Genomic DNA, 461,373 nt, shown 5'->3' on the forward strand with positions numbered 1-461,373 from the left:
TGCTGGAACGTTAAGGGGACCGGTTAGTCACATTTCGGTGTGGCGAAGCTGAGAACTTAAGCGCCAGTAAACGGCGGTGGTAACTATAACCATCCTAAGGTAGCGAAATTCCTTGTCGGGTAAGTTCCGACCTGCACGAATGGCGTAACGACTTCTCGACTGTCTCAACCATAGGCCCGGTGAAATTGCACTACGAGTAAAGATGCTCGTTTCGCGCAGCAGGACGGAAAGACCCCGGGACCTTTACTATAGCTTGATATTGGTGTTCGGTTCGGCTTGTGTAGGATAGGTGGGAGACTTTGAAGCGGCAGCGCCAGCTGTTGTGGAGTCGTCGTTGAAATACCACTCTGGTCGTGCTGGATGTCTAACCTCGGTCCGTGATCCGGATCAGGGACAGTGTCTGGTGGGTAGTTTAACTGGGGCGGTTGCCTCCTAAAGAGTAACGGAGGCGCCCAAAGGTTCCCTCAGCCTGGTTGGCAATCAGGTGTTGAGTGTAAGTGCACAAGGGAGCTTGACTGTGAGACTGACGGGTCGAGCAGGGACGAAAGTCGGGACTAGTGATCCGGCGGTGGCTTGTGGAAGCGCCGTCGCTCAACGGATAAAAGGTACCCCGGGGATAACAGGCTGATCTTCCCCAAGAGTCCATATCGACGGGATGGTTTGGCACCTCGATGTCGGCTCGTCGCATCCTGGGGCTGGAGTCGGTCCCAAGGGTTGGGCTGTTCGCCCATTAAAGCGGTACGCGAGCTGGGTTTAGAACGTCGTGAGACAGTTCGGTCCCTATCCGCTGCGCGCGTAGGAATATTGAGAAGGGCTGTCCCTAGTACGAGAGGACCGGGACGGACGAACCTCTGGTGTGCCAGTTGTCCTGCCAAGGGCATGGCTGGTTGGCTACGTTCGGAAAGGATAACCGCTGAAAGCATCTAAGCGGGAAGCCTGCTTCGAGATGAGTATTCCCACCCCCTTTGAGGGGTTAAGGCTCCCAGTAGACGACTGGGTTGATAGGCCAGATGTGGAAGCCCGGTAACGGGTGGAGCTGACTGGTACTAATAGGCCGAGGGCTTGTCTAACTATTTTTGCTTCGCGTCCACTGTGTAGTTCTGAAGTAACGAACCGTGATAATACCCGGTTGGTTAACTTCATAGTGTTTCGGTGGTCATAGCGTTAGGGAAACGCCCGGTTACATTCCGAACCCGGAAGCTAAGCCTTTCAGCGCCGATGGTACTGCAGGGGGGACCCTGTGGGAGAGTAGGACGCCGCCGAACAATCATTCAGCCCCAACCCCCGAGCTTCGGCTCGGGGGTTGGGGCTTTTTTGTTGTCCGTCACCCCATGTTCATGTGCCGGCGGGAACCTTGGCACCTCGACATGTGGAGGTAGGGACGTGCGTCAGCTGATGATGGACAGACAGCCCCTGCAAGCTCTCGGTATCGGTGTGGGCGACGAGGTGATCGTGCCGTCCTTCGCGCCCGAGTCGTCCGCGGCGGCCGTGGTGATGGTGGGCGCGACACCGGTGTTCGCCGATATCGACCCGCGCACGTACTGCCTCGACCCCGCCTCCGTGGAGGCCGCACTGACCCCCAGGACGTCGGCCGTCATAGCGGTGCACCTCTTCGGCCACCCGGCCCCGATGCGGGAGCTGGGGGAACTGGCGGCGCGGCAGGGGATCGCGCTGGTCGAGGAGGAGGAGCCGGCGGGGGACGTGGGGGAGATCGCCCGCCGCCGCGCGCACGCCCGCTTCCTGGACTCGGCGCTGACCGGCGTCATCGTGCCGTACGTCGAGCCGGGCGCACACCACGTCTACCACCACTACACAGTGCGGATCCCGGGCAACGGCCGGCCCGACCGGGACGCCTTCGCCAGGGCGCTGTCGAGGCGCGGCGTACGGGCGACCGTGAGCGTCCCGACGCCCGTGCACCGGCTCGCGGCGCACCGGTCCCGTGAGGTGCTGCCGGAGACCGAGCGGGCCGCGGCGCAGGCGCTGTCGCTGCCGGTGCACTCGGGTCTCACCCAGCGGGAGTTGACGCATATCGCCGACGCCTGCAACGCCCTCGGTGGCCTGCTCTGATCCGGTCCGGCGGCGGTTCGGGGCGGGTTACCGAGCACGGCACTTCATGGGTTAAGATTTTCCATGTCGACACCGAGCCCCTATAGCTCAGTCGGTAGAGCGTCTCCATGGTAAGGAGAAGGTCTGCGGTTCGATTCCGCATGGGGGCCCCAGTACAGAAGGACCCCCCGCCTGACGGCGGGGGGTCTTTTCGTTGTCCGGGCCCCCGGCGCCCGGGGCACCGCGGGTTCCTGCCGTGCCGTCAGTTGTCGGGCAGGGCGGGGACGCGCATCGCGAGGATGGCCATGTCGTCGGAGGGCGCGTCGGAGGCGAAGCGTTCCACCGCGCGCTGGATACGGGCGGCGACGGCGCCGGCGGTGAGGCCGGTGCAGGTGGCGAGAACGTCGGCGAGGCCGTCGTCACCGAGCATGCGGGTGCCCTCGCGGCGTTCGGTCACGCCGTCGGTGACGCAGAGCATGACGTCGCCCGGGTCCAGGGTGATGGTCTGTTCGACGAGCTCCAGGTCCTCCAGGACGCCGAGGAGCGGCTGCGGGTCGGCGGCGGACTCCACGGTGCCGTCCGGACGCAGCCGCAGCGGCAGCGGGTGGCCGGCGCAGACGACCTTGAGGATGGCGCTTCCGTCGGGCTGCGGCCACAACTCCCCGTAGAGCAGGGTCAGGAAGCGGCTGCGGGCGCCCTCGTCCAGGATGGCGGCGTTGAGGCGCTCCAGGACGGCCGGCCCGCCGAAGCCCTCGCGGGCGAGGAGCCGGATCGCGTGCCGGGCCAGGCCGGTGACGGCCGCGGCCTCGGGGCCGGTGCCGCAGACGTCGCCGATGGCGAAGCCCCAGCAGCCGTCGCGGATCGGGAACAGGTCGTAGAAGTCGCCGCCGACCTCGTTGCCTTCGCCGGCCGCCCGGTAGATGACCTCGACCTCGACGCCGGGAATGGGCGGCAGGCCCGGCGGCAGCAGACTGCGCTGGAGAGCCTGGCTGATGGCCGTGCGCTCGCTGTACAGCCGGGCGTTGTCCAGGGCGAGGGCGGCGCGGCGGGAGAGGTCCTCGGCGAGTTCGAGGATCTCCTGGCGGAAGCGTTCGTCGGCGGGCTTGCCGAGGGTGAGCATGCCGATGACGCGGTTACGGGCGACGAGCGGCAGGACGACGGTCTCGCCGCCGACCGCGGCGGCGGTCGCCAGCGCGGTGCCGGGTCCGGTCGCCGGGCGGCCGGCCTCGCCGAGGCCGAGGCTGCGCAAGGAGGCGCGCAGTGCGGTGGAGTGGGCGGCGTCGGAGGGCGCGGTCCAGATGCGCGCGCCGGGCGTGGGCTCCGGCGCGGGCGGGTTGAGCTTCGACAGCAGGGCCTTGATGCCGTCGATCCGGTCCTCGTCCTCGTGCAGCACGAAGGCGAGTTCGGGTTCCGACTGTTCGGCGATGGTGTAAACGGCGCACCAACTGGCCAGGGTGGGCACGGTCATCTGGGCCATGAGGGCCAGCGTCTGGTCGCGTTCCAGGGTGCCCGCGAGCAGGTCGGAGGCCTCGACGAGGAAGGACAGCGAGCCGCGGCGCAGCCGTTCCAGCTCGGTGAGGCGGGCGCTCTCGACGGCCAGCGCGATGCGGTCCGCGGCGAACTGCAGCCGCAGCGCTTCCTCGTTGGAGTAGCGGCCCGGTGCCTCGGCGGCGACGCCCAGGGAGCCGGTGAGGCGGCCCTCGACCTTCAGCGGCACGGTGACGATGGAGCGCATGCCGGTGCCGGCGAGCAGTGGGACGGCGCCGGGGACGGCGTTGAGGTCCTCGTGGACGGCGGGCATCCTGGCGCTGCCGTAGCGGCCGGTGCCGGCCTCGACGGGGACGCGGGCGAAGCGCTGCCGGGCGGAGGGCAGGCCGGTGGAGGCGCGTACCTCCAGCTCCGTCTCGTCGTCGGTGGCGAGCAGCAGGTACGCGGCGTCGCCGTCGAGCATGTCGCGGGCGCGCTCCACGGTGCGCTGCAGCAGCCCGTCGAGGTCGTCGGGCGCCGGGGAGCCGATGAACACCTCGAAGGCGTCCGCGGCCTTTCCGCGGTCGCCGGACGCGGAGTCCGAGTTGACGGGGCCGCGCGCGGGGCTCTGCAGGACGGCCCGCTCGTCGGCGCGGACCAGCAGGCAGACGGTGGAGGGCTCACCGGTGGTGTCGCGGACCCGCAGATGGGAGCCGTACACGGGCTGTACGCGGCCGTCGGCGCCCCGTATCCCGTAGGTGCCCTCCCAGCGGGAGAGGAGCAGCGCCTCGGCGAGGCCGATGCCGGTGCCGGGGGTCTGCGGCCAGGCGGTGAGTTCGGTGAGGGGCTTTCCGATCATCCGCTCGGAGGTGTGGCCGAACAGATCCGTGGCGTCGTCGTTCCAGCGCGTGACGACGGCGTGCCGGTCGACCTGGATCACGGCCACCCGGACCCGCTCGTCGGTCAGCGGCAGGGCGGCGGTCGGCAGCGCGGGGCTCGCGGCGCGGGTGCCCGCGGAGCGCTCCGGCAGGTCGAGCTGGAACCAGACGTGCTTGGCGGCGGGGGTGTACTCGACGCCCCAGCGGCTGGCGAGGGCGGAGCACAGGACGAGGCCGCGGCCACCCTCACTGTCCGGGTTGCGGATCTGGAGTCCGGCGTCCTGGAGGGGAACCTCACGCTCGGGGTACCGGTCGGCGACCTCCACCCGTACCGCTGTGTCGTAGCGCAGGCACTGTACGTCAGCGGAGGTGCCGGCGTGGACCACGGCATTGGTGACGAGTTCGCTGGTCAGAACGACAGCGTCATCGACGATGTCGGAGAAGCCCCAGCCCTGCAGAGTGTCGCGGACGAAGGCGCGCGCGATGGCGACCGATCGCCCCACCGGCTGGAAGGTGGCCGCTGCCCGCGCCGTGATCACAGAACTCCTTGTGCGCCCCAGGACGCTGTCGTCGGTCTCGCTCTCGATTCCCTGCGCCGTCACCGGCGGCCCCCGTGAGGTGTAGGCCCGGTCTGTGGCGGGCAACCGGATGCCAGGTTACTTACCTCTGCTGATGGCGTGTGCGCTGGTTCCGGGTGTTTCTGCCCCGATCGTGCGACAGGTCATATGCGAAGCTGCCGAACTGTTATGGCCATGCGCAGGCATGGTGAAACACTGGGCATGTCTAAGAGGCAGTTCACGAGCAGTTTGGTCGACCCTCCGGGAGGGACACGGTGGAGTCCAGCGCATCGACGCGCGGTGCAGTTTCGCGTGCAAAGAACGCGCGATCCCGCGCCAACGGGACCATCGAGGTGGATTCGGCTGCCTTGTACAGACTTCTGGCGGCGTTGGCGTCCATGAGGGACGGCAACTTCCGCAAGCGGTTGACGGTGTCGGGAGACGGGCTGATGGCGGAGATCTCCGCCGTCTTCAACGAGGTCGCCGACCGCAATCAGCATCTGACGGGTGAGCTGGCGCGGGTGCGCCGGGTGGTCGGCCGTGAGGGAAAGCTCACGGAGCGGCTGGAGACCGGTGCCTGCGAGGGCTCGTGGGCGGCGGCGATCGACGCGTCCAACGCGCTGGTCGACGATCTCGTCCGGCCGGTCTCCGAGGTCGGAAGGGTGCTGTCGGCGGTCGCGGAGGGCGATCTGGAACAGCGGATGGACCTGCGGTCGCAGGGCGCGGACGGTTCCGCGCATCCGCTGCGCGGTGAGTTCCTCAAGGTCGGCCGGACGGTCAACGGCCTGGTGGACCAGTTGTCCGCGTTCACCGACGAGGTGACCCGCGTCGCCAGCGAGGTCGGCACCGAGGGCAAGCTCGGCGGCCAGGCCAAGGTGCGCGGTATGTCCGGTTCGTGGAAGGACCTGACGGATTCCGTCAACACGATGGCGTCCCGGCTCACCGCCCAGGTACGTGACATCGCTCTCGTTACGACGGCGGTCGCCAAGGGCGATCTGTCCCGGAAGGTCACGGTTCACGTGGCCGGCGAGATGCTGGAACTGAAGAACACCGTCAACACGATGGTCGACCAGCTGTCGTCGTTCGCCTCCGAGGTGACGCGAGTCGCCCGTGAGGTCGGTACGGAGGGTGAGCTCGGCGGTCAGGCGCAGGTGCCGGACGTCGCCGGGGTGTGGAAGGACCTGACGGACTCCGTCAACCTCATGGCCGGGAACCTGACGGCCCAGGTGCGGGACATCGCGCAGGTGACGGCGGCGGTCGCCAACGGCGACCTGTCGCAGAAGATCACCATCGGGGCGCGCGGCGAGGTGGCGCAGCTCGCCGAGACGATCAACGCGATGACCGAGACGCTGCGGACGTTCGCCGACGAGGTGACCCGCGTGGCGGGCGAGGTCGGCGCCGAGGGGCTGCTGGGCGGCCAGGCGCAGGTGCCGGGCGCGGCGGGGACGTGGAAGGACCTCACGGACTCGGTGAACACCGCGTTCCGCAACCTCACCGCACAGGTGCGGGACATCGCGCAGGTGACGACGGCGGTGGCCAACGGCGACCTGTCGCAGAAGGTCACGGTGGACGTCTCCGGCGAGATGCTGGAGCTCAAGAACACCGTGAACACGATGGTGGACCAGCTGTCCTCCTTCGGCGCGGAAGTGACACGGGTGGCGCGTGAGGTCGGCGTCGAGGGTGAGCTGGGCGGTCAGGCGCAGGTGCCGGGCGCGGCGGGGACGTGGAAGGACCTCACCGACTCGGTGAACACCGCCTTCCGCAACCTGACGGGCCAGGTCCGCAACATCGCGCAGGTGACGACGGCGGTGGCCAACGGCGATCTGTCGCAGAAGGTCACGGTGGACGTCTCCGGCGAGATGCTGGAGCTCAAGAACACCGTGAACCGCATGGTCGACCAGCTGTCGTCCTTCGCGGCCCAGGTGACCCGGATGGCGCGGGACGTGGGCACGGAGGGCCGGCTCGGCGGCCAGGCGCGGGTGGACGGCGTCGCCGGCACCTGGAAGGACCTGACGGACTCCGTCAACTTCATGGCGGGCAACCTGACGTCCCAGGTGCGGCAGATCGCCCAGGTGACGACGGCGGTGGCGCGCGGTGACCTGTCGCAGAAGATCGACGTGGACGCCCGGGGCGAGATCCTCGAGCTGAAGAACACCATCAACACGATGGTCGACCAGCTGTCCTCGTTCGCCGACCAGGTGACCCGCGTCGCACGCGACGTGGGTACCGAGGGCCGGCTCGGCGGCCAGGCGCAGGTGCCCGGTGTCGCGGGTGTGTGGCGCGATCTGACCGATTCGGTGAACGGCATGGCGGGGAACCTGACCGCCCAGGTCCGCAACATCGCGCAGGTCGCGACGGCGGTGGCGCGCGGTGACCTGTCGCAGAAGATCGACGTGGACGCCCGGGGCGAGATCCTCGAGCTGAAGAACACCCTGAACACGATGGTCGACCAGCTGTCGTCCTTCGCCGAGCAGGTGACCCGGGTGGCCCGCGAGGTGGGTACCGAGGGGATCCTGGGCGGCCAGGCCGAGGTCAAGGGAGTGAGCGGCACGTGGAAGGACCTCACGCAGTCCGTCAACTTCATGGCCAACAACCTGACGAGCCAGGTCCGCAACATCGCCGAGGTCACCACGGCGGTCGCCAGCGGCGATCTGTCGAAGAAGATCACCGTCGACGCCAAGGGCGAGATCCTCGCCCTGGTCACCACCGTCAACACGATGGTGGACACGCTGTCGGCGTTCGGTGACGAGGTCACCCGCGTCGCCCGTGAGGTGGGTACCGAGGGCCAGTTGGGCGGGCAGGCCCGGGTGCGCGACGTGTCGGGCATCTGGAAGGACCTGACCGACAACGTCAACCTGATGGCCAACAACCTGACCAATCAGGTGCGTTCGATCGCCGCGGTCGCCACCGCGGTCGCCAACGGCGATCTCACCAAGAAGATCACCGTCGAGGCGCGCGGCGAGGTCGCCCAGCTTGCAGAAACGATCAACACGATGGTCGACACGCTGTCGGCGTTCGGTGACGAGGTCACCCGCGTCGCCCGCGAGGTCGGCACCGAGGGCATCCTCGGCGGCCAGGCCCGCGTTCCCGGCGTCGCCGGCACGTGGAAGGACCTCACCGAATCGGTGAACGGCATGGCGTCCAACCTCACCGGCCAGGTCCGCAACATCGCCATGGTGACCACCGCGGTCGCCCGCGGCGACCTGTCCAAGAAGATCGACGTGGACGCCCGCGGCGAGATCCTGGAGCTGAAGACGACCATCAACACGATGGTCGGCCAGCTGTCCGCCTTCGGTGACGAGGTCACCCGGGTGGCGCGCGAGGTGGGTACCGAGGGCCGGCTGGGCGGCCAGGCCCGGGTTCCGGACGTGTCCGGCATCTGGAAGGACCTCACCGAATCGGTGAACCTGATGGCCAACAACCTGACCAGTCAGGTCCGCAACATCGCGCAGGTGGCCACCGCGGTGACCCGCGGCGACCTCAATCTCCGGATCGACGTGGACGCGGCCGGCGAGATCCTGGAGCTCCAGGACTACATCAACACGATGATCGTGCGCCTCCGGGAGACCACGCTCGCCAACAAGGAGCAGGACTGGCTCAAGGGCAACCTGGCCCGTATCTCCGGTCTGATGCAGGGCCGCCGGGAGCTGGGCGACGTGGCCGCGCTGATCATGAGCGAGCTGACCCCGGTGGTCTCCGCGCAGCACGGCGCGTTCTTCCTCGCCGAGGAGATCGGTGACGGCAGCGAGATCGGTGCGGGGGAGGACGCGTACGAGCTGCGGCTCGTCGGGTCGTACGGCTTCTCCAAGCGCTCGATGCCCACCACGTTCCTGCCCGGTGAGGCGCTGATCGGGCAGGCCGCGATCGAGAAGCGGTCGATCCTGGTGGAGAACGTGCCGCCGGGGTACCTGAAGATCGTGTCAGGGCTCGGTGAGGCGCCCCCGGCGCACGTCATCGTCCTTCCGGTGCTGTTCGAGGACCGGATCCTGGGTGTGATCGAACTGGCCGCGTTCCAGCCGTTCACCCAGATCCAGAAGGACTTCCTCAGCCAGATCACCGACATCATCGCGATCAGCGTGAACACGATCAGCGTCAACACCAAGACCGAGGGGCTGCTGGAGCAGTCCCAGGAGCTGACCGAGCAGCTCAAGGAGCGTTCGGGCGAGCTGGAGAACCGGCAGAAGGCGCTGCAGCTGTCCAACGCCGAGCTGGAGGAGAAGGCCGAGCTGCTGGCCCGGCAGAACCGCGACATCGAGGTGAAGAACACCGAGATCGAGGAGGCCCGGCAGGTCCTGGAGGAGCGCGCCGAGCAGCTCGCGGTCTCGATGCGCTACAAGTCCGAGTTCCTGGCCAACATGTCGCACGAGCTGCGCACCCCGCTCAACTCGCTGCTGATCCTGGCCAAGCTGCTCGCCGACAACGCCGACGGGAACCTGTCGTCCAAGCAGGTCGAGTTCTCCGAGACGATCCACGGCGCGGGCTCGGACCTGCTGCAGCTCATCAACGACATCCTCGACCTGTCGAAGGTCGAGGCGGGCAAGATGGACGTCAGTCCGACCCGTATCGCCCTGGTGCAGCTCGTCGACTACGTCGAGGCGACGTTCCGTCCGCTGACGGCGGAGAAGGGCCTGGACTTCTCGGTCCGGGTCTCGCCGGAGCTCCCGGTCACCCTGCACACGGACGAGCAGCGGCTGCTGCAGGTGCTGCGCAACCTGCTCTCCAACGCGGTGAAGTTCACCGACAGCGGCTCCGTCGAGCTGGTCATCCGGCCGGCGGGTCCCGAGGTCCCGCAGTCGATCCGCGAGCAGCTGCTGGAGTCCGGGGCGCTGCGCGACGCGGACCAGCCGCTGATCGCGTTCTCCGTCACCGACACCGGGATCGGGATCGCGGCGAGCAAGATGCGGGTGATCTTCGAGGCGTTCAAGCAGGCCGACGGCACCACCAGCCGCAAGTACGGCGGCACCGGCCTGGGCCTGTCGATCAGCCGGGAGATCGCCCGGCTGCTGGGCGGCGAGATCCACGCAGACAGCCAGCCCGGCCGCGGCTCGACCTTCACCCTGTACCTGCCGCTCAGCAGCAGTGAACTGCCGCCGCACGGCTACCCGCAGCTGCCCGGGGGCGAGGTGATCAGCGAGTCGGAGCACCACGCGCCCGCCCGCAACCGTCTCGCGGGCAGCAGCCTGTCCCGGCTGCGCCGCCGCTCGGCGCCGCCGCAGCTGCAGTCGCTCCCGGGACAGCCCACGGCGCTGCCCGCGGAGGAGTCCTGGGTGGACGGCACACACTCCGACGGGTACGCGCGCTTCGCGGGCGGGTTCAACGGCGAGAAGGTGCTCATCGTCGACGACGACATCCGCAATGTCTTCGCGCTGACCAGCGTGCTGGAACAGCACGGGCTGACGGTGCTCTACGCGGAGAACGGCCGCGAGGGGATCGAGGTCCTGGAGCAGCACGACGATGTCGCGATCGTCCTGATGGACATCATGATGCCGGAGATGGACGGTTATGCGACGACGACGGCGATCCGCAGGATGCCGCAGTTCGCCGGACTGCCGATCCTGGCGCTGACGGCGAAGGCGATGAAGGGTGACCGGGAGAAGAGCATCGAGTCCGGAGCGTCGGACTATGTCACCAAGCCGGTCGACACCGATCACCTGCTGGCACTCATGGAGCAGTGGATGAACGCCCGTGGAACACCCCGTTGAAAGGTGGACTGTTGACGGGGTGTGTCCCTTCAGGTGTGAGGGGGCGGGATTCAGGGAACCTTCTGGTCTCCGCTAGCGTTTCTGCTTCGTGCACAGTGACATGGCGGTGACAGGGTGTGGCGAACGGCAGGTGCGGCTACCATGACCGGCACAAGGACGGGCGGCGCAAGGGAGTCGTCCCCGGGGGCGGCCACCAGCGTGGTGTCGGGACGAGGAGGGCGGGCCATGGTGCAGAAGGCCAAGATCCTTCTTGTCGACGACCGGCCGGAGAATCTGCTGGCGCTGGAGGCGATCCTCTCGGCGCTCGATCAGACGCTGGTACGGGCGGCATCCGGGGAAGAGGCGCTGAAGGCGCTGCTCACGGACGATTTCGCGGTGATCCTGCTCGATGTGCAGATGCCGGGCATGGACGGGTTCGAGACCGCCGCCCACATCAAGCGGCGCGAGCGGACCCGTGACATCCCGATCATCTTCCTGACGGCGATCAACCACGGCCCGCACCACACCTTCCGCGGTTACGCGGCCGGTGCGGTCGACTACATCTCCAAACCCTTCGACCCGTGGGTGCTGCGCGCCAAGGTGTCGGTCTTCGTCGAGCTCTACATGAAGAACTGCCAGCTGCGGGAGCAGGCGGCGCTGCTGCGCCTCCAGCTCGAGCAGGGCGCTTCGGTGGGCGTCAACGGGGCGAAGGAGCCTGCCGGGCTGCTCGCCGAACTGTCCGCGCGGCTGGCCGCCGTCGAGGAGCAGGCCGAGGCGCTGTCGAAGCAGCTCGACGAGTCGGCGGACGCGGCCGCGGTGGCGACCGCCGCGCATCTGGAGCGCAAGCTCACCGGTCTGCGGCGGGCGTTGGACGCTCTGGAGCCCGGCACCGGCGACGGCGGCGTCAGGTATCCCCCACAGGACTGAGCGGAACCCCCGCCGTTGACGCTGCGTCACCCTTGGCCCACCCGAGGCGCGACACGGACGGGGGTATCCGACGCACGCGTGTCCAGCCGGGTCTTCGGAGGTAATCTCGGCACCATGGCCTCACGTACGCCCGGCGGCACTGCCAAGAAAGCTCCGGCGAAGCCTGCGGCCAAGAAGACCGCGGCGAAGAAGACCGCAGCGAAGAAACCACCTGCCAAGAAGGCGGCGGCCCCCCGTGCGGCGAAGGGGGGCGCTCCCAAGCCCGCTCCCAAAGCGGCCCCGTCGCCCACCGGTGGCGTGTACCGGATGACGCGTGCCCTGTGGCTCGGCGTCGCCCACGGCATCGGCGCGGTGTTCCGCGGCATAGGGCGCGGCGCACGCGGCCTCGACCCCGCGCACCGCAAGGACGGCATGGCGCTGCTGCTGCTCGGTCTGACGCTGGTCGTGGCCGCGGGCACCTGGTCCAATCTCCGTGGCCCGGTCGGCGATCTCGTGGAGATGCTCGTCACCGGCGCGTTCGGCCGGCTCGATCTGCTGGTGCCGATACTGATCGGCGTCGTCGCGGTCCGGCTGATGCGGCACCCGGAGCAGCCCGAGGCCAACGGGCGGATCGTCATCGGGCTGTCCACCCTGGTCCTCGGCGCCCTCGGCCTGGTCCACCTGGCCTGCGGTTCGCCGAGCCGGGACGCGGGAGCCGAGGCGCTGCGCGACGCGGGCGGCCTGATCGGCTGGGCGGCCGCGTCGCCGCTGCTCTACACCGTCGGCTCGGCGCTCGCCGTACCGCTGCTGCTGCTCATCACCGTCTTCGGGCTGCTGGTCGTGACGGCCACCCCGGTCAACGCGATTCCGCAGCGGCTGCGGCTGCTCGGCACCAAGCTCGGCCTGTACGAGGCCCCGGAGGACCTGGACGACCTGGACGCCGTTCCGATGGAGGAGCTGTTCGAGGACGATCAGGAGCAGGAGCACGACGTCCCGCGCCGCAGGTCCCCGCTGCGCTTCACCAAGCACGACCAGGGCATGGAGGAACTCGCGGCACTGGGGGAGTTCGGCGACGAGGCGGCCGACGAGCCCCGGCCGCGCCGCCGCCCGCGGCGCAGGCCCGAGCCCGGCGAGCAGGACTACGCGGCCGCCTCCGGCATGGACGCGGTGGACGTGGCGGCCGCCGCGGCCGCGGCGCTGGACGGCGCCGTGCTGCACGGCGTGCAGCCGTCACCGCTGCTCGCCGGTCTCAGCAACAGCGTCAAGACGGGTTCCGGCAGCGGATCGGGCGTGCCCGCGGCCCGCGCCGAGGACGAGCCGTCGACCGGCTCCGGCGTCCCGGACCTCACCAAGAAGACCCTCGACCCGGTGGACCCGCTCCCGCCGCGCGCCGAGCAGCTCCAGCTGTCCGGCGACATCACCTACTCGCTGCCCTCGCTGGACCTGCTGGAACGCGGCGGACCCGGCCGTACCCGCAGCGCGGCGAACGACGCGGTGGTCGCCTCGCTGCAGCAGGTCTTCACCGAGTTCAAGGTCGACGCCACGGTCACCGGCTTCACCCGCGGCCCGACGGTCACCCGCTACGAGATCGAGCTGGGCTCGGCGGTCAAGGTCGAGCGGATCACGGCGCTGGCCAAGAACATCGCGTACTCCGTCGCCAGCCCGGACGTCCGGATCATCAGCCCGATCCCCGGCAAGTCGGCGGTCGGCATCGAGATCCCGAACAGCGACCGCGAGATGGTCAACGTCGGCGACGTACTGCGGTCCGCCGCGGCGGCCGGCGAGGACCACCCGATGACGGTGGCGCTCGGCAAGGACGTCGAGGGCGGGTACGTCATGGCGAACCTCGCCAAGATGCCGCACATCCTGGTCGCCGGCGCGACCGGGTCGGGAAAGTCGTCCTGCATCAACGGCCTCATCACCTCGATCATGTGCCGCGCCACCCCGGACGAGGTCCGGATGGTGCTGGTGGACCCCAAGCGCGTCGAGCTGACCGCGTACGAGGGCATCCCGCACCTGATCACGCCGATCATCACCAATCCGAAGCGGGCCGCCGAGGCCCTGCAGTGGGTGGTCCGCGAGATGGACCTGCGCTACGACGACCTGGCGGCCTTCGGCTTCCGGCACATCGACGACTTCAACGCGGCGGTGCGGTCCGGCAAGACCCAGCCGCTGCCGGGCAGCGAGCGCGAGCTGTCGCCGTACCCGTACCTGCTGGTGATCGTGGACGAGCTGGCCGACCTGATGATGGTCGCGCCGCGCGATGTGGAGGACTCGATCGTCCGCATCACGCAGCTGGCCCGCGCCGCCGGGATCCACCTGGTGCTGGCCACCCAGCGGCCCAGCGTCGACGTCGTCACCGGTCTGATCAAGGCGAACGTGCCGTCGCGGCTGGCCTTCTCCACCTCCTCGCTCGCCGACAGCCGGGTCATCCTGGACCAGAACGGCGCCGAGAAGCTGATCGGCAGGGGCGACGGGCTCTTCCTCCCGATGGGCGCGAACAAGCCGACCCGTATGCAGGGCGCCTTCGTCACCGAGGAGGAGATCGCCAAGATCGTCGAGCACTGCAAGGCGCAGCTGACGCCGACGTACCGGACGGACGTGGCGGTCGGCACGGCGCCCAAGCGGGAGGTCGACGAGGAGATCGGCGACGATCTGGACCTGTTGTGCCAGGCGGCGGAGCTGGTCGTCTCCACCCAGTTCGGCTCGACCTCGATGCTGCAGCGAAAGCTGCGTGTGGGATTCGCCAAGGCGGGCAGGCTCATGGATCTGATGGAATCGCGCGGAATCGTCGGGCCGAGCGAAGGTTCGAAGGCGCGGGATGTCATGGTCAAAGCGGACGAACTGGATGGGGTTCTGGCCGTCATCCGCGGTGATGCTCACTCGTAAGAGCATGCGGGGCAACCGTTTCTCCTGTTCGTGCGTCAAGTTGATGCAGGAGGACGACATATGGCCGACTGTCAGGCTCGCTCGGGCTGTCAGGTCCATGCGCGCCGGATCCGTGAGAGACGGTCCGGCAATCCTGATGGCGGACAAAGACCGGCTGTCCGCTTGCCCCACTCTTTCGCTACCCCCCTAGACTGAATCTCCAGCAGGTGGCTGCAGCCTGAAAGGCTTCCTCGTGTCCCTCGGCAACCCGCCCTCCGACGACCGGCCCTCCGTCGGTCGTGCCCTTGCCCAGGCCCGCCTCGCCGCCGGACTGACCATTGACGAGGTCAGCTCCACGACGCGGGTGCGCGCCCCCATCGTGCTCGCCATCGAACAGGACGACTTCTCCCGTTGCGGTGGCGACGTCTATGCCCGCGGTCACATCCGCAACCTCGCCCGCGCCGTCGGGATCGACCCCGAGCCGCTGGTCCAGCAGTACGCGGACGAGCACGGTGGCGCCACCACCCAGGTCCCCGTCGCGCCGCTCTACGAGGCGGAGCGGATCCGCCCGGACCGCCGCCGTCCGAACTGGACCGCGGCGATGGTCGCGGCGATCGTCGCCGTCGTCGGGTTCGTGGGCTTCACCGCGTTCAACGGATCCGGCGGCAACACGCCGTCGGCCGCCGCGAAGCCCTCGGTGACCGCCACCACGGCCAAGCCCAGTCCCAAGCCGGCCGACCCCAAGCCCGAGCCGACGGACAGCGCGATCGCCGCCGCTCCGGTGGGCAAGGTGACCGTGAAGCTGACCGCGGACGTCGGCAAGAGCTGGATCCAGGTGACGGACAGCACCGGCAAGCCGCTCTTCGCCGACACCCTGGAGAAGGGCGACTCCAAGACCTTCACCGACGGCAAGAAGATCAAACTCGTGATCGGCGACGCGGGCGCGATCAAGCTCTTCGTCAACGGCAAGGACCTCGGTCCGGCGGGCACGGACGGCCAGGTCGTGCGGCTCACCTTCACCCCCGGAGACCCCCAGGCCGGGTGAACGAGGGTGAACGTAAGAGGGACGGCTGGGACAAAGTAGGCTGAGCCTATGCCCGAACCCCGTACCGTCGCCCTTGTCACGCTCGGCTGCGCCCGCAATGAGGTGGATTCCGAGGAGCTCGCCGGCCGTCTGGCGGCGGACGGCTGGCAGCTGGTGGATGACGCCGCGGACGCCGACGTCGCCGTGGTCAACACCTGCGGCTTCGTCGACGCCGCCAAGAAGGACTCCGTGGACGCCCTCCTGGAGGCCAATGACCTCAAGGGTCATGGCCGCACCCAGGCGGTCGTCGCGGTCGGCTGCATGGCCGAGCGGTACGGCAAGGAGCTCTCCGAGGCCCTGCCCGAGGCCGACGCGGTGCTCGGCTTCGACGACTACACGGACATCTCCGACCGCCTCCAGACCATCCTCTCCGGTGGCGTGCACGCCTCGCACACCCCGCGCGACCGCCGCAAGCTGCTGCCGATCAGCCCCGCCGAGCGGCAGGGCGCCACGGTGGCGCTGCCCGGCCACGCGCAGGAGGCCCCGGCCCCCGCGCCGGCCGACCTCCCCGAGGGCGTCGCCCCCGCCTCGGGGCCCCGCGCGCCGCTGCGCCGCCGCCTGGACAACAGCCCGGTCGCCTCGGTGAAGCTGGCCTCCGGCTGCGACCGCCGCTGCTCGTTCTGCGCCATCCCGTCCTTCCGTGGCTCGTTCATCTCCCGCCGCCCCTCCGATGTCCTCGGCGAGACGCGCTGGCTCGCCGACCAGGGCGTCAGCGAGGTCATGCTGGTCAGCGAGAACAACACCTCTTACGGCAAGGACCTCGGCGACATCCGGCTGCTGGAGACGCTGCTGCCGGAGCTGGCGGCCGTCCCGGGCATCGAGCGGATCCGGGTCAGCTACCTGCAGCCCGCCGAGATGCGCCCCGGCCTGATCGACGCCCTGACCTCGACCGACAAGGTCATGCCGTACTTCGACCTCTCGTTCCAGCACTCGGCGCCCGGCGTGCTGCGCGCGATGCGCCGCTTCGGCAGCACCGAGAGCTTCCTGGAACTGCTCGGCACCATCCGCGGCAAGGCCCCGGAGGCCGGCGTCCGCTCCAACTTCATCGTCGGCTTCCCCGGCGAGACCGAGGCGGACCTGGAGGAGCTGGAACGCTTCCTCAGCTCCGCGCGGCTCGACGCCATCGGGGTCTTCGGGTACTCGGACGAGGACGGCACCGAAGCGGCCGGCTACGGGGACAAGCTCGACGAGGACACCGTCGCCCGGCGGCTGGCGCGCGTGTCGCGTCTCGCCGAGGAGCTGACCGCGCAGCGCGCCCTGGAGCGGCTCGGCTCCACCGTGCGGGTGCTGGTCGAATCCATCGACGAGGAGACCGGCGAGGCGGTCGGCCGCGCCGACCACCAGGCGCCGGAAACGGACGGATCGACCACGCTGACCTCCTGCGAGGGGCTGAAGCCGGGCATGATGGTAACCGCGAAGGTGATCGACACCGAAGGTGTCGACCTCATCGCGGAACCCCTGACCGGGGGCGACTGTTCTGTGGAGGAGGTGGGCAGATGACCGGAGTCCCCGTGCCGGCCGCGGCCACCCCGGACCACATGGGCGATCCTGTGGTCGGCCAGGCCGGGCTCTGGAACATCGCCAACCTGCTCACGATGATGCGGCTGGTGCTGGTTCCCGGCTTCGTCATGCTGCTGATCCACGACGGCGGCCACGACCCCGCCTGGCGTTCGTTCGCCTGGGCGGCGTTCGCCATCGCGATGATCACCGACCTCTTCGACGGGGAACTGGCCCGGCGCTACGGGCTGGTCACCGACTTCGGCAAGATCGCCGACCCCATCGCCGACAAGGCGATCATGGGCGCCGCGCTCGTCGGGCTGTCCGCGCTGGGCGACCTGCCGTGGTGGGTGACCGGAGTGATCCTCTTCCGGGAGATCGGCATCACGCTGATGCGCTTCTGGGTGATCCGGCACGGAGTGATCCCGGCCAGCCGCGGCGGCAAGCTCAAGACGCTGACCCAGGGCATCGCGGTCGGCATGTACATCCTGGCTCTCACCGGGCCGCTGGCGACGCTGCGGGCCTGGGCGATGGCCGCGGCCGTCGTGCTGACCGTCCTCACCGGGCTCGACTACATCCGGCAGGCCGTCGTGCTGCGCCGGGCCGGCCTCGCCGCGCAGCGCGAGCGCGCGGCCGCCCAGGCCGAACCGCCGGCCGAACCCGGCCTGCGGGCCGCGTCTGATCTCCGGGCCACGTCTGATCTCCGGGCCACGGTGGACGCGGAACCGGAGCACGGACAGGATCCGGAGCGCGAACAGCGGACCTCCCCGCGGCGGCAGAGTCACCAGAACGGATGACAGCTGCCGAGGTGTTGCGACTGCTCGACGGCCGGGGGCTCACCCTGGCGGTCGCCGAGTCGCTGACCGGCGGTCTGCTGGCCGCGGAGCTGACGTCCGTCCCCGGAGCCTCCCGGACCTTCCGCGGCTCGGTGACGGCCTACGCGACGGAACTCAAGCACGTACTGCTCGGCGTGGACGCCGCACTGCTGGCCGATCGAGGAGCGGTCGACCCTCAGGTGGCCCTCGAGATGGCCGAGGGTGTGCGGAGCAGACTGGAAGCCGACTGGGGCGTGGCCACCACCGGTGTCGCGGGACCGGATCCGCAGGACGGGCAGCCGGTCGGCACGGTGTACGTGGCGGTGGCCGGTCCCGGAGGCTCGGCGGTCGACCCGCTGCGGCTGGAGGGCAGCCGCTCCGGGATCCGTGCCGCCAGCGTGACCGCCGCACTCGCTCTGCTGGAGCGGTCCCTCACAACAGGGGTGCCGTCCCGCGCGACAGGGGTGCCGTCCCTCACGACCGGGGTGCGGGCGAAGGATAGGGAAGAAGACGGGGGCAAGGGATGTTTGCAGCCCTGAGTGAACACGTCATCGCTCCCCGCACGGCCGGTGCCCGAGGCGGTACGGTGGGGCAAGAAGGATCCGGATTCGCGGTCCGAGGAGGGAGCCACCGATGATCCTGCTCCGTCGCCTGTTGGGTGACGTGCTGCGTCGGCAGCGCCAACGTCAGGGCCGCACTCTGCGTGAGGTCTCCTCTTCCGCCCGGGTGTCCCTGGGCTATCTGTCCGAAGTGGAGCGAGGGCAGAAGGAGGCATCCTCCGAGCTGCTCTCCGCGATCTGCGACGCGCTGGACGTCCCGATGTCCGAGGTGATGCGCGAGGTCAGCGATGATCTGTCGCTCGCGGAGCTGGCCCAGTCGGCGGCGTCCGAGACTCCTGCGGCGCCGATGCGACCACTGTTGGGTGCGGTGACCTCCGTCACATCCGTGACGACCGAGCGGGTCACCATCAAGGCGCCGAAGGCGCCCGCTGAGGCCGTTGACGTGGTCGCGGCCTGAGCCGCCCGTCACTCCAGAAGTTCTTGCACCGGGACCCCGGTCGGCACTGCCGACCGGGGTCCCGCTCTTTTGCCAGGCACAGCGGGACGAGGCAGGGTAGGCGATACGGAGTTAACAGGGCTTAACGGACTATTCGTCAGGCCCGTCGCCAGTAGGAGGATTCCGCATGAGTGTCGTCAAGAGCCCGCTGTCCGAGAAGCACCGCAAGATCGTCAGTGAGGCGCTGCAGGGCGCTCTGGTGGATCTCGTGGATCTGGCGCTGGTGTCCAAGCAGGTCCACTGGACCGTGGTGGGCCCGCGCTTCCGCTCGGTCCATCTGCAGCTCGACGAGGTCGTCGACACCGCCAGGCTGCACGCCGACACGGTGGCGGAGCGGGCCTCCGCGATCGGCGTCACGGCGGACGGGCGGGCCGACACGGTCTCGAAGACCAGCGGGATCGACACGGTCACCGACGGCTGGATCAAGGACACGCAGGCGGTGGGCATCCTCATCGCGGCACTCGACTCGGTGATCGAGCGGATGCGGGAGCGCATCGGGACGACGGGGGACGCCGACCCGGTCACGCAGGACATCATCATCGGGCTCACGGCGGACCTGGAGAAGTTCCACTGGATGTTCCAGGCGGAGAACGTGTAGCGGGAAGCGCCGGCGCTGCGCTCGGCGGGCGCCTGTGGCGCTCGGGGGCGGTCGGGTGCTTAGGGGGTGGCGGCGCGGGCCGCTCGGGGCGCCCCAGGGGCCTCCTGCGCCCCGCGTGCCCCGGGCTGCGCGCCCCGCGCGCCTCGTACGCCCTGGTGCCCGTGGTCCTGAGCGGTCTACGATGGGCGGCTCGTCACGTTGCGTTGATGCATCGTCGCAGGCAGTGGCGATGCGCTGCTCCCATCGGGTGAACGTCCGGGCGGGGGCGGCGGCAGAGGGCTAGCGATCTTGGGAACCGGGCATCGCACCCTGGTACGGAGAGCCTCCCGGGGCTCTCCGCCGCAACCTCGGGGTTCCGAAGGAGGCGGCCATGCGCGTGCTCCAGCTCCAGGTCATCCGGAGTCTGTGGTCCCGCAGGGCGGTCCGCTGGACCGTCGCGCTGGGCCTGGGCGTCCTGTGGTGGTGGGCCGCGCTGCGGCTCGCCGTGCAGCCCGACCGGGCCGGGCCCTTCGAGAGTGCCGTGACAGCGGGCGGCTGGGGGCTGGGCCTGATACCGCTGCACGCCGTACCGCGCACCGCTGCCCGAACCCGGCGCGGCCGCTACCAGGGCATCGCCACTCCGCCGTTCGGCCGGAGGATCTGGCCGGTGGTGAAGGCCGAGGCGTCGGAGGCGAGGAAGAGCACGGACCCCGCCACGTCCTCGGGGGTGCCGACCCGCCCCAGCGGCGCCATCCGCACGAGCGACGCCTCGGCGCGCGCCTGGGCGGCCTCGTCGAAGGATCCGTCGGACCCCGTCCCGTAGTGGGAGGTCATCGGGGTGCGGATGAACCCCGGGGCGATGGCGTTGGCGCGGATGCCGAGCGGACCGAGTTCGGTCGCCAGGGTTCTGGTGAGCTGCACGACGGCGGCTTTGGAGACGCTGTAGCAGAGCAGCCCGCGGGCGCCGGTGTCGATCGCGCCGGAGGCCATCGTGATGATGCTGCCGGACCGCTGGGCGGTCATGGCGCGTGCCGCCTCCTGGGCGCTGTGCAGCACGCCCTTGAAGTTGACGCCGAGGACGCGGTCCAGATCGGCGTCGTCCGTCTCCAGGACGCTGCTGCTGTGCATGATCCCGGCGATGGCCGCCAGGACGTCCAGCCGCCCGTGGTCGCGGACCGTCTCGGCGACGGTCTCGGCGATCTGGGCCCGGTCGGTGACGTCCAGCTGCCGGGCGCGGGCGGCGCCGCCGGCCTTCTCGATCAGTTCCGCGGTCTCCCGCACGCCGGGGCCGTCGCGGTCCGCGCAGACGACGGTGGCGCCGGCCTCGGCCAGCAGAACGGCGGACGCGCGGCCGATCCCGCTCGCGGCGCCGGTGACCAGTGCGGTGCGTCCGGTGAGGTCGTACGCCTTCATGGGCATGACGCGACGGTACGACTGTATCTGACGGTCCGTCAATTATCGTGCGGGTGCGGACCTCGCTGGCAGCGCGGACACCAGTACGCGACGCGGGCCCGTTCCGGTGGTCCGTGCTGTCCGACGCGGACGGCGGTGCCGCAGCGCAGGCACGGCCGGTGCTTCCTGCCGTACACCCAGTGGGTGCGGCCGCGCCGCAGGTCCCCGGTGGTGATGTGGCCGGGGCGGGCCTTGTTCGCCTCCAGCAGTTTCTTGGCGAGCACCACCAGCTTCTCCGGCCCGGCCTCGCCGACCGGCGTCCAGGGGGTGATGCCGCGCAGGAAGCAGAGCTCCGACACGTAGACGTTGCCGACGCCCGCCAGATTGCGCTGGTCCAGGAGGGCCTCGCCGACCGGCCGGGCGGGCTCGGCGCGCAGCCGCGCCGCGGCCTCGGCCGGATCCCAGTCCGGGCCCAGCAGATCGGGTCCGAGATGGCCGACGACGCTGTCCTCCTCGGCGGTGGGCAGCAGTTCCAGCACCGGCAGCCGGTAGCCGACCGCCACCCGCGCGGGTGTCTCCAGCACGGCGCGGACCTGGTGGAGGGGGCCGCCGCGCCACCGGTCACCCGGCCCGTACAGATGCCAGGAGCCGTCCATACGCAGATGGGAGTGGAGCGTCAGACCGCCGTCGAAGCGCGTCATCAGATGCTTGCCGCGCGCGACCACCTCGGTGACGCGGCGGTCCGTGAGGTCAGTGGTGGCGAGCTGCGGCACGCGCAGGTCGGCGCGGACGAGGGACCGGCCCGCCAGGGCCTCGTCGAGCCGGCGTGCGGTCAGCCAGACCGTGTCTCCTTCGGGCACCTCCCCATCATCCCCGCAGTCGCAGACCGCGCGGAGTGGCGTGGAAGCCCGCGGTCTCCAGGGCGCGGCCCAGCGGTGAGGTGAGGGCCGACTCCCCGTTGGTGCGCTCCACGGTGAGCCGGCCGAGCGCGCCCTCCCGGACCGCCAGCGCCAGGGCGTCCGCGGCAGCGCGCAGCCGCTCCTCCTCGTCGGGCCAGGCGAGCAGCGTCTTCCCGCCGCGTTCCACGTACAGGGCCAGCTCACCGTCGACGAGGACCACCAGGGCGCCCGCCTTGCGGCCCGGCTTGTGGGTGACGCCGTCGGGCTGTGCCGGCCAGGGCAGGGCGGCGCCGTACGCGTTGGCGGGGTCGGCGGCGGCGAGGACGACGGCCCGCTGTCCGGTGCGGGCGCCTTCCTCGCGGTCGCGGGCGGTGTTGATGGCGCGGAGCCGGTCCACCGCGCCGTCCATCGCGAACTGCGCGGCACCGAGCCCTTCGACCACGTATCCCCGCCGGGTCTGGCCGGTCTCCTCGAAGGCCGACAGCACCCGGTAGGCGGCGGAGAAGCCGCCCTCGACGCCTTCGGCGGCGACCGCCCCGCGCGTGACCACACCATGGCGGTCCAGCAGGGTGTGGACCAGGGCGTGGGCGCGCAGCGTCGGGTCGGACTCCGGGGGCGGGACGAGCGACCAGCGGCCCGCCGTCGTCGGGGGCCCGGTGCGGGACGCGGTCGCGCGCGGCGCCCGGCCGGTGAGGGAGCCGTAGCGACCACGGGGGACCGAACGCGGTGCGCGGTGCGCGGTGGATCCGGCGGTGCGCCCGGAACCGAGCAGGGCGCGCAGCGGTGCCAGGGTGTCGTTGGTGAGCCGGCCGGACCACGCCAGATCCCAGACGGCGTCCGCCAGCTCGGGGTCGGACGGGGCCTCGCCCGCGGCCCGCACCTGGTCGGCGATCTGCCGGAAGAACAGCCCGTAGCCGCCGGACAGCGCGCCGAGGACGGCCTGGTGCAGCGGGGAGAGTTCGAGCGGCTGGGGCTCCTTGAGCAGCAGCGGCGCGGTGTCGGCGAGATGGAGCGAGACCCAGCCGTCCTTGCCGGGCAGCGCCCCCGCACCGGACCACAGGACCTCGCCGGAGGCGGTCAGCTCGTCCAGCATCGCCGGGGTGTAGCCGGAGACCCGGGACGGCAGGACGAGCTTCTCCAGCGCGGAGGCGGGCACCTCGGCGCCCTGCAGTTGCTCGACGGCACGGACCAGCCCGTCGATACCGCGCAGGCTGTGGGTGCCGACGTGCTGCCACTGGGGGAGGAACGTGGCGAGGGTGGCGGGCGGCACCGGTTCGACCTCGTGCCGCAGCGCGGCCAGCGAGCGGCGCCGCAGCCGGCGCAGCACCGCCGCGTCGCACCATTCGTGGCCCGCGCCGCCCGGCCGGAACTCGCCCTGGACGACACGGCCGCCCGCGGCCAGCCGCTGCAGCAGACCGTCCACCACGGCCGTGCCGAGACCGAAGCGCCGTGCGGCCTCGACGGAGGTGAACGGGCCGTGGGTGCGGGCGAAGCGGGCGAGCAGATCGCCGAGCGGGTCCTTGACCGGCTCGGTGAAGGCTTCGGGGACTCCGACGGGCAGCGCCGTGCCCAGTGCGTCCCGCAGCCGCCCGGCGTCCTCGACCGCCGCCCAGTGCTCGCCGCCGGCGATCCGGACCCGGATCGCGCGGCGCGCCGACTCCAGCTGCGCCGCCCAGCCCGGCTCGGCACCGCGCGCCGCCAACTCGGCCTCGGTGAGCGGTCCGAGGAGCCGCAGCAGGTCGGCGACGCCTTCGGCGTCCTTGACCCGGCGGTCCTCCGTCAGCCATTGCAGCTCCTGCTCCAGCTCGGCCAGGACATCGCCGTCCAGCAGCTCGCGCAGCTCGGCCTGGCCCAGCAGCTCCGCCAGCAGCCGGGAGTCCAGCGACAGGGCGGCGGCGCGGCGCTCGGCGAGCGGCGAGTCACCCTCGTAGAGGAACTGTGCGACGTAGCCGAAGAGCAGCGAGCGGGCGAAGGGGGAGGGCTCGGGTGTCGTGACCTCCACCAACCGCACCCGGCGCGCCTCGATGTCGCCCATGAGCTCGACGAGCCCGGGCACGTCGAAGACGTCCTGCAGACACTCGCGGACCGCTTCGAGGACGATCGGGAAGGAGCCGAAGTCCGAGGCGACCTGGAGGAGCTGGGCGGCGCGCTGGCGCTGTTGCCACAGCGGAGTGCGCTTGCCGGGGGAGCGCCGGGGCAGCAGCAGGGCGCGGGCAGCGCACTCGCGGAAGCGGGAGGCGAACAGGGCGGAGCCGCCGACCTGGTCGGTGACCAGCTGCTCGACCTCGCCCTTGTCGAAGGCGACGTCCGCGGCGCCGACCGGCGACTGGTCGCTGTCGAACTCGGTGCCCGCCCGGACCGGGTCGGCGCCGGTGTAGTCGCTGCCGGTGCCGTTGCCCGTGTCGTTGTCGAGCAGGTCGAGGCCCATGAGGTCGGCGTCCGGCAGTCGCAGCACGATGCCGTCGTCGGCGTGCATCACCTGGGCGTCCAGCCCGTAGCGCTCCATGAGGCGGGCGCCCAGCGCCAGCGCCCAGGGTGCGTGCACCTGCGCGCCGAAGGGGGAGTGGACCACCACCCGCCAGTCGCCCAGCTCGTCGCGGAACCGCTCCACGACGATCGTCCGGTCGTCGGGGATGTGACCGCAGGCCTGCCGCTGCTCCGACAGATACGCCAGCACGTTGTCCGTCGCCCAGGTGTCGAGCCCGGCCGCGGCCAGTCGTTCGCGGGCCTCCTCGGGCCCCAGCCGCCCGACCTCCCGGACGAAGGCGCCCACCGCCCGGCCGAGCTCCAGCGGGCGGCCCAGCTGGTCGCCCTTCCAGAAGGGGAGCCGGCCCGGCACCCCGGGTGCGGGCGTGACGAGCACCCGGTCGCGGGTGATGTCCTCGATCCGCCAGGAGGTGGTGCCCAGCGTGAAGACATCGCCGACCCGCGACTCGTAGACCATCTCCTCGTCCAGCTCGCCGACCCGGCCGCCGCCCTTCTTCGGGTCGGAGCCGGCCAGGAAGACACCGAACAGCCCGCGGTCCGGGATGGTGCCGCCGGAGGTCACGGCCAGCCGCTGCGCTCCGGGGCGGCCGGCGACCGTGTTCGCCACCCGGTCCCAGACGATGCGCGGCCGCAGCTCCGCGAAGGCGTCGGAGGGGTAGCGGCCGCCCAGCATGTCGAGCACGGCCGTGTACGCGGAGTGCGGGAGCGCCGCGAAGGGCGCGGCCCGGCGCACCAGGGCGAGCAGCTCGTCCACGTCCCACGTGTCGAGCGCGGTCATGGCGACGATCTGCTGCGCCAGGACGTCCAGCGGATTCGCCGGCACGCGCAGGGACTCGATGGAGCCGGTCCGCATCCGCTCGGTGACGACGGCCGCCTGTACGAGGTCACCGCGGTACTTGGGGAAGACCACACCCGTCGACACGGCACCCACCTGGTGACCGGCCCGGCCGACGCGCTGCAGCCCGGAGGCGACGGACGGCGGCGACTCCACCTGGATGACGAGATCGACCGCGCCCATGTCGATGCCCAGTTCCAGGCTGGACGTCGCCACCACGGCGGGCAGCCGCCCTGCCTTGAGGTCCTCCTCGACGAGTGCGCGCTGCTCCTTGGACACCGACCCGTGGTGCGCGCGGGCCATCAGGGGTGGCGCGCCCTGCGCGGCACCCGACTGGGCCATGATCTCGGCGGGCAGCGAGGTGTCGGGCAGCGGTTCACCGGTTGCCCGCTCGTAGGCGATCTCGTTGAGGCGGTTGCACAGCCGCTCGGCCAGCCGGCGGGAGTTGGCGAACACGATCGTCGAGCGGTGCGCCTGCACCAGATCGGCGATCCGCTCCTCCACATGCGGCCAGATCGACGCCCGCTGCTCCGCTCCCGCCGCGGGCCCGCTGTGATCCGCGACGGGGGAGCCGCCGAGCTCGCCCAGGTCCTCGACGGGCACGACCACCGACAGGTCGAACTTCTTCTGCGACGCCGGCTGGACGATCGTCACCTTGCGCTGCGGCGACAGATAGCGCGCGATCTCCTCGACCGGCCGGACCGTCGCGGACAGCCCGATCCGCCGGGCGGGCCGGTCGAGCAGCTCGTCCAGCCGCTCCAGCGACAGGGCCAGATGCGCCCCGCGCTTTGTGCCCGCGACGGCGTGCACCTCGTCGAGGATCACCGTCTCCACCCCGCGCAGCGCCTCGCGGGCGGCCGAGGTGAGCATCAGGAAGAGCGACTCGGGGGTGGTGATCAGGATGTCCGGCGGGCGGGTGACCAGGGTGCGGCGTTCGGCGGCGGGGGTGTCCCCCGAGCGGATCCCGACCCGGACCTCGGGCTCGGGCAGGCCGAGCCGGACGGACTCCTGGCGCAGGCCCGTGAGCGGGCTGCGCAGGTTGCGCTCCACGTCGACCGCGAGGGCCTTGAGCGGGGACACGTACAGCACCCGGCAGCGGCGCTGGGTCTCGGCGGGCGGCGGGACGCTCGCCAGCCGGTCCAGCGAGGCCAGGAACGCGGCCAGCGTCTTGCCGGAGCCGGTGGGCGCGACCACCAGGACGTCGGAACCCTCGCCGATCGCCCGCCAGGCACCGGCCTGGGCGGCGGTGGGCGCGTGAAAGGCTCCCGTGAACCACGCTCGGGTGGCCGGGGAGAACGCCTCCAGGGCGGCGGCCGGGTCCCCTTCCGGTTCCGGCTCGCCCTGACTGCTCCGTCGCGACATGTCCCCATCCTGCCCCGCCCCACTGACAACGGCCCCGGGACCCGCGTCGGGTCCTGCGCCGGTACCCGGGCCGGGAGCCGCACCGGGACCCGCACCAGGGCCGTTCCGCGGGGTTCCAGGCCCGGACGCAGAATGGGTTCATGGCACGACGCGAACCGGCACCCGAGCAGGCACGGCACTGGCAGCATCCGCAGCTGCCGGGCGTGGACCTGCTGCGCGCCCGGTACGTCAGCCACACCTTCTCCCGGCACTCCCACGACGGATACGTGATTGCGGCGGTCACCAAGGGCGTCGAGGGCATCGGCATGCCCGGCGGCGACCTCCGCGCGGGCGCGGGCGGGGTCGTCCTCATCAATCCCGAGACGCCGCACTCCGCGTACGCGGGGACCGAGGACGGCTGGAGCTACCGCGTCCTCTACCCGAGCATCGACGTGGTGGCGGCCGTCGCCGCCGAGACGACCGGCCGGAACGGCACCCCGGCGTTCACCGACACCGTCCTCGACGACCCGGACTGCGCCCGGCAGATCGCGGACATCCACGCCGCCGCGGAACGCGACAACGCGCTCGCGGCCGACACCCTGCTGCGGGTCGCCGTCGCCGGGCTGCTGCGCCGCTACGGCGCGGACCCGGTCCCGCCGGGCGCGCTGCCGTCCGCCGGTGCGCTGGCCGCCGGGCGGGCGAGGGAACTGCTCGTCGAGCGGATCGCGTGCCCGCCGACGCTGGACCAACTGGCCGCGGAACTCGGCACCAAGCCGTTCGCGCTGCTGCGCGCGTTCAAGAGCGCCTACGGGCTGCCGCCGCACGCCTGGCTGACCGGCGAGCGGGTGCGGGCGGCCCGCCGGATGCTCGACACCGGGACCCCGCCCGCCGAAGCGGCACTCGCGGTGGGGTTTACCGACCAGCCTCATCTGAACCGGCACTTCACCCGCATCGTGGGTGTACCCCCGGGCGCCTACCGGCGCGAACGCGCAAGAACGTACAAGACAGGCGAGGACCTCGCTCCCTAACGTTCGTGGAGTGACACGAGCAGCACACATACACAGTTCTCAGGCGGAGCCGTCGGAGCCGTCGGAGCGGTCGGAGTCCTCGGATGCGATGGAGTCTTCGGACGCGTCCGAGGCGTTGGAGACGTTGCAGGCGCCGGAACCTGCGACGAGGCCGACGTCCGCCGTGGTCCGTGACGCGCTGGCCGTCGGTGTCGCCGTCGGCCTGTCCGGGTTCGCCTTCGGCGTGACCTCGGCCGGGGCCGGTCTGACCGTCGCGCAGACCTGCGCGCTCTCCTTGCTGGTCTTCAGCGGCGCCTCGCAGTTCGCCCTGGTCGGCGCGCTGGGCGCGGGCGGCAGCCCGTTCGCGGCGGCCGCCGGTGCGTTCTTCCTCGGCGCGCGCAACGCGTTCTACGGGCTGCGGCTGTCGCAGCTGCTACGCCTTCCCCGGGCGGTGCGCCCGTTCGCCGCCCAGTGGGTGATCGACGAGACCTCCGCCGTGACCCTGGCGCAGCCCGACCGGCGCAGCGCGCGGGTCGGCTTCACCGTCACCGGCGTCACCATCTACCTGCTGTGGAACCTGACCACGCTCCTGGGCGCGCTCGGCGCCTCCGCGCTGGGCGACCCGGCCGGCTGGGGGCTGGACGCGGCAGGTCCCGCCGTCTTCCTCGCGCTGCTCGCGCCCATGTTGAAGGGCCGCCGAGAGCGCACAGTGGCCGGGCTCGCCGTCATCCTCGCCCTGGCCTGTGTGCCGCTGCTGCCCGCCGGAGTGCCGGTACTCGTCGCGGCACTCGCCGCACCGATCGTCCTGATCGCCGCACGCCGCGGGACGGCACGCGAGGACGCCGCCGATGCCACCACCACCGCACAGCGGACGGAGAAGGACCGATGACCACCTGGATCGCGATCGGTGTGACCGCCTTCGGCTGCTACGCGGTGAAGCTGCTCGGCCTCTCCGTGCCCGCCGGGATCCTGGAGCGGCCGCTGGTGAAGCGGCTCGCCGCCCTCGTCCCGCTCGCTCTGCTCGCCGCTCTCACCGCGCTGCAGACGTTCAGCACCAGCGAGCTGAAACTCGTCGTCGACGCCCGCGCGGCCGGGCTCGCCGCGGCGGCGGTGGCGCTGCTGCTGCGCGCACCGTTCCTGGTCGTGATCGGTGCGGCGGTCCTGGTGACCGCCGCCGTACGGGCCCTGACCGGCTGACCCGCTGACCGGCCGATCGAACCCCCCGACCACGTTTCAGATGATGGGGCGGCCGTAGGCGCGCAGTGTCCGCAGGGCCTCGATGGTGATGATCGGCCGCCACTCCAGCCGGGTGCCCGGCGCCCATGCGCGCCAGCGCATCGGCCAGCCGCCGTCCTCGCCCTGCTCCGCCGTCAGGAAGTCCAGCGACCGTTCCAGCTCCGCGTCGGTGAACCACTGCCGGGCCAGCGAATCCGGGCCGCGGGCGTAGTCGTACGCGAAGTGGTACTCGCCCGGCGCGTATCCGGCGGGCAGCGGATACCGGTCCGCGCGGTCCGGATCCAGCACCACCACCAGCTGCTGCTCGCGCACCAGCTTCCCCAACCGGTGTGCCGCGTCCCGTGCCCGCGCCCGGTCGGGGACGGCGTCCAGGAACGCAACCGCCGCCTCGACCTCGTACGGATGCGTCGCGTCCAGTGCCTCGATCGCCGCCCAGCAGAAGTCCGTGGCCCGGAACAGCCACGCGTGCCACACCCCGTTGTCGTGCAGCGTTCCCACCACAGGACCCGTCGCCAGCAAGGAGCCCTTCGGGGCCTCGACGACCTGGATCCACGGTGCCGCCGGATAGCCCCGCAGCGACGGATGCACCGCGGGCAGCGCCCCCTCCGCCGTCGACACCTCCGTCAGATACCGGCACACCCGCTCGGCCCGCTGCCCCCCGCACCGCCCGATCCCGTCGAGCACGCGCAACGCGTGCGCCGTGGGCAACGGCTGGCTCACCGGCCCCCGCAGATCCGGCTCCAGGGCGTGCCCGAAGCCGCCGTCGTCGTTGCGGTAGGCGTTCAGCGCGGTCTCGACCGCCTCGGCCGCCGCGTCCGACCCGTCGAGGAAGTGGAAGGTGAACCTGCGCTGCTCGAGCACGCGCGCGGTCTGCCACACGAAGTGCTCTGCGCGCGCGAGGGGAGTTCCTGGCATGTCCGCACATTAGGGCGCCTTCCCCGCAGTGCATACGCCTGGCACAAGGGAGCACCCGGCCGTGCGACCCCAAGCCCCCATGTGCGGGATCCTCCCGCCCCGAAGTTGACGATTCCGGCGGGCTCCTCAGGCCTTCGTCGGGTCGGGAGCCGATGCCGGGACCGGAGTCGGCGGTGCCGGCCCGGGCCAGGACGGCAGCAGCTCCGTGGTGACGAAGGCGACGACGGCCGCCAGGATCACGACCGGCATCATGGCCGAGCTGTCGAGCAGCAGGACCACGAGCACCACACTGCTGACCGGCAGCCGCAGGGCGCTGGCCGCCGAGGCCGCCATTCCCGCCGCCAGGGCCGAAATGAGCCCCAGGCCCGGAAGAGGCGCGCACAGGACGCCCGCGGCGGCCCCGAGGAAGAGCGCGGGGAAGATGGGGCCGCCTCGCAGGCTGCCGAGACAGAGCGCGTACGCGGTGCCCTTGAACAGCAGGACGGCGACGAGCGCCCCGATCCCCCAGGCGTGCGGGTCGCCGGCCATCGCGGTGAGCGTGCTCTGGCCCGACGAGGCGACCTCGTCGGGCGCGCGGTCGGTGATCAGCGCGTAGAGGGCGGCGCAGCCCGCCGCGCCCAGCGCGCACAGCACCGTCCGGGGGAACGTCCGTACCGGGACGAACGCCGCGGTCAGCCGGCCCGCGCCCAGCACCAGGTGCACGAAGGTGCCGATGGCCACGGCCATGAGCAGCGACCAGAGGACGTCCCCCGCGTCCAGCCGGGGAAAGGGGGTGGGCAGCTTCAGCGCCAGGCTGCCGGTCTGCAGCCCGGTCCACCGTCCGAAGCCGGTGAACACCAGCGCCCCCACCCCGCTGGACAGCAGGGCCGGCAGCATGACGGCGAACAGCTGTGGACCACCGACCCCCGCCACCTCGATGAGCAGCACGGCCGCGATCAGCGGGTTGCCGAAGATGGCCGCGATGGCCGCGGCGGCGCCGGCCGCGCCCAGAAGGGCCGTGCTCTGCGGGGTCGCCGCGCCCCGGGCGAGGTTTCTGAAGAGCAGCGCCAGGCCGCTGCCGAGCGCGATCAGCGGCGCCTCGGGTCCCAGGACCGCGCCGAACGGCAGACTCGCCATCGCGGCGAGCAGCACACCGGGCAGCGCGATGGGCGACGCGCCTCCGACGTGCAGTCCGGAGGCGGGGATGTGCCCGCCCCCGCCGGGCAGCCGCGTGGCGATCAGGCCGACACAGACACCGGCGATCGCGAGGAGGGGCAGCGGCCACCACCACGGCGGGGTGTCCCAGCCCCAGGCATGCGGGATATCGGCCCACAGCACGTGTTCCAGCTGGTGCATCCCGACGAGGAACCAGAACGCGGCAAGGGACACCGGGATGCCGATGAGGGCGCAGAGGACGAGCGACTTGAGGTAGCCCGGCGTCAGCAGGATGGCCCGCAACAGGTCCGGTTCCTCCGGCTGCGCCTCGCCGTCCGCGGCTGCCGCCGTCCGGGGTTTCGGTTCCGTCATGGGCCGTCCTCCGGGAGTTCCGACGGGGTGGGCGATGCCGTCCCCCGCCGCCGCAGCCCGATCCGGACCGCGCCGAAGAGAACTTTCGCGATCAGGCCCACCAGGATCAGATCGGCGATCATCTGCACCGTGGTCAGCACACGGCTGAGCTCCGTGACGGGCGAGATGTCCCCGAAGCCCACCGTCGCGAACACCGTGACGGTGAAATAGAGCGCGTCGGTCCGGTTCAGTGGCTCCGAGAACGATGCCGGCCGGTCCCTGGCGACCAGGAAGTACGTCGAGGAGAACAGCAGCAGGAACAGCGGCACGGCGGTGGCCAGCGCCTCGATGGCGCGCAGCCCGGGATACGCCGCATGAGTGACGGCGACCACCTGCCAGGCGATCAGGCAGCCGAAAGCGATCAGGCCCAGAGCGAGCAGAGTGGCAGTGGTCGCGTTGAGCGCGCGGTCCAGCGGCGCCAGGTAGTACAGCCAGGTGAGCAGTACGGCCGAGGCCGCAGAGCGGAGCAGACATCCCACCAGAACCCGCCGGCGCTGCCGCGTGATGGGGATGCCGCTCATCACCTCTCCTCACAATGGGCCTCGGCGGCCCTGCGGCCATTGCAACACCCACCCCAGCCCCCCGCACCTCGCGCTCCACCCCCCGCCCCCGTCCGCCCGCCCCCCTTCGCACCGCTCGTGGCGCGGGATACTGGGCGCATGAAGTTGACGGTGTTCTGGGAGCGGATGCGGGCGCAGTTCGGGGAGGGGTATGCGGATTCGTTTGCCCGGGATCATGTGATGGCGGAGCTCGGCGGGCGGACGGTGTGGGAGGCGCTGGACTCGGGGTGGGAGGCCAAGGACGTGTGGCGGGCGGTCTGTACGGCGATGGATGTGCCGGCCGGACGGCGCTGAGACCGCGGAGGGTTGGTCCCGGACTTTCCGCCCCGCGCGTTCAGACTGGGGTTCGTGTCAGGAACCGGCGAGAGCACCGTTCAGAAAGAGGAGCCACCGGCTCCGCGTGCGGGGATGCCGCGGTGGCTGCCGCGCGCGATGATGCTGGCGCTGGTGCTGGTGGGCTGCTTCCAACTGGCCGGCTGGGCGTTCCACCAGGTGACCGGGCTGCTGATCAACATCCTGATCGCGTTCTTCGGCGCGCTGGCCGTCGAGCCGGCGGTGGACTGGATGGCGGCGCGCGGGATGCGGCGCGGGGTGGCCACGGGGCTGGTCCTGCTGGGGGCGATCGTCGCGGTCGCGGTGTTCGTGGTGGCGCTCGGCTCGCTGCTCGTGGACCAGATCACGACGATCGCCGACAACTTCCCGCAGTACGTGAACGACGTCGTGGTGTGGCTCAACCAGAACTTCCACACGAAGCTGGACGTCGGGAAGCTGCAGGACAACGTGCTGCACTCCGACTGGCTGCGCAACTACCTGCAGAACAGCGCGGGCAATATGTGGGGGCTGTCGGCCACGGTCCTCGGGGGCGTCTTCCAGCTCTTCACCGTGGTGCTGTTCGCGTTCTACTTCGCGGCCGACGGACCTCGGCTGCGCCGGGCGCTGTGCTCGGTGCTGCCGCCGGCGCGGCAAGCGGAGGCGCTGCGGGCCTGGGAGATCGCGGTCGCCAAGACGGGCGGGTACATCTACTCGCGGGCGCTGATGGCGCTGGTGTCGGGCGTCGCGCACTACGTCCTGCTGCAGGTGCTGGGGGTGCCGTACGCCCCGGCGCTGGCGGTGTGGGTGGGGCTGGTGTCGCAGTTCGTGCCGACGGTCGGGACGTATCTCGCGGGCGCGCTGCCGATGCTGATCGCGTTCACCGAGGACCCGTGGGACGCGCTGTGGGTGCTGTGCTTCGTCGTGGTCTACCAGCAGTTCGAGAACTACGTGCTGCAGCCGCGGATCACGGCGAAGACCGTGGACATCCACCCGGCCGTCGCCTTCGGGTCGGTCGTCGCCGGTACCGCGCTGCTGGGGGCGGTCGGCGCGCTGGTCGCGATCCCGGTGACCGCGACGCTGCAGGGGTTCTTCGGGGCGTACGTGAAGCGGTACGAGGTGACGGACCCGAGGGCGCACGGGCCGCGGCGGCGGCCCTGGCTGCGGAGAAGGCATCGGACGTGAGACATCCGCCCGGGGAGAGAAGACATCGCACCATCGCCCCTGAGGCCCCGCGTGTCGCTTGACACGAAAATCGAACATCCATTCTCATGGGTGGTCCGGGCCGGTTATCCGCGGAGGTTTTCCACAGCTCGGAGCGACGGCCGGGCGCATTGTCAGTGGCAGGGACTAGCGTCATGGACGTGAAGCGATCGACTCAAACATCCCGGGTGGAGCCCATGGCAGGTAACGACCGCGAGAAGGCGCTGGACGCCGCGCTCGCACAGATTGAACGGCAGTTCGGCAAGGGCGCGGTCATGCGCCTCGGCGACAAGCCGAACGACCCCATTGATGTCATCCCCACCGGGTCGACCGCACTGGACGTGGCACTCGGCGTCGGCGGTATCCCGCGTGGCCGTGTGGTGGAGGTGTACGGGCCGGAGTCCTCCGGCAAGACCACCCTCACGCTGCACGCGGTGGCCAACGCGCAGAAGGCCGGCGGCACGGTGGCGTTCGTCGACGCCGAGCACGCGCTGGACCCCGAGTACGCCAAGGCGCTCGGTGTCGACACGGACAACCTGCTGCTCTCCCAGCCGGACACCGGCGAGCAGGCGCTGGAGATCGTGGACATGCTGGTCCGCTCCGGCGCGATCGACCTCATCGTGATCGACTCCGTGGCCGCCCTCGTGCCGCGGGCCGAGATCGAGGGCGAGATGGGTGACTCGCACGTGGGTCTGCAGGCCCGGCTGATGAGCCAGGCGCTGCGCAAGATCACCGGTGCGCTGCACCAGTCCAACACCACGGCGATCTTCATCAACCAGCTCCGCGAGAAGATCGGTGTGATGTTCGGCTCGCCGGAGACCACCACCGGTGGCCGCGCGCTGAAGTTCTACGCCTCCGTACGACTCGACATCCGCCGTATCGAGACGCTCAAGGACGGTACGGACGCGGTCGGCAACAGGACCCGCGTCAAGGTCGTCAAGAACAAGGTCGCACCGCCCTTCAAGCAGGCGGAGTTCGACATCCTCTACGGCCACGGCATCAGCAAGGAGGGTGGCCTGATCGACATGGGTGTCGAGCACGGCTTCGTCCGCAAGGCCGGTGCCTGGTACACGTACGAGGGCGACCAGCTCGGCCAGGGCAAGGAGAACGCCCGTAACTTCCTCAAGGACAACCCGGACCTCGCCGACGAGATCGAGAAGAAGATCAAGGACAAGCTCGGCATCGGTGTCCGGACCGTAGCCCCCGGCGTGGAGCCGGGCGCGGACGCGGCGGGTCCGGCGGCCGATCCCGCCAAGGCCGAGGTTCCGGCGCCCAAGACGGTGAAGGCGACCAAGGCCACCGCGGCCAAGGCCTGAGGCCGTGGCGAGTCGGTACCCCGATCGCGGCGGCTCTTCCGAGTCGAGGGCCTCGAAAGAGCCGCCGCTCAGCCCGGAGGAGCAGGCGCGGGCGTTGTGCCTGCGCCTGCTCACCGGGAATCCCCGCACGCGTAAACAGCTCGCCGACGCGATGCGCAAGCGGGAGATCCCGGACGACGTGGCGGAGCAGCTGCTGGAGCGGTTCCAGGAAGCCGGCCTGATCGACGACCAGGCGTTCGCCAACGCCTGGGTGGAGTCCCGGCACCGCGGGCGGGGCCTCGCCCGCCGGGCGCTGGCGAGGGAGCTCCAGACCCGCGGGGTGGACGCGGAGCTGGTCACCGAGGCGGTGGGCCAGCTCGACTCCGACCAGGAGGAGGAGCGGGCCCGCGAGCTGGTGGACCGCAAGTTGCGGACCACCCGCGGGCTGGAACGTGACAAGCGGCTGCGCCGCCTCGCCGGAATGCTCGCCCGCAAGGGTTACCCGGAGGGCCTCGCCCTCCGGGTGGTCCGCAGGGCCCTGGAGCAGGAGGGCGAGGACGAGCCGGATGTCCTGGAGTACCTCCCGCTGGGATGACCTCCCGCTGGAATGACGTCCCGCTGGAACACCTGCCGCTCACGCCCACTCCTGCCCGTTCCCGGCCGCTCATCGCCCGGGAACGGACTGCCGCTGGGGCGGCGGATCAGGGCGTCCGGCCGCTGACCGGTTCGTCCTGCGGTGCGGTCCGGTGCGGGGGGCCGCCGCGGGCCAGGTCCGCGTAGGAGTACAGCTCGGCCGGGCGGCAGCCGACCATCGCCGTCACCAGATGGCCGTCCGGGCGGATCAGCAGCACGCTGTGCGCCGTCGCACCGGGATAGCTCTCGGTCACCAGCAGCTCGGCGCGCATCGGCAGCGCGGCGACCGCCGACGCGAGCCGTGGCATCAGACCGGCCGTCAGCCAGTGCCGGCTGTCCCACACACCGGTGCCCGGGGCGATCAGCATCACCAGCAGGTTCTGGCCCAGCCGGTCCCGCAGCCGGCCGACCGTGCCGTCCAGCGCCGTCACCGGCACATCGACGACCAGCCCGCCCGGGGGAGTGGCGCAGGTGGCGACCAGCGGTGATCCGGCGGTCTTGCCGCCGCCGCTGCCGCCCCCGCCCGGCCGCGGCGCGGGCAGGGCGAGCGGCGACCGGCCGTAGACCGGCGGGGACGCGGCGGATCCCCGGCCGAGGTGGCTGTCGGTCAGCAGCTCGGCGTGCCCGCGGGCGGATCCGGAGAGCAGCGAATGGCGGACCGTGTTCCAGGTCCCGCCGGCGCGTACCAGCGGCAGCGCCTGGTCGGTGGCGCGCAGCCGGGCCCCGACCGCCTCGCGCCGCTCGGCCTGATAGCTGTCGAGCAGGGTGTCGGACGCGCCCTCGTGCCAGGCGAGCGCGAGCTTCCAGGAGAGGTTCTCGGCGTCCCGCAGGCCCTCCTCCACGCCCTGGGCGCCCAGGGCGCCCATCAGGTGGGCGGCGTCGCCGGCGAGGAACGTCCGGCCCACCCGCCAGCGGCGGGCGAGCCGCTGGTGCACCGGGTACTCGGCGGAGCCGACCAGTTCGTACGGTACGACGCTGCCGCACCACGTGGTCAGGATGGAGCGGATCCGGGTCACCAGTTCGTCGGGGGTCAGCAGTTCGCCCCGGGCGGGCAGCAGCCAGTCGAAGCGCCACAGGACGTCCGGTAGCGGACGGGCCGTCACCTCCTGGCCGGTGCCGGCGCCGGGCGGATCACGGTGCAGCAGGGCCACACCGGGTTCCGGGAGGTCGACGCGCAGCGCGGCGACGGCGTGCCGGTCGACGGCGGTCTTCCCGGGGAAGCGCACCGCGAGCAGCTTGCGGACCGTCGAACGCGGCCCGTCGCAGCCCACCAGATAACTGCCCCGCCACCAGGTGCGGTCGGCGCCCCGGGTGTGCACGGTGACGCCGGTGGCGTCCTCGTCGACCGCGTCGACGCGGGAGCCGGTCACGATCCGCACGAGGCCGTGGCCGTGCAGGGTCTGCCGCAGGCCCCTTTCCAGCCGGTGCTGGGAGATGTGCACCGGGGACGGCTGGGCGGGCTCGTCGTCCGACGCGGGGCCGAAGTCGACGCGCAGCACCTCCTGCCGCCGGCGCAGGGTGCGCCATCCGGTCCAGGTGGTGCCGTCCGCGTACACCTGCGGATAGCCGAGCCGTTCCAGCAGGGCGGCGGTATCCGCACCCAGGACGGTGGTGCGTGGATGGCGCAGGTCGTCACGGGCGTCGGCCGGCCCCTCGGCTTCGTCGAGGACGATGGTCGGGACACCGCGTTTGGCCAGAGCGAGCGCGAGGGCGAGGCCCACAGGGCCCGCCCCCGCGACGATCACCGGGTCCACAGGGCGGTCCCCGGAAGATGTGCAGTCACGATACGTATGCAATCCACTGCGGGTGCGTGCGTCAAGTGACGGCGGAACGTCGGCGCGGTGCGAACCGACACACCGTCACTCCGCGAGCCGACGTACCGTCACTTCCGTCACCGGCCAGGCACCGATCAGGCACCGGTCAGGCACCGGTCAGGCACCGATCAGGAACCCATCCGTCACCGACGCACCGTCAATTCCAGCGCGGACGACGGCACATCCGCACCGACGCCGCATCGCCGTCACCCCGCCGTCACTCCGCCGTGGCGACCAGGGCCTCCGCCTCCGGCGTGGCCGGCGGCGCGCCCTTCGGGCTGCGGCGGGCGCGCTTCTCGACCCAGGTGGCGACGGCGGACAGGAGCATGCACATCGCGATGTAGATCGTGCCGATGACGAGCAGCACCTGGAAGTAGGGGTAGTTCCCGAGGGTCGGCGTGTTGCCCGCCAGGATCCGGCCGACGTACAGCAGTTCGGTGTAGGCGATCAGGTAGCCGAGCGAGGTGTCCTTCAGGGTCACCACGAGCTGGCTGATGATGCTGGGCAGCATGGCCCGTACGGCCTGCGGGACCAGAATGGTCAGCATGACCTGGGTCTTGCGCATGCCCAGCGCGTAGGCGGCCTCGCTCTGGCCCTTGGGCACGGAGTTGATGCCGGCCCGGAAGATCTCCGCCTGGACCGAGCCGTTGTAGAGCGTCAGACCGATGACCAGGGCCCAGAAGGGCTCGAAGACGGTCGCCCACAGCAGATAGATCATGATGATCAGCGGCAGTGCGCGGAAGAACTCCACGGCCGCCGAGGCGGCGATCCGCACCGGCTTGTGGTCCGAGAGCCGTCCGGCGGCGAACACGGTGGCCAGCAGCAGCGAGAAGACCGCCGCGAGGGCGAACGCCTTGAGGGTGGCGACCACGCCGTCCGTGATCTGCTGCTGGACCCCGGCGTACTGGAACAGGTCCCACATGTAGGACTTGAACTCGCCCTTGGAGTTGAGCCGCATGGCGAAGAAGACCAGCAGCCCGGCGAGCGCCAGGCTGCCGACGACCGTGTAGATCCGGTTGCGCAGCCGGGTCCTGGGGCCCGGGGCGTCGTACAGAACACTCGCCGTCATCGGGCCACCGCCAGCCGGTTCTCGAGCAACCGGAACAGGCCGCTGATCGCAAACGTGATGATCAGGTACGCGAGGGCGATCCAGATGAAGATCACGGTGAGGTTGAGCCCCTGGTCGCTCAGGAGCTTCTGGGTGGAGAACAGCTCGGTGACGCTGAAGGCGCCGGCGATCGCCGAGTTCTTGGTCAGCGCGATCATGAGGCTGCCGACCGGCGCGATGACCGTACGGGCCGCCTGCGGAAGGATGATCAGCCGCAGGATCTGGGTGAACGTCATCCCGATGCTGCGCGCGGCCTCGGCCTGGCCGAGCGGGACGGTGTTGACGCCGGAGCGCACCGCCTCGCAGACGAACGCCGAGGTGTAGAAGCCGAGCGCGAGCACCGCCAGCTGGTACGAGCTGAGGCCGGTCGTGAGGACCTCAGGCACGATGAAGGTGGCGACGAGGAACAGCAGGGTCAGCGGGGTGTTGCGCAGCAGCGTCACCCACAGCGTGCCGAAGGCCCGCAGCGGAGGCACCGGCGAGACCCGGAACGCGGCTATCAGCACCCCGAGCAGCAGGGCGAGCACCGCGCTGGCGCCGGTGAGCGACAGCGTGCCGAAGAACCCCTGGCGGAACAGGGCGAAGTTGTCGACCAGCACGTTCATCGTGGCTCACCTCGCCGGTTCGCTGGGGTCTGGCGGAAAGGCCAGGAAGGCATCGTCGGTCCAGGGCGTGCGGGGGGTACGACGGGTCGCGCCCCGGAGGGAAGCAGCATCGAGGTTGGCCTCACGAGGGCGTTGCGGCCCGCCGGCCGGCCGGCGGGCCGTCGCGGGAACGACGGTGCCGCGGCGGCCGGCCTGCGGGTCGGCTGATCAGTAGCGGTCGAGGGCCGGCGGCGCGGTGTACGGGGCGCCGGACAGGCCCAGCGTCGCGTCGTAGGCCTTCTTGTAGTCGCCGTTGTCCTGGTGCGCCTTCAGCGCGTCGCTGATCGCGTCACGCAGCGCCTTGTCGTCGTGCGCGAGGCCGACGCCGTACGGCTCCTGGGAGAACTGCTTGCCGACCACCCGGAACTTGCCGGGGGCCTGCGCCGCGTAGCCCTTGAGGATCGCGTCGTCGGTGGTGACCGCGTCGACCTGGCCGGTCTGGAGCTGCTGCACGCAGTCCGAGTACTTGCCGAGGGCGTTGACGACGGCTCCGTACTTCGGGTCCTTGATGCGCTCCAGCGGCGTGGAGCCGGTGATGCTGCAGACCTTCTTGCCCTTGAGGCTGTCCGGGCCGGTGATGTCGGTGTTGCTCTTGGCCACGAGCAGGTCCTGGCCGGCGATGTAGTACGGGCCGGCGAAGGAGATGTCCTTCTTGCGGGCGTCGTTGATCGTGAAGGTGCCGACGTAGTAGTCCGCGTCGCCCTTCTTGATCGCCGGCACGCGCAGGCTGGAGTCGAAGGTCTTCCACTCGATCTTGTCGGGACCGAAGCCGAGGTCCGCGGCGACCATCTTGGCGATCTCGATGTCGAAGCCGTTGCGGTCGTTGGAGCCGGGCGGCTGGAAACCGAGGAACGGCTGGTCGGACTTGACGCCGATGACCAGCTTGCCGCGCTGCTGAGCCTTCTTCAGTACGGCGGAGTCGAGCGTGACGCCCGTCTTCGGCGTGTACGTCGGCAGCTTCGGGGCGTCGGCGCCGGTGGTGGGCTTGGCGCCGGGCGCGGTCGGCGTGCCCTCCTTGCCGCCACAGGCGGTCGCGGAGGCGGTCAGCGCCAGGACGACGAGTCCGGCGGCGGCGGATTTACGGATATTCATGGGGACATCCCTTGCGTCGTCAGTCGTCAGTCGTCGGTCGTCAGTCATCGGTCATCAGTGCGTCGTCGTACGTCAGCCGTCGTACGTCAGCCGTCGGTCGGCCGTGGTGCGGGGCCGGCCGCGCGCAGGGGCGCCCGCCGGCCGTCAGGCAACGTCAGTGGTGAAGGATCTTCGAGAGGAAGTCCTTGGCGCGGTCGCTGCGCGGATTGCTGAAGAACTGCTCCGGCGTCGCTTCCTCGACGATCCGTCCGTCGGCCATGAAGACGACCCGGTTGGCGGCGGAGCGGGCGAAGCCCATCTCGTGCGTGACGACGATCATCGTCATGCCGTCCCGGGCGAGCTGCTGCATGACTTCCAGCACCTCGTTGATCATCTCCGGGTCGAGTGCGGAGGTGGGCTCGTCGAAGAGCATGACCTTGGGGTCCATCGCCAGCGCGCGGGCGATCGCGACCCGCTGCTGCTGTCCGCCGGAGAGCTGCGCGGGGTACTTGTCCGCCTGGACCCCCACGCCGACCCGGTCGAGCAGCTGCCGGGACCGGTCCTCGGCCGCCTTCTTGTCGGTCTTGCGGACCTTGACCTGCCCGAGCATCACGTTCTGCAGAACGGTCTTGTGCGCGAAGAGATTGAAGGACTGGAAGACCATGCCCACATCGGCACGCAGCCGGGCCAGTTCCCGCCCTTCCTGGGGAAGCGGCTTCCCGTCCACCGTGATGGAGCCCGAATCGATCGTCTCCAGCCGGTTGATGGTGCGGCACAGCGTGGACTTGCCGGACCCCGAAGGACCGATGACGACCACGACCTCACCGCGGGTGATCGTCAGGTCGATGTCCTGGAGCACGTGCAGCGCGCCGAAGTGCTTGTTCACGCCTCCCAGTACGACCAGGTCATCGGTCGCCGGCGCGGCGTCCTTGGTCACTGAGACTTCGGTCATCGGCCTGTGCTCCATCCTCGTCGGTCTGGCAGACCTTAGTGATGCATGATGACGAGCGTCATTACATCTGAGCTGAACTTGAGCATCACGATTCGGATACTCTCCGCCACGAGTGATGTGCCCTGTGTTGTCGTGCGTACCGGCTGGATAACAGTCCGCGGCAGGTACCGATGCCCCCTTGACGCGCCCCTCGCCGGTCGGTCTGTATTCCGGGTAGGTACCGGACGCCGGCCGACGGCGGGTGTCCGACCTGTGGCCGAACGATTGCCGATGTGGGAAAGGAGGGTGAACCGATGAGATTGCTGTTGGTGGAGGACGACGACCGGGTCGCCGCCGCACTGTCGGCCGTGCTCGCGAAGCACGGCTTCGACGTCACCCATGCCCGCAGCGGCGAGGAGGCGCTGCGCGCGCTGCTGCCCGCCCAGGGCCCGTCCTACGGGTGTGTGCTGCTCGACCTCGGCCTGCCCGACCAGGACGGTTTCGAGGTGTGCAGCCGGATCCGCCGGCGCACCTCCACCCCCGTGATCATGGTCACCGCCCGCGCCGATGTGCGGTCCCGGATCCATGGCCTGAACCTCGGCGCGGACGACTACGTCGTCAAGCCGTACGACACCGGTGAGCTGCTCGCCCGGATCCACGCGGTCGGCCGCCGGCCCCCGCTGCGGCCCGGTACGGAGTCCGCCGCCCCCGCGCCCGCCGACGGATCCGCTGCCGGTGAGCGGCCGCCGGCCGGCAGTCTGCAACTCGGCCCCGTCGACATCGAACTGCCCACCCGCCGCGTTATGGTGAGCGGCGAGCCGATCGCGCTCACCCGCAAGGAGTTCGACCTGCTGGCCCTGCTCGCCCAGCGGCCCGGGGTGGTCTTCCGCCGCGAGCAGATCATCAGCGAGGTCTGGCGCACCAGCTGGGAGGGGACGGGGCGCACCCTGGAGGTGCACGTCGCCTCGCTGCGTTCCAAGCTGCGGATGCCGTCCATGATCGAAACGGTGCGCGGGGTCGGTTACCGGCTCGTCGTTCCCGCCGCCTGAGATCCAGGACCCCGCCGTTGAGCTCGCGTCTTCTCCCCCTGCTGCTCGCGTTGATGGCGGGCGTCCTGCTGGCCCTGGGCTTTCCGCTGGCCGCGAGCATGGCCGCCGCGCAGCAGCAGCGCGTCGTCGTCGACCGCATCGACGACACCGCGCGCTTCGCGTCGCTCGCCCAGTTCGTCACCTCGCGCACCCCGCAGTCCGCGAGCGACGTCGGGGACGACGAGCGGCTGCACGCGCTGCGCTCCGAACTCAGCCGGTACGAGGAGCTGTACGGCATCCGCGTCGGTGTCTTCTACCGCGACGGCACCGCGATGGGTGTGGCGCCCGCGGACTGGAGACTCCCCGAAGCGGGGGAGGCGTACGGCGCCTACAGCGCGGCACTGGCCGGCCGCCGCAGCCATGACCCGGAGCAGGTCTGGCCGTGGCAGCGCCGCACGCTGGCCGTCGCCTCACCGATCATCCGCGACGGGGACGTCGTCGCCGTCGTCCTCACCGAATCGCCCACCGGGGCGCTGCGTTCGCGCATCCTGCACGGCTGGCTGCTGCTCGGCGCCGGTGAGCTGGCCGCGATGGCCATCGCCGTACTGTTCGCGTTCCGGCTCACCGGCTGGGTGCTGCGACCGGTCGCGATCCTCGACCGCGTCACACACGACATCGCCACCGGGCGGATGAAGTCCCGGGTCGCGGCGGCCGGCGGGCCGCCCGAACTGCGGCGGCTGTCCCGGTCGTTCAACGAGATGGCCGACAACGTCGAGCAGGTGCTCGAACAGCAGCGGGCCTTCGTCGCCGACGCCTCCCACCAGCTGCGCAATCCGCTGGCCGCGCTCATGCTGCGGATCGAGCTGCTCGGCTTCGAACTCCCCGAGGGCAACGCGGAGGTGGCCTCCGTCCAGGACGAGGGCAGACGGCTCGCCCAGGTCCTGGACGATCTGCTCGGCCTGGCGCTGGCGGAGCACGCGGACGCGGACCTCGCCCTCACCGACATCGCCGCACTCGTCGGCGAGCGCCTCGGCGCGTGGCGGCCGGTCGGGGCGCGGGAGGGCGTCGCCCTGGAGTACGCGGGCAAGACCGCGGTCACCGGCTGGTCCGATCCGGTCGCGCTGTCCAGCGCGCTGGACGCCGTCATCGACAACGCGCTGAAGTTCACACCGCGCGGCGGGCGGGTCCAGGTGCTGGTCGCGGGGGAGGGCGACGAGGTCGCCGTCACCGTCTCCGACGGCGGACCCGGTCTGACGGAGGAGGAGCTCGCCCGGATCGGCGACCGCTTCTGGCGCAGCCCCCGCCACCAGAACATCGACGGCTCCGGACTCGGTCTGTCCATCGCCCGCGTCCTGCTGAACCAGAGCGGCGGCCGGCTCTCCTTCGCGGCGAACGAGCCCACCGGCCTCGCCGTGACCCTCACGGTGCCGCGCTCGGCGCCGTAGAGCCCGGAGAGCCCGTAGGAGCCCTAGAGCCCAGAGCCGCAGGGCAAGCACGTAGCGGCCCCTCCAAGGGCCCGGAGAGGCGATCCCGGCCCTCAGCCGCACTCCGTCTGGTCGGGCGGCAGCTGGTCCGCCAGCTCCTTCGGGGCCAGCGGCTTCAGATAGGTGTTGTACGAGGACTTCCAGCGGCCCGAGGAGATCTCGTCCCTTATGGCGCCGCACACCGCGGCGCGCAGCGCCGGCTCGCCCCGGTGCAGGCCCACGCCGTACTGCTCGCTGCCGAACGGGGCGCCGAGCAGCCGCAGTTCCGTGGGGTGCTGGGCCCGGTAGCCGGCCAGGATGACATCGTCGGTGGAGACCGCGTCCACCGTGCCGGCCAGCAGGTCGGCGACGCACAACCCGTACGAAGCGCGCGGTTCCAGCACTATCCGCGGATACTCCGTGCGCAGCCGCGCCTCCGGCGTGGAGCCCTGCACGGTGCAGACCTTGTGACCGTCCAGGTCGGCGACGCCGTTCACGCCGGTCGACCGGGCCGGTACCAGGAAGTCCTGTCCTGCCACGTAGTACGGGCCGGCGAAGTCCACCGACTCCTTGCGCCCCTGGGTGATCGAGTAGCTGGCCACTATCAGGTCGACCTGCCCGGTGCTGAGCCGGTATTCGCGGCTCTGGGTGTTGACCACCTCGAACCGCACCGTGTCGAAGCCCAGATGTTTCGCGACCGCCCGCGCGATGTCGATGTCGAACCCGCGGAAGCCGCCGGCGGACTGTGCCGAACGCTCGCTGAGCCCCGGCTGGTCGCCCTTCACCCCGACCAGCAGGAAGCCGCGTTCCCGGGCCGCCCGCAGGGTCGCGGAGCTGTCGAGGGACGGGCCGGCGGCCGCGGTGAGCCGGTCCACGGTGAACCAGCCGGCGGTCACGAGCACGACCAGCGCCACTGCGGCGGCCGCCCACGCGCGGGGACCGCGGAGGCGGGCGGCGAGGCGGCGGGGCGGGACGGGTGCCCCCGGGTCCGCCGAACCGGACGGATCAGAAGGATGAGAAGGATCAGCTGAACCGGATGAAGCAGCTGAACCGGATGAAGCAGCCGAACCGGCTGCAGCGGTCGGAACGGGCGGGTCCGTCACGTCCGGCGGTTCCAGCGGGCCCGTGTCGGCACCGGTGCTCGTGACGCTGCCGCCCGCGGTCCACGGGGACTCCGTGACCGGCGGGTGGCCGTCCTCCGGGTAGAACGCCGTCGGATACTGCGGGGTCTCCTGCGCCACATGCTGCAGCAACTGCTCGGCCCGCTGCGCCGTCAGCCGCTCCAGCGGCTCCTTCACCAGCAGGCCCTCGATCAGCGGCCGCAGCGGGCCGCAGTACTCCATCGGCGGCGGCTCGTCCTCACGCACCGCCTCCAGGACCTCGTACGGGGTCGGCCCGCGGAAGGGCGCGCGTCCCTCGACCGTCTCGTACAGCGTCACCCCGAGCGACCACAGGTCGGCGGCGGGCGTCGCCTCGCGCGGTGACCGGCCGTGCGGGGTGCACAGCTCGGGTGCCAGGTACCGCGGGGTGCCGACGAGTTCGTGCAGCCGGGTCACCTGGGCCGCGCCCTCGAAGGTCGCGATGCCGAAGTCCATCAGCACCGCGCGCCCGTCCCGGCGGAACAGGATGTTGTGCGGCTTCACGTCCCGGTGCAGCACGCCTGCCGCGTGCACCGCGCGCAGCCCGCGCAGCACCTCCAGGCCGATCCTGGCCGTCTGCAGCGCGGCCAGCCGGCCGCGTTCCTGCAACTGGTCCGCGAGCGACCGCGGATTGACCTGCTCCATCACGATCCAGACCTGGCCGTCGGCCTCGATCACGTCGTGCACCGCCACCACGTGCTCATGCCCGATCCGGGCGATGGCCCGCGCCTCCCGGCGTGCCCGCTCCACCCACTGGGCCTGGGTGTCGGGGTCCACCGCGCCCCGGAACAGCAGTTCCTTCACGGCGACCTGGCGCCCCAGCCGGTTGTCGTACGCCTCCCACACCACGCCCATACCGCCACGGCCCAGCGGGCGCTGCAGCTCGTACCGGCCGTCGACAAGAGTGTGGGGCCCGCCGTCTGGTGTACCCCCGTTTCGCATGCGTAGAGATTAGGGCCTATCCCCGGCAGTCGCGCGAGGGGCACCCTAGGGCTTTACCGACCGGTAGTAGCGGCTGGCGCCTTCGTGCAGTGGAAGGGGGTTGGTGAAGACGGCGGTGCGCAGGTCGACCAGCTGGGCGGCGTGGACCTTGTTGCCGATCTCGTCGCGGCTGTCGATGACCGCGCGGGTGAGCCGTTCGACGAGTCCGGTGTCCGCCCGGTCGGTGGTCACGAGCAGGTTGGCGACGGCGATGGTCGTGACGGCCGTGCCGTGCTGCATCGTCGGATAGGCGTCGGCGGGCATCACCGCCTGCCGGTAGTAGCCCATCGTGTCGCCCTTGGCGTGCAGTTTGTCCACGAGGTCGCCGAGCTGGACGAGCTTGACGTTGCTGGACGCCGCCAGATTCGTCACGGTGTTCGTCGGCAGGCCGCCGGACCAGAAGAACGCGTCGAGCTTGCCCGCCTTGAGCAGGCCGGGTGCCGTGTCGATGCCGACCGGCACCGCGGTGAGGTCCTTGGCCATGTCGAGCCCGGCGGCGTCCAGCAGCCGGCGGGCTATGAGGTGCACACCGGAGGCCGCCTGGCCCACCCCGACGCGCTTGCCGCGCAGATCGCGGGCGGAGCTGATCGGCGAGTCCCTGGGGACTATGAGCTGCATGTAGTCGTCGTACAGCCGCGCGCAGGCGCGCAGCCGGTCCTTGCCCGGGCCCTGGTAGTCCGCGACCGCGTCGGCGGCGGCGATCGTGAAGTCGGCCTGCCCCGAGGCGACGCGTTTCACGTTGTCGACCGAGCCCTGCGACTGGACGAGGTTCACCGCCACCCCTGGCAGCTGGTCCCGCAGATCGGTCTTGAGCATCTTCCCGTAGGTCTCGTACACCCCGGCGGCCACGCCGGTGGAGAACGAGACCGGTTCGTGCGGATACGACGGACCGCGGGACGGCAGCAGCCACCACAGGAGCAGCGCGAGTGCGGCGGCGGCCGCGAGGACCGACTGCAGCGCGCGGCGTCTGCCGATGTGGGGGACGTTCATGGTCCGGATCCTGCCAGGCGGGCGCCGCCGCCGGGGGCTGTACCGGGGGCCTGCCGCACGAGCGGGGCGGGAGGGGCCGAGGGGGGCCGGGCCGCCCGCGGCTCTCCGTACCCCCGCGCCCCCCGTACCCTGGTTGGGTGAGCGGTGAGGTGGCTGGTTTGAGGACATACGAGGTCCGCACCTACGGGTGCCAGATGAACGTGCACGATTCGGAACGGCTGTCCGGCCTCCTGGAGGGCGCGGGCTATGTCCGCGCGCCCAAGGGAGCGGACGGGGCGGACGTCGTCGTCTTCAACACCTGCGCGGTGCGGGAGAACGCCGACAACCGGCTCTACGGCAACCTCGGCCAGCTCGCCCCGCAGAAGGCGGCCCGGCCGGGTATGCAGATCGCGGTCGGCGGCTGTCTCGCGCAGAAGGACCGCGACACCATCGTGAAGCGGGCCCCCTGGGTCGACGTGGTCTTCGGCACCCACAACATCGGCCGGCTGCCGGTGCTGCTGGAGCGGGCCAGGATCGCCGAAGAGGCGCAGGTCGAGATCGCCGAGTCGCTGGAGGCGTTCCCCTCCACGCTGCCGTCCCGCCGCGAGTCCGCCTACGCCGCGTGGGTCTCGGTCTCGGTGGGCTGCAACAACACCTGCACCTTCTGCATCGTGCCCGCGCTGCGCGGCAAGGAGGAGGACCGGCGGCCCGGCGACATCCTCGCCGAGGTGGAGGCGCTGGTCGCCGAGGGCGTCGTCGAGATCACCCTGCTCGGGCAGAACGTGAACGCGTACGGCTCGGGCATGGGCGACCGCGAGGCGTTCTCCAAGCTGCTGCGGGCGACCGGGCAGATCGAGGGGCTGGAGCGGGTGCGCTTCACCTCCCCGCACCCGCGGGACTTCACCGACGACGTGATCGCCGCCATGGCCGAGACGCCGAACGTGATGCACCAGCTGCACATGCCGCTGCAGTCCGGCTCCGACACCGTCCTCAAGGCGATGCGCCGCTCGTACCGGCAGGACCGTTACCTCGGCATCATCGAGAAGGTGCGCGCGGCCATGCCGGACGCCGCCATCTCCACCGACATCATCGTGGGCTTCCCGGGCGAGACCGAGGCGGACTTCGAGCAGACGATGCACGTGGTGCGCGAGGCGCGCTTCGCGCAGGCCTTCACCTTCCAGTACTCCAAGCGCCCCGGGACCCCGGCCGCCGACATGGACGGGCAGATCCCCAAGGAGGTCGTCCAGGAGCGCTACATGCGGCTGTCGGCGCTCCAGGAGGAGATCTCCTGGCAGGAGAACAAGACGCAGATCGGCCGCACGCTGGAGGTCCTGGTCGCCGAGGGCGAGGGCCGCAAGGACAAGGCGACGCACCGGCTGTCCGGCCGGGCCCCCGACAGCCGTCTGGTGCACTTCGAGAAGCCGGCGGGCACCGACCCGCGCCCCGGTGACATGGCCACGGTGGAGATCACCTACGCCGCCCCGCACCACCTGCTCGCCGAGCGCCCCGCGCTCTCCGTGCGGCGCACCCGGGCCGGCGACGCGTGGGAGCAGCGCAACGCCGCGCCCAAGGCGCCGGCCGGAGTGATGCTCGGGCTGCCGACGATCGGCGCTCCGGCGCTGTCGCCCGTGGTGGAGAGCGGCTGCGGGCTCGGCTGACGACAGCGTCCGATCACGGTTCCGCCGGACCGGTGCCGACGGTCCGGCGGTGCGGCCGCGCCAGCTCACGCCGTGGCTGGTCAGTTTCCGAGGCCGGCCGTCGTCCTCGAGGGTGAAGGCCCACAGGTCGGTGGCGGGGATGTCGGCGACAGGGGTCGGAACGGTGTGCACGGTCCTGGGGAACGGTGATCAGCCCCATTAGGCTGCGTTCATGCTCGTAGCCGCCGCAGTCTGCCCGTCCGCCCCGCTGCTCGTACCCGAGGTCGCGGCCGGTGCCGCGTTCGAACTGGACGCGCTGCGCGCAGCCTGCGCCGACGCGGTCGGGGTGCTCGCGGCGTCCCGGCCGGACCGGCTGGTGGTGATCGGCCCGGCCGGGCAGCCCGACCGGGGGCGGCACCACGAGGGCGCCCGGGGCTCGTTCCGGGAGTTCGGCGTGGACCTGGACGTACGCCTCGGCACCGCACCCGGGACTCCGTCCGAGGACGTCGGCGCCGACCGCGCGCTGCCGCCCTCGCTGGCCGTCGCCGCCTGGCTGCTGCGCGGCTGGGCCGCCGCTCCGCTGGAGGGCCTGGGCGTGGGCGAGCCGCTCGAACAGGACCGCTGCGCCGCCACCGGTGCCATGATCGCGTCAACGGCGGACCGGGTCGCGCTGCTGGTGATGGGCGACGGCAGCGCCTGCCGCACCCTCAAGGCTCCCGGGTATCTGGACGAGCGCGCGGCACCCTTCGACGCCTCGGTCGCCGCCGCGCTGGCCGCCGCCGACACCGAGGCGCTGGCCGCACTGGACGCGGAACTGGCGGAGACGCTCCAGGCCGCGGGACGCGCCCCCTGGCAGGTCCTCGCGGGCGCCGCGCAGGGCGCGGGCCTGGCCGGACAACTGCTCTACGAGGACGCCCCGTACGGTGTCGGCTACTTCGTCGCCACGTGGACGTAGCCGCCGCTCGGCCGTAGCCGCCGACTGGTGCGGACCGGGACGGCGGAAGACCGCGGGGCCGAAGCACCCGCGGCCTTCCCGCGCTGGGGTCCGGGGGTACCTCCCAGCGGTGGCTGGGGGCGTCAGGCCGGAGTGTCCGGCCCGCTTCCCTCCTTGCCGCTCTTCAGGTGGTCCAAGGCGCCCTTCGCCTTGTGCACACCCGTGTCGATCTTGTCCGTGTACTTGCCGTGGGTCCTGGAATCCACCGTCCGGGCGGCCTTCTCGAGCCCCGACTCGATCTTTCCCCCGTGCTGCTGCGCGAGGTCGCCCGCCTTGTTCCTGGCGAGTCCGAGTCTGTCCTTGATCGTGTCCATCAGGCCCATCCGGCACCTTCCCTCGGGGCGGCTACGCGCGGGCGCCCTCACCGGCCTCGCTGTCGGCGGCGTCCGCTGTGGACTGCTGCTTCGGGATGCCGACGGGCTCCGCCGCGCCCGCGGGCTCCGCGTCCCCGGCCGGCTCCGCCGCCTCGGCGGGCTCAGCGACCGCCTCGACGCCCTCCGGCTCCGCCGTCAGAGTGACGGCTTCCGCCGCTTCGGTTGACGGGTCGGCCGACTGACGCCGAAACCATCCGAAAACTCCCATTTCTACTCCAGACCATACTCGTGAGGTCGAAAATCCGCGTTGCCCGGGGCGCCTCGTTGCACCGCTCGGGTCCGGCCGGTCCGGAGAACCCGGAATCCGGCCTGCGGAATCTCTCCAGAGGCAACGAGTCCGGCAGCGCTGCGTCACGTCCCTCGATCGTGAGGGGGGCCGGAGGTTTGGGAGACTGGACACGTGCTGCACACTCCCGGGGAGCGACCCCCCGTACTTCCGAGTAAAGATCTTGTCATCGCCGTCGTCGGCCCCACCGCGGCCGGCAAGTCCGATCTGGGCGTAGCCCTGGCCCAGGCCCTGAACGGTGAGGTCGTCAACGCCGACTCCATGCAGCTCTACCGGGGCATGGACATCGGCACCGCCAAGCTCACCACCGACGAGCGCCACGGCGTGCCGCACCACCTGCTGGACATCTGGGACGTCACCGAGGCCGCGAGCGTCGCCGAGTACCAGCGGCTCGCCCGCGCCGAGATCGACCGGCTGCACGCGGCCGGGCGGACCCCCGTACTGGTCGGCGGCTCCGGGCTGTACGTGCGCGGCGCCATCGACGCGCTGGAGTTCCCCGGCACCGACGCCGCCGTCCGGGCCAGGCTGGAGGCGGAGCTCGCCGAGCAGGGCTCCGCGGCGCTGCACGCCCGGCTGGCCGCGGTCGACCCCGAGGCGGGCCGGGCGATCCTGCCCAGCAACGGCCGGCGGATCGTCCGGGCGCTGGAGGTGGTGGAGATCACCGGCCGGCCGTTCACGGCCAATCTGCCGGGCCCCGACTCCATCTACGGCACCGTCCAGATCGGCGTCGACGTGCCGCGGCCCGAGCTCGACGAGCGCATCGCGCTGCGCGTCGACCGGATGTGGGACGCCGGACTGGTGGACGAGGTAAGGGAGCTGGCCGCGGTGGGGCTGCGGGACGGCCGCACCGCCTCACGGGCGCTGGGCTACCAGCAGGTACTCGCCTCGCTCGTGGGGGAGTGCACCGACGACGAGGCGCGCGCCGAGACCGTCAGGGCCACCAAGCGCTTCGCCCGGCGCCAGGACTCGTGGTTCCGCCGCGATCAGCGGGTTCACTGGCTCTCCGCCCGGGGCCCGGAACTCACCGATCAGGCGCTGACGTTGGTCGAAGCTGCGGTTACAGCCTGATCACGTGATGGCATCGGGACGCCTCAGCGTGAGGAGACGGCCACGCGGCCGTGCCATCATCGAGCAACGAGTTACGGCGTCGGAGAAGGGGGAGGGCGCGTGGCGATGGAAGCCGGTCCCCGAGACTCCTCACCCGACCGTCATGCCGAGACCGAGGCACAGCTCGGGACGGACGAACTGCTCGAACCCGGGTCGCTGATCGACCCGGAGGCGATGATCGAGCCGGAACTCGTTCCGGTGGAGCTGCGGCCGCAGCGGCGGCTGCGGATCTGGCAGCTCGCCCCGATCGTCGCCCTCGGTGTCGGTGGCTCCCTGATGTTCGCCTTCCCGCTCGCCTTCGAGTTCGGTGACGGCGGCGCGGTCGTGGCCATGCTCGGCCTGCTGCTCAGCTGCTGCTCCGCGGGCTGGGGCATCATGGCCGCCCGCCGGGTCGGCTACACCTGGCCCGGACTGCCCGCCCGTGGCTCCGGCCGCCGTGCGGACTGGCGCTTCATCGTCGCCTACACCCTGATCAGCGGCCTGCTGGCGGTCCTCGCCATCTGGCGCGTGGCCCGCCTGCGCTGAGCCGCCCGCCGAGCGCCCCGCACCGGAGCGTGCCGGGCCGGTGGCCTTACGCTTGTCCTTGTGACCACCACGCAGCCCACCACGCACCAGGGCCTGTCCTTCCTCAAGGGCCACGGCACCGAGAACGATTTCGTCATCGTCCCCGACGCGGACGGCCGCATCGAGCTGTCCGCGGCGGCCGTCGCGCGGCTGTGCGACCGCCGGGCGGGCATCGGTGGCGACGGGCTGCTGCGGGTCGTGCGCTCGGAGGCCCATCCGGAGGCCGCCGGCATGGCCGGCGAGGCCGAGTGGTTCATGGACTACCGCAACAGCGACGGCAGCATCGCCGAGATGTGCGGCAACGGCGTCCGGGTCTTCGCCCGGTATCTGCAGCGCGCCGGGCTGACCGGGCCCGGTGACCTGGCCGTGGCCACCCGCGCGGGCGTCCGCCGGGTGCACATCGCCAAGACGGACGCGGACGGCACCCTGGGCGGGATCACCGTCGGCATGGGCGCGGCCGCCCTGCCCGCGGGCGAGGTGACCGTCACCGTGGACGGCCGCAGCTGGCTGGCGAGCAACGTCAACATGGGCAATCCGCACGCCGTCGCCTTCGTCGGCAGCCTGGACGACGCGGGAAACCTGTACACCGCGCCCACCGTCACGCCCGCCGCCGCGTACCCGACCGGCGTGAACGTGGAATTCGTCGTCGACCGCGGTGAGCGGCATGTGGCGATGCGCGTCCACGAGCGGGGCTCCGGCGAGACCCGCTCCTGCGGCACCGGCGCCTGCGCCGTCATGGTCGCCGCCGCCCGCCGCGACGGCGCGGACCCGGCCATCACCGGACGCCCCGTCACCTACACCGTGGACGTCCCCGGCGGCCGTCTGGTGATCACCGAGCGCGCCGACGGCGAGATCGAGATGACCGGCCCCGCCGTCATCGTCGCCGAGGGGACCATCGACCGGGAGTGGCTGGACGCACCGTCAGCCTGACGGACCGCCACCGCCCGAAACCCTGCCGGGAATCGGACTCCTGAGCCCCCTTTCCGAACTGGCCTCCCGTACTGACTTCCCGCACTTGTTCCCTCGAACGGGTGATGGCGATCACTCTGGACGAGAGCGCGGCTGCCGCACGTGGTGGGCTCGGTAGCATCAAGCACCGGCGCGGCCCCCATTCTCCGTGGAGAGCGCCCGCCGCCGGTTGACGCTGCCGGAGGTGCCCGATGAGCGCGGACAACGCAGTGGATGCCGCCCCCGCCCCCGACGATGAGGGCCGCAGGCGCGGACTTCGCCGCATCGACCTGCGCAGACTCGGCCGGGCGGCACTGCTCGGCCCCGGCGGCCGGGAGTGGGGCCTGCCCGCCGGCGGCAGGGGCCAGCGCGTGCCGGACGCCATCGAGCACCTTGCCAAAGTCCACCGGCTGCGCCACCCGGGGGTCGGCGCGGCCGGCATCGAGACGCTGCGCCGCGCATATCTGCTCGCCGAGTCCTCGCACCGCGGCCAGATGCGCAAGAGCGGCGAGCCGTACATCACGCATCCGCTCGCCGTGACGCTGATCCTCGCCGAACTCGGCGCCGAGACAACGACCCTGACGGCCTCTCTGCTGCACGACACCGTCGAGGACACGGAAGTGACACTCGATCAGGTGCGGGAGGAGTTCGGCGAGGAGGTCTGCTATCTCGTCGATGGCGTCACCAAGCTCGAACGGGTCGACTACGGTGCCGCGGCCGAGCCCGAGACCTTCCGCAAGATGCTGGTCGCCACCGGAAGCGACGTACGCGTCATGTCGATCAAACTTGCCGACCGGCTGCACAACATGCGCACCCTCGGGGTGATGCGCCCCGACAAGCAGGCGCGGATCGCGAAGGTCACCCGGGACGTGCTCATCCCGCTCGCCGAACGGCTGGGTGTTCAGGCCCTCAAGAGCGAACTGGAGGACCTGGTCTTCGCCATCCTCCACCCCGAGGAGTACGCCAGGACCCGCGCGATGATCCGCGCCAACTCCGTCCGCCCGGACCCGCTGGCGGCCGTCGCCGACGCCGTGCGGGCCGTGCTGCGCGAGGCCGGGATCGCCGCCGAGGTCGCCATCCGGCCGCGGCACACCGTCTCCGTCCACCGGGTGCTGCTCAAGCGCGGCGCGGACGAGCTCGGCGGCTGCGAGTTCGGCCGGATCCTGGTGCTCGTCGCGGAGGACGCCGACTGCTACGCCGTCCTCGGTGAGCTGCACACCTGCTTCATCCCAGTGATCGCGGAGTTCAAGGACTTCATCGCGGCGCCCAAGTTCAACCTGTACCAGTCGCTGCACACCGCCGTCGCCGACGAAGAGGGCCGGATCGCCGAAGTCCTGGTCCGCACACGGCAGATGCACCGGGTCGCCGAGGCCGGTGTCATCGCGCTGGGCAATCCGCACACCGTCGACGAGCCCCCGCAGGCCGCCGATGGCGAACGCGTCGACCCCACCCAGCCGGGCTGGCTGTCGCGCCTGCTGGAGTGGCAGCGCGACGCCCCCGACCCCGACACCTTCTGGACCGCGCTGCGCGCCGACCTCGCCCAGGACCGCGAGGTCACCGTCTTCTCCGCGCACGGCGGGGACACCACCGGCACCATCCGGCTACCCGCAGGGGCCAGTTGTGTGGACGCCGCCTACGCGCTGCACGGCGAGGCCGGCCATGCCTGCGTCGGCGCCCGCGTCAACGGCCGTCTCGCACCGCTGCGCAGCAAGCTGCGGGACGGCGACATCGTGCAGATCCTGCTGGACGAGACCGGCGCCTCCGGCCCGTCCGCCGACTGGCTGGAGCACGTCCGTACACCGGCGGCCCGGATCGCCGTCACCCGCTGGCTGGAACTCCATCCGGTGCCGCCCGCCGACGAGGAGCCCGCCGCCCGCGCGGAACGCCCCGCGTACAGCGCGGACACCGCGGCCGAGGACGAACCGGTCGCCGTCACCGACCTGGCGGGCGCGGCCGTCCGGCTGGCGCGCTGTTGTACGCCGGTACCGCCCGACGAGGTCACCGGGTTCGTCATCCGCGGCGGCACGGTCGCCGTGCACCGCGAGGAGTGCCCGACCGCGGTTCGGATGATCGGCGCGGGACGGGAGCCGGTTCCCGTCCGGTGGCGGGGCGGCCGCCCCGCCGGGGCCGGATTCCGCGCCACCCTGCTGGCCGAGGCGCTCGGCCGGCCGCGGCTGCTCGCGGATCTCACCGAGGCCATCGCGGGCCAGGGCGTGGGCATCGTCTCCGCCTCCGTGGAACCCCCGCAGGAACACCGGGTGCGGCACACGTACACCGTCGAGCTGCCCGACGCGGAAGCCCTGCCGAGCCTGATGCGCGCCATGCGATCGGTGCCGGGCGTCTACGACGTCTACCGGGCCCAGCGGGCGATGGCCGCCGCGCGTCGGTAACGGGCGCGACGCGCTCTGATCCGGTCCGATCCGCTCCATGCCGGTCGGGTCCGGTCGGGTTCGGACAACCGGCCGGGCGGACCAGGGCCGATCGGGTGTGCTGCTGCGCGTCGCGCGTCCCCGGCCGCCGCCCCCTGATAGCGGTAGCGCATGATCCCCATCACGCCGCGCAGCGGCGCCGTGCTGGCGGCGTTCGCCGCCGTACTGACCCTGACCGCGGCGGACCTGCCCGGCGATCCCGCCGTATCGACGTCGGGTCTCGGCGACCGGCTCTATCCCGACCTCGGCAATCCCGGCTACGACGTGGCCGCGTACGACCTCTCCTTCGACTATCACGGCCAGGACCGGCCGCTGGACGCCGTCACCCGCATCAAGGCCCGCGCGACGGCGCCACTGACCGGGTTCCATCTGGACTTCGCCGCCGGCACGGTCTCATCGGTGCAGGTCAACGGGCATCCGGCGGTCTACACCCGGGAGCGCGAGGAACTCGTCGTCACCCCCGAGGAGCCGGTACCGGACGGCGGCGAGCTGCTGATCGCCGTCACGCACACCAGCGATCCGCGCGCCGCGAACACCGGCTGGGTGCGGACCGCCGACGGACTGGCGATGGCCAACCAGGCCGATGCCGCCCACAGCGTCTTCCCGTGCAACGACCATCCCTCGGACAAGGCCGCCTTCACCTTCCACGTCACGGCCCCCAAGGACCTCACCGTCATCACCAACGGCGTCCCGGACGCCGTCCCCGAGGCCGCGCCCGCGTCCGCTCTCACCTGGACGTACCGTCCCGCGAGCCCGATGGCCACCGAGCTCGCGCAGGTCTCCATCGGCCGCTCCGCCGTACTGCACCGCGCCGGTCCGCACGGGCTGGTGCTGCGCGACGTCGTCGGAGCCGCCGACCGCGACCGGCTGGAGGCCCGGCTCGCGATGACCCCCGGGCAGATCTCCTGGATGGAGGAGCAGGTCGGCCCCTACCCGTTCGAGACGTACGGGATCCTCAGCGCCGACACCACCACCGGCTTCGAGCTGGAGACCCAGACCCTCTCGCTCTTCGAGCGCCGCGTCCTGCTCGCCCCCGAGGCGCTGGCAGCCCCGCTGATGGTGCACGAGCTCGCCCACCAGTGGTTCGGCGACAGCGTCACCCCCGCGGCCTGGTCGGACCTCTGGCTCAACGAGGGCCACGCCACCTGGTACCAGTGGCTGTACAACGCGCAGAAGTACGGCGTCGGCCTCGACCAGCAGGTCCGCGCCGCCTACGAGGGCGACAACCGGGTACGGGCGGCGGACGGCCCGCCCGCCGAACCGAAGGTGCCCGAACCGGGCAAGCTCGGCATCTTCCGGAACAACGTCTACGACGGCGGGGCGCTCGCCCTGTACGCCCTGCGCCAGGAGATCGGCGCCCCCGCCTTCCAGCGCCTTGAGCGCGCCTGGGTGGCCCGTCACCAGGACGGGAACGCCTCGACGGCCGACTTCACCGCTCTCGCCTCCGAGGTCGCTGAGCGGGACCTCAGCGGCTTCCTGCACGCCTGGCTGTACGGGACCGTCACCCCGCCGATGCCCGGTCACGGCGACTGGGTCGCCGGCGCGGCCAGGGCCCGTGCGGCGACGGCGGCGAAACCCGCGTGACCCCCGGCGGCGGGCGTGCGACCATCGTTATGACGGACAACACGCCCGTCCCCATCCCAGCCGCTCGACCAAAGGATCCAATGACCTCCTCTTCCTCCTCTTCAAACGACCGCCAGCGCCTCCCCGAGAGCCTTCGCGCAGACGCCCTGATGGAAGAGGACGTCGCCTGGAGCCACGAGATCGACGAAGAGCGGGACGGTGCTCAGCTCGAACGCTCCGACCGTGCCTCGCTGCGCCGCGTCGTGGGTCTGTCCACCGAGCTGGAGGACGTCACCGAGGTCGAGTACCGGCAGCTCCGTCTGGAGCGCGTCGTACTCGTCGGTGTCTGGACCTCCGGAACCGTGCACGACGCGGAGAACTCCCTCGCGGAGCTCGCCGCCCTCGCGGAGACCGCGGGCGCCCTGGTGCTCGACGGCGTGATCCAGCGCCGTGACAAGCCGGACCCGGCCACGTACATCGGCTCGGGCAAGGCGCGCGAGCTGCGGGACATCGTGCAGGAGACAGGCGCCGACACGGTCGTCTGCGACGGTGAACTCAGCCCCGGACAGCTCATCCAGCTCGAAGACGTCGTCAAGGTCAAGGTGGTCGACCGCACCGCCCTGATCCTCGACATCTTCGCCCAGCACGCCAAGTCCCGTGAGGGCAAGGCCCAGGTCTCGCTCGCACAGATGCAGTACATGCTGCCGCGCCTGCGCGGCTGGGGTGCCTCGCTCTCCCGCCAGATGGGCGGTGGCGGCTCCAGCGGCGGCGGGGCCGGCGGTGGTGGGGGTATGGCCACCCGCGGTCCCGGTGAGACCAAGATCGAGACCGACCGGCGCCGTATCCGCGAGAAGATGGCGAAGATGCGCCGGGAGATCGCGGAGATGAAGACCGGCCGTGACCTCAAGCGGCAGGAACGCAAGCGCAACAAGGTGCCCTCCGTCGCGATCGCCGGCTACACCAACGCGGGCAAGTCCTCGCTGCTCAACCGGCTCACCGGCGCGGGCGTGCTGGTGGAGAACACCCTGTTCGCCACCCTCGACCCGACCGTGCGCCGGGCGGAGACCCCCGGCGGCCGGCTGTACACGCTGACCGACACCGTCGGGTTCGTCCGGCACCTGCCGCACCACCTGGTCGAGGCGTTCCGCTCCACCATGGAGGAGGTCGCGGAAGCCGACCTCATCCTGCACGTGGTGGACGGCTCGCACCCGGTCCCGGAGGAGCAGCTCGCCGCCGTGCGGGACGTCTTCCGCGAGGTCGAGGCGCTCAAGGTGCGCGAGATCGTCGTCATCAACAAGGCGGACCTGGCCGACCCGCTCGTCCTGCAGCGCATGCTGCGGAACGAGAAGCACGCCATCGCGGTGTCCGCCCGCACCGGCCAGGGCATCGACGAGCTGCTCGCGCTGCTCGACGAGGAGCTGCCGCGGCCCGAGGTCGAGGTCGACGTCCTCGTGCCGTACAGCCAGGGCGCGCTCATCGCCCGGGCGCACGCCGACGGCGAGGTGCTCTCCGAGGAGCACACCGGCGAGGGCACGCTGCTCAAGGCACGGGTGCACGAGGACCTGGCCGCCGAGTTCGCGTCCTTCGCGCTCGTCGCCAAGCACTGACCCGTCCGCCGGAGCACCGACGGAAGGGCCCGTCCCCGATGGGGGCGGGCCCTTCCGTGTGACCTGCTACCGGCTGGACGCCGGTGTTACTTGAACTGCTTGCTCACCTTGTCGTACACGGCCTTCGCCTCGGCGCCCAGGTGCGGGCCCGCCAGCCAGGTAGCCGTGACCGGGCCGATCGAGGTGTTGCTGACCAGCGACACCTGATTGTTCGCCGGGTTCTTGGCGTACCAGCCGCCGCCGGACGAACCGCCGGTCATCGTGCAGCCGAGCCGGTACTCGGTCGGCTGATCGGCGAAGAGCGACAGCCGGCCGGCCTTGCCCGTGCAGTTGAACAGCCGCTGGCCGTCGAAGGGCGGCGCGGCCGGGTAGCCCCAGGCGCCGATGTTGCCCATCTTCGTCACGGACGGAGCGTTGAACCACACCGGAAGGGCGGAACCGACCTTCTCCTCCAGCGACTTGGTGCCGCTCGCCTTGTCCGGAGTCACGTGCAGCACCGCGAAGTCGTACGGGGAGCCCTTGCCCCCGGTCTCCGCGCCGTTCGCGATCCACTGGTCGGAGGTGGCCGCGCCGTCGGCCCAGAACACGCCGAGCGGGGCGAGCTCGTCGCGCTTGGCGCCCTTCAGCTGCGCCTCGGTCCTGCCCGCGTCGTTGTACGACGGGACGAAGATGACGTTGCGGTACCAGCCGCCCGCGCCACCCGCGTGCACACAGTGGCCCGCGGTCCACACCAGGTTGGACTTGCCCGGGTGCGCCGGGTCCTGCACCACGGTGCCGGAGCAGACCATCGAGCCCTTGGGGCCGTCGAAGAAGATCTTCCCGTCGCCGGGGCCGTTCTCGTGGTACGGCGCGTCAACGGCCTTGGCCTTGTTGACCGCGGGCACCGCGTCCGTCTTGCCCTTGTCCGCCGCGACGTCGTCGGGCACCTTCTTGTCGTTCTGCTCCGCGCCCTTCATCCGGTCGTTGTCCCACAGACCGTCGATGACCGGGTTGATGAAGTCGGAGGCCTTGCGCAGCCACTGGTCCTTGTCCCAGTTCTTCCAGGCTCCGTCCTTGTACGCCTTCTTCCACTTCTCGAGGTCCCCGAGGCTGGTGGGCAGGGCGGAGGGGAGCTTCGGGCCGTCCGCGCTCGTGACCGGGGCGCTCGGCTTGGGATCCGCCTTGTCGTCGGACGGCCCGCAGGCGGTGGCCGAGACCGCGAGCAGGGCCGCGACCGCGGCGGCGGCCAGTGGCCGGCTTATGGATGGCATGGGTGGTGTCCCCCTGGTCGTCTAACGGCAGTTCACCCCGGCGAAGGGGCGGTCCCCCACTATGCCGGGTGCTGTGAGGGACGGTTCGCGCCGGGTCCGCGGTTCCGCCCCGAAAGATCTCCCGGCCGACCGTGATCGGACCAGGGGCGCGTCGTTAGTGCGGATGGGGGACGTCGACCGGAGGAGTGAGCACGTGGCCGCCATCCAGAGCGGGCCGGACCAACTGGCCGCGTCGGCAGACGACTTCGTCGCGGGAGAGGGGATCCTGCGGCGGCAGTCGCTGCGTGAGTCCGCGGCCCGCACCTACGCCCGCTCGCTGCCCGTCGTCCCGGTCAGAGCCCGCGGGATGACGGTCGAGGGCGCCGATGGCCGCCGCTATCTGGACTGCCTGTCCGGCGCGGGGACGCTGGCGCTCGGGCACAACCACCCGGTCGTCCTGGAGGCGATCCGCGCGGTCCTGGACTCCGGGGCCCCGCTGCACGTCCTCGATCTGGCCACGCCGGTGAAGGACGCCTTCACCACCGCCCTGTTCGAGACGCTGCCGCCGGAACTGGCCGCCCACGGGCGGGTGCAGTTCTGCGGACCGGCCGGTACGGACGCGGTCGAGGCGGCCATCAAGCTCGTCCGCAACGCCACCGGCCACGCCGGACTGCTGGCCTTCACCGGCGCCTACCACGGGATGACCGCGGCCGCGCTGGCCGCGACCGGGGACACCGCGGCGCGCGCCACGGTCGGCGAGGCCGACGCGCGGGTGACGCGGCTCCCGTACCCGTACGAGTACCGCTGCCCGTTCGGCACCGGCGGCGACCGCGGGGCGGAGCTGTCCGCCCGGTGGACCGCCAGCCTGCTGGACGACCCCAAGGGCGGCGTCCAGCCGCCCGCCGGGATGCTGCTCGAAGTGGTGCAGGGCGAGGGCGGGGTGATCCCCGCGCCCGAGGCGTGGCTGCGCCGGATGCGGGAGATCACCGCCCGGCGCGGCATCCCGTTGATCGTCGACGAGGTACAGACGGGCGTCGGACGCACCGGGACCTTCTGGGCCGTCGAGCAGAGCGGGATCGTGCCGGACGTGATGGTGCTCTCGAAGGCGATCGGCGGCAGCCTCCCGCTCGCCGTCATCGTCTACCGGGAGGAGCTGGACACCTGGCGGCCCGGCGCCCACGCGGGCACCTTCCGGGGCAACCAGCTCGCCATGGCGGCGGGCGCCGTCACCCTGAAGTACGTCCGTGAGCACGGCCTGGACGTGCGGGCCGGCACCCTCGGCAGCCGGATGTCGGCCCGGCTGCGCGGACTGGCCGCGCACCACCCGTGCATCGGCGATGTGCGGGGCCGCGGTCTGATGATCGGCCTCGAACTCGTCGACACCGAGGCAGAACCCGACGATTACGGGTCGCTGCCCGCCGCGCCCCGGCTCGCCGCCGCCGTGCAGCAGGAGGCGCTGCGGCGCGGTCTCATCATCGAACTCGGCGGCCGGCACAGCAGTGTCGTCCGGCTGCTCCCGCCGCTCACCATCACCGACGAGCAGGCCGAGGCGGTGCTCGACCGGCTCGCGGACTCGATCGCGGCGGCCGAGCGGGCGGTTTCCGGGGCTCCCGGGGCTCCCGGAGCTCCTGGGACTTCTGGGGGTTCCGGGACTGCGGGAACTCCCGGCGCTCGCGTCGGTCCTGGATTCTCCGGTGCGTCCGCGGGCGCCGGAGCGGTGGAGGAGCGCGCATGACGAGCCCACAGGCGACGGCCGAGTACCCCCAGACCTCCGGGCCGACGGGCCCCACCGACACACGGAGTACCGGCATGAGCGTATGCCCCGGCACGAACGCCGACCCTGCCGCCGACAGCACGCCGGCCCAGGCCGGCGCGGCCCAGCAGGACAGGCCGACCCTCCACGGCGGGCCGGCTCACCAGACCGGCACGGCCGTTCAGGACAGCACGGCCCTCGTACCGCCGCAGTCGCGGCGGGCGGCCCTGCCGCTGCCGGGCGAGCCCGATCCCCTCGAAGCGTCCGACGCCTACGCGGCGGCCGACGCGGCGTCGATCGAGAGCCTGCTGCGCTGCTGGGTGCGCGAGACCGCGCTCCCCGAGCCGCGGGACGGCGTGCTGCGTGTACCGCTCCCCGCCAGCGGCACCGGCTTCGACGTCCGGGTCCGGCACTGGTCAGCGACCGGGCACCACCGGTTCGGCACCGTACGGCTCGCCCTCGCCGACCAGGTGCCGCTGACCGCCGTCTGCCTGGCGGCGCTGCTGGCGCGCGAGGCCGGCACGGATCCGGCCGAGGGCGGCGACCTGATCGGCCGGGTCGCCGACTCCGCCCGCCGTACCGCCCTGTTCCTCACCGACCGGCGGGAGCGGCCCGCGGCGCCCGCCGCCACGGATCCGTTCCTCGAAGCCGAGCAGTCGCTCCTCCTCGGCCACCCGCTGCACCCCACGCCCAAGGGCAGGGAGGGGCTCTCCGAGGCGGAGTCCCGCGCCTACTCGCCGGAACTGCGCGGCTCCTTCCCGCTGCACTGGTTCGCCGTCGACCGCTCCCTGATCGCCACCGACTCGGCCTGGACCGAACGCGGCCGCGCCATTCCCGCCGAACAGCTCCTCACCGACCTCGCAGGCCCCGGCCTCGAACTCCCCGACGGCGCCGCCGCCCTGCCCCTGCACCCATGGCAGGCCCGCGAGGTCCAGCACCGGCCCGAGGTGCGGGAACTCTTCGAGACGGGTCAGCTGCGTGACCTCGGCCCGCTCGGCGATCCCTGGCACCCCACCTCCTCCGTGCGGACCGTGTACCGGTCCGGCGCCCCCGCGTTGCTGAAGCTCTCGCTGGCGCTGCGCATCACCAACTCCCGCCGCGAGAACCTCCGCAAGGAACTCCGGCGCGGCACCGAGGTCCACCGGCTGCTGCGCAGCGGACTCGCCGAGCAGTGGCGCGCCGCGCACCCCGGCTTCGACATCGTCCGCGACCCCGCGTGGCTCGCGGTGAACGCGCCGGGCGGAGAGCCGCTCCAGGGCCTGGACGTGGTGCTGCGGCACAACCCGTTCGGCCCCGGCGACCAGACCCACTGCCTGGCGGGCCTCACCTCGCCGCGCCCCTGGCCGGGACAGGCCGCGCCCGCCCTGCGCTCCCGCCTGGCCGACCTCACCGGCCGCCTCGCGGCCCGGACCGGACGCCCGGCCGCGGCCGTCGCCACCGAGTGGTTCCTGCGCTATCTGGACGCCGTCGTCCGTCCCGTCCTCTGGCTGGACGGAGAGGCGGGGATCGCCCTGGAGGCCCACCAGCAGAACACCCTCGTCCTGCTGGACGCCGACGGCTGGCCGTCCGGCGGCCGCTACCGGGACAACCAGGGCTACTACTTCCGGGAGTCCCACCGGGCCGCCCTGGAGCGCAGGCTGCCCGGGATCGGCGCGGAGAGCGACACCTTCGTCGCGGACGCCATCGCCGACGAGCGCTTCGCCTACTACCTCGGCATCAACAACGTCCTCGGCCTGATCGGCGCGTTCGGCTCCCAGGGGCTGGCCGACGAACGCCTGCTCCTCGCCGCCTTCCGCCGGTTCCTCGGCCTGGCGGCGGCCACCGGCCGCTCCCGTCTGCCGGAACAGCTGCTCGGGGCCGCGACACTGCGCTGCAAAGCCAATCTGCTGACCCGGCTGCACGGTATGGATGAACTCGTCGGCCCGGTCGACACCCAGTCCGTCTACGTGACGATCCGCAATCCGCTGGCCGCCTGAGCGGTCCGACCGCAGGAGAGGAGGGAGCCGTGCTGCCGCCCGCCGACTCCAACACCGAGGACACCCTGGACCTGACACTGTCCGACGAGGTCCTCGCCCTCTTCAACGCGCCGGATCCGGCGCGGTCCGCCGGGGCTCCGGGCGCGGACGGCGGTCTGCTCGGCGGGGTCGCGGACTGGGGGCCGACGGCCACCCGGGCGGGCACCTTCCAGCTCGTTCCCGCGACCGTCGAACGCGATCTGCCGATGATCTCCGGCTGGATGAACGACCCGGCCGTCGCCGAGTTCTGGGAGCTCTCCGGAGAACCGCGGATCACCGAGCGGCATCTGCGCGGCCAGCTCGACGGCGACGGCCGCAGCGTCCCCTGCCTCGGCGTCCTGGACGGCACCCCCATGAGCTACTGGGAGATCTACCGGGCCGATCTCGACTCCGTCGCCCGCTACTACCCCTCCCGACCCCATGACACCGGGGTGCATCTGCTGATCGGTGGTGTCGACGACCGGGCCTGCGGCCTGGGCACCACCCTGCTGCGAGCCGTCGCCGACCTCGTGCTCGACCACCGGCCGGCCTGCGCGCGCGTCATCGCGGAACCCGACCTGCGCAACACCCCCTCCGTCGCCGCCTTCCTCGCCGGGGGCTTCCGGTTCTCCGCCGAGGTGGAGCTGCCCGGCAAACGGGCGGCTCTGATGATCCGCGACCGTGCCGTGAGACATCTCCTCTGACCGCCTGACCGCCTGACCGCCTGACCGCCTGACCGCCTGACCGCCTGACCGCCTGACCGCCCGACCGCACCCTGACCGCCCGACCGCACCCTGACCTTTCTGATCTCCCGGGCCCCTTCGGGACCTCCGCCGACCCCTGTCCGCCGCCGCGCTGTCCCCCGCAGAGGAGCACCGACCTTGACCATCCCGCCACCGCTCCGAGGCACCGGCTGGCAGCTCGCCGCCCGCCGCATGCTGGCCAAGATGCTCGCCGAGTACGCGTACGAAGCCGTCATCACCCCGGAGCCGGATCCCGACGCCGACGCCGACGCCGACCTCGACACCGGAACCGGCACCGGGTCCCGTTCCGGGACCGGCTGGTCGCCCTACCGGCTGGTGCTGCGCGACGACGTCGTCTACCGGTTCCGCGCCCGCCGCGGTGCCTATGGCAGCTGGTCCGTGGACGCCGGCTCCATCACGCCCACCGGCGACCCGCTGCACTTCCTCGCCCATGGACACGACACCGTGCTGGACCTGCCGGGCGACACCACGGGGCATCTGATCCGCGAACTCCTGGCGACGCTGGCCGCCGATGTCCGGCTCGACGCCTCCGCCGTCACCGCCGCCGAGCTCGCCGCACTGGACTACGCCGACCTCGAAGGCCACCAGACCGGCCACCCCTGGCTCGTCGCCAACAAGGGCCGGCTCGGCTTCTCCGCCGCCGACTCCGCCTTATGGGCTCCTGAGGCCCGCCGGCACCACCGCCTTCCCTGGATCGCCGTCCACCGCGACCTCGCCCAGTACCGGGGCGTCGCCGCCCTGGACACCCCCGACCGGCTCTACGCCGAAGAACTCCCCCCGGACGTACGCGCCGGCTTCGCCCGCACCATCACCGACCAGGGGCGCGACCCCGCCGACTACCTCCTGCTGCCCGTCCACCCCTGGCAGTGGGAGGAGACGATCGCACCCCTCTTCGCCGCTCATCTCGCCGACGGTTCCATCCTGCCCCTCGCCACTGACAACGACCTGCGGCTGCCCCAGCAGTCGATCAGGACCTTCCTCAACACCAGCCGCCCGGACCGCCGCACGGTCAAGCTGCCGCTGTCGGTCCTCAACACCCTCGTGTGGCGCGGGCTGCCCACCGAGCGCACCCTCGCCGCCCCCGCGGTCACCGCCTGGGTGCACGGTCTGCGGGACGCCGACCCCTTCCTGCGCGACGAGACCCGGGTGATCCTGCTCGGCGAGGTCGCCTCGATCACCGTCGAACACCCGCTGTACGACCGGATCCCGGGCGTGCCCTACCAGTACCGCGAACTCCTCGGCTGTATCTGGCGCGAGCCGCTCACCGGCCGGCTCGGCCCCGGCGAGCGGGCCCGTACGCTCGCGGCGCTGCTGCACACCGACCCGGAAGGGCGCGCCTTCACCGCCGAGCTCGTCGAACGCTCCGGGCTGGCGCCGCGCGTCTGGCTGCGCCATCTGTTCGCGGCCCTGCTGCCCCCGCTGCTGCACTTCCTGTACCAGTACGGGACGGTCTTCTCCCCGCACGGCGAGAACGCCATCGTCGTCTTCGACGAGCACGACATTCCCGTGCGGCTCGCCGTCAAGGACTTCGTCGACGACATGAACGTCTCCGCGGAGCCGCTGCCGGAACACGGGTCGATGCCCGCGGACGTCCGCGCGGTGCTGCTCACCGAACCCCCGGCCTTCCTGACCCAGTTCATCCACTCCGGGCTCTTCATCGGGGTGCTCCGGTACCTCGCGCCGCTGTGCGAGGACCAGTTGGGCGTCCCGGAAGGCGATTTCTGGGGGCTGGTCCGCGAGACGATCCTGCGGCACCAGGACCGCTTCCCCGAGCTGAAGGAGCGCTTCGCGACCTTCGACCTGCTCACCCCCCGGATCGACCGGCTGTGCCTCAACCGCAACCGGCTGCACCTCGACGGCTACCGGGACCGTCCCGACCGCCCGCACGCCGCCGTCCACGGCACCGTCCGCAACCCCCTGAGCGGCCCCTGACGCGGCTGTGTCCCGGCTGGCGATACCGTGACGGGATACCACGGGAGACAGAAGCGGGGGCGCCATGCGCGACGGCGGTGAGGGCCGTGACGGCGAGGACCACGGCACCGGCAGGCCGTGCCCGGAGTGCGGCCTCGCCGGCGCGGTCGCGGGCCAACTCGTCTGCCGGGGCTGCTACGTACCCTTCGCGCTGATGACGGCGCCCACGAAGGCCGCACCGCTGACGCTGCCGGGCATCACCCGCCGCGACGCGCCCGGCCGTGCGCTGCGGCTCGTCTTCCCCGACGGTGCGGCGGTCGTCGAGCCGGGCGGCCGGATCCGGCTCGGCCGGGATCCGCAGCAGTGCCCGGCCGTCCGCTTCCTCGGCGGCCGCGACAACCTGTCGCGGGTCCACGCCAGCGTCGGCGTCGACCCCGACGGCTCCGCCTGGATCACCGACGAGGGCTCGACCAACGGCACCTTCGTGCGCGGCACCCGGATCACCGCAGGAGAGCGGGTGGCGCTGCGCCCGGGCGACGCGCTGCGGCTCGCCGCCGATGTCACCGCCCGCGTGGAGTCCTGACCGCCGCGTAGGACGTCACACAGCGCGCCAGCGCATGGTCGGGGCCCAGCGCCGCCGCCGTACGCGCCGACAGATCCGTCAGCCGGCGGACGACCGTCGCCGCGCCGTTCAGCCCCTCCAGGACCCGTGCCCGGCCGAACAGTGCGGCGAACGCGGCCGGCTCGCCCTCCCCGCCCGACCTGCTGAGCTGCTGGTACAGATTCCAGTAGCAGCGGTCGGCGTCGCCGAACCGGCCGGCGGCGAGCAGCCGCTCGGCCTCCTCCAGCCGCGACCAGGCGGTGTCCTGCGGTCCGCGGTCCAGCACGGTCGGCGTCCGGGGCATCTCGGGCTTCGGGGCCGGTTTCGGAGCCGGCTTCGGTTCCGGGGCCGGCGCGGGCCGGCCCGCCGCGCGCAGCCGCTCCGCGGCCTCCGCGGCGCCCGCCGGCCGGTCCGCCGGGTTCTTGGCGAGCAGCGCGTGCACCAACTCGGCGAGCGCGGCGGGAACCCCGGGGCGGCGGGCGGCCAGCTGCTCCGGCACCTCGTGCACATGCTGGTACGCGTAGCCGACGGTGTTGCCCGCCTCGAACGGCGGAGACGCCGCCAGCAGTGCGTAGAGGACGCACCCCAGTGAGTACAGGTCGGAGCGGCCGGTCACCTCGTGCCCCAGCGCCTGCTCGGGGGAGAAGTACTGCGGCGACCCCAGGATGGACATCGGCTCCGTGTACCGGGTGACGTTCGCGTCCCGCTCCGCCACCAGCCCGAAATCGCAGATCTTGACGATGCCCCTGGGCAGCAGCATCAGGTTCTCCGGCTTGATGTCCCGGTGGACCAGTCCCTGGCCGTGCGCGTGCTCCAGCCCCGCGCAGATCTGGATGCCGTACTCCACCACGTCGGCGACCGGCAGGGCGCCCTGCTCCAGCAGGACCTGCCGCAGGTTCTTGCCACGCAGCAGTTCCATCACGATGTACGGCGCCCCGGAGTGCTCGCCCGCGTCATGGACGGCGGCCACGTTCGGGTGGCTCAGCCGGGCCGCGGCGGTGGCCTCCCGGCGGAACCTGCCCTGCCGCGCCGACCGCTCGCCGTCCGCCCACTCGGGGCGGAGCGTCAGTACCTTGACCGCCACCTGCCGGCCGAGCGCCTGGTCGCACGCCGAGTACACCTGCCCGAAGCCGCCGCCACCCAGCGCGACCTCCAGCCGGTACCGGCCGCTGAGCACCGTTCCGACGCCGATTTCTCCGGCCAACTCGAACGACATGCGCCAGAAGTTAGCACCGGACGCCGGATTGCGTACGGCGAACGATCACCGCGTCCCGGGGCAGGACCGTGTTGTCAGTGCGCCCCCTTAGGCTGGTTTCCCTATGACGAAGCCCGCCCTCACCGAACTCCTCCACGCAGCCGTCACCGCGGTCGGCGGCGTGGAGCGCCCCGGCCAGGTCACGATGGCCCAGGCCGTCGAGACCGCCGTGGACGACAGCGCCCATCTGCTCGTCCAGGCCGGCACCGGCACCGGAAAGTCCCTCGGCTATCTGGTGCCCGCCCTCGCCCACGGCGAGCGGGTGGTGGTCGCGACCGCCACCCTCGCCCTGCAGCGGCAGCTGGTCGAGCGTGACCTGCCGCGTACCGTCCAGGCGCTGAAGCCGCTGCTGCGCCGCGAGCCGCAGTTCGCCATGCTCAAGGGCCGGTCGAACTATCTCTGTCTGCACCGCCTGCACGAAGGGGTGCCGCAGGAAGAGGAGGACGGTCTCTTCGACGTCTTCGAAGCCGCGGCGCCCACCAGCAAGCTCGGCAAGGACCTGCTCCGGCTGCGCGACTGGGCGGACGAGACCGAGACCGGCGACCGGGACGGCCTCACGCCGGGCGTCTCCGACAAGGCCTGGTCGCAGATCTCCGTCACCTCGCGCGAATGCCTCGGCGCCACGAAGTGCGCCTACGGCGCGGAGTGCTTCGCCGAGGCGGCCCGCGAGCGCGCCAAGCTCGCGGACGTGGTGGTCACCAACCACGCCCTGCTCGCCATCGACGCCATCGAGGGCGCGCCGGTCCTGCCCAGCCACGAGGTCCTGATCGTGGACGAGGCCCATGAGCTGGTCTCCCGTGTCACCGGTGTCGCGACCGGTGAGATCAGCCCCGGTAGCGTCAACCGCGCCGTCCGGCGGGCCGCCAAGCTCGTCAACGAGAAGGCCGCCGACGCGCTGCTCAGCGCCTCCGAGGGCTTCGAGCGGCTGATGGAACTGTCACTGCCCGGCCGCCTGGAGGAGATCCCGGAGGACCTCGGCTACGCACTGGCGGCGCTGCGCGACGCCTGCCGCCAGGTGATCACCGCGATCGGCGAGACCCGCGACAAGTCCGTCCAGGACGAGAACGCGGTGCGCAAGCAGGCGCTCGCCTCGGTCGAGCACGTCCATGAGGTCGCCGAGCGCATCGTGCAGGGCTCCGAGTACGACGTGGTCTGGTGCGAGAGCCACGACCGGTTCGGCGCCTCACTGCGGGTCGCTCCGCTCAGCGTCTCCGGCCTGCTGCGCGAGAAGCTCTTCACGGAACGTTCCGTGGTGCTCACCTCCGCCACCCTCAAGCTCGGCGGCGACTTCAACGGGGTCGCGGCCTCGCTCGGCCTGGCCCCGGAGGGCGTCGAGGGCGAGGACGTGCCGCCGTGGAAGGGCATCGACGTCGGCTCGCCGTTCGACTACCCCAAGCAGGGGATTCTCTACGTCGCCAAACACCTTGCCCAGCCGGGCCGCGACAGCCGCCGCGAGGACATGCTGGATGAACTCGCCGAGCTGATCCAGGCCGCGGGCGGTCGCACGCTGGGGCTGTTCTCCTCGATGCGGGGCGCCCAGGCGGCGGCGGAGGACCTGAGGGGCCGGCTCGACCATCCCATCCTGCTGCAGGGCGAGGAGACGCTCGGGGAGCTGATCCGCACCTTCTCCGAGGACGCGGCCACCTGTCTGTTCGGCACGCTCTCGCTCTGGCAGGGCGTGGACGTGCCGGGGGTGAACTGCCAGCTGGTGGTGATGGACCGGATCCCGTTCCCCCGCCCGGACGACCCGCTGATGAGCGCGCGGCAGAAGGCTGTCGAGGAGCGCGGCGGGAACGGCTTCATGTCGGTGGCCGCCACGCACGCGGCGCTGCTGATGGCGCAGGGCGCCGGCCGGCTGATCCGGGCCTCGGGCGACCGGGGCGTCGTCGCCGTCCTGGACCCCCGGCTCGCGACCGCGCGGTACGGCAGCTTCCTGCGGGCCGGCATGCCGGACCTCTGGTACACCACCGACCGCAACCAGGTGCGCCGCTCGCTGGCGGCCATCGACGCGACGGCGAGTGCGATCGCCGAGACCGCGGAAGAGGTGGCTGAGGAAGCCGAGGCCGAGGAGACGGTGACGGAGGAAGCGGCCGAGGTGGCGGCGGTCGACGCGGCGGAGGAAGTACCCGCCACCGGCTGAGCCCTGAACGTCGGACGTCGCCCTGGCGATGCGGACATGGCAGGGCCCCGGAACCGGCGCAGAGGTTCCGGGGCCCGGTCGTAAGGGGTCGTTCAGACCCGGCGCAGTACCGCCACCACCTTGCCGAGGATCGTCGCCTCGTCACCGGGGATGGGCTGGTAAGCGGCATTGTGCGGGAGCAGCCAGACATGGCCGTCCTCGCGCTTGAAGCGCTTGACGGTCGCCTCGCCGTCGAGCATGGCGGCGACGATGTCGCCGTTCTCGGCGACGGGCTGACGGCGGACGGTGACCCAGTCCCCGTCGACGATGGCGGCCTCGATCATCGAGTCGCCGACCACCTTGAGGACGAACAGCTCGCCGTCACCCACCAGCTGGCGGGGAAGCGGGAAGACGTCCTCGACCGATTCCTCGGCGAGGATCGGACCGCCGGCGGCGATCCGGCCGACGAGCGGCACGTACGACGCGGAGGGCTTGCCGGTGGTGTCCGTCGGCTGCGAGTGCGTGGCGTCGGAGCCGCGGACCTCGTAGGCGCGCGGGCGGTGCGGGTCGCGGCGCAGGAATCCCTTGCGCTCCAGCGCCATCAGCTGGTGGGCGACCGAGGAGGTGCTGGACAGACCGACGGCCTGGCCGATCTCGCGCATGGACGGCGGGTAGCCACGGCGCTGGACCGAATCGCGGATCACTTCGATGACCCGGCGCTGACGGTCGGTGAGGCCGGAGCTGTCCGCGCGGATCCCGGGCGGCCGGCCGGGGAGCGAGCGGGTGGGCTTGGGCGTTTCGTCGTTCATCGCATCCATCGGGCTGAGCCGATCCTGGGAGCGGTCCTGGGCGGTCAATGCTGCGGTGTCTGCGGTGGTGGTCACGGCGGCCCCTCTCGAGATGTTCTCCCTGTGACAGACGCTTCGCAGACTGCCCGGCGGCAAGGTCTCCACGTCCTACGACCGCACCAAGTGCGTGCGGTCGGCCCGCTCAGCTGTCGCGGACAGTTAGTACAACGGTAGTGGGTTTCGAAAGGTTGCGCCAAACACACGTTCGAGTGAAATTTTGTAAATCACCTGACGTGATCAAGGTATCGGGTGTATAGACCGAACAGTCATTCGATTCCTGATGGGAGCCGGGATCGCCGGCGGGCCGCGCCCCCAGTGTCGCACCGCCGACCTCCCACCACGCCGAGGCGCGACGTCGCGTAAGCTCCGACGCGCCGCGCCGCCGCGACACGCGGAATGTCGCGCTTGGGGCTCTGGCACCAGATCTAGTGGTTAAGTAAGTGCCAGCCACCCACCAGTAGTGGTCCCAGTGGGTCAACCCCTCAGTGGATCGCCTATGCTTGGGGCTGTTCCCAGGGGTTGAGGCCAGACCCCGGGAGCGTCATCGTCGTGCGCTCAGCCGCCGGTACGGGCTGAATGAAGGAGGGGATAGGGAACATGCACTGCCCCTTCTGCAGACACCCCGACAGCCGTGTGGTCGACAGCCGCACCACGGACGACGGCACCTCGATCCGCCGCCGCCGTCAATGCCCCGACTGCGGCCGCCGCTTCACCACGGTGGAGACGGCGTCCCTGATGGTGATCAAGCGCAGCGGCGTCACGGAACCTTTCAGCAGGAACAAGGTCATCGCAGGCGTCCGCAAGGCGTGCCAGGGCCGCCCCGTCACCGAGGACGCGCTCGCCCAGCTCGGGCAGCGCGTCGAGGAGGCGGTCAGGGCGACCGGCAGCGCCGAGCTCTCGACCCACGACGTCGGTCTGGCCATACTCGGCCCCCTGCAGGATCTCGACCTGGTCGCGTACCTGCGCTTCGCCTCGGTCTACCGGGCCTTCGACTCGCTCGAGGACTTCGAGGCCGCCATCGTCGAGCTGCGCGAGCAGCTCCCACCCACGAACCTTCGCGGGCTCGACGAGGACCTCGGGGTCCCCGCGCCCGCCCCCGCCGCTGACTGACCGAGCGACGGCCGATCAGCGGCAGTACCCACAGATTTGCCGAGGCGCGCTGCGCCGAGGCGTAGGACAACGAACCGTGCGGCGGGATGATCCGCGCACTTCTAGGCGTTTTGCCTGTATTGGGAGGCGGCACATGACTGAGACGACGAACGGCGCGGCACGAGGATCCCGGACCAAGGGATCCAAGGGTGGCAAGGGCCTGCGGATCGAACGTATCCACACCACCCCGGGCGTGCACCCGTACGACGAGGTGGTGTGGCAGCACCGCGACGTCGTGATGACCAACTGGCGCGACGGCTCGATCAACTTCGAGCAGCGGGGCGTCGAGTTCCCCGACTCCTGGTCGGTGAACGCGGTCAACATCGTCACCAGCAAGTACTTCCGCGGCGCGGTCGGCAGCCCGACCCGCGAGTCGAGCCTGAAGCAGCTCATCGACCGTGTGGTGAAGTCCTACCGCAAGGGCGGCGAGGACAACGGGTACTTCGCCTCCCCGGCCGACGCCGAGATCTTCGACCACGAGCTGACCTACGCCCTGCTGCACCAGGTGTTCAGCTTCAACTCGCCGGTCTGGTTCAACGTCGGTACCGCCCAGCCGCAGCAGGTCTCCGCCTGCTTCATCCTCTCCGTCGACGACTCGATGGACTCGATCCTGGACTGGTACAAGGAAGAGGGGATGATCTTCAAGGGCGGCTCCGGCGCCGGCCTGAACCTCTCCCGCATCCGCTCCTCCAAGGAGCTGCTCTCCTCCGGCGGCAACGCTTCCGGCCCGGTCTCCTTCATGCGCGGCGCCGACGCGTCCGCCGGCACCATCAAGTCGGGCGGCGCCACCCGCCGCGCCGCCAAGATGGTCGTCCTGGACGTCGACCACCCGGACGTCGAGGCCTTCATCGAGACCAAGGTGAAGGAGGAGGAGAAGATCCGCGCCCTGCGCGACGCGGGCTTCGACATGGACCTGGGCGGCGACGACATCACGTCCGTCCAGTACCAGAACGCCAACAACAGCGTCCGCGTGAACGACGAGTTCATGAAGGCCGTCGAGTCCGGCTCGAAGTTCGGCCTGCGCGCCCGGATGACCGGCGAGATCATCGAAGAGGTCGACGCCAAGTCCCTTTTCACCAAGATGGCCGAAGCCGCCTGGGCCTGCGCCGACCCCGGCATCCAGTACGACGACACCATCAACCACTGGCACACCTCGCCGGAGACGGGCCGCATCACCGCCTCCAACCCGTGCAGCGAGTACATGCACCTGGACAACTCGTCCTGCAACCTCGCGTCGCTGAACCTCATGAAGTTCCTGCGTGACGACGACAAGGGCAACCAGTCGTTCGACGCGGACCGCTTCGCGAAGGTCGTCGAGCTGGTCATCACCGCGATGGACATCTCCATCTGCTTCGCCGACTTCCCCACCGAGAAGATCGGCGAGACCACCCGCGCCTTCCGCCAGCTCGGCATCGGCTACGCCAACCTCGGCGCCCTGCTGATGGCCACCGGCCACGCGTACGACAGCGACGGCGGCCGCGCGCTCGCCGGCGCCATCACCTCGCTGATGACCGGCACCTCGTACAAGCGCTCCGCCGAGCTCGCCGCGGTCGTCGGCCCGTACGACGGCTACGCCCGCAACGCGGACGCCCACAAGCGCGTCATGAAGCAGCACTCGGACGCCAACGCGGTGGCCAAGCGCACCGACGACCTGGACGTCCCGGTCTGGGCCGCGGCCACCGAGGCCTGGCAGGACGTGCTCCGCCTCGGCGAGAAGAACGGCTTCCGCAACGCGCAGGCCTCCGTGCTCGCGCCGACCGGCACCATCGGCCTGATGATGGACTGCGACACCACGGGCGTCGAGCCCGACCTGGCGCTCGTCAAGTTCAAGAAGCTCGTCGGCGGCGGCTCCATGCAGATCGTCAACGGCACGGTCCCGCAGGCGCTGCGCCGCCTCGGCTACCAGCCGGAGCAGGTCGACGCGATCGTGGCCCACATCGCCGAGCACGGCAACGTGGTCGACGCCCCGGCGCTGAAGACCGAGCACTACTCGGTCTTCGACTGCGCCATGGGCGAGCGGTCGATCTCGGCCATGGGCCACGTGCGCATGATGGCGGCGGCCCAGCCGTTCCTGTCCGGCGCGATCAGCAAGACGGTCAACGTGCCCGAGACGGCCACCGTCGAGCAGATCGAAGAGGTCTACTACGAGGGCTGGAAGCTCGGCCTGAAGGCGCTCGCGATCTACCGCGACAACTGCAAGGTCGGCCAGCCGCTCTCCGCGAAGAAGAAGGAGCCGGCCGCCGAGGCCGTCGTCCCGGCCGAGGTCCAGAAGGTCGTCGAGTACCGCCCGGTCCGCAAGCGCCTCCCGAAGGGCCGTCCGGGGATCACCACCTCGTTCACCGTCGGCGGCGCCGAGGGCTACATGACCGCCAACTCCTACCCGGACGACGGTCTCGGTGAGGTCTTCCTCAAGATGTCCAAGCAGGGTTCGACCCTCGCGGGCATGATGGACGCCTTCTCCATCGCGGTGTCGGTGGGCATGCAGTACGGCGTGCCGCTGGAGACCTACGTCTCGAAGTTCACCAACATGCGCTTCGAGCCGGCCGGTCTGACCGACGACCCGGACGTGCGGATGGCGCAGTCGATCGTCGACTACATCTTCCGCCGCCTGGCGCTGGACTTCCTGCCCTTCGAGACCCGCTCCGCGCTCGGCATCCACTCGGCCGGCGAGCGTCAGCGCCACCTGGACACCGGTTCCTACGAGCCGGGCGACGACGATGTGGACGTCGAGGGCCTGGCCCAGTCCGCACCGCGCCAGGTCGAGGCTCCCGCCCCGAAGGCCGCGGCACCGAAGCCGGTCGCCGTCGCCAAGCCGGAGAACCCGGCCGCCGTGCCGGCCCCGAAGCAGGCGCACAACTCCACGGAGCTGCTGGAGATCCAGCTCGGCCTGAACGCCGACGCCCCGCTCTGCTTCTCCTGCGGCACGAAGATGCGCCGTGCGGGCAGCTGCTACCTGTGCGAGGGCTGCGGCTCGACCAGCGGCTGCAGCTGATCGTGCGCGCGCCGCGGGAGTGAACCGCGGTTGAGGGAGTGAGAGGTCCGGTGCCGACGGGAGTCGGCACCGGACCTTTTTCCGTGCCGGGAATAGGTGTGATCTTGAAGGACTTGTGATCGGTGACGACACGGGGGCGGTGTCGCGGGCGGGGTGCCCGTACGGTGTGCTGCCGCCGTTTCCGCTGATGACAGGGGGTAGTTGCGATGACCGAGCTGGATATCCATTACGTGGGCGGGCCGACCGCGGTGATCGTGATCGGGGGTCTGCGGCTGCTCACCGACCCGACGTTCGACGCGCCGGGGGAGTACCCGATGGGCAACCGGGCGCTGGTGAAGACCACCGGCCCCGCGGTCGATGCGGACGCGGTCGGGGCCGTCGACGCCGTACTGCTCTCGCACGACCAGCACCCGGACAACCTCGACACCTCGGGGCGGGCGTATCTGGCGAGTGCGCCGCTGACGTTGTCCACCGGTTCGGCGCTGGGGCGGATCGGCGGAAACGTCACCGCACTGCCGAACTGGGAGCACACCGAGCTGACCCGCCCGGACGGGGGAACGCTGCGTATCACCGGGGTGCCGGCGCAGCACGGGCCGGACGGCAGTGAGCCCGTCGTCGGCGAGGTCACCGGATTCGTTCTCTCGGGCGAGGGCCTCCCGACGGTCTATGTGAGCGGGGACAACGCGTCGCTGCAGGTCGTACGGGAGATCGCTGAGCGGTTCGGACCGTTCGACGTCGCGGTGCTGTTCGCCGGCGCCGCGCAGACCCCGCTGCTTCCGGGCGCCGATCTGACGCTCGGCAGCGTCCACGCCGCCGAGGCGGCGGAGATCCTCGGCGCGCGGCAGGTCGTACCGCTGCACTTCGAGCACTGGGGGCACTTCACACAGAACGGCGACACCCTGGTGGACGCCTTCGAGCGGGCGGGGATCAGCGACCGCCTGCATCTGCTGAAGCCCGGTGAGCGCTTCGAGTCCGGGACCGCGCGATGACGGCGACCCCGGCGGGGCCGGTGGCGGAGCGGGAGACAGCGGCCGGATCCGTCGCGGAGTCCGTCTGGAGCGGTGACCGGCTCGACCTGGACGCCTATCTGGCGCGGACCGGGTACACGGGCGGCCTCGAGCGGACGGCGGAGACCCTGCGGGGACTCCACCGCGCGCACACCGCCGCGATCCCGTTCGAGAACCTGGAGGTCGCGCTGGAGCGCGAGGTCCGCCTCGACCTGGACAGTGTGCAGCGCAAACTCGTCACGGAGCGCCGTGGCGGCTACTGCTACGAACAGAACTCCCTCTTCGCGGCCGTGCTCGAACGCCTGGGCTTCGTCTTCACGGCCCACGGCGCCCGGGTCCGCACCGCCGGCCCGACGCTGCGGCCCATCACGCACGTCCTGCTGCGGGTCGTCGTGGACGGCGCGGAATGGATCTCGGACACCGGCTTCGGCGGTCCGGGAACCCTGGAGCCGGTCGAGCTGCGGGTCGGCACCCCGGCGTGGCAGGGCGGCTGGGCCTTCGAGGTCGCCGAGGAAGCGGGCGGCGTGCGCGTGCTGCGCTCGCTCGGCGCGCGGGGCTGGTCGGACCTGTACGCGTTCGCGCCCAGCCCGCTGTACCCGGTGGATCTCGTCGTCCTGAATCACTACACGTCGACGCACCCGCTGTCCCGGTTCACCGGCCAGGCAGTGGTGCAGCGGGTGACGCCGCAGGCGCGGTACTCCCTGGTGCGGGACGAGCTGACGGTGACGCGCGCGGGTGCCGCGGACGGCGCGGAGGAGCGGCGGAAGGTGCCGGCCGGGGAGCTGCCCGAGGTGCTGGAGAGCACCTTCGGCCTCGTCCTCGCCGCGGCCGACACCGAACGGCTGGGCCGTCTGCACGATCCGGCCCGGTAGGGAGGTGCGGTCGGTCGTGGGACGGGGTCCGGCTCAGTAGGACTGCAACTCGACGAGGGTTCCGTCCGGCGTGCGCAGGTGCGCCGTACGGAGGCCGGGTCCCCAGGCCGGCCGGTCCTGGGGACCCGTGACGACCTTGGCGCCGTGCGCGGTGAGGAGCGGGGCGGCGTCGTCCACGCTGTCCACCCGGAAGACGAGCATCGAGGTGTCCTGCCCGGCGGGCCGGGCCGGCAGGGCCTGGGTGCCGACCACCGCCGCGACGGCGGCACGGGAGAACAGGACGAGGACGCCCTCGCCGTTCAGGTCCCAGTTGGCGTATCCGGCTTCGGGGATGACCTTCACGGGCTCGATGCCCAGGAGGTCGCGGAGCGCCGCGGTCCAGAATTCGGCGGCGGTGGCGAAGTCCTCCACGAGGAGGCGGGGATGAAGTGCGTCCATTGATCGATCATATTCGCCACCCCGGCAGGGGAATTGAGCGGGTGAGCGGGCGCGGGAGGGGCCCTCGTCGGACTTAGGATGGCGCGGTGCTGGTGAAGTGGATTCGCTGTGGGGTCGTGGACCGGGCGGGGTTCGAACGGGGGCAGCGGAAGTGGGCGGGGCTGCGGGGGCAGCCAGGATTCCGGGGGCAGGGCGGCGGCTGGAGCCGCGCGCAGCCGGGTGTGGCGCATCTGTTCGCGTTCTGGGACAGCAGGGCGGCCTACGACGCCTTCATGACGGGCGGGCACGACCAGCTCGCCGGATCGCAGGCCGACTCGTACGAGAACCTCGGGGTGCTGCTCTTCGAGCACCTGCTGGACGTGCGGGTGGGCTTCGAGGCGCGCTTCGCCGACGCCGATCTGCTGCGTGTCGCGCATTCGAAGGTGCGGCCCGGACGCGGCGAGCACTTCGCCGAGATGCAGAAGAAGGTGTGGAACCCGGCGATGGCCGGGTCGCCAGGACTGCTGCGCGGGGCCTTCGCCGAGGGGCCGGACAGCGACTTCCTGGTGCTGTCCCTGTGGATCTCGGCGAACGAGCGCGGCAAGTACCGCCCCGCCGCGATGACGAGGCTGGCGGAGCGCACCGAGCTGGAGACCGATGTGGTCTCGGTGGCGGGCGACGTCGTGGACATCGTGCAGGCGTGGACGGTGTGACGGGGTCGCGGGCGGCCGGGAGCGTCGAGGCCATGAGGGACCGGGTCACCATGGGGAGCCGGGTCACGGGGAGCCGGGCGGCCGCAGAGGCCGTACCGGCGCGCCCGGGATCCGTCGCGGGAATAGGCTGATCACCATGGGCCGACCTCGCCACATCGTGCTGATCCGGCACGGAGAGTCTCAGGGCAATGCGGACGACACCATCTACGAGAGGGTGCCGGACCACGCTCTTGAGCTCACCGCGACCGGCCGTCGGCAGGCCGCGGACGCGGGGGAGAACCTGCGGGCGCTGTTCGGCGACGAGCCGGTCCAGGCGTTCGTGTCGCCCTACCGCCGCACCTGGCAGACCTTCCGCGGGCTGGACCTCGACCCGTCGCTGACCCACGCGATGGAGGAGCCCCGGCTCCGGGAGCAGGACTGGGGTAACTGGCAGGACGTCGACGACGTGCAGCGCCAGCGCAAGGCCCGGGACGCCTACGGGCACTTCTTCTACCGCTTCGCGCAGGGCGAGTCCGGTGCCGATGTGTACGACCGGGTGGGTGCGTTCCTGGAGACCCTCTACCGGGCCTTCGACAAGCCGGACTTCCCGCCGAACGTCCTGCTGGTCACGCATGGACTGACCATGCGGCTGTTCTGCATGCGGTGGTTCCACTGGACGGTCGAGGAGTTCGAGTCGCTGTCCAACCCGGGCAACGCCGAGAGCCGCGTCCTGCTCATCGGACCCTCGGGCCGCTACACCCTCGACCGCCCCTTCGCGCGGTGGCGGCTTCCCGACCCCATGGTGGACGAAGGATTCCGCAGGTGAGTTTGCGCACAGGGTGATTGACCGGGATCAGGCACGATGTCAGAGTTTCCGACGCGATGACCGCTCACCCAGTTGACTCCGAAAACATCTCCCGCGCCCTGGCAAGTCTGCGCGGGCTCGCCGTCGGCGACGCCCTCGGCTCCCAGTTCTTCGTCCCTTCCAACTACCAGGCCCTCCAGAACGGCGGGCTGCCGCCCGGCGTCTGGCAGTGGACCGACGACACCGAGATGGCCTGCTCCGTGCTGGCCGTGCTGGCCGCCCACGGCCGCATCGACCAGGACGCCCTGGCGATGTCCTTCGCGGAGCACCATGACTTCGACCGCGGCTACGGCCCGGCCGTGAACCGCATGCTGCGCCTGATCCGGCAGGAGGGCGCCGACTGGCGTGAGCTGGCCGCGGGCCTGTTCAACGGCCAGGGCTCGTGGGGCAACGGCGCCGCCATGCGGGTCGCCCCGCTGGGCGCCTGGTACGCGGGCGACGCCGAGCAGGCGACACACCAGGCCGAGATCTCGGCGTACACCACCCACCAGCACCGTGAGGCCGTGGTCGGCGCGATGGCCGTCGCGGCCATGGCGGCGCTGGTCGCCGACCCGGACGGCCCGAAGGACCCCTCGGCGCTGCTCGGCGCCGTGCTGGACCTGGTGCCGACCAGCGCGGTGAAGGCCGGCATACGGCGGGCGCGCGACATGCTCGACTACGCGGACGTGGCCACGGTGGCAGCGGTGCTCGGCTGTGGCCGGCGCACCAGCGCGCACGACACCGTGCCGTTCGCGCTGTGGTCGGCGGCCCGGCACCTGGACGACTATCAGCAGGCGTTCTGGACGACGGCCAAGGCGGGCGGTGACGTCGACACCACCTGCGCGATCGTCGGCGGGATCATCGCCGCACGGCCGACCGGGCAGCCGCCGGCCGGGTGGCTGGAGCGCACCGAGCCGCTGCCGCTGTGGGTGGCGGCGCCCGCGGAGGCCTGAGCCCGGACGTACCCGGGCCGGTCCCCTCCCTGGCCATCTCCGCTCCGCCGCTCGGCCCCGTTCACCGGGCCGGGCGGCGGAGCGGTGTCAGGCCGCCGGCGCGGCGGATTTCCCGCTGAGCGCTTCCAGGTCGCTCTTGCGCACCCGCACCACGAACAGCGCGGTGAGTACCGCCAGCACGACGAAGCCGACGCCCGCCATGAAGGCCGTGGATATCCCCTGGGAGAGCACGTCGTGCCCCCAGGGGGCGGGCAGCTCATGGGTCCGCGCGAACTCGTCCCGCTGCTGCGGGGTGGCCTTGGCGAGGAAGTCCGGCAGCTGGTCGCCGAACTCGTTCCTGCTCGCCGTGCCGAAGACCGTGACCAGGATCGACAGCCCGAGCGAGCCACCCACCTGCTGGGTGGCGTTGAGGAGCCCGGACGCGGCGCCCGCCTCGTGCTGGGCCACCCCGGAGACGGCCGTCAGGGTCAGCGTCACGAAGTTCAGCCCCATGCCGAAGCCGAAGAGCACCATGGGACCGAGCACCCCGCCGGGATAGCCGCTGCCCGGATCGAGCCGGGTGAGCCAGGCCATGCCGGCGCCGGTCAGCAGGGTGCCGGTGACGAGGAACGGTTTCGGGCCGAGCACGGGCAGCAGCCGCGTCGAGAGGCCCGCGCCGGTCACGATCGCGACGGTGATCGGGAGGAACGCGAGCCCGGAGTCGATCGGGCTGTACCCGAGGACGTTCTGTACGAACAGGACGATGAAGAAGAACATGCCGAACATCGCCGCGGCCAGGCTCAGCATGATCACATAGGTGCCGGAACGGTTGCGGTCGGCGAACATCCGCAGCGGCGTGATCGGATCGGCGGCCCGCCGCTCGACCACCACGAACAGGGCGAGCAGCACGACGGCCGCCCCGAAGGCGGCGAGCGTCACGGAATCCTTCCAGCCGGAGTCCGCGGCCCGGATGAAGCCGTACACGAGCGACGCCATACCGCCCGTGGAGGTGATGGCGCCGAGAATGTCGAAGCGCCCGGTCCGCCGGTCGGACTCGTTGATGAACAGCGGTGCGAGGAAGGCGATCAGCAGGCCGATGGGCACATTGACGAAGAGCACCCAGCGCCAGTCGAGCCATTGGGTGAGCATGCCGCCGGCGAGCAGGCCGATGGCGCCGCCGCCCGCGGAGACGGCGGCGAACACGCCGAACGCCCGGTTGCGTTCCGGGCCTTCGGGAAACGTGCTGGTGATCAGGGCCAGTGAGGTGGGTGAGGCGATGGCGCCGCCGACGCCCTGCAGCGAGCGGGCCGCGAGCAGCTGCCAGGGTTCCTGGGCGAAGCCGCCGAGCAGCGACGCGAGCGAGAACAGCAGGATGCCGAAGATGAACACCCGTCGCCGGCCGAGGATGTCGCCCGCCCGGCCGCCGAGCAGCAACAGGCCGCCGAAGGTGAGGGTGTAGGCGTTGAGCACCCAGGACAGATCTGTGGTGGAGAAGGACAGTGCGTCCTTGATGTGGGGAAGTGCGATGTTCACAATCGTGGCATCGAGGACCACCATGAGCTGACAGGCGGCGATGACTGCGAGAGCGATACCGGGTCGTCCCTCGCGCCGGGCGGTGCCGGGCGGACGTGACTCGCGTACTTGAGAGGTCGTCACAGATGATCCCCCATCAGTGATTTAGTGAACGACACCGTTCACTATATGCTTCAACGGAGGTTTGTCGATGGGTACTTCGCCGCGGATCCGGTCGGGGGCACCGGTTCTGCCGCGCCGCCGGGGGTCGGTCCTCGAACGCGCGATCCTCGACGCGGCTCTGGAACAGCTGGGTGCCGTCGGCTGGGGCGGGATGACCATGGAGGGCGTCGCGGCGCGCGCCCGGACGGGCAAGGCGGCGCTCTACCGCCGCTGGCCGTCCAAGGAGGCGCTGGTCGCCGACGCGCTGCGGCTCGGGCTGCCGCAGATCGGCGCCCCGCCGGACCTGGGCACCCTCCGGGAGGATCTGCTGTGCCTCGTCATGCGGATGCGCGAGGCGATGTACTCACAGGGCGGCATCGCGCTGCGGGCCGTTCTGGACGAGTGCGACCACGCCGCCGCCCAGCCCTTCGTCGACCTGATCATCCAGGGCGTGATCGAACCGGGGAAGGAACTCATCCTGGACGTGGTGCGGCGCGGGATCACCCGCGGCACCGTGCGCGCCGACGCCACCGCGGCCATCGTCGCCGACGTGGCGCCCGCCCTGATGATGTACCGCGCCAAGATCGGCGACCACCGGATCGGGGAGCAGGACATGGCCGATCTGGTCGATCATGTGATGCTCCCGCTGCTCCGCCCCTGACAGGGGAGTACCCTGGTCCCCGCCATGCCGTATGAACCTCCCACCCACAGCGTCGAACGCTCCCTGCGCGCCACCCTCGGGGCGAAGATCGTCGCAGGCGTCGACGAAGTGGGACGCGGCGCCTGGGCCGGGCCCGTCACCGTCTGCGCGGCCGTCACCGGCCTGCGCCGGGCGCCCGAAGGACTCACCGACTCGAAACTGATCCCCGCCCAGCGCCGCGCCTCGATGGCCGCGCTGCTGGCCGACTGGGTGACGTCCTACGCCCTCGGTCACGCGAGCGTCGAGGAGGTCGACACCCTCGGCATGACCGCCTCGCTGCGGCTGGCCGCCGTCCGCGCGCTCGAAGGACTGCCGGAGCGCCCGGACGCGGTGATCCTGGACGGCAAGCACGACTACCTCGGCGGGCCCTGGCGGGTGCGCACCGTCATCAAGGGCGATCAGTCCTGCGTCGCGGTGGCCGCGGCCTCGGTGATCGCCAAGGTGCACCGCGACGCCGCGATGGCCGAACTGGGCGCGGAACACGAGCCGTTCCGCTTCGCCGACAACGCCGGCTACCCCTCGCCCGTACACCGTGCGGCCCTGGAGGAACTCGGCCCCACACCGCACCACCGGCTGTCCTGGTCGTACCTCGACGCGCTGCCGCGCTGGCGGCACCTGAAGAAGGTCCGGGCTCCCGCCGACCCTGGGGAGCAGCTCGGTTTCGATTTTTGACGACCCACCGCTGCGCAACCGCGGCGTATTTGATAGACATCAGCCCATGCCTCTCATCCCCGAGGAGCCTCAGATTCACGAGAGTGTCCCGGGTCCCCGCTCAGCTCCGGCCGCAGGCCGCAGCGCGTCGACCCCCCGTCCTGTCCCCGGTCCCCGTCCTACACCCCGCCCCGGGCCGCCGCGCCCCGGTTACGCGGCCAACGCCGGGCCCGGCCGGCCCGGTCCGGCCCGTGGGCCCGCCCCGACCGCCTCCGCCACCGTGACGGCCGCCGCGCCGTCGGTGCCGCGTTCGCCCGGCGGAACCGGGGGCGTTACCGCTACAGCGCAGATCCAGCTCATCCCGGCCCCGGCCGACGGCGCGATCGACGCCGCCGACGAGGCGGTCGACCTGCTGTTGGACACCGGCCGCGCGCCGGGCGAGATCCTGGTGCTCACCACGGGCGAGCACCACCCGTGGGCCGCCCACGAGTTGTCCTTCGGCGAGACGTCCTACTGGTCGCAGCACGACGCGGGTGACGACGTCTTCTACGCCGGCATCACGGCCGAACGTGCCGCGGGCCGTCAGGTCGTGGTCGTCGCGGTCAACGGCGGAACCGTCGAGGCCACCGCGCTGGGACTGCCCACCGCGCTGGCCCGTGCGGGCACCCTGCTGATCGTGTGCGGCGACCCCGGGCTGATCAACGGGGCGGTCGCCGCGAAGGCCTGACCGACGCGGTCCTGCCGGTGAGGGCCTTGTCCGTGAGGGTGCTGTCGGTGAGGGGTTGGTCGGTGCGGGCCCGGCTGATGAACGCTCGGCCGTCGAGGGCCTGGCCGAAGGCCTGGTCAACGAGCAGCTGTGCGGCGCAGCGCTTCCGGCGCCCCGTGCGGGCGCAGGGCCGCTGTGCCGCCCGGCTGTTCGGCGAAGGGCTGGGAACTCGGGGTGCGGCCACCGCGGTTCTCGCCCAGGACCTGCCAGCCGTCCCGGGTGAGCGTGACGTAGGCGCCGCAGCGCAGCCCGTGCAGCATGCACGCGTCGCGCAGGCCCCACATCCAGGCGCCGTCCTTCTCGGTCCAGCCGGGGGTGCCGTCGCGGCACAGCAGCAGCACCGCGGTCCGTACCGGTGCGCGCCGCCGCAGATCGTGCGGGAGCACCCGGCGCAGATGCGCGAGGATCGCGTTACGGTGCTCCCAGCCGTCGACGACCCCGGTACTGCCGGTGAACGAGGCACTCGCCGTCAGCCGGCCCTCCGGTTCGAACACCGCGACCACGGCGGTGACCGGAGTGGGGAGGTGCCGGGACTGCAGATCCTTGACGACCTCACGCGGATTGGCGAGCAACGGGATTCCCGCGGCCGTCCACTCGGCTGGTTCCAGGCTGCGGGAGAGTCGGGAGGAGGCACGCGTAGTGGTCTCCGGAGCGAAACCGATGGTCACGTTCCTCCCTTCGGTGGACGCACCCGTCGACCGGGCGCGGGCGCACGCCGGTCAGGGGGCTCGATGAGCCGGTCGGGGATCCAGCGCCAATTCTTCCCCGCATGGCTGCGAGCGGCAACGGGCACTCGAAGCTTCTGACCGGTTATGGACGCCTGCGTCTGATAGATCCTACTCATCGTCTCAATCGTCGATACCCATCACCCCTGCGCGGCCAGGACCAGCGGGAACACCGCGGTCGCGCCCGCCTTGCGCAGCAGCCGGGCCGCGACGGCCAGCGTCCAGCCCGTGTCGGCCAGATCATCCACGAGCAGCACAGGACCGGGGGTCGCGGCCAGTTTCGCGGCCAGTTCCGCCGGGACGGTGAACGCGCCGTGCAGCGCCCGCAGCCGCTGCGCGCTGTTGCTGCGCGGTACCCGGCCGGGTCCGTCGTCCATCGTGTACGCGATCTGGCCGAGAAGCGGCATCCGTCCGATCTCGGCGATGCGCGCGCCCAGGGTTCCGATGAGCTGCGGACGGGTGTGGGACGCGACGGTGACGACGCCGACGGGCCGCTGCGGGGCGTCCGCCTCACCGCTCGCCCACCCTCCATGGCCCTTGGCCCAGTCCGCCAGCACCCGCACCACGGCGTCCGCCGCGTCACTGGGTACCGCCTGGTCGGGTGCGCCGTCGGCCAGCAGCGGGCGCAGCCGGTTGCCCCAGCCGATGTCCGAGAGCCGGCCGAGCGCCCGCCCGGACGCCGCCTGCTCACCGGCCGGGATCCGGCCCTTGAGGTCGAGCCCGATCGCCTGCAGCCCGGTCGGCCACATCTTGCGCGGTTCCACCTCGATGCCGGGACGGCCGAGCGCCGCCCGCGCCGCGTCCAGCGCCGCGCCGGAGACCTCGATGCCGAACCGGGCACCCGCGCAGTTGTCGCAACGGCCGCACGGCGCGGCCTCCTCGTCGTCCAGCTGGAGCCGCAGGAACTCCATCCGGCAAGCGGTGGTCGACGCGTAGTCGCGCATCGCCTGCTGCTCGGCCTCACGCTGCCGCGCGACCCACGCGTACCGCTCGGTGTCGTACGCCCACGGCTGCCCGGTGGAGGTCCAGCCGCCGCGCACCCGGTGCACCGCCCCGTCCACGTCCAGGACCTTGAGCATGATCTCCAGCCGGGACCGGCGCAGATCCACCCGCGCCTCCAGCGCCGGGACCGACACCGGGCGTCCCGCGTCGGCCAGCACCTCCAGGGTGCGGCGCACCTGCTCCTCGGTGGGGAACGCGAGGGACGCGAAGTAGCGCCAGATCGCCTCGTCCTCACGCCCCGGCAGCAGCAGCACCTCCGCGTGGTCCACCCCGCGCCCGGCGCGGCCCACCTGCTGGTAGTAGGCGATGGGGGACGACGGCGATCCGACGTGCACGACGAATCCGAGGTCCGGCTTGTCGAAGCCCATGCCGAGCGCGGACGTCGCGACCAGCGCCTTGACCCGGTTGGCCAGCAGATCCGCCTCGGCGGCCATGCGGTCGGCGTTCTCCGTCTTGCCCGAGTACGAGGCCACCGGGTACCCGCGCTGCCGCAGGAACGCGGTGATCTCGTCGGCGGCGGCGACCGTGAGGGTGTAGATGATGCCGGAGCCCGGCAGGGTGTCGAGATGATCGGCGAGCCAGGCCAGCCGGTGGGCCGCGTCCGGCAGCCGCAGCACCCCGAGCGACAGGCTCTCGCGCTCCAGCGGGCCGCGGAGCACGAGCGCGCCCTCCTCGCCCGTCCCGGCCGTGCCGGTGCCGAGCTGGTCGGCGACGTCCGCGGTCACCCGGGCGTTGGCGGTGGCGGTGGTGGCCAGCACCGGGACCCCCGGCGGCAGGTCCGCGAGCATGGTGCGGAGCCGCCGGTAGTCGGGGCGGAAGTCATGGCCCCAGTCGGAGATGCAGTGCGCCTCGTCGACGACCAGCAGCCCGGTCGTCGCCGCGAGCTTGGGCAGCACCTGGTCGCGGAAATCGGGGTTGTTCAGCCGCTCGGGGCTGACCAGCAGCACATCCACCTCGCCCGCCGCGACCTCGGCCTCGATGGTGTCCCACTCCTCGGTGTTCGCCGAGTTGATCGTCCGGGCCCGGATTCCTGCCCGTTCCGCGGCCTCGACCTGGTTGCGCATCAGCGCGAGCAGCGGCGAGACGATCACGGTGGGGCCGCCGCCGCGCTGGCGTAGCAACGCGGTGGCCACGAAGTACACCGCGGACTTCCCCCAGCCGGTGCGCTGCACGACCAGCGTCCGGCGGCCGTGCGCCACCAGCGACTCGACCGCCAGCCACTGGTCCTCGCGCAGCCGGGCGGTGCCGGTGGAGTCACCGACGAGGCGGCTCAGAACGGTGTCGGCCGCGGTACGAAGCGCGGTGGGGGAGTCAGTCATGCCCCCCATGCAACCTGATGCCACCGACAACACGCGAACCGCGCACCGAACCTGTGGACAACTCGGCCCCAAAGTTATCCACAGGTTTTTGGGGGGTCTGGCGGAGATCACCGGCCTGCGGGACTGTCGGGCCATGACACAGCACATCGAATCGCCCCGGTCCGAGAACGATCCCAAGGTCACCCTGCGCAGCCCGGCCGACCTGGCCGACGCCCTGCCGTACCTGATGGGATTTCACCCCAGCGACTCCATCGTCATGGTCGCCCTGCACGGCGACCACGGCCGCTTCGGCGGCCGGCTGCGCCTGGGCATTCCCGAGGATTCCGCGGAATGGCCCGAGGTCGCCTCGCAGCTCGCGGACTGTCTGGTACGAGGCAGTGAGCAGCGCGGCGACCGGGCCGCCTCGATCGTCCTGTTCCTGTGCCAGGACCCGTCCGCGACCGAGCGGCCGGCCCAGGTCATGGAGCGCCTGCGGCCGCTGGCACAGCGGCTGCGCACGGCCTGCGGCGCCCTGGACGTGCCGGTCGTCGAGGCACTGTGCGTCTCGGCGGGCCGCTGGTGGTCCTACTGCTGCCCCGGCACCGACTGCTGTCCTGCCGACGGCTTCACCATCGCGACCTCGGGCGACTCCGTGATGGCCGCGGCCGCCGCGTACGCCGGCATCAACGTGCGCGGCTCGCTGCGCGAGATGGAGGCCCGGCTCGTCCCGCCGGCCACCGAGCGGACCTCCGGGCAGGCCCGGGCGCTCGACATGGCCTGCGCCGAACTCGTCCCGCGGATCCTGGACGTGGGCGACTGCGAGGCGGTGCGGCACCGGACGCTGACCCTGGTCGGCGCGGCGCTCGAACGCTTCCGCGCCACCCCGGCGGACGGGGACACGCAGCGCAGCGACCAGCGTGACGACGCGCTGCTCGGCGACGACGAGGCCGCCGAGATCATCCTCGGCCTCCAGGACCGCGCCGCGCGGGACCGGGCGGCGGAGTGGATGGAGCCGCCGCACACCGACCCCGCGCTGCGCCTGTGGCGGGCCCTCGCCCGGCGGTGCGTCGGACCGTACGAGGACCATGCCGCCGCCCCGCTGACCCTGGCCGGCTGGGTCGCCTGGGCGTCCGGGGACGAACCGGAAGCGCGCGTCGCGCTCGGCCGCGCGCTCGACCTCGATCCCGGCTACACCTTCGCCCGGCTGCTCCATCACTCGGTGAACGAGGGGCTCGACCCCGAGCCGCTGCGCCAGTGCCTGCGCCAGGAGCGGCGGCAGCGGGTGATCGACGCGTCTAAAGCTCGCCGCGGACCAGTCGGATCAGCCGGTCGAGGACCCGGCCGCCGCTCACCCGGAGACCGTCGTGCTCGTACTCGTCGGTGACCCAGGTGCGCAGACCGCGCACCGCGCGCGCGGTGGCCAGCGAATCGGCGGTCTCGACGTACATGTCGTCGTGGTAGACCGCCGCCGCCACCGGTACCTCGTTCCGGGCCAGTTGAGCCAGGTCGTACAGGTCCGGCCAGCCCTCGCGCAGCGCCAGCCGGTTCGCCGCGTCGCGGAGCGGGACGAGTGCTGGTTCGCCGGTGAACATCCAGGGGTAGATCATCTCGCCGGTGAACAGCACCGGGCCCTCGCCCGCCAGCGCCTTGTCCACATCGAACTGGGGGAACTCCAGATGCGCGGCCTGCGCTGCCCAGCCGGTGCCCGCGGCGGACACCGAGCGCTGTCCGTAGATCGACTCGTGGAGCACGGCGTACAGCGGATTGGCCGCGAACGACAGATGACCCTGCGCCTCGGTCAGGAAGCCGTCCGAGAGCACCGGGCCGTCGGTGCCGGGCAGGAAGGCGTCCTCCAACAGATAGTGCAGGGTGTGCGAGCCGGTACCCGTGCCGAGCATCAGACCCAGCGACTGGAACGCCTCCGCGGTGAACCGGCCGCCGTCCGGCAGCGTCACGTCGTGGTCGCGCAGATGACGGGCGACGGAGCGCGCGGTCTCCACGTCCCCGGGATAGCGGTCGTAGTGCTCGGTGTTCTTGCGCTCCACCCGGGGGAACGCCGAGCGGTAGACGTCGCGGGCGCTGCTGCGCAGCCCCGGCAGGCCGCCGGTGACGAACACCTCCCGCAGACCGTCGGGGGCCAGCGACAGATAGGTCAGCGCGCAGAAGCCGCCGAAGCTCTGCCCCAGCAGGCTCCACCGCCCCTCGGCGCCGAGCAGTTCACGGCGGATCAGTTCGCAGTCCCGCACGATGGAGTCGGCCCGGAAGTGCGAGAGATACTCCGCCTGCGCGGTGCCGTCGCCGCGCGCGGGCAGCGTCTGCCGGTTGGCGGGGGTGGACCGGCCGGTGCCGCGCTGGTCGAGCAGCAGGACCCGGTAGTCGTCCAGGGCCCGGGTCAGCCAGCCGTCCCGGCCGAGCGGGCGCGGGGAGCGTCCGCCGGGACCGCCCTGCAGGAACAGCAGCCACGGCAGCGGCTCGCCCTCCCGGCCCGCGGCCACGACTTCACGGGCGTACACCTGGATCCGCTCCCCGGTGGGGGCCGCGTGGTCGAGCGGTACGTCGAAAGCGTGGTCGGTCACAACGGTGCCGGGCTGGCGGTACACGGCCATGGCGTCTCTTTCCGGTGGTGCGGGCGGATACCGGGGATGCGCTCCCTGTCCAGGAACGGTAGACGGGCCGTGACCCGGGTGCCCACCCGGCCGTTCACCGGGATGTGAACCCGCCGCCGACCGCCCCGACCGTTCCCGCTCCCACCGCCCTGACCAGGCCCGCTTCCGGCCCGCAGCCCGTGCACACCTCGGTGATCTGTGTCGCCGCCCCTTCGCTCGTCGTCTCCGCCGAGGACGGACAGCTGAGAGGGCAGGGGCTCGACGGTTTCTATCAGGAGGGCCGGCGGGTGCTGGCGCGCTGCGAGGTGCGGCTCGCGGGAGCCGAGCCGATCCCCGTGCTGGGCACGCTGCTCAGCGCGGACCGGGCCCGGTTCGTGGCGGTGGTCAGGACTCCGGGTGACACCGGTCCCGATCCGGCGGTCACGGTGGAACGGCTGCGGGACGCCGACGGCACCGAGCGCATCACGGTGCTCAACACCGGGCCGGCCGTGCTCCGGCTGCCGCTCGAAGTGGCGCTGGGCACCGACCTCGCCGAACTCGGAGCGGCCGCCGCGGGGCGGGCGGGGCCCGATCTGCCGGCCAGCGTCTGTGACGCGGGGCTGCGCTGGTCGCATGCCGGTATCGGCGTCAGGGTCACCGCGCGGCCGGCCCCCGCCGGGGTGCTGGCTTCGGCCGGTGTGCTGCGCTGGGAGCTGGCGGTGCCGCCCGGCGCCGGGCGGACCATCGAGCTGCGGGTGTCCCGGGAATCCGCGGCACACGGGTCCGCCGTCTCCGCGCCCGTACGGGGTGACCGGGCGCCCGTGCCCTGGTCCGCTGCGGAGCTGTCCGGCGACGACGCCAGGGGCGAGGAGCTGCTGCGGGGCAGCCTGGACGGTCTGCGGGCGCTGCTGCTGCGCGACCCCGCGCGGCTCGCCGACGTCCATGTGGCGGCGGGCGCCCCCTGGCGGATGGGGCTGGCGCCCGCCGACGCGCTGTGGGCGGCCAGGATGCTGCTGCCGCTCGGCACCCGGCTGGCCGCCGGCACCCTGCGCACCCTCGCGCGGCTCCAGGATCAGGACAGCGGCCGGATCCCGGGTGCGCTGCGGCACGCGGGACCGCATCTGCCGCCCACCTGCTCCGGGGTCGAGGCCACGCTGCTGTTCGTCACCGTCCTGGCGGAAGCCCGGCGCTGGGGGATGCCGCAGCGGGAGGCCGAGCTGCTGCTGCCCGCGGCCGAGCGCTGTCTCGGCTGGCTGCGCACGGTCGCGGAGGCGGCGGGCTATGTGCCGGATCCCGCCCCCGGCGGCCCGTTCCGCTGCGAGGTGCAGGCCCACGCCCACCGGGCCGCGCTGCACGGCGCCGACCTCCTCGACGCCCACGGCCGCCCCGGAGCCGCCGCGTGGCGCGAGTACGCGGCCGAGCTGCGCGGGCGGTTCCAGGAGGACTTCTGGGTCGACGACCTCGGCGGCGGCCGGCCCGCCGCGGCGCTCACCCCTGGCGGCAGGCAGGTGATCCATCTCGGCTCGGCCGCGGTCCACCTGCTCGACACCGGACTGCTCGGGGGCGGCACGCTCGCCGAGGGGCTGCTCGGCAAGGCGCGGACCGGGCAATTGGCGCGGCGGCTCGGAGCCCCGGACCTCGACTCCGGATGGGGTCTGCGGACGCTCTCGGCCAGGGCGCCCGGCCACAGTCCGTTCGGCCACCGGGGTGGTGCGGTGCGGGTCCATGAGAGCGCCCTCGCCGTATCGGGGCTGGCCGCCGCCGGATACGAGAAGGAGGCCGGCGCCCTCCTGCGCGGGGTCCTGGACGCGGCCCGGACCTTCGGACGGCAGCTGCCCGAGATGTACGCGGGCGAACAGCGCGCCGCCGACCGGACACCGCTGCCGCACCCCACCGCCTGCCGCCCGTCCGCCGTCGCCGCCGCGGGCGCCGTCCATCTGCTGACCTCGCTCGCGGGGGTACGCCCCGACGCTCCGGGAGGCGTCGTCGCGGTGCGCCCGATGAGTACCGCCCCGCTGGGCGCGGTGCGCTTCTCGGGGCTGCGGGTGGACGAGCAGCCGTTCGCGGTGCGGGTCAGCAGGCTCGGCATGGCGATGGTCGAGGAGGCCGCCCCCGCCCTCCAGCTCGGCGCGTGAGCGGCGACGCGGCCCGCAGGCGACGCGGCCCGCAGGCGACGCGGCCCGCAGGCGACGCGGCCCGCAGGCGACGCGGCCCGCAGGCGACCCGGTGCGCCCGTCGGCGTGTCGTCCACGGGCAGCACCCCGGCACCCACGCACCTCCGGCACCCCTGTGGCCTGTGGGGCGGGCCGTGGCGGGGGAGGCAGGGTGAAACAAGGGCGGGCGCAGGGGGCCATCCTGCTGTTTATCGTCAGGCAGACGACTATGATCGCGCCATGTCGCCCTACGACCCGTCGGCCTTTCCACCCTTCGCCGTCACCGTCGACCTGGTCGTGCTCACGGTGCGGCACCACGCCCTGTGCGCGCTCGCCGTCCGCCGGGGCGAGCCGCCCTACCAAGGGCGCTGGGCGCTGCCCGGCGGGTTCGTCAGAGCGGACGAGGACCTGTCCCAGGCCGCGGCACGCGAACTCGCCGAGGAGACCGGCCTGCGCGCCCAGAGCGGCGCTCATCTCGAACAGCTGGCCACGTACGGCGACCCGCACCGCGACCCCCGGATGCGGGTCGTCAGCGTCGCCCATCTCGTCCTGGCGCCCGATCTGCCCGCGCCCCGCGCGGGCGGCGACGCGCGCAGCGCCCGCTGGGCCCCGGTCGGCTCGCTGCTGGAGCAGGACGGCTTCGACACGGCGGGCGAGGCCGCTCCGCTGGCCTTCGACCACGCGCGGATCCTGGCCGACGGGGTCGAGCGTGCCAGGTCGAAGATCGAGTACTCCTCCCTGGCAACCGCCTTCTGCCCGCCCGAGTTCACCGTCGGTGAGCTGCGGCGGGTGTACGAGGCGGTGTGGGGGGTGGCCCTCGATCCCCGCAACTTCCACCGCAAGGTGACGGGCACCGTCGGATTCCTCGTACCGACCGGCGGTACGACGACCCGTCAGGGCGGCCGCCCCGCCCAGCTGTTCCAGGCCGGAGGGGCTGCTCTGCTCAATCCGCCCATGTTGCGACCAGAGGTCTGATTTAGGGCGTTATGGTGCAAGGGTGATCCAGGCCATCGGATTGACCAGTATGCCCCGCCGTAACGGTCCGCCCGCGGTCGACGACCTCACCTTCGAGGTCCGCCCCGGGCAGGTCACCGGCCTGCTCGGCGCGCCGGGCGCGGGGAAATCGACCACGCTGCGCCTGATGCTCGAACTCGAGGCGGGCCGCGGCGTCACCCTCTTCAACGGCACCCCCCTGCACGGAGTCCGGCACCCGAGCCGCGAGGTCGGCATCCTCCTCGGCGATGTGCCGGGGCACCCCGGCCGCACCGCGCGGAACCATCTCCGTATGCTCACCGCCGCCCTCGGCGTGCCGGCGGAGCGGGCCGACGAAGTCCTCGACGTCGTCGGCCTCACCGGCCTCGCGGACCAGCGGCTGAGCACCTACTCGCTCGGCATGGACCGGCGGCTCGGCCTCGGCGCGGCGCTCCTCGCCGAACCGCGGACCCTCTTCCTGGACGAACCGTCGTTCGGCCTGACACCCCGTGAAGCCGCCTGGGTGCATGCGCTGCTGCGGGCCTACGCGGCCGACGGCGGAGCCGTCCTGGTCACCGGGCGCGATGCCAAGGCGATGGCCAGGACGTCCGACCGGGTCGTCACGATCGACGGCGGCCGCCTGGTGGCGGACCAGTCCGCCGAGGAGTTCACCCGCACCCGGCTGCGCCCGCATGTGGCCGTCCACTCCCCGCACGCCCAGCGGCTCGCCGGGGTACTGACCGACGGCGGCGCCGAGATCGCCGCGGCGACCGGCAGCCGCCTGGTGATCTACGGCACCACCTCCGCGCACATCGGGGAGATCGCCTACCGGAACGGAATCCTGCTCCACCGGCTGGCCGACGAGGTCGCCGACCTCGGCCCGGTCGCCCCGCTGAGCCGCGCCGACGGCCGCGAGCCCGCCGCGGCGGCCCCCGGCGGACCCGGCCGCGCCGCCCCCGGGGAACCCGCCGAGCCCGCCACCCCCGCCCGGATCCCCGCTCGGCCCAGAGCGGCCGTCGCGCCGGCCACCCCCGCTCAGCCGCTCCGGTACGAACTGCGCCGGCTCGGCGGAATCCGCACCCCGTGGTGGATCGCCGCGCTGTCCCTGCTCGCCTCGGTGGCCGGTGCCCTGGTCCTCTCGCGCACCGGGGAGGCCTCGGCGCTGTCGATGATGTCCGGCTGGGTGCGTCAACTTCCGCTGCCCCCCGCCGCGATGGGCGCCGGTCTGCTGGGCGCGCTCGCCTACGGGCAGGAGTTCCGCTTTCCGGCACTGGCTCCCGCCCAGGTACCGGTGCCCCGGCGGCTGCGGCTGCTCGTCGCCAAAATGCTGGTGAGCGGTGCGGTCGCACTGCTGATCGCGGCCGCGGCCGCGGTGCTCGACACCGTCGTGCTCCGCGTGATCCTCGGTCCCGGCGCGGTTCCGCTGCCCACCGACCGGCCCACGCAGGCGGCCGGCTGGGCCGCGCTGGCCGTCGGCTGCGCCTGGGCCGGGCTGCTGGCCGCCGGACTCTTCCGCACCACCGCGCTGGGTGTGACGGCGGTGCTGGCGGTACCGCTCGTCGTGGCACCCGCGGTGGGACTGGCGGTCCGCAGCCGCGCGGGAAGCCATCTGATCGACGCGGCAGGGGCGCTGCTCAGCGTCGTCGGCGGCTGGCCCGGAGGCGTCGGCAGTACCGCGGCCGGCGTCAGCGGGAGGGCCGTCCAACCGGTCGGCTGTGCCTTCGTGTTGTCGCTCACCGTGCTGCTCTGCGCCCACCTCGCAACGGTGTTGCGGGGTCGCCGACGTTGACGCCGCCCAACTCGCGGTCGGATAAACGGAACTGTCTCTCTGGCCTGTCATGCAGGGCGTTTCGTTCCGATAAAGCGTCAATTATCAGGTGATGAGTGCTCACCCTTTCGTGTGCTTTTCAGCAAAGCCCTCAAGGCCCGCCGTGGCATCGCCGACAAAGGATGCGTGAGTACCCTTGCGCACACCCTGATGACCACGGCTCGTTCCGCCGACTCCAGCATCGTCGGCCCGGCCGAGCTCGACCGCTACTCGTATGCCGACGCCTCAGGTGTCGACCGCCCCGGCCTTCCCTCCTGGGACGGCGCCGACTCGGACATGGGCCGCGTCGGCCGCCGGGCCGGCGGCAGTCGTGGCCGCGGGCTGCACGGCCAACTCGTCCAGCAGCTCGGACAGATGATCGTCTCCGGCGACCTGGGCGCCGACCGGCCGCTCGTCCCGGAGGAGATCGGCCAGCGTTTCGAGGTCTCCCGCACCGTGGTGCGCGAGTCCCTGCGCGTCCTCGAGGCCAAGGGCCTCGTCAGCGCCAGGCCCAACGTCGGCACCCGGGTCCGCCCGGTCGCCGACTGGAATCTGCTGGACCCCGACATCATCGAATGGCGGGCCTTCGGCCCGCAGCGTGACGACCAGCGCCGCGAACTGTTCGAGCTGCGCTGGACCATCGAGCCGCTCGCCGCACGGCTCGCCGCCGGACACGGCCGCGAGGACGTCCAGCAGCGCCTCGCCGACATGGTGGAGATCATGGGGCACGCCGCCGCCCAGGGCGACTCCCTGACGTTCTCCCGGGCGGACGCGGAGTTCCACTCCCTGCTCCTGCAGGTGGCCGGGAACCGGATGCTCGAGCACCTGGCCGGCATCGTCTCCTCCGCCCTGCACGTGTCGGGCGGCCCGGTCACCGGCTGCGAGCGGCCCGGAGAGCCCGCCGTGACCCTGCACCGGCGGATCGTCGACGCGCTCGCCTCGGGCGACGGGGTCGGCGCCGAGGCCACGATGCGCCAGCTCCTCGCCGTGCACACCGAGGTCGCCGCCACCGATCACGTCGTCCCGGCTCCGCGCGAGCACTGACCGTACGGCCGAACCGCAGCCGGCCCCGGACCCACGGTCCGGGGCCGGCGGCAGCCGATGCGCGAAGAATATCCTGTTATCCGACCGTTACCGTTGGTATGGGGTGTGACTCGGGCCACGTGGGCCGGGCGTAACGCTTGGCGAGGCAGCGCGATGACTTAAGAGGTGATGGCCGCACAAGGAATAGCAGCGACAGTTCTGACGCTGTGTTCCTGAGCGGTTCCACCGAGTCGTTCCCATCGTTCCGAGAGGTTGTTCGTGTCGGCCAGCACATCCCGTACGCTCCCGCCGGAGATCGCCGAGTCCGAGTCTCTGATGGCGCTCATCGAGCGGGGTAAGGCTCAGGGGCAGATCGCCGGCGATGACGTGCGTCGGGCCTTCGAAGCGGACCAGATTCCGGCAACCCAGTGGAAGAACGTTCTGCGCAGCCTCAACCAGGTCCTCGATGAGGAAGGTGTGACGCTGATGGTCAGTGCCGCTGAGGAGCCCAAGCGCACTCGGAAGAGCGTCGCAGCCAAGAGCCCGGCGAAGCGCACCGCCACCAAGACGGTCGTCACCAAGGCCACCGTCGCCAAGAAGACCGTCGCCGCCAAGGCCGCCACCGCTCCCGCGGGGGCTGTGGAGGCCGAGACGGTGGATTCGGTCGACGAATCCGACGCACCCGCCGCGAAGCCGGCGGCCAAGAAGACGGCGGTCAAGAAGGCCGCCGCCAAGAAGACGGCGGCCAAGAAGACCGCCGCCAAGAAGACCTCGGGCGACGACGAGGCCGCCGACGGTGAAGAAGCCGACGAGACGACCACGCCCGGCAAGGGTGACGAGGAGTCGGACAAGCCCGAGTCCGAGAGCTTCGTGCTCTCCGACGACGACGAGGACGACGCTCCCGCCCAGCAGGTCGCGGTGGCCGGGGCCACCGCCGACCCGGTCAAGGACTACCTGAAGCAGATCGGCAAGGTTCCGCTGCTCAACGCGGAGCAGGAGGTCGAGCTCGCCAAGCGCATCGAGGCCGGCCTGTTCGCGGAGGACAAGCTGGCGGCGGCTGACAAGCTCGCTCCCAAGCTCAAGCGCGAGCTGGAGATCATCGCCGAGGACGGCCGCTGGGCCAAGAACCACCTGCTGGAGGCCAACCTCCGCCTCGTGGTCTCGTTGGCCAAGCGTTACACCGGCCGCGGCATGCTCTTCCTGGACCTGATCCAGGAGGGCAACCTGGGCCTGATCCGTGCGGTCGAGAAGTTCGACTACACGAAGGGTTTCAAGTTCTCCACGTACGCCACGTGGTGGATCCGCCAGGCGATCACCCGCGCGATGGCCGACCAGGCCCGCACCATCCGTATCCCGGTGCACATGGTCGAGGTCATCAACAAGCTCGCCCGTGTGCAGCGCCAGATGCTCCAGGACCTGGGCCGCGAGCCCACCCCGGAGGAGCTGGCCAAGGAACTCGACATGACCCCCGAAAAGGTCATCGAGGTCCAGAAGTACGGCCGTGAGCCGATCTCCCTCCACACCCCGCTGGGTGAGGACGGCGACAGCGAGTTCGGAGACCTCATCGAGGACTCCGAGGCGGTCGTGCCGGCCGACGCGGTCAGTTTCACGCTCCTGCAGGAGCAGCTGCACTCGGTGCTCGACACCCTGTCCGAGCGGGAGGCGGGCGTGGTCTCCATGCGCTTCGGCCTCACGGACGGACAGCCGAAGACGCTCGACGAGATCGGCAAGGTCTACGGGGTCACGCGCGAGCGGATCCGCCAGATCGAGTCGAAGACGATGTCGAAGCTTCGGCACCCGTCGCGCTCGCAGGTGCTGCGGGACTATCTGGACTGATCCTTCCGAATCCAGCGGATGCGGCCTCCGGTCCTATGGATCACTCTGGGTTTCCAGAGGGATCCACAGGGTCAGGAGGCCGTATGCGTTCCACGTTCCGGATGCTGCTCAGCGGATCGGCGGTGGCGCTGGCCACGTTGATCGTGCCGCTCGGGGTCGCCGGCGCCGGGCCGAAGGCCGAGGCGGTGGTCATAGGCGGCGACCAGGTCGTCGCCGGGCAGCAGCCCTGGGTGGTGGCGCTGGCCAGCCGTGACCGTTTCGGACCGACGAGATCCGGCCAGTTCTGCGGCGGGGCGGTGGTCTCCGCCTCGACCGTGATCACCGCGGCGCACTGCTTCGGCCGCGATGTGCTCGGCGGGGACTGGCGGAACGCCCGGGATCTGCGCGTCATAGCCGGCCGGCTCGACCTCAGGGGCGTGAACGGCCAGGAAATACGGCTGCGACAGGTCCGGATCAACCCGGGATACGACCCGGTGACCCATGCCGGCGATGTGGCGGTCATCACACTTGAGAAGCCGCTGCCCGCAGGTTCGGCCATCGCGATGGCGGGGGCGGGCGACCCGCAGGACTACCTGGCGGGCTCGAAGGCCCTCGTGTCCGGCTGGGGGGACACCACAGGCGCCGGGGCGTACTCACCGGTCCTGCGGTCCGCGGAGGTGGTGCTGCTCGACGACGCGGTCTGTCAGCGCGCCTACCCGGGCAACGCGGACGGCACCTACCTCAGCAGGACCATGCTGTGCGCCGGGGAGCCGCAGGGCGGCAAGGACGCCTGCCAGGGCGACAGCGGCGGGCCGCTGGTCGTCGGCGGCAAGCTGGTCGGCCTGGTCTCCTGGGGCACCGGATGCGCCGAGGCCGGGCATCCCGGGGTCTACACCCGGATCTCCGCGGTCCGCGCACTGGTCACGAGCGCCATGGGCACCCGGCACCGTTGACGGGCCCGGAAGAGCCGACGGGCGGCCCGGCCCCTGGTGGGGTCCGGCCGCCCGTCGGTCCGAGCTCGTCGCAGGTGCGATGTGTCAGTGCTCGTCCTCGACCGTTTGCGCCGGGGTGTCGGTGAGTCGGCCGGTTTCGTCCTGTATTTCCGCAGCGATCTTCTTGAGTTCGGGCTCGAACTTGCGCCCGTGGTGCGCGCAGAAGAGCAGTTCGCCGCCACTGATGAGGACGACGCGCAGGTATGCCTGGGCGCCGCAACGGTCGCAGCGGTCCGCCGCCGTCAGCGGGCTCGCGGGGGTCAGAACTGTAGTCACGTCGCCTCTTCTCTAGCTCGACGAGCTGTCGTACCAGGGTCAACATCCAACCAGGCCGAAAACGTTCCCGCTCGTGGCTTTTCCTCGAAATCTGACTTCGAAGTGACTGGATGCTACCTGTTGGTAGCTGATTGGCCTCTGATGCGTTAGTTGTCGCTTTTGGGGCGCTTGTCCGGTTGTGTCCACCGACTGGGTTGCCGGTTGTTGGTGAGGACGTGCCCGGAGCCTAAATGGTTCATGCCTCAATGGGAACGTGACATGGGTATCACTCAAATGAGGTATCGAACGTACGATCGATACGGGGCTACTCTGGGGCCCGGATACCGGGTCGCGGCACAACCGGCGTACCAGGTCTCGGTACCCTCTCACCGACACAGCCGAAGAACTTTATCGAGGAGCTGCCCGCGTGACCGCCGAAACATCCGTGCCGTCCTCCGCGCTGCTGACGGGCGCAGATCGCGACGGTTCCAACTACACCGCGCGGCATCTTCTTGTCCTCGAGGGGCTGGAGGCGGTCCGCAAGCGCCCCGGCATGTACATCGGGTCGACCGACAGCCGTGGCCTCATGCACTGCGTGTGGGAGATCATCGACAACTCCGTCGACGAGGCCCTCGGCGGTCACTGCGACCGCATCGAGGTCTTCCTGCACAGCGACTCCTCGGTCGAGGTCCGTGACAACGGCCGCGGCATCCCGGTCGACGTGGAGCCCAAGACCAGGCTGTCGGGCGTCGAGGTCGTGATGACCAAGCTGCACGCCGGCGGCAAGTTCGGCGGTGGCTCCTACGCGGCCTCCGGCGGCCTGCACGGTGTCGGCGCCTCGGTCGTCAACGCGCTGTCCGCCCGCCTCGACGTCGAGGTCGACCGGAGCGGTCACACGCACGCCATCAGCTTCCGGCGCGGTGTCCCCGGCTCCTTCTCCGGAGCGGGTCCCGACTCCTCCTTCGACGCGGCGAGTGGCCTGAACAAGTCGAAGAAGGTCCCCAGGGCCAGGACCGGCACCCGCGTCCGGTACTGGGCGGACCGCCAGATCTTCCTCAAGGACGCCAAGATCTCGCTGGAGAACCTCCACCAGCGCGCCCGCCAGACGGCCTTCCTGGTGCCGGGGCTGACCATCGTCGTCCGCGACGAGCGCGACCTGGAAGGTGACGGCAAGGCCGTCGAGGACGTCTTCCACTACGACGGCGGCATCAGCGAGTTCTGCGAGTACCTCTCCCAGGACAAGCCGATCTGCGACGTCCTGCGGCTGACCGGCAGCGGCAGCTTCAAGGAGACCGTCCCGGTCCTGGACGACCGCGGCCACATGACGGCGACCGAGGTCACCCGTGAGCTGGGCGTCGACATCGCGATGCGCTGGGGCACGGGGTACGACACCGTGTCGCGGTCGTTCGTGAACATCATCGCCACCCCCAAGGGCGGCACGCACGTCACGGGCTTCGAGCGGGCCATCACCAAGACCGTCAACGAGGTGCTGCGCTCCGCGAAGCTGCTGCGCGTCGCCGAGGACGACGTCGTCAAGGACGACGCCATGGAGGGTCTGACGGCGGTCGTCACCGTACGGCTGGCCGAGCCGCAGTTCGAGGGCCAGACCAAGGAGGTGCTCGGCACCTCGGCCGCCAACCGGATCGTGGCCAACGTCGTGGCCAAGGAGCTCAAGGAGTTCCTGACCTCCGCCAAGCGCGACACGAAGCTCCAGGCGCGGGCGGTGCTGGAGAAGACCGTCGCCGCCGCGCGCACCCGCATCGCGGCCCGCCAGCACAAGGACGCGCAGCGCCGGAAGACGGCGCTGGAGACCTCCTCGCTGCCGGCGAAGCTGGCGGACTGCCGCAGCGACGACGTGGACCGCACCGAGCTGTTCATCGTCGAGGGCGACTCGGCACTCGGCACGGCCAAGGTGGCCCGGAACTCGGAGTTCCAGGCGCTGCTGCCGATCCGCGGCAAGATTCTGAATGTCCAGAAGTCGTCGGTGTCGGACATGCTGAAGAACGCCGAGTGCGGCGCGATCATCCAGGTGATAGGAGCCGGGTCGGGCCGGACCTTCGACATCGACCAGGCGCGCTACGGCAAGGTGATCTTCCTCGCGGACGCCGACGTCGACGGCGCGCACATCCGGTGCCTGCTGCTCACGCTGTTCCAGCGCTACATGCGTCCGATGGTCGAGCAGGGCAGGGTCTTCTCCGCCGTGCCGCCGCTGCACCGCGTCGAGCTCGTCCAGCCCAAGAAGGGGCAGGACAAGTACATCTACACCTACTCGGACAGCGAGCTGCGGCAGACGCTGCTCGACCTGCAGCGCCGGAACGTCCGCTACAAGGACGGCATCCAGCGCTACAAGGGGCTGGGTGAGATGGACGCCAACCAGCTCGCGGAGACCACGATGGACCCGCGCCACCGCACCCTGCGCCGGATCAACATCAGCGACCTCGAGGCCGCGGAGCAGGCGTTCGACCTGCTCATGGGCAACGAGGTCGCACCGCGCAAGGAGTTCATCACCAACTCGGCGGCGACGCTCGACCGGTCCCGCATCGACGCCTAGCCGCACCCGCAGGCCGACCGGTGCTCCCCCACCCCCCAGGGTGGGGGAGCACCGCTGCTTTCACAGGTCGTCGGATATGCCTACCGGCACGGCATCACCTGATGGGGTGAACGTTTCAGCTTGATGGCACCGGATCTTCCCACTCTGTCCATGCTTGGGCGCACGGCCAATTGGCTTGTGAAGCGAGGAGAGTTCGGTGGACAAGCACGACGGGGGCGACCCGGGCGCGCTGCGGGTGGACGACCCCTGGTACGACGCCCTGGCCGCCGGTCTCTGGGTTCCGGACCCGACGACGCCGGCACCGTCACCCGTGCCGGCGCCGTCTGCGGCGCCCGTCGCGGGGGCGGAGCAGGACCGGGCCGCGGTCTACCTGGAGGTGCAGCAGAGCGCCGCGTTCCAGGAAGTGCGCGGCCAGTACCGCCGGTTCGCCTTTCCGGCGGTCGCGGCCTTCCTCGCCTGGTATCTGCTCTACGTGGTGGCGGCCACGGTGGCGCCGGGTCTGATGAGCCGCCCGGTGGCCGGTGAGCTCAATGTGGCGATGGTCGCGGGACTGGCGCAGTTCGCCACGACGTTCCTGCTGACCTGGGCCTACTCACGGCATGCGCGGCTGCGCAGGGACCGGGCGGCGCTCGACCTGCGCTGGGACACCCAGGAGCGGATGCGCTGATGGTCCGGTACCTGGCAGATCCGGCGAACGAGCACCAGGGGCTCGCTCTCGTCCTGTTCACGATCTTCGTGTCCGTCACCCTGGCCATCACCGCCTGGGCGGGCCGGCGACGCAGCTCGTCGGTCGAGTTCTTCGCCGGGGGCCGGCTCTTCTCCCCCATGGAGAACGGTTTCGCCATCGCGGGCGACTACATGTCGGCGGCGTCGTTCCTCGGCATCTCCGGTCTCATCGCGCTCTTCGGCTACGACGGCCTGCTGTACTCGGTCGGCTTCCTGGTCGCCTGGCTCGTCGTCCTCATGCTCGTCGCGGAACTTGTCCGCAACTGCGGCCGCTACACCCTCGCCGATGTGCTCTCCGCCCGGATGCGGCAGCGGCCCGTCCGGATCGCGGCCGGCACCTCCTCGGTCATCGTCTCGGTGCTCTACCTGGTCGCGCAGATGGTCGGTGCGAGCAGCCTGGTGGCGCTGCTGCTCGGCGGGCAGGGCGGCGCGTCCCGGACCTGGACGGTGATCGGGGTCGGCGGCCTGATGGTCGTCTACGTCTCGTTCGGCGGCATGCGCGCGACGACGTGGATCCAGATCGTCAAGACCGTGCTGCTGATGGGCGGCACCATCACGCTCGTCGTGCTGGTGCTGATCCGCTTCCACGGCGATCTGAACGGCCTGCTGCGTTCCGCGGCGGCCGGCAGCGGACACGGCAGCGCCTTCCTGGCGCCCGGCCTCAAGTACGGCGGGAGCTGGACCTCGAAGCTGGACTTCATCAGCCTCGGGATCGCCCTGGTGCTCGGCACGGCCGGGCTGCCGCACATCCTGTCGCGCTTCTACACGGTGCCCACCGCCCGTTCCGCCCGCCGGTCGGTGGTCTGGGCGATCGGGCTGATCGGCTCCTTCTACCTGATGACGATCGTCCTCGGCTTCGGCGCCGCGGCGGTCGTGGGCTCGGACGCCGTACGCACCTCCAACGCGGCCGGCAACACCGCCGTACCGCTGCTGGCCCAGGATCTGGGCGGGGGAGCCGGTTCCACAGGTGGAACGGTTCTGTTCGCCGTCGTCGGCGCGGTGGCCTTCGCGACGATCCTGGCGGTGGTCGCCGGGATCACCCTGGCCTCGTCCGCCTCGGTAGCGCATGACCTGTACGCCACGCTGCGCCGCAGCGGGAAGCACGCGGGCCCCGCGTCCGGGAACGACGAGGTGCGGGTGGCGCGCTTCGCCGCGGTCGGGATCGGCGCGGTGGCGATCGCGCTGAGCCTGTTCGCGCAGGGGCAGAACATCGCGTTCCTCGTGGGCCTCGCCTTCGCGGTGGCCGCCTCGGCGAACCTGCCCGCGCTGCTGTTCTCCCTGTTCTGGCCCCGTTTCACCACCCGGGGAACGGTCTGCGCGATCTACGGCGGGCTGATCCCCGCACTGCTCCTCGTCGTGCTGTCGCCCGTCGTCTCCGGACGGCCCGACGCCCTCTTCCCCGGTGTGGACTTCCATCTCTTCCCGCTGGAGAACCCGGGACTGGTCTCCATCCCGCTGGGCTTCCTGGCGGGCTGGCTGGGCACCGTGCTCTTCCCGGAACCCGGGGACGGGGCCAAGTTCGCGGAGACGGAGGTCCGTTCCCTCACCGGCGCCGGAGCGGTGTGACGCGGCGGCGGAACGGCCCGTGCACCGGGTCAGTCCGCCGCCGCCCAGGCGTAGCGGTGCTCGGGGCGGCCGGTGTCGCCGTACTTGAGGGTCAGGCCGATCCGCCCGGCCTGCTCCAGGTACTTCAGATAGCGCTGCGCCGTGGAGCGGCTCAACCCGGCCAGCTCGGCGACCTCATGGGCGGACAGCGGATGCCCGGCCTCGCGCAGCACCCGCCGTATCAGTTCCGCGGTCGGCGCCGAGTGGCCCTTGGGCAGTTCGGCCGAGGCCGCTCCCGCCGTCCGCAGCGCACCGAAGATCCGGTCGACCTGCTCCTGGCCGGCCTCGCCGCCCCCGCCGACCCCGTCCAGGGTGCGGCGCAGCGCCGCGTACCCGTCGAGCTTGGCCCGCAGCCCGGCGAACGTGAACGGCTTGACCAGGTACTGCAGCGCGCCGCACCGCATCGCGGCCTGGACGGTCGCGACATCGCGGGCGGCGGTCACCATGATCACGTCGGCGTGGTGGCCGAGCTGCCGCAGCCGGCGGATCAGCGTCAGGCCCGTCTCGTCCGGCAGATAGTGGTCGAGCAGGATCAGGTCGATCCGGGTGCGCTCCAGGGTCGCCAGCGCGTGGGCGGCGGTATGGGCGCGGCCGGCCACCCGGAAGCCGGGGACCTTCGCCACGTAGGCCGCGTTGATCTCGGCGACGCGGAAGTCGTCGTCCACGACCAGTACCTCGATCATCGTGTCTCCCTTGCGCCGGTGAGCTCCGTGAGCGCGGCGAGCTGATCGCGTTCGGTGGGGTGGCCGGTCAGGCGGCCGCTGACGTCCTCCGCGACGAGAGCCTCCGGCAGCACCACGGTGAAGACCGCGCCGCCGCCCGCACGGGCGGTGACCCGGGCGATGCCGCCGTACCGCTCGGCGAGCCGCCTGACCAGCGCCAGGCCCAGCCCCCGGCCGCGGTGCGCGGGCCGCTCCTTCGTGGACCAGCCTTCGGTGAAGATGAGGTCGCGGGCCTCGGGCGGCACCCCGGGGCCGGTGTCGGAGACCCGCAGGACAGCGGTGGTGTCCTCCTCGGTCCGCAGCTCGATCTCCACGAAGGAGTCGGCGGTGCGGTGCGCGGACGCCGCGTCCAGGGCGTTGTCGATGAGGTTGCCCAGCACGGTCACCAGATCGCGTGGATCGACCACCCGGTCGGGCAGCCCGGTCGCGGCGGAGATCCGCAGGGCGACCCCGCGTTCGGCGGCGATGGCCGCCTTGCCGACCAGCAGGGCGGATAGCAGCGGGTCCCGCACCTGCTCGGCGATCTGCTCCGCGGACGACCGGTGGGTGTCGGCGACCTCCACGACGAATTCCACCGCCTCGTCGTGCAGGCCCAGTTCCAGCAGGCCCAGCAGGGTGTGCAGCCGGTTGGCGTGTTCGTGGTCCTGGGCGCGCAGCGCGTCCAGCAGCCCGTGGGTGCTGTCCAGCTCCCGGCCGAGCAGCTCCAGTTCCGTACGGTCGCGCAGGGTGGCGACCGCGCCGCCGTCACCGGTCGGCATCCGGTTGGTGACCAGCACCCGGCCGCCGCTCACCGTCAGCAGGTCGGTGCCCTCGACCCGGCCGGTCAGGACGTCCGTGGTGCGGCCCGGCGGCAGGACGTCGTCCAGGACGTGTCCGGTGGCGTCGGGGCCGAGCCCGAGCAGCCGCCCGGCCTCGTCGTTGACCAGCCGGATCCTGCCCTGCCGGTCGAGCGCCACGACGCCCTCCCGGATGCCGTGCAGCATCGCCTCGCGCTCGTCGAGCAGCGAGGAGATGTCGGCGAACGCGAGCCCGTGGGTGCGGCGCTGTAGCCTTCGGGAGCCGCCGATCGCGGCCAGCACACCCACCGCGAGCGCGGCGGCCGCGTACAGCAGCAGCCCAGGGACCGCGCCCAGCAGCCGGTCGCGGACGCTGTCGTAGGCGATGCCGACGGAGACCGCGCCGACGATCCGGCCGCTGCTGTCGCGCAGCGGCACCTTCCCCCGGGCGCTGCGGCCCAGGGTGCCGTTGTCGATCTGCATGACCTCCTGACCGGCCAGCGCCTCGCCGGGATCGGTGGAGACATGCTCACCGATCCGGTCCTCCGTCGTGTGCGACCAGCGCGTTCCGTTGAGGTCCATCACGACGACGTACTCGGCCCGGGTGGCGTGGCGGATGCGCTCGGCCTCGGCCTGGACCGGCCCGTCGGGGGTGGGCTCCGACGTGAGCAGCGAATCCGCGATCTGCGGTTCGGCCGCGGCGGTCTGCGCGATGGACAGGGCGCGACGCATCGCCTGGTCGTCGAGCTGGTGGCTCAGCGGCGCCAGGAAGAGCCCGGTGGCCAGCACGGTGACACCCGTGGTGATCGCGACCTGGGTCAGCAGAACCTGTGCGGAGACGCGACGCGGCCACCGGATGCGCATGCGGTCTCCTTCTGCTGTGGTGATGTGCGGTGATAACGGATGATTCACAACGGTTCGCTGCCACGGCGTGCCGCCGTGTCCCGGCTGTGAACGCAACGTAAACGCCATAGAGGCGGATGCCCACCCTCCGTTTCGCTTTCGTTGTGCGGGAGCGAGCAAAACGAGCAGAACAGCGGTTGTGAGCAGAAGGCGCCCTGTGCTCACAAGGCTGCCGCCACGACCCGGGCCGCGCCTAGCGTCCCGCCCCATGAGCAGTCAAACGAGTCCCGCCATCGAGTTGCGGGGAGCGAGCAAGGCGTTCCGGACCCCGTCCGGGGCGCTGCACACCGCCGTACGTGATCTGGACCTGACCGTGGAGCGCGGCGAGTTCGTCGCGATCGTCGGACCGACCGGATGCGGCAAGTCCACGACGCTGACCCTGGTCAGCGGCCTGGAGGAGCCGACCGAGGGCGAGGTGCTGGTGGCCGGCGAGCCGGTCCGCGGCATCGGCGACAAGGTCGGGTTCGTCTTCCAGCAGGACGCCGTCTTCCCCTGGCGCACCGTGCTGTCCAACGTGATGGCCGGTCCGCGCTTCCGCGGCACACCCAAGGCCGAGGCGAAGGAACGGGCCCGCGAATGGCTGGCCCGGGTGGGCCTGACGTCCTTCGAGGACCGCTATCCGCACCAGCTGTCGGGCGGCCAGCGCAAGCGCGTCGCGCTCGCCGCGACCTTCGTCAACGATCCCGAGATCCTGCTGATGGACGAGCCCTTCTCGGCGCTCGACGTGCAGACCCGGGCGCTGATGTCGGACGAACTGCTGGACCTGTGGGCCGGCACCGGCTCCTCCGTCGTGTTCGTCACGCACGACCTGGAGGAGTCCATCGCCCTCGCCGACAAGGTCGTGGTCATGACGGCAGGACCCGCGACCGTCAAGGAGGTCTTCACGATCGACCTGCCACGGCCGCGCAAGGTCGAGGAGGTCCGGATGGAACCGCGGTTCCTGGAGATCTACCGGGAGATCTGGTCCTCGCTGGGCGAAGAGGTCCGCATCACCCGCGAGAGGGGAGCCGGCAATGCAGCCTGAAACCGCCGTCGCCGACACCGTCACCGTCACCACCAAGGACCGGCCCGCCAAGGCGTCCACCGAGCGCACCCAGGCCAGGGCGCGGGCCGCCCGCAACCGCCGGGTCCTGGTCTACGGGACCCGTCTGCTGCTGCTCGTCGCCGTGATCGGCCTGTGGGAGTGGTTCGCCCGCGCCGGGATCATCGATCCGTTCAACTTCTCGATGCCGTCGAAGATCTGGGACCAGATCCGTGAGTGGGCGCTGCACGGCACCGCGCAGGGCTCCTTGTGGGAGCAGATCTGGTACACGCTCTACGAGGCGCTCTTCGGCTGGATCATCGGCGTCATCGCCGGTGTGCTGCTCGGCATCGCGCTCGGCCGGGTTCGCTTCCTGGCGGACGTCCTCGGCCCGTACATCAAGGTCTTCAACGCGCTGCCGCGCATCGTGCTGGCGCCGATCTTCCTCATCTGGTTCGGCCTCGGCCCGGCCTCGAAGGTCGCCTCCGCGGTCGTCCTGGTCTTCTTCCCGGTCTTCTTCAACGCCTTCCAGGGGGCGAGGGAGGTGGACCGCAACCTGGTCTCCAACGCCCGGATCCTCGGCGCGAGCAACCGCCGGGTGACGCTGCAGGTGGTCATCCCGTCCGCCACGTCATGGATCTTCACCAGCCTGCACGTCTCGTTCGGCTTCGCACTGATCGGCGCCATCGTCGGCGAGTACATCGGGGCGACCAAGGGCCTCGGCCTGCTGGTCTCCGCCTCGCAGGGCACCTTCAACGCGGCCGGGGTGTACGCGGCCATGGTGATCCTCGCCGTGGTGGCACTGCTGGCCGAAGGGCTGCTGACGTTCGGCGAGAAACGGCTGTTCCGCTGGAAGCCGGCGGAGCCAGGCACCGAACGCTGACATCCGATCGCCCGGGATCCGGACGCGGGGACCCCGCGGACGTGAGCCCGGTTCCGCGAGACCCGAACACCCGGATCCCCGTACCCCCTCCACATTCTCCACCCCCTCACAAGGACGTGAACATGCGCAGCATGGCCAGAATCTCCGCGGCCGCGGTCGCCGGAGCGCTCGCCCTCACCACCCTCACCGCCTGCGGCGACTCCTCGGCGGCGGGCGACAACGGCAAGGTCAAGATCATGGTGGGCGGCCTGGACAAGGTCATCTACCTGCCCGCGATGCTCACCCAGCAGCTCGGCTTCTTCAAGGCCGAGGGCCTCGACGTCCAGCTGCTCACCGAGCCGGCCGGCGTGCAGGCCACCACCTCGCTGGTCTCCGGCGATGTGCAGGGCGTCGTCGGGTTCTACGACCACACCCTCGACCTGCAGGTCAAGGGCAAGATCATCGAGTCCGTGGTGCAGCTGGCGCAGGCCCCCGGCGAGGTCGAGGTGGTCTCCACCAAGGCGGCCGGCGACATCTCCTCGGCCAAGGACTTCAAGGGCAAGAAGCTCGGCGTGACGGGCCTCGGATCCTCCACCGACTTCCTCACCAAGTACCTCGCCGTCAAGAACGGCGTCGACGTCAGCGACTTCACACCCGTCGCCGTCGGCGCGGGCCAGACGTTCATCGCCGCCCTGCAGCAGGGCTCGATCCAGGGCGGTATGACGACCGACCCGACCGTCGCGCAGATCCTCGACAAGGGCATCGGCAAGGTGCTGTACGACATGCGCACTCCTGAGGGCTCGAAGGCGGCGCTCGGCGGCCTCTACCCGTCGTCCAGCCTCTACATGAGCACCGACTGGGTGAACAGCCACAAGGCGACGGTGCAGAAGATGGCCAACGCCTTCGTCAAGACGCTCGGCTGGATGTCCACGCACACCCCGGAGGAGATCGCCGCGAAGATGCCGGCCGACTACGCGCAGGGCGGCAAGGAGCTGTACGCCCAGGCGATCAAGGCCACGCTGCCGATGTTCACCAAGGACGGCGTCATGCCGGCCGACGGGCCGCAGACCGTCGAGAAGGTCCTCAAGGCCTTCAACCCGACCCTGCAGCACGCCACGGTGGACCTGGAGAAGACCTACACCTCGGAGTTCGTGAAGAAGGCCGGCTGATCCGCACCCCGTCCGGCCCCCGCGCCGCCGCTGTCAGCGGCCCCCGGCCACCGCCCTGATCCCCGTGACATCCATCCGGGCGGGCGAGCCGAGGGCCGCTCCGCAGCTCTCCGGGCGCGGCGGCAGCGCCGCGGACCCGGTGACGCCGACGTCCCAGGCCCGGCCGTCGGCGTGCGTCACCCGCACCGTCCAGGACGGCGCCGAGCCGTCCGTGCGCGTCACCACGAGCGCTCCCGCCCGGACCTCGCCGGTCAGGGAACGCACCGCGAGGTCGGCGGCCTGGCCCGGCCGGTCCCAGGCGGAGGCGCCCCGGCAGCCGTCGAGCGTGATCCGGTGGTCGCGGGCCGCCTTGAGCACTCCGTGCGCCAGGTCCGCGTCGACCCGCCCGTAGGCGTAGCCGGACGGCAGGACGAGCATGGTGGGGGCGAACCGGTGGCCGCCGATATGGGTGATCTCCCAGACGTCGCTGACGCCCTCGGCCGCCAGCCGCGCGGCGAGCGGGCGGCCGTACAGGGCGCAGCAGCGGTCACGTTTGCCGTTGGTGCAGACGAGCGCGACCGGCTCGTGGTGCGGCTCGCCGAATTCCTGATGCGCCCCGGCGCCCAGCGCCGGGAAATCCAGCTCCAGCAGGGCGGCGGGATCGTCGATCACGTCCTGCCGGACCCAGGACCGCCCGGGAACCACATGGGCGACGAGCACGTGGTGCCGGGACGGGACGTGGCAGTCCGCGTGGCGTCCCGGACGCCGGATCAGCGCGACCCTGACGCCGGTGCCGTCCGCGGCCTTTTCCAGGGCCCGGCCCACCACCGGATCCAGATGGCTCGCGGTGAAGGCCTTCGCGCCCCAGGGACCGGGCTGTTCGAGCAGGAGCCATGTTCTGGCGGTGGCGGCGGTGGCGGCGAGCGGTTCGGCCAGCTCCGCCGAAGCGTTCGTGCACGTACTCACACAGGGCAGCCTAACCGGAGCGCGACAGGGCGCGGCACCGATGGTGCCGCGCCCTGTTCGCTCGCTCCCGGGTGAACCCGGTGCCTAGGGCGTGTTGCGAAAGTCCCGCCTGGCCCACGACGCCTGGCACACGCCCTCGCTGCGTTGTCGGGCTCGTCCACGTACGACCAGTACGAGGACGACCCTCCGCCTTGCGAGCGCACGCACCAGACGCCGTGGGCCACGCCCTCCGGGCGAACAGCGCTCCTTTCGACACACGCCCTAGACCGGTCCGGCCACCACCGTGATCGGCTTGGCCAGCGCCACCCCTGAACCGTCCCGGCGGGGGTCCTTCGGGGGAAGGTCGGCGGGCAGGCCCGTCGCCGTCGCGGCGCGGGCCGGGACCGCGCCCGCCCAGGCGAGCACCAGACCGTCCTCACCGCGCAGGAAGCGCTGGCAGCGCACCCCGCCGGTCGCGCGGCCCTTGCGCGGATACTGCTCGAACGGGGTGAGCTTGGCGGTGCCCTGGACCGAACCGTCGAGCGTTCCCTCGGCACGGGCCACGGTGAACACCACCGCGTCCACGGCCGGGTCGACGGCCGTGAAGGAGATCGCCTTCGCCCCGTCGGTCAGCTTGATGCCGGTCATGCCGCCCGCCGGGCGCCCCTGGGGGCGCACCTGCGAGGCCGGGTACCGCAGCAGCTGGGCGTCGTCGGTGATGAAGACCAGGTCCTCCTCGCCGGTGCGCAGCTCCACGGCGCCCACGACCCGGTCGCCGTCCTTGAGGCCGATGACCTCGAGATCGTCCTTGTTCGCGGGATAGTCCGGGACCACCCGCTTGACGATGCCCTGTTCGGTGCCGAGCGCGAGACCGGGGGAGGACTCGTCGAGCGTCGTCAGGCAGAGCACCCGCTCGCCGGTCTCCAGGGACAGGAACTCCGAGACGGGCGCGCCGCCCGCCAGGTTCGGCGCCCCCGCCGTGTCCGGCATCATCGGCAGGTCGATCACCGTGAGCCGCAGCAGCCGGCCGGCGGAGGTGACCGCGCCGACGTCGGCGCGCGCGGTGGTCGGCACCGCGGAGACGATCACATCGTGCTTGGCCCGCTTGCCCTCGCCGTCGTCGAACTCCTCGCCGTTGGCGGTCCGCGCCAGCAGCCCCGTCGAGGACAGCAGCACCCGGCACGGGTCGTCGGCGACCTCCAGCGGGACGGCCGAGACCGGCGCGCCCGCCGACTCCAGGAGGACGGTGCGGCGGTCGGTGCCGTACTGCTTGGCCACCGCCGCGAGCTCGTTGGAGACCAGCTTGCGCAGCTCGGCGTCCGAATCCAGGATCACCGTGAGCGCCTCGATCTCGGCGTTGAGCCGGTCGCGCTCGGACTCCAGCTCGATGCGGTCGAACCGCGTGAGCCGGCGCAGCGGGGTGTCCAGGATGTACTGGGTCTGGATCTCGGACAGCGAGAAGTGGGCGATCAGCCGTTCCTTGGCCTGCGCCGAATTGTCACTCGACCGGATGATCGAGATGACCTCGTCGATGTCGATGAGGGCGACGAGCAGGCCGTCGACCAGGTGCAGCCGGTCCCGGCGCTTGGTGCGGCGGAACTCGCTGCGCCGCCTGACCACCTCGAAGCGGTGGTCGACATAGACCTCCAGCAGCTCCTTGAGGCCCAGCGTGAGCGGCTGCCCGTCGACCAGCGCCACGTTGTTGATGCCGAAGGACTCCTCCATCGGCGTCAGCTTGTAGAGCTGCTCCAGCACGGCCTCGGGGTGGAAGCCGTTCTTGACCTCGATCACCAGGCGCAGGCCGTGCGACCGGTCGGTGAGGTCCTTCACATCGGCGATGCCCTGGAGCTTCTTCGCGCCGACCAGGTCCTTGATCTTCGCGATGACCTTCTCCGGGCCGACCGTGAACGGCAGCTCGGTGACGACCAGGCCCTTGCGGCGCGGCGAGGTGTCCTCGACGGCCACGGTGGCACGGATCTTGAACGTGCCACGGCCGGTCTCGTACGCGTCCCGCACCCCGGCCAGGCCGACGATCCGGCCGCCGGTGGGCAGGTCGGGACCCGGCACGAAGCGCATCAGGGTCTCGAGGTCCGCGCCCGGATGCTTGATCAGGTGCCGGGCGGCGGCGATGACCTCGCCGAGGTTGTGCGGCGGCATGTTCGTCGCCATGCCGACCGCGATCCCCGACGAGCCGTTGACCAGCAGGTTCGGGTAGGCGGCCGGGAGCGTGACCGGCTCCATCTCCTGACCGTCGTAGTTGGGCGAGAAGTCGACGGTGTCCTCGTCGATGGACTCCACCATCAGCGTGGCGGCCCCGGCCATCTTCGACTCGGTGTAACGCATCGCGGCGGGCGGGTCGTCGTTGCCCAGGGAGCCGAAGTTCCCGTGCCCGTCGACCAGCGGCAGCCGCATGGAGAACGGCTGCGCCATCCGCACCAGGGCGTCGTAGATGGAGGCGTCGCCGTGCGGATGCAGCTTGCCCATCACCTCGCCGACGACGCGGGCGCACTTCACGTAACCGCGGTCGGGGCGCAGCCCCATCTCGTTCATCTGGTAGACGATGCGCCGGTGCACGGGCTTGAGCCCGTCGCGGGCATCGGGCAGGGCGCGCGAGTAGATGACCGAGTAGGCGTACTCGAGGAAGGAGCCCTGCATCTCATCGACGACGTCGATGTCGAGGATGCGCTCCTCGAAGTCGTCGGGAGGAGGGGTCTTCGTGGTGCGGCGGGCCATCGCGGCTGCTGCTCCTTTTCCTGGACCTGAGCGGGACTGACGCGGACCATTGTGGACCGGCTCACTGACAGTGGTGACCACCGCCCGGCACAAGCGTGCCGTTAGCGGGAACTTCGCGTGGTGTCGGCACGCTTGCCTAGAGTGTCAGCACTCGACCAAGACAAGTGCACGCGACCGGAAGGACAGCTTGCCCATGGGTCTCACGGCCACGTCGGACGGCACACAGCCGCAGGACTCCGACGGCCTGACAGCAACCGAACACCGCTTGGCGAACGGCCTGCGTGTGGTGCTCTCCCAGGACCACCTCACCCCGGTCGCCTCGGTGTGCCTCTGGTACGACGTCGGTTCCCGTCATGAGGTGAAAGGCCGGACCGGACTGGCCCACCTGTTCGAGCACTTGATGTTCCAGGGCTCGTCCAGTGTGAAGGGCAACGGTCACTTCGAGCTGGTCCAGGGCGCCGGCGGTTCGCTCAACGGCACCACCAGCTTCGAACGCACCAACTACTTCGAGACGATGCCGGCCCACCAGGTGGAGCTGGCGCTGTGGCTCGAGGCCGACCGGATGGGCAGCCTGCTCACCGCGCTCGACGAGGAGAGCCTGGAGAACCAGCGCGACGTCGTCAAGAACGAGCGCCGCCAGCGGTACGACAACGTGCCGTACGGCACGGCCTTCGAGCGGCTGACCGCGCTGGCCTACCCCGACGGCCACCCGTACCACCACACCCCGATCGGCTCGATGGCCGATCTGGACGCGGCCTCCCTGGAGGACGCGCGGGCGTTCTTCCGCACGTACTACGCGCCCAACAACGCGGTGCTGGCCGTGGTCGGCGACATCGACCCCGAGCAGACGCTGGCCTGGGTCGAGAAGTACTTCGGCACCATCCCCGGCCACGACGGCAAGCCCGCCCCCCGCGACGGATCACTGCCCGACGTGATGGGCGGACAGCTCCGCGAGATCGTCGAGGAGGACGTGCCCTCGCGCGCCCTGATGGCCGCGTACCGGCTGCCGCACGACGGCACCCGGGAGTCCGACGCCGCCGACCTGGCGCTGACCGTGCTCGGCGGCGGTGAGTCGTCCCGGCTGCACAACCGGCTGGTGCGGCACGACCGCAGCGCCGTGGCGGCCGGGTTCGGCCTGCTGCGGCTGGCCGGCGCGCCGTCGCTCGGCTGGCTGGACATCAAGGCGTCCAGCGGCGTCGAACTGGCCGACATCGAGGCCGCGGTCGACGAGGAGCTGGCCCGTTTCGCCGCCGAGGGGCCCACCCCGCAGGAGATGGAACGGGCCCAGGCCCAGCTGGAGCGCGAGTGGCTGGACCGGCTCGCGACGGTCGCCGGCCGCGCCGACGAGCTGTGCCGTTTCGCGGTGCTCTACGGCGACCCGCAGCTGGCGCTCAGCGCCGTCCAGCGGGTGTTGGAGATCACTGCCGAGGAAGTGCAGGCCGTCGCCGCGGCCCGGCTGCGCCCCGACAACCGAGCCGTCCTGGTCTACGAGCCCACCGGCTCGCCCGACGAGGCGGCCGACGAGACCGAGCAGGAAGGCGCGGACCAGTGACCGACGTCGCCGCGACCATGACGTTCCACCCCCAGCCGCAGCCGGGCGCCCCCAAGCCGTGGGCCTTCCCGGCCCCCGACCGGTCGACGCTCGGCAACGGGCTGACCGTGCTCACCAGCCACCGTCCCGGCCAGAAGGTCGTCGCGGTGGAGGTGCTGCTCTCGGCGCCGCTGGACGCCGAACCCGAGGGCCTGGACGGGGTGGCCACGATCATGGCCCGCGCGTTCTCCGAGGGCACCGACAAGCTCACCGCGGAGGAGTTCGCCGCCGAGTTGGAGCGCTGCGGCGCCACGCTCGACGCGCACGCCGACCACCCGGGCGTGCGGGTCTCGCTGGAGGTCCCGGCCTCCCGGCTGGACAAGGCCCTCGGGCTGCTCGCGGACGCCCTGCGCGCCCCCGCGTTCCCCGACAGCGAGGTCGAGCGGCTGGTCAACAACCGGCTCGACGAGATCCCGCACGAGCTGGCCAACCCGGCCCGCCGCGCCTCCATGGCGCTCTCCGCGGAGCTGTTCCCCGCCGATCTGCGCTGCTCCCGCCCGCGCCAGGGCACCGAGCAGACGGTGGCGAGGATCGACGCCGCGGCCGTCAGGGCGTTCTACGAGGCGTACGTGCGTCCCGCCACCACCACGGCCGTCGTCGTCGGTGATCTGACCGGTATCGACCTGGTCGCGCTGCTGGACGAGACGCTCGGCGAGTGGACCGGCTCGACCGCGGAGCCCCGCCCGCTGCCGCAGATCACCGCCGACGACACCGCGCGCGTGGTGATCGTGGACCGGCCGGGCGCGGTGCAGACCCAGCTGCTGATCGGCCGTACCGGCTCCGACCGCCATGACCCGGTCTGGGCGGCCCAGGTGCTCGGCACGTACTGCCTGGGCGGCACCCTGACCTCCCGGCTGGACCGGGTGCTGCGCGAGGAGAAGGGCTACACGTACGGCGTGCGGGCCTTCGGCCAGGTGCTCCTGTCCACACAGGAGGGGACGGGCGCCTCGCTGCTCGCCATCAGCGGCTCGGTGGCCACCGAGGTCACCGGACCCGCGCTCGCCGACGCCTGGCAGGTCATCCGCACCCTGGCGGCCGAGGGGCTCACCGACGACGAGCGCGATGTCGCCGTGCAGAACCTCGTCGGGGTGGCTCCGCTGCGCTACGAGACGGCGGCGGCCGTCGCCGGCACGCTCGCGGACCAGGTCGAGCAGTTCCTGCCGGACGACTTCCAGGCCCAGATGTACGCGCGGCTGGCGCGGACCGGCACCGTGGAGGCGACCGCCGCGGTGGTCAGCGCCTTCCCGCTGGAACGCATGGTCGTCGTCCTCGTGGGCGACGCCTCGGCGATCGAGGGACCCGTCACGGAGCTGGGACTCGGCCCGGTGAAGGTCATCGCGGCCGGCTGACCGGCCTCCGGCGGCGGCCGTCCCCTACCGGGGACGGGTGGACGGCCCTCCTCGCGGGCGCCGTCCCGATGCGCGGCGGAACCCTGGCGCACCCCTTGGGGCGCCGGGGTTCCGGGCGTTTTGGATCTCTATCGGCCCGCAAACCTCCCTTGTGGCGAACGCAACAAATCACCTGATCTGTTTGCCGTAACCGACGCGGTCCGATTAGCGTCCTGCTCTGCTGTCCGTCACCATCCGCCGCGACCAGCGGCAACCGGGCAGTGATCGCCGAGTCCCCGTCAGCGCGAGCCTGGGGAGCCGGGGACCCACGTCCCTGGGGTGAATCGGGCCGTCCTCACCACACGAGGCAGCCCGTAGGAGACCTTCCTGCTCCGAACCCGTCAGCTAACCCGGTAGGCGAGAAGGAAGGAAAGGATCTCGCCGTACCCATGGCGTTCACTGTTCTGCCCGCGCCCAGCGGGAAGCACCGCCGTCCCCGTCGTGCCGCACTCCGCACCGGGACCACCCTGGCCGGCGTAGCCGTTCTGACCGCAGCCGGCACCTTCGGCGCCACCGCGGCCACCGCGCTCTCCACCCCGGAACGCGCCGTCGTTCCCAACACCATCGAGGACACGTCGTTCGCTCGCGCCCTCGACGCCTCGGAGGGCCTCACCAACTCCCTCGCCGCCCAGGCCGCCGCCCAGCACAAGGCGGCCGACGAGACGAAGCGCAAGGCCGCCGAGGCCAAGCGGAAGGCCGATGAGGCCAAGCGCGTGGCCCAGGCCGCCGAGGCCGCCAAGAAGAAGGCCGCCGCCGAGGCGAAGATCAAGGCAGAGCGCGCCGCCGAGGCCCGCGCCGCCCGTGCCGCGGAGGAGCGGAGGAAGCTCAACTCCTTCGTGCTGCCCGTCAACAGCGGCATCGGCACCGGCTACAAGGTCCCCGGCTCCATGTGGTCCTCCGGCTACCACACCGGCGTCGACTTCACCGCGTCCACCGGCACCCCGGTCCACGCCGTGGGCGCCGGCACCGTCGTCACCGCGGGCTTCGACTCGGCCTACGGCAACAACGTCGTGATCCGGCACAGCGACGGCATCTACACGCTGTGCGCCCACATGTCCTCGCTCAGCGTGTCGGTCGGCGAGACCGTCACCACCGGCCAGCAGATCGGCCTGTCCGGCGCGACCGGCAACGTCACCGGACCGCACGTGCACTTCGAGGCCCGCACCACGGCCGACTACGGCTCGGACATCGACCCCGTGGCGTACCTCCGCTCGCACGGCGTCTCCATCTGATCCACCCGAGACCAGCACCCCCGTCCCCCTCGAAGGCCCCGGCTCCCCGTCGGGGCCTTCGTGCTGTCCAAAAATAATCCATGAATTCTGGACTGCGGTCGGAATCCTGGTTGTGCTGGAATAGAGTCGCCGAAGAATACGGGGAAAAGAATGGAGACCGGCGATGCGGAATCGGGTGTGAACGGGACGGACGGCGCGGGGCGTCGTATCTCCGCACAGGTCGTGTGCACCGCGATCCGTGACGACATCGTCGGCGGTTTCTATCCGCCGGGCAGCCGGCTGACCGAGGAGCTGCTGGCGAGGCGGTACGGGGTCTCCAGGGTCCCGGTGCGTGAGGCGCTGCGCACCCTGGAGTCGGAGGGGTTCGTCCGTACCCGCCGGCACGCGGGCGCCTCCGTCGCGGAGCCGACGGAGCAGGAGGCGGCCGACCTGCTGGAGATCCGCGGCCTCCTGGAGCCGCTGGGGGCCGCCAGGGCCGCACAGCGGCGCACGGACGCCCACCTCAAGGTGTTGCGCGGGCTGGTGCGGCTGGGCCAGGAACGTTCCCAGCAGGGCCAGCTGTCGGATCTGCCGTCCCTGAGCGGCTGGTTCCACGAGACGCTCGCCCAGGCCTCCGGCAGCCCCACCCTGGCCGCGCTGCTCACCCAGCTGCGGCACAAGATCGCCTGGGTGTACGGGGAGGGTGACCCCGGCCGGGCGGTGGAGTCCTGGGAGGAGCACGGCGCGATAGTCGACGCCGTGGCCCGCGGCGACGCGGAACGGGCCCGGAAGATCTCGGCCGGGCATGTGGAGCGCGCGGTCGCGGTGAGGACTCCGAAACACCCTGTATACGCGGCGCGGCGGCGGAATTAACAATGGCGCCGTATACAAGTGGGCAGAATTATCGTGGCCCTGAATAAAGAAAGGCGGGGCCGCGTTATCCATTCGGACAACGCGGCCCCGCCGAATTCCTGCACGGGCCTACGCCCATGGGCTCAGACGGCTTCGGGGAGTTCCTCGAGGCCCTCGGAGACCAGCTTGGCCAGCCGGTCGAGCGCGGCGTCGGCGCCATCGGCCTCCGACGCGAGCACGATCGGCTCGCCGCCCTGCGCGCCCAGGCCGAGCACGGCCAGCATCGAGGCCGCGTTGACGGCGTTGCCGTCCGCCTTCGCGATGGTCACCGGGACGCCGGCGGCGGTCACCGCGCGGACGAAGAGTGAAGCGGGGCGGGCGTGCAGGCCCTCGGCCCAGCCGACGGTGACACGGCGCTCAACCATGGTGTAGCCCTTCAGGTCGTTCCTGTTGTCTAGACCAGTCTCGCACGGGCGGAAGACTGCTCAGGCACCTCGACGCAGTTCAGCCTGCCCGCTGCGATGACCCCACGCTATCCGGGCACACCCGGACAGCAGCCCGGTCAGCAAGGCGCGCCCGGACACCTGTCCGCATACCCTGGCCCCATGACGACTCCGGCCCCCCGCCCGTATCCGGTGCACTGGGAAGCGGACGTCGTCCTGCGCGACGGCGGCATCGCCCACATCCGGCCCATCGGGCCCGGCGACGCCCAGCGGCTGGTGGACTTCTACGAGCAGGTCTCCGACGAGTCGAAGTACTACCGCTTCTTCGCGCCGTACCCCCGGCTCTCCGACCGCGACGTGCACCGCTTCACCCACCACGACTACGACGACCGGGTGGGCCTGGCCGCCACCATCGGCGACGAGTTCATCGCCACCGTCCGCTACGACCGCATCGACGCGGAGGGCCGGCCGGCCAGCGGGGACGCCTACCGGGCCGAGGTGGCGTTCCTCGTCCAGGACTCCCACCAGGGCCGCGGGGTGGCCTCCGCGCTGCTGGAGCACATCGGGGCGGTCGCCCGCGAGCGCGGCATCCTGCGCTTCATCGCCGAAGTGCTGCCCGCCAACCGCAAGATGGTCAAGGTCTTCACCGACGCGGGCTACACCCAGCAGCGCAGTTTCACCGACGGCGTCGTCCACCTCGAACTCGACCTGGAGCCCACCGAGGCGTCGGTCCAGGTGATGCGGGCCCGCGAGCACCGCGCCGAAGCCCGTTCGGTGCAGCGGCTGCTCACCCCCCGGTCGGTGGCGGTGATCGGCGCGGGCCGGCGGCCCGGCGGCGTCGGCCGCACCCTGCTGCGCAACCTGGTCGCGGGCGGCTTCACCGGCCGGGTGCACGCGGTCAACCGCTCGTTCCCCGAAGGCGAGAGCACCCTCGACGGCGTCCGCGCGCACCGCACCGTCGCCGGGATCCCCGAACCCGTCGACCTGGCGATCATCGCGGTGCCCGCCGAGAACGTGCCCGCCGCCGTCGCGGCCTGCGGCGAACACGGCGTCCAGGGGCTGGTCGTGGTCACCGCCAGCTACGCCGAATCCGGCCCCGAGGGCCGGGAGCGGCAGCGCGAACTGGTGCGCCAGGCCCGCTCGTACGGCATGCGGGTCATCGGCCCCAACGCCTTCGGCATCGTCAACACCGCGGCGGGCGTACGCCTCAACGCCTCGCTCTCGCCCGAGGTCCCGGCCACCGGACGGCTCGGGCTGTTCACCCAGTCCGGCGCGATCGGCATCGCGCTGCTCTCCGGACTGCACCGGCGCGGCGCCGGCCTCTCCTCGTTCGTGTCGGCGGGCAACCGGGCCGATGTCTCCGGCAACGACCTGCTGCAGTTCTGGCAGGACGACCCGGACACCGACGCGGTCCTGATGTACCTCGAATCCTTCGGCAACCCGCGCAAGTTCACCCGGCTCGCCAAGCGGACCGCCGCGAGCAAGCCCGTCGTGGTCGTCAAGGGCGCCCTGCACTCCGGCACCACCCCGGCCGGGCACGCCGTGTCCCCGACCCGGATCCCGGACAGCACGGTGTCCGCGCTCTTCCGGCAGGCCGGGGTGATCCGCGTCGACACGGTCACCGAACTCCTGGACGTGGGCCTGCTGCTCTCCTTCCAGCCCATCCCGCGCGGCGGCCGGGTCGCGATCCTCGGCAACTCCGACTCCCTCGGCCTGCTCACCTACGACGCGGCGCTGACCGCCGGGCTGCGGCCGATCGCGCCGATCGACCTCACCACCTCGGCCGGGCCCGACGACTTCAGGACCGCGCTCACCGCGGCACTGGCCGACGACAGCAGCGACGCGGTGGTCGTCACCGCCATCCCCCGGGTCGGCTGCGAGGACGCCCCCGACCCCGAGTCCGGCGACGACCCCGCCCTCGCCCGCGCGCTGCGCGCTGCCGCGGCCGGCTCCGGCAAACCCGTCGTCGTCGCCCATCTCGCCCTGGAGACCATGGCCGACCGGCTGGGCGCCCCGGTCCCGGAGGCCGCGTCCGACGGGGCCGAAGCCGCTGCGGACGGGAGCGCCCAGGCGCGGGTTCCCGCGTATCCCGCCGCCGACCGTGCGGTGCGGGCGCTGGCGGAGGCGGTGGAGTACGCGCGGTGGCGGCAGGGGGCCGAGACGCCCGGCCGGGTGCCGCAGTTCACGGACATCGAGGAGAGCGCGGCGGCCGCCGATGTGGCACGGCTGCTGGACGCGGGGGAGACCGAGGGCGAGCACGGCGTCGTCCTCGACGAGGCGGCCGCCGCCGCGCTTCTGGGGCGTTACGGGATCACCGTGCGGTCCGCGCTGCCCGCGCCCGGGATCGCCGCGGCGCTGGCCGCCGCGGGGCGGCTCGGCTACCCGGTGGCGCTCAAGACGACGGCGCCGCACCTGCGGCACCGGGCCGACCTCGGCGGGGTCCGGCTCGACCTCGCCGACGAGGGCGATCTGCGGCGGGCCTACGAGGAGCTGACCGCGCGGCTCGGCAAACCGGAGGAGCTGCTGCTGGTGGTGCAGGCGATGGCACCGCGCGGGGTGGACACCGTCGTCCGCGCCACGGTCGACCCGGCGGTCGGCGCCGTGCTCTCGTTCGGCCTGGCCGGAGCCCCCTCGGAGCTGCTGGGGGACACCTCGCACCGGCTGGTGCCGGCCACCGACCGGGACGCCGCGGAACTGGTGCGCTCCATCAAGGCCGCCCCGCTGCTCTTCGGCTGGCGCGGCAGCGAACCGGTGGACACGGCGGCCCTGGAGGAGCTGCTGCTGCGGGTCTCGCTGCTGGTCGACGACCTCTCGGAAGTGGTCGCCGTCGACCTGGAGCCGGTGGTCGTCGCAGCCCACGGCCTCACGGTGCTGGGAGCATCCGTCCGGCTCGACCGGCCGCCCGCCAGAACCGATCTCGGACCACGCGCACTGTCGTCCTTCTGAGCGGTACCCGCCCTTAAGATGGACCCCATGGCGAAGACCGGTATGACGACCCAGGGCCTGCGCACGGCCATCGAGCGCAGCGGCTACTACCCGGCCCTGGTGGCCGAGGCCGTCGAGGCAGCGGTGGGCGGCGAACCGGTGGCGTCGTACCTGGTCCATCAGGAGACGACGTTCGACGCGAACGAGGTGCGCCGGCATGTGACGGTGCTGGTCATCACCGACCACCGCTTCATCGTGAGCCACACCGACGAGCAGGCCGCCGACGACACGTCCCCGACCCCGTACGCGACCACCTCCACCGAGTCCGTGAAGATCGGCCGGATCTCGTCCGTGGTGGTCAGCCGCGTGGTGGCCAACCCCGAGGCGTACGTACCCGGCACGCTGCCGCGCGAGGTCGTGCTGACCATCGGCTGGGGCGCCGTCAGCCGGCTGGACCTGGAGCCCGCCGCCTGCGGCGACCCCAACTGCGACGCCGACCACGGCTACACCGGCTCCTCGACCGCCGACGACCTGTCACTCCGCGTCAGCGAGGCCGGCGACGGGCCCGACGCGGTACGCCAGGCCCTGGCCTTCGCGCAGGCGCTCTCCGAGGCGACGGCGGCCGACCGCTGATGGTGCACGCCGTACCCGCTTACGACCCCGCGCCACTGGATCCGCGTACCGCACCGGCACCGCTCTACGGCACCGCTTCGCTCTGCGACCTCTTCCCCGCGGCCACCGCCGGGCTCGCCGTCCCCGGGATGCCCGCCACCGGCCTCGAACTGGCCCCCGCCGACCGCGTCTGCGTCTTCCTGGTCGACGGCATGGGCTGGGAACTGCTGCGCGCGCACCCCGAGGAGGCGCCCTTTCTCGCCTCCCTGATGCACACCTCGACCGGCGGCACCGGGCAGCCGCTCACCGCGGGCTTCCCGTCCACCACCGCGACCTCGCTCGCCTCGGTCGGCACCGGCCTGGCGCCGGCCCGCCACGGGCTCGCCGGCTACACCGTCCTGGATCCGTCCTCCGGCCGGCTGATGAACCAGCTGCGCTGGCAGCCCTGGACCGATCCGCACGTGTGGCAGCCGTACCCCACCGTCTTCCAGCTCGCCGACGCCGCCGGGGTCGAGACGTGCCAGGTGTCCTCGCCGAACTTCCAGCACACCCCGCTGACGAAGATCGCGCTCAGCGGCGGCACCTTCCACGGCCGGCTCACCGGTGACGAGCGGATGGACCTGGCGGCCGACCGGCTCGGCGCCGCCGACCGGACGCTCGTCTACACGTACTACAGCGAGCTGGACTCCATGGGCCACCGGCACGGCGTCGACTCCGACGCCTGGCGCGGCCAGTTGATGATGGTCGACCGGCTCGCCCAGCGGCTGGCCGAGCAACTCCCGCCGCGCTCCGCGCTGTACATCACCGCCGACCACGGCATGATCGACATCCCGTTCGACGACGAGTCCAGGATCGACTTCGACGAGGACTGGGAGCTGAGTGCCGGCGTCGCCGTCCTCGGCGGCGAGGCCCGCGCCCGCCATGTCTACGCCGTGCCGGGCGCCGCTGCCGACGTGTACACGGTGTGGAGCGAGGTGCTCGGCGAGCAGATGTGGGTGGCCACCCGCGAAGAGGCCGTCGCGGCAGGCTGGTTCGGCCGCCCCGGCGACCCCGTCGACGAACGGGTGCTCGGCAGGATCGGCGATGTGATCGCCGTGGCCCGCGACGACATCGCGGTCATCGCGAGCCGCACCGAGGCGGGGGAGTCCCAGATGGTCGGCCTGCACGGCTCGATGACCCCCGTCGAGCAGCAGGTACCGCTGCTCGAAGTACGTTCCTGACCCGCAGCGCAGCCCCTCCTCCGTCCTGCTTCCCGAAAGGCCGACGTCCTCCTCATGCCCGAGCTTGTGTTCTTCTCCGGAACGATGGACTGCGGAAAGAGCACCCTCGCTCTTCAGATCGAGCACAACCGCTCGACGCGGGGGCTGCAGGGCATGATCTTCACCCGCGACGACCGGGCGGGCGAGGGCGTGCTCTCCTCCCGGCTGGGCCTGTCCACCAAGGCGATCGAGGCCGCCGACGACGTCGACTTCTACGGCTATGTGGTCTCGCACCTGTCGGGCGGCGGCCGTGCCGACTACGTCCTGGTCGACGAGGCGCAGTTCTTCGCGCCCGCCCAGATCGACCAGCTCGCCCGGATCGTCGACGACCTGGGCCTGGACGTCTTCGCCTTCGGCATCACCACCGACTTCAGGACCAAGCTCTTCCCCGGATCGCAGCGGCTCGTCGAGATGGCCGACCGTATCGAGGTCCTGCAGGTCGAGGCGTTGTGCTGGTGCGGGGCCCGCGCCACCCACAACGCCCGCACCATAGACGGCCAGATGGTCGTCGAAGGCGCGCAGGTCGTCGTCGGCGACGTCAACCGCCCGGCCAGCGAGGTGGGTTACGAGGTGCTGTGCCGCCGTCACCACACCCGGCGGATGACGGCGGCGAGCGCTCAGGCCGCGACCCTGTCCCCGGACGTCCTGCCGGTGGACCAGGCAGTCGACCGGAACGGGGTCAGCGGGCCGCGTCGATGACGGTGAAGACGGCACCCTCGGGATCGGCCACCGTCGCCAGCCGCCCGTAGCCGGAGTCACGGGCCGGCTGCAGCACCCGGCCGCCCAGCTCGACCACCCGGCGGGTCGCCGCGTCGGTGTCCGCCACGGCGAAGTACGTCATCCAGTGCGCGCCCCGGTCGCGGGGCAGCGACTGGCCGACGCCGTGGATCCCGGCCACCGGGCGGCCCTTCAGCCGTAGGGTGAGGTAGTCGAAGTCCGCCGCCGCCTCGGGCTCCGTCTCGTACCCGAAGACATCGGTGTAGAACTTCGCGACGGTCGACGACTCGCGCGTCACCAGCTCGTTCCAGGCCAGCGTGCCCGGCTCGCCGATCACGTCGGCGCCGGGGTGGCGCTGGGCCTGCCAGATGCCGAAGACCGCGCCCGACGGGTCGACGGCCACCGCCATCCGCCCCTCGTGGTCCGCGTCCAGCGGGCCGACGCCCACCGTGCCGCCGCACTCACGGATCAGCTCCGCGGTGACGTCCGCGTCGTCGCAGGCCAGCAGCGTGGTCCAGGAGACCGGCAGATGCCGGTCCTTCGGGCCGTCTCCGATCCCGGCGATCTGCCGCCCGCCCAGCTCGGCCCGGACATAGGGGCCGAGGTGCTGCGGTCCCTCGTGGAACTCCCATCCGAACAGGGCACCGTAGAACTCCTGGGCCGCATCCAGATTGTGTGCCATCAAGCTGACCCAGCAGGGCGTGCCGGGGGGACGCCGGCTCGGTACCTCGGTCATTGAATTCTCTCCTCGGGGCCGGCGCGCGGGGCATTCGGGGGAGGTGCCGAAGTCGATGGTTCCACCACCGGGCCCGCGGTGCGCCCCGGCCGCGCCGCATCCAACCCCTAAGTGCTGAATAGTGCCCGTTTTGGTATTTGACTTCCGTTTCGAGACGGTGGCCGCGCGATGGCGATCAGTCGAACGTCCGACGTGTGAGGCCCACAATGGACGTATGGAACCCATTATCGCTGCAGCCGAACTCGCGAGCGAGCTGAGCCGGACCACCGTCCTCGACGTCCGCTACCAGCTCGGGGCCCCTCCGGGCCGTCCGGAGTACGAGGCGGGCCACATTCCCGGAGCGGTCTACGTCGACCTCGAATCCGAGCTGGCCGGCGAACCCGGCGCGGCCGGCCGGCACCCGCTGCCCGACCCGGAGGTCTTCGGCGCCGCGATGCGCGCGGCCGGTGTCAGCGCCGACCGTGACGTGGTCGTCTACGATGCCGCGCAGGGCTGGGGCGCCGCTCGCGCCTGGTGGATGCTGCGCTGGACCGGCCACACCCGGGTCCGGGTCCTGGACGGCGGGCTGGCCGCCTGGACCGCCGCCGGGCTGCAGCTGGAGACCGGAACGGCGGATCCCGCCCACGGTGACTTCACCCCCGCCGTCGGATCGACCCCGCTGCTGACCGCCGAGGACGCGGCGGCGCTGGCCCGGCGCGGTCTGCTGCTCGACGCCAGGGCGGGCGAGCGCTACCGGGGCGAGGTCGAGCCGATCGACCCCGTCGCCGGCCACATTCCGGGCGCGGTGAGCGCTCCGACCACGGAGAACCTCGCGGCGGACGGCCGTTTCCTGCCGGCCGAGGTGCTGGCGGCCCGGTTCGCGGAGCTGGGCGCCAAGGACTCCGCCGAGGTCGGCGTCTACTGCGGCTCCGGCGTCTCGGCGGCGCAGGAGGTGCTGGCGCTGGCGGTCGCGGGCATCCCCGCCGCGCTGTACGTGGGTTCGTGGAGCGAATGGACGGCCGACCCGGACCGCCCGGTCGCCACCGGCGCGCAGCCGGGCTGACCTCGGAACAGGGCCCCGGACAGGGGTAGGGCGAACAGGTAAGGGGCGGCGCACCAGGTGCGCCGCCCCTTACCGTCGATTTCTGCGGTTACTCCTGCTTCTTACGGCGGCTGCCGAAGACGATCTCGTCCCAGCTGGGCACCGTCGCCCGGCGTCCCGGCCGGACACCGTCCGCCTCGGCCTGCCGGTCCGTGGTGCCGACCAGCCGGTCGCGGTGGCCCGCGACGGCCCGCGGCATCAGGACGTCCGCGTAAGCGGAGCCCGCACCCGTGCTCGCCGCGGGCGGAGCGGCCTCCTCGGCCGCCGGCTCCTCCGGCTGCTCCGCCGGAGCGGTCTCCGGGGGCGCGGACGGCGGTGACGGTACGACCATGTCGCCGCGGAAGCTCGGCACCGCCTCCAGCAGGCTGGTCAGCGAGTCCCGGTCCTCCTCGGCACGTTCGGCACTGCGCTCCTGCGGCCGGTCGGGCCGTTCCAGCTGCCGGTCGAGCGCCCGGTCCAGCGGGCGGTCCCTGGGCAGCCGGGCGATCCGCGGCACGAAGGGGAAGCTCGGCGGCTCCTTGGAGTCCTGGGTCTCCGGGGTCTCCTGCTGGGTGGTCTCGCCGATCAGCGCCCGTGCCTCGTCGTCCACGGCCTGGACGAGCCGCCGGGGCGGGTCGTACGTCCAGCTCGCGGAGTGCGGTTCACCGGCCACCCGGTAGACCAGCAGGACTTCCCAGGTGCCGTCGTCGCGCCGCCAGGAGTCCCAGAGAACGGTCTCCTTCTCGGCGCCGCGCAGCAGCAGCCGCTCCGCGACCGCTTCACCGAGCTGCGGTCCGGCGCTCTCGCCGTGCCGCCGCACCGGGGTCTTCCTGGCCCGCTCGGCCATGAAGGCGCGCTCGGCGAGCACCGGACCCTCGAAGCGGCGGACCCGTTCCACCGGAATACCGGCGGTCTGGGCGACCTCTTCCGCTGAGGCTCCGGCTCGTATCCGTGCCTGGATGTCCCTTGGCCGCAGGTGGCTCTCGACCTCGATCTGGCCGAGGCGGGCACGGTCATTGCGTACCGCTGCCCGGAGTCGCTCGTCGATGGGGAGCGAGTATTCCGTGCTGTCTGCAGCCTTGAGCACCAGTCGTGTGCCGTCGTTGCTGACGGCCACGACACGCAGTTCGGGCATGGGAACCTCCCGGGTGGTGCCTGCCGACGTCACGTGCGTCGCTGCTCCCGTTGGACGAGTGTGGCCTGCCCAGGTGCGGCACGCCACAACCTTGCAGGGTTACCCGGCGTGTCGGGCAGGTGCCGTGACTCGCCGTTATGGGACGGTGACCAGTTGACCACTCAGAGTGACCAAACGCGGCACCCCGGGATGAGCACCGCCTCCGGGCTCCCCTCCCGTTGGTCCGGGCAACCGGACGGGAAGCCGGAGCCAGGATTCGCCACAGTACTCCATTCGGGCCACTGGGGTGGGTTGCGGCGCTGCCGAAGTTCCTCCGCGACAAGGGAGTTGAGTGGCGAGGCTCACAGAATGGCCGCAAGTGGAACTACTGCCTTCGCCCATATGTCTCTTCTCTGTGCAAGGAGGATGAGATCGGCTACCCAGGTATGGATATGGACGAAAAGGACGAGCGCGAGGAAACGTCCCAGCGGGGACGGCTGGACCTGAGCGTCCCCCAAGTGGCGGGCAGTGCGCTGGCGGCCGTGACCGCGGCACTCCTGGCGTCGCAGCTCGGTGTGTACGGGACGATCATCGGCGCCGGCGTGGTCAGCATCGTGGCCACCGCGGGCGGCACGGTCTTCCAGCACTTCTTCCGGCGCACCGGCGAGCAGATCCGCACGGTGTCCACCCGGCACCTGCCGGTCTCCGTCCCGGGGACGGACCCGGAGGCGGGCTCCGCCCGGCTGCTGGAAGAGCTGCCGCCACCGGGCGAGGACGGGATCCCCGACGGGGAGTACGGCGAGGCGACCGTGCACGGCACGACCAAGCGCGGCTGGCGCAAGTCGGCGATCGGCGCCGTGGTCGTCTTCGTGCTGGCGATGGGCACCGTCACCTCGATCGAGCTGGCCACCGGATCGGAGCCGTCGGTCACGGCGGTCTTCGACGGCGGCGGATCGCACCACCGGCCGCCGGCCGACCGGCCGAGCGCCCCGGCCTCCGATCCGGCCCGCACCCCCGGGGACACCCCCTCGCCCGGATCGTCGACGACTCCTTCGGAGTCCTCGTCGCCGTCACCGACCCCCTCGGGGAGCGGCAGCGGCTCGCCGACGCCAGATCCCAGCGGTTCCCCGTCCTCGGGCGGCAGCCCGAGCACCAGCACCTCGCCGACCCCGGACCCCGGCCAGTCCTCGGACGACGGCAAGGGCGGGGCGGGCGGCAGCGCGTCTCCCGGCGCCCAGGGGGCCGCCGCGGGCGCCGGGACGCAGAACTGAGCGCGTAGGACCCTGAGCGGTCCTACGCGCCGAGCACCCGCCGCAGGTAGTCGTTGCCGAAGAGCCGCTGCGGATCCAGCCGGTCGCGCAGGGCGGTGAACTCGCCGAAGCGCGGATAGACCCCGGAGAAGTACTCCGCGTCACGGGTGTGGACCTTGCCCCAGTGCGGCCGGCCCTCGTGCGCGGTCATGATCTTCTCGGCCGCGGTGAAGTACTCCTGGTAGCGGCTGCCCCGGTACATGTGGACGGCGATGTACGCGCTGTCGCGGCCGGAGGCGGTGGACAGGGTGATGTCGTCGGCGGGCGCGATCCGCACCTCCACCGGGAAGCTGATCCGCAGCCCCGACGACTCGACCATCGCCTTGAGCTCGCGGATCGCCCCGACCGCGGCCTCGCGCGGCACGGCGTACTCCATCTCCACGAACCGCACCCGGCGCGGACTGGTGAAGACCTTGTACGCGATGTCGGTGTACGTACGGGCCGACAGCGCGCGGCTGGAGACCTTCGCGATGCCGGGGATGGTGCCGGGAGCGGCCTTTCCGAGCGAACAGGCGGCCTGGAACAGGCCGTTGGAGAGCAGCTCGTCGTCGATCCAGCCCTTGACGGGGGAGAGCGGGGCGGCCGGGCCCTGACTGCGGTTGTTGCGCTTGGTGTTGCAGCTGTCGGTGTGCGGGAACCAGTAGAACTCGAAGTGCTCGTTCTCCGTCGTCAGCTGGTCGAACTCCGCCATGACCCGGTCGAAGCCCATCGGCTCCTCGCGGGCGGTGAGCAGGAACAGCGGTTCGACCGCGAACGTGATCGCGCTGATCACCCCGAGGGCGCCGAGCCCGAGCCGGGCCGCCGCGAAGACATCGGCGTTCTCGTCCGCCGAGCAGGTCAGCACGGAGCCGTCGGCCAGCACCAGTTCCAGGCCCTTGATCTGGGCGGATATCGATCCCGAGTCACGGCCGGTGCCATGGGTGCCGGTACTGGTGGCGCCCGCCACCGTCTGCTCCATGATGTCGCCCATATTGGTCAGCGACAGGCCCTCGGCGGCCAGCGCCGCGTTCAGCTGGTGGAGCGGAACCCCCGCCTCCACGGTGATCGTGCCGCGCTCGCGGTCGATCTCCCGGATCGCCGCCAGCCGGTCCGGCCGGATGAGGACCCCACCGGTGGCGGCCGCGGCGGTGAACGAGTGCCCGGTGCCCACGGCCTTCGCCGTCAGCCCGTCCTCGGCGGCCTGGCGAACGGCGGCGGACAGCTCGTCCACCGAGGCCGGCGACACACTGCGCCGCGGCTGGGAGGTGACGTTCCCCGCCCAGTTACGCCACGCCTTCTCGGCGGTTCCGTTCATCGTGCTCGTCGTGCTCATACGTACGCGCCCCCTCCTGCTCCGGCGCCGGCCGCAGCCGGCGGAACCCCAGGACCGCCACCACCACGGCGAGTGCCCCGGCGGCGGCCGGTACCGAGAACGCCGCCTCCGCCCCCGACGAGTCGATCACCCACCCGGACACCGAGGCTCCGAGAGCCACGCCGACCGTGATGCCTGTGCTCACCCACGTCATGCCTTCGGTCAGCTTCGCACGCGGTACCAGCTGTTCGACCAGGGCCATGGTGATGACCATCGTCGGTGCGATGGACAGGCCCGCGGCGAACAGCGCTACGGCCAGGAACCACAAGTTTCCGACCAGTAGGAGCGGGATCATACTCACAGCCATCACGCACACACCCACCAGGAAGCCCCGGAAGGCGGGCCCCTTCAGCCGGAGCAGCCCGAAGGCCAGCCCCGCGACGCAGGAGCCGAACGCGTACACCGCGAGGACCAGGCTGGCCGCGGCCTTGTGGCCCAGCTCGTCGGCGAAGGCCACCGTCGTGACCTCGACCGAGCCGAAGATCGCGCCGGTGCAGGCGAAGGTGGTCACCAGCACCTGGAGGCCGGGGGAGCGCAGCGCCGAGCCGCCCGCGTGGGAGGCCGTGGGGTGCGGGACCGGTTCCGTCGAGCGCTGAGCGGTCAGCAGGAACGTGCCGATCGCGAGGAAGACCGCCGCGAGCAGCGGGCCGGCCTCGGGGAACCAGACGGTGCACAGCCCGATCGACAGGATCGGGCCGACGATGAAGCAGACCTCGTCGACCACCGACTCGAAGGAGTACGCGGTGTGCATCGCGGGGGTGCCGTGGTGGATCACCGCCCAGCGGGCCCGGACCATCGCGCCCAGACTCGGAGTGGCGCCCGCCATGACGGCGAAGACGAAGAGCGTCCAGTCCGGCGCGTCCCACACGACGCACAGCAGCAGCCCCGCCACCGCCATCACGGTGACCCCGGCCGCCGGGCGCAGCACGCGGCGCTGCCCGTAGCGGTCAACGAGCCGGGACACCTGCGGGCCCATCACGGCGCCGGACATCGCGAGCGTCGCGGAGAGCGCGCCCGCCAGCCCGTAGCGGCCGGTGACCTGGGAGATCATCGTCACGATGCCGATGCCCAGCATCGACAGCGGCAGCCGGCCGATGAAACCGGCGGCCGAGAAACCCTTGGTTCCAGGTGCTGCGAAGATCGCGCGATACGGGCTGGACACGGGCACTCCACGGCGTCTTCGCCGGCGTCGGTAAGGCTTGTGACTGTCCTCCACAGGTTACGTGGCAGGGCAATCGCTTTTCTGGACGCCGGGCACCAGTGGCAGGATCGGACCCATGTCCGATCACAACGAGGCCGGTCCCGCGGCCGTGCCCTATGACGCGCTGCTCCTGCTGTCCTTCGGCGGCCCCGAGGGACCCGACGACGTCGTCCCGTTCCTGGAGAACGTCACCCGCGGCCGGGGCATCCCGCGGGAGCGGCTCAAGGAGGTCGGGCAGCACTACTTCCTGTTCGGCGGGGTCAGCCCGATCAACGCGCAGAACCGCGAGCTGCTCGACGCGCTGCGCAAGGACTTCGGCGAGCACGGCCTCGCCCTGCCGGTCTACTGGGGCAACCGCAACTGGGCGCCCTACCTGGTCGACACGCTGCGCGAGATGACCGACGACGGGCACCGCCGCATCCTGGTGCTCGCCACCAGCGCCTACGCCTCCTACTCCGGCTGCCGCCAGTACCGGGAGAACCTGGCCGGCGCCCTCGCCGAGCTCGCGGCCGAGGGCAGGCCGGTGCCGAGCGTGGACAAGCTGCGGCACTACTTCAACCACCCCGGCTTCGTGGAACCCATGACCGACGCGGTCCTCACCGCGCTCGGCGAACTGCCCGTCGAGGTCAGGGCCGGCGCCCATCTGGCGTTCGCCACGCACTCCATCCCGACCGCCGCCGCCGACACCTCGGGCCCGGTGGAGGGCCACGGGAACGGCGGCGCCTACGTGGCGCAGCACCTGGACACCGCCCGGGTGATCGCCGACGCGGTACGGGAGGCGACCGGCACCGAGCACCCCTGGCAGCTCGTCTACCAGTCGCGCAGCGGCGCCCCGCACATCCCGTGGCTGGAGCCGGACATCTGCGACCACCTCGCGGAGCTGCACGAGGGCGGCGTGCCCGCCGTCGTCATGGTGCCGATCGGCTTCGTCTCCGACCACATGGAGGTCAAGTACGACCTCGACACCGAGGCGGCCGCCAAGGCCGCCGAACTGGGGCTGCCGGTCGCGCGGGCCGCGACCGTGGGCGCCGACCCCCGGTTCGCCGCCGCCGTGCGCGACCTGGTCCTGGAGCGGGCGGCGAGCGAGCGCGGCCTGGCACCGCGGCCCTGCGCGCTGGGCTCGCTCGGTCCGAGCCACGACGTCTGCCCGGCGGGCTGCTGCCCGTCCCGGAGCCCCCAGCCCGCTGTCGCGGGCACCGACTGAGGAGAGCCGTGAGCACCGAACTGCTGGAGATCGCGCTGGAAGCCGCCCACAAGGCGGGCGAACTGCTGCGCACCGGCCGGCCGGCCGACCTCGGGGTGGCGGCCACCAAGTCGAGCCCGATCGACGTCGTCACCGAGATGGACATCGCCGCCGAGAAGCTGATCACCGAACTGATCGCGAAGCACCGTCCCCAGGACGGCTTCCTCGGCGAGGAGGGCACCGAGAGCCCGGGCACCAGCGGGGTGCGATGGGTCGTCGATCCGCTCGACGGCACCGTCAACTACCTGTACGGGTTGCCCTCCTGGTCCGTGAGCATCGCGGCCGAGGTGGACGGCGAGACGGTGGTGGGGGTCGTCGCGGCCCCGATGCGCGGCGAGACCTACCGGGCGGTGCTCGGGCAGGGCGCCTTCGTCAACGACACCCCGGCCCGGCCGCGCCCGGTGCCCGAGTTCGCGCACGCGCTGGTCGGCACCGGCTTCAGCTACCTCACCGACCGCCGGGTGACGCAGGCGGAGGTGCTGCGCACCCTGCTGCCGAAGGTGCGCGACATCCGGCGCGGCGGATCCGCCGCGATCGACCTCTGCGACGTGGGCTGCGGACGGCTGGACGCGTACTACGAGCGCGGCCTGAATCCCTGGGACTTCGCGGCCGGCGCCCTCTTCGCCCGGGAGGCGGGCGTCCGCACCGGCGGGCGCCCCGGGCAGGCTCCCTCGAACGAGCTGACCGTCGCCGCGGGACCCGGCCTCTTCGAGGCGCTCCAGGGCCTGCTGGAGGACCTGGGAGCCTGGCACGACTGACCTGGACCGGCACGGCCGTCCGCGGGCGGCAGCGGGTCGGGCAGCGCTCGCGGGAAGGGCGCTCCGGGTGCTGTGTCAGGGCCCTGTGAAATGATCGCCGAGCGGCTCAAGGGGGGCCGTTCAGCATCGTTCATGGGGGAATCATCAACATTCGCATAGGCGCGTGGGGCGCCGCCGCACTGCTGGGGGCGGTCGCCCTTCCGGTCGTCCTGCAGCCGGCCGCGGCCGCCGCTCCGGCCAACCTGTACGTCAACAACGCGGCGTCCGCGCACTGCACGGACACCGGCTCCGGCCTGGAGGCCAAGCCGTTCTGCACCGTCTCCGCCGCGGTCGCCGCGGTGCAGCCCGGCCAGACGGTGCACATCGCGCCGCAGGGGACCTATCCCGAGCAGGTCAATCTCACCAAGTCGGGCACGGAGGCCGCCCCGATCACTCTCGTCGGGGACCCCGTGTCCTCATCCGGGGTGTGGTCCAGCGCCTACTACTCGGCCACCATCGGCAAGCGCGACGCCGGCGGTACGGCCCGCGGGCTGACGATCAGCGGCGCCCAGCACATCCGGATCAAGAGCCTCAACTTCGCCGCCGTCGACGAGGGGGTGCGGATCGAGAACTCCTCGGACGTGTCGTACGTCAGCGGATGGGTGACCGGGGCCGCCACGGCCGCCGTCCACGTGCTCGGCACCTCCGAGAAGGTCACCGTCGGGCGCCTGAACCTCGACGTCATCAGCGGTCCCGGCATCGTGGTGGACCCCGGTGTCAAGGGCGCCGTGCTGACCACGAACCACGTGAACGCGTATGACGGCGACGGGATCTCCGTCACGGACTCACCCGGCGCGGTCGTGGTGGGCAACTCCGTCTTCAGCCGTTGCCACGACGGCATCGTGCTGGCCGGGGCCTCCTCCGGTGCGACGATCGCGAACAACGTCATCGCGCCGACCGACGTGCCCGGCTGGGACTCCTTCGAGTGCTTCTCGGAGCACCCCACCCGCCTGACCGTGGCCCCGGGCTCCGTCACCGGAACGAAGACGGACTACAACGTCCTCAGCACGATCGACGGCCGGTCGGCGTACAACTGGGCGGGCACCGCGTACGGGTACCAGCCGGCCTTCAGGTCCGCGACCGGCCAGGGCACGCACGACTTCTTCGCCGATCCGCTCGTCCCCTGGAAGGGCGACAAGCACGCCAAGCCGCTGCCGGCCATCGACTCGGCGGACATCACCGCCCCCGGGATGCTCGACGTCGACTCCCAGGGCAACAAGGCGGTGGACGACCCGCTGACGCCGAACAGCGGCGGCGGCCACCGGGACCGGGGTGCCCGGGAGTGGCTGGACGTCGGCAGCCTCTACACCCCGCAGGGGCCGACGCGTCTGCTGGACACCCGCTCGTCGCATGGTGACGCCACGCAGCTGCCGACGGCCGTCTCCATGCAGCTTCAGGTGACCGGCCGGAACGGGGTGCCGGCCACCGGCGTCACCGCGGTGACCCTGAACGTCACCGCCACCGGTACCACCGGCGCGGGCTTTCTGGCCGTCTACCCGACCTATTCGAAGCCGATCGCCTCGAACCTCAACTGGGCGGCGGGCGACACCGTCGCCAACCTGGTGACCGTTCCGGTGGGCGACAACGGCCGGATCACCATCCAGCGCGGTGGTCAGGGCACCACCGATGTGATCGCCGACCTGGCGGGCTATTACAGCGCCAAGGGAAGCGTCTTCACCACCGCGGGCCCCACCCGGGCAATGGACACCAGGAACGGCACGGGCGCGCCGCAGGGCGCGGTCCGCTCCGGCGGCTCCGTCGATCTCCAGATCGCGGGTACCAACGGCGTCCCGGCGACCGGCGTCACCGCGGTGACGCTGAACGTGACGACGACCGCGCCGACCGCCTACGGCTTCCTGACGGTGTACCCGCACGGCGCGACCCGTCCGGTCGCTTCGAACCTCAACTGGGCGCCGGGCAGGACCGTCGCCAACCTGGTGACGGTCCCCGTGGTGGACGGCAAGGTGTCCTTCTACAGCGGGGGCACCGGCTCTGGCACGGTGCAGGTCATCGCGGACGTGGCCGGCTACTACAGCGACCAGGGACACAACACCTTCCACGCCGAGACGCCCTTCCGGGTGCTGGACACCCGTAAGGCCGACCCGAGCGACTGCACCGACCGGAGCCGCCCGGCCGCCGTCATCCCGCCCGGCGGAACGCTCGATGTCGCCCTCAACTGCTACCAGACCTCCGATACCACGTCGCTCACGCTCAACGTGACGGTGACCGGCACGGGCGCCCCGGGCTTTCTGACGGTGTACCCGCACGGGCAGCAGAAGCCGGTGGCCTCCAACATCAACTGGATCGCCGGCCAGACGGTCCCGAACCAGGTCGTCGTCCCGATCGGGGACGGCAAGATCTCGTTCTTCAACGGCAGCGGCGGGAACATCGACCTGGTGGTCGACGTCCTCGGCTACCACTCCGTCTGACCGCTCGGCTGACGACCGCCCGCTGCCGCACGCCCGTCCGGGTGCGGCAGCGGGCACGGAAGCGCCCCGGCACCAGGGAGGTGTCCGGGGCGTGCCGACGGCTGCTGCTCTGCCGTTCCGGTTCGGGGGCCGTGGCCTGGCGGCCCGGCCGGGCGTACTGGTCAGGCGTACTGGTCAGGCGACCTTGGACTGGATGTGCACGCCGTGTTCCGCGGCCAGGCGCCGCAGATCGTCGAGCTCGCCCTGTTCGACCTCGGCAAGGAACTCGTCGCCGGCCTCACGGGCGTGGTGGAGGTCGGATTCAGTGCTGTGTATCCGCTGCAGGATTCCGGTGGTGAATGCGTCCATCAGCTGGCGCCCCCTCGTCGTCGTCGTTGACACGGGGTGTGTCAAAGCCCATAACGGCGCGGCGGGAAGCGCGTCGGGGCTTGGTTGGTGGGTGTACGACGGGTCCTCCCCGGGCCCGGCGACGAGGAAACCTCGAGCGGACGACGAATTCCGGTCCGGTCGCCACTTACCGCCGGTTTACGGCCGTCCGGTGCAGGATGGGAGCACATTCGTACTGCTCACGGAAGGAACAGCGCCTTGCGCGTACTGGTCGTCGAGGACGAGCAACTGCTCGCCGATGCGGTTGCCACCGGACTTCGCCGCGAGGCCATGGCCGTCGACGTCGTGTACGACGGCGGCGCCGCCCTGGAGCGGATCGGGGTGAACGACTACGACGTCGTGGTCCTCGACCGTGACCTTCCGGTCGTCCACGGTGACGACGTCTGCCGGCAGATCGTCGGGCTGGGGATGCCGACCCGGGTGCTGATGCTCACCGCCGCCGGCGATGTGAGCGACCGGGTGGAGGGGCTGGAACTGGGCGCCGACGACTATCTCCCCAAGCCCTTCGCGTTCAGCGAGCTGACCGCACGGGTCCGCGCGCTGGGCCGCCGGACGACCACGGCCCTGCCGCCGGTCCTGGAGCGGTCCGGCATCAAGCTCGACCCCAACCGCCGGGAGGTCTTCCGGGACGGCGCCGAGGTGCATCTGGCGCCGAAGGAGTTCGCGGTGCTGGAGGTGCTGATGCGCAGCGAGGGCTCGGTGGTCTCCGCCGAGCAGCTCCTGGAGAAGGCGTGGGACGAGAACACCGACCCGTTCACGAACGTGGTGCGGGTGACGGTCATGACGCTGCGCCGCAAGCTCGGCGAGCCCCCGGTGATCGTCACCGTGCCGGGCTCCGGATACCGGATCTGACCGGCGTGACCACTTCCTCCGCCCCGCCCCCGCCCCCCGCCAGGCCACCCGCCGACCGGGCCGCTCCCCGCCGCCCCGGCTGGGACCTGCTGCTTAAACCGAGGCGCCGCCCCCGTGGCTGCGGCCGACGATCCGGATACGGCTGACGGTCCTGTACGGCGGCATGTTCCTGATCGCGGGCGTCCTGCTGCTGTGGATCAACTACCTGCTGGCCGCACAGGCGCTGCACCAGGGCATGGAGCTGCCCTTCCGGCTGCTGGGCGCCAATGTGCAGCCGACGGACGCGTGTCCCAATCTGCAGAGCAGCAGCGGCAGCAGCACCATCGACCAGTTCAACGCCGCGCTGAACATCTGCATGCAGCACCAGCGCGAGCTGGCGCTCAACACGCTGCTCAGGCGCTCGCTGATGGCCCTCATAGGGCTGACCGTGGTCGCCTTCGCCTTCGGCTACGTGATGGCCGGGCGGGTGCTCTCGCCGCTGGGCAGGATCACCCGCACCGCGCGCGGCGTGGTCAGCTCCGACCTCAAGCGCCGGATCGAGCTCGACGGACCGGACGACGAGCTCAAGGAGCTCGCCGACACCTTCGACGACATGCTCGACCGGCTGGAGCGGTCCTTCGACGCGCAGCGCCGCTTCGTGGCCAACGCGTCGCACGAACTGCGGACGCCACTGGCGATCAACCGCACGCTCCTGGAGGTGCAGCTGGCCGACCCGGAGGCGTCGGCCGACCTCCAGCAGCTCGGCAAGACCCTGCTCGCCACCAACGAGCGCAGTGAGCAGCTCGTGGAGGGCCTGCTGCTGCTCGCCCGCAGCGACAACGAGATCGTGCACCGCAAGCCGGTGGACGTCGCGGAGGCGGCCTCCCAGGCGCTCGACCAGACCCGCGCCGAGGCGCAGGCCAAGGGCGTGGAGCTGCGCAGCGAGCTCGGGCCGGCGGTCGTGCAGGGCAACGGCGTGCTGCTGGAGCGGATCGCGCTGAACCTGGTGCAGAACGCCGTCCGGTACAACACGGCCGACGGCTGGGTCGAGGTGACGACCGGCACCGAGGCGGGCCAGGCCCTGCTGATAGTGACGAACACCGGCCCGGTGGTGCCCGCCTACGAGGTGGACAACCTCTTCGAGCCCTTCCGCCGGCTCCGTACGGAGCGAACGGGCAGCGACAAGGGCGTGGGCCTGGGGCTGTCCATCGCGCGCTCCGTGGCGCGCGCTCACGGCGGCTTCATCTCGGCGGAGCCGAGGGAGGGCGGTGGCCTGGTCATGCGGGTGGTGATCCCGCTCTGACCGCGAACCCGACGGCGGACCCGGTGGCAGGGTCCGCCGTGGTCGGCCGAAGTCTTCCGAAGGGTCTTCCGAGGGCCGCAGAACCCCTCGTGAGGGTCGGATCGTGTTCGCTTTGCGAGTAATTTCGCGGTCTGTGAATCGAGGGGAGCTGGTGTGATTGATCACACCTGGAATTCCGGTCCTGCCTACCCTGCGTGATCACTACGCCCGAAAAAAGACCGGAAAATCCATGTTTCCGCTGGTCATGATCACGGGAAGTACACGTGTTGGCACGAGTGATGTGCGACTTTCAGACCGGAACAGGTCCTGATCGGCCACTGCCACGATCACCTCATCCGGGGTGACGTTGGGTGTCGATTGAGTAACAGGCCTTGATGTGAGGCAAAATCTCCGCCTCAGGTCGGGCACAAGTCCGGCCTCCCGCGCGTTACGTGCGCAGACACCAGCAGATACCCAGAGGGGGAGAGCGACACATGGCAACGGATTACGACACACCACGCAAGACTGACGATGACGTCAATGAGGACAGCATCGAGGAACTGAAGGCTCGCCGGAACGAGAAGTCCACGTCCGCGGTGGACGTCGACGAGTTCGACCAGGCCGAGTCCCTGGAGCTGCCCGGCGCCGACCTCTCCAACGAGGAGCTTTCGGTCCGGGTGCTTCCCCGGCAGGCGGACGAGTTCACCTGCATGACCTGCTTCCTGGTGCACCACCGCAGCCAGCTGGCCGGCGAGGCGAAGAACGGCGACCCGATCTGCCGCGACTGCGCGGCCTGAGGCAGCGGGTAGCCGTGAAGGGCTCGCCTGAGGGCCGGGAGGACGACGAGCGGGGCCGTGCGGCCTCGCTCGCGGCCGCCATAGGGCGCGGGGTGAAGAGCGGGGCCAGGAAGGGCGGCAGGGGCGCGCGGGTCGGTATGGGCTCGCTCGCCGAGCGGCTCGTCGACGCGGCCCCGCGCATCCCCGTGCGCGACCTGGACACACTGCGCAAGCAGTTCCCGGGTCTGGGTCCCGAGGACATCGCGGACAAACTCATCGCCGGTGCCGTCAAGGGCACCATGACCGTCGGAGCAGGCGTGGGAGCGGCGGCGATGCTGCCGACCCCGCCCGCCATGCCGGCGGAGCTGGCCGCGGAGACGCTCGGCGTCGCGGCAGTCGAGTACAAGCTCATCGCCGAGCTGCACGAGGTCTATGGGCTCCGTGCGGCCGGCACCGTACGGGAGCGCGCGACCGCCTACCTGTGGTCGTGGACCGAGCAGCGCGGCATCGACGTGCTCAAGCTGTCCTCGCTCAACGTCGCACTCGGCGGCAAGATGAAGCGGGAGCTGCGCCAGCAGCTCATCAAGCGCACGGTGCGGAACCTGCCGACGCTGACCCCGTTCATGATCGGCGCGGCCGTCGGCGCCACGATGAACCGGCGCGACACCAAGAGGCTCGCGGAGAAGGTCCGAAAGGACCTGCGTGCCGCTCAGATCCCCTGGGACGCGCTGCCCGGCCCCGAGCTGCCCCAGGCTCCCCCGCCTCCCGCTATCGAGCTCTGACGGCCTCCAGGGCCTGTGCCAGGCGCTCCGGGGAGCGCGTCGACAGATAGACATACGGCGTCGGGTCCGCCGGGTCCGTGATCTCCACCTTGAGCGCGGTCGGCACGTAGCTGCGCAGCAGCATGAAGGCGCGCGGGTTGGCCTTCCGCCCGCGCCAGGCGATCGTCTCCGCCGGGTCCAGCACCGTCGCCTCGCCCAACGCCGCGACCGGGATCTTCGCCTCGCCGGCGACCAGCGAGCCGGCCACCACCCGGATCCGCGCCGAACCGTACGAACTCAGGCCCATCGCCGCCAGCGCGGTCCCGCCGGCCAGACCCGCCAGCATCGGCAGCACCCCGAAGGGGAAAAGGATCAGCGCGGCGGAGACTCCCGCCCCCAGAGCCAGGAGCCACCAGGAGCGCGGGACGGTGAGGCGTTCGTCGTAGGGCTGCATGGCACCCAGCTTGGCAGACGCTTTCCGGCCGTCCACCGCCCGGCCGGTCACTTCCCGCGCAGCCGGTCCACCGCCCGCGCCACCCGCGGCGGGGCGGCCCGCAGACCGCTCGCGAGCTGCTTGGCCCAGTCCGTCGCGACGGTCGGCGCCAGCACGTCCAGGGCCGCCGCGGAGCGGGCGCCGCCGCCCACCAGGTACCGCGCCAGCGGGCGCCGGGCGTTCAGCGCCTTGAGGACCGCCAGGGCCACCGGACGCGGACCGGGCAGCGTCCGGGCGTCGCGCACCACCTGGTCGGCGCCGGAGTACTGGTCGCGGTAGGCCGAGGTCCGCCCGGCCGGCAGCAGCTCCGCGCCCTGCTCCCAGATCCCGGTGCGGTGCGAGCCCGGCTCGATCAGCACGACCTTCACACCGAAGGACTCGGTCTCCATGCGCAGCGCGTCCGTCACCGACTCCAGGCCCTGCTTGCTGGCGCAGTACCAGCCCAGCATCGGCAGCGAGACCCGGCCGGCGACCGACGAGATGTTGACGATCCGGCCGTCCCGGCGCTCCCGCATCGCCGGCAGCACCAGCCGGGCGATACGGGCCGGGGCGATCAGGTTCGTCTCCAGCTGGCGCCGCACCTGCTCGTCGCCCACGTCCTCGACGGCACCGGGCTGGGCGAAACCCGCGTTGTTGACCACCGCCCAGGGGCCGCCGTCCGTCATCATCGCGATCTCCGTGAACGCCTGGACGCACGACGTCGCGTCGGCCACGTCCAGCAGTACCGTCCGCACCGCCGCCCCCGTACGTTCCACCACCGCCCGCAGTGTCTCGGCCTTCTCCGGCGTCCGCACCGTGCCGATCACGTCGAATCCGGCGTGCGCGAGCTCGAGGGTGACGGCGAGGCCGATGCCTCGGCCGGCTCCGGTGACGACGACGGACTTGGGACTCATGTGCGCTCCGGTCAAGGTGGGGTGGAAGCCGGTACGGGTCAACGGACGGCCGACGGGAAAGGATCCCGCAGGAGGGTAGGGTCTCGGGCGTGAGTGGAGCTACCGCATCCGAGAGCCCTGGCCGGCCGGGCCTGAAGCCGCCGCCAGACGCAGGCCTGCCCGTACGGCATCCCGGTGCGCCCGCGCCCGGCGAACTGCTCGGGGCGCACTACGACCAGTGTTTCGGCTGCGGCGAGGGACAGCCGCACGGACTGCACCTGGAATCCCGTGCGGGTGATGGCGTGAGCGTCACCGCGGAATTCACCGTACAGACCGCCCACCAGGGCGCGCCGGGCCTCGCGCACGGCGGCGTGCTGGCCTCGGCGCTGGACGAGACGCTCGGCTCGCTGAACTGGCTGCTGCAGGTCATCGCGGTGACCGGCCGGCTGGAGACGGACTTCGTCCGCCCGGTGCCCGTCGGCACCACCCTGTATCTGCGGGCGCACTGCCGCGCGGTCGCCGGACGGAAGATCTACAGCACCGCCGAGGGCCGGATCGGCGCCCCCGACGGCCCGGTCGCGGTCCGCGCCGAGGCCCTGTTCCTGGAAGTGAAGCTCAACCACTTCACGGACAACGGACGTCCCGAGGAGATCCAGGCCGCGATGTCCGACCCCGACCAGGTCAAGGTCGCCCGCGCCTTCGAGGTGAACCCGTGAGTGAAGCGGCACGGCGTCCCGTGGACGTTCTCATCCGCCGTCTCGACGACTCGGTGCCCATTCCGGCGTACGAGCACCCCGGCGACGCGGGAGCCGACCTGGTGACCACCCAGGCCGCGGAACTCGCCCCCGGCGAACGAACGGTGCTCCCCACCGGCGTGTCCATCGCGCTGCCGGACGGGTATGCGGCCTTCGTGCACCCCCGCTCGGGCCTCGCGGCCAGGTGCGGAGTGACCCTCGTGAATGCCCCGGGAACGGTCGATGCCGGGTACCGTGGGGAGATCAAGGTGATCGTGGTCAACCTGGACCCACGCGAGAGCGTGCGGTTCGAACGGGGAGACCGGATCGCCCAACTGGTCGTCCAGCAGGTCGAACGGGTCCGCTTCCACGAGGTCGCGGAACTTCCCGGTTCTGCCAGGGCCGCTGGGGGCTTCGGCTCCACCGGGGGGCATGCCTCGGTAGGTGATGCCCCCGACGGCCAGACCAGTAATGGATTCGCTTCGGTCGTTGCAGACCGGGAAGGACAGTGACCGTGTTCCGTCGTCGTCGCAAGGAGCGCGAAGACGCCCTCGACGAGCTCGAGGGCGCGAGCCCGGACGAGCTGGCCGAAGACGCCGAAGACGCCGGGGAGTCCGACGACTCCGGCGAATCGGGTCGGTACAACCTTCCGCCCGCCCCCAGGCCCGACGGGCCCTGGGACCTGAGCGAGGTCAAGCAGCCCGGCGAGGGCCGGGTGGACCTCGGCGGACTGTTCGTGCCCGGTGTCGAGGGCATGGAGCTGCGCGTCGAGGTGGCCGGTGAGTCGATCGTCGCCGCGACCGTGGTGCTGAACGACAGCGCTGTCCAGCTGCAGGCGTTCGCCGCCCCGAAGTCCGAGGGCATCTGGGGCGAGGTCCGGGACGAGATCGCGTCCGGCATCACCAAGCAGGGCGGCATCGTCGACGAGATCGAAGGTTCGCTGGGCTGGGAGCTGCGCGCGCAGGTGCCCGTACAGCTGCCGGACGGTACGAACGGTGTGCAGCTGGTCCGCTTCATCGGCTGTGACGGCCCGCGCTGGTTCCTGCGCGGGGTCATCTCCGGCCAGGGAGCGGTGCAGCCGGAGGCCGCGGGCCTGCTGGAGACCGTCTTCCGCGACACCGTCGTGGTGCGCGGCGAGACGCCGATGGCGCCGCGCGACCCGATCGTGCTGAAGCTGCCGACCGACGCCCAGATGGTGCCCGAGGGCATCGCGCAGGAGGAGACCGAGGGGCCGAAGTTCGGCGACGGGCTCGACCCGTTGCGCCGCGGCCCGGAGATCACCCAGATCCACTAGTGTTTTGAGTCGGGAATTCTGTTCAGATATGAGGCGAGGCGTTCGAGGATCTCGTCTGCGGTCTTCGTCCAGAGGTAGGGCTTCGGGTCGGTGTTCCATGCGGCGATCCAGTTACGGATGTCCTTCTCCAGGGCCTGGACGGACTTGTGGACGCCTCGCCGTATCTGTTTGTTGGTCAGCTCGGCGAACCACCGCTCGACAAGGTTCAGCCAGGACGATCCGGTCGGGGTGAAGTGCAGGTGGAAGCGGGGGTGGGCCAGCAGCCACTTCTTGATCGCAGGTGTCTTGTGGGTCGCGTAGTTGTCGCAGATCAGATGAACGTCCAGGCCGGCCGGCACTTCCTTGTCGAGTTTGATCAGGAACTTCTTGAATTCCTCGGCCCGGTGGCGGCGGTGCAGGGACCCGATCACTTTGCCGGTGCCGACCTCGAGCGCGGCGAACAGGGTGGTGGTGCCGGCACGGACGTAGTCATGGGTGGCTCGCTCGGGAACCCCGGGCATCATCGGCAGCACGGGCTGGGACCGGTCCAGGGCCTGGATCTGCGACTTCTCGTCCACGCAGAAGACCAGGGCCCGCTCGGGCGGGTCCAGGTAGAGACCGACGACATCATGGACCTTGTCCACGAAGTACGGATCCGTCGACAACTTGAAGGTCTGCGACCGGTGCGGCTGCAGGCCGAACGCCCGCCAGATCCGCGACACCGACGACTGCGACAAGCCCATTTCCTTCGCCATCGAACGAGTCGACCAGTGCGTCGCGTTCTTCGGCGTGGATTCCAGCGTCCTGGTGACCACCGCGGCAACCTGCTCGTCCGTTACCGTCCTGGGGCCACCCGGACGCGGCATGTCACCCAGACCGGCAATCCGGAACTGCACAAACCGGGCCCGCCAGCGCCCCACCGCCTGCGGTGTGGAACCGAGTCGAGCCGCCACGTCCTTGTTCGGGACACCGTCGGCACACGCCAGAACGATCCGACACCGCAGGGCCCACGCCTGCGGCGTGGAACGACGCCGCACCCACTCCTCGAGCGCGGCCCGTTCCTCATCCGACAGCGTCAACTCGGCCTTCGGCCGCCCCATCCGTGCCATAGGCCAAGCCTACACATCTGAACAAAATTCCCGACTCAGAACACTAGGGCGGGTTGCGAAAGTAGCGCCGTTCGCCCGGAGGGCGTGGCCCACGGCGTCTGGTGCGTGCGCTCGCAAGGCGGAGGGTCGTCCTCGTACTGGACGTACTGGGACGAGCCCGACAACGCAGCGAGGGCGCGTGCCAGACGCCGTGGGCCAGGCGGGACTTTCGCAACACGCCCTAGAACCCGCCGCACCCCGTTCCACCGGTGCGTCGGATGACCGACCACGGCCAGGGGCCGGATCCATGATCACGGATCCGGCCCTTCGCCATGTCCGGAGGAGCCCGGGCCGGGAAATCCTTGACCAGGTGGATAGGCTCCAGCTGGCAAGCGCGTACACGCAGTAGCAGTACGGCGGCCGGGGCCGACGGGTGCGGCGCACGGCCGGGAACGACCACAACGGGGTGTGGCCCGGTGATCCGGGTCAGGAGGGGGACAGCGCATGAGCGAGCAGTCGACGGGGCACGCGGGGACGGCGGTCGCGGACGGGCCGGCGACGGGGGAGATGGTCGTCGTCGAGGACCTTCGCCGCACCTACGGCAGCGGGGAGACGGCCGTGCACGCGCTGCGCGGTGTCTCCTTCCGGGTGCCGCGCGGTGAGCTGGTGGCCCTCAAGGGCCGATCCGGCTCCGGCAAGACCACCATCCTCAACCTGGTGGGCGGCCTGGACTCGCCGGACGGCGGCCGGATCACGCTCGACGGCACCGACCTCGCCGGGCTCGGCGACAACGGCCTGCTGGCGCTGCGCCGCGACCGAATCGGCTTCGTCTTCCAGTCCTTCGGACTGATCCCGATCCTCACCGCCGCCGAGAACGTCGGCGTCCCCATGCGGCTGCGCAAGGTGCCGCCGCGCGAGCGCGAGGAGCGCGTGGAGCTGCTGCTGTCGCTCGTCGGGCTCTCCGACCACGCGGCCCAGCGCCCCGGCGAGCTGTCCGGTGGCCAGCAGCAGCGGGTCGCCATCGCCCGCGCCCTGGCCAACCGGCCCGTCCTGATCATCGCGGACGAGCCGACCGGTCAGCTCGACGCCGAGACCGGCCTCGCCGTCATGGAACTGCTGCGCGCCGTCGTCCGCAGCGAGGGCGTCACCGCCCTCGTCGCCACCCACGACGCCCAGCTGCTGGCCCTGGCCGACCGGGTGCTCGAACTGCGCGACGGCCGGATCGTCGACGAGAGCTGAGCCGGCGGCCTGAGCACCGGGGCTCAGCCGCCGTCCGCCGCCTTGAGCGTGGTGGCCACGCTCTGTCCCTGGAAACCGCTCCGCAGGGTGACCTTGCCGCTGCCGGACGTCCCGGCGGCGCCCGGCGGCGTGCCGGTGCAGGAACCCGGGCAGATGGCCGCGGATCCCGCCCAGGACGTCGCCCACCGAGCCGTCGTGCGGCAACCGCTCCTGGGCCGTCACCCGCCCGCGCAGGTCCACCACGGCGAAGGTGGTGTGCGGCAGCGCGATGTGCACCCCGCAGACGGCGTGGTGGGCGGGGTCGACGTCCACCGGCACCTGGGGGCGGCCGGCCCGTGGCGGACCGTCCGGCGGCGGCAGCTCGCGCAGCAGCCCGAGCCCGATCAGCTCGGCCGTGTGCCGGGAGACGGCGGCCGGGCTCAGCCCGGTGTCCCGCGCCAGCGCGGTCCTGGCCACCGGACCGCCCCGCAGCACGGCCCGCAGCACCGCCCCGGTGGCGCCGCCCTCGCCGCCGCGGCCGGCGGCCGGCGCGGGCACGGACGGCAGGGCGACGAGCCATGGCGGGCGGTTGGTGGAGGGCATGCGCCGATGCTCGCTGGCGGCGCGCGGCGGGTCAACGGTCCGGCGTTACGTCCGTATGGCAGTCCTGCGAACGCGGTTTGTCACACGCTGCCGCGGCCCATCGCGGCCCCCTGATGAACGGGGAACCCTGCGGCCGGCAAGGGTCCGGAGGGTCACCCGGAGGGGTTAAGGCGCCGTCAAGGTACTCCCCGGCGGCCACCCCGGTCCCATATGTCCCCTTCGGTCGTTCTAAGGTCGAGACAAGCGCCGCACGCGCGTCCGGGCGACAGGCGCATCCGAGCAGAACGATGGGGCCATGGCACGCGGCAAACTGCGCATCTACCTCGGAGCGGCCCCCGGCGTGGGCAAGACCTACGCCATGCTCTCCGAGGCGCACCGGCGTACCGAGCGTGGCACCGACCTCGTCGTCGCCTTCGTCGAGCACCACCGGCGCCCGCGCACCGAGGTGATGCTGCACGGCCTGGAGCAGATCCCGCGCCGGGAGCTGGAGTACCGCGACGCGGAGTTCACCGAGATGGACGTGGACGCGGTGCTCGCGCGGCATCCAGCGGTCGCGCTCGTCGACGAACTCGCGCACACCAATGTGCCCGGCTCGCGCAACGTCAAGCGCTGGCAGGACGTCGAGGAACTGCTCCAGGCGGGGATCGACGTCGTCTCGACGGTCAACATCCAGCACCTGGAGTCGCTGGGCGACGTGGTCGAGTCGATCACCGGCGTCCGGCAGCGCGAGACCGTGCCCGACGAGGTGGTGCGCCGTGCCGACCAGATAGAGCTGGTCGACATGTCGCCACAGGCGTTGCGGCGCCGGATGGCACACGGCAACATCTACGCCTCCGACAAGGTCGACGCGGCGCTGTCCAACTACTTCCGGCCCGGCAACCTCACCGCGCTGCGCGAACTGGCGCTGCTGTGGGTCGCCGACCGGGTCGACGAGTACCTCCAGGAGTACCGCGCCGACCACCGGATCTCCGCCGCCTGGCAGGCCCGCGAGCGGATCGTCGTCGGCCTCACCGGCGGACCCGAGGGCCGCACCCTGATCCGCCGGGCCGCCCGGATGGCGGCCAAGGGCTCGGGCAGCGAGATCCTCGCCGTCCACATCGTCCGCAGCGACGGGCTGGCCTCGGGCTCCGCCAAGGAGCTGGCCGCCCAGCGGACCCTGGTGGAGGACCTCGGAGGATCGTTCCACCACGTCATCGGGGAGGACATCCCCGAGGCCATGCTGGACTTCGCCCGTGGGGTCAACGCCACCCAGATCGTGCTCGGCACCAGCCGCCGCAAGGCCTGGCAGTACGTGCTGGGGCCCGGCGTAGGCTCCACCGTCGCCCGCGAGTCCGGCGACATCGACGTCCACATCGTCACCCACGAGCACGCCGCCAAGGGCCGCGGACTGCCCTCCGCGCGCGGCGCCAGCCTGGGCCGCTCCCGGGTCGTGGCCGGCTGGCTCACCGGGGTCGTGGGTCCCGTCCTGCTGGCGCTGCTGCTCACCAACTGGCACCCCGGGATGAGCCAGGCCACCGAGATGCTGCTCTTCCTGACCCTCACGGTCGCGGCGGCCCTCGTCGGCGGGCTGCTCCCGGCGCTGGCCTCCGCCTTCGCCGGATCGCTGCTGCTCAACTACTACTTCACGCCGCCCACCCACTCCTTCACCATCGCCGAGCCCGAGAACATCATCGCGATCGTGATCTTCGTCGTGGTGGGCCTCGCGGTGGCCTCCGTGGTGGACCTCGCGGCCCGCCGCACCCAGCAGGCCGCCCGGCTGCGCTCCGAGGCCGAGATCCTGTCGTACCTGGCCGGCAGCGTGCTGCGCGGCGAGAGCTCCCTCGAGGCCCTGCTGGAACGGGTCCGCGAGACGTTCGGCATGGACTCGGTGGTGCTGCTGGCCCGCGACAGCGACCACGGTGCCTGGACCCGGGAGGCCAGCGTGGGGGAGCGCCCCTGCCTGCGCCCCGAGGACGCCGACGTCGAGGTGCCGGTCAGCGACCGGCTCTCGCTGGCCCTCACCGGGCGGGTGCTGCCCGCCTCGGACCGCCGGGTGCTCTCCGCCTTCGCCGCGCAGGCGGCCGTCGTCATGGACCGGCAGCGGCTGGAGGGCGAGGCCGAGCACGCCCGCGAGCTGGCCGAGGGCAACCGCATCCGCACCGCGCTGCTCGCAGCCGTCTCCCACGACCTGCGGACACCGCTGTCGGCCATCAAGGCGTCGGTGTCGTCGCTGCGCGCCGACGACGTCGCCTGGTCCGACGAGGACGAGGCCGAGCTGCTGGCCGGCATCGAGGACGGCGCCGACCGGCTCGACCACCTGGTCGGCAACCTGCTCGACATGTCCCGCCTGCAGACCGGCACGGTCACCCCGCTGATCCGCGAGATCGATCTCGACGAGGTGGTGCCGATGGCGCTCGGCGGCGTCCCGGAGAGCAGCGTCGTCCTCGACATCCCGGAGAGCCTGCCGATGGTCGCCGTCGATCCCGGCCTGCTGGAGCGCAGCGTCGCCAACGTCGTCGAGAACGCCGTCAAGTACAGCTCCCCGGGGTCCAAGGTGGTGGTGGCCGCCAGCGCGCTGGGCGACCGGGTGGAGGTGCGGGTCGTCGACCGCGGCCCCGGGGTGCCGGAGACCGCCAAGGACCGGATCTTCGAGCCCTTCCAGCGCTACGGCGACGCACCGCGCGGCAACGGCGTGGGCCTGGGCCTCGCGGTCGCCCGCGGCTTCGCCGAGTCCATGGGCGGCACGCTGGTCGCCGAGGACACCCCCGGCGGCGGCCTGACCATGGTGCTCACCCTCCAGGCCGCCCTCGGCGGCCGTCCGGCCCGCCCGGACCTGCCGGCGGGGGCGACGTCGTGAGGGCGGGCAGCAGCACCGTGACCGACGCGACCGAAGCAGCTGACACGACCGACGTGACGGTGACCGATCCGACCGATGTGACCGATGTGACCGAGAAGAGGAACTCCATGTACCGGGTGCTCGTGGTGGACGACGAGCCGCAGATCGTGCGCGCGCTCGTGATCAATCTGCGGGCCCGCAAGTACGAGGTCGACGCCGCCCACGACGGCGCGAGCGCGCTGCAGCTGGCCGCCGCCCGCCACCCCGATGTGATCGTCCTGGACCTCGGCCTGCCGGACATGGACGGCGTCGAGGTGATCCGGGGGCTGCGCGGCTGGACCCGGGTGCCGATCATCGTCCTGTCGGCCCGCCAGACGTCCGACGAGAAGGTCGAGGCGCTCGACGCCGGAGCGGACGACTACGTCACCAAGCCGTTCGGCATGGACGAGCTGCTGGCCCGGCTGCGGGCCGCCGTCCGCCGGGCGGCGCCCGGCGGGCCCGAGGACGACGCCGCGACGGTCGAGACCGAGACCTTCACCGTCGACCTGGCGGCCAAGAAGGTCAACCGGGGTGGCGCCGACGTCCGGCTCACCCCGACCGAGTGGCATCTGCTGGAGGTCCTGGTCCGCAACACCGGGCGGCTGGTCAGCCAGAAGCAGCTCCTGCAGGAGGTGTGGGGGCCCTCGTACGGCACCGAGACCAACTACCTGCGGGTCTACATGGCGCAGCTGCGCCGCAAGCTGGAGGCGGATCCCGCGCATCCGCGGCATTTCATCACGGAGCCGGGCATGGGCTACCGCTTCGAGCACTGAAAAGCCCCTTCGGGCACTGAACGGACATCCGCGGGGCGGTGATCGGCCGTCCGGCGTACCGGACGCCTTGTCGGCCGGGCCCGGTACGCTGGATACATGAGTGGTGCCACCCGTTCGGACCGACCCACCGGCCGCTTCCGGCGCATGATAGACCGCCTGTCGTCCTCCCAGGAGGAGCTGCACTCCGAGGAGCTGCAGAAGGACGCCCTGTCCGTCGGCTGCACGCGGATCTGCGACTGCGGAGACCGGCAGATAGTGACGGTGACCGGTAGTCTGCGCACGGTCACACTGCGACCACGGGCCGGAGTGCCCGCGCTGGAGGCGGAGCTGTTCGACGGCTCCGCAGCCCTTGACGTGGTGTGGCTGGGACGCCGCAGTATCAGCGGGATAGAGCCGGGGCGCAAGATCATCGCTTCGGGCCGGATCTCGATGAACCACGGCCGTCCCGTCCTGTTCAATCCCAAGTACGAACTGCGTCCGGTCGGACAGGAGTAGTCGGTGGCGTCGATCGACAAGCAGACAGAGGACCCGCGGACCGGGGAGGGTACGGACGGCGATTCCAAGGCGATCACCGAAGCCGCTCTCTTCGAGGCGTTCGGCGGCATCCGGGGCATGGTGGAGACCACCGTGCCCGGCCTGGTCTTCGTCCTGATCTACACGATCAACAGAGATATCCACATCGCGGCCATCGCCGCGCTCAGTCTTTCCGTGCTGCTCGGGATCGCCCGGCTGGCCCGCAAGGACACCCTCAAGCACGCCTTCAGCGGTGTCTTCGGGGTGGCCTTCGGCGCGGTCTTCGCGATGATGTCCGGCGATGCCAAGAACTTCTACCTGCCCGGGATGCTGTACACCCTCGGGCTGGCCGTCGCGTACATCGCCACCGCCATCGCGGGCGTCCCGCTGCTGGGCCTGATCCTCGGCCCGGTCTTCAAGGAGAACCTCTCCTGGCGCAAGCGCAACCCCGGCCGGCTGCGCGCCTACACCAAGGCCAGCTGGGCCTGGGGGCTGATCCTGCTGGCCAAGTCGGCGATCCTCTTCCCGCTGTACTGGTGGGGGGACGCCACTCAGCTCGGCTGGGTCAAGGTCGCGCTGGGCATCCCGCCGATGCTGCTGTCCGTCTACCTGACGTGGATCTTCCTGTCGAAGGCTCCGCCGCCGATCAACGTGATCGCCGAGATGGAAGCCGAGGAAGAGGCGAAGAAGGCCGCCGCCGCGTCCTGACCTCGGCGTATTCCGCTCGATTCCGCTCATCCCCGCTCATCATGACGACGGGCGCCCCGGACCTTCCCGGTCCGGGGCGCCCGTCGTCATGACCGGTCCTGTCAGTCCTCGCGCTGGACGGACAGCAGGTCCTCCAGCTGCTCCTCGCGGTGCGGTGCGGCGACGAACAGCAGCTCGTCACCGGCCTCCAGCGCGTCGTCCTTGGACGGCGTGAGCACCCGGTTGCCCCGGATGATCGTCACCAGCGAGGTGTCCTGCGGCCACTCCACGTCGCCGACGCGGGTGCCGACCAGCGCGGCCTCCGGCGGCAGGGTGAGTTCCACCAGGTTGGCGTCGCCCTGGCTGAAGCGCATCAGCCGCACGAGATCGCCGACGCTCACGGCCTCCTCGACCAGCGCGGACATCAGCCGCGGGGTCGAGACGGCCACGTCGACGCCCCAGGACTCGTTGAAGAGCCATTCGTTCTTGGGGTTGTTGACCCGGGCCACGACCCGCGGCACCCCGTACTCGGTCTTCGCGAGCAGCGAGACGACGAGGTTGACCTTGTCGTCACCGGTGGCGGCGATGACCACGTTGCAGCGCTGCAGCGCCGCCTCGTCCAGCGAGGTGATCTCGCAGGCGTCGGCGAGCAGCCACTCGGCCTGCGGTACCCGCTCCACCGAGATGGAGGTGGGATTCTTGTCGACGAGCAGGACCTCGTGCCCGTTCTCCAGCAGCTCGGCCGCGATCGAGCGGCCGACCGCGCCGGCTCCGGCGATGGCGACTCTCATCAGTGCGCCTCCTCAGGACCCTTGGCGCACGCGGCCTCGACCTCGGCGACTCCGTCCGTGCGCATCATCACGTGCACCAGATCGCCTTCCTGCAGCACCGTCTGGGAGGAAGGCAGCATCGCCTCGCCCAGCCGGGTGAGGAATGCCACACGGACCCCGGTCTCGTCCTGCAGTTTGCTGATCTTGTGACCCACCCAGCCGGGCGAGGTGTGCACCTCGGCGAGCTGCACACCGCCGCTCGGGTCCCGCCACAGCGGCTCGGCGCCCGAAGGCAGCAGCCGGCGCAGCATCTGGTCCGCGGTCCACCGCACGGTGGCCACGGTGGGGATGCCGAGCCGCTGGTAGACCTCGGCACGCCGTGGGTCGTAGATCCGGGCGGCCACGTTCTCGATACCGAACATCTCCCGGGCCACCCGGGCCGCGATGATGTTGGAGTTGTCGCCGCTGCTGACCGCCGCGAAGGCGCCTGCCTCCTCGATTCCGGCCTCGCGAAGCGTGTCCTGGTCGAACCCGACTCCGGTCACCCGGCGCCCGCCGAACCCGGATCCCAGACGGCGGAAAGCCGTCGGGTCCTGGTCCACCACAGCGACCGTATGACCTTGCTGTTCGAAGGATTGCGCAAGAGTGGAACCCACCCTTCCGCAGCCCATAATCACGACGTGCACGCCCGTCCTTCCGGCTGTCAACATTTTTGGCCGATACCCGATAAGCGTCTCAGACCGCGGCCCAAGCTACACACGCTTGCACCCCAGTGGGAGGTTGCGGACGGCCCGAGCGGGACTTTGCCTTCTCTTAGGAGGGTGGCGGTCGCATGCACGTACGGCGCAGCGCTTACCATCCTCTCCGTGCCCAAACTGACTGACCTGCCGAAACGGATCTTGATCGGCCGCGCCCTGCGCAGCGACAAGTTGGGAGAAACCCTCCTCCCTAAGAGGCTGGCGCTTCCGGTGTTCGCCTCCGACCCCCTCTCGTCGGTCGCGTACGCGCCCGGCGAAGTGCTGCTGGTCCTGTCGATCGCGGGCGCGTCCGCCTACCACTTCAGCCCGTGGATCGCGGTCGCGGTCGTCGTGCTGATGTTCACCGTCGTGGCGTCGTACCGGCAGAACGTGCACGCGTACCCGTCCGGCGGCGGTGACTACGAGGTCGCCACCACCAACCTCGGGCCGAAGGCCGGTCTCACCGTCGCGAGCGCGCTGCTCGTCGACTACGTGCTGACCGTCGCCGTGTCCGTCGCCTCGGGCATCGAGAACCTCGGCTCGGCCGTACCGTTCTTCGCCACCCACAAGGTGCTGGGCGCGGTCAGCATGATCTTCCTGCTGATGGTGATGAACCTGCGCGGGGTGCGCGAGTCCGGGTCGATCTTCGCGATCCCGACCTACGCGTTCGTCGCCGGCGTCTTCGCCATGATCGTCTGGGGCTGCATCAAGATCGCCACCGGCGCCACCATGGAGGCGCCCACCGCGCATTACACGATCCATGCCGAGGTCAGCGGCATCAGCGGCTTCGCCCTGGTCTTCCTGCTGCTACGGGCCTTCTCCTCCGGCTGTGCCGCGCTCACCGGGGTCGAGGCCATCAGCAACGGCGTCCCGGCGTTCCAGAAGCCCAAGTCGAAGAACGCCGCCACCACGCTCGCCGCCATGGGCGTGCTCGCCGTCACCATGTTCTGCGGCATCATCGCGCTGGCCATGTACACCAACGTCCGGATGGCCGAGAACCCGGCGACCGACCTGCTGGTCGACGGCAAGCCGGTGGGCCCCGACTACACCCAGGACCCGGTCATCGCGCAGGTCGCGGAAGCCGTCTTCGGGCACAACTCGATCCCGTTCATCTTCCTGGCCGCCGTCACCGCGCTCGTCCTGTTCCTGGCGGCCAACACCGCGTACAACGGCTTCCCGGTCCTCGGCTCGATCCTCGCCCAGGACCGCTACCTGCCGCGCCAACTGCACACCCGTGGCGACCGGCTCGCGTTCTCCAACGGCATCGTGGTGCTGGCCGGCTTCGCCGCCGTCCTGGTCTACATCTACGGCGCCGACTCGACCCGGCTGATCCAGCTGTACATCGTCGGCGTCTTCGTCTCGTTCACGCTCAGCCAGATCGGCATGGTCCGGCACTGGAACCGCCATCTGCGCAGCGAGACCGACACCGCCAAGCGCCGCCACATGCACCGGTCCAGGGCGATCAACACCTTCGGCGCCTTCTTCACCGGCATGGTGCTGATCATCGTCCTGCTGACGAAGTTCACGCACGGCGCCTGGGTCGCGGTCCTCGGCATGGTGCTCTTCTACGGGATGATGACCGCCATCCGGCGCCACTACGACCGGGTGGCCGAGGAGATCGCGGCGGGCGACGAGCGCACCGACGAGGAGGTGCGCCCGTCCCGGGTGCACTCGATCATCCTGGTCTCCAAGGTCCACAAGCCGACGCTGCGCGCCCTGGCCTACGCCAAGCTGATGCGCTCCGACACCCTCGAAGCGCTCAGCATCAACGTCGACCCGGCCGACACCAAGGCCCTGCAGGCCGACTGGACCCGGCGCGGCATCGACGTACCGCTGAAGGTCCTGGACTCGCCCTACCGCGAGATCACCCGGCCGATCATCGAGTACGTGAAGGGCCTGCGGCGGGCCAGCCCGCGCGACGTGGTCAGCGTCTACATCCCCGAGTACGTCGTCGGCCACTGGTACGAGCACCTGCTCCACAACCAGAGCGCCCTGCGGCTCAAGGGCCGGCTGCTGTTCACCCCGGGCGTCATGGTCACCTCGGTGCCGTGGCAGCTGGACTCCTCCGAGCGGGCCAAGGTCCGGGCGCGCAAGCGTGCCGACTGGAACGCCCCCGGCGCGATCCGGCGCGGCCCGGTCAGCCCGCCGAAGCGGGACAAGGAACACACCGGCCAGAAGTAGGCCGTAAGGCGGGGGGTGCGGCGGGACGTAGACTGGTGAGCTGCCGTTCTACGGTCCCGCCCGCACCACCCCGCCGCACCACCTCTCGCAGGAGCCTGTTCATCATGCAGAACCGTACGAAGGAACAGGCCGACGAGCTGGTCGGGGAGCGCTACGAGGTCGAGGTCGGGCCCGTCGCGCACGGCGGTCACTGCATCGCCCGTCACGAAGGACGGGTGCTCTTCGTCCGGCACGCACTGCCGGGTGAGCGCGTCGTCGCCAAGATCACCGAGGGCGGACCGGACTCCAAGTTCCTGCGCGCCGACGCCGTGGAGATCCTCCAGGCGTCCCCCGACCGCGTCCCGGCGCCCTGCCCGTACTCCGGCCCCGGCGCCTGCGGCGGCTGCGACTGGCAGCACGTCGCCCCCGGCGCCCAGCGCCGGCTGAAGGTCGACGTCATCACCGAGCAGCTCAGCCGCCTCGCGGGTCTGAGCCCGCAGGACGCCGGCTGGGACGGCACCGTCGAGCCCGCGCCCGGTGACAAGGGCGTCGAGGGCAAGGTGCCCGCGTGGCGCACCCGCGTGCAGTTCGCCGTCGACGCCGAGGGCTACGCGGGACTGCGCCGCCACCGCTCGCACGAGATCGAGCGGATCGACCAGTGCCTGATCGCGGCGCCCGGTGTCACCGAGCTCGGCATCGAGACCCGTGAGTGGCCGGACACCGCGTCCGTCGAGGCCATCGCGGCAACCGGCTCCAACGACCGCCAGGTCATCGTCACGCCCACCCCCGACGGCCGGCTGCCGATCGTCGAGCTGGACCGGCCGGTCTCGGTCGCCCGCGTCGACGAGCAGGGCGGCGTACACAAGGTGCACGGCCGTGGCTTCGTGCGCGAGCGCGCCGTCGGCCGCACCTGGCGGGTCGGCTCCGGCGGCTTCTGGCAGGTCCACCCGCAGGCCCCCGACCTGCTGGCCGAGGCGGTCCTGGACGGCCTCCAGCCGCGTGACGGCGACACCGCCCTCGACCTGTACTGCGGCGTCGGCCTGTTCGCCGGCGCGATCGCCGAGAAGGTCGGCGAGACCGGCGCGGTGCTCGGCATCGAGTCCGGCAAGCGCGCGGTGGAGGACGCCCGGCACAACCTGGCCGATCTGGAGCGTGTGCGGATCGAGCACGGCAAGGTCGAGACCGTACTGCCGCGCACCAAGATCACCGAGGCCGACCTGATCGTCCTCGACCCCCCGCGGGTCGGCGCCGGCAAGTCCACCGTCAAGCACCTCGCCTCGCTCGGCGCCCGCCGCATCGCCTACGTGGCCTGCGACCCGGCCGCGCTCGCGCGCGACCTGGCGTACTTCGCGGAGGCGGGCTACAAGCCGGTGTCCCTGCGCGCCTTCGACCTCTTCCCGCTCACGCACCACGTGGAGTGCGTCGCGATCCTGGCGCCGGTGGCGAAGTCGGCCTGAGGCTCCGGGCCGCCCGGGTTCCGGCGCGGCCGGTCCCGGGTTACTCGGCCGCCATCGCGGCGAGCTTGAGCACCGTGTTCCAGTTGCGGGCCGTCGCGGTCACCCCCAGTTTCCTGTCGGTGAACAGCAGGGCGAGACGGGACTTCTGGATGCCGGTCGGCAGGTGCAGATAGATCTCGTTCGGGGCCTTGGGGTCGGCGAGGCGGAACTCCTCCGGGGTGTAGGCCGCGGGATCGATGGCGGTCAGCCGCTCCTGTTCCGGCGGGCCGGACAGGAAGGTCACCAGGAACCGGGACGGGTCGACGCCTTCCATGTCGAAGGGATTCTGCTCGACCACCCGCTGGAGATCGGCGCCGTCCCGCACGAGGCAGCGGATGATGAGCCCCAACTCCTCGGTGATGCGTGCCTCCAGGCCGGTGGCCAGCGCGGCCGGGTCGGCCCGGGGGTGGCCGAAGACGGCGTTGCCGCTCTGGAGATGGGTTCTGACGTCCGTACAGTCCAGCCCGGTCAGCAGCTCGCGCAGGGTCTGCATCGGCACCTTGTTCTTGCCGCCCACATTGATCCCGCGGAGCAGCGCCACATAGCTCGTCACGCGGCCCACCGTAGACCAGGGGTCGGACGATGCCTCTGACCTCTGACCTCTGACCTCTGACCTCTGACGTCTGACCTCTAACCTCAGGCTTCGGTGACCGGGGCGCGCCCGAGCAGGCCGGTGGGGTGTGGTTCGGCCGCTTCGACGACCACGGCCGTGAGGCCGGTGTCGGTCCAGGTCTCGTGGTCCTCGCCGGCCGCCCAGCAGGCAGCCTGGCCTGCGGTGATCGGAACCGCTCTGCCTTCCGCGCCACTCACCCAGCCGTCGCCCGCGACCACGGTCAGCGCCTGCGGGATCGTCGCCTGATGCCGGCCGAGGCGGCCGCCGGGGGCCAGGTGCATGAGGGCCACCGCGACCACGGGTGACGCGGGCCCGGATGGCGTTCCGGGGCCGGCGTTCCGGTGGATGCTCACGTGGCGCACGCCGTGGCTGCCGAACGAGGTCAGATCGATGCCCGCTGCGGGGCCGGAATCCTTGATCTCCATACCGTCATCCTGCCGGGCTTCGCCCGTTCGGAGGACGTGGGGGCTGACGTAACGGTTCGGCAGGAGTCGCGCTGGCTACGTTCGCGGATATGAACTTCACGAGTGAGCGTCCCGCTGTCACCGAACTGCGGTTGTCCGCCTTCAAGTCGCACCGGGGCGCGAGCTTCGCGCTGGGTCCGCTCACCCTGCTCGCCGGCGCCAGCGGGACAGGGAAATCGAGCGTCCTGGAGGCGCTGACCGCGCTGGGGCGGCTGGCCGGCGGAGAGACGCTGAGCGAGGTTTTCGACGGATCCGGGAACGGGTCCGGGTCCGGGTACGGGTCCGGGAACGGGACGGGAAGCGTGCGGGGCGGGGCCGCGGCCTGCGTGCCGCAGGGTGCGCAGCCGGACGCCGAAGGGCGGCGCGGATTCCGGATCGGCTGCACGGTCACCGGACCCGTCGGACCGGTCCGGCTGGATGTGGCCGTGCAGGCCGAGCCCGAACTGCGCATTGTCGGCGAGCGGTTGACCGGCGGCGGGGAGACGCTGCTGACCACCGCGCTGCGCGATCCGGAACGGCGCACCGTCCAGGCGGCGTGGCACACGGCGGGCCTGGTGCCCGTCACCCGCGCGCCACTCCCCGACGATCTGCTGGCGACGGCGCTGCTGCCGCTGCGCGTCGCGGGCCGCACCGAGGGCCAGCGGCTGGTGCTGGCTGCGGTGGAACAACTGGTGCTGGCGTTACGCGGGGTGTTCCCGGTGGAGCCGCGGCCGGAGACGATGCGGGCGCCGGTGGACGCCGGGGACGGGATGCTCCGCCGAGGCTGCGAGAACCTCTCGGCGGTCCTGGCCAGGACCGAAGGCGAGTGCCGTACACGGCACGCGGCGCTGGTGCGGGCGATGCGGGAGGTCTGCAGCCCGCCGGTCGACGGGCTGACCGTCCTGCGGTCCCGGGCGGCCGGCGCCGATTCGGGGGCCGAACTGCGGTCCGTGATCGCGGCGGTGGACCGCGGGCCGCTGGGGCTGGTGCCGGTGGACCGGCTGGGCGACGGGGAACTGCGCTTCCTGGCCATCGCGTTGGTCCTGCTGACCGGGCCGGGAGTGCTGGCGGTCGACACGAGCGCCGAACTCCTCCCGGCCGCCCAGGTGCTGACCGTGCTCAGCGACGGCTTCGATCTGGGGATGGACCGCCGGCAGACCCGTGAGCTGCTCGCTCTGGCGGGCATGGCGGCCGGCCGCGGCCATATCCGGCTGCTGGGCGCGGTGCACGACGCCTCCGTCGCCGAGGGGTTGGGCGGGGTGTCGGTCATCGACTTCGTCCGCCCGCGGCGGCCGGAGCAGGCGGGGGCGGAGGCGGAGGCGGAGGGGGCGGCCGTCGGGGATCCCGGAACCGAGCCGCGCAAGGAGCCCGGAACCGGGACGGGGCCGGAAGCGGGGGAGGGTGCCGGGGAGCGGGTGCCCGCGCGTTCGGCGCCGACCATGCGGTAGACCTGTGCGGATGAGCGAGGATCTGCAGGCGCTGCAGCGCCGTCTGACCGCCTTCGCGGCGGCCAGGCGCTGGCAGCAATATCACGTACCCAAGAACCTGGCCGCGGCGTTGAGCGTCGAGGCGTCCGAACTGCTGGAGATCTTCCAGTGGATGACCCCGGAGGAGGCGGGCCGGGTGATGGAGGACGCCGGGACCGCGCACCGGGTGGAGGACGAGGTGGCGGACGTCCTGGCGTATCTGCTGCAGTTCTGCCAAGTGCTGGAGATCGATGTGCTGAAGGCGCTCTCGGCGAAGATCGACCGCAATGAACTGCGCTTCCCGATGCCGGCGGAGGACGAGGGACCGGGCACGCTTCATCCGACCGGGTGACCGGGATATCCACAACCGGCGAGTAATCCACAGGCGCGGGGACCCCCCTTCCGCTCGCGGCCATCGACCGTCACTCTGGGTAACAGGTCGGTAGCACGCAGCGGCAGGGGGAGTACATCATGGACGCGGTACGGCTCATCCTGGCCACCCGGCACGCCCTCGAACAGGCGTGGCAGGTTCAGGACCTGATCACGGAGGCGTGGCAGGCGCAGGCACTCGCGGAGGCGGTGGGCGGCCATCTGGCCCTGCACGGACCGCCGGAGCTGCGGGCCGCCGGGTTCACTGTGTGCGAGCCGGGTGGCGGCCGGGCCTGCGGACCGGCCGGGCTCTCGGGGCTGCCGGGCGCCCGGCCGGAGACCGTCCGGGCGTCGATACTCACCTGCGTGCGGGAACCGGCCCGTGCGCTGACGGAACTGCGGGACCTGCTCTCGGAGCTGGGCGCTGCCCTCGTGGGGCTGGCCTGCTCCGCGGAGGAGGAGGCGGTGTACTGGCAGTGCATCGACGCCATGGACGCCGCCGAGGAATCCAAGGACCGGGTCTGCGCGCTGCTCGGCGCGCTCGGTTCATGAGGCCGCTCGGTTCGTGAAGCCGTTCGGTTCGTGAAGCCCGCGGCTCAGGAGACGGGTCCGGTTGGCCCTGGACACACCCACCGGTGCACAAGATCGACGACGTCTTGACGCGTGGTTGACGTGCGGGGCGGTCCGGCGTGGAGGATGGGAGGCATGGATCTTCGCATTTTCACCGAGCCCCAGCAGGGGGCCACCTACGACACCCTCCTCACGGTTGCCAAGGCCACCGAGGACCTCGGATTCGATGCGTTCTACCGCTCCGACCACTACGTGAGCATGGGTGGCGGAGACGGGCTGCCGGGCCCGACAGACGCCTGGATCACCCTGGCCGGGCTGGCCCGCGAGACCCGCCGTATCCGGCTCGGCACCCTGATGACGGCCGGCACCTTCCGGCTGCCGGGCGTGCTCGCCATCCAGGTCGCGCAGGTGGACCAGATGTCGGGCGGGCGTGTCGAACTCGGACTGGGCGCCGGCTGGTACGAGAAGGAGCACACCGCGTACGGCATCCCGTTCCCGAAGGAGAAGTTCGGCCGGCTGGAGGAGCAGCTGGCGATCGTGACCGGTCTGTGGGCCACGCCGGTCGGGGAGACCTTCGACTTCGACGGGACGTACTACCAGCTCAAGGACTCGCCCGCGCTGCCCAAGCCGGTCCAGACGAAGATCCCGGTGCTGATCGGCGGGCACGGTGCCAAGCGGACCCCGGCGCTCGCCGCCCGTTACGCGGACGAGTTCAACATCCCGTTCGCCTCCGTCGAGGACAGCAGGCGGCAGTTCGGCCGGGTGCGTGAGGCGGCCGAGGCGGAGGGGCGCAAGAAGGACGAGCTGGTGTACTCCAACGCCCTGGTCGCCTGCGTCGGCAGGAACGACGCCGAGGTCGCGCGCCGTGCCGCGGCCATCGGCCGGGAGGTCGACGAGCTGAAGGCCAACGGGCTGGCGGGGTCCCCGGCCGAGGTGATCGACAAGATCGGTCAGTACGCCGCGACCGGCTCCACCCGCTTCTATCTGCAGATCCTCGACCTGGGCGATCTGGACCATCTGGAACTGATCTCCGCCGAGGTCCAGTCCCAACTCACCTGAACCGAACCGAACCGAACCGAACTGAACTCACCTCACCTCACCTCACCTCACCTGCACTGAACCGACCTGATCTGACCCTTTGAACGAACCTCCGGTGCACCCGATCCGGGGCCGAAGCAAGGAGCGACCGTCATGCCGCCCGACCTGACCCTGGGCACCCCGCTCGTCCTGGACGGCGGGCTGTCCAACCAACTCGCCGCCCAGGGCTGTGATCTGTCCGACCCGCTCTGGTCGGCCCGGCTGCTGGCCGACGCGCCCGAGCAGATCGAGGCGGCGCACGCGGCCTATGTCCGGGCGGGTGCGCGGGTGCTCATCACCTCCAGCTACCAGGCGACCTACGAGGGCTTCGCCCGCCGGGGGACCGGTCGGGAGGAGGCGTCGGCGCTGCTGCGGCGCAGCGTCGAGCTGGCGCGGAGCGCCGCGGGCGGCCGTACCGACGTGCTGGTGGCGGCGTCCGTCGGCCCGTACGGGGCGATGCTGGCGGACGGCAGCGAGTACCGGGGGCGGTACGGGCTGAGCGTGCGGGAGCTGGAGCGCTTCCACCGGCCGCGGATCGAGGCGCTGGCCGAGGCAGGGCCCGATCTGTTCGCCCTGGAGACGGTGCCGGACACGGACGAGGCGGAGGCACTGCTGCGCGCGGTCGAGGGGATCGGGGTGCCGGTCTGGCTCTCGTACAGCATCGACGGCGACCTGACCCGCGCCGGGCAGCCGCTGGAAGCGGCCTTCGCACTGGCCGCCGGGCGGGACGATGTGGTGGCGGTCGGCGTCAACTGCTGCGCCCCGCGGGACGCCGACCACGCCGTGGCACTCGCCGCGGAGGTCTCCGGCAAGCCCGTCGTGGTTTATCCGAACAGCGGCGAGGAGTGGGACGCCCAGGCCCGGAAGTGGCAGGGCGAGGTGACCTTCGAGGCTTCCCGGGTCCGCGACTGGCGGTCCGCGGGAGCCCGGCTGATCGGCGGCTGCTGCCGGGTGGGGCCCGAGCAGATCGCCGCGCTGGCGGAGGTGATGCGCCACGAGGTGTGACACCCTGCCGGGCACGCGCCCGGTGCTCGCCGGACACCGGCAGGGCTACCGCCCTGCCACCGTGGATCCCGCCCCACACGTCCATCCGGTACCGGGGCGTGCGCCGGGCGTGCGAGGCGCCTGTGAGAGGGGAAGGACTGTGTCCATGGGCTTTCACGTGGATTCCGAGGCCGGGCGGCTGCGCCGCGTCATCCTCCATCGACCCGACCTTGAACTGAAGCGGCTCACCCCGTCCAACAAGGACGCGCTGCTCTTCGACGACCTGCTGTGGGTGCGCCGGGCGCGCGCGGAGCACGACGGCTTCGCGGATGTGCTGCGCGACCGCGGGGTCGAGGTCCATCTCTTCGGGGATCTGCTCCGGGAAGCGCTGGCGGTGCCGGAGGCGCGGGCGCTGGTGCTGGACCGGGTCTTCGACGAGAAGCAGTACGGGCCGCTGGCCACCGATCATCTGCGCGCGTCGTTCGACGAGCTGTCCGTGCCCGACCTGGTCGAGGCGCTGGTCGGCGGGATGACCAAACGGGAGTTCCTCGAGCGGTTCGCCGAGCCGATCTCGGTGCTCTTCCACGCCATGCGCCTGGACGACTTCCTGCTGAACCCGCTGCCGAACCACATCTTCACCCGGGACACCTCCGCCTGGGTCTACGACGGGGTCAGCATCAACGCGATGCGCTGGCCGGCCCGGCAGCGCGAGACCGTGCACTTCGAGGCGATCTACCAGCACCATCCGCTGTTCGCCGGCGGTGACTTCCACATCTGGTCCGAGGGGCAGGCGGCATATCCGTCGACCATCGAGGGCGGTGACGTCCTGGTCATCGGCAATGGGGCGGTGCTCATCGGGATGAGCGAGAGAACCACCCCGCAGGCGGTGGAGATGCTCGCGCAGGGGCTGTTCGCGGCGGGTTCCGCCCGCACGATCGTGGCGCTGGACATGCCGAAGAAGCGGGCCTTCATGCATCTGGACACCGTGATGACCATGGTGGACGGCGACACCTTCACCAAGTACGCCGGGCTGGGGATGCTGCGCTCGTACTCGATCGAGCCCGGAGCGGGGGACCGGGACCTGAAGGTGACCGATCATCCGGCCGAGCACATGAACCGCGCGATCGCCGCGGCGCTGGGCCTGGACGACATCCAGGTGCTGACCGCGACGCAGGACGTGCACTCGGCGGAGCGCGAGCAGTGGGACGACGGATGCAACGTGCTCGCCGTCGAGCCGGGGGTGGTGGTGGCCTACGAGCGGAACGTCACGACCAACACCTTCCTGCGCAAGCGCGGTATCGAGGTGATCGAGATCCCGGGGAGCGAGCTGGGCCGGGGGCGCGGCGGCCCGCGCTGTATGAGCTGTCCCATCGAACGCGAGGCGGTCTAGGCACGGAAAAGCAGATCTGTATAAACATGTCATTGATCGTATAGACTTCCAAGGTCCTCCCCTCTGCCGCTACCTAGGAGTCCCCATGGCCATCGACCTCAAGGGTCGTCATTTCCTCAAGGAGCTGGACTTCAGCCCCGAGGAGTTCCGCCACCTGGTGGAGCTGGCGGCCGAGCTGAAGTCGGCCAAGCGGGCGGGGACCGAGGTCCGGCGGCTGGCCGGCAAGAACATCGCGCTGGTCTTCGAGAAGACCTCGACCAGGACCCGCTGTTCGTTCGAGGTCGCGGCCGCCGACCAGGGCGCGAGCACCACCTACCTCGACCCCTCCGGCTCGCAGATCGGGCACAAGGAGTCGGCCAAGGACACCGCGCGGGTGCTCGGGCGGATGTTCGACGGCATCGAGTACCGGGGCGCGGGACAGGCGATCGTCGAGGAACTCGCGCAGTACGCGGGTGTGCCGGTCTGGAACGGTCTCACCGACGAGTGGCACCCGACCCAGATGCTCGCCGATGTGCTCACCATGTCCGAGCACACCGACAAGCCGCTCGGCGAGACCGCCTACGCCTACCTCGGCGACGCCCGCTACAACATGGGCAACTCGCTGCTCATCACGGGCGCGCTGCTCGGTATGGACGTCCGGATCGTCGCGCCCCGGCAGCTGTGGCCGCAGGACTCGGTGGTCGCCGAGGCCCGCCGGCTGGCGGAGACCACCGGCGCGCGCGTCACCCTCACCGAGGACGTCGCTGAGGGCGTGCGCGGCGTGGACTACGTCCACACCGATGTGTGGGTGTCGATGGGGGAGCCCAAGGAGGTCTGGGACGAGCGGATCGAACTGCTCGGCCCGTACGCGGTGACCATGGACGTGCTCCGCGCCACCGGCAACGCCGACGTGAAGTTCCTGCACTGCCTGCCGGCCTTCCACGACCTCGGGACGAAGATCGGCCAGGAGATCTACGAGCGGCACGGCCTGACCTCGCTCGAAGTCACCGACGAGGTCTTCGAGTCCGCGCACTCCGTCGTGTTCGACCAGGCGGAGAACCGGATGCACACCATCAAGGCGATCCTGGTGGCCACGCTGGCCTGACGGCGCGGCCCGGATCCCGGTGGTCCGCCCCGCCGCCCGCGCGGATCCCGGCGGCACCCGCTCGGGGCGCCCGCGCGGATCCAGCGGCACCGCCGCCGATATCTCGCACTCGTGACGGCGGTCACAGATGAGTGATAACTTCGCTCTGCGGGCGTCCGCACCCCCTCCCCCCGCCAAGGAGGACGTGCCTTGAGTCCCTATCCGAGCTCAGCGAGCCCCACCGGCCAGTGGAAACACCTGCGGGTGGAGCGCGCCGGTGGCGTCGTCACCGTCACCCTCGACCGCCCCGACAAGCTGAACGCCCTCACCTTCGGCTCCTATGCCGACCTCCGGGACCTGCTCGCCGAGCTGGCGCACGACGGGAAGACCCGGGTGCTGGTGCTGTCCGGTGCGGGCCGCGGTTTCTGCTCCGGTGGTGACGTGGACGAGATCATCGGCGCCACCCTCGGCATGGGCACAGGCGAGCTGCTCGGCTTCAACCGGATGACGGGCCAGGTCGTGCGGGCGATCCGCGAGGCACCGTTCCCCGTCATCGCCGCCGTGCACGGGATCGCGGCGGGCGCGGGTGCCGTGCTCGCCCTGGCCGCCGACTTCCGGATCGTCGAGCCGACGGCCCGGTTCGCGTTCCTCTTCACCCGGGTCGGGCTCGCCGGGGCCGACATGGGGGCCGCGTACCTCCTGCCCCGCATGGTCGGGCTCGGCCACGCCACCCGGCTGCTGATGCTCGGCGAGACGGTCGGTGCCGAAGAGGCGGAGCGCATCGGGCTGGTCAGCCAGACGGCGGCCGAAGGAGAGGCCGACGCCGTGGCCGCCGCGCTGGCCGAACGGCTGGCCGCCGGCCCCTCGCTCGCCTACCAGCAGACCAAGGCGCTGCTCACCGCCGAGCTCGACATGCCGCTGGCGGCCGCCGTCGAAATGGACGCCGCCGCCCAGGCACTGCTCATGACCAGCGCCGACTACGCCGAATTCCACGCCGCGTTCACCGCGAAGCGCCCGCCCCGCTGGGAAGGGCGCTAGCCATGCGGATCGCGGTCATCGGCGGCGGCCCCGGCGGCCTGTACGCGGCCGCCCTGCTCAAGCGCCTCGACCCCGCGCGCGACATCACCGTCTGGGAACGCGGCGCCCCCGACGACACCTTCGGCTTCGGCGTCGTCCTGTCCGACGAGACGCTCGGCGGCATCGAGCACGCGGACCCGGTCGTCTTCCGCGCCCTGCAGGCGGAGTTCACCCGCTGGGACGACATCGACGTGCACTTCCGCGGCGAGGTGGTCACCTCCGGCGGGCACAGCTTCGCCGCCCTCGACCGGCGCCGGCTGCTGACGATCCTGCACCAGCGGTGCCGTGACCTCGGCGTCGAGCTGCGGCTGCGCGAGACCGGCCCCGCCGCCGTGGAGCTCGCCGCGACCCACGACCTCGTCATCGCCGCCGACGGTGCCAACAGCACCACCCGCGCCTCGCACGCCGATGTCTTCCGGCCGCGGCTCACCGGCCACCGCTGCCGCTACATCTGGCTCGGCAGCGACCTCCCCCTGAACGCCTTCCGATTCGAGATCGCCGAGACCGAGTACGGCGTCATGCAGGGGCACGCGTATCCGTACCGCGAGGGCGCCAGCACGTTCATCGTCGAGATGCGGGAGGACGTCTGGCTGCGCGCGGGGTTCGACCGGCTCGACGAGGCGGAGTCGATCGCCCGCTGCGAGAAGCTCTTCGCCGGCTGCCTGGACGGCCACGCGCTGCACGGCAACCGCTCGCGCTGGGGCGCGTTCACCACCGTCGTCAACGAGCGGTGGTGGCATGAGCGGACCGTACTGATCGGCGACGCCGCCCACACCGCGCACTTCTCCATCGGCTCAGGCACCAAACTCGCCATGGAGGACGCGCTCGCGCTCGCCGCCTGCCTGCAGGAGCAGCCGGACGTGCCGGCCGCGCTGACGGCGTACGAAACCGAGCGCAGACCCGTCGTCGAAAGCACCCAGCGCGCGGCCCGCGCCAGCCTCGAATGGTTCGAGCAGGTCGCGCAGTACACCGGACAGCCGCCGCTGCAGTTCGCCTTCAACCTCCTCACCCGCAGCCGCCGCGTCACCCATGACAATCTGCGGCTGCGCGACCGGGGCTTCACCGACGCCGTGGAACGGGACTTCGGCACCGAACCCGCAACCCCGCCGATGTTCACCCCCTTCCGGCTCGGCGCACTGACCCTGCGCAACCGCGTCGTCGTCTCGCCGATGGACCTGTACTCGGCCGTGGACGGCACCCCTGGCGACTTCCACCTCGTGCACCTCGGCGCGCGGGCACTCGGCGGCGCCGGCCTCGTCATGACCGAGATGGTGTGCGTCAGCCCGAACGGCCGCATCACCCCCGGCTGCGCCGGCCTGTACACCGACGAGCACGAGACGGCCTGGCGGCGCGTCACCGACTTCGCCCACACGCAGTCGTCCGCCGCCATCGGCCTGCAACTCGGCCACAGCGGGCGCAAGGGCTCCACCCGCCTCATGTGGGAGGGCATGGACGAACCGCTCCCGGACGGGAACTGGCCGCTCGTCGCCCCCTCCCCGCTGTCCTACCGGCCGGGCGTCAACCAGGTGCCGGGCGAGCTCGACTCGGCCGGTCTCGCCGCCGTCCGAGAGGAGTTCACGGCGGCCGCCGCGCGCGGCGCCCGCGCCGGCTTCGACCTGCTGGAACTGCACTGCGCGCACGGCTATCTGCTTTCGTCCTTCCTCTCCCCGCTCACCAACCACCGCACCGACGCCTACGGCGGCGACCTCGACGGGCGGCTCCGCTACCCGCTGGAGGTCTTCGACGCGGTCCGGGCCGTCTGGCCGCAGGACCGCCCGATGACCGTCCGTATCTCCGCGACCGACTGGGCGCCGGGCGGCACCACCGAGGACGACGCCGTCGCCATCGCCCGCGCCTTCGCGGCCCACGGAGCCGACGCCATCGACGTCTCCACCGGCCAGGTCGTCGCCGACGAGCGCCCTCGGTACGGCCGCTCGTACCAGACCCCGTTCGCCGACCGCATCCGCAACGAGCTCGGCGTCCCCGTCATCACCGTCGGCGCCATCTCCTCCTGGGACGACGTCAACTCCCTCCTCCTGGCCGGCCGCACCGACCTCTGCGCGCTGGCCCGCCCCCACCTCTACGACCCGAACTGGACCCTGCACGCCGCAGCCGAACAGAACTACCGCGGCCCGGCCGCCCCCTGGCCGCAGCAGTACGCGGCAGGCAGCCGCCGCCCCCCGAGCGGCCGCACGGACGCCCCGAAGCCCCGGCTCACGCTCTAGCCGCATCAGCCGAGGCTCACACGCCAGGTGCATCAGCCGCCCCTCACACTCCAGGTGCGTTGATCAACGAGCGGTGCGGACGGACCACCGCAGGAGGCCGGGCCCCGGGGCCGTACGGGTGGACTTGCCGGGTGGTGACCGTGGGCGCGGGGTCCCGGCCGGTGCGATAAGTCATCTTGGCCTCGCAGGGTCCCCTCACCTCTGGAAGAGGCATCCCGCCATGCGTCGTGCCCCCACCCGCCGACTCGCCACCGCCCTCCTCGCCCTCTCCACCCTGGTCCCGCTCACCCTGACGTCGTCCGCGGCCCAGGCCGCCCCGCCCACGGCCGCGGTCACCGCCGTCGACCCGTCTGCCGACGACTGCCCGCCGCAAGGCCTGGACCCCAAGCTCGTGGCCCGCCTCAACAAGGCGATCGAGGACGTGCGCAAGGAGGCCCGCGTCCCCGGCGTGACCGTCGGTCTGTGGCTGCCCGGCCGTGGCAGCTACATCCGGTCGACGGGGGTGGCCGACAAGGCGACCGGCGCGCCGATGAAGCCCGACCTCAACATGCGGATCGGCAGCGAGACCAAGACCTTCACCGCCACGGCCGTCCTGGAGCTGGTCGACCAGGGGCTGGTCAAACTGGACAAGCCGATCTCCACCTACCTCCACGGCGTGCCCGACGGCGAGCACATCACCGTCCGCCAGATGCTGGAGATGCGCAGCGGCCTGTTCTCGTACAGCGCCGACCCGGACTTCGCCCGGGCGCTGTTCAGCGACCCGACCCGGCAGTTCACCCCGAAGGAACTGCTGGCCTACGCCTTCAGCAACCCGAACGTCTTCCCCCCGGGTACGGAGTTCCAGTACTCCAACACCAACTACATCCTGCTCGGTCTGCTCGTGGAGAAGCTCGGCAGGATGCCGCTCGCCGAGTTCATCCAGAAGCGCGTCACCGGGCCGGCCCACCTGAACCACACGTTCCTCCCGAAGGGCGCCGAGTTCCCGTCGCCGCACGCGCACGGGTACACGAACCAGACGCTGACCGGTGATGTCGAGGACGCGACGAACTGGAACCCGAGCTGGGGGTGGGCGGCCGGCTCGATCATCTCCGACCTGCACGACCTGCACCACTGGGCGAAGGTGGTCGCCACCGGCACGCTGCTCACCCCGGCCACCCAGGCGCAGCGGGAGAAGTTCATCCCGGTACCCGGGTTCGACGGTGCCGCGTACGGCCTGGGCCTCTTCAACACCCATGGCTGGATCGGGCACAACGGCTCGCTGCCGGGCTACGAGAGCGTGACGATGTACCTGCCGAAGCAGGACGCCACCATGGTGATCCTGCTCAACACCGACATCCTGCACGACGGCTTCGAGCCGAGCACGCTCTTCGCGAAGGCGATCACCTCGATCATCACCCCGAAGAACGTCTACGAGCTCCCGGCCGAGGGCTGACCGCGCCGCACTCTCCGCAGTCATGACCGAGCGCGGTACCCGGCCTCCCCGGCCGGGTACCGCGCTCGGCCCGCGAACGTCACCCGGCCGTCACTCGGTCACGGTGTCGCCGTGCCGATGGGCCACCCGCCACTCGCCGTCCTCGCGGCGGTACACCTGGGTGGCACGCAACGTGTAGGTGCGCGGCTGTCCGTCGACGGAGGCGGACGTGTGCTCGAGACCCGCCGTGTAGGCCATGTCGCCCAGAACGTCGTACGCCTGCAGCTCGAACACGTACGAAGTGCAGTCGGAGAAGCTTTTCCCGAGGGAGCTGAAGAGCTGGTCGATCTCCTGCTGACCGTTGGCATTGCGCCACGCCCCCAGGACGCTGACGGGCTCGTTGCGTGACCAGAGCGCCCGGCGGGGAGCCGGATCGCCGTTGTGCAGCGCACGTTCCGCCTCGTACAGGTCGGTCTTCACCCACGCCAGGAAATCGTCGCGGTCGCTCATGCCTTCATCATGCACCCGTCGATGAGGGGTGGCACGGTCAGCCATCGGCGCTGCGCACGGCATGGATACGCCGACGGCGCCGACATCACCTGCCCCGGCACCCGCGCTCAGGCCGGTATCCAGTGCGGCCACCACGGAGGGACGTTGTCCGCGGGGCAGAGCCCGGGGTTGGGTACCCCGGCGACCGCTCCGAACCACGCGAAGTCGGCCCAGACGAGCAGCGCGAGCGCCGTGCAGAGCAGCAAGGGCGGCACGGTCAGCCGGACGGCCAGGGGCGCGGAGAGGGTGATGCGCACCGCCAGGGCGAAGGTGCCGAGCGCGGTCGCGACGGCCGCGATCAGGATCGCCGGGGTGTGGACGAACAGCCGCAGGAGGTCGGGACCCGGGCCCGTCCCGGCATGGCACGAGACCGGGGCCAGCAGGACCAGGTAGGCGGCGAGAAAGCCGGCGAGCGCACCGTGGATTCCCGCGAGTGCCCAGGCGGCCATGCGGTGGCGGGAGCCGAAGGGCGTGAACCTGCCGGGTGGTGAAGGTGTCCGCATGGGGCGGGAGACGGTGTGCGGTACCCGACGGTTCCCCGGCCCGCTCAGGCGGGCCCGGGAGCCGCGCGGACGAAGGCGGCACCTGCTGCGTGCAGGCGTTGGTGCAGTTCGGTGAAGACCTGGGAGGCGCGGGCGCCCGGCCAGTCGGGGGGCAGCAGGGCGGTGGGGAGGCCGGGGTCGGCGTAGGGGAGTTGGCGCCAGGAGTCGAGGGCGCGGAGGTAGTCGGGAAAGGCGTCGCGCGGGGGTACGTCGGGACGCCGGGACCAGCGGTCGAGCACCGGCTCGTGGGCGTCGAGGAAGGTGCGGTGGAGCTTCGCGATGGCGTCGAGGTCCCACCAGCGGCGGACGGCGGTGGCGGTCGGTTCGAAGCCGAGGTGCGTGCCGTGGAAGAGGTCCACGTAGGAGTCGAGTTCGAGGCGGCGCAGGGTGTGGCGGGCCTCCTCCTGGACGTGGGCCGGGGCTATCCAGACGCCGGGCGCCGCGCTGCCGAAGCCGAGCCGGGCCAGCCGGGAGCGCAGCAGATGGCGCTTGTGGCGCTCGGTCTCGGGGACGGAGAAGACGGCGAGCACCCAGGAGCCGTCGCCGTCGCTGTTGCCGTCGCCTTCGGCAGAGCCGGGGCCGCCGTAGATGCGGCGGTCGCCGTCGGCGAGGAGCTGGCGGGCGTCGTCGGAGAGCGCGTACGCGGCGGCGCCGCCGACACGGTCCGGGACCAGCAGCTCGCGCCGCTTGAGCCGGGAGACGGCCGAGCGGACCGACTGCGGGTCGACGTCCACCGCGCCCATCAGCCGGATGAGGGCGGCGACCGGTACCCGGCCGTCCAGTTCGGCGCGCCCGTAGGCGCCGAAGAAGGTCACGATCAGCGAACTGGGGGTGTGCTCGGTCACATGATCACTCTAGGTCGCGCAGCCGGAAGCGCTGCAGTTTCCCGGTGGGAGTGCGGGGGAGGGCGTCCAGGAAGACGATGTCGCGCGGGCACTTGTAGGGCACGATCACGCCCTTGGCGAAGTCGCGCAGCGCCCCCACCGTGGCCGTGCCGCGCGGTACGCCGTCGCGCAGGACGACGAAGGCGCGGACGATCTGGCCGCGCTCCTCGTCCGGGACGCCGATGACGGCCGCCTCACTGACGTCGGGGTGCCGCAGCAGCGCCTCCTCGACCTCCGGGCCCGCGATGTTGTAGCCCGCCGAGATGATCATGTCGTCGGCGCGGGCCACATAGCGGAAGTAGCCGTCGGGTTCACGGACATAGGTGTCTCCCGTGAGGTTCCAGCCGCCCTGCACGTACACGGTCTGACGCTCGTCGGCGAGGTAGCGGCAGCCCGTCGGGCCGCGCACCGCGAGCAGCCCCGGCTCGCCGTCGGGGACCGGCTCCCCGGCGGCGTCGACGATCCGCGCCCGGTAGCCGGGCACCGGCAGGCCCGTGGTGCCGGGGCGGATGGCGTCGTCGGCGGCGGAGATGAAGATGTGCAGCAGCTCGGTGGCGCCGATGCCGTTGATGATGCGCAGACCGGTGCGGTCGTGCCACGCCTGCCAGGTGGCCGCGGGCAGATTCTCACCCGCCGAAACGCAGCGCCGCAGCGACGAGACATCGTACGAGGCGGAGCTGCTTGCGTCATTCAGGTGACCGAGCATCGCCCGGTACGCCGTCGGCGCCGTGAACAGCACGCTCACCCGGTGCCGGGCGACGGCCGCCAGCAACTGCTCCGGTCCGGCCTGCTCCAGCAGCACGCTGGACGCCCCGGCCCGCATCGGGAAGATCACCAGCCCGCCGAGGCCGAAGGTGAAGCCGAGCGGCGGGCTGCCCGCGAAGACGTCGTCGGCGCGTGGGCACAGCACCTGGGCGGAGAACGTGTCGGCGATGGCCAGGACGTCGCGGTGGAAGTGCATACAGCCCTTGGGGCGGCCGGTGGTCCCCGAGGTGAAGGCGATGAGCGCGACATCGTCGGACGAGGTGGCGACGTCGGTGAAGTGGTCGGGCTTGTCGGCGGCCCGGCGCAACAGGTCCTCGGGCGCCTCTCCGCCGTACGTGGTGATCCGCAGGTCCGGGATCTCGGCCTTGGCCAGGTCGTCCACCGACCGCAGATCGCACAGCGCGTGCCGGACGGCCGCGATGTCGCAGATCGTCGCGAGCTCCCCTGAACGCTGCGCGGCCAGTACGGTCACGGCCACCGCACCCGCCTTGAGCACCGCGAACCAGCAGGCCACCAGCCACGGGGTGGTCGGGCCGCGCAGCAGGACCCGGTTGCCGGGCCGCACCCCGAGGTCGTCGGCCAGGACGTGCGCGATACGCGCGGCGGTGGCGTTCAGGTCCTCGTAGGACCAGACCTCGCCGCCGGGGGTGCGCAGACAGGGGGCGCCGGGGCTGCCGCCGGCCAGCAGCTCGGCCGCGCAGTTGAGCCGGTCGGGGTAGTGCAGCGCGGGCAGCTCGAAGGCGAGTTCCGGCCACTGGTCGCGCGGCGGGAGATGGTCCCGCGCGAAGGTGTCCACGTGGGCGGATGGCAGCAGGTCCATGGCGGTACCGCCTTCGTTGGCACCTGAGAGCGGACGAATTCAGCGTAACGTGTTGCTGACGACAGTCAACGGTACGCGATACCGCTTGGAGGCGCCGGATGCCCGCGTTCGCTCTCGACCCGGAACAGCTGAAGTGGTGCGCCGAGGTCCGTTCCCTCGCGGCGGGCCGGCTGCGGCCGCTGGCCGAGGCGGGCGAACCCGGCCGGGTCAACCGCCCGTTGCTCGCGGAACTGGGCGAACTCGGGCTGCTGGAACGGGTCTTCCCGCCCGGCGGCAAGGTGTCGGCGATGGACCTGTGCCTGCTGCGGGAATCGCTGGCCCGTGAGTGCACCGAGGCCGAGACGGCCCTCGCCCTGCAGGGACTGGGCGCGCACCCGGTGCTGCACAACGCCGAGCTGGCCGCCCGCTGGATCCCGGAGGTCACGGCGGGCCGGGCCGTCGCCGCCTTCGCGCTCACCGAACCCGCCGCCGGCTCCGACGCGGCGGCGCTGGAGCTGGCCGCCGAGCCGGACGGCACGGGATGGCGGCTGACCGGCGAGAAGTGCTGGATCTCCAACGCTCCGCAGGCCGACTTCTACACGGTCTTCGCCCGCACCACACCCGGCGCGGGGTCGCGCGGGGTGACGGCGTTCCTCGTCCCCGCCGGCCGGCCGGGGCTGTCCGGTGAGCATCTGGACATGCTCTCCCCGCACCCCATCGGGCGGCTCGCCTTCGACGGCGTCCCGGTCGGCCCCGGCGATCTGCTGGGCGAGCCGGGCCGGGGCTTCCGGGTCGCCATGGGCACCCTGAACCTGTTCCGGCCCAGCGTCGGGGCGTTCGCCGTCGGCATGGCGCAGGCCGCGCTCGACGCCGCCACCGAGCACGCGGGCGGACGCACCGCCTTCGGCGGGCCGCTGAAGGATCTGCAGGCGGTGTCCCACGCGCTGGCGGAGACCGCGACCCGCACGGAGGCCGCACGGTTGCTCGTCTACGCCGCGGCGGAGGCGTACGACAGCGGGGCGCCGGATATCGCCAAGCGGTCGGCGATGGCGAAGCTGTACGCGACCGAGACGGCGCAGTTCGCCGTGGACCGCGCGGTCCAGATCCATGGCGCCCGCGCCCTCGAACGCGGCCATCTGCTCGAACACCTCTACCGTGAAGTGCGGGCGCCGCGTATCTACGAAGGTGCCACCGAGGTCCAGCGCACCATCATCGCGAAGGAGCTGTACCGATGAGCCTGCGGCGCATCAACCCGGGCGAGCTGTCGCCGCCCACCGGCTTCAGCCACGCCGTCACCGCGACCGGCCGCACGATGGTCTTCCTGGCCGGCCAGACCGCCCTCGACCAGGCGGGCAAGATCGTCGGCGACACGCTGCCCGCCCAGTTCGAGCTGGCGCTCACCAATCTGCTGGCGGCGCTGGCCGCAGCGGGCGGCGGCCCCGCCGACCTCGCCCGGATCACCGTCCACACCACCGACGTCGCCGCCTACCGGGAGCACGCCGCCGAACTCGGGCGGTTGTGGCGGTCGTTGGCGGGCCGCGACTATCCGGCGATGGCGGTCGTCGGGGTGGTCCGGCTGTGGGACGAGGAAGCGCTGGTGGAACTCGACGGGATCGCCGTCCTGGCGTAGCGCGGGAAGCGTGCGCGGACGGGATCCCGCGGCGTCCCTTGGCACCGCGTAAGCCATGTGACATATTACTGCCGTGCTCACGAGACACTCGCTGGACGTCGTCATCGTCGGGGCCGGGGTGGTCGGCGCGGCCTGCGCCTACTACGCCTCCCGGTCCGGACTGTCCGTCGCCGTGGTCGACCGCGGCTCCGTCGCGGGCGGCACCACGGGCGCCGGTGAAGGCAATCTGCTGGTCTCCGACAAGGAGCCCGGCCCTGAACTCGACCTTGCGCTGCTGTCCACCAGGCTCTGGCGCGAGCTCGCCGACGAACTCCCACCGGAGATCGAGTTCGAGTCCAAGGGCGGCCTCGTCGTAGCGTCCGACGAGGCCCGCCTGGACGCCCTGAGCACGTTCGCGGCCCAGCAGACGGCAGCGGGTGTCACCGCGGCCCGGGTGCCGGCGGACCGGCTGCACGAGTTCGAACCGCATCTGGCGCCCGGCCTCGCCGGCGCCTTCCACTACCCGCAGGACGCCCAGGTCCAGCCCGCCCTGGCCGCCGCCCATCTGCTGCGCGCCGCCCGGCGCGCCGGCGCGCTGCTGTGTCTCGGCGAAGAGGTCACCGCCGTCCTGACCGGCCCTGGCGGCGCGGTCCGCGGGGTGCGCACCGACCGCGGTGAACTGTCGGCACCCGCCGTGGTCAACGCGGCCGGCACCTGGGGCGGCGAACTCGCCGCGTTGGCCGGGGTGGACCTGCCGGTCATGCCCCGGCGCGGCTTCGTCCTCGTCACGGAACCGCTGCCCCGCATCGTCCGGCACAAGGTCTACGCCGCCGACTACTTCGCCGATGTGGCGAGCGGCTCCGCGGCCCTGCAGACGTCACCGGTGGTCGAGGGCACCCCCTCGGGACCGGTGCTCATCGGCGCCAGCCGGGAGCGGGTGGGCTTCGACCGGACGCTGCGGGTCGAGGTGCTGCGCCGGCTCGCGGCCGGGGCCGCCGGGCTCTTCCCGGTGCTGGCCGGGGTCCGGGTGATGCGCGCCTATCACGGCTTCCGGCCCTATCTGCCGGACCATCTGCCCGCGATCGGGCCCGACCCGCGCGCCCCCGGCCTCTTCCACGCCTGTGGCCACGAGGGCGCAGGCATCGGACTCGCGCCCGCGACCGGACTGCTGCTCACCGCCGCGATCCGGGGCCAGCGGCCCGCCCTGGACCTGGCACCGTTCCGCCCCGACCGCTTTTCCCGCCGCGGACCCGATTCCCGGCGGGGAACCGGGCGGACCCGCGGACCCGAGAGGACATGACGATGGCGCGTAACCCCGTCGAGCTGGCCGGGGCCACCCCCGAGCCGTCGTTCGAGATCACGATGGACGGCCGCGTCCTGCCCGCGCTGCCGGGCCAGAGCATCGCCGCCGCCCTGTGGTCGGCCGGCATCCTCGCCTGGCGTACCACCCGGGTGAACGGCCGCCCGCGCGGCGCCTTCTGCGGCATCGGCTCCTGCTTCGACTGCCTCGCCACCGTCAACGGCGCCCCGAACCAGCGGGCCTGCCTGGTCCCGGCCCGTCCGGGCGATCTCGTCACCACGCAGGAGGGCCACGGCCGTGCCGATCTCGCCGTCTGAGCCGCCGGTACCTCCGGAGTACGACCTCGCGATCGTGGGCGCGGGCCCCGCCGGGCTCTCGGCCGCCGTGGCCGCGGCCGATCTCGGGCTGAGCGTCGTCGTGCTCGACGCGGCCGCCGCCCCCGGCGGTCAGTACTACCGCCATCCCGCGCCGGGACTCGGCGCCGCGCGCCCCGAGGCGCTGCACCACGGCTGGGCCGCCTTCGCCGCGCTGGTGCGACGGCTCGGCCGGCACACCGGGACCGGCAAGGTCCGGCACCTGACCCACCACCATGTGTGGACGGTGGAACGCGGCAGTTCGACGGCGTGGACGGTGCATGCCGTGACCGGTCCTGACGGGCCGGAGCAGGGCCGGGCGGCCGTGACGTCACGCGCACTGCTGCTGGCCACCGGCTCCTACGAGCGCCAACTGCCGTTCCCCGGCTGGACGCTGCCCGGGGTGGTCGGTGCGGGTGGCGCCCAGGCGATGCTCAAGTCCGGCCTGGTGCTGCCCGGACGGCGGATCGTCGTCGCGGGCAGCGGCCCGCTGCTGCTGGCGGTCGCCGGCTCGCTGGCCGCCGCGGGCGCGAAGGTGCCCGCCGTCGTCGAGGCGGCCGGGTACACCGCGTACGCCGGAAGCCCCCGGACGCTGGCCGCCAACCCCGGCAAGCTGCTCGAAGGCGCGGTGCACGGCGCCGCCCTGCTGCGCCACGGCCTGCGCCCGCGCACCCGCAGCGCGGTGACCGAGGCTCACGGCACCGACCGGGTGGAGGCCGTCACCGTCTCCCGGCTGGACCGCGACTGGCGTCCCGTGCCGGGCACCGGCCGCCGCATCGCCTGCGACGCGCTCGCGGTGGGCCACGGTCTGGTGCCGCAGCTGGAGCTGGCCACCGGACTCGGCTGCGCCACCCACCGCACCCCCGACGGCACGTACGCGCTCGCTCTCGACGACAGCCAGCGGACCTCGGTGCCCGGCGTCTGGGCGGCCGGCGAGGCCGGAGGAGTGGGCGGCGCCCAACTCGCCCTCGCCGAGGGGGAACTGGCGGCCTTCGCCATCGCGGCCGTGTCGCGTTCCGCGGTACGCCCCGACGCCCGGCGGGCGGTCGCGCTGCGCCGTACCCGAGCCCGGCTGCGGGCCTTCGCGGCGGTCATGGCCGCCGCCCACCGGCCGGGCCCCGGCTGGCCGGACTGGCTGAGCGACGACACCGATGTGTGCCGTTGCGAGGAGGTCTCCGCAGGGGAGGTCCGCGCGGCGGTCACCGATCTCGGCGCCCATGACGCCCGCACCGTCAAGCTGTTCACCCGCGCCGGGATGGGTTGGTGCCAGGGCCGGATGTGCGGCCCGGCGGTCGACTGCCTGGCGCGCGCCGACTCGCACGCAGACGCAGACGCAGATGCGGACGCAGACGCAGATGCGGACGCCGGCCCCGACCGCCGACCGCTGTCGTGTCCCGTTCCGCTGGCCGCCCTGTCCCGACCGGCGGCTCTGTCCGGTCCGGACGGGCCGCCCCGCTCGTGAGCACGGAAGAACCGTAGGACTCTCCTCGGTGAGCCTCTTGTGGTCTCCGTCCACGACACAGTAAAATGTCACATCTCACTAAGGGAGAACCACCGTGACCACGAACACCCCGCCCCGCGACCAGCCCTGGCACGGCATCATGGTCGCCACCGCCCTCCCGTTCCATGCCGACCTGCGCGTGGACCACGACGGTTACGCCGAGCACGTCGCCTGGCTCATCGAGTCCGGCTGCGACGGTGTCGTTCCCAACGGCTCCCTGGGGGAGTACCAGACCCTGACCGACGACGAGCGGGCCCGGGTCGTCCGTACCGCCGTCGAGGCGGCCGGTGACGGGGACCGCGTCATGCCCGGTGTCGCCGCCTACGGCAGCGACGAGGCCCGCCGCTGGGCCGAACAGGCCGGAGAGGCCGGTGCCGGCTCCGTCCTGCTGCTGCCGCCCAACGCCTACCGCGCCGACGAGCGGGCGGTGCGCGCGCACTACGCCGAGGTGGCCAGGGCCGGGCTGCCGGTCGTCGCGTACAACAACCCGTACGACACCAAGGTCGACCTCACTCCGCAGCTGCTCGCCGAGCTCTACAACGAGGGCAGCATCGTCGCGGTCAAGGAGTTCACCGGCGATGTCCGCCGGGCCTACGAGATCGCCGAACTCGCCCCCGGACTGGATCTGTTGGTCGGGGCCGACGACGTCCTGCTCGAACTCGGCATCGCGGGCGCCGTGGGCTGGATCGCGGGCTACCCCAACGCGTTCCCCGAGGCCTGCGCCACCCTGTACCGGGCGGCGCTCTCCGGCGACCTCGACACCGCCGTGCCGCTCTACCGCGCGCTGCACCCGCTGCTGCGCTGGGACTCCAAGCCCGAGTTCGTCCAGGCCATCAAGGTGTCCATGGACCTCGTGGGCCGGCCCGGCGGCCCGGTCCGTCCGCCGCGCTCCCCGCTCCCGGCCGACATCGAGGCCGTGGTCCGCGCCGCGACCGAGAAGGCGATGGCCGAAGGACTCGGCTGACCCACGAGCAGGCCGACGGGCTGGCCGACGGGCTGGCCAACGAGCTGGCCAATGAGCCAGTCAACGAGAACTCCGACGAGAAGGAGGACCCCTTGCGCAGCCGGAACATCTACCACGCCGTCGACTCGCACACCGAAGGCATGCCGACCCGCGTCATCACCGGCGGCGTGGGCGTCATCCCCGGCGCCACGATGGCCGAGCGCCGGCTGTACTTCATGGAGCACCACGACCGGGTGCGCACGCTGCTGATGTACGAGCCGCGCGGGCACTCGTCGATGAGCGGCGCGATCCTGCAGCCGCCGACGCGGCCCGACGCGGACTACGGGGTGCTGTACATCGAGGTCTCCGGCTACCTCCCGATGTGCGGCCACGGCACCATCGGCGTCGCCACCGTCCTCGTCGAGACCGGGATGGTGCCGGTCACCGAACCGGTCACCACCGTCCGGCTGGACACCCCCGCCGGGCTCGTCACCGTCGACGTCCAGGTCGAGGACGGGGAGGCCACCGCCGTCACCCTCCGGAACGTCCCGGCGTTCTCCGCCGGCCTGGACCTCAAGGTCGACGTCCCCGGCCACGGGACGCTCACCTACGACCTCGCCTACGGGGGCAACTTCTACGCGATGCTGCCGCTGGCCGACCTCGGGCTGCCCTTCGACCGGGAGCGCAAGAACGACATCCTCGCCGCCGGGCTCGCCGTCATGGAGGCCATCAACGCGGCGGACCGGCCGGTGCACCCGGAGGACCCGGACATCAACGGGGTCAAGCACGTCCAGCTGATCGCCCCCGGCTCCGACGCGCGGCTGTCCCGGCACGCGATGGCCATCCACCCCGGCTGGTTCGACCGCTCGCCGTGCGGCACCGGCACCTCGGCGCGGATGGCGCAGCTGCACGCGCGTGGTGAACTCCCGCTGCACACCGACTTCGTCAACGAGTCCTTCATCGGAACGTTCTTCACCGGCCGGCTCGTCGAGGAGACCACGGTCGGCGGGCTGCCCGCCGTGGTGCCCACGGTCACCGGCCGCGCCTGGATCACCGGCACCGCCCAGTACTTCCTCGACCCGTCCGACCCCTTCCCCGGCGGGTTCCTGCTGTGATCACCGACGGCGGGTACGGTCGGGAGGAAGGGGCTCACCGGGCCGCGGTGCCGCCCTCCGACGACCTTCCGGGAACGGGACCACCGCTGTGACACTGCCGCACCTCGACGCCACCGCCATCGCCCGGCTCCTCGGGCCCGCCGACGCGGCGGACGCCGTCGAAGCGGTGCTGCGCGGCGGGCTCGACCCGGAGACCGGGCCGCCGCGCACCGGCGTCCCGGTCCCGGCCGGCGAGTTGCTGCTGATGCCCGCCGCCACGAAGGACTTCGCTGGAGTGAAGATCGCCGGGGTGGCGCCGGGCAACCCGGCCCGCGGGCTGCCCCGGATCACCGGCAGCTACCTCCTCCTCGACGGCGCGACCCTCCAGCCGGTCGCGCTGCTCGACGGGCCCGCCCTCACCTCGCTGCGCACCCCGGCGGTGTCCGCCGTCGCGATCCGCCACCTGGCCGTGCCCGACGCCTCGCACCTCGTCCTGTTCGGAGCGGGACCGCAGGCGTACGGGCACCTGGCGGCGGCCCTCGCGGTCCGGCCGCTGACCCGGCTCACCGTGGTCGCCCGCAGGCCCGAGCCCGCGCAGGCGCTGGTGGCCCACGCCCGCCGGCTCGGACTGGACGCCGTGACCGGCGGACCCGACGCGGTGGCCAAGGCCGACCTGGTGATCTGCTGCACCACGGCCCGCACTCCGCTGTTCGACGGCAGCACCGTCGCCGGGCACACGACCGTGGTCGCCGTCGGCTCGCACGAAGCGTCGGCCCGCGAGACCGACACCGCGCTGGTGACCCGGGCCACCGTCGTCGTCGAGGCGCGGTCGGCCGCGCTGCGCGAGGCGGGGGACATCCTGGTCCCGATCGCGGAGGGCGCCTACCGGCCGGAGGATCTCGCGGGCACCCTCGCCGACCTCGTCGCCGGCCGGCTGCGCCCTGAAGCGGGCCGCCCGCGCTTCTTCAAGGGCACGGGTATGGCGTGGCAGGATCTCGCCGTAGCTGCTGAGATCTTCCGGGCCGCGAAAGCAACGTGACATTGTACGCTGGAGCTCCGCGCGATGACGGAGGAACAGCGATGGGTGACCTGAAGCAGCGCAACCTGATCACAGCGCAGGAGCGGCTGCGCGATCAGGTGGGCCACGCCCTGCGTGCCGCGCTCATCGCCGGTGAACTGCGCCCCGGCGTGGTCTACTCGGCGCCCGCCCTCGCCGCGGACTTCGGCATCTCCGCCACCCCGGTGCGTGAGGCGATGCTCGACCTGGCGCGCGAGGGCCTGGTCGAACCGGTGCGCAACAAGGGCTTCCGGGTCACCGAGATGAACGAGCGCGACCTCGACCAGTACACCGAGATCCGCGCCCTCATCGAGGTCCCGACCGTCGGCCGGGTCACCCGCACCGCCACCCCGGAACAGCTGGAGGAACTGCGGCCGGCCGCCGAGGAGATCGTCGCCGCCGCCCGGGCGCACGACCTCATCGGCTATCTGGAGGCCGACCGCCGTTTCCACCTCACCCTCCTCGGCCTGGCCGGGAACGAGCGGCTGGTCGAGGCCGTCGGCGATCTCCGCAAGCGCTCCCGGCTGTACGGGCTGACGCGGCTGGACGAGCGCGGCGAGCTGGTCTCGTCGGCCGAGGAGCACATCGAGCTGCTCGACCTGATGATTTTCGGGGACGCGGAGGCCGCGGAGGAGTGCATGGCCCGGCACCTCGGGCATGTGCGGTCGCTGTGGGCGGTGGGCAAGGAGGAGCCGGCCGCGGCGAAGCCGGAGCCGGTCCTCAAGCGCAAGCTCGGCAAGGCTTAGGCCGGTTGCCCTGCGGGGCGAGGGCGAAAGCCCCGCAGGGCGCCCCCGCTAACCGAGCAGCTCGCCCATCCAGCTCTCGATCCCCGCGACATCGCGCGGCAGTGCCCCCGACATCAGGCGGGCCCCGTCGGACGTGATGACCAGGTCGTCCTCGATCCGGATGCCGATGCCGCGCAGTTCCAGCGGCAGCGTCTCGTCGTCGGGCTGGAGGTACAGGCCCGGTTCGACGGTGAGGACATGGCCCTCCTCCAGTACCGCGTCGAGGTAGGTCTCGGCGCGGGCCTGGGCGCAGTCGTGCACGTCGAGGCCGAGCATGTGGCCGCTGTTGCACAGCGTGTAGCGGCGGTAGAGGCCGCTGTCCTCGGCGAGCGCCTCGTCGGCGGAGATCCGCAGCACGCCCCAGTCGGCGAGCCCTTCGGCGATGACGCGCATGCCCGCGAGGTGGAAGTCCCGGAAGCTGGCGCCGGGTTTGAGGGCCGCGATACCGGCGTCCTGGGCCGCCAGGACCAGTTCGTACAGCTGGCGCTGGACGGGGGAGAAGATGCCGGACAGCGGCAGCGTGCGGGTGACGTCGGCGGTGTAGAGGGTGTCGGCCTCCACGCCCGCGTCGAGCAGCAGCAGTTGCGTGGGGTCCAGCGCGCCGTCGTTGCGTATCCAGTGCAGTACGCAGGCGTGCGCGCCGGACGCGGCGATGGTGTTGTACCCGGTGCCGTTGCCCTCGGCGCGGGCGCGCTGGTTGAACGCCCCCTCGATCCAGCGTTCGCCGCGCGCGTGCCGCAGGGCGCGCGGCAGGGACCGTACGGCGTCCTCGAAGCCGGCGACCGTGTGGTCGACGGCGAGTTGCAGCTGGCCGACCTCCCACGCGTCCTTCACCAGCCGCAACTCCGAGAGCGCACTGGCGAGTTCGGTGTCCGTCGTGGCGTCGCGGCCCGGCGGCAGTGCGCCGAACCCGTCGAGGTGCTCGCACCGGATGCCGGTCATCCGCTCGGCTTCCGCGAGGTCGGGGCGGCGCCCGACCCAGAACTCCCCGTAGCGGCGGTCGCGGTAGAACCCGGCCTCGGTGCGCGGTGAGCGCGGCCGCAGATACAGCACGGCCTCGTGCCCGGAGGGACCGGACGGCTCCAGGACGAGGACGTTGCCGGGCTGGTCCTCGCCGGTCAGGCCGGTGAGCCAGGCGTAGGCACTGTGCGGGCGGAAGCGGTAGTCGTCGTCGTTGGAGCGGGCCTTGAGCTGCCCGGCGGGGACGACGAGCCGCTCGCCGGGGAAGCGGGCGGAGAGCCGGTCGCGGCGGGCAGGGGTGAGGTGCGAGGCGGGAACGCGGGTGCCGTCGGGCAGCGGAGTGGCGGCCCAGCCGGCGCCCATGAAGGCGTCCAGCGCCGGCGAGGTGGGCAGATCATGACTTCCCGTATGCAGTCGGGCGGGGGTTCCGTTCATCGATGAGCTCCTTCGGACACGGGTCGGTAACGGCGACGCACACATCTTGTCAGTGCAATTTCACATTACTATGTTACGGGTCACATCTTAGAGTGCCGTTCTTCTCAGCGGAGTGACTCATATGACCAAGCGCACCCAACTCGCCCTGTCCACCGCCCTCCTGGCGTCCCTCACCCTCGGTCTCGCGGGCTGTTCCGACGATGCGAAGGGCAGTCGGAGCGGCAAGGGGAAGAACCCGGCAGCGGCCAACGAAGGTCAGGTCGTCGGCGGCACCCCGGTGAAGGGCGGCACCCTCACCGTCCTGTCCAACCAGGACTTCTCGCACCTGGACCCGGCCCGCAACTGGACGATGCCGAACATGGACATGGGGATCCGGCTGCTCTACCGGACCCTGACCACCTTCAAGAGCGAGCCCGGCAAGGCCGGCAGCGAGATCGTCCCCGACCTGGCCACTGACCTCGGCACGCCCACCGAGGGCGGCAAGGTGTGGACCTTCACCCTCAAGAAGGGCCTGAAGTACGAGGACGGCACCCCGATCACCGCCAAGGACGTCAAGTACAACGTCGAGCGGTCGTTCTCCCCCGACCTCACCGGCGGACCCGACTACGCCGCCCAGTACCTGGCCGACACCAAGGGCTACCAGGGCCCCCTGACGGGCAAGCACCTCAGCTCCATCGAGACCCCCGACGACCTCACCATCGTCTTCAAGCTCAAGCGCCCGGTCGCCGACTTCGCCTCCACGGCCACGCTGCCCACCTTCTCGCCCGTACCGCAGGCCCAGGAGAAGGGCGCGCAGTACGACGCCCGGCCGTTCTCCTCCGGCCCGTACAAGGTCGAGAGCTACGACCGGGGCAAGAAGCTGGTCCTGGTCCGCAACACGAACTGGGACGCCGCCACCGACACCGTCCGCAAGGCGTACCCGGACCGTTTCGTGTTCGTCCAGGGGCTCAAGGGTGGTCAGGTCGACGACCGCGTCATCGCCTCCGCGGGCGGCGACGCCTCCACGATCGAGTGGTCCAACATGCGGCCGGAGAGCGCGCCGAAGGTGCTGCCCAAGGCCGACGTCAAGGGCCGGCTGATCGCCGAGTCATCCGGCTGCACCGGGATGCTGCAGCTCAACACCAGCAAGGCCCCGTTCAACGACCCCAAGGTCCGTGAGGCCATGCAGTACGCGGTCGACAAGGCGTCGCTGCTCACCGCGTCCGGCGGCCCCGCGCTCAACGACATCGCCACCGCCTATCTGCCGCCGGCCCTCACCGGCGCCAAGCAGGCCGACACCCTGAAGATCGCGCCGGCCGGCGACGTCGCCAAGGCCAAGGACCTGCTGAAGGCGGCCGGCAAGGACGGCGGCTTCGGGGCCACCTTCACCGTCTCCACCGGCGACAAGACCAGGGGCGAGGCGATCCAGCAGGGTCTGTCCCGGGTCGGGGTCGCGGTCACCATCAACACCGTCGACCCGTCCGCCTACTACGAGTCGATCGGCGACATCAAGAGCGCGCCCGACATGGTGATGGCCGGCTGGTGCCCCGACTACCCGTCGGGCTCCACCTTCCTGCCCTTCGTCTTCGACGGCCGCACCATCAGGGACAAGGGCAACCAGGGCAACTACTCGCAGTTCCGCGACGACGCGGTCATGAAGCGGATGGACGAGATCGCCGCGATGTCCGACGCGGCCAAGGCCAACCAGGCCTGGATCGACCTCGACGCGCAGATCATGGCCAAGTCCCCGGCCGTGCCGCTGATGCTGGAGCGCAAGCCGCTGCTGGTCGGCACCAACATCGCGGGCGCCTTCGGCCACCCGGTGTGGTCGGGCCAGCTCGACTACGCGGCCATCGGCCTCAAGGACCCGTCCAAGAGCCAGGGCTGAGGGGCGTACGGCGATGGCCACCCTCACGGTGCCCGACCGGGTACCTCCCCCTGAACCCGCCCCGAAAGCGGCACCCGGAGCCGCGCCCGGGTACGGGCCGTGGCGGCTCGCCTGGCGGCAGTTGAGCCGCCGGCCCGCCGCCCGTTTCGGCCTGGTGGTCGTGGCGCTGCTCGTCGTGATGGCCGCCGGCGCGCCGCTGCTCAGCGCGCTCGGCGGCTGGTCGCCCACCGAGTTCGACCAGACCGCCGTCGATCCCTACCTCGGCGGCCTGCCGCTCGGGCCGCTGGGCGGAATCGGCCCCGACCACTGGCTGGGCGTCGAACCCGTCACCGGCCGCGACCTGTTCGCCCGGGTCGTCAACGGTGCCCAGGTCTCGCTGCTGATCTCGCTCAGCGCCACCGCGGTGGTCGTCCTCGCGGGCACCGCCACCGGGATCGCCGCTGGCTACTTCGGCGGCCGCACCGACGCCGTGCTCAGCCGTCTGATGGATCTGACGATGTCCTTCCCGTCCCTCATCTTCATGATCGCGATGATGTCGGTGGCCCAGGACGTCAACCGGATCTTCCTGATGACCGCCATCATCGGCGTCTTCGGCTGGCCCGGCATCGCCCGCGTCGTCCGCGGCGAGACGCTCTCGGTCAAGCACCGTGAATACGTCGAGGCCGCCCGGGTGGGCGGTTCCGGCGCCTGGCGCATCCTCGGCCGGGAGATCCTGCCCAACGTCTCCGGGCCGATCATCGCGTACACCACCCTGCTCATCCCCGGCATGATCAGCACCGAGGCCGCCCTCAGCTATCTGGGCGTCGGCGTCCGGCCGCCCACGCCCTCCTGGGGCCAGATGATCGCGGACAGCGTCGCGTTCTACGAGACCGACCCGATGTACTTCATCATCCCCAGCCTCTTCCTCTTCCTGGCCGTCCTCGCCTTCACCCTCCTCGGCGACGCGCTGCGCGACATCCTCGATCCCCGGGGAGGCCGCAGGTGATCCTCTACCTCGCCCGCCGGTTCGCCGGAGTCGCCGGCGTGCTCTTCGCGATCTCCGCCATCACCTTCACCATCTTCTACGTCCTGCCCTCCGACCCGGCCGCGGCCGCCTGCGGCAAGAGCTGCAGTCCCGAGCGCCTCGAACTGGTCCGCCACTACATGGGCCTGGACCAGCCGGTCTGGCGGCAGTTCGGCGACTTCCTCACCGGAATCTTCTCCGGCCGCACCCTGGGGGAGGGGCCGCACGCGCTGCACTGCGGATTCCCCTGCTTCGGCTACAGCTACGAGAACTCCGTCCCGGTCTGGGACCTGCTGATGGACCGGCTGCCGGTCTCGGTCTCGCTCGCCGTCGGCGCGTCCGCGCTGTGGCTGCTGCTCGGCCTCGGCGCCGGTGTGACGGCCGCGCTGCGCAAGGACACCCTCGTCGACCGCACCCTGATGGTGGGCGCGGTCGCGGCGGCCTCCATGCCGGTCTACTTCACCTCGGTGATGCTGATCTACGGCGTGATCAGGATCGCCGGCCTGCTGCCGTACCCGACGTACACCGACTTCACCGCCGACCCGCTCGACTGGGCCTCCAACCTGATCCTGCCCTGGCTGGCACTGGCCCTGCTCTACGCCGCCATGTACGCCCGGCAGAGCCGCAGTTCGATGATCGAGGCGATGGCGGAGCCGTACATCCGCACCGCCCGCGCCAAGGGCATGCCGGAGCGCACCGTCATCGTCAAGCACGGGCTGCGCTCCGGGATGACGCCCATCCTCACCCTCTTCGGGATGGACCTCGGCGGCCTGCTGGCCGGCGCCGTCATCACCGAGTCCATCTTCGGACTGCCGGGCGTCGGACGGCTCTTCTACGACGGGCTGGTCCGCTCCGACCAACCCGTGATCCTCGGCGTCACCCTGCTGGCGGCGTTCTTCATCGTCATCGCCAACCTGGTCGTCGACCTCCTCTACGCCCTTGTCGACCCGAGAGTGAGGTACTGATGGCCGCGCCAGGCCCCCTGCTCGAAGTCCGTGACCTCCAGGTCACGTTCCCCACCCCGGCGGGCCCGGTCCGCGCCGTCGACGGCATCGGCTTCACCGTCGAGGCGGGCCGCACGCTGGGCATCGTCGGCGAGTCCGGCTCCGGGAAGTCCGTCACCTCGCTGGCCGTCATGGGCCTGCACCGGGACGCGACCGTCAGCGGATCCATCGCGCTCGACGGCCGGGAGCTCACCGCGCTGCCCGACCGTGAACTGAACCGGCTGCGCGGCCGCCGGATGGCGATGATCTTCCAGGACCCGCTGTCCAGCCTGCACCCCTACTACACGGTCGGCGAGCAGGTGGCCGAGCACTACCGGGTGCACTTCAAGGCCAGCCGCGCGGTCGGCCGGCGGCGGGCCGTCGAGATGCTCGGCGAGGTCGGCATCCCGGAGCCGGCCCGCCGGGCGGCGGACCATCCGCACCAGTTCTCCGGCGGCATGCGGCAGCGCGTCATGATCGCCATGGCGCTGGCCTGCGAACCGGACCTGCTGATCGCGGACGAGCCGACCACCGCGCTCGACGTCACCGTGCAGGCGCAGATCCTCGAACTCATCGCCCGCATCCAGGCCGACCGCGGCCTCGGCGTCGTGATGATCACCCATGACCTGGGCGTCGTCGCCCGCGTCGCCCACGAGGTGCTGGTCATGTACGGCGGCCGGGCCGCGGAACAGGCGCCGGTGGACCAGCTGTTCACCGCGCCCGCGCACCCCTACACCCGCGGGCTGCTCGACTCGCTGCCCCGGCTCGACGACACCGACGACGCGCCGCTGCGCGCCATCCCGGGCAGCCCGCCCTCGCTGCTCGCGCCACCGCCCGGCTGCCCGTACGTGCCGCGCTGCCCGCGGGCGGCGGCCGGGAGCGCGGCGGAACGGGACCGGTGCGCCTCGGAGCGTCCGGCCTTCGGCCTGGCGGCGTCATCGGCCGGCGGGCATCGCGTGGCCTGCCACTACCCGTTGGAAGCGGTTGCCGCCGTTCCGGCCAAAGCTCCAGCTCCGGCCCCAGCTCCAGCTCCAGCTCCGGCCCCAGCTCCGGCCCCGACTCCGGCCCCGGAAGGATCACGATGAGCGCCCTGGAGACGGTCGCCGCCCCCGGCGGCCCGGCGGACGGCGGAGCGCCGCCGCTGCTGTCCGTCCGCGATCTCGTCAAGACGTTCCCCGGCCGCCGCACCCGCGGCGGGCGCGCGGGCGCCCCCGTCCGGGCCGTGGACGGCGTCGGGTTCGACATCAACGCGGGCGAAACGCTGGGCCTGGTGGGGGAGTCGGGCTGCGGGAAGTCCACCACCGGGCGGATGATCGTCCGGCTGCTGGAGCCCACCTCGGGCTCCGTCACCTTCGACGGCCGCGACATCAGCCATCTGTCCGCGCGCGCCCTGCGTCCGGTACGGCGCCATGTGCAGATGGTGTTCCAGGACCCGTTCTCGTCCCTCAACCCCCGGCAGACGGTCGCCCGCATCATCTCCGACCCGATGCTGGCGCAGGGCAGTGGAGCGGCCGACGCCCGCAGACGGGCCGCCGAGCTGATGGAGCTGGTCGGCCTCATCCCCGAGCATCTCGACCGCTACCCCCACGAGTTCTCCGGCGGCCAGGCGCAGCGCATCGGCATCGCCCGGTCGCTCGCCACCCGGCCGCGGCTGATCATCGCCGACGAGCCGGTGTCCGCGCTCGACGTCTCCATCCAGGCCCAGATCGTCAACCTGATGGAGACCCTGCAGCGCGAACTCGGCCTCGCCTACCTCTTCATCGCGCACGACCTGTCGGTCGTCAAGCGGGTCTGCGACCGCGTCGCGGTGATGTACCTCGGCCGGATCGTCGAGATCGGCCACAAGGCCGAGGTCTACGGCGCTCCCGCCCACCCCTATACGCGGGCCCTGCTGTCCGCCGTACCGCTGCCCGACCCGGCGGCGGAGCGGGCCCGTGAACGGATCGTGCTGCTCGGCGATCCCCCCAGCCCGGCGCATCCGCCGGCGGGCTGCACCTTCCACCCGCGCTGCCACAAGGCGCGGGAGATCTGCCGCACCGAAGCACCACTGCTGCAGATCGCCGGCCCGGGACAGCGGCAGGCCGCCTGCCACTTCCCGGAGCCCGCGCCCGCCGGCCGGACGGGGCTGTGAAGACACGCCCCAGGGCCTGGCCGGCCGATCACGAACGGCCCCTACCGATGGTGTCCCACCCACTCCACCCCACTCCGAGGAGTCCTTGGTGTCCCACGCCCGTTCCGCACGTCCCGCGGGAAGCACCCGCACCACCGGCACTGCCCGCACCACCCGCGCCGTGTGTAAGAGCCTGCTCGTCGCCGCCCTGTCGGCGTCCCTGACCCTGCCGATGATGAACGTCGCCCAGGCGGGGCAGGCAGGTCCGGCAGGTCCGCAGGCCGCTCCCGCCGCTCCGGCCGTCCCGGCGACCTTCGCCGGAGCGCCGGGCGCGGGGGCCCGGGCGTCCGACGGCAACCCGTTCGACGAGGTCCAGCGGCTCGCCAAGGCCGGCACCGTCGCCCCCCACCAGGCGCCCGCCCCCGGCGGTGGCGCGCACGCCGAGGGCAAGCTGCCCGGCGACCAGTCCGCACCGGCGGGCGGCCCGGCGGTGGCCGCCCGCGCCAAGCCGGCCGCTCCGGCGAAGGCGCTGGGCGGCACCGTGCCCTGCACCCTCGACGCCATCACCAAGCTGAGCCCGAAACGCTTCGCGGACTTCCTCGCCGACAACTACACCGTCTCCGTGGAGAACTGTCTGAGCAAGCTGCTCTGGACCTGGGACCCACGCCTCATACCCGTCATGTCCGACGCTCATGTGCAGGCCGTCTCCCAGCGCATAGCCCTGCTCGCGCCGAAACACCGGGGCACCAACGCCAACAACCTGTACGAGATGTTCACGTATCTGCACGCCGTCGCGTACCACGACTACTCGCACACCGAGATCGACGTCACCGACGCCCCGACGGTCGCCGCCATGCAGAAGGCCATCGCCGCCTTCGGGACCGCTCTGCGCACCTTCGACGCGACGAAGCAGAACGCCCAGACGCTGCGCGAGGCGCTCTACGCCGCCAGCGCGCCCGGCCTGCGCCAGTACCAGCTCCCGCTGATCAAGAAGGTGCTCGCCACCATGGCCCCGGGCGCGGCCACTGCCACCAGCGCCGACTGGGGCGGCGCCGTCCTCGCCGCCCTGTCCGTCAACTACCTGGGCGTCTACCCCGGGAACAACGACACCGCCTTCCGCGCGGCGGCCACCGCGGACGCCGCCTACCGCGGCGCCTTCCGGGTGTTCGGCGGCTACGGCCACCTCAAGGGCACCACCAACGACTGGGTGGCGCGCGACGCGGTCGGCGAGTACGGCCGGTTCGGCCAGATCGACGCCCTCAAGCCGGCGATCGTCAACGACCTCGGCACGCTGCTGGGCACCACCGAGGCGGCCTTCGGCAGGATGAGCCCGCCCTGGGTCAGCGCCGCGTCCTGGCTCAACTACTACGACGACTGCGCGCGGTTCAACGTCTGCAAGGCTCAGATCGAGGCGATGCTCTTCCCCCACACCTACACGTACGACAACGGCGCCATCGAGGTCCACACCGGCCTCGACCAGGCCACCGTCGACCAGCTCTACTACGCCAGCAAGCAGGTCAAGACCCAGTTCCTGCGCGTCCTGGGCACCTCCACTCCGCTGGCCGGGGACACCAACACCACCCTGCACATCCACCTGTACGCGTCGCGCGCCGACTACGAGGTCTTCCAGCCGCTGCTCACCGGCTACGGCACCAAGAACGGCGGCATCTACATCGAGGACGGCGCCACCTTCTACACCTACCAGCGCCGGGTGCCGCAGGACTCCTCGCTCACCCTGGAGGAGCTGTTCCGCCACGAGTACACCCACTACCTCAACGGCCGCTGGGCGGTCCCCGGCACCTTCGGTGACACCCGCTGGTACTCCAACGACCTGACCACCGCCATGGACGAGGGGACCGCCGAGTTCTTCGACGGCGGCACCCGCGACGACGGCATCAAGGTCCGCAAGTCCCTGGTGCAGGGCGTCATCGACGACACCGCGGGCGGCGGCCCGCGGATGAGCGTCGACCAGCTGCTGCACGCCACCTACGACGGCGACGGATTCCGCTTCTACGACTACGCGGGCACGTTCTTCGAGTTCCTGTGGACCGAGCACCCGACGCTGCTGCGCGAGATGTACGGCTACGAGCGGGCCGACGACCCGGCCGGCTTCGACGCCTGGCGCACCAGAACCGGCGCCGACGCCGCGCTCCAGCGGGAGTACGACGCCTTCCTGGACCGGCAGATCGCCCAGGTCGCGACGCTGTACGTGCCCGACACGCAGTACACGGCCAACGGGTCGCTGACGTTCGCCACGGCCGCCGAAGTGCAGGCGGCGTTCGCCGCGGCCACCGCCAACACCCCTGTCTGCAAGGACAACGCGGACTGGGACAACAAGGTCCGCTTCACCTGCACCGGCCGCGTCACGGCCAACCTCTCCGACTCCGGCAACCCCGACCGGGTCTTCAAGGACATGTCGGAGACCGTCGACTACTTCCTCCTCGACCGGGCGGGAGCGGCGGCGAACAACCTGGCCGACATGAACTGCACGTTCGGGTCGGTGGATGTGTGGTCGTCGGGCCTGGCGGGCACGAGCGACTACTCGTGCGAGGGCCCGCTGCGCCGCTGACCGCTGCCGCGGGCGCCCATCGACGCCGCCCCCGGCCCCCGCAGGTGCGGGGGCCGGGGGCCGGTCCCTCCGGGGTGGGGGTCCGAAATCGACTGTTTACGGGCCCGGCGGCTCACAAACAGCTCGGCAGCATTTCGGACCCCTACCCCTGCGGGCCCGTCCCCCTCCGTATCCATCGCCCTCCGTGCCCGGCTCCCGTGGGGAAGCCGGGCACGTCTGTTGGGGTCAGGAAACGTGGCTCACTCGGACGGTGGTGACGCGGCCGTCGTGGGATTCGTTCGTCACGGCGATGCGGGTGCCCGTGTCGGGGACCTTGACGCCTACCTGGGGGAGGTCGGCGTTCCAGTAGACGCCGGTGTGGTCGTTGAAGACGGGGACGCCGGCGCGGGACGGGACGGTGACCGGGACGCCGTCCTTGTGGAAGGTGAGGCGGTCGGTGCGGCCGAGGGAGAACGTCGCGTCGAAGGTCTGGGCGCGGGCGTTCAGTACGGTGCCGTCGGTGTAGCGCAGGGCCGCCGGGCGGGCGTCGATGGGGAGGAGCAGCCCGCCGCCGGGGTGGTTTGCGGTGGTGTTGTCGCTGTAGGCGGTGTCCCAGAGCCAGATGAGGGCGCCCTGCTGGTACGGGTAGAACTCGACGGTGTCCTTCTTCGCCGGGTTCTTCGGGTCGTTCGACCAGCCGAAGTTGTAGGGCCCGGTCTTGAGGAAGGCGCCGTAGCCGGTGTAGCGGCGGTTCTCCACGATGTAGGCGCGGGGGTGGTCGGTGGCGCCGGTGCGGCCGGTGACGATCGTGAAGCCCTGCGCGGTCCAGCCGGCGGGGCCGGCCTCCGCGCCGTCCGCGAACAGCTGGGTGCCGCCCGCGCTGACGCTCACCGCGTCGGTGAGGACGCCCTTGCCGTGGGTGTTGCTGTCCGAGGTGACGTGGAAGCGGAGCTGTACCTGCTGTCCGGCGTACGCGTCGAGCGGGACGCTCAGTGCGGTCCAGGCGCCGGAGGTGCCGGTGACCACGGGGATGCCGGTGGGGGTGCGGGGGATCGTGGTGCCGTCCACGGTGCCGGGCAGGGCGGTCCAGTGGCTTCCGCCGTCGGTGGAGGCCTCGACGGTGAAGAAGTCGTAGTCCTTCTCGATGTCGTACCAGAGCCGGGTGTCGAGAACGGCCGGGGCGGTGACGCCGCGCAGGTCGACGGTGCGGGTCAGTGAGCTGTCGAGGAAGTCACCGGTACCGCTCCACCACTGTTTGCCGCCCTCGTACGGGTCGGTGAGTTCTGTGGTGGTGGTCGACGGCGGCAGATGGACGAGCAGCCCCTGCGGATCGGCGGTGTTGTAGCTGGAGACACCGAGCCGGTGGGTGGAGGCGGGGGCGGCCGAAGCGGTCTCCTCGTAGGCGAGCCAGCCGAGTTGGAGCTTGCTCCAGGCGTCGAGGTCGCCCGGGTAGTCGCCGGTCGTGTTCGGGCCCTTGCCGAGGTAGGAGGCCGAGGACATCAGCGACCAGTAGTTGACACTGTTGTCGCCGGTGGCGCCGTACAGGTCCGGCAGCCCGAGGTCGTGGCCGTACTCGTGGGCGAAGAGGCCGACGCCGCTGTTCTCGCCGCCGGTGAGGTAGTCACCCGCCCAGATGCCGGTGTCGCCGACCGGGGTGCCGCCGATCCGGTTGCCCTGCGGGCCCGCCTGCCCCGCCTGGTCGTAGTACGCGAACCAGCGGTGCGCCCAGACGGCTCCGGTGCCCTGGGTGCCGCCGCCCCAGGTCTGGTCCTTGCCGGCGTGCACGACGACGAGGTGGTCGATGTAGCCGTCGGGCTCGTCGAAGTTGCCGTCGTGGTCGAAGTCGTAGCGGTCGTAGTGGTCGTACTGGGCTATCTGGGCCTTGATGGACGCCGGGGTGCGGCCCTTGGCGCGCTCGCCGTCGTACCAGGCGGTGGTGGCGTCCCGGATCATGTCCCAGTTGCTGTGGCACTGCTGGCCCTCGGGGCAGTTGTCACTGCCGTAACGGGCCTCGTTCCAGGGCAGCTTGACCCAGTCGGTGACGGTGCCCTCGATGTCGTACCGGCCGGAGGACTGGGTGCGGTAGAAGTTGCGCAGCGAGACGGTGCCGGGGGCGTCGCCGAAGAACTGCTGCTGGTAGTAGGCGCGGTCGAAGTCCTTGCGCCAGACGGTGTGGTTGTCGGCCTTCGCGGGGCGGCCGGTGGTGTTGTGCAGCGGGCCGGGCTCGCCGCCGTAGCGGGGTTGGCCGTTGTTCATGGTGGTGCTGTCCACCTGGTCGCCGAACTCGGCGAGGATGACGAAGATCTTGTCCGTGCGCTCCTGGGCCAGTTCGGCGTACTGCTTGCCGATCTTGACGGTGTGGGGGAGCGTCCCGCCGGGCGCGCGGGCCACCGAACCGGCGGCGACGTGCTCCAGCGCCTGCCGGCGCAGTGCCTGGCGCTGCAGGTCCATCGGGCTGGACGGGGCGTCGGCGTGCCGGACGTCCTCGGAGGCGCTGCCGGCGGGGCCCGGGGCGGCGGCCGGTGGTGCGGTCGAGGCCGCGGCCGGGCCCGTGAGCAGCAGCGCGCCGGCTATCGCGGCGCTGGTGAGCGCCGCGATGCCGGGCAGGGTGATTCTGCGCAACGTACAGGTCCTTTCGGAGGAACTGCGGGAGCGCCTCCCGGAGGGGAGGGCCGGTGAGCGCAGGTAATATTTCACATGTCAAAGGTGATGTGTAGGGGCTGCACCGAGACGCCCGGAACTCGTCCGACAGGGGCGCGATACGGTCGCGGGGATCGGTAGCCGACTCGCGAGGGGAACCACGTGCCCGGGATCGAACTCACCGCCGGAACCATCGACTTCGAGGACACCGGGGGTCCGGGACCGGTCGTCGTCCTGCTGCACGGACTCGGCCAGAGCGGCACCGTCTGGAAGCGGGTCGTCGACGATCTGCGCACCGACCACCGCTGTGTGATCCCGGACCTGCCGACCGGCGGCCACCGCCGTCCGATGCGGCCGGAGGCCGAGCTGTCACTGCGCTCCGTGGCCCTGCTGGTCGGGGAGTTCCTGGAGCGGCTGGAGCTGGACGGGGTGACGCTGGTCGAGAACGACTCCGGCCACGCCCAGGTGCTCGCCGGTGAACGCCCCGAGCGGATCGGCCGGTTGGTCATCACCTCCGGCGAGGCGTTCGAGAACTACCCGCCGGGGGCCGGCGGCAAGATGCTGACGGCCGTGAGCCGTATCCCGGGCGGCGTGTACGCGCTCGCCCACTTCATGAACCTGCGGGCGCTGCGCGGGCTGCCGGTCGCCTTCCGTCCGATGTCCGTGCACGGTGTGCCGCACGAGATGCTCGACGACTGGCTCCGCCCGCTGCTCACCGACCGGGCGATCCGGGCCGATCTGCGGCGCTATCTCCTCAGCGCCCGCAAGGGCGCCATGCTCGAAGCGGCCGAACGTCTCAGGACGTTCGACCGCCCCGCGCTGGTCGTGTGGGCCGAGGACGACCGGATGATGCCCCGCGCCCACGGCCGCCGGCTCGCCGGCCTCCTGCCGCACGGCCGGCTCGTCGAGATCCCGGACTGCCGCACCCTCATCCCGGTGGACCAGCCGGCGGCCCTCGCGGCGGCACTGCGCGAATTCATCGGCTCCGAGGGCTGAGGAGTCCGCGGAAAGGGGCGCGGCGCTCAGGCGCGCAGGTCGCGGCGCTTGGTGTGAACGACGTGGAAGATCGTCAGGGGCACCGCGATCACCGCCTTGCGTCCGCCGGCCGGCTTCCGCACCACTGTGGCCTCGCTCATGACATCTCCCCTTGGGTGGCCCGCTCGAAGATCCCGACCAGTTCCGTGCCGTACGCCGCGAGGTCGGCGCCGGGCTCGCGGGCCAGCACGCCCGCGGCCGCGTCGATGGACGCCCGCAGGCTGACCGCCATCACCCGCGGATCGAAGTCCCGGAACACGCCCTCCGCCTGGCCGTCCCGGAAGTGGCGTTCCAGCAGTTCCAGCGCGGGCCCGTCCTGGACGGTCAGCGGTGCGCCGTCCGGTGTCCGCGCGTTCACCGCGATGTCCACCAGCGCGCGGATGTGCGCCGGGTGGGTGCTCATGAACTCCAGGTTCGCCTCGATGTAGGCGGCAAGGACCGCTGCCCGCCCGGCGACGGCCGCGATCCGCGGCCGGATGAAGGCCACGGCGGTGGTCGTCGCCTCGTCGACCACCGCCCGCACACCGAGCTGCTGTCCGCTGCCGCAGGCCCTTTACCAGGGGTGTTCGAGTAGGTGATGCTGTCCCGGCGCTGGAGGAATGATCGACACGGCGGGAGCCGGTCGGTTCGGAGGGGAAGGCCGCGGTGTGCGCGTAGTGCTGCTTGGTCCGGTTCAGGGGTACGCCGACGACGGGACGCCGGTCGAGGTGGGTGGTGTCCGGCTGCGGATGCTCCTTGCCAGGCTCGCCCTCGAAGAGGGCCGGACGGTCTCCGTCGACTCGCTCGTCGACGGCCTCTGGGGCGAGGAACCGCCCGCCGAAGCGGCCAACGCGCTGCAGGCGCTGGTGTCCCGGCTCCGCAGGGCGCTGCGCGGGTCCGCGACGGTGGAGTCCGCATCCGGCGGTTACCGGCTCTCGGTGCGCGCTGAGGACGTGGACGTCCACCGCTTCGAGGAACTGGCCGCCCGGGGCAGACGGGCCCTCGCGGCCGGGCGGCCCGGCGAGGCGGCCTCGCTGCTCGGAACGGCGCTCGGGCTGTGGCAGGGCGCGGCGCTCGCCGATGTCCTCGACGCCCCCTTCGCCGGGCCCGTCGCGACCCGGCTCGACGATCTGCGCACCGCGGCTGCCGAGGACCACAGCGATGCCGAACTGCGGCTCGGACGGTACGGAGAGGTGCTCGCCGACCTCGAAGCGGCCGGCGCCGAAAGGCCGTTGAGCGAGCGGGTCGCCGGGCTGCGGATGCGGGCGCTGTCCGCGGCCGGACGGCAGTCCGACGCCCTCGCGGTGTACGAGGCGATACGCAAGCGGCTCGCCGACGAACTCGGCGTCGATCCGTCGGCCGAACTGCGGGAGATCCATCTGGTCCTGCTGCGCGGCGAGCTGGAGACACCGGCCGAGCGGGCCGAGACCGCCCCGAGCCGCCTCCCGGCCCGGCTGACCAGCTTCGTCGGCCGGGACGGTGAACTGGAGCGGCTCGCCGGTCAGTTGGACCGCAATCGGCTCATCACCATCGTCGGCCCCGGTGGCGCCGGCAAGACCCGGCTCTCCCTCGAAGCGGCCACCCGGGACCGCGCTCACGCCCGCGGCAGGGTCTGGTTCGTGCCGCTCGCCGGTGTGAGCGCACCGGACCAGCTGGCCGACGCGGTACTCGGCGCCCTCAGCTCCACCGACGGCCGCCTCTACGACGCAGGCCAGGGGCAGCGGACCACCCCGGTCGAGCGCATGGCCGGACTCTTCGGCAGCGGCGACGCCCTGCTCCTGCTCGACAACTGCGAGCACCTCGTCGAGGCGGCCGCGGAACTCGCCGCCGAACTCCTCGACAAGCTGCCGGAGCTGCGGATCCTCGCCACCAGCCGCGAGGCCCTCGCCATCACCGGCGAGTCCCTGTGCCACCTCGGCCCCCTCGACATCCCGATGGGATCACCGGAGCCCGCCGAGGCCGCGCAGTCGCCCGCCGTCCGCCTCTTCGTCGACCGGGCCGCCGGAGTCCGGCCGGACTTCACGCTCGACGACTCGACCCTCGACGCCGTCGTCGAGGTCTGCCGGCGGCTCGACGGGATGCCGCTCGCCCTCGAACTGGCCGCGGCGAAGCTCCGCTCGATGAGCGTCGAGCAGATCGCGCGCCGCCTCGACGACCGCTTCCGCCTCCTCGCCTCGGGCAGCCGCACCGCCCTGCCCCGGCAGCGCACCCTGCTCGCGCTCGTCGAGTGGAGCTGGGACCTGCTCGACGAACCCGAGCGGATCCTCGCCCGCAGACTGTCGGTGTTCCCGGGCGGCGCGACCGTCCCCGCGCTCGAAGCGGTCTGCGCGGACCCGTCGCTCCCGGCCGCCGACATCCCGTACGTCCTGGACGCCCTGGTCGAGAAATCGCTGGTCCACACCGTCGACGAACGGCTGGGCGAGCCGCGCTACCGGATGCTGGAGACGGTCCGTGCGTACGCGGCGCGGCAACTCGCGGACGCCGAGTCCGGGGACGCCGTCATCCAGCGGTATGCCGCGTACTTCCTGGCCCTCGCGGAAGAACACGAACCCCGGCTCCGTACCGGCGAACAGCTGCGCGCGATCGAGGTGTTCGACGCCGAACACGACAACCTCGTCCTCGCGCTGCGCTCGGTCGTCGACGCCCGGGACGGGGACCTGGCCGCGCGCTTCGCCGGGGCGATGTTCTGGTACTGGGGGATCAGGGGGATGAGCACCCAGCTCGACACCCATCTGGCGGAGGCCGCCGGGCCGGATTCCGTACCGGCAGGGGACTCCGGACGGGGGGCAGCGGGCGGCGAACGTCCGGCCGTCGAGGGGGAATCGGCGACGGCGCGGGAGTTCCACCCGGCCGTACTGCTCCTGCGGATGTCCCAGGCCTCCTTCCCCGCCCGCGGATCGGGACCGGGCGGAAGCGCGGACCAGGACCCCCTCGACTCGCCCGACCCGTGGGTCCGGGCCGGCGCCCACCTGGCACGGGACTTCGCCCTCACCGAACAGGGCGACCTGGTCACCGGCGCCGAGTCCCGGATGGAGGCCCTGCGCGGCTTCGAGGAGGTGGGCGACCGCTGGGGGCTCGTGATGAGCCTGCTCCCGATCGGCCGCGACCACTCCCTGCGCGGCGAGTACCCGCAGGCCATCGCCACCTTCGAACGGACCGTGGCACTCAGCTCGGAACTCGGCACCGAGGACTACCTCTACCTCAGCAAGGCCAGACTCGCCCGCGAACGCCGGCGCAGCGGCGACCTGGAAGGCGCCTTCCGCGATCTGCACGCCGCGCACCGGCAGGCCCGCGAGCGCGGACAGCTGCGGCTGGAGGCCAACATCCTCGTGGGCCTGGCCAATGTGCACCGCAGGGCCGGTGACCTGGCGCAGTCCGACGCGACCCTCGACCGTCTCGAGGCGCTGAGCGCCCGGCGCCCCTCCCTCAGGGAGACCGCCCGCGACCTGATCGTCAGCACCCGCATCGAGAACCGTCTCGCCGAGGGTGACGCCGTACGGGCCAGGACCCTGCTGCCGGAGGCGGCCGGCGCCCTGTTCGGCCAGGGCGCGGGCGCCGCGCTCGCCTGGGTGGCCGAACTGCTGGGCGGACTGCGGACCTTGGAGGGGGCCCCCGAGGAGGGCGCCAGATCGCTCGGCATGAGCCAGGTGATGCGCGGCGCCTTCGACTGGGGCGAGCCCGAGTGGCGCGAGCTGGTCGACCGCATCGTGGCGACGCTGGGCGAGGAGGGCTTCAGGAACGCGTACGAGGAGGGGGCCGCTCACTCCCGCGAGGACGCACTGCGGTGGCTGGAGGCGGAGACCCTGCGGACGGTGCCGCGCGCCTGACGAGGCGCCCGCGGTCATGCGGACAGCCGGGCGGGGTCCGCTCCACCCCCGTGGGTGCGGACCCCGCCCGGCCGGACTTGTCACCGGAGGACCTGGGGGATCATCCGGCGTTCTTGCGGTAGGCGCGCATGGCCAGCGGGAAGAAGACCACGATCACGCCGGCCATCCAGGCGAGGCTGCCGGCCAGCGAGCCGGCGACCGGGCCGCCGTTGAGCAGACCGCGGACCGCGTCGGCCACCAGCGAGACGGGGTTGACGTCGGACCAGGCCTGGAGCCAGTCGGCCATCTTGTTGTCGGAGACGAAGACGTTGCTGGCGAAGGTGAGCGGCAGGATCAGGATGGTCATCAGGCCCTGCACGGAGGCGGGGTTCTTGATCAGCATGCCGAGGAACACCGAGATCCAGGAGAAGCTGAGCGCGAAGCCGATGAGCAGGGCGACCGCGGCGAGCGAGGCGACCGGGTTGGTCCCGACGCGGTACCCCATGATCAGGGCGAGGACGACCAGGGTGGCCAGGCAGGCGACGTAGCGGACGATGTCCGCGAGGACGGCGCCGATCAGCGGGCTGGAGCGGGCGATCGGCATGCTGCGGAACCGGTCGAAGATCCCGGTACTGGCGTCCGCGCTGAGCGAGGCGCCGATCCCGATGCTGGCCTGGAAGACGGCCATGACCATGACGCCTGGTGTGACGTGCTGCAGATAGCCGTGGGTGTCACCGCCGGACATGGCGTCCCCGAACAGGTAGATGAACATCAGCAGGCTGATGATCGGGGTGAGGATCACATCGACCAGCTGCATCGGCGACTTCATGAACTTGATGACGCCGCGGCCGGCGAGGGCGAGGCTGTGCTGGGCGGTCTGCGCGAGGCCGATACGGCCGGGGAGCTCGGCGGGGGCGCTGAGGGTCTGGGTGCTCATGACAGGGGTCCTCTCGGGAAGGTCTGCAGGGAACGGAAGGGCTCAGACGGCGACGGGCTGCTCGTCCGCGACGGCCGGCTCGTGTCCGGTCAGGGCGAGGAAGACCTCGTCGAGGCTGGGCAGGCGCAGGCCGAGCTCGTCGGCGGTGATGCCGGCGCCGTCCAGGCGGCGGGCGACCGCGGCGACGAGCAGCGGGTCGTCGGCCGGGACGGTCAGCACGCCGGAGTCCTGCGCGGGGGAGTGGCCGGACAGCTCGGCGAGCAACTGCGCCACCTGCGGCACATCGGCGGCCATGGCGGGCCGGACCTGGAGGATCTGGCCGCCGACGCGGCGCTTGAGCTCACCGGGCCGGCCTTCGGCGACCTTGCGGCCCTTGTCGAAGACGGTGATGGAGTCGGCGAGCTGGTCGGCCTCTTCGAGGTACTGGGTGGTCAGCAGCACGGTGGAGCCGTCCGCGACCAACTGCCGTACGACGTTCCAGACCTCCTGCCGGGCGTGCGGGTCCAGGCCGGTGGTGGGCTCGTCCAGGAAGAGCACCTGCGGCCGGCCGACCAGGGAGGCGGCCAGGTCCAGGCGCCGCCGCATCCCGCCGGAGAAGGTGGCGATCGGCTTGCGGGCCGCCTCGGTGAGGGAGAAGTTCTCCAGGAGCTCGGCGGCCCGCGCCTTCGCGTCGCGCCGGGCCAGGCCGAGCAGCCGCCCGATGAGCACCAGGTTCTCGGCGCCGGACAGGGTCTCGTCCACGGAGGCGAACTGACCGGTCAGCCCGATCAGCTGCCGGACCCTGACCGGATCCTTGACGATGTCGTAGCCGCCGATGCTGGCGTGCCCGGCGTCGGGGCGCATCAGCGTGGCCAGGATGCGCACGGTGGTGGTCTTGCCGGCGCCGTTGGGACCCAGGACACCGACGACCTTGCCGGCCGGCACCTCCAGGTCGACGCCGTCCAGGGCGGTGAAGTCGCCGTACTTCTTGACCAGTCCCTCGGCCCGGATCGCGTACCCCATGTTCAACAACTCCTCGTCAGGTCCTCGTCGTTCTCGATGACCATGACGATGCCGGGCCCGGCTGACAGTCCGCGGACAGCCCGCTGACGACGGTCGACGACGGTTGTCAGACGCTGTCAGGGCTTACGCGAACAGGCCCGGCGCCCGCTCCTTGAGGAGCGGGCGCCGGGCCTGTCGGGTTCCGTGCTGCGGGGTTCGGTGGAATCGCTACCTTTCCTTCAGCGTTGGTGTCTGCTGATCTGCGCCCACCACCGATGACCGGGACCATGCCTGTGATCACTCCGTTTCAGATCGCTGGAGTTTCGGTGAGGGAGGTGGGGTGGTGGCGGATCGGGTGAGGGTGTCGAGTCGGGCGGCGAGGTCGGGGTGGGTGGTGGTCAGGTGGGGGCGGGTGGCGTTGAGGGGGCGGATGAGGGCCGCGGGGTCGTCCTCGGCGAGGGCGGCGTCGAGCTGGCCGAGGGTTCCGCGGGCCGCGGTGGGGAGGTCGGTGAGAGTGGTGATCTGGGCGGCGATGCGGCGAAGATCGGCGGCGTTGTCGCGGGCCCAGGCGGCGAGGGTGCGGTCGGCGGCGCGGCCTTGTCGGGTGGCCTGGACGCGTTGTTCGCCGGTGGTTCCGGCGGGTCCGGGGCGGCCTCGCAGGTAGCGGCGTTCGGCGGCCTGGCGGCTGGTCACACCCAGGGGGTGGGCGAGGTCGGCCCAACTGGCTCCCGCATGGCGGGCGGTCTCGATCAGGCCGGTTTCCCATCCGGAGAGATTTTCGCGGATCTGCCGCAGCAGCAGGAGGGAGGCCAGGGCCTGTTCCGGGCCGGCAGCGGGGGCGCGGGCGCCGGGGGAGCCCGGGGTCTCGTGCTGGGCGGCGTGCAGTTCACCGTCGATGGCTTCCAGGGCTGCCGCGGCGGCGAGAAAGGAAGCCGGGCTCTGGGTGTCGGTGCGGGGAGAGGCCGGTTGGTCGGCGGCTGCCATGGGCACCTCCTTCTGGACTGTCAGCCTTTGGACGACACCATGTTTGTCATCCATTGGATGACATGCTACAACGGATTCCGTGCAGCGCATTGGCAGCTACTGCCCGAACCTTCTGGAGGTGTTTCGCAATGTTGATGCGCACTGACCCCTTCCGCGAGCTGGACCGGATCGCCCAGCAGCTGACCGGCTCCGGTACCTGGACGCGGCCTTCCGCGATGGCGATGGACGCCTACCGCGAGGGCGACGAGTACGTGGTGGCGTTCGACCTTCCCGGTGTCAGCGCGGAGTCGATCGACATCGACGTCGAGCGGAACATGCTGACCGTCAAGGCCGAGCGCCGGCCCGCGGCGAAAGCCGACGACGTCGCGATGGAGTTGTCGGAACGGCCGCTGGGCGTGTTCTCCCGCCAGCTCGTGCTGGCCGACACCCTGGACACCGAGCGCATCAGGGCCGACTACGACGCCGGGGTACTCACCTTGCGCATCCCGATCGCCGAGCGCGCCAAGCCCCGCAAGATCGCCATCGGCGGTGGCTCCTCCCGCCAGCAGATCTCCGGCTGACCCGGCGCCGGCCGGGACCGACGCGGCGGAGGACGGGCACGTGCCCCTCTCGATCGTCCTCCGCACCGGACGAAGGAAGGGCGGCGGCCGACATGGCCCTGCGATGGGAAGCATTCCTCGACCAGGTGACCGAACGCGGCGAATACGGCAGCCGCCAGGAGGCGGAACGCGCGACCCGCGTGGTGCTCGCCCTGCTCGGCGCCCACCTGGTCGGCCAGGTGCGGGCCCACCTGGCGGCGCGTCTGCCGGAAGGCTTCGCCCTGATCCTGCTCAACTCGCTGCAGAGCGCTGAACCCCTCCCACCGGAGCGGTTCCTGCGGGCGGCGGCGGCCTGGATCGAGGGAGCCACCGAGACGACCGCGGCCTGGGACGTCAGCGCCGTCCTCAGTACCGTCGCCGACGCGACCGACGACGACCTGCTCCACGAGGTCCTGCTCCAACTCCCCGCGGGCTACGACCTCCTGTTCGGCCGCCCCCAACCCATCTGACCACCCACCCGCCGGGTGCCGGCACCACCACCACGGATACAGAAAGGCAGCCACCGCAGTGATCTCCGACCTGCGCGCACCGCTCCAGCACCCAACCGCCATGACCTACGAGCAGATGCTGGAGAAAGTCCGCTACGAGGGCGTCTACCCCACTCGGGAGCGGGCCGAGGAAGCCGTCCGCGTCGTCCTTTCGGGACTCGGCCGCCAGCTGACAGGCGACGAACGCGTCGAACTCGCCGCCCGCCTGCCCTTCGAGGCCGCCTGCATCCTCACCGCCCAAATCCCCGCCCACCGACCCCTGACCGGATGGGCCTTCGTCCAGGACCTCGCCGACCGCACCGGCGCCACCCCCGCCACCACCCGCTGGGACACCGGCTCCGTCCTGGCCGCCGTCACCGCTCTGGCCGACCCCGACCTGATCACCCGCATCCTGAAGCAGCTCCCCAACGGCTACGCCCTGTTGTTCGGCCGCGCCGAACTCACCCAGGCCGCATAAGGAGCCCACCGTCGCGCGCACGGCACCGCCCAGGACCCAGCGATCACACGAATCGGCTGCACGGTCATCGTGGTACTACCGGGCGAGAACGGCACTCACCGTCTTCCCACCCGCCGGCCGGTGGGTCACGGCGGTGGCGTGCGCGAGGCGGTTGACCATGGGCCGGCCGAAACCTCCCGTCCCTCCGATACCCGTCAATCGTGTCGCTGTTCTGTTCGAAAGCGACTACCTCACCGTCGGGTACCCGAAAATCTGTGATGGCTGGAGTAGACATTGGGCGGCGGTGTGGTTATGGTTTCTCTCGTAGCCGAGATCAAGAACGGCCCGGCAGAGATGAACTGCCAGGCAGTAGTACGCAGTTGCAGGTGTAGTTCGCAGGGCGGTGCGGTGGTGGAGTCGCGAAGCCAGAGCAGGTGCAGGACGGCGACGGGACTGACGACCGGACCGGGTGGCCCGCAGTGATCAGGGGCCGCCGTGAGCGGTAACGCAGTGGCAGTACCCGCAAGTGCAGTTCGCAGTACCCAGCAGTGAAGTCAGTGAGCGGTACCTCGGTGAAGGCGTCGGCTGCGGACGCGCGCACCGGGAGGTTCGGCAGTGGGGTTCCAAGCCAGAGCAGTTGCAGGACGGGCGACGGGGCTGGCTGCCGGAGGGTGGTGCGGTGAAGGCCACCAGCAGGTCGCACTACCAGCAGTTCGGTTGTTCCCGTAGGTACGGCACGGCAGTGGAATCCGGCGGCCGCTTCATGTGGGAGGGCCGTAGGGATTGATTGCCGGGCTGGGCGGCCCATGAGGGGCTGCCGCGCAGGTCACAACTTGTGAAACGCAGCGTGTGAAGTGCAGTTCCGTTGTGATCGCAGGACCGCAGTATCTGAAGTACCAGCAGGTCAGTAGCTTTTCATCGTTTCAGGTACGAGCAGGAAGGTTCGGAGCGACACCATCAGGATCGCCCGCACGGCAGGTGTGTGCGGGCACTCGCAAGGCCCCGGATTGGAAGGTGGTCCCCGGTCAAGCATTCAAGATCCCCGCGCCCCGTGTTCCCCCGACGCGCCAGTGCGGATACGGCAGGACCGGCAGGCACAAGCCGGTAGATGTAGATGGTGTTTGATCCGCCCCATGGGGCCCCGGAAGCCAGGTACGGCTCCGGGGCCCCTCCACGCGTTTGTCCAGGAGGCCAGATGACCATCAGACACGAAGAGGCGTAATGACCGAACAACCCCCCGCGAGCCCCGCGAGCCCGTCCGACCGGTTCGACGACGAGGACTACCCCGCCTACACGATGGGTCGCGCCGCCGAGATGATCGGCACCAACGCCGCGTTCCTCCGTGCGATCGGCGAAGCCCGCCTGATCACCCCGCTGCGGTCCGAGGGCGGCCACCGCCGCTACTCCCGCTACCAGCTGCGCATCGCGGCCCGTGCCCGCGAGCTCGTCGACCAGGGCACCGCCATCGAAACCGCCTGCCGCATCGTGGCGCTGGAGGACCAGCTCGAAGAGGCCCTGGCCCTCAACGAACAGCTGCGCAACCGGCCCGGCAATCCCGCCGCCTGAGCCCAAGAACCCGGGCACGTAGCGGGCCCCGAACCTGACACCCTCCGCGGGAAGCTGCCGCTTGCTGCGCATCGCATCACGTCATCGGTGCGCAGGGCGCTGATCAACCACCGGGACGCTGTCCCGCCCATCGTTCAGCAGGTCCCGCACGTCGTTGTGGTGGCCGGCACCGCGGTGGGGTGATAGCGAGGGGAAGGTGGTTACCGCTGGGGGGTGTGGTCGTTGTTCGGGGTGACAGTGCTGCAGGAGGTCATGGGTTTGTGCGGTTGTCGGTGCACGGCAGGTGGTGAGGCCAGTGGCGGGAGGGTTGTGCTCGTAGGTGAGCCGCTGTTGCGTGGGGCGCTCGTCCGCCGGTGGTGGCACGTGCGTGGTGGAAACGGTCGGGGTCTGAGCACCGGCGGTGGCCCGGCCCGGTTGCCGACATGCCGGTACTTCGAACGGTGATCGCGCCCCGGCCGGCCGGGCGTGCTCGTGGCGACCACGGGCCCGGGCCGCTCTCCTCCATGAACCTGGTGGGGCACGAGCGTGGATGACAGCGAGCTGATCCGCCCTGTGCGGGAGTGGCATCGCCTGGTTCCCGGGATGGGCGCGAGGGCTGCTCTCGACGCTCTGGTCACGGCTCTCGCGGACGAGTCGGCCTCAGCGGCGACTGCCGTCGGGCTCAAGGCCCAGCTCGACCTCATCGAGGAACAACGCGATCACGCCCGTGGTGACCGCAGCCCGTGACCACAGGGGCCGGAAGCCGAGAAGGGCCCCGTGGCGGCATGGCTGGTGTGGGCCAGGACCATGCTCTCGCTATTGCTCAGCTTGTCGCCGTCGTCCACCGCCCCGGTCGTAAAGGTCTGGATCGGCGGTGTCCTGTCCGGCATGCACAAGAACTTATCGGGGCGCGGGGAGTGCTCCCACGCTGATCGGTAACAAGCGGTGGCACCCGGGGGAATATCCCGCCGGAGCCGCCGTCGGGGGAGGTGGGCCGATGGCTACCGTGTTCCCGATGAACCCATTTCCCGGAGGCGGGCGGTAGCTGATGATGCGGGAACTGACGGATGCGGAGTGGACGGGCGTGCGCTCGGCGTACTGCAACGGAACTTCGGCGGTGTGCCCCGCCTGCGCCCGGGGCGGTAGCGCTGAGCTCAAGCCGAAGCAGCGCGTGATGCGCTTCGCGTGCGGTCATGAACTCACGATTCCGGAGGGCGCCACCCCCTGACGGAACGGGGCCCGAAGGCGTGCCAGGTTGCACCGAATGGGTGTCGGAGACCGCGAGTGGGGTGGTAGGTGGGCTGCGGGGCACTCAGCGGGGTAGCCGAGGGGGAGACGTTGGTGCATCGCGCGATGCTCTTCGCTCCTCGAGGGCGGGGATGGATGAGGGCTCATCCGGCCGGAGCTGATTCTCCCGCCGCTGTAACGGTGTTCGAGGGGTTGGTGGGGTTGGGGGTGGTGTACCGGGCCGGGAATTACGGCAGTGAGCCCGGCGGTCTGGGTGCCGCCCGGCTACTGGCCGATGAATTCCTTGACTGTCTGGCCGCGGATCTCGCCACAACCCTGAGCGAGCGATTCCGCTTCGACGTGAGGCTCGTGGTCACGGAGCTGCTGACCAACGCTGAACGCTACGCGCACGGCCCGTCCCTGCTGGAACTGGAGGGAAGCCCTCGCAGCGTGGTGGTGACGGTATGGGACTCCAGTACCGCTCTGCCGGTCGTGTTCCCGCCCGATCCGTCCCGGGCCGGCGGTCACGGTCTGGAGATCGTGAACCGGCTGTGTGTGCAGGTGACGGTGGAGCGGGTACCGGTAGGCAAGCGCATACGGGCCGTCCTGTCGGTTCCTGGCGCCCCGTAACGGTAGCTGGGGGCAGCGCTGTCGCTTCCGGAACCCTTCTGGCAGGCACTCGGCCACTTCGGGGCACCGTTCGGCAGGTTACGGTGCGCCGGGTATCGCGGAGCGGGATGGCGGCCTGCGTGGCGCCAGCCGGCGACGAGAGGGTTGGGGCCGCTCCTGCCGAGGTCGCATGGGGTGAGGTGGGGCCGGTCAGCTGTAAGCGGGTGTGCCCAGCATCGCTACTGCGGCCTGGAGCGGGCTGAGAACAGCGGTGGCAGTTACCGCAGCGGCCTCGGGTGCGGGACGGCAGGTGAAGCCGAGTCGGGTCATGGCCCGGGTGATCTGCTCGGCGGTGAAGTCACGCCGGTCCTGCCGGGTGAGGATCTGGCCCACCTGTTTCACGGGGTAGGTGCGACGGCTGATGATCACGGATTCTCCCGTGACCGCTTCGGGCTTGACGCCCCGCATCCTGTCCTGCACTTCGCTCTTGACCAGATCGAAGGAACAGCCGGCGATGACGCAACGCATAGGACCTCAGCAAGGAGAGGGGGCAGTCGGATACCTCAGAGTCCCACACCCGGACCACCGACGGGAAGATCAACCCGCCGGTGGGAAATCCGGCACGAGGGCCGGTGTCGTGCTACCTTGTTGCCAGTTGCAGTTGTGGTACCCATGAACTTTGTGTGCACTCGACGGGCGTGACCCGCGGGTGCATTTTTGTTTGGCCGGTCATCTCCGGATGGGCTCATTGCGGCGACGCGGATTCCGCAGAGTGCGGTTTTCGGTTCTGCCCCCTGTCTTTAGGAGACACACATGGCTACTGGCACCGTGAAGTGGTTCAACGCTGAAAAGGGCTTCGGCTTCATCGAGCAGGACGGTGGCGGCGCTGACGTCTTCGCCCACTACTCGAACATCGCCGCCCAGGGCTTCCGTGAGCTCCAGGAAGGCCAGAAGGTCTCCTTCGACGTCACGCAGGGCCAGAAGGGCCCGCAGGCGGAGAACATCGTTCCCGCCTAAGCACTGACGCGCATCACCGGGTAGGGCCCGCACCGCAAGGCTGCGGGCCCTACTCGTCGCCCGCACAATCCCCCCGCACACCCCCCGCTCATCGCGGGGCGAGGCGGCTGCGGACAGTAGAACCAAGCCGCATGGCAGGCGGCTCCGCGGTCCACGACCGCGATGTGCTCACTGCCCCGGACCCGCCTCCTCGCGCGTCCAGTTCCCGGCCGCCATCTCTGGCAGTGCCGCTCGTGGCGAAGTGTGTTCGCGCGGTTGATTCCGCGCCGCTTCGGTCCCGTCTCGTTCTTGCTCGTTCTTCCGGTTCGTCTCTGCGATGCCTTCGTGCGGCGTGTTCGCTGCTGGGGCCTCCTGGATACGTGCCGTATCCAGGAAGGTTCTCCGTGAACCCCGTTCGTTCCAACCGCTCGTATTCCAGCCCCAGTTCCACCAGCCGCGGCGGCGCCTCCAGCGCCGGCGGTTACAGCCGTTCGGCGCCGAGCCGCTCCGGTGCGCCGAGCCGTTCCGGCGGTTACGCGGGCTCCGGTGGCTCCGGTCGCTCCGGTAGCTACGCGGGCTCGGGCCGCTCCGGCGGTTCAAGTCGACGCCCGTCCGTTCAGGGTGAGTTCGCTCTTCCGGTCACGCTCACCCCGGCGCTGCCCGCGGTGGAGAGCTTCGCCGCGCTGGACATGCCGGCCGCTCTGCTGGCGACGCTGGCGCACGAGGGCATGGCGGTGCCGTTCCCCATCCAGGGCGCGACGCTGCCCAACGCCCTGGCGGGACGTAACGTGCTGGGCCGTGGCCGTACCGGTTCCGGCAAGACCCTCGCCTTCGGTCTGGCGCTGCTGGCCAGGACCGCCGGTCAGCGCGCCGAACCGCTGCAGCCGCTGGCTCTGGTCCTGGTCCCGACGCGTGAGCTCGCCCAGCAGGTCACCGACGCGCTGACCCCGTACGCCCGCTCGCTGCGCCTGCGGATGGCCACGGTGGTCGGCGGGATGTCCATCGGACGGCAGATCCACCTGCTGCGCGGTGGCGCCGAAGTCGTCGTCGCCACGCCGGGCCGGCTCAAGGACCTCATCGACCGGGGCTCCTGCCGCCTGGACCAGGTCGGCATCACGGTGCTCGACGAGGCCGACCAGATGGCCGACATGGGCTTCATGCCGCAGGTCACCGCGCTGCTGGACCAGGTGCGCCCGGACGGGCAGCGCATGCTGTTCTCCGCCACCTTGGACCGTAACGTCGACCTTCTGGTGCGCCGCTACCTGCACGACCCGGTCGTGCACTCCGTCGACCCGTCGGCCGGCGCGGTCACCACGATGGAGCACCACGTGCTGCACGTGCACGGCGGGGACAAGAACGCGGTGACGACGCAGATCGCCGCCCGTGACGGCCGGGTCATCATGTTCCTCGACACCAAGCACGCCGTGGACAAGCTCACCGACCACCTGCTGAACAGCGGAGTGCGGGCCGCGGCACTGCACGGCGGCAAGTCCCAGCCGCAGCGGACCCGCACCCTGGAGCAGTTCAAGACCGGACACGTCACCGTGCTGGTCGCCACGAACGTCGCCGCGCGCGGCATCCACGTCGACAACCTCGACCTGGTCGTCAACATCGACCCGCCGAGCGACCACAAGGACTACCTGCACCGCGGCGGCCGCACCGCGCGCGCCGGTGAGTCCGGCAGCGTCGTGACCCTGGTCCTGCCCAACCAGCGCCGCGACATGATCCGCTTGATGCGGGACGCCGGCATCGCCCCGCAGACCGCACAGGTCCGCCCCGACGAGGCCGAACTGACCCGGATCACCGGAGCCCAGGCCCCCAGCGGCATCCCGTGTGTCATCGCCGCACCGGTCGTGGAACGCGCCAAGCGCAGCGCCACCGCCACCCGCGGCCGACGCAGCCGCTTCGCCCAGGCCCGCCGCTCCGGATCAGGCGAGCGCCCCGCGCCCCGCACGACCACCACCGCCGCGTAGCACCACACGCTCCTCAGGGGCCGTGCCACCCCCGGTGTCCGGGTGGCACGGCCCCTGGCGTTGGTCCTGACCGGCGGGATGTGCCGTTCGAACACGGAGCGGAAGCCCTCCAGCGGGTCACCGTGCTCATGGCTGAGCCAACCGGGTGCCCCGGTGATCCGGAGGGGCTCGGGGGAGTGACGGATGGTAGCCGGGGGACACAGATAGTCACTGATATCGCGTGGAAAAGGTAGAGATGATGATTGATTCCGGTACTGCGACGTTGGTGGAAGAGTTGCGTGAGCGGGCGGGCGCGTTCGTGAACTCGCACGTCGATCTGTGGGTCACCGTGGAGGACGACGGGACGCTGATCCTGGCCGGCCAGGACCCCACGGCCCTGTTCCAGGCAGCTGCGGACTGGCTGGAACAGGGGCCCGCGTGCACCGTTGTCGATACCCGCTGGGGCTGTGGGACCACCGAGCCCGCCTTTACGCTGTGCCTGTTCCTGCGCCCGCCGGGCGCTGAACTGACGCCGCAGCGGACGGCTGAAAGGGTCTAGGGTCTTTCCCGATCCCAGCGGAAGCCGGAACCAGACAGCGGCGGCGCGGACTCCCGCGCCGCCGTCCGGTTTGCCCGGTGCGACACCCCTGGTCACTGCCTGCGTCAGATGACGAGGAGGGCGGTCGGGCAACCATCACGAAGACCAACCGGCGGGGCCGGCCGGTCCCTGCTGTTGACCGGTCACCCGCGCACGGGCTGCGCGAATCCTGCCGCCGTGGGCGGGGCGTCTTCAGCGTGGTGCGGTTCGCTGGTGGGTCGTGGTGGGGATGTCGGCCTCGGTGTCGGTGGCGGGGGAGGCTTCGGTTACGTCGGCGCCGTGGTCGGCGCGGCGTCGGGTGTCGTGGGTTCCGTACCAGTCCAGGCACATCACGGTGGCGTCGTCCTGTAGTTGCCCGTCGTGGGCTTGAACGACGTGCTCGATCAGGACGCGGGCGGCTTCGCGCGGGTGCAGGTCCTGGGTGCTTTCGATGAGCGCCGACAGGTCGAGGTCCGCGGCCCTGCGTTCCAGCATCCCGTCGGTGAGCATGATGAGCCGGTCCCCGGCCCGCAGGTCCAGGTGCTGCACGGTGTAGGTGTGGGGAGCTGTGAAGCCGAAGGGCATGTCGATGTCCGGCACGAGCTGCTCGACCTTTCCTCCGCGCAGGCGCAGGGGCCAGGGGTGGCCGGCGTTGATGAACTCGGTTCGACCATCGTGCAGGCTGATGCGCAGGAGTTGGCCGGTGACGTAGCGACCCCCGCTGTGCTCGGCCAGGGCCTGGTCGGCCTGCCGGGCCTGTCCGGCGAGGTCGGCGCCTTGTCTTCGGGCGCGGCGCAGGGCGCCGACCAGGAGGGTGGCCAGCAGGGCAGCGTCCACGTCGTGGCCCATGGCATCGGTGACGGACAGCTGGACATGGTCACGGTCTATGACGTAGTCGAACGTGTCGCCGCCGACGAACTCGGCCGGCTCCAGGGCGCCGGCAACCGCGAACTGGGCCGCTTCACACGCCAAGGACGCAGGCAACAGCCGGTGCTGGATCTCGGCGGCCAAACTCAGCGGCGCGGTACGCCGACCCCACTGGTAGAGATCGGTGAAGGGCCGATTCGCGATGACGATGTACGCAAAAGCGTGGGCGCTACGGCTGATCTTCCGCAAGGTGTTGGGGCCCGGGTGGTGGGGCAGGTAGAGCTCCAGCAGCCCGATGGCATCCCCGCGGTTGGTCACCGGCGCGATCACCCGCGTCCAAGCACCGTCCCCGATCCGCTCCACATGCGGTTGCTGGGTGCGGATCACCTGCTCGTACACCGTGCCGGACACCGCGATCGCGTCAGCGGGACGGTCCAGGTCGATATTGTCAGCGGCGCCCAGGCGCACGACGGCGGCACCCGTGAAGTCGGTGATCAGGAACGACACCGACCGGGCCCCGAACTGCCGCCGCAGCGCCGCGGCGATGACATCGACGGACTCTACGGGCGGCGCGGCCTCTGCCGCAGCCAGCGCCTCACCCAGTCCGTCGATTCCACTGTCCGGCATGGGAGCCCTCTTCCCGCTGTCGTGCCCGTCCCAGCACCTACCGGTTCCACGAACTCCGGGCAGGTACGAAGAGGCAAACTATCCCACTGCAGGAGCGGGTTCCGACCCGCCTGAGCGATACCGTCGCGCCTGGTGCCATGGATCGGTGCCGGTATGCACTGTGACCCGGACCCCACCATCCGCTGGTGGCGGCGCGCTCGTCGAGGGCATCGTGCCCGCCGTCCACGCGGCAACCGGGCTACCAGCGGTTTCCGTACGGTTCCGGGGCACCGCGCAGATGCGCCAGACCGCCGAGCAGCATCCCTCCGGCGGAAGCGGCATCCATGAGGCGGCGCTGCTCGTGGGAGCCCTTCTCGCCCTCGATGGTGTCGTCGGGCCAGGTCCCCGGTCCGACCACGGCGAGTGCGACCAGGCCCCGGTCGGCCGCTTCCTGCCAGAGCGGTGACACGGGGCGTTGCTGCGGGCACAGTAGACGGGAGCGACCAGTGTGCAGTTGTGTGAGTTTCCCGTCCTGGACCGTCACCGAACACCGGGTCACCGGCCACAACCCCGCGCTCCACGTGCGGGCGGTCATCCGCGCCAGTCCGGCAGCCCGCACGCGCACCGCCAGCTCGCCGTACGCCGCCTGATCGGGAGGCTGAACGGTCACCACCGACCACCAATCGCCCGCGCGCAACGCCATCACTGCCCGACCCCAGCCCGTCACCGTCGTCTCCACGCCCGTCCAACGACCCGGCCGGGCTGCGGAATCGGCCGATAGGCCGTGCGGGTGAGCGATCCAGCACACCGGCGCTCGTATCGCTGGTGCGGTGGCTCCGGTCGGGGAATCGAGGTGGCCTCCAGAGCGAGCCTTGTGCGCGGGCGGGGGGAGTTGGGAGTCTGTGTGCACCGGGCTGGAACGGGAACTGCTGTGCGGATGGCGGTGGTCGTGGTGGAGCGGTGGTCGGCGGTACGCCGGGTGAGTCAGGCGGCGGCGGGTGATGCGTCGGGGCTTCCGGGGCGTCTGTGCCACGCGTTGTGCGGGGTGCTGGAGGCGGACTGGGCGGTGATGTCCCTGCTCAGTGATACGCCCGGCCGCCAGCTGCTGGCGGTGAGCGGCATGCCGGCTTTACGGCTGGAGGAACTGGAGTTCTTGGTGGGGGAGGGCCCGTGCCACAGCGCCAGCCTCACCGGACACCCCATGATGATCGGAGACCTCCGCCACCAGGTCACCCCTTGGCCCTTCTTCGGGACCGCCGCGCGCGAGGTGCTGCCACGGGTCGGCGCGATCCACGCCTTCCCGCTGCGCTGGGCCGACGAGCGGTTCGGGGCGGCCGCGGTGCTCTACGCCCAACCCCGCGCCACCCCCTGGGCACAAACCCGGCAGGCCGCTGCCGCTGTGGATACCGCGGCCGCCGCCCTCCTGGACAGCTACCGGACAGAGTTTCTCCAAGGGGCGGACCTGCCGTGGGAACCGGCCCGCCTCCTGGAGACCCACTGGGGCGCTACCCACCGTGCCGCGGGAGCTCTGGCCCTGCGCCTGGGGATCCCCTTCGATGAAGCCCTCGCCCGCATGCGCGCCCTGGCGTTCACGACCGGACAGTCCCTGCGCGACATCACCACCTACCTGACCTGACCGCCCGTGCCTTACCTGGCGAGGCGGTCACCCGGTCTCGGGGAGGTGCGGGTGGTGCTCGCAGGATTGCGCCCGGTGCTGCTCCCACTCCATGGCGCGTTGGATCTGCAGGTCGTCCAGACCGGTCGCTTCGGACAGTGCCTGAGAGGTGAGCCCGTGGTGCTGTTGTGCCAGGGCGCGCCGGATCTGTCCGGCCCACAGCTCCTCGGGGACGAACGGCCGCTCGCGGTACTCCTGCTGCAGGGCCATGAGATGTTCGGGCGAGCAGGCGGCGATCAGGCGCCGGCCGTCGCGTGCCCGATCGCTCGCGTGGATGGCGGAGGAGTCCGGGACGACGTTCAGATGGCATCCGTCGGTGAGTGGCCGGGCGCACGCATCGCAGATGTCCGTCAGCGGGACGGAACGTGAGTGGTCGGGTCGCATGCTGTTCTCCTGCCCTTTCATGCCATGTCGCGCCCCCGGCGCTGTTGAGCGGGAGCCAGGATGCCTGTCGGCTGGTGCCACGAAAATCTATCGCGCGTGAAGTAGACATTCGCTTCTGGGTCTGGGTAGAGTTCTGGTCGTAGCCAAGAAGGAAGCAGGGCACGGCAGACACGAACTGCCGCGCGGAGTGTGTGGCACGGTGATGGAATCCGGTGGCCGGTAAGTGCAGGTGGGCCGCAGGGTTGATTGCCGGGTCGGGCCGCCCCGGGAGGGGCCGCCGTGCAGTAACGCAGTACGGCAAGTGCAGTTCTGACACGCAGTACCCGCAGTTCAGCAGGACCGCATCATGCAGGACAGCAGTACCGGATGCAGTTGCAGTACCCAGCAGTGCGGTACATGAGTGGTACCTCGGTGAAGGCGTCGGCTGCGGGCGCGCGCACTGGGAGGTTCGGCAGTGGGGTTCTAAGCCAGGGCAGTTGTAGTACGGGCGACGGGGCTGGCTGTCGGAGGGTGGTGCGGTGAAGGCCACCAGTAGTTCGTAGTGCTGGTTTGGTCAGTGTTTCGGTTCAGAGGGAACGGAGGGGTTGAGCGCCATCAGGATCGCCCGGGCGAAGTAGCAGGCCTGGGTGCCGCAGGACATCGATAGGTAGGTGGTCTCCGGTCACGCGTTCGCGATCCCCGCATTCCCGGCCGCGGCCGGTAGTGCGGACACAGTAGGCCGGCGCAGTACTAGGGCCGGTAGGTGGTGTTTTCCGTCCTTCGGGGCCCTGGTGCTACGGCGCCAGGGCCCCTCCACGCGTTCTCAGCCCCTTTGTCTGTTTCCCGGTGAGGTGAGATGACGGCAGACGATTCCTTCGCCAGACTCAATGACGACGACTATCCCGCCTACACCATCGGGCGCGCCGCCGAGATGATCGGTGCCTCTCAGGGTTTCCTGCGTGCGATCGGCGAAGCCCACCTGATCACCCCGCTGCGTTCCGCGGGCGGTCACCGCCGTTACTCCCGCTATCAGCTGCGGATCGCTGTCCGGGTGCGTGAGCTCGTCGACCAGGGCACCGCGATCGAGGACGCGTGCCGCATCGTCGCGCTGCAGGACCAGCTCGAAGAAGCCCTCGCACTCAACGAACAGCTCCGCACCCACACCCACTCCGCCGCCTGAGAACGGCCCCGCGTAGGGCAGGACTTTGACCGGATGCCCTAGCCGCGGGGGAAGCAGTCTTGACCACGCTGTGCACGTGAGCGCCGGTTGCAGCTGGCCGGCCGCAACATTCCGGGCCACGAACTGTGGGGCCTGGTCGAAGCGACCGGCAGCCACCTGGACCGGCGGATCAAGAAGAACTGGGCCTGGCCAGCAGCCCGTAGGAGCCCGGCCCACGCCCAAAGTCCCAGAGAAGTCCCACGGGTGCCGCCGCACCCCTTGCTGATCTGTGTTCGCGCAGCTCAGGAGGGGTGCGGCGGCACCCGCCGGTCAGATGTCGCGGAACGTCTCGATCTGCGCGCCGATCGTGTTGAGCCGCTCGGCCAGGTCCTCGTAGCCGCGGTTGATGACATAGACGTTGCGCAGTACGGAGGTGCCCTCGGCGGCCATCATCGCGAGCAGGATGACGACGGCGGGGCGCAGCGCGGGCGGGCACATCATCTCGGCGGCGCGCCAGCGGGTCGGGCCCTCGACGAGGACGCGGTGCGGGTCGAGCAGTTTGACGCCGGCACCCAGCCGGGTGAGCTCGGTGAGGTAGATCGCGCGGTTGTCGTACACCCAGTCGTGGATGAGCGTGGAGCCCTGGGCGGTCGCGGCGATGGCGGCGAAGAAGGGGACGTTGTCGATATTGAGGCCGGGGAACGGCATCGGGTGGATCTTGTCGATGGGCGCGCGGAGCTTGGACGGGCGCACGGTGAGGTCGATGAGGCGGGTCCGGCCGTTGTCGGCCTTGTACTCCTCGGTGCGCTCGTGGTCCAGCCCCATCTCCTCCAGGACGGCCAGTTCGATCTCCAGGAACTCGATCGGCACCCGGCGGATCGTCAGCTCCGACTCGGTGACCACGGCGGCGGCCAGCAGGCTCATCGCCTCGACCGGGTCCTCGGAGGGCGCGTAGTCCACATCGCGGTCGATGTCGGTGACGCCGTGCACGGTCAGGGTGGTGGTGCCGACGCCGTCGACCCGTACCCCGAGCTCCTCCAGGAAGAAGCAGAGGTCCTGGACCATGTAGTTCGAGCTGGCGTTGCGGATCACGGTGATGCCGTTGTTGCGGGCGGCGGCCAGCAGCGCGTTCTCGGTGACGGTGTCGCCGCGTTCGGTCAGCACGATGGGCCGGCTGGGGGAGATCGCCCGCTCGACGACCGCGTGATAGGTGCCGTCGGTGGCGGTCACGTCGAGGCCGAAGTGGCGCAGCGCGTTCATGTGCGGCTGCACCGTACGGGTGCCGAGGTCGCAGCCGCCGGCGTACGGGATCCGGAAACGGTCGGTGCGGTGCAGCAGCGGGCCGAGGAACATGATCACGCTGCGGGTGCGCCGGGCCGCCTCGGTGTCCATCGCGTCGAGGTCCAGCTCGGCCGGCGGTACGATCTCCAGATCGTTGCCGTCGTTGATCCAGCGGGTGCGGACGCCGATGCTGTTCAGCACCTCCAGGATCCGGTAGACCTCCTCGATCCTGGCGACCCGGCGGAGCGTGGTGCGCCCGGAGTTCAGCAGGGAGGCGCACAGCAGCGCGACGCACGCGTTCTTGCTGGTCTTCACGTCGATCGCGCCGGACAGCCGCCGGCCGCCGACGACCCGCAGGTGCATGGGCCCGGCGTAGCCGAGCGACACGATCTCGCTGTCCAGCGCCTCGCCGATTCTGGCGATCATCTCCAGGCTGATGTTCTGGTTGCCGCGCTCGATGCGGTTGACCGCGCTCTGGCTGGTGCCCAGCGCCTCGGCGAGCTGGGACTGGGTCCAGCCACGGTGCTGGCGGGCGTCACGGATGAGCTTGCCGATACGGGCGAGGTAGTCATCGATCATGTGGCAAACGGTATCTCACACATGAGATGGGGGCTGTGTGTCGAAAGGCAGGTGCGGCGTGTGGATCGTCGCGAACGGGGTAGACGTGGCGCGGTGGCCCTCGATCCAGCAACGTTACACAAGGTCAGTATCTCGGATATGAGATTAATGCGCCTGATCGTGTGAAGGATTGCTCCAGATGGAGGAGTAGGTTCCGGGTGATGGCGCCGGGCGCGGGACAGCGCCACAGGGGTGCCGGGGCATGACCCCGCACCGGTGATGTACTAGAGTTATCTCGACATCGAGATATCTGCCGAGGCGTACCACGCCGCAGTCACCGAGCCGCTAGGTAAGGCATACCTAACCTAGCGCTCACCTTAGCGGATCGGCATGGAGTCGTGTCGGTCGTGTCGGCAGGATTGCGGTGGTACGCGCGAATTACATGCATGAAGGAGACTGTCGTGTCGGCGAACAGCTTCGACGCCCGCAGCACGCTGCAGGTGGGCGACGAGTCGTACGAGATCTTCAAGCTGGACAAGGTCGAGGGCTCCGCCCGCCTTCCCTACAGCTTGAAGGTCCTGCTGGAGAACCTGCTCCGCACCGAGGACGGCGCGAACATCACCGCCGACCACATCCGGGCCATCGGCAACTGGGACTCGAGCGCCCAGCCCAGCCAGGAGATCCAGTTCACGCCGGCCCGCGTGATCATGCAGGACTTCACCGGCGTGCCCTGCGTGGTGGACCTCGCCACCATGCGTGAGGCCGTCAAGGAGCTCGGCGGCGACCCGTCCCGCATCAACCCGCTGGCCCCGGCCGAGCTGGTCATCGACCACTCCGTGATCGCCGACAAGTTCGGTACGCCGGAGGCGTTCGCGCAGAACGTGGAGCTGGAGTACGGCCGGAACCGGGAGCGCTACCAGTTCCTGCGCTGGGGCCAGACCGCGTTCGATGAGTTCAAGGTCGTCCCGCCGGGCACCGGCATCGTTCACCAGGTGAACATCGAGCACCTGGCCCGTACCGTCATGGTCCGCAACGGCCAGGCGTACCCCGACACCCTCGTCGGCACCGACTCGCACACCACCATGGTCAACGGTCTGGGTGTGCTGGGCTGGGGCGTCGGCGGCATCGAGGCCGAGGCCGCGATGCTCGGCCAGCCGGTGTCGATGCTCATCCCGCGCGTCGTGGGCTTCAAGCTGACCGGCGAGCTGCCGGCCGGCACCACCGCCACCGACCTGGTGCTGACGATCACCGAGATGCTGCGCAAGCACGGCGTCGTCGGCAAGTTCGTCGAGTTCTACGGTGAGGGCGTCGCCGCCACCTCGCTCGCCAACCGCGCCACCATCGGCAACATGTCGCCGGAGTTCGGCTCCACCGCCGCGATCTTCCCGATCGATGACGAGACCCTGAAGTACCTGCGGCTCACCGGCCGTGACGCTCAGCAGGTCGCGCTCGTCGAGGCCTACGCCAAGGCGCAGGGCCTGTGGCTGGACCCGGCCGCCGAGCCGGACTTCTCGGAGAAGCTGCAGCTCGACCTCTCCACGGTGGTCCCCTCCATCGCCGGCCCGAAGCGCCCGCAGGACCGCATCGTCCTCGCGAACGCCTCGCAGCAGTTCGCCCGGGACGTACGCAACTACGTCGAGGACGACGACGAGGCCGGCAAGGAGTCCTTCCCGGCCTCCGACTCCCCGGCCTCGACGAACGGCGTTCCGAGCCGTCCGACCCTGGTCACCCTCGCGGACGGTACGTCCTTCGAGATCGACCACGGCGCGGTCACCGTCGCCGCGATCACCTCCTGCACCAACACCTCGAACCCCTACGTCATGGTCGCCGCCGCGCTCGTGGCCAAGAAGGCGGTCGAGAAGGGCCTGACCCGCAAGCCGTGGGTCAAGACCACCCTCGCCCCGGGCTCGAAGGTCGTCACGGACTACTTCGACAAGGCCGGCCTCACCCCGTACCTCGACAAGATGGGCTTCAACCTCGTCGGGTACGGCTGCACCACCTGCATCGGGAACTCCGGTCCGCTGGACGAGGAGATCTCGAAGGCGATCAACGAGCACGACCTGGCCGTCACCTCGGTGCTCTCGGGCAACCGCAACTTCGAGGGCCGGATCAACCCCGACGTCAAGATGAACTACCTGGCGTCGCCGCCGCTGGTCGTCGCGTACGCCATCGCGGGCTCCATGAAGGTGGACATCACCAAGGACGCCATCGGCACCGACACCGAGGGCAAGCCGGTCTTCCTGCAGGACATCTGGCCGACCGAGGCCGAGGTCAACGACGTCGTGGCGAACGCCATCGGCGAGGACATGTTCAACAAGTCCTACCGGGACGTCTTCGCGGGTGACGCGCAGTGGCAGGCGCTGCCGATCCCGACCGGCAACACGTTCGAGTGGGACAGCGAGTCCACCTACGTCCGCAAGCCCCCGTACTTCGACGGCATGACGATGGAGACCACCCCGGTCACCGATGTCACCGGCGCCCGGGTGCTGGCCCGGCTGGGCGACTCGGTCACCACCGACCACATCTCCCCGGCCGGTGCGATCAAGGCCGACACCCCGGCCGGCAAGTACCTGACCGAGCACAAGGTCGAGCGCCGTGACTTCAACAGCTACGGCTCGCGCCGCGGCAACCACGAAGTCATGATCCGCGGCACCTTCGCCAACATCCGGCTGCGCAACCAGATCGCCCCGGGGACCGAGGGCGGCTTCACCCGCGACTTCACCGTCGAGGGCGGCCCGGTGTCGTTCATCTACGACGCCTCGCAGAACTACCAGGCCGCCGGCATCCCGCTGGTCATCCTGGCGGGCAAGGAGTACGGCTCGGGCTCGTCCCGCGACTGGGCCGCCAAGGGCACCGCGCTGCTCGGCGTCAAGGCCGTCATCGCCGAGTCCTACGAGCGCATCCACCGCTCGAACCTGATCGGCATGGGCGTCCTGCCGCTGCAGTACCCGGAGGGCGTCACGGCGGCCTCCCTGGGCCTCACCGGCGAGGAGACCTTCTCCTTCACCGGCGTGACCGCGCTGAACGACGGCGGGATCCCGGAGACGGTGAAGGTGACGGCCGGCGATGTCGAGTTCGACGCCAAGCTGCGCATCGACACCCCCGGCGAGGCGGACTACTACCGCAACGGCGGCATCCTGCAGTACGTGCTGCGCTCGCTGATCACCAAGTAAGCACGGCCCGACACGGGCCAGGGCGGCCGGCCACGGCCGTCCGGACGGACCGCATCCCTCACCCGGGGGTACGGTCCGTCCGCATTTGTCCTTCAAGAACTGAACACATGAGGGTGATCAATGGTAGATAAGTGAAGGCAAATGCCTACTGTTCGAGGTGGTTCCAGAAACGGAGTCTGCTCCTCCGCGTTTCGGCCAGGTCTCAACTCGGGAAAGCTTCACGGCCAAACGGGCTTTCGATCTTGCCCTCTCAACGAGAAGTGGACTATACCTGTCGCGTCCAGGGAAGCCCGCGAGCGCGGGACGGGGCGGGGGGATCGACGGGCCGAAAACGCCCGCTCGTGGCAGGACCACCCCTCCTCGGTGGATGGCAGCATCACTGAAGCTTCATCTGTTCGCGGGCGCCGGCGGATTCCGCTGCACCGCATGAGTCCTGTAGAGGGCGAGGACTTGAGCATGGGATCCGAACTGAACCGCCGGGATCTGGTCAAGCGCGCGATGGCCGTTGGCCTGGTCGCCGTACCGTCGGCATCTTTCCTCACCGCGTGTGCCTCCGACAGCGGTGACAAGACCGACAAGCCCAAGGAAACGGGCACGGTGTCCGCCAAGAACCCGCTCGCTGTCAAGGAGGGCGCGCCTCTCGAGGCGTTCATCTTCAAGGGCGGCTTCGGCGACGACTACGTCAAGAACGCCGAGACGGCTTACAACACCACGTACAAGACGACGGTCAAGCACACGGGTACCCAGGCCCTGGGCCCGAAGCTGCAGCCGCGCTTCGCCGGCGGCAGCCCGCCGGACGTCATGGACAACTCGGGTGCCGACAACCTGGACACGGCGGCGCTCGCCAAGCAGGGCAAGCTCGTCGACCTCACCCCGCTGCTCGACGCCGCGTCCTTCGACGACCCGGCCAAGAAGGTCCGCGACACCCTGATCGCCGGCACCATCGAGCAGGGCCAGTACGGCGGCAAGGAGGTGTACGCGCTCAACTACGCGTTCACCGTCTATGGCACCTGGTACTCCAACAAGCTCTTCCAGGCGAAGGGCTGGACGTACCCGCAGACCTTCACGGAGCAGCTGGCGCTCTGCGAGAAGATCAAGGCCGCGGGCATCGCGCCGTACACGTACCCGGGTAAGTACCCGTACTACGTGCACTTCGACATCTTCGCCCAGATCGCCAAGGCCGGCGGCGTCGAGGGCATCAACGCCATCGACAACCTGGAGCCGAAGGCGTTCCAGACCGACGCGGTCAAGGGTGTCATCGCGTACTACGAGGAGCTGGCCGCCAAGGGCTACATCCTTCAGGGTTCCGAGGGCAAGACCCACATCCAGGCGCAGACCGACTGGACGAAGGGCAAGGCCGCCTTCATCCCGAACGGTTCCTGGGTGGAGAACGAGGCAGCGCCCACCATGCCGAAGGACTTCGACCTGGCGGTCGGCGCGATCCAGGGCGGCGCCAGCGACAAGCTCCCGTTCGGTGCCATCCGCGCCGCGGCCGGCGAGCCCTTCATCGTCGCCAAGGACGGCAAGAACCCGGCCGGCGGCATGGAACTGCTCCGCATCATGCTGAGCAAGGCCCAGGCCAAGGCGTTCACCGAGTCCCTGAAGTCCCTGACCGCCGTCGCGGGCGCCGAGGAGGGCCTGACCCTCACCCCGGGTCTCGCCTCCGCGAGCAAGGGCCTCAAGGCCGCCGCCGCCAACGTGGTGAACCCGCGTCTCGGCGACTGGTACAAGAAGCTGAACGAAGAGACCATCGGAAACCTCACGCTCGACCTGCTCTCCGGCAAGATCAAGGCCGCGGAGTGGATCACCAAGGCGCAGGCGGCCTCGGACGCGACCGCGAAGGACTCCTCCGTCCCGAAGTTCAAGCACGCCTGACGCTGCTTCACTTGTACTGACTGAGACGAGAGCGACCGGCGACATGCGACATGGCAAGTACCGGTTCATCATCGGCTTTCTGGCAATCCCCTTGGCGTTGTACGGGGTCCTCGTGATCTCGCCCTTCGTCCAGGACTTCCAGATCTCGATGACGGACTGGAGCGGAATCTCATCCGACAAGAAATTCATCGGGCTCGACAACTACCAGAAGCTCATTCACAACGACCTCTTCTGGAAGTCGTTGTCGCACAACATCATCATGCTGCTGGTGGTGCCGCTGGTGACTCTGTCGCTCGGTCTGTTCTTCGCCTTCATGCTCAACGTCGGAGGCCGCCGCAGAGGAAGTGCTGCGGGGGTCTCCGGCGTGCGGGGATCGTCCATCTACAAGGTGGTCTTCTTCTTCCCGCAGGTGCTGTCCGTCACGATCATCGCTGTGCTCTGGCAGCAGATCTACAACCCGGACAATAAGGAAGGCCTGCTCAACGCCCTGCTGGGGAACCTGGGCCTGGCCTCCCTCCAGCACGCGTGGCTGGGCGACAAGTCCACCGCACTGGCCTGCATCATGGTCGTCATGATCTGGGCGAACGTCGGCTTCTACGTCGTGCTGTTCTCCGCCGGGATGGCCTCCATCCCGACCGAGATCTACGAGGCGGCGCGGCTGGACGGCGCCGAGCGCGGCACGACGTTCTTCCGGATCACCCTGCCGCTGCTGCGGGACACGGTTGCCACCGGCTGGGTGTACATGGGCATCATGGCCATGGACGGATTCGCGTTCGTGCAGCTGATGTCGGTGAACAACGGCGGGCCCGACGAATCGACCGACGTGCTGCCCCTGCTGCTGTACAAGACGGCTTTCCGGGACAACAGCCAGTTCGGTTACGCGGCCTCGATGGGTGTCGCGATGCTGATCGTGACGCTGATCTTCGCCGTTCTCAGCATGCGGCTGTCGCGCCGCGACCGTATCGAGTTCTAGGGGTGGCGCGATGACGACGAACGCAGTTTCTGTGGAGAATCAGAAGTCGGCGGCCCCGACCGCCAAAAAGACCACCAAACGCAACTGGCGGCGCAGTGAGGGAGGCGTGCTCAACGTCTTCTCCCACGGCTTCCTCCTGGTGTGGGCGCTCATGGTCGGGGTGCCGATGCTCTGGGTGCTCTGGAGTTCGCTCAAGACCTCGGGCGACATCGTGGGCAGCCCCTGGTCGCTCCCGACGCACCTGCACTTCGACAACTGGACCCGGGCCTGGAACAAGGCCAACATCGGCCAGTACTTCATCAACACGGCGATCGTGGTCGGCTTCTCGACCACCGGCACGATGATCCTGGGCTCGATGGCCGCCTACGTCCTGGCGCGCTTCGAGTTCTTCGGGAACCGGTTCATCTACTACCTCTTCGTCGGGGGCATGGCCTTCCCCGTCGTGATGGTGCTGGTCCCGCTCTTCTTCGTCACGAAGAACCTGGGCCTGTTGAACACGTTCCCCGGACTGATCCTGGTCTACATCGCGTACTCGCTGCCCTTCACCGTGTTCTTCATGACGTCGTTCTTCCGGACGCTGCCGACCTCGATCGCGGAGGCGGCACTGGTCGACGGGTCCTCGCACACGAGGACCTTCTTCCAGATCATGCTGCCGATGTCGAAGCCGGGCCTCATCAGCATCGGTGTCTTCAACATCCTGGGCCAGTGGAATCAGTACCTGCTGCCGATCGTCCTCAACCAGGGCGACTCCAAGAACTACCTGCTGACGCAGGGGCTGGCGGACCTGGCGACGCAGCAGGGGTACGCGGGCGACTGGGCGGCGCTCTTCGCCGGCCTCGCCATCGCGATGCTTCCGGTGCTCGCCGTCTACATCGTCTTCCAGAAGCAGATCCAGGCCGGCCTCACCGCCGGTGCGATCAAGTAGTCGGGCACGGGTAGCCGCGGTACGGACGGGGGCGGCGTGAGCGGTCTGCCGCGCGTCACCCTCAACACCGGCACCGCGATGCCACAGCTCGGTCTGGGCGTCGGTCATCTGACCGACGCCCAGACCGCTGTCGCGGTGTCGACGGCACTGGAGTGCGGCTACCGCGGTATCGACACCGCCGCGGTGTACGCCAACGAGCGCGGCACCGGCCGGGCGCTCGCCGCCTCGGGGCTGCCCCGCGCGGACCTCTTCGTCACCACCAAGCTGTGGAACGCCGACCAGGGCCACGACCGGACGCTGCGCGCCTTCGACGCCTCACTGACCGCGCTCGGCCTGGAGTACGTCGACCTCTACCTGATCCACTGGCCCCAGCCGGACCGCGAGCTGTACCCGGAGAGCTGGCGGGCGCTGGAACGGATCCACGCCGAAGGGCGCGCCCGCGCCATCGGTGTCTCCAACTTCTGTATCCCGCACCTCGAACGGCTGGTGGCCGGATCCGGCATCGTCCCGGCCGTCAACCAGATCGAACTGCACCCCTGGTACCAGCGGCCCGCCCTGCGGGCCCACCACCGCGCGCGGGGCATCGCCACCGAGGCGTACAGCCCCCTGGGCCAGGGCGACGTGCTCACGCTGCCGGTGCTCACCGCCATCGCGGGGCGGTACGGGGTGACCGCCGCCCAGGTCGTCCTGCGGTGGAATCTGCAGCTCGGCCACATCGCGATCCCCCGCTCGGCCGACCCGGCCAGGATCCGGCGGAACGCGGACCTGCTCGGCTTCGCCCTGGACGACGCGGACCTGGCGGCTATCGCCGGCCTGGACGCGGGGCGCCGCCTGGGTCCCGATCTGAACGGCGTCGGGTAACGGTTCTAGACCGTTGCGTGGTGTGCCCGGTCCCTGATCTGCTCCAGCAGCGCCGCCTGGCCCACCAGCGACTCCCCGTACGCGTCGAAGGGCGCGCCCGTCAGCACCCGGTGGGCGAACGCCCGGGCTCCGTTGGCGTACTGGTCGTCGGCCGGCAGGACCAGATCCTCCACCGAGTCCTGCCGCTCCCAGCGCACCGAGGGCAGCAGATCGGCGGGCGGGGTGAAGGCCCGGTCCACGCTGATCCGGCCCTCGGAGCCCCACAGGGCATAGGTGGTGCGGTAGGAGGAGTCGAAGCCGAAGGAGAGCTCCGCCGAGACGCCCGAGGGCGTGTGGAACAGGGCGCTGCCGCCCACGTCCACGCCCGTGCGCCCGTCGATCCGCAGGTGGGAGCCGGCCAGGGTGAGATCCGGGCCGAGGAAGTACGTCGCCGCGCGGACGGTGTAGGCGCCCACGTCCAGCAGGGCGCCGCCGCCGAGCTCAGGGCTGTTGCGGATGTCGCCGGCGGGGCGCGGCGGGACGCCGAAGGCGGCGCTGAAGACGCGCGGCGCACCGATCGCGCCGGCGTCGATCCGCTCGCGCACGGCCGGGTGCTGGGAGTGGTGGAGGAAGAGGAAGTTCTCCATCAGCCACAGACCGTGGTCCCGCGCCGCGGCCACCAGTTCCCCGGCCTCCTCGGCCCCCGTCGTCAGGGACTTCTCGGCCAGTACGTGCTTGCCGGCGTCCAGCGCCCGCATCGCCCACCGGTGGTGCAGGCCGGTCGGCAGGACCACGTACACGGCGTCGACGTCCTCCCGCTCCAGCAGCGCCTCGTACCCGGTGACGGGCTCGCCGCCGAACCGGTCCGCGAAGCGTGCCGCGTTCGCGGGGTCACGGCTGGCCAGTGCCGTGATCCGGAGCTCCGGGACGGTGGCGATCGCGGGCAGCATCTTGCGCCAGGCGAAGTCGGCGCAGCCCAGCACCCCGAGCCGCAGGACGCCGGAGGCCGGTTCGGGCTCGCTCATCGGGGTTCCCCTTCACACATTTACCGGTGCGCGTCGCCGGTCACAGGCTCCGCGCGCAGGCGAGCAGGGTGCGCGCCTCCACGTTCAGATAATGGCCGTGACCCACCAGTTCCATCAGCTGGGACACGGTCGTCCAGCAGAAGTCCTCCGGCACCCGGACCGGCACCTCGTCCCCGACCTCGATCAGCCGGTAGCGGGTCCTGGCGTGGTAAAAACGGCCGCCCTCCTCGGACAGCACCGTGTCGAAGCGCACCTGGTCCTTCGAGGCCCCGTTCACCACGTCGAGGAACGGCGGCGCTCCGCCCGGGCCGCCGGCCGTCGCGTCGGGGAGCTGCACGGTGGGCGCGATCTCGACCCGGTCCAGCAGCCCCGGCTCGTGCCCGGCGCGCGCGAGCAGATGCGGTACGCCGTCGATCCGGCGGACGAGGAACGCGGCGAGTCCCAGGCCGCGGGGGGCGAGCAGCGGCTGCGTCCAGCCGGGCACCTCCCGGTTCCCCGCCTGCACCCGTACCGCGATGACGTCGAAACGGTCCCCGTCCTCGTCCGCTATCCGCCGCGCGGACCGGGTCCAGCCCAGCACACCGGCCAGCGGCACCAGCCGCGCGGACCAGTCGCAGCGGGTCTTGGCCTCGGTGAACCAGCTGAGGACGTGGCTCATGGAGTGGTGCGCGGCCCCGGGAGAACCGGGGCCCGGTGGGAAGGGCAGTGAGGCGATCACCGAGCGGCTGTCCATGTTGACGAGGTCGTCGATCCGCAGCATCCGCCGCAGGTCGTCCCAGGCGATCCACTGGTGGTCCTCGTGCAGCGGAACGTCCTCGGTCACCCGCACCACCATGTTGCGGTTGCGCTTCTGCCAGAACCAGGTGCCCTGCTCGGACTGCAGGGTGTCCACCAGGACCTGCCCGCGGCCGGGGCCGCGGAAGTGGTCGAGGTAGCGGGTCGGCTGGCCGCCGTGCACCCGGGTGTAGTTGCTGCGGGTGGCCTGCACGGTGGGGGAGAGCTGCAGGGTGTTGATGTTGCCGGGTTCCATCTTCGCCTGCATCAGACAGTGCGGGACCCCGTCGAAGTCCTTCACGAGGATGCCGAGGACGCCGAACTCCGGCTGGTGGATCACCGGCTGGGTCCAGGTCCCGCGGCCGTCCCCGTCGGTCACCCGCAGCCCTTCCACCGAGAAGAACTTCCCGCTCCCGTGGACCAGGTTCCCGGTCGGCTCGTCGAAGGACCAGCCCTCCATCTCGTCGAACGGGATCCGGGTGACGTCGAACCAGCCCGCCCTGGCGCGCTTGGCCCACCACTCCTGGAACGGTTCGGGAACCCCCTCCCAGCTCATCGCCCGGGCACCGGGACGAAGTACGGGCTGAACGTCTCGTGCAGGTGGATGCGGCTGCCGTCGGAGCAGTTGATGATGTACTCCTTGAACGCGCAGGGCGTACCGGCCCCGCCCGGCGGCCAGCTCGCCAGCCCGTTGTCGAGGATGACGCGGTGCTGCATGGAGTTGCGGGCGCGCAGTTCACGGCCCAGCGGCGTGGAGTCCTGGGTGTCCGCGAGCCACGGCACGGCCGCCCCGTCGAAGACGACACGGTTGCTGCTGACGACCTCCCCGGCGGGGGTGAGCAGCGCGGAACTGCGGAGCACCGGCTTCGCGTGCGGCGACAGCCCCAGCTCGTCGCGGATCCGGCGGTCCAGGGAGCCGGCGTCCACCGGAAGCTGGGAGTCGACGCGGACGGTGAGCCGGCAGGCGATCAGGGACTCCAGCAGGATCGTGGTCGATCCCTCGCTCTCCAGCAGCATGCGGGTCTGCGGGGGCAGTTCCATGAACGTGCCGCGTGAGGTGCGGTGGATACCGGGAGCGGAGTTCTCCATGGCTAGCTCGGTTCCGGGCCCTTGAGCGGCTTGCCCATCGCCGACCGGGGGATCTCGTCCAGGAAGCTGACCCGCCGCGGCATCTGGTGCGGGGCCAGCCGGGACTGGCACCACGCGAGCAGCTCCGCGACGGTGAGGCCGGAGCTGGTGACGATGCGGGCGGCCGGCACCTGGCCGCGTACGTCGTCGGGGGCCGCGACGACCTGGACGTCGGTCACCGCCGGGTGCCGGGCCAGTACCCGTTCGATCTCCGCCGGGCTGACCTTCTTGCCCGCGACGTTGATGATGTTCTTCAGCCGGCCGTTGATCCGGATGCCGCCGTCTTCGATGCGGGCCAGATCGCCGGTGCGGTACCAGTCGCCGTCGAAGTCGAGCGGGAGCAGCCCGTCGGTGCCGGTGTAGCCGGCCGCCAACGCGTCGGTCCGCAGCTGCAGTTCACCGCCGCCGGACACGCCGTCGACCGGGACCAGCCGGGGGACGACGCCGGGGAACGGTGTGCCGACCTCGCCCGGCAACTGCTCCCCGGTGCTGAGCGCCGCGGAGAGCGCCCCGGTCTCCGAGGACCCGTACGCGTTGTAGAGGGCGAAGTCGTACCGCCCGGTGATGGCGCCGGCCGCCGCCGGGGGCAGCGGGGCGCCCGAGGAGACCGCCATCCGCAGCTCCCCGAAGTCCAGCGGTGCGGCGGTACCCGCCAGCAGCTGGAACTGGAACGGCAGCCCGACCAGCGTCCGCGCCCCGTGCTCGCGCACCGCGCGGGCCAGTTGGGACGGTATGGACCGCGAGGGGACGTGCCGGATCGGGGTGCCGTGCAGCAGGGGCGCGGCGATGCCGTAGGCGAAGCCGTAGCAGTGGAAGGCAAGGGTGCTGACGACGCCCGGCAGGCCCTGCTCGTATCCCATGAACGCCGCGATCCGGTGCGCGTCCGTGAGGACGGTGGCGGCCGGCCGGACGACGCCGGTGGGCGTTCCGGTGGATCCCGAGGTGAGGAAGATCTGGGAGCGGGCCGGGATGCCGGCCAGGCTGTGGGTGGCGGCCCGGGTGTGCGTCCACAGCTCGACGCCGCCGTCGGTGGTCCGTACGGCGGGCGGTTCCGACGGCTCCGGGAGCGTCGCGCTGTCCCGGACGACGAGCCCGCCGAAGTCGGTGGGCGCGCCGGGATCGCTGTGCAGGACGGTCAGTTGGGCCAGGTCCGCGGCGAGGGTGACGACCGCGCGGACAGCCGCGTCGGCGACGTCCACCACAACCGGCAGTCCCGTGGTGGGGTGCCGCCCGAGGTGCCCGGCGAAGATTTCCGCCGAGGTGATCAACTCACGGTAGGTCCATGCCCGCTTGCCGGAGATGAGGGCGACGTCGTCGCTCCGTCCCGCCCCGTCCCGAACTGCCGCGAAGAATCCGGCGTCCGCCACTGCTCCTCCTGGATATCCGGTCAAGAGCCGGTCAGCGGTGGGTGAGGACGAAGTCGGCCATCCTGCCGACCGACTGGAAGTTCTCCACGTCCAGGTCCTCGTCCGGGATGGTGATGTCGAACTCCGACTCCAGCCACACCAGCGTCTCCAGGATTCCCAGGGAGTCGAATCCGGCGAACTGCCGCAGATCGTCCGTCTCCTGGAGCGCGGCACCGCGCGCTTCCGGCAGGGTTTCCGCGAGGCGGCCGACGAGCGCCGCCACGACTGTCTCCCGAGAAATCATCGTCCCTCTCCCACGCCATGGCAGGATCGCCCCGTACTCAGCCGATGAGTTGTCTAGACCGGTTGAGGGCGCGAGCCTAACAGTGGGCCCAGTGGGGGCGAAAGGGCTTTCCTTGAAGAGCGCTTGGGCTTCCGGGGAGGAGCGCTTGGACTTTTGACGCGGTCCCCGAACGGTCTCCCGGACAGCTCCCGAGCGCCGGGGATCACTTCGTGACATCGGCAAAACCGCCGCGTACTGTGTGGCCCGGCTGCGGCCGGGGCCGGGGGAGCGGCCGTGGTGAACGCTTCGACGGGGGAGGGCTGGTGGAGGTTTCGAGGGCGGCGGACCGGAGCGGGCACGAGGCCGGCGGCGGTGCCGCCGAGCGTGCCGGAGTACGGCCGGAGGAACGGCTGGGCGTGCTGACCGACGCGGTCGGCGCGTTCGACCGGCGGACCGCGCGGCTGGCGCGACTGGTCGCCGCGACAGGATCCAGACCGGCCGGCAGTCTTGGCCGCCTCGACGAGATCGGCTGGCAGGTCGCGGGCATCCTGCGGACGCACCGCGTCCGGCCGCTGCCGGTCGTGGTCTCGGTACTGGCGGGCGACCACGGGGTGGCCGAGCACGGAGTCTCCGCGCACCGGCCGGAGGCCACCGCCCGGCTCTTCGCGGAGATCGTCGCGGGACAGGCACCCGTCTGCGCGCTCGCCGCCCGGGTGGGCGGCCGGGTGGAGGCCGCGGACCTGGGGCTGCGCACCGACACCGGGGACCACCGCTACAAGATCGGATACGGCACGGCGGACATCACCCGCGCCGACGCGATGACCTTCGGACAGGCGCTGGACGCGATCGAGGCCGGCGCCCGGTTCGCCCACGAGGTCTTCCCCGCCGGGAGCATGGCCGCCTGCGGTGAGATCGGCGTCGGCAACACGACGTCGGCCGCCGCGCTGGCCGCCCGGCTGCTCGGGGCCGACCCGCGGGACCTCGCGGGCAGGGGCTCCGGCGTCGGCGAGGAGACCGTCCGGCTCAAGACGCGGCTGGTGGAACAGGCGCTGGAGCGCACGTCCGGGCCCGACGTCGATCCGGTCCACGGCGGGGATCCGGTCCGGCAGCTCGCCGCGCTCGGCGGTTACGAGCTGTGCGGCAACGTCGGCGTGATCCTGGCCGCCGCCGCCCGCGGCTGCCTGGTGGTGCTCGACGGCTGTATGACGGCGGTGTCCGCGCTCATCGCCTGCCGGCTGTGCCCGCAGGTCCGCGAGTACCTGGTGGCCTCCCATGTCTCCACCGAACCCGCCCACCGGATGCTGCTGGACGAGATGGGGCTGAAGCCGGTGCTCGACCTGGAGATGCGGCTCGGCATGGGATCGGGCGCCGCGCTCGCGGCCGGCCCGGTCAACGCGCTGCTCGCGGTGACCGAACTGGCCGCCGCATCCGGCCCTCCACCTGCGGCTTCTCCTCCATCGAACGAGCAGTCCCGCAACGCGACGGCGCAGTCCCCCGACCCTTCAGGAAGCGAACGCATATGACGGTGCGGGGCGTCATCCTCGATCTCGACGGAACGCTGGTGGAGTCCCGGGGCGTGCATGTGCGCTGTCTGCGCGCGGCGTGCCAGGACCTCGGGCTGCCGCGGCCGAGCGCGGCCCTCATCGCGACCCGGTCGGCCGCGACCGATCGGGCGACGCTCGTCCGGCTGGTCGGTGAGCCGCTCGCCGAGCGGGCGATGGCGGCCTACAACGCGCACTTCCCGCTCGCGCTCGCGGAGGCACCCGCCCCGCCCCGGCCGGGCGCCGCCGAGGCGATCGAGGAGCTGGCCGCGCTGGGCCTCGCCCTCGGGGTGTGCACCGGCCGCTCCCGGGCCGCCGCGGCCCTGCTGCTCACCGCCGCGGGCCTCGACATCCCGCTGCTGGTCGCCCGCGAGGACGTCGACGAGCCCAAGCCGGCACCGGAGGGTCTGCACCGGGCCCGGGGACTGCTGGGACTCTCCGCGGCCGAGGTGGTCTTCGCCGGGGACACCGCGCACGACGTCCGGCAGGGGGAGGCGGCGGGCATCACCACCTATCTGGTGGGGGGCGCCCCGGGCGCCGCACTGGCGTCGCTCGCCGGACTGCCCGCCCTGCTGACCGCCTCTCTCCTGCCGGCCGCCGGGAGCGAGGGGTGACCGACACGTGGACGGCCCAGCTGGACCTCGCGGGACTGCGCTCCGCCCAGGCACCCCTGACGTGGGGACAACGGGTGATCTACGAGGCGGTGCGGAGCAGGACCGAGGCGCACGCCTACGACTACAACATCAAGTACTTCGTGGAGCTGGACGGCACCTTCACCACCGAGGACGTGCTGGCCGCCCTGCGGCAGGTGGTGGCCGCGTACGAGAGCCTGCGCACCGTCTACCTCCCGGGAACGGACGCTGAGCCGCCCCGGCAGTCGGTCCAGGGGGAGGGACGGCTGCCCGTCCGGATCGAACCCATGGCGGCCGGCGCCGATCCCGAGGCCGAGACCGTCCGGCTGCACACCCGGATGGCGGAGTCCGGCTTCGACCTCTCACACGAATGGGGGATCCGGGTCACGCTGCTGCTGGCGCCCGGGGGAGCGCCGTTCCGCGTCCTTCTCTATCTCTCCCATGTGGCGCTGGACGGCTGGGCGCTGCGGATCCTGGAACAGGATCTGCGGGACCGGCTGGCGGGCCGGCCCGCCGCCGATGCGGCCGGGCCGCGGCGCACCCAGCCGCTGGATCTGGCGGAGCAGGAGCAGTCCGAGCGGGGCCGGGCGATGAACCGCCGGTCGGGCGCGTATGTGCGCAAGGTCCTCGACGGCGCCCCGCAGTCGATGTTCGCGGGGGCGTCGGGCGATCCCGGGGCCGCGCACGGCGAGCTGCGCTCCGCCCCGATGGACGCCGCCGCCCGGACGATCGCCCTGCGCTGCCAGGTGAGCACGGCGACCGTGCACCTCGCGGCGTTCGCGGCGCTCCTCGCGCGCCGCAACGGCACCACCCGCTGCGCGCTGAAGACGATCTTCGCCAACCGGGTCGGCGCGGACCGGCAGGGCATGGTCGCCCCGCTCGCCTCCGATGTCGTGCTCTGCCCCGATGTCTCCGGGCCCGCGTTCGACGACGTCGTCCGCGCCACCCACAAGGACACGCTGCGCGGGTACGCCAGGGCCCAGTACGACCCGGCGGATCTCGACGGGCTGATCGCGGCGGCGGGCCAGGCCCGGGGGCAGCGGCTGGACCTGTCCGTCCTGCACAACGACACCACTCTGCTGTTCGGCGAGCCGGAACAGCGGACCCGGACACCGGAGGACACGGCGGAGGAGGGCGCGGACGACCGGTCCTTCTCCTGGGCGGCGCCGTTCGCCCTGCCCGCCCTGAAGCTCTACTACAACGTGAGCTCCGAGCCGGAGGGCCCGATCACCGTGCACCGACTGGTCGCGGACACCGCGTACCTGCCCCGGGACGACGTCCGCGGGCTGCTCCTGGACATGGAGACGCTGCTGACCGAGTCCGCCCGCCGCCCCGGGGTCCCGATGGCGGCGCCGGACGGCTTCCTCGTCCGGCCCCTTGCCAGGGGTGACGACTGGCTGCTGACCGACGCCTCCTGGGCCGATCTCGGTGCCATGCGCCGGGCCCTGCTCGGCCTGGAAGCCGTGGCCGACGCCGAACTGCTCGTCGACCGGGACGCCGCCGGGGCGCCCCGGGTGACGGTGCGGGTGGTCCCGCACGCAAGGGGCGACGGCGGCCGGCCCGTCACCGTCGCGGAGGTGCGGCGCGCGTACGAAGCGGCGCTCTCCGTCCTGCCCGATGTCGTTCTCCCGCACTACTACCTTGTCGAAAGGCCCCAGTTCCGTGTCGCGTCCCACTGACCGACCGACGGTCGGCGTCATCGTCCCCGCCATGAACTCCTCGGACTTCATCGACCAGGCCCTGGGGTCGGTGGCCATGCAGACCCGGCCCGTCGACCAGATCGTCGTCGTGGACGACTGCTCCGACGACGACACCGTGCGGCGCGTGGAGCGCTGGAGCGAGGTGCTGCCGCTGACACTGGTCCGCAACACCCGCCGCCTCGGTGTCTGGGGCGCCCGGGGGACCGGGATCGAGCGGCTCGGCACCGACCTGGTGTGCCAGCTCGACGGCGACGACGCCTTCCTTCCGCACCATGTCGAGGCGATGTGCGACGCCTACGAGGCCAGCCCGGGGCTGATCAGCCCCCGCCCGCTGACCTGGACCGGCACCGGGCCGTTCGTCCCCGGCACGTACACCAAGGGCCGGCTGCCGCTCCCCGGCGATCAGCTCGTCCAGCTGCTCGCGCAGAACTACGTCGTGGTCGGCGCGCTGTACAGCCGGGCGCTGTACGACAAGGTCGGCGGCTTCCGGAAGATCGCCTACGGCGAGGAGTGGGACCTGTGGCTGCGGCTGGTCGCCGCGGGCGCGGTCGTCAGCAAGCCGGCGGACCCTTCGTACGTCTACCGCGTCCGTGCCTCCAGCTACGCGGGCGGTTTCGCGCGGAACACGGCGGAGACCGAGGTGCTCGGCCGCTTCCTGGCCGAGACCCGGGACCCGCGGCTGCGCCGGGCGGTCAAGATCGCCCTGCTCCAGCGGACCGGCACGGACGGGCTGCCGGAGGCGCACGATCCGCTCGCGGCGCCCGGGGTGGACGCGGCGGTGCTCGCCCGGGCGGGCATCGGGCGCGATCACCTTGTGTACGTGCGGCGGGATCCGGATCTCGGCTGGGTACTCGCCGGCCGGGACGAATCGACGGGCGGTCCTGCGACGGCGGTGATCGCGGACGACGGCCGGCTCGTGCTGCGGATGACCGGTGGGGAGAACGACTACGAGGTCACCTTCGTCGAGGACGAGCTGCTGCGCCGCGACACGTCTTCCCTCCGTGACGTCCTGAGGCGCTGAGAGGGTACGGGCGACCTATGACGCATCGGGCTTTCCGTCGCAGAATGGTCTCAGCCCTTGACGGGACATCACCCTGAAGGCTCAGCTTAGGGTTCACATGTTGTAGACGACGGGGTCTCACTGGTGCGGCCTCGTCCGTTCGGGCGGCGGTTTGTACCGCCTGCCGAGGCAGGAGTGGATGGTCGTGGAGACTCCGGGATCGCAGTCATCGCTGCACCGGGCCAACCTAGAGCGTGTGGTCCGCGCCGTACGGCTGGCAGGCTCGCTCACCCAGGCGGAGATCGCCCGGAGTACCGGGCTGTCCGCCGCCACGGTCTCCAATATCGTCCGGGAGCTGCGGGACAACGGAACGGTGCAGGTCACGCCTACCTCCTCCGGAGGAAGACGGGCCCGCAGCGTTGCGCTGTCCGGCGATGTCGGCATCGTCGTGGGCGTCGACTTCGGACACTCCCACCTGCGGGTGGCGGTGGGGAACCTGGCGCACCAGGTGCTGGCCGAGCAGTCCGAGCCGATCGACGTGGACGCCTCCGCGTCCCAGGGCTTCGACCGGGCCGAGCAGCTGGTCGCCCAGCTGATCGAGTCGACCGGCATAGGCGTGGACAAGGTGCTCGGGGTCGGCCTCGGTGTCCCCGGCCCCATAGACGTGGAGTCCGGAGCCATCGGATCGACCGCGATCCTGCCCGGCTGGAGCGGCATCAACCCACGTCAGGAGCTGTCCGACCGACTCGGCATGCCCGTGAAGGTGGACAACGACGCCAACCTGGGCGCGCTGGGCGAACTGGTCTGGGGCGGCGGCCGCGGGGTACGGGACCTGGCCTACATCAAGGTCGCCAGCGGCGTCGGCGCGGGCCTGGTGATAGACGGCCGCATCTACCGCGGCCCGGGCGGCACGGCGGGCGAGATAGGGCACATCACGCTGGACGAGTCGGGCCCGGTGTGCCGCTGCGGCAACCGCGGCTGCCTGGAGACCTTCACCGCCGCGCGCTACACCCTGGAGCTGCTGCGCAGCAGCCACGGCGCCGATCTCACGGTGCCGCGGATGGTCCAGTACGCCCGGGAGGGCGATCCGGGCTGCCGCCGGGTGATCGCGGACGTGGGGCGGCACATCGGCATGGGCGTGGCCAGTCTCTGCAACCTCCTCAACCCCAGCAGGGTCGTCCTCGGGGGCGATCTCGCGGAGGCCGGCGAGCTGGTGCTGGCGCCGATCCGCGAGTCGGTGGCGCGCTACGCCATTCCGAGCGCGGCCCGGCAGCTGTCGATCGTCCCCGGCGGGCTCGGCGCACGCGCGGAAGTACTCGGAGCGCTCGCTCTGGTACTGAGCGAAATGGGTGATTCGACCCTTCTTGATGGAAATGCTCCGGCGGCGGTTCCGGCCCTTTCAGCGCAACGACCTGCATAACCCTGGGTTCACACAGCTAACGAAACGCGCCGTTGCCATCTCGTTAAGTGTTTACTTATTGACGGCATGGCAACGGCGGAGTTGACTCACGTGAACCTCGGCCGCAGCGTTGCGGCCTCGTCAGGGAGGCAACCCAAAATGAACGCAATGATGCGTCGTGCCGTAATTGGCTCGCTTGCGGTAACGATGGCCCTGTCCGTGGCCGCGTGCGGCAAGGCCGGAGACAACAAGTCCGACAGCAGCAAGGACAAGTCGATCGGCCTGCTCCTTCCGGAGAACGCGACGACGCGCTACGAGAAGTTCGACCGCCCGCTGATCGAAGCGAAGATCAAGTCGCTCTGCTCCGACTGCAAGATCGAGTACGCGAACGCCGCCGGCGACCCGGCCAAGCAGGCGCAGCAGGTCAGCAGCATGATCACCAAGGGCGTCAAGGTCCTGATCCTCGACCCGCAGGACGCGGTCGGCATCAAGGCCTCGGTCCAGGCGGCCGTGGACAAGGGCATCAAGGTCGTGGCGTACGACCGCTTCGCCCAGGGCCCCGTCTCCGCCTACGTCTCCTACGACAACGAGAAGGTCGGCGAGCTGCAGGGTCAGGCCCTCCTCGACGCCATGGGCGCCAAGGCCACCCCGACTGCCAACGTTGTCATGATCAACGGTGACGACGCCGACCCGAACGCCGCGCAGTTCAAGGCCGGTGCCCACAAGGCGCTCGACGGCAAGGTCAAGATCGCGTACGAGCAGAGCGGTCTGTGGAAGGACACCGTCGCCAACCAGAAGGTCACGGCGGCCATCACCCAGCTCGGCGCCAAGAACATCGCCGGTGTCTACTCCGCCAACGACGGCATGGCCGGCGGTATCGCCACCGCCCTCAAGGGCGCGGGCATCAACGTCCCGCTGACCGGTCAGGACGCCGAGCTCGCCGGTGTCCAGCGGATCCTCGCGGACCAGCAGACCAGCACCGTCTACAAGGCCTTCAAGCCCGAGGCCGACGCGACCGCCGAGATCGCGGTCAAGCTGCTCAACGGCGAGGACATCAAGTCCGTCGCGGACATCACGGCGACCAGCGGCTCCGGCACCACCGTGCCCGCGAAGCTGCTCCCCGCGGTGTCGGTGACCAAGGCCAACATCAAGGACACGGTCGTCAAGGACCAGCTCTACACCGTGGCCCAGATCTGCACCGCTGACTACGCCGCCGCCTGCAAGGCCGCCGGCATTCAGTAAAACCCCGGGGCTCACAAGGCCCCCGGTCCCGTAAAAGCCTGTCCGGCGCCCCGCCCCACCATCATCCCCGCTTCGGGGTGGGGCGCCGGACGGAAACGCTTACGGGTCACGGGACTTACCCCCACGTATTCACTTTGTAATCCTGTGCTTCTTGCACGTCCTTCCGCGCCTCTCCCAGGGCGCGGCATCCCCGCCGGTCAGGCGGCGAAGGAGATGATTCACGTGTCCGCTACGCCCGTGTTGGCGTTGCGCGGAGTCTCCAAGCGATTCGGTGCGGTGCAAGCCCTCACCGATGTCGAGCTGGAGGTCCATACCGGTCAGGTCGTCGCGCTGGTCGGTGACAACGGTGCCGGCAAGTCCACTCTGGTCAAGACGATCGCCGGTGTGCACCCGATCGACGAAGGCGTCATCGAGTGGGAGGGCACGCCGGTCAGCATCGACCGGCCGCACGACGCCCAGGGCCTCGGCATCGCCACCGTCTACCAGGACCTCGCGCTCTGCGACAACCTCGATGTCGTCGGCAATCTCTACCTCGGCCGCGAACTGCGCCGCGGGCTCGCGCTCGACGAGGTGACGATGGAGCAGCGCGCCCGCGAGCTGCTCGACACCCTGTCGATCCGCATCCCGAGCGTCCGCATCCCGATCGCGAGTCTGTCCGGTGGTCAGCGACAGGTCGTCGCCATCGCCCGCGCCCTGATCGGTGAGCCGAAGGTCGTCATCCTCGACGAGCCCACCGCCGCCCTCGGCGTGGAGCAGACCGCCCAGGTCCTCGACCTGGTCGAGCGGCTGCGCGAGCGTGGCCTCGCCGTCATCCTCATCAGCCACAACATGGCCGATGTGCGCGCCGTGGCGGACACGGTGTCCGTCCTGCGGCTCGGCAAGAACAACGGTGCCTTCCCGGTGAAGGACACCAGTCCCGAAGAGATCATCGCGGCGATCACCGGAGCCACGGAGAACGCCGTGACCCGTCGTCAGGCGCGCAACACGGAGGCGGCAAAGTGAGCGACCTGTCCAAGACGGTGAAGGACACGCCCCCGGCCGAAGACCCCACCGCGGCGGCGATCCCCGTCGTCGACCCGCGACTGCTGGTCCGCGAAGAGGGACTCAAGGGCTATCTGACCGAGTTCAAGCGCAAGGTGCGCGGTGGTGAGCTCGGCTCGCTGCCCGTCGTCGTCGGTCTGATCATCATCTGGTCCGTGTTCCAGTCCCAGGACAGCCTGTTCCTGAGCGCCGGCAACATGCTCAACATCAGCTACTTCATGTCCGCCACCGGCATGATCGCCATCGGCCTGGTCTTCGTGCTGCTGCTCGGTGAGATCGACCTGTCGGTCGCCTCCGTCAGTGGTCTGTCGGCCGCCGTCTTCGCCATCCTGGCGACGACACACGGTGTGAATCCCTGGCTGGCCGTCTTCCTGACCCTCCTGACCGGTATCGCCATCGGCGCGCTGCACGGTTACTTCTTCGCCAAGATCGGTGTGCCGGCCTTCGTGGTCACCCTCGCCGGCAACCTCGGCTGGAACGGCCTGATGCTGTGGCTGCTGGGCGACACCGGCAGCCTCTCGATCCAGGACAAGGGCCCGCTGCACCTGCTCGGGCAGCGCTCCTTCTTCATGAACCAGGACATCGCCGGCGCGTACCTGCTGGCGGGTCTCGGCACCGTCGCCCTGCTCGCCGGCTCGCTCATCGAGCAGCGCCGCCGCCGCCAGGCCGGGGTCCCGTACCGGCCGACCGGCGAGATCGCCGTACGTGTCGGTGCGCTGGCCGTGGTCTCCTTCGTCGCCGCGTACGTGCTGAACCAGGCGGCGGGTGTGCCCAACGCCCTGGTGATCTTCCTCGTGGCGCTCGTGCTCACCGACTTCGTCCTGCGGCGCACCTCGTACGGCCGCAAGATCTTCGCCGTCGGTGGCAGCATCGAGGCCGCCCGCCGTGCCGGTATCAACGTGGCCCTGATCCGTATCTCGGTGTTCGCCATCTCCGGCGGCTTCGCGGCGGCCGGCGGTCTGTTCCTCGCCGCGCAGACCTACACCGCGACGCTCGCCGCCGGTAGCGGCAACCTCCTGATGCTGGCCATCGCGGCCGCGGTCATCGGTGGCACCAGCCTCTTCGGCGGTCGCGGCAACACCTGGTCCGCCCTGCTCGGCATGCTCGTCATCCAGTCCATCCAGACCGGTCTCGACCTGCTGAACATGAACACCTCGCTGCAGTACATGATCACCGGCGCCGTACTGCTCGCCGCCGTGGTCATCGACTCGGTGTCGCGCAAGACGCAGAAGGCCTCCGGTCGCGCGTAACGCTCCATCGCACACACCTCCGCATGTCGGTGGTGTGGCGGCACCGGCCCGGTGCGGGGATGATCATCCCTGCACCGGGCATTCGTGTTGCCGGGTGGTCCGCGGGTGCGCTGCGGGTGGGTCGCGGGTGACAAACGTCGCACGGGGCGCTCCACGGTGTCGCACGGGGAACATTAGACTCGACGGATCGACCAGTTCGACTGCATAGGAGGCACGGGTGGCGCTGCTGACCCGTATCAAGGGACCGCGCGACCTCGACCGGCTCAGCCAGGAGCAGCTGGTGGAGCTGGCGGGCGAGATCCGTACCTTCCTCGTCGACGCGGTCTCCAAGACCGGCGGACACCTGGGCCCCAACCTCGGTGTGGTGGAGCTGACCATCGCCCTGCACCGGGTCTTCGACTCGCCCCGGGACAAGGTGCTCTTCGACACAGGGCACCAGTCCTATGTGCACAAGCTGCTCACCGGACGGCAGGACTTCACCCGGCTCAAGAGCAAGGGCGGCCTCTCCGGCTACCCCTCGCGCGCCGAGTCCGAGCACGACGTCATCGAGAACAGCCACGCCTCGACGGTCCTCGGCTGGGCCGACGGCCTCGCCAAGGCCAACGAGGTGCTCGGCAAGCAGGACCACGTGGTGGCCGTCATCGGTGACGGCGCGCTGACCGGCGGTATGGCCTGGGAGGCGCTGAACAACATCGCCGCCGCCCGGGACCGGCCGCTCGTCATCGTCGTCAACGACAACGAGCGCAGCTACGCCCCGACGATCGGCGGGCTCGCCGACCACCTGGCGACGCTGCGCACCACCGACGGCTACGAGCGCTTCCTGTCCCGCACCAAGGACCTGCTGGAGCGCACCCCGCTCATCGGACAGCCGCTCTACGAGACGCTGCACGGCGCCAAGAAGGGCCTCAAGGACTTCATCGCCCCGCAGGGCATGTTCGAGGACCTGGGCCTGAAGTACGTCGGCCCGATCGACGGCCATGACGTGGACGCGCTGGAGTCGGCGCTGCAGCGCGCCAAGCGCTTCGGCGGCCCCGTCATCGTGCACTGCCTCACCGAGAAGGGCCGCGGCTACCGCCCGGCCGAGCAGGACGAGGCGGACCGCTTCCACGGCATCGGCCCCATCCACCCGGACACCGGCCTGCCGATCGCCGCCTCCGGCGCCGACTGGACCTCGGTCTTCGGCGAGGAGATGGTCAAGCTCGGCAGGGAGCGCGAGGACATCGTCGCGATCACCGCCGCGATGCTGCAGCCGGTCGGCCTGGACAAGTTCGCGAAGGTCTTCCCGAACCGGGTCTACGACGTCGGCATCGCCGAGCAGCACGCCGCCGTCTCGGCCGCGGGCCTGGCCACCGGCGGCCTGCACCCGGTCTTCGCCGTGTACGCGACGTTCCTGAACCGCGCCTTCGACCAGGTGCTGATGGATGTGGCGCTGCACAAGTGCGGTGTCACCTTCGTGCTGGACCGGGCCGGTGTCACCGGCACCGACGGCGCCTCGCACAACGGCATGTGGGACATGTCGATCCTCCAGGTCGTACCCGGTCTGCGGATCGCCGCGCCGCGCGACGCCGACCAGGTCCGCGCCCAGCTGCGCGAGGCCGTCGAGGTCGACGACGCGCCCACCGTCGTCCGGTACTCCAAGGGCGCGGTCGGCCCGGCGGTCAAGGCCGTCGGCCGGGTCGGCGGCATGGACGTGCTCCGGAAGGTGCCCGAGGGCGAGCGCCCCGACGTCCTGCTGGTCTCGGTCGGCGCCCTCGCCCCGATGTGCCTGGAGATCGCCGATCTGCTCGACGCCCAGGGCATCACCACCACCGTCGTCGACCCGCGCTGGGTCAAGCCGGTGGACGCGGCGCTGCCCGGGCTCGCGGCCGGCCACCGCGTCGTGGTCACCGTCGAGGACAACTGCCGGGCCGGCGGTGTCGGCTCGGCGATCTCGCAGGCGCTGCGCGACGCGGACGTGGACGTACCGCTGCGCGACTTCGGCATCCCGGCGGAGTTCCTGGACCACGCCTCCCGCAAGGAGGTCATGGCCGAGATCGGGCTGACCGCGCCCGACATCGCACGCCAGGTCACCGGTCTGGTCGCGACGATCGACGGCCGGTACGGCGAGAGCGTCGGATCGGCCGAGCCGGCGGCGGTCAGCGACTGAGGTCCGTTCCGCGGAGCTGTCGAGTGAGGGGGTCCACCCATCCGGGTGGACCCCCTCACCCATTGGCGTAGGCATAGGCGCGCCTATTCGGGTGAAGCGAACCTTGGGAGTGGAGTAGCGACTGCCGACGCCCCCCAACCTGTCGGCAGGACGAACAGGAGGCGCGCCGGTGAGTACGAGTACGCAGGACAACCCGCCGACGTCGGGCAGGAATCCGGACGGGCTCTTCCGGACCAAGTCCGTCGAGCAGTCCATGCAGGACACCGAGGAGCCGGAGCACCAGCTCAAGAGGTCGCTGTCGGCCCTGGACCTCACGGTCTTCGGCGTCGGTGTCATCATCGGCACCGGCATCTTCGTCCTCACCGGCACGGTGGCGAAGAACAACGCCGGGCCCGCTGTCGCCCTCGCCTTCGTCGCGGCCGGTGTGGTGTGCGGGCTCGCGGCCATCTGCTACGCCGAACTGGCCTCCACGGTCCCGGTCGCCGGGTCCGCGTACACGTTCTCCTTCGCCACCCTCGGCGAGCTCCCGGCGTGGATCATCGGCTGGGACCTGGTGCTGGAGTTCGCGCTCGGTACGGCGGTGGTCGCGGTCGGCTGGTCCGGCTATGTGCGGTCGCTGCTGGACAACGCGGGCTGGCATCTGCCGCAGGCGCTGTCCGGCACCAGTGACACGAACGGGTTCGGCTTCGACCTGCTGGCGTTCCTGCTGGTGCTGCTGCTGACCGGGATCCTCGTCCTCGGTATGAAGCTCTCCGCGCGGGTCACCACGGTGGTCGTCGCGATCAAGGTGGCCGTGGTGCTGCTGGTCATCATCGCCGGCGCGTTCTTCATCCACAGCGAGAACTACAAGCCCTTCCTTCCGCCCGCGATCAGTTCCGTCAAGGAGTCCGGTCTCAAGTCGCCGCTCATCCAGGTGCTGTTCGGATACGCGCCGACGAGCTTCGGTGTCCAGGGCATCTTCACCGCCGCGGCCGTCGTCTTCTTCGCCTTCATCGGCTTCGACATCGTGGCGACCGCGGCCGAGGAGACCAAGAACCCGCAGCGGGACATGCCGCGCGGCATCCTCGGCTCGCTCTTCATCTGTACGGCGCTGTACGTCGCCGTGTCGGTCGTCGTCACCGGTATGCAGAAGTACACCGAACTGTCGGTGGACGCGCCGCTCGCCGACGCCTTCAAGGCGACCGGGCACCCGTGGTTCGCGGGCGTCATCAGTTTCGGGGCCGCGGTCGGCCTCACCACGGTCTGCATGATCCTGTTGCTCGGCCAGACCCGGGTGTTCTTCGCGATGAGCCGCGACGGGCTCATTCCCCGGTTCTTCTCCCGGGTCCACCCGCAGTTCCGCACTCCGTACCGCTCGACGATCCTGCTGGGCGTGCTCATCGCCGTCATCGCGGGCTTCACCAGCATCTCGGAGCTGGCGGCGCTGGTGAACATCGGCACCCTCTTCGCCTTCGTCCTCGTCGCGGTCGGCGTCATCATCCTGCGCCGCACCCGGCCCGACCTGCCGCGTTCCTTCCGTACCCCGTGGGTGCCCGTGCTGCCGATCGCCTCGGTGGCCGCCTCGCTGTGGCTGATGCTGAACCTGCCGAGCGAGACCTGGCTGCGGTTCGGGATCTGGATGGTGATCGGTGTCGTCGTCTACTTCCTGTACGGACGCAGCCACAGCCGTATGAACCGCGCCAACAAGGGCGCCTGACGGACCGGTACGTTGTCAGGCGTGCCATCGGCCCCGAAGATCACGAGCGGCGCCCCCGCCGGACTCCCCGCCCCGAGCGAGGAGGACGGCGGGGGCGCCCGCCGTCGGGCCCGGCGGCTGCGGCCGCCGGACCGCTACTGGCTGCGGCTGGCGGCGGTGCTCGCCGTGCTCGCCACCCTCGTCCGCGCTCCGTCGTTCCTGCGCCCGGTCTGGAACCCCGACGAGGGCTACCTCGCCGTGCAGGCCCGGATGCTCGCGCACGGCGGGGTGCTCTACGACACCGTCGTGGACCGCAAGCCGCCGCTGCTGCCCTGGCTCTACGAGGGGCTGTTCGCGGTCTTCGGCGACGCCTCGCTGTGGCCGCTGCGTGCCGCCGCCGTCGTGGCGCAGCTCGGCACCGCCCTGCTGCTCGCGTCCGTCGCCCGCCGCCGCTGGGGGAACCGGGCGGGCGCCGCCGCGGGCGCCGGGTATCTGCTGCTCTCCATCGGCCTGGCCCCCGAGGACACCCAGGCCGCCTCGTTCGGTGTGTTCATGCTGCCGTGGACCGTACTGGCCTTCTGGGCGGCCGACCGCCGCCGCTGGGCGCTGGCGGGCCTGGCCGTCGCGGGGGCGGCGCTGACCAAGCAGACCGGCGGCGCGGCGCTGCTGCCGGTGCTGTGGATGCTGTGGAGCGCCCGGCGCGCGCCGGAGCCGCCCGGCGGGGTCGCCGTGCTGCGGCTGGTCGCCGGCTGCGCCCTGCCGGTGGCGGGCGTCGCCGTCTTCACCGGCCCGTCCCGGTTCCTGTTCTGGACGGTCACCGGCTCCGGGTCCTACGCCTCCGCTTCGGGCGCCTGGGGCGTGGCGCTGGGGCGGGGCCTGGGGAACGCCGGGATACTGGCCGCCGCCGGGGCGGCCTTCGTCGTCCCCACGGTCCTCACGCTGGCCCGCCGGAGCGGCGTGGAACGGCTGCCCGCCGACCTCTGGGTCTGGCTGGGCGCCTCGGCGCTCGGAGCGGTCTTCGGCTTCCAGTTCTACGGCCACTACTTCCTGCAGTTGATCCCGCCGCTGGTGCTCATCGGGGTGGCCGCGCTGCGCGGGCTGCCGCGCTGGTGGCCCGCGGCCACCGCCTGGACGGTGCTCGCGAGCGCCGCATTCGCCGTCTGGGGCCTGACCGCGCCGCGGGCCGAGCTGGACCACGCCGACGCCGTCGCCGCCGCCGTACGGGCCCGTACCGGCCCCGGGGACACCGTTCTGGTGTGGGGCATGCACCCCGAGCAGTACTGGCTCTCCGGCCGCGCCCCCGCGAGCCGCTATCTGACCGCCGGCTTCCTGACGAACTTCAGCGGCGGCCGCGGCGGCGCCCGGGTGGGGGAGGAGTACGCGGTCCCCGGCGCCTGGCGCACCTTCGGCGAGGAGGCGGCGCTGCGCCCGGCCGACCTGATCGTCGACGACTCGCGCGGAGCGCCGTACGGCCCGGCCCTGACGCCCAGCCTGCAGCGGATGCTGGACGCCGGATACCGCCCGGTGGACACCGTCGGAGGCGCGGTCCTCTACGCCCGGGCCCCGGCCCTCCGCTGACCCTCACGCAGGGCCTCCGCCAGGGCCCCCGGACCGGTCCCGACACGTCCCGGTGGTATACAGGCGACGTAGCAGAGCACGCTGATCGAGGTGGCGGTATTTCATGACGGAGTCCAAGGGACTCAAGGACCGGAACGACACGGCGGACTCCGGGGCGGCGCCCCGTAAGGGTCTTCTGCAGCGCTGGCGGCCGTACGCCGCGGGCGTTGTGGTGCTCGTGGTGGTGTTCGGGGCGTCCGCGGCCATCGGCGCGCATGTGCGCGGCGCGAAGGCGGACAAGGTGAAGCCGCCCGCGAACGCGGCGGGCCCGGACGGCCAGGCGAAGCTGGCGGTGCCGGTCAGGCCGAGCGTCCCGGTGACGCTGACCGTCTACGAGGACCTGCGCAGCCCGCAGTCCAAGGCGTTCGCCGAGCAGTACGCGGACACCTTCACGAAGCTGCTGGCGACCGGGCAGGTGGAGATCCAGTACCGGCTGGTCACCCACACCGACTCCCAGCTGGGCGGCCACGGCTCCCGGGCCGCCGCCAACGCGGCCGCGTGCGCCCAGGACCAGGGGCGGTACACGCAGTTCGTGCAGCAGGTCTGGAACCGGCAGCCGGATCCGTCGGACGACGCGCTGAGCAGCCAGAAGCTGCTGAAGGAGCTGTCGGAGAAGGCCGGGAAGATCGACGAGGGCAAGTTCGTCCCGTGCATGAAGGGCAACGACCACGAAGGCTGGGTCGCGAGGTCCGAGTCCGACTTCGTGTCAGGCGCCTACGGTGAGGTGCCCGTTGTCCAGATCAACGGCGAGACGGTGCCCGACGTCCAGACGTCGCTGACGCCGGTCAAGCTGCGCTCGATGGTGGAGAAGGAGGCCAAGAAGGTGTCCGACGAGACCGTTCCGTCCGGGCAGCCGAGCCTCGCGAGCTGAGGGTCTTTCCGCACCCTTTCCGCACCTTTTTCCACCCCTCCGTGACCGGGCGCGTCATCACCTGGCCAAGACGTATCCGACATTTCGTCAACTTTCTGGCGAAATCGGGTATTGAAGGCATGTGACGCCCGATCACGGAGGAGTGTGCGCATGTCCATACCGTTGTTCGACGAGGTAGAACCGCTCTCCGGCTGTGTCTGCGAGGAATGCGCGCGACAGCGCCTCGCCGACTCGGTGACGCGGGACACCGGCACCGGCTGCAGCACCACCGCGGCCACCCGTGTGATGGTCGTGGCGGCCGCCGCGGGCACGGCCATCAGCGGCGGAGCGGGTGCGGTCGCCGCGGCCACCGCACCGAGCGCCGCCACCGGTTCCATGCTCGGCCACGCCCTGCTCAGGGCGCCGGTCCCGGCTCCTGCCCCGCTGCATCTGACGCGGGACCAGATCCTGGACCGGGCACAGCGCTGGGTGGACGCCGAGGTGCCCTACAGCATGTCCGCGTACTGGTCGGACGGTTACCGCCAGGACTGCTCGGGCTTCATCTCCATGGCCTGGGGCCTCGGCACCAACGCATGGACCGGCAGCCTGCCGGACTACGCGAGACGGATCGACCGGGACGATCTGCTGCCCGGTGACATCCTGCTGTTCCACAACCAGGCGGCTCCGGAGAAGGGCTCGCACGCCGTCATCTTCGACGGCTGGGCCGACTCCGGGCACCACCTGTACACCGCGATCGAGCAGACCCAGCCGCACACCCGCGCCCAGACGACGCCGATGGCCTACTGGACCAACTCCGACAAGTACGTCGCCTACCGGTACAAGTACCTGGACTCCGGCACCGGCAGTCCGGGATCGGGCGGCACAGGGACACCGGGGACACCGGGGACACCGGGGACACCGGGGAGCACCGGCACGACGGGGAGCAACGGCTATCCCGGCACCGCCGCCTTCGGACCCGGCGCGAACAACGCCAATGTCACCCGGCTGGGCACCATGCTCATGACCCGCGGTGCCAGGCCCTACTACATCGTCGGACCCGGCCCGCTCTGGGGCGACGCCGACCGCAGCGCCACCAGCGCCTTCCAGCGCGCCCAGGGCTGGACCGGCAGCGACGCCGACGGCCTGCCAGGACCCACCACCTGGGGATACCTGGTGGAGGGCACCGGTAAGAACATCGCCGCGGGCACCCCCACGACGCGGCCGGTCGGCGGCTCCACGGCACCCCGTTACCCGGGCGCCGCTTCCTTCCGCCCAGGACAGTCCAACGACCAAGTGCTGACCCTCGGACGGCGCCTCGTCGCCAAGGGCTTCGGCAAGAGCTACCGCGTGGGCCCCAGCCGTACCTGGGGCGAGGCCGACCGCCGCGCCGTCGAGGCGTTCCAGCGCGCCCAGGGCTGGTCCGGGCGCGACGCGGACGGCTATCCCGGACCGGAGACCTGGAGACGACTCTTCCTGTGACGACTCACGCACCCACGGCGGACGCGGCCCTGGCCGCCACCGCCGTCCTCCCCGCCGTCCTCCCCACCGCCGCCACCGTCACCGTTTCCGATCTCGTCGAGAGGCCCGGCCGCTGCCTGCCGGGTTGGACCGCGGCGCTCACCGCGCTGGTCGCTGCGGCCGCCGGCGGCTGGCTGCTGTGGCGGACGGGCGCGCTGCCCGAGCGGCTCGCCGGCCACACCGTGCTGCCCGAGGCGCCGGCACCCCGGGACCTGACCGGTCTGTGGGGGGCGGTGCTGCTGCTCGGCGCGCTGACCGCGTTCGCCGCGGGCGGCCTCACCCGGGGCCGTCCCGGCAAGGTCTGGGTGCTCACCCGGCACGGCGCCTACCAGGGCAGCGTCCGGGAGACCGGACTGCTGTGGATCAGTCCGCTGCTCGGCCGCCGCCGGATGGACGTCAGCCTGCGGCACTGGCGCAGCCGCGCCATCGAGACGGTCGACGCGGACGGCACCCCGCTGCACGCCAGCGTCCTGATCGTCTGGCGGGTCCGGGACACCGCCCGGGCCGCCTTCGCCATCGACGACCACTCGCGCTACCTGCGCGAACAGGTGGAGTGCGCGGTCACCCGCGCCGTCTCCCGGCTGCCCGCGGACGACTTCCGCGGCTCCGGGCCCACCCTGCGGGACTCGGAACGCCTCGGCGACCAGCTCACCCGGCTGCTCGCCGCCGATATGCGCCCGGTCGGCGTCGAGGTCTTCTCGGCGCAGCCCGTACGCCTGGAGTACGCACCCGAGGTGGCCGCCGCGATGCGGCGTGCCCAGGTCACCGCGCTCGACGCCAGGCACCGCCGGGCGGTGCTCGACGACGTGCTCGCGGCGGTTGCCGAGACGGTGCGCGGTCTGACCGACCGCGGGCTGGTCCAGCTCGACGACTACGAGCGGAAGTCGCTGGTCAGGGACTTGACCGTGGCGTTCTACACGGCTCGTGGCCCGGCGGCCGAGGTGCCGAGGAAGTAGCCCCCGGCCGGGTCCTGACCAGCTGCGGTCAGGACCCGGCCGAGGGCGTCACTCACGGCGTTACGCCGGGACGCTCGCGATGCCCGGGGCGAGGAACGGCTTGCCGTTCACCCGCTGCGAGACACCCTCGCGGTCCAGGTACGGGGTGATCCCGCCCAGGTGGAAGGGCCAGCCGGCACCGGTGATCAGGCACAGGTCGATGTCCTGCGCCTCGGCGACGACACCCTCGTCGAGCATGAGGCCGATCTCCTGCGCCACGGCGTCCAGCACCCGGGCGCGGACCTGCTCCTCGGTGAGCACCGAGTCGCCCTGCACCAGCAGCGCGGCGACCTCGGGGTCCAGCTCCGGCTTGCCGGAGTCGTAGACGTAGAAGCCGCGCTTGCCGGCCTTGACCACCGCGGCCAGGTTCTTCGAGACGGTGAACCGGTCGGGGAACGCCCGGTTGAGGGTCTCGGAGACATGCAGCCCGATGGCCGGGCCGACCAGCTCCAGGAGCACCAGCGGCGACATCGGCAGGCCGAGCGGGTCGATGCCCTTCTCGGCGACCTCGACCGGGGTGCCCTCGTCGATGATGTTCTGGATCTCACCCATGAAGCGGGTCAGGATCCGGTTCACCACGAACGCCGGGGCGTCCTTGCAGAGCACCGCGGTCTTCTTGAGCTTGCGTGCCACACCGAACGCGGTGGCCAGCGAAGCGTCGTCCGTCGACTCGCCGCGCACGATCTCCAGCAGCGGGAGGATCGCGACCGGGTTGAAGAAGTGGAAGCCGACGACCCGCTCGGGGTTCTTCAGCTTCGACGCCATCTCGGTGACGGACAGCGAGGAGGTGTTGGTGGCGAGGATCGCGTGCGCCGGGGCGACCGCCTCGACCTCCGCGAAGACCTGCTGCTTGACGCCCATCTCCTCGAACACGGCCTCGATGATGAAGTCCGCGTCACCGAAACCGGCGGCCTTGTCGAGCGAACCGGTCACCAGCGCCTTGAGGCGGTTGGCCTGGTCCTGCTTGATGCGGCGCTTGCCGAGCAGCTTGTCGATCTCGCCGTGGACGTAGCCCACGCCCTTGTCGATGCGCTCCTGGTCGATGTCGGTCAGCACGACCGGCACCTCCAGACGGCGGGCGAAGAGCAGCGCCAGCTGCGAGGCCATCAGGCCCGCGCCGACGACGCCGACCTTGGTGACCGGGCGGGCCAGGTTCTTGTCCGGCGCACCGGCCGGGCGCTTGGCGCGCTTCTGCACCAGGTTGAAGGCGTAGATGCCGCTGCGCAGCTCGCCGCCCATGATGAGGTCCGCGAGAGCGGTGTCCTCGGCGTCGAAGCCCGCCTGCAGGTCGCCGTCCTTGGCGTTGGCGATGATCTCCAGCGCGCGGTACGCGGCCGGGGCGGCGCCGTGCACCTTGGAGTCGGCGATGCCCCTGCCGCGCTCGACGGCCTGGTCCCAGGCCGTACCGCGGTCGATCTCGGGGCGGTCCACCACGATCTCGCCGCGCAGTACGGCGGCGGTCCACGCCAGCGACTGCTCCAGGAAGTCCGCACCCTCGAAGAGCGCGTCGGCGATGCCGAGCTCGAAGACCTGCCGGCCCTTGAGCTGACGGTTCTGGTTCAGCGAGTTCTCGATGACGACGGTCACCGCGCGGTCCGCGCCGATCAGGTTCGGCAGCAGGGTGCAGCCACCCCAGCCCGGAACGAGACCGAGGAAGACCTCGGGGAGCGAGAACGCCGGCAGCGCCGCGGAGACGGTGCGGTAGGCGCAGTGCAGGCCCACCTCGACACCGCCGCCCATCGCCGCGCCGTTGTAGTACGCGAAGGTCGGGACGGCGAGGTGCGAGAGCCGCTTGAAGACCTCGTGGCCGCCCTTGCCGATGGCGAGCGCGTCCTCGTGGCGCTTCAGCAGCTCGACGCCCTTGAGGTCGGCGCCGACCGCGAAGATGAACGGCTTGCCGGTGACACCGATACCGGTGATGGTGCCCTCGGCGGCCTCGGCCTCGACCTGGTCGATCGCCGCGTCGAGGTTGGCCAGCGACTGCGGGCCGAAGGTGGTCGGCTTGGTGTGGTCCAGGCCGTTGTCCAGCGTGATGAGCGCGAAGCGTCCGGCGCCCGGGAGGTCGAGGTGGCGCACGTGCGCGCTCGTTACGACCTCATCGGGGAACAGCTCGGCCGCACCCTTCAAAAGCTCGGCGGTGGATGTCACTTGCTGCCTCCGTCGAAGTGCGGGTTCTCCCAGATGACCGTTCCGCCCATGCCGAACCCGACGCACATGGTCGTCAGGCCGTAGCGGACGTGCGGCTGCTCCTCGAACTGGCGGGCCAGCTGCGTCATCAGCCGGACGCCGGAGGAGGCCAGCGGGTGGCCGAACGCGATCGCGCCGCCGTACTGGTTGACACGCGGGTCGTCGTCCGCGATGCCGAAGTGGTCGAGGAAGGCGAGCACCTGGACGGCGAACGCCTCGTTGGCCTCGAAGAGGCCGATGTCGTCGATCGTCAGACCGGCCTGCGCCAGCGCCTTCTCGGTCGCCGGGACCGGGCCGATGCCCATGACCTCGGGCTCGACACCCACGAAGGAGTACGAGACCAGACGCATCCGGACCGGCAGGCCCAGCTCGACGGCGACGTCCTCGGCGGCGAGCAGCGACGCGGTCGCGCCGTCGTTCAGGCCCGCCGCGTTACCCGCGGTGACCCGGCCGTGGGCGCGGAACGGCGTCTTGAGGCCGGCCAGCTGCTCCAGGGTGGTGCCCGGGCGCATCGGCTCGTCCGCGGTCGCCAGACCCCAGCCGGTCTCGCCGGCCTCGGGGTTGCTGTTGCGCACGGAGACCGGCACCAGGTCCTGCTGGATCTTGCCGTTGGCGTACGCCTTGGCGGCCTTCTCCTGGCTGCGCACGGCGTACTCGTCGACGCGCTGCTTGGTGATGGCCGGGTAGCGGTCGTGCAGGTTCTCCGCGGTCATGCCCATGAAGAGGGCGGACTCGTCGACCAGCTTCTCCGAGACGAAGCGCGGGTTCGGGTCCACGCCCTCACCCATCGGGTGACGGCCCATGTGCTCGACACCGCCGGCCACGGCGACGTCGTACGCACCGAAGGCGATGCCGCCGGCGACCGCGGTCACCGCGGTCATCGCGCCGGCACACATGCGGTCGATCGAGTACCCGGGGACCGTGGTCGGCAGGCCGGCCAGGATGCCGGCGGTGCGGCCGAGGGTCAGACCCTGGTCGCCGATCTGCGTGGTGGCGGCGAGAGCCACCTCGTCGATCCGCTCGGCGGGCAGTTCCGGGTTGCGCCGCAGCAGCTCCCGGATGCACTTGATCACGAGATCGTCGGCACGGGTCTCGTGGTAAATGCCCTTCGGGCCCGCCTTGCCGAACGGGGTGCGGACGCCGTCGACAAAGACGACGTCCCTAGCGGTACGAGGCACGTTGGCTCTCCTCCAGATGCGGATTCGCTGCCACTGGGCGCGAGGCTGCGGCTACGACACCCATGCTACTAGCCAGTAACCAACGGGGACAGTCCCCCCGCCCGGAGCGGCGAACGTCACATGCGACGAGGCCGTTCCCGGCCGGGTTCCGCGGGGGTGCCGACCCGGACGGGCCCTACGGCGCAGGGGCCTCCGGAGCCGCCGGGGGCTGGGCGGCGAGGGCCGCCGTGAGGATCGGCGCGGTCAGCCCGACCTGCCAGGCGCGCGCTCCGTAGCCGGTCAGTACCGCCGCGACCTCCTCGGTGGTGGCCTCGGCCGGCGGGTCCCAGCACAGCCGGCGCACGGTGTCCGGGGTGATCAGGTTCTCCTGCGGCAGGTTCAGCTCCTCGGCGAGCTTGCCCACCGCGGCCCGCGCGGCGGACAGCCGGGCAGCCGCCACCGGGTCCTTGTCCGCCCAGGCGCGCGGCGGCGGGGGACCGACGTAGGCCGGTCCCGGCTGCGGCAGCTCCCGCTCCGGCAGGGCGCGGGCCCGGTCGATCGCGGCCTGCCACTGGTCGAGCTGGCGGCGGCCCATCCGGTGCCCGAAACCGGGCAGTGTCGCGAGCACCGTCACGTTCGGCGGGCCCTCCAGGGCGGCCGTGACGATCGCGGCGTCGGTGAGGATGCGGCCCGGCGAGATGTCCCGCTCCTGGGCGGCCTGGTCGCGGGCCTGCCACAGCTCGCGCACCACGCCGATCTGCCGGCGGCGGCGGACCTTGTGCATGCCCGACGTACGCCGCCACGGGTCGACCCGGGGCGAGGGCGGCGGAGCGGTGGCGATGGCGGAGAACTCCTGCAGCGCCCAGTCCAGCTTGCCCTGTTCGCGCAGTTCCTCCTCGAGCGCGTCCCGCAGGTCGACCAGCAGCTCGACATCGAGCGCGGCGTACCGCAGCCAGGGCTCGGGGAGCGGGCGGGTCGACCAGTCGACGGCCGAGTGGCCCTTCTCCAGGGCGAACCCCAGGACGTTCTCGACCATGGCGCCGAGTCCGACCCGGGGGAAGCCCGCGAGCCGGCCGGCCAGCTCGGTGTCGAACAGGCTCTTGGGCCGCATACCGATCTCGTCGAGACACGGAAGGTCCTGGGTGGCGGCGTGCAGCACCCATTCGGTGTCGGTGAGGGCAGCGCCCAAGGTGGACAGGTCGGGGCAGCCGACCGGGTCGATCAGCGCGGTCCCGGCTCCCGTACGGCGCAGCTGGACCAGATAGGCCCGCTGTCCGTAGCGGTATCCGGACGCGCGCTCGGCATCCACGGCGACCGGACCGGAGCCCGCGGCGAATGCCGCGACGATGTCTGCGAGGGCCTCCGGGCTGGCGGTCACCGGCGGGATTCCCTCGCGCGGGTCCAGCAGCGGGACCGGCGCCGGGGCAGCCTCTGTTGCGGTCTCTCGGGCGTCGGTCACCCCCTAAGGGTATCCGTGTATCGCGAACGCCCGTCGACGGAACGTTCCGTCGACGGGCGCAGTGGTCATGCGGGGGTGTGGGAGGGCTAGTGGATGATGCCCGTACGCAGGGCGACAGCGACCATTCCGGCCCGGTCGCCGGTGCCGAGCTTGCGGGCGATACGGGCCAGGTGGCTCTTCACGGTGAGCGCGGACAGGCCCATCGAGACGCCGATCGCCTTGTTCGACTGGCCTTCGGCGACCAGTCGCAGCACCTCGACCTCGCGGCCGGAGAGCTCGCGGTAGCCACCGGGGTGGCCGGGCGTGCCGGGCGGGCGGCGCTGCATACGGGCGCCCGCCGAACCGACCGGCGCGGCGCCGGGACGGCCCGGCATGCCGCCGAGGTTGTTGCGGGTACCGGTGACGACGTATCCCTTGACGCCGCCCGCGAGTGCGTTGCGGACGGCGCCGATGTCATCGGCGGCGGAGAGCGCGAGGCCGTTCGGCCAGCCGGCCGCGCGGGTCTCGGCGAGAAGGGTCAGGCCGGAACCGTCGGGGAGGTGGACATCGGCTACGCAGATGTCGCGGGGGCTGCTGACCCGGGGCCGGGCCTCGGCGATCGACGAGGCTTCGATCACATCGCGCACACCGAGCGCCCACAGGTGCCGGGTGACGGTGGATCGGACGCGGGGGTCGGCGACGACGACCATGGCCGTCGGCTTGTTCGGACGGTAGGCGACCAGGCTCGTGGGCTGCTCGAGAAGAACTGACACCGGGCCTCCTGTGGCGAAGGGGGGACTGAGAGGGTCACAGTCTCCTTCGGCAGCAATTGCCCCGGCCTTTAGGGAATGATCACGATTTGTTGAGTAACAATTCCGGCAAATCGGACGCTCACTCGAACAAGATCATGTTGAGCGGCGGGTGGGTGCGCGGCGGAACCGCGCCGGAATACCGGGAAAACGGGCGGAAGTACGTGGATACCGGACGGGCAGTCAGCCGCGCCGCTTGGGCATCGGCACGACGCCGCCGGGCAGGTCCTGCGACTCATGGCCCTCGGTGGGCGGCAGCCCCGCGCACGCGCAGAGCAGATCGCACCAGGCCGCCAGGTGGTCCACGACGGCGGGGATCCCGTCCGGGCCCTCGGTCGGTGTCCAGGACGCCCGGATCTCGATCGCCGTCGCGTCGGGCCGCTCCGCGATCCCGCCGAAGTAGTGCGAGGAACTGCGCGAGACCGTGCCGCTCGGTTCGGTGTACTCCGCGCCGCGCGCCTCCAGGGCGCCGGTCAGCCACGACCAGCTCACCTCGGGCAGCAGCGGGTCCACCGCCATCTCCGGCTCCAGATCGGCGCGCACCAGCGTGACCAGCCGGAACGTACCGTTCCAGGCCTCATGGCCGTCCGGTTCGTGGAGCAGGATGAGCCGGCCGTCGGCCAGCTCCTCGCCGTCCACCACGACCGCGGCCTCCAGCGCGTACGCGTACGACGCGAGACGCTTGGGCGGAGCTGTCGTATCGATCTCCACTTCGGGCTGTACCCGCGCGGAACTCAACGCGTCTACCGCGCGCTGGAAGGGGAGTGGTGCGCCGTCCCCGTCCGCAAGGTGCCCGTGAACCGCTGCCATGCCCGGAAGACTAGGCCGCCCACGGCCTCCACGGGTGGAGCAACACCCGGGCGCGTGGGTCGCATCCCGGCGCGTGCGAAGATTCAACGCGTGAGTGCGCACCAGCAGACCGCTGCTTCCCCGTTCATCCGCGCCTGTCGGCGTCAGTCCGTGCCGCACACCCCGGTGTGGTTCATGCGGCAGGCCGGCCGATCGCTGCCCGAGTACCTCAAGCTCCGTGAGGGCACCGCCATGCTGGAGTCCTGCATGCGGCCCGACATGGTCACCGAGATCACGCTCCAGCCGGTGCGCCGCCACAAGGTCGACGCGGCCATCTACTTCAGCGACATCGTCGTCCCCCTCAAGGCCATCGGCCTCGATCTCGACATCAAGCCCGGCGTCGGTCCGGTCGTCGAGCAGCCGATCCGTACCCGCGCCGACCTCGGCCGGCTGCGCGCGCTCGAGCCGGACGACGTGAAGTACGTGACCGAGGCCATCGGGATGCTCACCGGAGAGCTGGGCGAGACCCCGCTCATCGGCTTCGCGGGCGCGCCCTTCACCCTCGCCAGCTACCTCGTCGAGGGCGGCCCGTCCCGCAACCACGAGCGCACCAAGGCGCTCATGTACGGCGACCCCGAACTGTGGGCCGATCTGCTGGACCGGCTCGCCGACATCACCGCCGCCTTCCTCAAGGTGCAGATCGAGGCCGGCGCCAGCGCCGTCCAGCTCTTCGACTCCTGGGTCGGCGCGCTCTCGCCCGAGGACTACCGGCGCTATGTCATGCCGTCCTCGGTGAAGGTCTTCGAGGCCGTCGCCGGCTACGGCGTACCGCGGATCCACTTCGGTGTCGGCACCGGCGAACTGCTCGGGCTGATGGGCGAGGCCGGCGCGGACGTCGTCGGGGTCGACTGGCGCGTTCCGCTCAACGAGGCGGCCCGCCGGGTCGGCCCCCACAAGGCGCTCCAGGGGAACCTCGACCCGGCGGTGCTCTTCGCCCCGACGTCCGCCGTCGAGACGAAGACCCGCGAGGTGCTCTACTCGGCGACCGATCTGCCCGGCCACATCTTCAACCTCGGCCATGGCGTCCTGCCCAGCACCGACCCCGACGCGCTCACCCGCCTCGTGGACTTCGTGCACCGCACCACCGAGGTCTGACGGGGCTCTCTACTCCTCGGTCACGGCCTCCGCCGTCACGTTCTCCCCGTCCGGCACCACGGCCGGCGGGGCGAGCCTGCGGCGGACGACGACGAAGACGAACCAGCCGGCGAGGCCCAGAGCGGCGAACGGCAGCGCCACCGAGAGCACGATCAGGATCCCGCGCAGCGTCACGTAGAAGGCGTGCCAGCCGGTGCCCAGCGCGTTCCCGACCGACTCCCAGAAACCGTCGTCCTTCTTCGGCGGCGGCGCGGAGGCGGGGTGTTCCGGCTCGGACAGCACCAGCGTGACGGTCGCCAGGTTCGTCCGCTCCTTCAACGACGCCTGCTGGGCCTGCAACGCTTCCAAATTGGCTTCCCTGGTGCTGAGTTCACCCTCAAGAGTGACCACGTCGCTGAGCTGCGTGGTCCGGCTCATCAGCTCCCGCACCCGCGCGAGGCTCGCCTGCTGCGAGCGGATGCGGCTCTCCACATCCACCACCTGGCTGGTGACGTCCTCGGTGCTGACCTTGCGTTCGATCAGCCTGCCGAGGCCGGCGAGATCGTTCAGCACCTTGTCGTAGGAGTCCGGCGGCACCCGCAGGGTGATGGTGGAGTGCTCCAGGCCCTGGCTGTCGCGGCTGGTGTTCTCGTCGCCCACGTAGCCGCCCGCGCCGGTGACCGTGGTCCGTGCCGACGCGAGGGCGGCGGCGACGCTGTCCTTCGCCTCGACGCTGAGCGTCGCGGTGCGCACCACGTAGTTCTGGGACGGCACGGGGGTCTTGGTGGTGGCGCCCTTCGCGGTGCCCGGAGCCGCGGACGGCGCGTCCACCGCACCCTTCGCGTCCGCCTGGTGCGGGGCCGAGGCGGCCTTGTCCGCGCTGTCGTCCTTCGCCGACGAGCCTGCGGCACCGCACCCCGAGACGGTGAGCGTGGCTGTCAGCGCGGCGGCGGCGAGGGCCGCGAAAGGTCTGCGGCGGATGGTGGTCGGCTGGCGCATCGAACTCCCCCAGAGATCGTTCACCGGCAGGAAACCGGTGATGGAACCGGTGTTGGCGATACGACGTGGAGAGGGCGGCCGGGGTTTCGGATCCCCGGTTCCGAAGCGGTCACGTTTAGAGCTCGTTCGGGAATCTGGGACAGTGGAGGCATGACCGACACACACCGCGGAACAGGGCATGTGATCGTCGTCGGCGGCGGCGTCTCCGGACTCGCCGCCGCCCACTTCCTGGCCGGAGGCGGCGCGCGGGTGACGGTGCTGGAGGGATCGGCCCGGCTCGGCGGAAAGCTGTACGCGGACGAGATCGCCGGCGTGCCCGTGGACCTGGGCGCCGAGTCGATGCTCGCGCGCCGGCCGGAAGCGGTCGCGCTGGCCCGCGAGGTGGGGCTCGGCGACCGGCTGGAGCCGCCCGCGGTGTCGGGTGCCGCCGTGTGGACCCGGGGCCGGCTGCGGGCGCTGCCCCAGGGGCACGTCATGGGAGTCCCCGGCGATCTGGGCCCTCTCGCGGCCTCCGGCCTGCTGTCACCCGCGGGCCTGGCCAGGCTGCCGCTGGACCACGTACTGCCCCGGACGAAGATCGGCGAGGACGTCGCCGTGGGTGAGTACGTCGCCGCGCGGCTCGGCCACGAGGTCGTCGACCGGCTGGTGGAGCCGCTGCTCGGCGGGGTGTACGCGGGCAACGCCTACGAGATCTCGCTGCGCGCGGCCATGCCGCAGCTCTTCGAGGCGGCCCGGTCGGGACGCTCCCTCATCGAGGCCGTGCGCGGTGTCCAGCGGCGCGCCGCCAAGGCCGCCCCGGACGGACCGGTCTTCATGGGCATCCGCGGGGGCGTCGGTCAGCTGCCGGTCGCCGTCGCCGAGGCGTGCCGGGCCGCCGGCGTCACCATCGAGACCGGCGCGCCGGCCAGGGAGCTGCGGCGCACCGCGGGCGGCTGGCAGGTCACCGTCGGCGACCGGGTGCTCGACGCGGACGCCGTCCTGATCGCCGCGCCCGCCCCGGCCGCCGCCCGGCTGCTGGCGGCCGAGTCACCCGTCGCCGCCGCGGAGCTGTCGGCGGTGGAGTACGCCAGCATGGCGCTGGTCACCATGGCGTTCCGGCGGCGCGACGTGCTGCGGATGCCGAAGGGCACCGGCTTCCTGGTGCCGCCGGTCGACGGAAAGACGATCAAGGCGTCCACCTTCTCCTCCCACAAGTGGGGATGGATCAACGAGGCCGGACCCGACACCTTCCTGCTGCGCACCTCCGTCGGCCGGCACGGCGACGAGGCGGACCTGGCCTGGGACGACACCGATCTCGTCCGCCTGTCGCGGCGCGACCTGGGCGAGGCCATCGGGCTGTCCGCGGCGCCCGTCGCGGCCCGTGTCACCCGCTGGGACGGCGGACTGCCGCAGTACCCGGTCGGTCATGTCGAGCGCGTCGCCAGGATCCGCGAGCAGGTCGGGAAGCTGCCGGGGCTCGCGGTCTGCGGCGCGGTGTACGACGGGGTCGGGATTCCGGCCTGTGTCGCCAGCGCCCGCAAGGCGGCCGACGAGGTACTGACCTCCCTGGCCACGACCCTGGCGACAGGCGGCGCGCGGGACACGGGAGAATGACGGCATGACTGACTCGACTGCTGCTCCCGACGCCCCGGACAGGACTCCGAACGCCGGCAAGAAGGCGAAGGATCTCAACGAGATCATCCGCTACACCCTCTGGTCCGTCTTCCGGCTGCGCGACGTGCTGCCCGAGGACCGCTCCGGATACGCCGACGAGGTGGAGGAGCTGTTCGCGCAGCTCGCCGCGAAGGACGTCACGGTACGCGGCACCTACGACGTGTCGGGGCTCCGGGCGGACGCCGACCTCATGATCTGGTGGCACGCGGAGACCGCGGAGGCGCTGCAGGAGGCCTACAACCTCTTCCGCCGCACCCGGCTCGGCCGCGCGATGGTCCCGGTCTGGTCGAACATGGCGCTGCACCGCCCCGCGGAGTTCAACAAGTCGCACGTCCCGGCGTTCATCGCCGACGAGACCGTGCGCAAGTACGTCAGCGTCTACCCGTTCGTGCGCTCCTACGACTGGTACCTGCTGCCCGACGAGGACCGCCGCCGGATGCTCGCCGACCACGGCAAGATGGCGCGCGGCTTCCCGGACGTGCGGGCCAACACCGTCCCGGCCTTCACGCTCGGCGACTACGAGTGGATCCTCGCCTTCGAGGCGGACGAACTGCACCGCATCGTCGACCTGATGCGGCACCTCCGCGCATCCGAGGCACGGATGCACGTACGCGAGGAGGTGCCGTTCTACACCGGGCGGCGCAAGGAGATCGGCGAGCTGGTGGCCGGCCTGGCGTAAGGCTGGCGCTACGGCTTGGGCTCGGGATGCGGACCGCACGTCGGCGTGCGGTCCGTTCCCGTTTCACCGCGCAGGAGATACGCGTCGACGCGGTTGTTGACGCAAGTGTTGGAGCCGTACGCCACGCCGTGCGAGCCGGAGCGGCGCTCGGTGAGGAGCACGGAACGGGGCAGCCGGCGCTGGAGTTCCACGGCGCCCGCGTGCGGGGTCGCGGCGTCGCGCTCGGCGGAGACGAGGAGCACCGGCGGCAGTTCATGGCCGAACGTGCGCACCTCCAGGGGCTGCCGGTGCGGTCCCTTCCAGAAGGCGCACGGCAGGTTCATCCAGGCGTTGTCCCAGGTCTCGAAGGGGGCGGTGCGGGCCAGCGCGGTGTTGTCGCGGTCCCAGGTGAACCAGTCGCGCGGCCAGGGCGAGTCGGCGCACTCGACGGCCGTGTAGACCGCGTTGCCGTTCTCGTTCTCGACGGCCCTGGCGGGGTTGGGGGAGGCCTCGGTGATCAGCGGCTTCGGGTCGCCGTGGACATACGCGGACAGGGCTGCGGCCAGCTCCGGCCAGGTGTCGTCGTAGTACCCGGCGCCCAGGTAGGCGGCCTGCAGCTGGCCGGGGCCGACCACGCCGCCCGCCGGCCGCACGGCCAGCTCGGCGCGCACCGCGTCGTAGGCCTCCTGCACCTGCGTCCGGTCGGTGCCCAGGTGGTACGCGGAGTCGTACTTGGCCACCCAGTCGCGCCAGTCGGCCCAGCGGATCTCGAAGGCGGCGTCCTGCTCCAGGTTGGCCTGGTACCAGATCTGGCGCGGGTCGGGATCGACGACGCTGTCGAAGACCATGCGGCGCACATGCCGGGGGAAGAGCGTCGCGTACACCGCGCCGAGGTACGTGCCGTAGGACGCGCCGTAGAAGTTGAGCTTGCGTTCGCCGAGCGCGGCGCGGATGACATCGAGGTCGCGGGCGCTGTTGAGCGAGGTGAGGTACGGCAGCAGATGCCCGGAGCGCCGCTCGCAGCCTTCGGCGTACGCCTTCGCGTCTTCGATCCGGGCCTGCTTGTCGCGCTCGCTCGTCGGCCGTGGGTCGCGGGTGGGGGCCTTGACGTAGTCCGCCGGGGCTTCGCAGGAGATGGGCGCGGACCGGCCGACCCCGCGCGGGTCGAAGCCCACGAAGTCGTAGGCGCGGGCGGCCTTGGCGTACTCCTTGACCTTCAGGACGCTGAACAGCGGGAAGTACAGCCCCGAGCCGCCGGGTCCGCCGGGGTTGTAGACCAGGGCACCCTGCCGCTCGCCGGCCGGCCCGGTGGCGGCGACCCGGCTGATGACCAGGTTGATCCGCTCGCCGTCCGGCCGGGCGTAGTCCAGCGGTACTGACACGGTGCCGCACCGGACCGAGGCGGGCAGCCGGGTCGCGCCGGCGCACCTGCCGAACGTCACCCCGGCCAGAGCGGCGCGCTCGGCGGCGACGGCCGCGCCGCGCGCCTCGGCCACCCGGTCGCCGTGCGGCGGTCCCGGCGCCGCCGATCCGGGGGGAGCGATGGCCAGGGTGCTCAGCGCCAGGGTTCCTGCGACGCCGTACAGGGCAATTGATCGCACCGATGATCCTCTCGTGTCAGGTCATGACAAAAGGGATCCTTGGGGCGGTGGTGGATGAAGTAAAGGACAAGCGGCGGGTGTCGTCCCCGACCACCCCGGCCGGGGTGGTCAGCCGAGCGCGGCCCGCTGCGCCGGGTCCAGCAGCGCGGCCGGGCCGCGCACCGCCAGCGCGCTGAGCGGGCCGGGGCCGTCCGGAACGGCGCGCAGCGCGTCCTGCCCGGCAGGGGAGGCCCAGCGGGTGTACGGATGGACCTCCACGCGGGCGATGATCCAGCACCCGGTGGTCAGCAGCAGCGGCAGCGCGAACCAGGCCTGCGCCTGGCCACCGTCGGGCTGCCCGCCCGCCGACAGGACCAGGGCGGCGCCGGCCATCAGCAGGTTCAGGAGTATGGCGCCGCGCACCTGCCGGATCCCGGCGGTGACGCTCTCCCGGGCCGCCGCCGGCACCGCGAGGCCGTCGCCCACGAGCCGTTCCCCGAGGGCGCGGATGGCGCCGGCCGCGGCGTGCGCCACCCGTATCGCGGCGACCGGGGACTGGCCGTCCGGCCCGATGGAGGCGATCAGCGACCGTTCGAGATCGTCACGGCCCTCGGCGTCGACCACTGTCGCCCACCCGGTGTGCGCGAGCAGCAGCCGCTGCTCGCCCGCCATCGAGACCAGCGTCAGATCGGTGACCCGGCGCGGTCCGCCGGACAGGAACGCCGTCTCGTACAGCCCGAGTCCGGCGACCTGGGGCCGGCCGCCGGGCCCGGCTGCGGGCAGAGCGCCCGCGGCGATCGCGGCCCGGCACAGACGCGCGCAGGAGACGACCGCCGCGACGCACGCGACGAGAAGGAACAGCATCCACATAAGGGATTTCTACTCGACGGTAGTGACACTCCGCCGGGAATTTCGCGGATCGACCCGTGCGGCGGCCGGCCCGTTACGAACTGCTGCTGCCGCAACTGGATCCCGAGCTGGATCCGCAGCTGGAACCGGAACTCGAACCGCAGCTCGACCCCGAACTCGAACCGCAACCGGATCCCGAGCCGCCGCCGCAGCTCGACGCGGATCCGCCCCCGCCACCGCAGCTCGACGACGACCCTCCGCAACTCGAAGCGGAACCACCGCAGCTGGTGCCGCCGCCGGCCCAGCCGCCCGCGGCATCGCCCCACGAGCCCGGGTCGGACGCGTCGGACGACGGCTGCGAGGACTGCGCCAACTGGTCGCGCAGGACGGTGTCCTGGATCGAGGCGGCACCGGCCAGCGCGAACAGCATGGTGGCGTCCGAGCCGGTGGAGGCGGTGCGGGAGGCCAGCAGCGGACGGTTGCTGAGCCGCAGCCCGTGCAGCACCCGCTTGCCGGCCGGTGTGAGCCGGCCGCGCGGCGCCGAGCACGTCAGGAGGACGAAGAGCCCGACGGCGAGCCCCGGCAGCACCCGGACGAACAGCGGCAGCCCTGAACCGACGACGAGGTGCGGCATCACCTCCGCCAGCGACAGGAACAGCAGCAGGCACCAGACGGTCTTGTGCAGCGTCGACACCCGCCGCCATCTGCGGTGCACCTCGGGCTGGAAGAACAGGCCGCGGCGGGCGAGCCGGTCGCCGATCGACTGCACCGGAGATCCGGTCAGCACCGCTGTACGGACCTGGCGCAGGCCGCCGCCCCACTCGGCGCCGCAGGCCTCCAGCAGGGCGGTCTCGACCGGATTCGATGCGACCGGCCGGAGCACGGTCAGCTGTCCTGAAGCGTCCACGGCGATCCGGCCGTCCGCGTGCATCGCCGCGATCACGGTGTCGGCGACCCGGCCCGGACCGCCGGCCAGGAAGGCGGTCTCCAGCGGATCCCGGGGGATGTCGCCGTGGTACGGCCGGGTGAAGCGGCGGGCGCGGATCTTCTCCCCGACGAGGTACGCCGAGGTGGCGGCGATCAGCAGGTACACGGTGAGCATGAGGCCGGTCATGACGTTCATCGAGGTCACCTTCCCGGCAGCGCGGTGCGCGCGGCGTCCATGATCCGGCCGAACCGGCCGAACCGGCCGAACCGTCCGGTCCGCACGAGGCGGCCGGGGCGGGCGGCCGCGGACAGCGGCGCGGGACCCGAGCGCTCCCGCCACCAGCCGTCCAGCAGACGGCGGGTGGCGTCGTCGAGCGCTTCCGCGTCATCGTCCAGCACATGCTCCGCGAAGCACAGCGCGTCGAGGCGGTAGCCGCCCTGCAGCGGGTGCGTGGCCGCGTACCGCAGGAAGGCGGGACGGTAGCGGTCGCCGAGGATTTCCGGCAGTTCCGGGGCCACCTTGGCGGTCACATCGGCGCGCTTGGCCGCGAGGGCCCGCGACTGGACGCCGATCCGGCCGCGGTCGAAACCCTCCGGGACGGGGGTGCCCGCCACCAGCGCGGAGAGCAGCGCCGTCTGCGCGAGCGCGAGCCGCTGCCGTGCGGCGGCGCTGTCGGCGTCAGACACAGTGCGCCTCCTGGGGCCGCTCCGCCGACGGGACACCGCGGATCGCCGCGAGTTCCGCGGCGAGTTCGGCCGCGGACGGGAAGTTGTCGTCCCGCTCCAGCAGGACGCCCGGCGGCCGGATCCGCTCGCGCAGCGCCGCGAGCACGTTCAGCACCGGCCGGGTCACCGGATGGGCGTGCGTGTCGTGCCAGACGCCGTCCTTCTCGGTCCCGCCCGCCACATGGACGTAGGCGATGGCCTCCAGCGGCAGTTCGTCGAGCACCGCGACCGGGTCCTCGCCCCGGTTCACATGGTTGGTGTGCAGATTGGCGACGTCGATGAGCAGCCGTACGCCGGTGCGCTCCACCAGCTCGTACAGGAACTCGCCCTCGCTGAACTCCTCGTCGGGCCAGCCGAGCAGCGGCGCGATGTTCTCCAGCGCGAGCGGCACGGGCAGCGCGTCCTGCGCGATGCGGACGTTCGCGCAGAGCACGTCGAGCGCGTCGCGGGTGCGGGGTACGGGCAGCAGGTGCCCGGCCTCCAGCCGCGGCGAACCGGTCAGCGGCCCGCCGGCCCGCACGAACGCGATGTGCTCGCTGACGAGCGGCGCCCCCAGCAGCCCGATCCGCGTGGCGAGCGCCGCCAGCCGGCCGGGGTCGGGGCGCTCCGCGCCGCCCAGGCCCAGCGAGACCCCGTGCGGGATCACCGTCGTGCCGCTTTCGCGCAGCCGCCGCAGCGGTTCCGGGAGGTGATCGGCGCAGAGGTTCTCCGAGACGACCTCCACCCAGTCGACACCGGGCAGCTCCGCGATCGCGTCCGCGATCTCCGGCCGCCAGCCGATACCTGTACCCAAGTCCTTCATGCCGTCCCCCTCCGCGTTTCCCGCACACGCCGTGCCGGGGTGATGGCCCCGCCGGGACCGGGCGAACCCTGTGGGTGGCCGGTTCAGAGCTTGATTTGAGGTTCCCGTGCCGGTGCGGGCCCGTCGCCCGCCCGGTGTCACGCGCTGGTGGTGCGGCGCAGCGGGAGGTAGTCGGAGACGACGGTGCAGGAGCCGGGGACGATCTCGGTGAAACCGGCGTCGCGCACCACGGGCAGGCCGGAGCCGGTGAGCGCCGGCCATTGGGCGGGCGCCGGAGTGCGGACCGCGAGCGGGAAACCGGCGTCGCGCCACGCGGTGCGTTCGGCGTCCGTCAGTTCCCACCAGGCGAGCTGCGCGCCGTGGCCCGCCTGGGCCATGGCCTTGCCCGCGGACATGTCGAGCTCCGGGTTCATCCAGAGCACCGGCAGCCCGGCCTCCGCCACGGGCGGGGGTTCCGGATCGTCCAGTTCGGTGCCCGAGACCTGGAGCTTCGCCAGCACCTTGGGCCAGCCGTCCAGCGGGACCGGCGGATAGACCCGTACCTCGGCCTCCAGCCCGGTCACGGTGATGCCCGGCAGATATCCGGCCCGGCGCCACTCCGAGCCGCGCGCCCGGCGGACGACCTTGCGGATCCGGGCGTCCTGCCAGTCGCGTACCGCCTCGGCCCATTCGCCGTCGCCCGCGGCCCGTTCGTCGGACAGCAGGGTGAGCACGGCGCGCGCCGCGGTCTCCAGGGCGTCGGTGCGCGCCGGCGGGTCGTCCTTCTCGATGCGGACGACGAGCGGGAGGACGAACTGGGGCGCCGCGTCGCGGTCGATGCTGGTCACGGCCACAGTCTGCCACCGAGCAGGGCGCCGGACGCGTTCGGTCCGCCGGGGCTCGCCGCCGCGCCCGCCATCGGGTCCGCCCAGCCGGGAACCGCCGACGATCTACGATGACCGGGTGGATACGGCCGCGATACGCGTTCCCAGCGAGCTCGACCCGGTGGCACGGGTCGAGCGGATGGCGCTTCCCGCCCCCGGCGACCCGCCGCGGCTGTGGCTGGTGAACGCGGCCCGGCACGCCGACTTCGCGGCGCGGCTGGCGTCCGACGTCCTCGACCCGCAGGAACTGCGCAGCGCCGCGGCGTTCCGCGCCGACGCCGACCGGGACTGCTACCGCGCCGCGCACGTCGGACTGCGGCTGCTGCTCGGCGCCCAGCTCGGCAGCGCCCCCGGAAACGTACGGCTGGTCCGGGAGGACTGCCCGGGGTGCGGCGGGCCGCACGGCCGTCCCGCCGTGGCGGGCGGCGGTGTGCACTTCTCGCTGTCGCACAGCGGCAGCTTCGCCCTCCTGGCGTTCGCCGCGACCCCGGTGGGGGTGGATGTGGAGACCGTCCCGTCCGATGACGCGGTGGCGGACATCGCCTCCGTGATGCACCGGGTGGAGATCGCCGAACTCGGCGCCCTGGAGCCGCCGGAGCGGCCCGCCGCCTTCGCGCGGGCGTGGGTGCGGAAGGAGGCGTACCTCAAGGGGCTGGGCATCGGTCTCGGCCGCGACCCCTCGGCGGACTACGTGGGGACCGGCGAGACGCCCGCGGCCGGCCCGGCGGGCTGGTCCATCGCCGACGTGGCCGTGGGGGAGAACCGCGCCGCCGCGGTCGCCGTGGCCGACCCGGGCGCGGCGGACATCACGCCCTCCGCAGCCACCGCGCACTGAACCGGCGCTCCGTTCTGGACGGGACCGGCGTCCTGCTGGTCCTGGGCCGTCTCCACCTCGGGAGCCGGCTCCGTCTTCGGGGCGTCCTTGAGGATGAAGTACGTCGCCAGGAAGCCCAGCGCCACGAACCCGGCGGAGAACAGGAAGGCCAGGCTGTAGCCGTCCCGCAGTGCCGAGATGTTCTCCGCGCCCTTGTCGAGCAGGGAGTTGCTGCGCGAGGTGGCCACGGTCGCCAGGACGGCGAGGCCGACGGCGGCACCGGACTGCTGGGCGGTGCTGTTGAGGCCGGAGGCGAGACCGGCGTCCTCGGGAGCGGCGCCGGACATCGCCCGCATGATCACGGCCGGGACCGCGAGACCCATACCGAAGCCCTGGATGACGAGCGTCGGCATCACGTGCTGCCAGTAGTTGCCGTCGACCGGTGCGCGGCTGAGCAGGACCAGGCCGATGGCGAGGGCCGCGAGTCCGGTCAGCAGGACCCGGCGGGTGCCGTAGCGGATGGTGAGCTTCACGGAGAAGAACAGCGACATCGTGCCGATCACCAGCGGTGCGGGCAGGAAGGCGAGTCCGGTCTGCATGGAGTCGAAACCGAGCACCCGCGCGGCCCCGCTGCGCTGCCGGTGAGCGCCGCCTCGGGAAGGGCGTCGCGCAGGGCGTCCACGAGAGCGGGCGTGCCCTCCGTGTCCGCGGTGCCGCCGAAGACGTAGAAGTCCGGGCGGACCAGGACGGCACGCGCCCCGATGCCGTTCAGATACGCCGTGTACGTGCCCTCGGTGTCGACGACCGCGCCGCCGCGCGCCTGTTCGGCTGGCGTGCCGGGCGGCAGCAGCCGCACCAGGTGCGCACCGACCCTCTGCAGCGGGTGCCCGTGCAGGCCATGGGCCCCAGGGCCTTGGCGGGGAGGGGGTCGGCGGGCGAGGATGGCGATCATGAACAGTGACCTTTTCGCGGCCGAGAACATGGCCAAGCCGGCCACCGAGCCCGGTATGACCCTGGAGAACGCCAAGTCCGTCAAGTACGCGGTGAACGGCGAGTGTTACGCCCGCCAGGGTGCGATGATCGCCTTCCGCGGCAACCTCCAGTTCGAGGTGAAGGGCCAGGGCGTCGGCAAGTTCCTCAAGCGCGCCTTCACCGGCGAGGGACTGCCCCTGATGTCCGTACGCGGCACGGGCGAGGCGTGGTTCGCGCACGAGGCGGCCAACTGCTTCATCATCAGCCTCGATCAGGGCGACGCCATCACGATCAACGGGCGCAACGTGCTCTGCTTCGACACCACGCTCGACTACGAGATCAAGGTGGTGAAGGGCGCGGGCATGGTCGGCGGCGGCCTCTTCAACAGCGTCTTCACCGGCCACGGCCGGCTGGGTGTGATCTGCGAGGGCAACCCCATCATCATCCCCGTCAGCCCGCAGTCGCCGGTCTACGTCGACACCGACGCGGTCGTCGGTTGGAGCGCCCACCTGGAGACCTCCGTGCACCGCTCGCAGAGCTTCGGCTCGATGCTGCGCGGCGGTTCAGGCGAAGCGCTGCAGCTCATGCTGCAGGGCGACGGGTTCGTCATCGTCCGGCCGAGCGAGGCCAAACCCGTCCAGCCGGCCGCCCACTGACATGAGGCTGGAGCGCGTCGGCCGGCGCTACGGCCTCGGCGGGCCCTGGGTGCTGCGGGACGTGGACCTCGACGTGCCACCGGGTTCGCTGCTGCGCGTCCAGGGCGCCAACGGCAGTGGGAAGTCGACGCTGCTGCGCATCGTCGCCGGCGTCGACCGGCCGTCCACGGGGCGGATCACCGGCCGCCCCGCGACCGCGTACGTGCCCGAACGCTTCCCGCCCGCGCTGCCGTTCGACGCCCATGGCTACCTCGTCCACCTCGGCGCGATCCACGGGCTGCGCCGCACCACGGCAGGCCGGCGCGCGGGGGAGTGGCTGGAGCGGTTCGGGGCCGCCGGCCACGCCCGCACCCCGATGGACGAGCTGTCCAAGGGCACCGCCCAGAAGATCGCCGTCGTCCAGGCGCTGCTCGCCGAGCCGCGGTTGCTGGTCCTGGACGAGGCGTGGACGGGCCTGGACGAGGCGGCCCGCACGGTCCTCGACGACGCGGTGCGCGAACGGGTCGCGGCGGGCGGTGCCGTCGTCTTCGTCGACCACGACGCGTGGCGGCTCGCGGGCGAGCCGTCCGGCGTCCACCGGTTCGCGGACGGCCGGCTCACCGCCGTAGCGGCGGCCGGCGCGGAAGCGGACGTCCCACGGGTGGTCGTCGAAGCGTCAGGCCCCGGTGAACCGCCCGCCCTTCCGGGCACTCCCGGCTACGGGCCCGCCGCACCGGGCCGGATCCGGATCACTGTCCCGGCCCATGAGTCCGACGCGGTCCTGCGCGCGCTGCTCACAGCCGACCCGCCCTGGCACATCCGGGCCGTCCGGCCGGAGCCGGGACCGGGGGCCGCGGGCCCGGAGACCGGTCCCGGCTCCGGCCGGGGCCCGCCGACACCCGGGGAGACACCGGATGACCGCCCTTGTCCGCTACCAGGCCGCGCTGCTGATCCGCTCCCAGCGCTGGCTGCCGCCGGTGCTGCTCTACGGGGTGATCATGGCCATCGGGATCTCGTCGGGGCAGCCGCTGCTCGACTCGCTGGCCTTCGCCGCCGCCGGAATGCTCCCCGTCGCCGCCTGGCTGGTGCGGGTGTGCGTCACCAACGAGCCGCCCGCCGCGCGGGCCTGTGCCGCCGCGGCGGCCGGACCGGGCCGCGTGCATCTGTCGAGCGTGCTGACGGCGCTGCTCGCGGCCGGTGCCCTCGGCGCCGCCGGGGTGGCGGTGGTCGCGGTGATCAGCGACGCGCACACCGCCGATCGCCGGCACGTGGTCCCGCTCGGACCGGCGGTCACGGCCGGGCTGCTGGCCGTGCTCGTCTCCGCGCTGCTCGGCCTCGCGGTCGGCGCGCTCACCAACCCGCCGGTGCTGCGCCGCGCCGGCTGGGCGATCCCGGTCTCCGGACTGAGTGCCCTGCTGGTGCTGGTCATCGGCGGCTCGCCCGCCAACGCCGCCGTGTCGGGACTGGTCAGCGGCTCGCAGACCGGCACGGTCGGGCTGCCGCTGGTGCCCCTGTGCCTGGCGGCAGTCGCGGCGGCCGCGGCGACCGCGGTCGCCTGTGCGCTCGGTTCACGCCGCTGACGATCCGGCCTCCAGCCGCCGGCCGGGCCCGGGGGGCGGGCCGTGCCGGTCCGGCGGGCCGAACTCCGGCCCGGTCACCGCCCGCTGGGCCGCCCGTGCCAGCGAACGGCGGTCGTGGTGGGCACCGGGCGGGATCGGGGGCAGCACGCTGACCTCGGCGACGAGGCCGCGGGCGGCGGTCACCCGGAGCAGCGAGGCCACCAGGGTGTCCTCGCCGACGAACGCGGCCGCCGTGGCCGGACCCGCGCCGAGCCGGTACCGGATCAGTACGGGCTGCACCGCGACCCTCGCGTCCAGCGCGGCCTGGAACACGGCGGGACGGAAACGGCCCTGCCGCCGGCCGCACCAGGTGCTGCCCTCCGGGAACACGACGACCGGGGTGCCCGCGCGCAGCACCGAGGCGATCCGGGCGACGGTGCCGGGCAGCGCCCGCAGCCGGTCGCGTTCGATGAACAGGGTGCCGCCGCGGGACACCAGAGCCCCCAGGAAGGGCCAGGACGCGACCTCGCTCTTGGCGAGCATCCGGGCCGGGCGCACGGCGGCGACCAGCGGGATGTCCAGCCAGGAGATGTGGTTGGCCACCACCAGCACACCGCCCGCGGGGACGCCCCCCGCCGCACCGGACACCCGGATCCGCACCCGCACCCCGAAGGCGGCGGGCACCGTCCGGGCCCAGGCCCGGGTGAGCCGGCCCCGCAGTGCCGGACGGCAGCAGCGCACCAGCGGCGCCAGGGCGAGCCCGACGGCCACCAGCGCGATCCCCGCCGCGCAGCGCGCCGCCTGGCGTGGCCGGCCCACGGTTGCGAAGGTCCCGGCCAGACAGTGCCCGGGGGTGCAGGGCGCACTCGGCAGCCAGTGCGGGACACCGGTCGGCGGCACCGCGGGGGGAGGCGTCGCGGCGGGCAGCGCCGCCGGGCCGGGCGCCGGGCGCGTGAGGAGTCTCATTGCGCGGGGGCGAGCGAGAGGAAGTGCCGCAGATAGCGCGGGTCGGTCCGGCGCAGCGACAGCAGGATGTACAGGTCGGCCACGCCGAAGTCCGGGTCGTGCGCGGGCTCCCCGCAGACCCAGGCACCCAGCCGCAGATAGCCGCGCAGCAGCGGCGGGAGGGCGTTGCGGCCACCGGGACGCGGACGCTCGATACCCGTCGGGTCCCAGGCGCGCAGCGGGCGCACCCGGTACTCCTCGGGCGACAGGTGGCGGGCCCGCACGGTGTCCCACACCCCGGCGGCGGAGGTCCCGCCGTCGGCGAGCGGCACCGAGCAGCAGCCGGCCAGCCAGTTGTGGCCGGTGCGTACCAGATAGCGGGCGATACCCGCCCACATCAGGCTGATCACCGCTCCGTCCCGGTGGTCGGGGTGGACGCAGGACCGGCCGACCTCGACCAGGTCACCGCGGATCGCAGCGTGCCGGGAGAGGTCGAACTCGCTCTCCCCGTACAGCCGCCCGGCCGCGGCGGCGCGCTCCGGCGGCAGCAGCCGGTAGGTGCCGACGACCGCGCCGGTGGTCTCCTCGCGGACGATCAGGTGGTCGCAGTGGGCGTCGAAGGAGTCGATGTCCCAGCCGGGCTCGGGGGAGTCGAGCAGTGCTCCCATCTCACCGGCGAAGACCTGGTGGCGCAGGCGCTGCGCGGCCCGTACGTCCGCCGCGTCCCGGGCCAGCGACACGGAGTAGCGCGGGCTCACGGCGGTGGTGGGAGAGGCGGGGGGAGGGGTGGCGGGGGAGTCGGGGACGGCGGTGGCGAAGGATTCCAGGGTCGTCATGGGTACTTCATCGCCGCGCCGGCTGGACTTGACGTGACCATTGCGAGGCGTCGTGATGTGAGGTGCCTGAATGCCTGCCTGCCACGGCTCGAAGCACGGCGGCAGCCGGGCCGCGCACCCCCTGGATGCACGGCCCGTGCCCGCGGGATCACTCCCGGTGGGTCACTCCCGGGAGGTCGGGATCACTCCTGCGGGGCCAGCCGCAGCGAGATCGAGTTGATGCAGTAGCGCTGATCGGTGGGTGTGGCGTAGCCCTCGCCCTCGAAGACATGGCCGAGGTGGGATCCGCACTTCGCGCAGCGGACCTCGGTGCGGACCGCGCCCATGCTGCGGTCCTCGATCAGCTCGACGGCGGCGGAGTCGGCCGGGTCGTAGAAGGACGGCCAGCCGCAGTGCGACTCGAACTTCGTGTCCGAGCGGAACAGCTCGGCGTCGCAGGCACGGCAGGAGTAGACACCGGTGGTCCTGGTGTCGGTGTACTCGCCGACGAAGGGCCGTTCGGTGCCGGCCTCGCGCAGGACCGCGTACTCCTGGGAGGACAGCTCCTCGCGCCACTGCTCGTCGGACTTCTCGACTTCGTACGGCATGCCGTTGCTCCTCAGTTCTGGCTCTCCAGGCGGGACAGGATGAGCGGACCGAGGTCGGTCACGTCGCCCGCGCCCATAGTGAGAACAAGGTCGCCGGGCTTGGCCATTCCGGCGATCACGTCCGGGATCGCGTCCTTGTCGTGCTCGGCCGTCACATCGGCGCCCGCGGCGGTGGCAGCGTCGATGATCAGGGCGCTGGTGACGCCGGGGATCGGGTCCTCGCGGGCCGGGTAGATGTCCAGCACCACGGAGGCGTCGGCCAGCGCCAGCGCCTGGCCCATCTCGACGCCCAGCTCGCGGGTGCGGCTGAACAGGTGCGGCTGGAAGACCACCAGCACCCGCGACCCTCCCCCAACCTCCGGCCGGGAGGAGCCCCCAACCGCGCCCTTGATGGCCTCCAGGTCGGCGGTCATCTCGGTCGGGTGGTGGGCGTAGGAGTCGATCACCTGGACGCCGGCCGCCTCGCCCTTGAGCTGCAGCCGGCGCCGGACGCCGGTGTACTTGGCGAGCGCCGAGGCGAGATTGCGCGCGGGCGTGCCGAGCGCGATACCGGCGGCGAGCGCGGCCACCGCGTTGTGCGCGTAGTGCCGGCCGGGCACGGAGACGGTGAAGGTGAGCATCCGCCCGTCGAGCAGGACGGTGACCTCGCTCGTCAGACCCCGCTGGTTGATCTTGGTGATCCGCAGGTCGGCGCCCTCGGACTCCCCGACGGTGACGATGTTCAGCCCGCCGATGTCGCGGACCCGCGAGGTCAGCTCGACGGCGCCCGGCTGGTCGGCGGAGATGACGAGCGTGCCGCCGGGCCGGATCCGGCCGACGAACGTCTCGAAGGAGTCGTAGATCTCGTCCATCGACGCGTAGTTGGCGTGGTGGTCCAGCTCCACGTTGAGGATGATCGCGACCTCGGGCGCGTACTTGTGGAAGCTGCGGTCGCTCTCGTCCGCCTCCGCCACGAAGATCTCGCCGCCGCCGTGGTGGGCGTTGGAGCCGGGCGCGTCCAGGTCGCCGCCGATGGCGTACGAGGGGTCGAGGCCGAGCGCGGTGAGGCTGACCGCGAGCATCGAGGTGGTGGTGGTCTTGCCGTGGGTGCCGGCCACCGCGATCGGGCGGGTGCCGTCCATCAGCGCGGCGAGCGCGTCGGACCGGTGCACGACCGGGATACCGCGCTCGGCGGCGGCCGCCAGTTCCGGGTTCTCCGCGCGGATGGCGCTGGAGACGACCACGCAGGAGGCGTCCGGAGCCAGATGCCGGGCGTCATGGCCGATGCGCACCGCGACCCCGAGGGACCGCAGCGCCTCGGCCGTCTCGGAGTCCTTCGCGTCGCTGCCCGCGACCTTGGCGCCGCGCTGCGCGAGGATCTTGGCGATCCCCGACATTCCGGCTCCGCCGATGCCGATGAAGTGCGGTCGGTCCATCGTGGAGGGAATGGTGGGGCTCATACGTGGATCTCCCGGGACGTCTCGAACGGCTTGCCTGCAGCCCCGATTCTCGCACCTTCCTTCGCTCGCCCGGCGCAGCGTTGTCAGCACCAAAGCCGGGTCCCTCAGGAGGCCCGGATCAGGCCGCTGCTCAGGCCCGCCGCGATGGCGCCGGTGCGGCTGTCGACGTCGAGCTTGTCGTAGATGTGCACCAGATGGGTCTTGACGGTGGCCTCGCTGATGAAGAGCCGGCGGGAGATCTGCTTGTTGGCCAGCCCCTCGGCGAGCAGCTGCAGGATCTCGGCCTCGCGCGGTGACAGGGTGGGCCGCCCCGACCGGACCCTGCCCAGCAGCCGCGCGGCGACCGGCGGGGCCAGCACGGTCTCGCCCCGGGCGGCGCAGCGCACGGCGGCGGCGACCTCCTCCGGAGGTGCGTCCTTGAGCAGATAGCCGGTGGCGCCGGCCTCGACGGCCGCCAGGATGTCGGCGTCGGTGCTGTACGTGGTCAGGATGAGGACGGCGGGCGGGTCCGGCAGCGCGGTGATCCGCCGGGTGGCCTCCACCCCGTGCATGCCGGCGCCCATCTGCAGATCCATGAGGACCACGTCAGGACGCGCTACGGTCCCGCCGGCCAGCAGCCGCAGCGCCTCGGCGCCGTCGGCGGCCTCGCCGACCGCCTCCAGCTCCGGCAGGTCGTCGACCATGGCGCGCAGACCGCGCCGTACGACGGGGTGGTCGTCGACGATCAGGATCCGGATCACCTCGGCACCGTGGCCGGCGCCGGCTGAGCGTCCGGTTCCGGGGCGGCCGCGTCGGCCGCGGGCACCGGCAGTGCCGCCGCGACCGCCGTGCCCTCGCCCGGCGCGGACTCCACGGTCAGGGTGCCGCCGAGCCCGGCGATGCGCTCGCGCATGCCGTGCAGGCCGAAGGAGACACGCTCGCCGGCCGCGGGCGGGGCGCCGGGGTCCTGCGGGGTGAACCCGACCCCGTCGTCGTACACGTCCAGCGTCACCTGGCCGTCGAGGAAGACCAGCGTCACGGCGGCATTGCGGGCCCGCGCGTGCCGGGCGACGTTGGCCAGCGCCTCCTGGGTGAGCCGCAGCAGGGCGACCTCCGCCTCGATGGGCAGCGGGTACGGATCGCCGTCCAGCCGGAAGACGATCTCCGGCGCGGGCTGCGCGGACGCCTGCGGTCCTGAGCCGAAACCGGCCGTGATGCGGCGCAGCGCCTCCGGCAGCGCGGCGTCCTGGAGGGCGGGCGGCGTGAGGTCCTGTACGAAGCGACGGGCCTCGGCGAGGTTCTCCGACGCCGTGCGCCCGGCCTCCTGGATCCGTTCGCTCGCCGTACCGGGGCCCGCGCCGCCGGGCAGCAGCGCGCTGTCCGCGGCACGGGCCAGCAGCACGATGCTGGACAGCCCCTGGGCCAGCGTGTCGTGGATCTCCCGGGCGAGCCGCTGCCGCTCGGCGAGCCGGCCCGCCTCGCGCTGGGCGGCCGCCAGTTCGTCCCGCGTCCTCGTCAGGTCGTCGATCAGCCGCTGGCGCTGCCTGCTCTCGCGGTACAGGGCCGCGTACCCGAACGCGGTGAGCACGGCGACGGCCGCGCCCGCGGACGGTCCGATGACCTTCGCGGCGGTGAGACCGTCCGGCCCGTGCGACTGCGCGACGACGATCAGCGCGGTCGCGGCGCCGACGGCCGGCAGCGACCAGCGCCGCGGCAGCACGTGCAGATACAGGAAGAACAGCGGGAAGACGACATAGCTGAAGTCCCGGTCGGCGAGCAGCAGTCCGATCCACAGTGCGGTGACGGCGGCGAGCCAGCCCAGCACCCAGGACCGCGAGGGCTCCCGGCGTTCGCGCAGCACGCCCGCGCCGTAGACCAGCCCGAGCAGCAGGCCCGGCACCAGCAGTGCGGCCGACTTACCACCGAACGCCACGGGGCCGAGCGCCACGGCGAGCAGCACGAAGAACGTGCCGTGCAGGGCGGCGCGCATCAGGCGCAGTGCGGGGGTGTCCTCGGGCGTACGGGAGCCGGTGGGCCGGCCCGGGGACAGGGATATGCCGGAGTTGCTCACATCTACCGAGGGTACGGGGAGCCGGACGCCCTCAGCGGGGGCCTGGCATCAACCTTTCGATGGATTCCGGTACCGCTCCTCTCCCTGATGGCAGCGGCGGCCCGGCCGGACAGCCTTGAGGGAGAGCCGGGAGAAGGCGCAGCCGGGCGACCCGGCGGAACCGAGCAGTCCGACCCAGGAGGGTCCAGAAGGTGTTCGTCGCACTCCGTGACATCAGATTCGCCAAGGGGCGGTTCGCCCTCATGGGCGTGGTCGTCACGCTCATCACCACGCTCGTCGTGTTCCTCTACGGCCTGACGGGCGGGCTCGGCCGCGACGCCTCGTCGGCCGTCGACGAGCTGCCCGTGACCGACATCGTGTTCGGCGCCCCGGCCGGGGCCGCCGCCGAGGTGTCGTTCAGCAGCAGCACGATCAGCGCCGCCCAGGCCGCGGCCTGGGCACGTACCCCCGGGGTCGGCTCCGCCGAGCCGCTCGGCGTCGCGATGACCCGGGCCGCCGGCGCCACCGCGGCGGGCTCGGTGAGCCTCTTCGGCGGCTCGGCGGACCTGCTGCCGCCGCTGCTCTCCGGCAGCGCCCCGCGCGACGGCCAGGTCGCGGTGAGCCGGTCGGTCGCGGACACCTACGGCGTCGGCCCCGGCGGAACGCTCGGGCTCGGCACCGAGAAGGTGACGGTGTCGGGGATCACCGCCACCCGCTCGTACGGGCACGCCGCGACCGTCTGGACCACCCTCGCCACCTGGCAGCGGATCAGCGGCCAGCGGCAGCCCACCGTGCTCGCCGTCCGCCGGTCGGGGGCGGACCTCGGGGCGGCCGACGCGGCGCGGGGGACCAGGACCGTCGCGCGCGGCGACGCGCTCGTGGGGATCGACGGCTACCAGGCCGAGCACCTCAGCCTGCAGATGATCCAGGTGTTCCTGTTCGCGGTGAGCGCCCTGGTGACCGGCGCGTTCTTCACGGTCTGGACGGTGCAGCGCAAGCCCGACGTGGCGGTGCTCAAGGCCATCGGCGCGAGCAGCGGCTACCTGGTGCGCGACGCGCTCGCGCAGGCGCTGGCCGTGCTCGGCGGCGGGGCGCTGCTGGGCGGTGCGATCGGGGCCGGGGGAGGAGCGGTCGCCGCGTCGGCGGTGCCCTTTGCCGTCGGCCCGGCCACCGTCGCCGTGCCCGTCGCCGTCATGGTGCTGCTCGGCCTGGCCGGCTCGGCCCTCGCGATCGCCCGCATCACCTCCGTCGACCCGCTGACCGCGCTGGGAGCCAACCGATGACCGTCCTCGCGCTCGACTCCGTCCGGCTCACCTATCCGGACGGGGACCGCCGGCTGACCGCGCTCGACGCCGTGTCCCTGGACGTCGCCGCCGGTGAACTGCTGGCGGTGGCCGGGCCGTCGGGCTCCGGCAAGTCCAGCCTCCTCGCGGTGGCCGCGACCCTGTCGCGGCCCGACTCCGGGCAGGTCGTGGTGGCCGGCCGGGACACCACCCGGCTGAGCGACAAGGAGCGCACGGCGCTGCGCCGCGAGCACATCGGGATCGTCTTCCAGCAGTCGAACCTGCTCGGTTCGCTCACCGCGCTGGAGCAGTTGCTCGTCGTCGAGCACCTGCGCGGCGGGCCGGTGCGGGCGGCCCGGGAGCGGGCCGGGGCGCTGCTCGACTCGGTCGGCCTCGACGCGGCGAAGCGCGCCCGGCGGCCGCACCAGCTGTCCGGCGGGGAGCGCCAGCGGGTGAACATCGCCCGCGCGCTCTTCGGCCGCCCGGCGGTCCTGCTGGTCGACGAACCGACCTCCGCCCTCGACCACGAACGCGGCGCGCAGATCGTCGACCTGCTGGCCCGCGTCACCGCCGAGCACGGCACGGCGACCGTCATGGTCACCCACGACCGAGCCCTGATGGCCCGCGCCGACCGCCTCCTCGACATGACGGACGGCCGCCTGGCCGTGGTTCCGACGCCGGCCGTCCGGTCGTGAGAACAGCGCGCCCCCCGGCCGTTCCGGCCGGGGGGCGCGCTGTTCCGTCGATTCTCAGTCGTGCTGAGCGAAGAGCTTCAGGACCGGGACCCCCACCTTGTGCCGCGCCCGCGACGTCCAGTCGCGGTGGAAGAACTCCTCCACGAAGTGCGGAGCGGTCAGCACGATCACCTCGTCGGCATGGGTCTGCTCGACCACCGACTTCAGCAGGTCCAGCGGGTGGTCCTCGACCACCTCGCCGATCGCCTCCACGCCGGCGGCGCGCAGCGCGGCCAGCGAGTGGCTCAGGGCCCGCTCGGCCGGAAGGGTGGCCTCCTGCCCCTCGGGCACCTCGCGTTCCTTGGTGGCGTCGTCCAGGTAGCCGAGGGCGACATCGTCCACGGCCCGCAGAAGCCGGTCCTGGTCGCCGCGCGGCTGCATGAGTACGACGAAGGAGACGGGCTCGTCGCCGTGGAGTGTGGTCACGAGCTCCACATCGGCGGGGGCGAGCGGCTTCTCGATCATGAGTACGGTCGTGAACACGGACGCGTCCTTCTTTCTCGTGGGCCACCGGGCCGGCACAGAAACCATCCTGCCCCGACTCCGTACGGGGCACGCGGTGTAAGTGTTCCCGCACGACAGCAAACGGAACGACATATTCCGCAGATTGTCAGCCGCGGGTGTAACGGGTGAACAGGAAACCGTCCTCTTCGAGGATCGAGGTCGGGGAGAAACGTTCCGGCACGGTGACTCCGGGACCGTTCATGATCCGCGGGGCATCCCCCGCGGTCAGGAGTGGAGCGATGGTCAGACACAGCTCATCGACTACCCCGGCCGCGGCGAACTGTGCCAACAACCTTGGACCGCCCTCGTGCAGCAGCCTGGTGAGCCCCAGTTCCGTCAGTTCGCGGACGGCCCGCACCGGATCGGCGCCGGCCCCGTCGCCCGCCGTGACGACGTGCGCGCCGGCCTTCTTGGCGGCCGCCACCCGGTCGCGGGGCGCGGTGGCGCCGGTCAGGATCAGCGTCGGGGTCAGCGGCGCGGTGAACAGCGGCAGCGTGAAGTCCAGGTCCAGGCTCGCGGTGACGACGGCGATGACCGGCGCCGGCGACTGGCCGGCGGCCGCCCGCCGCTCCGCGAACGCCTCCCGCGCCTTCGCCGGCCGGTAGCCCTCCTGCCGGACCGTCTCCGCGCCGACGACCACCACATCGGCCAGCGCCCGCAGCGTTCCGAACACCCGCAGATCGGCCGCCGAGGACAACCCCTGCGACTTCCCGTCGTGCCACGCGGCGCCGTCCAGGGACGCCACCATGTTCGCCCGCAGCCACGGGCCTCCCGCCCGGTCCGGATACGCGTACGCATCCGCGAGCGCGTCGAGGGAGTCGAGGGTCTCATCGGCCCGGAGCACGGGATACAGGCGGCGCATGTCCCGCAGTCTGGCACGCCGGCGGCCGGATCAGCCCGCCCGTCACCCGAGGCGGAACCCCCGCCCGTCCGTCGTCCGGGAGCAGCCCCCGGCCCGGATTCAGCCCGCCCGGCACCTGAGCGGAACGGTCCGATCCGGCCGGCGATCGGGGCCGGGCCCGGCCCGCCCGGCCGGCCGGGGCCGGGAGTGGGGTCCGCCACACTGCCGTGGCACTGCGTGCCGGAGGGACTAGGCTGAATGGTTGTGTCAACCCCTGTCTCCGCCCTCGCCCAGACCGCCGGTTCCGCCTCCGCCTCCGTCGCCGGAGGCCCGGCGACCCTGTGCGGCCGGACGCCCCAGGTACCCGCGGACCGGCTGGTCGCCGAGATGGTGCCGCCGCCGCGCTTCGACACCGTCCGGTTCGACAACTACCTCCCGGACCCCGATCAGCCCAGCCAGACGGACGCGGTGAAGGCGCTCAGCGGCTTCGCGGCGACCCTCGGCGGCGCGACGGCGGTCAACGGCGGCAAGAAGCGCTGGTTCCGCCGCGAGACCCAGGCATCGGCCGGGCCCGGCGGGGTCTACCTCGACGGCGGGTACGGCGTCGGCAAGACCCACCTGCTCGCCTCGCTCTGGCACGCGGCCCCCGCGCCGCGCGAGCTGAAGGCGTTCGGCACGTTCGTGGAGCTCACCAACCTCGTCGGGGCGCTCGGCTTCCAGCAGGCGGTGCAGGCGCTGAGCGGCCACCGGCTGGTCTGCATCGACGAGTTCGAGCTGGACGACCCGGGCGACACCGTGCTGGTCTCCTCCCTGCTCGGCAAGCTCTCCGACGCGGGCGTGAAGCTCGCCGCGACGTCGAACACGCTGCCGGGCAAGCTCGGCGAGGGCCGCTTCGCCGCCTCCGACTTCATGCGGGAGATCCAGGGGCTGTCCTCACGCTTCCTCCCGTTGCGCATCGACGGCCAGGACTACCGGCACCGCGGGCTGCCCGAGGCCCCGTCCCCGTCCTCCGACCGGCAGGTCACCGAGGCCGCGGACCGTACCCCGGGAGCCTCGCTCGACGACTTCGGCCCGCTCCTCGACCACCTGGCACGGGTCCACCCCAGCCGCTACGGAGCCCTGTGCGACGGCGTCGACGCCGTCTTCCTGCGGGACGTGCGGCCGGTGACCGACCAGGCCACGGCGCTGCGCCTGGTGGTCCTCGCCGACCGGCTGTACGACCGCGAGGTGCCCGTGATGGCCTCCGGCACCCCGTTCGACCAGATCTTCAGCGAGGACATGCTGGCCGGCGGCTACCGCAAGAAGTACTTCCGCGCCATATCCCGGCTCACCGCGCTCGCCCGTGACGCGAAGCAGCTCCCCGGCGCTGGCGCCACCGCCTGATCCGTCGCAGGATCGAGGCATGGCGAAGGACGGCAGGAGCGACAAGGCCGGCAAGCACGGCAAGGACGAACCCGGCTCGAAGAGCGGCAAAAGCGCGAAGAAGGGCGACGCGGACGCGCCCGTCGCCGACCTCCGCTCACTCCTGCGGGTGACACCGGGCAGCGGCCCGGTCCGGCTGAAGGCGCACGACACCTCCGGCACGCCCGGCGGGCCGTCCGGCAAGAAGCAGGCGCTCGCCGAGACCGCGGAGATGGGCGTACGCCTGGCCGAACTGCAGGAACGGCTCTTCGCGCAGAGCACGGCGGGCGACCCGCGCGCCCTGCTGTTCGTGCTGCAGGGCATGGACACCTCCGGCAAGGGCGGCACGGTCAAGCACGTCGTCGGCCAGTTCAACCCGTCCGGGCTGCGGACGCGCGCCTTCAAGGCGCCGACGCACGAGGAGCAGCAGCACCCCTTCCTCTGGCGGATCCGCCGGGCGCTGCCGCACCCCGGCGAGGTCGGTATCTTCGACCGCTCGCACTACGAGGACGTGCTGATCGTCCGGGTCCGGAACCTGGTGCCGCGCGCCACCTGGTCCAAGCGCTACCGGACCATCAACGCGTTCGAGGAGTCGCTCGTCGACGACGGAGTCACCATCGTCAAGGTCTTCCTGCACATCGGCCACGACGAGCAGCGCGACCGGTTGCTGGAGCGGCTCGACAACCCCGAGAAGCACTGGAAGTTCAACGTCGGCGACATCGAGGAACGGGCCCTGTGGCCCGACTACCAGCGGGCGTACGAGGTCGCGTTGGAGAAGTGCTCCACCGACGCCGCGCCCTGGTACCTGGTCCCCGCCGACCGCAAGTGGTACCGGAACTGGGCGATCAGCAAGCTGCTGCTGGAACACCTGGAGCTGATGGACCCGGCCTACCCGAAGGCCGATTTCGACGTCGAGGAGTGCCGGGCACGGCTGCTCGAATCCTGACCGCGAGTCCTGTGCGGAGCCAGGGCCTGTCGTTCCCTAGCCGGAGCAGGCGGTGCGCTGCGCCTCCTGCCATTCGCAGACCGGGCACATCGTCAGGCCGGGCAGCGAGGCCGGATACTCCGTCGGCTTGCCGCACAGCACACAGGCGGCGCGCGGCCCGTGCTGCGTGAGGGGCGGGGCGGGGGCCGCTTCGGGTTCGCCGGGGTCGGCGTAGCACTCGGTCACCCGTCCACCGTACTGCGCAGGACCACGGCCGCGCGGGCGGCCAGGTGCAGCACACCGTCCGGGCCGGGCGGCTCGCAGGGAGGCCAGGCCGCGGCGACCGCGGTCCCCTTCGGCTCGGCGGCGAACGGGCCGGTGAGCGGGACGGCCGCCGGAGCGTCCGAGAAGTTCACCGCGGTCAGGAAACGCCCGCGGCGCACGGTGAGCACCGCCCCGGTGATGCCGATGTCGGGCGGCGGCGTCAGGAGCCCGGCGCCGGACAGCTCCGGCTCGGCCCGCCGCAGCGCGATCAGTTCGCGGTACCAGCCCAGCAGCCGGGCGTGCGGATCACGGTCGGGCTCCGACCAGTCGAGGCAGGACCGCAGGCGGGTGGCGGGGTCCTGGGGGTCCGGGATGTCCTCGGCGGCCCAGCCGTGCCCGGCGAACTCCCGGCGGCGGCCCCGCGTGATGGCCGCGGCGAGCTCCGGGTCGTCGTGATCGGTGAAGAACTGCCAGGGCGAGGCCGCGCCCCACTCCTCGCCCATGAAGAGCATCGGGGTGAAGGGCGAGGTGAGGACGACCGCGGCGGCGAGGGCGAGCTGCTCCGGGGTGAGCCGGTCGCCGGTGGCGCGGTTGCCGATCTGGTCATGGGTCTGCGAGTAGCCGAGGAAACGGTGTGCCGGGGTCGTCGCACGGTCCACCGGCCGGCCGTGGCGGCGGCCGCGGAAGGACGAGTACGTGCCGTCGTGGAAGAAGACGCGGGTCAGCGTCTTGGCGAGCGCGGTGAGCGGCTCACGCGCGAAGTCGGCGTAGTAGCCCTGGGATTCACCGGTCAGCGCGGTGTGCAGACAGTGGTGGAGATCGTCGTTCCACTGCGCGGTCAGACCGAGCCCGCCGGCCTCGCGGGGGGTGGTGGTGCGCGGGTCGTTGAGGTCGGACTCGGCGATCAGGAACAGCGGACGGCCGAGCGAGTCCGACAGCGCGTCGACCGCCGCCGACAGCTCCTCCAGGAAGTGCAGCGCCCGTGTGTCGACGAGCGCGTGCACGGCGTCCAGCCGCAGCCCGTCGAGGTGGTAGTCGCGCAGCCAGGCCAGCGCGCTGCCGATGAGGAACGCGCGCACCTCGTCGGAACCCGGGGCATCGAGGTTGACGGCGTCGCCCCACGGGGTGTGGTGCCGGTCGGTGAAGTACGGGCCGAACGGCGGGAGATGGTTCCCCGACGGGCCGAGATGGTTGTGAACCACGTCCAGGACCACCCCGAGGCCGTGCGCGTGCGCCGCGTCCACGAACCGCTTGAGCCCGTCGGGCCCTCCGTAGGGCTCGTGGACGGCCCACAGCGAGACACCCTCGTAGCCCCAGCCATGGGTGCCGGGGAACGGGCAGACGGGCATCAGCTCCACATGGGTGATGCCCAGCGCGGCCAGATGCGGCAGGCGCCCGATCGCGGCGTCGAAGGTGCCCTCGCGGGTGAACGTGCCGATGTGCAGCTCGTACAGCACCGCGCCCGGCAGCGGGCAGCCGTCCCACGGCAGCGTCCAGTCGAAGGCGTCATGGTCCACGACGGCGCTCGCGCCGTCCGGGCCGTCCGGCTGGCGCCGGGAGCGCGGGTCCGGCAGCGGTGGGCCGCCGTCGAGGACGTACGCGTAACGGCCGTCCGGGCCGGCCGGCGCCTCGGTACGCCACCAGCCGCCGCGGGCCGGATCCGGCGCCAGGGGACGGGTGCGGTCCCCGGTCAGTACCTCGACGCGCGCCGCGTTCGGCGCCCACACCTCGAACAGCACTGGCGGCTCCTCGGATCGGTCCCTCGGGGACGTTCTTCGGCCTTCGCGGACCTTCGCACCCTAGTGTCCGGCGGGCGGCCGGGCATCAGGGCCCGGCCGCCCGGCACGCCGCACCGCCCTGTGGAGCCCAGCGCTCGCCGACGGGATCAGATGAAGTTGATCCGCTCCTGGGAGACGGGGTAGCCGGCCTTCGCGAAGTTCGCCGCCATCGGGAAGTTGCCCTGGTCGGTGGCGGCCGTGATACGGTCCGCGCCCTGCTCCACGAGGTCCTGCGTGCACTCGACGAGCAGGTCGTAGGCGTAGCCGTGGCCGCGCTGCTCCGGGACGACGCCGATGAAGCCGATGGTCGGGCCCGCCGGGTTGTGGGCCGGGATGTGGAGGCCCGCCAGCTCACCCTCGGGCGTGAAGGCCAGCCGCCACCAGTCGCGCGGTGAGGGCAGCCAGTTGAGCCAGCCGAGGAAAGCGCCGGCGGCGGCCTCGCCCCCGGTCTTGTCGATCTCCTCGCGGTCGTGCGCGTCGAGGGTGTCCTGCTGGATGCGGCGCACGACGTCCAGGATCACCGCGTCGTCGGGCTCGGGCCGGTACTCCAGGCGACCGGTGCGCGCGGGGAGCGGGTCGCCTGCGGTCCAGGTGTAGCGGTAGCGCTCGACGAGCTGCTTGAGGCCGGCCGCGGTGACGGCGTCGATCCGGGACTGCGCGGCGGCCAGCAGCTCCGGCCGCTCGCGCCAGCCGGGCGGCAGCAGCAGGTCGTACTCGCCGTACAGCGGGGCGGTCCTGAGCAGCCACACCCCCGCGTCGGCCTCGCCCTCGGCGAAGTCGAACCAGTCGAGCGCCTTCGGCTTCTCGTCGTCGGCACCCGCCCACCAGGCGGCGCGAGCCACGACGACACCGTCGCGCAGGGCGACCCAGGTCCATTCGGGGCGGTAGTCGCCGCCGTCCCCGACCATGCTGTACGGGTCGCCGAGGATGGCGCGGCCGACGAGACCGGGATCGGCGAGGGAGGCGAAGAGATGTGCTTCGCCCGCGACGAGCGGACGGATGACCAGATCAGACATGAGGTCCTTCGGGAGAGTGACGCGCTCCCGGTCAGATGTGGGACGCCCGGTGGTCAGGGCGGGAGCGCGGGGAGGTCGTGACGGACATCGCTCTCGCCTCCTTCCGTGATCATCTTGGGCGTGCGGACACCGTAGCCCGGTCCCGGAGAGGCTGTCCAGGGACTATTTTGGCCGGATGATCCAGCGCCAGGAAGTACCCGTCGTCCGGCATGCCACCAGGTCCGACCTGCCGCGCGTCGCGGAACTCGCCATCTCCCATGCCGCCTACGAGCAGGCCGACCCGCCCGCCGCAGGCTTCGCGGAACGGCTCGCCGACGCGCTCTTCGACCGTGCCGAGCCCCGGCTGATCTGCCTCGTGGCGCAGCTCCGGGACGGCTCGCTGGCCGGCTACGCGACCTGCACCCCCGAGTTCGCCACCTGGTCCGGCCATGAGTATCTGCACATGGACTGCCTCTTCCTCGACGGCGAGCACCGCGGCCTGGGCCTCGGCCGGCTGCTCATCGACGCGGTCGCGGCCGAGGCGGCGGCGCTCGGTCTGCAGGAGGTGCAGTGGAACACCCCGGTCTGGAACGAGGGCGCCATCCGGTTCTACGACCGCCTCGGCGCCACCTCCCGGGAGAAGCGCCGCTACGCCTGGACGGTGCCGGCCGACGCGGGCGCGCTGCGGGCGGTCAGCTCCTCGTAGCCGAAGCACAGACCCAGCACCAGGACGGCGCCGCCGACCTGGGCGAGCGCCGTGAGGCGGGTGCCGAGCGGGACGGTGGCGGCGAGCAGGGCCGCCGCGCAGAGCCGGGGGAGGAGCGGCCCGAGGCGGATGGCGCGGCGGATGGCGGTGTCGGCGGTGAGGAAGAGCGCGATGCCGCCCGCGAGCGCCCAGGCCTGGGCGTCGCCGAGCTGGTCCCCGGCGTGGCCGACGGCGGACTTCACGCCCGCGGCGAAGAGCAGGACACCGAGCAGCAGGCCGTAGTGGCCGAGGTTGTAGATCCGCACGGCCGCGAAGTTCCGCTGCCGGGCGGGCAGTTCCGCCAGGGCGCGCTCGCCCCGCTCGTCGTCCCCGTGCCCGAAGTACGCCCACCACAGCCCGAGGCAGACACAGAGCATCAGGACGGCGGCACTGACCCGTCCGGCGGTCAGCGGCGCGTCGCCCGCTCCGACGCCGATCGCGATCACGGACTCGCCGAACGCCACGATCATGACGAGGCCGTGCCGCTCGACGAAGTGGCCGCAGCGGATGGTGAATTCCCCCAGGCCCACCAGACGGGGCGTGGAGAGCTGGATGACGAGGGACACCGCCCACAGCGAGAGCTGCGCACTGCCCTCCAGATAGCCGCCGATGACGACGAGGGCGGCGTTGAGGACGTTCAGGGCGCCCATCCGGGCCACCGAGCTCAGGTCCACCCCCGAGGCGGCGAAGGTGCCGGTGTGCACGGCTATGACGAAGAGATAGGCGAGGCCGAAGACGACACCGCTGCCGTCGAAGGCGTGCGGGATCGCCAGCGAGATGATCAGGAAGCCGGCCATGCCGGCGAGCATCAGCCCGCGCCGGCTGTGGGTGGTGGGCGGCATCGCGTTGGTGAGCCAGATGAACGCGTCGTACATCCACCAGATCACCGCGAGCATGATCACGGCGCGCAGCAGCCCGCCCCCGTCGAGATGGTGGGCGAGGCTGGCGGTGAGCTGGGTGATGGTGAAGACGAAGACGAGGTCGAAGAAGAGCTCCAGCGGGCTGACCCGCAGGGTCTCCTGCTCGGCGGAGTCGATGAAGTCGGTGGTCACGCCGGTGAGTATGAGTGATCGCCGAGGTGTTCGAACGCGGAACGGTGGAGTCCCTGTACGGCACCGGCCGTTACCGGGACTCCACCGTTCCGCTGTGGGTCTACCGGCGGCGCAGTCCGGCGAAGACCAGGGCCGAGCCGGCCAGCACGATCACCGCGTCGACGAGCAGCGCGGTGTGGATGCCGCTCAGCACCGAACCGGTGGCGGTGGTGCGGGCGGTGGCGATCGCGCTGAGCACCGGGATGCCCATCGTGATGCCGACCTGCTGGGTCATCGAGGTCAGCCCGGTGGCCAGGCCCTGCTCGTCGTCGGGCAGACCCGAGGTCGCGGTGACCATGTACCCGACGATCGCCGCGATATGGCCGAACGCGCCCGCCGCGGAGGCTGCCAGGAGCAGCGTCAGGGCGCTGCCGCCGTCGGTGCCCAGCCAGAAGAAGGCGGCGGTGGCGAGGGCCTGGACGAGCAGCCCGCAGGACAGGACGGTACGGGTGCCGTGGCGGCCGATGAGCCGCGGGGCGGCCATCCCGCCGACGAAGGCGGCGACACCGATACCGCAGAACGACAGGCCGGTCCGGAGCGGTGAGTAGCCCAGCACCTGCTGCATGTACAGCGTCAGCAGGAAGACGACCGAGCTCTCCATGGTGAAGGTGATCAGTCCGCCGAAGTTGCCCCACTTGACGGTGTGCCGGGTCAGGACCCGCAGCGGGGCGAGCGGGGCCTCGGCGCGCAGCTCGATGCGCCAGAAGGCGAGGAACAGGAGAGCGGCGGCGGCGAGGCAGCCCAGCGCGGTGGTGTCGGTCCAGCCGTGCTGGCCGGCCAGGGTGACGCCGTAGACCAGGGCGAGCAGCCCGCCGGTGACGGTGATCGCGCCGGGGACGTCGAGCTTGGAGCGGGCGCCGCGGCTCTCCTCGATCACGGCCGGGGCGGTGAAGAGGATGACCAGCGCGACGGGCACGTTGAGGAAGAAGGCCCAGCGCCAGCTCAGCAGGTCGGTGAGGATACCGCCGAAGATCGCTCCGATGGTGAAGCCGGCCGACAGGAGGGTGCCGTTCAGGCCCAGCGCCCTGGCCCGCAGCGGGCCTTCCGGCAGCGAGGTGGTCAGGAGCGAGAGCGCGGCGGGGGTGGCCATCGCGGAGGCCAGACCCTGGGCGACGCGGGCGCAGAGCAGCATCTCGGGACCGGTGGCGAGCCCGCCGGCCAGTGATCCGGCGGCCAGCAGGCCCATGCCGGCCAGCAGCATCCGGCGGCGGCCCACGAGGTCGGCGAGCCGGCCGAAGAGCAGGGTGAACCCGGCGGCGGGCAGCATCATCGCGGTGGCGATCCACTGCAGGTTCGCGAGCGAGAAGCCGAGGCCGTGGCCGATGTCGGGCAGCGCCACGTTGAGGATCGAGAAGTCGACGGCGAGCATGAACTGCGAGCCGAGGAGCAGCAGGAGGACGAGGCGCTGGCGGGGGGTCATCCGGGGGATGCCGTCCTGGCCGGCGGCGGCCCCTGCCTCGGTGGCGGGTGACTTGGTGAGGGTGGTCATCACTGCTGTCCGATCGTGAGTACGGCGTTGCCGGTGATCCGCCGGTCGCGGAGGTCGTTGAGAGTGGCGGCGGTGTCCTGCCAGCCGGTCAGGCGCCCGATCTCCGGGTGCAGCCGGTCGTTCGCCACCAGCCGGACGAGGGCGGCCAGGTCGGGGCCGAACGCCTCGTCGAAGTGCTCGTAATGGAAATGCCGCACGGTGCCGGAGCGGGGGCCCTTGAAGAACCCGAAGAAGCTCAGCTCGGCGGGCTCGCGGGACGCCTGGCCGAACCAGATCATCGTGCCGCGCGGCCGCAGCAGCGCCAGCGCCCGGGCGGTGGTCGCGCCGCCCACCGACTCCAGCACCGTGTGGAACGGCCCGCGGGCGTCGGCCAGGTCATGGACGACGGTCGCGCCGAACTCGGCCAGACGCTTGCCGCGTTCGGGCGTCGCGGTGACGGCGGTGACCTCGGCGCCCGCGCCGATGGCCAGTTCGGTGAAGTAGTGGCCGACGCCGCCGGACGCGCCGGTGAGCAGCAGCGGATGCCCGGACACACAGCCGGTGGTGCGCAGCAGCCGCAGCGCGGTGAGCCCGGCCAGCGGCAGCGCGGCGGCGCGGATCGAGGAGACGCCGTCCGGCAGGACGGCGAGCGCGTCGGTGCGGACCGCCGCGTACTCGGCCCAGCCGCCGCCCACCGGATGACCGACGACCCGCTGTCCGGCCCGCGGCCCGGACCCGTCGGCCGCGGCCTGGACGACCAGGCCCGCGATGTCCTTGCCGGGCCGCTGCCGCGGCTGCGGGGTGTGCAGCCGGAAGACCTCACCCCGGTTGACGGAGAACGCCTCGACCTTGACCAGCGCCTCGTCCGGCGCGGGCCGGGGCTCCTCGGTGTCGCCCAGGACCACCAGGCCGTCGGGACGCCCGGTGGGCAGCAGTGCCTTCATCGTCTGTTCCTCGATCCGGCGCGGTGCGGGTGTGCCGCGCTGAGATCAAGAAAAGCCGCAGGTCAGAGGGTGTGTCCAACAGCCTTTTGGCGGTCTCGACAACCGTCGGTTGTCAGTGCACTCCAGGGGGCGTCACGGGGTCCGGACGGTCGGCTCCGTGATCCAACTGGCGAGCAGCGCCAGCCGCTCGGCCGTCTTCGAGCCCGGCGCGACGGTGTACGCGACCAGCGTCTGGTCCGGATCACCGGGCAGCGTGAGCGTCTCGTAGCCGAAGTCCAGCTCCCCGACGACGGAGTGGGCGATCCGCTTCACCCCGTAGGTCTTCTCCTTGACCAGATGATCGGCCCACAGCCGCCGGAACTCGTCGCTCTTGAGCGACAACTCGCCGATCAGCGCGGCCATCCGCTGGTCGTCCGGGTGCCGCCCCGCGTCCAGCCGCAGATACGCGACGGTCTCGGCGGCCACCGCGTTCCAGTCCGGGTACAGGCCGCGGGTCTGCTCGTCCAGGAACACCGACCGGGCGATGTTGCACTCGCCGTCCGGGTATGCGGAGAACCCGCAGACGGCGTCACCGAGCGCGTTCCACGCCAGGGCGTCCATCCGCCGCCCCAGGACGAAGGCCGGCCCGCCCATCGAGTCGAGCAGCAGCCGCAGTCCCGGCCGTACCCGCCGGCTGCCGCGCGACGCCGTGCGGGCGGTACGGGCCGGCCGGGCCAGCGCCCGCAGGTGCTCCTGCTCGGTCTCGTCGAGCCGCAGCACCCGGGCGATCGCGTCGAGGACGGCGTCGGACACGTTCTGGCCGCGGCCCTGCTCCAGCCGGATGTAGTAGTCCACGCTCACCCCGGCGAGCTGGGCGACCTCCTCGCGGCGCAGCCCCGGCACCCGCCGCCGGCCGTGCGAGGGAAGGCCCACGTCGTCCGGCTGGATACGGGCGCGGCGCGACTGCAGGAAACCGCTCAGATCACTGTCCATGGACAGCAGCCTAGAGCGCTGCCGGAAAGCCAGCCTGGTACTGCCGGACCCAGGAAAAGCACAGCCCTGGGTGGCCCTCGCGAACGGTCGCAGAGTGGAGCCCGTCAGCAGGACACCCCCGCACCACCACTTCAGGGAGCACTTCCTCATGAGCTACGACAACCTCGCCGGCCGCACCGCAGTCGTCACCGGAGCCGCCAGCGGCATGGGTGAGGCCACCGCCCGGCTGCTCGCCGCGCACGGCGCCCGGGTCGCGCTGCTGTCCCGCCGCGCGGACCGGCTGGACGAGCTGGCCGGGAAGATCGCCGCGGCCGGCGGCCAAGCGCTGGCCGTACCGGTCGACGTCACCGACGGCGCGTCCGTGGACGCGGCCGCCGACCGGATCCACCAGGCGTACGGACCCGTCGACCTGGTGGTGAACTCGGCCGGCGTCATGCTGCCCAACCCGCTCGACGACGGCCGGATCGACGAATGGTCCCGCATGATCGACACCAATGTGACGGGCGTGCTGCGGATCATCCGCGCCTTCACCGCCGACCTCGTCGCCGCCGCGGCCGAGCACCGGCCCGCCGACCTGGTCAACATCTCGTCGATCGGTGCGCACCTGATCTTCCCCAACTACGCCGTCTACGGGGCGACGAAGGCCGCGCTCACCCATCTGTCGGCGCTGCTGCGCTCCGAACTCGGTCCGCGCGACGTCCGCGTCACCAACATCGAGCCGGGGCTGACCGACACCGAGCTCGGCCACCACATCGACAACCAGGAGCTGTCGGCGCAGCTCGGGGGCATGTACGAGGCGATGGGCACGCTGTCGTCGGACGAGATCGCCGACATCATCGGGTTTGTCACCAGCCGCCCCGCGCACGTTAACCTGCGCCAGGTGATCGTGCAGCCGACCCGGCAGGCATGAGCCGTACCGGAACGGGGGAACGTCGGCGGTGGATCTCGATCTCGCGCAGGTCAGGGCCTTCGTCGTCACGGCGCAGCGGCTGCACTTCGGGCAGGCGGCCGCCGAGCTGTTCCTCAGCCAGCAGGCGCTGTCCAAGCGCATCGCCCGCCTGGAGGACGCGCTCGGCGTGCGGCTCTTCGACCGCACCGGGCACAGCGTCGGACTGACCCCCGCCGGGCAGCGGTTCCTCGGGCCCGCCCAGGACGTCGTACGGGCCGGGGAGGCGGCGGTGGCGGCCGCCCGGCACAGCGAGCGCCCGCTGCGGGTGACCGTGTGGGGCCATATGTTCGTCCCGCTGCGGACGATCCGGCTGGTCGTCGGGGAACAGCCGGACCTGGACATCGAGCTGAGCCTGCGGCCCGGACTCGTGACGGCGCTGGCCGGTCTGCGGGCCGACGAGATCGACTTCGCGCTCGGCCGCACCCACGGCCTGGACGAGCCGTGGCCACGCACCCTCACCCGCCGGCTGGTGCGCCTCGACCCGGTCAAGGCGGTGCTGAGCCGGGACAGCCCGCTCGCCGTCGCATCGGCGCTGCGGCCGGACGATCTGCGGGCCGGCCGGCTGTGGTTCCCGGCCGCGATGGAGAAGCTCGAATTCCTCCGGAGCTTCGTGGAACGCTTCGACATCCCGGGGGACTTCGGCGGGATCAACCTCGGTCTCGAACCCTTCCTCGACCACCTGCGCGGCCGCCCCGACCTCTTCTCGCTGCTGCCCACCGATGTGGAGATCCCGCCCGGCACCGGCCTGGTCGAGATCCCCGTCGTGGACCCGACGCCGCTCTACGCCTGGCACGTCATCTGGCGCGCGAGCGAGAGCCACCCGGCGCTGGCACCGCTCCTCGACGCCTTCGCGCGCACCGCGCGGACCCACGACTGGCTGGCCTACGACCCCGCCAGGCACTGGCTCCCCGACACCGACCGGGGAGCTCTCGGAGCCGGTGGCGCTACGCCGTGAGCAGCGCCACCGGATGCGTCGCGAACAGGTCCGCGACGGGTACGGTGCCGCGGTGGTGAGTGCCCGTCAGCCGGTCGGTCCAGTCGCCCGGCGGCAGCGCCAGCTCGGTGTCACGCCAGCCGCCCGCCTGCTCCAGGCCGTGCGAGAGCCGGGTGACGGCGGTGATCGAGCGGCCGGTCCTGACGAAGGCGACACAGTGGGCGGCGGCCGGACCGGTGGCGTGCAGGGGCTCGTACGTCGCCTCGGGGCCGAACCAGCCGGGGTGCTCGCGGCGCAGCAGCAGCGCCGTCGTCGTCACCAGCTCCTTCGGTCCGTCCGGCCCGCCCGACCGCCGGACGCCCGGCCGGTACGGGCGGCGGTTGTCGGGATCGACGAGGAGCAGCTGGGGGTGCTCGTCGCCCTGGTAGATGTCCGGCACGCCCGGCATCGTCAGATGCAGCAGCACCGCGCCGAGCCGGTTGACCTGTGAGGGAGCCTCGATCGCGCGGGAGATATCGGCGGTCGCGTAGTAGGTCGGCCCGGTGATCAGCTCGCGGGTGAAGGTGTCGAGCCGCTTCTCGTACGCCGTGTCCTGCTCCGTCCAGCTGGTGCGCAGCCCCGCCTCGCGTTCCGACTTCAGCAGTGTCGCGGCGACCACGTCCTCGGCGCCGTAGCTGCAGAAGACCACGGCGTACTGCCAGGCCAGGTACTCGGCGTGCCGGTCGACCAGCGGAATGCCGGCACGGGTGAAGTAGCTGCGCAGATGGTCCGATTCACGGCGCAGCCAGGACCGCCACAGGGCCGGGTGCTCCGAGATCGCGGCGAGCCGGGCGCGGACGTCGGCGCTGCGCTTGGTGTCGTGGGTGGACAGGACGGTGCCGGTGGCGGGCCAGTCGCGCTGGAGGCGGGCGCAGAAGGCGTGGAACTCCTCCGGAGTGGTGGTGGGGTACGCGGGGTCCCGGCCGACCTCGTTGAGCGGCAGCAGCGGGTACCAGCGGTAGAAGGCGGTGTCCTCGACGGCCTTGGCGTGCAGCGCGGAGGCGACCTGGGCGAAGCGGACCGCGAACCCGGCGTCCGCTCCCAGCGCGAGATCACGGATCTCCGCCGCGGCCGGCACCCCCGCCTCACGGGCCGCGGTCTCCAGCATCGTGACCGCCTCGGCCGGCGCGTCCTCGCCCGGCACGACGTACGGGCGGTAGACCGGCAGCCGGACCAGCAGCTCGCGGATGGCCCGGCGCAGCACCGCCGGATCCCGGTCCGGCAGCGCGCGGGCGGCGGTGCGCCCGAGCCGGCTCACCTCGGCGGCCAGGTCCCGTGTCACGATCTTGTACGCGGCGCGCCGCGCGGTCGGTGCCCACTCGCCGCCCCGGTCGGCGTCCTGGCCGGTGAAGTCGGCGTACCCCGCCGTGATCCGCTCCACCCCGGCCGGATCGGCGAACAGCCCGTCGACCCGGTCCAGGGAGTCGTACCCGGTGGTCCCGGCGCAGGCCCAGTCGGCGGGCAGCCGCTCGTCGTGGCCGAGGATCTTCTCCACCACGGTCCAGCGGCCGCCGGTCGCGGCGGCGAGCCGGCGCAGATATCCGGCGGGGTCGGCGAGACCGTCGGGATGGTCGATGCGCAGACCGTCCACGACGCCTTCGCGCAGCAGCTCCAGCAGCTTGGCGTGGGTCGCGTCGAAGACCTCAGGGTCCTCGACCCGGACCGCGATCAGATCGGAAATCGTGAAGAAACGCCGGTAGTTGAGATCGGTCCTGGCCTCCCGCCAGTGGGCGAGCCGGTACCACTGGGCGTCGAGCAGCGCGCGCAGCGGGAGCTCCTCGGTGCCGGCGCGCAGCGGGAAGGCATGGTCGTAGTAGCGCAGCACCGGCTCGCCGAGCGCCTTGTCGTCCTCGACGCGCAGCCGGCCCAGCACCTCGTCGAGCGGGGCCCCCAGGACCGGCATCAGCAGCTTGCCGTCCAGCGCCGCCCAGTCGATGTCGAACCACCGGGCGTAGGGGGAGTCCGTCCCTTCCCGCAGCACCGACCACAGCGGGCGGCTGAGGTACTCCGGAGCCGGCACCGCCATGTGGTTGGGCACGGTGTCCAGGACGAGGCCGAGACCGTGCGCGCGGGCGGTGCGGGACAGCGCCCGCAGCCCCTCCTCACCGCCCAGCACCTCGCTGATCCGGGTGTGGTCGACCACGTCGTACCCGTGCGTGGAGCCGGGCGCGGCCTGGAGCACCGGGGACAGATGCAGATGGGAGACGCCGAGCGCGGCGAGGCGGGGCACCACCGCCTCGGCGTCGGTGAACGTGAAGTCCGGTTGCAGCTGCAGCCGGTAGGTGGCAGTGGGCACGTCGGCCGTCGGCGGGGTCATGCAGGAGTGCGTACCCCGCCGCACGGTCCTACGATCACATCAGTCCATCGATTACGCCGGGCGTTGCAGCACCACCAGGCTCCGGTCGGTCAGCTGCAGCCGGTCGCCGGCCTTGACCTTCCGCCCGCTGCCCGGCTCCACCCCTTCGGCCCGGCCGGTGTTCACCACCAGCTGCCACTCCTTGCCGTGGTTGACCGGAACCACGAACTCCAGCTCCTCGGCCTGCGCGTTGAACAGCAGCAGGAAGGAGTCGTCCGTGATCCGCTCGCCGCGCGCGCCCGGCTCGGAGATCGCGCTGCCGTTGAGGAACACCACCAGCGACTTGGCGTGCGCCGCCTGCCAGTCCCGCTGGGCCATCTCCTCGCCCTCGGGGGTGAACCAGGCGATGTCGGAGAGCTCGTCGTGGGTGCCCTCCACCGGACGGCCGTGGAAGAAGCGCCGGCGGCGGAAGACCGGATGGTCGCGGCGCAGCCAGACCATGGTGCGGATGAACTCGTGCAGCCGCTGCGCCCCCGTCTCGCCCGCCTTCGGCCAGCGCACCCAGGCCAGCTCGTTGTCCTGGCAGTACGCGTTGTTGTTGCCGCGCTGGGTCCTGCCGAACTCGTCGCCGTGCGAGAGCATCGGCACGCCCTGGGAGAGCATCAGGGTGGCGATGAAGTTCCGCAGCTGGCGGCCGCGCAGGGCCAGGATGCCCGGATCCTCGGTCTCGCCCTCCTCGCCGCAGTTCCACGAGCGGTTGTGGCTCTCGCCGTCGCGGTTGTCCTCGCCGTTGGCCTCGTTGTGCTTGTCGTTGTACGAGACCAGGTCGTTGAGGGTGAAGCCGTCGTGGCAGGTCACGAAGTTGATGGAGGCCAGCGGGCGGCGGCCGTCGTCCTGGTAGAGGTCCGAGGAGCCGGTCAGCCGGGAGGCGAACTCCGCGAGGGTGGCGTTCTCGCCCCGCCACAGATCCCGGACGGTGTCGCGGAACTTGCCGTTCCACTCGGCCCACAGCGGCGGGAAGTTGCCGACCTGGTAGCCGCCCTCGCCGACGTCCCACGGCTCGGCGATCAGCTTGACCTGGCTGACCACCGGGTCCTGCTGCACCAGGTCGAAGAAGGACGACAGCCGGTCCACCTCGTGGAACTGCCGGGCCAGCGTCGCCGCGAGGTCGAAGCGGAATCCGTCCACGTGCATCTCGGTGACCCAGTAACGCAGCGAGTCCATGATCATCTGCAGTACGTGCGGACTGCGCATCAGCAGCGAGTTGCCGGTGCCGGTGGTGTCCATGTAATAGCGCTTGTCGTCGCCCAGCCGGTAGTACGACGCGTTGTCGAGCCCCCGGAAGGACAGCGTCGGCCCCAGATGGCTGCCCTCTGCGGTGTGGTTGTAGACCACGTCGAGGATCACCTCGATGCCGGCGGCGTGCAGCGCCCGCACCGCCGTCTTGAACTCCAGGACCTGCTGGCCCCGGTCGCCCAGCGAGGAGTACGTGTTGTGCGGGGCGAAGAAACCGATGGTGTTGTAACCCCAGTAGTTGTTCAGCCCCGCGTCCGCCAGCCGGTGGTCCAGCACGAACTGATGGACCGGCATCAGCTCCAGCGTGGTGACGCCGAGTTCCACCAGGTGGCCGATGACCGCCGGGTGTGCGAGGGCCGCGTAGGTGCCGCGGATCTCCTCGGGCAGATCGGGGTGAAGCATCGTCAGGCCCTTGACGTGGGCCTCGTAGATCACCATGCGGTGGTAGTCGATCCGCGGCGGCCGGTCGTCGGACCAGTCGAAGTACGGGTTCACCACGACCGAGGTCATGGTGTGCGGTGCCGAGTCCTGGTCGTTGCGGGTCTCCGGCTGGCCGAACTGGTAGCCGTACACCGCCTCGTCCCAGTCGATCGACCCGCTCACGGCCTTCGCATAGGGGTCCATGAGCAGCTTCGACGAGTTGCAGCGGTTGCCCTTGGCCGGCTCGTACGGGCCGTGCACCCGGAATCCGTACCGCTGGCCCGGCATCACGCCCGGCAGATAGGCGTGCCGCACGAAGGCGTCGGCCTCCCGCAGCTCCACGGCCGTCTCGGAGCCGTCGTCGTGCAGCAGGCACAGTTCGATGCGCTCGGCTACTTCGGAGAAGAGGGCGAAATTGGTGCCCGCGCCGTCGTACGTGGCGCCGAGGGGATATGCCGTACCCGGCCAGACTTGCATGTCGCGACTCTTCCACTCCGGGACCGGATGACGGTAGGCCGCTCGCCCGGTCACATCGTTGTCAACGCTGTATCTTCGCGTAGATGTGGGAGCAAAAGTGCCATTTGCGAAGATCGGATCTTCGCCGGAAAGGGTTCCGTACGTCACCCGGTGTCCCAACGGCCAGCAACCGTAAGGGTGATGACGCGGTGCGGTTGTAGTCAAGTAGGGTCGATAGGGCTGCGGTGCCACCCGGTGGGCAGTAGCCTTCCTTGATCGTGGACGGGGAGGGAGGCGGTGGCGTGGTGACGTCGGGAGGCCTTGTGCTCCCCAGTGGCGGAGATCAGGGAGACCAGAGCGGCGCCACTGCCGACGGTGCGCCCGGCGCGGTGACGCTCGCGCAGCCGTTGGAGATAGGAGCGGAACTGGACTGGGGCGCCGACGCCTGGGCGGAGGTGCGCACCCGTGCCAGCCGCGCCGGGCGGGCATACGTCTGGCTCAACCTCGTCGAGCAGCGCCTGCGCGCCGTCGTGAACGCCGTGCTGCGCCCGATCTACGAGCCCGTGCACGGCGAGGAGTGGGTGGTCGCCGCCGCGGGCCCGGCCGGACACGAATGGGTGCAGCGCGCTGCCGCCGTCCGTGAGGTCAGCCGCCGCAAGGGCTTCCTGCTCGACCCCGCCGACGACAACATCCTCAGCTTCCTGACACTCCCGCAGCTGCGGGAACTCGTCGTTCAGCACTGGCCGTGCTTCGAGCCGTACTTCGACGAGCGCCGCGATCTCGAACTCGCGCTCGACGAGCTCGAGGTCGCCCGGCATGTCGTCTCCCGCAACCGCGCGCTGTCCCGCACCGTCCTCGCGCAGGCCGAACGGGCCGCCGCCCGGCTGCTGGACATCCTCGGTTCCGGCTCCGGCTACGCCGCCGCCGACCGGCTCCCCGTCGACGTCGTCGAGGAACTGGTCGCCGACCGCTACGCCGATGTCGTCGGTGTCTACTCCGACCGGGTCCGGCTCCAGCGCCAGCTGCCCGCCGAGGACCTCTTCGGCTCGGCGCACCGGCTGGACGCGATAGGCATCGGCCTGAACCTCCTCGTGCAGAACTACTCCGGCCGCCGGCTGATGCGGCTCGCGGAGTCCGGCTGCCGTATCCGGCTGCTCTTCCTCAACCCCGCCAGCAGCGCGGTCCGCCGCCGGGAGCGCGAGCTCGGGCTCGGGCGCGGCGAGCTGAGCCGCTCCGTCGAGATGAACATCATGCACATGCGCCGGGTCCGGGCCCGGCTGCGCGATCCCGCGGCCTTCGAGATCCGGGTCTTCGACGAGACCCCGCGCTTCACCGCGTACCTCGTCGACGGCGACAGCGCCGACGGACTCGCGGTCGTCCAGTCCTATCTGCGCAAGGCCCGCGGGATGGAGGTCCCGGTGATGGTGCTGCGCGGTCCCTCGCGCCATGTCGTCAAGGACGACCGGCGCGGTGAGCACAGCGGACTCTTCGACGTCTACCGCGAGGAGTTCGAAGGAGTCTGGGCCGACTCCCGGCCGGTGTCCTGACCGGTGTCGTGACACCCGGGGCGGTCTCCTGACACCCGGGGGACCCACTGTCAGTGGTGCACGAGAGGATGGCAGAGCACACGGGGGACCAGTGGGAGGTAGGCGCATGGCATGGCATCGGGAGCTGCTGGTCGGCTTCGACCTGGAGACGACGGGGACGGATCCGCACGAGGCGCGGATCGTCACGGCCGCGGTCACCGAGGTCAAGGGCGGTGAGCCGATACGGCACCGGGAGTGGCTCGTCGATCCCGGCGTGGCCATTCCCGAGGGCGCGACCGCGATCCACGGCATCACGACCGAGCGGGCCGTGGCTGAGGGCCGTCCTGCCCGGGAGGCCGTCGCCGAGATAGCCCGCGCGCTGCGCGAGTACTGGGCGGACGGTGTACCGGTCGTCGTCTACAACGCCCCCTTCGACCTGAGCCTGCTCGCCGCCGAGCTGCGCCGCCATGAGCTGCCGGGCCTCGGCGGCGCCCCCGGCCCGGCCGTCGGACCGGTCCTGGACCCGCTGGTCATAGACCGGGCGCTGGACAAGTACCGCAAGGGCAAGCGCAATCTGGAGGCGGCCTGCGCGGTGTACGGGGTGGTGCTGGACGACGCGCACGAGGCGGGCGCCGACGCACTCGCCGCCGTCCGGGTCGCCCGCGCGCTGGGCGAGCGGTACGCGGAGGCGGGCGACGCCGACCTCTGGGACCTGCACCGCTCCCAGATCCGCTGGTACACCGACTGGGCCACCGGCTACCAGAAGTGGCTGCGCCGCGACCGCGACCCGGAGGCCGTCGTCGACGCGTCCTGGCCGCTGCGGCTGGACGCGCTGCTGCCGCAGCAGCGCACCCGCCCGTCCGACGTTCAGCTGCTGGACGAACCGGATGTTCCGGGCGGCCGCGGGTCGCGCTGACCGCTCGGCCGCCGAGGGGTCGTCGGGGTCGGGGCGCCGACGGCGCACCGGGCCGCGCCGGCATCCCGCGCGCGCCGCGCGGACTTCGAGGGTGGGAGCTGACCCGCGGGAGCTGCGCGGTCCGGGGCTCGGGCTTCGGGCCGGGCGGTCGGACGGGGTCGGCGTGCCGGAGCGCGTGGACCGGCCGGGGCTGTCGTCAAGGTTGCGGTCCGAAGGGCCCGTGCGTCAGAACGGGTACCAGCGGACCTCTGGGTCGCCGTCGCGCAGCGACGCGACGCGGCGGCGGAACTCGGCGAGAGCCGCGGGGTTCGCGGGCGCGTGCTGGGCGACCCAGGCGCAGCTGGCGGTCTCCCGCGCGCCGCGCAGCACGGCGCAGCCGTCCCACTCGCGCACGTCCCAGCCGTAGGCCGCCGTGAAGGTGTCGTAGGCGGCCGGGTCGAGACCGTAGCGGTCCCGGCTGAGCGCCATCACCACCAGATCGTGTTCGCGCAGATCGGTGGAGAACGTCTCCAGGTCCACCAGCACCGGCCCGTCGGGGCCGACCTGGACGTTGCGCGGCAGCGCGTCGCCGTGCACCGGGCCGCGCGGCAGCCGGGGCGTCAGCGCGGCGGCGGCCGCGGCGAATCCGTCCCGCCGGTCGCGCAGGTACGCGGCGTCCGCCGGATCGATGGCGTCGCCCGCGAGCCGCAGCCAGCGTTCCACCCCGCCCAGCAGATCGCGCGGCGGCAGCACCGGAGCGGACGGCCCCGACGGTTCCGGCAGCGCGTGCACCAGCCGCAGCAGTCCGGCGAGGTCGGCGGGTCCTGCGGGGCGTACCGGCTCGGGCAGCCGCACCCAGTACGTGACGGGATGGCCATCGACCAGCCGGGCCTGCGGCGTGGCCGCCCGGACCGCCGGCACGTCGTGCTCCGCCAGCCAGCCGGCGATCCGCACCTCGCGCTCGGCGCGCTCGAGCAGTTCGGCGCTGCGGCCGATCTTGACGACGAGACCGTCGCCCACCGCGAACACCGCGTTCTCGCCCAGCGCCAGCAGCCGAACCCCGGCGGCGTCCGGCGCCCCGGAGCCCGCCGGATCCGTAGCGGAGGCCGTAGTGGTGGCCGCAGCGGAAGCCGCCGCGGGCCTCGCCGCTGCCGCCAGGACGGCCCGTGCCCGTTCCTCCGTGAACGCCGTGCCCGATTGCCCCACGACTGCCCTCCGCCGTTCCCCGTTCGAATGATCACCGACAGTCTCGCACCTGCCCGCGGGCAGGTGCCCGCGCCGCCGGCCCGGAGCCGACGTGCCGTCACATGGTCTTGACGGGCCGCCCGGGGGTCCGGACCATGACGGGGGCCCGCCGGGGCCGGCTCCACGCCGGCCGGGCGGACCGTCCGACGGAGCCGCGCGAAGGAGCCCGCCTGCCGTGACCCTGGCCACCGCGCCACCCAGGACCCGCCCGCGGCGTCATGACCGGGGCGTGTGGTTCCTCGTCCTCCCGGCCCTGATCCTCGCCGCGGACGAGGCGCTGCGCGAACTCCCGCTGCTGAGCACCGTCCGGCGCGGCACCTCCGCCGCCCTGCTCCCGGCGCCGGAACTGCCGCCCGCCAGAAACGCGCTGGCTCTGATCGCCGTCGCCTGGACCGAACTGGTCATCACCGGCGAGGCCGCCCGCCTCAAGCGCTGCGCCGAGCACGCCTGCGCCTGGGTCTTCCGGGACGTCTCCAAGAACCGCAGCCGCCGCTGGTGCTCCCTGCGGGTCTGCGGCAACCGCACCAAGGCGCGGCGGTACGCGGCCAAGCACGCCGGCGCGGTCGGCTGAGGGACCGGCGGTGGCAGGGGTGCGGCGCCCCTGGGCGCTGTGCGGAAGAGGACATGGGCCGGCCCGGTCTCCCCCGTGAGAGACCGGGCCGGCAGTGAGCGGGAGAAGGTCAGACGCGGGCCGCGTCGTACTCCTCGGCCGGGCGGCCGGCCGGGGCGGGCACCGGCGGGGCCAGCACGGCCTCGTCGTGGGTCATGTCCGGGAGCCAGCCGAGCCACTTGGGCAGGTACCAGTTGCGCTCGCCGAGCAGGGCCATGACGGCGGGGAGCAGGACCCCGCGGATGACGGTCGCGTCGATGAGGACGGCCACCGCCAGGCCGACGCCCATCTGCTTCATGCTCTGCATGGAGAGCGTTCCGAAGATGGCGAACACCGCGACCATGATGACCGCCGCGCTGGTGACGACGCCCGCCGTGGTGGTGATGCCGTGCTGGATGGCGCTCTGGGTGCTGAGGCCGCGCATCTTGGCCTCGCGGATCCGGGAGACCACGAAGACGTGGTAGTCCATGCTCAGCCCGAACAGGATCACGAAGAGGAAGAGCGGCAGCCAGGCGACGACCGCGCCGGTTCCCGTGGCACCCACCAGCCCCGCGCCCCAGCCGTGCTGGAAGACGGCGGCGAGGACACCGTAGGCCGCGCCCACCGACAGCAGGTTGAGGACGATGGAGGTGGCGGCGATGGTGAGGGAGCGGAAGGACAGCAGCATCAGGAGGAAGGCGAAGACGATCACGAAGGCGAAGACCGGCGGGACGCTGCTCGTGATCTTGTTGGTGAAGTCCATCGAGCCGGCCGTCTGACCGGTGATGGGCGCTTCGAGCCCCGGGACCTTGCCGAGCGTGTCGGGCCGTATCTCGTCCCGCAGTTGGACCAGTCCGGCCTCGGCCTTGGTCTTGTCCGTGCCACCCGCCAGCGGGACGTCGATCTGCGCGATGTTCTCCTTGGCGTGGACGACCACGGTGACCGGGCCCTTGCTGGCGCCCTTCGAGACGGCCTTGGCGCGGAAGTCCTCGATCGCCTGCTTGACGGGTGCCGCGTTGATGTCGTCGGCCTTGACGACCACGTGCGCCGGGTCGGGGCCGCCGGGGAACGCCACGTTGATGCGGTCGTAGGTCTGGATGATCGGCAGGTCGTCGCCGAGCTCCTGGTTCATCGTGAGGTTCGCGGTGTGCAGCCCGAGCGCCGGGGAGGCGATGAGGATCAGCGCGCCGCCGGCGATGACGGTGGCGGTCTTCGGGTTGCGCAGCACGGGGGTGAGAACTGCCGTCCAGAAGCGGCTGTTGCTCGTGGCGGAGCGCTGCGGGGTGTTCTTCCGGGCGCGGTTGAGGAACGGGATGCGGCCCTTCTCGACCCGGTGGCCGAGCAGCGAGAGCAGCGCGGGAAGGACGGTCACGGAGCCGAACATGGCGACCGCGACGACCATCATGGTGGCCACGCCCATGGCCTTGAAGTCCGCGATGCCGGTGAAGAGCATGCCGGCCATCGCGACGATCACGGTGATGCCGGAGATGAGGATGGCGCGGCCGGACGTCGCCGAGGCGATCTTGATGGCGGTCTGCGCGTCGTGTCCCGCGGCCCGCTCCTCACGCTCGCGGCGCAGGTAGAACAGGCAGTAGTCGACGCCGACGGCCAGACCGACCAGCAGCATCACGGAGTTGGCGGTGTCGCTCATCGGCACCAGGTGGCTGACGACCGCGACCAGACCGGTGGTCGCCACGAAGGCGGTCACCGCGAGGAGGACCGGCAGCAGGGCGGCGACCAGTGCGCCGAAGGCGATCAGCAGGATGCCGAGGGCGACCGGGACCGCGGAGAACTCGGCGGTCTTGAAGTCGTCGCCGAACGCGTCACCGAGCACCTTCTCGGAGCTCGCGTCGCCGAACTCCTCGATCCGCAGGTCCTGGTACTTGGCCTGCGTTCCCGCGACCGCGTCGGTGACCTTGGTGACGCGCTCCTTGGCGGTCTTCTTGTCACCGGTCATCTCGAACCGGACCAGTGCGGACTTCTGGTCCGCGGAGATCGCCTTGGTGTCGTAGGGCGAGGTGATGTTGGTGGCCTGGCCGGTGCTCTTGACCGCGGCTATGACGGCGTCCACGGCGGTGTGGACCGCGGGATCCGCGACCGTGCCGCCGGACTTGACCTGGATGAGCACCATCTCGCCGGCGGCACCCTTGATGCCCGCGTCGTCGATGATCCCCGCCGCCTGGCTGACCTCACCCGGGAGGCCTTCCTCCTGGCTGGCGTCCACCCGGCCGGCCATCTGCCCGATGGCCAGCGCGAGGACCACGAAGACCAGCCAGCCGATGACGGCGGTCCAGCGGTGCCGGGCGCTCCAGCCACCCATTGCCGCAGCGATTCCCATTTTGCTGCCGTGTGCGCGTCCGCGACTCACGGTTCCCCCTCGTCATGGCAGCGGCACCGCACCGCTTGCTTCACCCATGACGCTAGGGGCTGAGGGGCGGCCGACCCATCAGGCTTCCAGGTGACTTGGCGGTGGGGGTTCTCCCCCATCCAGGGGAGGCTATCCCCACCCCCAGAGGACGCCGGTCCCTTACATCTATAAAGATCGCCTAAGGAAACCATCATCCAGTGCTCCGATGAATCAGCCAACTTCCCTGCAGTGAAGCGGTGATTGCTGCGTATTTCCTTGACCATGGACTGTCAGTGGTCGTATGTTTCCGGCACTTACGAGGCCGATCCCACGGGAGGGACCATGCCCGCACCCCTGAGGCCCGTTCGCCGCAGAGCCGCAGCCGTCTGCGCTTCGCTGGCGGCCGTCGCCGCGTTCGCCACCACCGGAATATCCCCGGCCGCCGGAGCACCGGCGGCCGCGTCACGCGATGTCTACGTCTCCCCGGCCGGTGACGACCACGCCCCCGGCACCACCAAGCACCCCGTCCGCACCCTGGAACACGCCCGCGACCTCGCCCGCGCACGCGCCGGGCACCTCACCGCCGATCTGACCGTCCATCTGGCCCCGGGCACCTACCGGCAGTCCAAGCCCCTCGTGCTCGACGCCCGCGACTCCGGGAGCAACGGCCACCGGGTGATCTGGGACGGCGCCGGGTCCGCGGTCATCAGCGGTGGCCGCCAGGTGACCGGCTGGCACCAGGTCGCCGGCCGGCCGGGACTGTGGTCCGCGCCCGCGCCGAGCGGGCTCACCAACACCCGGCAGCTGTACGTCGACGGGGTGCGCGCCCAGCGCGCCCGTGGCCAGGTGCCCGTCGGACTGACCGCCACCGCCACCGGCTACACGGCCTCCGCCGGCACGCTCGCCGGCTGGCGGAACATCGGCGACGCCGAGTTCGTCTACACCAGCGGCGAGTCGCTGTGGAACATCGACCGCGACGGCCTCGGCCAGTGGACCGAGCCACGCTGCCCCCTCGCCTCGGCCACCGGCACCACGATCACGATGGCCCAGCCCTGCTGGGACAATTCCAACAGACGTGTTGAATTCCCCGACATCCCCGGCCGGACCGTCAGCATGGTCGGCCCCGGCAAGCTCACCAACAGCGGCCACGCCTCGTACATCGAGAACGCCTACGAGCTGCTCGACCAGCCCGGCGAGTGGTACTTCGACCGCAAGGCCCACACCGTCTACTACCTGCCGCGCCCCGGCGAGGACCCACGGCACGCCGATGTCGAGGCCCCGGTCGCACAGAAGCTGATCGACGGCGGCGGAACGGCCGCCGCGCCCCTGCGCGACGTCTCCTTCCGCGGGCTGCAGTTCAGCTACGCGACCTGGCTGACCCCGTCGGGTCCCGGCGGATTCTCCGAGATCCAGGCCGGCTACACGATCACCGGGCCGACCGGCTGGGCCACCCAGGGTCTCTGCCACTTCGTCGAGGGCGGTACCTGCCCGTTCGCCGACTGGACGAAGATGCCGGGCAACGTCTCGCTCGCGTACAGCCGAGGCGTCGAGTTCTCCGGTGATGTGTTCGCGCATCTCGGCGCGGCGGGACTGGAGTTGGGCACCGGGACGCAGGACGCCCGGGTCAGCGGCAGCATCTTCACCGACATCTCCGGCAACGGCCTGGAGATCGGCGGCGTCGACGGCGCCGAACCCGCCACCGGCGTCCAGGTCACCGACAACCACCTCTACGCGCTGCCCCGCGAATTCCACGGCGGGGTCGCGATCCTCAACGGCTACACCCAGCACACCACGATCGCCCACAACCAGATCGACCACGTCGGCTACTCCGCGATCTCGCTGGGCTGGGGCGGCTGGCCCGACAAGATCGGCTCGCCCGCGACCCCGAACGCCGGCCACGACAACGCCGTACGCGACAACCTCATCTTCGACTACATGCAGATGCTGGACGACGGCGGCGGCATCTACACGCAGGGGCTGACCGGCACCTCGATCGCCGACGGCGAGAAGGTCACCGGCAACGTCATCCACGGACAGTGGGGCCTGGGCAAGAGCGTCTACACCGACAACGGCTGCACGTACGAGACGGTCCAGGGCAACGTCCTCTACGGCGCCTCGTACGCCAACGTCGCCAGCCGCCACACCGACTTCCGCGACGCGCTCGGCAACAACGACCCGACCCTCGTCAAGGACAACTGGTGGGAGGAGGGCACCGGCGACGGTGACAACAAGGGACTCGTCACCACCGGCAACCGCATCATCGCCGCCCCGTCCGACGCCCCCGCCGCGATCGTCGCCAACGCGGGCCTCGAACCCGCCTACCGCGGGCTGCTCAACCGGCGGATCGGCGCCCTCAGCACCCCTGAGGCACCGTCACGCGTCGGCACCAGCTCCGGTGGCACGACCGCGCTGGTCGTCACCTTCAACCCCACCTTCGCCGACGGCGGAGCGCCCGTGACGTCCTACACGGCGCATGTGTACGACGCCGCGGGCCATGAGGCGGCGACGGTGCCGGTCACGGCCGCGGAGTTCCGCACCCGCGGTTACCTCCGCGTCACGGGGCTGCGGCCCGGTGAGCCGTACACCGTCGCCGTGAGCGCGGCCAACTCCCTTGGAAGCGGGGCGGCTTCGCTGCCGTCGCATCCTCTGGTGCCCGCCGCCGTGACGACGCTGTCCGCCGCACCCACCGGGGCGAAACTGCGCGCCCAGGCGCACGCGGCGACCGTCGTCTGGACGCCGCCGGTGAACACCGGCGCCGCCGAGGTCACGGGCTATCTGATCACCGTCTCCGACGGCCGCACGATCGAGGTCGCAGGCCGGGACACGCTCGTCACCCAGCCGTCCGGCAAGGGGATGTTCCGCGTCATCGGCGGTCTCACCCCGGGCACCGCGTACCAGGTCACCATCGCGGCGGTCACCGCCGCGGGAACCGGTCCTTCGGTGACCGCGAACGGCACCACACCCGCCGCCTGACGCGTCAGGCCGAGAGCAGGATCCGGCGGGGGAGAAGGGCCCCCGCATAACGCTCCAGCAGCAGCTCGACGAGTTCCGGGGCCGCGCCCAGCACAGGAGCGAGGGCGTCGGCGCCGGACTCGCGGGCACCGCGGACGATGCGGTCGGGCAGGAAGCCCGGCGCGATGACGTACGGGGCGACGGCGATACGGCGGACGCCCTCGGCCCGCAGTTGCCGGACCGCGTCCTCGGTCCGGGGAAGGGATGCGGAGGCGAACGCAGGCCGCACGGCGCACCAACCGGTGTGCCGCCACTCCCGCGCGATTTCAGCGATCACTGCGATCGCCTCCGGGTCGGTGGAGCCCGCCGAGGCCAGGACGACCCCGGTCGAGCGGTCGCCGGGGGTGACCCCGGCCTCGGCCAGCCGCCGCTCCAGGGCGGCGGTCAGCAGGGGCGAGGGGCCGAGGACATCGGCCACCGCGACCCTCAGCCGGGGGTGCGCGGCGGTCGACTCGCGCAGCACGGCGGGGATGTCGGCCTTCGCATGGAAGGCGCGGGTGAGCAGCAGCGGCAGCGCGACGATGTCGCGGACCCCTTCCGCCGCGAGGCGGTCGACGACCTGCGCCACGCTCGGCGCGCAGAAGTCGAGGTATCCGGTGACGACGCGGAGCCCCGGCCGGGCGGCCCGTACCTGCTCGGTCAGCGCATGGACGGTCGCGGCATGGCGCGGATCGCGACTGCCGTGGGCGATGACGAGGAGGACAGGACCGTTCATTACTGGCTCCGGGACACCAGGCCGCGGGTGCGCAGCACACGGCGCTCCAGCGGGCTGAAGATCAGCAGGTCGATGGCGATACCGACGACGAGGATGAGGATGATGCCGAGGAAGATGCCCGGCATGTCGGACCCCTCGCGCATGTTCTCCAGGTAGCGCCCCAGGCCGGTACCGAGGTCGGGGGAGGAGGCGATGAGCTCGGCGGCCATCAGGGAGCGCCAGGAGAACGCCCAGCCCTGCTTGAGGCCTGCCAGGTAGCCGGGCAGCGCGGCCGGCAGCAGGATGTGCCGGGCACCGCTGACCCCGCTGGCGCCGAGCGTGCGGCCGGCGCGCAGATAGAGCGGCGGCACTTGGTCGATGCCGGAGATCAGCCCGTTGGCGATGGAGGGCACGGCGCCGAGCAGGATGACGGCGTACATCGCGGAGTCGGTGATGCCGAGCCAGATGACCGCGGCGGGCACCCAGGCCACCGACGGCAGCGACTGCAGGCCCGACAGGATCGGCCCGATCGCGGACCGGACGAACGGGACGCGGGCCACGACGAGGCCGACCGGGGTGCCGATGGCGACCGCGGCGAGGAAGCCCAGCAACCCGCGCTCGACACTGGTCCAGATGATGTCGAGGAGCTGGCCCTCGTTCCACAGCGTCATGAAGCTGCTGCCGACCGCCCGCGGGGCGGGCAGCTTGGTCTCCGGCGCGAAGCCGGCCAGGACGGCGAGCTGCCACACCACGAGCACCAGGAGGACCGCCGAGACCGGCGGCAGGACCTTCTTGACCAGGACCTGGGTGAACGGGGTGCGCCGGACCTGGACCGCGTCCAGGGCGTCGAGCCCGGCCTCCAGACCCGCGAGGTCCTGGGCTCCCGCACTGCCCTTCTTATCGGCCGGAACGGTCTCAGTGCTGGCCATGTCGGCGGATCTCCCCACGCAGTTCTTCGGTGATCTCGATGGACAGCTCGGCGACGGCGGCGTCCTCGATACGGCGCGGCTGCGGGATGTCCACGGCCCATTCGCGGGCGACCCGGCCGGGCCGGGACGTCAGCAGCACCACCCGCTCCGCGAGCCGGACGGCCTCGCGGACGTTGTGGGTGACGAAGAGGACGGAGACGCCCGTCTCGGCCCAGATGCGGGTGAGCTCGCCGTGCAGGACGTCCCGGGTGATGGCGTCCAGCGCCGCGAACGGCTCGTCCATCAGCAGCACGTTGGAGTCCTGGGCCAGCGCACGGGCGAGCGCGACGCGCTGCCGCATACCGCCGGACAGCTCGTGGACCCGCTTGCCGTAGGACCCGTCGAGGCGCACCAGGCTCAGCAGCCGCTCGGCCTCCGGGCGGCGCTCGGCGCGCGGCACACCGCGCAGCCGCAGCGCCAGTTCGATGTTCTTGCCGGCGGTGAGCCAGGGGAAGAGCGCGTGCTCCTGGAACATCAGCGCCGGACGGCCGCCGCCGGGCACGGTGATGGTGCCGGCGGTCGGCCGGTCGAGGCCCGCGACCAGGTTGAGCAGGGTCGACTTGCCGCAGCCGGAGGCACCCAGGAGACAGACGAACTCACCGGGACGGACGTCGAGGGTGATGTCGTCGAGCACCGCCTGGGCGGAGCCCGGACGGCCGAAGACCTTGTGGACGTGGTCGATGCGAACGGCGGGCGCGCCGTCTGCGACGGCGGTGTCCGCGCTGTGCTGCTCGGTGGTCCTGACTGCCGTGGCCATCCGGTCACCTCCTGGTACGTGGGCGGGCGGTGCGTGCTGCGGGCCGCCGGTGTCCGGCCCCTGCGGGCCGGACAGCGGCTGCTTCCGGGTGTTTCCGTGGCGCGGTGCTGCTACTGCTTGCCGAGCCCTGCCGCGTCCACCGTGGGCTTGCCCGCGGCCGTGAGGACCTTGTTGAGCAGCGTCAGGTCGTAGATCCCGGCGAGGTCGGGCTTCTTCAGCAGACCGGCCTTGACGGCGTGGTCGGCCTCGGACGTCAGCGACTTGGCGAGCGGGTCGTCGAGGACCTGGATGCTCGCCCACGCCGGGTCGAGGATCTCGGCCGGCAGCGCCTTCTGGGTGTCCTTCTTGAGCTGGGCGTTCGCGGCGGCCTTGGCCTTGTCCGGGTTGGCCGTGATCCACGCGTTGGTGTTCACCGAACCGCGCAGCACCGCCTCGACGACGTCCGGGTGCGCCGACAGGAACTTCTGCGACACGATCACATTGGTGATCACGAACTTCTTGTCGGGCCACAGGTCGCGCTCGTCGAGCAGCACCTTGCCGCCCTCGGAGACCAGCTTGGACGCGGTCGGCTCCGGCACCCACGCGCCGTCGATGGAGCCGGACTTGTAGGCGTCGGGCGTGACCTTGTTGTCGGTGCGGAAGACGGAGACGTCGCCCTTGCCGCTCTGCGCGTCGACCTTCCAGCCCTTTTCGGCGATCCAGTTGAGGAACGCCACGTCCTGGGTGTTGCCCAGCTGCGGGGTCGCGATCTTCTTGCCCTTGAGGTCGTCCAGGGTCTTGATCTTCGCGGGGTTGACGACCAGCTTCACGCCGCCCGAGGCGGAGCCGGAGATGATCCGCAGGTTGGTGCTCTTGGACTTGGTGTAGCCGTTGATGGACGGCGAGGGGCCGATCCAGCCGATGTCGATGGAGCCGGCGTTCAGCGCCTCGATCTCGGACGGGCCCGCGTTGAAGGTCTGGGTCTTGATGGCGGTGCCGCCCAGCTCCTTCGCGAACAGGCCCTGGTTGAGGCCGACGAGCGCGGTGGCGTGGGTGAGGTTCGGGAAGTAGCCGATCTTCACTTCGTCGGCGGAGAGCTTCTTCGCACCCGAACTGGCCACCGGGGCAGCGTTGCTGTCCTTCGTGTCGTCGGACTTCGAGCCGTACCCGCAGGCGGCGAGAGCGCCGAAGAGGAGCGGGAGGGTCGCGGCAGCGGCGATCGTTCGCTTCAGGCTGCGGGTGGTTGCGGCAGACACGGGAGGTGTTCCTCTCGGAGAGCCGGAGCGCGCCTATCTGGGCGCTGCCGGAAAGTCGTCAGGTCTTCGGTGGTACGGGCGTACTCGCCTACAGCTGCGGGGTTCAGCGGTTAGAGCGCACATCGCGCCACCCCGCCCGTGCCGGCGCCGAGGAGGCCGCCGCCGACGCGGCCGCCCTCCTTCGCGAAGCCCGAATAGGCATCGTTGACCATCAGAAGTCCCACCCCTCTTGTTCCTTCTCCACGGCGGACGCACCGGCCGCCGCGGGTTCGGCGAACGCCTCGCCCGCCATGCCCGCGGTCAGCGTCGTGCCGTCCGCGGGGTCGATCAGCAGGAAGGAGCCCGTCAGGCGCGAGTCCGCGTAGGCGTCCAGCGGCAGCGGCTCGGCGGTGCGCAGCACGACGGCGCCGATGTCGTTGACGTCCAGCTGCGCCGGCCCGGACTCGTGCGCGAGCCCGGCCGTGAGATTGATGCGGTACGGCAGCGCCTTGACGATGGCCTTCACCGTGCGCGTCGCGTGCTTGAGCAGCACCCGCGAGCCGACCTTCAGCGGCCGCTCGTGCAGATGGCAGACGGTCGCCTCGACGTCCTGGGTGGTCGCCGGCGCCGAGGCGGTCGGCGCGATCAGGTCGCCGCGCGAGATGTCCAGGTCGTCGGCGAGCAGCACGGTCACCGACTGCGGCGCCCAGGCGACGTCGACCGGCTCGCCGAGGGCGTCGATGCCGGTGATGGTGCTGGTCGCGCCGGACGGCAGGACCGTCACCTCGTCACCGACCCGGAGGATGCCGGAGGCGATCCGGCCCGCGTAGCCGCGGTAGTCCGGGTGCTCGGTGGTCTGCGGACGGATCACGTACTGGACCGGGAAGCGCGCCGGCGCGTCCGTCAGGTCGGTGCCGACCTGCACCGTTTCCAGGTGCTCCAGGACAGTGGGGCCGCCGTACCAGTCCATGTTCGCGGACGGCGTCACCACGTTGTCCCCGGCGAGCGCCGAGATCGGGATCGTGGTGATGTCCGGGACGCCGAGCGACGCCGCGTACGCCGTGAACTCCTCGGCGATGGCGGCGAACACGGGCTCCGCGTACTCCACCAGGTCCATCTTGTTGACGGCCAGCACCACGTGCGGGACGCGCAGCAGCGCGGCCACCGCGGCATGGCGCCGGGTCTGCTCCACGACGCCGTTGCGGGCGTCGACGAGCACCACGGCCAGCTCCGCGGTCGAGGCCCCGGTGACCATGTTGCGGGTGTACTGCACATGGCCCGGCGTGTCGGCGAGGATGAACCGGCGCCGCGGTGTGGCGAAGTACCGGTACGCCACATCGATGGTGATGCCCTGCTCGCGCTCGGCCCGCAGGCCGTCGGTGAGCAGCGCCAGGTCCGGCGCCTCCTGGCCGCGGCGGCGCGAGGCGTGCTCGACGGCCTCCAGCTGGTCGGTCAGGACCGACTTGGAGTCGTGCAGCAGCCGCCCCACCAGGGTGGACTTGCCGTCGTCGACGGAGCCGGCGGTGGCGAAGCGCAGCTGCGAGGTGGCCGCGATCTGCTCGGCGCTGGTGACGTCGCTGATGGTGGTCATTTAGAAGTACCCCTCGCGCTTGCGGTCTTCCATCGCGGCCTCGGACATCTTGTCGTCGGCGCGGGTCGCGCCCCGCTCGGTGAGCCGGGACGCGGCGATCTCCACGATGACCTGGTCGATGGTGAAGGCGTCGGAGTCCACCGCGCCGGTGCAGGACATGTCACCGACGGTTCGGTAGCGGATCAGCCGCTTCTCGACGGTCTCCCCGGACTTCGGGCCGCCCCACTCGCCCGCCGTCAGCCACATGCCGCTGCGGGCGAAGACGTCCCGCTCGTGCGCGTAGTAGATCTGCGGCAGCTCGATGCCCTCGCGGGCGATGTACTGCCACACGTCCAGCTCGGTCCAGTTGGACAGCGGGAACACCCGGACGTGCTCGCCGGCCGCGTGCTTGCCGTTGTAGAGCTGCCACAGCTCGGGGCGCTGGCGGCGCGGGTCCCAGGCGCCGAACTCGTCGCGCAGGGAGAAGACGCGCTCCTTGGCGCGGGCCTTCTCCTCGTCGCGGCGGCCGCCGCCGAAGACGGCGTCGTACGTGCCCTCGCCGATCGCGTCGAGCAGCGGCACCGTCTGCAGCGGGTTGCGGGTCCCGTCGGGGCGCTCGCGCAGCCGGCCGTCGTCGATGTAGTCCTGCACCCGCGCCACGTGCAGGCGCAGTCCGTGCTCGGCGACCGTACGGTCCCGGTACTCCAGCACCTCGGGGAAGTTGTGGCCGGTGTCCACGTGCAGCAGCGAGAACGGCACCGCGGCGGGCGCGAACGCCTTCAGCGCCAGGTGCAGCATGACGATGGAGTCCTTGCCGCCGGAGAAGAGGATCACCGGCCGCTCGAACTCGCCCGCGACCTCGCGGAAGATGTGCACGGCCTCGGACTCGAGGGCGTCCAGGTGGCTGAGCGCGTACGCGGAATCATTGGGTGCGGCGACGGTGGTCACAGTGCCAGTCCCCTCTCGACGAGCAGCGCTTCCAGCGCCGCGGCGGAGTCCTCGACGGTGCGCCCGTGGGTCTCGAGGCGCAGGTCCGGTGCCTCGGGCGCCTCGTACGGGTCGTCGACCCCGGTGAGACCGGAGATCTCACCCGCGGCCTGCTTGGCGTAGAGGCCCTTCACATCGCGCTCGGAGCACACCTCGACCGGGGTGGCCACATGCACCTCCAAGTACGGGGTTCCCTGCTTCCGGTGGCGCCCGCGGACCGCCTCGCGGCTGTCCGCGTAGGGGGCGATCACGGGGACGAGGACCTTGACGCCGTTGGAGGCCAGCAGTTCGGCGACGAAGCCGATCCGCTGCACGTTGGTGTGCCGGTCCTCGCGGGTGAAGCCGAGCCCGGCGGAGAGGAACTCGCGGATCTCGTCGCCGTCCAGCACCTCCACCCGGTGGCCGGCCTCGCGCAGCCGGTCCGCCAGCGCGAAGGCGACCGTGGTCTTGCCCGCGCTCGGCAGACCGGTCAGCCACACCGTGGCACCCGCCTGTCGCGGGCTCGCCGGCACGCTCATCGTTCGCTCCTGGGATATCTGAGTGGTCATCAGCCGTGCAGTCCGCACTCGGTCTTGCCGCGCCCGGCCCAGCGGCCGGCGCGGGCGTCCTCGCCCTCCAGCACCCGGCGGGTGCACGGCTCGCAGCCGACGGACGCGTAGCCGTCCATCAGCAGCGGGTTGGTCAGCACCCCGTGCTCGGCGACGTACGCGTCCACGTCCGCCTGCGTCCAGCGGGCGATCGGGGAGATCTTCACCTTGCGGCGCTTCTCGTCCCAGCCGACGACCGGCGTGTTGGCGCGGGTCGGGGACTCGTCGCGGCGCAGCCCGGTGGCCCAGGCGTCGTACCCGGTCAGGCCCTGCTCCAGCGGCTTGACCTTGCGCAGCGCGCAGCACAGGTCCGGGTCGCGGTCGTGCAGCTTCGGCCCGTACTCGGCGTCCTGTTCTGCGACGGTCTGCACCGGGGTCAGCGTGATGAGGTTGACGTCCATCACCGCCCCGACCGCGTCACGGGTGCCGATGGTCTCGGGGAAGTGGTAGCCGGTGTCGAGGAAGACCACGTCCACGCCCGGGAAGGCGCGGGACGCGAGGTGCGCCACGACGGCGTCCTCCATCGAGGACGTGACGCAGAAGCGCGGGCCGAACGTCTCGGCGGCCCAGCGCAGGATGTCCAGCGGGGCCGCGTCCTCAAGGTCGCGGCCGGCCTGTTCGGCCAGACTGCGCAGGTCCTCGGCGGTGTGCTGTGCGGTGGTCACGACTCGCCTCCAGTCGGGGGGTTCTTCCGGAGTCCCTCGGTCAGCAGACCGAGGAACTTCAACTGGAAGGCCCGGTTGCACGCCCGGCATTCCCAGGCGGCTCCCGATCCGTGCGGAACCTTCTCCTCGGACGGGCGCAGATCCTCGTCCCCGCAGTACGGGCAGTAGAACGGCGCGGCGCGCTCGGTCATGACAGTGCCTCCTCGGAGGCGCGGGCGGCCCAGGTGGCGAAGCGCTCGTCGTCCTCGCGCTCCTCCTCGAAGCGCCGCAGCACCCGCTCGACGTAGTCGGGCAGCGCGGCGGAGGTGACCTTCAGACCGCGCACCTTGCGGCCGAAGCCGGGCTCCAGTCCGAGGCTGCCGCCCAGGTGCACCTGGAAGCCCTCGACCTGCTCGCCGTTCTCGTCGGTGACGAGCTGGCCCTTGAGACCGATGTCCGCCACCTGGATACGGGCGCAGGAGTTGGGGCAGCCGTTGACGTTGATGGTCAGCGGCTGGTCGAAGTCCGGCAGCCGGTGCTCCAGCTCGTCGATGAGCGAGGCGCCGCGCGCCTTGGTCTCGACGATGGCCAGCTTGCAGAACTCGATACCGGTGCAGGCCATGGTGCCGCGCCGGAACGGCGACGGCTTCACCTGGAAGCCGAGCGCCTCGAGACCGGCCACCAGGGACTCGACCCGCGCCTCCTCGATGTCCAGCACGATCATCTTCTGCTCGACGGTGGTGCGCAGCCGGCCCGAGCCGTGTTCGGCGGCCAGGTCCGCGATCTTGGAGAGCGTCGAGCCGTCGATCCGGCCGACCCGCGGCGCGAAGCCCACGTAGAAGCGGCCGTCCTGCTGGCGGTGCACGCCGACGTGGTCGCGCCACTGCTGCTCTGGGTACTCCGGGGCGGGGCCGTCGGTGAGCTTGCGCTGGAGGTACTCGTCCTCCAGGATCTGCCGGAACTTCTCCGGGCCCCAGTCGGCGACCAGGAACTTCAGCCGGGCGCGGGTGCGAAGCCGGCGGTAGCCGTAGTCGCGGAAGATGCCGATGACCCCGGCCCACACGTCGGCGACGTCGTCCAGCGGGACCCACGCGCCGAGCCGTACGCCGAGCTTGGGGTTGGTGGACAGCCCGCCGCCGACCCACAGGTCGAAGCCGGGGCCGTGCTCGGGATGGTGCACCCCGACGAACGCGATGTCGTTGATCTCGTGCGCCACGTCCAGCAGCGGCGACCCGGAGATCGCCGTCTTGAACTTGCGCGGGAGGTTGGAGAAGTCCTTGGAGCCGATGTAGCGCGAGTGGATCTCGTCGATCGCGGAGCTGCCGTCGATGATCTCGTCGGCCGCGATCCCCGCCACCGGCGAGCCGAGGATGGTGCGCGGGGTGTCGCCGCACGCCTCGGTGGTGGACAGGCCGACGGCCTCCAGCCGGCGCCAGATCTCCGGAACGTCCTCGATCCGGATCCAGTGGTACTGGACGTTCTGCCGGTCGGTCAGGTCGGCGGTGCCGCGGGCGAACTCCTGCGAGATCTCACCGATGACGCGCAGCTGCTCGGTGGTGAGCCGGCCGCCGTCGATGCGGACCCGCAGCATGAAGTACTCGTCGTCGAGCTCGTGCGGCTCGAGGATGGCGGTCTTGCCGCCGTCGATCCCGGGCCTGCGCTGGGTGTAGAGACCCCACCAGCGCATGCGGCCGCGGAGGTCGGCGGGGTCGATCGAGTCGAAACCACGCTGGGAGTAGATCGTCTCAATGCGTGTCCGCACGTTGAGACCGTCATCGTCCTTCTTCGTCTGCTCGTTGGCGTTGAGCGGCGTGAAGTGGCCCATGGCCCACTGGCCCTCACCACGGTGGCGTCCGGCCTTGCGGCGGGCCGTGGTGTCGGCTGGCTGATCAGGAGTGGAGGCCATGGCGATGCGTCCTTCGGGCAGGGGCGAATACGTCGGTAGTAGCGCGGATGCACCCTATGGCCTGCGGAAACCTGAAATCGATCAGGGCAGTTGGCGGCGCCGGGGCGCATGCGCGACCACGGCGCGAGAGGGTGGCGGGGGTGCCGGCGCCAACCGGCGCGGCGCGATCAGCTCGCCGGACAGATGGCGCTGGACACGCGGCAGAAGTCGACGTGCGGCCGACCTACCAAGGCGATTCCAGTGCGGGACATGTCGGAAGCGTGGCATGAGGGTCTTGGACGAGTCCACCGTCGTCCAGCATGTGGACCAGATTATCCCATTTGGTGAGACGCTGTGCTCTGCGTCACTGCTCCACGGGCCACGGGCCGGTGGGGACCGGCTGATCCGTTTCGTCCGCCGTCCTGGTGTCGAAGAGCCGGAACCCGCGCCGCTCGTAGTTCGCCATCGCGTGCGGCCCGTCCAGGCTGCAGGTGTGCACCCACACCCGCTTCGTCGCGGCCCGCCCCGGCCACCGGCCGGCCAGGTCCCAGGCGCGCGCGGTCCCGTACGACAGCAGATGGCCACCGATGCCGCGGCCCCGGAACGCCGGCAGCAGCCCGAAGTACATGATCTCCACGACGCCGTCGTCCTGCGGGTCGAGCTCCACGAACCCGGCCGGGGTGCCCCGGTCGTACACCACCCACGTCTCCGAGCCCGGCCGGTCCAGATGCGCCTGCCAGCGCCCGTACGTCCAGCCCAGCCGGTCGGTCCACAGACAGTCCGCGCCGACCGACGCATAGAGGAAGCGGCTGAAGTCGGGCGACGGCACCTCGGCGGCCACGATCCGGACCCCCGACCCGGCGGCGGGCACGGCCGAGGGCCGCAGATCCGCCGGTGCGGTCTGTTCGAGGGACCAGGTGGTCACGCTGATGCTCATGCCACCAGCCTAATTCGCCGCCGCCGCACAGCCGCGACCGGATCAGCGCACCGCGCCCATCCGGGCGAAGACGACGACATTGCCGTCGTATCCGCCCTTCTCCCTGAAGCCGCCGCCACAGGTGATGACACGCAACTCGGCCGCGCCGGTGTCGCCGTACACCCGCTTCGCCGGGAACGCGTCCTTGGCGAAGGCCTCGACGCCGTACACGTCGAAGACCGCGGTGCGGCCGTCCCGGCGGGTCACCTCGACGCGGTCCCCCTTCTTCAGGGCGCCGAGACCGTAGAACACGGCGGGCCCCGCCAGATTGTCGACATGCCCGTCGATGACCGAGGTGCCGGCCGCGCCCGGCGTGGGGGAGTTCCTGAACCAGCCGGCCAGGTTCTTCTCCGCCGCCGGCGGCGAGCCCACCCAGCCGTCCTTGTCGAGCGCGACGGTGATCAGCGGGGCGTTCACCCCGATCGACGGAATCCTGACCCGGACCGGCGGCGAGGCCGGCAACGGCGGCGGGACCTTCCGGGCGGCAGGGGGGACGACACCCGGAATCGTTTCGACGGCGGCCGCCGCGGCGGGCTGCGGAGGAAGAGCCCGCTCCTCGGAACCGCTGCGGATCAGGGCCACCCCGACGACAGCGATCAGAGCGACGGCGACGGGTGTGGCGAGGCCCTTGCGCGCCGGCTGCTCCGTGGCCATGGCCTTCCTCCCGCTCGGGGCCCCGGGGGACCACCCTCCGAAACGCTAGACGCGGGGCGGGCGGGCGGCGACAGCTGGCAGGCGATCGGGTGGTGCAGGGCGCGCGCCCCAGGGCCGCCGGAGTAGGCCCCCTCCACGCCCCTGCCGCCACCCGGCAGAGCCTCGTACGCTGTCCCGCATGTCCCGCACGAGTCCGAGCCGTCCCGTCGTCGTCCTCGGCGAATGCGTAGCCGACGCCTTCGCCGCCCCCCGGTCCGGCGGCCGGCTCGCCGGACCGGGGGGCGGCCCCGCCAACACCGCGGTCGCGCTGGCCCGGCCCGGCACGCCCACCCGGTTCCTCGGCCGGCTGTCGGGCGACGTCTTCGGCCGGCTCTTCCGCGAGCGACTGGCCGGCTCCGGCGTCGACCTGACCGGCTGCCCCGACGCTGCCGAGCCCAGCACGCTCGCCGTCGCCGACCTCGACGCGGCCGGCCGGGCCCGCTACACCTTCCACGCCGAGGGCACCGCCGACTGGCAGTGGACGGCGGCCGAGCTGACGGCCGGGCTGCCCGCCGACCCGGCCTGTCTGCACACCGGCTCCCTCGCCCTCGTGCGCGACCCCGGCGCCGGCCGCGTCGAAGAGCTCCTCGACGACCTCCGCCCCCGCACCACCATCAGCATCGACCCGAACGTCCGACCGGGCCTCGTACCCCCCGACCGCTACCGGCAGCGGCTGTCCCGCTGGTGCGCGGCGGCCGACATCCTCCGCCTCAGCGACGACGACCTCGCCCACCTCCACCCCGGCACCCCGCTGGAAAAGGCCTGCGACGAATGGCACGCCCTCGGCGTCCCCCTCGTCGTCATCACCCTCGGCCCCGAGGGCGCCCTCGCCTCCCTCGACGGCGAACGACTCCACGTACCGGCCCAGCGGTGCGACGTCGTCGACACCGTCGGAGCGGGCGACGCGTTCATGGCGGGCCTGCTGCACCATCTGCACGGCGCGGGCCACCTCGGCGGCCGCCTCACCGCCCTCACTCCTGCGGACGTCCAGAAGGCGGTCACCCTGGGGACCGCAGTGGCTGCCGCCACCTGCGCGGTACAGGGCGCGAACCCGCCCTGGCCGCATCAGCTCTAACGCTGCGCCGCGCGCCTCCGGCGGTGGTGGGGGTACGTCGGCCCCTGCCGCGCCGTTGCGCCTGCGGCGGGCTTTCCCCACCCACCCGCCCTTACCAGTCACGCATGCACGTGCGTCGGCACCCGCGGAGGTGAGGGGTGGGGGAGGGATGCGCGTGCGTGGGCATCCGCGGACGTGAGGGGCGGAGGACGGATGCACGTGCGTGGGCATCCGCGGACGTGAGGGGCGGAGGACGGATGCGCGTGTGTCGGTGCGGCGGCGCCCGCCTCGCTGCTCAGCCGGGCGTTCCCCGCGACCCGCGCTCCCGCAGGCCGGCTGTGACGTGAGGGGGACGGGTTCGCAGGGGTGGGGTTTCGACATGCTGCCGAGCTATTTGTGGGCGGCCACGCCCGTAAAGAGTCGATTTCGAAGCCCCGCCCCGGAGGGCCCGGCCCCCGACCCACGAACGACCCGATCAGCCGTGCCGCGCAGCCAGAACCGCCGGCGCCACCGAATGCGGCAGCAGATCGGCCCCCCGCTCCGGCCGCACCAACTCCACCTCCACCCCGTCCGCGAACCGATAGGGCCGATGCGCCAGCACCCCCGCAAGGTTGCGGCGCAGCCGCGACAGCTCCGCGCGGACCGTCACCGTCCGGCCCGCGTCCCCGAACAGGTCCTGCGCCAGCTCTGCCGCGCTGCGCCCACCCCGATGCAGCGCCAGCACGAAGAGCAGCTCGGCATGGCGCGGGCTGAGCTGCTGTGCCCAGCTGCCCGCCGCGCCCGAGACCGTCACCGTCCAGGCGCGTGCCCGGCTGACGTCCAGGACGACCCGGCTCATGGGGGCCGCCGGGTCACGGTCGGCGCCGACCCGGATCAGCCAGCCGCCGGGCAGTGGCTCCAGGGTGCACCTGCCCAGGCTCGGCAGCCACATCTCGCCGGACCGTACGGAGGCCGGCAGGGCCACCCGGTCGGGGGGCGCCATGCCGGTGACCGCGGCGGTCCAGCCGTTGCGGTCGACCGCAACGGCCCGGTCGTCCGCCCCCGCCATCCGCGCCAGCAGCGGTGCCGCGATCGCCCGCAGCCGTTCGATGGAGGCCCAGTGCCGCCGCCGGAGTTCGCCCTCGGCGACCCGGGTCACGGCGGTCACCAGGGACAGGGTGGCCGGGTGGATGGTGGCGGCGGGGCCGCTGATGTCGACGACGCCGAGCAGCCGGCCGTCCCGCGGATCGTGCAGGGGCGCGGCGGCGCAGGTCCACGCGTGGTGGGTGCGTACGAAGTGCTCGGAGGAGTGCACCTGGACGGGCGCGCGCGTCACCAGCGCGGTGCCGATGGCGTTGGTGCCGACCACGTCCTCGGCCCAGGACGCGCCCTCGGCGAAACCGAGCCGGTCCGCACTCCTGCGCACCGCGAGGCTGCCGTCCCGCCACAGCACCCGGCCCTCGCCGTCCGTGACCACCATGATGTGCCAGGCGACGTCGGCGACCGTCACCAGTCCCTCGCGCAGCAGCGGCATGACGTCGCCCAGCGGCGAGGACTGCCGGCGGTGTTCGAGCTCCTCCGTGGAGAGCAGGCCGGCGTGCCGGCCGATGTCCGGATCCACCCCGTGGTTCCTGACCCGGAGCCAGGACTCGCTGATCACCGTGCGGGGCGCCGCGGGCGGGGCGTCACCCGCCAGGGCGGCCTCGTGCACGCCGGCGAGCAACCGCGCCGACTCGCGGACGCCCATGGCCCCGAGACGGCCGAGACCGATCGGTGGGTCTGTCACATTGCCCCCGGTTTGACTGCTTCTCACGTCCTGCTGCCCATGGTGCCGCCGCTACGTCCGCGGTGCCCCGGCAACCGGCATATCCATTGCAACGAGCTGCAACTGTTGCGGGTGCGCGGGGGCCCGACGGACAGTGACGCGGCGATGCCGCACCCGGTCTCCTGGGAGATCCGTTGCACCGTCCGACGCGTCACACAAGGGGGGAATCCCGCCATGTCGACCACACCGTCCCGGGTGGTCGTCGGTGGCGCTCCCGACGCCGGATACCTGCGTGACGGGTCCCCTTCTTCACGCTCCCAAGTAGCCTGTGTGGACGGGCTGTCGGCGTCGCTCGCCGTCCCGGCCGACCTCGTGATTCCGGCACGGCTGCCCTCGGGCATCGAGGGCACCAGGACCGGGGGTGGTGCCGAGTCGGCGCGGCGCCACCCTCTGCCGGCGCGGTGGCGGCCGCTCACCTTTCCAGGCCCCCCTCCGAGGGTGAGAGCCGCCGCCGCGCCACCCCAGAGCCCAGTCGCCCAGCGCCCCGCACACAGCGCCGCTCAGTCCGTGAGCGGCCGGGCGCGGTCCACGATCGAGGCCAGGTCGAGGGTGTGCGGAAGGGTGCCGAACGTGGCTCCCCAGTCGCCGCCGAGGCGTGAGGCGCAGAACGCGTCGGCCACGGCGGACGGGGCGAACCGTACGAGCAGGGAGCCCTGGAGGATCAGGGCCATCCGTTCCACGATGCGCCGGGCACGGGCCTCCACCCCGTCCAGGTCGGCGAGTTCCGTCAGCAGCCCCTTGATGGCACCGTCGAGCCGGTGGTCCGCGCCGCGGGCCAGGCCGATCTCGGTGAGGAACGCGTTCAGGGCCATCGGGTCGCGCCGCAGCACCCGCAGCACGTCCAGCGCCTGGACGTTGCCCGACCCCTCCCAGACCGAGTTCAGCGGGGACTCGCGGAACAGTCTGGGCATCCCCGACTCCTCCACGTACCCGTTGCCGCCCAGGCACTCCAGCGCCTCCACGGCGACGGCCGGACAGCGCTTCGTCACCCAGTACTTGGTGACGGCCACCGCCAGCCGCCGGAAGTGCCGCTCCTGTTCCGTGCCGGTGTCGTAGGAGGCGGCGAGCCGCATCGCGGTGGTCGTGGCGGCCTCCGACTCCAGGGCCAGGTCCGCCAGGACGTTGCGCATCAGCGGCTTGTCGATCAGCGGACCGCCGAACGCGCCGCGGTGGGTGGCGTGGTGCACCGCCTGGGCGACCGCCTGCCGCATGATGGCCGCGGAACCGACAGCGCAGTCCAGCCGGGTCGCCGCGACCATCTCGATGATGGTCGCCACCCCCCGGCCCTCCTCCCCGACCCGGCGCGCCCACGTCCCGTCGAATTCCACCTCGGACGAGGCGTTGGAACGGTTGCCGAGCTTGTCCTTCAGCCGCTGGATCGCGAAGACGTTCCGGGTCCCGTCGGGCAGCACCCGCGGCAGGAGGAAGCAGCTGATCCCGTCCGGGGCCTGGGCCAGCACCAGGAAGCCGTCCGACATGGGCGCGGAGCAGAACCACTTGTGGCCGGTCAGCGCGTAGGTGCCGTCCTCGGCGAGTGGTTCCGCGCGGGTGGTGTTGGCCCGGACGTCGGAGCCGCCCTGCTTCTCCGTCATCCCCATGCCGAACAGCGCGCCGGGTTTCGCACCGGCCGGGGCGAGCAGCGGATCGTAGATCCGGGAGCTGAGCCGCGGCTCCCATTCGGCGGCCAGCGCCGGATCGGCGCGCAGGGCCGGCACCGCCGCGTGCGTCATCGACACCGGGCAGCCGTGCCCGGCCTCGGCCTGCGACCACACCAGGAACCCGGCCGCGCGGCGCAGATGCCCGTCGGGGCGGGACCAGGCGTCGGTCAGCCCTGCCGACACCGCGTGGCCCAGCAGCCGGTGCCAGGACGGATGGAAGTCGACCTCGTCGATCCGGTGGCCGTACCGGTCATGGGTGCGCAGCACCGGCGGACTGCTGTTCGCCGCGTCCCCCCAGCGCTGCGCCTGGGCCGAGCCCGCGGCCCGGCCCAGCTCACCCAGTTCGTCCTGGATCTCCGTCAGCCGCTCCGGGGCCGCATGGCGTTCGACGGCCTCGACGAGCGCGGCGTCGGAGGCGTGGACGTCATATCCGACCAGCGGCGGAGGCTGGTTGGTCACGGTGTGCGTGGGGGCGCTCATGGCAGCAACCGTAGGCGCCCGCGCGCGCCGTACGGAAGGCGCCGCACCCGCCGCCGGCGGGCCGGTCCTGGCGCCCGGCAGGGGGTGGGACCGGGCCCGCCCGGGGCGGATACCGTAGGCGGGTGCACGCAGCGGATGGAAGAAAAGGGCGGCCTCCCGGCCGCTGGGGCAGGGCCCGGGCTCTGTACCGGAATGTGTCGAAGCGCAAGGTCGGCTGGCTGCTGCTGAAGGACACCGTCAACTCCTCCATCGAGTACCGGGTCACCGGGCTCGCCGCGGAGGCGGCGTTCTTCGTTCTGCTGTCCCTCCCGCCGCTGCTGCTCGGCCTGGTCGGCGCGCTCGGCTACGTGGACACCGTCATCCGCACCGACACGATCGCGCACCTGCGCGAGAACATCCTCACCGCGTCCGCGACGGTGCTGTCGGACAAGGGCGTGAACCAGCTGGTCCGGCCACTGGTGGACAGCGTCTTCCACGGGCGGCGGCCCGATCTCATCTCGCTCGGCTTCGTGATCGCGCTCTGGTCGGGCTCCCGCGCCGTCAACGTCTTCGTCGACACCATCACGATCATGTACGGCCTGGAAGGGCACCGCGGGATCGTCAAGACCCGGCTGCTCGCCCTGCTGCTGTACATCGTCGCGCTCGTCGTCGGCGCGTTGGTGCTGCCGCTGATGGTCGCCGGCCCTGACGCGTTCGTCTCGGTGCTGCCGCGCAGCCAGGGCACCATCCACATCCTCTACTGGCCGGTCGTCCTGCTGGTGTCGATCGCCTTCCTCACCACGCTCTACCACGTGTCGGTGCCCGTGCGGTCGCCCTGGTACGAGGACGTGCCGGGCGCGCTCATCGCGCTGATGATGTGGGTCCTCGGCAGTTTCCTGCTGCGCATCTACCTCACGAACACCGTCGAGGGCCCGACGATCTACGGTTCGCTGGCCGCGCCCGTCGCGGTGCTCCTGTGGATCGGCATCTCCGCCTTCGCGGTGCTCGTCGGCGCCGCCGTCAACGCGGCCGTGGACCGTATCTGGCCGTCGCTCGCCACCGCCGCCGCCCGTGCCGAGAACGCCCGCGCCCTGGAGGCGGCCGCGGTCCGGGTGGTCGCCGACGCCGCCAGGCGGCGTGCCGCGGAGGACGGCCGCGACGACGACTTCGACGACGACGCGGATCTCGGCCCGGACGACCCCCCGCCCGCCGAGTTCCCCGAACGCTGGACGCGCTTCCTGCCGCCGTCGGACGTCCGCGCACGCCTTCGCCGCCGCGACCGGCGCGGCGCAGAATAGAGCTGTGTACCAGGAGAGGCTGTCCCGGGTCGCGGGCGCGGTGCTCTGGACCCGGACCGTCGGGGCCGGGGAGGGCGGGCCCTACCGGGTGCTGCCCGACGGCTGCATGGACGTGATCTGGTGCGACGGGGAACTGATCGTCACCGGCCCCGACACCCGCGCCCATGTGGCGCAGACCCCCGCGGGCGCGCGCTTCGCCGGGCTGCGGTTCGCGCCCGGGCAGGGGCCGGGGGTGCTGGGCGTTCCGGCGTACGAACTGCGTGATCTGCGGGTGCCGCTGGCCGCGGTCTGGCCCGGCGGCACCGCGCGGCGGATCGCCGAGCGGATCGGGGACGCGGCCGATCCGGGGAGCGCGCTCGAGGACGCGGTGACCGGGTCCGTACCCGGGACCGGCGCCCGGCGCGGGCCCGGAGCCGCGGATCCGCTGCTGGCCGCGACGGCGTCCCGGCTGGCCTCCGGCGGGAGCGTGGCCGCCGCGGCGGAAGCCGCCGGGCTGGGCGAACGGCAGCTGTACCGGCGCAGCCTGGCGGCGTTCGGCTACGGCCCGAAGACGCTCGCGCGGGTCCTGCGGCTGCAACGGGCGCTGGAACTGGCCCGGCGCGGCACCCCGTTCGCCGAGGTCGCGGTGGCGGCGCGGTACGCCGACCAGGCCCATCTCGCGCGCGAGGTGAAAGCGCTGGCCGGAGTACCGCTCGGCGAGCTCGTCGGTCAAGTCGGTCAAGCAGCAGGGCCCGGCTCGGCCGGCAGCGCCGCCAGCAGGTCGACGTGGTTGCCGTCGGCGTCCAGGACGGTGGCGTAACGCTGGCCCCACGGGGCGTCGAACGGTGCGAGGTGCGCGGTGTGGCCCGCGCCCGTGAGGTCGGCGTAGACCTTGTCGACCGCCGCCGGGCCGTCGCAGGTGAAGGCCAGCCCGGCCCGGCCGCTGCCCTGCGGCGGGGCCTGCCAGTCCGGGGTGAAGGACCGTACGACCTCCTCGGTGTCCCAGACGAGGAGCGGACCGCCGGGAAGCGCCGCTTCGACGTGCGGCTGGGTGTCGGCCTCCGCCGGGATGTCCAGGCCGAGCCGGCGGTAGAAGGCGAGCGACGCGGCCATGTCGGAGGCGAGCAGACCGATGAACGCGAATCGAGGAGTCATGCCGCCACGGTAGGTGCGCCGCGGGCCCGGGGTCTTGAACGAATCGGACATCGAACCGCTTCGCCACGTCGCGATAAATCGGTGGACAGCGCTTCGGGCCCTGTCGTACGGTCCTCAGGACCGCAGCGGTGGAAGACCGCGGCCGGCACACATACGCGGAGGTGTTTTTCGATGACTGTCATTGCGCAGGGCGCTGCCCTCATCCCGTCGCACAGCATCCTTATCTCCGCGGTCGCCGGCTGACCTCTCCCAGACCCTCAGCTCCGGGGCCGCCCTTTCGAAGGGCATTCCGTTGACCAACGGATCTGCTTCCCTCCCGTTCACCACGTTCGGCTGGGACTCCATTCTCGACACCGAATTCACCCCGTACGCCGCCCAGGGCCTGTTGCCGGGCCGGATCGTGCGGGTCGACCGCGGGCTCTGCGACGTCGTCACCCCTGACGGCACGCTGCGCGCGGACACCACCTTCGTCAACTCCTCCTCCGATCCCATGAAGCTGGCCTGCACCGGCGACTGGGTGGCCGTCGACCCGGACGCGCCGACCGGTCCCGCGGTGCGCGCGCTGCTGCCGCGGCGCACGGCCTTCGTCCGCTCGACCTCGTCCAGCCGTTCCGAGGGACAGGTGCTGGCGGCCAACATCGACTACGCCGTGATCGCCGTGTCGCTGGCCGCCGAACTCGACCTGGGCCGGCTGGAACGGTTCCTGTCCCTGGCCTGGGAGAGCGGCGCGCAGCCGCTCGTCGTCCTGACCAAGGCGGACCTCGTGGCCGACACGACGCATCTGCTCGCCGACGCCGAGAGCACGGCGCCCGGCGTCCAGGTGCTCGTGGTGAGCGCCAGCACCGGTGAGGGCATCGATGTGCTCTCCGCGGTGCTGGCCGGCAGCACCTCCGTGCTCCTCGGCCAGTCCGGCGCGGGCAAGTCCACCCTGACCAACGCCCTGCTGGGCCAGGAGATCCAGGAGGTCCAGGCCATCCGTGACGCCGACGGCAAGGGGCGGCACACCACCACCACGCGGGATCTGCTGCCGCTGCCGACCGGCGGGGTGCTCATCGACACCCCCGGGCTGCGGGGGGTCGGGCTGTGGGACGCCGAGTCCGGGCTCTCACAGGTCTTCTCGGAGATCGAGGCGCTCTCCGCCGACTGCCGCTTCCACGACTGCTCGCATGTCGCGGAGCCCGGCTGCGCGGTGCTCGCCGCCCTGGAGGACGGCACGCTGCCGCACCGCAGGCTGGAGAGCTACCGCAAACTGCTGCGCGAGAACGCCTGGATCGCCTCCCGCACCGACCAGCGGCTGCGCGCCGAGATGCGCCGTGACTGGAAGATGAAGTCGGCGGCGGGGCGGGCGATGTACGAGGCGAAGCGCGGTGGTGGCGGCGGCCACCGCAGGCAGGCCTGAGACCGCACGCAGGCCTGAGACGGGTCCGGTGGCGGGTCCGGTGACGGACCCGCCATGTCCTTCAACGAGGCTGCGGTGAGCGCGGGTTCAGCCGGCGCCGTTGTGACGATGACGGCGCCGGATCGCGATCGGGCTTCCCTCGCTCCAGAACGTGGCCACGACGCTCGCGATCCCGAGGGCCACGATCACAATGCCGAGGATGATCGTGTAGACCATGAGCGTCCTCCTGTTGGCGGGGGTGCGTACCGTCACCGCACCTTCACAATCGCTGTCGTTCCGTGACCTTCCCGTTGCCTTCCGTTCCCAACCGTCCCAACAGGAACCAGTACTTCGACGGCCGGATCCCACCCCCGGGGACCACGGCCGGACCACCCGCGCCCACCGCGTCAGGCCGAGCGCCGTCTGACCAGGTGGGTGGGGGTGACCACGGAGGACAGCGGCAGGGCGCCGGGGGCGTCGCGCCGCGGGTCGAGGCTGCGCAGCAGCAGCCGGGCCATCAGCCGGCCCATCTCCTCGATGTCCTGACGGACCGTCGTCAGCGGGGGATCGGTCAACTGCGCGACCTGGACCATGTCGTCGAAGCCGACCAGTGCGACATCGCCCGGCACGCTCCGCCCGCGCTCCCGCAGCACCCGCAGTGCCCCCGAGGCCATCAGGTCGGAGGCGGCGAAGACCCCGTCCAGGTCCGGGCAGCGGTCCAGCAGCTCGGCCATCGCGCGCTCGCCGCCGTCGGGGGTGAAGTCGCCCTCGGCGATCAGCGCCGGATCGGCGTCCGGCAGGATGTCGCGGAAACCGTCGAGCCGGTCGACGGACGCGGTCTGGTCGAGCGGCCCGCTGATGTGGGCGATCCGGCGGCGGCCGAGCCCCGTCAGATGGCGTACGGCCGTCCGCGCCCCGCCCCGGTTGTCACAGTCCACGTAGAGCGCGTTGCGGTCCCGGTCGGTCTCCGCCCAGCCGGGCCGCCCACCGAAGACGGTGGGGATGCCCGCCTTGCGGGCGAGCTCGGGCAGCGGGTCGTGCGCGTGCAGCGAGAAGATCAGCGCACCGTCGACATGGCCGCCCGCGAGATAGCGGCCGACCCGGTCGTAGTCGGCGGTGCCCTCGACCAGGAGCAGCACCAGCTGGTTGTCGTGCGCGGTCAGCTCCTTGCTGATGCCGCGCACCTGCTGGGCGAAGAACGGGTCGGAGAAGAACCGGGTCTCGGGTTCCGCGACCACGACGGCCACCGCGTCGTTGCGGCGGGTGACCAGTGTCCTGGCCGCCTGGTTCGGTACGTAGCCCAGCTCGTCGACCGCCTGCCGCACCCGGTCGGCCAGCGGCGCGCGCACCCCCGCACCACCGTTGACCACACGTGACGCGGTGGCCCGTGACACCCCGGCCCGTTCGGCGACGGCCTCCAGGGTGGGACGGGACGGGAAGGTCTGCTCGGACACTGCACGCTCCTCTGCGAGCTGGATGCGGACAGGGTATCTCCCTGGTCCAGCCTCGGGAGAGCGCTCTCATAGGTTGCCGCGTATCGCTGATCCCCCGCTGATCTCCGTGTCCGATTTCCGCCAGTGAAGGGCCGCCCGATGCCGCAGACTGGGGAACATGATTGACGAAGAGACCGGATATGCGGCGGTACGCGGCCGCGATGCCCGTTTCGACGGCGTCTTCTTCTTCGCGGTCGCGACGACCGGCATCTACTGCCGTCCCAGCTGCCCGGCGGTGACGCCCAAGCAGCGGAACGTGCGCTACTACCCCACGGCCGCCGCCGCCCAGAGCGGTGGCTTCCGCGCCTGCCGGCGCTGCCGCCCGGACGCGGTGCCCGGCTCGCCGGAGTGGAACGTCCGCGCCGACGTCGTGGGCCGCGCCATGCGGCTGATCGGCGACGGCGTGGTCGACCGAGAGGGCGTGGCGGGCCTGGCCGACCGGCTCGGCTACAGCTCCCGCCAGGTCCACCGCCAGCTCACCGCCGAGGTCGGCGCGGGCCCGGTGGCACTGGCCCGCGCGCAGCGCGCCCTGGCCGCACGGGTCCTGCTCCAGACCACCACCCTGTCCGTCACCGACACGGCGTTCGCGGCCGGTTTCGCCAGCGTCCGCCAGTTCAACGACACCATCCGCGAGATCTACGCCCGCACCCCGAGCGAACTGCGCGCCGCCGCGCGGGCCGGCACCGGCACCGCCACCACCGGGCGGGCGGCGGAGCCCGGCTCGGCCTCCGGGGTGCCCCTGCGGCTCGCCTACCGGGGCCCTTACGACGCGCAGGGGGTCTTCGACTTCCTGCACACGGAGCTGGTGCCGGGGATCGAGGAGATCACCGGGCCGCCCGGCCGGCGCACCTACCGGCGGACCCTGCGGCTGCCGCACGGCCCCGGCGTGGCCGAGGTGGACGAGCGCCGCCGGGCCGGCTGGCTCGACTGCCGGCTCCGCCTCGCCGACCTGCGGGACCTGACCACCGCCGTCCAGCGGGTACGCCGGCTGTTCGACCTGGACGCCGACCCGTACGCCGTCGCGGACTCGCTGAGCGGTGACCCGCTGCTCGGGCCGCTGATCGCCGCCCGGCCGGGGCTGCGTTCACCGGGCGCCGCCGACCCCGACGAGCTCGCCGTGCGCGCCGTACTCGCCGACCCGGCCGCCGCAGGCGCTCGTCGTCACGGCCTGCGGCGATCCGCCCCGCCCCCGACGGTGGCCTCACCCACCTCTTCCCGGAACCCGCCCGCATCGACGACCCCGCCCTGCGCCCGCTGACCGGCGCGCTCGCCGCCGGCACCCTGCGCCTCGACCCGGGCACCGACCGCGACGAGGCGGGCCGCGCGCTGCTGGCCCTGCCGGGCGTCGACGCCCGGACGGCCGGATACATCCGGCTCCGCGCCCTCGGCGACCCCGACGTCGCACTGCCCAACGAACCACCGCTCAGCGACGCGTGGCGCCCGTGGCGGAGCTACGCCCTGCACCACCTCTGGGCCGCGGGCCACCGCGCCCGACCCCGACTGGAGATGACAACCGCATGACCAGCCCCGTAAGCCCCGCAACGCCCGTGAGCTCCGCGACCCCCGCGGCCGGCCCGGTGACCCTCTACACCACCGTCGACAGCCCCCTCGGGGAGCTGCTCCTCACCGGTGACGGCACCGCCCTCACCTCGCTCTCGGTCCCCGGCCAGCGGGGCGGCGCCACCGTCCTGCCCGGCTGGCGCCGTGAGCCCACCGCGTTCGCCGCGGCCGAGCGCCAGCTCAAGGAGTACTTCGCGGGCGAGCGCCGGACGTTCGAGCTCCCGCTCGCCCCCGCCGGCTCCGACTTCCGGCTCCGGGTGTGGAACGCCCTCGACACCGTTCCGTACGGCGCGACCGTCAGCTATCGCGGGCTCGCCGAAGCCGCCGGATCGCCCGGCGCGGTACGTGCCATCGGCGGCGCGGTCGGCGCCAACCCGCTGCTCGTCGTCCGCCCCTGCCACCGGGTGATCGGCGCGGACGGCAGCCTCACCGGCTACTCCGGCGGACTGGAGCGCAAGCGGACCCTGCTCACGCTAGAGGGCGTCCTCTGACACCGTCCGCCCGTGCATCCCGGGCTCCTCGCCCTCGATGCCCCAGGTGATCACCCGGCGCGGCCGGATCCGGATCACCTCCGGGCTGAGGTAGGCCCCCAGATCGTGCGCCCCGGTCAGCTGCTCCGCGTCCCCCCGGATCTCGATGCCGCGCACCGCCCACGGATGCCGGCTGACGATGTCGTCGACGATCAGCGACACCAGCGGATTCCCCGCGATGTTCCGCCACTTCTTCGTCGTCCCCATCGCATACCCGCCGATGTCGATCGAGCCGTCGTCCCGCACCACGAACCCCACCGCGTTCGCCTGCGGCTGCCCCTTCCCGTCCACCGTCGCCAGCCGGCCCAGCTTCTGCCCGTCCAGATACGCCCGCTCGCCCGCACTGAAAATCGTCATACGGCCAGCCTCACACCGGGGTGACGCCGGGGCATCGGCTCTTGGACCTAGGCCGCTGGGCCCAGGGCACCGGGCGCCGGTCCCGGCCGTCAGCCGAAGACGACGGCGCCGAGCCACGCGCCCGCCACCAGGAGGCAGGCGAAGAGCTCGGCGAGGACGGAGCGGCCGATGGCGCGCATGGCGGTGCGGGTGGCGGTCCAGGCGCCGCCGTGCGACCCGAGCCGGACGCGTTCCACGGCGTAGATGTACGCCACGAAGCCGATGGGCGCGCCGATCACCGGGAGGACGAAGAACCCGACGATGGCGGTGGAACCGGCGGCGAAGACATTGCGCCAGGTGAGTTGGGAATCGCGGATGCGGCGGGCCGGCAGCAGCCACTGGACCACCTGGTTGAGCGCCAGCAGACCGGTGGCGGCGGCGAGGACCCCCCAGGTCAGCGTGGTGTGCAGATTGGTCGCCCACCACAGGACGGCGCCCCAGCACAGCAGCGATCCGGGCACACCGGGGACCAGTACGCCGAGCAGCCCGAGCAGCATCACGACGCCGATCAGGCACAGCTGTGGTGTCCCCATGGACTCACCCTGCCGGATAGTCGCCGCGCCCGCCCCCGGATATCGGCCGGGTGGTCACCCGTGCCGGGCGACCCAGCCGCGTTCGTAGGCGTGCCAGCCGAGCTGGAGCCGGGTGGTGACCCCGGCGATCTCCATGAGGTGCTTCACCCGGCGCTGCACGGTGCGCAGCCCGAGGTCGAGCTGCTTGGCGACGCTGGCGTCGGTGAGCCCGGCGAGGAGCAGCGAGAGGATCTGCAGATCGACGAAGTCGGGCGCGTCCAGCGGCACCTCGTCGACGCCGAGGCCGTTCAGCCGCAGCGGCATCGAGGTGCGCCACACCCCCTCGAAGAGCCCCATCAGGGATTCGAGCAGACCGCTGGCGTGCACGACCAGCGCGGCGGGCTGTCCGGTGCGGCGGGTCAGCGGCACCATGGCGAGCGACGCGTCGGCCACCACCAGCTTCGTCGGGACCCGGTCGATCACCCGTACCTGCTCGCTGCGGTTCATCGCGGCGGAGAGCTCGGTGATGCCGTTCGCGCTGGTGAGGATCTCGCGTTCGATCACCACGCGGTAGGCGACACCGCGCTCGGCGGCCTGCTCCTCGGCGCTGTTGTCCATGCCGGTCACGGCGACGGGGGTGCCGGTGACCAGGGCGCAGACCTCCTTCTCCGCGCCGAGCTGCAGTTGCAGGAAGCGCTGGGCGACGGCGTTCGCGCCGGTCACCACTTCCAGCAGGTCGTGGACGGCGGGTTCGGTGGCCTCGGCCCGGAACTCCGAGGCGAGCACGGCCGCCGCGAGTTCCGCCTGTTCGAGTTCATACCGCTGCTGGGTGAGCAGCGCGGCGAGCGCGACGCCCGGTGGCGCGGCGACCCAGCGGCCCGGCCGGGCCGAGGACTGGGCCACCAGTCCGTGTCCCTCCAGCCGTCGCAGTGTGCGAGCCGCATCCTCCTCGGACGTGCCGAGGCGCTGCGCGAGGTCGGATATCTCGGCGGCACCGAGACCGATCAACGCGCGGTAAGCGGACTCCTGGACGTCGTCGAGTCCTATGGCACCGAGCACGGCGCCCCCTCCCCAAGGGTGGCGGGAATGAGCCACGGCGGTTTCCCGCCGCGGACATCTTCCCTGCTCACCCCCCTGTTCTGCCAGTGTGGCGGCGATGCGGGCATGACTTGGCACGACTTGGGTCGTTTCGCTCGAGCGCCGTCGGCCGACCCCACCGTGGGGGGAGGGCCGGCCGACGGACCCGCGTCAGGTATGCCGTCCACCGTTTCTGAAGGCCTTTCGCGGTGGACAATAAGGGCATGAGCCAGCAGGGGGAGACGCACCCTCGTCAAGAGGACGAGTGGTGGCGCCAGTTGTACGGGAGCCCGGAACCGGGCGATCCACAGGAGTCGGCCGAAACGGTCGACGACCACTACGCCTCGGCCCTGTCCGCCGTGGGCGCCCCGGACGAACCGGCGGTCCGGGACGATCCACCTGTTCGGGACGAACCGCCCGCCGGCGGGGTGCCGCCCGCCCGGGATCCGTACGCACAGGGCCCGTACGACCGGAGCCCGTACGACCAGGATGCGCCCGAGCACGACGACCCCGGACCGCCGGACACCCTCCGGCTCCGCCGGACCGGACGGACGGCCGCCCAGGCCGCACCGCCGCAGACACCGCCCGCGGCGCCCGCACCGCCATCGCCCACCGTCCCGTCCCAGCAGGCGGCTCCGCAGCCGGCTCCGGCGGACCGGCCGCCGCGCGGCGGGGTGATCCCCACCGCGGGCGAGGCGTGGGGGCCGCGGGAGACACCGCAGCAGGCGTATCAGCAGCCCTACGAGGAACCGCGGCAGGCGTACCAGCCGCCCTACGAGGCACCGGCGCCGACCGCCTTCGGCGAAGGCCCGGTGACGTGGAGCGATCCTGATCCCGGCCCGGCGCCGGACCTGCCGCCCGGATGGGCGGCGGCGGAGCCGGCCGCCGAGGCGGCGCCCCCGTTCGTGGGCGACGGCCCTCCGACGTACGCGGCGGAGCCGACCGCCTGGCCGGTGGCGCACCCGGACGAGCTCGACAGCCTCGTACCCGACACGGTGCTGGACGGGGCGCAGTACGGCGTCCTGACGCTGCGGACCGCCTCCGTACGCGGGGATTCCGCGCGGTACCGGGGCCAGCCCCGGCGGGACGCGCTGCTGACGGCGCGCTTCGGCACCGGCGACGACGGCCTCCTGCTGCTGGCGGTCGCCAGTGGCGCGCGGGCCGCCGATGACGCGCCCCGGGCCGCGCAGGACGCCTGCCGGTGGATCGCCGGCGCGGTCGGCCGGAGCCAGCTGCGGCTGTCCGAGGACATCCGCGCCGCCCGCCGCGGCTCGCTCAAGTCCGGGCTGCACCGGCTCACCGACCGCTGCTACGGGCGGCTGCGCGCCCGGGGCGAGGACCTCGGGTTGGAGGAGGGCCAGTACACGGCCTCGCTGCGCTGCCTGCTGCTGCCGGTGGACCCGTCCTGCCGCATCCGGCTGTTCTTCGGCGTCGGGGACGGCGGGCTGTTCCGGATCCGCGACGGCAGCTGGCAGGACCTGGACCCGGTCGGCAAGGACGCGGAGCCCGGCGAGCGCTTCCGCTTCCGGGCCTCGGTCGCGCATCCCGGCGACGCGCTGCTGCTGTGCAGTGGTGGCCTCGCCGAACCGCTGCGCGGCGAGCCGGCCCTCGCCGCCCGGCTGGCCCACCAGTGGGGCAGCGGCCGCCCGCCGGGCCTCACCGCGTTCCTGGCCGAGGCGCAGACCCGCGTCAAGGGCTACGCCGACGACCGCACCGCCGTCGGCGTCTGGGACGCCTGAACGCGACCGCGCGCGCCTGAGTGGCGGACCCGTCCTCGTCGTGGGGAGATGGAGCGAAGTCCCCGCGACGAGCGATTGGTGCGCCCGATGGCGAAGCAGACCGTGGCCGAGCAGTTCGTCGACGTCCTGGTGCGAGCCGGGGTGGAGCGGATGTACGGCGTCGTCGGCGACAGCCTCAACCCCGTCGTCGACGCGATCCGGCGCAACGCGGCCATCGAATGGGTGCATGTGCGCCACGAGGAGGTGGCGGCCTTCGCCGCGGGCGCGGAGGCCCAGATCTCCGGGAAGCTGACGGCCTGCGCCGGTTCCTGCGGCCCCGGCAACGTCCATCTGCTCAACGGCCTGTTCGACGCGCACCGCTCGATGGCCCCGGTGCTGGCGCTGGCCGCGCAGATCCCCAGCAGCGAGATCGGCACCGGTTACTTCCAGGAGACCCACCCGGACCAGATGTTCAAGGAATGCAGCCACTACAGCGAGCTGATCTCCAACCCGCAGCAGATGCCCCGGGTGCTGCAGACCGCGATCCAGCACGCGATCGGCCGCGGTGGCGTCTCCGTCATCAGCCTCCCCGGCGACATCGCGGCGCAGCCGGCCCCGCAGCGCAGCATCGAGCACGCCCTCGTCACCCGCCGGCCCTCGGTCCGGCCCGGTGACGCCGAGCTCGACGCGCTCGCCCGGATGGTGGACGCCGCGGACAAGGTGACGCTGTTCTGCGGCAGCGGCACGGCCGGCGCGCACGACGAGGTGATGGCTTTCGCCGAGCGGGTGAAGGCGCCGGTCGGCCATGCCCTGCGCGGAAAGGAGTGGATCCAGTTCGACAACCCGTACGACGTGGGCATGAGCGGACTGCTCGGCTACGGAGCCGCGTACGAGGCGATGCACGAGTGCGACCTGCTGATCCTGCTCGGCACGGACTTCCCGTACAACGCCTTCCTGCCCGACGACGTGAAGATCGTGCAGGTGGACGTCCGCCCGGAGCACCTCGGCCGCCGTTCCAAGCTGGATCTGGCGGTGTGGGGCGATGTGCGCGAGACGCTGAGCTGTCTGACGCCCAAAGTGCGGGCCAAGACGCAGCGCAAGTTCCTCGACCGGATGCTGAAGAAGCACAGCGACGCCCTGGAAGGCGTCGTCAAGGCGTACACCCGCAAGGTCGGGAAGCACGTCCCGATCCACCCCGAGTACGTGGCCTCGGTCCTGGACGAGGAGGCCGCGGACGACGCGGTCTTCACCGTCGACACCGGCATGTGCAACGTCTGGGCCGCCCGCTACCTCACCCCGAACGGCAAGCGCCGGGTGATCGGCTCGTTCACCCACGGCTCGATGGCCAACGCGATGCCGCAGGCGATCGGCGCCCAGTTCCTGGACCGCAGCCGCCAGGTCGTCGCGATGTCCGGCGACGGCGGTTTCTCGATGCTGATGGGTGACTTCCTGACCCTGGTGCAGCACGAACTGCCGGTGAAGATCGTGCTGTTCAACAACTCCTCGCTCGGCATGGTCGAGCTGGAGATGCTGGTGGCGGGTCTGCCGGCGTCCGGAACGGCCAACCACAACCCGGACTTCGCGGCGGTCGCGCGGGCGTGCGGGGCCTACGGGGTCCGGGTGGAGAAGCCGAAGGAGCTGCGGGACGCGCTGCGCGGCGCGTTCCGGCACAAGGGGCCGGCACTGGTGGACGTGGTCACCGACCCGAACGCGCTGTCCATCCCGCCGAAGATCACGGGTGAGCAGATCGGCGGCTTCGCGCTGTCGATGAGCAGGACGGTGCTCGACGGCGGGGTCGGCAGGATGCTGCAGATGGCGCGCTCCAACCTGCGCAACGTGCCGCGGCCCTGACCCCGGCCCTTGACCCCGGCCCCTGGCGGTGGTTGCTCAGGAACGCGCGGGCCGGAGCCGCAGCGTCAGGATCTGGAACGGGCGCAGCTCCAGCGCGACGCCGCCGTCCCCGGCCCGCTCCGCGGCCCGCAGTGGACGCTCCAGCAGATCCGTCACCGTCGCGTCGGCGACCGGGAACGCCGTCGAGAGGGTGCCGGCCACCCGGCCGCCGCGCGACTCGTAGAGCCGCACCACCACATCGCCCGAGCGGTCGTCGGCGAGTTTCACCGCCTCGACGGTGATCGACGGGTGATCGGCGGACACCAGTGACGGCACCGCCGGCGCCCCGGCGATCCGCAGCGGCAGATTCAGCGCCAGCCCCTCGGCCACCGCGTCGCCGGTCCCGGCGCCCGGCAGCAGCGCGTAGGTGAAGCGGTGCGTGCCCTGGTCGGTCTCCGGGTCGGGGCTGTGCGGAGCGCGCAGCAGGGTCAGCCGGACGGTGGTTCCGGTACGTCCCGCGTGCACGGTGCGGGTCACGTCATGGCCGTACGTCGAGTCGTTGAGCACCGCGACGCCGTAGCCGGGCTCGGCGACCCGCAGCCAGCGGTGCGCGCAGATCTCGAAACGCGCCGCGTCCCAGCTGGTGTTGGTGTGCGTCGGGCGGAAGACATGGCCGAACTGGATCTCGGACGCGCTGCGGTCGGCGTGCACATCGACCGGGAAGGCCGCCTTGAGCACCTTCTCGGACTCGTGCCAGTCCACCTCGGTGACGAAGTCCAGCCGCGAGCTGCCGGCGCGCAGCCGGAGGTCCTGGCGTACCCGGGACGATCCGAAGGCCCGTACGGTGCGCACCACCGCGAGCAGCGGGCCGGTGGCGGTCGCCGCGACCGACTCGGCGGCCGTCAGATCGGTGCGCCGCCGGCGGTAGTGCCGGTCGATGTCCCAGGCGTCCCACTTGTTGGGGTGGTCGGGATGCAGCTGCAGCAGGTTGCCGCGGGTGCCGGGCGCCAGCACCTCGCGTCCGCCGGCCCGCAGATCGACGACGGAGGCCAGCAGCCCGTCCGCGTCGACGACGACCCGCAGCAGGCCGTTGTCGAGGACGTGCGTGCCACCGCTGACGGTGACCGTGACCGGGGTGTGCCCGGGGTCGGTACCGGCCAGCGGCGCGGAGCCGAGCGCGGGCACCCGGACGGCGACCGCCGCCCGGCCGTCCGCCAGCCGCTGGGCGCCGATGCCGTCCGGCAGCCCGGCGGCGTCGGCCTCGACCACCTCGTCCCGGCCGTACGGTGCGGCGTTGAGGACGGCGGGGGCGCCACCGCCCAGCGACCGGACGGCGGCGGTGGTGATCCCCGTCAGCTCCTCGCGCACCCGCTCGTAGGTGTCGCGGGCCTCGCGGTGCACCCAGGCGATCGAGCTGCCCGGCAGGATGTCGTGGAACTGGTGCAGCAGCACCGTCTTCCAGATCCGGTCCAGATCGTCGTACGGATAGCCGTACGACGGGTCGCGCAGCGCCGCGGTGGTGGCCCAGAGCTCGGCCTCCCGCAGCAGGTGTTCACTGCGCCGGTTGCCCTGCTTGGTCTTCGCCTGGGTGGTGTACGTGGCCCGGTGCAGCTCCAGGTACATCTCGCCGGACCAGACCGGCGCCTCGCGGGCGTACTCGCGTTCCGCCGCCGCGAAGAAGGCGGCCGGTTTCTCGATGTCGACCCGCGGTGAGCCCTCCAGCGACCGCAGCCTGCGGGCCTTCTCCATCATCTCCCGGGTCGGGCCGCCGCCGCCGTCACCCCAGCCGAACGGCACCAGGGAACGGGTGGCGCGGCCCTTCTCGGCGAAGTTCCGTACCGCGCGGGCGAGTTCGTGGCCTGCGAAGTGCGAGTTGTAGGTGTCGACGGGTGGGAAGTGGGTGAACACCCGCGTTCCGTCGATGCCTTCCCACCAGAACGTGTGGTGCGGCATCTTGTTGGACTGGTTCCACGACAGCTTCTGGGTGAGGAACCAGCGGACCCCGGCCAGCTCCGCCAGCTGCGGGAAGGCGGCGGTGTAGCCGAACGAGTCCGGCAGCCAGACCTCCTCGGTCTCCACTCCCAGCTCGTCGAGGAAGAACCGCTTGCCGTGCACGAGCTGGCGGGCCAGCGCCTCGCCGCCGGGCATGTTGGCGTCCGGCTCGACCCACATCGACCCGACGGGCGCCCAGGACCCGTCGCGCACGGCCCGCTGGATGCGCTGCCAGATGTGCGGCTGGTGCTCCTTGACCCAGGCGTACTGCTGGGCCTGCGAGCAGGCGAAGACCAGCTCGGGGTACTCCTGGGCGAGCGCGGTGACGTTGGCGAACGTCCGGGACGCCTTGCGGACGGTCTCGCGCAGCGGCCACAGCCAGGCCGAGTCGATATGGGCGTGCCCGGCGGCGGAGATCCGGTGGGCGCTGGCGTGCGCGGGCCGGGACAGCGCCTCGACCAGTTCGGCACGGGCGGCGGGCGCGGTGCCGCGCACATCGTGCAGGTCCAGGGCGTCCAGCATGTTCTCCAGCGCCCGCAGGATCTCGTGCCGGCGCGGTTCGTGCGGGGCCAGCTCGCCCATCAGCTCGGAGAGCACCTCGATGTCCAGCAGCAGATGCCAGACCTGCTCGTCGAGGACCGCCAGGTCGGCGGAGGCGAAACGGTACAGCGGCCGGTCCCCGGCGGTCAGCACGTCGCCGAGCAGGGTGGGGGCGAAGCCGTGCAGCACGGCCGGGTTGGCGGCCGCCTCCAGCAGCAGGTGCACCGGCTCGCCGCCCAGCGCCGAAGCGGTCACCGGGACATGGCGGTTCATCGGATGGATGCCCTTCACCGGCACCCCCGCCGCGTCGTGGACCAGTCCCTCGGCCTGGAACCCCGGTCCCTCGCCGGTGAACCCGGGGTCGATGACCACCTCGACGCGCTGCCCGACCCAGTTCTGCGGCACGGCGCCCTCCAGCCGGAACCAGCTGGTCGACCACGGAGTGCCCCATTCGGTGCCGGGCGCGAAGGGTTCGAAGACCCCCTGCAGCGCCTGTTCCACCGGGACCGGTTCACCCGCCACCTGCCACACGGACAGGGTCAGCGGCACCCGGGCGGCGTACTGGGCGGGCCTGATGAACTGGGTGACCGCCCGGTCCAGACGTCCTTCGACCAACTGCCGGTCGTCGTGCATCGCGGCTCCTGAGGGGGTTCGGGGGTCACCCCCCGGCGGAATCGGCTCATGCGAGGGGTTACCCGTTCCCCCCGCGTCCGCAACAAGGGTCCGTCCGGCCGGTGGTGGGCAGCACTGCCGTGCCCCCGGCGGAACCCGGGCCCATGACTGGATGGCCCTGCGGTGGGCATGCATCCCGACAGGATGTTCGACGGGGATGAGGGCGGCGGCCGGAGCGGAGCGATGGAGCGTCAGCCGAAGGAAGAATGCGGCCACGGACCACGAGGCACCGTCGAGGTGCGGGAACTGCGGCACGCCCTGCGCCACGCGGATCTCTCGGCGATAGCCGAGGCGCGCAGGCTGCTGCGCGAGCAGCTGCGGCACTGGGGTGTGCCGGGACTGGTCGACATCGCCGAACTGCTGGCCAGCGAACTGGTCACCAACGCGCTCCAGCACACGGACGAGGGAGCGGTGCTCACCGCGACGCTCTCCGGCGGGCCGGTGCACCGGCTGCGCGTCGAGGTGCACGACCACGCGGCCAGGCGCCCCCGGCTGCACACACCGGGCGAGAACGCCACGTCGGGCCGCGGGCTGCTGCTCGTGCAGGCGCTCGCCGATTCCTGGGGTGTGCGCTCACTGGGCACCGGGAAGATCGTCTGGTTCGAGCTGGCCGTCGACACCGCCTGACATGACGATGTGTCGCCCGAGGATCAGCCGAACTGCCGTTCCAGGTGCTGGAGTTTGCGCTCCAGTGAATCCAGCCGGGGGATCGTCAGCGTGTCGTCCTCGGCCGTGAGGTCGACGGTGAGCGGCGCTTCCGCCGGCACCGGTGACGCCGCCGGCAGTTCGGACCGCTCCGAGCGCTCCGGCTGGAAGGGGGGACGCGGGCGCACCGGCAGTTCGGCCGTCCCGGCGGTTATGACGGGCTCCGTGGTGCCGCCCTGACCTCCGCCGCCCGCGCCTCCGCCGGGCAGTTCCGGGCGACGGTCGCCCCGGTCCCGGCTCCAGCCGCGGTGCTGGCGGTTGAGCGCCCTGACCCGGGCCCGCTCCAGCCGGTCGTGGTCGCGGCGGCGGACGTCGTTCACTGCCTTCTGCTTGCGGTCCTCGCGGACCTCCTCCACCGCCTCGTCGAGCGAGCGCACGTTCTCCAGCAGCATCAGCGACCAGGCGCCGTAGGTCTCCAGCGGGGCGCGCATCCAGCGGACCATCCTGATCTGCGGCAGCGGACGCGGCACCAGGCCCTGTTCGCGCAGCGCGGCCCGGCGGGTCTGCTTGAGCGCCCGGTCGAACAGCACCGCCGCCGACAGGGACATCCCGGCGAAGAACTGCGGAGCGCCGGCGTGCTCGATACCGCGTGGCGCGTGCACCCAGTTGAACCAGGCCGCGGCGCCCGCGAACATCCACACCAGCATCCGGGAGCCGAGCGCCGCGTCGCCGTGGCTGGCCTCGCGCACCGCGAGCACCGAGCAGAACATCGCCGCGCCGTCGAGGCCGAACGGGACCAGGTACTCCCAGCCGCCGTCGAGGTTCAGGTTCTGCCGGCCGAAGCCGACCAGTCCGTGGAAGGAGAGCGCCGCGGCGACCGCCGCACAGCAGAAGAGCAGGACGTACGACGCGCTTCCGTAGACCGCTTCCTTGCGGCGCCGGCGTTCCTCGCTGCGCTCCCATGAATCGCTGCCGGGTACGTTCTCGTCGCCGCCGCGCGCACGGCGGTTGCGGAGCGCGACCGCCGAGGCCGCGAGGACCGCCAGGCCCACGGCCCCCGAGAGCGTCCAGTCCAGCGATATGTCGGTAAGTCTCATGTGCGATTCCTAGCGTCGCTTCCGTCGCGCTCGGGCCGCGGGACGGCTTACGGGCGCCATCTTGGCGAACGGCGCACGGACGTGAAGAGGTTTCGCCGGAATAACACGCCTATGGATGGAAAGGTCGAACAGGTCAGCTTGCGACGGCCAGACGTTCGATCCGATCGGCGTCACACGTACGCGGGCAGGTGCCGCAGGTCTCCGTGGGGCGCACCGTGTAGAACAGGCAGCAGGTGACCCGGTCCCGGGTGCCGGACGGCACGCGGTCCGGCAGCGGCCGGGGTGCGCGCAGTTCGCGGAAGCCCGCGCCGCCGGTGTACGGGGCGCTGGTGCCCGGCAGCAGGGCCGTCAGCTCGGACATCGCCCGCTCGCCCTCGCCGAGCAGCTGCCCGACCCGCCACAGTCCCTCGGTGACCTCGTCGGTCGCCATGCCCCACAGGGCGCGCCGGCCGCGCCGCAGCCGGGGCTGGAAGCCGTCCAGCAGCGGCCCGAGGTGCTCGGCGAGCGCGGAGCGCAGTTCCAAACGCAGCGCCTCCTCGGAGTGCACGACGCGGGCTCCGGGGAGAACGGCGGCCGGGTCGTCCGGCAGGCAGCTGAAGTCGTGGGTGCGGACGGTCAGCCGGCCCTGGGTGCGGTGGAACGACACATCTGACACCGGCAGCCACGGGACCCTGCGGTGCAGGAACCAGGGGACGGTGAAGAGCAGACAGGCCGGCCAGGCGTAGCGGTGCAGGCCGAAGCCGGCGATCACATCGGGGCGGGCGCGCTTCCCGTGGTCGCGCAGCACCTGCTGCTCGTCCCAGACCAGGAAGGCGTCCAGGGCCGCTCCGCCCGCCGCCAGCTCGTCGGCGCGCACCCAGCCGTCCCCGCTGCGGGGCGCTTCCTCGGTCACGCGCAGCGAGGGATACGCCCCGGTCAGGCGTGCGTAGGCGGGCGCGGTGACAGGCATGGCGAGCATGGCGGACCGTCCAGAAAGGGTTCCAAGGGAGGTAAGGCTTACCTTATCCGATGGGGTGGGGGTTTAACCTAACGGCACTACGCCACACGAGTGGTGCCGTCCAAGAGGGAAGGACCCGGTGAACGACACCGCCGCCGCGCGCCCTGCGGGAACCCCGTCCGTCCCGCCGCCCCGCCGTCCCGGGCAGGTCCGCGGAACTCACCCGCATGCCGCGGCATGCGCCGGGCCGGCCGATGACACCGTCCCCGCCGAGCGGCGGCTGCCCGAGCGGTACTCGGTGCGCGACCAGGTGCTGAACGCGCTGCGCAGCGCCCTGGTCAGCGGTGAACTGCGGCCCGGCGCCGTCTACTCGGCGCCCTCGCTCGCCGAGCGCTACGGCGTGTCGGCCACACCGGTCCGCGAGGCGATGCAGCTGCTCGCCCGGGAGGGCGCCGTCGAGGCCATGCCCAACCGGGGATTCCGGGTCGCCGAACGCAGTGCGCACGACCTCGCGGAACTGGCGGAGGTCCGGGCCCTCATCGAGGTGCCCGTCGTCCTCGGCCTCGCCCGCACCATCGCCCCCGAACGGTGGGAGGCGCTGCGCCCGCTCGCCGCCGCCACCGTCGCCGCGGCCGCACGCGGCGACCGGGCCGCCTACGCGGACTCCGACCGGCTCTTCCACCGCGCGATGCTCGAACTCTCCGGCAACCACCAACTGGTCGCCGTCGCGGACGAGCTGCACCGGCGCTCCCAGTGGCCGGTGTCCGGACCGTCCCGCACTCCGTCGCGCCCGGCGGAACTGCTCGCCGACGCGACGGAACATGCCGTGCTGCTGGAAGCGCTGGTGGCCGGAGACGTGGTCACGGTCGAATCGCTCGTCCGCGAACACTTCTCCGGCTCCGCCTGGGGTTAACGGGCCGGCCGGTCCCGCCGGATCAGCCGGACTGCGGATCAGCCGGACTCCGGACCAGCCGGTCCCCGGATCAGGCGCTTTCCGCCGGGTGGGGGAGCCAGACCGGGATTCCGCCCAGCAGGGCGTGCAGGCGGGCGGCCTCGGCCCGCAGCGCCGTCGCTGCGGGTTCCGGCTCCACCTCGGCGAGGGCGAGCATGGCCGGGGCCGTGCCCACGAGATAGCCGATGTCCACGCGGATGCGGAGCGACTCGGTGAAGCCCCGGTGCGCCTCGGCGAGATCGCCGTCGGCGGCGGCGAGTCCGGCCAGATGGCGCCAGGTGAACGAGGTCAGCAGCGCGTCGCCGTGGGCGACGGCGCCCGCGTGGGCGCGCCGGTAGGCGGCGCGGGCGGCGGTGGGGTTCTGGGCGACGTTCTCGGCGAACAGACCACGGCGGAAGTCGAGCAGCGGCCTTCCCGGCGACACCTGGCTCAGCAGCGCCGCGCTGCGGCCGAACGCGGCCCGGGCCTCGTCGGCGCGGTCACGGACGGAGAAGAGCGTGGCGGCGTAGGCGAGATGGCCGCGCTCGCACGCGGCGGCGCCCCGCTCCTCGTCACTCCCGGCCAGCGCCTCGGCGGAGCGCAGCGCGTCCTCCGCCTCGGACCAGCCGTCGAGGGTGAACATGCAGCCCTCGACGAGCAGGGCGGCCCGGCGCAGCGCCGTATCCGGGCTGTCGGCGCAGTACGGGGCGAGTATCGCCGCCGCCTCCGCCCAGCAGCCGCGGGCCCTGAGGCGCCACACATCGGGCGTGCCCACCACAGATTCCGGCATGGCGGTATCCGCCACAACCTACCCCCCAAGCGCATCGTCGAGCCAAGTGGTCGAAGTCCAGCATGCCGCAGGGGCCCGCGCCAAGAGGGCGGTGATCAATTGCTCCTGATCCGAGTGATCGAGGGTCCGCCGGGACGGCGTCAGCTCATGCGGAGCGCGAGGAAGAAGTCCAACTTGTCTTCCAGACGCGCGAGATCACGCCCGGTCAGTTGCTCGATCCGGCCGATACGGTACCGCAGAGTGTTCACGTGCAGATGCAGCCGGGTCGCGCAGCGGGTCCAGGAGCCGTCGCACTCCAGGAACGCCTCCAGGGTCGGGATGAGCTCGGCGCGGTGCCGCCGGTCGTAGGCGCGCAGCGGGTCGAGCAGCCGTGCGGTGAAGGCGCGGCGGACGTCGTCCGGCACGAAGGGCAGCAGCAGGACGTGCGAGGCGAGCTCCTCGTGCCCCGCCACGCAGACCCGCCCGGGGCGGGCGGCGGCGACCCGGCGGGCGTGCCGGGCCTCCTCCAGGGCACCGCGCAGTCCCTCGGCGGAGTGCACGGTGGCGCTGACGCCGATGGTGAGCCGTCCGTCGTCGGCCAGACCCCTGCTGAGCGGGCCCCGCAGGGTGTCGAGCAGGCCGTCGGCGCGCCAGTCGTCGGTGAAGCCGCCGTCGGACGGGTCGGCGGGCGGCAGCGGTACGAGGGCCATCGCCTCGTCGCCCGCGTGCGCCACCGCGATGCGGTCGGTGGGGTCGGGGCCGATGGCGGCCGGGTCGACCAGCGCCTCCTCCAGCAGCATCTGGGCGGCCGGCCCCGCGGGCACCTCGCCGCCCGCCCAGTCGACCCGGGCGACGACGACCTGCCAGTGCGGCGCGGCGCTGAGCCCGGGGACCAGGACGGGGGCGGCGACCCGCAGCCGGGCGGCGATCTCGGCCGGCGGCGAGCCGGCCTGGACCAGTTCCAGCACCTCGTGGGCGAGCCGGCGGCGCACGGTGCGCGCGGCGTCGTGGCGGTCCCGCTCGACGGCGATCAGCTGGGTGACGCCCTGCAGCAGGTCGAGCCGCTCCGCGGGCCAGTCCCCGGCGTCGGCGTCGACGGCGAGGAACCAGTCGGAGAGCAGGGTGGCCCGGACATCGGCCACGGGGGTGGTGCCGCCGGTGCGGATCGGGAAGAGCGAGTACGTGTTGGTGGTGCCGCCGGACGCGATCGACGTGCGGTGCGGGGAGGGCCGGGCGGTGCGCATGGCGGCCAGATGGGCGCCGGCGAGCTCGGTACGCACCGCGGTGGGCAGCGGATGCTCCGAACCGGCGATCTGCCGTCCGGTGGCGGACAACACCCAGGCGCGCAGGTCCAGGTCGGTGCCGAGCAGATCCAGCACGGCGTCGGGGCCGCCGCCCGCGGGGCCCGACGACATCAGCCGCCGGTGCCGGTCCACGACCGCGGCCAGATCGCCGGCCCGCTCCGTGGAGACCTGCCGGACGACGTGCTCGGTGATCGAGGCGAAGGCGACGTTCTCGTCCACGGCGAACAGCGGCAGCCGGTGGCGGAAGCAGGCCGCCACCAGATCGTCGGGGATGGAGCCCAGCTCGGCCTCGCCCGCCGCGAGTCCCGCTACACCGGCCGAGGCGAGGATTCGTACGAATCGCTCGGAGTCCTCCGCTTCGTGCCGCCAGGCGAGTCCTGTGAGCACCAGCTCACCGCCCGTGAGATAACGGCTCGGATCGCGAAGATCCGTGGTCATCACGCCACGGACCGTGCGGTCCAGCTCGTCCTCACCACCGAGCAGGCGCAGGCCCAGAACCTCGGTGTCCAGCAGTGCGCGCAGCCGCATCGTTGTCGCCTTGTCTCGAACGCTTGCCTGGTCAAAGCCCTACCAGGGTGGCGCCTGGTTCGTTCCATTGGTGTTGCCGGTCCGATGCCGCGAGGTTTCGGACGGCGCCCTTTCATAGGAATCTACAAGACATGAGTACTGGCCAGCCAAGTCCTTCATGTTTTCAGTGACTGCACCCGGAAGGGTGGTGGGCCGTGTACTGGGCCCCACGCAGCGTTAACAACACGTGAACAGCCCCGCTCGAGATTCGAGAAGAGAACCCCCATGGACTTCCTGCGCCCCGCAAGCTGGGAGGAGGCGCTCGCCGCAAAGGCCGAGCACCCCACAGCTGTGCCCATCGCGGGCGGCACCGACGTGATGGTCGAGATCAATTTCGACCACCGCCGGCCCGACGTGATGCTGGACCTGAACCGGATCGGTGAGCTGCAGGAGTGGGAGGTGACCGAGGAGACCGTCCGCCTGGGTGCCTCGGTCCCGTACACCCGGATCATGGAGCACCTGCGCACCGAGCTGCCCGGTCTGGCGCTCGCCGCCCACACCGTCGGCTCCCCGCAGATCCGCAACCGCGGCAGCGTCGGCGGCAACCTCGGTGCCGCCTCCCCGGCCGGCGACTCGCACCCGGCCCTGCTGGCCGCGGGCGCCGAGGTCGAGGCCGTCTCCGTCCGCGGTACCCGGCTGATCCCGGTCGAGGAGTTCTACACCGGCGTGAAGCGGAACTCGCTCGCCGCCGATGAACTGATCCGCGCCGTGCACATCAAGAAGGCCGACGGGCCGCAGCAGTTCTCCAAGGTCGGCACCCGCAACGCGATGGTCATCGCGGTCTGCGCGTTCGGCCTGGCGCTGCACCCCGAGACGAGGACGGTCAAGACCGGCATCGGCTCGGCCGCTCCCACCCCGCTCCGCGCCCGCGTCGCCGAGGACTTCCTCACCGCCGCGCTCGAAGAGGGCGGTTTCTGGGAGAACGGCAAGATCATCCCGCCGGCCGTGGCGCGGCAGTTCGCGGAGCTGGTCTCCGGGGCCGCCAACCCCATCGACGACGTACGCGGCACCGCCTCGTACCGCCGTCACGCGCTGGGCGTCATGGCCCGCCGCACGCTCGGCTGGACCTGGGACGAGTACCGTGGGAACGAGAGGACGCAGTCATGCGCGTGACCTTCAATGTCAACGGCCGCCCGCAGGAGGCCGACGACGTCTGGGAAGGCGAGAGCCTTCTCTACGTCCTCCGCGAGCGCATGGGACTCCCGGGCTCGAAGAACGCCTGTGAGCAGGGCGAGTGCGGCTCCTGCACGGTCCGCCTCGACGGTGTTCCGGTGTGTGCGTGCCTGGTGGCCGCCGCTCAGGTCCAGGACCGCGACGTCGTGACCGTGGAGGGCCTGGCGGACTACGCCAAGGACCGCGCGGCCGGCCGCTGCGGTACCGGCGCCTGCGGCACCCCCCTCGGCGAGGCCCAGAAGTGGGCCGCCAAGCCGGCCGACGGGCAGACCGGTGAGAGCACCGAGGCCGGGGACCTGTCCCCGATCCAGGAAGCGTTCATCGACGCCGGCGCCGTGCAGTGCGGTTTCTGCACCCCCGGCCTCCTCGTCGCGGCCGACGAGCTGCTGGAGCGCAACCCGTCCCCGTCCGACCAGGACATCCGCGAGGCCCTCTCGGGCAACCTGTGCCGCTGCACCGGCTACGAGAAGATCCTCGACGCGGTCCGCCTCGCGGCAGCGCGCGGCGCGTCCGTCACAGCCGGAGAGGGCGTCTGATCATGGGCGTTACCCGCAATCCCACGAACATCACCCAGGGCAGCAAGACCAAGGGCGGCCTCGGCGAGTCCACGCTGCGCCCGGACGGCACCCTGAAGGTCACCGGTGAGTTCGCGTACTCCTCGGACATGTGGCACGAGGACATGCTGTGGGGCTTCACGCTCCGCAGCCCGCACGCCCACGCCAAGATCCTCTCGATCGACACCGGCGAGGCGCTCGCCACCTCCGGCGTCTACGCCGTCATGACCCATGACGACCTGCCCGCCTTCACCAAGTACGGGCTGGAGTACAAGGACACCCCGGTCCTGGCCGACGGCGTCGTGCGCTACCACGGTGAGCCGATCGCCATCATCGCCGCCGACCACCCGGAGACCGCCCGCCGCGCGGCCGCCAAGATCAAGGTCGAGTTCGAGCTGCTGCCGCTGGTCATCGACGAGGAGACGGCGCTCGCGGACGGCGCGCCGATCCTGCACCCGAACCGCGACGACCACCACGCGGACCACGTCACGCACCCGAACATCGTGCACCGCCAGCCGATCATCCGCGGCGACGCGAACGAGGCGGCCAAACGCGCCGACATCGTCATCAGCGGTGAGTACGAGGTCGGCATGCAGGACCAGGCCTTCCTCGGCCCGGAGTCCGGCCTGGCCGTGCCCGCCGAGGACGGCGGCGTCGACCTGTACATCGCCACCCAGTGGCTGCACTCGGACCTCGGCCAGCTCAGCCCGGTCCTCGGTCTGCCCGAGGACAAGATCCGTATGACGCTGTCCGGCGTCGGCGGTGCGTTCGGCGGCCGCGAGGACCTGTCGATGCAGGCCCACGCGTGCCTGCTGGCGCTCCGCACCGGCAAGCCGGTCAAGATCGTCTACAACCGCTTCGAGTCCTTCTTCGGCCATGTGCACCGCCACCCGGCGAAGCTCTGGTACGAGCACGGCGTCACCAGCGAAGGCAAGATCACGCACATGAAGTGCCGGATCGTGCTGGACGGCGGCGCCTACGCATCGGCCTCCCCGGCCGTCGTCGGCAACGCCTCCTCGCTGGCGGTCGGCCCGTACGTGATCGACGACGTCGAGATCGAGGCCGTCGCGCTCTACACCAACAACCCGCCCTGCGGCGCGATGCGCGGTTTCGGCGCCGTCCAGGCGTGCTTCGCCTACGAGGCGCAGATGGACAAGCTCGCCGCCGCGCTCGGCATGGACGCGGTCGAGTTCCGCCAGCTCAACGCGATGAGCCAGGGCACGATCATGCCGACCGGCCAGAAGGTCGACTCCCCGGCCCCGGTCGCCGAACTGCTGCGCCGCGTCAAGGCGCTGCCGATGCCGCCCGAGCAGCAGTGGCTGGCCGGTGACGCGGAAGGCCGGTCCATCGACATCCGTGACCTGCCCGGCGCCCTGTCGAACACCACCCACGGCGAGGGTGTCGTGCGCGGGGTCGGCTACGCGGTCGGCATCAAGAACGTCGGCTTCTCCGAGGGCTTCGACGACTACTCCACCGCGCGCGTGCGGCTGGAGGTCATCAACGGCGAACCGGTCGCCATGGTGCACACCGCGATGGCCGAGGTCGGCCAGGGCGGCGTCACCGTGCACGCCCAGATCGCCCGCACCGAGCTGGGCGTCACGCAGGTGACGATCCACCCCGCCGACACACAGGTCGGCTCCGCCGGCTCCACGTCCGCCTCCCGGCAGACGTACGTGACCGGTGGCGCGGTGAAGAACTCCTGCGAGGCCGTCCGCGAGAAGGTCCTGGAACTCGGCCGCGCGAAGTTCGGCACCTACCACCCCGCGTGGGCCACCGCCGAACTCCTCCTCGAGGGCGGCAAGGTCGTCACCGACGGCGGCGAGGTGCTCGCCGATCTGGTGGACGTCATCGAGGGCGAGACCATCGACCTCGAGCTGGAGTGGCGGCACCGCCCGACCCAGGCGTTCGACCTGGTCACCGGGCAGGGCGACGGCCACGTCCAGTACTCGTTCTGCGCCCACCGCGCGGTCGTCGAGGTCGACACCGAACTGGGCCTGGTCAAGGTCATCGAGCTGGCCGCGGCCCAGGACGTCGGCAAGGCGCTCAACCCGCTGTCGGTCGTCGGCCAGATCCAGGGCGGCACCACCCAGGGCCTCGGCCTGGCCGTCATGGAAGAGATCATCGTCGACAAGAACGCGAAGGTACGGAACCCGTCCTTCACCGACTACCTGATCCCCACCATCCTCGACACGCCGACCATCCCGGTCGACGTGCTGGAACTCGCGGACGAGCACGCCCCGTACGGGCTCCGCGGCATCGGTGAGGCCCCGACGCTCTCCTCCACGCCCGCCGTCGTCGCCGCCATCCGCGCCGCGACCGGCCTGGCACTCAAGCGCGTACCGGTCAGGCCCGAACACCTCACCGGCACGTGACGACCTCCGGACGGGGTGGGGGAATGACGATCCCCGCCCCGTCCGGGGCCACCCAGGCGCCACCACTCGGCCTCCGTGGCAACGGCATCCGACCGGACCGGCCGCACCCGCGGCCGCCGGACGGACACCGTCCCGGCCCCTGCCCGGCTCCCGCCGCGCGCACCGGCCAAACCGCTTCATCCCGTTCGCCTCGGGCCGTCCCCCGGGTCGTGCAGCCATAGCAGCATCCCAAAATCCGCACACCATGTGCGGGTGTCCCATTGAACCTTGGGAGTCGGCACCATGACCCAAACCCCTGTAGAGCTGAAGACCACGGCGGAGGACGCGGGCGCGGGCTCGCGCCCGCCGGCCGGACGGTCCTGGCTCGACCGGTACTTCCACATCTCCGAGAGAGAGTCGACGATTCCCCGCGAGGTCCGCGGCGGCATCACGACCTTCATGGCGATGTGCTACATCCTGCTGCTCAACCCGCTCCTGCTGTCCGGCCCGGACGCCAGCGGTCACAAGCTCAGCCATGCGGGACTGATCACCGCGACGGCCCTCGCCGCGGCGGTCTCCACCCTGCTGATGGGATTCCTCGGCAAGGTACCGCTCGCACTCGCCGCGGGACTGAGCGTCTCCGGCGTGCTGGCCACCCAGGTGGCCCCCAACATGACCTGGCCGCAGGCCATGGGCATGTGTGTGATCTACGGCGCCATCATCGTGCTGCTGGTGGTCACCGGGCTCCGCGAGATCGTCATGAACGCGATACCGCTGGCCCTGAAGCACGGCATCACCATCGGCATCGGGATGTTCATCGCCCTCATCGGCCTGGTGAACGCCGGATTCGTCGGCAAGGGTGACGCGAAGGGCACCGCCCCGGTCGCCCTGGGCGTCGGCGGACAGCTCTCCGGCTGGCCGGTCCTGCTCTTCTGCGTCACGCTGCTCCTGATCTTCATGCTGCAGGCCCGCAACATCCCCGGCGCGATCCTGATCGGCATCGTCGTCGGCACGATCCTCTCGGTCGTGGTCAACTCCGTCGGCGGCCTGACCGACAAGGACTGGGGCGGTGCGGCCCCGAAGCTGAACGGCAGCGCGGTCTCCATGCCCGACTTCGGGCTCTTCGGACACGTCGAGTTCGGCGGCTGGGGATCCATCGGCGGTATGACCGTCGGCGTCATCGTCTTCACCCTGGTGCTGGCCGGCTTCTTCGACGCGATGGCCACCATCATCGGCGTCGGCACCGAGGCCAAGCTCGCCGACGAGCAGGGCCGGATGCCCGGCCTCAGCAAGGCACTGTTCATCGACGGTGCGGGTGGTGCGATCGGCGGCGTCGCAGGTGCCTCCGGCCAGACGGTCTTCATCGAGTCGGCCACCGGAGTCGGCGAGGGCGCCCGTACGGGTCTGTCCAGCGTCGTCACCGGTCTGCTCTTCGCGGCCGGCCTGTTCTTCACCCCGCTGGCCCAGATCGTCCCGGGCCAGGTCGCGGCGGCGGCGCTGGTCGTCATCGGCGCGATGATGATGAGCAACGCCCGGCACGTCGACTGGTCGGACCGCTCGGTCTCGGTCCCGGTCTTCCTGACCGTGGTCCTCATGCCCTTCACGTACTCCATCACCGCAGGTGTCGCCGCGGGCGTCATCTCCTACACCGCCATCAAGGCGGCGCAGGGCAAGTGGCGTGAGCCCGGCATCTTCATGTGGGTGCTCACGGCGGTGTTCTTCGTCTTCTTCGCTCTCCACCCCATCGAGAGCTGGCTCGGCGTCAAGTAGAGGAGCTGTTCACCATGCTGGACATCGCTGACGAGCTGCACCGCTGGTGCCGCCAGGGGCGTCCGTTCGCCGTCGCGACCGTGGTCGCGGTGGGCGGAAGTGCGCCCCGGCAGCCCGGTGCCGCGCTCGCCGTCGATTCCGACGGCACCGCGATCGGCAGCGTGTCCGGAGGGTGCGTCGAAGGAGCTGTCTACGAGCTCTGCAAGGAAGCGCTGGAGTCAGGGGACTCGGCGGAGCCCGTGCTCCAGCGCTTCGGATACTCGGACGACGATGCGTTCGCCGTGGGACTCACCTGCGGCGGCGTCATAGACATCTTCGTCCAGCGAGTGGACCCCGGCGTGCGGCCGGAGTTCACGGCGGCCCTGGCCGCCGCCGCAGCGGGAGAGACGGCCGCGGTGGCCAGGATCGTCGAGGGACCGGCCGGGCTGCTCGGCCGGGCCCTGGCCCTGCGGGCCGACGGACGGTACGAGGGCAGCCTCGGCGACCCCGAGCGGGACCGCACGGCGGCGGCCGAGGCCCACGCCCTGCTGGAAGCGGGCCGGACCGGCACCATCGGGATCGGCGCGGACGGCAGCCGCTGCGGCGAACCGCTCACGCTGCTCGTCGAGTCCAGCGTGCCGGCGCCCCGCATGATCGTCTTCGGCGCGATCGACTTCGCCGGCGCCGTCGTCAAGGTCGGCAAGTTCCTCGGCTACGAGGTGACGCTCTGCGACGCGCGCCCCGTCTTCGCCACCCGCGCGCGCTTCCCGGAGGCCGACGAGGTCATCGTCGACTGGCCGCACCGCTACCTCGACGAGACCACCGCCGCGGGACGCGTCGACGGCCGCACGGTCATCTGCGTACTGACCCACGACGCCAAGTTCGACGTACCGCTGCTGGAGCGGGCCCTGAAGCTTCCCATCGCCTTCGTCGGCGCCATGGGCTCACGCCGCACCCACCTGGACCGCCTCGAGCGGCTGCGGGAGGTCGGCGTCACCGAACTCGAACTGGCCAGGCTGCGCTCGCCGATCGGCCTCGACCTCGGCGCGCGGACGCCTGAGGAGACCGCGCTGTCCATCGCCGCGGAGATCGTCGCCCACCGGCGCGGCGGCAGCGGCGTACCGCTGACGGGCGCGCACACGCCGATCCACCACGAGGCCGAACCCCCGATAGCCCGGCGGGTCGGCTCCTCCGCGGCATAGCTCCTGCTCGTGTCGTCGTTGAGGACCGGAACCGTCCGCAAGGCGTCGTAGCGTAGGCGGTATGCCGACGACGACTCTGGACCGCCGTACGCTCAACCGCGCTCTGCTGGAGCGCCAACTCCTCCTGGAGCGGGCGAAGGTGCCCGCGATCGAGGTGATCGAGCGGCTGCTCGGCATGCAGTCCCAGGCGTCCAACGCCCCGTACATCGGCCTGTGGACCCGGCTGCGGGACTTCTCCTTCGACGAGCTGGCGCAGCTGATGAAGGACCGTGGCGCGGTGCGGCTGACGCTCATGCGCGGCACCGTGCACCTGGTGAGCGCGGCGGACGCGCTGCTCCTGCGGCCCCTGCTGCAGCCGGTGTTCGACCGGATGGTCAGGAGCGCGGCCTGGGGAGGCGCGGCGCTGCGCGACGTGGACCGCGACGAGCTGGTGGCCGCCGGCCGCGAACTCCTCGCCGAGCGCCCGCGCAACCCCCGTGAGCTGCGCGAGCTGCTCGCCGTCCGCTGGCCCGGCGTCGAGCCCGACGCGCTGGAGAAGGCGCTGCGTCTGTGGGCCCCGCTGGTGCAGCTGCCGCCGCGCGGGCTGTGGGGAGAGAGCGGGCAGCCCACCTACGCCACCGTCGAGGAGTATCTCGGCGCGCCGCTCGCCGACCCCGACCCCGGGCCCGTCGTCGAGCGCTACCTGGCGGCGTTCGGTCCCGCGACCGTCGCCGACATCCAGAAGTGGTCGGGACTGACCGGGCTGCGCTCGGTCGTGGCGGGCTTGGACCTTCGTCCATACCGTGACGAGGACGGCCGGGAGCTCCACGATCTGCCCGGCGCGGTGCTCCCCGACCCGGACGTCCCCGTACCGGCCCGCTTCGTCGCCGACTTCGACAACCTGCTGCTGTCGCACGCCGACCGGACCCGGATCCTCGCCGACGAGTACCGGAAGCGGGTGATGACGGTCAACGGCATCATCCGCGGCACGATCCTGGTCGACGGCTTCGTCGGCGGCACCTGGCGGTTCGATCGTACGAAGGCCGGCGCCGTGGTGAGCGTCACGCCCTTCGTACGGCTGACGGCCGGCGACCGCGACGCCCTCATGGCGGAGGGCGCGCGGCTGCTGGCCGTCAGCGATCCGTCGGCGGAGACCCACGAGGTCCGGATCGAACCCGCGGGCTGACGGTGCCGCCGCTCCGGCGGGTTCAGCCCGCCGGGACGGTGTCCACCTGGGTGACATGGGCCGCCCGGTAGGCGGCCACCTGGGCCTGCACCTGGGCCGGACTCAGCACCTGGTCCTTGGCGAAGTACACGTAGTCGACCTTCTGGTTGTACGAGCGCGGCGTGCTGCCGGTCTGTCCCGCGAGGTCGATGAGCCAGTGGTTGAAGTCGATGAACATCGGCGTCTCCGGCAGATACGGCTCGCCGTGCGTCCCGAACAGCTGCCCGTCGATGTAGTACTTGATGTTCGTGTTGTCGACGGTGACGATCAGGTCGTGCCAGCCGTCGTAGCTCTGCCGGCTCTCGGTGTGGGTGTTGACCGCGTTCCAGGGGTCGTTCTGGTAGGTCTCCCAGGACGTGGTGTACATGATGTTGCCGGTCTCGCCCCAGCCGCCGTTGGGCAGGTACTCGAAGTCCAGCTCCCCGTAGTCGGGGTCCATGTCGTGCGCGAGCGGTGTGAAGGCGAAGAACGTCTGGTTGACGTGGTCCCCGTCCGGGCCGGTGGCGGGGGTGTCGTTGAACTTCACGCGGGCCGCGTACGTCCCGTTGCGGAACTTGCGCGCGGTGGTCTGGATCTCGGTCTCCTTGGTGCCGGCGGCCGTTCCGTCGGTGGTGAGCTTGAGGTTCATGATGCTGTTGCCGTTCTCCGGCGCGAAGGTGACGTCCTGCGGCGACCAGGTGGCCCCCGGGACACCGGGCCCGCCCTGCCCCGACTTCACGGTCCAGCCGTGCTGCTGCACCAGCGGGTCGCTGCTGCTGGTGTAGTTGAAGTCGTCGAAGAGCGCCGGGCCGTTCTGGTTCGGCGGTGTGGTGGGGGGCGTCGTCGGCGGGTCGGTCGGCGGCTGCGTGGGGTCGTTGCCGTCGGGCGCGGTGCCCCACAGAACCGTCCCGCCGCGCTGCACGGTGACCTTCGACCAGTTGGCGTACGACGTCTGGGCGCCGTTGAACGAGTAGTCGTCGCTCTGCCGGAGCGTCGCCCAGGTGGACCGGTAGAACCGCAGCTGCATGTCGCTGGTGTCGGCGCCGGGCGTGAGCGAGCCGGCGCCCGAAGTGAAGCCGATCTCCAGATAGCGGTCGGCGGTGGCGGTGGGGTGCGCCAGGGTGCCGAACGTGCCGGTGATGTTGGCACAGCCGCGCACCGCCCAGGAACAGGCGAAGCGGTACGAGGAGTCGGCGGTGTCGGCCTTGAAGTAGTAGCGCACCGTCACACCGCTGAGCGGCACGGTCGTGCTGCCGGTGTTGGTGACCTTCAGCCACGGTTCCGACTGGTCGGCGGTGGCCCCGGTCGCGCTGGTGCGGTACTGCGCGCTGAGCGAGTCCTGGGCGGCCGAGGCGGGCATGGCCGTCAGCGCGGCGCAGGCCAGCCCGGCGGAGGTGCACAGGGCCATCGCCGTACGCACGCGGACGGGTATACGTGATCTTGCGGACACGGTGAATCCCTTTCCAGGTGGGGGTGTCGCAGGGGGAAGTGCTGGAAGGAACTACTGCTGGTGCGACTGCGGGTGGTGCGCGGTGGAACATCTGTGGGGGAGGCGCACGGCGGTGCCGGGACGGGTGTCAGCGTGGGTGCCGAGCGCCGCGAGCCGGGCCTCGTGGTGGCGCATGGCGGGGAGGAAGTCGGTGGTCCAGTCGCTGCGGGGGTTCCACGCGCTGTCGGCGAGGGCCGACAGCCGGGGGAAGGCGAGGTACTCGACCTGCGCGGGCGTGGCGGCGAACTCCGTCCACAACTGCCCCTGCGTGCCCAGCACCCGGGCGGCCGCCGCCGGCTCCCAGTCCTGCGGCGCGGGATCGTTGCCGTGCACGGCCCGCAGATCGACGACGGCGCCGGCCTGCCCGAAGGGCTCGCCCGGCCGGTCGGTCTGCGGGTAGTCGAGATACGTGGAGCGGTACGGCGCCATCACGACGTCATGGCCCCGCCGGGCGGCGGCCAGCCCGTGGCCCGAGTCCCGCCACGGCATGACGGTGAACTCCGGCGGCAGCACTCCGCCGTCCTCCGCCCAGCACACCGGCTTGCGGCCCTCGCGCAGCAGGAAGTCGCCGATCCGCCCGAGGAACCAGCCGTGCAGCGCCTTCGGCCCCGCCAGCCGCTCGGCCACGGCCCGCTGCCGCGCCCGTGGGCTGTCCTCCCATTCGACGGTGGGGCACTCGTCGCCGCCGATGTGGATGTACGGGGACGGGAAGACGTCCAGGACCTCGCCGAGCACCGCGCGGCAGAACTCCAGCACCTCGTCGTGCACGCCCAGGACGTTCTCGCACACCCCCCACTCGGTCCACACGTCCAGCTGCCGGCCGGGGACGTTCCCCAGGTGCGGATAGGCGGCGAGCGCCGCCCGGGCGTGACCCGGCATCTCGATCTCGGGGACGACGGTCACCCCCCGCTCGGCCGCGTAGCCGACGAGCGTGCGCAGCTGGGCGGCGGTGTAGACACCGCCGTGCGGAGTGTCGTCGTAGCTGGCGCTGCCGGCCCGGCCGGTCATGCTGCGGGCCCGGTGGCCGCCGGTCTCGGTCAGCAGCGGATACCCGGGTACCGGCATCCGCCAGCCCTGGTCGTCGGTGAGGTGCAGATGCAGGACGTTGAGCTTGTGGAAGGCGAGCAGGTCCACGAAACGCCGCAGGAACGACACCGGCTGGAAGTGCCGGGCGACGTCGAGCATCGCCCCGCGCCAGGGGTACCGCGGCACATCGGTGGCCTGGACGCACGGCAGCCGCCACGGCACCCCGGTGACCGGCACCGCCGACAGCGCCTCGGGCGGCAGCAGTTGGCGGATCGTCTGAACGCCGTTCAGCAGCCCGGCCGGCTGCGCCGCCCGCAGCAGGATCGCGTCCGGGCCGACGGTCAGCCCGTAGCCCTCCGCGCCCAGCCCGCCGAGCTGCGGGTCCAGGGCGAGGATGACGTTGCCGTCGGGGGAGGAGCGGAGCGGGAGCCCGGTGGCGGGGCCCAGCAGGGTGCGCAGCAGCCGGGCGGCGCCCTCCGCGCCCTCGGTGACCCGGACGGTGGTGTCGGTGGTGAAGGTGAAGTGGCCCGGGATACGGACCAGATGACTGGGGTGGGGAATGATCACAGCTCGGCCTCCAGGCCCGGACGGACATCGGGGCAGCTCTCGCACGGCGTCTCCCGCATGACGCGTCACCCCTTGACCGCACCGGCGGTCATCCCGGAGGTGACCCGGTTCTGCAGGGCGAGGAAGACCACGAGGACGGGGAGCATGAAGAGTGAGGAGGCGGCCATCGTGGCGCCCCAGTCGGTGCCGAAGACGTTGCTGAACGAGGAGAGCCACACCGGCAGCGTCCTGGCATCCTGGTTCTTGATGATCAGCGTGTTGGCGAACGCGAACTCGTTCCAGGCCGTGATGAACCCGAACAGCGAGGTGGACAGCAGCCCGGGGGCGAGCAGCGGGAACGTCACCCGGCGGAACGCCTGCGGCCGGGTGCAGCCGTCCACCTGGGCCGCCTCCTCCAGCTCCACCGGTATCGCGGCGAGGAACCCGCGCAGCGTCACGATAGTGAACGGCAGCGTGGTCATGAAGTAGACCAGGGTGAGCATCGACAGCTTGTCGAGCATGTCGGTGTCCCGGGCGATGACGTACATCGGGATCAGCAGCGCCTCCCAGGGCGCCATCTGCGCGGTGAACACCATCAGGATGAACGCCCGCCTGCCGCGCCAGCGCATCCGGCCGACCGCGAAGGCGGCCAGCAGCGCGACGGCCAGCGAGAGCAGCACCGCGCCGAGGGTGACGGTGAGGCTGTTGCGCCAGAAGGTGCCGAAGCCGTCGGCGTGCACGGCGGTGGAGAAGTGGTCGAGGGTGAGGTGCCGGGGCCAGAACGACGGGGTGTCGGCCTGGATGTCCACGGTCGGCTTGAAGGCGGTCAGCACCATCCAGTAGACGGGGAAGACCGACACCGCCACGACGGACAGCGCGGCGAGGTTGAGCGGGACCTTGCGCAGCGACCGGGTCACAGGGCCGCTCCTTCCTGCTGGAACATCCGGCGCAGATTGAGGACGAGCGCCACGAGCAGGATCAGCACGGTGAGCGTGGAGACCGCCGAGCCGACGTCGTACTTGTGGAGCGACTGCGCGATCTGGAAGGCGTAGACGGGCAGGGTGGTGGTCGCCCCGTTCGGGCCGCCTTCGCTGATCACCCAGATCTGGGCGAAGCACTTGAAGCACCAGATCACTTCGAGCGAGGTGATCAGGGCGAACAGCTGCCGCAGCATGGGGAAGGTGACGTGGCGGAAGACCTGGAAGCCGCCGGCGCCGTCCAGCCGGGCCGACTCGTACAGCTCGGCGGAGATCGTGGTGAGCCCGCCGTAGAGGGTCAGCGCGGCGAACGGCACCGACTGCCAGACGACCAGGGTGACCAGGATGAAGAAGGTCGAGTTCCCGTCGGCGAACCAGGAGTAGTCGCGGTAGGAGTCGAACCCGAGCTCCACCAGGACCCAGTTGACCACTCCGAAGCGGGACTGGAAGAGCCACTGGAAGATGGTGGTGGCGGCGATCACCGGCGTCGCCCAGGTCAGCACGAGGGCGCTCATCACGGCCAGCCGCATCCGCTTGCCGAGCCGCGCCAGCATCAGGGCGACCAGGGTGCCGATCAGCATGATGAGGACGACATTGAGCGCGGTCCACCACAGGGTGCGGCGGACCACCGTCCAGAACTCGGGGTCGTTGAGCACCTCCGAGTAGTTGTCGAATCCGACGAAGGTGGCGCCGCCGCGGATCAGTTCGCCCAGCCGGAAGTGCTGGAAGGACATCACGGTGTTGCGGATCAGCGGGTAGAGCAGGAGGAAGGCCGTGCCCACCAGGGTGGGAGCGATCAACAGATACGGCCAGACGGCGCCGAGCACGGGCCGCCGGCGGCGGCGGAGGGCCGGGGGCGGATCCACGGAGGCCTGTTGAGGGGGGCGCCGACGGGCGGCGGGGGGTGCAGCGGGCACGGCACTTCTCCTGTTGTCCTGTTGGGGTCCGACTCGTCAGGCGGGGGCGGCCACGCGGGCCCGCGCGGACCGCTCCCCGTTCAGGAAGCGGTGTTCAGCGCTTTGGCGATGGCCTCGGACGCGGTACGGGCGGCCGTGGCCGGGTCCGCTCCGGTGAGGTACTGCGTCATGTACTGCTTGATGGGGTTGTTCGCCTCGACAGCCGCCCAGTTGGGGGAGTTGGGGGTGCCGTGGCCGTTGGCCGCGCCGACCGCCATCACCGCGCCGCCCTCGTTGCCCGCCAGCACACCGGCCAGCGACGTCCTGTTGGGGACGTAGCTCATCTCCTTGGCCATGTCCGTCTGCCACTTCTCGCCGGCCAGCGCCTTGACGACCTCGTAGGCCGCGTCCTGGTGCTGCGACGCCTCCGGGATGATGAGGTCGGAGCCGCCGGTGAAGACCGCGCCGGGCTTGTCGGCCGTCTTGCCGGGGATCGGGAAGAAGCCGATCTTGTCCTTCATCGCCGGGTTGGCCTTGATGATCGCGGCCGCGCCACCGGGGACGGAGATGATCTGCGCACTCTTGCCCTTGGCGAAGACCTCCGCCTGCAGCGGCTTGGCCTCGTCGGAGTCCTTCGGGCCCTTGCCCAGCGCCTGGAGCTTCTTGTAGAACGCCATCCCGGCCTGCGCCTGGGGCGTGTCGAGGGTGCCCTTCCACTTGTCGCCGTCCTTGACGGCGAACTCACCGCCCTCGTCCCAGACGAAGCCGGCCAGCGCGTACCAGGTCTGCCCCGTCAGATAGATCCCGTCGTTGCCACCGGTGTTGAGCTTGGTGGTGTCGGCGATCCACTCGTCGCGCGTCTTGGGCGGGGTGGTGATGCCGGCCTGGGTGAAGAGGTCCTTGTTGTAGACCACCACACGGTTGGCGGCGTACCAGGGGATGCCGAACTGCTTGCCGTCGATCTTGCCGGGCTCGGCCAGGCCCGGTATCCAGTCCGCGCCCTTGAGGTCGGCGACCTTCCCGGTCAGATCCTTGACCCCGCCGCTGGCGGCGTACTGCGCGACCTGGGTGTTGCCGACCTCGATGACGTCCGGCGCGTCCTTGCTGGCCAGAGCGCTGGTGATCTTCGCGCCGATACCGTCCCACTCCTGGATCTGGATCTTCAGGGTGGTACCGGAGTGGGTCGTCTCGAAATCCGTCTTGAACCGCTGGAGGAAGGGATCGGAAACGCTGCCCTTCATGATCCACACGGTGAGCTCGGCGGGGCTCTTGCCGTCGCCTGCGGTGTCCGACGAGTCGGAGGAGGAACTACAGGCGCTCAGGCCGGCTACGGCGATCGCGAGCGCCGCGGTGCCTGCAAGGAGTCTGGTTCTCACGGGGTCTGTCACCTCGAATAGGAGCGGCGGAACTTACCACTTCACAACTGGTCTGGTGCTGGTTGGAGAAGGTGGCATAGACCAGTGCTGCCGTCAAGAGGTCGTGCAGGCAAAGGCCTGACCCCCGGATTCCCCCGGATCACCGGTACCGGCCGCAACTGGTCCGCCTACGTGACGCGGGCCGGCCTGGCGTACTGGTCAGGATCTGGATAGCCTTCAGGGGAGGTACTGGACAGGACGCAGACAGAACGCTGCCCGGACGCGCCGGGGCGGACCCCGGACGGCACGAAGGAGTCAGGTATGGGAAGCGAGTCGCCACGGTCGGCGCTCAAGCGCGAACGGGTGCGCGACTACCTGTTGGAGCTCGTCGAATCCCATGTGCCCGGCGACCCGATCCCCTCCGAGCGGACCCTGTGCGAGCAGCTGTCGGTCTCCCGCCCGACGCTGCGCTCCGCCGTCGACGAACTGGTCAACACCGGGCTGATCGTCCGCGAGCACGGGCGCGGGATGTTCGTCGCGCCCGCCAAGATCACCCAGGAGCTGGTGGCGGACGAGCACTCGTTCTCGCTGCCGAAGGCCGACGGCACCTGGTCCAGCAAGGTCCTGGAGCTGACCACCGTCCAGGCCGGTGCCAGGGTGGGCCGCAAGCTGCACATCTCACCCGCGGCCGAGATCACCTACATCGCCCGGCTCCGGCTCGTCGACGGCGAGCCGATGGCCATCGAGTACCTGCACGTGCCCGCCCTGCTCGTGCCGGGTCTGCGGCCGGCGGACATGGAGTCCGGGGACTTCTACCGGTTCCTGCGCGACAAGCACCGGGTGCGGGTCCACGAGGCGGTCCAGTCCATCGAGCCGACCGTCACCAACGAGGTCGAGGCCCGGCTGCTGGGCGTGCCGCTGCTTTCCCCGGCCCTGCTCTTCGAACGTCTCACCAAGGACGAGACCGGCCGCCCGGTCGAGTACGTCCACTCGCTCTACCGCGGTGACCGCTATCGGATCGTCTCCCGGCTCGCTCTCGGCGAGGCCGGGGCTCCGGGGCCGGACGCGGCCGTCCGGCACCACCCCGGCATCCCGCCGGGCGATCTGGCGGGCCGCGGCGACGTCCCCTCCTCGATGGTGGGCGACGTTCAGCCCGCGGTGTGAGCGCGGGTCGTTGCGGGGGTGGTGGACGCGGCCGTCGTCAGCACAGGGCGACGGCGACGGCCTCCGGGTCCCGCACCCGGCGGGCGGTGAGCAGTGGGTCGACGGTCACCGTGGTGGCGCCCAGCGGCGCCGACAGCGCCCGGACCGCGGGCTCGGAGAGCCGGATCCACGCCTGCCCGGCGCCCATGACCGACCGCAGCCGCTGCTCGCTGGTGAAGGCGACGGCCGTCCTCGAACCGAGCGGCGTACGGCACAGCCGCAGCGCGAAACCGGCGGGTCCGCGCCGTACGGGTACGTACAGCGGGCCCGCCGGGAGATCGTTCCCGGGCTCTTCTGCGCGGCTGCGCGGCATTGCGGTCCTCCGGGGGAGCGGACGGGTGGTTCCGGCGCCGGGGCGGCCGGGCGGGGCGGGGGGCATCGGTGCGGATGCCGCCCCGACGTTCCCGACGGTATCGCCCCCACGGTGCGCACTCACCTCGCGAACCGGTCGTCGATGCCCGGTTGACCCTGAACCGGGGGGAATTGACACGGGGCCGCCATCCGCCGGCCGGCCACCGGTCAGCGGTAGTTCAGCTCGGCCAGTTCGGTGGCCGGCCGGGTACGGAAGGCCGGGATGCGGCTGACGACCGGCAGGGCCAGGTTGCGCGCCGTGCGGAGCACGCGGCTCCGGGTGGTGGCGATCCGGGTCGTCCGGCCGGTGAACGCCACGACCCGCTCGGCGACCGGGCGGCGCCGCGCCTCGTAGTCGTCCAGCCGGTCCTCCGCGATGGCCCGGCCGAGCGGGCCGCCGCCCGCATGCGCGACATCTTCGCCCGGCAGGTGGCCCCGCCCTCGCCCCGGCGTTGGCCCCGTGGGCCCCGACACCGCCCGCCGGGCGGGCCTGGTCTCCGCCCAGCTCCTCGGCCTCGCCCTCACCCGCTACCTCCTGCGCCTGCCCGCCGTCGCCGCCCTCACCCCGGACGAGATCGAGACCGCCTACGCGCCGGCGATCGCCGGCGTCCTGGGGCTCGGCTGAGCCCGGCGGATAATCCGTTGCCCTGGCGGTCGGCGCCCGGCACAGTGGTGGCATCACCAACGAGGCGAGAGGGGAGCGCACGATGAACGTCCAGGCCGGTCTGTCGCAGGCGTATCAGCGCTCTTCCAGTACCCCTTCCCAGCAGGGGAGCCCCGGGCAGGCCACGTAGTCATCGGTGACGGATGTCGCCGGGCCGCCCGCGGGAATTCCCGCCAGGGCGGCTTTTTCGTGGCCGCCCGTCTGCTGTGTCCTTGCAGCTGGGAGAGTTGGCCGAGTGGTAAGGCAGCGGCTTGCTAAGCCGTAGTCGGGTGCGAGCCCGCGCGCGTTCGATCCGCGCACTCTCCGCGTACGTCCTGCAGTTCATGGAGGAGCCAGCCGAAAGGCGGCGCCGGCCGCGGTCTCGAAAACCGTTGGGGTGCGCAAGCATCCGTGTGGGTTCGACCCCCACCTCCTCCGTCCCGGGCGAACTGGGAATCGGTGATCCCAAGGGCCTGTAAAGCCCCCGCTTCGGCTGTGGAGGTTCGAATCCTCCTTCGCCCACCCGGAACGACGCACGCGGAACGACGCACGCCACTGCGGCGCGCCACGGTTACGAGGCCGGGGCGCGCCGTCAGCGTTTGATGGTGTGGCCGCCGATGCCCATCAGCCGGCCGGGGCCGCGGACACCGTCCTCGTACCACCAGAAGCTGAGACCGATGGCGGCGACGATGAAGCCGCCGATCGAGCCGAGGGTGAGGAGTCCGCTGACGCCCTCGCCGGGCTCGCCGGGGTGCTCGCCGCCGAGGTGGTGGATGGCCAGGACCGAGACGAGCATCGAGGCGATGCCCGCCAGCGTGGTGAGCAGCCACGCCCAGCGCCGGGCCCTGGTCGCGGGGATGCTGAAGACCGTGTACGTGAGCGACGTACGGCAGGTCTCACAGGCGAGGGTGCGCGACTGGCAGCCCTTCGAGGGCCGTTCGACGGGAATCTCGAAGGTCGCCGGCCGGTGCTGTGTGTAGTTGCTGTTACGTTCGGACGAGAGCAGATGTGTGTACCGGGACTGGGGATATTGTCCTAATTGGCGCTTGCCCACCGCAGCTCCTTGACGTCTGGTACTGCGGGCCACAGTAAGCGCCAACATGCCTGTGGCATAGGGAAGTTGACGATTGAAGTACGCGGCGGGCGAGGTATGGGCGGACACGCGAGGTATCGGCCCGGGACCCGCTACGCCCGGCCTTCGGAAGCCTTCGCGAGCGGCGCCTCGCTCCGGCCCCGAGCGTCCCGCCCGGACCGGGGATACGCGCCGAGCGCGAGCAGCAGCGGAGGCGCGGCCGCCAGCAGGAAGCACAGCGGTAGCGGCAGCCGGTCGACGAGGAGCCCGGCGGTGCCGGAGCCCAGCGAGGAGCCCGCGTTGACACCCGTGTTGACCCAGGCGGTGGCGCGGGTGGCGGTCCCCGGCGGGGCGAGTTCGTCGGCCGCGAGGTACGCGGTCGCCATGGTGGGGGAGACGACGGTGCCGGCGGCGGCGATGCCGAGGGCGAAGAGGACGACGGTCGGGGCGGCGCCGGTGAGGGCGAAGAGCAGGGCGAGGGCGGCGAGCAGATACGGCAGCCGGCCGGCCGCCGGGCGCCGCCAGGCGATCCGGCCGTAGAGGAGCCCACCGATCGCGCTGCCCGCCGCGTGCGCGGCGAGGATCCAGCCGGCGGCGGAGGCGCGGTCGTGGTGGTCGGTGAAGGCGACGACGTACAACTCCAGGGCGCCCAGGCAGCAGCCGAGCCCGGCCGCCGCGTACGCCGCCTTGCGGACCCCGCCGACCGCAGCCGCGCGGCCGGGACGGAGGGCTCGCGCGCGGTGAGCAGCTTCGCGGCCGGGGACGCCGCCAGGGCGAGAGTGCCGATGAGGACCAGGCCGGCGGACAGGGCGAGGCCGAGCGCGGGGCGGACGGCGACGGCGATCAGCGGGCCGGTCATGAACAGGCCCTCCTCCGCCACCGTGTCCAGGCTGAACGCCCGCTGCAGCAGGCGCCTGTCCGGAACGAGGGCGCTCCACAGCGCCCGCATGGTCGGGCCGAGCGGCGGGGTGAGGGTGCCCGCGGCCGCCGACAGGAAGGTGAGCAGCCAGAGCGGGGCACCCGGCCGCCAGGTGGCCAGGCAGAGCGCGGTCAGCGCCACCGCGTACGGGGTGGCGAGGGCGGGCAGGGCGCGCCGTGCCCCCCAGCGGTCGATGAGTCCGGCACGGGCCGGGCCGAGGACGACGCTGGTCGCGGCGAAGACCGTGGTGATCATGCCGGCGACGGCGTACGAGCCGGTCGCCGCGGCGAGCGAGAGCAGCAGGGAGAGGGAGACGATCCCGTAGGAGAGCCGGCCCAACAGGGCGGCGGCGAAGGTGCGGCGGGCATGGGGGACCCGCAGGACGGCGGCGTAGGACGCCGCCGGGCGTGGCGAAGACATGGGTTTTGTTCCTCAGGCAGAGGCGGGCAGGCCGGCGCGAAGGGCGGGCTGCGGCCTAGGCACGAGAGGTGAGGAACATGCGCGCGAGTGTAGCGCACGGCGGGCGCCGGGACCATGGCGCCCACCGCGCGGGAAGGCGGTGGCGGGCGCCATGGTCCGGTCCTGCGGAGCGTCCCGTGACCGTTATGGCTGGGTGAGTTCCAGCCGGTCCACGTTGGGTCCGCCGTTCGCGGTGGTCGCGGTCGCGCGGACGGTGTTCGCGCCGGCCTTGAGGGTGACCGTCAGGGACGCGCTCTGCCAGGTGTTCCAGTCGCCGGTCCCGCCGAACGGATGCCCGGTGGAGACCGCCGTGCTGTTGACGGCGATGTCCATCGGCCGGCCGGTCGTCGTCCCGTTCGCGTAGCGGAGCGTGAGTGTGGCGGGCCCCGCCTGCGCGGCGGTCACCGACCACTGGACGTAACTTCCGGTCACGTTGTCGTAGTTGACGAAACCGGTGCCGGTGTAGCCGGTGTGGTTGGACTCCACCGCGCCCTGCGCGACGGCGGCGTCCTCGGCCTGGTACCAGCCGTCCGGCTGCGTTCCGGCACGGGAGACCCGGTAGACGACGGTGGCGTGCGACGGCACGGACGCGCTGATCGCGCCGGTCGTGGAGCGGGTGGCCTTGGACCAGAGGTCCTTGAGCGTGCACGAGGGCGAGCCGCCGAGGCCGATCGCCGAGGCGGTGGTGGAGACCGTCGCCGTGGCGCCGGTCTCGTTGAGCAGCGCCACCGCCCGGTCGCCGTTGGCGAGCTGCTTGCTGTAGACGGCCAGGCCGCCGGTGGCGGAGACGATGGTGGCCTGCTTGCCCAACGGGTCCTGGTCCAGGGCGATGACGTCGGTGTTCTTCAGGATGGCCTGGGTGGCGGCCGACGCCGAGCGGACATCGCTGCCGATCAGCAGCGGCGCCGACATCATGGCCCACAGGCTGAAGTGGGTGCGGTACTCGGTGGCGGTCATACCGCCGTTGCCGACCTCGAGCATGTCGGGGTCGTTCCAGTGGCCCGGCCCCGCGTACGCGGCGAGATCGTCATTGGTGTGCACCCTGCTGATCATGCTCGACCAGTTGTCGCTGATGTCGCCGGTGGTGCGCCAGAGGTTGCCGACGTCGGCGCCCCAGGTCCACACCTTGGGGTCGGTGCGGCCCCACTCGCAGATGCTGTAGACGATCGGCCGGCCGGACTTCTTGAGCGCGTCGCGCATCGCCTTGTAGCGCTGCTGCGCGTCGACGCCCTGGTTGTTGCAGTTGTCGTACTTGAGGTAGTCCACGCCCCAGGAAGCGAACAGGTCGGCGTCCTGCTGCTCGTGGCCGAGCCCGCCGGGGAAGCCGCCGGTGCCGTTGCAGGTCTTGGTGCCCGCGCTGGTGTAGAGCCCGAACTTGAGGCCCTTGGCATGCACGTAGTCGGCGACGGACTTGATGCCGTGCGGGAAGCGGGTGTGCTCCGGCACGAGGTTGCCGCTCGCGTCACGGGTCTTCTCGGCCCAGCAGTCGTCGATGTTGACGTACTGGTAGCCCACGTCCTTGAGGCCGAGCGATACGAAGCTGTCGGCGACGCCCTTGACCATCGCCTCGTTGAAGGTGGCGCTGCACTGAGTGGTGTTCCAGTTGTTGAAGCCCATCGGTGGCGTGCGGGCCAGGCCGTTCTCCAGGGCGAGCGCGGGGGCGGCGGGGGCGAGGGCGGTGAACGTTCCGGCGGCGGCGATGGTCGCGGTGGCCAGTACGGAGCAGAGCAGGCGGTGCGGTCTCACGGCATCCTCCTCGGGTCGGCACCGGAAAGGTAGGAGCCTGCCGAGTAATCGTCAAGAACCTTTACAGATAGCAGATCGGATGAATACGCTCCGATTGATGGCGCTGCTGCCTGCTGTAGCAGTACTGCTGTCACACGCGCACCAACTGATCGGATCTATCCACGCGAGGACATCACGACAGGAAGGACGGTGCACAGCCATGGCCGACACGACGGAACAGACCCCGGCTCAGGGGGAGCGACCGGAGAGCCCGGCGGTCTGGAGTACGCCCGAGTACACGGTCGTCGAGACCGCGCTCGAAGTGACCGCCTACTCGCTCGCCACTCGCTGAGTCCGCCGCCGTGCTGCTGCGGGTACTCGGTACCGCGGCGGGCGGCGGCGTCCCCCAGTGGAACTGCGCGTGCCCCGGGTGCTCCGGGGCACGCCGCCACCCGGGGTGGCGCCGCCGCCACGCGTCGCTCGCGGTCCGCGCGGCCACCGGCCGCTGGTACATCGTCAACGCGACCCCCGACATCGGCGATCAGATCGAGGACTGCCCGGAGCTGCGCCCCGGACCCGGCGCGCGGCAGTCGCCGGTCGCCGGACTCGTCCTCACCGACGCCGAACTCGACCACACCCTCGGCCTCGCCCGGCTCCGTGAGGCCGGCGGACTGCAGGTGGTGTCGACCGCGCCCGTACGACGGGCCCTCCTGACGAAGCTGCGCCTGGGCGAGGTGCTCACGCCGTACACCGCTCTGGAATGGCGGGAGTTGGGGACCGGCGCGGAGCCGCTGGCCGCCGGCTCGGACGTGGACATCGATGCCATCCCGGTGTCCGGGAAGCGGCCGCGCTACGCCGCCGACAGTGCTCCCGACGCCGCCTGGGTCGTCGCGCTCCGGCTGCGCGACCGCGCCACCGGCGCCTCCGCCGTCTACGCCCCCGCCCTCGCCGACTGGCCCGACGCTCTCCAGCGGGCCGCCGCCGCAGCCGACTGCGTCATCGTCGACGGCACCTTCTGGGACGACGAGGAGCCCCGCCGCACCGGTATCTCGGAGCGCACCGCCACCGGCATGGGACATCTGCCGATCGACGGCCCGCACGGCACCTCGGAACGCCTCGCCGGCCTGCCGGGACGCCGCCTGTACACCCACCTCAACAACACCAACCCCCTCGTGGATCCGGCCGCGCCGCAGCACAAGCTGCTGGCCGGGCTGGGCATCGAGGTGGCCTCCGACGGGATGGTGATCGAGCTATGACGTCAGCGCCCACGACAGCAGCGGGGCCGCCCGCAACGCCCACGGACTCCGCCATCGACGCCGGGCCCTGGAGCCCGGCCGCATTCGAGGCACGGCTGCGCGCGGTGGGGGAGGAGCGGTACCACGACCGCCACCCCTTCAACCTGCGGATGCACGAAGGAAAGCTCAGCCAGGACGAGTTGCGCCGTTGGATCGCCAACCGCTTCCACTACCAGCGGCACATCCCCGTCAAGGACGCCCTGATCACGGCGAAGTTCGACACCCCCGCACTGCGGCGGATGTGGCTGCGCCGTATCCAGGACCACGACGGCGCGCGGGACGGCGAGGGCGGCATCGAACGCTGGCTCCGCCTCGGCGAGGCCGCGGGACTCGACCGTGAGGAACTGCTCTCCGGCGCCACGGTGCTGCCCGGGGTACGCCTCGCGGTCGACGGGTACGTCAACTTCTGCCGGCTGCGCCCAGCGCTCGAAGCCGTCGCGGCCTCGCTCACCGAACTGTCCGCCCCCGACCTGATGCGCACCCGCATCGACGCCTTCGAACGGCACTACCGCTGGATCGAACCGGACGGGCTGCACTACTTCCGCACCCGCGTCACACAGGGCCGCCGGGACAGCGGGGAGGCGCTCGATCTGGTGTTGCGCTGGGCCCGCACCCGGGACGACCAGGAGCGCGCGGTGGCCGCGCTCGGCTTCAAGTGCGATGTGCTGTGGGCACTGCTCGACGCCGTGGACCACGCATGACGACCGCCACGAGCGACGACTGGCGTCCCGCCCTGGCCCCCGCCATCCTGCTGCGCCGCGACCGGGTCCGCTCGACGGACCTGCTGGTGCTGCCCGAGCGGGTCGTCGTGCTGAGCGGCCGGGCGGGCGCCATCGTCCGGCTCTGCGACGGCGGCCACAGCGTTCCGCAGATCGTCGGTGAACTCTCCGCATGCTTCCCCGGCGCACCCGTGGCCACGGACGTACCCGTATTCCTCGACCGGCTGCGGGCGGAGGGCTGGCTGCGATGACCACCCCTGCCGTCCCCGCCGGATCCGGGACGTCCGAACCCGAGGTGCCGCGCCCCTGGGCGCTGCTCGCCGAACTCACCCACGCCTGTCCGCTGCACTGCCCTTACTGCTCCAACCCCCTGGAACTGAAGGCCCGTTCGCAGGAGCTGGCGACCGGGGACTGGCAGGACCTGATGCGCCAGGCCGGTGACTTCGGCGTCGTGCACACCCACCTGTCCGGCGGCGAGCCGCTGCTGCGGCCCGATCTGGAGGAGATCGTCACCGCCGCCGAATCCGCCGGTATCTACACGCAGTTGGTCACCAGCGGCACCGGCCTCGACCAGGCCCGGCTCGGCGCGCTGACCGCGGCCGGGCTGCGCAGCGTCCAGCTGTCCGTGCAGCACGCGGACCCCGCGGCCTCGGACCGGATCGCCGGCAGACGCTCCTTCGCCGCGAAGGAACGGGCGGCCGCGCTGGTACGCGCCGCCGGACTGCCGCTCGGCCTGAACGTCGTTCTGCACCGCGACAACCTGGACGCCCTGGACGCCATCGTCGAACTGGGCCTGGCCTGGGGTGTCGACCGGATCGAACTCGCCAACGCCCAGTTCTACGGGTGGGGCCTGCTCAACCGTGCCGCGCTGCTGCCCGCCCACGAGCAGCTGGCTGTCGCGCGGGACGCGGTCGACCGGTGGCGTACCCGGCTCGGCGGCCACCCCGACCTGGTGTGGGTGGTGCCCGACTACTTCGACGGCGTCGCCAAACCCTGTATGGGCGGTTGGGGCGCGGTCTCACTGACCGTCTCTCCCGACGGCACCGTCCTGCCGTGCCCGGCCGCCGCCACGCTGCCCGGCCTGGACGCGCCGAACATCCGTGACCACACCCTGGAGTGGATCTGGGACCGGTCCCCGGCCTTCAACCGCTACCGGGGCACCGCGTGGATGAGCGACACCTGCCGCTCCTGCTCCCGCCGGGACGAGGACTTCGGCGGGTGCCGGTGCCAGGCCTTCGCCCTGACGGGCGACGCCGCCCGCACGGATCCGGCCTGTGGTCTCTCCCCGGACCACGGCCTGGTCCGCGCGTTCGCCCGGGAGGGCGGAGCCGACGGACCGCTCCCGTACGTCTACCGGTATCCCGGGCGGGCGGCGACGGGACAGCCCGATCGCGAGGGGGTCAGTCGGTCCGGCCGGTGACCGCGACCGTGACGCCGAGGCCGATCATCGCCAGCCCGCCGGTGCCGCCGATCGCCGCCAGCCGGCGCGGGGAGCGCGCGAACCAGGTGCGGGCGGCGGAGGCGGTGAGGGCCCAGAGACTGTCGAAGACCAGCGCGGTCAGGCTGAACACCATGCCCAGGATCAGCAGCTGCAGATGGATCCGGCCCGCGGACTGGTCCACGAACTGCGGGAGCACGGCGGCGAAGAACACCATTGTCTTGGGGTTCGTCACACCGACCACGAACCCCTCCCACAGGGTCCGCAGCCCGCCGTGGGCGGCGGTGCCGGGGACGTTCTGCTCCATCGTCAGGTCACCGCGGTGCCGCAGCGCCTTCACCCCGAGGAACACCAGATACCCGGCGCCGCCCAGCTTCAGTGCCAGGAACACCGCCGCGGAGCCCGCCACGAGCGAGCCGAGCCCGAGCGACACCGCCACGACCAGGACGTAGGAGCCCACCGTGTTGCCGAGCACGCTCTCCAGGGCCGTGCGGCGGCCGTGCGCGAGGGCCCGGCCGAGGACGAACAGCACGCTGGGGCCCGGTATCAGAACCAGCAGCAGGGACATCGCGGCGAAGGCCAGCAGGCGGTCGGTCGGGACCATCACCATCACCTCCGTGGCCGTCAGGGCAGCATCCCTGCCCGGCGCGCGGACACTACCGCCTCCAGCCGGGTGTGAGCACCCAGTTTTCGCATCGCGGAGCGCAGATAGCTCTTGACGGTCTCCGGCCGCAGTCCAAGCCGCCGCGCGGCGGCCGCGTTCGTCGCGCCCGAGGACACCGCGGCGAGCACATCGATCTCACGCGGTGCCAGCGGCGGGACCGGCACCGCCGGTCGCGGCAGTGGATCGAGGCCCGCGTCGTCCCGCCCCGCCGCCCCCGACGCGGCGGCGATCCGCCCGCAGGCGGTCAGCAGCGCCTGCCGCAGCCGGGGGTCGGTGATCCGCGGGGCGAGGGCGCGCAGCTCGCCGTGCGCCTCGCGGACCTCCTCCCAGGCCCGGGGGTCGACGGAGACCGGCTGGTGGAAGACGGCCAGCAGCCGGTGGGCCTCGTCGCGGACCGCGAGGGACTGCTCCAGCTCCCGCGCCGCGTCCACGGCGGCCGTCAGCGGGCGGTCGCCGAGCGTCATGGGCTGGCGCAGCGCACCGTACAGCACCCCGCGGACCCTGCTGCGGACGACCACCGGCACCGCCAGGACCGACCGCAGACCCTCGGCCGCGACGGCCTGGTCGTACTCATGGCTGATCACCCGCGACGCGTGGTAATCGGTGACGGCGAACGGCCGGGCCATGGCGATGGTCTTGCCGCCCAGACCGTTGCCCGGGGTGATCGCCAGGGTGCGCAGGGCGGACGTCTCCGTGCCCGAGAGCTCCGAGATCCGCAGCTGCCGGCCGCCCGACAGCAGCCCCCCGAAGGCGACCGGCAGTCCGCCGGACCGCCGCATGCGCAGCAGGGCCGCCCGTACGTCAACGGCTTCGCCGGATTCGGTCACGGTCACTCCTTCAGCCCGACACCCCCGTCCGGGGGTGGTGAGACCCGGGTCACTGGATGGACGATGCTACTCAGCGGTCAGGCACTGAGGAGGACACATGGCGGTGACCGGTGGGACGACCGGAGCGACCGAGGGGCCGACCGGGGAGTTCCGGGCGGCCCGCGACTTCCTGCTGCGGCACCGCGAGGAGTACGCGACGGCCTACGCGGGCTTCCGCTGGCCGGAGCCCGAGTACTTCAACTGGGCGCTGGACTGGTTCGACCGGATCGCCGAGGACAACGACCGAACCGCGCTGTGGATCGTGGAGGAGGACGGCTCCGAAGGCGTCTTCTCCTTCGCGGAGCTGGCCGACCGGTCGAACCGTGTCGCCAACCACCTCAGGGGCCTGGGCGTGCGGGCCGGTGACCGGATCGTCGTGATGCTCGGCAACCAGGTCGAGCTGTGGGAGACCGCGCTCGCCGCCATGAAGCTGCGCGCCGTCGTCATCCCCGCCACCCCACTGCTCGGGCCGGCCGACCTGGCGGACCGGATCGAGCGCGGCGGCGCCAGGCATGTCGTGGTGCGGGCCGGGGACACCGCCAAGTTCGACGGGGTGCCGGGGGAGTACACCCGTATCGTCGTCGGCGGCGAGGCCCTGGACTGGCACCCGTACGAGGAGGCGTACGCGAGCCCCGCCTCGTTCGCGCCGGACGGCCCCACCCGGTCCGCCGACCCGCTGATGCTCTACTTCACCTCCGGCACCACCGCCCGGCCCAAGCTCGTCGAGCAGACCCACCTCTCGTACCCCGTCGGGCATCTGGCCACCATGTACTGGATCGGCCTGCAGCCCGGGGACGTGCACCTCAACATCTCCTCGCCGGGCTGGGCCAAGCACGCCTGGAGCAATCTCTTCGCGCCGTGGAACGCCGAGGCGACGGTGTTCATCCACAACTACACGCGCTTCGACGCGGCCCGGCTGATGGCGGAGATGGACCGCTGCGGGGTCACCAGCTTCTGCGCCCCGCCGACCGTGTGGCGGATGCTGATCCAGGCGGACCTGAGCGCGCTGCGCACCCCGCCGCGCGAGGTGGTCGCGGCGGGCGAGCCGCTGAACCCCGAGGTCATCGAGCACGTCCGCCGGTCCTGGGGCGTCACCATCCGGGACGGCTTCGGCCAGACCGAGACGGCGGTGCAGGTGGCCAACAGCCCCGGCCAGCCGCTGAAGACCGGCTCGATGGGCCGACCGTGCCCCGGCTACGTGGTGGTGCTCGTCGACCCGGTCACCGGCAAGCCGGGCGACGAGGGCGAGATCTGCCTGGACCTCGCGCACCGCCCGGTGGGGCTGATGACCGGCTACGCGGGTGACCCGGAGCGCACCGCGGAGGCGATGGCGGGCGGCTACTACCGCACCGGCGACATCGGTTCGCGGGACGCCGACGGCTACATCACGTACGTCGGCCGCTCCGATGACGTTTTCAAGGCCTCCGACTACAAGATCTCCCCGTTCGAGCTGGAGAGCGTGCTGCTGGAGCACGAGGCGGTCGCCGAGGCCGCCGTCGTCCCGGCGCCGGACCCGCTGCGGCTCGCCGTACCGAAGGCGTACATCGTGCTCGCCGCCGGCTGGGAGCCGGGCGCGGAGACCGCGAAGGCGATCTTCGCGCACTCCCGCGCGGCGCTCGCCCCGTACAAGCGCGTCCGCCGCCTGGAGTTCGCGGAGCTGCCCAAGACCGTCTCCGGCAAGATCCGCCGTATCGAGCTGCGCGAGGCCACCGCCCGGGACGGCAGTGCCGAGTACCGCGAGGAGGACCACCGATGACCGGGACAGGACCGGCCGAAGCGACGGCCGCGAACGAGCCGCCCGAACCGTCCTCTGCCGAACCGTCCTCTGCTGAACCGTCCTCTGCTGAACCATCCTCTGCCGAACCGTCCTACGCGAGCGGCACCGGCAGCACCCCGCTGCTCGGCGACACCATCGGCCGCAACCTGGACCGGGCCGTCGCGGCGTTTCCCGGCCGCGAGGCGCTGGTCGACGTGCCGACCGGCCGCCGCTGGACCTACACCGAGTTCGGCCGGGCCGTCGACGAGGTGGCGCTGGGGCTGGCGGCCAAGGGCGTGGCCCGCGGCGACCGCGTCGGCATCTGGGCGGTGAACTGCCCGGAGTGGGTGCTCGTCCAGTACGCGACCGCGCGGCTCGGCGCCGTCATGGTCAACATTAACCCGGCCTACCGGGTGCACGAGCTGGAGTTCGTCCTCCAGCAGGCCGGAATCGGGGTGCTGATCGCCTCGACCGCGTACAAGGCCAGCGACTACCGGGCGATGACGGAGCAGGTACGCGGCGGCTGTCCGCTGCTGCGCGAGGTCGTGTACATCGGCGACCCGGGCTGGGACGAACTGGTGGCGGGCGGGGCGCGGCTGCCGGCCGGGCACCTGGCCGCGTGCGAGGCGGCGAACAGTTGCGACGACCCGGTCAACATCCAGTACACCTCGGGCACCACCGGCTTCCCCAAGGGCGCGACGCTCTCGCACCACAACATCCTCAACAACGGGTACTTCGTCGGCGAGATGATCGGCTACACCGAGCACGACCGGGTGTGCCTGCCGGTGCCCTTCTACCACTGCTTCGGCATGGTGATGGGCAATCTGGGCGCCACCAGCCACGGCGCCTGCATCGTCATCCCGGCCCCCGCCTTCGACCCGGTCGCCACCCTGCACGCGGTCGAACGGGAGCGCTGCACCTCGCTCTACGGCGTGCCGACGATGTTCATCGCCGAACTGGACCTGCCGGACTTCGCGACCTTCGACCTGTCCTCGCTGCGCACCGGGATCATGGCCGGATCGCCCTGCCCGGTCGAGGTGATGAAGCGCGTGGTCGCCGAGATGCACATGGCGGAGGTGTCCATCGCCTACGGCATGACGGAGACCTCGCCCGTCTCCACCCAGACCCGGCGCGAGGACGACCTGGAGCGCCGCACCGCCACCGTCGGCCGCGTCATGCCGCACCTCGAGGTGAAGGTCGCCGATCCGGCGACCGGTGCGACGGTGCCGCGCGGTACGGCGGGCGAGCTGTGCACCCGCGGCTATTCGGTGATGCTGGGCTACTGGGAGGAGCCGGAGCGGACCGCCGAGGCGGTCGACGCCGCGCGCTGGATGCACACCGGCGACCTCGCCGTGATGCGTCCCGACGGCTATCTGTCCATCGTCGGCCGGATCAAGGACATGATCATCCGCGGTGGGGAGAACGTCTATCCGCGGGAGATCGAGGAGTTCCTGTACACCCACCCCAAGATCGCCGATGTGCAGGTCGTCGGGGTGCCGGACGAGCGGTACGGCGAAGAGATCCTGGCCTGCGTCATCCTCCGCGACCCCGCGGACCCGCTCACCCTGGAGGAGCTCGGCGGCTTCTGCCGCGGACAGCTCGCGCACTACAAGATCCCGCGCCGGCTGCGCCTCGTGGACGCCTTCCCGATGACGGTCAGCGGCAAGATCCGCAAGATCGAACTGCGGGAGGACGCGATCCGGGAGATGTCATCCGTAGTGGGCGGCGAGGCCCCGCCCCAGTAGTCCGAAGGCCTGGTCGAGCTCCGCGACCGCCTCGGGATACACCTCGTCGGCGCTGCGCCCGTCCGACAGCTTCCGCCAGTTGGCGAGGGCGACGACCTGGCGCACGGAGATGATCTGCGCCGCCGCGAGGCGGGGCAGCAGGTCGCCGGGCGCGGCCGACGAAGCCTCCCGCAGTGCTCCGGTCAGCGCCTCCTGGTCGCGGACGGTGTACTCCGCCAGCCGTGCCACCAGGCCGGGCGCCGAGTAGAGCAGCGCGAGATACGCCAGCACCTCTGGGGTGTCGTTGAGCCCGGTGACCGGATCACGGGCGTCGAGGCCCGCCGCGCAGTGCCGGTGCAGCGCGGTGAGCGGTGCCTGGTCCGCGGGGCGGTCGCGCACCACCCGGGCGAACTCGCCCTCGTGGTCGGCGAACCGGTGCAGCGCCAGATCCTCCTTGGTGGGGAAGTACCGGAAGAGCGTCGGCTTGGACACCTCGGCAGCGGCGGCGATCTCGGCGACCGGCACCTGGTCGAAGCCGTGCCGGAGGAACAGTGCGATGGCGGCGTCCGAGATGGCCTGCCGGGTCCTGGCCTTCTTCAGTTCCCGCAGTCCGCCCGTTGGTCCTGGCCGGTTCTCCATGGCGCTCATCGTAGCCGAAGTGCAATCAAGTCAAAAACGTTACTCGGTTGCATATGAAACCCGGTCATGGTTGCATCACCGTCAGACGAACGCGGACGAGCTCGATGAGAGGACAGCGGATGACCAGCGTGCTGATCGTGGGAGCGGGACCGACCGGGCTGACGCTGGCCTGTGAACTGGCCCGGCGCGGCACCTCCGTCCGGATCGTGGAAAGGTCCCCTGGACCCCAGCCGGGTTCCCGGGGCAAGGGGCTCAACGCGCGCAGCCTGGAGGTCTTCGAGGGCATGGGGATTCTCGACCGCATGCGGTCGATCGGGCGCGACGACCTGCACTTCCGCAAGTACCGGGGCGGCGAGGTGGTCTCCGACACCGATCCCTTCGCGACCTTCTCCCCGGCGCCCGGCACCCCGTACGTACGCGGGCTGCTCGTCGCGCAGTGGAACGTCGAGCGGGTGCTGCGGGACCGGCTCGCCGAGTGGGGCGTGCGCGTCGAGTTCGGCACCGAACTGACGGGGTTCGAGCAGACCGGCGACACGGTGACCGCCACGTTCGCGGGCGGTGAGCGGATCGAGGTGTCCTACCTGGTGGGCTGCGACGGCGGCCGCAGCGGGATCCGCAAGGCGCTGCCGGTCACCTTCGGGGGCCGGACGCTGCCGGAGCAGCTGATGGTCATCGGTGATGTCGAGGCCGAGGGCTTGAGCCAGGACCTGTGGCACCAGTGGATCGACGAGGACGGCGGCATCATGCTCTGCCCGCTCCCCGCCACCTCGGTGTTCCAGCTCCAGGCGGCCCCCGAGCGGGACGCGGCGGGGCTCCCGGTGGAGGCGTCGCTGGAGAGCTTCCAGCGGATCTTCGACCGGCACGCGCGGCTCCCCGGCATCAAGCTCACCAACCCCGCCTGGATCTCCACCTACCGCGTCAACGAGCGGATGGCCGACCGTTTCCGGGTCGGCCGGGTCCTCCTCGCCGGGGACGCCGCCCATGTGCACTCCATCGCGGGCGGCCTCGGGATGAACACCGGTATCCAGGACGCCTACAACCTCGGCTGGAAACTCGCGCTGGTGGCCGCGGGCCGGGCCGGCGAAGGGCTGCTCGACACCTACGAGGAGGAGCGGCTGCCGATCGCCGCCTGGACCATCGACACCAGCGGTGAGCTGTGGCGCCAGGTCTCGCGCTCGATCAGGACCGCGGGCAGTGGGACGGAGGGCGTGGTCACGCCCGACATCCTCGGCCTGGGGCTGGGCTACCGCTGGAGCTCGCTGGCCGTCGAGCGCGACGCCCATGCCGACGACGCTCCGCTGCGCGCCGGCGACCGCGCGCCCGACGCCCCGCTGCGGGACGCCGACGGTGCCGCCGTCCGGCTCTTCGAGATCTTCAGCGGCACCCACTTCACGCTGCTCGGCTTCGGCGCCGGCAGCGCGGCGGCGCTCCGGGAGAGCGCGGACCGGCACGGCGACGCGGTGTGGACCTACTCGATCGGTGCGGGCCCGGCGGGCCTGGACGACTTCGCGGGGCACGCGGCCCGCGAGTACGGCGTCACCGGCGACGCCCTGGTGCTGGTCCGCCCGGACGGCCACATCGCGCTCACCGCCCCGGCCGGTGACGCCGGTGCGGTGCACGACTACCTCGGCGCGCCGGCCTAGGGCCGGAACAGAACACGACCGCACCCCAGGCCGTCCTCCGGGGGTGCGGTCGTGCGGTCGGTGGAGCGGGATCAGACGAGCGGCAGGATCGAGGTCGGGGCGTGGCCCGGCTCGGTCGCGATGTCTTCCCACTCGTTGACGCTGGCGATGTCGCTGCCGCTCATCGAGATGTTGGTGATGCGCTCCAGGATCGCCTCGACGACCACCGGGACGCGGTACTCCGCGGCGAGCTTCTTGGCCAGCTCGAAGGCGGGCAGCAGCTCGTCCGGCTCGGTGACCCGGATCGCCTTGCAGCCCAGGCCCTCGACGACCTTGACGTGGTCGACGCCGTAGACGCCCAGCTCCGGGGAGTTGATGTTCTCGAACTCCAGGTTGACCTGGAAGTTGATGTCGAGGTTGCGCTGCGCCTGGCGGATCAGGCCCAGGTACGCGTTGTTGACCAGGACGTGGACGTACGGGATCTTGTGCTGCGCGCCGACCGCCAGCTCTTCGAGCATGAACTGGAAGTCGTAGTCGCCGGAGAGCGCGACGACCGAGCCTTCGGGGTCGGCCTTGGCGACACCCAGCGCGGCCGGGATGGTCCAGCCGAGCGGGCCGGCCTGGCCGCAGTTGATCCAGTGCCGCGGCTTGTAGACGTGCAGCATCTGCGCGCCGGCGATCTGGGAGAGGCCGATGGTGGTGACGTACCGGGTCTCCGGGCCGAAGGCGCGGTTCATCTCCTCGTAGACGCGCTGCGGCTTGATCGGCACGTTGTCGAAGTGCGTCCGGCGCTGCAGGGTGGCCTTGCGGTGCTGGGCGGACGCGGCCCACTCGGCGCGGTCGGGCAGCCTGCCCGCGGCCTTGAGCTCCTTGGCGACCTCGACGAAGAGCTCCAGCGCGGCCTTGGCGTCCGACGCGATTCCGTAGTCCGGCGCGAAGATCTTGCCGATCTGGGTGGGCTCGATGTCGACGTGGACGAACTTGCGGCCCTTGGTGTAGACGTCCAGCTTGCCGGTGTGGCGGTTGGCCCAGCGGTTGCCGATGCCCAGGACGAAGTCCGACTCGAGCATCGTCGCGTTGCCGTAGCGGTGCGAGGTCTGCAGGCCGACCATGCCGGCGTTCAGCGGGTGGTCGTCGGCGATGATGCCCCAGCCCATCAGGGTGGGGATGACCGGGGTGCCGGTCATCTCGGCGAACTCGACCAGCAGCTCGGAGGCGTCGGCGTTGATGATGCCGCCGCCGGCGACGATCAGCGGGCGCTCGGACTCGAGCAGCAGCGAGATCGCCTTCTCGATCTGGGCGCGCGATGCGGTCGGCTTGTAGACCGGCAGCGGCTGGTACGTCTCGGGGTCGAACTCGATCTCGGTGAGCTGGACGTCGATCGGCAGGTCGATGAGGACCGGGCCGGGCCGTCCCGAGCGCATCAGGTGGAACGCCTGCTGGAAGACGCCGGGGACCTGTGCGGCCTCCAGGACCGTGGTGGCGGCCTTGGTGACCGGCTTGGCGATCGAGGCGATGTCGACGGCCTGGAAGTCCTCCTTGTGGAGGACCGCGACCGGGGCCTGGCCGGTGATGCAGAGGATCGGGATCGAGTCCGCGATGGCCGAGTAGAGCCCGGTGATCATGTCGGTACCGGCGGGGCCGGACGTACCGATGCAGACACCGATGTTGCCCGGGTTGGCACGGGTGTAGCCCTCGGCCATGTGGGACGCGCCCTCGACGTGGCGGGCGAGCGTGTGGTCGATGCCCCCGCCGGCCTTGAGCGCGGCGTAGAAGGGGTTGATCGCGGCGCCCGGCACACCGAACGCGTCGGTGACGCCCTCGAGCTTGAGGATCTCCACGGCCGCACGGGCGGCAGTCATACGAGGCATCGAGTACTCCTGGGTCGGACTGTCGGGGTGGGCTCTTGCTGCGAGGCCAGGGCGCCCGGTTTTCCGTAGTGCTAGTTTCCGTAATGCGGAAGTCTAGTTCTGCTATATGGAAGTAATCTAGAACGAGGCTTTCCGCCCGTCAAGGCAGTACCTGTTCCGGACCTGTTCCGGACGCGGAAGAGCGGGCTGCCATCCGGCAGCCCGCTCTCGGTACGCGTGAAGTCGCTGGAGGTCAGGGGATGACGGGCCCCGTCCGCATGAGCGTGTCGGCCGCGTCGTTGACCGGCTGCGGAGTGCCCGTCAGATCCATCACGAAGAGCGGGACGCCCAACTGGTCGGCGCGCAGCCGCGCGTCGTGCGCGTAGCCGGCCAGGGAGAAGAAGGCGCCGACGGAGTCCTCGTTCAGGCAGTTGAGCCACAGGCACTCGATGTCGCGCAGCGCGGTGGGCTGGGTGGTGGGGTCGATCTGGGCCACGAGGTCGTCGCCGCGCAGATCGATGCCGTTGGCGGCGTGGTCTCCGGCCACTCGTATGCCGGCGAAGCCGAGCCACTTCAGGTACTGGGCGGCGGCGGTGAGCGCGTCACGGGCGGTGCGGATGGTGACCGGGCGGAACGGCGGCCGTGGCGCGGGCGGCGGCGGGCCGGGGACCGCGGGCGGCGAAGGGGCGGCGGACAGCGGGCGCAGGGCCGCGGTGGCCGGGCCGGGAGGAGCGAGTGCCGCGGTGTCGACCGGCATCCGGATCACCGAACCGCAGTCGCAGCCGAACTCGGGCTGCGGCCACTGGTCCTGCCGGCCGCAGTCGGGGCAGCGCATGCTCACCCAGGAGTCGTCCCACGAACGGTGCCGTATCTCCAGCGGGACTCCGCCGCGCAGCAGCGGGAGCGTCAGCGGCGTACCGCAGGCGCAGGGGTAAGTGGTGGTGCTGAACGCGTGCTCGCGGCGGCAGGCCGGGCAGCGCACGGGCACACTCTCTGCCATGGTTCGTTCTCCAAGGCGGGCTCCGGCAATGGGCGTTACCCCATCTTGCAGGAGATTGGAGCCGCCCGGCGACGCAGTTGGCGCGACAGGACAGTCGTCGCGTCGCCGGGCGGAACCTGTAGCCCGCGCTGCCGTGACCTACCCCTCAGAAGTTCACGGCGGCGCGGGCCAGTTCTTGGGTCAGCCCTCGCGCAGTGCGCGGACCGACTCTTCCAGGCGCGCACCGTACTCGGTGTCCGCGGCGTGGAAGTGGGCCAGGTTGCGTTCGATCACGTCATCGCGGGTGACCTGCGAGAGGAACCCGGCGATGTTGGCGATCAGACGGGACTTCTCGTCCTCCGACATGAGCCGGTACAGCTCGCCGGCCTGGAAGAAGTGGTCGTCCTTGACGTGCAGCGGCGCCTCGTGGGTGCCGGTGTAGCCGGACACCGCCTGCGGGGCGGACAGCGCCAGGTCGGTCTGCGACGGGCCCTCGTACGAGTTGGGCTCGTAGTTCTTCAGACCGCGCTTGCCGTTGCGGGTGGCCGCCAGGCCGTCCCGGCCGTAGTTGACGGCCTCGGTCGCCTTCGGCGCGTTGACCGGCAGCAAGGTGTGGTTGACACCCAGGCGGTAGCGCTGCGCGTCGGCGTAGGCGAAGAGCCGGCCCTGCAGCATCTTGTCCGGGGACGGGCCGATGCCGGGCACGAAGTTGTTCGGGGAGAACGCGGCCTGCTCGACCTCCTGGAACACGTTGTCCGGGTTCCGGTCCAGTACCAGCCGGCCCACGCGCTGCAGCGGGTAGTCCGAGTGCGGCCACACCTTGGTGACGTCGAACGGGTTGAAGCGGTACTCCGCCGCCTCGGCCGCCGGCATGATCTGCACGTGCAGCGTCCAGGACGGGTTCACCCCGCGCTCGATGGCCTGCACGAGGTCGCGCTGGTGGCTGTTGGCGTCCGCGCCGACCTGCTCGGCGGCCTGCTCCGAGGAGAGCGAGCGCACACCCTGGTTCGTCTTGAAGTGGTACTTGACGAAGAACGCCTCGCCCTGCGCGTTCGTCCACTGGTACGTGTGCGAGCCGTAGCCGTTCATGTGCCGGTACGAGGCCGGGATGCCGCGGTCGCCGAAGAGCCAGGTGATCTGGTGGGTCGCCTCGGGGGAGTGCGACCAGAAGTCCCAGACGTTGTCGGCTTCCTGGATGCCCGTGAACGGGTCGCGCTTCTGCGAGTGGATGAAGTCCGGGAACTTGATCGGGTCCTTGATGAAGAACACCGGGGTGTTGTTGCCGACGAGGTCGTAGTTGCCCTCTTCGGTGTAGAACTTCAGCGCGAAGCCGCGGGGGTCACGCACCGCGTCGGCGCCGCCGAGGCTGTCCGCGACGGTCGAGAAGCGGATGAACGTCTCGGTGCGCTTGCCGACCGTGTTGAGGAAGTCGGCGCGGGTGAAGCCGGTGACGTCGTCGGTGACCTCGAAGTAGCCGTACGCGCCGGAGCCGCGGGCGTGCACCACGCGCTCCGGGATGCGCTCACGGTTGAAGCGGGCCAGCTTCTCGATGAGCTGCTGGTCCTGGATCAGCAGAGGGCCGCCGAGGCCGGCGGAGGCGGAGTTCTGGTTGTCGGCGACTGGTGCGCCGGACTCAGTTGTCAGCGTGTGCTTGGGCATGGCGGCCTTCCGTAACTACCAAGGGAAGCGAAAGCGTGTGGGTCGGTAGACCGGACAGTAAGGACCGGCCCCGAGGAATGTCAACAGTTTGTTGAAGTTCCTGGTGATGCAAGGTTTGGTGCCGCCCGGCGGTGCGTTTGGGCGCGACAGGACAGGTCACGCACCGCCGGGCGGAATCGGGGGCGAGGCGGAGCCTCGCGCGCCGGCCGGAGCCGGGCGGGGGATCGTCAGCTGGTGACGGGCAGGCCGGACAGCCGCTCGACACCGCGCAGCAGCGCCGAGTGGTCCAGGCCGCCGTCACCCTGGGCGCGCAGCGAGGCGACCAGGTTGGCGACGACGGAGCCGACGGGCAGGGCCGCACCGACATTGCGGGCGGCGTCGGTGACGATGCCCATGTCCTTGTGGTGCAGGTCGATCCGGAAGCCCGGGGCGAAGTCGCGCTTGAGGAAGTTGTCCTTCTTACGGGTCAGCACGGTGGAACCGGCCAGACCGCCGTTGAGGACCTCCAGGGCGGCTTCCAGGTCCACGCCGGACTTCTCCAGGAAGACCACGGCCTCGGCGCACGCCTGGATGTTGACCGCGACGATGAGCTGGTTGGCGGCCTTGACCGTCTGGCCGGAGCCGTGCGGGCCGCACAGGACGATCGTCTTGCCGAGCTTGTCGAGGATCGGCTTGGCGACGTCGAAGTCGGCCTTCTCGCCACCGACCATGATCGACAGTACGGCCTCGATGGCACCGGCCTCGCCGCCGGAGACCGGGGCGTCCAGTACGCGGATCCCCTTGGCGGCCGCGGCCTTCGCCAGGTCCACGGAGGTCTGCGGGGTGATCGAGGAGGTGTCGATCAGGAGCGCGCCGGACTTCGCGTTCTCCAGGATGCCGTTCTCGCCGTAGGCGATCGCCTCGACCTGCGGGGAGGCGGGCACCATCGTGATGATGACGTCGGCGTCCTTGACGGCCTCGGCGATGGAGCCCGCGGCGGTGCCGCCGTTGGCCGCCAGGCGGTCCAGCTTGTCCTGCTCAAGGGTGTAGCCGGTGACGGAGTAGCCCGCCTTGACCAGGTTCTCGGCCATGGGGGAGCCCATGATGCCGAGGCCGATCCATGCGATCTTGGGGAGGGAGCTCATGATCTGTGACCTTTCGGATCAGTGGGCGGAGAGCCACTGGAAGTTGTCGGCACTCGGGCCGGTGGGCTTGTACTCGAGGCCGACCCAGCCGTCGTAGCCGGCCTTCTGCAGGCGGCCCACGAGGTCGTCCAGCGGCAGGGTGCCGGTGCCCGGAGCGCCGCGGCCCGGGTTGTCGGCGATCTGCACATGGCCGGTCCTGTCGGCGTAGCGGTCGATGACCTCGTTGAGGTCCTCGCCGTTCATCGACAGGTGGTACAGGTCCATCAGGAACTTGGCGTTGCCGAGTCCGGTGGCCGCGTTGACCTGGTCGACGACCTCGATCGCCCGCGGTGCGCTGACGATCGGGCACAGCGGCGACTCGGGCTTGTTGAGCGCCTCCACGAGGAGGATCGCGCCGACCCGGTCGGCGGCACGGGCCGCCCGCACCAGGTTCTCCAGGGCCAGGGCGTCCTGGACCTCGGGGTCGACGCCCTCGACCCGGTTACCGTAGAGCGCATTGAGCGCCTTGCACCCGAGCGACCGGGCGAATTCCGCGGCGACCTCGATGTTCGCGCGGAAGCGGTCCGACTCCTCGCCGGGGATCGACAGCGCGCCCCGGTCGGGGCCCGGCAGCTGCCCGGCGTAGAAGTTCAGGCCCACCAGCTGGGTGCCGGCGTCGTTCAGCGCGTTGCGCAGTGCGTCGAGTTCGGCCTGGGCGGGGGTGGGTGTTTCGATCCAGGGCCACCACAGCTCGACCGCCGAGAAGCCGGCCGCGGCGGCTGCCGCGGGACGCTCCAGGAGCGGGAGTTCCGTGAAGAGGATCGAGAGGTTCACATCGAAGCGCGCTTCGGAGAGGCTCACTAGCGTTGCGCTCCTTCCGTATTGCGGAAGTTAGTTTCTGCTTAACGGAAGACTGAACGAACCGGACGCCGGCTGTCAAGTGCGGATGTCGCCACATGAGGCCGACCGGTTAGGTTGGGCCCGTGAAACTGAGGCTGGAATTCACGACGGAACCGTTCGACCTGGACGAGGCTCCCGGCCATGCGCTGGTCGCCCGCGAGGTCGTCGAGACGGCGGACCTGGACGCGGTGGACGTCGGACCGTTCGGCAACACCGCCGAGGGCTCACCCGAGGCGGTGGTGGCCGCGGTGGCCGAGCTGCTGCGGCGCACCCTCGCCGCGGGCGCCACCCGGGTCTCGCTTCAGGTGAACGTCATCGGGGAGGGTGATCAGTGACCGGGACCGGGGGGCACCCGTTCGCCGAGGCGGTCAAGCCGCTGGTGGACGCGATGGGAGCCGAGATGGTCGCGCCGGATCAGGCGCGAGGCGACGATGTGGTGCTCAGTTGGGAGGGCGAGGAGGTGCTCGCCGTCCGGTTGCCCCATCTGGCCGATTCGCTCGATCACATCCTGGCCGACCTCCAGCGCCGGCACGGCACGCTGTCCGAGCTGGACCGGAAGGACAAGCAGGGCGTCGTCCGGATCCTGGAGGAGCGCGGCGCGTTTTCCGTGCGGCACGGGGTCGAAACGGTCGCCACCGCCCTGGGCGTGAGCCGCTTCACCGTCTACAACTACCTCAACAGGGAGAACGCGGCGAAGGCCGCCGAGTGATCGCCGGGCGACCGCAGCCGTAACGTCCCGGCCACCTTTGTTACCGGAAGTTTTCAACAAAGTGTTGACGTGGCCGGATCCCGGCTCTTAGCTTGCGGCTGTGACTTCCAGCGCTTCGCCGGGCCTCGCCCGGCTCAACTCAGCCACCGCGTCCGACGCGGCCGGACTGCTGCACGAGGTGTGCGCCAGCCGGTCGTGGGGCGCGGCGGTGATCGCCGGCCGGCCGTACCAGGACCTCGACGCACTCTTCGCGGCGAGCGACGCGGCCATGGCCGGACTGACCGCCGACGACCTCGGTGAGGCGATGGCCGGACACCCGCCGATCGGCCGCCCCAAGCCGGGCGACCCGACCTCCGAGCGGGAGCAGGCCGGCGTCCAGGAATCGGTACGCGAAGAGCTCCTGGAGCTGAACCTCGCGTACCAGGACGCCCACGGACATGTCTTCCTGATCTGCGCCACCGGACGCACCGGTGACCAGATGCTGGCCGCCCTCAAGGAGCGGATCGGCAACGACACGGACACCGAACGTGAGATCGTCCGCGCCGAACTGGGCAAGATCAACCGTATCCGGCTGACCCGACTCGCAGCAGAAGGAGACCCGTCGTGACGGAGACCTCCGTGTCCACGCACATCCTGGACACCAGCATCGGCCGCCCCGCCGAGGGCGTCCCCGTGGAACTGTCGGTGCGCAACGGCATCGACGACCTCTGGGCGCCGCACGGTGAGTCCAAGACGGACGCCGACGGCCGCTGCAAGGATCTGCCGGCCCTGCCGGAAGGCACCACACACGTACGGCTCGACTTCGCGGTCGAGCAGTACTTCACGACTCAAAAAATCTCAGCCGAGGCACAGCAGGACGCCCCCCGCGTAAGGGACAGCGGCGCTTTCTTCCCGGAGGTGGCGATCACTTTCGCCGTCAAGCCGGGTGAGCACTACCACGTACCGCTGCTGCTCAACCCGTTCGGCTACTCCGTATACCGAGGGAGCTAGCACCGTCATGCCCACGATTCTCGGCCAGAACCAGTACGGCAAAGCGGAAAACCGCGTCGTCAAGATCACGCGGGACGGCGACACCCACCACATCAAGGACCTCAACGTCTCGGTCGCCCTCTCCGGCGACATGGACGATGTGCACTACTCCGGCAGCAACGCCAACGTGCTGCCGACCGACACGACCAAGAACACCGTGTACGCCTTCGCGAAGGAGTACGGGATCGAGTCGGCCGAGCAGTTCGGCATCCACCTGGCCCGCCACTTCGTGACCAGCCAGGAGCCGATCCAGATCGCCCGGATCCGGATCGAGGAGTACAGCTGGGAGCGCATCGCGTCCTCCGACGGCAACTCCCGCTTCATCGGTGCCGACGAGGTCAACCACTCCTTCGCACGCACCAACCAGGAGCTCCGCACCACCCAGATCACCTACGACGGTGAGAAGTGGGAGGTCATCTCCGGCCTGAAGGACCTCAAGGTCATGAACTCCACCAACTCGGAGTTCTGGGGGTTCGTCAAGGACAAGTACACGACCCTCAAGGAAGCGTACGACCGCATCCTGTGCACCGAGGTGTCGGCGAAGTGGCGCTACAACTGGACCACCGACGACGAGCGCATGCCCAACTGGGAGAAGTCCTACGAGCAGGCGCGCAAGCACATGCTCCAGGCGTTCGCCGAGACCTACAGCCTCTCGCTCCAGCAGACGCTGTACCAGATGGGCGCGCGCATCATCAACAGCCGTTCGGAGATCGACGAGATCCGCTTCTCGCTCCCGAACAGCCACCACTTCCTGGTGGACCTCGAACCGTTCGGCCTGAAGAACGACAACGAGGTGTACTTCGCCGCGGACCGGCCCTACGGCCTGATCGAGGGCACCGTCCTCCGTGACGGTGTCGAGGCCCGCATCCCGGTGGACCTCACCAACCTGTAGTACTTCTGCCTTGTCCCCCGACGCGCGCGCCGGCGTCACGGTCCCCGCATTCCGATGCGGGTACCCGGGGGAGAGCGGGGGCATCTGCGCAAGGAAGCACTGCGGACCCGGTCGTCACCCCGCTCGACCCCCGGGTTCGTCCATCGAGAAGGAAGCACGAGGAACTGCCATGGCAGCACCGCGCATCGTCATCGAGAACTGCGCTATCGCCACCGTGGACGCGAACGACACCGAGTACGCCTCGGGTCATGTCGTCATCGCGGGCAACCGCATCGAGTCGGTAGGCGCCGGCGCTGCCCCCCAGGGACTGGAGAACGTCGTCCGCCGTGTCGACGGCACCGGCCATCTGGTCACCCCGGGCCTGGTCAACACCCACCACCACTTCTACCAGTGGCTCACCCGGGGTCTCGCCCAGGACAGCAACCTCTTCAACTGGCTCGTCGAGCTGTACCCGACCTGGGCGCGGATCGACGAGGAGATGGTCTACGCGGCCGCCCAGGGCTCCCTGGCGATGATGGCCCGCGGCGGTGTGACCACCGCGATGGACCACCACTACGTCTTCCCCAAGGGCTCGGGCGACCTGCTGGGCGCCGAGATCCGCGCCGCCAAGGAGATGGGCGTCCGCTTCACCGCCGCCCGCGGCTCCATGGACCGCGGCAAGTCGGCCGGCGGCCTGCCGCCGGACTTCGCGGTCGAGACCCTCGAAGGCGCGCTGGCCGCGACCGAAGAGGCCATCGACACCCACCACGACGCCTCGTTCGACTCGATGCTGCACATCGCCGTCGCACCGTGCTCCCCCTTCTCCGTCTCCACCGACCTGATGCGCGAGGGCGCGCTGCTCGCCCGCCGCAAGGGCGTCCGCCTGCACACGCACGGCTCGGAGACGGTCGAGGAGGAGAAGTTCTGCCACGAACTCTTCGGCATGGGCCCGACGGACTACTTCGAGTCCACCGGCTGGCTCGGCGACGACGTGTGGATGGCGCACTGCGTCCACATGAACGACTCCGACATCGCCGCGTTCGCCCGCACGAAGACCGGCGTCGCGCACTGCCCCTCCTCCAACGCCCGCCTCGCGGCCGGTATCGCCCGCGTCCCGGACATGCTCGCCTCGGGCGTGCCGGTCGGCCTCGGCGTGGACGGCACCGCCTCCAACGAGTCCGGCGAGCTGCACACCGAACTGCGCAACGCGCTTCTCATCAACCGCCTCGGTGGCGGCGAGAAGGCGCTCAACGCCCGCCAGGCGCTGCGCCTGGGCACGTACGGCGGTGCGCAGGTCCTCGGCCGCGCCGACCAGATCGGCTCCATCGAGGCCGGCAAGCTCGCCGACCTCGTGCTGTGGAAGCTCGACGGCATCGGCCACTCGTCCATCGCCGACCCGGTCGCCGCGCTGGTGATGGGAGCGGCCGCCCCGGTCACCCTGTCGCTGATCAACGGCAAGCCGGTGGTGGAGAACAACCACCTCACCACGGTCGACGAGGACGCCATCGCGCGTCTCACCCGCGTCCAGGCCCAGCGCCTGGCCAAGATCGCCGGCCTCGTCTAGACCCCACCCCCAGAGCAACCGGTCAGGGAGGGACGGCCCCTGACCGGCCGCCGGTCCCGCGTTCGCGCGGACCCGGCAGCGCCGCCCCCGGCCCGTGGACCACGGTCGGTCCCGGATCCCCGGGGGCGGCGTTTTGTGTACCCGCACATATCCGCACATTGACGAAGAACCGCTGTACATACCCCTCCGCTTGATGGCAAGGCCCGTACATGCACCTCCCTGAAACCCGCAGTGCGCACATCGCGTAACCGACAGGAGGAACCGTGGTCGCTCAATCCGTGGCACCGGATTCGGTACATCCCGTGGACCAGTCCTTGCCCCCGGGCAAGCTCATCACCAGCGGCCTGCAGCACGTGGCCGCCATGTACGCGGGGGTGGTGGCGCCGCCCCTTGTCGTCGGCGCGGGCATAGGACTCTCCACCGCCGACATCACCTTCCTCATGGGGGCCAGCCTCTTCACCGCGGGCCTCGCCACCCTGCTGCAGACCCTCGGCATCTGGAAGATCGGCGCCCGGCTGCCCTTCGTCAACGGCGTCTCGTTCGCCGGAGTGGCCCCGATGCTCGCCATCGGCAAGTCGGCGGCGCCCGGCCACGCGCTGCCCGTCATTTACGGAGCGGTGATCGTCGCGGGAGTGCTGGGGTTCGTCCTCGCCCCCTACTTCTGCAAACTCGTCCGCTTCTTCCCGCCGGTCGTCACCGGCTCGGTGATCACCCTGATCGGGCTCTCCCTGCTCCCGGTCGCCATCAACTGGTCGCAGGGCGGGGTGCCCGGCGCACCCGGCTACGCGTCGGTGTCCAACATCGCGCTCGCCGGCGCGACGCTCGCCATCGTCCTGGTGCTGCGCCGGGTGCTCACCGGCTTCCTGCAGCAGATCGTCATCCTCATCGGCCTGGTGCTGGGCACCCTGCTCGCCATTCCGTTGGGCAAGTCGGACTTCAGCCCTATCAAGGACGCGGGACTGGTCGGCTTCCCCGATCCGTTCCACTTCGGAGCGCCCGAGTTCCAGATCGCGGCGATCATCTCCATGTGCGTGGTCATGCTGGTCTGCATGACGGAGTCGACCGCCGACATCCTGGCCCTCGGCAAGATCGTGGACAAGCCGGCCGACGAGAAGATGCTCGCCGCCGGCATCCGCGCCGACGCGCTCGGCTCGGCCCTCAGCCCGGTCTTCAACGGCTTCATGGCCAGCGCCTTCGCGCAGAACATCGGCCTCGTCGCGATCACCAAGGTCCGCAGCCGCTTCGTCGTCGCGGCGGCGGGCGGCATCCTCATCCTGCTCGGCCTGTGTCCCGCGCTGGCCTCCGTGATCGCCCTGGTGCCGCAGCCGGTGCTGGGCGGCGCCGGCATCGTGCTCTTCGGCTCGGTCGCGGCCAGCGGCATCAAGACCCTCACCGAGGCGGACCTCTCCGACGGCAACAACCTGCTCATCGTCGCCACGTCGGTCGGCGTCGGCGTCATCCCGGTCGTCTCGAACACCTTCTACGAGCACTTCAACGACCACCTGAAGATCATCCTCGACTCCGGCATCAGCACCGGATGCCTGGTCGCGGTCGTCCTCAACCTCGCCTTCAACCACCTGGGCCGCAAGCCCGGCGCGGAAGCCCCGGGCGAGGGGAACGGCGCCGGTGCCGATTCCGGTGTCGGTGATCAACAGGCCGACGCAGCAAGGGCGTTGCCCGTTCACTGACGCTCTGCGCGAACGGAGGGGCAGCTTGATCCCGGGCCGCCCCTCCGCGTGTCAGGATGTGCCGGTCACGGCACACGGAGGGGGACGGGAATGAATGAGTCGGGTCGGGTCGAGGCGTTCAGCGACGGTGTGTTCGCCATCGCGATCACGCTGCTGGTCCTGGAGATCAAGGTCCCGCCGCACGCGGGGGACCACCTGTGGTCCGCACTCGGCGAGATGTGGCCGTCGTACGCCGCCTACGCGGTGACATTCCTGGTCATCGGCATCATGTGGGTCAACCACCACACGGTCTTCGGCTTCATCGCCCGGGTGGACCGGGTGCTGCTCTTCCTCAATCTGCTGATGCTGATGTGCGTCGCGGCGCTGCCCTGGCCCGCCGCCCTGATGGCCGAGTACCTGCGGGGCGGTGACGCCGCGTCCCATGCCGCCGCCGTCGTCTACAGCGGCTTCATGGTCGCGTACGCCCTCACCTTCCAGGCGATGTGGTGGTATCTGACCAAGCGCGGCCATCTCTTCGACGAGCGGGTCGACGTGGCGGCCGCCCGCGCCACCAGGATGCGGTTCGCGGTCGGTTCGGTCGTCTACCCGATCGCCGTCGGACTGGCCTTTGTCTCGGCACCGCTCACCCTGGCCGTGCACGGGCTGCTGGCCATCTACTACGCCTTCAACCAGGTGCCGGTGCCGACCCGCGGGCAGGCGCCGGAACCGGCCGGGACCGACGGGTGAGCCGGCCCCGGCCGGCCGTCATACCCCCAGGCGGGCGCGGAGCCGCCGGCTGCCGAGGATGAGCGCGGCGCCGGCGAGCAGCGCCGGGATGCCCAGCGCCAGGTAGTAACCCGCGCCCGGAGTGCTGGTCTTGGACAGCTGCACGGCGTGCCCGCCGACGCCCGCGCCGAGGGCCGCCGCGAGCCAAAAGAGGCCGATCATCTGGCTGACGAAGGTCCTGGGCGCCACCTCGGTGGTGACGCTCATGCCCACCGGGGCGAGCGCCACCTCGCCGCACGCCTGGAGTGCGTACGCCACGATCAGCCACAGCGGCGACACCAGATGGCCGTCGGAGCCGACCACCGTCGCCAGTGCCATCAGCAGCAGGCTCAGGCCCATCAGCCCCAGCCCGATGCCGAACTTGGCGGGTGCGCCGAGCCGGTCGCCCAGCCGGACCCACAGCCAGGCGGAGACCGGTGCGGCGGCGAGGATGAACAGCGGCACCACCGCCTGGAACCAGCTGGCCGGCACCGTGAAGCCGCCGATCGTCCGGTCCGTGCCGACCTTCGCGAACAGGCTGAGCACGGTGCCGCCCTGGATGTAGAGCATCCAGAAGAACGCGGCCGACAGGAACAGCCAGATGTAGGACCGGATCCGCTCCCGCTCCTGCGCCGTCACCACCGGATTGCGCAGCAGCCGGCGGAAGCAGACCACCGGCAGGACGATGGACAACAGCCCGCCCAGTGCCAGCACATGGCGCAGATCGAAGGTGCCGGCGGCGGCGTCCGCGCCGTACAGCACGGTCAGCACCGTCAGGGCGGCGGCGGTGCGCCGCTTCACCCGGCGCCACTCCTCCGCACTCGCGGGCCTCTCCGGTCGCTGCCCTATCTCCCCGAAGTACTTGGTGCCGCGCAGGAACTGGGCCAGTCCGAGGATCATCCCGACGGCTGCGGCGCCGAAGCCCAGGTGCCAGTCGACGGACTCGCCGAGCGCGCCGCACACGATGGGCGCGGCGACCGCGCTGACCTGGATGCTCATGTAGAAGATCGCGAATCCGGCATCCCGTTCGGCCCGCGAGTCACGGGCGTAGCAGGCGGCCAGCACCGTGGCCAGGTTCGGCTTGAGCAGCCCGGTGCCGGCGGCGATCAGGGCCATGCCGACGTAGACGGACGGCACCGCGGGCAGCGCCATCGAGCAGTGGCCGAGGGCGATGAGGACACCGCCGTACAGCGTGGCCCGGCGCGCGCCGAGGATCCGGTCGCCCAGCCAGCCACCGGGGACCGAGGCGAGGAAGACCGACGCCAGATAGACGCCGAACAGCGCGGTGGCGGTGTCCTCGGACAGGCCGAGACCGCCTTCGGCCTTGGTGGCCGAGGCGTAGAGGAAGAGGATCGCGGCCATCCCGTAGAAGCTGAAGCGCTCCCACATGTCCAGGCCGAAGAGCGTGGTGAACCAGCGGGGCCTTCCCAGGAAAGTGCCGCCGAGAGGCCCGGCGGTCTCCTCTCCCGCAGTGGCCGTCGTGGTGGGAGCCGCCATGGGACCTCCTCCGGGGCAGGGCCGGGCGGGGGCGCGGCCAGTGTGTCCGGTGAGGTTCCCAGGGCGCTATCGGGGACGGCTCAAGAACGTTTCAGCAGTCCCGGAGTCAGCCGGCGGGACTCTCCTGCGGCTCCGCTGCGGGCTTCCAGACGTACGGCGTCGTGGTGGTGACCGGCAGCAGGCCCAGCCGGGCCAGGATCGGGCGGCTGTCGTCGGTCGCGTCGACCTGGAGGTAGCGCACCCCCTGCGCCACGGCGAGCCGGGCGCGGTGGGCGACGAGTGCGCGGTAGATGCCCCGGCCGCGCCAGGCGGCGAGGGTGGAGCCGCCCCACAGCGACGCGAACTCCGTACCGGGGTGCAGTCGCATCCAGGCCGCGGAGACGACCTCGTCCCCCGCCTCGGCGACCACCACGACACACGGGTCGCCCTCGCCGTTCAACTCCCGCTCCAGGACGTCCGGCAGCCAGCTGTGGTCGTAGCCCCAGACCGCTTCCTCCATGACCCGCATCCGCTCCAGATCCGCGCGGGAGGTGATCTCGCGCAGCGTCACGCCCTGCGGCGGCACCGGCTCGGCGGCCAGCTGGGCGGCCTCGCCCACCAGTACCGTCTCCCGTTCCCCGGCGGTGAACCCGGCGGCCGTCAGGCGCTCCGGGAGGTCGGCGGGCAGGTCGTGGCCGTGGTACTTCCACTCCACCTCCTCGCCCAGCGCGGCGAAATGGTCGCGCTGCGCGGCGATGAACGTGTCGAGCTCACCGCCCTCCAGCCCGCCGAGGTCGCGGTAGGTGATGAGCCCGCCGTGCCCGGCCAGGAGCTGCCGGACCACGGGGCCGGACCGTTCCGCCCTCTCGCGCGTCACCCCGCGCGCCCGGAGCTGCTCGTTGTAGGTGTCGCGGTACGCGACGGCGCGTTCGTCGATCGTCATGGTCACAACCCCCGGTACATGATGTGGAGTCCGACATAGCCCTCGTCCGGATGCAGGAAGCCCTCCGGGACCGTGCCCAGGACCTCGAAGCCGAGCGACTCGTACAGCCCCACGGCCCGGACGTTCGACGCGACGACCGCGTTGAACTGCATCCCGCGGTACCCCTCGGCGCGCGCCCAACGGAGCGCCTCCTCGGCCAGCGCCCGGCCGGTGCCGTGCCCGGTGTGCTCGGGGGCGACCATGAAGCTCGCGCTGGAGATGTGGGCGGAGCCGCCCATGTGGTTGCGGTTCATCTTCGCCGTGCCGAGCACCGTCCCGTCCTCGCTGACGGCGACCACCGTGCGCGAGGGTGCCTGGAGCATCCACATGTCGCGCGCGGTGGCCTCGTCCAGATCGCGGGGATAGGTGAACGTGTCACCCCGGGCCACGATGCCTTGCAGGAACGGCCAGATCGCGGGCCAGTCGTCAGGAGTCACATCTCGGATGAGCATGACGGACATCATGCGACGAGGGGCGGCCGAAACGCCACTCGGTTTCGGCCGCCCCACTGTCGCTTCCCGTTGTCGCCCCGGCTGTCGCGTCCGAGGTCAGACCGGGTGCACCGTCCCCGCGTAGCGCTGGGCGAAGCGGGTGCCGGTGCCTGCTGTGGCGGTGATGTCGTAGCGGCCGCCGCTGGTGGGCCAGAGGATCTCACCGCAGTGGCCCGGGTCCACCCAGGCGGTCCTGACGGCGCCGCCGAAGTCGTTCGGGGCGACGGTGAACAGGACCGGCTCCTTACCGGCGTTGGAGAGTTTCAGCGCGAGGGAGGTTCCCCGCAGCGTGGCCCGTACGGCGGGGACCGCCACATCGTCCTGGCCGGCCGGGACGACGGTGCCCGCGAAGCGGCGGACGAAGCCGTCGGCGCCGTGCACGGTGAAGTCGTAGCGGCCGTCGGTCTGCGACGCGTCCCAGGTGTACGTGGCGGTGGCGCCGGGCGCGACGGTGAACGGCGTGCCGGAGAACGCCAGCTCGATGTTGGGGTAGACCGTGTAGTGGAAGCCCGTGGTGCCGGTGTTGGACAGGGTGCAGACGACCTTGCCGGTGGCGCGGTCGACCGTGGCGTCCGCCCAGGGGTGGTAGGGCAGCGGCCGGTGCGGGCGCGTTCCCGGCTCCTGGGACGGCATGCTCTGCGCGCCCGTGGCGGGCAGTTTCACCGCGGGCAGCGACTTGTTGGCGTCCGCCTTGGCCATCAGCGCGACGGTGTCCGGCAGCGCCGGTATCGAGTAGTCCGGGTTGGCGAAGTCGAAGCAGCTCGTCAGGTCGCCGCAGACGGAGCGCCGCCAGGCGGAGATGTTCGGCTCCTGGACGCCGGTGACGACTTCGAGGAACCGCAGCACGGACGTGTGGTCGAAGACCTGCGAGTTGACGTACCCGCCGCGCGACCAGGGCGAGGCCGCCCACAGCGGCACCCGGTTGCCGAGACCGATCGGGCGCCCCTGGGCGAACTCCTCGGCCGTGCCGGTCTCCGGGGTCGGCGGGACGACGTGGTCGAAGTAGCCGTCGTTCTCGTCGTACATCACGAGGAAGACGGTGTTCTTCCACACCGCGGGGTTCGACATCAGCGACTGCAGCGCGGTGTTGACGTAGTGCGCGCCGTAGTCGGGGCTGGCGTCCGGGTGTTCGCAGAACAGGTAGGGCGCGACGAGCCAGGAGACGGTCGGCAGGGTGCCGTCCTTGCAGTGCTGGTCGAAGGCGGTCAGGTCCCACTTGGTCATCGCGTTGATGTAGCGGGCGTCGTCCGTCGCGAACTTGTGGAACTGCGAGAAGTAGGCGAGCGCGTTGTCGTCGTAGTCGCCGTACCGCTCGTCGAGACTCGGGTTGTGGTAGACGCGCCAGCTCACCGCGTGCGCGGAGAGCCGCTCGGCGTACGTCGTCCAGTCCGCGACCGGGTTCTCGGGCAGCGGGGTGTTGTCGATCCACGGGCCGGTGGTGCCGTCCTTGCCGGGGCCCGCCGTACCCGACCACAGGTAGAGGCGGTTGGGGTCGGTGGGCCCGGCCATGGAACAGAAATACGCGTCGCACAAGGTGAACGCGTCGGCGAGGGCGTACTGGTAGGGGAGGTCCTCGCGGGTGAAGTAGCCCATCGAGCGCTCGCCCTTGGCGGCGACCCACTTGTTCATGGCGCCGCCGTTGATGGCCTGGTGGCTGGTGCTCCAGTCGTGGGCGAGACCGCCCGCGTTCTGGGCGTTGTACTTGGTGCTGTCCATCCGGAAGGGCAGCATCACGTTGCCGTCGGTGCGGCCAGGGTCGGGCTGGCGGAAGACGGAGTCGCCGCCCGGGAAGAGCAGCCCCTGCTTGTCGTCGAAGCCGCGCACCCCCTTCATCGCGCCGAAGTAGTGGTCGAAGCTGCGGTTCTCCTGCATGAGGATCACCACGTGCTTGACGTCGGCCGGAGTGCCGGTGGCCGCGGCTGTGGCTCCGGCGGTACCGGTCACGGGCGCCGCGGCGGCGGCCGTCCCGGTGGCGCCGGGCAGCCCGACGGTGGCGGCGGCCGCGCCCGCGGCGGCGGTGGCTCCGACGAAGGAGCGGCGGCTCAGCGGGGTCATCGGTGTGCTCCTGGGGTCGGGGTGGCCAGGGTGAAGGTGGCGACGGCGGCGGCGCAGTCGGACGGCCAGCCGTTGCCGGCGGTGCCGGGTGCGGGCTGCGGCCAGCCGGTCACCAGGGTGTGCGCCTCGAGGAGGGTCAGCGGGCCGGCGAACTGGACCTGGTCGATACGGTCCTGCGGCTCCTGGCCGCTGCCGCGCACCTTGCGCACCGGCGACCACGTGTTGCCGGGCGACGCCAGCGGATCGGGGTGCGCGGACCGGAAGGCGTCGATGAGGCCGGCCTGCTTGAGGGCCACGGTGACCGGCCAGTTGACCGGCCCCACCCCGCTGTGCGCCGCGCGGGTGGCGGCCGTCCAGTCCAGGTGCGACGGCGAGGCGAGCCCGGCGGCCAGCACCACCGGGGTTCCGGAGGCCAGATCGGCCTTCATCGCGGCGGCCAGCGCCTGCGCCTGCTGGAAACGGACACTCGCCTGTTCCGCGGCTTCGATCTGCGCGGCGGTTCTGCCGTCCTGCGCCGCGTAGGGGCCGTAGCCGTTCTCGTCGAGCTGCGCGGCCCACAGCCGTACGGTGCGGCCCGCGGCGAGTTGTATGGCCACCCCGGCGGCCGGGAGGGCGGTGGTGGGAGCCGTCACGGTGCCCAGCGGATAGCGGCTGACGACACCGAGGCTGCCGGGGGACTGGTACGAGAACCAGCCCAGCGCGTCCGCGAGCGCCTTGGCGGCGGTGCCGCCGGTCTCCTGCAGGGCCACGACGTCCAGGCCCTGGGTGAGGACGGTGCGCAGCTGCTTCTCCAGCGCTCCGTCGATGTGCGTGCCCGCGTCCCACAGGTTCCAGGACGCCACCTTCAGCCGCTGGGCGGCCGCGGCGGCGCGCACCGGGACCTGCACGGTGAGGGTGTCGGAGCCGCCGGCGCTGTCCTTTACGGCGACGGTCAGCACGCCGGGCCGCGCGGGGGCGGAGGCCGGCGCGGTGCCGGTGACGACACCGGCGGCGCTGACGGAGAGCCAGGAGTCGCCGCCCGTCCGGCTGAACACGGCACTTCCGGCGGGGGTGCCCGCCGGCCGTGTCCACAGTCCGGCGAGTTTGACGGAGACCGCGCCGCCGGCGGTGACGGGCCCGGTGGTGAGCCCGTCGACGACGGCGTGCGGGCGCGGGGCGGCAGGCTTGGGGCGGAAGGAGAAGGCGGCGGTCTGCGCCAGGATGCCGTAGCCGTCCTTGGCCAGCAGATACGCGGTGTAGGGGCCGCCGGTCAGGGTCGAGGTGTCGAGCACGACATCACCGGACGCACCGGGTGTGTACTTCCACACGATCGAGGAGCCGGTGCCGGGCTGACGGGCGCCGTCGTAGACGCCGACCCAGTTCTTGGCGTCCGGCGTGTCGGTGGCCCAGTGGAACGTGAGGCGGTCGCCCTCATAGGGGGCGGCGGGGGAGGTGAGGGCGAGAGTACTGGGTGGCACGGGGGAGGTTCCTCTCCGCCCGGTGGGCACGCCAGCCTCACGGGCCGACCGGGCTGCACAAGTTGGCTGAACAACTTGGGCTATTCAGTCGGCCCGCGGCACACGCGTCAAGAACTCCGGATGTCCGGGGAAGGACGACCCGCAGAACTCGCGCCGGTGACGTCAGGTCCAGTACGGAGGGGATTGCGGCAGGACGTCCGGAACCTCCGCGGGCGGAGCGGGAGCGGGCTTCGGGAAGCACTTGAACTCGAGCTTCTCCAGGGCGCGGACCATCTGGGCAGCGCTGAAATCACGCGGGTCCTGCCGGGTGATAATCGCCCCCACCTGCTTGACGGGGTAGATGCGATTTCCGATCTTCACAGACTCGCCGGTGATGGGTTCGGGCTTGATCCCGCTCATCTTCTGCTCCACCTCGCTTGCCTGCAGATAGAAGGAGACTCCAGCGATGGTGCAGCGGATCATCATGCCTCAGCAAGGGCAGAAGGGACGTAACAGGTACTCCCACGTTGTCACATACCGGCACGATGGCACAGCTCCCCGGGATAACGAAGCGGGCCCCGGCCCTGTGGACCGGGGCCCGCTCGGGCGTGTGAACGGGTGCGGGACGGGTGTCAGCCCAGCAGTTCGTAGGCCGGGAGGGTGAGGAAGTCGACGTACTCCTCGTCGAGCGCGGTCCGCAGCAGCAGGTCGTGCGCCTCGGTCCACTTGCCCGCGGCGAACGCCTCGTCGCCGACCTCGGCACGGATCGCGGCCAGCTCCTGCGCGGCGACGCGCTGGACCAGGTCGTGGGTGGCCTTCTCGCCGTTCTCGAACACGACGCCCGCGTTGATCCACTGCCAGATCTGCGAGCGGGAGATCTCCGCGGTGGCCGCGTCCTCCATCAGGTTGAAGATGGCGACGGCGCCCAGGCCGCGCAGCCACGCCTCGATGTAGCGGGTGCCGACCTGGACCGCGCTCACCAGGCCGTCATAGGTCGGCTTCGCGTCCAGCGAGTCGATGGCCAGCAGCTGGTCGGCGGTGACGTGGACGTCCTCGCGCAGCCGCTCCTTCTGGTTCGGCCGGTCGCCGAGGACCGCGTCGAAGGAGGCGCGGGCGATCGGCACCAGGTCGGGGTGGGCGACCCAGGAGCCGTCGAAGCCGTCGCCGGCCTCGCGGTCCTTGTCGGCCTTGACCTTCTCGAAGGCGACCTTGTTGACCTCGGCGTCACGGCGCGAGGGGATGAACGCGGCCATGCCGCCGATCGCGTGCGCGCCGCGCTTGTGGCAGGTGCGCACCAGCAGCTCGGTGTACGCGCGCATGAAGGGCGCGGTCATGGTCACCGCGTTGCGGTCCGGCAGGACGAACTTCTCGCCGCCGTCGCGGAAGTTCTTCACGATGGAGAAGAGGTAGTCCCAGCGGCCGGCGTTCAGGCCCGCGGCGTGGTCACGCAGCTCGTAGAGGATCTCCTCCATCTCGAACGCGGCGGTGATCGTCTCGATGAGGACGGTCGCGCGGACGGTGCCCTGCGGGATGCCCACGTACTCCTGCGAGAAGACGAAGATCTCGTTCCACAGCCGCGCTTCGAGGTGCGACTCGGTCTTGGGCAGGTAGAAGTACGGACCCTTGCCCTTGGCGATCAGCCGCGTCGCGTTGTGGAAGAAGTACAGCCCGAAGTCGACGAAGGCGCCGGGGACGGCCTCGCCGTCGACGGTCAGGTGCCGCTCCGCCAGGTGCCAGCCGCGCGGGCGCATGACGACGGTGGCCAACTCGGCCTCGTCCTTCAGCGCGTACGACTTGCCCTGTTCGGTGGAGAAGTCGATCCGGCGCTCATAGGCGTCGATCAGGTTGATCTGGCCGCCGACGACGTTCTCCCAGGTGGGAGCCGAGGCGTCCTCGAAGTCGGCGAGCCAGACCTTGGCGCCGGAGTTCAGCGCGTTGATCGTCATCTTGCGGTCGGTGGGACCGGTGATCTCGACGCGGCGGTCGTTGAGCGCGGCCGGGGCCGGGGCCACCTGCCAGTCTCCCGCGCGGACATGTGCGGTGTCCGCGAGGAAGTCCAGGGTGCCGGTACGGGCGATCTCGGTGCGGCGCTCCTTGCGGAGCGCGAGCAGCTCGGCTCGGCGCGGGGCGAAGCGTCGGTGCAGCTCGGCGATGAAGGTCAGAGCCTGCTGCGTCAGCACCTCCTCCGCGCGGGGGACGGGGGGTGCGTCGTCTGCGACGACGGCCGCCGAGGACGGCACTGCTGCGGACATGGCTGACTCCTCTAGGGGACAAAGGGTGCCGGGCGGCCGCCGGGTCGTGCCCTGGCACGGGGTGCCGGGCCGTACCGGAATACGGGCGCTTCTGCGAGGTGGAGCATAGTATCCGCATTGCGGAAGATCAACGTTTTGTGGCACGCGGTGCAGCGGGCTCGCTCACGGGTTTCAGAAGGTGCAGGTCATCAGGGGTGTCGATATCGGCGGGGTCGGCGATGTCACCGCACTCGACGAGGGTGATCGCCTCCTGGTGGCGTTTCAGGTAGTCGCGGGCGCCCTGATCGCCGGTCGCGAGGTCCGCGATGTCCGCCCAGCGGTCCGCGCCGAACAGCACCGGATGGCCGCGCCGTCCCCCGTACGAGGCCGCCGCCAGGCTCGCCGGGCCCCGGTACGCGTTGATCACCCGGGCGACCGCCCCCGCACCGATCCCCGGCTGGTCCACCAGCGCCACGACGACCGCCTGCGCCCCGGTGCCCGCCCGCTGTTCCGCCGTGTCCGCCAGCGACCGCAGGCCCGCGCGCAGCGACGAGCCCATCCCGCCGGCCCAGTCCGGGTTGTCGACCAGGACGCAGCCCGCCAGGTCGGCCTGCTCGCGGACCTCGTCGGCCGCCGCACCGAGCACGATGTGCACCGGCCCGCAGCCCGCCTCGCGCAGCCCGCGCAGCGCGTGCTCGACCAGCGGGCGGCCCGCGTACTCCAGCAGCGCCTTCGGGCGGCCGCCCAGGCGCCGCCCGCCGCCGGCCGCGAGCAGCAGGCCGGCGATGGAGGGAAGAGTGGCGGAATCGCTCGGTGCGATGGGTTTCATGCCTCCTCCCTACAGGACGCGGCGGCCGGAGGCGAAGAGGGGCACATCGGGCGTTTGGCCTCACGGCGGCGGGCGGAGCGCGGGCTTCGATAGGCTCAGCGCCGTAAGGGACGGGTATTCGCAGGCCAAGGGGCAGACGTGACGAATCATCAGCAGGGCCCGGTGCCCGCCACCGTGGCGGACACCTCGGCCCCGGATCCTGAGATCTTCCAGCCGCTGACGGACGACGACCCGAAGACCGTCGCCGGATACCTGCTCAGCGCCCGCTTGGGCGCCGGCGGGATGGGCAAGGTCTACCTCTCCTACACGCCCGGCGGCCGGCCGGTGGCGATCAAGGTGATCCGCCCCGAGTTCGCCGAGGACCCCGAGTTCCGCCGCCGGTTCCGCCAGGAGGTGCTGGCCGCCCAGCGCGTGCAGGGCCTCTACACCGCGCCGGTGATCGACAGCGACACCGAGGGCCCGCACCCGTGGCTGGCCACCGCCTATGTGGCGGGGCCCTCGCTGCACGCGGCGGTCGCCGACCACGGCGCGATGCCGGTGCCGACCGTGCTGCTGCTCATCGCCGGGATCGCCGAAGCGCTGCAGGTGATCCACCACGCGGGCATCGTGCACCGGGACCTCAAGCCGTCCAACGTGCTGCTCGCCGTCGACGGACCGCGCGTCATCGACTTCGGCATCGCGCGGGCCGCCGACACCACCGCGCTCACCAGCACCGGTGTCAGCATCGGCACCCCGGCCTTCATGTCCCCGGAGCAGGCGGCCGGCACGAGCTGCACACCGGCCACCGACATCTTCGCGCTGGGCCAGATCGCGGCCTTCGCGGCGATGGGCGGCGCCGCCTTCGGCGACGGGCCCTCGCACGGCGTGCTCTACCGGATCGTGCACGAGGAGCCGGACCTGTCCGAGCTGCCGGGCGAACTGCGCGAGATCGTCACCCGCTGCCTCATCAAGGACCCGACCCTCCGGCCGTCCACCGCCCAGATCATCGCGATGTGCGGCCAGGCGTCCAAGGACCCGGCGCTGCGCCGCCCGGACGGCTGGCTGCCGCCGTCGTACGCCGCCGACCTGACGCAGGCGGCCGCCCCGGCGCCGCAGCCGGTCCAGCCCGCCGCCCCGCAGCCGGCTCCGCCGGCGACCCCGCAGCCGGGTTATCAGCCCACGCAGGCGGTGCCGCCGACCGCGCCCCCGCTCCACCCGCCGACCCAGCCGGTGAACCACCAGCCCGTCCACCCGCAGCAGGCCCAGCCGCAGCCCGGCCTCCCGCAACAGGCCCACCCGCAGCAGTTCCCGCAGCAGGCGCAGCCGATGCAGCACCCGCAGCAGCCCCGGCCCCCGATGGGCGGCTACGCGTACCCGCCCACCAACGGCCCCGGCAGGCCCGGGGGCTTTCTGCCCCTGCCGCCGAAGAAGAAGCGGACGGGTCTGGTCGTCGCGGGCGTCATCGTCGCGCTCCTGGTCGGCTCCGCCGTGTACTCGGCCATCAACAAGGGGGACGACAAGAAGTCGTCGAGCAACCAGAGCACCAAGACGCCGTCCGCCACCGGCGGCACGACCGGGAACCAGACCGGGCAGAGCTCGGCCCCGGTGGATCCCAAGCCCGCCTCGTACACCGGCCTCAACATCCCCGGCGGCTACACGTTGACGTTCGCCGACGAGCCTCCGCGCCCGGAGAAGGCGGATGTGAACTACGAGGGGGACTTCGGTTACGCGCCGGATCACATCTCCGGCACGCACGTCGCCACCAACAGCAGCAAGAACACCCTGGCGCTCGTGATGCCCGGTGAACCCGCGACCCTGGCCGGCTGCCGCGCCAACACGCGGTACGCCACGAGCATCCTGAAGGAGACGCTTACCAAGGGTTCGAAGATCTGCGTGACGACCGAGTCGGGGCACATCGGCCTGGTGACCATCCGGGGTTTCGGGTCGGAGCACACGGACAGCGAATACGTCACCGTGGATCTGACCGTCTGGCGCAACGCCGTCGTACCGCGGAACTGATCGCCGCCGGACCGCGGAACTGATCGCCGCCGGACCGCGGAACTGATCGCCACCGGAATTGTCGCCAAGTCGCTTGCCGCACAAGGAAGTTGGCGCGGATTTCGTCGTCCGTATGGCGTCCCGCGCATCGGTTCGCGTTAACTGAGCGCGCCCCGGACCCGCTCCGGGGCGCGCGCGGGGGCGCTGGGGGGCGCGCTCGCCGAGGTGTGGGAGGTGGGGGGTGGGGTCTGTGAACGATGAGAGTTGTGGTGCGGCCGCACGTACGGCCGCGGACGTCAGGGCGGGGGCCACGTCCGGCGTGGAGGATCCCCGGGTGACGGCGCTGCGCCTGTCGGTCGCCCGGGTGCGCCGGGAGCTGGCCGGCCTGCGGTCGGAGTTACCGGACCGAGCGATAGCCGAGGACGAACTGGGCGCGCTGGCCAATGCCGCGGACGCCGGGATCCTGGAGATCGACCGGATGCGGCACTCGCTGCTGCTGGTCGCGGCGGCGCTGGGGTCGGTGAGCGCGCTGGCGGTGGCCCTGGCCGAGCTGCGCAGGGCCGTCGACCTCTTCGGGTCAGGCGCTGGTGCCGGCCCCGGCGCTGGCGAGGGCGTGTGACAGCTGCCGGGCGATGTCCTGCAGGATGGGGATGATCTTCTCCGTGGCGACCTCGGTGACCCGGCCCGCGGGCCCGGAGATCGAGATGGCCGCGGCGGCGGGGGAGTCGGGGACGGTGACCGCCAGGCAGCGGACCCCGATCTCCTGCTCGTTGTCGTCCACCGCGTAGCCGGCCTCGCGGATCTTCTCCAGCTCTCTTATGAAATCGTCCGCGTTGGTGATCGTCTTCTCGGTCGCGGCGGGCATCCCGGTACGGGCGAGCAGCGCGCGGACCTCGTCCGGCGGCACATGCGCCAGCAGCGCCTTGCCCACGCCGGTGGAGTGCGGCAGCACCCGGCGTCCGACCTCGGTGAACATCCGCATGGAGTGGCGGGACGGCACCTGGGCGACGTAGACGATCTCGTCCCCGTCGAGCAGTGCCATGTTCGCCGTCTCGCCGGTCGTCTCGACCAGTTCGGCGAGGAAGGGGCGGGCCCAGGTGCCGAGCAGTTTGGCGGAGCTCTCGCCGAGCCGGATCAGCCGCGGGCCGAGCGCGTACCGGCGGTTCGGCTGCTGCCGTACGTAGCCGCAGTCGACGAGGGTGCGCATCAGCCGGTGGATGGTGGGCAGCGGGAGCCCGCTGCTGGCGGAGAGCTCGCTCAGACCGACCTCGCCGCCCGCGTCGGCCATCCGCTCCAGCAGGTCGAAGGCACGTTCGAGCGACTGAACGCCTCCTGCGCGGTCTGACGACACGTGCGATCTCCTCTGAGCGGTTGGGCGAGCGGTGGATGATGGGGGGAAGCCTACCGGCCGACCTCGGCCAATTGATCTCTTGCGGGCCTTCTCCTGTAGCTAGCTACGGAGGCTGTGGCGAAATGTGAATTCCGCTTTGTGGAATCTTACATGCCCTTGACGGTTCACCGCCCTGTCCTGCACATTCGTTCAACAGAACGTTGAAATTTGGAGGCCGCACGTGGTGGAAATGGTCCTGCGCTCGACTCGGGTCGTCACGCCCGAGGGGGAGCGCCCGGCCGCGGTCGCGGTCAGCGGCGGCACGATCGCCGCCGTGTGGGCGTACGACGCCGACGTCCCGGAAGGCGCCCGGCTCGTCGACCTCGGCGACGACGCGCTGCTCCCGGGCCTGGTCGACACCCATGTGCACATCAACGACCCCGGACGCACCGAGTGGGAGGGCTTCGCCTCCGCCACCCGCGCCGCCGCGGCCGGCGGCATCACGACGCTGGTCGACATGCCGCTCAACAGCATCCCGCCCACCACGACCGTCGAGAACCTCGCCGTCAAGCAGGACACCGCGCGCGGCAAGGTGCACACCGACGTCGGCTTCTGGGGCGGCGCCGTCCCCGGCAACGTCAAGGACCTCCAGCCCCTCCACGACGCCGGCGTCTTCGGCTTCAAGTGCTTCCTGCTGCACTCCGGCGTCGACGAGTTCCCGCAGCTCTCCCCGGAGGAGCTGGCGGACGCGCTGACGGAGCTCTCCCGCTTCGACGGTCTGCTGATCGTCCACGCCGAGGACCCCCAGCTCATCGACGGCGCCCCGCAGCGCGGCGGCCCGCACTACGCGGACTTCCTCGCCTCCCGGCCGCGCGCCGCCGAGAACGCCGCCATCGAAGGGCTCATCACCCTCGCCAAGCGGTTGAAGGCGCGGGTGCACGTGCTGCACCTGTCGTCCAGCGACGCGCTGCCGCTCATCGCCGCGGCGAAGCGCGAGGGCGTCAAGCTCACCGTCGAGACCTGCCCGCACTTCCTCACCCTCACCGCCGAGGAAGTCCCGGACGGCGCCACCGAGTTCAAGTGCTGCCCGCCGATCCGTGAGGCCGCCAACCAGGACGCCCTCTGGGAGGGCCTGGCCGACGGCACGATCGACTGCATCGTCTCCGACCACTCGCCGTCCACGATCGAGCTCAAGGTCAAGGAGACCGGCGACTTCGCCGCCGCCTGGGGCGGCATCTCCTCGCTCCAGCTCGGCCTGCCGGCCATCTGGACCGAGGCCCGCCGCCGCGGCCACAGCGTCGCCGACGTCGCCCGCTGGATGTCCCAGGCGCCCGCCGCCCTCGTCGGACTCTCCACCAAGGGCGCCATCGCGGTCGGCTACGACGCCGACTTCGCGGTCCTCGCCCCGGACGAAACCTTCACGGTCGACCCCGCCGAGCTCTACCACCGCAACCGCATCACCGCCTACGCCGGCAAGACCCTGCACGGCGTCGTCCGCAGCACCTGGCTGCGCGGCGAACTGATCGCCGAGAACGGCGTCACGAACGAGCCCACCGGCCGTCTGATCACCCGGGAGACCGCATGACCTCCACGTCCTCGACTTCGTTCACCGGTGATGCGCGGCCGTTCGGTGGGGGTGATCCGTATGGGGATTATCGTCGTGCGGAGTTGCCGTTCACGGATCTGGTGGATCTGGCGGATCGGCGGTTGGGTGCGGGGGTGATCGCGGCGAATGACGAGTTCTTCGCGGAGCGGGAGAATCTGCTGATCCCGGAGCCGGCGCATTTCGATCCGGAGCACTTCGGGCACAAGGGCAAGATCATGGACGGCTGGGAGACCCGCCGCCGCCGGGGCACCGGTACGGATGCCCCGCATCCGGTCGACGCGGACCACGACTGGGCGTTGATCCGGCTCGGCGCGCCGGGTGTGATCCGCGGGATCGTCGTGGACACCGCGCACTTCCGCGGCAATTACCCGCAGTCGGTGTCGGTCGAGGCGACGGCGCACTCACTGTCGGCGTCGCCGCAGGATCTGCTGGCGGAGGGCGTGGAGTGGACCACGATCGTGCCGCGGACCCCGGTGGGTGGTCATGCGGCGAACGGGTTCACGGTGGAGGTGGATCGCCGGTTCACGCATCTGCGGCTCAACCAGCACCCGGACGGTGGTGTGGCCCGGTTGCGGGTGTACGGGGAGGTGGCGCCGGATCCGGGGTGGTTGGCGGAGTTGGGCACGTTCGACCTGGTGGCGTTGGAGAACGGCGGCACGGTCGAGGACGCGTCGGACCGTTTCTACTCCTCGCCGGTCAACACGATCCTGCCGGGGCGTTCGCGGAAGATGGATGACGGGTGGGAGACGCGTCGTCGTCGGGACAAGGGCAATGACTGGGTGCAGTACCGGTTGGTGGCGCAGGGTGTGATTCGTGCGGTGGAGATCGATACCGCGTATTTGAAGGGGAACTCGGCGGGTTGGGCGGCGTTGTTCGTGCAGGACGACGGTTCGGATGAGTGGACGCAGTTGCTGCCGCGGACCAAGCTGCAGCCCGACACGGTGCACCGTTTCCTGGTGAACCCGGTCCCGGCGACCCGGGTGCGGATCGACATCTTCCCCGACGGCGGCATCTCCCGCCTGCGCCTGCACGGCTCCCTCACGGCGCGCGGTGCTGAACAACTCACCACCCGCACCGAAGAAATCAGCTGAACGCAGGCTGACTGTACGTACGTTGACCGCCCCCAGCCGAGCATCGGCCGGGGGCGGTCGGCGGTTCCGCGTATCGGGCGATTCGGTCGGTGGCGAGCGGGCCTCGGCGACTGACATAACCTGTGCCGCGTCGACGAAGTATGACCATCCGTGGGGGACCTCTCGTGAGTACCGTCAAGCCCGTTCGCCTGTCCTTCGGGGTACTGCGAAGAAACCGCCGCCTGCTGATGTTTCCGCTGCTCAGCGGTTCCGCGCTGATAATGATAGCCGGCGGCGTGGCGGCGCTGACGCTCCTTCTGGACGGAGCCGAATCGTCAGAGTCCACCTTCGACGTCCTCTACGTGGGCGTCGGCTATCTCCTGCTGGGATTCGTGCTCACGCTCTGCAGCGCCGCGATGATCTGCGCGGTCGATGACGTGCTGCGGGGAGAGCCGGTCCGGATCGGCGCGAACTATCGGCGAGCTGTGCGGAACTGGCGACGGCTGCTGGCGTGGAGTCTGCTCAGCACGACGGTTCTGCTGCTCATCCGACAGCTGGAGCGGATCCCGGTCGTCGGCTGGATCCTGGGCGAACTCTTCAGCGCCGGATGGGCCGTCGCCACCTACCTGGCGCTGCCGGCCATGATGATCGACGGCCTCGGGGTCGTCGAGAGCACCCGCCGGTCGGCGCGGATGCTGCGCGAGACGTTCTCCCGCCAGGTGTTCGGCTCGCTGTGGATCGCGCTGCCCATGGTTCTCTCGGTGGTCATCGGATTCGCGGCATTCATGCTCGCAGCGGAGTCGAACAGCATGGGGCTCGCCATCGCGGGCGGACTGTTCGCCGCCCTGCTGCTGTTCTGCACGCTGCTGGTAGGCACCACGGTCTCCGGGATCTTCCGCACGATGCTCTACCGGGACGCGGCGGCTGCGGCGTAATTCCTTAGCGCCGGGGTGCGGGTGGTGGGGTGGCCGAGGTTCCGACAGTACGAAGGGGTGCGTCTGCGGCGCTGCGCACCTTGACCGGGCGGAGGGAGGCCCCGGCGCTGCGCGCCTGCCAGCGGGTCGGCCCGCTGCGCGGCCCCGCGCGAAGCGATCCCGGTCCGCTGCGCTCCCCTTGGCGGGGCTGGAGCGGGTTGAGCTCGTGGTGCTCTGCGGGTGATGGTTTGGCCCACCGTCCTCGGCCGGAGGTGGTGCTGGTGTGACGGGGGATGTCCTGCGGGTCCTATGAGGCGGTGTTTTGGCTGGCCCGGATCACTAAGGACGGTCAAACGCCGGTATAGCGGCAGTCCGGCCACGCAAGCTGATCCGAAGCACGCGGTGCTCGCCTTCCGGGGCCTCCCCGACAAAGCCGCGCCGCCCCGGCCACATGCCACCCCCACCCCGCCCGGGGAGCGCAGCGGACCGGATCGCTTGGCTCGGGCCGCGCAGCGGGCCGCTTCACTGGCAGGCGCGCAGCGCCGGGGCCGCCCCTCCGCCCGGTCAAGGTGCGCAGCGCCGCAGAAGGGCGCTTCGCATCGCTCTGACCTCAGCTACGCACCCGCCCGGCCGGATCAGAGCTCGCCGGCGATGACCCCTGCGCGGAACGCGGCCCACTCGGCCGCGTCGAACCGGAGGGGCTCCCGCCCCGGGTTCTTGGAGTCGCGCACGGCGACGGCGCCGTTGGGGAGATCTGCGATCTCCACGCAGTTGTTCTCGGCTCCGCTGGCGGAGGACTTGCGCCAGGCTGCGACGGAGAGGTCGTGCGCGTACAGCTCCGCCTTGGGTCCGTTCACTTTCTGTGGCCTTCTTCCATCTGCGCGATACGGGCGAGTGAGTCTTCCACCGGCAGCGCTGTCGCACGGATCCGCTCGAACGCTTTGGTGAAGGGCACAGCTTCATCGCCCTCAACGTATGCCGCTCCGCTCAGGTTTTCCAGCAGGACCACGTCCGGGATGGGACCGGGGAACGAGACGATGGAGAATCCGCCCACGACACCCGGATGGGTGCTGCAGTCCAGCGGCATCAACTGGATGGTCACGTTCGGCATTTCGGCTGTGTCGAGTAGGCGGCGCAGTTGCTCGCGCATCGTCGCCGGACGGACCACGAACCGTTGATGCAGGGCTGCCTCGTGGATGATTACCCACAACTCCAGTGGATTGCCAGGCCGGGTGAGCACGGACTGGCGTGCCAGCCGGACCTCGGCCAGTGCCGCGATATCGTCCGGGGTTCGCGACGTGGTGATGCCCGCGATGTTCTCGCGTGCGTAGGCCGCCGTCTGCAATAGTCCGGGGACCACGAGAGGCGCCCACTCGCAGATCTGCTCGGCGTCGGACTCCAGCGAGATGTAGTCGGCGTAAGCGGGCGCAACGATGCCGCTGTACGTCTGCCACCACCCCTTCTTGCTCGCGTCCTTTGCCAAGTTCTCGAGCGCTGCGTGCACTTCAGGATCGCCGACGCCGTAGATCTGGAGCAGTGAGCTGACCTCGGCCGGCCGGATGGCCTGTGCCGCGTTCTCGATCTTCGACATCTTCGGGCCCCTCCACCCCATGGCGATGGCGGCTTCGTCGAGCGTCAGCCCGGCGTCGTTGCGCAGCCTCTTCAGGGTTGCGCCGAGGCGGCGGCGCCGGACGGTCGGGATCAGCGGAGAGTTGGGCATAGCCGCAGTCCTACACCAGCAACCGGGTTGAAGAGAACGGTCAGTGATGAAGCGTCATTCATATCGGGTAGAAAACTTGCGATGGAATCAGAAAAGCGCCACCATCGGAGAGTCGTCACGCAGGGTCGATGACCCGGCGCACGGCGCGACATGATCCGACGCTGCCTGTGGAGGTGCCATGTACGACATGGCCGAAGTGCACGGACCCCCAACCCCCGGCTTTTACCTCCGCACCAGACCGCACGGCTTCGTCGTCCACCTCGTCGCTTCCGGCGACAACCTGCGCGCCGTCCGGGAGCTGACCCGTAAGACCCTCGCCTCGGCGGGCGTTGACACCGAGACGGCCGAGAGCGCGCAGCTCGTGCTGTCCGAGCTGGTCGGGAACTCGGTTCGGGCGTGCGGGGAGTGGGTGCCGCTGGTGGTGGAGCTGTCCGTCGGGCGGACGGTGGTGGTGTTAGGGGTGCACGATCCGGATCCGGCGCGGATTCCGCGCCGGCGCGCGGTGGCGATGGATGACGCCGACGCCGAGTCCGGGCGGGGGCTGGCGCTCGTGGATCTGCTCACGTCGGGGTGGCGGGTGGCGCGGTCGCCGGTCGGGAAGCAGGTCCGCTGCCGGCTGGAGCTCGCGGCGGGGTGAGTGAGTGCCCGGCTCCGCCCTCATCCCGCCCGCGGGGCGAGTGCCCGGCTCCGCCCTCATCCCGCTCGCGGGGCGAGTGCCCGGCTCCGCCCTCATCCCGCTCGCGGGGTGAGGGCCTGGAAGCCGCCGTCTGCCCGCCGCCGTGTGAGGGCCTGGCAGCCGCCGTCTGCCCGCCGCGGGGTGAGTGCCCGGCAGCCGTCCTCCCCGTGCGGGACGGATGCCGGGCACAAGTGCGAGCGAACCGTCAGGCCGCGCGGCGGGCGCGGCGGTGGTGGGCGGCGATGATGTCGGCGTAGCGGCGGCCGCTGCCCTTGATGGTGCGCTTCTGCGTCGGGTAGTCGACGTGGATCAGGCCGAAGCGCTTGTCGTAGCCGTAGGCCCACTCGAAGTTGTCCAGCAGCGACCACGCGAAGTAGCCGGCCAGCGGTGCGCCGCGGCGCACCGCTCTCGCGCAGGCGGCCAGGTGCTCCTCCAGGTAGGCCTGTCGCTCCGGGTCGTCGACCTGGCCGTCGGGGCCGACGGTGTCGGGGTAGGCGGAGCCGTTCTCGGTGACGAAGATCCGCTCGGCCCCGTACTCCTCGGCGACCCGGACGAGCAGCTGCTCCAGGCCGTCGCCGTAGACCTCCCAGTCCATCGCCGTGCGCCGGACGCCCGGCAGGTAGACCTGCTTGGCGCGCGGCGGCAGGCCGGTGGGGTCGTCGGCGATGACGTTGCGGAAGTAGTAGTTGACGCCGAGCCAGTCGAGCGGGGCCGCGATGGTGTCGAGGTCGCCGCTGCGGATCGGGAGGTCGACGCCGTACTGGTCGACCATGTCCTGCGGGTAGCCGCGGCCGTGGATCGGGTCGAGCCACCAGCGGTTGGTGTGGCCGTCGGCGCGGATCGCGGCGGCCTGGTCGGCCTCGCGGTCGGTGGCGGGCTCGCAGGGGCTGAGGTTGTTGACGATGCCGATGCGGGCGTTCGGGTTGGCGGCGCGGATCGCCTGGACGGCGAGGCCGTGCCCCAGGTGCAGGTGGTACGAGGCGCGGACCGCGGCCGTGATGTCGGTGAGGCCGGGGGCCATCTTGCCCTCGAGGTGGCCGATCCAGGACGAGCAGAGCGGCTCGTTGAGCGTCGCCCAGTCGTGGATGCGGTCGCCGAGGGCTTCGGCGACCACCGACGCGTACTCGCCGAACCGCTCCGCGGTCTCCCGCTCCGGCCAGCCGCCCCGGTCCTGCTGGGCCTGTGGCAGGTCCCAGTGGTAGAGCGTCGGGAAGGGGGTGATGCCCGCTTCGAGGAGGGAGTCGGTGAGCCGGTCGTAGAAGGCGAGTCCGGCCGGGTTGACCGGCCCGCCGCCCTGCGGCATGACACGGGGCCAGGCGATGGAGAACCGGTAGGCGTCCAGGCCGAGATTGCCCATGAGGGAGATGTCCTCGGGTACCCGGTGGTAGTGGTCGCAGGCCACGTCGCCGGTGTCACCCTCCGCCACCTTGCCCGGGGTGTGGGAGAAGGTGTCCCAGATCGAGGGGGACCGGCCGTCCTCGTCCACCGCTCCTTCTATCTGGTAGGCGGCGGTCGCCGCACCCCAGATGAAGTCGGCGGGGAGAGCGCTGAGGTCGTTCACGAGCAGCCTTTCGGTGGTGGTCACTTGACGGCGCCGGCGGTGAGTCCGACGACCAAGTAGCGCTGGAGCAGCAGGAACCCGGCGACCACGGGCACACTCACGACGAGTGAGGCGGCCATGACCTGGTTCCAGTACACGTCGGTCTGGGTGGCGTATCCCTGCAGGCCGACGGCGAGGGTGCGGGTGGTGTCGTTCGTCATGACCGACGCGAAGAGCACCTCGCCCCAGGCCGTCATGAAGGCGTACACCGACACCGCGACGATGCCGGGGACCGCGGCCGGGACGACGACGCGGAACAGCGCGCCGAGCGGGCCGCAGCCGTCCACCATCGCGGCCTCGTCGAGATCGCGCGGGATGGAGTCGAAGTAGCCGACGAGCATCCAGATGGAGAAGGGGAGCGAGAACGTCAGATAGGTGAGGATGAGGCCGCCGCGGCTGCCGTAGAGGGCGATCCCCGTCGCGTTCCCGATGTTGACGAAGATCAGGAAGAGCGGGAGGAGGAAGAGGATGCCCGGGAACATCTGGGTGGACAGCACCGTCACGGTGAAGAACTTGCGGCCCTTGAAGCGGTAGCGGCTGACGGCGTAGGCGGCGAAGATCGCCACGGCCACCGAGGCCACGGTCGCGCTGACCGAGACGATCACCGAGTTCACGAAGTACTTGGCGAGCGGGACCGTGTGCCAGATGTCGATGTACGGCCGGAACGTGAAGCCGCTCGGGATCCACCGGAAGGAGCCCTGCACGTCCTGCAGCGGCTTCAGCGAGGAGCTGAGCATCACGTACACCGGGGCGAGCGTGAAGACCGTGAGCAGGGTGAGGAAGATCCTCCGGGTCCAGATGAAGGACTTCGGCTGCGCCATCGGGGACGGGGGAGGAGGGGGTTTACGCATCGGCCGCATCCCTCCTGCGTGACGTGACGAGCAGATAGATGGCCGTGACGACCAGCAGGAACAGCAGCAGGAGGACGGACATGGCCGAGCCGGAGCCGAAGTTCCAGGTGACGAACGACGACTGGTAGATGTGGATGGAGATCAGGTCGGCGGCCTCCGGCGCCGATCTGCCGAACAGCACGTAGGGCGTGTTGAAGTCGTTGAACGTCCACAGGAAGAGCACCAGCACCAGCACCTGGTTGACCGGCCGCAGCGACGGCAGGGTGATCCGGCGGATCTGCTGCCAGACGCCCGCGCCGTCCATCGACGCCGCCTCGTACAGCTCACGCGGGATGTTCTGCAGCCCTGCCATCAGGCACAGGAACGCGAACGGCCACGAGCGCCAGACGGAGACGGTGACGAGGGCGGTGAAGCTGTTGTCGCCGATCAGCCAGAACGACCGCTCGGAGGTGAGGTGCAGCTGGTCGTGGATCACATGGTTGATCAGGCCCGTATCGCGCTGGAACATGAACGACCAGGTGATGACGGCCGCGTAGACCGGCAGCGCGTACGGGACAAGGAAGATCGCCCGCAGGAATCCCCGGCCGCGGAAGGCGTCCTGCATGAGGATCGCCGCCGCGGTGCCGAGGAGCCAGGAGAGCCCCACGGCGAGGACGGTGAAGCAGAGGGTGACCCAGAACGAGTGCAGCAGCGCCTGGCCGACCGGGGCGTCGAAGTCCACCGCTACGCGGTAGTTGTCCAGGCCGGCCCAGGGCGCGGCGCCCCAGTCGCGGATGAAGAACTGGGTGAGCTGTTTGAAGCTCATCACGATACCGACGATCATCGGGATGAGGTGGATCAGCAGTTCGAGCAGCAGCGCGGGAAGCAGGAGGAGGTAGGGCAGGCCGATCCGGCGCAGTCGCGCGATCACGAGGCCGGCATCTGCTGCTGGGCCTTGGTGAGGGCGTTCTTCACGGAATCGGTGGTGACGTCCTTGCCTGAGGCGGCCTGCGCGAAGAGCTCCTTCATCGCGGTGCCGACGAGCGTCTCGAACTGGCTCTCATTGGGGACCTGCGGCAGCGGGGCGGCGCTCTTGGCGAGCACCTCGGCGAGCGTCTTCAGGTCGGGGGTGGAGAAGGCCGGGTCGCTCTGCGCGTCCTTGACCGGCGGCAGCGAGCCGTAGGTGGCGTTGAGGGTCTTCTGCTCGGCGGCGCTGGTCATGAAGTTGACGAACTTCAGTGAGCCGTCGAGGTTCTTGGTGTTCTTGAAGACCGCGAGGTTGATGCCGGCGACCATCGAGTTGATGGCGTGCGCACCCGTGGCGCCCGCGGTCTGGAACGGAACCGGCGCCACGCCGTAGTCTTCGGGCTTCATGCCGTGGGACTTCAGCGAGGAGGCGGCGGCCTGCCACATCAGCATGCCGGCCTTGCCGGTCGCGAAGTCGGCGAGGGACTGGTTGGCGGCGTACTCGGCGTTGCCGGGGGCTGCGATCTTGTCCTTGCCGATGAAGTCGATGTACTGCTTGACGGCGGCGACGTTCTCCGGGGTGTCGAAGGTGGCTTTGCCGGAGGCGTCGAAGAAGTCCGAGCCGTGCTGCTTGGCGAGGACGAAGGCGTGGTGGATGTTCTCCGAGCCGTTGCCGCCCTCGACGGCGAGGCCGTACTTGCCGTCCTTGGTGAGCTTCTTGCCGTCGGCGACCAGTTCGTCCCAGGTCGTCGGCGGGGCGGCTATGCCCGCGTCGGCGAACATCTTCTTGTTGTAGTAGAGCCCGTAGGCCAGCGAGTACAGCGGCACGGCGGCCGGGTCCTTGCCCTGCGCGCCGGCGGCGGCGAGCGCGGCGCTGACGAAGCGGTCCTTGCCGCCGATCTTGGAGAAGGTGGTGGCGTCGAACGGGAGCAGCGCACCGGTGGCCTGGAGGGACGCCGACCAGGTGTTGCCGATGTTCAGCACGTCGGGCCCCTGGCCCGAAGTGGCCGCGGCCAGAATTCTGTTGAGCAGGTCGGACCAGGGGACGACCTCCAGCTTGACCTTGATCCCGGTCTGCTGCTCGAACTTCTTGAGCTCGGGCTCCAGCACCTGCTTGTCGTTCTCCAGGCTGGTGCCCTGGTTGCTCGCCCAGTACGTCAGGGTCTTCGGGCTGCTGTTGCCGCCGCTGTCGTTGCTGCTGGAGCCGCCGCCGCAGGCGGAAGCGGTGAGTGCCATCGCTGCGGCGATGGCGGTGGCCGCGACTGCCCGGTGGTAGGTACGCATGACGGTCCCCTCTCAGGGGTGGGATCGCTACGGAACGGGAACGGGTCTGGACTGGTGCGGAACCTGACAGGAACGGGTCCGGAAGACGTCAGGAACAGGTCGGGAACGGGTCTGGATCAGTTCAAGAAGTGAACAGGGGCCGTGTCTTATTTCAGGGCGTGATTTAACTTGTGAGAAAAGGTGGCGTCAAGACTTCGCGCACCGATAGATTTCAGCCGGGGAGCCAGGGGAGGAGGACCGAATGGCAGATCGAGGCAAACGAACCGTGCGTGACCTGCGGCGCGGCAACCGGTCGGCGCTGTTGCGCCACCTGTATTTCGAAGGACCACTCAGTCGCCAGGAGTTGGGACGGGACTCCGGGCTGAGCGCGGGATCGATCAGCAACGTCGTCGGCGATCTGATCGCCGACGGGCTGGTCGAGGAGGCCGGTTCCGTCGACTCCGACGGCGGACGGCCGCGGATCCTGCTCAGGGTCGCCGCCGGTTACGGCTGCGTCGTGGGGGTGGATGTCGGGGAGACCCGGGTCCGGGTCGAGCTGTTCGACCTCGCCCTCACCGAACTCGCCGCGGCGGACCTGCCGCTGTCGGACAGCGGCCATGACGTCGACCACGTCGTACGGCTGATTCTCGATGGTCTCTCGGCCGTCGTCCGGGACGCGGGCATCTCCGAGAGCGATGTGCTCGGGGTGGGCGTCGGGGTCCCCGGCATCGTCGAGCAGGGTGACGGCGCCAACGGCCAGGGCGGCTCGGGCGGTTCCGGCGGCCAGGGCGGCTCGGGCGGCTCAGGTATCGACCTCGGCAGCGGCGAGGGCATCGTCGTGCACGGCCAGACCATCGGCTGGAACGCGGTCCCGTTCGGCCGCCTGCTGCGGGCCGGCACCGACCTGCCGCTCTACATCGACAACGGCGCCAAGACGCTGGGCCAGGCCGAGATGTGGTTCGGCGCCGGACGCGGCGCGAGCAGCGCCGTCATCGCGCTGCTCGGCTCGGGCGTCGGCGCCTGCGTGGTCGCCGACGGCAAGCCGTACCGGGGGGCCACCAGCAGCGCGGGGGAGTGGGGTCACACCACCCTCCAGGTGGGCGGCCGGCTCTGCCGGTGCGGCGCCCGCGGCTGCCTGGAGGCCTATGTCGGCGCCGAGGCGCTGCTGGAACGCTGGGGCCGGGCCCCGGAGGGGCAGAGCGAGGAAGCGGGCCTCACGGCCCTGCTGACCGCCGCCGACGAGGACCCGTCCGCGGCCGCGCTGCTGGCGGAGACCGCCGAGTACCTGGGCGCGGGCATCGCCGACCTGATCAATCTCTTCAACCCCCAGCGCATCGTGATCGGCGGCTGGGCCGGGCTCATGATCGGCCCCCGGCTGCTGCCGGCCGTCCGCGAGGCGGCGGTGGCCTACGCGCTGCACCACCCCTGCGCCCAGACCTCCATCGAGATGGGCCGGCTCGGCCCCGACGCGGTCACGGTCGGCGCGGCCACCCTGCCGCTGGCCAGGCTGCTCGACTCCGGCGGCGCGCCCTGGAACCGGAGCCCAACCGTCCGGGAGGCCCGCCTGGAGGTACGTTGACAAAGCGGGAGCAATCGGATGCTCCCGCCTTGTCGCACCTCGTCCCGCCAAGGAGCCCCGCTGTGACCCTGCAGCAGCAGATCGTCGGCACCGCCATGCAGATGACCGTATGCACCCTTCAGCCAGGTCAGACGGTGTACTGCGAGGCGGGGAAGTTCCTGTTCAAGACGTCGAACGTCACCATGGAGACCCGGCTGTCGGGACCTGGCGGTGTCCAGCCGGGCGGCGGCGCGTCCGGCGGCATGAGCGGCATGCTGCGCCAGGCGATGGGCACGGCCATGCAGGCGGGGCAGCGGGCGCTGGCGGGCGAGAGCCTCGCCTTCCAGTACTTCGCCGCGTCCGGCGGCGAGGGCACCGTCGGCTTCGCCGGGGTGCTGCCCGGTGAGATGCGGGCCCTGGAGCTGGACGGTTCGCGGGCCTGGTTCGCCGAGAAGGACGCCTTCGTGGCCGCCGAGTCGACCGTCCACTTCGGTATCGCCTTCCAGGGCGGACGGACCGGCCGCAGCGGCGGCGAGGGCTTCATCCTGGAGAAGTTCACGGGGCACGGCACGGTGATCATCGCGGGCGCGGGCAACTTCATCGACCTCAACCCGGCGGACTTCGGCGGCCGGATCGAGGTCGACACCGGCTGCATCGTCGCCTTCGAGGAGGGCATCGAGTACGGGGTGCAGCGGATCGGCGGCCTCGACCGGCAGGGGCTGATGAACGCGGTCTTCGGCGGCGAGGGGCTGTCGCTGGCCACCCTGGAGGGCAACGGCCGCGTCATCCTGCAGTCGATGACGATCGAGGGTCTGGCCAACGCGCTGAAGAAGGCTCAGGGCGGCGACAAGCAGGGGCCGACGGGCGGGCTGTTCTCCACCCACCAGGGCTGAGCGGCGTCCGTACGGGCCGGCCGGCCGGTCACCCGGGCCGATCGTGCCGGGCCCGCGCCGGTTCTCACACATCTTCCGTGACCGGTTAACTCCTGGAAAACAGTGTGTGGTTGGCATTGACGGGGCCAGGTCTACGCGCGTCATGGTGGTGTCCATGAGAACCCCACGTCTCACTCGTATCGGCGCGCTCGCCGTCCTCGCGGGCACCCTCCTCGTCGGCGGCCCGGCGGTCGCCGCCTCTCCCGCCGCCCTCGCCCCCACCTCCGCCGCCGTCGGCTCGTCCGCCACGGTGACGGTCAACGCGGTGGGCAGCATCTGCTATTCGGCGCTGCCGTCGCAGGCCCACCACACCCTCGACCTCATCGACGCGGGCGGGCCGTTCCCGTACTCGCAGGACGGCGTCGTGTTCCGGAACCAGGAACACCTGCTGCCCAGTCACACCAGCGGCTACTACCACGGGTACACCGTCGTCACGCCCGGGTCGCCGACCCGCGGCGCCCGCCGGATCATCACCGGCCAAGCGGTCGACGAGGACTACTACACCGCCGACCACTACGCGTCGTTCAAGCTGGTCGACTTCAGCTGCTGAGCACCCTTCCGGGTGCCTGCTGAGCATCCTTCCGGGTGCCTGGTGAGCGCCCTGCCGAGCAGCTGCCGATCCCTCTGCCCACCGCCTTCCGACCCCAGTGAGCGGGGCGGGCGCCGGACCTTCCTCCGGCGCCCGCCCCGCTCTTTCGCGTGTTACGGACCGGATACATCCCCGCGAACCGCAGGCCTCGGTGTCAGAGGCACCCGATAGCGTTCCAGGGAGACGATGATCCGCCCCCGTTCCACAGCACCGAGGAAGGACGGCGATCCGCCGTGTACCGCTGGGAGATCACCCGGGCCGCGCTGGCCCAGCGGGTTTTCGCCATCGTCCGCAGCGAGAGCTACGACCAGGCCGCCGCGGTGGCCGACACGTTGCTCTCGGCCGGGCTGACCACACTGGAGATCTCGCTCACCACACCCTTCGCGCTCGAAGCGGTGACCACCCTCGTCCGCGAGGTCGGCGATGACGCGATCATCGGCGCGGGCACCGTACTGGACGCCACCTCCGCCCGGATGGCCGTCGACGCCGGAGCCCGCTTCCTGGTGTCGCCGAGCCTGGACGAGGGCGTCCTACGGACCGGGCACCGCTACGGCGTCCCGGTCTTCCCCGGCGTGGCGACCCCCACCGAGATGGTCCGCGCCATGGAACTCGGCGCGGACGCGCTCAAGCTCTTCCCCGCCTCCGGCTACGCCCCCGGCTGGATCAAGGACGTGCGCGCCGCCCTTCCGCAGGCCGCGCTGCTGCCCGCCGGCGGCATCACGGTCGACACCGCGCCGGACTGGATCGCCGCGGGCGCCGTCGCCTGCGGGATGGGACCTGAGCTCACCGAAGGCGACCGCGACACCGTCGCCAAGCGGCTGACCGAGCTGCTGGCCCGCCTGGCGGACGCCCGCTGACCCCCTGACCACCGGACCCCCTGACCACCGGACCCCCTGACCACCGGACCCCCTGACCACCGGACCCCCGGGTCCCCTGACCTCCTGCCCGCTGTACTCCTCCGTGAGGGGGAGGCGCGCTCCGCCGACGGCCGGTTACCGTGCGGAGCAAGGCGAACCCGTCTGACCAGGGGGAGGTTATGGGCATGTCCGAGATCATCGATCTGACCGCCTACGGCGAGGAGTTCACCGCCGACCCGTACCCGATCTACGCCAAGCTGCGGGAGCAGGGCCCGGTCCATCGGGTCCGCACCGTCGACAACGGCGAGCTGTGGCTCGTCGTCGGCCATGAGGCGGTGCGCTCGGCGCTCGCCGACTCCCGGTTCAGCAAGAGCTGGCGCACCCTGGACCCGCTCGCCGAACCCGGCGCCATCAGCGCCAACATGCTGGAGGCCGACGCACCGCAGCACACCCGGCTCCGGAAGCTGGTGGCCAAGGAGTTCACCGCACGCCGTGTCGAGGCGCTGCGGCCCCGGGTCCAGGAGATCACCGACGAGCTGCTGGACGAGATGCTGCCGCTCGGCCGCGCCGACCTGGTGGACGCGCTCGCCTTCCCGCTCCCGATGACCGTCATCTGCGAACTGCTCGGCGTCCCGTCGCTGGACCGCGAAGCGTTCCGGCGCTGGTCCAACGTGATCGTCGGGCAGGCCGGCGCCGAGGCGGAGAACGCCGCGGTGGAGGCCATGGGCGCCTACCTGGTGGAGCTCATCGAGGACAAACGGTGCAGTGCCCCCGCCGACGACCTGATGAGCGCCCTGATCCGCACCCGGCACGAGGACGGCGACCAGCTGTCGGCCGAGGAACTCGTCGGGATGGCCTTCCTGCTCCTGGTCGCCGGGCACGAGACGACCGTCAACCTGATCTCCAACGGGGTACTGGCACTGCTCCGGCACCCCGGCCAGCTCGCCGAGCTGCGCGCCGACCCCTCGCTGCTGGACGGCGCGATCGAGGAGATGCTGCGCTACGACGGGCCCGTCGAGACCTCCACCTGGCGGTTCACCACCCAGCCCGTCGACATCGGCGGCACCGTCATCCCGAGCGGCGAGCCGGTCCTGGTGGCGCTGGCCTCAGCGGACCGCGACCCGGAACGCTTCGAGGAGCCCGACACCTTCGACATCCACCGCTCCGCCCAGGGCCATCTGGCGTTCGGCCACGGCATCCACTACTGCCTCGGCGCCCCGCTGGCCCGTATCGAGGGCCGGACCGCGATCCGCACCCTGCTGGAACGCTGCCCGGACCTGGCGCTCGACGCGGACCCCGCCACCCTGACCTGGCGCCGCGGCATGCTGATCCGCGGTGTCCACCGGCTGCCGGTGCGCTACTAGGTGCTGCCCGGCAACGCCACCGGTTCCGTCACCTGATGTGCGCGGACCTAGAATCGGTCCCGATCAAGGCATCAGCAACGCCGCTGACGCGCGTCCGAGTCGTATCGGGAGGCCCAGAAGTGTCCGTTGTCGCCGTGCCGGGTTCGAAGTCGGTCACCGCCAGAGCGCTGTTCCTGGCAGCCGCCGCCGAGGGCACGACCACGCTCCGCCGGCCGCTGCTCTCCGACGACACGGACGGCTTCGCCGAGGGGCTGACGAAGCTGGGCTACGCGGTCGAGCGGGAGCCGGACCGGTGGCGGATCGAGGGCCGGCCGGCCGGCCCCGCCGTCGGGCAGGCGGACGTGTACTGCCGTGACGCGGCCACCGCCGCCCGTTTCCTGCCCGCGCTCGCCGCCGCGGGACACGGCACGTACCGCTTCGACGCCTCCGCCCAGATGCGCCGCCGCCCCGTCGCCCCGCTCACCGACGCCCTGCGCCGGCTCGGCGTCGACCTGCGGCACGAGGAAGCGGAGGGCCATCTGCCGCTCACCGTCACCGCGCGCGGCATCAAGGGCGGCGACCTCGAACTCGACGCGAGCCTGTCGTCCCAGTTCCTCACCGCGATGCTGCTCGTCGCCCCGCTCACGGCCGAGGGTCTGCGGATCCGCGTCACCGGGCTCGTCTCCGCCCCGTACGTCGAGATCACCCTGGCGATGATGCGGAGCTTCGGCGTCGAGGTGCTGCGGGAGGGCGACACCCTCACCGTTCCGCCCGGCGGCTACCGCGCCACCGACTACGACATCGAGCCCGACGCCTCCACCGCGAGCTACTTCTTCGCCGCCGCCGCGCTGACCGGCGCCTCCGCGACCGTCCCCGGCCTGGGCGCGGACGCGCTCCAGGGCGATCTGCGCTTCGTCGACATCCTGCGGCGGATGGGCGCGGAGGTGGAGACCGGAGCGGACGCCACCACCGTCACCGGCACCGGGCGGCTGTCCGGGGTCACCGTCAACATGCGCGACATCTCCGACACCATGCCGACCCTCGCCGCCATCGCGCCGTTCGCCGACGGCCCGGTGCGGATCGAGGACGTCTACAACACCCGCGTCAAGGAGTGCGACCGGCTGGACGCGTGTGCGGAGAACCTCCGCCGGCAGGGCATCCGGGTCGAGACCGGACGCGACTGGATCGAGATCCACCCCGGCACGCCCGTCGCCACCGAGATCACCTGCCACGGGGACCACCGCATCGCCATGAGCTTCGCCGTCGCCGGGCTGCGCACCCCGGGTGTCACGTTCGACGACCCGGGATGCGTGAAGAAGACCTTCCCCAAGTTCCACGAGGCGTTCGCGGCGCAGCGCCGCACCTGGGGCGTCTGAGTCCTCGTCCGGGACGAGGGCTCGGTCAGGGTCCGCGGCTCAACGCGCGCTGTACTCGGTGAGCGCCAGCCGCAGGGTCTCGCGCATGAGCTTCACGCCGACGGCGATGCACTCCTCGTCGACGTCGAACCGCCCGCTGTGCAGGTCGTAGGCGGTCGCCCGGCCGCGGGGCCGGACCCCGAGCCGGGCCAGGCCGCCGGGCACGGATTCCAGGTACCAGGCGAAGTCCTCGCCGCCGAGGCTCTGCGGGGTCTCGTAGCGCGCACCGGGTTCGAGGGCCGACGTGACCGCCGCGTCGAACACCCGCATAGCGTCCGGGTCGTTGGTGACCGCGGGCGCCACCTGGTTGAAGTCGGCGTTGAACGTCACCCCGTACGGGGAGACGATCGCGGAGGCCAGCCGCTCGAACAGTTCCGGTACCGCCGCCCACGCCTCCCGGCTCAGCGACCGCACCGTCCCCAGGGATGTGACGCGCTCCGGCCGGCCGTCGGGTCCGGGCACGCTGTTCACCGTCCCGAACACCGCCGAGGCGACCATCGCGGCGCCTGGGGGCAGCGCGTTCTGCAGGGCGGTCGGGAGGTCGGTGATGAGCTTGGCCATCACCATCACCAGGTCCGCGGGATGGGCTCCGGGCGCGGTGCCGGCCGGCGGCTGGGTGATCTGGATGTCGAAGGCGGTCAGGCTGGAGGTGATCGGCCCGGTGCGGATCCCGACCCGGCCCACCTCGCCCGCGGGATCGCAGTGCAGGGCGTAGATGACCGCCACGTCCTTGAGCACCCCGGCCGCGATGGCGTCGTGGGCGCCGCTGGGTACGGCCTCCTCCGCGGGCTGGAAGATGAACCGGGCCCGCCCCTCGATCGCTTCGGGCGCCTGGGCGAGCCCCAGTGCCACCCCGAGCATGATCGTGGTGTGCACGTCGTGCCCGCAGGCGTGACACGTCCCGGGCTGGGTGGACCGGTACGGGACCTCCTTCTCGTCCGCGACGGGCAGCGCGTCGATGTCGGCGCGCAGCGCCACGAGCGGGCCGCGGCCGTCACCGATGTCGCAGTACAGGCCGGTGCCGCCGGGAAAGATCTGCGGCGCGAGACCGGCGGCCGTGAGCTGCTCGGCGATGAAGGCGGTGGTGCCGAACTCCTTGCGCGCCGTTTCCGGGTGCGCGTGGATGTGGCGGCGGATCTGCACCAGGCGGTCGAACCTGTCGGGATTCATGACTATCCAGTTCCAGCGGTGACGGAGTCTTCCAGCGGTGACGGAGGTCGTAGCGCGGACGCCCGCTGCTCGACGGCGTCATCGTATGCGAGCCGGGCGGGCCGCCGGGTGCGGTGCGCCCACCCGACAACTCCCGTGGTGAGAAGGCCCGTTGGGGTGACGGATACCTGCGGGGGCCGTGCGGGAGCCGGTACGCCGGGTGATTCGGGCGGCGGATATCCCGCGAAGGTGTGACCGTCCACCCGTCAGTTCGATTCTTCCGGCGCCGCCGGCTGGACCGGGAGCCGGTCGAGGACGACACCGAAGGAGTCGCGGTAGACGGCGAGCAGTTCGTCCTGCTCCAGGTCCTGTTCGTGCCGTTCGTCGCCCTCGGTGGTGATGAGGGAGGTGCCGCTGAGGGTGATCCGGCCGGTCGGCGTGAGCAGCGAGCAGACCAGCGACCGGGTGAAGTGGGACGCGGGGGAGGTGCGCTGCCACCAGCAGGTCGGTTCGAAGTCGGCGAGTTCGCGGGGGCGTTGCTCCAGCCGGTACTCCGCTACGCCGTCCTTGAGGATGTCGACGTCACCGTCCGGCGCGTCGGCGACACGGAAGACACCGCTGGGGTCCGACTGGTCCTCGCGGCTGTCCAGCCGGATCGGGTGCTGGGTGAACCGGCCGAAACCGACGTCCACCAGCCAGGAGCCGGAGGCCTCGACGCGCAGCGCCAGATGGTCGAAGGGCGGGCCGAGGACCCCGTCCTTGTCGAAGACCCGGGCGGCGAACAGGCTCACCGGGTACCCGAGCTCCGTCAGCAGCGCACCGAACAGACCGTTGAGTTCGTAGCAGAAGCCGCCCCGCCGGGCCCCGACGACCTTGGCGTGGAGCGCCTCCCGCGTCAGCACGATCTCCTCGCCGAGATGGATCGAGAGGTTCTCGAACGGCACGGTGAGCAGATGACGAAGCTGCAGGTCGCGCAGCGCGGCGGCGTCGGGTATTGCGGGGCGGTCGGCCCCGATGCGCGAGAGGTAGGCGTCGGCCTGTGATGCGTCCATGACGCAGTTATCCCTCAGCGTTCCTCCGGGCGCCAAACGGAACCCGGGTGGCCGGTCACAGGTGGTGCCGCTGGCCGCGCTTCGCCCGCTCGTACTCCGCGCGGGCCCGGCGGGCGGCCGGCCGGTCGGAGACCTCGGCGACGGCCACGTCCCACCAGGCGCCGGAGGCCGGTTCCCCGCCCGTGCCCGGCCCGGTCTCGACGTACACGGCCGTCGCGCGGTCCGAGGCGCGGGCCGTGGCCAGCGCCTCGCGCAGCTCCTTGACGGTGCGGGCGGTCAGGACGTCCAGGCCGAGGCTGGCGGCGTTGGCGGCCAGGTCGACGGGGAGCGGATCGCCGGTGAACGTGCCGTCCGGGGCCCGGAACCGGTAGGCGGTGCCGTAGCGCTCGGCGCCGACCGAGTCCGACAGTCCGCCGATGGAGGCGTAGCCGTGGTTCTGCACGATCACGAGGTTGATGTTGACGCCCTCCTGGACCGCGGTGACGATCTCGGTGGGCAGCATCAGATACGTGCCGTCGCCGACGAGGGCGAACACCTCGCGGTCGGGCGCGGCGAGCTTCACCCCGATCGCGGCGGGGATCTCGTAGCCCATGCAGGAGTAGCCGTACTCGACGTGGTACTGCTTCGGGTCGCGGGACCGCCAGAACTTGTGCAGGTCGCCGGGGAGCGAGCCGGCCGCGTTGATGACCACGTCGCGGTCCTGGAGCACCTCCGCCAGGGCGCCCAGCACCTGGGTCTGCGAGGGGAGGCTGTCGCCCGCGTCGCCGCCCGGCCGGAAGACGGCGTCGGTGGCGCGCTGCCACTCCGCGACGCCCCGGTCGTGCCGGGACAGGTCCACCCGGTGGCCGGCCAGGGCGGCGGTGAGCGCCTCGATACCGGACCGGGCGTCGGCGACCAGGGCGGTGCCCGCCATCTTGTGCGCGTCGAACGCGGTGATGTTCAGGTTGACGAAGCGCACGTCCGGGTGGGCGAACAGCGAGTTCGACGCGGTGGTGAAGTCCGTCCAGCGGGTGCCGATGCCGAGGACGACATCGGCCTCGCGGGCGGCGGCGTTGGCCGGCCCGGTGCCGGTGTGGCCGATCCCGCCCAGCGCCTGCGGGTGGTCGAAGCGCAGCGAGCCCTTCCCCGCTTGGGTCTCGGCCACCGGGATTCCGGTGGCCGCGGCGAACTCGCGCAGCGCGTCGGTGGCCTCGGAGCCGATCACACCGCCGCCCGCCACGATCAGCGGGCGTTCGGCGGACCGCAGCAGCTCCGCGGCCTCGTCCAGCGCCGCCGCGTCCGGCTGCGGACGGCGTACGTGCCAGACCCGCTGCTCGAACAGCTCGGCCGGCCAGTCGTACGCCTCGGCCTGGACGTCCTGGGGCAGCGCCAGGGTGACCGCGCCGGTGTCCACCGGATCGGTCAGGACGCGCATCGCCTGCAGCAGGGAGGGCGCGAGCATCTCCGGGCGCCAGATCCGGTCGAAGTAGCGGGAGACCGGCCGCAGCGTGTCGTTGACGGACATGTCGTACGCCCACGGCACCTCCAGCTGCTGCAGCACCGGATCGGCGGGGCGGGTCGCGAACACGTCGCCGGGAAGCAGCAGTACCGGCACGCGGTTGATGGTGGCCAGGGCCGCACCGGTGACGAGGTTGGTGGCGCCGGGCCCGATGGAGGTGGTGCAGGCCATCGTGGACAGCCGGTTGTTCATCCGGGCGAAGCCGACCGAGGCGTGCACCATCGCCTGCTCGTTGCGGCCCTGGTAGTACGGCATGACATCGTGGCCGGTCTGCAGCAGGGCCTGGCCGACCCCGGCGACGTTGCCGTGGCCGAAGATGCCCCAGGTCCCGGCGATCAGCCGGCGGCATACGCCGTCCCGTTCGGTGTGCTGGACGGTGAGGAAGCGGACGAGGGCCTGGGCGACGGTGAGCCTGACGGTGGTCGTCATGGGCGCGGTTCCTCCACTGATGCGGTCTCCACAGGTGCGGTGTACAGCGGCAGTCGCGGGTCCACGGACTGTGCGGCCCAGCTGCCGCGTACCCAGGCGTGCGCGGGGTCGTCACAGATCAGCCAGGCCCGGTCGGCGCCGGGCCCGGCCATCACGTTCAGGTAGTACATGTCGTAGCCGGGGACGGCCATGCTCGGGCCGTGCCAGCCGTCGGGGATCAGTACGGCGTCGCCGCCGCGCACTTCGGCGAGCACGTCGGTCCGTCCGGCGCCGGAGGGGTAGACCCGCTGGTAGCCCATCGCCCCCGGGCCGCCCGCCAGCTCGAAGTAGTAGATCTCCTCCAGCTCGGACTCCGTCGCGCTCGCCTCGTCGTGCTTGTGCGGCGGGAACGACGACCAGTTGCCGCCGGGGGTGAGCACCTCGACCGCGATGAGCCGGTCGCAGTCGAAGACCCCGGCCGCCGCGAAGTTGTTGACCTGACGGCTCGCGCCGCCCGCGCCGCGCAGCTCCACCGGCACGCCGGAGGCGGGCCCGTAACGGGCAGCGAGCCGCCGCTCGCAGCGGGCCCCGGTGAGCGCGAAGCGGCCGCCGGCCCGGCTGGTGAGCACCGTGCGCGCGTCCCGCGGCACATACGCGAAGTCGCTGACGCCGCTGAACACGTCGGGCCTGCCGCGCAGTTCGAAGACCTCGTCGTCGACGGCGACCGAGCAGCCGCCCGCCAGCGGCAGCACGATCCACTCGCTGTCACCGCTGTCGAGGGTGCGCGTTTCGCCGGGCGCCAGCGTCAGCACCCGCAGCGAGCTGTAGCCCCAGCCGGCGCCCTCCGGGTCCACCCACAGGTCGTAGCCGTCGCGGGCGGCGCTCGCGGCCGGTACGTGCCCGGCCAGCCGCGTGGGCCCGCCGCCCGGCGTCATCGGGCGTTCTCCGGCGCGGACGGGCTGCGGTCGACCAGCGACACGGCGGTGTCGATGGCCTTCGCCACGTCGCCGTCGTCCGGGAAGAGCATGGTGCGGCCGAGGATCAGACCGCGCACCTGCGGTATCCGCAGCGCCTTCTGCCAGGCCGCGTACCGCTCGTCGGGACCGCCGGTGCCCTCGCCGCCGAGCAGCAGGGTGGGCAGGGTCGTCGAGGCCATCATGCGCTCCATCTCGTCGACGACCGGGACCTTCAGCCAGGTGTACGCGGAGGTGCTGCCCAGGCCCTGGGCGATGTTGTTGACGTAGATCTGCGCGTCGGGCTCCAGGATGTTGACGACCCGCCCGGCCACCCGGTGGGTACGGAACGGTTCGACGAGCGCCAGCAGCCGGCGCGCGGCGAGCGTGTGCACCGCGTGCGAGCAGCCGGCCAGCGTGTCGGCCGTGCCGGGGTCCTCCGGGTCGATCCGCAGCAGCACCTTGCCGCCGTCGAGGCCGGCCGCCGCGATACCGGGTGCGTCGTAGCCGGTGAAACGGTCGTCGAGCTCGAAGGACGCGCCGGGCAGCCCGCCGCGGTTCATCGACCCCAGGACGAGCTTGCCGTCGAGGGCGCCGAGCAGCATCAGGTCCTCGACCAGGTCGGCCGTGCCGAGGAAGCCGTCCACCCCGGGGCGCGCCAGCGCCTCGACGCACCGCGCCAGCAGCTCGTGGCGGTCGCCCATCGCCGTCGGGTCGCCGCCCGCCGCGACGGCGCCGCGCGCGGGATGGTCGGCGGCCAGCACGAACAGCGGGCGGGCGAGCCGGGACGGGTCGAAGGGCGTGCGCTGCGCGCAGGCCAGCCGGATCGCGTCCGGCGCGGACGCCCGCAGCCGGGTGATCTCGTCGACCGAGGACGCGAGCGGCGCGGGGCGCCGGTCGACCGCGGACGACTGGGTCTGGGCCTCGGGAACGGGCGCGAAGGGCCGTACGGGGCGGGATTTCGCGGTCATACGCGGGACCTCTTCGTTTCGGCGTCGACGGCCGCGGGGACCGCTTGCCGCGCCTGTCGCGTGAGAAGAGCCTCCACCTCGGAGAGGGTCGGCATGGCGTCGGCACAGGCGTGCCGTGAGGCGACCAGCGCGCCGGCCGCGTTGGCGGTGCTGATGACACGGGACAGCGGCCGGCCGGCCAGCAGACCGGCGCACAGCGCGCCGCCGAAGGCGTCACCCGCGCCGAGGCCGTTGACCACCTCGACCGGTACCGGCGGGAAGGAGACGCTCTCGGTCGCGGTGCGGGCCAGCACTCCATCCGGTCCCTGCTTGACGACGGCGAGGCGCACCCCGCGGTCCAGCAGCAGTTCGGCGGCCCGGTCCGGATCGCTGGTGCCCACCGCGACCTGCGCCTCCTCGCGGTTGCCGACCGCGACCGTCGCGTACCGCAGGGCCCGTGCGTACAGTTCGGGCGCCTCGGCCGGGTCGGCCCAGAAGCCGGGCCGCCAGTCGAGGTCGAAGTACACCTCGCGGCCGGCCCGTTCCTCCAGCGCGGCGAAGAGGGTGGAGCGGGTCGGCTCGACGGCGAGCGCGGAGCCGGTGATCCACAGCACCCGCGCGTCGCGGACCGCCGCGCGGTCCAGCCGTTCCGGTTCCAGGCACTGGTCCGGGGCGACGGGGCGCCGGTAGAAGTAGAGCGGGAAGTCGTCGGGCGGGAAGATCTCGCAGAACACGACCGGCGTCTGCAGTCCCGGCACCGTGGTCACCAGCGCGTCGTCCACCCCGAAGCCGCGCAGCGCGCCGCGTACGTACCCGCCGAACGGATCGTCCCCGACACCGGTGAGGACCGCGGTCCGCAGGCCGTAACGCGCCGCGGCCACCGCGACGTTGGTCGCGGTGCCGCCGAGGTACTTGGCGAACGTGCGGACGTCGGCGAGGCCGACGCCGGTCTGCTCGGGGTACAGGTCCACGCCCACCCGGCCGACGGTGATCACGTCGTACGGGGTGCCCGGTGCCCGCGCGGTCTCCGGGGCGGTCACAGCGCGGCCAGCCAGTCCAGCGAGGCCCGTACGTCGTCGACGGGGCCGCCGCCGGGCGGCGGTTCCGCGGTGAGCACGGCGTCCTGCTCCATGACGTACCAGCCCGCGTACCCCGCGTCCTCCAGTGCGCCGATGAGGGCGGCGAGGTCGATGTCGCCCTGCCCCAGCGGCTGGTAGAGATTACGGTCCACGGCTTCGGTGTAGGAGGTGCGCCCGTCGTGCACGGCCGCCGCCGCGCCCTCGTCCACGTCCTTGAGATGGACGTGGACCACCCGGCCGGCCGCCCGGCGGGCCAGTGCCACCGGGTCGGTGCCGCCGACGAGCAGATGCCCGGTGTCCAGGCACAGCCCGGTCCAGCTGCCCTCCAGGACCCGGTCGACGTCCTCCGGGCCCTCCACCATCGTGCCGACGTGCGGATGCAGGGCGGCGGTGATCCCGGCGGCCGCGGCGAGCGCCGCGACCCGGTCGAGATTGGCCAGCAGGGTCTTCCAGCCGAGCGTGTCCAGCTCGGGGCGGGCGTCGTAGCCGTCCTGCCCGGTCGCGGCGGCGAGCACCAGGGTTCCGGCGCCCGCCGCGGTGAAGGCGGCCAGCGCGGTGCGCACCTCCGGCAGTGGATCGGTCGCCGGATCGTGCAGCACGACCGGGACGAAGCCGCCGACGGCCGTCATCCCGCGCGCCGCGAGCAGCGGGCCCGGCAGGAAGCCGTCGGGTCCGAACTCGGTCGCGGTCAGCCCGAGCGCCGCCATCTCGTCCAGTACCCGCTCGGGCGTCAACTGGTGCCCCCAGCCCGGCACTTCGCACACGCCCCAGGAGATCGGCGCCGCGGCCACCCGGTCGAGCCTCATGCGCTCACCTCCGCGGTGCGTGCCGTGGTGCCGGCGAGCAGTTCGGCGCGGGCCGCGATCTCGGCGACCGCGACCGGCCGCCGCTCGCGCCGCGACACCTCGCACGCCTCGGCGACGAGCAGGGCGCGCAGCGCCTCGCGTCCCGGGCAGGGGTTGGCGCTCTCGCCGCGGGCCACCCGGACGAAGGTGTCCAGCTCGGCGCGGTAGGCGGGGGCGAAGCGCTCCAGGAAGCCGGGCCACGGGGCGGGGACGCTGCTCGCGGCGCCGGGCTCGACGGAGGTGACGGGGGTGCGGGCGTCGACACCCACGGCGATCTGGTCGTCGGTGCCGGCCAGCTCCATCCGGACGTCGTAGCCGGCGCCGTTGTAGCGGGTCGCGGTGGCGGTGGCGAGCACTCCGCCCTCCAGGGTGAGCAGGGTCGCCGCGGTGTCGGCATCGCCCGCGGTGCGGAAGAAGTCCGCGCCGCCGTTGGCGCCGGTCGCGTACACCTCCAGGATCTCGCGGCCGGTGACCCAGCGCAGGATGTCGAAGTCGTGGATCAGGCAGTCGCGGTACAGGCCGCCGGAGAGCGGGATGTAGTCGGCGGGCGGCGGGGCCGGGTCGGAGGTGACGGCCCGCACGGTGTGCAGCCGGCCGAGCCTGCCGGACCGTACGGCCTCGCGCGCCGCCAGGTATCCGGCGTCGAACCGTCGCTGGAAGCCCATCTGCAGCGTCGTGCCGGCCGCTTCGACCGAGCGCAGCGCGGCGACGGTGCCGGCCAGGTCCACGGCGATCGGCTTCTCGCAGAAGACCGGCAGGCCCGCCCGTGCGGCCCGTTCGATGAGGGTGGCGTGTGCCGCGGTGGCGGAGGCGATCACCACCGCGTCGACCCCGGAGGTGAAGACGGCGTCCACCGAGTCCGCGGCGGTGGCGCCGGTCCGTGCGGCGACCTCGGCGGCCCGGCCGGGGTCGGCGTCCGCGACGAGCAGTTCCCCGACGTCCGGGTGTGCCCGTAGCGCTACGGCGTGGAAGGCCCCGATCCGACCGGCCCCGAGAAGTCCCATTCGCATACCTGGCCCTGCCCCTTCCAGGAAGGTGATCTTCCGGAGGCCGCCGCCCGACGGACTCGGCACCTCCGGCTGATACGGCTTGCGTGCCCTGCGGGACCAACCTCCCGCGAGCCGTCACCGCCTGTCAATAGTTTGTCCGGACATACGGACTTCCCGTCATGGCAACCTGCCGATACGCTCCCATCGTGCCCAGTCCCGACCCCGCACCGCTCCGTCTCAGCGTCGACCGCTCGAGCCCGGTCCCGCTGTACTTCCAGCTTGCCCAGCAACTGGAGAGCGCCATCGAGACCGGCGGGCTCGCCCCCGGCAGCCTGCTGGGGAACGAGATCGAGCTGGCCGGCCGGCTCGGTCTGTCCCGGCCCACTGTGCGCCAGGCCATCCAGTCCCTCGTGGACAAGGGGCTGATGGTGCGCCGCCGCGGGGTCGGCACCCAGGTGGTGCACAGCCAGGTCAAGCGCCCGCTGGAGTTGAGCAGCCTCTACGACGACCTTCTCGCCGCGGGCCAGCGTCCCGCCACCCGGGTGCTGCGCAACTCCGTCGCGCCCGCCTCCGCGCAGGCCGCGGCCGCGCTCGGGGTGCCGGAGGGCAGCGAGGTCGTGGTGGTGGAGCGGCTGCGGCTGGCCCACGGCGAGCCCATGGCGCACCTGACGAACCACCTGCCGCCCGATCTGCTGCCGTTGAGCACCGCCGACCTCGAGGCCACCGGCCTGTACCGGCTGATGCGCGGCGCGGGCATCACGCTGCACAGCGCCCAGCAGACCGTCGGCGCGCGGGCGGCGACCGCGGAGGAGGGCCGGCTGCTGGCCGAGCCGGAGGGCGCGCCGCTGCTGACGATGCAGCGCACCACGTACGACGCCAAGGGGCGGGCGGTGGAGTTCGGATCGCACATCTACCGGGCTTCGCGCTACGCGTTCGAGTTCCGGCTGCTGGTCCGTACCTAGCCACGAACGTAAGAATGTCTGTACAAAGTCTTGACGCTGCACCCCGGCCCCGATTAGAAACCACCCCGTGCCGTACACCGGACCGGACCCGGGCGGCCGGAGGAAAAGGCGGACCCACGATGGCACGCAGGCGTACGGCTCTGTCCGCGGCGGCACTCGCCCTGGCGATATCGCTCGCCGCCGCCGGATGCAGCAGCTCCGGGGGCAAGAAGACCGAGGAGAAGGACGCCACGAGCGCGGTGAACGGGGCGGGCACCCCGCAACTCACCATCGCCATGGTCACCCATTCGGGTGAGGGCGACACGTTCTGGGACATCGTCCAGAAGGGCGCGAAGCAGGCCGCGGCGAAGGACAACGTGAAGTTCCTCTACTCCAACAACAAGGAGGGGAACGAGCAGGCCCAGCTCGTCCAGACCGCGATCGACCAGAAGGTCGACGGGATCATCGTGACGCTGGCCAAGCCCGACGCGCTCAAGGCGGTGCTGCAGAAAGCCGTCCAGGCCGGCATCCCCGTCATCAGCATCAACTCCGGCTCCCAGTTCTCCGCCGCCTACGGCGCGCTGAGCCACATCGGCCAGGACGAGGCGGTGGCCGGCGAGGCGGTCGGCGACGAGATGACCAAGCGGGGCCTGAAGAAGGCGCTGTGCGTCATCCACGAGCAGGGAAACGTTTCTCTCGAACAGCGCTGCGACGGCGCCGCGAAGACCTTCAAGGGCTCGATGCAGAAGCTCTACGTCACCGGCACGAACATGCCCGACGTGCTCTCCTCCGTCACCTCCAAGCTCCAGGCGGACAAGTCCATCGACGCCATCCTGACCCTGGGCGCGCCCTTCGCCGCCACCTCCGTGCAGGCCGTCCAGCAGACCAAGGCCAAGGTCGAGGTCGACACCTTCGACCTCAACGCGGCCGTGGTCAAGCAGCTCAAGAGCAAGGAGGTCGGCTTCGCCGTCGACCAGCAGCCCTACCTCCAGGGCTACCTCGCGGTGGACGAGCTGTGGCTCTACAAGACCAACGGCGACGTCATCGGCGGCGGCCGGCCGGTGCTGACCGGCCCCGCCCTCGTCACCGACAAGGACGTGCCGCAGCTGGAGAAGTACACCCAGCGCGGTACCCGATGACAGCGGCCACGTTCCCCTTGACAGATACTTGGGCCGCCGGGGCTGATCATCGAGCCCCCGGCGGCACCGGGATCCGCAGGGAAGGGCAAGGCTTCGTGGCGATGGCTAAGACGGGGACGCGCGCGATCGGCGCACTGCTGGCGGCGGTGCTCGGGGCCTCACTGGCGGGGTGCAGCAGCACGGGCGGCAAGCGCGCCGAGGAACGGGCCGCGCAGTCCGCGGGCGGCGGCTCGGGCGTCGACACGCCCAAGTGGACGGTGGCCATGGTCACCCACTCGGGCGCCGGCGACACCTTCTGGGACATCGTCCAGAACGGTGCCAAGCAGGCCGCCCGCAAGGACAACATCAAGTTCGTCTACTCCAGCAGCAACCAGGCGAACGAGCAGGCGCAGCTCGTCCAGGCCGCCATCGACCAGCACGTCGACGGCCTGGTGGTCACCCTCGCCAAGCCCGACGCGATGAAGGACGTCGTCGCCAAGGCGGTGAAGGCCGGCATCCCCGTCATCACCATCAACTCCGGCTCCGACCAGTCCAAGGCCTTCGGGGCACTCAGCCACATCGGCCAGGACGAGAAGATCGCCGGCCAGGCCGTCGGCGACGAGCTGGACAAGCGCGGGAAGAAGCACGCCATCTGCGTGCTGCATGAGCAGGGCAACGTCGGCCACGAGGACCGCTGCGCCGGGGCGAAGGAGACCTTCGCCGGGACGATGGACAACCTCAACGTCGACGGCACCAACATGCCCGACGTGCAGTCCACGATCCAGGCCAAGCTCCAGGCCGACAAGTCCATCGACGCGGTCGTCACCCTGGGCGCGCCGTTCGCGGCCACCGCCGTCAAGGCCAAGCAGCAGGCGTCGAGCTCCGCCGAGGTCGACACCTTCGACCTCAACGCACAGGTCGCCACGGCGCTGGCCGCCGGCACGATCGGCTTCGCCGTCGACCAGCAGCCCTATCTGCAGGGCTACGAGGCCGTGGACCTGCTCTGGCTCTACCGCTACAACGCAGACGTCCTGGGCGGCGGGAAGCCGGTGCTCACCGGCCCGCAGATCCTGACGCAGAAGGACGCCGCCGCGCTGGCGAAGTACACCGAACGGGGGACGCGATGACACCGGCCACCACACTGGAGAAGCCCGCGGGCCAGGACGGTCCGGACCCCGGCGGCAAGGCCGCGGACGACCGGCTGGTGCACCGCTCGCTGGCGCGCCGGCTGATGGGCCGCCCCGAACTGGGCTCGGTCGTCGGCGCCGCGGCCGTCTTCATCTTCTTCTCGGTCGCCGCCGACTCGTTCCTGCAGTGGTCCAGCTTCGGGACCGTGCTGTACGCCGCCTCGACCATCGGCATCATGGCGGTGCCCGTCGCCCTGCTGATGATCGGCGGCGAGTTCGACCTGTCGACCGGTGTGATGGTCACCAGCTCCGCGCTGGTGTCCTCGATGTTCAGCTACCAGATGACGGCGAACGTCTGGGCGGGCGTCGCGGTGTCGCTGGTGGTCACCCTGGCCATCGGCTTCTTCAACGGGTTCCTGCTGACCCGCACCAAACTGCCCAGCTTCATCATCACGCTCGGCACCTTCCTGATGCTCACCGGGCTGAACCTGGGCTTCACCAAGCTCATTAGCGGCACGGTCAGCACCAAGTCCATCGCCGACATGGAGGGGTTCGACTCGGCGCGGGTGCTCTTCGCCTCGCACCTCACCATCGGTGACATCGACCTGAAGGTCACCATCCTGTGGTGGGCGGCCCTGGTCGCCGTCGCCACCTGGGTGCTGCTGCGCACCCGGGCCGGGAACTGGATCTTCGCCGTCGGCGGCGGCGCGGACGCCGCCCGCGCGGTCGGCGTCCCGGTGTCCCGCACCAAGATCGGCCTGTACATGGCGGTCGCGTTCTGCGCCTGGATCTCCGGCCAGCACCTGCTCTTCTCGTTCGACGTGGTGCAGTCGGGCGAGGGTGTCGGCAACGAGTTCCTCTACATCATCGCGGCCGTCATCGGCGGCTGTCTGATGACCGGCGGCTACGGGTCGGCGATCGGCTCCGCCGTCGGCGCGTTCATCTTCGGCATGACGAGCAAGGGCATCGTGTACGCCCAGTGGAATCCGGACTGGTTCAAGTTCTTCCTCGGGGCCATGCTGCTGCTGGCCACGCTGCTGAACGCATGGGTCCGCAAGCGGGCGGAGGCGACCGCATGAGCGCGCTGGTGAAGCTCACCGACGTGAGCAAGTACTACGGCAACATCAAGGCCCTGGAAGCGGTCTCCCTCGAAGTGCACGCCGGTGAGATCACCTGCGTGCTGGGCGACAACGGCGCGGGCAAGTCCACCCTCATCAAGATCATCTCGGGTCTGCACCAGCACGACGCGGGCACCTACGAGGTCGACGGCGAGCCAGTGCGCCACAGCTCGCCGCGTGAGGCCCTCGACCACGGCATCGCGACCGTCTACCAGGACCTCGCGGTGGTGCCGCTGATGCCGGTGTGGCGGAACTTCTTCCTCGGCTCCGAGCCCACCAAGGGCCGTGGACCGCTCCGCCGGCTCGACGTGCGCACGATGCGCGAGACCACCCGCAGTGAGCTGCTGCGGATGGGCATCGACCTGCGCGACGTGGACCAGCCCATCGGCACCCTGTCCGGCGGTGAACGGCAGTGTGTCGCCATCGCCCGCGCCGTCTACTTCGGGGCGAAGGTGCTGGTCCTCGACGAGCCGACGGCGGCGCTCGGCGTCAAGCAGTCCGGCGTCGTCCTCAAGTACGTCGCCGCCGCGCGCGACGCCGGGCTCGGTGTGGTCCTGATCACCCACAACCCGCACCACGCCTTCCTCGTCGGCGACCGGTTCGTCCTGCTGAAGCGCGGCGCGATGGCCGGGAGCTATGCCAAAACGGGCATTACGCTGGAAGAACTGACCCGCCAGATGGCGGGCGGCAGCGAGCTGGAGCAGCTCAGCCACGAGCTCGCCCGCGAGGGCTGACCCAGCCCGTGCTGCGCGGGGTACGTCCCCGGTGCGGCACAATCGGCACGACAGCCACCGATCCGGAGACGACCCTTGCCAGCAGCGTCACGCAGCGACCGATCAGCATTCCAGCGCAAGGGCGCCGCCCGTGCGACGGTGCTGCAGACCGTCGGCCGCCGGGAGCGCCGCTCCCATCTGACGGCGCCGAGGGTGCCGACGGTCGGCATCGACATCGGCGGCACCAAGGTGGCGGCCGGGGTCGTGGACCCGGACGGCAACATCCTGGAGCAGCTCAGGACCGAGACACCGGACCGGAGCAAGAGCCCCAAGGTCGTCGAGGACACCATCGTCGAGCTGGTGCTGGACCTGTCGGAGCGGCACGACGTGCACGCGGTCGGCATCGGCGCCGCCGGCTGGGTCGACGCCGACCGCTCCCGGGTGCTCTTCGCCCCGCACCTGTCCTGGCGCGACGAACCGCTGCGCGACCGGCTGGAGGAACGGCTGCTGGTGCCGGTCATGGTCGACAACGACGCCAACACCGCGGCCTGGGCCGAATGGCGCTTCGGCGCCGGCCGCGGCCAGGACGACCTCGTCATGATCACGCTGGGTACCGGCATCGGCGGCGCCATCCTGGAGGACGGCCACGTCAAGCGCGGCCGCTACGGCGTGGCCGGCGAGTTCGGCCATATGCAGGTCGTCCCCGGCGGCCACCGCTGCCCCTGCGGCAACCGCGGCTGCTGGGAGCAGTACAGCTCGGGCAACGCGCTGGTCCGCGAGGCCCGCGAGATGGCCGCCGCCGAGTCGCCCGTCGCGTACGGGATCATCGACCGGGTCGGCGGCAACATCGGCGACATCACCGGACCGCTGATCACGCAGCTGGCCCGGGAGGGCGACGCGATGTGCATCGAGCTGCTCCAGGACATCGGCCAGTGGCTCGGCGTCGGCATCGCCAACCTCGCCGCCGCGCTGGACCCGTCCTGCTTCGTCATCGGCGGTGGCGTCAGCGCCGCCGACGACCTGCTCATCGGCCCGGCCCGGGACGCCTTCCGCCGCAACCTCACCGGGCGCGGCTACCGCCCCGAGGCCCGCATCGTGCAGGCCGAGCTGGGCAACGAGGCCGGGCTGGTCGGCGCCGCCGACCTCGCCCGGCTGGTCGCCCGGCGGTTCCGCCGCGCCAACCGGCGCCGTGTCGAGCGCTACGAGCGCTTCGTCCGGGCGGCGGGCCGATGAGCGTCGACCGCCCGCACAGCAGGCCGCTGCGCCAGGTGCCCCGCTGGGTCCAGTGGACCGTCGTCCCGCTGCTGATCCTGGTACCCGTCGGCTATGTGATCGTCTCCGCCGAGCAGAGCCGCAACAGCGGCCAGGACAAGGAGGAGTCGGCGGCCGCCAAGCACCTGACGTGGGACTGGCCCAGCCAGGTGCAGCGCCGGATATACCAGGTGCCGGTCCCGCTGGACTGGACGCGGAAGATCGCCTACATGGAGACGAACAACTGGAACACGAGCGCGCTCTACGTCCAGTTCACGTCCACCGCGGGCGGGCTCGACACCTTCCTCGCGCAGCTGGGCACCAGCCGCTCCGCGCTGAAGCCGGGCGACGTCACCATCACCCCCGACCAGGCGAAGGTGCCCGGCTGGCTCTTCCGGCCGGGCCACGACTGGGGCGGAGTGTCGACGACCCAGCACGGTGACAAGCCGGACCACGACATCACCGTCGACCTCAGCGATCTGGACCATCCCGTCGTGTACATCGTCTCCACGATCAACTTCTGACGGAACCATCCCCCCACGCGCCCGCCCCACCGGTCGGAGGCGGGCGCCCGCACGGGTCCTGGCGGGCCGCGGGGGGCGGGTGACCAGCCGCTTCCCGTCACTCGATAGCGTGAACCCGGTGAGCGACCAGAAGACCCTCCAGCACCGGCTCGACGGCCCCGAGGACGCCCCCGTACTCGTCCTGGGCCCCGCCCTCGGCACCACCTGGCACATGTGGGACCGCCAACTGCCCGAGCTGACCCGCCAGTGGCGGGTCCTGCGCTACGACCTGCCCGGCCACGGGGGTGCGCCCGCCGATCCCGCGACCTCGGTCACCGAGCTGGCGGACCGGCTGCTCGCCACCCTCGACCTGCTCGGCATCGACCGGTTCGGCTACGCGGGCTGCTCCCTCGGCGCGGCCGTCGGCGTCCGGATCGCGCTGGCGCGCCCCGACCGGGTCGCGGCGCTGGCCCTCGTCTCCTCCGCCGCCCGCCACGGCACCGCCGACGCCTGGCGGCAGCGCGGGGTCATCGTCCGGGCCAACGGCCTCGGGCAGTTCTCCTACACCGTCCCCGAGCGGTGGTTCACCGACGGCTACCGGGCCGCCCAGGGCGCCATCGTCGAATGGGCCGTGCAGATGGTGCGCACCACCGACGCGGAGTGCTACATCGCCGCGTGCGAGGCGCTGGCGGCGCACGACGTGCGCGACGAGCTGGGCCGGATCACCGTCCCGACCCTCGTGGTGGCCGGCGCGGACGACCCCGCGACGCCGCCCGCCGACGCCCGCGTCCTGGTCGCGGGGATCCCCGACGCCCGACTCGCCGTGGTGCCCGCCGCCTCCCACCTCACCCCGGTGGAGCAGCCCGCGGCCGTCGGCGAGCTGCTGGTACGGCACTTCGGCGCCGCCTGGACCGAGTCCGCCATCGCCTCCACCACCGCCGTGCTCCAGTCCCCGCCCGCCCCGCCGGCCGCCGAGCAGCCCGCCGCGGTGTAGGCGGGCCGCGTCGACCCGTACGACGAGGGCCTGCGGATCCGCAGGGAAGTCCTGGGCGACGCGCATGTCGACCGGGCCGCCGCGGGGGCCGACGACTTCACCGGGGACTTCGAGGAGTTCATCACCCGCTACGCCTGGGGAGAGGTGTGGGCGCGGCCCGGCCTGGACCGGCGCACCCGCAGCATCATCACGCTGACGGCACTCACCGCCCGCGGGCACCTCGACGAGCTCGCCTCCCACACCCGCGCGGCGCTGCGCAACGGCCTCACCCCCGCCGAGATCAAGGAGACGCTGCTGCACACGGGCGTCTACTGCGGAGTGCCGGCCGCGAACGCCGCCTTCGCGGTCGCGCAGCGCGTGATCCAGGAGGAAACGTCCGTCGGCCGCCCCGCCGGTGATCCTCCGCAATGATGGTTCCCTGACGGCCTGGTGACGACCCGGTGCACGTCGATATCGCTGATCACGTTCCGAGGAGCAGAGGAGCAACGGTGAAGCTGACCAAGAAGGGCCACGCCTGCGTCAGGCTGGAGAAGGACGGGCAGGTGCTCGTCATCGATCCCGGTGCCTTCACGGAGGAGGACGCCGCGGTCGGCGCCGAGGCGATCCTCATCACCCACGAGCACATCGACCACTTCAACGAGGACCGGCTGCGCCTCGCCCTGGACGCCAATCCGGCCGCCCAGGTCTGGACCCTCAAGAGCGTCGCCGACCAGGTGTCGGCGGCCTTCCCCGGCCGGGTGCACACCGTCGGCGAGGGTGACACCTTCAGCGCGGCGGGTTTCGACATCGAGGTGCACGGCCAGCTGCACGCCGTGATCCACCCGGACATCCCGCGGATCGCCAACCAGGGCTACGTGGTCGACGGCTCGGTCTTCCACCCCGGTGACGCCCTGACGGTCCCCGACCGCCCCGTCGACACCCTGCTGCTCCCGCTGCAGGCCCCCTGGAGCAAGTTCTCGGAGATCGTCGACTACCTCCGCGAGGTCAAGCCGCAGCGCGCCTTCGACGTCCACGACGGGCTGCTCACCGACATCGCGTTCATGATCTACGGCCGGATGCTCGGTCCTGACGGCCCCGGCATCGGCGGCGGCGAACACCGCCGGCTGGCCCCGGGCGAATCCGTCGAACTGGCCTGACGGCACGACCTGCGCGCACCGCCCCGGGACAGCCCGGGGCGGGTCGGCAGAAAGGTCCGGGGGCTGGTCCGGGGCGGTTGTCGGTGCCGGGCGGTAGATTCGGGTCCATGCGCATCGCCACCTGGAACGTCAACTCGATCACCGCCCGTCTGCCGCGCCTGCTCGCCTGGCTGGAGAGCACCGGCACGGATGTGCTGTGCCTTCAGGAGACCAAGTGCTCGTTGGAGCAGTTCCCCTTCGACGAGCTGCGCGAGCTCGGCTACGAGGCGGCCGTCAACGCCACGGGCCGGTGGAACGGCGTGGCGCTGCTGTCGAAGGTGGGCCTGGAGGACGTCGTGACCGGGCTGCCCGGCGGCCCCGAGTACGAGGGTGTGCTGGAGCCCCGCGCGGTCTCCGCCACCTGCGGCGGGGCCCGTGTCTGGTCGGTGTACGTGCCCAACGGCCGCGAGGTCGGGCACGAGCACTTCGCCTACAAGCTGCAGTGGTTCGGGGCGCTGCGCGCCGCGGTCGCCGAGGACGCCGCGGGTCCGCGGCCCTTCGCCGTGCTGGGCGACTACAACGTCGCGCCCACCGACGAGGACGTGTGGGACCTGTCCCAGTTCGAGGGCGCCACCCACGTCACCCCCGAGGAGCGCGCCGCCCTTGCCGCCCTGCGCGACGCGGGTCTGACGGACGTGGTGCCGCGGCCGCTCAAGTACGACCGCCCGTACACCTACTGGGACTACCGCCAGCTGGGCTTCCCGAAGAACCGGGGCATGCGGATCGACCTGGTCTACGGCAACGAGCCCTTCGCCAAGGCGGTCACCGACTCGTACGTCGACCGTGAGGAGCGCAAGGGCAAGGGCGCCTCCGATCACGCCCCGGTCGTCGTTGATCTGGACGTCTGACCGCACCGGACCACTTACGAGGCGTACGGCCGGGCCCGGGACCGCATACAACCTGTCGATCCCGCGCCCGCCCGCCGCCCCGTACGCTCGGCGCTCATGAGCACCGTTGACCTGCCCTCCGCCAGCTTCGCCGTCCACGTACCCGACGCCGAACTGGAGCCCGAGCCGCTCGATCCGGCCCAGATCGTGTCGGGCACGCCCGAGGTCACCGGCAAGGTGCTCTGGGAGTCGGCCGACGGGACCCGGCTGCGGGGGATTTGGCAGATCACCCCGGGCGTGGTGACCGACACCGAGGCCGACGAGATGTTCGTCGTGGTCAGCGGCCGGGCCACCGTCGAGGTGGCGGGCGGCGACACGCTCGAACTCGGCCCCGGCGTTGTCTGCGTCCTGCGCGAGGGGGACCGGACGACCTGGACGGTGCACGAGACGCTGCGCAAGGCCTACGCGATCGGCTGCTGACCCACCGCCCCCGAACACCAGCGGGGCAGGCGCGCCTGTAGAAGTCCGACCGCCCCGGGTGCGACGCTGAGCCGTATGGACATCCCCTTCCTGGACAAGTGGCGCAAGCGGAACGCGACGGCGCAAGGGGTCGCGGTCCGGGTCGGCGACCCGGACGCCGCGGGCGTGGCCGAGTTGCTGGCGGAGTGCGATCTGCTGCGCGCCCAGGCGGAGGACGCGGGGGTCGAACTCGACGACTCGCCCGGCTCGTTGACGGCTCTCGACCAGTTGGTCCCGCAGTGGCGCGACGATCCAGAGGTGCTGCCGTGGCTCGGCAACGACGCCGGTCTGTACCTCGGCACCGTCATCGTCCGCACCGTGCCCGGCGCGGTCTGGCAGGTGTGGCCGAACGGCCTGCCGGTGGTCAGGCTGGAGTCGGGCCGCGAGATCGACGTGGTCGCGATCGGCCACGCCTGGGCCGAGAGCGGCACGCCCGAGCTGTCCCAGACACTCGCCGAGGAGTCCGAGAACTGACGGCCCGCCGTCACCCGAACTGATGGACCGCGCCACCGGAATGCGACGGCAGGCAGGCGTGTCCGGCGCGCAATGACGCCTCCGCGCCCGGCCGTACGGTGCATGATGTCGGAAACGCACCAGTTGATCAGCTCGGTACCGGAGGCGCGACGTGGACTCCCTGCAGCAGATGCCGAATATCGGAGCGGTCCTTGCCGACCGCTTGCGCCGCGGCGGCGTCGAGGACGCCGGCGAACTGCGCCGGCTCGGCGCCGGCCGTGCCTTCGAGAAGATCCGCGAGGACCTTCCCGAGGACGCCTGCACGCACACCCTGCTCGCACTCGAAGGCGCGATCCGCGGCACCCGCTGGACCGCCATCCCGCAGACCGAACGCGACACCCTCGTCAACCGGGTCCTGGGCTGACCCGGAGCCGCACCCGACCGGCCCGATCCCGCGCCGACCGCACCCCTGCCGACCGGACCCGCGCCGTTCAGCGGCGCGGGCCGTCGGCGATCCCGCGCACCGCACATCAGGTTATTGGCGGCAGTCTGCGTGTCGGCGCGATATGCGGATTTGAAGGGATAGGTTGCCCATTCGTTGACTGTCCGACGGGGTGAGAGTGAGCTGGGCTGCGCATGGATCCACTGATCGTCCTGAGTGGTGTCAACAAGCACTTCGGACAGTTGCATGTGCTGCGGGACATCGACCTGACCGTCGGCCGCGGCGAGGTCGTGGTCGTCATCGGTCCTTCGGGGTCGGGCAAGTCCACGCTGTGCCGGGCGATCAACCGACTGGAGCCGGTCGAGTCGGGCACCATCACCATCGACGGCCGGCCGCTGCCCTCCGAGGGCAAGGAACTGGCCAAGCTGCGCGCCGACGTCGGCATGGTGTTCCAGTCCTTCAACCTCTTCGCGCACAAGACGGTGCTGCAGAACGTCGCGCTGGCGCCGGTCAAGGTACGCGGCCGCAGCCGCGCCGACGCGGACAAACGGGCCAGGGAACTGCTCGACCGGGTGGGCCTGCTGGCGCATGCCGACAAGTACCCCGCGCAGATGTCCGGCGGGCAGCAGCAGCGGGTGGCGATCGCCCGCGCGCTGGCCATGGACCCCAAGGCACTGCTCTTCGACGAGCCGACCTCCGCGCTCGACCCGGAGATGATCAACGAGGTGCTGGAGGTCATGCAGCAGCTCGCCCGGGACGGGATGACGATGGTCGTCGTCACCCATGAGATGGGCTTCGCCCGCTCCGCCGCCAACCGGGTCGTGTTCATGGCCGACGGCCTGATCGTCGAGGACCGGGTCCCGGAGGAGTTCTTCACCGCGCCGCGCAGTGAGCGCGCCAAGGACTTCCTGTCCAAGATCCTCCACCACTGACGACCCGGGACCGCCATGCGACGCAAGAACAGGCACATCGCGCTGCTCGCCGTGGCCGCGGCCCTGCTGGTGGGCTGCGGCAAGGAGGGAAGTCCGCCCACGAAGGGCCCGAGCTCCGACGATCTGCCCACCTACAAGGTGGACCGGAACTTCTCCCTCCCCGACTCGAAGACGTGGAGCTCCGCCCACCGGCGCGGCAAGATCGTCGTCGGGGTCAAGGACGACCAGCCGTACCTCGGCCAGCGCGACCCGGCCAACGGCACGTACGCGGGCTTCGACGTCGAGATCGCCCGGATGCTCGCCGCGTCGCTCGGCTTCGGCCTCGACCAGATCCAGTACAAGTCGGTGGCCTCCGCCAACCGCGAGACCGCGCTCAGCAACGGCCAGATCGACTACTACGTCGGCACGTACACGATCAACGACAAGCGCAAGCAGCAGGTCGGCTTCGCCGGTCCGTACTACGTCGCGGGCCAGGGCCTGCTGGTGCGCAAGGACGAGAACGACATCAAGGGCCCGCAGGACCTGAAGGGCAAGAAGGTCTGCTCGGCCGCCGGTTCCACCCCGATCCAGCGCATCGAGTCGGACTACCCCGACGCCATCCCCGTCACCTACGACACCTACTCCGTCTGCGTGGACAACCTGCTGACCTTCCAGGTCGACGCCGTCACCACCGACGACTCGATCCTGCTGGGCTACGCGGCCAAGGCACCCGACGAGATGAAGCTCGTCGGCAAGGCGTTCTCCAAGGAGCCCTACGGGGTCGGCGTGGCCAGGAGCGACAACGCTCTGCGGCTCGCGCTCGACGACGCGATCGTGGCCCACGAGAAGAACGGCGACTGGAAGAAGGCGTACGACGCGACCCTCGGCCTGTCCGGGGTCCCGGCGCCCACCCCGCCCGCCGTCGACCGGTACTGAGAGGGCCGCCGCACATGAACGTACTGCTCGACAACTTCTCCCTCTACGGCAAGGGTTTCCTCGGCACCCTCGAACTGACCCTGTACGCGGGTGTGCTGGCACTGGTCGGCGGCGTGATCATCGCCGGCTTCCGGGTCTCGCCGGTCAAGGCGCTGCGCGTCTTCGGCACCACCTGGGTCACCGTGCTGCGCAACACCCCGCTGACCCTGCTGTTCTTCGCGGTGCTGCTGGGACTGCCGCGGTTCGGGCTGCGGCTGCCGTTCACCACCTTCGCGGTCCTCGCGCTGGCCTGCTACACCTCGGCGTTCATCTGCGAGGCGGTCAGGTCGGGCATCAACACCGTGCCGCTGGGCCAGGGCGAGGCCGCCCGCAGCCTCGGCATGACGTTCATCCAGACCCTGAACCTGGTGGTGCTCCCGCAGGCGGGCCGCGCGGTCATCTCGCCGATCGGCTCGACGCTCATCGCGCTCGCCAAGAACTCCGCGATCGCCGGCTCCTTCTCGGTCACCGAACTGCTCGGCACCTACAAGCCCCTCAACGAGCTGGGCTACAGCATCATCTGGTCCTTCATCTGGATCGCGGTCGGCTACCTGATCATCACGCTGTCGATCAGCCTGCTCTTCAACGTGCTGGAGAAGAAGATGGGGGTCGTGCGATGAGCAGTGCGCTGTACGACATTCCGGGCCCGAAGGCGCTGGCGCGCCACCGGCTCTACGCGTGGATCACCACCGCCCTGCTGGCGGCGCTGGTCGGCTGGATCATCTACATGCTGATCCACACCGGCCAGTTCGAGTCGACCAAGTGGGTGCCGTTCGAGTACCAGGGCATCCAGCGGCTGCTGCTGACCGGGCTCGCCAACACCCTCAAGGCGTTCATCTGGGCGGCGGTGCTCTCGCTCGCCTTCGGCGCGCTGTTCGCCGCCGGCCGGCTCTCCGAGCACCGGGTGATCCGCTGGGTGAGCACCCTGGTGGTGGAGTTCTTCCGGGCGATGCCGCTGCTGGTGATGATCTTCTTCATCTTCATCGCGCTCAAGGTCGAGCCGATGATGGCGCTGATCACCGGTCTGACGCTCTACAACGGCTCGGTGCTCGCGGAGGTCTTCCGTACCGGTGTGAACTCCGTGTCGCGCGGCCAGGGCGAGGCCGCCTACGCGCTCGGGATGCGCAAGACACAGGTGATGACGTACATCCTGGTGCCGCAGGCGGCCCGCGCGATGCTGCCCGCGATCATCAGCCAGCTGGTGGTGGCGCTGAAGGACACCTCGCTCGGCTACCTCATCACCTATGAGGAGTTCCTCTACAACGGCAAGCTCATCGCCACCAATCTCGACTACGACCTGCCGTTCATCCCGGTCGTGATGGTGATCGCGCCGATCTACATCGGGATGTGCATGCTGCTGTCGTGGTTCGCGAACTGGCTGGCGCGCCGCGAACGGCACAACCCCAAGACGAAGGGCACGCCGGTCGCGACGACGCCACCGCAGCAGATCTGACGGATCTGCCGGCGCGTTACTGGTCGTGCAGCGGGACCGACAGCCAGGACGGGTCGGACGCCGGCGACGAGACGGTGACCGTGGAGAAGAGCGGGTTCTGCTCGATGTAGAGCGGGTCGACGGTGTCGACGACCAGCGCCAGCCGGTGGCCGGCCGGCACGTCGTAGGCGGTGGAGAGCAGGTCGATGTCGGTGGTGAAGGCCTTTCCGGGGGTGCGTCCGACCCAGGTGTAGGGCGCGTGCGTGACCAGCTTGCCGATGCCCAGGGAGTCGACGTCGTAGAGGTACGCGATGACGGTTCCGCCGGCGGCCGACGGGGTCAGCGTGGTGTGCAGCGTCGAGGTGCCGCGGACGTGCTGGGCGGTGCCGTACGCGGCGGACTGCCAGACGGTGGCGAAGGCGCGCGGCAGCAGCGGGATCGACGCGACGGGCGGGGCCTGGGCGAACTGGTCGAGCAGGCTGGACAGGAAGATGATCCCGCCGTCGGCGCCCGAGTCGACATTGGTGCCGATGGTGGTGCGCCAGCCGGAACCGGCGTCGCCGCCGAGCTCTCCGGTGCGCAGCCCCTTGGCGCCGAGCTTGAGGGTGGTGGTCCGTGACGGGACCGCGGACCAGCTGTCGTAGCTCTCGTAGGCGCCGGTGGAACGGGACTTGAGCTGGACCGGCTGCTCGTGGTCGATGCCGTTGTCCACGCCCTTGAGGTAGTGGTCGAGCCACCGCCTGGAGCTGGCCCAGGTGTCGTTGGGCAGGCCGAGCAGGCCGGTCGCCTCGGCGGTGGCGTGGTCGCCGGGCCGGAACTCGAGGCGCTTGGGGCCGGTCAGCTTCTCGTAGAACTTCGCGTACTGGTTCGGCGGGAAGAGGCTGTCGCCCCAGGCGTTGGCGAGCATGACCGCCGTGCCGTTGGCGTTCAGCTGATCCAGGTAGGTCACGGGGGAGCGGAGCTTGCCCCAGGCGATCATCTCGTCCTCGGCGGCGAGGTTCGCGGTGAGGAAGTTGCCCAGGATCTTCTGGAGTTCGGGGCTCGGGCGGCCGGTGAGGTAGCCCGCGCCGCCGAGCAGGGCGGCGGCCTGCAGATGCGGGGTACGGCCCTGGTAGATCGAGTCGATGAGGTCGGCCCAGCCGCTGAGCGCGACGACGGCCTTGATGCGCGGGTCGTGCGCGGCGCCGAGCAGGCCGATGCCGGCGCCGTACGAGACGCCCGCCATCCCGATGTGGTCGGGGTCGGCCGGGGTGTTGGCGAGCGTCCAGTCGATGACCTTGGACACGTCGGCGACATCGGGCGGTCCCGCGGTCTCGATCTGCCCGCCGGAGAGCCAGAAGCCGCGCGAGGTGTAGCTGACGACGACGTACCCGGAGTCCGCGAGCTGCTTGGCCTGGGCGACGTACTCGAGGTCGTTGATGGCCCAGCTGCTCGGGAGCACGACGACGGGGTAGCGCTGCGAGCCGTCGTATCCGCCGGGGGTGAAGACGTTGCCCTTGAGCGTGATGCCGCCGGAGCCCGGGATGTCGACGAACCGGAAGGTCGACGCGGCCGCGGCCTGCGCGCTGGCGGCGGTGACCACGGTGGGTGCCGGCGCGGCTTGTGCCAGCGGGGCCAGACCGAATGCCGTGGAGGCGAGCAGCGCCGCGCCGACGACACCTGCTGTGGTTGCTCTCATGACTGCTCCTGTCTGGCCGGATGCAAAGTGACTGGAGAGTAACCTCGCGGCCTTACCGGCGGTAATAGGCGTGCATGTTACGCACGGGTAACGATCTGAGGGCGGTGGGGCGCCCGTGAGACGCCGGAGGCGCACCCGGGGCAGGTGGCGGCAGGTGACGGCCCGTCGGGGCGGGTCGATCGAACACGAGTGCGTCGGACGATCTTTCGTCAAGGTCATTGACACCCGGCGCGGTACGCGCGGAATCTGATGCTCGTCACCGTCGACACTGGGGGTACCGATGGCCCGCACCACCGTCCTGGCAGCAGCCGCACTCGGCGGGGCCCTGGCCCTCACCGCGGGCATCGCCGCCCCGGCCTCGGCCCATTCGGGCCGGCCGGGTCACTCCGGTCACGGACACGGCGTCAGCTACGCGGCGCTCGGCGACTCGTACACCTCAGGGCCCGGCATCCCCGACCAGGTGGACGCCAACTGCGCGCGGTCCAGCCACAACTACCCGTCGCTGGTCGCCGAGGACCAGCGGTTCGCGGCCGTCAAGGACGTCAGCTGCGGCGGCGCCACCACCGCCGAGATGTGGAAGCCGCAGGGTACCAACGGACCGCAGCTCGACGCGCTGAACCGCGGCACCGACCTCGTCACGCTGCAGATCGGCGGCAACGACGTCGGCTTCGGCTCGATCATCGGCACCTGCGCCGTGCTCAGCGCCACCGACCCGACCGGCAACCCCTGTCAGAAGCACTACACCGCGACCGGCACCGACCAGCTCGCCCTCAACATCCAGCAGACGGCGCCGAAGGTCGCGGCCGTGCTGCGCGCCATCCACGCCCGCTCCCCGCACGCCCGGGTGGTCGTCGTCGGCTACCCGGACCTGCTGCCGGACAACGGCGTCGGGTGCCGTCCCGCCGTCCCCTTCGCGGACAAGGACTTCGGGTACCTCAAGGACACCGAGAAGCGGCTCAACACGATGCTGCGCCGGCAGGCCGGGGCCGCGCACGCCGAGTACGTCGACACCTACCGGCCGACCGTCGGCCACGACATGTGCACGGCGCCCGCCAACCGCTGGATCGAGCCGCTGGTACCGGCCTCCCCGGCCGCGCCAGCGCACCCCAACGCCAAGGGCGAGAAGGCCATGGCCGTCGCCGTACTCGACCGGATCGACCCGCGCTGCCGCCACCACTGACCGGGCACCGACCGGCACTGACCTGCTCTGACCTGCCCTGACTCGCGCCGCCGGTCCGCTTCGCCGATCATGGGCGGAAGCGGGCGGGCCGGCGGCGGAGGCGGGTGAACGCGGATGGCGGTGCTGATAGCCCTCGGCGCGTTCGTGATGACCCTGATCGGCGGACTGGTCGCCCAGCACATCGGTGACCGCCGCCATCTGGTGCTGGGACTCGCCGCCGGGCTGATGCTCGGGGTGGTGGGCTTCGACCTGCTGCCCGAAGCGCTGGACCTGCAGGCCGACGACGTCTTCGGCGTCCCCGCCGCGCTGCTGATGTTCGTCGGGGGCTTCCTCACCCTGCACATCGTCGAGCGGTCGGTGGCGATCCACCGCGCACACGAGGGCGAGTACGCCGCGCACACCCACGCCCACGGCCCGGTGCCCACCGACCCCGGTGAACCCGTCAAAGGCATCGGGCTCACCGCCGCCTCGGCGCTCGTCGGCCACAGCGTCATGGACGGCTTCGCGATCGGCGCCGCGTTCCAGGCCGGCAGCACGGTCGGCCTGGTGGTCGCCATCGCCGTGGTCGCGCACGACTTCGCCGACGGCTTCAACACGTACACGATCACCCGGATGTACGGGAACGGCCAGGGCCGCGCGCTCGTGCTGCTCGGCTGCGACGCCATCGCCCCGGTGATCGGCGCCGCGATCACCCTCGCCTTCACCATCCCGCCGGGCGCGCTCGGCCTCTACCTCGGGTTCTTCGCCGGGTTCCTGCTCTACCTGGCGACCTCCGACATCCTCCCCGAGGCACACAGCCCGCACCCGTCCCGCTCGACGCTGCTGTGCACGGTCGCGGGATGTGCCGTCATGTGGCTGGTGATCGGTCTGGCCGACTGACCGGGACGGTCTGCGCCGCCCGCGTCACATCGGCGACGAGCTCGACGACGTCGGGACCGTAGGCCTGCGAGTTGACGACCCTGAGCAGCAGGCAGAACGTGCCGTCGATGCCGTGCTTGCGCGACAGCCGCACATGGTGCCGGGCCAGATACCGCACGGCCGCCTGGTTGGCGACACCGCGCTGACCGGAGGAGAGGAAGACCGGGCGGTCGTTGCCGGCGTCCCGCACGGCGGCCAGCCGGGCCAGCAGGACGTACTCGACGGCGCCCTTGTCCATCCGGTAGGTCTCGCCGTCGATGGTGAACGCCCCCTGGTCGGGCCCGGGGGAGGCATCGGTATTGATCTCTATGCCCGGCAGCATCGACCGCAGGTGCGCCCCCAGCCGGTGATTGGCGACGGGGCCGCCCACGCAGAACTCGGTACGTGCCCCGAAGCCCTGCCAGGCCGTGTCGTGCGGCAGGATCTCGGCGTGCGCCCCGCAGTCCTTGATCAGCGCGGCCAGTTCCAGCAGCGCGAACGCGTCATGGCGGGCGACGCTCCACACCCGGGCCCCGGGGTCGCGCGGCACCACCAGAAGGCATTCGGAGCCGCTGGGCAGCCCGAAGAAACGCTGCTTGCGGTGCAGTTTCCGGCGCCACACATAAGTGCGGACAAACCAGCCCAGCGCTGCACTGATGGCGCTGGCCGCCAGGCCCAGCACGAGGTTGCGGACGTCATCGCTCATGGCCGGGCATCGTAGCGGTGTTCGAGCGAACGCGCTCCTGACGGGATCGCCGTACCCAAGTTAGGCTGCGCGGACCCGTGTTGACTGGAGGAAACCGTATGCGTCTCCCCGCCGTCCGGAGTTTGTCGCTGCTGGCCGTCACGGCCGCTGTTGTCACGGTGGGAGCCGCGGCCCCACCGGCGCAGTCGGCCCCGCAGGATGCGCGGGCCCGGCCGGCCAAGGTGCCGGTCGCGGTCGGCTACGGGGGCGCGGTCGCCAGTGTGGACGCGGACGCCTCCGCGGCCGGTATCGAGGTGCTCCGCCAGGGCGGCAACGCCGTGGACGCGGCGGTGGCCACCGCGGCCGCGCTCGGCGTCACCGAGCCGTACTCGGCGGGCGTCGGCGGCGGCGGGTACTTCGTCTACTACAACGCGCGGCTGCACAAGGTGTTCACCATCGACGGCCGGGAGACCGCGCCGCGCAGTGCCACCGAGACGCTCTTCCAGGAGAACGGCAAACCGCTCCCGTTCGCCGACGCGGTCACCAGCGGCCTGAGCGTCGGCACCCCCGGCACCCCCGCCACCTGGGCAACCGCCCTCGACAACTGGGGCAGCCGCCCGCTGGGGCAGGTGCTCAAGCCCGCCGAGCGGATCGCACGCGACGGCTTCACCGTCGACGAGACCTTCCGCTCGCAGACCGCGGCGAACCAGGACCGCTTCAAGGACTTCCCGGCCACCGCGAAGATCTTCCTGCCGGGCGGCGCCCCGCCCGTGGTCGGCTCCACGCTCACCAACCCGGACCTCGCCCGCACCTACCAGGAGCTGGGCAGGAAGGGCGTCGGAGCGATCTACCAGGGGGACATCGGCGCCGACATCGTCAGCACGGTCCGCAAGCCCCCGGTCGACCCCAACGCCACCCGCGTGGTGCGTCCCGGCGATCTGACCACCGCGGACCTGCGCGGCTACGCGGCCAAGCGGCAGGCCCCGACCCAGGTCTCCTACCGGGGCTACGACGTCTACTCGATCGCACCGTCCTCGTCGGGCGGCACGACGGTCGGTGAGGCGCTCAACATCATGGAGCGGGCGAACCTCTCGTCGAAGAAGGCCACCGACGCCCAGTACCTGCACCGCTACATCGAGGCGAGCCGGATCGCCTTCGCCGACCGCGGGCGCTGGCTCGGCGACCCGGCCTTCGAGGACGTCCCGACCGGCGGACTGCTCTCGCAGCGCTACGCGGACTCGCGCGGCTGCCTCATCAAGGACACCGCGGTGCTCACCAGCCCGCTCGCACCGGGCGACCCGCGCCACCCCGCCGCCTGCGGCGGTACCGGCACGGCCGCGCCGACGACGTACGAGGGCGAGAACACCACGCACCTGACCGTCGCCGACAAGTGGGGCAACGTCGTCTCGTACACCCTCACCATCGAGCAGACCGGCGGCAGCGGCATCGTCGTTCCCGGCCGCGGCTTCCTGCTCAACAACGAGCTGACGGACTTCTCGTTCGCGCCCGCCAACCCGGCGGTCCACGACCCGAACCTGCCCGGCCCGGGCAAGCGCCCGCGCTCCTCGATCTCCCCGACGATCGTGCTGAGGGACGGCCGTCCCGCGTTCGCGCTCGGCTCGCCCGGCGGCTCCACCATCATCACCACCGTGCTGCAGGTCCTCACCGAGCACGTCGACCGCGGTCTGCCGCTCGTCGACGCGATCGCCGCACCGCGCGCCAGCCAGCGCAACGCGGCGGCCACCGAACTCGAACCGGCCCTGTTCACCAGCGCGACCAGGACACAGCTCGAAGCGCTGGGCCATGTCTTCACGCTCAACCCGGAGATCGGCGCGGCCACCGGCATCCAGCGACTGCCCGACGGCCGCTGGCTCGCCGCGGCCGAGACGACCCGGCGCGGCGGCGGCTCGGCGATGGTGGTCAGCCCGAGCCACACGGGCTGACACCCGGCTCTCGGGTCCCTCCTGGGAGCTTCGGCTCCTAGGAGGGGATGTGGGTGACGTCGGAGACGGTCAGCTCCACGGGCAGGGCGCCGGAGCTGATCTGGGCGGCCAGATCCTGGGCGGAGGTACGGGTGAAGTTGCCGCTGATCTGCACCGCTCCGCCGGTGATCGACTGGGAGACGGACGGTGCGGAGATCACCTGGCGGTCGAGCATGATGCCGATCTGATTGGCGGGCGCGCTCTGCTGGGACAGCCGGCCGGTGAGCTCCGCGAACTTTCGACCGCCCGCCGAGGTGAGCACCAGGTTGATCGTCCAGCCGTTGCCGGCCTGCGCGTCGAGCGACGCCTTGGCGCTGGTCACGTCCCGGCCGCTGAGAGCGACGGGACCGAGGACGTACTTTGTGGGGCCCGTTCTGTCACAGGCGACCGTCGGGCTCGTGGGGGACAGCGCCGGTGCGCCGGCCGGCACCGGCGCCATGCAGTCGAAGGCGGTGAACTGCCGCTGCAGTTCGGGCGGCACGGAGGCGTCGCCGCCCAGCACCGGCCGGAATCCCAGCTCGGCAGTGACGGCCAGCTGCCGCAGCCGCTCACCGCTGTCGCCGGGCGCCTCGGCGGTGATCGTGCCGCCGTGCACCTCGATCCGCGCGCCCTCCAGCCCGAACGCGTCGGCCCTGGTCCGCAGCAGATCCACGGTGCGCCGCAACGTCTCGGCGCCCGGCGCCGAACGCGGGGTGTAGGTGACGGTGGTCCGGCCCGAGGCGGGGGTGCCGGACGCGGTCGTGCGGGTCGGGCCGGACAGCAGCGGGGACCGGTCCTTGCCGTCCGACGAGCTCGAGGAGCCGGAACACCCGGTCAGTGCGGCGCTCAGGACGAGCACGGCGGCGACGGCGGTCAGGGCGTTCGCGTTCGCGTTCGCGCTCGCGCTCACGCTCGCCGAGGATGTCGCGCGGGGGATCGTTCGGAGGAGACGCATAGCGGCCAGTCTCGCGGACCGGCGGCCGGCCGCGCAGATGAATCGCCGCGGCTCCGTCGTCCCGGTGGGGCACTGGTGACCGGTGCGCCGGGTAAGGCAGTTGAGGCAGCCGCGGTGCGGACGAAAACTCCCCGTAGCCGCCCCGTAACACGAATGGTGTCGAATGCGGGAACGGGACTGCATGCCTCCGGGGCGGGGGCGGAGAGGCAGCAGCGATGACACAGCGCGGCGCCGGACCTCAACTGGCCGACTCTGCACGAGAGTTCACCGAATTCTTCCGGGAGCTGGTCGCCGGACTGGGGGACGCGCCGGGCTGGTACGGCGCCTTGTCGCGACGTGACCCGGGCGGGGTGAACGCGTACGAGGCGGGCGTGGAGCTGGCGCCCTGGGACGTGGTGCACGCAGTTCTTCACGACCTGGCCGCGCTGCGGGGCACACCGGTCGACCCGGCCGATGTCGGCCGCGCCCAGCGGCTGTACCGCGCCGCCGCGGCCGGGCGGGACGCGGCCCCCGGCAGTGGGACGGCACTGCGCTCCCGGCTGGACGCGATGCTCCGCGAACGCCACGACGCCGTGCTCCGTGAACGCGAGGCCGCGCACGCGGCCCACGAGTACACCGCGACGGGCGGCGACCCCCACTCCGTGACGGCGGGGCGGCTGGCCAACGCCCTCGCCTGGGCCCGCGACGACCGGGAACGCGCGGGCGCGCGCTGCGCGGAACTGCAGGCCCGGCTCGACGCGGTCGAGACGCGGCTCGCCGGAGAGTTCTTCACGGACCGGTCCGCCGCCGACCGTTCCCCCGCGCCGGACGACTGGTTCCGCCCGAGGACGCCGGAACCGGGGCACCCGGCGGATCCGTCGGCCCGGCAGCAGAGCTCCGCCGTCGGACCGGAAGAGAGCGCCGAACCCGTCGCACCGGCCGCGCCGGCCGGGCGTGCGAAGCGCCGCCCCAAGGCGTCCGGACGCGGTACCGGGTCACGCCCGCGCGGTGCCCGGTTCGCGACGGCGTTCGACGAGCCGTTGGACGAGGCGGACGACGCGACGTCCGAGGCGCCCCGGCAGGAGGGCCCCGCGGCGACCGGTGCCCCGGCGGCTGGACCCGCACCGCGTGGCGCGCGCTTCGCCGGTGCCGCCGCCGAGCCTGCACCGCCACGGACCGCCGACATATCGCCCGACGCCGGACCGCGGCAGGCGGAGGCCCGCAGCGAGGCGGCCCGGCTGGGCGGCCTGCGCCGGGCCGGGCGCGGCGGGGAGGCGTACGTGGTGCTGTGCGAGGCGGCGGCAGGCCCGGCCGCCGCGCTGCCGGTGCTGGCCCGTGAGCTGGAACGCGCCGGTCTGGCGGCGGATGTCGCGACGCTGCTGTGGGAGGTCGCCGGCCTGCCGCCGGACCGGCTGGCCGCCGCCGCGGCCGCCCTGGCGCAGGCCGGACGCACGGACGACTGCCGCACCCTGCTGCACCAGGCCGCGGCACGCCCCGCCGGCGAGGTCGCGGTGCTGGCGGCCGCGCTGTACGAGGAGAACGGGGGCGAGGCGGCCGGGATACTCCTGGGCGCCGTGGTCAGGACCCGGCTGCCTGAGGAGGCCGCGGCCGTCGCCGGCGCGTACCCCGGGCTCGCCGCGCCGCTGCTGGCGGTCGCGGCGTCGATCTCCAAGCCGCGCCGCCGGGACATCGCGGCCGCCCTGCGCCGTGCGGGTCTGCCGGACCGGTGAGCGCGCCGGAATCACCGGCGGGGAGCACGCCGGACTGCCGGAGCGGCCGCCGGTTGCCCCGGTCGGGCTGGAAACGTGATCGACCCGGTCAAGTAACGGTAGCGGTCTTGCCAGAGCGGGTAAGGCGCTTCTACGTTCTTCCACACGGCCGGAATCTACGTGCGTAGACCGGACGTGATGCCACGTCAGAGGAGCTGCTCATGAGCAACGTTGTGCGTGCCGCGCTCGTCCAGGCGACCTGGACCGGTGACACCGAGTCGATGATCGCCAAGCACGAGGAGTACGCCCGGGCCGCGGCCGCCCAGGGCGCCAAGGTCATCGGCTTCCAGGAGGTGTTCAACGCCCCCTACTTCTGCCAGGTCCAGGAGGCCGAGCACTACCGCTGGGCCGAACCGGTCCCCGACGGACCCACCGTCCAGCGGATGCAGGCGCTCGCCCGCGAGACCGGCATGGTGATCGTCGTGCCGGTGTACGAGGTCGAGCAGTCCGGCTTCTACTACAACACCGCCGCGGTCATCGATGCCGACGGAACCTTCCTCGGCAAGTACCGCAAGCACCACATCCCGCAGGTCAAGGGGTTCTGGGAGAAGTTCTACTTCAAGCCCGGCAACCTCGGCTGGCCCGTCTTCGACACCGCGGTCGGCCGGATCGGCGTCTACATCTGCTACGACCGGCACTTCCCCGAGGGCTGGCGCGCCCTGGGGCTGGCCGGCGCCCAGCTCGTCTACAACCCGTCGGCGACCTCCCGCGGTCTGTCCGCCTACCTCTGGCAGCTGGAGCAGCCCGCCTCCGCCGTCGCCAACGAGTACTTCATCGCCGCCATCAACCGGGTGGGCCAGGAGGAGTACGGCGACAACGACTTCTACGGCACCAGCTACTTCGTCGACCCCCGCGGCAAGTTCGTCGGCGAGGTCGCCTCCGACACCAAGGAGGAACTGGTCGTCCGGGACCTGGACTTCGACCTCATCGACGAGGTGCGCCAGCAGTGGGCGTTCTACCGGGACCGCAGGCCGGACGCCTACGGCGACCTCACGGAGGCCTGATCGTTATGGCCACTGTGACCGAGAACCTGCACTCCGCCCTGCACGCCCGCCACCAGGCCGTCATGCCCGACTGGCTCGCCACGTACTACAGCGAGCCCATCGAGATCACCCACGGCCAGGGCCGCCATGTCTGGGACGCCGAGGGCAACCGCTACCTCGACTTCTTCGGCGGCATCCTGACCACGATGACCGCGCACGCCCTCCCCGAGGTCACCGCCGCCATCACCGAGCAGGCCGGGAAGATCCTGCACTCCTCGACGCTCTATCTGAGCCGGCAGACCGTCGACCTGGCCGAGCGCATCGCCCGGCTGTCCGGCATCCCGGACGCCCGGGTCTTCTTCACCACCTCAGGCACCGAGGCGAACGACACCGCCCTGCTGCTCGCCACCGCCTACCGGGGCTCGAACCAGGTCCTGGCGCTGCGCAACAGCTACCACGGCCGCTCGTTCACCTCGATCGGCATCACCGGCAACTCCGCCTGGTCGCCGACCAGCCTCTCCCCGCTCCAGACGCTGTACGTGCACGGCGGCGTCCGCTCCCGCGGCCCGTACGCGCATCTGGACGACGCCGCGTTCACCGCCGCCTGCGTCGAGGACCTGGAGGACATCCTCGGCCAGGCCAACGGCAGCGTCGCGGCGCTGATCGCGGAACCGATCCAGGGCGTCGGCGGCTTCACCTCGGGGCCGGACGAGCTGCTGGCCGCGTTCAAGCGGGTCCTGGACCGGCACGGCATCCTGTGGATCACCGACGAGGTGCAGACCGGCTGGGGCCGGACGGGTGACCATTTCTGGGGCTGGCAGGCCCACGACCAGGCCGGCCCGCCGGACATCCTGACGTTCGCCAAGGGCATCGGAAACGGCATGTCCATGGGCGGTGTCGTGGCCCGCGCCGAGGTCATGAACTGCCTGACCGCGAACTCCATCTCCACCTTCGGCGGCAGCCCGATCACCACCGCGGGCGCGCTGGCCAACCTGACGTACCTCGTCGACCACGACCTGCAGGGCAACGCCCGCCGGGTCGGCGGGCTGCTCAAGTCCCGGCTGGAGGCGATCAGCGCCGCGCTGCCCATCGTCCGCGAGGTGCGCGGCCGGGGTCTGATGCTCGGCATCGAACTCGTCGAACCCGACACCGGCGAACCGTCGGCGCAGGCCGCGAGCCTGGTGCTGGAGGCGGCCCGCGAGTACGGGCTGCTGATCGGCAAGGGCGGCCGGGCCGGCAACGCGCTGCGGATCGCGCCGCCGCTGACGCTCAGCGTCGCCGAGGCGGAAGAAGGCGCGAGCGCCCTCGCGGACGCGCTCAGGCAGACCCAGGACAAGCTCGCCGGAGGAAGGTCATGAGCACCGAACGCACCGTCGTCCGTGGCGGACTCGTCATCACCGCCGCCGAGGAGATCCACGCCGATGTGCTGATCGAGGGCAGCCGGGTGGTGGCCCTCGCCGCCCACGAGTCGGCCGTCGCGGAGAGCTGGACCAGCGGCGACGCCCGCATCGTCGAGGCCGCCGGCAAGTACGTCATCCCGGGCGGCGTCGACGCGCACACCCACATGGAGCTGCCGTTCGGCGGCACCGCGGCGTCCGACACCTTCGAGACCGGCACCCGGGCCGCGGCCTGGGGCGGCACCACGACGATCGTGGACTTCGCCGTGCAGAGCGTCGGCCACTCGCTGCGCTCCGGCCTGGACGCCTGGCACGCCAAGGCCGACGCCCAGTGCGCCATCGACTACGCCTTCCACATGATCCTCTCCGACGTCAACGAGGACACGTTGAAGGAGATGGACGTCCTGGTGGAGGAGGGTGTGACCAGCTTCAAGCTGTTCATGGCCTACCCCGGCGTCTTCTACAGCGACGACGGCCAGATCCTGCGCGCCATGCAGCGCTCGGCCGGCAACGGCGGCCTGATCATGATGCACGCCGAGAACGGCATCGCGATCGACGTCCTCGTCCAGCAGGCGCTGGCGGCGGGGCACACCGACCCGCGCTACCACGGCGAGGTCCGCAGGGCCCTGCTGGAGGCCGAGGCCACCCACCGCGCCATCCAGCTCGCGCGGGTGGCGGGCTCCCCGCTGTACGTCGTGCACGTCTCGGCCGAGGAGGCGCTCGCCGAGCTGGCGCAGGCCCGCGACAAGGGCCTCAACGTCTTCGGCGAGACCTGTCCGCAGTACCTCTTCCTGTCCACCGACAACCTCGCCGAGCCGGGCTTCGAGGGCGCCAAGTACGTCTGCTCCACACCGCTGCGCCCCAAGGAGCACCAGGAGGCGCTCTGGCGGGGGCTGCGCACCAACGACCTGCAGGTCGTCTCCACCGACCACTGCCCGTTCTGCTTCACCGGGCAGAAGGACCTCGGCCGCGGCGACTTCTCCAAGATCCCCAACGGGCTGCCGGGCGTCGAGAACCGGATGGACCTGCTGCACCAGGCCGTCGTGGACGGCCGCATCAGCCGGCGCCGCTGGATCGAGATCGCCTGCGCCACCCCGGCCAGGATGTTCGGCCTCTACCCGCGCAAGGGCACCATCGCGCCCGGCGCCGACGCCGACATCGTCATCTACGACCCGCACGCCGAGCAGGTCGTCTCCGCCGAGACCCATCACATGAACGTCGACTACTCGGCGTACGAGGGGAAGCGGCTCACCGGACGGGTCGAGAGCGTCCTGTCGCGCGGCGAGCCCGTGATCACCGACCGGACGTACGTGGGGCGGGCCGGCCACGGCCAGTACACCCCGCGCAGCACCTGCCAGTACCTCATCTAGGAGCAGCGCCATGGACTTCGGCCTCGTCCTGCAGACGGATCCGCCCGCTTCCGGTGTCGTCGGCCTCATGCGCCGCGCCGAGCGCAACGGGTTCACCCACGGCTGGACCTTCGACTCCGCCGTGCTCTGGCAGGAGCCCTTCGTCATCTACAGCCGCATCCTCGAACACACCCGCAAACTGATCGTCGGCCCGATGGTCACCAACCCCGGCACCCGCACCTGGGAAGTGACCGCGTCCACCTTCGCCACCCTCAACTCCATGTACGGCAACCGCACGGTGTGCGGCATCGGGCGCGGCGACTCGGCGATGCGGGTCGCCGGGCGCAAGCCCAACACCCTCGCGCGCGTCGGCGAGGCGATGGGCGTCATCCGCGACCTCGCCGAGGGCCGCGAGGCGTCCGTCGACGGCACGCCCATGCGGCTGCCATGGGTGGAGAACGGGAAGCTGCCCGTCTGGATGGCCGCCTACGGGCCCAAGGCGCTCGCCCTGGCCGGTGAGAAGGCCGACGGCTTCATCCTGCAGCTGGCCGACCCGTTCCTCACCGAGTGGATGATCCACGCCGTGCGGGAAGCGGCGTCGGCCGCCGGCCGCGACCCGTCCGAGATCACCATCTGCGTCGCCGCGCCCGCCTACGTCACGGACGGCAGCGACGAACAGCTCGCGCACGCCCGCGAGCAGTGCCGCTGGTTCGGCGGCATGGTCGGCAACCACGTCGCCGACCTCGTCTCCCGCTACGGCGAGCACTCCGGCCTGGTGCCCGACGAGCTGACCGCGTACATCAAGCAGCGCCAGGGGTACGACTACGCCCACCACGGCCGCTCGGGCAATCCCGACACCGCCTTCGTGCCCGACGAGATCGTCGACCGCTTCTGTCTGCTCGGCCCGGTCGAGGCGCATCTCGCCAAGCTCGAACACCTCCGGGGCCTGGGCGTCGACCAGTTCGCGCTGTACGACATGCACGACGCCAAGGAGTCGACCATCGACGCCTACGGCGAGCACATCATCCCCGCGCTGAGCTGACCTGAGACGAGGTGCCGATGACCATAACCGCAAGCCCGGGGGACCGCGTCGAACTGCCGGCCGACGCGGCCCTGCCGGACACCCGGTTCGCCAACGAGGACCTGCTGCCCGTCCCGCTCGCGAACCGTACGTGGACGACGTACAACTTCACCGCGCTGTGGATCGGGATGGCGCACAACATCCCCTCCTGGACGCTCGCCTCGGGACTCGTCGCGCTCGGCATGGACTGGAAACAGGCGGTCTTCACGATCGCCCTGGCGAACGTGATCGTGCTCTTCCCGATGCTGCTCACCGGGCACGCGGGACCCCGGTACGGCATTCCGTTCCCGGTGCTGGCCAGGGCCTCGTTCGGGCTCCGCGGGGCGAACCTGCCGGCGCTGGTGCGGGCGGCGGTGGCCTGCGCCTGGTTCGGCATCCAGACCTGGATCGGCGGGCAGGGCATATTCGTCCTGCTCGGCAAGATCTTCGGCGGCGGCTGGGCGGACGTCGGGAAGATCGGCGGCTACCCGTGGACCATGTGGCTGTGCTTCGTGGTCTTCTGGGCCCTCGAACTGGCCATCATCTACCGGGGTATGGACACGCTGCGGCGCTTCGAGAACTGGGCCGCGCCGTTCGTCCTCGTCGGCGCCGTCGTGCTGCTGATCTGGATCACGGTGAAGGCCGGCGGCCTGGGGCCGCTGCTCGACCAGCCGTCGAAGCTCGGCTGGGGCAGCGACTTCTGGCCGGTCTTCTTCCCCTCACTGATGGGCATGATCGGCTTCTGGTCCACCCTGTCGCTGAACATCCCCGACTTCACCCGCTTCGGCGCCGGCCAGCGGGCCCAGATCTGGGGCCAGTCGCTGGGCCTGCCCACGACGATGACGTTCTTCGCGCTGCTGTCGGTGCTGGTCACCTCAGGATCGCAGGCCGTCTACGGAGCGGCCATCTGGAACCCGGTCGAGCTGGCCGCCAAGACCGACAACGTCTTCGGCCTGGTCTTCGCGCTGGTCACCGTGCTCATCGCGACCATCAGTGTGAACATCGCGGCCAATGTGGTGTCACCGGCCTACGACCTGTCCAACCTCGCGCCGAAGTACATCAACTTCCGCACCGGGGCGATGATCACCGGAGTGGTGGGTGTGGTGATCTTCCCGTGGAAGCTCATCGAGACCCCCGAGTTCTACATCTTCACCTGGCTGGGCGTGGTCGGCGGGCTGCTGGGAACGGTCGCGGGCATCCTCATCGCCGACTACTGGATCATCCGCCGCACCGTCCTGGACCTGGTGGACCTCTACACCCCCGGCGGCCGCTACTGGTACACCGCCGGCTGGAACTGGCGGGCGGTCGCGGCCTTCGTCGTCGGCGGGGTGCTGGCGGTCGGCGGCTCCCATTCGGAGCCCGGCAAGGGGCCCTTCCCCGCCGACGGCATGATCCCGTTCCTCAAACCGCTCGCGGACTACGGCTGGGCCGTGGGTCTCGGCTCCGCGCTCGTCCTCTACACGGCCCTCATGCACCCCCTGCTCCGGCGAACCGTACGACAGGACGCGGCCCCGGTCTGATTTGATGGAGGCATGGTCAACGAGGTCAACGAGGAGCTGCTCGCCGCCGTCGAGCGGGTGGTGCGGAGCGTGGTCGCCGAGGAGGTCACGCCGCGCTGGCGGCGGCTCGCGGCCGAGGACGTGATCGAGAAGAACGGCCCCTACGACCTGGTGACCACCGCCGACCGCCGGGCGGAGGAACGGCTCACCGAGGAGCTGACCGCGCTGCTGCCGGGCTCCGTGGTGGTCGGCGAGGAAGCGGTGAGCGCCGACCCCGGCGTCCTCAAGCGGCTGGACGGCGACGACCCGGTGTGGGTCGTCGACCCGGTCGACGGCACCGCCAACTTCGTCCGCGGCGAGGACGGTTACGCGACGCTCGTCACCCTCGTGCAGGGTGGCGAGCCGCTCGCGTCCTGGACCTACGTCCCCGAGCGGGGGCTGATGGCGACCGCGCGGCGCGGCGCCGGCGCGTATCTCAACGGGCAGCGGATGCACACGGCCGCCGCGCCGGACGGCACCCTGCGGGTCTCGACGTCGAACCCGGTCTTCCGCACCGACCAGGAGCGGGTGCTGCTCGGCCGGCTGGAGGCGGCCGGCGCGGCGACCCGCTCGTGCACCTGCGCCGGCATCGAGTACCTGGAGCTGGCCCGAGGCGGCGTCGACGGCGTCGCCTTCTTCTGGGAACTGCCCTGGGACCACGCCGCCGGGCTCCTCCTGGTGACCGAGGCCGGCGGCGCGAGTCTGACGGTGACCGGTGAGCCGTTCCGTATCCCCGGAGGCAACGCGTTGCCGTTCTCCATCGCCCGCGACGCGGAGACCGCGCGGCGGATCATCGAGCTGATGGGCGCGTGATGAGCCGGACCGCAGTAGTGGACGTGGTGGTCGTCGGGGCCGGGCCGAACGGGCTGACGGCCGCGGCCGAGCTGGCCCGCGCGGGCCTGTCCGTACAGATCTACGAGGCCGAGGACACGATCGGCGGCGGCGCCAGGACCCAGGAGCTGACGCTGCCGGGCTTCCGGCACGACCCGTGCTCCGCGGTGCACCCCATGGGCGCCGGCTCGCCCGCGTTCAAGGCGCTGCCGCTGCGCGCGCACGGCCTGGAGTGGCTGCACCCCGAGCTGCCGATGGCGCACCCCTTCCCGGACGGCACGGCCGCGCTGCTGTCGCGTTCGGTGGGGGAGACCGCGGCGTCCTTCGGCGCGCACGACGCCGTCCGCTACCGGCGGCTGGTGGCCCCGTACATCGGCCACTGGAACACGATGGCCGCCGACCTGCTGCGGCCCCAGTGGCGCGGGGTACCCATCGACCCCTACCGGTTCGTCCGCTTCGGCCTGACCGGGCTGCCGCCGGTCGCCCTGCTGGCCCGGCGCTTCCGCGACCCCAAGGCCCGTGCCCTGCTGGCCGGACTGGCCGCGCACGCGATCACCCCGCTCAGCTCGCCGCTGACCGGTGCCACCGCCCTGATCTTCGCGCTGGCCGCGCACGCGGGCGGCTGGCCGATTCCACGCGGCGGCTCGCAGGCGATCTCGGACGCCCTCGCCTCGTACCTCACGGAGCAGGGCGGCGTCGTCCACACCGGTGTGACGGTGCGCAAGCTCGACGAGCTGCCGCCCGCGCGGGCCTATGTCTTCGACACGTCACCGACCGCGCTGGCCCGTATCGCCGGACTCGGCGACGCCTACCGGAACTTCAGCTACGGCCCGTCCGTCTTCAAGATCGACTACGCGCTGGACGGTCCCGTCCCCTGGAGCGCGCCCGACGCCCGCCGGGCCGGCACGGTCCACATCGGCCCGACGTACACGGAGATCGGCGACGCGCTCAACCGGGCGGTCAGCGGCCGGCCGCCGCAGACCCCCTTCCTGATCACCTCGCAGCCGACGGTCGTCGACCCGTCCCGCGCCCCGCAGGGCAAGCACGTCTTCTGGGCCTACGGCCACGTCCCGCACGGCTGGCACGGCAACGCCACCGACGCCGTCGAGCGGCAGATCGAGCGCTTCGCGCCCGGCTTCCGCGACCTCGTGCTGGCCCGCGCCGTCGCCGGTCCGGCCGAACTCGCCGCCCACAACGTCAACTACGTCGGCGGTGACATCGCCTGCGGTGCCTTCGCCGGGCTCCAGACCGTGCTGCGCCCGAAGATCGCCTGGAACCCGTACGCCACCGCCCGCCCCAACGTCTTCCTCTGCTCCTCCGCGACCCCGCCGGGCCCCGGAGTGCACGGCATGAGCGGGCACCACGCGGCCCGCTCCGTCCTCAGGTCCCTGGCGAAGCGAGCGCGCTGAGCAGCGCGGGCAGCGCCGTACCGATCGGCTCCCGCACCACTTCGGCGGCCAACTCGTCGTAGGGCGTGGGCTCCGCGTTCACGATCACCAGCCGCGCCCCGTGCTCGGCCGCGATGCCCGCCAGTGACGCGGCGGGCTGCACCCGCAGCGTCGTGCCCACGGAGAAGAACACGTCGCACGCCTTCGTGATGGCCATCGCCTGCGCCAGCACTTCGGGGTCGAGGCGCTGCCCGAACATCACCGTCGCGGACTTCAGGATCCCCCCGCACACCAGGCACGGCGGGTCCTGCTCGCCTGCCGCCACCCGCTCCAGCGCCACGTCCATGCCGCTGCGCGCATGGCACTTCGTGCAGACGACGGCGCGGGCCGTGCCGTGCAGCTCCAACACCTTGCGGTCCGGGAGCCCCGCCAACTGGTGCAGCCCGTCGACGTTCTGGGTGATGACACGGACCGGGACGCCGGACTTTTCCAGCTCCGCCACCGCGAGGTGCGCGGCGTTGGGGCGCGCGTGCCAGGTCTCGCTGTCGCGCCGCATGAGCCAGGCGCGGCGGCGGATGTCCGGGTCGGCCATGTACGTGTCGTAGGTGACGAGCTTCTCCGCACCGGGGTCGCGCCGCCACAGGCCGTTGGGGCCGCGGTAGTCCGGAATCCCCGAGTCCGTGGAGATACCGGCCCCGCTCAGGATCGCCACGAGGGGCTTGCGGTTGCTCATCTCCGCAGCGTAGGGCCCAACATGGGTGCGGACGAACGGGTTTCCGCCGCGGCCGGCCCACCGCGTTGTCGTACCCGGCGGCTACGGTTTCGGGTATGACGGATCTTCGGGTATTGCATCGGCAGGCGCTGCGGACGGCGGAAGAGATCACCGGAAGGATCGGATCGACCCGGCTGGACGTGGCCACGCCGTGCGGGGACTGGACGCTGCGGCGGCTGCTGGAGCACATGGTGGGGCAGAACCACGGCTTCGCGGCGGCGGCGCGGGGCGAGACGAAGGACCGGTCGGTGTTCGCCGACCGGCCGGTGGGGGACGACCCGGCCGGGGCGTTCGCGGCGTCGGCCGCCGATGTGGCGGCCGCCTTCAGCGAATCGGGGGTGCTGGACCGCAGGTGGTGGCTGCCGGAGGTCCGCGACGGGCGGCCCTTCCCGGCGCCGGTGGCGATCGGATTCCACTTCGTGGACACGGTGGTGCACGGCTGGGATGTCGCGCGGGCGCTCGGCGTCGACGCGAAGTTCGACCCGGAGGTGCTGGAGGCGGCGCTGCCGGTGGCCGCGGCGGTACCGGCGGGAGAGAGCCGGCTGACCGCCGGAGCGGCGTTCGGGCCCGCGGTGGCCGACGGCGGTACGGGCGATCCGCTCGACCGGATCGTCGCGATACTGGGCCGCTCCCCGCAGTGGCCGCGGGACGCCTGATCTGCCCGCAGTGGCTGCCGGGCGCCTGACGCCGTTCCGGACCCGCGGCCTGTTCCGCCTCTGGGAGTTCTCGGAGTTCTAGGAGTTGAGCAGGTCGCGGGTGTCGGCGACGAGTGCGGCCGCTGCTTCGACGGCGGCCGCCGGATCGTCGAGCCGGGTCAGAACGTCCTCGGCGCGGCTGCGGAACTCCGGGGGCGTCCCGGGGAGCGCCGCGGCGGCCGCCAGGGCGCCCTTCTCGTTGAGGCACCAGGCGCGGTGGTGCGCGTGGAGGGACTGGGTGAGGACGCCGACCGCCCGGGACAGACAGAGCGCGACATGCAGTGTGTCGCCCGCGCGGGCGGACTTGCGGGCTCCGGCCACCGAGAACTCCGCTTCCCACGCGGCGGCGACGAGCGCCGCGCGCAACGGCTCCGGATAGAGCCGGGTCTGCTCCCGCAGCGCCGTCAACTCCCCGTCCCGGTCGGCGAGTACGCGGCCCAGCGCCACCTCGCCCGGGTACGCGGGGGACCAGAAGCCGAGTGGGTGGCCGGGCTGGGTGCCGACCTCGTAGCGGCCGGCGCGGCAGTCGTCCCAGACGCGCTCGACGCGGTCGAGGTCGCGCAGGATCCAGTCGACCGGCACCCCGTCGACCGTCAGCCAGGCGCCGCCGTTCACCCAGGGTCCCCAGCCGCCGGGGCCCGCGACCTCGACGGGTCCGCCGGTGAACTCCGCGGCGAGGGCGGCCAGTGCCGCGGTGTCGGGCTCGCCCCGGTAGTACAGGCCGAGGTCCCAGTCGGAGTCCGGGCGGTGGGTGCCGCGGGCCCGGCTGCCGCCGAGCAGCACACCGGCGATACCCGGGACGCCGGCCAGCCGCTCGGCCATCGCGTGCACCGTGGAGTTCTCAGCGCCAAGGGAGGAATCGTGGGACACGTTGCCAGCCTAGAGTGGCGGCTCTAGGATTACCCACCAGTAAACTTACTCTGGAGTAAGGGTGGTGCCCGGCATGGCCGACATCGGCGATCTCGACCTCGACACGCTCGACTTCGGTACGGTCGAGCCGAAGGAATTCGCCCGCATCGTCAAGGAGCTGCCCGTCCGGCGGATCGCCGAGCTGATGAGCGGGCCGCAGCGCAAGCGCGTGCTCGACGAGGTGTTCAACCGGATGGAGACCCTCTTCAAGCCGGACGTCGCGGGGAAGCGCGACGCGCTCATCCGGTGGCGGATCACCAACGGCGACGACGCCCGCGACGTCTACGAGACGCATATCGCCGACGGCGCCTGCACGGTCTCCCGGCAGGACAGCGGCCGTGATCCGCAGCTCACCCTCACCATGGCCGCCCCGGAATTCCTCAAGCTGGCGTCGGGCAACGCCTCTGGCCCGGCGCTGTTCTTCACCCGTAAGCTCAAGATCCAGGGCGACATCCGCCTCGCCGGCGGACTGACGTACTTCTTCGACATACCGAAGGCGTGAGGGTGTAGATGCGGATACCCCGGCAAGCGGCGAGAGTCGCGGTGCTCGACCCGGCCGGAGCGATTTTCCTGCTCAGGTCGGACAACGAGGAAGTCGGCGTCCACTGGCTCATGCCCGGTGGCGGTCTCGACCCGGGGGAGACCCCCGTGCAGGGGGCGCTGCGAGAAGTGCTGGAGGAGACCGGCTGGTCGGATGTCGAGCCCGGCGCTGTGCTGTGCACCTGGGAGCACGACTTCACCCGGGCGGGTGTGCCGGTCCGGCAGTTCGAGCACATCTTCCTCGGCAGCGGCCCGCGCAGGCCGCCGACAGGTGATGTGAGCGGGGTCCACCAGGAGGACGGGATCCTGGAATGGCGCTGGTGGACCCCGGAGGAGCTCGCGGCGACGACGGAGGCGTTGTGGCCGCCGCAGCTGCCGGAGCTGCTCGCCCGGCTGCGCGACGAAGGCCCGCCGGAGCGTCCCGTCGAGCTCGGGTTCATCGCCGATGCCGGCCCCCGAGCCGTGTAGGCGCCCGGTGTTCACCACCCGGCCCACCCTCCAGGGCACCTTCGGCATGGTCTCCTCGACACACTGGCTGGCGTCGCAGTCGGCGATGGCCGTGCTGGAGGACGGGGGCAACGCCTTCGACGCTGCGGTGGCCGCCGGCTTCGTGCTGCACGTCGTCGAACCGCATCTGAACGGTCCCGCGGGCGAGGTGCCGATCCTCCTCGCCCCGGCAGGCGGTCCGGTGCGGGTGCTGTGCGGACAGGGCCCCGCCCCCGCCGGAGCGTCCGTCGGGCACTACCGGAGCCTCGGGCTCGACCTGGTGCCCGGCACCGGACTGCTGGCCGCCGCCGTGCCCGGCGCGTTCGACGCGTGGATGGTGCTGCTGCGCGACCAAGGCACCAAGTCCCCGGCCGAGGTCCTGAAGTACGCCATCGGCTACGCCGCACACGGGCATCCGGCAGTCGCGGCGATCGGCGCGACCGTGGAGGCGGTGCGAACCCTCTTCGCGACCGAGTGGACCGATTCCGCCGCGCTCTATCTGCCGGCGGGCCGGGCACCGCGGCCCGGCGTCCTGCTGCGGAACCCCGCCCTGGCCGCCACCTGGCGGCGCCTGCTGCGCGAGGCCGACGCGCAGGCGGCGGGCAGCGGGCGGGAGGAGCGGATCGAGGCCGCCCGGCGGATCTGGCGCTCGGGCTTCATCGGCGAGGCGCTGGCCGCCGCCGCGGCCCGCCCCGCGATGGACACCTCCGGCGAACGGCACGCCTCGACGCTCACCGGGGATGACCTGACCGGCTACGAGGCCCGCTACGAACCCCCGCTGACGTACGACCGGTTCGGCTGGACGGTCTGCAAACCGGGGCCGTGGAGCCAGGGCCCGGTGTTCGCGCAGCAGCTCGCCCTGCTGCCCGACGGCTTCGGCTACGAGGAGCCCGGCTACGTCCACACCCTGGTCGAAGGCGCCAAGCTCGCGATGGCCGACCGCGAGGCCTGGTACGGCGACGCCGCGGAGGTCCCGGTCGGCGCGCTGCTGTCACCCGCGTACAACGCCGGGCGCCGGGCACTGATCGGCGCCGACGCGTCCTACGAGCTGCGCCCCGGCAGCCCGGACGGACGCGCGCCCCGGCTGCCGCGCTTCACCGTCGACAGCACACCGCAGGCACCGGGCACGGGCGAACCGACCGTCGCGTCGGGCGAACCCGCCGCAGGATCTGCCGCCGGACCGACCGCCGCGCCCGACGTCGCCGCCGACGGACGCACCCGCGGCGACACCTGCCATGTCGATGTCGTCGACCGCTGGGGCAACATGGTCGCCGCCACCCCCAGCGGCGGCTGGCTGCAGTCCAGCCCGCTGATCCCGGAACTCGGCTTCCCGCTCGGTACCCGGCTGCAGATGACATGGCTGGAGGAGGGACTGCCCAACTCCCTCACGCCCGGCCGCCGTCCGCGCACCACACTGTCGCCGTCGATCGCGCTGCGCGACGGCGAACCCGTCCTGGCGTTCGGCACCCCCGGCGGCGACCAGCAGGACCAGTGGTCGCTGCACTTCTTCCTGGCCGTCGCGTTGGGCGGGCTCGGACTGCAGGAGGCGATCGACGCGCCCGGCTGGCACACCGACAGCTTCCCCGGCTCGTTCCATCCGCGTGCCATGCGGCCCGGCAGCGTCACCGTCGAGTCGCGCCTCGGTGAGCGGGCGATCGGCGAACTGCGGCGCCGCGGCCACCAGGTGACGGTCGGCGGCCCCTGGTCGGAGGGCCGGCTCTGCGCGGTCGCCCGCGACCCCGCGACGGGTGTGCTCTCCGCGGGCGCCAACCCGCGCGGCATGCAGGGCTACGCGGTCGGCCGCTGACCCGTCCTGCCGGTGTGATCCACCGCTGCCGGCGGGCCGACCCGGTGGCCGTTCTCCAGCTCAGCGGGCCCGGTGCCGGCCATCAACGCGGTGAACCCGGCGCGGATCCGGCGTTCCAGACCCGGCTGGACGAAGGTGCCGACCTGGTCGAGAGGGACCAGGTTCCAGGCGTCCAGCTCCTCCTTCTGCAGCTGGATCGCGCCGAGCTGCTCCCCGTCGAGCACCCCGCCGTCGTACAGGTACACCGCCAGCGGCGGCTGGCCGGGGCCGGTCACCCAGTCGATCGCGATGAGCGCGCCGGGGGTGATGTCCAGGCCGATCTCCTCGGTGGCCTCGCGGCGCGCACCCTGCCGGGGCGATTCGTCCTGCCCCGACTCGATCGTCCCGCCGGGCAGAATCCACTTCTTCTCGCCCTCGCGGTAGTTGGGATCCACGAGCAGCACACGGCCCGCCCCGTCACGGAACAGCACCGCCGCTCCGGCG

General features: G+C 71.5%; 398 protein-coding genes, 4 tRNA genes, 2 rRNA genes, 10 pseudogenes and 1 riboswitch (2 of these 415 only partly in view). Of the genes and pseudogenes, 245 read left to right on the plus strand and 169 right to left on the minus strand.

Annotated elements, in window-relative coordinates; all coding sequences use genetic code 11:
• From C8250_RS30860 to C8250_RS30875, 4 genes are all read left to right on the plus strand, one after another.
• A 23S ribosomal RNA gene (locus C8250_RS30860) occupies window positions 1-1,070 on the plus strand; it begins 2,055 nt to the left of the window's first position.
• Between the two features lie 78 nt (window positions 1,071-1,148).
• Window positions 1,149-1,265 (plus strand): 5S ribosomal RNA (gene rrf / locus C8250_RS30865).
• Between the two features lie 130 nt (window positions 1,266-1,395).
• On the plus strand, window positions 1,396-2,067 hold the full coding sequence (locus tag C8250_RS30870; RefSeq protein WP_138358952.1) for a DegT/DnrJ/EryC1/StrS family aminotransferase: 672 nt from the start codon (window positions 1,396-1,398) through the stop codon (window positions 2,065-2,067).
• A gap of 76 nt (window positions 2,068-2,143) precedes the next feature.
• Window positions 2,144-2,219: transfer RNA gene (locus C8250_RS30875), tRNA-Thr, on the plus strand.
• A gap of 89 nt (window positions 2,220-2,308) precedes the next feature.
• Here the strand turns inward: C8250_RS30875 and C8250_RS30880 are convergent.
• Entirely contained in the window at window positions 2,309-4,930 is a 2,622-nt protein-coding gene (locus C8250_RS30880) for a SpoIIE family protein phosphatase (RefSeq protein WP_138358954.1), read from the minus strand.
• A 293-nt stretch (window positions 4,931-5,223) separates the two neighbouring features.
• Here C8250_RS30880 and C8250_RS30885 point away from each other — a divergent pair, with 293 nt between their 5' ends.
• The 10 genes and pseudogenes from C8250_RS30885 (at window position 5,224) to C8250_RS43790 (ending at window position 20,106) form a co-directional block, all read left to right on the plus strand.
• Window positions 5,224-10,650: a HAMP domain-containing protein gene (locus C8250_RS30885; RefSeq protein ID WP_187145041.1), complete on the plus strand. Its 5,427-nt coding sequence runs from the start codon at window positions 5,224-5,226 to the stop codon at window positions 10,648-10,650.
• 225 nt (window positions 10,651-10,875) lie between these two features.
• Complete coding sequence (locus C8250_RS30890) at window positions 10,876-11,556, plus strand: response regulator (protein ID WP_138358936.1); 681 nt, start codon at window positions 10,876-10,878, stop codon at window positions 11,554-11,556.
• A gap of 114 nt (window positions 11,557-11,670) precedes the next feature.
• On the plus strand, window positions 11,671-14,424 hold the full coding sequence (locus tag C8250_RS30895) for a DNA translocase FtsK (protein ID WP_138358938.1): 2,754 nt from the start codon (window positions 11,671-11,673) through the stop codon (window positions 14,422-14,424).
• A 232-nt stretch (window positions 14,425-14,656) separates the two neighbouring features.
• Window positions 14,657-15,448, plus strand: a complete 792-nt coding sequence (locus C8250_RS30900) for a RodZ domain-containing protein (RefSeq protein ID WP_138358940.1) — start codon at window positions 14,657-14,659, stop codon at window positions 15,446-15,448.
• Between the two features lie 48 nt (window positions 15,449-15,496).
• Window positions 15,497-16,987 carry a 30S ribosomal protein S12 methylthiotransferase RimO gene (rimO, locus tag C8250_RS30905; RefSeq protein ID WP_138358942.1) on the plus strand — a complete coding sequence of 497 codons (1,491 nt, stop codon included), beginning with the start codon at window positions 15,497-15,499 and terminating at the stop codon, window positions 16,985-16,987.
• Window positions 16,988-17,025: 38 nt separating this feature from the next.
• Complete coding sequence (pgsA, locus tag C8250_RS30910; protein WP_232485540.1) at window positions 17,026-17,781, plus strand: CDP-diacylglycerol--glycerol-3-phosphate 3-phosphatidyltransferase; 756 nt, start codon at window positions 17,026-17,028, stop codon at window positions 17,779-17,781.
• Entirely contained in the window at window positions 17,778-18,338 is a 561-nt protein-coding gene (locus tag C8250_RS30915; RefSeq protein WP_138358946.1) for a CinA family protein, read from the plus strand. The genes pgsA and C8250_RS30915 overlap by 4 nt, the downstream gene beginning before the upstream one ends.
• A gap of 94 nt (window positions 18,339-18,432) precedes the next feature.
• Complete coding sequence (locus C8250_RS30920) at window positions 18,433-18,816, plus strand: helix-turn-helix transcriptional regulator (RefSeq protein ID WP_138358948.1); 384 nt, start codon at window positions 18,433-18,435, stop codon at window positions 18,814-18,816.
• Window positions 18,817-18,982: 166 nt separating this feature from the next.
• On the plus strand, window positions 18,983-19,453 hold the full coding sequence (locus C8250_RS30925) for a DNA starvation/stationary phase protection protein (RefSeq protein WP_138358950.1): 471 nt from the start codon (window positions 18,983-18,985) through the stop codon (window positions 19,451-19,453).
• 370 nt (window positions 19,454-19,823) lie between these two features.
• Window positions 19,824-20,106, plus strand: a pseudogene (locus C8250_RS43790) (hypothetical protein).
• Here C8250_RS43790 and C8250_RS30930 read toward each other — a convergent pair.
• The 3 genes from C8250_RS30930 to C8250_RS30940 are packed head-to-tail and all read right to left on the minus strand — an operon-like array spanning window position 20,054 to window position 26,407.
• Window positions 20,054-20,851, minus strand: coding sequence for an SDR family NAD(P)-dependent oxidoreductase (locus C8250_RS30930; RefSeq protein WP_138358587.1), 798 nt, complete (start codon window positions 20,849-20,851; stop codon window positions 20,054-20,056). The pseudogene C8250_RS43790 and the gene C8250_RS30930 sit on opposite strands and share 53 nt — an antisense overlap.
• Before the next feature lie 32 nt (window positions 20,852-20,883).
• Window positions 20,884-21,684: a DNA-formamidopyrimidine glycosylase family protein gene (locus C8250_RS30935; protein WP_138358585.1), complete on the minus strand. Its 801-nt coding sequence runs from the start codon at window positions 21,682-21,684 to the stop codon at window positions 20,884-20,886.
• Between the two features lie 7 nt (window positions 21,685-21,691).
• Entirely contained in the window at window positions 21,692-26,407 is a 4,716-nt protein-coding gene (locus C8250_RS30940; RefSeq protein ID WP_138358583.1) for a DEAD/DEAH box helicase, read from the minus strand.
• 140 nt (window positions 26,408-26,547) lie between these two features.
• Here C8250_RS30940 and C8250_RS30945 point away from each other — a divergent pair, with 140 nt between their 5' ends.
• The 3 genes from C8250_RS30945 to C8250_RS30955 all read left to right on the plus strand — a co-directional run bounded on the left by C8250_RS30945 (window position 26,548) and on the right by C8250_RS30955 (window position 28,590).
• The gene (locus C8250_RS30945) at window positions 26,548-27,414 is read left to right on the plus strand and encodes an AraC family transcriptional regulator (RefSeq protein ID WP_138358581.1); all 867 of its coding nucleotides are present in this window, start codon (window positions 26,548-26,550) and stop codon (window positions 27,412-27,414) included.
• Window positions 27,415-27,502: 88 nt separating this feature from the next.
• The gene (locus tag C8250_RS30950; protein ID WP_138358579.1) at window positions 27,503-28,282 is read left to right on the plus strand and encodes an AzlC family ABC transporter permease; all 780 of its coding nucleotides are present in this window, start codon (window positions 27,503-27,505) and stop codon (window positions 28,280-28,282) included.
• Complete coding sequence (locus C8250_RS30955; protein WP_138358577.1) at window positions 28,279-28,590, plus strand: AzlD domain-containing protein; 312 nt, start codon at window positions 28,279-28,281, stop codon at window positions 28,588-28,590. Before C8250_RS30950 ends, C8250_RS30955 begins: the two co-directional genes overlap by 4 nt.
• A 36-nt stretch (window positions 28,591-28,626) precedes the next feature.
• Here the strand turns inward: C8250_RS30955 and C8250_RS30960 are convergent, their stop codons facing one another.
• The 3 genes from C8250_RS30960 to C8250_RS30970 form a co-directional block, all read right to left on the minus strand.
• Window positions 28,627-29,544 (minus strand): hypothetical protein, encoded by a 918-nt coding sequence (locus C8250_RS30960; RefSeq protein ID WP_138358575.1) that lies wholly within the window; start codon window positions 29,542-29,544, stop codon window positions 28,627-28,629.
• Window positions 29,545-29,670: 126 nt separating this feature from the next.
• Window positions 29,671-31,050, minus strand: a complete 1,380-nt coding sequence (locus C8250_RS30965; RefSeq protein ID WP_138358573.1) for a chloride channel protein — start codon at window positions 31,048-31,050, stop codon at window positions 29,671-29,673.
• The gene (locus C8250_RS30970; RefSeq protein WP_138358571.1) at window positions 31,047-31,610 is read right to left on the minus strand and encodes a potassium channel family protein; all 564 of its coding nucleotides are present in this window, start codon (window positions 31,608-31,610) and stop codon (window positions 31,047-31,049) included. The genes C8250_RS30965 and C8250_RS30970 overlap by 4 nt, the downstream gene beginning before the upstream one ends.
• Before the next feature lie 138 nt (window positions 31,611-31,748).
• Between C8250_RS30970 and C8250_RS30975 the strand changes: the two genes are divergently transcribed.
• From C8250_RS30975 to recX, 4 genes are all read left to right on the plus strand, one after another.
• A complete protein-coding gene (locus C8250_RS30975) occupies window positions 31,749-31,943 on the plus strand; it encodes a DUF3046 domain-containing protein (RefSeq protein ID WP_138358569.1) in 195 nt (64 codons plus the stop codon).
• Between the two features lie 54 nt (window positions 31,944-31,997).
• A complete protein-coding gene (locus tag C8250_RS30980) occupies window positions 31,998-33,143 on the plus strand; it encodes an AI-2E family transporter (RefSeq protein ID WP_244809464.1) in 1,146 nt (381 codons plus the stop codon).
• A 215-nt stretch (window positions 33,144-33,358) separates the two neighbouring features.
• Window positions 33,359-34,477, plus strand: coding sequence for a recombinase RecA (gene recA / locus C8250_RS30985; protein ID WP_138358567.1), 1,119 nt, complete (start codon window positions 33,359-33,361; stop codon window positions 34,475-34,477).
• A gap of 4 nt (window positions 34,478-34,481) precedes the next feature.
• Window positions 34,482-35,051 carry a recombination regulator RecX gene (gene recX, locus C8250_RS30990; protein ID WP_138358565.1) on the plus strand — a complete coding sequence of 190 codons (570 nt, stop codon included), beginning with the start codon at window positions 34,482-34,484 and terminating at the stop codon, window positions 35,049-35,051.
• 106 nt (window positions 35,052-35,157) lie between these two features.
• On the opposite strand, the gene C8250_RS30995 is transcribed toward recX, so the two are convergent.
• The 5 genes from C8250_RS30995 to C8250_RS31015 all read right to left on the minus strand — a co-directional run bounded on the left by C8250_RS30995 (window position 35,158) and on the right by C8250_RS31015 (window position 40,678).
• A complete protein-coding gene (locus C8250_RS30995; RefSeq protein ID WP_138358563.1) occupies window positions 35,158-36,843 on the minus strand; it encodes an FAD-dependent monooxygenase in 1,686 nt (561 codons plus the stop codon).
• A gap of 277 nt (window positions 36,844-37,120) precedes the next feature.
• The gene (locus C8250_RS31000) at window positions 37,121-37,972 is read right to left on the minus strand and encodes an amino acid ABC transporter permease (protein ID WP_138358561.1); all 852 of its coding nucleotides are present in this window, start codon (window positions 37,970-37,972) and stop codon (window positions 37,121-37,123) included.
• Window positions 37,969-38,616, minus strand: coding sequence for an amino acid ABC transporter permease (locus tag C8250_RS31005; RefSeq protein ID WP_138358559.1), 648 nt, complete (start codon window positions 38,614-38,616; stop codon window positions 37,969-37,971). Before C8250_RS31005 ends, C8250_RS31000 begins: the two co-directional genes overlap by 4 nt.
• Before the next feature lie 207 nt (window positions 38,617-38,823).
• Window positions 38,824-39,747: a glutamate ABC transporter substrate-binding protein gene (locus C8250_RS31010; RefSeq protein WP_138358557.1), complete on the minus strand. Its 924-nt coding sequence runs from the start codon at window positions 39,745-39,747 to the stop codon at window positions 38,824-38,826.
• A gap of 154 nt (window positions 39,748-39,901) precedes the next feature.
• Window positions 39,902-40,678, minus strand: coding sequence for an amino acid ABC transporter ATP-binding protein (locus C8250_RS31015; RefSeq protein WP_138358555.1), 777 nt, complete (start codon window positions 40,676-40,678; stop codon window positions 39,902-39,904).
• Window positions 40,679-40,971: 293 nt separating this feature from the next.
• Between C8250_RS31015 and C8250_RS31020 the strand changes: the two genes are divergently transcribed.
• Window positions 40,972-41,706: a response regulator transcription factor gene (locus C8250_RS31020; RefSeq protein WP_138358553.1), complete on the plus strand. Its 735-nt coding sequence runs from the start codon at window positions 40,972-40,974 to the stop codon at window positions 41,704-41,706.
• A gap of 17 nt (window positions 41,707-41,723) precedes the next feature.
• Window positions 41,724-43,130, plus strand: coding sequence for a HAMP domain-containing sensor histidine kinase (locus C8250_RS31025; RefSeq protein ID WP_138358551.1), 1,407 nt, complete (start codon window positions 41,724-41,726; stop codon window positions 43,128-43,130).
• 92 nt (window positions 43,131-43,222) lie between these two features.
• On the opposite strand, the gene C8250_RS31030 is transcribed toward C8250_RS31025, so the two are convergent.
• Window positions 43,223-45,229 carry a bifunctional serine/threonine-protein kinase/glutamate ABC transporter substrate-binding protein gene (locus C8250_RS31030; protein ID WP_187145042.1) on the minus strand — a complete coding sequence of 669 codons (2,007 nt, stop codon included), beginning with the start codon at window positions 45,227-45,229 and terminating at the stop codon, window positions 43,223-43,225.
• Between the two features lie 45 nt (window positions 45,230-45,274).
• Window positions 45,275-46,258: a TAXI family TRAP transporter solute-binding subunit gene (locus tag C8250_RS31035; RefSeq protein ID WP_138358549.1), complete on the minus strand. Its 984-nt coding sequence runs from the start codon at window positions 46,256-46,258 to the stop codon at window positions 45,275-45,277.
• Between the two features lie 149 nt (window positions 46,259-46,407).
• Here C8250_RS31035 and miaB point away from each other — a divergent pair, with 149 nt between their 5' ends.
• Together miaB and C8250_RS31045 are read left to right on the plus strand one after the other, a co-directional pair.
• Window positions 46,408-47,895, plus strand: coding sequence for a tRNA (N6-isopentenyl adenosine(37)-C2)-methylthiotransferase MiaB (gene miaB, locus C8250_RS31040; protein WP_138357323.1), 1,488 nt, complete (start codon window positions 46,408-46,410; stop codon window positions 47,893-47,895).
• A gap of 211 nt (window positions 47,896-48,106) precedes the next feature.
• Window positions 48,107-48,829, plus strand: a complete 723-nt coding sequence (locus C8250_RS31045) for a class III extradiol dioxygenase subunit B-like domain-containing protein (RefSeq protein WP_138357317.1) — start codon at window positions 48,107-48,109, stop codon at window positions 48,827-48,829.
• A gap of 122 nt (window positions 48,830-48,951) precedes the next feature.
• On the opposite strand, the gene C8250_RS31050 is transcribed toward C8250_RS31045, so the two are convergent.
• Window positions 48,952-49,191, minus strand: a complete 240-nt coding sequence (locus C8250_RS31050) for an antitoxin (protein ID WP_138357316.1) — start codon at window positions 49,189-49,191, stop codon at window positions 48,952-48,954.
• A 22-nt stretch (window positions 49,192-49,213) separates the two neighbouring features.
• On the minus strand, window positions 49,214-49,450 hold the full coding sequence (locus C8250_RS31055; RefSeq protein WP_138357315.1) for a hypothetical protein: 237 nt from the start codon (window positions 49,448-49,450) through the stop codon (window positions 49,214-49,216).
• Window positions 49,451-49,645: 195 nt separating this feature from the next.
• On the opposite strand from C8250_RS31055, the gene miaA reads away from it, so the two are divergent.
• The 6 genes from miaA to hflX all read left to right on the plus strand — a co-directional run bounded on the left by miaA (window position 49,646) and on the right by hflX (window position 57,746).
• On the plus strand, window positions 49,646-50,596 hold the full coding sequence (gene miaA, locus C8250_RS31060; RefSeq protein WP_138357322.1) for a tRNA (adenosine(37)-N6)-dimethylallyltransferase MiaA: 951 nt from the start codon (window positions 49,646-49,648) through the stop codon (window positions 50,594-50,596).
• Window positions 50,597-50,701: 105 nt separating this feature from the next.
• Entirely contained in the window at window positions 50,702-51,160 is a 459-nt protein-coding gene (locus C8250_RS31065; RefSeq protein WP_138357321.1) for a hypothetical protein, read from the plus strand.
• A gap of 60 nt (window positions 51,161-51,220) precedes the next feature.
• Window positions 51,221-52,129, plus strand: a complete 909-nt coding sequence (gene dapF, locus C8250_RS31070) for a diaminopimelate epimerase (protein WP_138357314.1) — start codon at window positions 51,221-51,223, stop codon at window positions 52,127-52,129.
• 230 nt (window positions 52,130-52,359) lie between these two features.
• The gene (locus C8250_RS31075; protein ID WP_138357313.1) at window positions 52,360-54,537 is read left to right on the plus strand and encodes an HD domain-containing protein; all 2,178 of its coding nucleotides are present in this window, start codon (window positions 52,360-52,362) and stop codon (window positions 54,535-54,537) included.
• Window positions 54,538-54,687: 150 nt separating this feature from the next.
• Window positions 54,688-56,160 carry a M1 family metallopeptidase gene (locus C8250_RS31080; RefSeq protein WP_138357312.1) on the plus strand — a complete coding sequence of 491 codons (1,473 nt, stop codon included), beginning with the start codon at window positions 54,688-54,690 and terminating at the stop codon, window positions 56,158-56,160.
• Window positions 56,161-56,240: 80 nt separating this feature from the next.
• The gene (hflX, locus tag C8250_RS31085) at window positions 56,241-57,746 is read left to right on the plus strand and encodes a GTPase HflX (protein ID WP_138357311.1); all 1,506 of its coding nucleotides are present in this window, start codon (window positions 56,241-56,243) and stop codon (window positions 57,744-57,746) included.
• Between the two features lie 86 nt (window positions 57,747-57,832).
• Here the strand turns inward: hflX and C8250_RS31090 are convergent, their stop codons facing one another.
• Window positions 57,833-58,996 carry a hypothetical protein gene (locus C8250_RS31090; protein ID WP_138357310.1) on the minus strand — a complete coding sequence of 388 codons (1,164 nt, stop codon included), beginning with the start codon at window positions 58,994-58,996 and terminating at the stop codon, window positions 57,833-57,835.
• Window positions 58,997-59,159: 163 nt separating this feature from the next.
• On the opposite strand from C8250_RS31090, the gene C8250_RS31095 reads away from it, so the two are divergent.
• From C8250_RS31095 to C8250_RS31115, 5 genes are all read left to right on the plus strand, one after another.
• The gene (locus tag C8250_RS31095; RefSeq protein WP_138357309.1) at window positions 59,160-60,710 is read left to right on the plus strand and encodes a diaminobutyrate--2-oxoglutarate transaminase family protein; all 1,551 of its coding nucleotides are present in this window, start codon (window positions 59,160-59,162) and stop codon (window positions 60,708-60,710) included.
• Window positions 60,707-62,704, plus strand: a complete 1,998-nt coding sequence (locus C8250_RS31100) for an IucA/IucC family protein (RefSeq protein WP_244809467.1) — start codon at window positions 60,707-60,709, stop codon at window positions 62,702-62,704. The genes C8250_RS31095 and C8250_RS31100 overlap by 4 nt, the downstream gene beginning before the upstream one ends.
• 29 nt (window positions 62,705-62,733) lie before the next feature.
• Entirely contained in the window at window positions 62,734-63,426 is a 693-nt protein-coding gene (locus C8250_RS31105; RefSeq protein ID WP_307811530.1) for a GNAT family N-acetyltransferase, read from the plus strand.
• A 231-nt stretch (window positions 63,427-63,657) separates the two neighbouring features.
• Window positions 63,658-65,418: an IucA/IucC family protein gene (locus tag C8250_RS31110; RefSeq protein ID WP_138357319.1), complete on the plus strand. Its 1,761-nt coding sequence runs from the start codon at window positions 63,658-63,660 to the stop codon at window positions 65,416-65,418.
• A gap of 64 nt (window positions 65,419-65,482) precedes the next feature.
• Window positions 65,483-65,980, plus strand: a complete 498-nt coding sequence (locus C8250_RS31115; RefSeq protein WP_138357307.1) for an FHA domain-containing protein — start codon at window positions 65,483-65,485, stop codon at window positions 65,978-65,980.
• On the opposite strand, the gene C8250_RS31120 is transcribed toward C8250_RS31115, so the two are convergent.
• The gene (locus C8250_RS31120) at window positions 65,958-67,214 is read right to left on the minus strand and encodes a serine/threonine-protein kinase (protein WP_138357306.1); all 1,257 of its coding nucleotides are present in this window, start codon (window positions 67,212-67,214) and stop codon (window positions 65,958-65,960) included. The two genes, C8250_RS31115 and C8250_RS31120, sit on opposite strands and share 23 nt — an antisense overlap.
• A 103-nt stretch (window positions 67,215-67,317) precedes the next feature.
• Here C8250_RS31120 and C8250_RS31125 point away from each other — a divergent pair, with 103 nt between their 5' ends.
• On the plus strand, window positions 67,318-69,393 hold the full coding sequence (locus tag C8250_RS31125) for an ATP-dependent DNA helicase (RefSeq protein ID WP_138357305.1): 2,076 nt from the start codon (window positions 67,318-67,320) through the stop codon (window positions 69,391-69,393).
• Between the two features lie 92 nt (window positions 69,394-69,485).
• Here the strand turns inward: C8250_RS31125 and lexA are convergent, their stop codons facing one another.
• Window positions 69,486-70,256, minus strand: a complete 771-nt coding sequence (lexA, locus tag C8250_RS31130) for a transcriptional repressor LexA (RefSeq protein WP_138357304.1) — start codon at window positions 70,254-70,256, stop codon at window positions 69,486-69,488.
• Window positions 70,257-70,817: 561 nt separating this feature from the next.
• On the opposite strand from lexA, the gene nrdR reads away from it, so the two are divergent.
• The 4 genes from nrdR to C8250_RS31150 all read left to right on the plus strand — a co-directional run bounded on the left by nrdR (window position 70,818) and on the right by C8250_RS31150 (window position 76,240).
• Window positions 70,818-71,330 (plus strand): transcriptional regulator NrdR, encoded by a 513-nt coding sequence (gene nrdR, locus C8250_RS31135; RefSeq protein ID WP_138357303.1) that lies wholly within the window; start codon window positions 70,818-70,820, stop codon window positions 71,328-71,330.
• 133 nt (window positions 71,331-71,463) lie between these two features.
• On the plus strand, window positions 71,464-74,361 hold the full coding sequence (locus C8250_RS31140) for a vitamin B12-dependent ribonucleotide reductase (RefSeq protein ID WP_138357302.1): 2,898 nt from the start codon (window positions 71,464-71,466) through the stop codon (window positions 74,359-74,361).
• A 206-nt stretch (window positions 74,362-74,567) separates the two neighbouring features.
• A complete protein-coding gene (locus C8250_RS31145) occupies window positions 74,568-75,350 on the plus strand; it encodes an MBL fold metallo-hydrolase (protein ID WP_138357301.1) in 783 nt (260 codons plus the stop codon).
• Window positions 75,347-76,240 carry an arylamine N-acetyltransferase gene (locus tag C8250_RS31150; RefSeq protein WP_138357300.1) on the plus strand — a complete coding sequence of 298 codons (894 nt, stop codon included), beginning with the start codon at window positions 75,347-75,349 and terminating at the stop codon, window positions 76,238-76,240. Before C8250_RS31145 ends, C8250_RS31150 begins: the two co-directional genes overlap by 4 nt.
• 33 nt (window positions 76,241-76,273) lie before the next feature.
• Here the strand turns inward: C8250_RS31150 and C8250_RS31155 are convergent, their stop codons facing one another.
• Complete coding sequence (locus C8250_RS31155) at window positions 76,274-76,678, minus strand: VOC family protein (RefSeq protein WP_138357299.1); 405 nt, start codon at window positions 76,676-76,678, stop codon at window positions 76,274-76,276.
• 86 nt (window positions 76,679-76,764) lie between these two features.
• Between C8250_RS31155 and C8250_RS31160 the strand changes: the two genes are divergently transcribed.
• The 3 genes from C8250_RS31160 to C8250_RS31170 all read left to right on the plus strand — a co-directional run bounded on the left by C8250_RS31160 (window position 76,765) and on the right by C8250_RS31170 (window position 79,146).
• Entirely contained in the window at window positions 76,765-77,370 is a 606-nt protein-coding gene (locus tag C8250_RS31160; RefSeq protein ID WP_138357298.1) for a YdbC family protein, read from the plus strand.
• 136 nt (window positions 77,371-77,506) lie between these two features.
• Window positions 77,507-78,175 carry a histidine phosphatase family protein gene (locus C8250_RS31165; RefSeq protein WP_138357297.1) on the plus strand — a complete coding sequence of 223 codons (669 nt, stop codon included), beginning with the start codon at window positions 77,507-77,509 and terminating at the stop codon, window positions 78,173-78,175.
• Window positions 78,176-78,231: 56 nt separating this feature from the next.
• Window positions 78,232-79,146: an ADP-ribosylglycohydrolase family protein gene (locus C8250_RS31170; RefSeq protein ID WP_138357296.1), complete on the plus strand. Its 915-nt coding sequence runs from the start codon at window positions 78,232-78,234 to the stop codon at window positions 79,144-79,146.
• 87 nt (window positions 79,147-79,233) lie between these two features.
• Here the strand turns inward: C8250_RS31170 and C8250_RS31175 are convergent, their stop codons facing one another.
• Window positions 79,234-80,781, minus strand: a complete 1,548-nt coding sequence (locus C8250_RS31175; protein ID WP_138357295.1) for an MFS transporter — start codon at window positions 80,779-80,781, stop codon at window positions 79,234-79,236.
• 67 nt (window positions 80,782-80,848) lie between these two features.
• On the opposite strand from C8250_RS31175, the gene C8250_RS31180 reads away from it, so the two are divergent.
• Genes C8250_RS31180 through C8250_RS31190 form a run of 3 tightly spaced genes read left to right on the plus strand, consistent with a single transcriptional unit; the run spans window position 80,849 to window position 82,877 of the window.
• Window positions 80,849-81,460 carry a TetR/AcrR family transcriptional regulator gene (locus C8250_RS31180; RefSeq protein ID WP_138357294.1) on the plus strand — a complete coding sequence of 204 codons (612 nt, stop codon included), beginning with the start codon at window positions 80,849-80,851 and terminating at the stop codon, window positions 81,458-81,460.
• Between the two features lie 24 nt (window positions 81,461-81,484).
• Window positions 81,485-82,171: a ribonuclease HII gene (locus C8250_RS31185; RefSeq protein ID WP_138357293.1), complete on the plus strand. Its 687-nt coding sequence runs from the start codon at window positions 81,485-81,487 to the stop codon at window positions 82,169-82,171.
• A gap of 46 nt (window positions 82,172-82,217) precedes the next feature.
• A complete protein-coding gene (locus C8250_RS31190) occupies window positions 82,218-82,877 on the plus strand; it encodes a hypothetical protein (protein WP_138357292.1) in 660 nt (219 codons plus the stop codon).
• A gap of 116 nt (window positions 82,878-82,993) precedes the next feature.
• Here the strand turns inward: C8250_RS31190 and C8250_RS31195 are convergent, their stop codons facing one another.
• Together C8250_RS31195 and C8250_RS31200 are read right to left on the minus strand one after the other, a co-directional pair.
• Window positions 82,994-83,584, minus strand: a complete 591-nt coding sequence (locus tag C8250_RS31195) for a hypothetical protein (protein ID WP_138357291.1) — start codon at window positions 83,582-83,584, stop codon at window positions 82,994-82,996.
• 197 nt (window positions 83,585-83,781) lie between these two features.
• Window positions 83,782-85,962, minus strand: coding sequence for a DEAD/DEAH box helicase (locus C8250_RS31200; protein ID WP_138357290.1), 2,181 nt, complete (start codon window positions 85,960-85,962; stop codon window positions 83,782-83,784).
• Window positions 85,963-86,095: 133 nt separating this feature from the next.
• Here C8250_RS31200 and C8250_RS31205 point away from each other — a divergent pair, with 133 nt between their 5' ends.
• Entirely contained in the window at window positions 86,096-87,325 is a 1,230-nt protein-coding gene (locus C8250_RS31205; RefSeq protein ID WP_138357289.1) for a DUF4192 domain-containing protein, read from the plus strand.
• On the opposite strand, the gene C8250_RS31210 is transcribed toward C8250_RS31205, so the two are convergent.
• Window positions 87,237-88,547: an alpha/beta fold hydrolase gene (locus tag C8250_RS31210; protein ID WP_138357288.1), complete on the minus strand. Its 1,311-nt coding sequence runs from the start codon at window positions 88,545-88,547 to the stop codon at window positions 87,237-87,239. The genes C8250_RS31205 and C8250_RS31210 overlap by 89 nt on opposite strands.
• Before the next feature lie 149 nt (window positions 88,548-88,696).
• On the opposite strand from C8250_RS31210, the gene C8250_RS31215 reads away from it, so the two are divergent.
• The 6 genes from C8250_RS31215 to C8250_RS31240 all read left to right on the plus strand — a co-directional run bounded on the left by C8250_RS31215 (window position 88,697) and on the right by C8250_RS31240 (window position 97,249).
• Window positions 88,697-90,661 carry a glycogen debranching N-terminal domain-containing protein gene (locus tag C8250_RS31215; protein ID WP_232485543.1) on the plus strand — a complete coding sequence of 655 codons (1,965 nt, stop codon included), beginning with the start codon at window positions 88,697-88,699 and terminating at the stop codon, window positions 90,659-90,661.
• A 258-nt stretch (window positions 90,662-90,919) separates the two neighbouring features.
• A complete protein-coding gene (locus C8250_RS31220; protein WP_138357287.1) occupies window positions 90,920-91,654 on the plus strand; it encodes an NUDIX hydrolase in 735 nt (244 codons plus the stop codon).
• Between the two features lie 22 nt (window positions 91,655-91,676).
• On the plus strand, window positions 91,677-93,440 hold the full coding sequence (locus C8250_RS31225; protein WP_187145043.1) for an ATP-binding cassette domain-containing protein: 1,764 nt from the start codon (window positions 91,677-91,679) through the stop codon (window positions 93,438-93,440).
• A 111-nt stretch (window positions 93,441-93,551) separates the two neighbouring features.
• Complete coding sequence (locus tag C8250_RS31230) at window positions 93,552-94,502, plus strand: FadR/GntR family transcriptional regulator (RefSeq protein ID WP_269283889.1); 951 nt, start codon at window positions 93,552-93,554, stop codon at window positions 94,500-94,502.
• Between the two features lie 258 nt (window positions 94,503-94,760).
• A complete protein-coding gene (locus tag C8250_RS31235; protein ID WP_138357476.1) occupies window positions 94,761-96,317 on the plus strand; it encodes an RNA polymerase sigma factor in 1,557 nt (518 codons plus the stop codon).
• An 83-nt stretch (window positions 96,318-96,400) separates the two neighbouring features.
• Complete coding sequence (locus C8250_RS31240) at window positions 96,401-97,249, plus strand: serine protease (protein WP_138357477.1); 849 nt, start codon at window positions 96,401-96,403, stop codon at window positions 97,247-97,249.
• 84 nt (window positions 97,250-97,333) lie between these two features.
• Here C8250_RS31240 and C8250_RS31245 read toward each other — a convergent pair whose 3' ends face one another.
• Entirely contained in the window at window positions 97,334-97,564 is a 231-nt protein-coding gene (locus C8250_RS31245) for a hypothetical protein (protein ID WP_138357478.1), read from the minus strand.
• Between the two features lie 406 nt (window positions 97,565-97,970).
• Between C8250_RS31245 and C8250_RS31250 the strand changes: the two genes are divergently transcribed.
• The 3 genes from C8250_RS31250 (at window position 97,971) to C8250_RS31260 (ending at window position 102,386) form a co-directional block, all read left to right on the plus strand.
• Window positions 97,971-100,094: a DNA topoisomerase IV subunit B gene (locus C8250_RS31250; protein WP_138357479.1), complete on the plus strand. Its 2,124-nt coding sequence runs from the start codon at window positions 97,971-97,973 to the stop codon at window positions 100,092-100,094.
• Window positions 100,095-100,290: 196 nt separating this feature from the next.
• Window positions 100,291-100,761: a DUF485 domain-containing protein gene (locus tag C8250_RS31255; RefSeq protein WP_138357480.1), complete on the plus strand. Its 471-nt coding sequence runs from the start codon at window positions 100,291-100,293 to the stop codon at window positions 100,759-100,761.
• Window positions 100,761-102,386, plus strand: a complete 1,626-nt coding sequence (locus tag C8250_RS31260; protein ID WP_138357481.1) for a cation acetate symporter — start codon at window positions 100,761-100,763, stop codon at window positions 102,384-102,386. Before C8250_RS31255 ends, C8250_RS31260 begins: the two co-directional genes overlap by 1 nt.
• A 29-nt stretch (window positions 102,387-102,415) precedes the next feature.
• Here C8250_RS31260 and C8250_RS31265 read toward each other — a convergent pair whose 3' ends face one another.
• Window positions 102,416-103,108: a response regulator gene (locus C8250_RS31265; protein ID WP_138357482.1), complete on the minus strand. Its 693-nt coding sequence runs from the start codon at window positions 103,106-103,108 to the stop codon at window positions 102,416-102,418.
• Window positions 103,105-104,787 (minus strand): sensor histidine kinase, encoded by a 1,683-nt coding sequence (locus tag C8250_RS31270; RefSeq protein ID WP_138357483.1) that lies wholly within the window; start codon window positions 104,785-104,787, stop codon window positions 103,105-103,107. The genes C8250_RS31265 and C8250_RS31270 overlap by 4 nt, the downstream gene beginning before the upstream one ends.
• Before the next feature lie 247 nt (window positions 104,788-105,034).
• Between C8250_RS31270 and C8250_RS31275 the strand changes: the two genes are divergently transcribed.
• The 3 genes from C8250_RS31275 to C8250_RS31285 all read left to right on the plus strand — a co-directional run bounded on the left by C8250_RS31275 (window position 105,035) and on the right by C8250_RS31285 (window position 107,878).
• Complete coding sequence (locus C8250_RS31275) at window positions 105,035-105,850, plus strand: ABC transporter ATP-binding protein (RefSeq protein ID WP_138357484.1); 816 nt, start codon at window positions 105,035-105,037, stop codon at window positions 105,848-105,850.
• Window positions 105,840-106,730 (plus strand): ABC transporter permease, encoded by an 891-nt coding sequence (locus C8250_RS31280; protein ID WP_138357485.1) that lies wholly within the window; start codon window positions 105,840-105,842, stop codon window positions 106,728-106,730. Before C8250_RS31275 ends, C8250_RS31280 begins: the two co-directional genes overlap by 11 nt.
• Before the next feature lie 122 nt (window positions 106,731-106,852).
• Window positions 106,853-107,878 (plus strand): ABC transporter substrate-binding protein, encoded by a 1,026-nt coding sequence (locus tag C8250_RS31285; RefSeq protein ID WP_138357486.1) that lies wholly within the window; start codon window positions 106,853-106,855, stop codon window positions 107,876-107,878.
• Between the two features lie 33 nt (window positions 107,879-107,911).
• Here C8250_RS31285 and C8250_RS31290 read toward each other — a convergent pair whose 3' ends face one another.
• Together C8250_RS31290 and C8250_RS31295 are read right to left on the minus strand one after the other, a co-directional pair.
• Complete coding sequence (locus C8250_RS31290) at window positions 107,912-108,823, minus strand: sucrase ferredoxin (protein WP_138357487.1); 912 nt, start codon at window positions 108,821-108,823, stop codon at window positions 107,912-107,914.
• Between the two features lie 261 nt (window positions 108,824-109,084).
• Window positions 109,085-111,535, minus strand: coding sequence for a DNA topoisomerase IV subunit A (locus tag C8250_RS31295; protein ID WP_138357488.1), 2,451 nt, complete (start codon window positions 111,533-111,535; stop codon window positions 109,085-109,087).
• 193 nt (window positions 111,536-111,728) lie between these two features.
• Between C8250_RS31295 and C8250_RS31300 the strand changes: the two genes are divergently transcribed.
• From C8250_RS31300 to C8250_RS31315, 4 genes are all read left to right on the plus strand, one after another.
• Window positions 111,729-113,087 (plus strand): pitrilysin family protein, encoded by a 1,359-nt coding sequence (locus tag C8250_RS31300; protein WP_138357489.1) that lies wholly within the window; start codon window positions 111,729-111,731, stop codon window positions 113,085-113,087.
• The gene (locus C8250_RS31305; protein ID WP_138357490.1) at window positions 113,084-114,475 is read left to right on the plus strand and encodes a pitrilysin family protein; all 1,392 of its coding nucleotides are present in this window, start codon (window positions 113,084-113,086) and stop codon (window positions 114,473-114,475) included. The genes C8250_RS31300 and C8250_RS31305 overlap by 4 nt, the downstream gene beginning before the upstream one ends.
• Before the next feature lie 255 nt (window positions 114,476-114,730).
• Window positions 114,731-114,889: riboswitch (cyclic di-AMP (ydaO/yuaA leader) on the plus strand.
• 14 nt (window positions 114,890-114,903) lie between these two features.
• Complete coding sequence (locus tag C8250_RS31310; RefSeq protein ID WP_138357491.1) at window positions 114,904-115,746, plus strand: M23 family metallopeptidase; 843 nt, start codon at window positions 114,904-114,906, stop codon at window positions 115,744-115,746.
• A 150-nt stretch (window positions 115,747-115,896) separates the two neighbouring features.
• Window positions 115,897-116,598 carry a GntR family transcriptional regulator gene (locus C8250_RS31315; RefSeq protein WP_138357492.1) on the plus strand — a complete coding sequence of 234 codons (702 nt, stop codon included), beginning with the start codon at window positions 115,897-115,899 and terminating at the stop codon, window positions 116,596-116,598.
• Between the two features lie 122 nt (window positions 116,599-116,720).
• Here the strand turns inward: C8250_RS31315 and C8250_RS31320 are convergent, their stop codons facing one another.
• Window positions 116,721-117,002, minus strand: a complete 282-nt coding sequence (locus tag C8250_RS31320) for an HPr family phosphocarrier protein (protein ID WP_138357493.1) — start codon at window positions 117,000-117,002, stop codon at window positions 116,721-116,723.
• 180 nt (window positions 117,003-117,182) lie between these two features.
• Here C8250_RS31320 and C8250_RS31325 point away from each other — a divergent pair, with 180 nt between their 5' ends.
• Genes C8250_RS31325 through C8250_RS31340 form a run of 4 tightly spaced genes read left to right on the plus strand, consistent with a single transcriptional unit; the run spans window position 117,183 to window position 122,515 of the window.
• Window positions 117,183-119,966 (plus strand): bifunctional GNAT family N-acetyltransferase/acetate--CoA ligase family protein, encoded by a 2,784-nt coding sequence (locus tag C8250_RS31325; RefSeq protein WP_138357494.1) that lies wholly within the window; start codon window positions 117,183-117,185, stop codon window positions 119,964-119,966.
• 27 nt (window positions 119,967-119,993) lie between these two features.
• The gene (locus C8250_RS31330) at window positions 119,994-120,578 is read left to right on the plus strand and encodes a DUF5998 family protein (RefSeq protein WP_138357495.1); all 585 of its coding nucleotides are present in this window, start codon (window positions 119,994-119,996) and stop codon (window positions 120,576-120,578) included.
• Entirely contained in the window at window positions 120,578-121,777 is a 1,200-nt protein-coding gene (locus tag C8250_RS31335) for a nucleotide pyrophosphatase/phosphodiesterase family protein (RefSeq protein WP_138357496.1), read from the plus strand. Before C8250_RS31330 ends, C8250_RS31335 begins: the two co-directional genes overlap by 1 nt.
• Before the next feature lie 54 nt (window positions 121,778-121,831).
• Window positions 121,832-122,515, plus strand: coding sequence for a thymidine kinase (locus C8250_RS31340; RefSeq protein ID WP_138357497.1), 684 nt, complete (start codon window positions 121,832-121,834; stop codon window positions 122,513-122,515).
• Here the strand turns inward: C8250_RS31340 and C8250_RS31345 are convergent.
• A complete protein-coding gene (locus C8250_RS31345; RefSeq protein WP_138357498.1) occupies window positions 122,496-123,269 on the minus strand; it encodes a VOC family protein in 774 nt (257 codons plus the stop codon). The two genes, C8250_RS31340 and C8250_RS31345, sit on opposite strands and share 20 nt — an antisense overlap.
• A 214-nt stretch (window positions 123,270-123,483) precedes the next feature.
• On the opposite strand from C8250_RS31345, the gene C8250_RS31350 reads away from it, so the two are divergent.
• Complete coding sequence (locus C8250_RS31350; protein ID WP_138357499.1) at window positions 123,484-124,311, plus strand: sulfurtransferase; 828 nt, start codon at window positions 123,484-123,486, stop codon at window positions 124,309-124,311.
• Between the two features lie 88 nt (window positions 124,312-124,399).
• Here C8250_RS31350 and sepH read toward each other — a convergent pair whose 3' ends face one another.
• On the minus strand, window positions 124,400-125,464 hold the full coding sequence (gene sepH, locus C8250_RS31355) for a septation protein SepH (protein WP_138357500.1): 1,065 nt from the start codon (window positions 125,462-125,464) through the stop codon (window positions 124,400-124,402).
• 425 nt (window positions 125,465-125,889) lie between these two features.
• Between sepH and C8250_RS31360 the strand changes: the two genes are divergently transcribed.
• On the plus strand, window positions 125,890-126,714 hold the full coding sequence (locus C8250_RS31360) for a hypothetical protein (protein WP_232485538.1): 825 nt from the start codon (window positions 125,890-125,892) through the stop codon (window positions 126,712-126,714).
• A gap of 22 nt (window positions 126,715-126,736) precedes the next feature.
• On the opposite strand, the gene C8250_RS31365 is transcribed toward C8250_RS31360, so the two are convergent.
• Complete coding sequence (locus tag C8250_RS31365; protein ID WP_187145044.1) at window positions 126,737-128,065, minus strand: D-arabinono-1,4-lactone oxidase; 1,329 nt, start codon at window positions 128,063-128,065, stop codon at window positions 126,737-126,739.
• A complete protein-coding gene (locus C8250_RS31370; RefSeq protein WP_138357502.1) occupies window positions 128,016-129,266 on the minus strand; it encodes an MFS transporter in 1,251 nt (416 codons plus the stop codon). Before C8250_RS31370 ends, C8250_RS31365 begins: the two co-directional genes overlap by 50 nt.
• Window positions 129,267-129,381: 115 nt before the next feature.
• Here C8250_RS31370 and C8250_RS31375 point away from each other — a divergent pair, with 115 nt between their 5' ends.
• The 3 genes from C8250_RS31375 to C8250_RS43795 all read left to right on the plus strand — a co-directional run bounded on the left by C8250_RS31375 (window position 129,382) and on the right by C8250_RS43795 (window position 133,774).
• Window positions 129,382-130,509, plus strand: coding sequence for a ferrochelatase (locus C8250_RS31375; RefSeq protein ID WP_138357503.1), 1,128 nt, complete (start codon window positions 129,382-129,384; stop codon window positions 130,507-130,509).
• Window positions 130,510-130,517: 8 nt separating this feature from the next.
• Window positions 130,518-131,306: an inositol monophosphatase family protein gene (locus C8250_RS31380; protein WP_244809470.1), complete on the plus strand. Its 789-nt coding sequence runs from the start codon at window positions 130,518-130,520 to the stop codon at window positions 131,304-131,306.
• A gap of 242 nt (window positions 131,307-131,548) precedes the next feature.
• The gene (locus tag C8250_RS43795; RefSeq protein WP_274599428.1) at window positions 131,549-133,774 is read left to right on the plus strand and encodes a right-handed parallel beta-helix repeat-containing protein; all 2,226 of its coding nucleotides are present in this window, start codon (window positions 131,549-131,551) and stop codon (window positions 133,772-133,774) included.
• A 174-nt stretch (window positions 133,775-133,948) separates the two neighbouring features.
• Here C8250_RS43795 and C8250_RS31390 read toward each other — a convergent pair whose 3' ends face one another.
• Window positions 133,949-134,122 carry a hypothetical protein gene (locus tag C8250_RS31390; RefSeq protein WP_187145045.1) on the minus strand — a complete coding sequence of 58 codons (174 nt, stop codon included), beginning with the start codon at window positions 134,120-134,122 and terminating at the stop codon, window positions 133,949-133,951.
• Window positions 134,123-134,359: 237 nt separating this feature from the next.
• On the opposite strand from C8250_RS31390, the gene C8250_RS31395 reads away from it, so the two are divergent.
• The 4 genes from C8250_RS31395 (at window position 134,360) to C8250_RS31410 (ending at window position 137,832) form a co-directional block, all read left to right on the plus strand.
• Entirely contained in the window at window positions 134,360-135,013 is a 654-nt protein-coding gene (locus C8250_RS31395; protein ID WP_138357505.1) for a response regulator transcription factor, read from the plus strand.
• A gap of 118 nt (window positions 135,014-135,131) precedes the next feature.
• Window positions 135,132-136,295: a HAMP domain-containing sensor histidine kinase gene (locus C8250_RS31400; RefSeq protein WP_187145337.1), complete on the plus strand. Its 1,164-nt coding sequence runs from the start codon at window positions 135,132-135,134 to the stop codon at window positions 136,293-136,295.
• A gap of 473 nt (window positions 136,296-136,768) precedes the next feature.
• Entirely contained in the window at window positions 136,769-137,071 is a 303-nt protein-coding gene (locus tag C8250_RS31405; RefSeq protein ID WP_138356502.1) for a DUF4193 domain-containing protein, read from the plus strand.
• A 14-nt stretch (window positions 137,072-137,085) separates the two neighbouring features.
• Window positions 137,086-137,832 carry a hypothetical protein gene (locus C8250_RS31410; protein WP_307811531.1) on the plus strand — a complete coding sequence of 249 codons (747 nt, stop codon included), beginning with the start codon at window positions 137,086-137,088 and terminating at the stop codon, window positions 137,830-137,832.
• On the opposite strand, the gene C8250_RS31415 is transcribed toward C8250_RS31410, so the two are convergent.
• A complete protein-coding gene (locus C8250_RS31415) occupies window positions 137,819-138,265 on the minus strand; it encodes a DUF3093 domain-containing protein (RefSeq protein ID WP_138356504.1) in 447 nt (148 codons plus the stop codon). The two genes, C8250_RS31410 and C8250_RS31415, sit on opposite strands and share 14 nt — an antisense overlap.
• 47 nt (window positions 138,266-138,312) lie before the next feature.
• Window positions 138,313-139,197: an SDR family oxidoreductase gene (locus C8250_RS31420; RefSeq protein WP_138356505.1), complete on the minus strand. Its 885-nt coding sequence runs from the start codon at window positions 139,195-139,197 to the stop codon at window positions 138,313-138,315.
• Between the two features lie 89 nt (window positions 139,198-139,286).
• Between C8250_RS31420 and C8250_RS31425 the strand changes: the two genes are divergently transcribed.
• Genes C8250_RS31425 through C8250_RS31435 form a run of 3 tightly spaced genes read left to right on the plus strand, consistent with a single transcriptional unit; the run spans window position 139,287 to window position 141,204 of the window.
• The gene (locus tag C8250_RS31425; protein WP_138356506.1) at window positions 139,287-139,892 is read left to right on the plus strand and encodes a PaaI family thioesterase; all 606 of its coding nucleotides are present in this window, start codon (window positions 139,287-139,289) and stop codon (window positions 139,890-139,892) included.
• Complete coding sequence (gene dut, locus C8250_RS31430; RefSeq protein WP_138356507.1) at window positions 139,889-140,422, plus strand: dUTP diphosphatase; 534 nt, start codon at window positions 139,889-139,891, stop codon at window positions 140,420-140,422. The genes C8250_RS31425 and dut overlap by 4 nt, the downstream gene beginning before the upstream one ends.
• Window positions 140,423-140,424: 2 nt before the next feature.
• Window positions 140,425-141,204: a DUF3710 domain-containing protein gene (locus tag C8250_RS31435; protein WP_138356508.1), complete on the plus strand. Its 780-nt coding sequence runs from the start codon at window positions 140,425-140,427 to the stop codon at window positions 141,202-141,204.
• Here C8250_RS31435 and C8250_RS31440 read toward each other — a convergent pair.
• Window positions 141,201-142,283 (minus strand): IS630 family transposase, encoded by a 1,083-nt coding sequence (locus C8250_RS31440; protein ID WP_187145338.1) that lies wholly within the window; start codon window positions 142,281-142,283, stop codon window positions 141,201-141,203. The two genes, C8250_RS31435 and C8250_RS31440, sit on opposite strands and share 4 nt — an antisense overlap.
• A 492-nt stretch (window positions 142,284-142,775) precedes the next feature.
• On the opposite strand from C8250_RS31440, the gene C8250_RS31445 reads away from it, so the two are divergent.
• The 6 genes from C8250_RS31445 to C8250_RS31470 all read left to right on the plus strand — a co-directional run bounded on the left by C8250_RS31445 (window position 142,776) and on the right by C8250_RS31470 (window position 148,940).
• Window positions 142,776-143,510, plus strand: coding sequence for an ABC transporter ATP-binding protein (locus tag C8250_RS31445; protein WP_138356510.1), 735 nt, complete (start codon window positions 142,776-142,778; stop codon window positions 143,508-143,510).
• Window positions 143,511-143,597: 87 nt separating this feature from the next.
• On the plus strand, window positions 143,598-144,206 hold the full coding sequence (locus C8250_RS31450; protein ID WP_138356511.1) for a hypothetical protein: 609 nt from the start codon (window positions 143,598-143,600) through the stop codon (window positions 144,204-144,206).
• Window positions 144,207-144,387: 181 nt separating this feature from the next.
• Window positions 144,388-146,928 (plus strand): sensor histidine kinase KdpD, encoded by a 2,541-nt coding sequence (locus C8250_RS31455; RefSeq protein WP_138356512.1) that lies wholly within the window; start codon window positions 144,388-144,390, stop codon window positions 146,926-146,928.
• 107 nt (window positions 146,929-147,035) lie between these two features.
• Window positions 147,036-147,719, plus strand: a complete 684-nt coding sequence (locus C8250_RS31460; protein ID WP_138356561.1) for a response regulator — start codon at window positions 147,036-147,038, stop codon at window positions 147,717-147,719.
• Between the two features lie 96 nt (window positions 147,720-147,815).
• Window positions 147,816-148,214, plus strand: coding sequence for an OB-fold nucleic acid binding domain-containing protein (locus C8250_RS31465; protein ID WP_138356513.1), 399 nt, complete (start codon window positions 147,816-147,818; stop codon window positions 148,212-148,214).
• Between the two features lie 3 nt (window positions 148,215-148,217).
• Entirely contained in the window at window positions 148,218-148,940 is a 723-nt protein-coding gene (locus C8250_RS31470) for a DUF3159 domain-containing protein (protein WP_138356514.1), read from the plus strand.
• Window positions 148,941-149,041: 101 nt separating this feature from the next.
• On the opposite strand, the gene C8250_RS31475 is transcribed toward C8250_RS31470, so the two are convergent.
• Window positions 149,042-149,710 (minus strand): TrkA family potassium uptake protein, encoded by a 669-nt coding sequence (locus tag C8250_RS31475; protein ID WP_138356515.1) that lies wholly within the window; start codon window positions 149,708-149,710, stop codon window positions 149,042-149,044.
• Window positions 149,710-150,375, minus strand: coding sequence for a TrkA family potassium uptake protein (locus tag C8250_RS31480; protein WP_138356516.1), 666 nt, complete (start codon window positions 150,373-150,375; stop codon window positions 149,710-149,712). The genes C8250_RS31475 and C8250_RS31480 overlap by 1 nt, the downstream gene beginning before the upstream one ends.
• Before the next feature lie 180 nt (window positions 150,376-150,555).
• Between C8250_RS31480 and C8250_RS31485 the strand changes: the two genes are divergently transcribed.
• Together C8250_RS31485 and C8250_RS31490 are read left to right on the plus strand one after the other, a co-directional pair.
• Window positions 150,556-152,607, plus strand: coding sequence for an APC family permease (locus C8250_RS31485; protein ID WP_138356517.1), 2,052 nt, complete (start codon window positions 150,556-150,558; stop codon window positions 152,605-152,607).
• 104 nt (window positions 152,608-152,711) lie between these two features.
• Entirely contained in the window at window positions 152,712-154,043 is a 1,332-nt protein-coding gene (locus C8250_RS31490) for a class I SAM-dependent RNA methyltransferase (RefSeq protein ID WP_138356518.1), read from the plus strand.
• 40 nt (window positions 154,044-154,083) lie between these two features.
• On the opposite strand, the gene C8250_RS31495 is transcribed toward C8250_RS31490, so the two are convergent.
• Both C8250_RS31495 and C8250_RS31500 read right to left on the minus strand, forming a co-directional pair.
• Window positions 154,084-154,635 (minus strand): DUF1697 domain-containing protein, encoded by a 552-nt coding sequence (locus C8250_RS31495; RefSeq protein WP_138356519.1) that lies wholly within the window; start codon window positions 154,633-154,635, stop codon window positions 154,084-154,086.
• 83 nt (window positions 154,636-154,718) lie between these two features.
• Window positions 154,719-155,120, minus strand: coding sequence for a hypothetical protein (locus C8250_RS31500; RefSeq protein ID WP_138356520.1), 402 nt, complete (start codon window positions 155,118-155,120; stop codon window positions 154,719-154,721).
• Window positions 155,121-155,209: 89 nt separating this feature from the next.
• Between C8250_RS31500 and C8250_RS31505 the strand changes: the two genes are divergently transcribed.
• The 10 genes from C8250_RS31505 (at window position 155,210) to C8250_RS31550 (ending at window position 166,791) form a co-directional block, all read left to right on the plus strand.
• Complete coding sequence (locus C8250_RS31505; protein WP_244809472.1) at window positions 155,210-156,586, plus strand: ATP-binding protein; 1,377 nt, start codon at window positions 155,210-155,212, stop codon at window positions 156,584-156,586.
• 10 nt (window positions 156,587-156,596) lie between these two features.
• On the plus strand, window positions 156,597-156,956 hold the full coding sequence (locus C8250_RS31510; protein ID WP_138356521.1) for a nucleotide pyrophosphohydrolase: 360 nt from the start codon (window positions 156,597-156,599) through the stop codon (window positions 156,954-156,956).
• 119 nt (window positions 156,957-157,075) lie between these two features.
• Complete coding sequence (locus tag C8250_RS31515; protein ID WP_138356522.1) at window positions 157,076-157,525, plus strand: DUF6099 family protein; 450 nt, start codon at window positions 157,076-157,078, stop codon at window positions 157,523-157,525.
• A 153-nt stretch (window positions 157,526-157,678) separates the two neighbouring features.
• Window positions 157,679-158,602 (plus strand): LLM class F420-dependent oxidoreductase, encoded by a 924-nt coding sequence (locus tag C8250_RS31520; RefSeq protein WP_138356523.1) that lies wholly within the window; start codon window positions 157,679-157,681, stop codon window positions 158,600-158,602.
• A 132-nt stretch (window positions 158,603-158,734) separates the two neighbouring features.
• On the plus strand, window positions 158,735-159,625 hold the full coding sequence (gene mmuM, locus C8250_RS31525; RefSeq protein WP_138356524.1) for a homocysteine S-methyltransferase: 891 nt from the start codon (window positions 158,735-158,737) through the stop codon (window positions 159,623-159,625).
• Between the two features lie 145 nt (window positions 159,626-159,770).
• Window positions 159,771-160,994, plus strand: a complete 1,224-nt coding sequence (locus C8250_RS31530) for an arginine deiminase (RefSeq protein WP_138356525.1) — start codon at window positions 159,771-159,773, stop codon at window positions 160,992-160,994.
• An 85-nt stretch (window positions 160,995-161,079) separates the two neighbouring features.
• Window positions 161,080-162,078 carry an ornithine carbamoyltransferase gene (argF, locus tag C8250_RS31535; RefSeq protein WP_138356526.1) on the plus strand — a complete coding sequence of 333 codons (999 nt, stop codon included), beginning with the start codon at window positions 161,080-161,082 and terminating at the stop codon, window positions 162,076-162,078.
• A 189-nt stretch (window positions 162,079-162,267) separates the two neighbouring features.
• The gene (locus C8250_RS31540; RefSeq protein ID WP_138356527.1) at window positions 162,268-163,095 is read left to right on the plus strand and encodes an enoyl-CoA hydratase family protein; all 828 of its coding nucleotides are present in this window, start codon (window positions 162,268-162,270) and stop codon (window positions 163,093-163,095) included.
• Between the two features lie 2 nt (window positions 163,096-163,097).
• Entirely contained in the window at window positions 163,098-165,359 is a 2,262-nt protein-coding gene (locus C8250_RS31545) for a bifunctional salicylyl-CoA 5-hydroxylase/oxidoreductase (RefSeq protein ID WP_138356528.1), read from the plus strand.
• Window positions 165,360-165,579: 220 nt separating this feature from the next.
• The gene (locus C8250_RS31550; protein WP_138356529.1) at window positions 165,580-166,791 is read left to right on the plus strand and encodes a serine hydrolase domain-containing protein; all 1,212 of its coding nucleotides are present in this window, start codon (window positions 165,580-165,582) and stop codon (window positions 166,789-166,791) included.
• Between the two features lie 90 nt (window positions 166,792-166,881).
• On the opposite strand, the gene C8250_RS31555 is transcribed toward C8250_RS31550, so the two are convergent.
• The 4 genes from C8250_RS31555 to C8250_RS31570 all read right to left on the minus strand — a co-directional run bounded on the left by C8250_RS31555 (window position 166,882) and on the right by C8250_RS31570 (window position 170,330).
• Window positions 166,882-167,280 carry a nuclear transport factor 2 family protein gene (locus C8250_RS31555; protein ID WP_138356530.1) on the minus strand — a complete coding sequence of 133 codons (399 nt, stop codon included), beginning with the start codon at window positions 167,278-167,280 and terminating at the stop codon, window positions 166,882-166,884.
• Between the two features lie 107 nt (window positions 167,281-167,387).
• Window positions 167,388-167,768, minus strand: a complete 381-nt coding sequence (locus C8250_RS31560; RefSeq protein ID WP_138356531.1) for a hypothetical protein — start codon at window positions 167,766-167,768, stop codon at window positions 167,388-167,390.
• 98 nt (window positions 167,769-167,866) lie between these two features.
• Window positions 167,867-168,706: a PaaX family transcriptional regulator C-terminal domain-containing protein gene (locus tag C8250_RS31565; RefSeq protein ID WP_138356532.1), complete on the minus strand. Its 840-nt coding sequence runs from the start codon at window positions 168,704-168,706 to the stop codon at window positions 167,867-167,869.
• 4 nt (window positions 168,707-168,710) lie between these two features.
• Window positions 168,711-170,330 carry an AMP-binding protein gene (locus tag C8250_RS31570; protein WP_138356533.1) on the minus strand — a complete coding sequence of 540 codons (1,620 nt, stop codon included), beginning with the start codon at window positions 170,328-170,330 and terminating at the stop codon, window positions 168,711-168,713.
• A gap of 98 nt (window positions 170,331-170,428) precedes the next feature.
• Between C8250_RS31570 and C8250_RS31575 the strand changes: the two genes are divergently transcribed.
• The 9 genes from C8250_RS31575 to C8250_RS31615 all read left to right on the plus strand — a co-directional run bounded on the left by C8250_RS31575 (window position 170,429) and on the right by C8250_RS31615 (window position 178,912).
• A complete protein-coding gene (locus tag C8250_RS31575; protein ID WP_138356534.1) occupies window positions 170,429-171,544 on the plus strand; it encodes an acyl-CoA dehydrogenase in 1,116 nt (371 codons plus the stop codon).
• Window positions 171,541-171,939 (plus strand): RidA family protein, encoded by a 399-nt coding sequence (locus tag C8250_RS31580; RefSeq protein ID WP_138356535.1) that lies wholly within the window; start codon window positions 171,541-171,543, stop codon window positions 171,937-171,939. Before C8250_RS31575 ends, C8250_RS31580 begins: the two co-directional genes overlap by 4 nt.
• A 73-nt stretch (window positions 171,940-172,012) precedes the next feature.
• Complete coding sequence (locus C8250_RS31585; protein ID WP_138356536.1) at window positions 172,013-173,218, plus strand: FAD-binding oxidoreductase; 1,206 nt, start codon at window positions 172,013-172,015, stop codon at window positions 173,216-173,218.
• A gap of 2 nt (window positions 173,219-173,220) precedes the next feature.
• Window positions 173,221-173,535 (plus strand): (2Fe-2S)-binding protein, encoded by a 315-nt coding sequence (locus C8250_RS31590; protein WP_138356537.1) that lies wholly within the window; start codon window positions 173,221-173,223, stop codon window positions 173,533-173,535.
• On the plus strand, window positions 173,516-175,033 hold the full coding sequence (locus tag C8250_RS31595) for an NAD(P)/FAD-dependent oxidoreductase (RefSeq protein WP_138356538.1): 1,518 nt from the start codon (window positions 173,516-173,518) through the stop codon (window positions 175,031-175,033). The genes C8250_RS31590 and C8250_RS31595 overlap by 20 nt, the downstream gene beginning before the upstream one ends.
• A 139-nt stretch (window positions 175,034-175,172) precedes the next feature.
• Window positions 175,173-176,036, plus strand: a complete 864-nt coding sequence (locus C8250_RS31600) for a dihydrodipicolinate synthase family protein (RefSeq protein WP_138356562.1) — start codon at window positions 175,173-175,175, stop codon at window positions 176,034-176,036.
• Window positions 176,037-176,128: 92 nt separating this feature from the next.
• Entirely contained in the window at window positions 176,129-177,130 is a 1,002-nt protein-coding gene (locus C8250_RS31605) for a proline racemase family protein (RefSeq protein WP_138356539.1), read from the plus strand.
• Between the two features lie 88 nt (window positions 177,131-177,218).
• A complete protein-coding gene (locus C8250_RS31610; protein ID WP_244809474.1) occupies window positions 177,219-178,148 on the plus strand; it encodes an ornithine cyclodeaminase family protein in 930 nt (309 codons plus the stop codon).
• 41 nt (window positions 178,149-178,189) lie between these two features.
• Window positions 178,190-178,912 (plus strand): GntR family transcriptional regulator, encoded by a 723-nt coding sequence (locus C8250_RS31615; protein WP_138356540.1) that lies wholly within the window; start codon window positions 178,190-178,192, stop codon window positions 178,910-178,912.
• 48 nt (window positions 178,913-178,960) lie between these two features.
• Here C8250_RS31615 and C8250_RS31620 read toward each other — a convergent pair whose 3' ends face one another.
• Entirely contained in the window at window positions 178,961-180,346 is a 1,386-nt protein-coding gene (locus C8250_RS31620; RefSeq protein WP_138356541.1) for an aminopeptidase P family protein, read from the minus strand.
• A gap of 121 nt (window positions 180,347-180,467) precedes the next feature.
• On the opposite strand from C8250_RS31620, the gene C8250_RS31625 reads away from it, so the two are divergent.
• The 6 genes from C8250_RS31625 to C8250_RS31650 all read left to right on the plus strand — a co-directional run bounded on the left by C8250_RS31625 (window position 180,468) and on the right by C8250_RS31650 (window position 188,878).
• Window positions 180,468-182,213: an ABC transporter substrate-binding protein gene (locus tag C8250_RS31625; protein ID WP_138356542.1), complete on the plus strand. Its 1,746-nt coding sequence runs from the start codon at window positions 180,468-180,470 to the stop codon at window positions 182,211-182,213.
• A 13-nt stretch (window positions 182,214-182,226) separates the two neighbouring features.
• Window positions 182,227-183,198, plus strand: coding sequence for an ABC transporter permease (locus C8250_RS31630; RefSeq protein ID WP_138356543.1), 972 nt, complete (start codon window positions 182,227-182,229; stop codon window positions 183,196-183,198).
• Entirely contained in the window at window positions 183,195-184,181 is a 987-nt protein-coding gene (locus C8250_RS31635; protein WP_138356544.1) for an ABC transporter permease, read from the plus strand. Before C8250_RS31630 ends, C8250_RS31635 begins: the two co-directional genes overlap by 4 nt.
• Window positions 184,181-185,284: an ABC transporter ATP-binding protein gene (locus tag C8250_RS31640; protein ID WP_138356545.1), complete on the plus strand. Its 1,104-nt coding sequence runs from the start codon at window positions 184,181-184,183 to the stop codon at window positions 185,282-185,284. The genes C8250_RS31635 and C8250_RS31640 overlap by 1 nt, the downstream gene beginning before the upstream one ends.
• Complete coding sequence (locus tag C8250_RS31645; RefSeq protein WP_138356546.1) at window positions 185,281-186,330, plus strand: ABC transporter ATP-binding protein; 1,050 nt, start codon at window positions 185,281-185,283, stop codon at window positions 186,328-186,330. The genes C8250_RS31640 and C8250_RS31645 overlap by 4 nt, the downstream gene beginning before the upstream one ends.
• A 211-nt stretch (window positions 186,331-186,541) precedes the next feature.
• A complete protein-coding gene (locus C8250_RS31650; protein ID WP_138356564.1) occupies window positions 186,542-188,878 on the plus strand; it encodes a collagenase in 2,337 nt (778 codons plus the stop codon).
• A gap of 225 nt (window positions 188,879-189,103) precedes the next feature.
• On the opposite strand, the gene C8250_RS31655 is transcribed toward C8250_RS31650, so the two are convergent.
• Window positions 189,104-191,479, minus strand: coding sequence for an immune inhibitor A domain-containing protein (locus C8250_RS31655; RefSeq protein ID WP_138356547.1), 2,376 nt, complete (start codon window positions 191,477-191,479; stop codon window positions 189,104-189,106).
• A gap of 180 nt (window positions 191,480-191,659) precedes the next feature.
• Between C8250_RS31655 and C8250_RS31660 the strand changes: the two genes are divergently transcribed.
• Window positions 191,660-192,493, plus strand: coding sequence for an alpha/beta hydrolase (locus tag C8250_RS31660; protein WP_138356548.1), 834 nt, complete (start codon window positions 191,660-191,662; stop codon window positions 192,491-192,493).
• A 136-nt stretch (window positions 192,494-192,629) separates the two neighbouring features.
• On the opposite strand, the gene C8250_RS31665 is transcribed toward C8250_RS31660, so the two are convergent.
• Window positions 192,630-193,055 (minus strand): TetR/AcrR family transcriptional regulator, encoded by a 426-nt coding sequence (locus C8250_RS31665; protein WP_138356549.1) that lies wholly within the window; start codon window positions 193,053-193,055, stop codon window positions 192,630-192,632.
• Between the two features lie 124 nt (window positions 193,056-193,179).
• On the opposite strand from C8250_RS31665, the gene C8250_RS31670 reads away from it, so the two are divergent.
• Window positions 193,180-196,338 carry a BTAD domain-containing putative transcriptional regulator gene (locus tag C8250_RS31670; protein WP_244809476.1) on the plus strand — a complete coding sequence of 1,053 codons (3,159 nt, stop codon included), beginning with the start codon at window positions 193,180-193,182 and terminating at the stop codon, window positions 196,336-196,338.
• A 100-nt stretch (window positions 196,339-196,438) separates the two neighbouring features.
• On the opposite strand, the gene C8250_RS31675 is transcribed toward C8250_RS31670, so the two are convergent.
• The 3 genes from C8250_RS31675 to C8250_RS31685 all read right to left on the minus strand — a co-directional run bounded on the left by C8250_RS31675 (window position 196,439) and on the right by C8250_RS31685 (window position 199,219).
• Window positions 196,439-197,254 carry an ABC transporter permease gene (locus tag C8250_RS31675; protein ID WP_138356550.1) on the minus strand — a complete coding sequence of 272 codons (816 nt, stop codon included), beginning with the start codon at window positions 197,252-197,254 and terminating at the stop codon, window positions 196,439-196,441.
• A gap of 42 nt (window positions 197,255-197,296) precedes the next feature.
• Window positions 197,297-198,256 (minus strand): ATP-binding cassette domain-containing protein, encoded by a 960-nt coding sequence (locus C8250_RS31680; RefSeq protein WP_138356551.1) that lies wholly within the window; start codon window positions 198,254-198,256, stop codon window positions 197,297-197,299.
• 276 nt (window positions 198,257-198,532) lie between these two features.
• Window positions 198,533-199,219 (minus strand): type III effector protein, encoded by a 687-nt coding sequence (locus C8250_RS31685; protein WP_138356552.1) that lies wholly within the window; start codon window positions 199,217-199,219, stop codon window positions 198,533-198,535.
• A 128-nt stretch (window positions 199,220-199,347) separates the two neighbouring features.
• On the opposite strand from C8250_RS31685, the gene C8250_RS31690 reads away from it, so the two are divergent.
• The 3 genes from C8250_RS31690 to C8250_RS31700 all read left to right on the plus strand — a co-directional run bounded on the left by C8250_RS31690 (window position 199,348) and on the right by C8250_RS31700 (window position 200,763).
• A complete protein-coding gene (locus C8250_RS31690; protein ID WP_138356553.1) occupies window positions 199,348-199,779 on the plus strand; it encodes an Hsp20/alpha crystallin family protein in 432 nt (143 codons plus the stop codon).
• Between the two features lie 92 nt (window positions 199,780-199,871).
• Window positions 199,872-200,267: a DUF2267 domain-containing protein gene (locus C8250_RS31695; protein WP_138356554.1), complete on the plus strand. Its 396-nt coding sequence runs from the start codon at window positions 199,872-199,874 to the stop codon at window positions 200,265-200,267.
• Between the two features lie 100 nt (window positions 200,268-200,367).
• Window positions 200,368-200,763, plus strand: coding sequence for a DUF2267 domain-containing protein (locus tag C8250_RS31700; protein WP_138356555.1), 396 nt, complete (start codon window positions 200,368-200,370; stop codon window positions 200,761-200,763).
• Between the two features lie 75 nt (window positions 200,764-200,838).
• On the opposite strand, the pseudogene C8250_RS43800 reads toward C8250_RS31700, so the two are convergent.
• Window positions 200,839-200,949, minus strand: a pseudogene (locus C8250_RS43800) (ATP-binding protein); the annotation flags it as partial.
• Window positions 200,950-201,963: 1,014 nt separating this feature from the next.
• Here C8250_RS43800 and C8250_RS31705 point away from each other — a divergent pair.
• The 3 genes from C8250_RS31705 to C8250_RS31715 all read left to right on the plus strand — a co-directional run bounded on the left by C8250_RS31705 (window position 201,964) and on the right by C8250_RS31715 (window position 204,144).
• Complete coding sequence (locus tag C8250_RS31705; protein WP_138356556.1) at window positions 201,964-202,308, plus strand: MerR family transcriptional regulator; 345 nt, start codon at window positions 201,964-201,966, stop codon at window positions 202,306-202,308.
• Between the two features lie 525 nt (window positions 202,309-202,833).
• Entirely contained in the window at window positions 202,834-203,034 is a 201-nt protein-coding gene (locus tag C8250_RS31710) for a hypothetical protein (RefSeq protein ID WP_138356557.1), read from the plus strand.
• 681 nt (window positions 203,035-203,715) lie between these two features.
• Window positions 203,716-204,144 carry an ATP-binding protein gene (locus tag C8250_RS31715; protein ID WP_244809478.1) on the plus strand — a complete coding sequence of 143 codons (429 nt, stop codon included), beginning with the start codon at window positions 203,716-203,718 and terminating at the stop codon, window positions 204,142-204,144.
• 189 nt (window positions 204,145-204,333) lie between these two features.
• Here the strand turns inward: C8250_RS31715 and C8250_RS31720 are convergent, their stop codons facing one another.
• Complete coding sequence (locus tag C8250_RS31720; RefSeq protein WP_138356559.1) at window positions 204,334-204,651, minus strand: SCO5918 family protein; 318 nt, start codon at window positions 204,649-204,651, stop codon at window positions 204,334-204,336.
• Window positions 204,652-204,936: 285 nt separating this feature from the next.
• On the opposite strand from C8250_RS31720, the gene C8250_RS31725 reads away from it, so the two are divergent.
• From C8250_RS31725 to C8250_RS31735, 3 genes are all read left to right on the plus strand, one after another.
• Window positions 204,937-205,140 carry a cold-shock protein gene (locus C8250_RS31725; RefSeq protein ID WP_034275260.1) on the plus strand — a complete coding sequence of 68 codons (204 nt, stop codon included), beginning with the start codon at window positions 204,937-204,939 and terminating at the stop codon, window positions 205,138-205,140.
• A 383-nt stretch (window positions 205,141-205,523) separates the two neighbouring features.
• Window positions 205,524-207,092 carry a DEAD/DEAH box helicase gene (locus tag C8250_RS31730; protein WP_138359625.1) on the plus strand — a complete coding sequence of 523 codons (1,569 nt, stop codon included), beginning with the start codon at window positions 205,524-205,526 and terminating at the stop codon, window positions 207,090-207,092.
• Between the two features lie 220 nt (window positions 207,093-207,312).
• Entirely contained in the window at window positions 207,313-207,630 is a 318-nt protein-coding gene (locus C8250_RS31735) for a hypothetical protein (protein WP_138354256.1), read from the plus strand.
• A gap of 231 nt (window positions 207,631-207,861) precedes the next feature.
• Here the strand turns inward: C8250_RS31735 and C8250_RS31740 are convergent, their stop codons facing one another.
• Together C8250_RS31740 and C8250_RS43805 are read right to left on the minus strand one after the other, a co-directional pair.
• Complete coding sequence (locus C8250_RS31740) at window positions 207,862-209,142, minus strand: SpoIIE family protein phosphatase (RefSeq protein ID WP_138354257.1); 1,281 nt, start codon at window positions 209,140-209,142, stop codon at window positions 207,862-207,864.
• A gap of 238 nt (window positions 209,143-209,380) precedes the next feature.
• Complete coding sequence (locus C8250_RS43805) at window positions 209,381-209,590, minus strand: hypothetical protein (protein WP_232485441.1); 210 nt, start codon at window positions 209,588-209,590, stop codon at window positions 209,381-209,383.
• A gap of 49 nt (window positions 209,591-209,639) precedes the next feature.
• Between C8250_RS43805 and C8250_RS44520 the strand changes: the two genes are divergently transcribed.
• Together C8250_RS44520 and C8250_RS31750 are read left to right on the plus strand one after the other, a co-directional pair.
• Window positions 209,640-209,771 (plus strand): hypothetical protein, encoded by a 132-nt coding sequence (locus C8250_RS44520; RefSeq protein ID WP_269770796.1) that lies wholly within the window; start codon window positions 209,640-209,642, stop codon window positions 209,769-209,771.
• A gap of 287 nt (window positions 209,772-210,058) precedes the next feature.
• The gene (locus C8250_RS31750; RefSeq protein ID WP_138354258.1) at window positions 210,059-210,757 is read left to right on the plus strand and encodes an ANTAR domain-containing protein; all 699 of its coding nucleotides are present in this window, start codon (window positions 210,059-210,061) and stop codon (window positions 210,755-210,757) included.
• A 27-nt stretch (window positions 210,758-210,784) separates the two neighbouring features.
• Here the strand turns inward: C8250_RS31750 and C8250_RS31755 are convergent, their stop codons facing one another.
• Window positions 210,785-211,180 carry a hypothetical protein gene (locus tag C8250_RS31755; protein ID WP_138354259.1) on the minus strand — a complete coding sequence of 132 codons (396 nt, stop codon included), beginning with the start codon at window positions 211,178-211,180 and terminating at the stop codon, window positions 210,785-210,787.
• An 835-nt stretch (window positions 211,181-212,015) separates the two neighbouring features.
• Here C8250_RS31755 and C8250_RS31760 point away from each other — a divergent pair.
• The gene (locus tag C8250_RS31760; protein ID WP_138354260.1) at window positions 212,016-212,339 is read left to right on the plus strand and encodes a MerR family transcriptional regulator; all 324 of its coding nucleotides are present in this window, start codon (window positions 212,016-212,018) and stop codon (window positions 212,337-212,339) included.
• A gap of 309 nt (window positions 212,340-212,648) precedes the next feature.
• On the opposite strand, the gene C8250_RS31765 is transcribed toward C8250_RS31760, so the two are convergent.
• Window positions 212,649-214,178 (minus strand): UDP-N-acetylglucosamine 1-carboxyvinyltransferase, encoded by a 1,530-nt coding sequence (locus C8250_RS31765; protein WP_138354261.1) that lies wholly within the window; start codon window positions 214,176-214,178, stop codon window positions 212,649-212,651.
• 440 nt (window positions 214,179-214,618) lie between these two features.
• Between C8250_RS31765 and acnA the strand changes: the two genes are divergently transcribed.
• From acnA to C8250_RS31790, 5 genes are all read left to right on the plus strand, one after another.
• The gene (acnA, locus tag C8250_RS31770; protein ID WP_138354262.1) at window positions 214,619-217,330 is read left to right on the plus strand and encodes an aconitate hydratase AcnA; all 2,712 of its coding nucleotides are present in this window, start codon (window positions 214,619-214,621) and stop codon (window positions 217,328-217,330) included.
• A 456-nt stretch (window positions 217,331-217,786) separates the two neighbouring features.
• Window positions 217,787-219,205 (plus strand): N-acetylglucosamine/diacetylchitobiose ABC transporter substrate-binding protein, encoded by a 1,419-nt coding sequence (gene ngcE / locus C8250_RS31775; protein WP_138354263.1) that lies wholly within the window; start codon window positions 217,787-217,789, stop codon window positions 219,203-219,205.
• Between the two features lie 43 nt (window positions 219,206-219,248).
• Complete coding sequence (locus C8250_RS31780; RefSeq protein ID WP_138354264.1) at window positions 219,249-220,178, plus strand: sugar ABC transporter permease; 930 nt, start codon at window positions 219,249-219,251, stop codon at window positions 220,176-220,178.
• Between the two features lie 10 nt (window positions 220,179-220,188).
• Window positions 220,189-221,103 carry a carbohydrate ABC transporter permease gene (locus C8250_RS31785; protein WP_138354265.1) on the plus strand — a complete coding sequence of 305 codons (915 nt, stop codon included), beginning with the start codon at window positions 220,189-220,191 and terminating at the stop codon, window positions 221,101-221,103.
• A gap of 36 nt (window positions 221,104-221,139) precedes the next feature.
• A complete protein-coding gene (locus C8250_RS31790) occupies window positions 221,140-221,964 on the plus strand; it encodes an aldo/keto reductase (protein ID WP_138354266.1) in 825 nt (274 codons plus the stop codon).
• A 5-nt stretch (window positions 221,965-221,969) separates the two neighbouring features.
• Here the strand turns inward: C8250_RS31790 and C8250_RS31795 are convergent, their stop codons facing one another.
• Genes C8250_RS31795 through C8250_RS31815 form a run of 5 tightly spaced genes read right to left on the minus strand, consistent with a single transcriptional unit; the run spans window position 221,970 to window position 226,520 of the window.
• The gene (locus tag C8250_RS31795) at window positions 221,970-222,968 is read right to left on the minus strand and encodes a Gfo/Idh/MocA family oxidoreductase (RefSeq protein ID WP_138354267.1); all 999 of its coding nucleotides are present in this window, start codon (window positions 222,966-222,968) and stop codon (window positions 221,970-221,972) included.
• A gap of 40 nt (window positions 222,969-223,008) precedes the next feature.
• Window positions 223,009-224,298 carry an NDP-hexose 2,3-dehydratase family protein gene (locus C8250_RS31800; RefSeq protein WP_138354268.1) on the minus strand — a complete coding sequence of 430 codons (1,290 nt, stop codon included), beginning with the start codon at window positions 224,296-224,298 and terminating at the stop codon, window positions 223,009-223,011.
• Complete coding sequence (locus tag C8250_RS31805) at window positions 224,295-224,831, minus strand: hypothetical protein (RefSeq protein WP_138354269.1); 537 nt, start codon at window positions 224,829-224,831, stop codon at window positions 224,295-224,297. The genes C8250_RS31800 and C8250_RS31805 overlap by 4 nt, the downstream gene beginning before the upstream one ends.
• 2 nt (window positions 224,832-224,833) lie before the next feature.
• On the minus strand, window positions 224,834-226,237 hold the full coding sequence (locus C8250_RS31810; RefSeq protein ID WP_138354270.1) for a fatty acid--CoA ligase family protein: 1,404 nt from the start codon (window positions 226,235-226,237) through the stop codon (window positions 224,834-224,836).
• A 31-nt stretch (window positions 226,238-226,268) separates the two neighbouring features.
• On the minus strand, window positions 226,269-226,520 hold the full coding sequence (locus tag C8250_RS31815) for a phosphopantetheine-binding protein (RefSeq protein ID WP_138354271.1): 252 nt from the start codon (window positions 226,518-226,520) through the stop codon (window positions 226,269-226,271).
• A 302-nt stretch (window positions 226,521-226,822) separates the two neighbouring features.
• Here C8250_RS31815 and C8250_RS31820 point away from each other — a divergent pair, with 302 nt between their 5' ends.
• The 14 genes from C8250_RS31820 (at window position 226,823) to C8250_RS31885 (ending at window position 245,066) form a co-directional block, all read left to right on the plus strand.
• Window positions 226,823-228,022 carry a nicotinate-nucleotide--dimethylbenzimidazole phosphoribosyltransferase gene (locus C8250_RS31820; protein ID WP_138354272.1) on the plus strand — a complete coding sequence of 400 codons (1,200 nt, stop codon included), beginning with the start codon at window positions 226,823-226,825 and terminating at the stop codon, window positions 228,020-228,022.
• Window positions 228,019-228,654 carry an HAD-IA family hydrolase gene (locus tag C8250_RS31825; protein WP_138354273.1) on the plus strand — a complete coding sequence of 212 codons (636 nt, stop codon included), beginning with the start codon at window positions 228,019-228,021 and terminating at the stop codon, window positions 228,652-228,654. Before C8250_RS31820 ends, C8250_RS31825 begins: the two co-directional genes overlap by 4 nt.
• The gene (locus C8250_RS31830; RefSeq protein WP_138354274.1) at window positions 228,651-230,351 is read left to right on the plus strand and encodes a condensation domain-containing protein; all 1,701 of its coding nucleotides are present in this window, start codon (window positions 228,651-228,653) and stop codon (window positions 230,349-230,351) included. The genes C8250_RS31825 and C8250_RS31830 overlap by 4 nt, the downstream gene beginning before the upstream one ends.
• Window positions 230,290-231,393 (plus strand): glycosyltransferase family A protein, encoded by a 1,104-nt coding sequence (locus C8250_RS31835; RefSeq protein ID WP_138354275.1) that lies wholly within the window; start codon window positions 230,290-230,292, stop codon window positions 231,391-231,393. The genes C8250_RS31830 and C8250_RS31835 overlap by 62 nt, the downstream gene beginning before the upstream one ends.
• A gap of 184 nt (window positions 231,394-231,577) precedes the next feature.
• The gene (locus C8250_RS31840) at window positions 231,578-232,792 is read left to right on the plus strand and encodes an ROK family transcriptional regulator (protein WP_138354276.1); all 1,215 of its coding nucleotides are present in this window, start codon (window positions 231,578-231,580) and stop codon (window positions 232,790-232,792) included.
• A gap of 138 nt (window positions 232,793-232,930) precedes the next feature.
• Window positions 232,931-234,013, plus strand: coding sequence for a substrate-binding domain-containing protein (locus tag C8250_RS31845; protein WP_244809480.1), 1,083 nt, complete (start codon window positions 232,931-232,933; stop codon window positions 234,011-234,013).
• Between the two features lie 213 nt (window positions 234,014-234,226).
• Window positions 234,227-235,015 carry an ATP-binding cassette domain-containing protein gene (locus C8250_RS31850; RefSeq protein WP_138354277.1) on the plus strand — a complete coding sequence of 263 codons (789 nt, stop codon included), beginning with the start codon at window positions 234,227-234,229 and terminating at the stop codon, window positions 235,013-235,015.
• Window positions 235,012-236,304 (plus strand): sugar ABC transporter permease, encoded by a 1,293-nt coding sequence (locus C8250_RS31855; RefSeq protein ID WP_138354278.1) that lies wholly within the window; start codon window positions 235,012-235,014, stop codon window positions 236,302-236,304. Before C8250_RS31850 ends, C8250_RS31855 begins: the two co-directional genes overlap by 4 nt.
• 217 nt (window positions 236,305-236,521) lie before the next feature.
• Complete coding sequence (dxs, locus tag C8250_RS31860; RefSeq protein WP_138354279.1) at window positions 236,522-238,450, plus strand: 1-deoxy-D-xylulose-5-phosphate synthase; 1,929 nt, start codon at window positions 236,522-236,524, stop codon at window positions 238,448-238,450.
• Between the two features lie 253 nt (window positions 238,451-238,703).
• A complete protein-coding gene (locus C8250_RS31865) occupies window positions 238,704-240,146 on the plus strand; it encodes an amino acid permease (protein WP_187145339.1) in 1,443 nt (480 codons plus the stop codon).
• A gap of 156 nt (window positions 240,147-240,302) precedes the next feature.
• The gene (locus C8250_RS31870) at window positions 240,303-241,703 is read left to right on the plus strand and encodes a glycosyltransferase family 39 protein (RefSeq protein WP_244809879.1); all 1,401 of its coding nucleotides are present in this window, start codon (window positions 240,303-240,305) and stop codon (window positions 241,701-241,703) included.
• Window positions 241,704-241,806: 103 nt separating this feature from the next.
• Entirely contained in the window at window positions 241,807-242,613 is an 807-nt protein-coding gene (locus tag C8250_RS31875) for a thioredoxin domain-containing protein (protein WP_138354281.1), read from the plus strand.
• Window positions 242,614-242,763: 150 nt separating this feature from the next.
• Entirely contained in the window at window positions 242,764-244,071 is a 1,308-nt protein-coding gene (locus C8250_RS31880) for a peptidoglycan-binding protein (protein WP_138354282.1), read from the plus strand.
• Complete coding sequence (locus C8250_RS31885) at window positions 244,068-245,066, plus strand: SPFH domain-containing protein (RefSeq protein WP_138354283.1); 999 nt, start codon at window positions 244,068-244,070, stop codon at window positions 245,064-245,066. The genes C8250_RS31880 and C8250_RS31885 overlap by 4 nt, the downstream gene beginning before the upstream one ends.
• A 60-nt stretch (window positions 245,067-245,126) precedes the next feature.
• Here C8250_RS31885 and C8250_RS31890 read toward each other — a convergent pair whose 3' ends face one another.
• The 5 genes from C8250_RS31890 to C8250_RS31910 all read right to left on the minus strand — a co-directional run bounded on the left by C8250_RS31890 (window position 245,127) and on the right by C8250_RS31910 (window position 251,506).
• Window positions 245,127-247,253: a 3-hydroxyacyl-CoA dehydrogenase NAD-binding domain-containing protein gene (locus C8250_RS31890; RefSeq protein WP_138354284.1), complete on the minus strand. Its 2,127-nt coding sequence runs from the start codon at window positions 247,251-247,253 to the stop codon at window positions 245,127-245,129.
• Window positions 247,250-248,470, minus strand: coding sequence for an acetyl-CoA C-acyltransferase (locus C8250_RS31895; protein WP_138354285.1), 1,221 nt, complete (start codon window positions 248,468-248,470; stop codon window positions 247,250-247,252). Before C8250_RS31895 ends, C8250_RS31890 begins: the two co-directional genes overlap by 4 nt.
• A 175-nt stretch (window positions 248,471-248,645) precedes the next feature.
• Window positions 248,646-249,908: a ribonuclease D gene (locus C8250_RS31900; protein WP_138354286.1), complete on the minus strand. Its 1,263-nt coding sequence runs from the start codon at window positions 249,906-249,908 to the stop codon at window positions 248,646-248,648.
• An 86-nt stretch (window positions 249,909-249,994) separates the two neighbouring features.
• Window positions 249,995-250,660 carry a response regulator transcription factor gene (locus C8250_RS31905; RefSeq protein WP_138354287.1) on the minus strand — a complete coding sequence of 222 codons (666 nt, stop codon included), beginning with the start codon at window positions 250,658-250,660 and terminating at the stop codon, window positions 249,995-249,997.
• A gap of 219 nt (window positions 250,661-250,879) precedes the next feature.
• The gene (locus tag C8250_RS31910; protein ID WP_138354288.1) at window positions 250,880-251,506 is read right to left on the minus strand and encodes a DUF3000 domain-containing protein; all 627 of its coding nucleotides are present in this window, start codon (window positions 251,504-251,506) and stop codon (window positions 250,880-250,882) included.
• An 81-nt stretch (window positions 251,507-251,587) separates the two neighbouring features.
• Between C8250_RS31910 and hemE the strand changes: the two genes are divergently transcribed.
• Window positions 251,588-252,640 (plus strand): uroporphyrinogen decarboxylase, encoded by a 1,053-nt coding sequence (gene hemE, locus C8250_RS31915; protein WP_138354348.1) that lies wholly within the window; start codon window positions 251,588-251,590, stop codon window positions 252,638-252,640.
• A 9-nt stretch (window positions 252,641-252,649) separates the two neighbouring features.
• On the opposite strand, the gene C8250_RS31920 is transcribed toward hemE, so the two are convergent.
• On the minus strand, window positions 252,650-253,618 hold the full coding sequence (locus C8250_RS31920; RefSeq protein WP_187145047.1) for a DUF4349 domain-containing protein: 969 nt from the start codon (window positions 253,616-253,618) through the stop codon (window positions 252,650-252,652).
• Window positions 253,619-253,768: 150 nt separating this feature from the next.
• On the opposite strand from C8250_RS31920, the gene hemG reads away from it, so the two are divergent.
• Together hemG and hemQ are read left to right on the plus strand one after the other, a co-directional pair.
• Window positions 253,769-255,211 (plus strand): protoporphyrinogen oxidase, encoded by a 1,443-nt coding sequence (gene hemG / locus C8250_RS31925; protein WP_138354290.1) that lies wholly within the window; start codon window positions 253,769-253,771, stop codon window positions 255,209-255,211.
• Window positions 255,212-255,215: 4 nt separating this feature from the next.
• Complete coding sequence (hemQ, locus tag C8250_RS31930; protein ID WP_138354291.1) at window positions 255,216-255,950, plus strand: hydrogen peroxide-dependent heme synthase; 735 nt, start codon at window positions 255,216-255,218, stop codon at window positions 255,948-255,950.
• An 8-nt stretch (window positions 255,951-255,958) separates the two neighbouring features.
• On the opposite strand, the gene C8250_RS31935 is transcribed toward hemQ, so the two are convergent.
• The 5 genes and pseudogenes from C8250_RS31935 to C8250_RS31955 form a co-directional block, all read right to left on the minus strand.
• Entirely contained in the window at window positions 255,959-257,530 is a 1,572-nt protein-coding gene (locus tag C8250_RS31935; RefSeq protein WP_138354292.1) for an alpha/beta hydrolase, read from the minus strand.
• Between the two features lie 108 nt (window positions 257,531-257,638).
• Window positions 257,639-258,379, minus strand: a complete 741-nt coding sequence (locus C8250_RS31940) for a TIGR04222 domain-containing membrane protein (RefSeq protein WP_138354293.1) — start codon at window positions 258,377-258,379, stop codon at window positions 257,639-257,641.
• 73 nt (window positions 258,380-258,452) lie between these two features.
• Window positions 258,453-259,481: a TIGR04222 domain-containing membrane protein gene (locus tag C8250_RS31945; protein ID WP_138354294.1), complete on the minus strand. Its 1,029-nt coding sequence runs from the start codon at window positions 259,479-259,481 to the stop codon at window positions 258,453-258,455.
• 5 nt (window positions 259,482-259,486) lie between these two features.
• Window positions 259,487-260,813: pseudogene (locus C8250_RS31950) on the minus strand (DUF692 domain-containing protein).
• A gap of 137 nt (window positions 260,814-260,950) precedes the next feature.
• Complete coding sequence (locus C8250_RS31955) at window positions 260,951-261,640, minus strand: peptidyl-tRNA hydrolase (RefSeq protein WP_244809482.1); 690 nt, start codon at window positions 261,638-261,640, stop codon at window positions 260,951-260,953.
• 115 nt (window positions 261,641-261,755) lie between these two features.
• Between C8250_RS31955 and C8250_RS31960 the strand changes: the two genes are divergently transcribed.
• Complete coding sequence (locus C8250_RS31960; RefSeq protein WP_244809484.1) at window positions 261,756-262,511, plus strand: 4'-phosphopantetheinyl transferase superfamily protein; 756 nt, start codon at window positions 261,756-261,758, stop codon at window positions 262,509-262,511.
• 113 nt (window positions 262,512-262,624) lie between these two features.
• Here the strand turns inward: C8250_RS31960 and C8250_RS31965 are convergent.
• Window positions 262,625-263,089: pseudogene (locus C8250_RS31965) on the minus strand (MFS transporter); the annotation flags it as partial.
• Entirely contained in the window at window positions 263,050-263,442 is a 393-nt protein-coding gene (locus C8250_RS31970) for a hypothetical protein (protein ID WP_138354296.1), read from the minus strand. The pseudogene C8250_RS31965 and the gene C8250_RS31970, both read right to left, overlap by 40 nt.
• Between C8250_RS31970 and C8250_RS31975 the strand changes: the two genes are divergently transcribed.
• The 3 genes and pseudogenes from C8250_RS31975 to C8250_RS43815 all read left to right on the plus strand — a co-directional run bounded on the left by C8250_RS31975 (window position 263,441) and on the right by C8250_RS43815 (window position 265,677).
• On the plus strand, window positions 263,441-264,118 hold the full coding sequence (locus C8250_RS31975; protein WP_138354297.1) for an AIM24 family protein: 678 nt from the start codon (window positions 263,441-263,443) through the stop codon (window positions 264,116-264,118). The genes C8250_RS31970 and C8250_RS31975 overlap by 2 nt on opposite strands.
• Window position 264,119: 1 nt before the next feature.
• A pseudogene (locus tag C8250_RS43810) lies at window positions 264,120-264,926 on the plus strand (ATP-binding cassette domain-containing protein); the annotation flags it as partial.
• A gap of 85 nt (window positions 264,927-265,011) precedes the next feature.
• Window positions 265,012-265,677 carry an ABC transporter gene (locus C8250_RS43815; RefSeq protein WP_232485438.1) on the plus strand — a complete coding sequence of 222 codons (666 nt, stop codon included), beginning with the start codon at window positions 265,012-265,014 and terminating at the stop codon, window positions 265,675-265,677.
• On the opposite strand, the gene C8250_RS31985 is transcribed toward C8250_RS43815, so the two are convergent.
• From C8250_RS31985 to C8250_RS32010, 6 genes are all read right to left on the minus strand, one after another.
• Complete coding sequence (locus C8250_RS31985; protein WP_138354298.1) at window positions 265,666-266,622, minus strand: lysophospholipid acyltransferase family protein; 957 nt, start codon at window positions 266,620-266,622, stop codon at window positions 265,666-265,668. The genes C8250_RS43815 and C8250_RS31985 overlap by 12 nt on opposite strands.
• Entirely contained in the window at window positions 266,619-267,437 is an 819-nt protein-coding gene (locus C8250_RS31990; protein WP_138354299.1) for a GNAT family N-acyltransferase, read from the minus strand. Before C8250_RS31990 ends, C8250_RS31985 begins: the two co-directional genes overlap by 4 nt.
• A 182-nt stretch (window positions 267,438-267,619) precedes the next feature.
• Window positions 267,620-268,024, minus strand: coding sequence for a peptide-methionine (R)-S-oxide reductase MsrB (msrB, locus tag C8250_RS31995; protein ID WP_138354300.1), 405 nt, complete (start codon window positions 268,022-268,024; stop codon window positions 267,620-267,622).
• 11 nt (window positions 268,025-268,035) lie between these two features.
• Complete coding sequence (murC, locus tag C8250_RS32000) at window positions 268,036-269,463, minus strand: UDP-N-acetylmuramate--L-alanine ligase (protein WP_138354301.1); 1,428 nt, start codon at window positions 269,461-269,463, stop codon at window positions 268,036-268,038.
• Between the two features lie 104 nt (window positions 269,464-269,567).
• Entirely contained in the window at window positions 269,568-270,203 is a 636-nt protein-coding gene (locus C8250_RS32005) for a response regulator transcription factor (protein WP_138354302.1), read from the minus strand.
• On the minus strand, window positions 270,200-271,513 hold the full coding sequence (locus C8250_RS32010) for a sensor histidine kinase (RefSeq protein ID WP_244809487.1): 1,314 nt from the start codon (window positions 271,511-271,513) through the stop codon (window positions 270,200-270,202). Before C8250_RS32010 ends, C8250_RS32005 begins: the two co-directional genes overlap by 4 nt.
• Before the next feature lie 191 nt (window positions 271,514-271,704).
• Between C8250_RS32010 and C8250_RS32015 the strand changes: the two genes are divergently transcribed.
• Complete coding sequence (locus C8250_RS32015; RefSeq protein WP_138354303.1) at window positions 271,705-272,775, plus strand: ABC transporter permease; 1,071 nt, start codon at window positions 271,705-271,707, stop codon at window positions 272,773-272,775.
• Entirely contained in the window at window positions 272,772-273,470 is a 699-nt protein-coding gene (locus C8250_RS32020) for an ABC transporter ATP-binding protein (RefSeq protein ID WP_138354304.1), read from the plus strand. The genes C8250_RS32015 and C8250_RS32020 overlap by 4 nt, the downstream gene beginning before the upstream one ends.
• A gap of 54 nt (window positions 273,471-273,524) precedes the next feature.
• Here C8250_RS32020 and C8250_RS32025 read toward each other — a convergent pair whose 3' ends face one another.
• Both C8250_RS32025 and C8250_RS32030 read right to left on the minus strand, forming a co-directional pair.
• Window positions 273,525-273,992, minus strand: coding sequence for an indole-3-glycerol phosphate synthase (locus tag C8250_RS32025; RefSeq protein ID WP_138354305.1), 468 nt, complete (start codon window positions 273,990-273,992; stop codon window positions 273,525-273,527).
• Between the two features lie 127 nt (window positions 273,993-274,119).
• A complete protein-coding gene (locus tag C8250_RS32030) occupies window positions 274,120-274,875 on the minus strand; it encodes a pyrimidine reductase family protein (RefSeq protein ID WP_138354306.1) in 756 nt (251 codons plus the stop codon).
• 237 nt (window positions 274,876-275,112) lie between these two features.
• On the opposite strand from C8250_RS32030, the gene zapE reads away from it, so the two are divergent.
• Window positions 275,113-276,237, plus strand: coding sequence for a cell division protein ZapE (zapE, locus tag C8250_RS32035; RefSeq protein WP_138354307.1), 1,125 nt, complete (start codon window positions 275,113-275,115; stop codon window positions 276,235-276,237).
• Between the two features lie 19 nt (window positions 276,238-276,256).
• On the plus strand, window positions 276,257-277,201 hold the full coding sequence (locus tag C8250_RS32040) for a polyphosphate kinase 2 family protein (protein ID WP_138354308.1): 945 nt from the start codon (window positions 276,257-276,259) through the stop codon (window positions 277,199-277,201).
• 36 nt (window positions 277,202-277,237) lie between these two features.
• Here the strand turns inward: C8250_RS32040 and C8250_RS32045 are convergent, their stop codons facing one another.
• The 3 genes from C8250_RS32045 to C8250_RS32055 all read right to left on the minus strand — a co-directional run bounded on the left by C8250_RS32045 (window position 277,238) and on the right by C8250_RS32055 (window position 280,238).
• Window positions 277,238-277,426 (minus strand): hypothetical protein, encoded by a 189-nt coding sequence (locus C8250_RS32045; protein WP_138354309.1) that lies wholly within the window; start codon window positions 277,424-277,426, stop codon window positions 277,238-277,240.
• Window positions 277,423-279,183, minus strand: coding sequence for a malto-oligosyltrehalose trehalohydrolase (gene treZ / locus C8250_RS32050; protein WP_187145048.1), 1,761 nt, complete (start codon window positions 279,181-279,183; stop codon window positions 277,423-277,425). The genes C8250_RS32045 and treZ overlap by 4 nt, the downstream gene beginning before the upstream one ends.
• A gap of 146 nt (window positions 279,184-279,329) precedes the next feature.
• Window positions 279,330-280,238: a GNAT family N-acetyltransferase gene (locus C8250_RS32055; protein ID WP_138354310.1), complete on the minus strand. Its 909-nt coding sequence runs from the start codon at window positions 280,236-280,238 to the stop codon at window positions 279,330-279,332.
• A gap of 175 nt (window positions 280,239-280,413) precedes the next feature.
• Between C8250_RS32055 and C8250_RS32060 the strand changes: the two genes are divergently transcribed.
• Entirely contained in the window at window positions 280,414-280,923 is a 510-nt protein-coding gene (locus C8250_RS32060) for a GNAT family N-acetyltransferase (RefSeq protein ID WP_138354311.1), read from the plus strand.
• Here the strand turns inward: C8250_RS32060 and C8250_RS32065 are convergent.
• From C8250_RS32065 to C8250_RS32080, 4 genes are all read right to left on the minus strand, one after another.
• Entirely contained in the window at window positions 280,866-282,014 is a 1,149-nt protein-coding gene (locus tag C8250_RS32065; RefSeq protein WP_187145049.1) for a low temperature requirement protein A, read from the minus strand. The two genes, C8250_RS32060 and C8250_RS32065, sit on opposite strands and share 58 nt — an antisense overlap.
• A 100-nt stretch (window positions 282,015-282,114) precedes the next feature.
• Window positions 282,115-283,542 carry an MFS transporter gene (locus tag C8250_RS32070; RefSeq protein WP_138354313.1) on the minus strand — a complete coding sequence of 476 codons (1,428 nt, stop codon included), beginning with the start codon at window positions 283,540-283,542 and terminating at the stop codon, window positions 282,115-282,117.
• The gene (locus C8250_RS32075) at window positions 283,542-284,465 is read right to left on the minus strand and encodes a zinc-binding dehydrogenase (protein ID WP_138354314.1); all 924 of its coding nucleotides are present in this window, start codon (window positions 284,463-284,465) and stop codon (window positions 283,542-283,544) included. Before C8250_RS32075 ends, C8250_RS32070 begins: the two co-directional genes overlap by 1 nt.
• A gap of 132 nt (window positions 284,466-284,597) precedes the next feature.
• On the minus strand, window positions 284,598-285,437 hold the full coding sequence (locus tag C8250_RS32080; protein WP_138354315.1) for a helix-turn-helix transcriptional regulator: 840 nt from the start codon (window positions 285,435-285,437) through the stop codon (window positions 284,598-284,600).
• Between the two features lie 148 nt (window positions 285,438-285,585).
• Here C8250_RS32080 and C8250_RS32085 point away from each other — a divergent pair, with 148 nt between their 5' ends.
• Window positions 285,586-286,347 carry an SDR family oxidoreductase gene (locus tag C8250_RS32085; protein WP_138354316.1) on the plus strand — a complete coding sequence of 254 codons (762 nt, stop codon included), beginning with the start codon at window positions 285,586-285,588 and terminating at the stop codon, window positions 286,345-286,347.
• 28 nt (window positions 286,348-286,375) lie between these two features.
• A complete protein-coding gene (locus C8250_RS32090) occupies window positions 286,376-287,341 on the plus strand; it encodes a LysR family transcriptional regulator (RefSeq protein ID WP_138354317.1) in 966 nt (321 codons plus the stop codon).
• Here C8250_RS32090 and treY read toward each other — a convergent pair.
• Both treY and glgX read right to left on the minus strand, forming a co-directional pair.
• Window positions 287,331-289,676 carry a malto-oligosyltrehalose synthase gene (treY, locus tag C8250_RS32095; protein WP_138354318.1) on the minus strand — a complete coding sequence of 782 codons (2,346 nt, stop codon included), beginning with the start codon at window positions 289,674-289,676 and terminating at the stop codon, window positions 287,331-287,333. The genes C8250_RS32090 and treY overlap by 11 nt on opposite strands.
• 51 nt (window positions 289,677-289,727) lie before the next feature.
• Window positions 289,728-291,848, minus strand: coding sequence for a glycogen debranching protein GlgX (gene glgX, locus C8250_RS32100; protein ID WP_138354319.1), 2,121 nt, complete (start codon window positions 291,846-291,848; stop codon window positions 289,728-289,730).
• Window positions 291,849-292,132: 284 nt separating this feature from the next.
• Here glgX and C8250_RS32105 point away from each other — a divergent pair, with 284 nt between their 5' ends.
• Window positions 292,133-293,374, plus strand: coding sequence for an SAV2148 family HEPN domain-containing protein (locus C8250_RS32105; RefSeq protein WP_187145341.1), 1,242 nt, complete (start codon window positions 292,133-292,135; stop codon window positions 293,372-293,374).
• A 106-nt stretch (window positions 293,375-293,480) separates the two neighbouring features.
• The gene (locus tag C8250_RS32110) at window positions 293,481-294,269 is read left to right on the plus strand and encodes a 3'-5' exonuclease (protein ID WP_138354321.1); all 789 of its coding nucleotides are present in this window, start codon (window positions 293,481-293,483) and stop codon (window positions 294,267-294,269) included.
• A gap of 225 nt (window positions 294,270-294,494) precedes the next feature.
• Here the strand turns inward: C8250_RS32110 and C8250_RS32115 are convergent, their stop codons facing one another.
• A complete protein-coding gene (locus C8250_RS32115; RefSeq protein WP_138354322.1) occupies window positions 294,495-295,454 on the minus strand; it encodes an aminoglycoside phosphotransferase family protein in 960 nt (319 codons plus the stop codon).
• A 286-nt stretch (window positions 295,455-295,740) separates the two neighbouring features.
• On the opposite strand from C8250_RS32115, the pseudogene C8250_RS43820 reads away from it, so the two are divergent.
• Window positions 295,741-296,064, plus strand: a pseudogene (locus C8250_RS43820) (CGNR zinc finger domain-containing protein); the annotation flags it as partial.
• A gap of 109 nt (window positions 296,065-296,173) precedes the next feature.
• On the opposite strand, the gene C8250_RS32125 reads toward C8250_RS43820, so the two are convergent.
• On the minus strand, window positions 296,174-298,420 hold the full coding sequence (locus C8250_RS32125; protein WP_187145050.1) for an MMPL family transporter: 2,247 nt from the start codon (window positions 298,418-298,420) through the stop codon (window positions 296,174-296,176).
• A 351-nt stretch (window positions 298,421-298,771) separates the two neighbouring features.
• Between C8250_RS32125 and C8250_RS32130 the strand changes: the two genes are divergently transcribed.
• Window positions 298,772-301,402, plus strand: coding sequence for a fibronectin type III domain-containing protein (locus C8250_RS32130; protein WP_138354324.1), 2,631 nt, complete (start codon window positions 298,772-298,774; stop codon window positions 301,400-301,402).
• Between the two features lie 4 nt (window positions 301,403-301,406).
• Here the strand turns inward: C8250_RS32130 and C8250_RS32135 are convergent, their stop codons facing one another.
• The 13 genes from C8250_RS32135 to C8250_RS32195 form a co-directional block, all read right to left on the minus strand.
• Complete coding sequence (locus C8250_RS32135; protein ID WP_138354325.1) at window positions 301,407-302,156, minus strand: sirohydrochlorin chelatase; 750 nt, start codon at window positions 302,154-302,156, stop codon at window positions 301,407-301,409.
• The gene (locus C8250_RS32140; RefSeq protein WP_138354326.1) at window positions 302,156-303,064 is read right to left on the minus strand and encodes an ABC transporter permease; all 909 of its coding nucleotides are present in this window, start codon (window positions 303,062-303,064) and stop codon (window positions 302,156-302,158) included. Before C8250_RS32140 ends, C8250_RS32135 begins: the two co-directional genes overlap by 1 nt.
• Complete coding sequence (locus C8250_RS32145) at window positions 303,051-303,860, minus strand: ABC transporter ATP-binding protein (RefSeq protein WP_138354327.1); 810 nt, start codon at window positions 303,858-303,860, stop codon at window positions 303,051-303,053. Before C8250_RS32145 ends, C8250_RS32140 begins: the two co-directional genes overlap by 14 nt.
• 110 nt (window positions 303,861-303,970) lie before the next feature.
• Entirely contained in the window at window positions 303,971-305,095 is a 1,125-nt protein-coding gene (locus tag C8250_RS32150) for an aliphatic sulfonate ABC transporter substrate-binding protein (protein WP_138354328.1), read from the minus strand.
• 211 nt (window positions 305,096-305,306) lie between these two features.
• Window positions 305,307-306,665 (minus strand): GTP-binding protein, encoded by a 1,359-nt coding sequence (locus C8250_RS32160; RefSeq protein WP_138354330.1) that lies wholly within the window; start codon window positions 306,663-306,665, stop codon window positions 305,307-305,309.
• Entirely contained in the window at window positions 306,666-307,592 is a 927-nt protein-coding gene (gene cysD / locus C8250_RS32165; protein ID WP_138354331.1) for a sulfate adenylyltransferase subunit CysD, read from the minus strand.
• Window positions 307,589-308,179 (minus strand): adenylyl-sulfate kinase, encoded by a 591-nt coding sequence (gene cysC, locus C8250_RS32170; protein ID WP_138354332.1) that lies wholly within the window; start codon window positions 308,177-308,179, stop codon window positions 307,589-307,591. The genes cysD and cysC overlap by 4 nt, the downstream gene beginning before the upstream one ends.
• The gene (locus C8250_RS32175; RefSeq protein WP_138354333.1) at window positions 308,179-308,883 is read right to left on the minus strand and encodes a phosphoadenylyl-sulfate reductase; all 705 of its coding nucleotides are present in this window, start codon (window positions 308,881-308,883) and stop codon (window positions 308,179-308,181) included. The genes cysC and C8250_RS32175 overlap by 1 nt, the downstream gene beginning before the upstream one ends.
• Window positions 308,880-309,074 (minus strand): hypothetical protein, encoded by a 195-nt coding sequence (locus tag C8250_RS32180; RefSeq protein ID WP_138354334.1) that lies wholly within the window; start codon window positions 309,072-309,074, stop codon window positions 308,880-308,882. Before C8250_RS32180 ends, C8250_RS32175 begins: the two co-directional genes overlap by 4 nt.
• Window positions 309,071-310,768: a nitrite/sulfite reductase gene (locus C8250_RS32185; protein ID WP_138354335.1), complete on the minus strand. Its 1,698-nt coding sequence runs from the start codon at window positions 310,766-310,768 to the stop codon at window positions 309,071-309,073. Before C8250_RS32185 ends, C8250_RS32180 begins: the two co-directional genes overlap by 4 nt.
• Before the next feature lie 167 nt (window positions 310,769-310,935).
• A complete protein-coding gene (locus tag C8250_RS44940; RefSeq protein WP_331283982.1) occupies window positions 310,936-311,019 on the minus strand; it encodes a putative leader peptide in 84 nt (27 codons plus the stop codon).
• 92 nt (window positions 311,020-311,111) lie between these two features.
• Window positions 311,112-311,684: a GNAT family N-acetyltransferase gene (locus tag C8250_RS32190; protein WP_138354336.1), complete on the minus strand. Its 573-nt coding sequence runs from the start codon at window positions 311,682-311,684 to the stop codon at window positions 311,112-311,114.
• Window positions 311,685-311,726: 42 nt separating this feature from the next.
• Window positions 311,727-312,377, minus strand: a complete 651-nt coding sequence (locus tag C8250_RS32195) for a class F sortase (RefSeq protein ID WP_138354337.1) — start codon at window positions 312,375-312,377, stop codon at window positions 311,727-311,729.
• 178 nt (window positions 312,378-312,555) lie between these two features.
• Between C8250_RS32195 and C8250_RS32200 the strand changes: the two genes are divergently transcribed.
• Window positions 312,556-313,491: a carbohydrate kinase gene (locus C8250_RS32200; RefSeq protein ID WP_187145051.1), complete on the plus strand. Its 936-nt coding sequence runs from the start codon at window positions 312,556-312,558 to the stop codon at window positions 313,489-313,491.
• Window positions 313,492-313,945: 454 nt separating this feature from the next.
• Here C8250_RS32200 and C8250_RS32205 read toward each other — a convergent pair whose 3' ends face one another.
• Window positions 313,946-315,196: a GAF domain-containing protein gene (locus C8250_RS32205; RefSeq protein ID WP_138354353.1), complete on the minus strand. Its 1,251-nt coding sequence runs from the start codon at window positions 315,194-315,196 to the stop codon at window positions 313,946-313,948.
• A gap of 578 nt (window positions 315,197-315,774) precedes the next feature.
• Window positions 315,775-317,412: an acyl-CoA dehydrogenase family protein gene (locus C8250_RS32210; RefSeq protein WP_138354339.1), complete on the minus strand. Its 1,638-nt coding sequence runs from the start codon at window positions 317,410-317,412 to the stop codon at window positions 315,775-315,777.
• Between the two features lie 122 nt (window positions 317,413-317,534).
• Here C8250_RS32210 and C8250_RS32215 point away from each other — a divergent pair, with 122 nt between their 5' ends.
• Together C8250_RS32215 and C8250_RS32220 are read left to right on the plus strand one after the other, a co-directional pair.
• Window positions 317,535-318,689: a YihY/virulence factor BrkB family protein gene (locus C8250_RS32215; RefSeq protein WP_138354340.1), complete on the plus strand. Its 1,155-nt coding sequence runs from the start codon at window positions 317,535-317,537 to the stop codon at window positions 318,687-318,689.
• Between the two features lie 4 nt (window positions 318,690-318,693).
• A complete protein-coding gene (locus C8250_RS32220; RefSeq protein WP_138354341.1) occupies window positions 318,694-319,488 on the plus strand; it encodes a helix-turn-helix domain-containing protein in 795 nt (264 codons plus the stop codon).
• Here the strand turns inward: C8250_RS32220 and C8250_RS32225 are convergent.
• Window positions 319,407-319,874, minus strand: coding sequence for a VOC family protein (locus tag C8250_RS32225; RefSeq protein WP_187145052.1), 468 nt, complete (start codon window positions 319,872-319,874; stop codon window positions 319,407-319,409). The genes C8250_RS32220 and C8250_RS32225 overlap by 82 nt on opposite strands.
• Window positions 319,875-320,115: 241 nt before the next feature.
• Here C8250_RS32225 and rsgA point away from each other — a divergent pair, with 241 nt between their 5' ends.
• Window positions 320,116-321,222, plus strand: coding sequence for a ribosome small subunit-dependent GTPase A (rsgA, locus tag C8250_RS32230; protein WP_232485436.1), 1,107 nt, complete (start codon window positions 320,116-320,118; stop codon window positions 321,220-321,222).
• A gap of 87 nt (window positions 321,223-321,309) precedes the next feature.
• Here rsgA and C8250_RS44525 read toward each other — a convergent pair whose 3' ends face one another.
• Window positions 321,310-321,438 (minus strand): hypothetical protein, encoded by a 129-nt coding sequence (locus C8250_RS44525; RefSeq protein WP_269276532.1) that lies wholly within the window; start codon window positions 321,436-321,438, stop codon window positions 321,310-321,312.
• A gap of 170 nt (window positions 321,439-321,608) precedes the next feature.
• A complete protein-coding gene (locus C8250_RS32235) occupies window positions 321,609-322,655 on the minus strand; it encodes a LacI family DNA-binding transcriptional regulator (protein WP_138354343.1) in 1,047 nt (348 codons plus the stop codon).
• A 157-nt stretch (window positions 322,656-322,812) separates the two neighbouring features.
• Here C8250_RS32235 and C8250_RS32240 point away from each other — a divergent pair.
• Window positions 322,813-324,215: pseudogene (locus tag C8250_RS32240) on the plus strand (AlkA N-terminal domain-containing protein).
• The gene (locus C8250_RS32245) at window positions 324,212-324,745 is read left to right on the plus strand and encodes a methylated-DNA--[protein]-cysteine S-methyltransferase (protein WP_138358036.1); all 534 of its coding nucleotides are present in this window, start codon (window positions 324,212-324,214) and stop codon (window positions 324,743-324,745) included. Before C8250_RS32240 ends, C8250_RS32245 begins: the two are co-directional and overlap by 4 nt.
• Here C8250_RS32245 and C8250_RS32250 read toward each other — a convergent pair.
• From C8250_RS32250 to C8250_RS32260, 3 genes are all read right to left on the minus strand, one after another.
• On the minus strand, window positions 324,728-325,141 hold the full coding sequence (locus C8250_RS32250; protein ID WP_138358038.1) for a PPOX class F420-dependent oxidoreductase: 414 nt from the start codon (window positions 325,139-325,141) through the stop codon (window positions 324,728-324,730). The two genes, C8250_RS32245 and C8250_RS32250, sit on opposite strands and share 18 nt — an antisense overlap.
• Window positions 325,142-325,230: 89 nt before the next feature.
• Window positions 325,231-325,713 (minus strand): DUF456 domain-containing protein, encoded by a 483-nt coding sequence (locus tag C8250_RS32255; protein ID WP_138358040.1) that lies wholly within the window; start codon window positions 325,711-325,713, stop codon window positions 325,231-325,233.
• A gap of 54 nt (window positions 325,714-325,767) precedes the next feature.
• The gene (locus C8250_RS32260; protein ID WP_138358042.1) at window positions 325,768-326,751 is read right to left on the minus strand and encodes a LuxR family transcriptional regulator; all 984 of its coding nucleotides are present in this window, start codon (window positions 326,749-326,751) and stop codon (window positions 325,768-325,770) included.
• 242 nt (window positions 326,752-326,993) lie between these two features.
• Between C8250_RS32260 and C8250_RS32265 the strand changes: the two genes are divergently transcribed.
• The gene (locus C8250_RS32265; protein WP_138358044.1) at window positions 326,994-328,508 is read left to right on the plus strand and encodes a protein phosphatase 2C domain-containing protein; all 1,515 of its coding nucleotides are present in this window, start codon (window positions 326,994-326,996) and stop codon (window positions 328,506-328,508) included.
• Between the two features lie 87 nt (window positions 328,509-328,595).
• Window positions 328,596-330,338, plus strand: coding sequence for a pyruvate dehydrogenase (locus C8250_RS32270; protein ID WP_138358046.1), 1,743 nt, complete (start codon window positions 328,596-328,598; stop codon window positions 330,336-330,338).
• Between the two features lie 36 nt (window positions 330,339-330,374).
• Here C8250_RS32270 and C8250_RS32275 read toward each other — a convergent pair whose 3' ends face one another.
• Window positions 330,375-333,482: a glycoside hydrolase family 38 C-terminal domain-containing protein gene (locus C8250_RS32275; RefSeq protein ID WP_138358048.1), complete on the minus strand. Its 3,108-nt coding sequence runs from the start codon at window positions 333,480-333,482 to the stop codon at window positions 330,375-330,377.
• A 222-nt stretch (window positions 333,483-333,704) separates the two neighbouring features.
• Between C8250_RS32275 and C8250_RS32280 the strand changes: the two genes are divergently transcribed.
• Window positions 333,705-334,148 carry an ATP-binding protein gene (locus C8250_RS32280; RefSeq protein WP_138358050.1) on the plus strand — a complete coding sequence of 148 codons (444 nt, stop codon included), beginning with the start codon at window positions 333,705-333,707 and terminating at the stop codon, window positions 334,146-334,148.
• A 23-nt stretch (window positions 334,149-334,171) separates the two neighbouring features.
• Here C8250_RS32280 and C8250_RS32285 read toward each other — a convergent pair whose 3' ends face one another.
• Together C8250_RS32285 and C8250_RS32290 are read right to left on the minus strand one after the other, a co-directional pair.
• Entirely contained in the window at window positions 334,172-335,263 is a 1,092-nt protein-coding gene (locus C8250_RS32285) for a DUF2637 domain-containing protein (RefSeq protein WP_138358052.1), read from the minus strand.
• A gap of 133 nt (window positions 335,264-335,396) precedes the next feature.
• A complete protein-coding gene (locus tag C8250_RS32290) occupies window positions 335,397-336,221 on the minus strand; it encodes a (2Fe-2S)-binding protein (protein WP_138358054.1) in 825 nt (274 codons plus the stop codon).
• Window positions 336,222-336,339: 118 nt separating this feature from the next.
• Here C8250_RS32290 and C8250_RS32295 point away from each other — a divergent pair, with 118 nt between their 5' ends.
• Entirely contained in the window at window positions 336,340-337,113 is a 774-nt protein-coding gene (locus C8250_RS32295; RefSeq protein WP_138358056.1) for a GntR family transcriptional regulator, read from the plus strand.
• Window positions 337,114-337,183: 70 nt separating this feature from the next.
• Here C8250_RS32295 and C8250_RS32300 read toward each other — a convergent pair whose 3' ends face one another.
• Together C8250_RS32300 and C8250_RS32305 are read right to left on the minus strand one after the other, a co-directional pair.
• Window positions 337,184-337,921, minus strand: coding sequence for a hypothetical protein (locus tag C8250_RS32300; protein ID WP_138358058.1), 738 nt, complete (start codon window positions 337,919-337,921; stop codon window positions 337,184-337,186).
• Window positions 337,922-338,061: 140 nt separating this feature from the next.
• Window positions 338,062-339,732 carry a PucR family transcriptional regulator ligand-binding domain-containing protein gene (locus C8250_RS32305; protein WP_138358060.1) on the minus strand — a complete coding sequence of 557 codons (1,671 nt, stop codon included), beginning with the start codon at window positions 339,730-339,732 and terminating at the stop codon, window positions 338,062-338,064.
• 264 nt (window positions 339,733-339,996) lie between these two features.
• Between C8250_RS32305 and C8250_RS32310 the strand changes: the two genes are divergently transcribed.
• The 6 genes from C8250_RS32310 (at window position 339,997) to C8250_RS32335 (ending at window position 347,965) form a co-directional block, all read left to right on the plus strand.
• Entirely contained in the window at window positions 339,997-340,884 is an 888-nt protein-coding gene (locus C8250_RS32310) for a xanthine dehydrogenase family protein subunit M (protein WP_138358062.1), read from the plus strand.
• Window positions 340,875-341,480, plus strand: a complete 606-nt coding sequence (locus C8250_RS32315; RefSeq protein WP_138358064.1) for a (2Fe-2S)-binding protein — start codon at window positions 340,875-340,877, stop codon at window positions 341,478-341,480. Before C8250_RS32310 ends, C8250_RS32315 begins: the two co-directional genes overlap by 10 nt.
• Before the next feature lie 2 nt (window positions 341,481-341,482).
• Window positions 341,483-343,870, plus strand: a complete 2,388-nt coding sequence (locus tag C8250_RS32320) for a molybdopterin cofactor-binding domain-containing protein (RefSeq protein ID WP_187145053.1) — start codon at window positions 341,483-341,485, stop codon at window positions 343,868-343,870.
• A gap of 282 nt (window positions 343,871-344,152) precedes the next feature.
• Window positions 344,153-345,619: an NCS2 family permease gene (locus C8250_RS32325; RefSeq protein WP_138358066.1), complete on the plus strand. Its 1,467-nt coding sequence runs from the start codon at window positions 344,153-344,155 to the stop codon at window positions 345,617-345,619.
• Window positions 345,620-345,633: 14 nt separating this feature from the next.
• Window positions 345,634-346,800, plus strand: coding sequence for an XdhC/CoxI family protein (locus C8250_RS32330; RefSeq protein ID WP_138358068.1), 1,167 nt, complete (start codon window positions 345,634-345,636; stop codon window positions 346,798-346,800).
• Window positions 346,801-346,861: 61 nt separating this feature from the next.
• Window positions 346,862-347,965: a winged helix DNA-binding domain-containing protein gene (locus tag C8250_RS32335; protein WP_138358070.1), complete on the plus strand. Its 1,104-nt coding sequence runs from the start codon at window positions 346,862-346,864 to the stop codon at window positions 347,963-347,965.
• 22 nt (window positions 347,966-347,987) lie between these two features.
• Here C8250_RS32335 and C8250_RS32340 read toward each other — a convergent pair whose 3' ends face one another.
• From C8250_RS32340 to C8250_RS32360, 5 genes are all read right to left on the minus strand, one after another.
• A complete protein-coding gene (locus tag C8250_RS32340; RefSeq protein ID WP_138358084.1) occupies window positions 347,988-349,391 on the minus strand; it encodes a cellulose binding domain-containing protein in 1,404 nt (467 codons plus the stop codon).
• Window positions 349,392-349,484: 93 nt separating this feature from the next.
• Window positions 349,485-351,062: a beta-N-acetylhexosaminidase gene (locus tag C8250_RS32345; protein ID WP_244809881.1), complete on the minus strand. Its 1,578-nt coding sequence runs from the start codon at window positions 351,060-351,062 to the stop codon at window positions 349,485-349,487.
• A gap of 68 nt (window positions 351,063-351,130) precedes the next feature.
• Complete coding sequence (locus tag C8250_RS32350) at window positions 351,131-351,961, minus strand: carbohydrate ABC transporter permease (RefSeq protein WP_138358074.1); 831 nt, start codon at window positions 351,959-351,961, stop codon at window positions 351,131-351,133.
• A complete protein-coding gene (locus C8250_RS32355) occupies window positions 351,958-352,887 on the minus strand; it encodes a sugar ABC transporter permease (RefSeq protein WP_244809883.1) in 930 nt (309 codons plus the stop codon). Before C8250_RS32355 ends, C8250_RS32350 begins: the two co-directional genes overlap by 4 nt.
• A gap of 131 nt (window positions 352,888-353,018) precedes the next feature.
• A complete protein-coding gene (locus C8250_RS32360) occupies window positions 353,019-354,293 on the minus strand; it encodes an extracellular solute-binding protein (protein WP_138358076.1) in 1,275 nt (424 codons plus the stop codon).
• A gap of 300 nt (window positions 354,294-354,593) precedes the next feature.
• On the opposite strand from C8250_RS32360, the gene C8250_RS32365 reads away from it, so the two are divergent.
• A complete protein-coding gene (locus C8250_RS32365) occupies window positions 354,594-355,436 on the plus strand; it encodes a GntR family transcriptional regulator (protein WP_138358078.1) in 843 nt (280 codons plus the stop codon).
• Window positions 355,437-355,473: 37 nt separating this feature from the next.
• On the opposite strand, the gene C8250_RS32370 is transcribed toward C8250_RS32365, so the two are convergent.
• Complete coding sequence (locus C8250_RS32370; RefSeq protein ID WP_138358080.1) at window positions 355,474-355,788, minus strand: SAV_915 family protein; 315 nt, start codon at window positions 355,786-355,788, stop codon at window positions 355,474-355,476.
• Window positions 355,789-355,994: 206 nt separating this feature from the next.
• On the minus strand, window positions 355,995-356,300 hold the full coding sequence (locus tag C8250_RS43825) for a hypothetical protein (RefSeq protein WP_244809490.1): 306 nt from the start codon (window positions 356,298-356,300) through the stop codon (window positions 355,995-355,997).
• Here C8250_RS43825 and C8250_RS43830 point away from each other — a divergent pair.
• The 4 genes from C8250_RS43830 (at window position 356,287) to C8250_RS32390 (ending at window position 356,991) form a co-directional block, all read left to right on the plus strand.
• A complete protein-coding gene (locus tag C8250_RS43830) occupies window positions 356,287-356,451 on the plus strand; it encodes a hypothetical protein (protein ID WP_244809491.1) in 165 nt (54 codons plus the stop codon). The genes C8250_RS43825 and C8250_RS43830 overlap by 14 nt on opposite strands.
• 260 nt (window positions 356,452-356,711) lie before the next feature.
• Window positions 356,712-356,796 (plus strand) — tRNA-Ser (locus tag C8250_RS32380).
• Between the two features lie 19 nt (window positions 356,797-356,815).
• Window positions 356,816-356,907 (plus strand) — tRNA-Ser (locus C8250_RS32385).
• Window positions 356,908-356,911: 4 nt separating this feature from the next.
• Window positions 356,912-356,991, plus strand: a tRNA-Tyr gene (locus tag C8250_RS32390).
• Between the two features lie 70 nt (window positions 356,992-357,061).
• Here the strand turns inward: C8250_RS32390 and C8250_RS32395 are convergent.
• The 4 genes and pseudogenes from C8250_RS32395 to C8250_RS32405 form a co-directional block, all read right to left on the minus strand.
• Window positions 357,062-357,523 (minus strand): hypothetical protein, encoded by a 462-nt coding sequence (locus tag C8250_RS32395; protein WP_138357437.1) that lies wholly within the window; start codon window positions 357,521-357,523, stop codon window positions 357,062-357,064.
• Window positions 357,524-357,654: 131 nt separating this feature from the next.
• On the minus strand, window positions 357,655-358,179 hold the full coding sequence (locus tag C8250_RS43835; RefSeq protein ID WP_244809493.1) for an MFS transporter: 525 nt from the start codon (window positions 358,177-358,179) through the stop codon (window positions 357,655-357,657).
• A gap of 77 nt (window positions 358,180-358,256) precedes the next feature.
• Window positions 358,257-358,880 (minus strand): annotated as a pseudogene (locus C8250_RS44945) (MFS transporter); the annotation flags it as partial.
• Window positions 358,881-359,063: 183 nt separating this feature from the next.
• Window positions 359,064-360,620 carry a carbohydrate-binding protein gene (locus C8250_RS32405; RefSeq protein WP_244809885.1) on the minus strand — a complete coding sequence of 519 codons (1,557 nt, stop codon included), beginning with the start codon at window positions 360,618-360,620 and terminating at the stop codon, window positions 359,064-359,066.
• A 244-nt stretch (window positions 360,621-360,864) separates the two neighbouring features.
• On the opposite strand from C8250_RS32405, the gene pqqA reads away from it, so the two are divergent.
• The 5 genes from pqqA to pqqE are packed head-to-tail and all read left to right on the plus strand — an operon-like array spanning window position 360,865 to window position 364,078.
• Window positions 360,865-360,996 (plus strand): pyrroloquinoline quinone precursor peptide PqqA, encoded by a 132-nt coding sequence (pqqA, locus tag C8250_RS32410; protein WP_138357438.1) that lies wholly within the window; start codon window positions 360,865-360,867, stop codon window positions 360,994-360,996.
• Between the two features lie 10 nt (window positions 360,997-361,006).
• Entirely contained in the window at window positions 361,007-361,900 is an 894-nt protein-coding gene (gene pqqB / locus C8250_RS32415; RefSeq protein ID WP_138357439.1) for a pyrroloquinoline quinone biosynthesis protein PqqB, read from the plus strand.
• The gene (gene pqqC / locus C8250_RS32420; RefSeq protein ID WP_138357440.1) at window positions 361,897-362,640 is read left to right on the plus strand and encodes a pyrroloquinoline-quinone synthase PqqC; all 744 of its coding nucleotides are present in this window, start codon (window positions 361,897-361,899) and stop codon (window positions 362,638-362,640) included. The genes pqqB and pqqC overlap by 4 nt, the downstream gene beginning before the upstream one ends.
• Complete coding sequence (gene pqqD / locus C8250_RS32425) at window positions 362,637-362,909, plus strand: pyrroloquinoline quinone biosynthesis peptide chaperone PqqD (RefSeq protein ID WP_138357441.1); 273 nt, start codon at window positions 362,637-362,639, stop codon at window positions 362,907-362,909. The genes pqqC and pqqD overlap by 4 nt, the downstream gene beginning before the upstream one ends.
• Window positions 362,906-364,078 carry a pyrroloquinoline quinone biosynthesis protein PqqE gene (pqqE, locus tag C8250_RS32430; RefSeq protein ID WP_138357442.1) on the plus strand — a complete coding sequence of 391 codons (1,173 nt, stop codon included), beginning with the start codon at window positions 362,906-362,908 and terminating at the stop codon, window positions 364,076-364,078. Before pqqD ends, pqqE begins: the two co-directional genes overlap by 4 nt.
• Here the strand turns inward: pqqE and C8250_RS32435 are convergent.
• Together C8250_RS32435 and C8250_RS32440 are read right to left on the minus strand one after the other, a co-directional pair.
• Window positions 364,059-364,700 carry a LysE family translocator gene (locus tag C8250_RS32435; RefSeq protein ID WP_138357443.1) on the minus strand — a complete coding sequence of 214 codons (642 nt, stop codon included), beginning with the start codon at window positions 364,698-364,700 and terminating at the stop codon, window positions 364,059-364,061. The genes pqqE and C8250_RS32435 overlap by 20 nt on opposite strands.
• 20 nt (window positions 364,701-364,720) lie before the next feature.
• Window positions 364,721-365,587 (minus strand): helix-turn-helix transcriptional regulator, encoded by an 867-nt coding sequence (locus tag C8250_RS32440; RefSeq protein ID WP_244809497.1) that lies wholly within the window; start codon window positions 365,585-365,587, stop codon window positions 364,721-364,723.
• Between the two features lie 97 nt (window positions 365,588-365,684).
• On the opposite strand from C8250_RS32440, the gene C8250_RS32445 reads away from it, so the two are divergent.
• Together C8250_RS32445 and C8250_RS32450 are read left to right on the plus strand one after the other, a co-directional pair.
• Window positions 365,685-367,382, plus strand: coding sequence for an AMP-binding protein (locus C8250_RS32445; protein ID WP_138357444.1), 1,698 nt, complete (start codon window positions 365,685-365,687; stop codon window positions 367,380-367,382).
• The gene (locus C8250_RS32450) at window positions 367,379-369,127 is read left to right on the plus strand and encodes an AMP-binding protein (protein WP_138357445.1); all 1,749 of its coding nucleotides are present in this window, start codon (window positions 367,379-367,381) and stop codon (window positions 369,125-369,127) included. Before C8250_RS32445 ends, C8250_RS32450 begins: the two co-directional genes overlap by 4 nt.
• Here C8250_RS32450 and C8250_RS32455 read toward each other — a convergent pair.
• On the minus strand, window positions 369,092-369,745 hold the full coding sequence (locus C8250_RS32455) for a TetR family transcriptional regulator (protein WP_138357446.1): 654 nt from the start codon (window positions 369,743-369,745) through the stop codon (window positions 369,092-369,094). The two genes, C8250_RS32450 and C8250_RS32455, sit on opposite strands and share 36 nt — an antisense overlap.
• A 119-nt stretch (window positions 369,746-369,864) precedes the next feature.
• On the opposite strand from C8250_RS32455, the gene C8250_RS32460 reads away from it, so the two are divergent.
• The gene (locus C8250_RS32460; protein WP_138357447.1) at window positions 369,865-371,388 is read left to right on the plus strand and encodes an FAD-dependent oxidoreductase; all 1,524 of its coding nucleotides are present in this window, start codon (window positions 369,865-369,867) and stop codon (window positions 371,386-371,388) included.
• Between the two features lie 71 nt (window positions 371,389-371,459).
• On the opposite strand, the gene gcl is transcribed toward C8250_RS32460, so the two are convergent.
• From gcl to C8250_RS32485, 5 genes are all read right to left on the minus strand, one after another.
• Window positions 371,460-373,238, minus strand: a complete 1,779-nt coding sequence (gene gcl, locus C8250_RS32465; RefSeq protein WP_187145054.1) for a glyoxylate carboligase — start codon at window positions 373,236-373,238, stop codon at window positions 371,460-371,462.
• A gap of 232 nt (window positions 373,239-373,470) precedes the next feature.
• Window positions 373,471-374,217, minus strand: a complete 747-nt coding sequence (locus C8250_RS32470) for a hypothetical protein (protein ID WP_138357448.1) — start codon at window positions 374,215-374,217, stop codon at window positions 373,471-373,473.
• A 180-nt stretch (window positions 374,218-374,397) separates the two neighbouring features.
• The gene (locus tag C8250_RS32475) at window positions 374,398-375,855 is read right to left on the minus strand and encodes a catalase (RefSeq protein ID WP_138357449.1); all 1,458 of its coding nucleotides are present in this window, start codon (window positions 375,853-375,855) and stop codon (window positions 374,398-374,400) included.
• 227 nt (window positions 375,856-376,082) lie between these two features.
• Window positions 376,083-376,979: a 2-hydroxy-3-oxopropionate reductase gene (locus tag C8250_RS32480; protein WP_138357450.1), complete on the minus strand. Its 897-nt coding sequence runs from the start codon at window positions 376,977-376,979 to the stop codon at window positions 376,083-376,085.
• An 18-nt stretch (window positions 376,980-376,997) separates the two neighbouring features.
• On the minus strand, window positions 376,998-377,819 hold the full coding sequence (locus C8250_RS32485; protein ID WP_138357451.1) for a TIM barrel protein: 822 nt from the start codon (window positions 377,817-377,819) through the stop codon (window positions 376,998-377,000).
• 122 nt (window positions 377,820-377,941) lie between these two features.
• Here C8250_RS32485 and C8250_RS32490 point away from each other — a divergent pair, with 122 nt between their 5' ends.
• The 8 genes from C8250_RS32490 (at window position 377,942) to C8250_RS32525 (ending at window position 384,445) form a co-directional block, all read left to right on the plus strand.
• Window positions 377,942-378,193 carry a hypothetical protein gene (locus C8250_RS32490; RefSeq protein ID WP_138357452.1) on the plus strand — a complete coding sequence of 84 codons (252 nt, stop codon included), beginning with the start codon at window positions 377,942-377,944 and terminating at the stop codon, window positions 378,191-378,193.
• Window positions 378,194-378,246: 53 nt separating this feature from the next.
• Window positions 378,247-378,567, plus strand: coding sequence for a helix-turn-helix domain-containing protein (locus C8250_RS32495; protein ID WP_187145344.1), 321 nt, complete (start codon window positions 378,247-378,249; stop codon window positions 378,565-378,567).
• Between the two features lie 100 nt (window positions 378,568-378,667).
• Window positions 378,668-379,174, plus strand: coding sequence for a 2-oxo-4-hydroxy-4-carboxy-5-ureidoimidazoline decarboxylase (gene uraD / locus C8250_RS32500; RefSeq protein WP_138357454.1), 507 nt, complete (start codon window positions 378,668-378,670; stop codon window positions 379,172-379,174).
• Window positions 379,171-379,557, plus strand: a complete 387-nt coding sequence (gene uraH, locus C8250_RS32505) for a hydroxyisourate hydrolase (RefSeq protein WP_138357455.1) — start codon at window positions 379,171-379,173, stop codon at window positions 379,555-379,557. The genes uraD and uraH overlap by 4 nt, the downstream gene beginning before the upstream one ends.
• Before the next feature lie 7 nt (window positions 379,558-379,564).
• Complete coding sequence (gene pucL, locus C8250_RS32510; RefSeq protein ID WP_138357456.1) at window positions 379,565-380,488, plus strand: factor-independent urate hydroxylase; 924 nt, start codon at window positions 379,565-379,567, stop codon at window positions 380,486-380,488.
• A gap of 169 nt (window positions 380,489-380,657) precedes the next feature.
• Window positions 380,658-382,031, plus strand: coding sequence for an 8-oxoguanine deaminase (locus C8250_RS32515; protein ID WP_138357457.1), 1,374 nt, complete (start codon window positions 380,658-380,660; stop codon window positions 382,029-382,031).
• Window positions 382,032-382,294: 263 nt separating this feature from the next.
• Window positions 382,295-383,719, plus strand: a complete 1,425-nt coding sequence (locus C8250_RS32520) for a nucleobase:cation symporter-2 family protein (RefSeq protein WP_244809499.1) — start codon at window positions 382,295-382,297, stop codon at window positions 383,717-383,719.
• A 90-nt stretch (window positions 383,720-383,809) separates the two neighbouring features.
• Window positions 383,810-384,445 carry a TMEM175 family protein gene (locus C8250_RS32525; protein ID WP_138357458.1) on the plus strand — a complete coding sequence of 212 codons (636 nt, stop codon included), beginning with the start codon at window positions 383,810-383,812 and terminating at the stop codon, window positions 384,443-384,445.
• A gap of 18 nt (window positions 384,446-384,463) precedes the next feature.
• Here the strand turns inward: C8250_RS32525 and C8250_RS32530 are convergent, their stop codons facing one another.
• From C8250_RS32530 to C8250_RS32565, 8 genes are all read right to left on the minus strand, one after another.
• Complete coding sequence (locus tag C8250_RS32530) at window positions 384,464-385,960, minus strand: oligopeptide:H+ symporter (protein WP_138357459.1); 1,497 nt, start codon at window positions 385,958-385,960, stop codon at window positions 384,464-384,466.
• Window positions 385,961-386,066: 106 nt separating this feature from the next.
• On the minus strand, window positions 386,067-386,882 hold the full coding sequence (locus C8250_RS32535; protein WP_138357460.1) for a GNAT family N-acetyltransferase: 816 nt from the start codon (window positions 386,880-386,882) through the stop codon (window positions 386,067-386,069).
• A gap of 2 nt (window positions 386,883-386,884) precedes the next feature.
• Entirely contained in the window at window positions 386,885-387,373 is a 489-nt protein-coding gene (locus tag C8250_RS32540; RefSeq protein ID WP_138357461.1) for a GNAT family N-acetyltransferase, read from the minus strand.
• Between the two features lie 96 nt (window positions 387,374-387,469).
• Window positions 387,470-389,467 (minus strand): phospholipase C, phosphocholine-specific, encoded by a 1,998-nt coding sequence (locus C8250_RS32545; RefSeq protein ID WP_138357462.1) that lies wholly within the window; start codon window positions 389,465-389,467, stop codon window positions 387,470-387,472.
• Entirely contained in the window at window positions 389,464-390,924 is a 1,461-nt protein-coding gene (locus tag C8250_RS32550; RefSeq protein WP_138357463.1) for an endonuclease/exonuclease/phosphatase family protein, read from the minus strand. Before C8250_RS32550 ends, C8250_RS32545 begins: the two co-directional genes overlap by 4 nt.
• Before the next feature lie 162 nt (window positions 390,925-391,086).
• The gene (locus C8250_RS32555) at window positions 391,087-391,383 is read right to left on the minus strand and encodes an SCO5918 family protein (RefSeq protein WP_203218473.1); all 297 of its coding nucleotides are present in this window, start codon (window positions 391,381-391,383) and stop codon (window positions 391,087-391,089) included.
• 152 nt (window positions 391,384-391,535) lie between these two features.
• A complete protein-coding gene (gene aceB, locus C8250_RS32560; RefSeq protein WP_138357464.1) occupies window positions 391,536-393,155 on the minus strand; it encodes a malate synthase A in 1,620 nt (539 codons plus the stop codon).
• A gap of 127 nt (window positions 393,156-393,282) precedes the next feature.
• Window positions 393,283-393,963 carry a nucleotidyltransferase family protein gene (locus C8250_RS32565; RefSeq protein WP_138357465.1) on the minus strand — a complete coding sequence of 227 codons (681 nt, stop codon included), beginning with the start codon at window positions 393,961-393,963 and terminating at the stop codon, window positions 393,283-393,285.
• A gap of 138 nt (window positions 393,964-394,101) precedes the next feature.
• Between C8250_RS32565 and C8250_RS32570 the strand changes: the two genes are divergently transcribed.
• On the plus strand, window positions 394,102-395,961 hold the full coding sequence (locus C8250_RS32570) for a serine/threonine-protein kinase (protein ID WP_307811586.1): 1,860 nt from the start codon (window positions 394,102-394,104) through the stop codon (window positions 395,959-395,961).
• A 298-nt stretch (window positions 395,962-396,259) separates the two neighbouring features.
• Window positions 396,260-396,559: a DUF5955 family protein gene (locus C8250_RS32575; RefSeq protein ID WP_138357473.1), complete on the plus strand. Its 300-nt coding sequence runs from the start codon at window positions 396,260-396,262 to the stop codon at window positions 396,557-396,559.
• Here the strand turns inward: C8250_RS32575 and C8250_RS32580 are convergent.
• Entirely contained in the window at window positions 396,518-397,291 is a 774-nt protein-coding gene (locus C8250_RS32580) for an IclR family transcriptional regulator (protein ID WP_138357466.1), read from the minus strand. The genes C8250_RS32575 and C8250_RS32580 overlap by 42 nt on opposite strands.
• Window positions 397,292-397,520: 229 nt before the next feature.
• Between C8250_RS32580 and allB the strand changes: the two genes are divergently transcribed.
• The 3 genes from allB to C8250_RS32595 all read left to right on the plus strand — a co-directional run bounded on the left by allB (window position 397,521) and on the right by C8250_RS32595 (window position 400,881).
• Window positions 397,521-398,855: an allantoinase AllB gene (gene allB / locus C8250_RS32585; protein ID WP_138357474.1), complete on the plus strand. Its 1,335-nt coding sequence runs from the start codon at window positions 397,521-397,523 to the stop codon at window positions 398,853-398,855.
• A complete protein-coding gene (gene alc, locus C8250_RS32590) occupies window positions 398,852-399,967 on the plus strand; it encodes an allantoicase (RefSeq protein WP_187145055.1) in 1,116 nt (371 codons plus the stop codon). The genes allB and alc overlap by 4 nt, the downstream gene beginning before the upstream one ends.
• 164 nt (window positions 399,968-400,131) lie before the next feature.
• A complete protein-coding gene (locus tag C8250_RS32595; RefSeq protein WP_138355601.1) occupies window positions 400,132-400,881 on the plus strand; it encodes a DUF6159 family protein in 750 nt (249 codons plus the stop codon).
• 614 nt (window positions 400,882-401,495) lie between these two features.
• Here the strand turns inward: C8250_RS32595 and C8250_RS32600 are convergent.
• Together C8250_RS32600 and C8250_RS32605 are read right to left on the minus strand one after the other, a co-directional pair.
• On the minus strand, window positions 401,496-401,717 hold the full coding sequence (locus C8250_RS32600; RefSeq protein ID WP_138355600.1) for a DUF397 domain-containing protein: 222 nt from the start codon (window positions 401,715-401,717) through the stop codon (window positions 401,496-401,498).
• Window positions 401,714-402,580, minus strand: coding sequence for a helix-turn-helix transcriptional regulator (locus C8250_RS32605; RefSeq protein WP_138355599.1), 867 nt, complete (start codon window positions 402,578-402,580; stop codon window positions 401,714-401,716). Before C8250_RS32605 ends, C8250_RS32600 begins: the two co-directional genes overlap by 4 nt.
• 178 nt (window positions 402,581-402,758) lie before the next feature.
• Between C8250_RS32605 and C8250_RS32610 the strand changes: the two genes are divergently transcribed.
• Window positions 402,759-403,217, plus strand: a complete 459-nt coding sequence (locus C8250_RS32610) for an ATP-binding protein (protein WP_138355598.1) — start codon at window positions 402,759-402,761, stop codon at window positions 403,215-403,217.
• Between the two features lie 244 nt (window positions 403,218-403,461).
• On the opposite strand, the gene C8250_RS32615 is transcribed toward C8250_RS32610, so the two are convergent.
• From C8250_RS32615 to C8250_RS32630, 4 genes and pseudogenes are all read right to left on the minus strand, one after another.
• On the minus strand, window positions 403,462-404,817 hold the full coding sequence (locus C8250_RS32615) for a GH1 family beta-glucosidase (protein WP_138355613.1): 1,356 nt from the start codon (window positions 404,815-404,817) through the stop codon (window positions 403,462-403,464).
• A gap of 20 nt (window positions 404,818-404,837) precedes the next feature.
• Window positions 404,838-405,707, minus strand: coding sequence for a carbohydrate ABC transporter permease (locus C8250_RS32620; RefSeq protein WP_138355597.1), 870 nt, complete (start codon window positions 405,705-405,707; stop codon window positions 404,838-404,840).
• A pseudogene (locus tag C8250_RS32625) lies at window positions 405,700-406,608 on the minus strand (sugar ABC transporter permease); the annotation flags it as partial. The pseudogene C8250_RS32625 and the gene C8250_RS32620, both read right to left, overlap by 8 nt.
• A gap of 5 nt (window positions 406,609-406,613) precedes the next feature.
• Window positions 406,614-407,936 (minus strand): sugar ABC transporter substrate-binding protein, encoded by a 1,323-nt coding sequence (locus C8250_RS32630; RefSeq protein WP_138355595.1) that lies wholly within the window; start codon window positions 407,934-407,936, stop codon window positions 406,614-406,616.
• 241 nt (window positions 407,937-408,177) lie between these two features.
• Here C8250_RS32630 and C8250_RS32635 point away from each other — a divergent pair, with 241 nt between their 5' ends.
• The 6 genes from C8250_RS32635 (at window position 408,178) to aroA (ending at window position 414,570) form a co-directional block, all read left to right on the plus strand.
• Window positions 408,178-409,494 carry an ROK family transcriptional regulator gene (locus C8250_RS32635; RefSeq protein ID WP_138355594.1) on the plus strand — a complete coding sequence of 439 codons (1,317 nt, stop codon included), beginning with the start codon at window positions 408,178-408,180 and terminating at the stop codon, window positions 409,492-409,494.
• 62 nt (window positions 409,495-409,556) lie between these two features.
• Window positions 409,557-410,366, plus strand: a complete 810-nt coding sequence (locus C8250_RS32640; protein ID WP_138355593.1) for an AIM24 family protein — start codon at window positions 409,557-409,559, stop codon at window positions 410,364-410,366.
• A gap of 154 nt (window positions 410,367-410,520) precedes the next feature.
• Window positions 410,521-410,955, plus strand: a complete 435-nt coding sequence (locus C8250_RS32645; RefSeq protein ID WP_138355592.1) for a ribonuclease domain-containing protein — start codon at window positions 410,521-410,523, stop codon at window positions 410,953-410,955.
• 272 nt (window positions 410,956-411,227) lie between these two features.
• Window positions 411,228-411,851: a bifunctional 4-hydroxy-2-oxoglutarate aldolase/2-dehydro-3-deoxy-phosphogluconate aldolase gene (gene eda, locus C8250_RS32650; protein WP_138355591.1), complete on the plus strand. Its 624-nt coding sequence runs from the start codon at window positions 411,228-411,230 to the stop codon at window positions 411,849-411,851.
• A 179-nt stretch (window positions 411,852-412,030) separates the two neighbouring features.
• On the plus strand, window positions 412,031-413,215 hold the full coding sequence (locus C8250_RS32655) for a cytochrome P450 (RefSeq protein WP_138355590.1): 1,185 nt from the start codon (window positions 412,031-412,033) through the stop codon (window positions 413,213-413,215).
• Between the two features lie 119 nt (window positions 413,216-413,334).
• Window positions 413,335-414,570, plus strand: a complete 1,236-nt coding sequence (aroA, locus tag C8250_RS32660; RefSeq protein ID WP_138355589.1) for a 3-phosphoshikimate 1-carboxyvinyltransferase — start codon at window positions 413,335-413,337, stop codon at window positions 414,568-414,570.
• A 39-nt stretch (window positions 414,571-414,609) separates the two neighbouring features.
• Here aroA and C8250_RS32665 read toward each other — a convergent pair whose 3' ends face one another.
• The 8 genes from C8250_RS32665 to C8250_RS32700 form a co-directional block, all read right to left on the minus strand.
• On the minus strand, window positions 414,610-415,779 hold the full coding sequence (locus tag C8250_RS32665) for an amidohydrolase (RefSeq protein ID WP_138355588.1): 1,170 nt from the start codon (window positions 415,777-415,779) through the stop codon (window positions 414,610-414,612).
• A 245-nt stretch (window positions 415,780-416,024) separates the two neighbouring features.
• A complete protein-coding gene (locus C8250_RS32670; RefSeq protein ID WP_138355587.1) occupies window positions 416,025-416,810 on the minus strand; it encodes an arylamine N-acetyltransferase in 786 nt (261 codons plus the stop codon).
• 55 nt (window positions 416,811-416,865) lie between these two features.
• Window positions 416,866-418,737 carry a 3D-(3,5/4)-trihydroxycyclohexane-1,2-dione acylhydrolase (decyclizing) gene (gene iolD / locus C8250_RS32675; RefSeq protein WP_138355586.1) on the minus strand — a complete coding sequence of 624 codons (1,872 nt, stop codon included), beginning with the start codon at window positions 418,735-418,737 and terminating at the stop codon, window positions 416,866-416,868.
• Window positions 418,734-419,651: a 5-deoxy-glucuronate isomerase gene (iolB, locus tag C8250_RS32680; protein ID WP_187145056.1), complete on the minus strand. Its 918-nt coding sequence runs from the start codon at window positions 419,649-419,651 to the stop codon at window positions 418,734-418,736. The genes iolD and iolB overlap by 4 nt, the downstream gene beginning before the upstream one ends.
• Window positions 419,648-420,640, minus strand: coding sequence for a deoxyribose-phosphate aldolase (locus C8250_RS32685; protein ID WP_232485838.1), 993 nt, complete (start codon window positions 420,638-420,640; stop codon window positions 419,648-419,650). The genes iolB and C8250_RS32685 overlap by 4 nt, the downstream gene beginning before the upstream one ends.
• Window positions 420,637-421,659, minus strand: coding sequence for a 5-dehydro-2-deoxygluconokinase (iolC, locus tag C8250_RS32690; RefSeq protein WP_138355585.1), 1,023 nt, complete (start codon window positions 421,657-421,659; stop codon window positions 420,637-420,639). Before iolC ends, C8250_RS32685 begins: the two co-directional genes overlap by 4 nt.
• Window positions 421,656-422,504 (minus strand): TIM barrel protein, encoded by an 849-nt coding sequence (locus C8250_RS32695; protein WP_138355584.1) that lies wholly within the window; start codon window positions 422,502-422,504, stop codon window positions 421,656-421,658. Before C8250_RS32695 ends, iolC begins: the two co-directional genes overlap by 4 nt.
• A complete protein-coding gene (locus C8250_RS32700; RefSeq protein WP_138355583.1) occupies window positions 422,501-423,553 on the minus strand; it encodes a Gfo/Idh/MocA family oxidoreductase in 1,053 nt (350 codons plus the stop codon). The genes C8250_RS32695 and C8250_RS32700 overlap by 4 nt, the downstream gene beginning before the upstream one ends.
• Window positions 423,554-423,738: 185 nt before the next feature.
• Between C8250_RS32700 and C8250_RS32705 the strand changes: the two genes are divergently transcribed.
• The 17 genes and pseudogenes from C8250_RS32705 to C8250_RS32785 all read left to right on the plus strand — a co-directional run bounded on the left by C8250_RS32705 (window position 423,739) and on the right by C8250_RS32785 (window position 438,052).
• Window positions 423,739-424,494, plus strand: a complete 756-nt coding sequence (locus C8250_RS32705; protein ID WP_244809500.1) for a GntR family transcriptional regulator — start codon at window positions 423,739-423,741, stop codon at window positions 424,492-424,494.
• A 119-nt stretch (window positions 424,495-424,613) separates the two neighbouring features.
• Window positions 424,614-425,612 carry a sugar ABC transporter substrate-binding protein gene (locus tag C8250_RS32710; protein WP_138355581.1) on the plus strand — a complete coding sequence of 333 codons (999 nt, stop codon included), beginning with the start codon at window positions 424,614-424,616 and terminating at the stop codon, window positions 425,610-425,612.
• Between the two features lie 101 nt (window positions 425,613-425,713).
• Window positions 425,714-426,718 (plus strand): sugar ABC transporter substrate-binding protein, encoded by a 1,005-nt coding sequence (locus C8250_RS32715; protein ID WP_187145057.1) that lies wholly within the window; start codon window positions 425,714-425,716, stop codon window positions 426,716-426,718.
• A gap of 104 nt (window positions 426,719-426,822) precedes the next feature.
• Window positions 426,823-427,797: an ABC transporter permease gene (locus C8250_RS32720; protein WP_232485848.1), complete on the plus strand. Its 975-nt coding sequence runs from the start codon at window positions 426,823-426,825 to the stop codon at window positions 427,795-427,797.
• Complete coding sequence (locus C8250_RS32725) at window positions 427,794-428,570, plus strand: ATP-binding cassette domain-containing protein (RefSeq protein ID WP_138355579.1); 777 nt, start codon at window positions 427,794-427,796, stop codon at window positions 428,568-428,570. Before C8250_RS32720 ends, C8250_RS32725 begins: the two co-directional genes overlap by 4 nt.
• Before the next feature lie 75 nt (window positions 428,571-428,645).
• Window positions 428,646-429,782 carry an ROK family glucokinase gene (locus C8250_RS32730; protein ID WP_138355578.1) on the plus strand — a complete coding sequence of 379 codons (1,137 nt, stop codon included), beginning with the start codon at window positions 428,646-428,648 and terminating at the stop codon, window positions 429,780-429,782.
• Window positions 429,779-430,324, plus strand: a complete 546-nt coding sequence (locus tag C8250_RS32735; protein ID WP_203674798.1) for a hypothetical protein — start codon at window positions 429,779-429,781, stop codon at window positions 430,322-430,324. Before C8250_RS32730 ends, C8250_RS32735 begins: the two co-directional genes overlap by 4 nt.
• A 118-nt stretch (window positions 430,325-430,442) precedes the next feature.
• Window positions 430,443-431,708 (plus strand): annotated as a pseudogene (pcaC, locus tag C8250_RS32740) (4-carboxymuconolactone decarboxylase).
• A gap of 77 nt (window positions 431,709-431,785) precedes the next feature.
• Window positions 431,786-432,433, plus strand: coding sequence for an MBL fold metallo-hydrolase (locus C8250_RS32745; RefSeq protein ID WP_138355576.1), 648 nt, complete (start codon window positions 431,786-431,788; stop codon window positions 432,431-432,433).
• 107 nt (window positions 432,434-432,540) lie between these two features.
• Window positions 432,541-433,320 carry an exodeoxyribonuclease III gene (locus C8250_RS32750; protein WP_138355575.1) on the plus strand — a complete coding sequence of 260 codons (780 nt, stop codon included), beginning with the start codon at window positions 432,541-432,543 and terminating at the stop codon, window positions 433,318-433,320.
• Window positions 433,321-433,416: 96 nt separating this feature from the next.
• A complete protein-coding gene (locus tag C8250_RS32755; protein WP_138355574.1) occupies window positions 433,417-433,779 on the plus strand; it encodes a cupin domain-containing protein in 363 nt (120 codons plus the stop codon).
• 75 nt (window positions 433,780-433,854) lie between these two features.
• Window positions 433,855-434,292, plus strand: a complete 438-nt coding sequence (locus C8250_RS32760; RefSeq protein ID WP_138355573.1) for a DUF6278 family protein — start codon at window positions 433,855-433,857, stop codon at window positions 434,290-434,292.
• A gap of 151 nt (window positions 434,293-434,443) precedes the next feature.
• Window positions 434,444-434,695, plus strand: a complete 252-nt coding sequence (locus C8250_RS32765; RefSeq protein ID WP_138355572.1) for a TfoX/Sxy family DNA transformation protein — start codon at window positions 434,444-434,446, stop codon at window positions 434,693-434,695.
• 206 nt (window positions 434,696-434,901) lie between these two features.
• Entirely contained in the window at window positions 434,902-435,645 is a 744-nt protein-coding gene (locus tag C8250_RS32770; protein WP_138355571.1) for an amino acid ABC transporter ATP-binding protein, read from the plus strand.
• A gap of 15 nt (window positions 435,646-435,660) precedes the next feature.
• Window positions 435,661-436,560: a glutamate ABC transporter substrate-binding protein gene (locus C8250_RS32775; RefSeq protein WP_138355570.1), complete on the plus strand. Its 900-nt coding sequence runs from the start codon at window positions 435,661-435,663 to the stop codon at window positions 436,558-436,560.
• 14 nt (window positions 436,561-436,574) lie between these two features.
• A complete protein-coding gene (locus C8250_RS32780) occupies window positions 436,575-437,219 on the plus strand; it encodes an amino acid ABC transporter permease (protein ID WP_138355569.1) in 645 nt (214 codons plus the stop codon).
• On the plus strand, window positions 437,216-438,052 hold the full coding sequence (locus C8250_RS32785) for an amino acid ABC transporter permease (RefSeq protein WP_138355568.1): 837 nt from the start codon (window positions 437,216-437,218) through the stop codon (window positions 438,050-438,052). Before C8250_RS32780 ends, C8250_RS32785 begins: the two co-directional genes overlap by 4 nt.
• Window positions 438,053-438,068: 16 nt before the next feature.
• On the opposite strand, the gene C8250_RS32790 is transcribed toward C8250_RS32785, so the two are convergent.
• Window positions 438,069-439,709, minus strand: a complete 1,641-nt coding sequence (locus C8250_RS32790) for a CocE/NonD family hydrolase (RefSeq protein WP_138355567.1) — start codon at window positions 439,707-439,709, stop codon at window positions 438,069-438,071.
• Between the two features lie 280 nt (window positions 439,710-439,989).
• Between C8250_RS32790 and C8250_RS32795 the strand changes: the two genes are divergently transcribed.
• Both C8250_RS32795 and C8250_RS32800 read left to right on the plus strand, forming a co-directional pair.
• A complete protein-coding gene (locus C8250_RS32795; protein WP_187145059.1) occupies window positions 439,990-440,889 on the plus strand; it encodes an SGNH/GDSL hydrolase family protein in 900 nt (299 codons plus the stop codon).
• Between the two features lie 114 nt (window positions 440,890-441,003).
• On the plus strand, window positions 441,004-441,768 hold the full coding sequence (locus C8250_RS32800) for a ZIP family metal transporter (protein WP_138355566.1): 765 nt from the start codon (window positions 441,004-441,006) through the stop codon (window positions 441,766-441,768).
• On the opposite strand, the gene C8250_RS32805 is transcribed toward C8250_RS32800, so the two are convergent.
• Window positions 441,737-442,492 carry a hypothetical protein gene (locus tag C8250_RS32805; RefSeq protein ID WP_138355565.1) on the minus strand — a complete coding sequence of 252 codons (756 nt, stop codon included), beginning with the start codon at window positions 442,490-442,492 and terminating at the stop codon, window positions 441,737-441,739. The two genes, C8250_RS32800 and C8250_RS32805, sit on opposite strands and share 32 nt — an antisense overlap.
• A 98-nt stretch (window positions 442,493-442,590) precedes the next feature.
• On the opposite strand from C8250_RS32805, the gene ggt reads away from it, so the two are divergent.
• Window positions 442,591-444,414 carry a gamma-glutamyltransferase gene (ggt, locus tag C8250_RS32810; RefSeq protein ID WP_187145060.1) on the plus strand — a complete coding sequence of 608 codons (1,824 nt, stop codon included), beginning with the start codon at window positions 442,591-442,593 and terminating at the stop codon, window positions 444,412-444,414.
• A gap of 37 nt (window positions 444,415-444,451) precedes the next feature.
• On the opposite strand, the gene C8250_RS32815 is transcribed toward ggt, so the two are convergent.
• Window positions 444,452-445,342, minus strand: coding sequence for a hypothetical protein (locus C8250_RS32815; protein ID WP_138355564.1), 891 nt, complete (start codon window positions 445,340-445,342; stop codon window positions 444,452-444,454).
• Window positions 445,343-445,602: 260 nt separating this feature from the next.
• On the opposite strand from C8250_RS32815, the gene C8250_RS32820 reads away from it, so the two are divergent.
• The 8 genes from C8250_RS32820 (at window position 445,603) to C8250_RS32855 (ending at window position 455,702) form a co-directional block, all read left to right on the plus strand.
• A complete protein-coding gene (locus C8250_RS32820; protein WP_138355563.1) occupies window positions 445,603-447,096 on the plus strand; it encodes a hypothetical protein in 1,494 nt (497 codons plus the stop codon).
• Between the two features lie 200 nt (window positions 447,097-447,296).
• On the plus strand, window positions 447,297-448,139 hold the full coding sequence (locus tag C8250_RS32825) for a nitrilase-related carbon-nitrogen hydrolase (protein ID WP_138355562.1): 843 nt from the start codon (window positions 447,297-447,299) through the stop codon (window positions 448,137-448,139).
• A gap of 5 nt (window positions 448,140-448,144) precedes the next feature.
• A complete protein-coding gene (locus tag C8250_RS32830; RefSeq protein ID WP_138355561.1) occupies window positions 448,145-449,476 on the plus strand; it encodes an aspartate aminotransferase family protein in 1,332 nt (443 codons plus the stop codon).
• On the plus strand, window positions 449,473-450,885 hold the full coding sequence (gene hydA, locus C8250_RS32835) for a dihydropyrimidinase (RefSeq protein ID WP_138355560.1): 1,413 nt from the start codon (window positions 449,473-449,475) through the stop codon (window positions 450,883-450,885). Before C8250_RS32830 ends, hydA begins: the two co-directional genes overlap by 4 nt.
• Before the next feature lie 10 nt (window positions 450,886-450,895).
• Entirely contained in the window at window positions 450,896-451,906 is a 1,011-nt protein-coding gene (locus C8250_RS32840) for a TIGR03842 family LLM class F420-dependent oxidoreductase (RefSeq protein WP_138355559.1), read from the plus strand.
• Window positions 451,907-451,923: 17 nt separating this feature from the next.
• Window positions 451,924-453,444, plus strand: coding sequence for an NCS1 family nucleobase:cation symporter-1 (locus C8250_RS32845; protein ID WP_138355558.1), 1,521 nt, complete (start codon window positions 451,924-451,926; stop codon window positions 453,442-453,444).
• Between the two features lie 12 nt (window positions 453,445-453,456).
• On the plus strand, window positions 453,457-454,275 hold the full coding sequence (locus C8250_RS32850; protein WP_138355557.1) for an inositol monophosphatase family protein: 819 nt from the start codon (window positions 453,457-453,459) through the stop codon (window positions 454,273-454,275).
• Window positions 454,275-455,702, plus strand: a complete 1,428-nt coding sequence (locus C8250_RS32855) for an NAD(P)/FAD-dependent oxidoreductase (RefSeq protein ID WP_138355556.1) — start codon at window positions 454,275-454,277, stop codon at window positions 455,700-455,702. The genes C8250_RS32850 and C8250_RS32855 overlap by 1 nt, the downstream gene beginning before the upstream one ends.
• On the opposite strand, the gene C8250_RS32860 is transcribed toward C8250_RS32855, so the two are convergent.
• The gene (locus C8250_RS32860) at window positions 455,674-456,414 is read right to left on the minus strand and encodes a Sir2 family NAD-dependent protein deacetylase (protein WP_138355555.1); all 741 of its coding nucleotides are present in this window, start codon (window positions 456,412-456,414) and stop codon (window positions 455,674-455,676) included. The two genes, C8250_RS32855 and C8250_RS32860, sit on opposite strands and share 29 nt — an antisense overlap.
• 95 nt (window positions 456,415-456,509) lie before the next feature.
• Between C8250_RS32860 and C8250_RS32865 the strand changes: the two genes are divergently transcribed.
• Window positions 456,510-457,109 carry a TIGR03086 family metal-binding protein gene (locus tag C8250_RS32865; protein WP_138355554.1) on the plus strand — a complete coding sequence of 200 codons (600 nt, stop codon included), beginning with the start codon at window positions 456,510-456,512 and terminating at the stop codon, window positions 457,107-457,109.
• 78 nt (window positions 457,110-457,187) lie between these two features.
• Here the strand turns inward: C8250_RS32865 and C8250_RS32870 are convergent, their stop codons facing one another.
• Entirely contained in the window at window positions 457,188-457,970 is a 783-nt protein-coding gene (locus C8250_RS32870; protein ID WP_138355606.1) for a nucleotidyltransferase domain-containing protein, read from the minus strand.
• A 121-nt stretch (window positions 457,971-458,091) separates the two neighbouring features.
• Here C8250_RS32870 and C8250_RS32875 point away from each other — a divergent pair, with 121 nt between their 5' ends.
• The 3 genes from C8250_RS32875 to C8250_RS32885 are packed head-to-tail and all read left to right on the plus strand — an operon-like array spanning window position 458,092 to window position 460,890.
• Entirely contained in the window at window positions 458,092-458,559 is a 468-nt protein-coding gene (locus tag C8250_RS32875) for an SCP2 sterol-binding domain-containing protein (RefSeq protein ID WP_138355553.1), read from the plus strand.
• Window positions 458,560-458,567: 8 nt separating this feature from the next.
• Complete coding sequence (locus C8250_RS32880) at window positions 458,568-459,065, plus strand: NUDIX domain-containing protein (RefSeq protein ID WP_138355552.1); 498 nt, start codon at window positions 458,568-458,570, stop codon at window positions 459,063-459,065.
• Between the two features lie 7 nt (window positions 459,066-459,072).
• Window positions 459,073-460,890 (plus strand): gamma-glutamyltransferase, encoded by a 1,818-nt coding sequence (locus tag C8250_RS32885; RefSeq protein WP_138355551.1) that lies wholly within the window; start codon window positions 459,073-459,075, stop codon window positions 460,888-460,890.
• On the opposite strand, the gene C8250_RS32890 is transcribed toward C8250_RS32885, so the two are convergent.
• A protein-coding gene (locus C8250_RS32890; RefSeq protein WP_138355550.1) for an NUDIX hydrolase crosses the window boundary here: on the minus strand, window positions 460,872-461,373 show its 3' portion. The gene runs 56 nt beyond the window's last position; 502 of the gene's 558 nt are visible here — the last part of the coding sequence; its start codon lies off the right edge, out of view — the gene reads right to left on this strand; it ends in the stop codon at window positions 460,872-460,874. The genes C8250_RS32885 and C8250_RS32890 overlap by 19 nt on opposite strands.

The sequence above is a fragment of the Streptomyces sp. So13.3 genome (assembly GCF_005860785.2).
GTDB lineage: Bacteria > Actinomycetota > Actinomycetes > Streptomycetales > Streptomycetaceae > Actinacidiphila > Actinacidiphila fildesensis.

Coding starts and splice junctions, on each gene's coding strand:
- C8250_RS32060 (WP_138354311.1), top strand. CDS start 280,414: ATGATCCAGCGCCAGGAAGTACCCGTCGTCCGGCATGCCACCAGGTCC.
- hemG (WP_138354290.1), top strand. CDS start 253,769: ATGACCGACACACACCGCGGAACAGGGCATGTGATCGTCGTCGGCGGC.
- C8250_RS31845 (WP_244809480.1), top strand. CDS start 232,931: ATGAACGCAATGATGCGTCGTGCCGTAATTGGCTCGCTTGCGGTAACG.
- C8250_RS30975 (WP_138358569.1), top strand. CDS start 31,749: ATGAAGTTGACGGTGTTCTGGGAGCGGATGCGGGCGCAGTTCGGGGAG.
- C8250_RS32320 (WP_187145053.1), top strand. CDS start 341,483: ATGGGCGTTACCCGCAATCCCACGAACATCACCCAGGGCAGCAAGACC.
- C8250_RS31170 (WP_138357296.1), top strand. CDS start 78,232: ATGACCGCTCACCCAGTTGACTCCGAAAACATCTCCCGCGCCCTGGCA.
- C8250_RS32760 (WP_138355573.1), top strand. CDS start 433,855: ATGGACATCCCCTTCCTGGACAAGTGGCGCAAGCGGAACGCGACGGCG.
- C8250_RS31240 (WP_138357477.1), top strand. CDS start 96,401: ATGCGTTCCACGTTCCGGATGCTGCTCAGCGGATCGGCGGTGGCGCTG.
- pucL (WP_138357456.1), top strand. CDS start 379,565: ATGCCCACGATTCTCGGCCAGAACCAGTACGGCAAAGCGGAAAACCGC.
- treY (WP_138354318.1), bottom strand. CDS start 289,676: ATGACCCCGCCGACGGCCGACGTGCCCACTGCCACCTACCGGCTGCAG.
- C8250_RS31220 (WP_138357287.1), top strand. CDS start 90,920: ATGTCGCCCTACGACCCGTCGGCCTTTCCACCCTTCGCCGTCACCGTC.
- pqqD (WP_138357441.1), top strand. CDS start 362,637: ATGACGACCGCCACGAGCGACGACTGGCGTCCCGCCCTGGCCCCCGCC.
- C8250_RS32145 (WP_138354327.1), bottom strand. CDS start 303,860: ATGGCCACGGCAGTCAGGACCACCGAGCAGCACAGCGCGGACACCGCC.
- C8250_RS31115 (WP_138357307.1), top strand. CDS start 65,483: ATGCGCGACGGCGGTGAGGGCCGTGACGGCGAGGACCACGGCACCGGC.
- C8250_RS32820 (WP_138355563.1), top strand. CDS start 445,603: ATGACACAGCGCGGCGCCGGACCTCAACTGGCCGACTCTGCACGAGAG.
- C8250_RS32245 (WP_138358036.1), top strand. CDS start 324,212: ATGACCAGCCCCGTAAGCCCCGCAACGCCCGTGAGCTCCGCGACCCCC.
- C8250_RS43815 (WP_232485438.1), top strand. CDS start 265,012: ATGACCGCCCTTGTCCGCTACCAGGCCGCGCTGCTGATCCGCTCCCAG.
- C8250_RS31875 (WP_138354281.1), top strand. CDS start 241,807: ATGACGGAGTCCAAGGGACTCAAGGACCGGAACGACACGGCGGACTCC.
- C8250_RS31835 (WP_138354275.1), top strand. CDS start 230,290: ATGTCGTTCTCCCGCACTACTACCTTGTCGAAAGGCCCCAGTTCCGTG.
- C8250_RS32565 (WP_138357465.1), bottom strand. CDS start 393,963: ATGAAACCCATCGCACCGAGCGATTCCGCCACTCTTCCCTCCATCGCC.
- C8250_RS30920 (WP_138358948.1), top strand. CDS start 18,433: ATGATCCTGCTCCGTCGCCTGTTGGGTGACGTGCTGCGTCGGCAGCGC.
- C8250_RS31075 (WP_138357313.1), top strand. CDS start 52,360: ATGAGCGCGGACAACGCAGTGGATGCCGCCCCCGCCCCCGACGATGAG.
- C8250_RS30925 (WP_138358950.1), top strand. CDS start 18,983: ATGAGTGTCGTCAAGAGCCCGCTGTCCGAGAAGCACCGCAAGATCGTC.
- ggt (WP_187145060.1), top strand. CDS start 442,591: ATGCGTCTCCCCGCCGTCCGGAGTTTGTCGCTGCTGGCCGTCACGGCC.
- C8250_RS31415 (WP_138356504.1), bottom strand. CDS start 138,265: ATGCAGCCCTACGACGAACGCCTCACCGTCCCGCGCTCCTGGTGGCTC.
- C8250_RS31185 (WP_138357293.1), top strand. CDS start 81,485: ATGCCGTATGAACCTCCCACCCACAGCGTCGAACGCTCCCTGCGCGCC.
- allB (WP_138357474.1), top strand. CDS start 397,521: ATGGTCCTGCGCTCGACTCGGGTCGTCACGCCCGAGGGGGAGCGCCCG.
- C8250_RS44940 (WP_331283982.1), bottom strand. CDS start 311,019: ATGTCCCGCACTGGAATCGCCTTGGTAGGTCGGCCGCACGTCGACTTC.
- C8250_RS32475 (WP_138357449.1), bottom strand. CDS start 375,855: ATGCCCAAGCACACGCTGACAACTGAGTCCGGCGCACCAGTCGCCGAC.
- C8250_RS31090 (WP_138357310.1), bottom strand. CDS start 58,996: ATGCCATCCATAAGCCGGCCACTGGCCGCCGCCGCGGTCGCGGCCCTG.
- C8250_RS31405 (WP_138356502.1), top strand. CDS start 136,769: ATGGCAACGGATTACGACACACCACGCAAGACTGACGATGACGTCAAT.
- C8250_RS32630 (WP_138355595.1), bottom strand. CDS start 407,936: ATGCGTACCTACCACCGGGCAGTCGCGGCCACCGCCATCGCCGCAGCG.
- C8250_RS32325 (WP_138358066.1), top strand. CDS start 344,153: ATGACCCAAACCCCTGTAGAGCTGAAGACCACGGCGGAGGACGCGGGC.
- C8250_RS31795 (WP_138354267.1), bottom strand. CDS start 222,968: ATGAGCGAGCCCGAACCGGCCTCCGGCGTCCTGCGGCTCGGGGTGCTG.
- C8250_RS32180 (WP_138354334.1), bottom strand. CDS start 309,074: ATGACCGAGCGCGCCGCGCCGTTCTACTGCCCGTACTGCGGGGACGAG.
- C8250_RS31985 (WP_138354298.1), bottom strand. CDS start 266,622: ATGAGACTCCTCACGCGCCCGGCGCCCGGCCCGGCGGCGCTGCCCGCC.
- C8250_RS32330 (WP_138358068.1), top strand. CDS start 345,634: ATGCTGGACATCGCTGACGAGCTGCACCGCTGGTGCCGCCAGGGGCGT.
- C8250_RS31815 (WP_138354271.1), bottom strand. CDS start 226,520: ATGATTTCTCGGGAGACAGTCGTGGCGGCGCTCGTCGGCCGCCTCGCG.
- C8250_RS32735 (WP_203674798.1), top strand. CDS start 429,779: ATGAGCGTCGACCGCCCGCACAGCAGGCCGCTGCGCCAGGTGCCCCGC.
- C8250_RS31455 (WP_138356512.1), top strand. CDS start 144,388: ATGGCACGCGGCAAACTGCGCATCTACCTCGGAGCGGCCCCCGGCGTG.
- C8250_RS32275 (WP_138358048.1), bottom strand. CDS start 333,482: ATGCACGACGACCGGCAGTTGGTCGAAGGACGTCTGGACCGGGCGGTC.
- C8250_RS31825 (WP_138354273.1), top strand. CDS start 228,019: ATGACGGTGCGGGGCGTCATCCTCGATCTCGACGGAACGCTGGTGGAG.
- iolB (WP_187145056.1), bottom strand. CDS start 419,651: ATGACGCCGGGCGGCGGGCCCACGCGGCTGGCCGGGCACGTACCGGCC.
- C8250_RS31445 (WP_138356510.1), top strand. CDS start 142,776: ATGAGCGAGCAGTCGACGGGGCACGCGGGGACGGCGGTCGCGGACGGG.
- C8250_RS31065 (WP_138357321.1), top strand. CDS start 50,702: ATGGAAGCCGGTCCCCGAGACTCCTCACCCGACCGTCATGCCGAGACC.
- C8250_RS32655 (WP_138355590.1), top strand. CDS start 412,031: ATGGGCATGTCCGAGATCATCGATCTGACCGCCTACGGCGAGGAGTTC.
- C8250_RS32305 (WP_138358060.1), bottom strand. CDS start 339,732: ATGCGGCTGCGCGCACTGCTGGACACCGAGGTTCTGGGCCTGCGCCTG.
- C8250_RS31340 (WP_138357497.1), top strand. CDS start 121,832: ATGCCCGAGCTTGTGTTCTTCTCCGGAACGATGGACTGCGGAAAGAGC.
- cysC (WP_138354332.1), bottom strand. CDS start 308,179: ATGACCACTCAGATATCCCAGGAGCGAACGATGAGCGTGCCGGCGAGC.
- C8250_RS31000 (WP_138358561.1), bottom strand. CDS start 37,972: ATGACGGCGAGTGTTCTGTACGACGCCCCGGGCCCCAGGACCCGGCTG.
- C8250_RS31580 (WP_138356535.1), top strand. CDS start 171,541: ATGAGCCTGCGGCGCATCAACCCGGGCGAGCTGTCGCCGCCCACCGGC.
- C8250_RS32030 (WP_138354306.1), bottom strand. CDS start 274,875: ATGCGCCGCCTGTATCCCGTGCTCCGGGCCGATGAGACCCTCGACTCC.
- C8250_RS31460 (WP_138356561.1), top strand. CDS start 147,036: ATGTACCGGGTGCTCGTGGTGGACGACGAGCCGCAGATCGTGCGCGCG.
- C8250_RS31575 (WP_138356534.1), top strand. CDS start 170,429: ATGCCCGCGTTCGCTCTCGACCCGGAACAGCTGAAGTGGTGCGCCGAG.
- C8250_RS31140 (WP_138357302.1), top strand. CDS start 71,464: ATGACTGAGACGACGAACGGCGCGGCACGAGGATCCCGGACCAAGGGA.
- C8250_RS31675 (WP_138356550.1), bottom strand. CDS start 197,254: ATGAGCACCCAGACCCTCAGCGCCCCCGCCGAGCTCCCCGGCCGTATC.
- C8250_RS31080 (WP_138357312.1), top strand. CDS start 54,688: ATGATCCCCATCACGCCGCGCAGCGGCGCCGTGCTGGCGGCGTTCGCC.
- C8250_RS32780 (WP_138355569.1), top strand. CDS start 436,575: ATGAACGTACTGCTCGACAACTTCTCCCTCTACGGCAAGGGTTTCCTC.
- C8250_RS32610 (WP_138355598.1), top strand. CDS start 402,759: ATGTACGACATGGCCGAAGTGCACGGACCCCCAACCCCCGGCTTTTAC.
- C8250_RS32720 (WP_232485848.1), top strand. CDS start 426,823: ATGGGCCGCCCCGAACTGGGCTCGGTCGTCGGCGCCGCGGCCGTCTTC.
- C8250_RS31440 (WP_187145338.1), bottom strand. CDS start 142,283: ATGGGGCGGCCGAAGGCCGAGTTGACGCTGTCGGATGAGGAACGGGCC.
- C8250_RS31640 (WP_138356545.1), top strand. CDS start 184,181: ATGGCCGCGCCAGGCCCCCTGCTCGAAGTCCGTGACCTCCAGGTCACG.
- C8250_RS31530 (WP_138356525.1), top strand. CDS start 159,771: ATGGGCTTTCACGTGGATTCCGAGGCCGGGCGGCTGCGCCGCGTCATC.
- C8250_RS31005 (WP_138358559.1), bottom strand. CDS start 38,616: ATGAACGTGCTGGTCGACAACTTCGCCCTGTTCCGCCAGGGGTTCTTC.
- C8250_RS32540 (WP_138357461.1), bottom strand. CDS start 387,373: ATGCTCATCCGAGATGTGACTCCTGACGACTGGCCCGCGATCTGGCCG.
- C8250_RS31030 (WP_187145042.1), bottom strand. CDS start 45,229: ATGCGAAACGGGGGTACACCAGACGGCGGGCCCCACACTCTTGTCGAC.
- C8250_RS32310 (WP_138358062.1), top strand. CDS start 339,997: ATGGACTTCCTGCGCCCCGCAAGCTGGGAGGAGGCGCTCGCCGCAAAG.
- C8250_RS30870 (WP_138358952.1), top strand. CDS start 1,396: ATGATGGACAGACAGCCCCTGCAAGCTCTCGGTATCGGTGTGGGCGAC.
- C8250_RS31555 (WP_138356530.1), bottom strand. CDS start 167,280: ATGAGCGACCGCGACGATTTCCTGGCGTGGGTGAAGACCGACCTGTAC.
- C8250_RS31700 (WP_138356555.1), top strand. CDS start 200,368: ATGACCTACGAGCAGATGCTGGAGAAAGTCCGCTACGAGGGCGTCTAC.
- C8250_RS31180 (WP_138357294.1), top strand. CDS start 80,849: ATGGGTACTTCGCCGCGGATCCGGTCGGGGGCACCGGTTCTGCCGCGC.
- C8250_RS31685 (WP_138356552.1), bottom strand. CDS start 199,219: ATGGCAGCCGCCGACCAACCGGCCTCTCCCCGCACCGACACCCAGAGC.
- C8250_RS30915 (WP_138358946.1), top strand. CDS start 17,778: ATGACAGCTGCCGAGGTGTTGCGACTGCTCGACGGCCGGGGGCTCACC.
- C8250_RS31750 (WP_138354258.1), top strand. CDS start 210,059: ATGGCGGTGGTCGTGGTGGAGCGGTGGTCGGCGGTACGCCGGGTGAGT.
- C8250_RS31970 (WP_138354296.1), bottom strand. CDS start 263,442: ATGATCGCCATCCTCGCCCGCCGACCCCCTCCCCGCCAAGGCCCTGGG.
- C8250_RS32255 (WP_138358040.1), bottom strand. CDS start 325,713: ATGGGGACACCACAGCTGTGCCTGATCGGCGTCGTGATGCTGCTCGGG.
- C8250_RS31310 (WP_138357491.1), top strand. CDS start 114,904: ATGGCGTTCACTGTTCTGCCCGCGCCCAGCGGGAAGCACCGCCGTCCC.
- C8250_RS32755 (WP_138355574.1), top strand. CDS start 433,417: ATGAGCACCGTTGACCTGCCCTCCGCCAGCTTCGCCGTCCACGTACCC.
- C8250_RS32870 (WP_138355606.1), bottom strand. CDS start 457,970: ATGGCCGAGCGGCTGGCCGGCGTCCCGGGTATCGCCGGTGTGCTGCTC.
- C8250_RS31760 (WP_138354260.1), top strand. CDS start 212,016: ATGACGGCAGACGATTCCTTCGCCAGACTCAATGACGACGACTATCCC.
- C8250_RS31150 (WP_138357300.1), top strand. CDS start 75,347: ATGACGGCGACCCCGGCGGGGCCGGTGGCGGAGCGGGAGACAGCGGCC.
- C8250_RS32805 (WP_138355565.1), bottom strand. CDS start 442,492: ATGAGCGATGACGTCCGCAACCTCGTGCTGGGCCTGGCGGCCAGCGCC.
- C8250_RS32800 (WP_138355566.1), top strand. CDS start 441,004: ATGGCGGTGCTGATAGCCCTCGGCGCGTTCGTGATGACCCTGATCGGC.
- C8250_RS32665 (WP_138355588.1), bottom strand. CDS start 415,779: ATGAATCCCGACAGGTTCGACCGCCTGGTGCAGATCCGCCGCCACATC.
- hflX (WP_138357311.1), top strand. CDS start 56,241: ATGACCTCCTCTTCCTCCTCTTCAAACGACCGCCAGCGCCTCCCCGAG.
- C8250_RS31705 (WP_138356556.1), top strand. CDS start 201,964: ATGACCGAACAACCCCCCGCGAGCCCCGCGAGCCCGTCCGACCGGTTC.
- C8250_RS32340 (WP_138358084.1), bottom strand. CDS start 349,391: ATGGCCCTGTGCACCTCCGCCGGGCTGGCCTGCGCCGCGCTGACGGCC.
- C8250_RS32460 (WP_138357447.1), top strand. CDS start 369,865: ATGACCAGCGTGCTGATCGTGGGAGCGGGACCGACCGGGCTGACGCTG.
- nrdR (WP_138357303.1), top strand. CDS start 70,818: ATGCACTGCCCCTTCTGCAGACACCCCGACAGCCGTGTGGTCGACAGC.
- C8250_RS31755 (WP_138354259.1), bottom strand. CDS start 211,180: ATGCGACCCGACCACTCACGTTCCGTCCCGCTGACGGACATCTGCGAT.
- C8250_RS32020 (WP_138354304.1), top strand. CDS start 272,772: ATGACCGTCCTCGCGCTCGACTCCGTCCGGCTCACCTATCCGGACGGG.
- C8250_RS31880 (WP_138354282.1), top strand. CDS start 242,764: ATGTCCATACCGTTGTTCGACGAGGTAGAACCGCTCTCCGGCTGTGTC.
- C8250_RS32265 (WP_138358044.1), top strand. CDS start 326,994: ATGAGCCAGCAGGGGGAGACGCACCCTCGTCAAGAGGACGAGTGGTGG.
- C8250_RS32365 (WP_138358078.1), top strand. CDS start 354,594: ATGGGAAGCGAGTCGCCACGGTCGGCGCTCAAGCGCGAACGGGTGCGC.
- C8250_RS32725 (WP_138355579.1), top strand. CDS start 427,794: ATGAGCGCGCTGGTGAAGCTCACCGACGTGAGCAAGTACTACGGCAAC.
- C8250_RS30960 (WP_138358575.1), bottom strand. CDS start 29,544: ATGCCAGGAACTCCCCTCGCGCGCGCAGAGCACTTCGTGTGGCAGACC.
- C8250_RS31690 (WP_138356553.1), top strand. CDS start 199,348: ATGTTGATGCGCACTGACCCCTTCCGCGAGCTGGACCGGATCGCCCAG.
- C8250_RS32080 (WP_138354315.1), bottom strand. CDS start 285,437: ATGGACAGTGATCTGAGCGGTTTCCTGCAGTCGCGCCGCGCCCGTATC.
- C8250_RS32445 (WP_138357444.1), top strand. CDS start 365,685: ATGGCGGTGACCGGTGGGACGACCGGAGCGACCGAGGGGCCGACCGGG.
- C8250_RS32695 (WP_138355584.1), bottom strand. CDS start 422,504: ATGAGGCTCGACCGGGTGGCCGCGGCGCCGATCTCCTGGGGCGTGTGC.
- C8250_RS32855 (WP_138355556.1), top strand. CDS start 454,275: ATGAGCCGGACCGCAGTAGTGGACGTGGTGGTCGTCGGGGCCGGGCCG.
- pgsA (WP_232485540.1), top strand. CDS start 17,026: ATGGGCGATCCTGTGGTCGGCCAGGCCGGGCTCTGGAACATCGCCAAC.
- C8250_RS32880 (WP_138355552.1), top strand. CDS start 458,568: ATGCGGATACCCCGGCAAGCGGCGAGAGTCGCGGTGCTCGACCCGGCC.
- iolD (WP_138355586.1), bottom strand. CDS start 418,737: ATGACGACCACCGTCAGGCTCACCGTCGCCCAGGCCCTCGTCCGCTTC.
- C8250_RS31345 (WP_138357498.1), bottom strand. CDS start 123,269: ATGACCGAGGTACCGAGCCGGCGTCCCCCCGGCACGCCCTGCTGGGTC.
- C8250_RS32125 (WP_187145050.1), bottom strand. CDS start 298,420: ATGGGAATCGCTGCGGCAATGGGTGGCTGGAGCGCCCGGCACCGCTGG.
- C8250_RS32530 (WP_138357459.1), bottom strand. CDS start 385,960: ATGGCGGCTCCCACCACGACGGCCACTGCGGGAGAGGAGACCGCCGGG.
- C8250_RS31765 (WP_138354261.1), bottom strand. CDS start 214,178: ATGATCGATGACTACCTCGCCCGTATCGGCAAGCTCATCCGTGACGCC.
- argF (WP_138356526.1), top strand. CDS start 161,080: ATGGCCATCGACCTCAAGGGTCGTCATTTCCTCAAGGAGCTGGACTTC.
- C8250_RS32290 (WP_138358054.1), bottom strand. CDS start 336,221: ATGCTCGCCATGCCTGTCACCGCGCCCGCCTACGCACGCCTGACCGGG.
- C8250_RS31210 (WP_138357288.1), bottom strand. CDS start 88,547: ATGGCCGTGTACCGCCAGCCCGGCACCGTTGTGACCGACCACGCTTTC.
- C8250_RS32085 (WP_138354316.1), top strand. CDS start 285,586: ATGAGCTACGACAACCTCGCCGGCCGCACCGCAGTCGTCACCGGAGCC.
- C8250_RS32370 (WP_138358080.1), bottom strand. CDS start 355,788: ATGCCGCGCAGCCGCGCAGAAGAGCCCGGGAACGATCTCCCGGCGGGC.
- C8250_RS31155 (WP_138357299.1), bottom strand. CDS start 76,678: ATGGACGCACTTCATCCCCGCCTCCTCGTGGAGGACTTCGCCACCGCC.
- C8250_RS32605 (WP_138355599.1), bottom strand. CDS start 402,580: ATGCCCAACTCTCCGCTGATCCCGACCGTCCGGCGCCGCCGCCTCGGC.
- hydA (WP_138355560.1), top strand. CDS start 449,473: ATGAGCACCGAACGCACCGTCGTCCGTGGCGGACTCGTCATCACCGCC.
- C8250_RS31505 (WP_244809472.1), top strand. CDS start 155,210: ATGAACTTCACGAGTGAGCGTCCCGCTGTCACCGAACTGCGGTTGTCC.
- C8250_RS31630 (WP_138356543.1), top strand. CDS start 182,227: ATGGCCACCCTCACGGTGCCCGACCGGGTACCTCCCCCTGAACCCGCC.
- C8250_RS32160 (WP_138354330.1), bottom strand. CDS start 306,665: ATGACCACCATCAGCGACGTCACCAGCGCCGAGCAGATCGCGGCCACC.
- C8250_RS32795 (WP_187145059.1), top strand. CDS start 439,990: ATGGCCCGCACCACCGTCCTGGCAGCAGCCGCACTCGGCGGGGCCCTG.
- C8250_RS32205 (WP_138354353.1), bottom strand. CDS start 315,196: ATGGGCGTCCGCGAGTCGGCGCGGTTGCTCGCCGGCGTGCACGAGGCC.
- C8250_RS31375 (WP_138357503.1), top strand. CDS start 129,382: ATGTCCGATCACAACGAGGCCGGTCCCGCGGCCGTGCCCTATGACGCG.
- C8250_RS30955 (WP_138358577.1), top strand. CDS start 28,279: ATGACCACCTGGATCGCGATCGGTGTGACCGCCTTCGGCTGCTACGCG.
- C8250_RS31200 (WP_138357290.1), bottom strand. CDS start 85,962: ATGACTGACTCCCCCACCGCGCTTCGTACCGCGGCCGACACCGTTCTG.
- C8250_RS32435 (WP_138357443.1), bottom strand. CDS start 364,700: ATGGTCCCGACCGACCGCCTGCTGGCCTTCGCCGCGATGTCCCTGCTG.
- C8250_RS32075 (WP_138354314.1), bottom strand. CDS start 284,465: ATGAAGGCACTGCTGCCCACCGGGCGTCCCGACGGCCTGGTGGTCCTG.
- C8250_RS30940 (WP_138358583.1), bottom strand. CDS start 26,407: ATGTCGCGACGGAGCAGTCAGGGCGAGCCGGAACCGGAAGGGGACCCG.
- C8250_RS31165 (WP_138357297.1), top strand. CDS start 77,507: ATGGGCCGACCTCGCCACATCGTGCTGATCCGGCACGGAGAGTCTCAG.
- pqqE (WP_138357442.1), top strand. CDS start 362,906: ATGACCACCCCTGCCGTCCCCGCCGGATCCGGGACGTCCGAACCCGAG.
- C8250_RS31190 (WP_138357292.1), top strand. CDS start 82,218: ATGCCTCTCATCCCCGAGGAGCCTCAGATTCACGAGAGTGTCCCGGGT.
- C8250_RS31945 (WP_138354294.1), bottom strand. CDS start 259,481: ATGAACGTCATGACCGGCCTCATGCTCACCGTGTACCTGCTGATCGCC.
- C8250_RS31620 (WP_138356541.1), bottom strand. CDS start 180,346: ATGAACGGAACCCCCGCCCGACTGCATACGGGAAGTCATGATCTGCCC.
- C8250_RS30895 (WP_138358938.1), top strand. CDS start 11,671: ATGGCCTCACGTACGCCCGGCGGCACTGCCAAGAAAGCTCCGGCGAAG.
- rimO (WP_138358942.1), top strand. CDS start 15,497: ATGCCCGAACCCCGTACCGTCGCCCTTGTCACGCTCGGCTGCGCCCGC.
- C8250_RS32710 (WP_138355581.1), top strand. CDS start 424,614: ATGGCACGCAGGCGTACGGCTCTGTCCGCGGCGGCACTCGCCCTGGCG.
- C8250_RS44525 (WP_269276532.1), bottom strand. CDS start 321,438: ATGGTCTACACGATCATCCTCGGCATTGTGATCGTGGCCCTCGGGATC.
- alc (WP_187145055.1), top strand. CDS start 398,852: ATGACCTCCACGTCCTCGACTTCGTTCACCGGTGATGCGCGGCCGTTC.
- C8250_RS32300 (WP_138358058.1), bottom strand. CDS start 337,921: ATGCCGGAATCTGTGGTGGGCACGCCCGATGTGTGGCGCCTCAGGGCC.
- C8250_RS32140 (WP_138354326.1), bottom strand. CDS start 303,064: ATGGCCAGCACTGAGACCGTTCCGGCCGATAAGAAGGGCAGTGCGGGA.
- C8250_RS31550 (WP_138356529.1), top strand. CDS start 165,580: ATGCGTCGTGCCCCCACCCGCCGACTCGCCACCGCCCTCCTCGCCCTC.
- C8250_RS32850 (WP_138355557.1), top strand. CDS start 453,457: ATGGTCAACGAGGTCAACGAGGAGCTGCTCGCCGCCGTCGAGCGGGTG.
- C8250_RS31475 (WP_138356515.1), bottom strand. CDS start 149,710: ATGAGAGTCGCCATCGCCGGAGCCGGCGCGGTCGGCCGCTCGATCGCG.
- C8250_RS31590 (WP_138356537.1), top strand. CDS start 173,221: ATGGCGCGTAACCCCGTCGAGCTGGCCGGGGCCACCCCCGAGCCGTCG.
- C8250_RS31465 (WP_138356513.1), top strand. CDS start 147,816: ATGAGTGGTGCCACCCGTTCGGACCGACCCACCGGCCGCTTCCGGCGC.
- C8250_RS31330 (WP_138357495.1), top strand. CDS start 119,994: ATGGCGAAGACCGGTATGACGACCCAGGGCCTGCGCACGGCCATCGAG.
- C8250_RS31010 (WP_138358557.1), bottom strand. CDS start 39,747: ATGAATATCCGTAAATCCGCCGCCGCCGGACTCGTCGTCCTGGCGCTG.
- C8250_RS31275 (WP_138357484.1), top strand. CDS start 105,035: ATGAGCAGTCAAACGAGTCCCGCCATCGAGTTGCGGGGAGCGAGCAAG.
- C8250_RS32825 (WP_138355562.1), top strand. CDS start 447,297: ATGAGCAACGTTGTGCGTGCCGCGCTCGTCCAGGCGACCTGGACCGGT.
- aceB (WP_138357464.1), bottom strand. CDS start 393,155: ATGTCCGCAGCAGTGCCGTCCTCGGCGGCCGTCGTCGCAGACGACGCA.
- C8250_RS32545 (WP_138357462.1), bottom strand. CDS start 389,467: ATGACCCCGCTGAGCCGCCGCTCCTTCGTCGGAGCCACCGCCGCCGCG.
- C8250_RS30930 (WP_138358587.1), bottom strand. CDS start 20,851: ATGCCCATGAAGGCGTACGACCTCACCGGACGCACCGCACTGGTCACC.
- glgX (WP_138354319.1), bottom strand. CDS start 291,848: ATGCAAGTCTGGCCGGGTACGGCATATCCCCTCGGCGCCACGTACGAC.
- mmuM (WP_138356524.1), top strand. CDS start 158,735: ATGCCGCCCGACCTGACCCTGGGCACCCCGCTCGTCCTGGACGGCGGG.
- C8250_RS31315 (WP_138357492.1), top strand. CDS start 115,897: ATGGAGACCGGCGATGCGGAATCGGGTGTGAACGGGACGGACGGCGCG.
- C8250_RS31910 (WP_138354288.1), bottom strand. CDS start 251,506: ATGGCAGCGGTTCACGGGCACCTTGCGGACGGGGACGGCGCACCACTC.
- C8250_RS32210 (WP_138354339.1), bottom strand. CDS start 317,412: ATGAGCGCCCCCACGCACACCGTGACCAACCAGCCTCCGCCGCTGGTC.
- C8250_RS31095 (WP_138357309.1), top strand. CDS start 59,160: ATGGGGGACGTCGACCGGAGGAGTGAGCACGTGGCCGCCATCCAGAGC.
- C8250_RS32840 (WP_138355559.1), top strand. CDS start 450,896: ATGGACTTCGGCCTCGTCCTGCAGACGGATCCGCCCGCTTCCGGTGTC.
- C8250_RS32635 (WP_138355594.1), top strand. CDS start 408,178: ATGGCAGATCGAGGCAAACGAACCGTGCGTGACCTGCGGCGCGGCAAC.
- C8250_RS32270 (WP_138358046.1), top strand. CDS start 328,596: ATGGCGAAGCAGACCGTGGCCGAGCAGTTCGTCGACGTCCTGGTGCGA.
- C8250_RS31270 (WP_138357483.1), bottom strand. CDS start 104,787: ATGCGCATCCGGTGGCCGCGTCGCGTCTCCGCACAGGTTCTGCTGACC.
- C8250_RS32285 (WP_138358052.1), bottom strand. CDS start 335,263: ATGAGACTTACCGACATATCGCTGGACTGGACGCTCTCGGGGGCCGTG.
- C8250_RS32620 (WP_138355597.1), bottom strand. CDS start 405,707: ATGCGTAAACCCCCTCCTCCCCCGTCCCCGATGGCGCAGCCGAAGTCC.
- C8250_RS31545 (WP_138356528.1), top strand. CDS start 163,098: ATGCGGATCGCGGTCATCGGCGGCGGCCCCGGCGGCCTGTACGCGGCC.
- C8250_RS31500 (WP_138356520.1), bottom strand. CDS start 155,120: ATGGAGATCAAGGATTCCGGCCCCGCAGCGGGCATCGATCTGACCTCG.
- hemQ (WP_138354291.1), top strand. CDS start 255,216: ATGACTGACTCGACTGCTGCTCCCGACGCCCCGGACAGGACTCCGAAC.
- C8250_RS31045 (WP_138357317.1), top strand. CDS start 48,107: ATGCTCGTAGCCGCCGCAGTCTGCCCGTCCGCCCCGCTGCTCGTACCC.
- C8250_RS31020 (WP_138358553.1), top strand. CDS start 40,972: ATGAGATTGCTGTTGGTGGAGGACGACGACCGGGTCGCCGCCGCACTG.
- C8250_RS31805 (WP_138354269.1), bottom strand. CDS start 224,831: ATGGAGAACTCCGCTCCCGGTATCCACCGCACCTCACGCGGCACGTTC.
- sepH (WP_138357500.1), bottom strand. CDS start 125,464: ATGCCCGAACTGCGTGTCGTGGCCGTCAGCAACGACGGCACACGACTG.
- C8250_RS31335 (WP_138357496.1), top strand. CDS start 120,578: ATGGTGCACGCCGTACCCGCTTACGACCCCGCGCCACTGGATCCGCGT.
- C8250_RS32865 (WP_138355554.1), top strand. CDS start 456,510: ATGACGGATCTTCGGGTATTGCATCGGCAGGCGCTGCGGACGGCGGAA.
- C8250_RS30950 (WP_138358579.1), top strand. CDS start 27,503: ATGGAGTCTTCGGACGCGTCCGAGGCGTTGGAGACGTTGCAGGCGCCG.
- C8250_RS31695 (WP_138356554.1), top strand. CDS start 199,872: ATGGCCCTGCGATGGGAAGCATTCCTCGACCAGGTGACCGAACGCGGC.
- C8250_RS32200 (WP_187145051.1), top strand. CDS start 312,556: ATGTCCCGCACGAGTCCGAGCCGTCCCGTCGTCGTCCTCGGCGAATGC.
- C8250_RS32055 (WP_138354310.1), bottom strand. CDS start 280,238: ATGTCTGATCTGGTCATCCGTCCGCTCGTCGCGGGCGAAGCACATCTC.
- C8250_RS32040 (WP_138354308.1), top strand. CDS start 276,257: ATGGCGAAGGACGGCAGGAGCGACAAGGCCGGCAAGCACGGCAAGGAC.
- C8250_RS31865 (WP_187145339.1), top strand. CDS start 238,704: ATGCAGGACACCGAGGAGCCGGAGCACCAGCTCAAGAGGTCGCTGTCG.
- C8250_RS31850 (WP_138354277.1), top strand. CDS start 234,227: ATGATTCACGTGTCCGCTACGCCCGTGTTGGCGTTGCGCGGAGTCTCC.
- C8250_RS32525 (WP_138357458.1), top strand. CDS start 383,810: ATGAATGAGTCGGGTCGGGTCGAGGCGTTCAGCGACGGTGTGTTCGCC.
- C8250_RS30970 (WP_138358571.1), bottom strand. CDS start 31,610: ATGAGCGGCATCCCCATCACGCGGCAGCGCCGGCGGGTTCTGGTGGGA.
- C8250_RS31360 (WP_232485538.1), top strand. CDS start 125,890: ATGGATATGGACGAAAAGGACGAGCGCGAGGAAACGTCCCAGCGGGGA.
- C8250_RS32775 (WP_138355570.1), top strand. CDS start 435,661: ATGCGACGCAAGAACAGGCACATCGCGCTGCTCGCCGTGGCCGCGGCC.
- C8250_RS32130 (WP_138354324.1), top strand. CDS start 298,772: ATGCCCGCACCCCTGAGGCCCGTTCGCCGCAGAGCCGCAGCCGTCTGC.
- C8250_RS31420 (WP_138356505.1), bottom strand. CDS start 139,197: ATGAGTCCCAAGTCCGTCGTCGTCACCGGAGCCGGCCGAGGCATCGGC.
- C8250_RS31055 (WP_138357315.1), bottom strand. CDS start 49,450: ATGGGAGTTTTCGGATGGTTTCGGCGTCAGTCGGCCGACCCGTCAACC.
- C8250_RS32845 (WP_138355558.1), top strand. CDS start 451,924: ATGACCATAACCGCAAGCCCGGGGGACCGCGTCGAACTGCCGGCCGAC.
- C8250_RS32860 (WP_138355555.1), bottom strand. CDS start 456,414: ATGAGCAACCGCAAGCCCCTCGTGGCGATCCTGAGCGGGGCCGGTATC.
- C8250_RS31490 (WP_138356518.1), top strand. CDS start 152,712: ATGCAGAACCGTACGAAGGAACAGGCCGACGAGCTGGTCGGGGAGCGC.
- C8250_RS30945 (WP_138358581.1), top strand. CDS start 26,548: ATGGCACGACGCGAACCGGCACCCGAGCAGGCACGGCACTGGCAGCAT.
- C8250_RS31600 (WP_138356562.1), top strand. CDS start 175,173: ATGGTCGCCACCGCCCTCCCGTTCCATGCCGACCTGCGCGTGGACCAC.
- C8250_RS30890 (WP_138358936.1), top strand. CDS start 10,876: ATGGTGCAGAAGGCCAAGATCCTTCTTGTCGACGACCGGCCGGAGAAT.
- C8250_RS31280 (WP_138357485.1), top strand. CDS start 105,840: ATGCAGCCTGAAACCGCCGTCGCCGACACCGTCACCGTCACCACCAAG.
- C8250_RS31740 (WP_138354257.1), bottom strand. CDS start 209,142: ATGCCGGACAGTGGAATCGACGGACTGGGTGAGGCGCTGGCTGCGGCA.
- C8250_RS31650 (WP_138356564.1), top strand. CDS start 186,542: ATGATGAACGTCGCCCAGGCGGGGCAGGCAGGTCCGGCAGGTCCGCAG.
- ngcE (WP_138354263.1), top strand. CDS start 217,787: ATGGGATCCGAACTGAACCGCCGGGATCTGGTCAAGCGCGCGATGGCC.
- C8250_RS32185 (WP_138354335.1), bottom strand. CDS start 310,768: ATGGCCTCCACTCCTGATCAGCCAGCCGACACCACGGCCCGCCGCAAG.
- msrB (WP_138354300.1), bottom strand. CDS start 268,024: ATGCCGTACGAAGTCGAGAAGTCCGACGAGCAGTGGCGCGAGGAGCTG.
- C8250_RS31100 (WP_244809467.1), top strand. CDS start 60,707: ATGACGAGCCCACAGGCGACGGCCGAGTACCCCCAGACCTCCGGGCCG.
- C8250_RS31265 (WP_138357482.1), bottom strand. CDS start 103,108: ATGATCGAGGTACTGGTCGTGGACGACGACTTCCGCGTCGCCGAGATC.
- C8250_RS32280 (WP_138358050.1), top strand. CDS start 333,705: ATGGAGCGTCAGCCGAAGGAAGAATGCGGCCACGGACCACGAGGCACC.
- C8250_RS31920 (WP_187145047.1), bottom strand. CDS start 253,618: ATGCGCCAGCCGACCACCATCCGCCGCAGACCTTTCGCGGCCCTCGCC.
- C8250_RS31285 (WP_138357486.1), top strand. CDS start 106,853: ATGCGCAGCATGGCCAGAATCTCCGCGGCCGCGGTCGCCGGAGCGCTC.
- C8250_RS31295 (WP_138357488.1), bottom strand. CDS start 111,535: ATGGCCCGCCGCACCACGAAGACCCCTCCTCCCGACGACTTCGAGGAG.
- pqqA (WP_138357438.1), top strand. CDS start 360,865: ATGGCCGACACGACGGAACAGACCCCGGCTCAGGGGGAGCGACCGGAG.
- C8250_RS32480 (WP_138357450.1), bottom strand. CDS start 376,979: ATGAGCTCCCTCCCCAAGATCGCATGGATCGGCCTCGGCATCATGGGC.
- C8250_RS31390 (WP_187145045.1), bottom strand. CDS start 134,122: ATGGACGCATTCACCACCGGAATCCTGCAGCGGATACACAGCACTGAA.
- C8250_RS31720 (WP_138356559.1), bottom strand. CDS start 204,651: ATGCGTTGCGTCATCGCCGGCTGTTCCTTCGATCTGGTCAAGAGCGAA.
- C8250_RS32495 (WP_187145344.1), top strand. CDS start 378,247: ATGGGAGCCGAGATGGTCGCGCCGGATCAGGCGCGAGGCGACGATGTG.
- C8250_RS31680 (WP_138356551.1), bottom strand. CDS start 198,256: ATGGGGTACGCGATCCGGGCCGAGGGACTGGTCAAGAAGTACGGCGAC.
- C8250_RS32790 (WP_138355567.1), bottom strand. CDS start 439,709: ATGAGAGCAACCACAGCAGGTGTCGTCGGCGCGGCGCTGCTCGCCTCC.
- C8250_RS32455 (WP_138357446.1), bottom strand. CDS start 369,745: ATGGAGAACCGGCCAGGACCAACGGGCGGACTGCGGGAACTGAAGAAG.
- C8250_RS31365 (WP_187145044.1), bottom strand. CDS start 128,065: ATGAGCACGACGAGCACGATGAACGGAACCGCCGAGAAGGCGTGGCGT.
- C8250_RS31800 (WP_138354268.1), bottom strand. CDS start 224,298: ATGAGCTGGGAGGGGGTTCCCGAACCGTTCCAGGAGTGGTGGGCCAAG.
- C8250_RS32830 (WP_138355561.1), top strand. CDS start 448,145: ATGGCCACTGTGACCGAGAACCTGCACTCCGCCCTGCACGCCCGCCAC.
- C8250_RS31780 (WP_138354264.1), top strand. CDS start 219,249: ATGCGACATGGCAAGTACCGGTTCATCATCGGCTTTCTGGCAATCCCC.
- C8250_RS32135 (WP_138354325.1), bottom strand. CDS start 302,156: ATGAACGGTCCTGTCCTCCTCGTCATCGCCCACGGCAGTCGCGATCCG.
- C8250_RS32315 (WP_138358064.1), top strand. CDS start 340,875: ATGCGCGTGACCTTCAATGTCAACGGCCGCCCGCAGGAGGCCGACGAC.
- gcl (WP_187145054.1), bottom strand. CDS start 373,238: ATGCCTCGTATGACTGCCGCCCGTGCGGCCGTGGAGATCCTCAAGCTC.
- recA (WP_138358567.1), top strand. CDS start 33,359: ATGGCAGGTAACGACCGCGAGAAGGCGCTGGACGCCGCGCTCGCACAG.
- C8250_RS31350 (WP_138357499.1), top strand. CDS start 123,484: ATGGAACCCATTATCGCTGCAGCCGAACTCGCGAGCGAGCTGAGCCGG.
- C8250_RS32515 (WP_138357457.1), top strand. CDS start 380,658: ATGGCAGCACCGCGCATCGTCATCGAGAACTGCGCTATCGCCACCGTG.
- C8250_RS31110 (WP_138357319.1), top strand. CDS start 63,658: ATGCTGGCCAAGATGCTCGCCGAGTACGCGTACGAAGCCGTCATCACC.
- C8250_RS31990 (WP_138354299.1), bottom strand. CDS start 267,437: ATGACGACCCTGGAATCCTTCGCCACCGCCGTCCCCGACTCCCCCGCC.
- murC (WP_138354301.1), bottom strand. CDS start 269,463: ATGAGCCCCACCATTCCCTCCACGATGGACCGACCGCACTTCATCGGC.
- C8250_RS32450 (WP_138357445.1), top strand. CDS start 367,379: ATGACCGGGACAGGACCGGCCGAAGCGACGGCCGCGAACGAGCCGCCC.
- zapE (WP_138354307.1), top strand. CDS start 275,113: ATGGTTGTGTCAACCCCTGTCTCCGCCCTCGCCCAGACCGCCGGTTCC.
- C8250_RS31320 (WP_138357493.1), bottom strand. CDS start 117,002: ATGGTTGAGCGCCGTGTCACCGTCGGCTGGGCCGAGGGCCTGCACGCC.
- C8250_RS32685 (WP_232485838.1), bottom strand. CDS start 420,640: ATGACCGCGAAATCCCGCCCCGTACGGCCCTTCGCGCCCGTTCCCGAG.
- C8250_RS31035 (WP_138358549.1), bottom strand. CDS start 46,258: ATGAACGTCCCCCACATCGGCAGACGCCGCGCGCTGCAGTCGGTCCTC.
- C8250_RS31050 (WP_138357316.1), bottom strand. CDS start 49,191: ATGGGCCTGATGGACACGATCAAGGACAGACTCGGACTCGCCAGGAAC.
- C8250_RS31625 (WP_138356542.1), top strand. CDS start 180,468: ATGACCAAGCGCACCCAACTCGCCCTGTCCACCGCCCTCCTGGCGTCC.
- C8250_RS31785 (WP_138354265.1), top strand. CDS start 220,189: ATGACGACGAACGCAGTTTCTGTGGAGAATCAGAAGTCGGCGGCCCCG.
- C8250_RS32785 (WP_138355568.1), top strand. CDS start 437,216: ATGAGCAGTGCGCTGTACGACATTCCGGGCCCGAAGGCGCTGGCGCGC.
- C8250_RS31725 (WP_034275260.1), top strand. CDS start 204,937: ATGGCTACTGGCACCGTGAAGTGGTTCAACGCTGAAAAGGGCTTCGGC.
- C8250_RS31205 (WP_138357289.1), top strand. CDS start 86,096: ATGACACAGCACATCGAATCGCCCCGGTCCGAGAACGATCCCAAGGTC.
- C8250_RS30965 (WP_138358573.1), bottom strand. CDS start 31,050: ATGACGGAACCGAAACCCCGGACGGCGGCAGCCGCGGACGGCGAGGCG.
- C8250_RS31520 (WP_138356523.1), top strand. CDS start 157,679: ATGGATCTTCGCATTTTCACCGAGCCCCAGCAGGGGGCCACCTACGAC.
- C8250_RS32470 (WP_138357448.1), bottom strand. CDS start 374,217: ATGGCAGAGAGTGTGCCCGTGCGCTGCCCGGCCTGCCGCCGCGAGCAC.
- C8250_RS31260 (WP_138357481.1), top strand. CDS start 100,761: ATGGTCCGGTACCTGGCAGATCCGGCGAACGAGCACCAGGGGCTCGCT.
- C8250_RS32750 (WP_138355575.1), top strand. CDS start 432,541: ATGCGCATCGCCACCTGGAACGTCAACTCGATCACCGCCCGTCTGCCG.
- C8250_RS32110 (WP_138354321.1), top strand. CDS start 293,481: ATGGCATGGCATCGGGAGCTGCTGGTCGGCTTCGACCTGGAGACGACG.
- C8250_RS32335 (WP_138358070.1), top strand. CDS start 346,862: ATGCCGACGACGACTCTGGACCGCCGTACGCTCAACCGCGCTCTGCTG.
- C8250_RS31325 (WP_138357494.1), top strand. CDS start 117,183: ATGACGACTCCGGCCCCCCGCCCGTATCCGGTGCACTGGGAAGCGGAC.
- C8250_RS32645 (WP_138355592.1), top strand. CDS start 410,521: ATGAGAACCCCACGTCTCACTCGTATCGGCGCGCTCGCCGTCCTCGCG.
- C8250_RS32875 (WP_138355553.1), top strand. CDS start 458,092: ATGGCCGACATCGGCGATCTCGACCTCGACACGCTCGACTTCGGTACG.
- C8250_RS32190 (WP_138354336.1), bottom strand. CDS start 311,684: ATGAGCATCAGCGTGACCACCTGGTCCCTCGAACAGACCGCACCGGCG.
- C8250_RS31940 (WP_138354293.1), bottom strand. CDS start 258,379: ATGTGGATGCTGTTCCTTCTCGTCGCGTGCGTCGCGGCGGTCGTCTCC.
- C8250_RS32225 (WP_187145052.1), bottom strand. CDS start 319,874: ATGTCCGATTCGTTCAAGACCCCGGGCCCGCGGCGCACCTACCGTGGC.
- C8250_RS31645 (WP_138356546.1), top strand. CDS start 185,281: ATGAGCGCCCTGGAGACGGTCGCCGCCCCCGGCGGCCCGGCGGACGGC.
- C8250_RS31145 (WP_138357301.1), top strand. CDS start 74,568: ATGACCGAGCTGGATATCCATTACGTGGGCGGGCCGACCGCGGTGATC.
- C8250_RS31510 (WP_138356521.1), top strand. CDS start 156,597: ATGAGCGAGGATCTGCAGGCGCTGCAGCGCCGTCTGACCGCCTTCGCG.
- C8250_RS32250 (WP_138358038.1), bottom strand. CDS start 325,141: ATGACGATTTTCAGTGCGGGCGAGCGGGCGTATCTGGACGGGCAGAAG.
- C8250_RS32070 (WP_138354313.1), bottom strand. CDS start 283,542: ATGACCACCCTCACCAAGTCACCCGCCACCGAGGCAGGGGCCGCCGCC.
- C8250_RS31120 (WP_138357306.1), bottom strand. CDS start 67,214: ATGTCGTTCGAGTTGGCCGGAGAAATCGGCGTCGGAACGGTGCTCAGC.
- C8250_RS32715 (WP_187145057.1), top strand. CDS start 425,714: ATGGCTAAGACGGGGACGCGCGCGATCGGCGCACTGCTGGCGGCGGTG.
- C8250_RS31515 (WP_138356522.1), top strand. CDS start 157,076: ATGGACGCGGTACGGCTCATCCTGGCCACCCGGCACGCCCTCGAACAG.
- C8250_RS31015 (WP_138358555.1), bottom strand. CDS start 40,678: ATGACCGAAGTCTCAGTGACCAAGGACGCCGCGCCGGCGACCGATGAC.
- C8250_RS31300 (WP_138357489.1), top strand. CDS start 111,729: ATGGGTCTCACGGCCACGTCGGACGGCACACAGCCGCAGGACTCCGAC.
- C8250_RS31125 (WP_138357305.1), top strand. CDS start 67,318: ATGACGAAGCCCGCCCTCACCGAACTCCTCCACGCAGCCGTCACCGCG.
- C8250_RS32195 (WP_138354337.1), bottom strand. CDS start 312,377: ATGGCCACGGAGCAGCCGGCGCGCAAGGGCCTCGCCACACCCGTCGCC.
- pqqC (WP_138357440.1), top strand. CDS start 361,897: ATGACGTCAGCGCCCACGACAGCAGCGGGGCCGCCCGCAACGCCCACG.
- C8250_RS31570 (WP_138356533.1), bottom strand. CDS start 170,330: ATGGACCTGCTGCCATCCGCCCACGTGGACACCTTCGCGCGGGACCAT.
- C8250_RS32700 (WP_138355583.1), bottom strand. CDS start 423,553: ATGCGAATGGGACTTCTCGGGGCCGGTCGGATCGGGGCCTTCCACGCC.
- C8250_RS31615 (WP_138356540.1), top strand. CDS start 178,190: ATGGGTGACCTGAAGCAGCGCAACCTGATCACAGCGCAGGAGCGGCTG.
- C8250_RS31560 (WP_138356531.1), bottom strand. CDS start 167,768: ATGGCCGCCTGGGCACTCGCGGGAATCCACGGTGCGCTCGCCGGCTTT.
- C8250_RS32535 (WP_138357460.1), bottom strand. CDS start 386,882: ATGACGATCGACGAACGCGCCGTCGCGTACCGCGACACCTACAACGAG.
- C8250_RS31975 (WP_138354297.1), top strand. CDS start 263,441: ATGAACAGTGACCTTTTCGCGGCCGAGAACATGGCCAAGCCGGCCACC.
- C8250_RS32670 (WP_138355587.1), bottom strand. CDS start 416,810: ATGGACGCATCACAGGCCGACGCCTACCTCTCGCGCATCGGGGCCGAC.